At 63.4% G+C, this 341940-nt stretch carries 322 protein-coding genes and 1 pseudogene (1 of these 323 only partly in view); 153 read left to right on the top strand and 170 right to left on the bottom strand.

Annotated elements, in window-relative coordinates; all coding sequences use genetic code 11:
• The coding region (locus tag ACQKRQ_RS31665) for a hypothetical protein (protein WP_427481396.1) at window positions 1-205 on the top strand (205 nt) is incomplete at its 5' end.
• 222 nt (window positions 206-427) lie between these two features.
• Here the strand turns inward: ACQKRQ_RS31665 and ACQKRQ_RS31660 are convergent.
• The 8 genes from ACQKRQ_RS31660 to phnS all read right to left on the bottom strand — a co-directional run bounded on the left by ACQKRQ_RS31660 (window position 428) and on the right by phnS (window position 8684).
• A complete protein-coding gene (locus tag ACQKRQ_RS31660) occupies window positions 428-988 on the bottom strand; it encodes a phosphonate degradation HD-domain oxygenase (protein WP_427481395.1) in 561 nt (186 codons plus the stop codon).
• A gap of 4 nt (window positions 989-992) precedes the next feature.
• On the bottom strand, window positions 993-2444 hold the full coding sequence (gene phnY, locus ACQKRQ_RS31655; RefSeq protein ID WP_427481394.1) for a phosphonoacetaldehyde dehydrogenase: 1452 nt from the start codon (window positions 2442-2444) through the stop codon (window positions 993-995).
• The gene (gene phnA, locus ACQKRQ_RS31650; protein WP_427481393.1) at window positions 2441-3724 is read right to left on the bottom strand and encodes a phosphonoacetate hydrolase; all 1284 of its coding nucleotides are present in this window, start codon (window positions 3722-3724) and stop codon (window positions 2441-2443) included. The genes phnY and phnA overlap by 4 nt, the downstream gene beginning before the upstream one ends.
• A 56-nt stretch (window positions 3725-3780) precedes the next feature.
• Window positions 3781-4515, bottom strand: coding sequence for a phosphonate utilization associated transcriptional regulator (locus ACQKRQ_RS31645; RefSeq protein ID WP_132382713.1), 735 nt, complete (start codon window positions 4513-4515; stop codon window positions 3781-3783).
• Between the two features lie 75 nt (window positions 4516-4590).
• Window positions 4591-5454 (bottom strand): 2-aminoethylphosphonate ABC transport system, membrane component PhnV, encoded by an 864-nt coding sequence (phnV, locus tag ACQKRQ_RS31640; protein ID WP_427481392.1) that lies wholly within the window; start codon window positions 5452-5454, stop codon window positions 4591-4593.
• Window positions 5444-6391, bottom strand: a complete 948-nt coding sequence (locus ACQKRQ_RS31635) for a 2-aminoethylphosphonate ABC transporter permease subunit (RefSeq protein WP_132382709.1) — start codon at window positions 6389-6391, stop codon at window positions 5444-5446. Before ACQKRQ_RS31635 ends, phnV begins: the two co-directional genes overlap by 11 nt.
• Window positions 6369-7469, bottom strand: coding sequence for a 2-aminoethylphosphonate ABC transport system ATP-binding subunit PhnT (gene phnT, locus ACQKRQ_RS31630; RefSeq protein ID WP_132382707.1), 1101 nt, complete (start codon window positions 7467-7469; stop codon window positions 6369-6371). The genes ACQKRQ_RS31635 and phnT overlap by 23 nt, the downstream gene beginning before the upstream one ends.
• A gap of 126 nt (window positions 7470-7595) precedes the next feature.
• Window positions 7596-8684, bottom strand: a complete 1089-nt coding sequence (phnS, locus tag ACQKRQ_RS31625) for a 2-aminoethylphosphonate ABC transporter substrate-binding protein (RefSeq protein WP_132382705.1) — start codon at window positions 8682-8684, stop codon at window positions 7596-7598.
• Window positions 8685-9039: 355 nt separating this feature from the next.
• Here phnS and ACQKRQ_RS31620 point away from each other — a divergent pair, with 355 nt between their 5' ends.
• On the top strand, window positions 9040-10206 hold the full coding sequence (locus ACQKRQ_RS31620) for a 2-aminoethylphosphonate--pyruvate transaminase (RefSeq protein WP_427481391.1): 1167 nt from the start codon (window positions 9040-9042) through the stop codon (window positions 10204-10206).
• 20 nt (window positions 10207-10226) lie between these two features.
• On the opposite strand, the gene ACQKRQ_RS31615 is transcribed toward ACQKRQ_RS31620, so the two are convergent.
• Complete coding sequence (locus ACQKRQ_RS31615) at window positions 10227-10982, bottom strand: DeoR/GlpR family DNA-binding transcription regulator (RefSeq protein ID WP_132382701.1); 756 nt, start codon at window positions 10980-10982, stop codon at window positions 10227-10229.
• 185 nt (window positions 10983-11167) lie between these two features.
• Here ACQKRQ_RS31615 and ACQKRQ_RS31610 point away from each other — a divergent pair, with 185 nt between their 5' ends.
• Complete coding sequence (locus tag ACQKRQ_RS31610; protein ID WP_427481390.1) at window positions 11168-12727, top strand: ABC1 kinase family protein; 1560 nt, start codon at window positions 11168-11170, stop codon at window positions 12725-12727.
• A gap of 118 nt (window positions 12728-12845) precedes the next feature.
• On the top strand, window positions 12846-13718 hold the full coding sequence (locus ACQKRQ_RS31605) for a DMT family transporter (protein WP_132382697.1): 873 nt from the start codon (window positions 12846-12848) through the stop codon (window positions 13716-13718).
• Window positions 13719-13897: 179 nt separating this feature from the next.
• Here ACQKRQ_RS31605 and ACQKRQ_RS31600 read toward each other — a convergent pair whose 3' ends face one another.
• Window positions 13898-14884, bottom strand: coding sequence for a L,D-transpeptidase (locus ACQKRQ_RS31600; protein WP_427481411.1), 987 nt, complete (start codon window positions 14882-14884; stop codon window positions 13898-13900).
• Window positions 14885-15213: 329 nt separating this feature from the next.
• Here ACQKRQ_RS31600 and nadE point away from each other — a divergent pair, with 329 nt between their 5' ends.
• Window positions 15214-16074, top strand: coding sequence for an ammonia-dependent NAD(+) synthetase (nadE, locus tag ACQKRQ_RS31595; RefSeq protein WP_132382693.1), 861 nt, complete (start codon window positions 15214-15216; stop codon window positions 16072-16074).
• 112 nt (window positions 16075-16186) lie between these two features.
• On the opposite strand, the gene ACQKRQ_RS31590 is transcribed toward nadE, so the two are convergent.
• The 5 genes from ACQKRQ_RS31590 to ACQKRQ_RS31570 all read right to left on the bottom strand — a co-directional run bounded on the left by ACQKRQ_RS31590 (window position 16187) and on the right by ACQKRQ_RS31570 (window position 21578).
• Window positions 16187-16453, bottom strand: coding sequence for an RNA recognition motif domain-containing protein (locus ACQKRQ_RS31590; RefSeq protein ID WP_106286333.1), 267 nt, complete (start codon window positions 16451-16453; stop codon window positions 16187-16189).
• A 443-nt stretch (window positions 16454-16896) separates the two neighbouring features.
• Window positions 16897-17247 carry a hypothetical protein gene (locus ACQKRQ_RS31585; protein WP_132382691.1) on the bottom strand — a complete coding sequence of 117 codons (351 nt, stop codon included), beginning with the start codon at window positions 17245-17247 and terminating at the stop codon, window positions 16897-16899.
• Window positions 17248-17351: 104 nt separating this feature from the next.
• The gene (locus ACQKRQ_RS31580) at window positions 17352-18005 is read right to left on the bottom strand and encodes a hypothetical protein (protein WP_427481389.1); all 654 of its coding nucleotides are present in this window, start codon (window positions 18003-18005) and stop codon (window positions 17352-17354) included.
• A 263-nt stretch (window positions 18006-18268) separates the two neighbouring features.
• Complete coding sequence (locus ACQKRQ_RS31575) at window positions 18269-19936, bottom strand: S10 family peptidase (RefSeq protein WP_427481388.1); 1668 nt, start codon at window positions 19934-19936, stop codon at window positions 18269-18271.
• Window positions 19937-20018: 82 nt separating this feature from the next.
• The gene (locus ACQKRQ_RS31570) at window positions 20019-21578 is read right to left on the bottom strand and encodes a S53 family peptidase (protein ID WP_427481387.1); all 1560 of its coding nucleotides are present in this window, start codon (window positions 21576-21578) and stop codon (window positions 20019-20021) included.
• A 302-nt stretch (window positions 21579-21880) separates the two neighbouring features.
• Between ACQKRQ_RS31570 and ACQKRQ_RS31565 the strand changes: the two genes are divergently transcribed.
• A complete protein-coding gene (locus ACQKRQ_RS31565; protein WP_132382685.1) occupies window positions 21881-22390 on the top strand; it encodes a DUF1993 domain-containing protein in 510 nt (169 codons plus the stop codon).
• A 100-nt stretch (window positions 22391-22490) separates the two neighbouring features.
• Here the strand turns inward: ACQKRQ_RS31565 and ACQKRQ_RS31560 are convergent, their stop codons facing one another.
• On the bottom strand, window positions 22491-22811 hold the full coding sequence (locus ACQKRQ_RS31560; RefSeq protein ID WP_116121219.1) for a YnfA family protein: 321 nt from the start codon (window positions 22809-22811) through the stop codon (window positions 22491-22493).
• A gap of 132 nt (window positions 22812-22943) precedes the next feature.
• Here ACQKRQ_RS31560 and ACQKRQ_RS31555 point away from each other — a divergent pair, with 132 nt between their 5' ends.
• Window positions 22944-23117: a DUF1289 domain-containing protein gene (locus tag ACQKRQ_RS31555; RefSeq protein WP_132382683.1), complete on the top strand. Its 174-nt coding sequence runs from the start codon at window positions 22944-22946 to the stop codon at window positions 23115-23117.
• Between the two features lie 66 nt (window positions 23118-23183).
• Here ACQKRQ_RS31555 and ACQKRQ_RS31550 read toward each other — a convergent pair whose 3' ends face one another.
• The gene (locus ACQKRQ_RS31550; protein WP_427481386.1) at window positions 23184-23837 is read right to left on the bottom strand and encodes a LysE family translocator; all 654 of its coding nucleotides are present in this window, start codon (window positions 23835-23837) and stop codon (window positions 23184-23186) included.
• A 152-nt stretch (window positions 23838-23989) separates the two neighbouring features.
• On the opposite strand from ACQKRQ_RS31550, the gene ACQKRQ_RS31545 reads away from it, so the two are divergent.
• The 4 genes from ACQKRQ_RS31545 (at window position 23990) to ACQKRQ_RS31530 (ending at window position 27616) form a co-directional block, all read left to right on the top strand.
• A complete protein-coding gene (locus ACQKRQ_RS31545) occupies window positions 23990-24457 on the top strand; it encodes an Lrp/AsnC family transcriptional regulator (RefSeq protein WP_408281521.1) in 468 nt (155 codons plus the stop codon).
• A gap of 66 nt (window positions 24458-24523) precedes the next feature.
• Window positions 24524-24757: a hypothetical protein gene (locus tag ACQKRQ_RS31540; protein WP_012426650.1), complete on the top strand. Its 234-nt coding sequence runs from the start codon at window positions 24524-24526 to the stop codon at window positions 24755-24757.
• Window positions 24758-25642: 885 nt separating this feature from the next.
• Window positions 25643-25834: a hypothetical protein gene (locus ACQKRQ_RS31535; RefSeq protein WP_427481385.1), complete on the top strand. Its 192-nt coding sequence runs from the start codon at window positions 25643-25645 to the stop codon at window positions 25832-25834.
• A 123-nt stretch (window positions 25835-25957) separates the two neighbouring features.
• On the top strand, window positions 25958-27616 hold the full coding sequence (locus ACQKRQ_RS31530) for an NRAMP family divalent metal transporter (RefSeq protein WP_427481384.1): 1659 nt from the start codon (window positions 25958-25960) through the stop codon (window positions 27614-27616).
• Between the two features lie 55 nt (window positions 27617-27671).
• Here ACQKRQ_RS31530 and ACQKRQ_RS31525 read toward each other — a convergent pair whose 3' ends face one another.
• Together ACQKRQ_RS31525 and ACQKRQ_RS31520 are read right to left on the bottom strand one after the other, a co-directional pair.
• A complete protein-coding gene (locus ACQKRQ_RS31525) occupies window positions 27672-28148 on the bottom strand; it encodes an OsmC family protein (RefSeq protein WP_427481383.1) in 477 nt (158 codons plus the stop codon).
• A gap of 90 nt (window positions 28149-28238) precedes the next feature.
• Entirely contained in the window at window positions 28239-28571 is a 333-nt protein-coding gene (locus ACQKRQ_RS31520; RefSeq protein ID WP_427481382.1) for a hypothetical protein, read from the bottom strand.
• A gap of 160 nt (window positions 28572-28731) precedes the next feature.
• On the opposite strand from ACQKRQ_RS31520, the gene ACQKRQ_RS31515 reads away from it, so the two are divergent.
• The 3 genes from ACQKRQ_RS31515 (at window position 28732) to ACQKRQ_RS31505 (ending at window position 32281) form a co-directional block, all read left to right on the top strand.
• Window positions 28732-29376: an HD domain-containing protein gene (locus tag ACQKRQ_RS31515; RefSeq protein WP_132382667.1), complete on the top strand. Its 645-nt coding sequence runs from the start codon at window positions 28732-28734 to the stop codon at window positions 29374-29376.
• 113 nt (window positions 29377-29489) lie between these two features.
• Window positions 29490-30188, top strand: a complete 699-nt coding sequence (locus ACQKRQ_RS31510; RefSeq protein ID WP_132382665.1) for a glycine zipper 2TM domain-containing protein — start codon at window positions 29490-29492, stop codon at window positions 30186-30188.
• An 86-nt stretch (window positions 30189-30274) separates the two neighbouring features.
• Complete coding sequence (locus ACQKRQ_RS31505) at window positions 30275-32281, top strand: VTT domain-containing protein (RefSeq protein WP_427481381.1); 2007 nt, start codon at window positions 30275-30277, stop codon at window positions 32279-32281.
• Between the two features lie 175 nt (window positions 32282-32456).
• Here the strand turns inward: ACQKRQ_RS31505 and ACQKRQ_RS31500 are convergent, their stop codons facing one another.
• Window positions 32457-32738, bottom strand: a complete 282-nt coding sequence (locus tag ACQKRQ_RS31500) for a GCG_CRPN prefix-to-repeats domain-containing protein (RefSeq protein WP_207915791.1) — start codon at window positions 32736-32738, stop codon at window positions 32457-32459.
• Between the two features lie 349 nt (window positions 32739-33087).
• Between ACQKRQ_RS31500 and ACQKRQ_RS31495 the strand changes: the two genes are divergently transcribed.
• From ACQKRQ_RS31495 to ACQKRQ_RS31480, 4 genes are all read left to right on the top strand, one after another.
• A complete protein-coding gene (locus ACQKRQ_RS31495) occupies window positions 33088-33642 on the top strand; it encodes a hypothetical protein (protein ID WP_427481380.1) in 555 nt (184 codons plus the stop codon).
• A 156-nt stretch (window positions 33643-33798) separates the two neighbouring features.
• On the top strand, window positions 33799-33942 hold the full coding sequence (locus ACQKRQ_RS31490) for a hypothetical protein (protein WP_427481379.1): 144 nt from the start codon (window positions 33799-33801) through the stop codon (window positions 33940-33942).
• A 309-nt stretch (window positions 33943-34251) separates the two neighbouring features.
• Window positions 34252-34935 (top strand): response regulator transcription factor, encoded by a 684-nt coding sequence (locus ACQKRQ_RS31485; RefSeq protein ID WP_342960036.1) that lies wholly within the window; start codon window positions 34252-34254, stop codon window positions 34933-34935.
• Window positions 34932-35918: an alpha/beta fold hydrolase gene (locus tag ACQKRQ_RS31480; RefSeq protein WP_132382657.1), complete on the top strand. Its 987-nt coding sequence runs from the start codon at window positions 34932-34934 to the stop codon at window positions 35916-35918. The genes ACQKRQ_RS31485 and ACQKRQ_RS31480 overlap by 4 nt, the downstream gene beginning before the upstream one ends.
• On the opposite strand, the gene ACQKRQ_RS31475 is transcribed toward ACQKRQ_RS31480, so the two are convergent.
• The 3 genes from ACQKRQ_RS31475 to ACQKRQ_RS31465 all read right to left on the bottom strand — a co-directional run bounded on the left by ACQKRQ_RS31475 (window position 35881) and on the right by ACQKRQ_RS31465 (window position 37657).
• Window positions 35881-36882 (bottom strand): alpha/beta hydrolase, encoded by a 1002-nt coding sequence (locus ACQKRQ_RS31475; RefSeq protein ID WP_427481378.1) that lies wholly within the window; start codon window positions 36880-36882, stop codon window positions 35881-35883. The two genes, ACQKRQ_RS31480 and ACQKRQ_RS31475, sit on opposite strands and share 38 nt — an antisense overlap.
• Before the next feature lie 137 nt (window positions 36883-37019).
• Window positions 37020-37301 (bottom strand): hypothetical protein, encoded by a 282-nt coding sequence (locus tag ACQKRQ_RS31470; protein ID WP_132382653.1) that lies wholly within the window; start codon window positions 37299-37301, stop codon window positions 37020-37022.
• A 62-nt stretch (window positions 37302-37363) separates the two neighbouring features.
• Window positions 37364-37657 carry a hypothetical protein gene (locus ACQKRQ_RS31465; protein WP_408177191.1) on the bottom strand — a complete coding sequence of 98 codons (294 nt, stop codon included), beginning with the start codon at window positions 37655-37657 and terminating at the stop codon, window positions 37364-37366.
• 251 nt (window positions 37658-37908) lie between these two features.
• Here ACQKRQ_RS31465 and ACQKRQ_RS31460 point away from each other — a divergent pair, with 251 nt between their 5' ends.
• Window positions 37909-38094, top strand: coding sequence for a DUF3563 family protein (locus tag ACQKRQ_RS31460; protein ID WP_427481377.1), 186 nt, complete (start codon window positions 37909-37911; stop codon window positions 38092-38094).
• Between the two features lie 62 nt (window positions 38095-38156).
• On the opposite strand, the gene ACQKRQ_RS31455 is transcribed toward ACQKRQ_RS31460, so the two are convergent.
• Window positions 38157-38591 (bottom strand): carotenoid oxygenase family protein, encoded by a 435-nt coding sequence (locus ACQKRQ_RS31455; RefSeq protein ID WP_427481376.1) that lies wholly within the window; start codon window positions 38589-38591, stop codon window positions 38157-38159.
• A 378-nt stretch (window positions 38592-38969) separates the two neighbouring features.
• Between ACQKRQ_RS31455 and ACQKRQ_RS31450 the strand changes: the two genes are divergently transcribed.
• Window positions 38970-40169 (top strand): hypothetical protein, encoded by a 1200-nt coding sequence (locus ACQKRQ_RS31450; RefSeq protein ID WP_427481375.1) that lies wholly within the window; start codon window positions 38970-38972, stop codon window positions 40167-40169.
• Window positions 40170-40186: 17 nt separating this feature from the next.
• Window positions 40187-42763 (top strand): ATP-binding response regulator, encoded by a 2577-nt coding sequence (locus ACQKRQ_RS31445; RefSeq protein ID WP_427481374.1) that lies wholly within the window; start codon window positions 40187-40189, stop codon window positions 42761-42763.
• Between the two features lie 46 nt (window positions 42764-42809).
• Here the strand turns inward: ACQKRQ_RS31445 and ACQKRQ_RS31440 are convergent, their stop codons facing one another.
• Window positions 42810-43976 (bottom strand): hybrid sensor histidine kinase/response regulator, encoded by a 1167-nt coding sequence (locus ACQKRQ_RS31440; protein WP_132382643.1) that lies wholly within the window; start codon window positions 43974-43976, stop codon window positions 42810-42812.
• 309 nt (window positions 43977-44285) lie between these two features.
• Here ACQKRQ_RS31440 and ACQKRQ_RS31435 point away from each other — a divergent pair, with 309 nt between their 5' ends.
• Window positions 44286-46121: an ABC transporter ATP-binding protein gene (locus ACQKRQ_RS31435; RefSeq protein ID WP_427481373.1), complete on the top strand. Its 1836-nt coding sequence runs from the start codon at window positions 44286-44288 to the stop codon at window positions 46119-46121.
• A 34-nt stretch (window positions 46122-46155) separates the two neighbouring features.
• Here ACQKRQ_RS31435 and ACQKRQ_RS31430 read toward each other — a convergent pair whose 3' ends face one another.
• Window positions 46156-46383: a hypothetical protein gene (locus ACQKRQ_RS31430; protein WP_427481372.1), complete on the bottom strand. Its 228-nt coding sequence runs from the start codon at window positions 46381-46383 to the stop codon at window positions 46156-46158.
• Between the two features lie 421 nt (window positions 46384-46804).
• Between ACQKRQ_RS31430 and ACQKRQ_RS31425 the strand changes: the two genes are divergently transcribed.
• From ACQKRQ_RS31425 to ACQKRQ_RS31410, 4 genes are read left to right on the top strand one after another with little or no spacing between them, the layout of a single operon-like run.
• Window positions 46805-48082 (top strand): efflux RND transporter periplasmic adaptor subunit, encoded by a 1278-nt coding sequence (locus ACQKRQ_RS31425; RefSeq protein ID WP_427481371.1) that lies wholly within the window; start codon window positions 46805-46807, stop codon window positions 48080-48082.
• Window positions 48083-48097: 15 nt separating this feature from the next.
• The gene (locus ACQKRQ_RS31420; RefSeq protein ID WP_427481370.1) at window positions 48098-51223 is read left to right on the top strand and encodes an efflux RND transporter permease subunit; all 3126 of its coding nucleotides are present in this window, start codon (window positions 48098-48100) and stop codon (window positions 51221-51223) included.
• Complete coding sequence (locus ACQKRQ_RS31415; protein WP_132382633.1) at window positions 51220-54540, top strand: efflux RND transporter permease subunit; 3321 nt, start codon at window positions 51220-51222, stop codon at window positions 54538-54540. The genes ACQKRQ_RS31420 and ACQKRQ_RS31415 overlap by 4 nt, the downstream gene beginning before the upstream one ends.
• Entirely contained in the window at window positions 54537-56030 is a 1494-nt protein-coding gene (locus tag ACQKRQ_RS31410) for an efflux transporter outer membrane subunit (protein ID WP_427481369.1), read from the top strand. The genes ACQKRQ_RS31415 and ACQKRQ_RS31410 overlap by 4 nt, the downstream gene beginning before the upstream one ends.
• Before the next feature lie 6 nt (window positions 56031-56036).
• On the opposite strand, the gene ACQKRQ_RS31405 is transcribed toward ACQKRQ_RS31410, so the two are convergent.
• Both ACQKRQ_RS31405 and ACQKRQ_RS31400 read right to left on the bottom strand, forming a co-directional pair.
• Window positions 56037-56756 (bottom strand): ABC transporter substrate-binding protein, encoded by a 720-nt coding sequence (locus ACQKRQ_RS31405; protein WP_427481410.1) that lies wholly within the window; start codon window positions 56754-56756, stop codon window positions 56037-56039.
• A gap of 183 nt (window positions 56757-56939) precedes the next feature.
• On the bottom strand, window positions 56940-57167 hold the full coding sequence (locus ACQKRQ_RS31400; protein WP_427481368.1) for a hypothetical protein: 228 nt from the start codon (window positions 57165-57167) through the stop codon (window positions 56940-56942).
• Window positions 57168-57343: 176 nt separating this feature from the next.
• On the opposite strand from ACQKRQ_RS31400, the gene ACQKRQ_RS31395 reads away from it, so the two are divergent.
• Window positions 57344-57994, top strand: a complete 651-nt coding sequence (locus tag ACQKRQ_RS31395) for a hypothetical protein (protein WP_427481409.1) — start codon at window positions 57344-57346, stop codon at window positions 57992-57994.
• Window positions 57995-58197: 203 nt separating this feature from the next.
• A complete protein-coding gene (locus ACQKRQ_RS31390; RefSeq protein WP_427481367.1) occupies window positions 58198-59265 on the top strand; it encodes a catalase in 1068 nt (355 codons plus the stop codon).
• A 43-nt stretch (window positions 59266-59308) separates the two neighbouring features.
• Here ACQKRQ_RS31390 and ACQKRQ_RS31385 read toward each other — a convergent pair whose 3' ends face one another.
• From ACQKRQ_RS31385 to ACQKRQ_RS31310, 16 genes are all read right to left on the bottom strand, one after another.
• Complete coding sequence (locus tag ACQKRQ_RS31385; protein ID WP_132382621.1) at window positions 59309-60061, bottom strand: SDR family NAD(P)-dependent oxidoreductase; 753 nt, start codon at window positions 60059-60061, stop codon at window positions 59309-59311.
• Window positions 60062-60230: 169 nt separating this feature from the next.
• Window positions 60231-61364, bottom strand: a complete 1134-nt coding sequence (locus ACQKRQ_RS31380) for a porin (RefSeq protein ID WP_427481366.1) — start codon at window positions 61362-61364, stop codon at window positions 60231-60233.
• Window positions 61361-61729 carry a Rieske (2Fe-2S) protein gene (locus ACQKRQ_RS31375; protein WP_408177176.1) on the bottom strand — a complete coding sequence of 123 codons (369 nt, stop codon included), beginning with the start codon at window positions 61727-61729 and terminating at the stop codon, window positions 61361-61363. The genes ACQKRQ_RS31380 and ACQKRQ_RS31375 overlap by 4 nt, the downstream gene beginning before the upstream one ends.
• Window positions 61730-61741: 12 nt before the next feature.
• Window positions 61742-62605: an intradiol ring-cleavage dioxygenase gene (locus ACQKRQ_RS31370; RefSeq protein WP_427481365.1), complete on the bottom strand. Its 864-nt coding sequence runs from the start codon at window positions 62603-62605 to the stop codon at window positions 61742-61744.
• Between the two features lie 8 nt (window positions 62606-62613).
• Window positions 62614-63705, bottom strand: a complete 1092-nt coding sequence (locus ACQKRQ_RS31365) for a branched-chain amino acid ABC transporter permease (protein ID WP_427481364.1) — start codon at window positions 63703-63705, stop codon at window positions 62614-62616.
• A 10-nt stretch (window positions 63706-63715) separates the two neighbouring features.
• Window positions 63716-64582, bottom strand: a complete 867-nt coding sequence (locus ACQKRQ_RS31360) for a branched-chain amino acid ABC transporter permease (protein WP_132382613.1) — start codon at window positions 64580-64582, stop codon at window positions 63716-63718.
• A complete protein-coding gene (locus tag ACQKRQ_RS31355; RefSeq protein WP_427481363.1) occupies window positions 64579-65289 on the bottom strand; it encodes an ABC transporter ATP-binding protein in 711 nt (236 codons plus the stop codon). The genes ACQKRQ_RS31360 and ACQKRQ_RS31355 overlap by 4 nt, the downstream gene beginning before the upstream one ends.
• A gap of 2 nt (window positions 65290-65291) precedes the next feature.
• Window positions 65292-66014, bottom strand: a complete 723-nt coding sequence (locus ACQKRQ_RS31350; protein WP_408281589.1) for an ABC transporter ATP-binding protein — start codon at window positions 66012-66014, stop codon at window positions 65292-65294.
• A 20-nt stretch (window positions 66015-66034) separates the two neighbouring features.
• On the bottom strand, window positions 66035-67324 hold the full coding sequence (locus tag ACQKRQ_RS31345) for an ABC transporter substrate-binding protein (RefSeq protein WP_427481362.1): 1290 nt from the start codon (window positions 67322-67324) through the stop codon (window positions 66035-66037).
• Between the two features lie 41 nt (window positions 67325-67365).
• On the bottom strand, window positions 67366-68424 hold the full coding sequence (locus ACQKRQ_RS31340) for a maleylacetate reductase (RefSeq protein WP_427481361.1): 1059 nt from the start codon (window positions 68422-68424) through the stop codon (window positions 67366-67368).
• Window positions 68425-68430: 6 nt separating this feature from the next.
• Window positions 68431-69894: an aldehyde dehydrogenase family protein gene (locus tag ACQKRQ_RS31335; RefSeq protein ID WP_427481360.1), complete on the bottom strand. Its 1464-nt coding sequence runs from the start codon at window positions 69892-69894 to the stop codon at window positions 68431-68433.
• A gap of 95 nt (window positions 69895-69989) precedes the next feature.
• Window positions 69990-70985, bottom strand: a complete 996-nt coding sequence (locus ACQKRQ_RS31330) for a hydroxyquinol 1,2-dioxygenase (RefSeq protein ID WP_132382601.1) — start codon at window positions 70983-70985, stop codon at window positions 69990-69992.
• A 35-nt stretch (window positions 70986-71020) separates the two neighbouring features.
• Entirely contained in the window at window positions 71021-71512 is a 492-nt protein-coding gene (locus ACQKRQ_RS31325) for a hydroxyquinol 1,2-dioxygenase (protein ID WP_106301548.1), read from the bottom strand.
• 164 nt (window positions 71513-71676) lie between these two features.
• Window positions 71677-72642 carry a LysR family transcriptional regulator gene (locus ACQKRQ_RS31320; protein WP_132382599.1) on the bottom strand — a complete coding sequence of 322 codons (966 nt, stop codon included), beginning with the start codon at window positions 72640-72642 and terminating at the stop codon, window positions 71677-71679.
• Window positions 72643-72719: 77 nt separating this feature from the next.
• Window positions 72720-74093: an MFS transporter gene (locus ACQKRQ_RS31315; RefSeq protein ID WP_427481359.1), complete on the bottom strand. Its 1374-nt coding sequence runs from the start codon at window positions 74091-74093 to the stop codon at window positions 72720-72722.
• A gap of 138 nt (window positions 74094-74231) precedes the next feature.
• Window positions 74232-75365 (bottom strand): porin, encoded by a 1134-nt coding sequence (locus ACQKRQ_RS31310; RefSeq protein WP_408432049.1) that lies wholly within the window; start codon window positions 75363-75365, stop codon window positions 74232-74234.
• Between the two features lie 500 nt (window positions 75366-75865).
• Here ACQKRQ_RS31310 and ACQKRQ_RS31305 point away from each other — a divergent pair, with 500 nt between their 5' ends.
• Window positions 75866-76423, top strand: a complete 558-nt coding sequence (locus ACQKRQ_RS31305) for a DUF4863 family protein (RefSeq protein ID WP_132382595.1) — start codon at window positions 75866-75868, stop codon at window positions 76421-76423.
• Window positions 76424-76558: 135 nt separating this feature from the next.
• Here ACQKRQ_RS31305 and ACQKRQ_RS31300 read toward each other — a convergent pair whose 3' ends face one another.
• From ACQKRQ_RS31300 to ACQKRQ_RS31290, 3 genes are all read right to left on the bottom strand, one after another.
• On the bottom strand, window positions 76559-77194 hold the full coding sequence (locus ACQKRQ_RS31300; RefSeq protein WP_427481358.1) for an NADPH-dependent FMN reductase: 636 nt from the start codon (window positions 77192-77194) through the stop codon (window positions 76559-76561).
• A 190-nt stretch (window positions 77195-77384) separates the two neighbouring features.
• Window positions 77385-78074: a nitroreductase gene (locus ACQKRQ_RS31295; RefSeq protein WP_132382593.1), complete on the bottom strand. Its 690-nt coding sequence runs from the start codon at window positions 78072-78074 to the stop codon at window positions 77385-77387.
• A gap of 121 nt (window positions 78075-78195) precedes the next feature.
• Window positions 78196-79167, bottom strand: a complete 972-nt coding sequence (locus ACQKRQ_RS31290; RefSeq protein WP_427481408.1) for a LysR family transcriptional regulator — start codon at window positions 79165-79167, stop codon at window positions 78196-78198.
• 383 nt (window positions 79168-79550) lie between these two features.
• Here ACQKRQ_RS31290 and ACQKRQ_RS31285 point away from each other — a divergent pair, with 383 nt between their 5' ends.
• Window positions 79551-81107 carry a hypothetical protein gene (locus ACQKRQ_RS31285; protein WP_427481357.1) on the top strand — a complete coding sequence of 519 codons (1557 nt, stop codon included), beginning with the start codon at window positions 79551-79553 and terminating at the stop codon, window positions 81105-81107.
• A 71-nt stretch (window positions 81108-81178) separates the two neighbouring features.
• Here the strand turns inward: ACQKRQ_RS31285 and ACQKRQ_RS31280 are convergent, their stop codons facing one another.
• Together ACQKRQ_RS31280 and ACQKRQ_RS31275 are read right to left on the bottom strand one after the other, a co-directional pair.
• A complete protein-coding gene (locus ACQKRQ_RS31280) occupies window positions 81179-81460 on the bottom strand; it encodes a hypothetical protein (protein ID WP_427481356.1) in 282 nt (93 codons plus the stop codon).
• A gap of 121 nt (window positions 81461-81581) precedes the next feature.
• Entirely contained in the window at window positions 81582-81962 is a 381-nt protein-coding gene (locus tag ACQKRQ_RS31275) for a hypothetical protein (protein ID WP_427481355.1), read from the bottom strand.
• A 308-nt stretch (window positions 81963-82270) separates the two neighbouring features.
• On the opposite strand from ACQKRQ_RS31275, the gene ACQKRQ_RS31270 reads away from it, so the two are divergent.
• The 3 genes from ACQKRQ_RS31270 (at window position 82271) to ACQKRQ_RS31260 (ending at window position 86027) form a co-directional block, all read left to right on the top strand.
• Window positions 82271-83932, top strand: a complete 1662-nt coding sequence (locus ACQKRQ_RS31270; RefSeq protein ID WP_427481354.1) for a class I adenylate-forming enzyme family protein — start codon at window positions 82271-82273, stop codon at window positions 83930-83932.
• Window positions 83933-84021: 89 nt separating this feature from the next.
• Entirely contained in the window at window positions 84022-84453 is a 432-nt protein-coding gene (locus tag ACQKRQ_RS31265) for a TerB family tellurite resistance protein (RefSeq protein ID WP_408317366.1), read from the top strand.
• A 398-nt stretch (window positions 84454-84851) separates the two neighbouring features.
• The gene (locus ACQKRQ_RS31260) at window positions 84852-86027 is read left to right on the top strand and encodes an FUSC family protein (RefSeq protein WP_427481353.1); all 1176 of its coding nucleotides are present in this window, start codon (window positions 84852-84854) and stop codon (window positions 86025-86027) included.
• Window positions 86028-86261: 234 nt separating this feature from the next.
• Here ACQKRQ_RS31260 and ACQKRQ_RS31255 read toward each other — a convergent pair whose 3' ends face one another.
• Together ACQKRQ_RS31255 and ACQKRQ_RS31250 are read right to left on the bottom strand one after the other, a co-directional pair.
• Entirely contained in the window at window positions 86262-87992 is a 1731-nt protein-coding gene (locus ACQKRQ_RS31255; protein ID WP_427481352.1) for an FAD-dependent oxidoreductase, read from the bottom strand.
• Window positions 87993-88246: 254 nt separating this feature from the next.
• Window positions 88247-88552 carry a DUF4148 domain-containing protein gene (locus tag ACQKRQ_RS31250; protein ID WP_408177153.1) on the bottom strand — a complete coding sequence of 102 codons (306 nt, stop codon included), beginning with the start codon at window positions 88550-88552 and terminating at the stop codon, window positions 88247-88249.
• A 273-nt stretch (window positions 88553-88825) separates the two neighbouring features.
• Between ACQKRQ_RS31250 and ACQKRQ_RS31245 the strand changes: the two genes are divergently transcribed.
• Window positions 88826-89248 carry a VOC family protein gene (locus ACQKRQ_RS31245; RefSeq protein ID WP_132383285.1) on the top strand — a complete coding sequence of 141 codons (423 nt, stop codon included), beginning with the start codon at window positions 88826-88828 and terminating at the stop codon, window positions 89246-89248.
• Between the two features lie 83 nt (window positions 89249-89331).
• On the opposite strand, the gene ACQKRQ_RS31240 is transcribed toward ACQKRQ_RS31245, so the two are convergent.
• Entirely contained in the window at window positions 89332-89853 is a 522-nt protein-coding gene (locus tag ACQKRQ_RS31240) for a GlcG/HbpS family heme-binding protein (protein WP_427481351.1), read from the bottom strand.
• A 397-nt stretch (window positions 89854-90250) separates the two neighbouring features.
• Here ACQKRQ_RS31240 and ACQKRQ_RS31235 point away from each other — a divergent pair, with 397 nt between their 5' ends.
• On the top strand, window positions 90251-91258 hold the full coding sequence (locus ACQKRQ_RS31235) for a TIGR03571 family LLM class oxidoreductase (protein WP_427481350.1): 1008 nt from the start codon (window positions 90251-90253) through the stop codon (window positions 91256-91258).
• Between the two features lie 22 nt (window positions 91259-91280).
• On the opposite strand, the gene ACQKRQ_RS31230 is transcribed toward ACQKRQ_RS31235, so the two are convergent.
• From ACQKRQ_RS31230 to ACQKRQ_RS31220, 3 genes are all read right to left on the bottom strand, one after another.
• Window positions 91281-91661: a LysR substrate-binding domain-containing protein gene (locus tag ACQKRQ_RS31230; protein WP_132382573.1), complete on the bottom strand. Its 381-nt coding sequence runs from the start codon at window positions 91659-91661 to the stop codon at window positions 91281-91283.
• Between the two features lie 165 nt (window positions 91662-91826).
• Window positions 91827-92036, bottom strand: a complete 210-nt coding sequence (locus tag ACQKRQ_RS31225) for a hypothetical protein (RefSeq protein WP_427481349.1) — start codon at window positions 92034-92036, stop codon at window positions 91827-91829.
• A 34-nt stretch (window positions 92037-92070) separates the two neighbouring features.
• Complete coding sequence (locus ACQKRQ_RS31220) at window positions 92071-93054, bottom strand: aldo/keto reductase (protein ID WP_427481348.1); 984 nt, start codon at window positions 93052-93054, stop codon at window positions 92071-92073.
• A gap of 112 nt (window positions 93055-93166) precedes the next feature.
• Between ACQKRQ_RS31220 and ACQKRQ_RS31215 the strand changes: the two genes are divergently transcribed.
• Entirely contained in the window at window positions 93167-94090 is a 924-nt protein-coding gene (locus tag ACQKRQ_RS31215) for a LysR family transcriptional regulator (protein WP_132382569.1), read from the top strand.
• A 33-nt stretch (window positions 94091-94123) separates the two neighbouring features.
• Here ACQKRQ_RS31215 and ACQKRQ_RS31210 read toward each other — a convergent pair whose 3' ends face one another.
• From ACQKRQ_RS31210 to ACQKRQ_RS31200, 3 genes are all read right to left on the bottom strand, one after another.
• The gene (locus tag ACQKRQ_RS31210; protein ID WP_408432033.1) at window positions 94124-94738 is read right to left on the bottom strand and encodes an HD domain-containing protein; all 615 of its coding nucleotides are present in this window, start codon (window positions 94736-94738) and stop codon (window positions 94124-94126) included.
• 91 nt (window positions 94739-94829) lie between these two features.
• The gene (locus ACQKRQ_RS31205; RefSeq protein WP_427481347.1) at window positions 94830-95879 is read right to left on the bottom strand and encodes a patatin-like phospholipase family protein; all 1050 of its coding nucleotides are present in this window, start codon (window positions 95877-95879) and stop codon (window positions 94830-94832) included.
• Window positions 95880-95975: 96 nt separating this feature from the next.
• Window positions 95976-99434, bottom strand: coding sequence for an adenylate/guanylate cyclase domain-containing protein (locus ACQKRQ_RS31200; protein ID WP_427481346.1), 3459 nt, complete (start codon window positions 99432-99434; stop codon window positions 95976-95978).
• Window positions 99435-99749: 315 nt separating this feature from the next.
• On the opposite strand from ACQKRQ_RS31200, the gene ACQKRQ_RS31195 reads away from it, so the two are divergent.
• The 5 genes from ACQKRQ_RS31195 (at window position 99750) to ACQKRQ_RS31175 (ending at window position 104798) form a co-directional block, all read left to right on the top strand.
• Window positions 99750-101450 carry a 3-(methylthio)propionyl-CoA ligase gene (locus ACQKRQ_RS31195; protein ID WP_427481345.1) on the top strand — a complete coding sequence of 567 codons (1701 nt, stop codon included), beginning with the start codon at window positions 99750-99752 and terminating at the stop codon, window positions 101448-101450.
• Window positions 101451-101682: 232 nt separating this feature from the next.
• Complete coding sequence (locus ACQKRQ_RS31190; protein WP_132382561.1) at window positions 101683-102168, top strand: adenosine-specific kinase; 486 nt, start codon at window positions 101683-101685, stop codon at window positions 102166-102168.
• Window positions 102169-102217: 49 nt separating this feature from the next.
• Complete coding sequence (locus tag ACQKRQ_RS31185) at window positions 102218-103141, top strand: ATP adenylyltransferase family protein (RefSeq protein ID WP_427481344.1); 924 nt, start codon at window positions 102218-102220, stop codon at window positions 103139-103141.
• 206 nt (window positions 103142-103347) lie between these two features.
• Window positions 103348-103650 carry an ArsR/SmtB family transcription factor gene (locus ACQKRQ_RS31180; RefSeq protein ID WP_132382559.1) on the top strand — a complete coding sequence of 101 codons (303 nt, stop codon included), beginning with the start codon at window positions 103348-103350 and terminating at the stop codon, window positions 103648-103650.
• Window positions 103651-103736: 86 nt separating this feature from the next.
• Window positions 103737-104798 carry an alkene reductase gene (locus tag ACQKRQ_RS31175; protein WP_427481343.1) on the top strand — a complete coding sequence of 354 codons (1062 nt, stop codon included), beginning with the start codon at window positions 103737-103739 and terminating at the stop codon, window positions 104796-104798.
• A 176-nt stretch (window positions 104799-104974) separates the two neighbouring features.
• On the opposite strand, the gene ACQKRQ_RS31170 is transcribed toward ACQKRQ_RS31175, so the two are convergent.
• Complete coding sequence (locus ACQKRQ_RS31170) at window positions 104975-105502, bottom strand: GNAT family N-acetyltransferase (protein ID WP_132382555.1); 528 nt, start codon at window positions 105500-105502, stop codon at window positions 104975-104977.
• A gap of 138 nt (window positions 105503-105640) precedes the next feature.
• Between ACQKRQ_RS31170 and ACQKRQ_RS31165 the strand changes: the two genes are divergently transcribed.
• Window positions 105641-106288, top strand: a complete 648-nt coding sequence (locus tag ACQKRQ_RS31165; RefSeq protein WP_427481342.1) for a VTT domain-containing protein — start codon at window positions 105641-105643, stop codon at window positions 106286-106288.
• Window positions 106289-106305: 17 nt separating this feature from the next.
• On the top strand, window positions 106306-106917 hold the full coding sequence (locus ACQKRQ_RS31160) for a LysE family translocator (RefSeq protein ID WP_427481341.1): 612 nt from the start codon (window positions 106306-106308) through the stop codon (window positions 106915-106917).
• A 29-nt stretch (window positions 106918-106946) separates the two neighbouring features.
• On the opposite strand, the gene ACQKRQ_RS31155 is transcribed toward ACQKRQ_RS31160, so the two are convergent.
• Genes ACQKRQ_RS31155 through ACQKRQ_RS31145 form a run of 3 tightly spaced genes read right to left on the bottom strand, consistent with a single transcriptional unit; the run spans window position 106947 to window position 108244 of the window.
• Window positions 106947-107444 carry an SRPBCC family protein gene (locus tag ACQKRQ_RS31155; protein WP_427481340.1) on the bottom strand — a complete coding sequence of 166 codons (498 nt, stop codon included), beginning with the start codon at window positions 107442-107444 and terminating at the stop codon, window positions 106947-106949.
• A complete protein-coding gene (locus ACQKRQ_RS31150) occupies window positions 107441-107779 on the bottom strand; it encodes an ArsR/SmtB family transcription factor (protein WP_132382547.1) in 339 nt (112 codons plus the stop codon). Before ACQKRQ_RS31150 ends, ACQKRQ_RS31155 begins: the two co-directional genes overlap by 4 nt.
• Before the next feature lie 3 nt (window positions 107780-107782).
• The gene (locus tag ACQKRQ_RS31145) at window positions 107783-108244 is read right to left on the bottom strand and encodes a VOC family protein (RefSeq protein WP_132382545.1); all 462 of its coding nucleotides are present in this window, start codon (window positions 108242-108244) and stop codon (window positions 107783-107785) included.
• Between the two features lie 287 nt (window positions 108245-108531).
• Between ACQKRQ_RS31145 and ACQKRQ_RS31140 the strand changes: the two genes are divergently transcribed.
• The 3 genes from ACQKRQ_RS31140 (at window position 108532) to ACQKRQ_RS31130 (ending at window position 110969) form a co-directional block, all read left to right on the top strand.
• Entirely contained in the window at window positions 108532-108984 is a 453-nt protein-coding gene (locus tag ACQKRQ_RS31140) for a MarR family winged helix-turn-helix transcriptional regulator (protein WP_427481339.1), read from the top strand.
• 16 nt (window positions 108985-109000) lie between these two features.
• The gene (locus ACQKRQ_RS31135; RefSeq protein ID WP_427481338.1) at window positions 109001-109564 is read left to right on the top strand and encodes an isochorismatase family protein; all 564 of its coding nucleotides are present in this window, start codon (window positions 109001-109003) and stop codon (window positions 109562-109564) included.
• Window positions 109565-109628: 64 nt separating this feature from the next.
• The gene (locus ACQKRQ_RS31130; RefSeq protein ID WP_427481337.1) at window positions 109629-110969 is read left to right on the top strand and encodes an MFS transporter; all 1341 of its coding nucleotides are present in this window, start codon (window positions 109629-109631) and stop codon (window positions 110967-110969) included.
• Between the two features lie 83 nt (window positions 110970-111052).
• Here the strand turns inward: ACQKRQ_RS31130 and ACQKRQ_RS31125 are convergent, their stop codons facing one another.
• Together ACQKRQ_RS31125 and ACQKRQ_RS31120 are read right to left on the bottom strand one after the other, a co-directional pair.
• On the bottom strand, window positions 111053-112576 hold the full coding sequence (locus ACQKRQ_RS31125; protein WP_427481336.1) for a CoA-acylating methylmalonate-semialdehyde dehydrogenase: 1524 nt from the start codon (window positions 112574-112576) through the stop codon (window positions 111053-111055).
• Between the two features lie 261 nt (window positions 112577-112837).
• Window positions 112838-113794: a LysR family transcriptional regulator gene (locus ACQKRQ_RS31120; RefSeq protein WP_132382535.1), complete on the bottom strand. Its 957-nt coding sequence runs from the start codon at window positions 113792-113794 to the stop codon at window positions 112838-112840.
• A gap of 265 nt (window positions 113795-114059) precedes the next feature.
• Here ACQKRQ_RS31120 and ACQKRQ_RS31115 point away from each other — a divergent pair, with 265 nt between their 5' ends.
• From ACQKRQ_RS31115 to aroQ, 3 genes are read left to right on the top strand one after another with little or no spacing between them, the layout of a single operon-like run.
• Entirely contained in the window at window positions 114060-115466 is a 1407-nt protein-coding gene (locus tag ACQKRQ_RS31115) for an MFS transporter (protein ID WP_427481335.1), read from the top strand.
• A gap of 33 nt (window positions 115467-115499) precedes the next feature.
• Window positions 115500-116567 carry a Gfo/Idh/MocA family protein gene (locus ACQKRQ_RS31110; RefSeq protein WP_427481334.1) on the top strand — a complete coding sequence of 356 codons (1068 nt, stop codon included), beginning with the start codon at window positions 115500-115502 and terminating at the stop codon, window positions 116565-116567.
• A gap of 43 nt (window positions 116568-116610) precedes the next feature.
• Entirely contained in the window at window positions 116611-117051 is a 441-nt protein-coding gene (gene aroQ, locus ACQKRQ_RS31105) for a type II 3-dehydroquinate dehydratase (protein ID WP_427481333.1), read from the top strand.
• 60 nt (window positions 117052-117111) lie between these two features.
• Here aroQ and ACQKRQ_RS31100 read toward each other — a convergent pair whose 3' ends face one another.
• Window positions 117112-118200 (bottom strand): hypothetical protein, encoded by a 1089-nt coding sequence (locus ACQKRQ_RS31100; RefSeq protein ID WP_427481332.1) that lies wholly within the window; start codon window positions 118198-118200, stop codon window positions 117112-117114.
• Window positions 118201-118400: 200 nt separating this feature from the next.
• Between ACQKRQ_RS31100 and ACQKRQ_RS31095 the strand changes: the two genes are divergently transcribed.
• From ACQKRQ_RS31095 to ACQKRQ_RS31085, 3 genes are all read left to right on the top strand, one after another.
• Window positions 118401-119306: a LysR family transcriptional regulator gene (locus ACQKRQ_RS31095; RefSeq protein ID WP_427481331.1), complete on the top strand. Its 906-nt coding sequence runs from the start codon at window positions 118401-118403 to the stop codon at window positions 119304-119306.
• 136 nt (window positions 119307-119442) lie between these two features.
• Window positions 119443-120114 (top strand): HAD family hydrolase, encoded by a 672-nt coding sequence (locus ACQKRQ_RS31090; RefSeq protein ID WP_427481330.1) that lies wholly within the window; start codon window positions 119443-119445, stop codon window positions 120112-120114.
• Between the two features lie 20 nt (window positions 120115-120134).
• On the top strand, window positions 120135-121274 hold the full coding sequence (locus tag ACQKRQ_RS31085) for a DSD1 family PLP-dependent enzyme (RefSeq protein WP_427481329.1): 1140 nt from the start codon (window positions 120135-120137) through the stop codon (window positions 121272-121274).
• Between the two features lie 22 nt (window positions 121275-121296).
• Here ACQKRQ_RS31085 and hpaR read toward each other — a convergent pair whose 3' ends face one another.
• The gene (gene hpaR, locus ACQKRQ_RS31080) at window positions 121297-121704 is read right to left on the bottom strand and encodes a homoprotocatechuate degradation operon regulator HpaR (protein ID WP_042277081.1); all 408 of its coding nucleotides are present in this window, start codon (window positions 121702-121704) and stop codon (window positions 121297-121299) included.
• 180 nt (window positions 121705-121884) lie between these two features.
• On the opposite strand from hpaR, the gene ACQKRQ_RS31075 reads away from it, so the two are divergent.
• The 7 genes from ACQKRQ_RS31075 (at window position 121885) to hpaI (ending at window position 127982) form a co-directional block, all read left to right on the top strand.
• On the top strand, window positions 121885-122658 hold the full coding sequence (locus ACQKRQ_RS31075; RefSeq protein WP_427481328.1) for a fumarylacetoacetate hydrolase family protein: 774 nt from the start codon (window positions 121885-121887) through the stop codon (window positions 122656-122658).
• Window positions 122655-123413 carry a fumarylacetoacetate hydrolase family protein gene (locus tag ACQKRQ_RS31070; RefSeq protein WP_427481327.1) on the top strand — a complete coding sequence of 253 codons (759 nt, stop codon included), beginning with the start codon at window positions 122655-122657 and terminating at the stop codon, window positions 123411-123413. The genes ACQKRQ_RS31075 and ACQKRQ_RS31070 overlap by 4 nt, the downstream gene beginning before the upstream one ends.
• A gap of 93 nt (window positions 123414-123506) precedes the next feature.
• Entirely contained in the window at window positions 123507-124964 is a 1458-nt protein-coding gene (hpaE, locus tag ACQKRQ_RS31065) for a 5-carboxymethyl-2-hydroxymuconate semialdehyde dehydrogenase (RefSeq protein WP_427481326.1), read from the top strand.
• An 85-nt stretch (window positions 124965-125049) separates the two neighbouring features.
• Window positions 125050-125913, top strand: a complete 864-nt coding sequence (gene hpaD, locus ACQKRQ_RS31060) for a 3,4-dihydroxyphenylacetate 2,3-dioxygenase (RefSeq protein WP_427481325.1) — start codon at window positions 125050-125052, stop codon at window positions 125911-125913.
• A gap of 21 nt (window positions 125914-125934) precedes the next feature.
• Window positions 125935-126336, top strand: coding sequence for a 5-carboxymethyl-2-hydroxymuconate Delta-isomerase (locus tag ACQKRQ_RS31055; RefSeq protein WP_408250493.1), 402 nt, complete (start codon window positions 125935-125937; stop codon window positions 126334-126336).
• 20 nt (window positions 126337-126356) lie between these two features.
• Window positions 126357-127160 carry a 2-oxo-hept-4-ene-1,7-dioate hydratase gene (gene hpaH, locus ACQKRQ_RS31050; protein ID WP_408281696.1) on the top strand — a complete coding sequence of 268 codons (804 nt, stop codon included), beginning with the start codon at window positions 126357-126359 and terminating at the stop codon, window positions 127158-127160.
• Window positions 127161-127178: 18 nt separating this feature from the next.
• Window positions 127179-127982 (top strand): 4-hydroxy-2-oxoheptanedioate aldolase, encoded by an 804-nt coding sequence (gene hpaI / locus ACQKRQ_RS31045; RefSeq protein ID WP_427481324.1) that lies wholly within the window; start codon window positions 127179-127181, stop codon window positions 127980-127982.
• Between the two features lie 48 nt (window positions 127983-128030).
• Here hpaI and ACQKRQ_RS31040 read toward each other — a convergent pair whose 3' ends face one another.
• Complete coding sequence (locus ACQKRQ_RS31040) at window positions 128031-130364, bottom strand: diguanylate cyclase (RefSeq protein WP_427481323.1); 2334 nt, start codon at window positions 130362-130364, stop codon at window positions 128031-128033.
• A gap of 118 nt (window positions 130365-130482) precedes the next feature.
• Entirely contained in the window at window positions 130483-131628 is a 1146-nt protein-coding gene (locus tag ACQKRQ_RS31035) for a GGDEF domain-containing protein (protein WP_427481407.1), read from the bottom strand.
• Between the two features lie 556 nt (window positions 131629-132184).
• Between ACQKRQ_RS31035 and bcsD the strand changes: the two genes are divergently transcribed.
• The 7 genes from bcsD to ACQKRQ_RS31000 all read left to right on the top strand — a co-directional run bounded on the left by bcsD (window position 132185) and on the right by ACQKRQ_RS31000 (window position 145164).
• On the top strand, window positions 132185-132640 hold the full coding sequence (gene bcsD, locus ACQKRQ_RS31030; RefSeq protein ID WP_132382504.1) for a cellulose biosynthesis protein BcsD: 456 nt from the start codon (window positions 132185-132187) through the stop codon (window positions 132638-132640).
• Window positions 132641-132845: 205 nt separating this feature from the next.
• Window positions 132846-133724, top strand: a complete 879-nt coding sequence (gene bcsP, locus ACQKRQ_RS31025; RefSeq protein ID WP_427481322.1) for a cellulose biosynthesis protein BcsP — start codon at window positions 132846-132848, stop codon at window positions 133722-133724.
• The gene (bcsQ, locus tag ACQKRQ_RS31020; RefSeq protein ID WP_427481321.1) at window positions 133721-134509 is read left to right on the top strand and encodes a cellulose biosynthesis protein BcsQ; all 789 of its coding nucleotides are present in this window, start codon (window positions 133721-133723) and stop codon (window positions 134507-134509) included. Before bcsP ends, bcsQ begins: the two co-directional genes overlap by 4 nt.
• The gene (gene bcsA, locus ACQKRQ_RS31015) at window positions 134506-136710 is read left to right on the top strand and encodes a UDP-forming cellulose synthase catalytic subunit (RefSeq protein ID WP_132382499.1); all 2205 of its coding nucleotides are present in this window, start codon (window positions 134506-134508) and stop codon (window positions 136708-136710) included. The genes bcsQ and bcsA overlap by 4 nt, the downstream gene beginning before the upstream one ends.
• 3 nt (window positions 136711-136713) lie before the next feature.
• Entirely contained in the window at window positions 136714-139257 is a 2544-nt protein-coding gene (gene bcsB / locus ACQKRQ_RS31010) for a cellulose biosynthesis cyclic di-GMP-binding regulatory protein BcsB (RefSeq protein ID WP_427481320.1), read from the top strand.
• Window positions 139258-139267: 10 nt separating this feature from the next.
• Complete coding sequence (gene bcsZ, locus ACQKRQ_RS31005) at window positions 139268-140449, top strand: cellulose synthase complex periplasmic endoglucanase BcsZ (RefSeq protein WP_408281712.1); 1182 nt, start codon at window positions 139268-139270, stop codon at window positions 140447-140449.
• Window positions 140440-145164 carry a cellulose synthase subunit BcsC-related outer membrane protein gene (locus tag ACQKRQ_RS31000; protein ID WP_427481319.1) on the top strand — a complete coding sequence of 1575 codons (4725 nt, stop codon included), beginning with the start codon at window positions 140440-140442 and terminating at the stop codon, window positions 145162-145164. Before bcsZ ends, ACQKRQ_RS31000 begins: the two co-directional genes overlap by 10 nt.
• A gap of 62 nt (window positions 145165-145226) precedes the next feature.
• Here the strand turns inward: ACQKRQ_RS31000 and ACQKRQ_RS30995 are convergent, their stop codons facing one another.
• A complete protein-coding gene (locus ACQKRQ_RS30995; protein ID WP_408314749.1) occupies window positions 145227-146459 on the bottom strand; it encodes a DUF2252 domain-containing protein in 1233 nt (410 codons plus the stop codon).
• A gap of 457 nt (window positions 146460-146916) precedes the next feature.
• Between ACQKRQ_RS30995 and ACQKRQ_RS30990 the strand changes: the two genes are divergently transcribed.
• The 6 genes from ACQKRQ_RS30990 to ACQKRQ_RS30965 all read left to right on the top strand — a co-directional run bounded on the left by ACQKRQ_RS30990 (window position 146917) and on the right by ACQKRQ_RS30965 (window position 153026).
• The gene (locus ACQKRQ_RS30990; RefSeq protein WP_427481318.1) at window positions 146917-149580 is read left to right on the top strand and encodes a response regulator; all 2664 of its coding nucleotides are present in this window, start codon (window positions 146917-146919) and stop codon (window positions 149578-149580) included.
• A gap of 34 nt (window positions 149581-149614) precedes the next feature.
• Complete coding sequence (locus ACQKRQ_RS30985; RefSeq protein ID WP_132382490.1) at window positions 149615-150529, top strand: DUF72 domain-containing protein; 915 nt, start codon at window positions 149615-149617, stop codon at window positions 150527-150529.
• Window positions 150530-150699: 170 nt separating this feature from the next.
• Window positions 150700-151446, top strand: coding sequence for a GntR family transcriptional regulator (locus ACQKRQ_RS30980; RefSeq protein WP_427481317.1), 747 nt, complete (start codon window positions 150700-150702; stop codon window positions 151444-151446).
• 14 nt (window positions 151447-151460) lie between these two features.
• On the top strand, window positions 151461-152333 hold the full coding sequence (locus ACQKRQ_RS30975) for a sulfite exporter TauE/SafE family protein (protein ID WP_427481406.1): 873 nt from the start codon (window positions 151461-151463) through the stop codon (window positions 152331-152333).
• Window positions 152330-152653, top strand: coding sequence for a DUF1634 domain-containing protein (locus ACQKRQ_RS30970; protein ID WP_427481316.1), 324 nt, complete (start codon window positions 152330-152332; stop codon window positions 152651-152653). The genes ACQKRQ_RS30975 and ACQKRQ_RS30970 overlap by 4 nt, the downstream gene beginning before the upstream one ends.
• Before the next feature lie 106 nt (window positions 152654-152759).
• Window positions 152760-153026 (top strand): hypothetical protein, encoded by a 267-nt coding sequence (locus tag ACQKRQ_RS30965; protein ID WP_132382485.1) that lies wholly within the window; start codon window positions 152760-152762, stop codon window positions 153024-153026.
• 45 nt (window positions 153027-153071) lie between these two features.
• Here the strand turns inward: ACQKRQ_RS30965 and ACQKRQ_RS30960 are convergent, their stop codons facing one another.
• From ACQKRQ_RS30960 to ACQKRQ_RS30945, 4 genes are all read right to left on the bottom strand, one after another.
• The gene (locus tag ACQKRQ_RS30960) at window positions 153072-154427 is read right to left on the bottom strand and encodes an ATP-binding protein (protein WP_408281724.1); all 1356 of its coding nucleotides are present in this window, start codon (window positions 154425-154427) and stop codon (window positions 153072-153074) included.
• Window positions 154424-155137: a response regulator gene (locus ACQKRQ_RS30955; RefSeq protein WP_427481315.1), complete on the bottom strand. Its 714-nt coding sequence runs from the start codon at window positions 155135-155137 to the stop codon at window positions 154424-154426. Before ACQKRQ_RS30955 ends, ACQKRQ_RS30960 begins: the two co-directional genes overlap by 4 nt.
• Window positions 155138-155153: 16 nt before the next feature.
• Window positions 155154-155564, bottom strand: coding sequence for a hypothetical protein (locus ACQKRQ_RS30950; RefSeq protein WP_427481314.1), 411 nt, complete (start codon window positions 155562-155564; stop codon window positions 155154-155156).
• Between the two features lie 113 nt (window positions 155565-155677).
• Window positions 155678-155968, bottom strand: a complete 291-nt coding sequence (locus tag ACQKRQ_RS30945; protein WP_132382480.1) for an EF-hand domain-containing protein — start codon at window positions 155966-155968, stop codon at window positions 155678-155680.
• 399 nt (window positions 155969-156367) lie between these two features.
• Between ACQKRQ_RS30945 and ACQKRQ_RS30940 the strand changes: the two genes are divergently transcribed.
• Window positions 156368-156703: a hypothetical protein gene (locus ACQKRQ_RS30940; protein ID WP_132383280.1), complete on the top strand. Its 336-nt coding sequence runs from the start codon at window positions 156368-156370 to the stop codon at window positions 156701-156703.
• A gap of 373 nt (window positions 156704-157076) precedes the next feature.
• Window positions 157077-157307 carry a hypothetical protein gene (locus ACQKRQ_RS30935; protein ID WP_427481313.1) on the top strand — a complete coding sequence of 77 codons (231 nt, stop codon included), beginning with the start codon at window positions 157077-157079 and terminating at the stop codon, window positions 157305-157307.
• A 48-nt stretch (window positions 157308-157355) separates the two neighbouring features.
• Here ACQKRQ_RS30935 and ACQKRQ_RS30930 read toward each other — a convergent pair whose 3' ends face one another.
• Both ACQKRQ_RS30930 and ACQKRQ_RS30925 read right to left on the bottom strand, forming a co-directional pair.
• Window positions 157356-158606, bottom strand: a complete 1251-nt coding sequence (locus tag ACQKRQ_RS30930; RefSeq protein WP_427481312.1) for an arsenic transporter — start codon at window positions 158604-158606, stop codon at window positions 157356-157358.
• A 133-nt stretch (window positions 158607-158739) separates the two neighbouring features.
• Window positions 158740-159765 (bottom strand): GGDEF domain-containing protein, encoded by a 1026-nt coding sequence (locus ACQKRQ_RS30925; RefSeq protein ID WP_427481311.1) that lies wholly within the window; start codon window positions 159763-159765, stop codon window positions 158740-158742.
• Window positions 159766-159973: 208 nt separating this feature from the next.
• On the opposite strand from ACQKRQ_RS30925, the gene ACQKRQ_RS30920 reads away from it, so the two are divergent.
• The 4 genes from ACQKRQ_RS30920 (at window position 159974) to dinB (ending at window position 163388) form a co-directional block, all read left to right on the top strand.
• Entirely contained in the window at window positions 159974-160528 is a 555-nt protein-coding gene (locus ACQKRQ_RS30920) for a cytochrome b (RefSeq protein WP_132382474.1), read from the top strand.
• Window positions 160529-160654: 126 nt separating this feature from the next.
• Window positions 160655-161230, top strand: a complete 576-nt coding sequence (locus ACQKRQ_RS30915; protein WP_427481310.1) for a YceI family protein — start codon at window positions 160655-160657, stop codon at window positions 161228-161230.
• Window positions 161231-161275: 45 nt separating this feature from the next.
• Window positions 161276-161854, top strand: coding sequence for a YceI family protein (locus ACQKRQ_RS30910; protein ID WP_132382471.1), 579 nt, complete (start codon window positions 161276-161278; stop codon window positions 161852-161854).
• Between the two features lie 367 nt (window positions 161855-162221).
• Window positions 162222-163388: a DNA polymerase IV gene (dinB, locus tag ACQKRQ_RS30905; RefSeq protein ID WP_427481309.1), complete on the top strand. Its 1167-nt coding sequence runs from the start codon at window positions 162222-162224 to the stop codon at window positions 163386-163388.
• On the opposite strand, the gene ACQKRQ_RS30900 is transcribed toward dinB, so the two are convergent.
• The 6 genes from ACQKRQ_RS30900 to ACQKRQ_RS30875 form a co-directional block, all read right to left on the bottom strand.
• On the bottom strand, window positions 163355-164812 hold the full coding sequence (locus ACQKRQ_RS30900) for a heavy metal sensor histidine kinase (protein ID WP_427481308.1): 1458 nt from the start codon (window positions 164810-164812) through the stop codon (window positions 163355-163357). The genes dinB and ACQKRQ_RS30900 overlap by 34 nt on opposite strands.
• Window positions 164809-165495, bottom strand: coding sequence for a heavy metal response regulator transcription factor (locus tag ACQKRQ_RS30895; protein ID WP_007176723.1), 687 nt, complete (start codon window positions 165493-165495; stop codon window positions 164809-164811). The genes ACQKRQ_RS30900 and ACQKRQ_RS30895 overlap by 4 nt, the downstream gene beginning before the upstream one ends.
• An 89-nt stretch (window positions 165496-165584) precedes the next feature.
• Complete coding sequence (locus ACQKRQ_RS30890; RefSeq protein WP_427481307.1) at window positions 165585-167081, bottom strand: efflux transporter outer membrane subunit; 1497 nt, start codon at window positions 167079-167081, stop codon at window positions 165585-165587.
• Window positions 167078-168301: an efflux RND transporter periplasmic adaptor subunit gene (locus tag ACQKRQ_RS30885; protein WP_427481306.1), complete on the bottom strand. Its 1224-nt coding sequence runs from the start codon at window positions 168299-168301 to the stop codon at window positions 167078-167080. Before ACQKRQ_RS30885 ends, ACQKRQ_RS30890 begins: the two co-directional genes overlap by 4 nt.
• Window positions 168302-168323: 22 nt before the next feature.
• Window positions 168324-171563 carry an efflux RND transporter permease subunit gene (locus tag ACQKRQ_RS30880; RefSeq protein WP_132382462.1) on the bottom strand — a complete coding sequence of 1080 codons (3240 nt, stop codon included), beginning with the start codon at window positions 171561-171563 and terminating at the stop codon, window positions 168324-168326.
• Window positions 171564-171886: 323 nt separating this feature from the next.
• Window positions 171887-172321, bottom strand: coding sequence for a VOC family protein (locus tag ACQKRQ_RS30875; RefSeq protein WP_132382460.1), 435 nt, complete (start codon window positions 172319-172321; stop codon window positions 171887-171889).
• Between the two features lie 145 nt (window positions 172322-172466).
• Between ACQKRQ_RS30875 and ACQKRQ_RS30870 the strand changes: the two genes are divergently transcribed.
• The 3 genes from ACQKRQ_RS30870 (at window position 172467) to ACQKRQ_RS30860 (ending at window position 174575) form a co-directional block, all read left to right on the top strand.
• Window positions 172467-173351, top strand: coding sequence for a LysR family transcriptional regulator (locus ACQKRQ_RS30870; protein WP_408177095.1), 885 nt, complete (start codon window positions 172467-172469; stop codon window positions 173349-173351).
• A 168-nt stretch (window positions 173352-173519) separates the two neighbouring features.
• Window positions 173520-174158 carry a LysE family translocator gene (locus ACQKRQ_RS30865; RefSeq protein ID WP_132382456.1) on the top strand — a complete coding sequence of 213 codons (639 nt, stop codon included), beginning with the start codon at window positions 173520-173522 and terminating at the stop codon, window positions 174156-174158.
• A 69-nt stretch (window positions 174159-174227) separates the two neighbouring features.
• Window positions 174228-174575, top strand: a complete 348-nt coding sequence (locus ACQKRQ_RS30860) for a hypothetical protein (protein WP_427481305.1) — start codon at window positions 174228-174230, stop codon at window positions 174573-174575.
• 44 nt (window positions 174576-174619) lie between these two features.
• On the opposite strand, the gene ACQKRQ_RS30855 is transcribed toward ACQKRQ_RS30860, so the two are convergent.
• Window positions 174620-176332 (bottom strand): SulP family inorganic anion transporter, encoded by a 1713-nt coding sequence (locus ACQKRQ_RS30855; protein WP_427481304.1) that lies wholly within the window; start codon window positions 176330-176332, stop codon window positions 174620-174622.
• Window positions 176333-177039: 707 nt separating this feature from the next.
• On the opposite strand from ACQKRQ_RS30855, the gene ACQKRQ_RS30850 reads away from it, so the two are divergent.
• The gene (locus tag ACQKRQ_RS30850) at window positions 177040-177897 is read left to right on the top strand and encodes a PA4780 family RIO1-like protein kinase (protein WP_132382451.1); all 858 of its coding nucleotides are present in this window, start codon (window positions 177040-177042) and stop codon (window positions 177895-177897) included.
• Window positions 177898-177940: 43 nt separating this feature from the next.
• Here ACQKRQ_RS30850 and ACQKRQ_RS30845 read toward each other — a convergent pair whose 3' ends face one another.
• The 9 genes from ACQKRQ_RS30845 to ftrA form a co-directional block, all read right to left on the bottom strand.
• Window positions 177941-178996 (bottom strand): LacI family DNA-binding transcriptional regulator, encoded by a 1056-nt coding sequence (locus ACQKRQ_RS30845; RefSeq protein ID WP_408177090.1) that lies wholly within the window; start codon window positions 178994-178996, stop codon window positions 177941-177943.
• A 50-nt stretch (window positions 178997-179046) separates the two neighbouring features.
• Window positions 179047-180192 carry an ABC transporter ATP-binding protein gene (locus ACQKRQ_RS30840; RefSeq protein WP_427481303.1) on the bottom strand — a complete coding sequence of 382 codons (1146 nt, stop codon included), beginning with the start codon at window positions 180190-180192 and terminating at the stop codon, window positions 179047-179049.
• A 22-nt stretch (window positions 180193-180214) separates the two neighbouring features.
• Entirely contained in the window at window positions 180215-181132 is a 918-nt protein-coding gene (locus tag ACQKRQ_RS30835) for a carbohydrate ABC transporter permease (RefSeq protein ID WP_132382449.1), read from the bottom strand.
• Window positions 181132-182073: a carbohydrate ABC transporter permease gene (locus ACQKRQ_RS30830; protein WP_132382447.1), complete on the bottom strand. Its 942-nt coding sequence runs from the start codon at window positions 182071-182073 to the stop codon at window positions 181132-181134. The genes ACQKRQ_RS30835 and ACQKRQ_RS30830 overlap by 1 nt, the downstream gene beginning before the upstream one ends.
• A gap of 9 nt (window positions 182074-182082) precedes the next feature.
• Entirely contained in the window at window positions 182083-183321 is a 1239-nt protein-coding gene (locus ACQKRQ_RS30825) for an ABC transporter substrate-binding protein (RefSeq protein WP_408177085.1), read from the bottom strand.
• A 61-nt stretch (window positions 183322-183382) separates the two neighbouring features.
• Window positions 183383-184795 (bottom strand): GH1 family beta-glucosidase, encoded by a 1413-nt coding sequence (locus ACQKRQ_RS30820; RefSeq protein WP_427481302.1) that lies wholly within the window; start codon window positions 184793-184795, stop codon window positions 183383-183385.
• 265 nt (window positions 184796-185060) lie between these two features.
• A complete protein-coding gene (locus ACQKRQ_RS30815; RefSeq protein ID WP_132383278.1) occupies window positions 185061-186275 on the bottom strand; it encodes a DUF2252 domain-containing protein in 1215 nt (404 codons plus the stop codon).
• Between the two features lie 45 nt (window positions 186276-186320).
• Window positions 186321-186515, bottom strand: a complete 195-nt coding sequence (locus tag ACQKRQ_RS30810; RefSeq protein ID WP_427481301.1) for a hypothetical protein — start codon at window positions 186513-186515, stop codon at window positions 186321-186323.
• Window positions 186516-186729: 214 nt separating this feature from the next.
• Window positions 186730-187695 carry a transcriptional regulator FtrA gene (gene ftrA / locus ACQKRQ_RS30805; RefSeq protein WP_427481300.1) on the bottom strand — a complete coding sequence of 322 codons (966 nt, stop codon included), beginning with the start codon at window positions 187693-187695 and terminating at the stop codon, window positions 186730-186732.
• Between the two features lie 132 nt (window positions 187696-187827).
• Between ftrA and ACQKRQ_RS30800 the strand changes: the two genes are divergently transcribed.
• Entirely contained in the window at window positions 187828-188262 is a 435-nt protein-coding gene (locus tag ACQKRQ_RS30800; RefSeq protein WP_427481299.1) for a rhodanese-like domain-containing protein, read from the top strand.
• 81 nt (window positions 188263-188343) lie between these two features.
• A complete protein-coding gene (locus ACQKRQ_RS30795) occupies window positions 188344-190413 on the top strand; it encodes a putative bifunctional diguanylate cyclase/phosphodiesterase (protein WP_132382437.1) in 2070 nt (689 codons plus the stop codon).
• A 163-nt stretch (window positions 190414-190576) separates the two neighbouring features.
• Here ACQKRQ_RS30795 and ACQKRQ_RS30790 read toward each other — a convergent pair whose 3' ends face one another.
• Window positions 190577-191668 (bottom strand): TIGR03118 family protein, encoded by a 1092-nt coding sequence (locus ACQKRQ_RS30790; protein WP_132382435.1) that lies wholly within the window; start codon window positions 191666-191668, stop codon window positions 190577-190579.
• 789 nt (window positions 191669-192457) lie between these two features.
• The gene (locus ACQKRQ_RS30785; RefSeq protein WP_427481298.1) at window positions 192458-192826 is read right to left on the bottom strand and encodes a hypothetical protein; all 369 of its coding nucleotides are present in this window, start codon (window positions 192824-192826) and stop codon (window positions 192458-192460) included.
• A gap of 136 nt (window positions 192827-192962) precedes the next feature.
• Here ACQKRQ_RS30785 and ACQKRQ_RS30780 point away from each other — a divergent pair, with 136 nt between their 5' ends.
• The gene (locus ACQKRQ_RS30780; protein WP_132382433.1) at window positions 192963-193166 is read left to right on the top strand and encodes a hypothetical protein; all 204 of its coding nucleotides are present in this window, start codon (window positions 192963-192965) and stop codon (window positions 193164-193166) included.
• A 332-nt stretch (window positions 193167-193498) separates the two neighbouring features.
• Here the strand turns inward: ACQKRQ_RS30780 and ACQKRQ_RS30775 are convergent, their stop codons facing one another.
• Both ACQKRQ_RS30775 and ACQKRQ_RS30770 read right to left on the bottom strand, forming a co-directional pair.
• Window positions 193499-193696 (bottom strand): hypothetical protein, encoded by a 198-nt coding sequence (locus tag ACQKRQ_RS30775; protein ID WP_408177074.1) that lies wholly within the window; start codon window positions 193694-193696, stop codon window positions 193499-193501.
• 435 nt (window positions 193697-194131) lie between these two features.
• Window positions 194132-194350, bottom strand: coding sequence for a hypothetical protein (locus ACQKRQ_RS30770; RefSeq protein WP_132382429.1), 219 nt, complete (start codon window positions 194348-194350; stop codon window positions 194132-194134).
• A 915-nt stretch (window positions 194351-195265) separates the two neighbouring features.
• Between ACQKRQ_RS30770 and ACQKRQ_RS30765 the strand changes: the two genes are divergently transcribed.
• The 3 genes from ACQKRQ_RS30765 (at window position 195266) to ACQKRQ_RS30755 (ending at window position 197932) form a co-directional block, all read left to right on the top strand.
• Window positions 195266-195583: a hypothetical protein gene (locus ACQKRQ_RS30765; RefSeq protein WP_427481297.1), complete on the top strand. Its 318-nt coding sequence runs from the start codon at window positions 195266-195268 to the stop codon at window positions 195581-195583.
• Between the two features lie 294 nt (window positions 195584-195877).
• A complete protein-coding gene (locus ACQKRQ_RS30760) occupies window positions 195878-196132 on the top strand; it encodes a hypothetical protein (RefSeq protein WP_408177073.1) in 255 nt (84 codons plus the stop codon).
• A gap of 201 nt (window positions 196133-196333) precedes the next feature.
• Window positions 196334-197932, top strand: coding sequence for a SagB/ThcOx family dehydrogenase (locus ACQKRQ_RS30755; protein ID WP_427481296.1), 1599 nt, complete (start codon window positions 196334-196336; stop codon window positions 197930-197932).
• A gap of 87 nt (window positions 197933-198019) precedes the next feature.
• On the opposite strand, the gene ACQKRQ_RS30750 is transcribed toward ACQKRQ_RS30755, so the two are convergent.
• Complete coding sequence (locus tag ACQKRQ_RS30750) at window positions 198020-198166, bottom strand: hypothetical protein (protein ID WP_427481295.1); 147 nt, start codon at window positions 198164-198166, stop codon at window positions 198020-198022.
• A gap of 204 nt (window positions 198167-198370) precedes the next feature.
• A complete protein-coding gene (gene dapA / locus ACQKRQ_RS30745) occupies window positions 198371-199294 on the bottom strand; it encodes a 4-hydroxy-tetrahydrodipicolinate synthase (protein WP_427481294.1) in 924 nt (307 codons plus the stop codon).
• Between the two features lie 385 nt (window positions 199295-199679).
• Here dapA and ACQKRQ_RS30740 point away from each other — a divergent pair, with 385 nt between their 5' ends.
• A complete protein-coding gene (locus tag ACQKRQ_RS30740) occupies window positions 199680-200972 on the top strand; it encodes an aspartate carbamoyltransferase (protein ID WP_132382421.1) in 1293 nt (430 codons plus the stop codon).
• 48 nt (window positions 200973-201020) lie between these two features.
• On the opposite strand, the gene ACQKRQ_RS30735 is transcribed toward ACQKRQ_RS30740, so the two are convergent.
• Together ACQKRQ_RS30735 and ACQKRQ_RS30730 are read right to left on the bottom strand one after the other, a co-directional pair.
• Window positions 201021-201875 (bottom strand): alpha/beta hydrolase, encoded by an 855-nt coding sequence (locus ACQKRQ_RS30735; RefSeq protein ID WP_427481293.1) that lies wholly within the window; start codon window positions 201873-201875, stop codon window positions 201021-201023.
• A 187-nt stretch (window positions 201876-202062) separates the two neighbouring features.
• The gene (locus ACQKRQ_RS30730; RefSeq protein ID WP_427481292.1) at window positions 202063-202839 is read right to left on the bottom strand and encodes an NAD(P)H-dependent oxidoreductase; all 777 of its coding nucleotides are present in this window, start codon (window positions 202837-202839) and stop codon (window positions 202063-202065) included.
• Window positions 202840-202910: 71 nt separating this feature from the next.
• Here ACQKRQ_RS30730 and ACQKRQ_RS30725 point away from each other — a divergent pair, with 71 nt between their 5' ends.
• A complete protein-coding gene (locus ACQKRQ_RS30725) occupies window positions 202911-203819 on the top strand; it encodes a LysR family transcriptional regulator (RefSeq protein ID WP_408281774.1) in 909 nt (302 codons plus the stop codon).
• Window positions 203820-203837: 18 nt separating this feature from the next.
• Here ACQKRQ_RS30725 and ACQKRQ_RS30720 read toward each other — a convergent pair whose 3' ends face one another.
• Window positions 203838-204719 carry an aldo/keto reductase family oxidoreductase gene (locus ACQKRQ_RS30720; RefSeq protein WP_427481291.1) on the bottom strand — a complete coding sequence of 294 codons (882 nt, stop codon included), beginning with the start codon at window positions 204717-204719 and terminating at the stop codon, window positions 203838-203840.
• A gap of 104 nt (window positions 204720-204823) precedes the next feature.
• Between ACQKRQ_RS30720 and ACQKRQ_RS30715 the strand changes: the two genes are divergently transcribed.
• Window positions 204824-205723, top strand: a complete 900-nt coding sequence (locus ACQKRQ_RS30715) for a LysR family transcriptional regulator (protein ID WP_427481290.1) — start codon at window positions 204824-204826, stop codon at window positions 205721-205723.
• A 103-nt stretch (window positions 205724-205826) separates the two neighbouring features.
• Here the strand turns inward: ACQKRQ_RS30715 and ACQKRQ_RS30710 are convergent, their stop codons facing one another.
• Complete coding sequence (locus ACQKRQ_RS30710; RefSeq protein WP_243658532.1) at window positions 205827-206186, bottom strand: response regulator; 360 nt, start codon at window positions 206184-206186, stop codon at window positions 205827-205829.
• Window positions 206187-206475: 289 nt separating this feature from the next.
• Between ACQKRQ_RS30710 and ACQKRQ_RS30705 the strand changes: the two genes are divergently transcribed.
• The 4 genes from ACQKRQ_RS30705 to ACQKRQ_RS30690 all read left to right on the top strand — a co-directional run bounded on the left by ACQKRQ_RS30705 (window position 206476) and on the right by ACQKRQ_RS30690 (window position 210974).
• Window positions 206476-207693 carry a sensor histidine kinase gene (locus tag ACQKRQ_RS30705; RefSeq protein ID WP_427481289.1) on the top strand — a complete coding sequence of 406 codons (1218 nt, stop codon included), beginning with the start codon at window positions 206476-206478 and terminating at the stop codon, window positions 207691-207693.
• A gap of 23 nt (window positions 207694-207716) precedes the next feature.
• Window positions 207717-208205 carry a GNAT family N-acetyltransferase gene (locus tag ACQKRQ_RS30700; protein ID WP_427481288.1) on the top strand — a complete coding sequence of 163 codons (489 nt, stop codon included), beginning with the start codon at window positions 207717-207719 and terminating at the stop codon, window positions 208203-208205.
• Window positions 208206-208656: 451 nt separating this feature from the next.
• A complete protein-coding gene (locus ACQKRQ_RS30695; RefSeq protein WP_427481287.1) occupies window positions 208657-210498 on the top strand; it encodes a S10 family serine carboxypeptidase-like protein in 1842 nt (613 codons plus the stop codon).
• An 83-nt stretch (window positions 210499-210581) separates the two neighbouring features.
• The gene (locus tag ACQKRQ_RS30690; protein WP_427481286.1) at window positions 210582-210974 is read left to right on the top strand and encodes a 2-oxoglutarate dehydrogenase; all 393 of its coding nucleotides are present in this window, start codon (window positions 210582-210584) and stop codon (window positions 210972-210974) included.
• 102 nt (window positions 210975-211076) lie between these two features.
• On the opposite strand, the gene ACQKRQ_RS30685 is transcribed toward ACQKRQ_RS30690, so the two are convergent.
• The 7 genes from ACQKRQ_RS30685 to ACQKRQ_RS30655 all read right to left on the bottom strand — a co-directional run bounded on the left by ACQKRQ_RS30685 (window position 211077) and on the right by ACQKRQ_RS30655 (window position 217981).
• Window positions 211077-211283 carry a hypothetical protein gene (locus tag ACQKRQ_RS30685; RefSeq protein WP_408281789.1) on the bottom strand — a complete coding sequence of 69 codons (207 nt, stop codon included), beginning with the start codon at window positions 211281-211283 and terminating at the stop codon, window positions 211077-211079.
• A 140-nt stretch (window positions 211284-211423) separates the two neighbouring features.
• Window positions 211424-212461 carry a hypothetical protein gene (locus tag ACQKRQ_RS30680; RefSeq protein ID WP_427481285.1) on the bottom strand — a complete coding sequence of 346 codons (1038 nt, stop codon included), beginning with the start codon at window positions 212459-212461 and terminating at the stop codon, window positions 211424-211426.
• Window positions 212462-212747: 286 nt separating this feature from the next.
• Complete coding sequence (lipA, locus tag ACQKRQ_RS30675) at window positions 212748-213734, bottom strand: lipoyl synthase (protein ID WP_427481284.1); 987 nt, start codon at window positions 213732-213734, stop codon at window positions 212748-212750.
• A gap of 1 nt (window position 213735) precedes the next feature.
• On the bottom strand, window positions 213736-214848 hold the full coding sequence (locus ACQKRQ_RS30670; RefSeq protein WP_427481283.1) for an acetoin dehydrogenase dihydrolipoyllysine-residue acetyltransferase subunit: 1113 nt from the start codon (window positions 214846-214848) through the stop codon (window positions 213736-213738).
• 3 nt (window positions 214849-214851) lie between these two features.
• Window positions 214852-215856 (bottom strand): alpha-ketoacid dehydrogenase subunit beta, encoded by a 1005-nt coding sequence (locus ACQKRQ_RS30665; RefSeq protein WP_427481282.1) that lies wholly within the window; start codon window positions 215854-215856, stop codon window positions 214852-214854.
• 36 nt (window positions 215857-215892) lie between these two features.
• A complete protein-coding gene (locus ACQKRQ_RS30660) occupies window positions 215893-216876 on the bottom strand; it encodes a thiamine pyrophosphate-dependent dehydrogenase E1 component subunit alpha (RefSeq protein ID WP_132382393.1) in 984 nt (327 codons plus the stop codon).
• A 40-nt stretch (window positions 216877-216916) separates the two neighbouring features.
• Window positions 216917-217981 (bottom strand): ATP-NAD kinase family protein, encoded by a 1065-nt coding sequence (locus ACQKRQ_RS30655; RefSeq protein ID WP_427481281.1) that lies wholly within the window; start codon window positions 217979-217981, stop codon window positions 216917-216919.
• 412 nt (window positions 217982-218393) lie between these two features.
• On the opposite strand from ACQKRQ_RS30655, the gene ACQKRQ_RS30650 reads away from it, so the two are divergent.
• Together ACQKRQ_RS30650 and ACQKRQ_RS30645 are read left to right on the top strand one after the other, a co-directional pair.
• Window positions 218394-220382, top strand: a complete 1989-nt coding sequence (locus tag ACQKRQ_RS30650; protein WP_427481280.1) for a sigma-54-dependent Fis family transcriptional regulator — start codon at window positions 218394-218396, stop codon at window positions 220380-220382.
• Between the two features lie 412 nt (window positions 220383-220794).
• Window positions 220795-221175 carry a DUF2917 domain-containing protein gene (locus ACQKRQ_RS30645; protein WP_427481279.1) on the top strand — a complete coding sequence of 127 codons (381 nt, stop codon included), beginning with the start codon at window positions 220795-220797 and terminating at the stop codon, window positions 221173-221175.
• A gap of 91 nt (window positions 221176-221266) precedes the next feature.
• Here the strand turns inward: ACQKRQ_RS30645 and ACQKRQ_RS30640 are convergent, their stop codons facing one another.
• Complete coding sequence (locus ACQKRQ_RS30640) at window positions 221267-221839, bottom strand: hypothetical protein (RefSeq protein WP_427481278.1); 573 nt, start codon at window positions 221837-221839, stop codon at window positions 221267-221269.
• A 501-nt stretch (window positions 221840-222340) separates the two neighbouring features.
• Window positions 222341-223543 carry a 3-oxoadipyl-CoA thiolase gene (gene pcaF / locus ACQKRQ_RS30635; protein WP_132382383.1) on the bottom strand — a complete coding sequence of 401 codons (1203 nt, stop codon included), beginning with the start codon at window positions 223541-223543 and terminating at the stop codon, window positions 222341-222343.
• A 3-nt stretch (window positions 223544-223546) separates the two neighbouring features.
• Between pcaF and ACQKRQ_RS30630 the strand changes: the two genes are divergently transcribed.
• Window positions 223547-223672, top strand: a complete 126-nt coding sequence (locus ACQKRQ_RS30630; protein ID WP_279388644.1) for a hypothetical protein — start codon at window positions 223547-223549, stop codon at window positions 223670-223672.
• Window positions 223673-223923: 251 nt separating this feature from the next.
• Here the strand turns inward: ACQKRQ_RS30630 and denD are convergent, their stop codons facing one another.
• The 7 genes from denD to ACQKRQ_RS30595 all read right to left on the bottom strand — a co-directional run bounded on the left by denD (window position 223924) and on the right by ACQKRQ_RS30595 (window position 230833).
• Entirely contained in the window at window positions 223924-224904 is a 981-nt protein-coding gene (gene denD, locus ACQKRQ_RS30625; protein ID WP_427481277.1) for a D-erythronate dehydrogenase, read from the bottom strand.
• A 17-nt stretch (window positions 224905-224921) separates the two neighbouring features.
• Window positions 224922-225710: a 2-oxo-tetronate isomerase gene (gene otnI / locus ACQKRQ_RS30620; protein WP_132382379.1), complete on the bottom strand. Its 789-nt coding sequence runs from the start codon at window positions 225708-225710 to the stop codon at window positions 224922-224924.
• 69 nt (window positions 225711-225779) lie between these two features.
• Window positions 225780-227117: an MFS transporter gene (locus ACQKRQ_RS30615; RefSeq protein ID WP_427481276.1), complete on the bottom strand. Its 1338-nt coding sequence runs from the start codon at window positions 227115-227117 to the stop codon at window positions 225780-225782.
• A 70-nt stretch (window positions 227118-227187) separates the two neighbouring features.
• A complete protein-coding gene (locus ACQKRQ_RS30610; protein ID WP_427481275.1) occupies window positions 227188-227850 on the bottom strand; it encodes an aldolase in 663 nt (220 codons plus the stop codon).
• Window positions 227847-229157 (bottom strand): 3-oxo-tetronate kinase, encoded by a 1311-nt coding sequence (gene otnK, locus ACQKRQ_RS30605; RefSeq protein ID WP_427481274.1) that lies wholly within the window; start codon window positions 229155-229157, stop codon window positions 227847-227849. Before otnK ends, ACQKRQ_RS30610 begins: the two co-directional genes overlap by 4 nt.
• Before the next feature lie 13 nt (window positions 229158-229170).
• Entirely contained in the window at window positions 229171-230061 is an 891-nt protein-coding gene (gene ltnD / locus ACQKRQ_RS30600; protein ID WP_408314687.1) for an L-threonate dehydrogenase, read from the bottom strand.
• A 67-nt stretch (window positions 230062-230128) separates the two neighbouring features.
• Window positions 230129-230833 (bottom strand): FadR/GntR family transcriptional regulator, encoded by a 705-nt coding sequence (locus ACQKRQ_RS30595; RefSeq protein WP_427481273.1) that lies wholly within the window; start codon window positions 230831-230833, stop codon window positions 230129-230131.
• Window positions 230834-231038: 205 nt separating this feature from the next.
• Here ACQKRQ_RS30595 and ACQKRQ_RS30590 point away from each other — a divergent pair, with 205 nt between their 5' ends.
• Entirely contained in the window at window positions 231039-231863 is an 825-nt protein-coding gene (locus ACQKRQ_RS30590) for an IclR family transcriptional regulator (RefSeq protein WP_132382367.1), read from the top strand.
• A 45-nt stretch (window positions 231864-231908) separates the two neighbouring features.
• Here the strand turns inward: ACQKRQ_RS30590 and ACQKRQ_RS30585 are convergent, their stop codons facing one another.
• Together ACQKRQ_RS30585 and ACQKRQ_RS30580 are read right to left on the bottom strand one after the other, a co-directional pair.
• Window positions 231909-233210 (bottom strand): MFS transporter, encoded by a 1302-nt coding sequence (locus ACQKRQ_RS30585; RefSeq protein ID WP_427481272.1) that lies wholly within the window; start codon window positions 233208-233210, stop codon window positions 231909-231911.
• Between the two features lie 63 nt (window positions 233211-233273).
• Window positions 233274-234464 carry a M20 aminoacylase family protein gene (locus tag ACQKRQ_RS30580; protein WP_408177033.1) on the bottom strand — a complete coding sequence of 397 codons (1191 nt, stop codon included), beginning with the start codon at window positions 234462-234464 and terminating at the stop codon, window positions 233274-233276.
• A gap of 134 nt (window positions 234465-234598) precedes the next feature.
• Here ACQKRQ_RS30580 and ACQKRQ_RS30575 point away from each other — a divergent pair, with 134 nt between their 5' ends.
• Window positions 234599-235507 (top strand): LysR family transcriptional regulator, encoded by a 909-nt coding sequence (locus tag ACQKRQ_RS30575; RefSeq protein WP_132382255.1) that lies wholly within the window; start codon window positions 234599-234601, stop codon window positions 235505-235507.
• Between the two features lie 6 nt (window positions 235508-235513).
• Here the strand turns inward: ACQKRQ_RS30575 and phnN are convergent, their stop codons facing one another.
• Genes phnN through phnF form a run of 3 tightly spaced genes read right to left on the bottom strand, consistent with a single transcriptional unit; the run spans window position 235514 to window position 237548 of the window.
• The gene (gene phnN / locus ACQKRQ_RS30570) at window positions 235514-236068 is read right to left on the bottom strand and encodes a phosphonate metabolism protein/1,5-bisphosphokinase (PRPP-forming) PhnN (protein WP_132382253.1); all 555 of its coding nucleotides are present in this window, start codon (window positions 236066-236068) and stop codon (window positions 235514-235516) included.
• A 2-nt stretch (window positions 236069-236070) separates the two neighbouring features.
• Complete coding sequence (locus tag ACQKRQ_RS30565) at window positions 236071-236793, bottom strand: DUF1045 domain-containing protein (RefSeq protein ID WP_427481271.1); 723 nt, start codon at window positions 236791-236793, stop codon at window positions 236071-236073.
• On the bottom strand, window positions 236790-237548 hold the full coding sequence (phnF, locus tag ACQKRQ_RS30560) for a phosphonate metabolism transcriptional regulator PhnF (protein ID WP_132382249.1): 759 nt from the start codon (window positions 237546-237548) through the stop codon (window positions 236790-236792). The genes ACQKRQ_RS30565 and phnF overlap by 4 nt, the downstream gene beginning before the upstream one ends.
• A 181-nt stretch (window positions 237549-237729) precedes the next feature.
• Between phnF and phnG the strand changes: the two genes are divergently transcribed.
• The 7 genes from phnG (at window position 237730) to ACQKRQ_RS30525 (ending at window position 243674) form a co-directional block, all read left to right on the top strand.
• Entirely contained in the window at window positions 237730-238227 is a 498-nt protein-coding gene (gene phnG / locus ACQKRQ_RS30555; RefSeq protein ID WP_427481270.1) for a phosphonate C-P lyase system protein PhnG, read from the top strand.
• Window positions 238227-238850 (top strand): phosphonate C-P lyase system protein PhnH, encoded by a 624-nt coding sequence (gene phnH / locus ACQKRQ_RS30550; protein ID WP_132382245.1) that lies wholly within the window; start codon window positions 238227-238229, stop codon window positions 238848-238850. The genes phnG and phnH overlap by 1 nt, the downstream gene beginning before the upstream one ends.
• Window positions 238850-239980 (top strand): carbon-phosphorus lyase complex subunit PhnI, encoded by a 1131-nt coding sequence (locus tag ACQKRQ_RS30545; RefSeq protein ID WP_427481269.1) that lies wholly within the window; start codon window positions 238850-238852, stop codon window positions 239978-239980. Before phnH ends, ACQKRQ_RS30545 begins: the two co-directional genes overlap by 1 nt.
• A complete protein-coding gene (locus ACQKRQ_RS30540; protein WP_408281829.1) occupies window positions 239977-240909 on the top strand; it encodes an alpha-D-ribose 1-methylphosphonate 5-phosphate C-P-lyase PhnJ in 933 nt (310 codons plus the stop codon). The genes ACQKRQ_RS30545 and ACQKRQ_RS30540 overlap by 4 nt, the downstream gene beginning before the upstream one ends.
• Window positions 240906-241676: a phosphonate C-P lyase system protein PhnK gene (gene phnK / locus ACQKRQ_RS30535; protein WP_427481268.1), complete on the top strand. Its 771-nt coding sequence runs from the start codon at window positions 240906-240908 to the stop codon at window positions 241674-241676. The genes ACQKRQ_RS30540 and phnK overlap by 4 nt, the downstream gene beginning before the upstream one ends.
• Window positions 241677-241684: 8 nt before the next feature.
• Window positions 241685-242449 (top strand): phosphonate C-P lyase system protein PhnL, encoded by a 765-nt coding sequence (gene phnL, locus ACQKRQ_RS30530; protein WP_427481267.1) that lies wholly within the window; start codon window positions 241685-241687, stop codon window positions 242447-242449.
• Between the two features lie 91 nt (window positions 242450-242540).
• Window positions 242541-243674, top strand: coding sequence for an alpha-D-ribose 1-methylphosphonate 5-triphosphate diphosphatase (locus ACQKRQ_RS30525; protein ID WP_408177023.1), 1134 nt, complete (start codon window positions 242541-242543; stop codon window positions 243672-243674).
• A gap of 61 nt (window positions 243675-243735) precedes the next feature.
• On the opposite strand, the gene ACQKRQ_RS30520 is transcribed toward ACQKRQ_RS30525, so the two are convergent.
• The 5 genes from ACQKRQ_RS30520 to ACQKRQ_RS30500 form a co-directional block, all read right to left on the bottom strand.
• A complete protein-coding gene (locus tag ACQKRQ_RS30520) occupies window positions 243736-244182 on the bottom strand; it encodes a lytic transglycosylase domain-containing protein (RefSeq protein WP_132382234.1) in 447 nt (148 codons plus the stop codon).
• A gap of 18 nt (window positions 244183-244200) precedes the next feature.
• Complete coding sequence (locus tag ACQKRQ_RS30515; protein WP_243658525.1) at window positions 244201-244608, bottom strand: hypothetical protein; 408 nt, start codon at window positions 244606-244608, stop codon at window positions 244201-244203.
• Window positions 244605-244913, bottom strand: a complete 309-nt coding sequence (locus tag ACQKRQ_RS30510) for a hypothetical protein (protein WP_132382232.1) — start codon at window positions 244911-244913, stop codon at window positions 244605-244607. The genes ACQKRQ_RS30515 and ACQKRQ_RS30510 overlap by 4 nt, the downstream gene beginning before the upstream one ends.
• A 332-nt stretch (window positions 244914-245245) precedes the next feature.
• Window positions 245246-247060 (bottom strand): diguanylate cyclase domain-containing protein, encoded by a 1815-nt coding sequence (locus tag ACQKRQ_RS30505; RefSeq protein ID WP_427481405.1) that lies wholly within the window; start codon window positions 247058-247060, stop codon window positions 245246-245248.
• Window positions 247060-248208 carry an ABC transporter substrate-binding protein gene (locus ACQKRQ_RS30500; protein WP_427481266.1) on the bottom strand — a complete coding sequence of 383 codons (1149 nt, stop codon included), beginning with the start codon at window positions 248206-248208 and terminating at the stop codon, window positions 247060-247062. Before ACQKRQ_RS30500 ends, ACQKRQ_RS30505 begins: the two co-directional genes overlap by 1 nt.
• Window positions 248209-248685: 477 nt before the next feature.
• On the opposite strand from ACQKRQ_RS30500, the gene ACQKRQ_RS30495 reads away from it, so the two are divergent.
• The 3 genes from ACQKRQ_RS30495 (at window position 248686) to ACQKRQ_RS30485 (ending at window position 251465) form a co-directional block, all read left to right on the top strand.
• Window positions 248686-248928, top strand: coding sequence for a hypothetical protein (locus tag ACQKRQ_RS30495; RefSeq protein WP_408177016.1), 243 nt, complete (start codon window positions 248686-248688; stop codon window positions 248926-248928).
• Window positions 248929-249306: 378 nt separating this feature from the next.
• Entirely contained in the window at window positions 249307-250089 is a 783-nt protein-coding gene (locus ACQKRQ_RS30490) for an ABC transporter substrate-binding protein (protein WP_132382224.1), read from the top strand.
• A 260-nt stretch (window positions 250090-250349) separates the two neighbouring features.
• On the top strand, window positions 250350-251465 hold the full coding sequence (locus ACQKRQ_RS30485) for a succinylglutamate desuccinylase/aspartoacylase family protein (protein WP_408177015.1): 1116 nt from the start codon (window positions 250350-250352) through the stop codon (window positions 251463-251465).
• Between the two features lie 123 nt (window positions 251466-251588).
• On the opposite strand, the gene ACQKRQ_RS30480 is transcribed toward ACQKRQ_RS30485, so the two are convergent.
• Window positions 251589-252395, bottom strand: a complete 807-nt coding sequence (locus ACQKRQ_RS30480; protein ID WP_408177014.1) for a MetQ/NlpA family ABC transporter substrate-binding protein — start codon at window positions 252393-252395, stop codon at window positions 251589-251591.
• Between the two features lie 295 nt (window positions 252396-252690).
• Between ACQKRQ_RS30480 and ACQKRQ_RS30475 the strand changes: the two genes are divergently transcribed.
• A complete protein-coding gene (locus ACQKRQ_RS30475) occupies window positions 252691-253845 on the top strand; it encodes a porin (protein WP_132382218.1) in 1155 nt (384 codons plus the stop codon).
• A gap of 287 nt (window positions 253846-254132) precedes the next feature.
• A complete protein-coding gene (locus ACQKRQ_RS30470) occupies window positions 254133-254948 on the top strand; it encodes a class II aldolase/adducin family protein (RefSeq protein ID WP_427481265.1) in 816 nt (271 codons plus the stop codon).
• 96 nt (window positions 254949-255044) lie between these two features.
• Here the strand turns inward: ACQKRQ_RS30470 and ACQKRQ_RS30465 are convergent, their stop codons facing one another.
• The gene (locus tag ACQKRQ_RS30465; protein ID WP_427481404.1) at window positions 255045-255953 is read right to left on the bottom strand and encodes an AraC family transcriptional regulator N-terminal domain-containing protein; all 909 of its coding nucleotides are present in this window, start codon (window positions 255951-255953) and stop codon (window positions 255045-255047) included.
• Between the two features lie 302 nt (window positions 255954-256255).
• Here ACQKRQ_RS30465 and ACQKRQ_RS30460 point away from each other — a divergent pair, with 302 nt between their 5' ends.
• The 3 genes from ACQKRQ_RS30460 to ACQKRQ_RS30450 all read left to right on the top strand — a co-directional run bounded on the left by ACQKRQ_RS30460 (window position 256256) and on the right by ACQKRQ_RS30450 (window position 258708).
• Window positions 256256-256996: an SDR family oxidoreductase gene (locus ACQKRQ_RS30460; RefSeq protein WP_427481264.1), complete on the top strand. Its 741-nt coding sequence runs from the start codon at window positions 256256-256258 to the stop codon at window positions 256994-256996.
• A gap of 29 nt (window positions 256997-257025) precedes the next feature.
• Window positions 257026-257787, top strand: a complete 762-nt coding sequence (locus ACQKRQ_RS30455) for an SDR family NAD(P)-dependent oxidoreductase (protein WP_427481263.1) — start codon at window positions 257026-257028, stop codon at window positions 257785-257787.
• A gap of 72 nt (window positions 257788-257859) precedes the next feature.
• The gene (locus tag ACQKRQ_RS30450) at window positions 257860-258708 is read left to right on the top strand and encodes an SDR family oxidoreductase (protein WP_427481262.1); all 849 of its coding nucleotides are present in this window, start codon (window positions 257860-257862) and stop codon (window positions 258706-258708) included.
• 149 nt (window positions 258709-258857) lie between these two features.
• Here the strand turns inward: ACQKRQ_RS30450 and ACQKRQ_RS30445 are convergent, their stop codons facing one another.
• The 3 genes from ACQKRQ_RS30445 to ACQKRQ_RS30435 all read right to left on the bottom strand — a co-directional run bounded on the left by ACQKRQ_RS30445 (window position 258858) and on the right by ACQKRQ_RS30435 (window position 262182).
• Entirely contained in the window at window positions 258858-259430 is a 573-nt protein-coding gene (locus ACQKRQ_RS30445) for an OsmC family protein (RefSeq protein ID WP_427481261.1), read from the bottom strand.
• 45 nt (window positions 259431-259475) lie between these two features.
• Window positions 259476-260408, bottom strand: a complete 933-nt coding sequence (locus ACQKRQ_RS30440; RefSeq protein ID WP_132382204.1) for a hypothetical protein — start codon at window positions 260406-260408, stop codon at window positions 259476-259478.
• A gap of 403 nt (window positions 260409-260811) precedes the next feature.
• A complete protein-coding gene (locus tag ACQKRQ_RS30435) occupies window positions 260812-262182 on the bottom strand; it encodes an MFS transporter (RefSeq protein ID WP_427481403.1) in 1371 nt (456 codons plus the stop codon).
• 263 nt (window positions 262183-262445) lie between these two features.
• On the opposite strand from ACQKRQ_RS30435, the gene ACQKRQ_RS30430 reads away from it, so the two are divergent.
• The 3 genes from ACQKRQ_RS30430 (at window position 262446) to ACQKRQ_RS30420 (ending at window position 268317) form a co-directional block, all read left to right on the top strand.
• On the top strand, window positions 262446-263951 hold the full coding sequence (locus ACQKRQ_RS30430; protein ID WP_427481260.1) for an efflux transporter outer membrane subunit: 1506 nt from the start codon (window positions 262446-262448) through the stop codon (window positions 263949-263951).
• Between the two features lie 124 nt (window positions 263952-264075).
• On the top strand, window positions 264076-265227 hold the full coding sequence (locus ACQKRQ_RS30425; RefSeq protein WP_427481259.1) for an efflux RND transporter periplasmic adaptor subunit: 1152 nt from the start codon (window positions 264076-264078) through the stop codon (window positions 265225-265227).
• Window positions 265228-265239: 12 nt separating this feature from the next.
• Window positions 265240-268317 (top strand): efflux RND transporter permease subunit, encoded by a 3078-nt coding sequence (locus ACQKRQ_RS30420; RefSeq protein WP_427481258.1) that lies wholly within the window; start codon window positions 265240-265242, stop codon window positions 268315-268317.
• Window positions 268318-268324: 7 nt separating this feature from the next.
• On the opposite strand, the gene ACQKRQ_RS30415 is transcribed toward ACQKRQ_RS30420, so the two are convergent.
• Window positions 268325-269812: an alkaline phosphatase family protein gene (locus ACQKRQ_RS30415; RefSeq protein WP_427481257.1), complete on the bottom strand. Its 1488-nt coding sequence runs from the start codon at window positions 269810-269812 to the stop codon at window positions 268325-268327.
• Between the two features lie 352 nt (window positions 269813-270164).
• Between ACQKRQ_RS30415 and ACQKRQ_RS30410 the strand changes: the two genes are divergently transcribed.
• The 3 genes from ACQKRQ_RS30410 (at window position 270165) to ACQKRQ_RS30400 (ending at window position 272253) form a co-directional block, all read left to right on the top strand.
• Entirely contained in the window at window positions 270165-271058 is an 894-nt protein-coding gene (locus tag ACQKRQ_RS30410; RefSeq protein WP_427481256.1) for a glutamate/aspartate ABC transporter substrate-binding protein, read from the top strand.
• A gap of 103 nt (window positions 271059-271161) precedes the next feature.
• Window positions 271162-271575, top strand: a complete 414-nt coding sequence (locus ACQKRQ_RS30405) for a DUF302 domain-containing protein (protein WP_427481255.1) — start codon at window positions 271162-271164, stop codon at window positions 271573-271575.
• 225 nt (window positions 271576-271800) lie between these two features.
• Window positions 271801-272253, top strand: coding sequence for a winged helix-turn-helix transcriptional regulator (locus ACQKRQ_RS30400; RefSeq protein ID WP_408250697.1), 453 nt, complete (start codon window positions 271801-271803; stop codon window positions 272251-272253).
• A gap of 49 nt (window positions 272254-272302) precedes the next feature.
• Here the strand turns inward: ACQKRQ_RS30400 and ACQKRQ_RS30395 are convergent, their stop codons facing one another.
• Window positions 272303-273034 carry an SDR family NAD(P)-dependent oxidoreductase gene (locus ACQKRQ_RS30395; RefSeq protein WP_427481254.1) on the bottom strand — a complete coding sequence of 244 codons (732 nt, stop codon included), beginning with the start codon at window positions 273032-273034 and terminating at the stop codon, window positions 272303-272305.
• An 87-nt stretch (window positions 273035-273121) separates the two neighbouring features.
• On the bottom strand, window positions 273122-274318 hold the full coding sequence (locus ACQKRQ_RS30390) for an MFS transporter (protein WP_427481253.1): 1197 nt from the start codon (window positions 274316-274318) through the stop codon (window positions 273122-273124).
• A gap of 362 nt (window positions 274319-274680) precedes the next feature.
• On the opposite strand from ACQKRQ_RS30390, the gene ACQKRQ_RS30385 reads away from it, so the two are divergent.
• The 4 genes from ACQKRQ_RS30385 (at window position 274681) to ACQKRQ_RS30370 (ending at window position 278124) form a co-directional block, all read left to right on the top strand.
• Entirely contained in the window at window positions 274681-275511 is an 831-nt protein-coding gene (locus ACQKRQ_RS30385; RefSeq protein ID WP_427481252.1) for an enoyl-CoA hydratase/isomerase family protein, read from the top strand.
• Between the two features lie 349 nt (window positions 275512-275860).
• Complete coding sequence (locus ACQKRQ_RS30380) at window positions 275861-276250, top strand: DUF6232 family protein (protein ID WP_408176990.1); 390 nt, start codon at window positions 275861-275863, stop codon at window positions 276248-276250.
• Window positions 276251-276415: 165 nt separating this feature from the next.
• Window positions 276416-276778, top strand: coding sequence for a hypothetical protein (locus ACQKRQ_RS30375; RefSeq protein ID WP_132382190.1), 363 nt, complete (start codon window positions 276416-276418; stop codon window positions 276776-276778).
• 254 nt (window positions 276779-277032) lie between these two features.
• Window positions 277033-278124 (top strand): hypothetical protein, encoded by a 1092-nt coding sequence (locus tag ACQKRQ_RS30370; RefSeq protein WP_408176989.1) that lies wholly within the window; start codon window positions 277033-277035, stop codon window positions 278122-278124.
• Between the two features lie 92 nt (window positions 278125-278216).
• Here ACQKRQ_RS30370 and ACQKRQ_RS30365 read toward each other — a convergent pair whose 3' ends face one another.
• The gene (locus ACQKRQ_RS30365; protein WP_427481251.1) at window positions 278217-280670 is read right to left on the bottom strand and encodes a glycogen/starch/alpha-glucan phosphorylase; all 2454 of its coding nucleotides are present in this window, start codon (window positions 280668-280670) and stop codon (window positions 278217-278219) included.
• A 732-nt stretch (window positions 280671-281402) separates the two neighbouring features.
• On the opposite strand from ACQKRQ_RS30365, the gene ACQKRQ_RS30360 reads away from it, so the two are divergent.
• A complete protein-coding gene (locus ACQKRQ_RS30360) occupies window positions 281403-282770 on the top strand; it encodes an MFS transporter (RefSeq protein ID WP_427481402.1) in 1368 nt (455 codons plus the stop codon).
• Window positions 282771-283002: 232 nt separating this feature from the next.
• Here the strand turns inward: ACQKRQ_RS30360 and ltaE are convergent, their stop codons facing one another.
• The 3 genes from ltaE to ACQKRQ_RS30345 form a co-directional block, all read right to left on the bottom strand.
• Complete coding sequence (ltaE, locus tag ACQKRQ_RS30355; protein ID WP_427481250.1) at window positions 283003-284010, bottom strand: low-specificity L-threonine aldolase; 1008 nt, start codon at window positions 284008-284010, stop codon at window positions 283003-283005.
• Window positions 284011-284159: 149 nt separating this feature from the next.
• Window positions 284160-284927 carry a peptidoglycan DD-metalloendopeptidase family protein gene (locus tag ACQKRQ_RS30350; RefSeq protein ID WP_427481249.1) on the bottom strand — a complete coding sequence of 256 codons (768 nt, stop codon included), beginning with the start codon at window positions 284925-284927 and terminating at the stop codon, window positions 284160-284162.
• Between the two features lie 155 nt (window positions 284928-285082).
• Window positions 285083-285394, bottom strand: a complete 312-nt coding sequence (locus ACQKRQ_RS30345) for a cupin domain-containing protein (protein WP_427481248.1) — start codon at window positions 285392-285394, stop codon at window positions 285083-285085.
• 250 nt (window positions 285395-285644) lie between these two features.
• On the opposite strand from ACQKRQ_RS30345, the gene ACQKRQ_RS30340 reads away from it, so the two are divergent.
• On the top strand, window positions 285645-285965 hold the full coding sequence (locus ACQKRQ_RS30340) for a hypothetical protein (protein WP_132382178.1): 321 nt from the start codon (window positions 285645-285647) through the stop codon (window positions 285963-285965).
• Window positions 285966-286141: 176 nt separating this feature from the next.
• Window positions 286142-286885, top strand: a complete 744-nt coding sequence (locus ACQKRQ_RS30335) for a DUF2968 domain-containing protein (protein WP_427481247.1) — start codon at window positions 286142-286144, stop codon at window positions 286883-286885.
• 154 nt (window positions 286886-287039) lie between these two features.
• Here the strand turns inward: ACQKRQ_RS30335 and ACQKRQ_RS30330 are convergent, their stop codons facing one another.
• The 10 genes from ACQKRQ_RS30330 to ACQKRQ_RS30285 all read right to left on the bottom strand — a co-directional run bounded on the left by ACQKRQ_RS30330 (window position 287040) and on the right by ACQKRQ_RS30285 (window position 295818).
• Window positions 287040-287357 carry a DUF4148 domain-containing protein gene (locus tag ACQKRQ_RS30330; RefSeq protein ID WP_132382174.1) on the bottom strand — a complete coding sequence of 106 codons (318 nt, stop codon included), beginning with the start codon at window positions 287355-287357 and terminating at the stop codon, window positions 287040-287042.
• A gap of 266 nt (window positions 287358-287623) precedes the next feature.
• Window positions 287624-289033, bottom strand: coding sequence for an NADP-dependent phosphogluconate dehydrogenase (gndA, locus tag ACQKRQ_RS30325; protein WP_132382172.1), 1410 nt, complete (start codon window positions 289031-289033; stop codon window positions 287624-287626).
• Window positions 289034-289211: 178 nt separating this feature from the next.
• Window positions 289212-289844, bottom strand: coding sequence for a DUF938 domain-containing protein (locus tag ACQKRQ_RS30320; protein ID WP_427481246.1), 633 nt, complete (start codon window positions 289842-289844; stop codon window positions 289212-289214).
• Window positions 289845-289864: 20 nt separating this feature from the next.
• Window positions 289865-290470 (bottom strand): pyridoxamine 5'-phosphate oxidase family protein, encoded by a 606-nt coding sequence (locus ACQKRQ_RS30315; protein WP_427481244.1) that lies wholly within the window; start codon window positions 290468-290470, stop codon window positions 289865-289867.
• 31 nt (window positions 290471-290501) lie between these two features.
• Window positions 290502-291371, bottom strand: a complete 870-nt coding sequence (locus ACQKRQ_RS30310) for an NAD-dependent protein deacetylase (RefSeq protein WP_132382166.1) — start codon at window positions 291369-291371, stop codon at window positions 290502-290504.
• Window positions 291372-291425: 54 nt separating this feature from the next.
• Window positions 291426-291644, bottom strand: coding sequence for an oxidoreductase-like domain-containing protein (locus tag ACQKRQ_RS30305; RefSeq protein ID WP_427481243.1), 219 nt, complete (start codon window positions 291642-291644; stop codon window positions 291426-291428).
• An 88-nt stretch (window positions 291645-291732) separates the two neighbouring features.
• The gene (locus tag ACQKRQ_RS30300; protein WP_132382162.1) at window positions 291733-292497 is read right to left on the bottom strand and encodes an SDR family oxidoreductase; all 765 of its coding nucleotides are present in this window, start codon (window positions 292495-292497) and stop codon (window positions 291733-291735) included.
• 106 nt (window positions 292498-292603) lie between these two features.
• Window positions 292604-293500 (bottom strand): glutamate/aspartate ABC transporter substrate-binding protein, encoded by an 897-nt coding sequence (locus ACQKRQ_RS30295; RefSeq protein ID WP_132382160.1) that lies wholly within the window; start codon window positions 293498-293500, stop codon window positions 292604-292606.
• Between the two features lie 76 nt (window positions 293501-293576).
• Complete coding sequence (locus tag ACQKRQ_RS30290; protein ID WP_427481242.1) at window positions 293577-294824, bottom strand: D-amino acid dehydrogenase; 1248 nt, start codon at window positions 294822-294824, stop codon at window positions 293577-293579.
• 118 nt (window positions 294825-294942) lie between these two features.
• The gene (locus tag ACQKRQ_RS30285; RefSeq protein WP_427481240.1) at window positions 294943-295818 is read right to left on the bottom strand and encodes a LysR family transcriptional regulator; all 876 of its coding nucleotides are present in this window, start codon (window positions 295816-295818) and stop codon (window positions 294943-294945) included.
• Between the two features lie 239 nt (window positions 295819-296057).
• On the opposite strand from ACQKRQ_RS30285, the gene ACQKRQ_RS30280 reads away from it, so the two are divergent.
• Window positions 296058-296921 carry a polysaccharide deacetylase family protein gene (locus ACQKRQ_RS30280; protein ID WP_427481239.1) on the top strand — a complete coding sequence of 288 codons (864 nt, stop codon included), beginning with the start codon at window positions 296058-296060 and terminating at the stop codon, window positions 296919-296921.
• A gap of 94 nt (window positions 296922-297015) precedes the next feature.
• Here ACQKRQ_RS30280 and ACQKRQ_RS30275 read toward each other — a convergent pair whose 3' ends face one another.
• Together ACQKRQ_RS30275 and ACQKRQ_RS30270 are read right to left on the bottom strand one after the other, a co-directional pair.
• Entirely contained in the window at window positions 297016-298428 is a 1413-nt protein-coding gene (locus tag ACQKRQ_RS30275; RefSeq protein ID WP_408281887.1) for a DUF2252 domain-containing protein, read from the bottom strand.
• 89 nt (window positions 298429-298517) lie between these two features.
• The gene (locus ACQKRQ_RS30270; RefSeq protein WP_408281889.1) at window positions 298518-299531 is read right to left on the bottom strand and encodes a hypothetical protein; all 1014 of its coding nucleotides are present in this window, start codon (window positions 299529-299531) and stop codon (window positions 298518-298520) included.
• A gap of 424 nt (window positions 299532-299955) precedes the next feature.
• Here ACQKRQ_RS30270 and motA point away from each other — a divergent pair, with 424 nt between their 5' ends.
• From motA to ACQKRQ_RS30250, 4 genes are all read left to right on the top strand, one after another.
• Window positions 299956-300825, top strand: coding sequence for a flagellar motor stator protein MotA (gene motA / locus ACQKRQ_RS30265; RefSeq protein WP_408176969.1), 870 nt, complete (start codon window positions 299956-299958; stop codon window positions 300823-300825).
• Window positions 300826-300839: 14 nt separating this feature from the next.
• Window positions 300840-301829: a flagellar motor protein MotB gene (motB, locus tag ACQKRQ_RS30260; RefSeq protein WP_427481238.1), complete on the top strand. Its 990-nt coding sequence runs from the start codon at window positions 300840-300842 to the stop codon at window positions 301827-301829.
• A gap of 110 nt (window positions 301830-301939) precedes the next feature.
• Entirely contained in the window at window positions 301940-302623 is a 684-nt protein-coding gene (locus ACQKRQ_RS30255) for a Pr6Pr family membrane protein (protein WP_427481237.1), read from the top strand.
• A 169-nt stretch (window positions 302624-302792) separates the two neighbouring features.
• Window positions 302793-303080, top strand: a complete 288-nt coding sequence (locus ACQKRQ_RS30250; protein ID WP_132382142.1) for a CsbD family protein — start codon at window positions 302793-302795, stop codon at window positions 303078-303080.
• Between the two features lie 89 nt (window positions 303081-303169).
• On the opposite strand, the gene ACQKRQ_RS30245 is transcribed toward ACQKRQ_RS30250, so the two are convergent.
• From ACQKRQ_RS30245 to ACQKRQ_RS30235, 3 genes are all read right to left on the bottom strand, one after another.
• Complete coding sequence (locus ACQKRQ_RS30245; RefSeq protein ID WP_427481235.1) at window positions 303170-303982, bottom strand: exodeoxyribonuclease III; 813 nt, start codon at window positions 303980-303982, stop codon at window positions 303170-303172.
• Window positions 303983-304015: 33 nt separating this feature from the next.
• Window positions 304016-304234 carry a hypothetical protein gene (locus ACQKRQ_RS30240; RefSeq protein ID WP_132382138.1) on the bottom strand — a complete coding sequence of 73 codons (219 nt, stop codon included), beginning with the start codon at window positions 304232-304234 and terminating at the stop codon, window positions 304016-304018.
• A gap of 142 nt (window positions 304235-304376) precedes the next feature.
• Window positions 304377-306458: a D-(-)-3-hydroxybutyrate oligomer hydrolase gene (locus tag ACQKRQ_RS30235; RefSeq protein WP_427481401.1), complete on the bottom strand. Its 2082-nt coding sequence runs from the start codon at window positions 306456-306458 to the stop codon at window positions 304377-304379.
• 188 nt (window positions 306459-306646) lie between these two features.
• Here ACQKRQ_RS30235 and ACQKRQ_RS30230 point away from each other — a divergent pair, with 188 nt between their 5' ends.
• The 7 genes from ACQKRQ_RS30230 to ACQKRQ_RS30200 all read left to right on the top strand — a co-directional run bounded on the left by ACQKRQ_RS30230 (window position 306647) and on the right by ACQKRQ_RS30200 (window position 314291).
• Window positions 306647-307372 carry a 2Fe-2S iron-sulfur cluster-binding protein gene (locus ACQKRQ_RS30230; protein WP_427481234.1) on the top strand — a complete coding sequence of 242 codons (726 nt, stop codon included), beginning with the start codon at window positions 306647-306649 and terminating at the stop codon, window positions 307370-307372.
• Between the two features lie 12 nt (window positions 307373-307384).
• Window positions 307385-308386, top strand: coding sequence for an FAD binding domain-containing protein (locus ACQKRQ_RS30225; protein WP_427481232.1), 1002 nt, complete (start codon window positions 307385-307387; stop codon window positions 308384-308386).
• Complete coding sequence (locus ACQKRQ_RS30220; protein ID WP_427481231.1) at window positions 308383-310605, top strand: xanthine dehydrogenase family protein molybdopterin-binding subunit; 2223 nt, start codon at window positions 308383-308385, stop codon at window positions 310603-310605. The genes ACQKRQ_RS30225 and ACQKRQ_RS30220 overlap by 4 nt, the downstream gene beginning before the upstream one ends.
• A 277-nt stretch (window positions 310606-310882) precedes the next feature.
• Window positions 310883-311470, top strand: a complete 588-nt coding sequence (locus ACQKRQ_RS30215) for a nucleotidyltransferase family protein (RefSeq protein WP_132382130.1) — start codon at window positions 310883-310885, stop codon at window positions 311468-311470.
• Window positions 311471-311611: 141 nt separating this feature from the next.
• Complete coding sequence (locus ACQKRQ_RS30210) at window positions 311612-313078, top strand: UdgX family uracil-DNA binding protein (RefSeq protein WP_427481230.1); 1467 nt, start codon at window positions 311612-311614, stop codon at window positions 313076-313078.
• Window positions 313079-313333: 255 nt separating this feature from the next.
• Window positions 313334-314038, top strand: a complete 705-nt coding sequence (locus tag ACQKRQ_RS30205; RefSeq protein ID WP_132382126.1) for a PIG-L deacetylase family protein — start codon at window positions 313334-313336, stop codon at window positions 314036-314038.
• Between the two features lie 100 nt (window positions 314039-314138).
• Entirely contained in the window at window positions 314139-314291 is a 153-nt protein-coding gene (locus ACQKRQ_RS30200) for a hypothetical protein (protein WP_165614491.1), read from the top strand.
• 33 nt (window positions 314292-314324) lie between these two features.
• On the opposite strand, the gene ACQKRQ_RS30195 is transcribed toward ACQKRQ_RS30200, so the two are convergent.
• Genes ACQKRQ_RS30195 through aepX form a run of 3 tightly spaced genes read right to left on the bottom strand, consistent with a single transcriptional unit; the run spans window position 314325 to window position 318301 of the window.
• Window positions 314325-315392: a 2-aminoethylphosphonate aminotransferase gene (locus ACQKRQ_RS30195; RefSeq protein ID WP_132382124.1), complete on the bottom strand. Its 1068-nt coding sequence runs from the start codon at window positions 315390-315392 to the stop codon at window positions 314325-314327.
• Window positions 315393-315407: 15 nt separating this feature from the next.
• Window positions 315408-316571: a phosphonopyruvate decarboxylase gene (gene aepY / locus ACQKRQ_RS30190; RefSeq protein WP_427481228.1), complete on the bottom strand. Its 1164-nt coding sequence runs from the start codon at window positions 316569-316571 to the stop codon at window positions 315408-315410.
• The gene (gene aepX / locus ACQKRQ_RS30185) at window positions 316568-318301 is read right to left on the bottom strand and encodes a phosphoenolpyruvate mutase (RefSeq protein WP_408176954.1); all 1734 of its coding nucleotides are present in this window, start codon (window positions 318299-318301) and stop codon (window positions 316568-316570) included. Before aepX ends, aepY begins: the two co-directional genes overlap by 4 nt.
• A gap of 603 nt (window positions 318302-318904) precedes the next feature.
• Between aepX and ACQKRQ_RS30180 the strand changes: the two genes are divergently transcribed.
• From ACQKRQ_RS30180 to ACQKRQ_RS30170, 3 genes are all read left to right on the top strand, one after another.
• Window positions 318905-320446: a methyl-accepting chemotaxis protein gene (locus ACQKRQ_RS30180; RefSeq protein ID WP_427481227.1), complete on the top strand. Its 1542-nt coding sequence runs from the start codon at window positions 318905-318907 to the stop codon at window positions 320444-320446.
• Between the two features lie 401 nt (window positions 320447-320847).
• Window positions 320848-321471, top strand: a complete 624-nt coding sequence (locus tag ACQKRQ_RS30175; RefSeq protein WP_427481226.1) for a trimeric intracellular cation channel family protein — start codon at window positions 320848-320850, stop codon at window positions 321469-321471.
• 25 nt (window positions 321472-321496) lie between these two features.
• The gene (locus ACQKRQ_RS30170) at window positions 321497-323230 is read left to right on the top strand and encodes a peptidoglycan D,D-transpeptidase FtsI family protein (protein WP_427481225.1); all 1734 of its coding nucleotides are present in this window, start codon (window positions 321497-321499) and stop codon (window positions 323228-323230) included.
• A 68-nt stretch (window positions 323231-323298) separates the two neighbouring features.
• Here the strand turns inward: ACQKRQ_RS30170 and ACQKRQ_RS30165 are convergent, their stop codons facing one another.
• Window positions 323299-324414, bottom strand: a complete 1116-nt coding sequence (locus ACQKRQ_RS30165) for a GGDEF domain-containing protein (RefSeq protein ID WP_408281910.1) — start codon at window positions 324412-324414, stop codon at window positions 323299-323301.
• A gap of 275 nt (window positions 324415-324689) precedes the next feature.
• On the opposite strand from ACQKRQ_RS30165, the gene ACQKRQ_RS30160 reads away from it, so the two are divergent.
• Complete coding sequence (locus tag ACQKRQ_RS30160) at window positions 324690-324947, top strand: DUF2866 domain-containing protein (protein ID WP_132382110.1); 258 nt, start codon at window positions 324690-324692, stop codon at window positions 324945-324947.
• A gap of 59 nt (window positions 324948-325006) precedes the next feature.
• On the opposite strand, the gene ACQKRQ_RS30155 is transcribed toward ACQKRQ_RS30160, so the two are convergent.
• Window positions 325007-325645, bottom strand: a complete 639-nt coding sequence (locus ACQKRQ_RS30155; protein ID WP_427481224.1) for a 2-hydroxychromene-2-carboxylate isomerase — start codon at window positions 325643-325645, stop codon at window positions 325007-325009.
• Between the two features lie 78 nt (window positions 325646-325723).
• Between ACQKRQ_RS30155 and ACQKRQ_RS30150 the strand changes: the two genes are divergently transcribed.
• Window positions 325724-325846 carry a hypothetical protein gene (locus ACQKRQ_RS30150; RefSeq protein WP_279388643.1) on the top strand — a complete coding sequence of 41 codons (123 nt, stop codon included), beginning with the start codon at window positions 325724-325726 and terminating at the stop codon, window positions 325844-325846.
• A 111-nt stretch (window positions 325847-325957) separates the two neighbouring features.
• The gene (locus ACQKRQ_RS30145; protein WP_132382106.1) at window positions 325958-326326 is read left to right on the top strand and encodes a hypothetical protein; all 369 of its coding nucleotides are present in this window, start codon (window positions 325958-325960) and stop codon (window positions 326324-326326) included.
• Window positions 326327-326377: 51 nt separating this feature from the next.
• On the opposite strand, the gene ACQKRQ_RS30140 is transcribed toward ACQKRQ_RS30145, so the two are convergent.
• Window positions 326378-327004: a LysE family translocator gene (locus ACQKRQ_RS30140; RefSeq protein WP_132382104.1), complete on the bottom strand. Its 627-nt coding sequence runs from the start codon at window positions 327002-327004 to the stop codon at window positions 326378-326380.
• A 292-nt stretch (window positions 327005-327296) separates the two neighbouring features.
• Here ACQKRQ_RS30140 and ACQKRQ_RS30135 point away from each other — a divergent pair, with 292 nt between their 5' ends.
• The 3 genes from ACQKRQ_RS30135 (at window position 327297) to ACQKRQ_RS30125 (ending at window position 329362) form a co-directional block, all read left to right on the top strand.
• A complete protein-coding gene (locus tag ACQKRQ_RS30135; protein ID WP_132382102.1) occupies window positions 327297-327881 on the top strand; it encodes an IMPACT family protein in 585 nt (194 codons plus the stop codon).
• 229 nt (window positions 327882-328110) lie between these two features.
• Window positions 328111-328650, top strand: a complete 540-nt coding sequence (locus ACQKRQ_RS30130) for a hypothetical protein (protein WP_132383260.1) — start codon at window positions 328111-328113, stop codon at window positions 328648-328650.
• Window positions 328651-328741: 91 nt separating this feature from the next.
• Window positions 328742-329362: a LysE family translocator gene (locus ACQKRQ_RS30125; protein ID WP_408281915.1), complete on the top strand. Its 621-nt coding sequence runs from the start codon at window positions 328742-328744 to the stop codon at window positions 329360-329362.
• On the opposite strand, the pseudogene ACQKRQ_RS30120 reads toward ACQKRQ_RS30125, so the two are convergent.
• A pseudogene (locus ACQKRQ_RS30120) lies at window positions 329295-329507 on the bottom strand (hypothetical protein); the annotation flags it as partial. The gene ACQKRQ_RS30125 and the pseudogene ACQKRQ_RS30120 overlap by 68 nt on opposite strands.
• A gap of 487 nt (window positions 329508-329994) precedes the next feature.
• On the opposite strand from ACQKRQ_RS30120, the gene ACQKRQ_RS30115 reads away from it, so the two are divergent.
• Window positions 329995-330972: a 2-dehydropantoate 2-reductase gene (locus ACQKRQ_RS30115; RefSeq protein WP_132382098.1), complete on the top strand. Its 978-nt coding sequence runs from the start codon at window positions 329995-329997 to the stop codon at window positions 330970-330972.
• A gap of 104 nt (window positions 330973-331076) precedes the next feature.
• On the opposite strand, the gene ACQKRQ_RS30110 is transcribed toward ACQKRQ_RS30115, so the two are convergent.
• The 3 genes from ACQKRQ_RS30110 to oxlT form a co-directional block, all read right to left on the bottom strand.
• On the bottom strand, window positions 331077-332528 hold the full coding sequence (locus ACQKRQ_RS30110; RefSeq protein ID WP_408176945.1) for an aldehyde dehydrogenase family protein: 1452 nt from the start codon (window positions 332526-332528) through the stop codon (window positions 331077-331079).
• A 65-nt stretch (window positions 332529-332593) separates the two neighbouring features.
• Window positions 332594-333565: a LysR family transcriptional regulator gene (locus ACQKRQ_RS30105; RefSeq protein WP_427481223.1), complete on the bottom strand. Its 972-nt coding sequence runs from the start codon at window positions 333563-333565 to the stop codon at window positions 332594-332596.
• Window positions 333566-333595: 30 nt separating this feature from the next.
• Window positions 333596-334939, bottom strand: a complete 1344-nt coding sequence (gene oxlT / locus ACQKRQ_RS30100) for an oxalate/formate MFS antiporter (RefSeq protein WP_427481222.1) — start codon at window positions 334937-334939, stop codon at window positions 333596-333598.
• Between the two features lie 409 nt (window positions 334940-335348).
• Between oxlT and ACQKRQ_RS30095 the strand changes: the two genes are divergently transcribed.
• Both ACQKRQ_RS30095 and ACQKRQ_RS30090 read left to right on the top strand, forming a co-directional pair.
• Window positions 335349-336296 carry a LysR family transcriptional regulator gene (locus ACQKRQ_RS30095; RefSeq protein WP_132382092.1) on the top strand — a complete coding sequence of 316 codons (948 nt, stop codon included), beginning with the start codon at window positions 335349-335351 and terminating at the stop codon, window positions 336294-336296.
• A 96-nt stretch (window positions 336297-336392) separates the two neighbouring features.
• Window positions 336393-336698 carry a hypothetical protein gene (locus tag ACQKRQ_RS30090; RefSeq protein WP_408176941.1) on the top strand — a complete coding sequence of 102 codons (306 nt, stop codon included), beginning with the start codon at window positions 336393-336395 and terminating at the stop codon, window positions 336696-336698.
• Between the two features lie 65 nt (window positions 336699-336763).
• On the opposite strand, the gene ACQKRQ_RS30085 is transcribed toward ACQKRQ_RS30090, so the two are convergent.
• From ACQKRQ_RS30085 to ACQKRQ_RS30060, 6 genes are all read right to left on the bottom strand, one after another.
• Window positions 336764-337675, bottom strand: coding sequence for an NAD(P)(+) transhydrogenase (Re/Si-specific) subunit beta (locus ACQKRQ_RS30085; protein WP_408176940.1), 912 nt, complete (start codon window positions 337673-337675; stop codon window positions 336764-336766).
• Window positions 337676-337739: 64 nt separating this feature from the next.
• A complete protein-coding gene (locus tag ACQKRQ_RS30080; RefSeq protein WP_427481221.1) occupies window positions 337740-338558 on the bottom strand; it encodes a fumarylacetoacetate hydrolase family protein in 819 nt (272 codons plus the stop codon).
• Window positions 338559-338587: 29 nt separating this feature from the next.
• The gene (gene frc / locus ACQKRQ_RS30075; protein ID WP_106282483.1) at window positions 338588-339835 is read right to left on the bottom strand and encodes a formyl-CoA transferase; all 1248 of its coding nucleotides are present in this window, start codon (window positions 339833-339835) and stop codon (window positions 338588-338590) included.
• Window positions 339836-339857: 22 nt separating this feature from the next.
• Complete coding sequence (locus ACQKRQ_RS30070) at window positions 339858-340061, bottom strand: hypothetical protein (protein WP_427481220.1); 204 nt, start codon at window positions 340059-340061, stop codon at window positions 339858-339860.
• Window positions 340062-340489: 428 nt separating this feature from the next.
• Complete coding sequence (locus tag ACQKRQ_RS30065) at window positions 340490-341209, bottom strand: GntR family transcriptional regulator (protein WP_132382082.1); 720 nt, start codon at window positions 341207-341209, stop codon at window positions 340490-340492.
• On the bottom strand, window positions 341187-341405 hold the full coding sequence (locus ACQKRQ_RS30060; RefSeq protein WP_132382080.1) for a hypothetical protein: 219 nt from the start codon (window positions 341403-341405) through the stop codon (window positions 341187-341189). Before ACQKRQ_RS30060 ends, ACQKRQ_RS30065 begins: the two co-directional genes overlap by 23 nt.
• A gap of 363 nt (window positions 341406-341768) precedes the next feature.
• Here ACQKRQ_RS30060 and shiA point away from each other — a divergent pair, with 363 nt between their 5' ends.
• Window positions 341769-341940, top strand: the start of a protein-coding gene (shiA, locus tag ACQKRQ_RS30055; protein ID WP_132382078.1) for a shikimate transporter. It continues 1148 nt past the right edge of the window; the window shows 172 of its 1320 coding nt (coding positions 1-172); it begins with the start codon at window positions 341769-341771; its stop codon lies off the right edge, out of view.

Below are 341940 nucleotides of genomic sequence, written 5' to 3'. Positions count from 1 at the left end.
CTCGCGTCGCGCATCAAGCGCCCACACTTATCGGCTGTTAATTTTTAAAGATCGGTTACGCATTCACTACCGGACCGGCACCGCGCGTCGTCAACCTCACAACCACCCGGCACCGCTTCGTTCTGCGTCGCTGCATCAGCAGCAGAGAAACGAGATTATGAAGAACTTTCGCTACGTCGTCAACAGGTTTTTTCCAGCTTCCTGAACCTGCCCACTTCGCTGAAAGCCTTGCCACTGCTGGCTCTCCCGCCTCCCGTGCCCCGTTGTCCGGAGCACGAAAGAGCGAGATTCTAGCGAGCCCAACTCCGCCTTGCAAGCATTATTTTGATAGGCATGAATTGCGCCAGAAACGGCGCCAGGCCGACGACAAAATCGGCAGACCAGCAAGCGCGAGAAGCACCGAAAACCGCGCAACATTGAACAGCTCTCAAACAGCCGCGTGCTTAAGCATCACCCGTTCGACAACACCTAAATAGTGATCAAGATCCGGCGTCGCGCGATTCTCATCCTTGGCGAGATCGTCCCACCTGCGCAGGCGCAATGCGTCTTCCGCATAGGGCTTTTGCAGGAACGCTTCAGCCTCCTCCTTGCTGAAAATGCCGCCCTGCAACTCCAGACTCCGCACCGAATCGGCGGAAAGCTGGCCGAAATACGTGTCGTCAATGGCGCATAGGCAGCGCTTGGCGTCGACGTGCAAACGAATCGGCTCCAACACCGCATTCGACAGCACCGGCCGCAGAAACGGCAGCGCGAAATACTGATGCAGATCGTCGATGCCCCGCTCCGTCGGCGTCTCGCCTTGCAGATTGAGCAAGTGGCCGAGGTCATGCAGAAACGCCGCGGCAACCAGTTCCTCATCGGCACCAGCCTCTTCCGCCAATAAGCCGCTCTGCAACGCATGTTCAAGCTGCGTCACCGGCTCGCCGCTATAAGCCAGCTTGCCGTATTGCTCGAACAGCGAACGGATGTCCTTCACATTCAATGCCACGCTATTACTCCCACGGTAATGAAAAGGTCTTCAGATTGGTGAAGCTCTTCATGGCTTCCTGAACGCCTTCCTTATAGCCAAGCCCGGAGTCCTTGATGCCGCCGAACGGCGTCAACTCGATCCGGTAGCCCGGCACTTCCCACACGTTGACCGTGCCCACGCGCAATTCATTGATGAAGCGCGTGATCGCATCCTGCCGGTTCGTGCAGACGCCCGACGACAACCCGAACGGCGTGCCGTTGCTGATACGGATGGCGTCGTCGAGCGTGTCGAAGGTGATGATCGGCGACACCGGCCCGAAGGTTTCCTCGCGCACCAGCGTCATCGACGGATCGACGCCGTCCAGCACCGTCGGCGCATACAGTGCGCCCTTGCGCTGATTGCCCACAAGCAGACGCGCCCCGCTCGCCACCGCCTCATTCACGCGCGCCTCGAAAAGCTGCGCCGCGGCGACGTCGATCACGGTGCCCATCTGATTCGATGCATCGAACGGATCGCCGAAAGACCAGGCCCGCGTCTTCTCGACCACCAGATCGGTGAAATCCGCGGCCACGCTCTTTTGCACGAGCATCCGCTTGACCGCGGTGCAGCGCTGCCCGGAGTTCTTATACGAGCCCTGTACGGCAAGCGTCGCCGCGCGGTCCAGATCGGCGTCGTCGAGCACGATCAGCGGATCGTTGCCGCCCAGTTCCAGCACCACGCGCCGGTACGCCGCCTTGCCCGCGATGTATTTGCCGATCGCCACGCCGCCCGTGAACGTGACGAGTTCCGCCAACGGATGCGTGATCAGCTCATCGGCGATTTCGCGCGGATCGCCGGTCAGCACCTGCAACATCGGCGCGGGCAAGCCGGCTTCGTACAGAACGTCGGCGAGATACAGCGCCGACAGCGGCACCTTCTCCGACGGCTTCAGCACCACCCGATTGTTCGTCGCAATGGCCGGCGCGATCTTGTGCGCGACCTGGTTCATCGGATGGTTGAACGGCGTAATCGCGACGATCACGCCCGCCAGCGGCTCGCGCTGCGAGAACACGCGCCGCTTCTTGCCGTGCGGCGTCAGATCGCAGGAGAAGCTCTGCCCGTCGTCACGCAACGCTTCGATCGACGCAAACTTGAACACATCGGCCACGCGGCCGATCTCATAGCGCGAGTCCTGCTTCGACAAACCCGACTCGAGCGAAATCAGGTCCGACGCCTCTTCGGTCCGCTCGCGCATGAGCGCCGCCGCGCGCTCGAGAATCTGCGAGCGTTCGTAACGGGTGAGCGGCGCCTGATAGGCCGCCGCGTATTCGAACGCAGCGCGCACGTCATCGACGCTCGCCAGCGGGACCGTGCCCACGCGCGTTCCCGTATAAGGATCGAACACATCGAGCGTGCGCGAGCGCGTCACGCGCTCGCCTTTGAGCCGCAGCGCTTCCGCCCGGAAAGCCGGATGGTCCCGCAGCACGGCGTTCATGATGACGACACGCGATTCAAGGCGATGTCGAAGATATCGAAGTTGCGCAGCCTCTTGCCACCATCGCCGCCGCTGGACGGCAATGCTTCGACACGCCGGTTGAACAGCAGCGGCACTTCCTGTTCGGAAATCCCGCCGTGCGAGCGCAACGGCACGGTCAGCCCGGACAGATCATGTTCAGCGCGCCGCGTGCCGAGCACGACATGCTTCGTGCTGACCACGACGATATCGCCGACGCGGTCGTTCGGCAACTCGAAGCGCTCGCACGCCGCCTGGTTGTCGAGCACGGTATCGATCCCCTGCAAGCCGCCGATCCGCTCGATCACCTGCGCGACGCTGACATCGCGCGGCAGATAGATGGTTGCGAACGAGCCGAGCGCGCCGTGGTGCACCACATACGGATCCGTGATCGGCAGAATGACGCGCGCACGGCCGGCGCCGAGCCAGTCGTCGAGCACATCCTGCAGATAGATCACGTTCGGCTCGCCGGTCTGCGGATCGTGCTTGGCGTTCATGCCGTGGTCGGCGGTCAGGCCGATCACCCAGCCGAGCGCGTCGAGCTTCGCGAGGTAGCCGTCCATCATTGCGTAGAACGCGTTCGCGCCCTCGGTACCCGGCGCCCATTTGTGCTGGATGTAGTCGGTCGTCGACAGATACATGAGGTCGAGTTGACGCGTTTGCGCGAGCCGCACGCCCGCGGCGAACACGAATTCGGACAGCCCGGCGCTATACACATCGGGCACCGGCAAGCCGACCAGATCGAGTACTTCGCCGATACCGTTTTCCTCGAGCGTCACCTTGTCGGCTTTTTCCGCCGAAAAACAGATGCCTTTCAATTGCCAGCCGAGCAGCCGGCGCAACTTGTCTTTCGCGGTGACCACGGCGACCGCCGCGCCGGCTTCGGCAGCAGCGGCGAGCAAGGTGCCCGCGCGCAGATACGCGGGGTCGTTCATCATCACTTCCGCGCCCTCGCCGCCGTTCGCGTCCGGATCCCAGAAGTAATTGCCGCAGATGCCGTGCACCGAAGGCGGCACGCCGCACACGATCGACAAATTGTTCGGGTTGGTGAACGACGGGATCACGCAGTCACCCTTGAAGGCGCCACCGCCCTTGAGCATCTTGCCGATGAACGGCGCCACGCCCGCCGCGACCGCGGCTTCCAGATAATCGAATTCGCAGCCGTCGACGCACACCACCACCGTCGGTTGCGAGGGTAGCCGGTGGCTGCGACCGTTGACTTCGATCGTGCGTTCGCTGGTACTCGTGTCTGTATTCGCCATCGTTCCCTTCCATGCGTGCCGGGCACGCGCGTTGTAGTCAGTTCGTTGCAACCATCTCAATCGTTCGACGCCGTCGGCATGCGCACCACGCTCAACGGCCCCGCCGGTTCGCACGCCGCGTGAGCGCGCTGCATGCCGCCGTTCACGTGTGCATGCATCAGCGCCGCGGCATGCTCGGCGTCGCGCGAGGCCACCGCCGTCAGGATCGCGCGATGTTCGGCCAGCGAGCGCTCCATCGCATCGGCATGCACCACCAGCGCGGCACGTCGAAACAGGCTCAATTCGCACACCAGTCTGCGGTACGTCTCATACAGCTTCGAATTGCCCGATGCCGCCACCAGCGCGTCGTGAAACGCCACATTCGCGCGCGCATAGCCATCGTGATCCTGGGCGTCGAGCGCCGCGCGCATCGCGTCGAGCCAGTCGCGCAACCCCGCCAGCTTGCGGGCATCGATACTGACCGCCAGCATCCGGCACGCCGCCTCTTCGAGCACCGCGCGCACCGCGTAAATCTCATCCGCTTCCGCCAGCGACACCGTCCGCACGAACACGCCGCGGTTCTTCTCGGTCCGCACCAGGCCGGCCTGCTCCAGCGCGCGAAACGCCTCGCGCACCGGCCCGCGCGACACCTGCAGGCGCGTCGCCCAGTCGGCTTCGTTGAGCTTGTCGCCGGGCGCGAGCGCCCCCTCGATGATGTGCCGTTCGATTTCGTCGCGAACCAGCGTCGTCAGCGAATGCCTGCGCACAACCTCAATCGGATCGACAGAAGCAGTTTGCATATATTCGGTCATTTTGACAAATTTTGCCACATCGATATGTGCAGGCGCGCCGCCACGGCATGCCGCACACGCATCAGAAGTTGCTCGTCAGTCCGTCCGGCGGCGCGGGACGCGCGCCGCGATCAGCAGCAGCGCAGCAAGCGAGACCAGCAGAAGAATCAGCGACAGCGCGGAGGCCGGCAGGTAATAGCCGCGCTCCACCTGACCGACGACCACGATCGGCACCGTCGCGAATCCCGGTGGATACACGGTCAGCGTGGCGCCGAGTTCGCCGAGCGAGAGCGCGAAGCCCAGCGCGAGACTCGCGCGGATCGCCGGCACCAGTTGGGGCAGCACGACACGGCGCAACACCATCGAAGGCGGCGCACCGAGACTCGCCGCCGCTTCGCGCAGAATCGTCAGCTCCGGGCGCAACGCGGCGGCCGCGCAGCGGTAGCAGAACGGCAGCACTAGCGCCAGTTGCACGAACACGACGATCGCTGCGGAACTCGACAGATCGAACGGCCGCTTGTGATACGCGATCAGCACCGCGAGCCCGAGCACCACGCTCGGCACGCCGTTGGGCATCATCGCGATGGTGTCGACGATGGCGCCGAGCCCGCGGCGGTCGCGCCCTTCGAGCGCCAGCGCGAGCCACAGGCCGAGGATCGTGCCGAGCACCGCGACGCCCATGCCGATTTCGAGGCTCGTGGTGATGGCATCGAAGTCGCTCGAACCGAGACGCTCGAACCAGCGCGTGCTGAAGCCGTCGGGCAGGATCGTGCCGGACCAGTGCGCGGCCACGCTCGACAGTGCGACGACCACCACCGGCAACACGAACAGCCAGAAACACAGCAAGGCGGAAAAACCGAGAAACGCGCCGCCGAGCATGCGCACCACCAGACTGCGGCGCACCGGCCGCGCTTTCTTGTGCATGACCGGCAAAACGGTCGGGTCGAGTTCAACGGCCATGGCCCGCTCCTTTCACCTTGCGACGGTTGACCTGGCGGTACAACGCGTACAGCGACAAAGACATGATCAGCATCACGACCGCGCCGGCGGCGGCAGTCGGCAGATCGAGATCGACGGTGGCGGAACTGTAGATCGCCACCGGCAGCGTGATCAGATGCGCGCTGCCGAGCACGAGCAGAATGCCAAACTCGTTGAGCGTCAGCAGAAAGCACAGGATCGTGCCCGCGGCGATGCCCGGCCACGCGAGCGGCAGGATCACCTTGAACGCGACCATCCAGCCGCTCGCGCCGAGACTGCGGGCGGCTTCGATCAGACGCATGTCGAGCGTGGCAAACGAAGCCAGCGTGGGACGCACGACGAACGGCGCGTAGAACACCACTTCCGCGAGAATCACACCGCCCACGCCGAACAGGAAATCGAGCGGCGGGTTCTGCAGATGAAAGAGCCGCTGCAAGCCGATGCTGACCGAGCCTTGCGAGCCGTACAGAAAGATCAGCGTGAAGGCGACCAGAAACGACGGGAACGCGACGAACAGTTCGAGAAACCGCGTGATCATCCGCGCGCCGGGAAACGGCTTGAAGAACAGGATCGACGCCAGCGCGACGCCGAGCAGCGACGCGAGACCGGCGCTGGCAAACAGGATCCACAGCGTCGTGCCGATCACGCCGCTCGTTTCCGGATTGCCGAAGAACGCAGAGTACGCATGCAGGCTCAAGCCGTGCGGTCCGGTCAGACTCAGCAGCACGAGGCGCACGAGCGGATAGATGACCAGCGGCCCGAGCACCACCACGGCGATGAACAGCAGATGCCATTGCGCGGCGCGTTCGCGGCGCTTCACCGCGGCCGCATGCGAGGCGGCACTGGCGCTGCGGCGGGCGTCGGCAGCGGCGGCCGAACCGAGCGGATTGGGCGTATCAGGGGTTGATAAGGACGACATCGTCAGCCTCGTAACGCAGGGAAATACGCGCGCCTTTCTCCGGCATCATGCCGTGGCCGCGCTGCATGGTGACGAGCACCGGCTCGTTGGGCATCGCGTCCAATACGACGGACACCGACAACACCGCGCCATACCATTCGACCGAAGCGATCGCGCCGTGCAACTGCCCTTCGCCGAGCGGCACGATCCGCAATGCCTCCGGACGCAGACAGGCCACGCGATCGCGCTCGTTGTGGCGTGCGTCGCCCATACTGAAGGCGACCTGCGGCGGCAGCAGATTGGCCGCGCCCAGATAACGCGCGACAAAGCCGTCGGCCGGCGTGTCGTACAACTGTTGCGGCGTGCCGAGTTGCGCGATGCGGCCTTCGCGCATCAGCAGCGTGCGGTCGGACAGCACCAGCGCGTCGTCCTGATCGTGCGTCACGCAGACGATCGTCAGATTCGGCAGGCGCTCATGCAGCGACTTGAGTTCGGAACGCACCGACGCGCGCAGATTGGCGTCGAGTGCGGAAAGCGGTTCGTCGAGCAGCAGCACATCGGGCTCGATCACGAGCGCGCGCGCAAGCGCCACGCGCTGCTGCATGCCGCCCGACAATTGCGCGGGCATCACGTGGCCGGCGTCGCCGAGTTGCACCAGCTTCAACGCGTCGGCGACGCGTCGCGCGACATCTTTGGACGGCGTGCGGCGCGCGCGCAACCCGAAGGCCACGTTCTCGAACACCGACAGATGGGGAAACAGCGCATAGCTCTGGAACAGCAGACCGAGATTGCGCTTGTGCGGCGGCACGTGCGTGAGATCGTGACCGGCCACGGTCAACGTGCCGGCCAGTCCGTCCGCTTCGATAAACCCGGCGATGAAACGCAACAACGTCGTCTTGCCGCAGCCGCTGCGGCCGAGCACGGTGAGCAATTCGCCGCGCTGGATGGTCAACGACAGATCGTCGAGCACCGTGCGCGAACCGAAGCGCACCGTCAGATGATCGATCTGCACGCCGCCCGGCGTAGTCGAATGCGCGGCATCGAGCGCGTCCGGTGAGGCGCCGAGCGCGCCTGGTTGAGCAAGACTGGCGGTATTCACCGGGTTCATCCTCCAACGGAATTAATGCTGACGCAGCGCCTTGGGGAGTCCCGCAGGCGCCGCCTGATTCTGCAACATCACCCGGCTATATGACTGAGTGACGTCGATGATGCTACGAACGACGGCTTACTTCGGCTTGACCACTTCGAGCTGCTTGCCCGACGAACCGATCACGTCGTTCTTCCAGCGCGCCGTCCAGTCGGCTTTCTTCGCCATCACCTGATTCCAGTCCACCGGAATCAGCTTCACGCCCGCGATAGCCTGCTTGACCGCTTCGCCGTTCTTGCCGGTGAGCGGCACGTCGGTGCGGCCCGGAATACCGAAGATGTCCGGCACCTTCGCCTGCACTTCCTTCGACATCAGGTAGTCGATCAGCTTCTTGCCTTCAGCCTGGTTCGGGCCATTCTTGATCAGGCCGATCGCGTACGGCAGCTGGAACGTGGTCGGCTGGCCGCCTTCGTGTGCGAGGAAAATCGGCTTGAGCGACAGGCCGCCGTTGGCCGCGTCGTCCAGGTCCATTTGCAGGTCGCCGTTGGCGACCGCGATTTCGTTGCGCGAGAGCAGCACGTCGAGGTAGCCCGTACCCTTGGTGTGGAACTTGGCGCTGTTTTCGAGCTTCTTCAGATAGTCGAACGCCTTGTCTTCACCCATCAGCGACGAGGTCAGGATGATCACGGCCATGCCGTCGCCCGCCGTGGCCGGGTTCGAGTAGGCGACCTTGCCGCTGAAGTCCGGGTGCAGCAGGTCGGCGAAGGTCTTCGGCTGGGTCTTGGTGACTTCCGGGTTGATCGCGAACGAGAAGTAGTTGTTCACGAAGGTCGCCCACGCGCCATTCGACGCCTTGGCGATCGCCGGCACGTTCTTGTAGTTGGCGCTCTGATAAGCCTGCAGCAGGCCGCTCTGGTCGGCTTGCTGGATGAACGGCGGCAGCGTGACGAGCACGTCGGCCTTAGGCTGATCCTTTTCGATGGTGGCGCGGTTCACCACTTCGCCGCTACCCGCCGTGACGATGTTGACCTTCACGCCTTCCTTCTTTTCGAAGGCCGGCAGCACATCCTTATAGAGGTTCTCGAGGCCGTCGGCGGTGTACAGCACCACTGCGTCGGCCGCGTGCGCCTGCATGGCCGTGCCGCCGAATGCCGCCGCGGCGACCAGCGCCGGCAGCAGTTTGCGTACGAGGCCGGCCGTGGCGTGAAGGGAATTCGTCTTTGTCATGTCGCTTTCTCCGAAAGGCAAAAAACCAGACGGTCGGGAGATCCCGATACCTGTTGTGATTGAACGGCGGTAGCGCCGCGCCGCTTGCGTGTTGCCCGCATCAAGCTGTCGTGCAGCTTCATGCGGATTGCAGATTGCCAACAACTTTGCTGCCCTCTTGTCGCCTCTTTCCAGCCTGACTCACAGCCCAGCTACGACACCCGCGCTGCCGACCATGCCTGAATGGGCACGGCAAGGATCACAGGTTTCCATGACAACGCCATGACGATTCTGCAGAGTTCCAAAAAATGACACAATTCGCCAATAATATCCAAATCAATCTTTTCGTCGCCCGGCCTGGGCGGCGTTCGTTCAGATGATGACGGAGGCTGGTGTGACCCCTGGTGTGATCCCTGATGTGATCCCTGATGTGATCCTTGGAAACGACCCAATCCTGTTGACCCCGGGGCCGCTCACCACCTCCCCCCGGACGCGCGAAGCGATGCTGCGCGACTGGGGTTCGTGGGACGCCGCGTTCAACCGCATGACCCACGGCGTGTGCGCCGACCTCCTGAAGATCGTACATGGTGAGAATGACTATGTATGCGTACCGCTTCAAGGCAGTGGCACGTTCGCGGTCGAAGCGGCCCTCGGCACGCTGGTGCCGCGCCAGGGCTGTGTGCTGGTTCCGAACAACGGCGCGTATTGTGCCCGGCTGATCAAAATATTGCAGCGAATGGGCATCGCTTACATCGAATTGGCGTTGCGCGAGGACGAGCCGGTCGGCGCCGCCGCCATCGAAGACGCCTTCAATCTCGATTCGCGCATCAGCCACGTCGCGCAAGTGCATCTGGAAACGAGCGCCGGCCTGCTCAATCCGCTCGACGATATCGCCGCGGTATGTCAGCGGCACGGCAAGAGCCTGATCGTCGACGCCATGAGTTCGTTCGGCGCGTTGCCGATCGACCTGCGCCGCGGCGGCATCGACGCGCTGATCTCGGCGAGCGGCAAGTGCCTCGAAGGCGTGCCCGGCATGGGTTTCGTGATTGTGCGGCGCAGCGTGCTGGAGGATAGCGAAGGCCGTTCGCCCTCGCTCGCGCTGGATCTGCACGATCAATACGTCTATATGCAGAAGACGACGCAGTGGCGCTTCACGCCGCCGACCCATGTGGTGGCCGCATTGCGCGAGGCACTCGACCAGTTCAACGCCGAAGGCGGGCAGCCCGCGCGCGGCGCGCGTTATACGCGCAACTGCGCGGCATTGGTCAGCGGAATGAAAGCGCTTGGCTTCGAGCCGTTTCTGAAGCCCGAGGTGCAGGCACCGGTGATCGTCACCTTCCACGCGCCGCGCGATCCGGCGTGGCAATTCGCGGCGTTCTATGCCGCCGTGCGCGAAGCCGGCTACGTGCTGTATCCGGGCAAGCTGACGCAAGTGGAAACGTTTCGCGTGGGTTGCATCGGCGCGATCGATGCGAACGAACTTCACAACGCAGTGGCCGCGATCGGACGCACGCTCGAGCGGCTGGGCATCCGGGTGAAATAGTTCGGCAAGCCGGGGCGCGCTCAGGCGATCAGGATTTCCGGACCGTGCGCCGTGATCGCCTTGCCGAGCGCGCGCTCGGGAGCCAGCTCGGTCACCAGATAACGCGCCGACTCGATCCCGTTGATGCGCACCGGCGTCACGCGGCCGAACTTCGAATGATCGGCGACCACCACCACCATGTCCGCCGCGGCGATCATGCGGCTGCGCACCTCGGCGGCCATGCGGCTGTAGTCGGTCAGATAGCCGTCCGGCGAAATCCCACCCGCGCCGATGAAGGCGAAGTCCGCGTGGTACTGCGTCAGCTGATGGACGGTATCGAGCCCGAAGGTGGCGTCTTCGATGTCGGACAGCTCGCCGCCCAGCAGCGTGATGCGGTTGTCGTTGCGGCGGCCGAGCAGCAGCGCGATCCGCCAGTCGTTCGTGTACACCGACAGACGATGCCGGTCGAGCAAGGCCCGCGCCACCGCTTGCGTGGTGCTGCCCGAGTCGATGATCAGAGACGCGCCGTCCGGCACGAACTCGGCCGCGCGCTCGCCGATGGCGCGCTTCGCGCCGGCATTCGCGGCTTCGCGGGTATCGAGGTCGGGCTCGCGCCGGTCGCTCGACAGCGCGCCGCCGTGAGTCGTGACCAGCAGGCCGCGCCCGGCCAGCGCGTTCAGGTCACGCCGAATGGTCTCGCGCGACACGTTCAGTTCGCGCACCAGCTCCGCGACCGAGAGCGCGCCGGTTTTGGCGACTTGCGCCAGGATGTATTGGTGACGTTGTTCTGCGAGCATCGATGAAAGGCCGGAAGCCGGCACGCTTGGGTTTCGCCACGGTTGGAGAAGGCCGGCGTATTGTATTACGCATGGCGCGGCGATGCTCCTCCTGGCGCGCTTACCTGCTAATCTGAACGCCCTGGCCGTGCGCGAAAGTCCTCCGATAGTTGTGGACGTCGCATGGCCCGTCAACCGAACTGCCGATGCCGCCACTGTTTCGCCGTCTACTGTTGCTGTTCCACGCGCTGCGCTACGGCGCGCGCCTGATCTGGCTTGCCGCGCCCGCAGACCACAAACTGCACTGGATGATCGAGATGGTCGGTCGTTTGCATACGGCCGAACGTAGCGGCAAGAGCCTGAGCGGCGTGCTGCCGGCGCTCGGGCCACTCGCGGGCCGATTCGCGGAAACGCTCGTCGAACGGCCCGAACTTGCGACCGGCACCTTGCACGACGCCATCGACGCGATCGATCACATGGAAGCCCCGCTGCCGCCGCACGAGTCCGAACAGGCACTCGCGCGCGCTTTCGGCAAGCCGCTCGCCACGCTCTTCAGCGCCGTGGATCTGGTGCCGGTGCGCGGCGGCTTCGCCGAACAGACGCATTTGGCACGGCTGCTCGCGCCGGTGAACGGCCATTACGAGGTAGCGATCAAGCTGGTGCGCGCCGACCAGCTGCAACAGATTGGCGACGAACTCGCGCTGCTGCGCTGGGTCGCGCGCTGGCTGGAGAAGTTTTCCGGTACCGCGCGCCGCCTGCAACTGCGCGCGCTGGCGCAAACCTTCACCGACGACATCCTGCGCCGCTTCGACCTGCGCGCCGAAGCCGCCAATCTCAGCCAGACCGGCCATCATTTCGACGGCGACAAGCGCATCGTCGTGCCGGACGTGATCTGGGACCTGTGCAACCCCTACACGCTGACGATGCAGCGCGTCAGCACCTTGCCGGCGAGCGACTTGCCAGGCCTCCACGCGCATCACATCAAGCTCGCGCCGCTTGCCGCGCATATCGTCGAAGTCGTCACCGAGCAGGCGTTCGAGCACGGCTTCTTTCACGCCACTCTCGACGCCCGGCGCGTGCGCGTGAGTATCGAACCGGACACGCTGGGGCGCCTCGTGCTGGCGGAATTCTCGATCATGTCGAGTCTCTCGACCGACGAGCGCGAGTTCTTCGTGCACGGCGCGACCGCGCTGTTCGACCAGGACTACGGGCGGCTCGCCGAAATGCATCGCGATGCCGGGCACGTGCCGCACGACACGCGCGCCGAGGTGCTCGAAGCCGAACTGCGCACGCGCGCCGAAGCGCATTTCGCGGCCGAGCCGGAAGACCGTTCGGCGGGCTCGCTGCTTCATCATCTGCTGCACGCGGTGCATCCGTTCGAGGGCGCGGTGCCCGGACGGCTCGCGACCGCGCAGCGCTCGTTCCATCAAGCCGAAATGCTGGCGCGCGCGCTGCATCCGGGCGTCGACACATGGAGTATCACCCGCGGCGTGCTGGCGGATATCGCGCGGCGCGACATCGATCACCGCGGCTGGATCAAACGGATCGGGCGCGAACTGCCGCATCTCGCGCATATGCTGCCGCGTGTGCCGCAACTGGCGGTTCGCTATCTGCAACACGAGCATGATCGCGCGCGCACGCCGCAGCAGAATGCGCAACTGATGGCGGAGATTGGCCGCGAATACCGGCGCACGCGTGTGCTGCTGTGGGCGTGTGCGGTGTGTGGCGGCGTGCTCGGCGCAGGAACGGTGCTGCTGATGTGGTGATGGCGTCGGCGCGCCGTGCAAACCGCACCGCTTCGACGCGCCCCACCGATTGCAGCTTCGAACAAGACGCGCGTCGCGTATCCCGACAAGATAGCGTTTTTTCACGCAACTCTCTCCGATGCTCGCTTCTCTCATCGCCGCTGTTTTCGTCGTGTTGTGGTCGACCGGTTTCGTGGTCGCCCGCGCGATCACGCCCTACGCGGATCCCAACCTCTTCCTGCTCGCGCGCTTCGGCGGCACGGCGCTGATATTCGCACTGGCGGCGCTGATTGCACGTGCCACGTGGCCGAGTGGCCGCGATTTGGGCAAACATCTGGTGGCGGGCGCGCTGCTGCAAGGCGTCTATCTTGGCGCCGGTTACTGGGCCGTTGCCCAGGGCCTGAGCGCCGGTGTAATGGCTTTGCTCGGCGCGCTGCAACCGCTTGCGACGGCCGCGGTCGCGGCGCCGCTGTTCGGCGAGCGGCTGTCGCGGCGCGGCTGGACCGGCATGGCACTCGGCCTCGCCGGCGTCGTGCTGGTGCTCGAACCGAAGCTGACCGCGGCCACCGCGTCGACGCCGCACGGCAGCGCGCCCGCGTGGCTGGTCGTGCTGATCTCGATCGCCGCGATCGGCGCGATTACAGCGGGCACGTTGTTTCAGAAGACTTCGCTAGCCAAGGCCGATATTCGCAGCGCGAGCGCGGTGCAGAACTTCGGCGCGGCGCTCGTCGCGGGCGTGCTTGCGCTGGCGCTCGGTGAACATCGCTGGATTGCGTCGCCCGCGTTGTGGGGATCGCTGGCGTGGGGGATCGTGATGCTCTCCGGCGTCAGCGTCACATTGCTGGTGTGGATGGTCAGGCGCGGCGACGCGGCGCGCGCGACCGCGCTGATGTTTCTCGCTCCGCCGCTTGCCGCGCTTCAGGGGTATGTGGGGTTCGGTGAGACGCTGGTGCCGTTGCAGATCGCCGGGTTTGTCGTTGCGTTGCTGGGGGTGTTGCTGGCGCGCTCGTGATGGGTGGCGCGCTCCTGGTGACCAGCACGGCTTGTTGAGGGGCGCGCTCGCGAGCAGCCGCCCGGTCTTGTGAGCGGCGCGCTCGCGACGAACCACGCAAATTAGATTAACGACGCGCTCGCGATAAACGGCGCGGTCGCGCCAAGCAACCCGCTCGCTACGAACCGCGCCGACGCGAATCAATCCGCCGTGTCCGCTCCGGCCGGTACTTTGGCGCGCGCTTTGCCGCCGGGCGCGGACGCCCACGCTGGGCGGCTCTTGCGCGCCGAATCCACCACGGCGATATAACGCCCTGCCCACGGCGTCACCTGTCGATCGCTTTTCAACACCCACAGCGATTTACCCGACTCGACGAGCGCCTCATATTCGGCATCGAGAATGCCGTAGTGATCGATAAACGAATTGAGCGACGCGGGAATGCGCACGCAACCCTTCGAATGACGAATGCCGAGCAGCGATTCCAGGCGGTCGGGGTCGGTGGCGTGCATCTGGAAGCGCATCTGCGACATGCCGCCCTTGCCCCAGCCGCGCTCGCCCTGGGCCCAGCCGAGGTCGTAGATCCGCATGTCACGCTTGCCGTAGCCGCGGATATGGTTTTCGTTCTGCGTGCCTTCCGAACGGAAATCCATATTGGCCGGCGTGTGTTCGAACACGCCGAGCGGCGTGATGAAATGGTCGTACTCGCCCGGCCGCCCCGTCGAAACCGGCGACGCGCCGATCATCTGCCAGGTGTCGGCCGGCGCGGCGCGAAAATAGATGAAGAGCGCCTGCACGTTGGCGTTGCGATCGACCAGCACGACGTACTCGCCCGACAGATCGCCGAGCATGTGCGCGCCGAGCGCGGCTTGCAGCCGATTGGCATAGGCTCGCTGATCCGCCGCAGGCACTTTCAGCTTGCGCGTCACGTTCTGCGCGAACACGTCCCGCAGCACGAACGCGCGACGCGGATCGACCACGCCGGCGGCATCGGGCATCGCGACAGCCGACGCATTGACGGCGGGCGCTGGACGGTTCGCTGGCTTTGGCGCCGATGCGGCAACGGGTGCCGAGGCCGCGATCGCCGCACCGCATGACAACATGCAAAAAGCGGCACTCAACGCACCCGTCAAACGGCGAAAGGAAGACACAGTGCGCGCGATGCTCCGCACGGAAAGTCGATACGACATACACGACACGTCGCGCGGACGATTGACCGGCGCGAAAGTGAGACGGTCCAGTACAGGCTGGCCAAGCCGGTTGCGGTGGTTCATCGCGTGTTTGAGCAAACCTGATTATTATTGACTGCTCGCCGGCTCATGCGGCGCTCTCGGAACGAGGATGTTACTAAGCACATTGCGATCTGTCGATGAACATTGGACGATTCATTGATATCGCCTCAACAACCGGGCACCTTTGCCGATCAACGCGGCAAATGAAAAGCGGCGCCAGGGTAAATTGAACCCACGCCGGTAACGGTTCGACATTTGCGCGAGCGCGCAAGGAGCAAAGAGGAATCATGACGCAACAGGATCCAGTCGTACGCCAGGCAAGCATCTCTGAAGAAATGCACATCAGCGCCGAGTTCGACGCTGCACATGAAATCGAGCGCCGGGTCGCTTTTCTCGCGAACTATCTACGCAGCAGCGGCCTGAAAACGTATGTGCTCGGGATCAGCGGCGGCGTCGATTCGACGACTACCGGCCGGCTTGCGCAACTCGCGGTCGAACGGTTGCGCGCCGAACATTACGACGCGCACTTCGTTGCAATACGTCTGCCTTACGGTGAACAGAAAGACGAAGCCGACGCGCAACAGGCCTTGCGCTTTATTCGCGCGGACGAAAATCTCGCCATCGATATCAAGCCCGCGGCCGATGCCATGCTCGCCGCGCTGGACCATAGCGGCGTGCTATACAAGGACGAATCGCAACAGGACTTCGTGCACGGCAATATCAAGGCGCGGCAGCGCATGATCGCGCAATACGCGGTGGCCGGTGCGCGGGCCGGCGTGGTCATCGGTACGGATCATGCGGCGGAGTCGGTAATGGGCTTCTTCACGAAGTTCGGCGACGGTGGCGCCGATGTGCTGCCGCTCGCCGGGCTCAACAAGCGTCGCGTGCGCGCCGTGGCCAAAGCGCTGGGCGCACCGGAAGCATTAGCGCACAAGGTGCCGACCGCGGACCTCGAAATGTTGCGTCCGCAACGGCCCGATGAGGATGCCTACGGCATTCCCTACGATGCCATCGATGATTTTCTGGAGCGCAAACCCGTGAGCGATGCCGCACGCGCGACCATCTTGCGTTTTTACGAAGTCACGCGTCACAAGCGGGCGTTGCCGTACACGCCGTTCGATTGGCCGGTGCAGGCAAGCGGAGATTGAGGAAGATACGGGTGCGCAGATGATGCGCCGAGGTCGGCGCATCGGCGATGCGCGAGCTTAGGCACGCTCGTGTCACGCGCCGCATCCAGGGTGAATCGACAACAGCGTCAGGTTACTGAGCCGCCGGCGGTTCGTCGGTGAAGAGATCGGCGCTGGCCTCCAGCGTCTGGCCGCCCAACTGCTTGCCGTGAATTTGCCGCGCGATCACTTCGCCCACATAGGGCACCTCGGCGTCCAGCTCGACCGTGGCGTACGCGCTGGGCTTGCCGGCGTCGACCACCTCGATGTTTTTCGCGTAATGCCCAAGTTCGTGCTTGAGAAATTCCCGCACTTCCTGCTCGCTGCACGATTCCGCGATATTGCGCACGATCAGGTTCATGCGGCCTACCCTCTGCGCGCGTTGCGGCCTGTGCCGCGATCCGCGGACCGCACGCGCACGGGGCGCAATGCGGCACGCTGTTTCGCCTGCGCGGCAGCAAGCTGACGGATCAATGCAGCGCCAGCGGCGCCCAAAGCGGCTAATGACAAATAGAAGGCGATCATTTAATTCTCCCCTGCGAATTTCGTCCTGTACTCAGGATAGCCACAATCGACAATAAAAGCGACGCAACACAGTGTCGTCAAAAAACGGACTTAAATATCTCCGTTAATGCACTGTACCTGAATAAGCGGCGTCAAAAATAGCAAAACAGCTGTTCATTTCCCGCTACAGGCCCGGCAAACGCGTCGAACGCGGACGCTGAACGCGAAAACCGGGCCGCGACATGCATCGCCACGGCATCCTGCGGGGGACCTGCGCAAAAGGCGGACTGGTCGTTGCGATCAGTCTGCCGTTTGCACGTTGGCCGAACTCACCCACCATGCGTTCTTGCCCTGCGGCAGCTGAACCAGCACCGCGGACGGATCGTCGACGCCATCGTCGGCGACTTCGCATACCGCGAGACCGTCGGGCAGGCGCTTCACCTCGCCGGCCGACTGAAACAGCGCAACACGTTGCGCACTCAACGGCCGCAGTTGGCGGTACACGTCGAAGCTGATGGCCGCGGGCACATCGCCGCGGATCTTCAGCGTGTCGGCCTGGCCGCAGCGTACAGGCTCCGCGGCGAACACGGCGGTGCTGCCGAACAGGCAGCCGATGGAAAGCGCCATGGCGGCAAAACGTGAATGGATCATGATGATTCTCCGAAAACTAGATGGGGCCACGGCCTGCGAGTTGCAAGCCGCGCGACTGAATAGATGCGAATGAACGAAGCAGGCCACAGACGAGGCAGCCGGCTTCATGGCGGGTTGTCGCGTCCGGCTCCGTGGCCATTGTCGCCACCGGTGGCCACGTCGAGCCGGCTTATGTTGCAAGACGTTTGACCGAAGCCCGAATAAACCACCGACCAGTTGCCGACGATCGCGGCTTGCGCTTCGGCGAGACTCAGCTTGCCTTCGCACACGCAGCGCTTGAGCATGACCGCCGCGCGGGCCTTGCGGCGCTCGCCCTGGTGGCCCGCCCACGGCAGAAGATCGAGATTGGCGGGAGCGTCCGGCGAACCGCCGAGCACGATGGGCACACGCCGGTCGAGCGCGAAGGCAGCGCCGCTGTCCGCGTCGATGCCGCGCGCGGCGAGCATGCGGTCTTTGTGCGCCATCAGTGCGTCGAACGGCGGCGCAACCGTATCCGCGTAACCAGGGCGGCAAATCGTGTCCCCCACCGATTGCTGCGTCACACGTTCGTCGAGCATGCCGACGTCTTGCGCGCGGGCGTCGCCCATGCGCAACGCGAGCAGCGCCGTAAAGCCGAGCGCGAGCGCAAGGCGCCTATTGCCGAGGGGACGCGCAACGCCGCACCGGCGCGCGAGCGCTGGCGGAGCCGTGTCATACGTACTGCTGGTCGGGTCGCTGGAATGGTCGGCGCGACGCCTGTCTGCAATGCCTGCGTTCATTCTTCGGCGCGCCGGGAGCGGCACGCAATAGTTCAATTCGCAGACCAATTAAAACACATTCAATATGCTTAAGTAAAAAAGCCTGCCTGTGCGCGCCGCGCGCATAGGCCGCATTCGGCGGATTTCACAGGCTGCGGGAACCGGCGACGCCACCACTCGCGCGTCGCCCATCCCAATCCCCGCTGGCGCCCTCTGTCCACTGACCCCGCGATCCCAGGCATTCCACACGCGTCACGTCCGCAACGCGACGCGTCAATGCGCCGCTACTTCGGCACACGAGCCTGCAAAGCGCGGATACGGAGCAGCGCCTGCGTGTTGGACACCGTCGTGTCGTACATCTTCGCGAGATCGGCCTTCAGCGCGGTGCGCGACCCGCCGTCGAGATAGACCATATGCCCCGACGGATAAAAGCGCGCCGACAGGTTCTGCCGGACCTGCTGACTGAGCAACGGCATCTGCTGCAGATCGAGCACGGTCTGATAAAACGGCGTCACGAAATCGAAGAAGCCGTTCGCCGACAGCACCTTCAGATCGGGATTGAGCGCCATCACGGCGGCCAGGTCGCCGGCTGTGTACAGAATGACGTTGCCCTTCGAATCGACGCCCTTCTGCGCGCCGGTCGGATCGATGTGACTGAAGTCCCAGTACTGGAAGGCCTGGTCGTTCAGATCCGTGAACGACGAGTTCGACGTGTACTTCAACTGCTCGTTCAGATACACGTTCCACATCGTCGTGTAGACGCCGGTGACCGCGGTCATGGTCGGGTCGTTGCCGCCGGAATTCGGGTCGATCTTGCCGGCAATGCCCGTGCCGATCGCCGTAACGCGGCCGTCGTACTCGCCGAGCGCGAGACCTTTTGATTTCAGCAGCGTGGTCAGGAAGAGCGAATTGCCCCGGCTGTCGTACGACGCGATATCCAGACTCCACGCAAGCAAGGTCGTCTTGTCGATGCCGGTGTATTCGCTGAGCTTTTCGACCGTTGCCGTGTCGGTGGTCGGAAATTTGCGCAACGCGGCCAGATAGTCGGTGCGCGCGAACTGCGCCACTTCTTCGGCGAACGTGCCGAGATCGGTGGGCCGCGGCGCGATGCCGAGCTTCTTGTGATACCACGCGTCCGCGGCCGCCGTGGGCAGTGCGCCGACCGGATTGCCGGCCTGCGTGTAATCGAGAATCGACGATTGCAGCGTAATGCCGTTCAAATCCACGCCGTCTTCGTGCAAGCGGTACGCCAGCACGCAACTGCGCGCCGTGCCATAGGACTCGCCGAACAGGTACTTCGGCGAATTCCAGCGGTTGTTCCTGGTCAGGAAGCGCTTGATGAACTGCTTGATCGAATCCGCGTCCTGGTCGACGCCCCAGAAGTCGCGGTTCTTCTTCGGCGCGATCGCTGCCGAGTAGCCGGTGCCGACCGGGTTGATGAAGACGAGGTCGCTCTTGTCGAGCAGGCTGTCCGGATTGTCTTCCATCGAATACGGCGCGGGCGGCGTGAAGCTCGGCATCGACGTCTTGATGCGACGCGGCGCGAACGAGCCCAGCAGCACGAACACCGACGACGACCCAGGCCCGCCGTTATAGAAGAAAGTCACCGGCCGCGCTTCTTCCTTCTGGTTGTCCTGCGTGAACGCCACGTAGAACATCCGGGCTTCCGGCTGTGAACTGCTCGGGTCGACGATGACGAGGTGGCCCGCCGTCGCCGTGTAGTTGATCTTGTGCCCGCCGATGGTGACCGAGTGATGCGTGATCGCGGCACTTTCATCGGTTGCCGTGACGGAATCGTCCGGCCCATTGCCGTAGGCGACCGGATCGAAGAACGGCTGGTCGCCGGCTTTGTGCGGCGCGCTGGCGGGCGCGGGCTTGCCCGCTGGTGCGCCAGAAGCATGGGAATTGTGCGACGGCTGCGGACTAACAGAAGCTGACTCGGTATTCGTCATGATCGCTCCATGGGTTCGTTCACGTCTTCGTTCACGTCTTTATGTCGCCCCAAAGGACTTCCTTCGGGGCGTGTCCTGCAGACTATAGTGCGGCCGCCACCTTCTGACCATTGGGACTGCCGAGCCCCGTGCAGGCATCCCAGCCCGCGGATGCCGCGAAACTGCCGTTGTTGCCTTGCGTGATGTCGTTGCACGCGCCGCTCGCCTTGTACAGCTTGGGGTTGATGAAGCCGGCCGGCTGCCCCTTCGCCGCATTGATGCGCGCGATCAGCGCGGCCCACAGCGGCGCGACCGCGCTGGTGCCGCCGACCACAGTCTGCGTACCGTCGATCAATACACTGTAGCCGGTCACGGGCGATGCGTCGCCCGCCACGTCCGGCACGCCGCGCCCGCCGAGCGCCTTCTTGCCGCCGCTCGTCGAGGTGGCGGACAGGCCCTTCTGCCACACGGGCACCGGGAAGGCCTGGCTCACGCCGCCGCCGGTCGCACCACCCTGCGCGCCGTCGTTCCACACCGCCTCGTGCGAGATCGAAGTGCCCGACGCAGTGAGGCTCGTGCCGCCGCAGGCCAGCACATACGGGCTCGACGCCGGGAAGTCGACCTGGTCGCCGCTGCCCGCGCCGTCGCTCGAGCCGCTGTCGCCCGACGCCGCGCAGACCGTCACGCCGAGGGTCGCCGCCGACTGCAGCACGCTGTTGAAGGCTTGCAACGACTGGCTGGTCCAGTTCGACTCCGGGCCGCCCCAACTGATCGAAATCACCGACGGCTTGTTGGTCGTGTCGTGCACCGCGCGGCTCACCGCGTCGATGAAACCGGCGTCGCTGTTCTGCGTGAAATACACCGCGATCGTCGCGCCGGGCGCGATCGCGCCGACGATTTCGATGTCGAGCGTGACTTCGCCGTCCGGCCCGTTCGGGTCGCCCGTCGGCTGGTTGCTGCCCTGGTCGACGCCGACCGATTTCACCTTGGGCGATGCGACGCCGAGGCTCGCGAAGTAGGATTTGAGATCGCTGGTGTTATAGCCACCGCCCAGTTCGATGATGCCGACGCACTGACCGCCCCCGTCACCTTGCGGAAAGTGGTAGAGCGATGCGAGTTGCGGCGGCGTGAACGAAACCTGATGACCGCGGGCGGCCTGGAACGGCGGCCGGATGCGAAAGTGCGGACGCGCCTGCGGGCGGTCGTCGAGGCCGAGTACGGCTTGCACTACGCCGTGCAGATCGTCGGGCACGCTGATCGTGCCGGTGCGGCCGCGGAACTGGCCGGTCGAGTGATGTTCGTAGTGTTCCAGCTTGACGGCGAACGCGTCCTGGAACTGGGCAATCGTGCCGCTCAGCAGCACCGTGCGCGCGGCCGGATCTTCACGCACCACCGTCAGGCCGTGTGCGGTGGCGAAGGCCTTGACCTTGGCGATGTCGTCGGGCGCGGCGCCGTAATCTTTGGCGAGCGTCTCGCGCGACAGCGGCTTGACGCTGGGGTCGCCGGCTTCGATCTTGCTCATCAGCGCGTCGAACTGCGCCTGCTGCTGACGCCGCAACATGACGAATACTTCGATGCGCTCCGCCGGATCGCATTGCCCTACGACTTTCGAACCCTGTTCCACTCTGCGTTCGCTGCCAGGCAGCGGGTGCTTATTGACCATGGTGTCGATTCTCCGGTTAGCGTGGCTGCGCGCTCCACGGGGTGGACGCGGCACGCCACGCGCCTGCACAACCTCATTGCCTAAGGCCGGCGGCAAGTTTGCTGATCAAGGACGTCAAACCGTCCGACCAATCCATTCAAACACAGTTCCGGCGCGCGCGGCAGTTGTCCGAATGGCTAACGTCGTGTCGCGTCGCTGCGCATCCTGCATCGCTCGCGCTATGATGCTGCAGCGGCAATCCAGCCGCTACGTTGCCTCGCGCGCCATCCGCGCGCACGATCAAAAGAATCAGAGGAAGCCCCATGTCAATTTCGATGTATCAAGCATCACTGCCCGTGTTGATCCGCGGCCTGACGAACCTGCAGGTCATTCTGGGCAAAGCCGAAGCGCACGCCGCCGCGAAGCAGATCGAGCCGTCGGTGTTCACCACCGGCAGGCTCGCGCCGGACATGCTGCCGCTGACGCGCCAGGTCTATATCGCCAGCGACACCGCGAAGGGCTGCGCCGCGCGTCTGGCCGGCGTCGAAGCGCCGAAGTACGAAGATGTCGAACAGACTTTCGAAGAATTGATTGGCCGCCTTAAAAAGACGATCGAGTATCTGAAGGAATTCAATGCGAAGCAGATCGACGGCTCGGAAGAACGCGCGATCACGCTGAAGATGCGCACGGGCCCGGTCGAGTTCACGGGCCAGTCGTATCTGCTCGGTTTCGTGCTGCCGAACTTCTATTTTCACGTCACGACGGCGTACGACATTCTGCGTCACAACGGCGTCGAACTCGGCAAGCTCGACTATCTCGGCGGCATCAAGTAAAGGGCGTGCCTGCGTGGCTTTGACGGTTGCGCAGATAAGGCAATGAGCGCTCAAAGAAAGATGCACGTTGGGGTGCGCAAAGACCCACGCCCCGGCCAGCTCAAACGCGCGGCTGGAATGCGATGATCGCCATGCCGGCCAGCGTAAAGGCCACGCCGGCGGCGTCCCACAGCGTGGGCCGCACCTTGTCGACGCACCATAGCCAGGCAATCGCCACCGCCACATACACACCGCCGTAAGCCGCATATACGCGGCCTGCGGCGGTGCCGTGCAAGGTCAGCAGCCAGGCGAACAGCGCGAGGCTGAGCGCGCCCGGCACCAGCAGCCAGATCGAACCGCCCTCTTTCAACCACCGCCACGGCAAATAGCAACCGACGATTTCAGCAATGGCGGTCACGGCATAAAGCAGAAAGGTTTTCATTGAGAGTGAAAGCGAGTGATTGTGATGCCACGACTAAGCTGTGGCTCTCTATTGGCTTTATTAACACAATCACTTTGCGTGCGGGCATGGCGCATGCGAGAGTCCTCGCATTTACTTTAATTGCCCTTCGCCATGAGCATCGCGTCACCCTGCATCGACATCTGCAAGTTCGACAGCAAAACCGGCTTCTGCATCGGCTGCCTGCGCACCCGCGACGAATGTAAAAGCTGGAAGAAGATGAAAGACAAGCACCGCAAGAAAATCATCGAGGACCGCTCGCGGCGTGAGCACAAGCTGAGCAAGTAGGCGGCCCCTCTTGTGCGGTTGGGCGCGTGGCGGTCCGATAACGCGCCACGTAATACCCAGCCACAGTCAGTCCAGCGAGAGCCGCAGCGCGAAGCCGATCAGCGCCGCCGAGAAGGTCCAGCGCTGCAGCGCTTGCGCGAGCGGATGGGCCCGCATCCAGCCGGCAATCCGCGCGGCGCCGATCGCGTACATCACGTCGAAACAGGCGCCGATTGCGAGCAGCACCAGCCCGAGTTCGACCATCTGCAAGGCTACCGGCCCCGCCTCCGGGCGCACGAACTGCGGCAGCAGCACCGAGCAGAACAGCAACGCTTTCGGGTTCAGCAGGTTGGTCAGCAGGCCTTTGACAAAGGCGGCCCCCAGCGGGCGTGACTCGATGCTCGCCGCAGCACCCGCAGGGGTCGCCGCAGTCGTGCCGTCAGGCAGCGCAAACACCGGCGAACGAAAAATCTGAATGCCCACCCACGCGAGATAAACCGCGCCGCCATAGCGCACCACGTCGTACATCCAGGGCGCGCTGCGCAACAGCGTGGCCACCCCGCATGCCGAGAGCGTGACGTGCGTCGCGCGCGCGAGACCGAGGCCGCCGGCGGCCGCGAAACCGCTGCGCACGCCGCGTCCGATACTGGTTTGCAGCACCAGCGCCATATCCGGTCCGGGCACGGCATAGACGACGAAAAGGGCTGCGATATACACGGCCAGCAAGTGTGCGGAAATCATGAAATTCTCCTGTTTTCAAGGCTCTATCTTGCTATCGCCGGTGGAGGGTTTGCTGGCGAATTACCAGCTTCTCGACTTCATGTTTGGAGGAATGCGCTAACATTACGGCTTATGCCTATGCTTTCCTCCAAACCGAAATCAGCACCTGAGCCATGACGACCGACCTCGATAAAACAGACCGCGCGATCCTCGCCGCGCTGCAGAAAGATGGCCGCATGTCGAACGCGCGGCTGGCCGAAACGGTCGGCCTGAGCGAAACGCCCTGCGCGCGCCGTCTCAAGCGCCTCGAAAACGACGGCTATATCGACCAGTACCGCGCGATGCTGTCACGCTCCGCGCTCGGCTTCGGCGTGGTGGCATTTGTCTACGTGCGTTTTGCCGTGCACGACCGCGCGGTGGCGACGCGCTTCGAGCGCGAGGTGCAGGCCATTGCGCGAATCCTCACGTGTCACAACGTGTCGGGCAGCGCCGATTACATCCTGCAGGTGGTGGCACGCGACCTCGACGACTACGGAACCTTTATGCGCGACGAGATGCGCAGCCTGCCTGGCGTGACATCGGTGGAATCGGCGCTATCGTTGCGCGAAATTAAGGCTAATGGCGGCTTGCCGCTGTCCTGAACGCGAACGTGGCATAGTCACGCCTTTGAAAACGGCGCGAGCCGACCAGACGAATACGGAGTTCTCATGGATCACGAACAGGCGCGAGCCGAAGAAACCGCGGCGATGCAGCGCGTATTGACCGCGACGCAGCGGGTGCAGTCGGCGTTCGCGTCGCTGCAATCGCAATTCCCGCCGGCCGGCAGCGGCAAGCCATCGCAGTTCGCGCTGCAAACATTCGACGCCGCGCTGCAGGAACTCGAAGACGCGCAAGCCGCGTTCGACGAACTGCTTGGCGATCTGCTCGACGGCAATCGTTAAGACGCCTCGAAGCGCGCTCTGCCCGTGTAGCGACGGCGAAGCGCGCCCGAAGTTCGGCTCCATACGCTGGGCACGCTCGCTTGTACCCGCGAGTCACGAACACGCGCTGCAACCGCATCCTGCTTTTGCAAGCGCAGTCGCCGGATCAGACCGAGTTGCACATGGAACCCGGCCCGCGATATGAGCCGCAACCGCTCCGCGCCAGCGACGAAAAACACACCATTCATTTGCCTTTCTTTTCTATCGAAACTGAAAGACAAGACACCTCCGGCAACCACAACGTGGCCTAGCCCACGCCCCATCAAAGAATATTTGCTTCGTTTAACGAAGCATGTTGACTTCCGCTTGCCGGAGTGCCTAAAATTCGCCGTCTTCACAAACGGGGCCCATGCCTTGGACACCAGCAGTAGTCGACTTTCGAACAGCTTCACTGCCTGACCGGCCCGACGCCCGCGCTCTCTTTTCTTAGCCGCCGTCTTGCCAGCAGGCAGACGGTGCGCGCCGCAGTAACTCTCTCCGTGCACCTTGATTAGCGCCATCCGGCCGCGCCGTGCTTGCGCACGTGCGTCTCACCGAATGGCATTGCGTTGCGAGCCTCGGCTCGCAACAGCGTTCGCTCGCGCCGTTTCGATTCGCTCGAAACGGCGCGGCCGGGCGCGTGGACAAACACGTGCGTACTGAACGCCGATAAGGAGCCGCCATGGACAGTGACAGTTATCCCATATGCCGCTTAGGTGCCGCTCAGTCACGACCGGGCAGGCACGCAAAGCTTTATTTGCCTAAGGAAAGCGAGTAGACGTCCTTTCGCCGTGCGCCCGATGCGCCGCGCTCCGTGTCTGCTGGCTTTCCGCAATCCGCGTCAAGCCATACGCCCGGAGAAATAACATGTACTTCGCCATCCTCGTACCGACCCTGCAGCAAACCCACACCCACAGCGACGCCGCTCTCGCACTGCACGGCATCAAGCCGCACTGGCTCGCCGCATCCTGGGAACGCCTCAAGGCGCTCGCGTCGCGCCGCGCTTCACAGCACGCTCCACAGCACGCTACGCATTCCGTTTCGCACACCGCTTCGTAACTACGCACGCCCAGCTCAGCGCGCCTTCGCGATCCGCCCGCGCCGCCGTCGTCCGACCGCGCACACCCAGCGAATCCCGAAGGCGCCCCGCTCAATCCAATCAAACCTACTCAGGCGGCTAGCATGTCCACTCCAATCAACGTCTCACCACCGCGCAGCGCCGTTCTCGACGACGCGCACCTCGGCGACATCAAAGGCGCGCTCGGCACCATCGCCCATCACGACACGGGTGCGCGCAACAGCTGGTGGGCCCGCGTGCGCACGCTGCTTGCGATTCTCGGGCCCGGCCTCATCGTGATGGTCGGCGATAACGATGCCGGCGCCTTCGGCACCTACACGCAAGCGGGACAGAACTACGGCACGACCCTGTTGTGGACCATGCTGCTGCTCGTGCCCGTGCTGTTCGTCAATCAGGAAATGGTGCTGCGTCTGGGCGCCGTGACCGGCGTCGGTCACGCACGGCTGATCTTCGAGCGCTTCGGCAAGTTCTGGGGCGCCTTCAGCGTCGTGGATCTGTTCATCCTGAACGCGCTCACGATCGTGACCGAGTTCATCGGCATTACGTTCGTGCTTCAGTTCTTCGGCATTTCGAAAGTGGCCGGCGTTTGCATCGCGGCGGCGGTAACGATGGCCGCGGTCAGCACGGGCAACTTCCGGCGCTTCGAACGCTTCGCCGTGGTGCTGTGTCTGATGAGCCTGTTGCTGGTGCCCGTGCTGGTGTCGATTCATCCGCCGGCCGGCCAGATGGCGCACGACTTTCTGATTCCGGGCTGGCCCGCCCACTCGAAACTAAGCGACGTGATGCTGCTCGTGATCGGCATTGTCGGCACCACCGTCGCGCCGTGGCAGTTGTTTTTCCAGCAGAGCTACATCGTCGACAAGCGCATCACGCCGCGCTTCATGAAGTACGAAAAAGCCGACCTGTGGATCGGTATCGTCTTCGTGATGATCGGCGCCGTGGCCATGATCTCGTTCTGCGCGGCGCTCTACGCGGGCAAACCGGAATCCGGCAATTTCACCGACGCCGGCGGCGTGATCGCCGACCTCGAAAGATATGCCGGCCGCACGCCCGCCGTACTCTTCGCCGTGGCGCTGCTCGACGCATGCATCATCGGCGCGGCGGCGGTGTCGCTGTCCACCGCCTACGCGATCGGCGACGTCTTCAAGATTCGCCACTCGCTGCATCGCGGCGTGTCGGACGCGAAGGGCTTCTACCTCGTCTATTTCGGCATCGTGGCGGCCGCGGCGACGCTCGTGCTGATTCCGGGCAGCCCGCTCGGCCTTCTGACGGAAGCAGTGCAAACGCTCGCCGGCGTGCTGCTGCCGAGCGCGACCGTGTTTCTGCTGCTGTTGTGCAACGACCGCGCGGTCCTCGGACCGTGGGTCAACTCGAAGAAGCTCAACGTCTTTACAGGCGCAGTGGTCTGGGTGCTCGTCATGCTATCCATCATTCTCACGGCATCGGTGATGTATCCGGACATCACGGGCGAAGCGATTCTTGAAGTGCTCTCAGGCGGCACATTGATGGCCGTGGCAGGCTATGCGGCCACCGTCGTGGTCCGCAAGCTACGGCGGGAATCAGAAAACTCCGCGGCTCACGAAAGCGAGTTCAGGTTGTCGAAGGAACCACGCGCAAACTGGCGCATGCCGCCTCTGGAGGAACTGCCGGCGCCGCAATTGACGATGTCCAAGCGTGTCTGGATGGGCGTGTTGCGCGGCTATCTGATCGTGGCGGTCGCGCTGGTGATCGTGAAGGTCGTACAGATGACGCTGCTGCATTGAATGGATAGCGCCCAGCCGCAGCGCGCTTCGGCGAGCGGCGGCCAGAACGCCTCGTTCAATGCGTATCCGTTTCGATGACCGGCTCGCAGAGAATCGGAAAGTTGACCGAGTTCGCGATATAGCACTTCTCGTGCGCCACGTGATGCAGGTGCGCGGCGAGTTCGGCATCGCCGCCCGCGCGAATCACGACATGCGGACGCAGAACGATCTGTGAAAAACGGCCTTGCTTCGGATCGTCGAGCATGGTGCCTTCGGCGTTGTCGCGATACGCGGTCACTGCGATGCCGGCATCCGCGCATAGATGCAGATACCAGAGTTTGTGGCAGGCGCTGGCCGAGGCGACCAGCAGATCTTCCGGATTCCAGCGCCCGGCGTCGCCGAGAAAGGCCGCATCCGATGAGCCTGGAATCTCGGGCTTGTTGCCCGCGACAATCACATGCTCGCGCCCGTAGTCGCGATAACCGGAAGTGCCGCTTCCGCGATTGCCGGTCCACTGAACCGAGACCTTGTATTTGTGCTCCCCGTACGCCATGCCCATCTCCTTGCCGTCGAACCGGATCCGCTTGCCGAGGCGTGCATTTTATACGCGGCCATCACGCGATGGACGCGCGCAGCTTGCTGACTAATTCCGCGCCGGCATGCCCTTGCCGGCGAGATTCGGCACGCGCGGGTCCGGATTCATGTTCAGGCTCGTGCCGTTTGCCCGCATGGTGTTGAGCGCGGGACCGGCCCCCGCGCCGCCCATCGTGCCGACGCCCGGTGTCGGACTCGTGCCGGCTCCCGTCCCCAGCCCCGCACCTGCCGCGGCGCCCATGTTATTGATCCCGCTGGACTGCACGCCATTCATGCCACCCGCGCCGGCATTGCCCGGCAGGCCGACGGACTGCCCATATGCCGCCGCGGCGACACCCATCACGAGTGCCGACACCACGATACTGCCCTTTACGATCTTCATAGCCCACTCCGTTACATCGTCGAATTGCGCGGCCGCGGTGTCCGCATTGCCGGCCGCTCAAATAGTATGACGACGCCCGACCCGCTTCGTTCACCGCCGCCAGATCAGAACTCGGCGAACGATGCGCGATAATCGACGGCTTTCTTCACAGACTGCACCGATGACACAACCCGCCTTCGCCCCCTTTCAGGATCTGGCCCGAACTCTCCTGCCGCACGCTTACGACGACAACGGCGACGGTTCGCACGACACCTCGCATCTGCAACGCGTCTGGAAAAACGCCGCGGCCATTCAGGCGGAAGAAGGCGGCGATGCGCAGGTGCTGTTCGCCGCCACGTTGCTGCACGATTGCGTCGCGGTCGAAAAAAACTCGCCGCTGCGCGCGCAGGCGTCGCGCCTGTCGGCGGAAAAAGCGGCACGCGTGCTGGCCTCGCTCGGCTGGCCGCGAGCGCAAGTCGAGGCCACGGCGCACGCGATCGAGGCGCACAGTTTTTCAGCCGCCGTCACGCCGACCACGCTCGAAGCGAAAACGCTGCAGGACGCCGACCGGCTCGACGCGCTCGGCATGCTGGGCGTGGCGCGCTGCTTCTACGTCGCAGGGCGGATGGGCCGCGCCTTGTACGATCCGGCCGATCCGCACGCAACGCGGCGTCCACTGGACGACACGCGCTACACGCTCGACCATTTCCACACCAAGCTGCTGAAACTCTCGGCGGGTTTTCAAACGACGACCGGCGCGCGTCTGGCGAGCCTGCGCCATGACCGCCTGCAACGTTTCCTCGACGAATTCAGCGACGAAATCTGAACGTGTAACCGGACGCGCGAAGTTGTACAAATCCTTACAAAGGAGCACGCGACCCGTGTCCACCGGGCGCACTTTCGCGGCGTTATTGCAAGCACCTACCCGCGGAGTCCGCCATGAACACGAACCTCACTACCAGCCAAGCGCAACGCAGCCGTATTCATCCGCTGGTTGCCGGCGCGGCTGTCGCCGTCATCCTGGCGAGCGCAACCGGCATCGCCGCGATGACCGGCCTGCTGCCGACTTCGCATGCCGTCACCGAACCGGCGCTGCCGGTCACGGCGGCGGCGCCGCAGATCGCCAGCGCGCCGATCGCGGCGCCGCAACCGGCTCCGGTTCAGCAGACCGCGCAGCAAGCCGCCCCTGCCCGGCCGCCGGTTCATCACCCGCGCCGCGCAAACCCGGTGGCCGCGCCGAACTACGCAAACAATCAGGGCTACCAGGCACCTTATGACGCCGCGACACCGCGGCCGGTCGCCGCCGATCCGTACGCGGGCGAAGTCGTCGCCATCAATACGGTGCAGGCGCCCGAGCCGACCACGGGGCTCGGCGCGCTGGGCGGAGCGGTAGCGGGCGGGCTGGTCGGCAATCAGATCGGCGGCGGCCGCGGCAAGATTCTCACGACGATTGCGGGCGCGGTCGGCGGCGGACTCGCCGGCAACGGCATCGAGCACGCGGTGCGCAAGCAGACCACTTACGAAGTCCAGGTCCGCATGCAGGACGGCAGCTATCGCAACTTCAGCTACCCGACGCAACCGGCCGTGCAGATCGGCGAACGCGTTCACGTCTCCGGCGATTCGCTTAGCGCTTCGTGAACATGCGAGCGGTCCCCAAAAAGGAATAAGACGGCTCCCTCGCGCGTTATGATCAATCGTTACGCCAGAACGGCTGATCGCGCACGATGGAGCACGCCTACATCCACCTCCTGCATCTGTTAGCCGGTCATCCCGGCTGGACGCTGACGGTCGTCTTCCTGGCGGCCTTTCTGGAGTCTCTCGCCGTCATCGGCACTTTCGTTCCGGGCAGCACCGCGATGTTCCTCGCCGGCGCGCTGGTCGGCACCGGCTCCCTGAGCCTGGGCTGGGCACTGGTGTGGGCGATCGCGGGCGCCATCGCCGGCGACGGCATGAGCTTCTGGATCGGCAGCCGCTACAAGCACCGGATCGTCCAGTTCTGGCCGTTCCGCAAACATCCCGAACTGCTCGAGGCAGGTCACCGCTTCTTCCGCAAACATGGCGCGAAGAGCGTCGTGCTGGCGCGTTTCATCGGCCCCTTGCGGGCGATCGTGCCGGTGGTGGCGGGCATGCTGGGCATGTCGCCGCTGCGCTTCTACGCGATGAACGTGCTGTCCGCGCTGATCTGGGCGCCCGCCCATATCCTGCCGGGCATGATATTCGGTGCCTCGGTGCTGCTGGCCGGCGCGGTATCGTTCCGGCTCGTCGTGATCATCGCGCTGCTGGTGGGGATCGTCTGGCTGAGCTTTCGCGCCGCGCGTTTTCTGCTCTCGCACGCCAATGCATGGTCGGGCGCGGCGGGCCGCCAGCTCGGGAGTTGGGCGTGCCGGCATCCGGGGCCGTTCGGCCGGTTCGCGCGCAGGATGCTCGACCCCAGCACACCCGACGCCAGCAGCATCCTGCTGACGTCGCTGGTCGTGCTCGTGTCGGGCGCGCTTTTTTTCGGCGTGCTCGACGACGTCATCAGCGGCGATCCGCTGACGCAAGTGGACCTCTCCGTCTATCACTTCCTGCAATCGGTACGCACGCCCTGGAGCGACACCGTGCTTGCGGGACTCTCGACGCTCGGCAGCAGCCTCACGCTCGCGGCGCTGGTCGTGACGGTCGCGGTGTGGATGCTGCTGGAGCGGCGCTGGCGCACCATCGGCTACTGGCTGGCGGCTGTGGTGTTTTCCCAATTGCTGATCTTCGCGCTGCAGTTCGCGATGCGCCGCGCGCCGCCCAATGAGCTGATGGCCGGCGCCTATGTGTTTCCGAGCAATCACGTCGCCGCGACCGTCATCGTGTACGGCTTTCTCGCGTTTCTGCTGGCGCGCCGGGTCGGCCGGCTGGAGGGCGTGCTGGTGGCGGCCGCGAGTGCGATCGTGGTGATCGTGGTCGCGCTCGCGGGACTGTACTTCGGCAGGTACTGGGTGTCGGATGCGATCGGCGGCGCCGCGCTCGCGTACATCTGGGTGGCGATCGTTGCGTTGACAGCGATGTGGCGGCACCCGGAAGCACCGCCTGAACGCGCGTTCATGCCCGTCGTGGTGCTGGCGGTCGTGCTGGTCAGCGTGGGCGTGCAGATCGGCTTCAACATGCCCACCCCGCCGCCGGATAGCGCGCTGCGTCCGTCGCCCGTGCTGGTTACGCAATCGGAATGGACACTGTCCCTGTGGAAGCGCCTGCCGTGCTACCGCTCGGATATGGGCGGCGACCGCAAGGAGCCGCTCACGCTGCAGTGGGTCTCGAACCTCGATTCGATCCGCGGACAGTTGCGCGCTCAAGGGTGGGTCGAGGGCACGGACGTCTCGGCGCACAGCCTGCTCTCGCTGGCCTCGCCCAACGTGGCCGCGGTGTCGCTGCCGGTCTTGCCGAAACTCAACAACGGCGTGCCGTCCTCGGTGGTCTTCATGCGTCCGGGCGACTCGCGCGACGAACGCGATGTGCTGCGTTTCTGGCCCAGCGGTTACGCGGTGGGCAACGGCACGTCCATCACGCCGCTATGGGTCGGGGCTTTCGCGCACGAACGGCTGTCCCGGCCGTCGTGGCCCATCAATATTCTGCGGGTCGACAGGGAGATGACCTCGTTCGATGCGCACGAGAAGTCGAGTGCGGGCCTGGGCGCGGCGCTCGTCGCCCGGGTCAGTTGCCATGGCGTGCCGGTGTCCTTGCTCGCCTCGCCGATGGAGTGAGCGCGTTCGCTGCTCCCGCGGAGAAATCCTTCTGCACTCAATCAGTTATCTCGCTTGGCCAGGACTTGTCCACAGGGTTGCGAACATTTTCTGTGGATAAGGTCTGCGCACGCGGCGGACCTGGAACGATCCGCCGTCGGATCCATCGCCGGCGACGGATCAGGCTTGCGCCCGCTCATTGCCATCCGCCGTTCGGCAGGCGGCCGTGATATGGCGTGTCGCGGCAATGGCCCCACGGGCCCAGCCAGTAGCCGGGAGGGCAAGCGTAGGTCGAGACCGGCGGCGCTGCATAGATCACCGGACGCGGCGCGACATAGACCGGCGGCGCGTAATGGCAATGGCCCCAGGTACCGCGCCAGCCGTTCGGACCGCAGCCCTGGGCCGCGTGAGCGGTATTCACCACAAGAGCGGACGCGGCCATGACGGCGACGGCCAATGCCGAACGAAGTGTTGACATGATGATTCTCCTTCACCCTGGTTGTTTTTGATAAGCGTTGTTTTCGATGAGCGTCGTTTTCGTGTGCTGCAGGACGCATGATCGGCTTCAAGAGTTAGGTGAAAGTGAGCACTCGGACGACGCTCGTCCGCGGGTCGATCGGCATCGACGTCGAGATGATTTGCCCGGCGAACGAATGACATTGGCTGCCAGTCATCTCCACTTGACTCGCGCTGAAAATTTAGGCAATATCTTTCCACTGTAAACATATCGGCATTTGGCTTCGCATGGCCGTCATGCGTAGTCCGCATTACGCGAAACGCACGGCCGGCTGCCATCACGCGAACCTCCCCCAACTCTGGAGTCCACGATGAATCTCTTGCTGAGCTTTGCCCCGTTTCTAGCCTTTGCGGTGATCGAACGCCTTGCCGGCGCGCAGGCGGGACTGCTTGCCGGTGCGCTCGTCGCCGCCGCGCTGCTGGTGCGCGATCTCGTAACCCCCGCTCGCCACGTCAAGCTGCTGGAAGCCGGTACCGTCCTGCTATTTGGGGCGCTGGCCATCTATGCGCTGACCAGTGACGTGCACTGGTCGATCGCCGCTGTGCGGCTGCGTGTCGATGCAGGGCTTGCGCTGATCGTGCTGGCGTCGATCGCATTGCGGCGGCCATTCACGCTGCAATACGCACGCGAGACAGTCGATCGCGAGCAGTGGAACAGCGAGCGTTTCATCCACGTCAACTATGTGATCAGCGCCGCCTGGGCGCTCGCGTTCGGCATGCTGGTGCTCGCGGACATCGCGATGGTTTATGCGCCGGCGCTGCCCCATTCGGTGGGCGTGATGGCGACCGTGGCCGCGCTGGTCGCCGCGGTCAAGTTCACGTCGTGGTATCCGGAACAGCGCGCGGCCGGGCAGGCAACACGCTAGCAATGGCGTTTGGCGGCCCTGCGCTTCACCATCGCAGGGCTCGGAACATCGACTAATTTCACGCTAATTCACGAGGCTCACGATGACTCTATCCCGCACGGAAAGACCCCTTCGGCTCTCCGCAGATGCGGTTCGATCATCACGAGGATTAGCATCATGGACACGCAAACCGCCCTTTCCACCCAGTCCGACGACACCGCCAACGCAACCGCTGACGCAGCCGGCGCAGCGCTGGAGCCGCCGCTATCGAACGAAGATCTGCTGCCGTTCTATCTGCTCGCCATGGCCGGCGCTTATTGACGACGACACAGCGAGCCGCCACACCGCGTTATGTGGCGTCTCGATCCGCCACCTGCGCCAGCAGGATTTCGGCACGCCACGAGTCCCGGCCTCTCATCGCTGCGCACGCAGCGAAGTCTTCGAATCGTCCCACATCCACGCTTGCGTCGGCACGCACAAACCCCCTCACTCGTTCGACCAGATCGGCACTGCGGATCATGCCGGCGCGCGTGCGTCGGTTATCATTCAATCGCTCGCCTGTCGTGGCACTGCCACGCACCCCGCGAGCTGCGAGCCAGGCACAACCTGACTGCTGCCGACAGGACGATCATGAGAATTCTCCTCGTTGAAGACGATTTGCAGATTGGCCAAAGTCTGCTGCGTGCACTCAAGGACGCCGACTATAGCGTCGACTGGGTCAGGGACGGCATCGCCGGGCGCGACGCCATGGCCAACGCCGAATACACCGTCGTGCTGCTCGATCTGGGCTTGCCCGGCATGAGCGGCATCGAGCTGCTGAAGTCGTCGCGCGCGGCCGGCAACGCGGTCCCGGTGTTGATCCTGACCGCCCGCGACGATCTCGATTCGCGCGTACAGGGTCTCGATGTCGGCGCCGACGATTACCTGCTCAAGCCTTTCGACGTCCCCGAACTGCTCGCCCGCATCCGTGCAGTGATCCGCCGCAAGGCCGGCTACGCGTCGTCGCGTCTCGGCGACGAGTCGCTCAGCCTCGATCTCGACAAACGCACGCTGACCTGCAACGGCACCACGACCGTACTCTCCGCACGCGAGTTCGCGCTAATGCTCGCGTTTCTCGAACGTCCCGGCACGATCCTGTCGCGCGAACAACTCGAAGACCGCTTGTACGGCTGGGGCAAAGAGGTCGAAAGCAACGCGGTGGATGTGCTGATCCATTCGGTGCGCAAGAAGTTCGGGCTCACCGTGATTCGCAACGTGCGAGGTCTCGGCTGGACCGTCATGCTCGGCGAAGCCGGCAAAGGACCGGCTTCATGACACGCCTGCGCAGTCTCATCGCGGCGACTTCGCTGCTGGCGCTATTCGGCGCCACGCAGGCCGCGCTCGTCGAAGCGAAAACCGTCCACTACGCGAACGAAAAGGCCTGCCCGGTCGTTGCCGATCGCCCGGATCACAAGCCATCGATTCGTGAGCAGATCGCGCATACGGTGAACGGCGACATCGCGTACTACCGCTTCGGCCGCGGCACGCCGATCGTGCTGCAAACCGGCTTTCGCGCGACGATGGCCGAATGGGACGCCGCCTTTCTGACCGATCTCGCCAGGCGGCACGAAGTGATCGTCTTCGACAACCGCGGCATCGGCCGCTCCGAACCGGCGGCATCCAGCTTTTCCGCACGGGACATGACACTCGACGCCGCCGCGCTGATCGACACGCTGCACCTCTCCGACGTCACCTTCGTCGGCTGGTCGATGGGCGGCGCCATTGCCCAGCAACTCGCGTTCGACCCGCCGCTCGCCGTGCGGCGCATCGTCCTCATGAGCGCGCCCGCGCCGGGGTCGCTCGGCGTGCCGGTGACGCCCGACGTCGAAGCCACCCTGTCCGGCAAGCCGGGCACCAGCTTCATGGATGTCATGCGGGTCCTGTTTCCGCCCACTGCGGTGGACGCAGCGCAACGGTGCTTCCGTAAGAATATGTTCCAGCCGGCCGGTTACCAGCCGCCCGCCATTTCGGCGACGGTGACCGAAGGCCAGTCCGCACTGCTGCATGACTGGGCCGGCGACGAGGCCGCCGCGGCAGCGCTGAAAAACGTGCGCCTCGCTACCCTGGTCCTCACGGGCGCCGACGATCAGGTCTTGCCGAAGCAGAACTCGGAAGCGCTCGCCGAGCAGATTCCGCATGCGCAACTGCTCGTCGTGCGTTCGGCGGGCCACGCGATGATGTATCAATACCCGCAGGCGCTCGCCGCCGCGATCAACGCGTTCATCGCAAGGTCGCGCCCGCCCAGCAGCGGCAAATAAATCGCGAAGCCTCGCCTAGCGCCGCGCGCGCTTCCGGCACGAACGGCGCGAAGCACTGCCACGCGTGCGGCATTGCATGCCATTGTGCGAACTCCACTGCATTGCCTGCGCGTTGCAGTCTTGCCGCGAGCTCGCGCGCGTCGGTGCTCAACGCCTCGGCGTCACTGGTCTGCACGTGAATGGGCGGCAAACCATGCAGCTTCGCGCGCGCGGGCGACGCCAGCGGCTCGAAGCGCCTGACGTTGCGCAGATACATGTCGGCGGCCGCTTCCATCGCGGTGCGGTTCATCGACAACGCGTTATGGCTCGCGCGCCAGATCGTCGTCAGGTCCGCCCAAGGCGAGAACAGCACGGCCCCGGCGGGCAGCGGCTCGCCCGCGTCGCGCAGCGCCACCAGCGCGGCGAGCGCGAGCCCGGCGCCCGCCGAGTCGCCGGCGAACACGATCGAACTCGGCGCGATGCGGCGCGCCAGCAGCGCCCGATAGGCGCGCAGGGTGTCCTCCAGCGCGGCGGGAAACGGATGTTCCGGCGCGAGGCTGTAGTCCAGCGCGAACACCGCCGATTGCGTCGAGTGGGCCAGTTCGACGGTCAACGCACGATGCGTCGCGGGGGAGCCGAAGTAGTACGCGCCGCCGTGCAGGTATAGCACCACTGTTTCTTCCGATTCCTGTGAAGCGCCGGGCGAACGAATCCATTCGCCCTTCAGTTCTGCATCGGCGTGACGGCGCACGCGCGGATAAAGGCATGCCGCGGCGAGCCGGCCAGGCAAGGTGTAGCGATGCGCGCGCAATCGCAGCGCGTGCACGTCGGGCGCCGGGCGGCGGCTCGAACTGAAGTGCAGCGCCATCACCAGCGGAATCGCGCGTCGCACCCAGGCGGCCTGCCAGCTTTCGGCACGCGGTCGCGTAAGCGTGTCGAGCGGCACGCCATCGGTCGAGGTGGTTTGGGATTGCTGAACGTTCATGATGATCTGATGGGAAAGAAACGGCCGACGGACGCCGTGGTCAGCGCGGATTGCGCGATGCGAGCGGGGGCTGTTCGTCGTGAATTCATCGCGGATTCGACGTGCATGTGCCCCGCTTGTCCAGGTAGTCGACGCGCTCAACGCGTCGCCATTTCGGCGGAGACCTGCATCTCGGCGCGAGCCTGCTGCATCAAGGCAATCGCCCTGCCTGCATGGCCGCCCATGTCGTAGCCGTTGGCGCGCTGTGCGGCGCGCATCCGCTCGATCGCCTGCTGCGCGTTGAAATCCGCGGCTTCGATGTTCGGATGACGGCTCATGTAGTAGCCGTAGCCGTAACCATCGTCGGCGACCGCACAGCCGGATACGAGTGAAAGCGCCAGCGCGGTAGCGGCGACAAAAGCCCATTGACGTTGCTTCATGACTGATATTCCTCTTGATCGTTGATTGTTGGTTCGTGGTACTGCCGGTTCAGGCAGGCGTCTTAACGGCGCCAGTAGCCATAGCCGTAACCCCACCCGCCGTAATAGCGCGGATACTGCGGATGCCCGTAGTACCCAATCACGACAGGCGCCGTGTACACCGGCGGCGGCGGGGGCGGCGCTGCGTAGTAGACCGGCGGCGGCACGTAAGCCGGCACTACCGGCACTACCGGCACCATCGGAAACGCCGGCGCGCCTACACCTACGCCCACGCCGACGAACACATGCGCTTCGGCGCAACTCACCAGGCCGACACCGAGCGCCGCAGCGACTACCAGATGGCGAATGACTTTCATTTTCTGTTCCCCTTGTCGATCGGTGCGAGTCGGTTGGCTGCATCGAATGACTGCATTGTGGACACGCAGAATGAGGGGGAAATTAGCCGGGTGTCAGTTCGAAATTTGCGCATTGCCAAGGCGTTAATCGCTGGTCTCGAGCGCTCATTTCCGGCTCATTCTTCCCGCCTAAGCTTCATTCCATCGACGGGCAACGCCGGCTCCCACAGCCGGACCGAAACGGCCTGTTGCAACCCGGACTGGAGAAAATCATGTTTGCTGAACTTGCCAGGAAACTGAGCGCCTTGCTGATCACCACCGAGGACCACGAACGCGAGTCCTATCTGGCGTCGTCGGTCGATCTGGTCGATCTGGAACACCGCATCAACGTCGTGGAAACGCATGCGGATCCGGCGCGCTGGTATGTGTCCAGCACGCCGCACGAATGGAGGATTTGAAGCGCGCATTCCCGCCCACGCGGGAATGCGCGGCTCGTGCAAACGTTGCCAATGCGGGTGGATCAACTAGCTCGCGTGCTCCGGCGTAACGCGCCGTTCACGTGGGCTATTTGCGCGCCGCCACCCAGTTGCGATGAAAACCGTTCGGCACGCGGTGCGGATTTCCATCGTTGCTGCGGCCGCGCGCCGAAGGCGCCGACGTCGACGGCGCCGACGTCGACCACACTCGCCCGTTCGGCAAGCCAACGCTGCGTGTGTACCCAGCGGTTCCGGTACGTCACGCCGCCGTTCGCGAACTCGAAGCAATGGACCATCCCATGCCCCGCAAACCAGTGCTGCACCGGATCGGGACGAAGCAGATTCGGGCCGTTGCGGACCAGCACGCCCGCCAGCCTGGAGGGCAACTCGCCGCGCACAGGCAGCGGGCCACAGTCGACTTCGAAATCGATCGACGCCGGGTTGGCACGGTAGCCATTCGTTTTCAAACGTTCATTCACACGCCCGCTCAAATTTTCCCAATGGAAAGATGTTGATTTCAGCGACCCGTCTGATCAACCCGTCTTCTCACTAGAAACATCTGCCAGATCGAAGCGCTGCCATGCAAGACACGGCCGGGTGCTTGCCTGGCTTGCCGGCAGCGGCGCCCGGCCGACCCGTCAAGAACTCGAATGCACACGCAACCGTGTTCGACCTGATCGCGCGACGCCCCCCCATTCTCGGCAATGCGAACCAACAGACGGGCACATCGCATCAGTTTTCTCTAGAGTTGAAGGGTCGACCATCCAACACGCCGGTCGGCTTTGTCGCGCTAACTGTTCAGCGTGAGATTCAATCAAAGGGAAAATCAAATGAGAACTTCTGTTCACCACGAAGTAATGGCCTATTCCGAAGAGCAAACCGGGGTTCGTCAACTTCAAACGGGCGCCCCCTTGGCACTTAAACACACCATCAGCCCGGACGAGATCCGGGACAACCTGCCCGCCGGCCAAGGCGGTGTCGGGTTTTTATTTCACGCTACCGACTGGGAGACACTTTCGTTTTCATTTCACAATGTGAAGCACCGAAACGCGTCTTTCGAAGAAGAGCTTTGGAACACCAAGCCTTTCATTGCCTCACCGATCTATTCGGGCTCCCAGATCATCGGGGCCAATATTGCCTGTCCAGTTCCGCTCGAGCTTTGGCTCGGCAGCCCGCGCGGCATCAAGCGATTCCGCGAGACGCAATTTTTTCCGGCACTGGAACTGGCAAGACAAGCGGGCCTGAACATGGTGGCAATGGGCGCTTCCACGCCATACGCCTGCAACTACGGCGCACTGCCGCGCGATACCAAACCGCCGCATATCACCACGGGTCACGCCGCCACCGCGGCGATGCTGAAAGACTGGGCCATGCACTGCTGCAATGAACTCGACCTCGAGTTCGGCAAGACCAAGCTTGCTCTATTCGGCGCGGCCGGCCGGCTCGGCACGACGGTGGCCAAATACGCGCTCTACAAAGATGCACCGCGCGAGCTTGTTCTGATCGATCTGCCGGACAAGGTGAATCTGCTCACGGAGCAAGCCAAGGAGTTGATGGCGTCGGACCTGCTCGGCAAAACGCGGGTTTCCGTGCACACGTTCAGTCCGAACACCCCCTTGCCGCACTTCGACGGCGCCATTCTGGCGAGCAGCACCAGCGTGCCCTACCTCACCGCAGCCGATCTCAAGCGCGCGCAGTTCTGGATCGACGACTCGCACCCCCGGGCGGCGAGCGTCGAGGCTGAACTCGCGTCACGCGGTCATACGCTATATATTGAGTGCTTCGCCCGTGGCCCGGCCGGACTCAACACCACCTTCCCGTTCCGGCTGCCGACCACGCGCGATTGCTATACCTGTTTCGCCGAAGGCTACTCCGCCTGGCAGGAAGGCATTGCGTCCGACTTCATCATCGGCAGCCCGCCCGTGTGGTCCGTCTCCTACACGCACAGCCTGCTGAAGAAGTACGGCTTTGCGGTCGGCCCTTTTCATGGGAAAAACGGCTCGCCGATCGAACTGGATGCACAACTTCGCGGCAAGCGAGAATTGATGGGCTCGTAAACGTCATTGGAGGCCTGATGGTAATACCGCGCGAGAGCATGCGGGACGTGCTGGAACGAAGCCGGTTTGCAATACGATGGGGCGGCGCACTGGGCCTCCTGTGCCACCCCATCTACTACGTAGTCTGGACCTATGTCCTGCCGCAACCTTACGACAACCTCTCCCTTCGATTGAGTGCGGCGCTCGTCTGCATTCCGTTGATTTTCCAGGCGCATTGGCCGAAGCGGTTCAACCATTACCTGTTGATCTATTGGCATTGCTGCCTGATCTACGTACTGCCATTCGTTTGCACTTTTCTCGCGATCAGAAATTCATTCTCCACCATGTGGATGATGACCGAGGTCATGATGATCTTCATCATGGCGCTGTGCATCGACAATCCGCTTTTGCTGATGGGCTGCATCGGCATCGGCGTATTCTCCGGGGCGCTCGCCGCGGTGATCAGTTCGCCGGTTCCGATTGTCGTGACCGCCGCCGATCAATCGAATCTCGCCTTGCTGCCGGTCGTCGTTCTGTGCAGCATGGCCTTCAGCCATGCGATCAGCAAAGGGCGCATCTTCGTCGAAAAGAACCGTGCGCTGCAGGCTCTTGCCGGTTCGATCGCTCATGAAATGCGCAACCCTCTCAGCCAGTTGCGCTATGTGCTGGATCGCGTGGAAGAAGCCCTGCCCGCGACAATGGGCTCCAACCGGCCGCTGGCACTCACACACGACAGGCACGATAGCCACGACAGGGCCGAGAGCGCCGCGGGGCTTTATCGTCATCTCGCCCAAGGGCAGTTGTCGATCGAGCGTGGCCTTCGCATCATCGCCATGACGCTCGACGAAGTCAGCGCCAAACCCATCCGCCCGGATTACCTCACGTATCTGAGTGCGACGGGTACCACGCGCAAGGCGCTGGAAGAATACGGCTTCGGCGATGAAAAGGAGCGCGACAAGGTCAGGCTCGTGGTGCGCGAAGACTTCACCTTCAAGGTCGACGAAACCGTCTATCTGTTCACCCTGTTCAACCTGATCAAGAACGCGCTGCATCACATCGCCACGCACCCGGCGGCCACGCTCACGCTGACGATCGAGCAGCAGTCGGTCATGGTTCGCGACACCGGTCCCGGCATTGCGCCCGACATGCTGTCGCATCTGTTCGAGCCCTTCCGTACAGCGGGCAATTCGGACGGCACAGGACTCGGACTCGCCTATTGCCAGCGTGCGATGCGCGCCTTCGGCGGCAGTATCAGTTGCCGTTCGGAAGTCGGCAAATTCACGGAATTCACGCTGCAGTTTCCCGTCGTCCCGAAGAGCGAAATCGTGGACCACGAGCGGCAGATTTTCGAACGCGCCACGCCTGTCTTCAAAGACAAGCGCATTCTCATCGTGGACGACGACGCGGGTCAGCGCGCGCGAGCCTGCCGTGCGCTGTCGAAAGTGGGCGCATACCTGAGCGAAGCGGAAAACGGCGCGATCGCATTGAGCGTGCTCCGGGAATCGGCTCCTTACGACCTCGTGCTGATGGACATCAACATGCCGGTTCTGGACGGCTACGCGACCGCCGAGAGAATTCGCGCCGGTCACGATTATCCGAGCTGGAATGTCCTGATCGCCGCCTATACGGCTGAGCCCGGCACGGTGGTGCGCGTGCTCGCCCGCCGAGCCGGCATGGACGAAATCATCAGCAAATCCTGCAGCGTGCTCGAATTGATCACGACGCTCCAGGCGCTTTTCGAAAACGGCAACCGGCACCACTTGAGCCAGAAATCCGACGCATTCTCCGGCAAATCGATCCTGGTCGCGGACGACGACACCTATAGCCGGCTGGTGGCCAAAGCCTATCTGGAGCGATGCGGCGCGAGCGTCGTCGAGGCCGAGCATGGCCAAGCCGTGCTCGCGCATCTGCAGGCGGACGGCGTGATCGACGCGATCGTCATGGATATGAACATGCCGGGAATGGGCGGCCTGGAAACGACCGCATCGATTCGCGCCCGTGCCGATTCGTACGCCGCCCTGCCGATCATCGCCTTGACCAGCCAGTCCGATATCAAGGCGGTCCAGACCTGTCTGACAGTGGGCATGAACGAAGTCATGATCAAACCCGTGCAAGCCAGTTCTCTCTATGCGTGCCTTGCGAGACAGTTTGCACGGCAACGTGGCTCGAACGCGCCGACGGAAGCCGGTCTACCGCCGACGCCGCCGGCCATGCCGGCGGGCAAGCTGCCGATCGTGAGCGAAAGCGAACTGCTCGACGAGAAACACCTCGAAGAACTGGCGTCGCTCGATCTGCTCGACGAATCGTTCCTCAAAGGCATCGAGCAGATTCGCCAGCTCGTGGCCCGGCTGGCGGCCAGTGTCGCGGCTGTCGACCTCGAATCGACGCACGGCGCGCTGCACCTGCTGCTGGGCGTCAGCGGCAATATCGGCGCAAGGGCGCTGCATCAGTTCGCGCGGCAAATCTATCCGCGCGTGGTGGAAGGCGAATGGCCGGTGGAAACCGATTGGCTCGCGCGCATCTGCATCTTGAGCGAGCGTTCAACCGATGCGTTGCAGACGTATTTCGCCACGGCCAAGGCACGCCGCGATCATCGGGATTTTCTGAGCGACTAGTGGCGATACGAGCGGCGATATAAGCGGCCATCCGGGCCATTCGATTTCATCGCGAGGCCACCTGACTGTCGGACGGTTCTTCGTCGTCAGCGGTGTGCATGTGGCTATTGAAACTGGGAAAGCCCATGGTCACCGTGGTCCCCGCACCGACCGTGGATTCGATCCGCAGGCAGCCGCCGAACGATTGCATAATGCGGTTGCAGAAGATCATGCCCATGCCGTGGCCGCCGGCGCCCGCGTACGTAGTCACCGGATCCTGCAGGAGACGCGCCTTGACCTCTGGCGCGATCCCCGGGCCATTGTCGCGAATGCGGATCTCCGGTTCAGGGAATGCCACCACTTCGAGGCGCAACGAAGGCGCGCTGGTGCCGTCGAGCGCGCGCAGCGCGTTGGACAGCAGCGAAGACAGCACGAGCGCCACGCAATTGGGCATGGCGTGCACAACAAAGTCCCCTTCCACGTCGACCTTCACCCAATCGCGCTGCGACGCGACAAACGGATAGGTGTCGAGCAGCGTGGCGATCAACCGCGTCGCTCTGACCGCGCGCGTGCCGCCGCCCGAGGCGGACTTCTGGCCGCCGCTCTTGTGCACCGTCGCCCAGAAAGACGAGATCAGCGTCAGGCAATACTGGGCGTTGTTCAGCATCGACTTTGCCGCGAGGCCGATCTCCCGCTGACGCTCCGGGTCGTATTGCTCGGCCACGTCGTTCTCGACGGAGCGCGCGAACAGCGAAATCGTCGCCAACGGCGTATTCAGTTCGTGGGCGAGAAAAGCGAGCGTCTCGTCCATTGCCAGCAGCCGCTGTTGACGCGTTTCCCGCTCCGTATAGCGCGCGGTTGCCAGTTGCAGGACCTCGCGCACCATGTCCGTTCGCAGCGGCTTTTCGATAATACGGAACACGTCGCCCGTATTGACCGTTTGCAGCAGCATGTCCTTGTCGGCATAGGCGGTCACGAGAATGCGCACGATTTGCGGATACTCCTGCGCCACCTGGCGCAGCAGATCGTCGCCGTCGCGGCCCGGCATGCGGAAGTCCGTCACCAGTACCGCAATCTCCGAAGCGTGCTTGCCTAGCACCGTCATCGCCTCGTCGGCGCTTTGGGCGACATACACTTTGTAATCGGCACTCATCGCGCGCGCGAAGTGGTTGCGCGACATCTCGTCGTCGTCGACGAAGAGAATGGAAAACGGCGGCTGCATAGGGTCACTCATCGCATTCCCAGCGGATGGCGGCGGGTCGACATTGCACGGAGCCCACGTTGCGGATGATAAAAACGGCTTGCCGGTGACAAGCGCCGAACCGATTTGGAGTTTGGAAGTATAGGGTATCGCGTCAGACAAAAACCGGGGGAAACACCGCACGCCCTTACCCAATATGCATCGCCGCCGGTCAGACCGGCTCGCTGCTTGCGAAGGCACGCCGCTTGCGTGCTGCCGGAACCGGACTTCTCGACTGTCGGCTGCCCGTCGGGGCGGCGCAGCATGGACGCCCGACTCCTTCCACCAAGGGGAAGCGGTGTCATGGAATTGACCAACGATGGCGATACCGGCCGGGCCGGGCGCGTGCGCAGGCGGCGGCAGTCCCGGGTGCTGTCGCGATACGCCGGGCGACCCATCCGGCTGATCTGGCGTTACGTGGCCCGTCGCAAGCTGGCGCACGCTATCGTGCTGGCCAGCGTCGTGGCAGCGGTCGGCTGTGCGCTCGCGTCGCAATATGGGATCCGCAATCTGATCGACGCGTTGCCGGGCGGCCGCGCCCATCCGCAACAGGTGATTCACGCGTTTGCCGTGCTCGTCGCGCTGATCCTCGCCGACAATCTCTTCTGGCGCATTGCCGGATGGATCTCGGCGCGCACGTTCGTGGCGGTGACGGGCGACATCCGGCGCGAGATGTTCGACTATCTCACCGTGCACGCCCCGACCTTCTTCGCCGACAAGCAGCCCGGCGTCCTGTCGAGCCGGATATCGGCGACGGCCAACGCGGTGTACGTGATCGAAAACACGGTGGCGTGGACGGCCTTTCCACCGTGCCTGACCGTGGTCGGGGCGATCGTCATGGTCGGCGTGGTCAGCATTCCCATGAGCCTCACGCTGGTCGCGATTTCGGTCGGGCTGGCTTTCTGCCTGTTCCTGCTGGCGCGCAAAGGCACCGCCCGGCATGAGGCGTTCGCCGCGCAGGCTGCCTCGGTGGACGGCGAACTCGTGGACGTCATCGGCAATATGGGGCTGGTCCGCGCCTTCTGCACCGTGGTGATGGAACGGGGGCGCTTCGACGCGCTGCTCGCCGCCGAAGGCGATGCCCGCAAGCGCAGCCTGCTTTACCTCGAGAAGCTGCGCCTGTTGCACGCGTTCGCCACCTGCATTCTGTCGGCTTGCGTGCTCGGGTGGACCGTGTGGCTGTGGAGCGTCGGCCGTGCGACCACCGGCGACGTCGTTCTGGTCGGCTCACTCGGTTTCTCGATCCTGCACGGCTCGCGCGATATTGCCGTGGCGTTCGTCGACCTGACCCAGCATGTCGCCCGGCTTGGCGAAGCGTCGCAGACACTGCTGATCCCGCACGCCATGCCCGAGCCGACCAGGGCGGCACCGCTCGAAGTCCGGCGCGCCACCGTGGACTTCGAAGACGTGACGTTCGCGTATCCGGGCCGCCGCCCGGTGTTGAGCGGTCTGAACCTGCATATCGGCGCGGGCGAGCGCGTCGGTCTCGTCGGCCCCTCGGGGGCGGGGAAATCGACCATCCTCGCGCTTCTGCAGCACTTCTACGAGCCGGGCTCCGGGTACGTGCGGATTTCGGGCCAGGACATTGCGCATGTCACGTTGCAAAGCTTGCAAGGCGCCATCTCGGTCGTGCCGCAGGACGTGTCGCTGTTTCACCGCTCGCTGCTGGACAACATCCGCTACGGCTGCCCCGACGCGAGCGAAGCCGACGTGCGCCGCGCGTGCGAGGACGCCTATTGCCTCGATTTCATCAACGCGATGCCCGAAGGGCTCAACACCGTCGCGGGCGACCGCGGCACCAAACTCTCCGGCGGACAGCGCCAGCGCATCGCGATCGCCCGGGCCATCCTGAAAGACTCGCCCATCCTGCTGCTCGACGAAGCGACGTCGGCGCTCGACACCGCATCGGAGATCGCCATTCAGGCGGCGCTCGAACGGCTCATGAAGCATCGCACCGTCGTCGCGATCGCTCACCGGCTGTCGACGTTGCAGTCCTTCGACCGGATCGTGGTGCTCAACCGCGGCCGGGTCGTTCAGCAAGGCACGCCGGCCGAGCTGGCCGCCGTGCCGGGCATCTATCGCGACACGCTGGCGCGGCAGATCAGACGCACGCCCGCACCGCGCCCCGATCTCATGTGATGCGGGACGCACGCGACGGCGCAACGGACTCCGTTCACGCGCCGTCGCGGTCGCCAGCACCGAACAGCCGGCGCACGAGTTCACGGCCCCGGCTCGTCAGCCGCAGCGTCGACGTGCCGCCCACTATCACGCCCTCCTCGCGCCGGTCGATTTCGATCAGATCGTATCGGCTCAGGGCGAGCACGTCGGGATCGATCGCCTCCGGACGGCGCTCGGTGTCCGCGAGACGCAGCAGTGTCGCGAGTTCATGATGGCTCAGCATCGGTTACCTCGTCGGTTGAGACAGGAAATGCCGTCATGCTAGTTCGCGAGCCCGACATTCGGGCTACGGTTCTGTTGCCTCAAGTTACGCGGTTACATGTCGGCACGGTGCGCGTGCTTCGCTGGTGCCCGACGACGTCCCGCGTCGCCGCTACCTTTTTCCGTATGCTCGCGCTCGCGCCTGGACAGACGGCAAGGCGCCACCGGTTGGCCGACCGTAACAAATCGAAACGCCCGTCAAGGTACGGTCGTGAGAATTGGCTCCACAGTCGGATAGACTCTGCAAGTGATTGTCTGGATTCCTGTCGCCGGCGACGGCGATGCCCCATCCTGGGAGTTCGTATGACGCTCTTCGACAGCAATTGGCCGGGCCGTTCCTCGACGGCGGTCGCCGGGTGCCACGGATCCGGCGGGAGACCGTCATGAGCGAAGCGTCGTCAATCCCGGTCAAGCGTCCGCGGCGCGGCCGCATCGTGCTGGCGCTCGTGGTGCTCGCGCTGATCGCGCTGGTGGTGTTTCATCTGTTGCGCTCGAAGGCGCCCAAGCCCGGCGTGGCGCCCCAGGTCGTGACGGTCGCCGCCGCAACCACGGGACCGATGCCGGAGACGCTGAGCGAACTGGGCACCGTGACGCCGGTCGCCACCGTGACCGTGCTGCCGCAACTGAGCGGCTACCTGACCGCCGTCGGCTATCGCGAAGGTCAGGACGTCGAGAAAGGGCAATTCCTCGCGCAGATCGACTCGCGCCAATACGAAATCAGCAAGCGGCAAGCCGAGGCGCAACTCGCCAAGGACAAGGCGGCGCTCGCCCAGGCGCGCGCCGATCTCGTGCGCTTTACGCAACTCAACGAGCGCAAGTCGATCGCCGAACAGACTTACGCCGATCAACAGTTTCTCGTCCAGCAGGACGAAGCGGCGGTCAAGGCCGACGAAGCCAACGTCGCGCAATTCGTTCTCGACCTGCTCTACTGCCACATCACCGCGCCGGTGTCGGGACGAGTCGGACTGCGCCTCGTCGACCCGGGCAACTACGTGACCGCGTCGAGCCAACCGGGCATTGCGGTGATCACGACGATGAAGCCGACCACCGTCGAATTCACCGTGCCGCAAACCGCGCTCGACAAGGTGCTGCAACGCATCAACGCCGGCGCGCAGCTACCCGTCGCCGTATTCAGCAGCGACAATTCCCGGCAAATCGCCACCGGCACGCTGTACGCGATCAACAACCAGATGGCGACCGCGACCGGCACCGTCACGCTGCGCGCAACCGTCCCCAACGACGACGAGGCGCTCTTCCCCAACGAGTTCGTCAACGTCAAGCTGCTGGTCGATACGCTGCAAAACGCGGTGCTGGTGCCGACGCCCGCCGTGCAGAGCGGCGCGCCCGGCGACTATGTGTATCTCGTCAACGCCGACAACACGGTATCGGTGCGCAAGGTCACACTGGGACCGGGCGACGGCCAGCATACGGTGATCACGTCGGGGCTCGCCGCGGGCAACGTGGTCGTCACCGACGGCATGGACCGCTTGAGCGACGGCGTGAAGATCAAGGCGTCGGCGACGCGGCCGGCTTCGGGTACAGCGGGCGCTTCGGGCGCTGCGGGCGCTGCGGGCGCCTCGGCTGCGGCGCCCGGGTCCGCGTCCACCGCGCGGCGCACACGTCCGGCGTCCGCGCCCGACACGGCGTCCACGGCCTCATAACACGCCGCCCCGCCGATGAACTTCTCCCGCCTGTTCATCCTGAGACCCGTGGCGACGTCGCTGCTGATGGTCGCGCTCGTGCTCGTCGGCCTGGTCGCGGTGCGCTTCCTGCCGGTCTCGTCGCTGCCCGACGTCGACTATCCGACCATCCAGGTTCAGACCTTCTATCCGGGCGCGAGCCCGAACGTGATGGCGACCACCGTCACCGCGCCGCTCGAGGTCCAGCTCGGCGAGATTCCGGGCTTGCAGCAAATGGTGTCTTACAGTTCGGAAGGCGCGTCGGTCATCACGCTGCAATTCGATCTCTCGCTGAACCTCGACATCGCCGAACAGAACGTGCAGCAGGCGATCAACGCGGCCAACAGCTTCCTGCCAACCGGCCTGCCCGCGCCGCCGACCTATGCGAAGGTCAACCCGGCCGATCAGCCGATCCTCACGCTTGCGGTCACCTCGAAGTCGATGTCGCTGACGCAGTTGCAGGACACGGCCAACAATCGCCTCGCCACGAAGATTTCCGAGGTCCCCGGCGTCGGTCTCGTGACGACCGCAGGCGGCAACGTGCCGGCCGTGCGCGTCGAAGCGGACCCGCAAAAGCTCGCGGCCTACGGTCTGAATCTCGACGATCTGCGCACCCTGCTTGCGAACGTCAACGTCAGCCAGCCGAAAGGTAACTTCGACGGGCCAGAGCTCGACTACACGATCAACGCGAACGACCAGATCGTCGACCCGCAGGACTATCTGGCTACCGTGATCGCGTATCAGAACGGCGCGCCCGTGTATCTGCGCGACGTCGCGCGCGTGAGCCAGGCCGCGCAGGACGTGGGACGCGGCGCGTGGTACGGCCGCACGCCGGCCATCGTGCTGAACGTGCAGCGTCAGCCGGGCGCGAACGTGATCGCCACCGTCAACCAGATCATGAAGCAGCTGCCGGCGCTCGAATCGACGCTGCCCGCAGGCCTGCAGGTCACGGTGGTGGCGAACACCACCGGCGTGATCCGCTCATCGGTCTCGGACGCCGCATTCGAACTCGTGCTCGCCGTCGTGCTGGTCGTGCTGGTGATTTTCGTGTTCCTGCGCAACGTGCCCGCCACCATCATTCCGAGCATCTCCGTGCCGGTCTCGCTGATCGGCACGCTCGCCGTGATGTACCAGCTCAACTATTCGATCGACAACCTCTCGCTGATGGCGCTGATCATCGCGACGGGTTTCGTCGTCGACGACTCGATCGTGATGATCGAAAACATCGTGCGCTATCTGGAGGAAGGCAAGACGCCGCTCGAAGCCGCGCTCGAAGGCGCCGGGCAGATCGGCTTCACGATCCTCTCGCTGACGGTCTCGCTGATCGCCGTGCTGATTCCGCTGCTGTTCATGGGCGGCGTGATCGGCCGGCTCTTCAGCGAATTCGCGATCACGCTCGCGGTGACGATCGTGATTTCGGCGGTGGTCTCGCTGACCGTCGTGCCGATGATGTGCGCGCGTCTGTTGCGCGCGCAGGCGCAACGCCATCCGAGCCGCTTCGAGCGGTTCAGCGAGGGCCTGTTCGACAAGACGCTCGCCGCGTATGAACGCGGCCTGCGCTGGGTGCTCGATCACCAGACGCTGACGCTGGTGGTCGCGCTCATTACCGTCGCGCTCACGGCGATCCTGTACATCGTGATTCCGAAAGGACTATTCCCGGTGCAGGACGTCGGCGTGATTCAGGGCATCAGCGTGGCCGACAACTCGGTTTCGTACACTGCCATGGTCCGGCGTCAAAGCGCGCTCGCCGACGCGATTCTGAAGGATCCCGACGTGGTGTCGCTGACCTCGTACGTCGGCATCGACGGCACCAATCCGACGCTGAACAACGGCCGGTTCCTGATCAATCTGCGCCCGCGCGACGACCGCTCGCTCACGGCCGAGGAAATCGGCCGCCGCATCCAGCAGGAAGTTGCCGACGTGCCCGGCATCCGCCTTTATCTACAACCCGAGCAGGATCTGACGCTCGACACGTCGATCTCGCGCAACCAGTACAACTTCGTGCTGCGCGGGCCGAACCAGAAGGCGTTCGATCAGTACGTGCCCGCATTGATTGCGCGCATGAAGCAGATTCCCGCCATCACGGACGTCACGAGCGATCTGAACACCAACGGCCTGAGCGTGAACGTCGAAGTGAACCGGCAGCTTGCCGCGCGCTACGGCATCACGGCAGCCACGATCGACAACGCGCTGTACGACGCGCTCGGCCAGCGCATCGTCTCGACCATCTTCCAGCAGTCCGACCAATATCGCGTGATTCTCGTGGCGAAGCCGGAGACGATACCCACCGTGCAATCGATCGGCAATCTGTATCTGCCGAGCCAGACCAGCAGCACCGGCCAGGTGCCACTGTCGGGCATCGCGAAGATCAGCATCACGCAATCGCCGCTTTTGATCAGCCACCTCGCGCAGTTCCCGGCGGTCACGATCTCGTTCAACCTCGCGCAGGACGCGTCGCTGAGCGCCGCCGTAGCGCAGATCCGCGACGCCGAGCACGCGGTGGACTTGCCGCCGTCGATCACGACATCGTTCCAGGGCGCGGCCCAGGCGTTCGAAGACTCGCTTTCCAGCGAGGTGTATCTGCTCATCGCCGCGCTGGTCGCGGTGTATATCGTGCTCGGCGTGCTGTACGAAAGCTACATCCACCCGGTGACGATTCTCTCGACGCTGCCGTCGGCCGGCATCGGCGCGCTGCTGGCGCTGATGATCGCGGGCAGCGATCTCGACGTGATCGGCATCATCGGCATCGTGCTCCTGATCGGCATCGTCAAGAAGAACGCGATCATGATGGTCGACTTCGCGCTCGAGGCGGAGCGCGTGCATGGCAAGCCTGCGCGTGAAGCGATCTTCGAAGCGTCGCTGCTGCGCTTCCGGCCGATCCTGATGACCACGCTCGCCGCCATGCTCGGCGCGCTGCCGATGCTGCTCGGCGCCGGCACCGGCTCGGAACTGCGCCGGCCGCTCGGTCTCGCGATCATCGGCGGACTCACGCTCAGCCAGGTGCTGACGCTCTTCACCACGCCGGTGATCTATCTGTTCTTCGACCGCGCCGCGCAGCGCGTGAAGAACCGGCGCCGCGCCGCGAATGACGGCGCCGCCGCGCCGCCGGAGAATGCACCGTGAACATCTCGGCGCTCTTCATCCGGCGCCCGGTCGCGACCGCGCTGCTGGCGGTCGCGATCCTGATCTCGGGCGCGCTCGCGTATTTCCGCCTGCCGGTTGCGCCGTTGCCGAACATCGCCTTTCCGGTGATCGCGTTGCAGGCGAACATGGCGGGCGCGAGCCCGGAAATCATGGCCGCCACCGTCGCCGAGCCGCTGGAGCGGCGCCTCGCCACCATCGCCGATGTGAGCCAGCTGACCTCGATCAGTTACGTGGGCTCGTCGCTGATCATCGTCGTGTTCGGCCTGAACCGCGATATCAACGGCGCGGCGCGCGACGTGCAGGCCGCCATCCAGGCCGCGCGCGCCGATCTGCCGACCACGCTGCGCAGCAATCCGACGTATCGCCAGTACAACCCGGCCGGCGCGCCGATCATGGTGCTCGCGCTGACCTCCGACACGCTGACAAAGGCGCAGCTCTACGACTCCGCCGATTCGGTGATCCAGCAGCAGTTGTCGCAGATCGACGGCGTTGGGCAGATCACGCTCGGCGGCGGCGCCTTGCCCTCGGTGCGCGTCGAGCTGGAGCCGGGCAAGCTGAACAGCTACGGCATCGGCCTCGAAGACGTGCGCGCGGCGATCGGCGCGGCGAACGCGAACAGCGCGAAAGGGCATATCGACCAGGGCGAGCAGCGCTACGTGGTGACGTCGAACGATCAGATCAGCAAGGCCGCGCCCTATCGCGACGTGGTGATCGCCTATCGCGACGGCGCGCCCGTGTTGCTGCGCGACGTCGCCCAGGTGCGCGACTCGAACGAGAATATCCGCAATGCCGGGCTCTACAACGGCAAGTCGGCCGTGCTCGTGATCGTCTATCCGACGCCGGGCAGCAACGTGGTGCAGACGGTCGGGCAGATCCGCGCGCGCCTGCCGATCATTGAAGCCGCGTTGCCGAGCACGATTCACGTGAATGTCGCTATCGACCGCTCGGAATCGGTGCGCTCCTCGGTGGCCGATACCGAGCGCACGCTGTTCATCGCGGTGCTGCTGGTGGTGGGTGTGGTCTTCGTGTTCCTGCTGTCGCCGCGCGCCACGCTGATTCCGGCGGTCGCGCTGCCGCTTTCCATTGTCGGCACCTTCGGTCCGATGTATCTGCTCGGCTATAGCATCGACAACCTCTCGCTGATGGCGTTGACGATCGGCACCGGCTTCGTGGTCGACGATGCCGTGGTGGTGCTGGAGAACATCGTGCGTCATCTCGAAGCCGGTCTCGATCCGAAGGAAGCCGCGCTGCGCGGCAGCGCCGAGGTCGGCTTCACTGTCATCTCGATGAGCCTCTCGCTGATCGCCGTGTTCCTGCCGATCCTGCTGATGCCCGGCATTGTCGGGCTGCTGTTTCATGAGTTCGCCGTCACGCTCTCGATTGCGATCCTGCTGTCGCTGCTCATCTCGCTGACCATCACGCCGGTCATGTGCGCCTACCTGCTCAGCCGCGAGCGCGCAATGCATTCGCCGTCGCGCTGGGCCCGCTGGGTCGAGGCGCAGTTCGAGCGCTTCAAACAGGCATATTCCCGCTCGCTCTCGGCGGCGCTCGACCACGCACTCGTGGTCGTCCTGCTGCTGATCGGCCTGCTCGTGCTCAACGTGTTCCTGGCCCGCTTCCTGTCCGCGACGTTCTTCCCGGAACAGGACACCGGCATTCTGATCGGGCAGATCATCGCCGACCAGAGCGTCTCGTTCAACGCCATGGAAAAGAAGCTCGCGCAATTGCAGGCGATCGTGAAGCAGGACCCGGCGGTGGCGTCGGTCGCGGGCTTCACCGGCGGACGCGCGTTGAACACCGCTAACGTGTTCATCGAACTCAAACCGCTCGCCCAACGCCATCTGTCGGCGACGGAGGTGGTCAACCGCTTGCGGCCGAAGCTCAACGCCGTCTCGGGCGCGCGGCTCTTCCTGCAGGCGCAGCAGGATCTACAGATCGGCGGACGCCAGGCCGCTGCCGAATACCAGTACACGCTCACCAGCGACGATGCCAACGCACTCTTCACGTGGGTGCCGAAACTCGTGACTGAACTCGGCAAATACCGTAGCAAGATGGAGGACGTGAACTCGGACCTGCAGCAAAACGGCTTGCAGACCTACGTGAACTTCAGCCGCGCGACCGCCACGCGTTACGGATTCCAGCCGAACCAGATCGACAACGTGCTGTACGACGCTTTCGGCCAGCGCACCGTGTCGACCATTTACAACCCGCTGAATCAGTACTTCGTCGTGATGGAAGTCGCGCCGGCCTACTGGCAGTATCCGCAAGCGCTCAATCAGATCTACCTCAGCACGGCCGCCGGTAACGCGAACGGCACACAGCAGACGCAGATGTCGCGTGCCACCGTCAGCGCCGTGCAACAGGCGGCGGCGGTCAGCAGCGCGTCGAGCACCAGCGCAAATACGAACTCGCTGAACGCCGACGCCGAAGCGAACCAGCAGACCAACAGCATCTCGAACAGCAAGGGCGGCAATTCCAGCGGCAGCGCGGACAGCACCGCCGCCGAAACCATGGTCCCGCTCTCCGCGATGATGACCTTCTCGAACAGCCACACCGCGACCCAGGTGAACCACCAGAGCGGCCTCGTGGCCGGCACCATCTCGTTCAATCTGCCGGCGGGCGGATCGCTCAGCGAGGCCGGCCAACTCATCACGCAGGCCGAGCGCGACATCGGCATGCCCGCGTCGGTGCACGGCGCGTTCGCGGGCGCCGCGCAAGCGTATGCGCAGTCGATGGGCGCCGTGCCCTTGCTGATTCTCGCCGCGCTGGTGGTGGTCTATCTCGTGCTCGGCGTGCTGTATGAGAACACGGTGCACCCGCTCACGATTCTGTCGACGCTGCCGTCGGCGGGCATCGGCGCGACACTCGCCTTGCTGATCTTCGGCACGCCCTTTTCGGTGATCGCGATGATCGGCATCATTCTGCTGATCGGCATCGTCAAGAAAAACGGCATCATGATGGTCGATGTCGCGATCCAGTTGCAGCGCCACGACGGCATGAACGCGCGCGATGCGATTCACGAGGCCGCGGTGGTGCGGCTGCGCCCGATCATGATGACGACCGCGGCCGCCGTGCTGGGCGCGGTGCCGCTTGCGATCGGCATCGGCCAGGGCGCATCGCTGCGCCAGCCGCTCGGCGTGACGGTCATGGGCGGGCTGCTCGTGAGCCAGGTTTTCACGTTGTACACGACGCCGGTGATTTATCTGTACCTCGACCGGCTGCGCGCGCGACTCGCGAAATGGTCAGCGCGCCTGCCGTGGAATCGCCGCGGCGAAGCACCCGATACGAGCGCATGATGAAGACGATCTCCCCCATCCGACTGGCCGGCGCGATGCTGGCCTTATCGACTGTGTTGACAGGCGGCTGCATGGTCGGCCCCGACTATCATCGCCCGCCCGTCGCGACGCCCGCCACATGGAAGGAACTGCCGGGCTGGACCGAAGCGCAGCCCGCCGCCGAGCGTCCGAAGGGCGACTGGTGGACGGGCTTCAACGACCCGCTCATCAACGAGTTCGAGCCGCTCGTGTCGGTATCGAATCAGACCGTGCGCCAGGACTATGCGAACTACCAGGAGGCGCTCGCCGAAGTGCGGCTTGCGCGCAGCGCCCTGTTCCCGACCATCGGCGTGACCGGATCGGTGACCCGCGCACGTTCGTCGACCGGCAACTTCAACAGCAGCGCACTGGCCGGCGCGGGCGCGAGCAGCTTCCAGCGCATCAACAACGCCGGGTCGCTCGAAGCCAACGCCAGCTGGGCGCCCGACCTGTGGGGCCTCGTGCGGCGCAACATCGAGGAAAGCGCCGCCACTGCGCAGGCCAGTCAGGCGACGCTCGCGAACGCCACGCTCTCCGAACAGATCGCGCTGGCGAACGCGGTCATCGACCTGCGCGTGACGGATGCGAATATCGACTTGCTCACTCACACCGTCGATGCATTCGAGCAATCGTTGCGCGTCGTAGCCGAGCAGGACAAGGCCGGCACCGTGCCGCCTTCCGATCTGGTGAGCGCGCAGACCCAACTGGAGTCGGCGCAATCGAGTCTGATTGCGCTGGGCGTCGCGCGGGCTCAAAACGTTCATGCGATCGCCGTGCTGGTCGGCAAGAATCCGGAAGAGCTGGACATCCCCCCGAACACCACGCTGCCGACGCTGCCGTCCATTCCCGTCAGCGTGCCGTCCACGCTGCTGGAGCGCCGGCCCGACATTGCCGCCGCCGAGCGTCAGATGGCGGCGCAGAATGCCGCGATCGGCGTGGCCGTCGCCGCGTATTACCCGACGATTTCGCTGTCGGCGCTGGACGGCTTCACGCAGTCGCCGTTGGCCGGCCTGCTGCACATCAGTAACTATGTGTGGTCGTTGGGCGGCCAGGCGAGCGAAACGCTTTTCGACGGCGGCCAGCGCAGCGCGCAGGTCGATGCGGCAAGAGCGTCTTACGAAGCGGCCGTGGCCAATTATCGCGGCACCGTCCTGACGGCGTTCCAGGGTGTGGAGAACGACCTCGCCGGCTTGCGGATCCTCGCGCAGCAAGCCGAGGTGCTGGAGCGTGCCGTACGCGATGCGACGCGCGGCACCGAGATCGCGCGCAATGAATACCAGGCGGGGACGGTGGACTTCACGACGGTCGCAACGGCGCAGGCAACGCAGTTGAATCTTCAGCAGACCGCATTGAACGTGCAGCAAACACGGTTGCTCGATGCGGCGTCGTTGTTCGGCGACCTGGGAGGCGGCTGGTCCACTAGCGAATTGACTGATCCACGCAAACCAGTGCAACAGAACGCGTCGCCCTGAGCCGCGCTAGTCGTTGTCTTTCGCCACCACCGCGCCCGTGATCTGATGCCGCGCCAGCGACGCCGTGACGAAGCCGGACGCTTTCATGTCCTCGACGAATTTCGACAGGTATGCGGCCGCGTCGTCGCCCTTTGCCTTGGGTACGCCCATCGCCTGACGGATCACCATGAAGCGCTGATCCAGTATGCGCACTCCGCCGGTTTTGGCGGCGTCCTTTTCGAGCTGTTGCTTGACGCCGGCGGCCACGTCCAGATGCTGATCGAGAAAGCCCTGCACGACCGCGGGCGAAGTCGGAATCCGCACGATTGTCGCGTGGTGTAGTTCGCGCGTCAGAAACAGATCGTAGGCGCTGCCTTTGCCGACCGCGACCGTTACGCCGGGTTGATCGACCTGCTCGTTGCTGGTGATCGGCGAGGCCGCCCGCACGAGATAAAAGCCTTCTATGAGCACATACGGTTTCGTGAACGCGATTTCCTGTCCACGCTTCGGATCGACCGCGAAGAAACCGATGTCGGCCTTGTCCTGATTGACGTTCTCGACCGAGGCGCCCGCCGACTTGACCGCGACCAGTTGCAGCGGCACGCCGAGCCGTTTGGCGAATTCGCCGGCGAGATCGACGGACACGCCGACCGGCTTGCCCGTCGCCGGATCGAGCGCGGCCAGCACGGGGTTGCCGAGATTGATCGACGCGCGCAAGGTTCCGCTCGGCGCGAATACGGCGGCCATCGATGCGCTTGCCGGTTTCGAGGTTGCGGCTGGCTGGGCGCTCGCGTCGTTGGGTTGCGCGAATGCCGGCAAGACCGCGGTGGATACGAGGATCGATGTGAATATTCTGAGCATGCTGCTGTGTCGCTCCGTGTTCAAAATTTTGTTGTAGGACATGCAGGCTCGGCAGCGCCCCATATCTCCTCAGGATAGCGAAGCTAGCATGTTCGACAGCCGTCTGATATGAGCCTTGAACGCGATGCTCGCCTCGCGATCGGTGGTGGGATTCAGATGCGACGTCTCAGCGAGTTGAGCCTGCTCGTGGAAATCGTTAGCCACTGTACGTCGCACTTCCGGTGGCAACGACCGCACGATGGAGACCAGTAATGCCTCTTCGGCGTGAATCATGCCCAGAATCGAATGAGTGTCCATGGAAGAAACTCCGTTGATGGCGCGATAAGTCAAATCTAGCATGCTCCGCGCCGAGTATTCCGGTTACTTCCGCATACCTCTCGTTACAAACCGCCAGCGGCCGGTTGGTTATCATGTGCGATCGCATCGCTCTGAGTACCCGTTGGCTAATTATGAGGAATATCGGAAAAGCATTGGTGGTCGGTCTGGTGCTCGCAGAGGTCGCATTCGCCGTTTACCTACTGTCCCCAAAAAGTGATCCGTCGACCCGCGATCCCGGGGCCGTTACGGACGGCTCTGCGGCGCTGGCTTCGGACAAGGTTCAGTCCGGCACGTTACATGTGAACGCCGACGCCGCTCTCAGCGCGTCGTCGCCCGCCGCAAGCACGGAGACCGCCGCACGCGTCCCCGCACAAATCCCCGCTCAAGCTGCGCAGGGACACATCACGTCCGCGCCCGCGCCCGAACCGTCAACGGAGCACGCCGCGCAATTGCCACGGCAACCGGCACAACCGCACCCGCAAACCGTGCAAACACCCGCGGTGGCCACCGTCCTGGCCGCCACCGATTCAAAAGCAGCCACCGTTGTGCAACCCGGCCGCGGCCGTGACGGTCTGCACCGCCGCGATTCGAATTCGGTCTCGTCCGCGGCGACGGACGAACTCGTCAAGGAATCCGCCAAGCTGGATCCGGCGCTCCCGCCGCCTGAGCCTGCGCCGTTTGTGCACGACGATCAGCCGCATCGTGGCTCGAACGCCGTCGCGGCCGCGATGACGCAACAGCTCGTCAAAGAGTCCGCCAAGCTCGATCCGGCATTGCCGCCGCCGAACCCGTCGGGCATGCACTAAACGGGGGAACCGCCGCTCGTTCGATCGTGGTGATCATGATGTCACCGCGATCTCGCGCGCCGGATGCTGAAGCGGTCATGCGTTCGATTGCGCGGTAGTCTACGATGTAGTTCAGATCCATGCGCTCCCGCAGCAACACGATTGCCACTTCAGCGCAGGCCTGGACGCATTTCCATCGCGGCGAACCTTGATGGAGGACGAGCATGACCAACGACTCCCCCGACAAAGCAGAACGCGGCACAGGCTGGATCGACCAGCCCGAAGACGCAGAGGTTATCGCCGTTCTCGTCGAGAAAATCAAGGCGCAGCAGGCGGCGATCGCAGCCAGTAGCAACACTCATCTGGACGGACGCGTCGACCGCGGTCAGCATCAGAAGCAAACGCTCGGCGCCCTCGGCACGCTGCGGATCTTCGAAACGATACCCACTGCGCTCAAGCATGGCCCTTTTGTGAAACAGGACGAACTGGGACCGTCGCTTTGCTATCGGGTCGCCTGCCGCTTTTCTAATGGGCAGCCCTGTCCTTTCTCCGACCAGGCCGCCGACGTTCGCGGTGTCGCCATCAAGTTCTTCACCGCGCAGGGCATTGAAACCGATCTCCTCATGACCAACGAGGGCGGCCGCTCGCATGCGAGAAACGCGGTGCAGTTCATGGACTTCGCCGATATCCTCGTCGCCCAGATCGCTAGAGGCGCGCTTGGGGCACTGGAGCAGGCGTCGATGGAAGTGTTGAGCGGCAAACTCGGCCCCGTCGAGACAGCCCGCATCGTCGCGATCCTGGCAAAGGAGACGACTCTGCGCTCCGTCGAGAGTCTCACGACCGAGCGGTTCTGGGGCTCGGTGGTCAAGCTGGGCGTCGCGGCCATCAAGTACTCGCTTCAACCCGAAGATACAACCGTGCGAGGGACAAACGGCGATCGCCACGGCGACGACTATCTGCGCGAAGACCTGCTGAATCGCCTGAAAACCGGTCCGCTCAAATGGCAACTCTGCGTGCAGTTCTTCGTGGATGAGGAGAGCACGCCGGTCAACGACGCATCGGTCGCATGGGCGGAGCCGCCGATTGCGATAGGTGTGCTGGAGATCGCGACACTGCCCTCCGCCGACGACGAAGCGCACATCAACCAGATGGCATTCAACCCGGCCAACGGCTTCGAACCGCTGGGCATCACACACGCTCGCAAGAACGTCTACGCGGCCAGCGCCGCGAATCGCGTGGACCGCGGCGTATTGTCGAGCGATGAGGCGCGCCGATATATAGAACCCATGTGAAGGTTCCGCGCGAGTGTCGCAACGCTCCTCTGGACCAGCCGGCTCAATTCAGACGCCGCCCGCCGTCGACGACTATGGTCACGCCCGTGCTGAACGTCAGATGCGTCGCGCACGCCTCGATTGCCGAAGCGACATCGTCCGGCGTGCCGATGCGGCGAAGCGGTGTCGTCGCCGCGACTTTGTCATTGAAGTCGGCGCCGCGCCCCGGCACGAACGTCGTATCGACGGCTCCCGGCGAAACGTTCAAAACCCGAATGCGCGGCGCCAGCGCGCGGCCCAACGAAGCCGCCATCACGTCGAGCCCCGCTTTGGCGGCGCAATAGGCGATATTGCTGCCCTGCCCCGTGGTCCCCGAGATGGACGAGACGTTGATCACCAATCCGTCGCCGCTTGACTCGAGTAGCGCACGGAAAGCGCGGATCGCCGCAAACTGCGCCCGCCAGTTCACGGCAAATATCTGGTCGATCAGCTCGTCCGTGAGTGCATCGAGATTCGCGTGCGGCACGGCCTGCGTGATGCCGGCCGTATTGACCAGCACATCCGTGCGCCCATACTCGGTTTGCACTTTCACGGCCAGATCGTTGAGCGCGTTACTGTCGGTGATCGAAACCGCCGCGGCGAGATGTCCGCTCCCCGGCAGCGAGTCGACAACTCCTTGCGCCTTCTGCAAATCCGCATGACTGGTCACGACGATGCGCGCGCCCAGTGCCGCCAGGCGCCGCGCCGTCGCGCTGCCGATACCACCGGACCCGCCGAGTATCACGCAGACCTTCCCTTCCAGAGACTGTGCCGTCATTTCAACGCCTACGCATGAATGGAATACCGACCGTCACGCCGTGCGAGCGACGCCGTAACGACCGGGTCAGTGAGACCCTCGATAAGAGTATCGTTTCCCGGATGGTACGCCTGACAACCACTTTCGAAATTCGGACGATCTTTGGATTGGGCCGCGCAAGCCCAGACCGTCAGAAGCTGGTACGCAAACCGACGCGAGCAAGCGTCTGCGAGCGGTTGCTCGCCGCGCCGTCCGGTTGCAGCAAACCGTTGATCCATGCCCGCGTCACTGCCGCGTCGCCACTCGCGCGCTGATAGATCGCTTCGACATACGCGGTGGTGCGTTTCGAAAAGCTGTACTGCAACGCGGTGGTGACCTGTTGCGCCTTGTTGTTCAGCAGCACGTCGTTGCCCTTCATGTACGCGTAGTCGAGACCGAGTGTCCACGGGCCGGAGATCGTCCACGACGCGCCGCCTTTGTAGACGTCGATCTTCGCACCACTCGCCGTATTTTTCGTGTTGGTGTAGAGCAACATCCCCAGCACGCTGCCGAAATTGTAGTGCGCGCCGAAACCGAAATTGCGGATGCCGTCGTGACCGTCGCCCAATTGCGGATACTTCACCTCGACATATGCCGCGCCGATGCCCAACGGACCGTTCGCATAGTTCGCGCCGAAGCTCATTGTCGAGTCCGACGAGAACGAGCCGGGTACGCCACCGAATCCATAGAGCGCACCGACCGTGAACCCCGCGATATCCGGGCTGCGATACTTGACCGAGTTCCCTACGCGTGTCGCGCCCGCCATGCGGTCGAAATCGAATGAACCGGTCGGATTGTTCGGCACGCCCAGCGCCGTAAACGGCCCCTGGCGAAAATCGTAGATGCCGCCGAACAGGAACGCGCCGTCATACAGGCCGAGCGTCAACGTCTCGAACATGAAGTCGTACTGGGTGCCGAAGGTGAGCGAGCCGAAGCGGTCATTGGTGAGACCGACCAGCGCCGTGCGGTTGAAAATCTGCCCGGCGCCCGGAATCGTCGCGCCGCTGCCCAGATCGAACTGCGACGTGAGTTCGAAAATCGCCTTGTTGCCGCCGCCCAGATCTTCGCTGCCCTTGAACGTCAGCAGGTCCGGCGAGAGCACGCCGCTGTCGAACAGCGTCGCGGCGCCGCCATGCTGGTTGTTCACATACGTGACGCCCGCATCGATCACGCCTTGCAGCGTCACACTGCTTTGCGCGACGGCTATATTTGGCACGATGCCCGGCGCGATGCATGCGAACGTGCACCCTGCCATCGCCAGGCGCTTCGGCTTGGTCCCTTTCATAGCTGTCTCCTCCAGTCGTTGTTGAATATCTGTCGTTGTTCGATGCGGATCTCGACCGGCGTGAGCGACGCACCCTCGCACGGTCCATCGACACACACGCCGTCTTCGAAGCGGAACATCGCGCTGTGATGCGCGCACATCAGCAATTCGGCGTCGTAGGCCCAGAACGTGTTCGGTTCGTAGTTCAGGGGAATCGAGAAGTGCGGGCACACATTGCGGTACGCCCACGCGTCATCGCCACGGCGCAGAATCACGACGCCTGGTGCGCCGGCACGGTCAGCGGGGATTTCCAGCGCGCCGCCATCGGGAACGTCGTCGAGCGCGCAGAGAAAGCCTTGATGAGGTTCGGGATTCGCCGCGTTCATCGCCTCGCCTCCTCATACCTGCCGCGCGGACAGCACGAAGTCGCGCTGCACTTCGAAGAACGGGCTCGGCAGCGCCCACTCTTTGGCAGCGGTAGCGTCGTGATTCGGCACGTAGTCGATCACGAGCGACGGCTTCGAGCCGAACACCGCATCGGAGTGAACATAGGGATCGCCCTCGGAATAAAGCGCGGTGGTCAGCGTCTCGTAGCCGGGCGCGACGATCAGGAAATGGATGTGGGCAGGCCGCATCGGATGACGGCCGGTCGCCATCAGCATCTGTCCGACCGGGCCGTCGGTCGGAATCGGATAGCTGGTAGGCTTGATGGTCCTGAATGCGTATTCGCCGTTCGGCCCCGAGCGGAATTTACCGCGCAGGTTGCTCTCGGGCTGATTGGGATCCTGGCCTTCATACATGCCGTTGTTCGCCGTTTCCCACACCTCGATCAAGGCACCGGCCACCGGCGCGCCGCCTTCGTCGACGAGGCGGCCATGAATCAGCGTCGGCTCGCCTTCCGTGTGGGCGATGTTGGCGCCGAATTCTTCTTCCTTGGCGCCTTCGCGATAGAACGGGCCGAGCAGGCTGCTCTCGGTGGTGACGCCGCCGCGCCCGTGATTGATCGCATCGATCATGATCGACAGGCCGAGCGTGTCCGACAGCAGAATGAATTCCTGGCGGATGCCGTTGCACATCTTGCCGGTGGCCGTCAGGAATTCGATGCCACGGCGCCATTCGTCGCCGGTCAGTTCGACTTCGCTGGCGAATGCATGCAGGTGGGTGACCAGCGCGGTCATGATCTGCTTGAGGCGCGGATCGGTGCAATCGGCAAACGTATCGAGCACGTTCTGTGTCAACGGGTGGATGGTTTTATCGTTCATGCCTGGCCTCATGCACGGTGTGCCGCCGAGCCCGCGTCGAGCGAATCGGACGCGCCGTCCGGCGAGCGTTGTTGAGACGGACCGGCGTCGCGGAATACGACGCGCCGGCCCACGGGGAACAGTTGCAGGCCATAGCGGTGCGAGACGAAGCCCCACAGTCCTTGCGGAAAGAACATCGTCACGACGATCGCCAGCGCACCCAGGCCGATCAGATACCAGGTGCCGAAATCGGACAGGAACTGGTTCAACAGGAAGAAAATCAGCGCGCCGACAATCGGCCCTTCGAGCGTGCCGAGGCCGCCGATCATCACGATGAAAATACCGAACGCGCTCCAGTTCACCGAGAACGCGGCGTCAGGCGAAATGCGCAGGTTGCCGACGAAGTACAGGCCGCCCGCCAGCGCGGTGCCGCACGCCGACACCAGATAGACGATCAGGCGCGCGCGCTTCACGTCGACGCCCTGGCTGCTGGCCGCCACCGCGTTGTCGCGCATCGCGGTCAACGCGAGACCGGCTTTCGAGCGCAGAAACAGATACAGCAGTCCGATCGCCGCCGCGACGATGGCAAGCGCCAGCCACAGCGTCAGCGATTCGCGCAGCGCGCGCGGCACCTCCTGCAATGCGGTGAGGCTCGTGCCGGAACCGCCGCCGAGCACCGAGACGTTCGCCACCGTCAACCGGAACACTTCGGCGATCACCCAGGTGCCGATCGCGAAGTAGCCGCCTTCGAGCCGGAACGCCACCATCGACACAGGAATCGCCACGACCGTCGCAATCACCGCCGCAATCGGCACCGCGATGAACGGCGAGATGCCGCAATAGTTGGCGAGAATCAGCATGCCGTAGCCGCCGATGCCGAAGAATGCCTGCTGGCCGATCGACACCATCCCGCCATAACCGGCCAGCAGGTTCCACATCAACGCGAATACCAGGTAGGACGCCAGTTGCACGAAGTCGCGCATGGCATCGCGCCCTGCCCACCACGGCGCGCTCGCCACCGCCAACGCGACGATCAGCAGCACGATCACCGCCACGCGGCTCGCACGCGTCGCGCGCCGCACTTCGAAGCCCGCTATGGGCTGGTTCAATTGCATGGTCATGTCGAAGCCTCTATGCGGTTTTGGGCAGCAAGCCCTGCGGCCGCGCCACCAGCACGCCGAGAAACACCACGTGGCCGAGCCAGATGCCCCAGCCGGGGTCGAAGTAAAAGCCCACCTGCTGCGCAATGCCGAGCGCCATGCCGCCGACGAAGGTGCCCCAGAACGACCCCATTCCGCCGATGATCACCGCCTCGAACGCATACAGCAGCAGCGCCGGGCCGTCGGTCGGCGACACCGCCGTGCGCATCGAGTAAAGCGCCGCGGCTACCGCGATCAGCACGAAGGCGATGCCCATCGCGAGCGCATAGGTACGGCGGTACGAGACACCCATCAGTTGCACGATCTCGCGATCGTCAGAGGTGGCGCGAAACGCGCGGCCGAGCGGCGTTCGGCCGAACAGCCACTGCATCGCGAAGGCGAGCGCCACCGTCGCCACCAGCGTGACGAGCGGCAGATAGCCGAGCGTGATGCCGCCCGCGAGCGTGATGCTCCGCGATTCGAAGCTGCCGGTGGCGATGGAACGCGGATCCGCGGAGAACATCTGCTGCAGCACGTTCTGGATCACGATCGACAGGCCGAACGTGACGATCAGCGACGGCAGCGGATCGCGGCTGCTGACGCGGTTCAGAAGCGCGAACTGCACGGCATACCCCGCACCGAATGCGATCACGAGCAACAGCACGAGCGCGACGGCGAGCGGCAGATGGGCGAAGCTCGTCAAGGCGAACAGCACGAACACCAGCAGCACGATGAAGTCGCCGTGCGCGGTATTGGTGAGCCGCATCACGCCGAACACCAGCGACTGGCCCATCGCGAAGAGGCCGTAAAGCGCGCCCAACAGCACGCCCTGCACGACGATATTGATGAACGTGTTCATGCCGACACTCCGAAATATGCCTGCGTGATCGCCTCGTCCGACACTTCTGCCGACACGTCCGTCAACGACACGCGCCCTTCCTGCAGGCAATAGAAACGCGACGACACGCGGCGCGCCAGTTGCACGTCCTGCTCGACGACGATCGCGCTCATGCCATGCGAAACGATCTCGGGCAAAGCCGCGTAGATTTCGCGGACGATCACCGGCGCGAGGCCGAGCGAAAGTTCGTCGCACATCAGCAGATCGGGGTTGCTCATCAGCGCGCGGCCGATCGCCACCATCTGTTGCTGACCGCCCGATAACGCGGTGGCCGCGTGATGACGGCGCGCCTGTAACGCAGGAAACAGCGCATAGACGCTTTGCAGGTTCCAGCGCCCCGGCCGCTTGCTGAAGGCGCCGAGTTGCAGATTCTCTTCGACGGTCAGGCTCGCAAACAGACGCCGCCCTTCCGGCACCAGCGCAATGCCCTTTCCCACGATGCTCGCTGCCGCCGCACCGCCCACTGGCTCCCCGCGATACAGAATCTGCTCGGCGGTGCGTGGGCGCAGCAGGCCCGCCACCGATTTCAGAAAGGTCGATTTACCCGCGCCGTTCGACCCGATCAGCGCGATCACTTCGCCCGGTGCCACCGTCATGTCAATGCCGAATAGCGCCTGAAAGTCGCCGTAAAACGCGCTCAGCGCGCGAGTCTCCAATAATGCCGACATGGTCAAGCCTCCAGTCCGAGATACACGCGCCGCACTTCGGGGTCGTCCATCACGGCGGCGGGCAAGCCCTCCGCGAGCCGCTTGCCGAAGTTGATGACCAGCAGACGGTCAGCCACCGCGAGCAGCGCATGCACGACATGTTCGATCCACACGATCGTCACGCCACGCTCCTTGACGCGGCGAATCTCGTCGACGAGCGCGTGCGTTTCGGGTTCGGTGAGACCGCCGGCGATCTCGTCGAGCAGCAGCAGTTGCGGCTGCGTCGCGAGCGCGCGAGCCAGTTCGAGCCTTTTGCGGTCCAGCAGCCCCAGCGTGCCGGCCAACTGGTTGGCGCGGGCTTTGAGGCCGGTGCGTTCGAGCACGTCGACGCAGACGTCGTACGCCGCGTGGCCGGTCAGTTCGCCGCCGAAGGTGGCGCCGACCAGCAGGTTCTCGAACACCGTCATTCCGCCGAACGGCCGCGGCACCTGATACGAGCGGCCGATCCCCGCCACGCAACGGCGATGCGGCGGCAAGTGGTTCACATCCGCCCCGTCGAATTCGACGCTGCCCTGATCGGGCCGCACGTCGCCGCTGACGAGGTTGAACAGCGTGGTCTTGCCGGCGCCGTTCGGGCCGAGGATGCCGTAGGTTTCGCCGCGTTCCACCGCGAAGCTGATGTCGTCGGTCACCTGCAGCGCGCCGTAACGCTTCGACACGCCGGTGAGTCTGAGCACTGGGTTCATCACTGCTCTCCGCTTTGAATTCAGGCAATCAACTTGAGCGGGCCGGACAGCGGCACGCTTGGCGCGAGCTGGTTGTTGACGATGGCGAGATCGAACGGATGCTTCTGCCCTTTCACCCATTGCCCACCGACAAGCGGCGTCTTGGCGACGTTCTTCACCGGTCCGCCGCCCCAGGCGACATGGCCAACCAGCGTATCGAGCTTGGTCGATGCCACTGCGTCGCGGATGGCTTCGTTCGAGTCGACGTCTTTCGCGCGCTTCAATGAATCGACGGCGATTTCGAATAGCGCGTGGGCGAAACCGATCGGTTGGGTCCATTGCTTCGAGGTGACGCGCTCGTAGTCATCCGCGACTTGCCGCGCGGTTTGCCCCGTCAGCGACGACCTGAACGGATGCGAAGGCGACCACCACACCTCGGTGGACAGTCCGTCGCCGAGATCGCCGAGCGCTTCGATCGAGGTCGGAAACAGCAACGCCTTGCCGATCGAAATGACTTTGGGCTTCAGGCCTTGCTGACGCGCCTGAACGAGAAAGTTCTTGGCGTCCGGCGGTATCACGACGCCCGTGACGATCTGCGCATTCGACTGCTTGAACGAGGAAATCTGCGCGGAGAAGTCCTGCGTCATGCTTTGGAAACGGCCGGGGTCTTTGAGCGTGAAGCCCTTCTGCGCGAGTACCGGTGGAAAGCCGAGCTTCGCATCGCCCCAGGCGTTGCCGTCGCCGTCGTTGGGAAAGAGGCCGCCCACGCTGTGGTTGGTCTGCACCGATTGCCACATGCCGGTGTAGACGGCGATCACATCCTCCAGTCCCCAGAAGAAGTGATAGGTGAAACGGAAGCCTTTCTTCGGATCGCCTTTTCTGCCGAAGAACCACGGCTGCCACGGCACCACCGTCGACACGCACGGCATCTCGTTCAGCTCGCACGCGTCGCTCACGGGATTGGCGGTCTCCGGCGTGCCGGACACCAGCATGATGTCGACCTTGTCCTTCAGGATCAGGTCGTTGGCGACTTCGCCGGCGCGATTCGGATTCGACTGGCTGTCCTTGACGACAATCGATACCGGATATGATTTGCCGCCGATCACGATGCCGTTCTTCAGCGCCGTCTGCATCTGCTGGATCGTGAAACGGTCCGCTTCGCCGAACGGCGCGAGCGGCCCGGTTTGCGGCGATACGTAGCCGATTTTCAGTGTGCGCGGGCCGGCCGAGAAGACGAGCGGCGAGAACGCCGAGGTCGTGGCGGCGAGCGCACCGCCTGCCGCGAGGCTGACAAAGCGGCGGCGTCTCGCATCGAAGGTATGTGAGTCCATGGTTGTCTCCTGAATTTTTTTGTATGAGTGAATTGAGCGTGCTAGTCGGGGCGCCGCCCGTCGAAGGCGGCTTCGAGCAATGCACGCAGCGGTATTCGTTCTATTGGCCGCGGATTCCAGTACGGGTTCTTCAACGCGAGATCGAGTGCGATGTCGAGATCGGCTGCTGTCAGGCCGATGTCTTTCAGCGCGGTCGGCGCACCGTGATCGTGTGCGAGATCGAATACGGCTTGCGCGGCGTCGTCGGCGTGCAATGCGTGGGCGATACGCTTCATCGCCTCGGGTGCAGCCGCACGGTTGTAGGCGAGCACATGCGGCAACACGATGGTGTGCGTCTCAGCGTGCGGCAGATTGAAAGTGCCGCCGAGCGTATGGCACAGCTTGTGATGCAAGGCCATGCCGACACTGCCGAGCACGGCGCCGCATAGCCACGCGCCATACAGGCAGTCACCACGCGCCGCGAGGTCTTCTGGTCGTTGCATTACGCGAGGCAGCCCCTGGCCGAGCGCGCGAATGCCCTCTTGCGCCATCAGGCTGATGATCGGATTCGCGTCCTGCGCGTAGAGCCCTTCCGCCGCGTGGGCGATGGCGTTGATCCCACTCGTCAGCGACAACGCGGGTGGCAGCGACGTCGTCAATGCCGGGTCGTAGATCACCGTCTTCGGCAGCACACGCAGATCGCGGCCGGTCTTTTTGACACCGCCCTCGGTGAGGCCGTAGATCGGCGTCATCTCGGAGCCTGCATACGTGGTCGGAATTGCGATGATCGGCAGCGAGGTTTCGAGCGCGATCGCCTTGCCGAGACCCGTTGTGGAACCGCCGCCTATCGCGATCGCGCAATCGGCGCCGACGCTTGCGGCGAACGCGCGTGCCGCGCGAGCGGTTTCGACCGGCACATGCATCACGGCTTCGGCGTAGACGCCTGCCGCCCGCGAGCCGAGACTCGCCGCGAGCGCTTCGGCCTGCGCACGCTGTTGCGGCGTGGACAGCACGATCGCCCGCGTGGCGCCGAGCAAACCGATCTCGCGTTCGAGCTGGTCGAGACTGCCCGCGCCGAAAATCACGCGTGACGGCAGGCCGTTATAGATGAACGGTTCCATGGCGGTTCAGCGCGGGTAGTAAGGCGGAATCTGCGCATCCACGTTGACCCAGACCGACTTGGGCTGCGTGTATTCGCGCATCGCTTCGAAACCCATTTCACGGCCGTAGCCGCTTGCGCCGACGCCGCCGAACGGCGAAGCGGGACTCACGCGCTTGTAGCAGTTGATCCACACCATGCCGGCGCGAATCTCGCGAGCCACCAGATGCGCGCGTTGGAGATCGCGTGTCCAGAGACCCGCGCCGAGACCGTATTCGGTGCCATTCGCAATCGCCAGCGCCTCTTCGTCGGTGCTAAATGTCGTGACCGTCATGAACGGCCCGAACACCTCTTCCTGCGACACCCGATGCTCCGGTTTCGCTTCGACGATAGTCGGCTCGACATAGCAGCCGTTGGCGAGCGCGGCATTGTCCGGTGCTTTGCCGCCTGCCAGCACACGGCCACCCTGCTCGCGGGCGACATCGACGAATGAAAGCACGCGGTCGCGGTGCTGACGCGAGGTGAGCGGGCCCATCTCGGTCGACGGATCGAGCGGATCGCCAATCTTGATCGTGCGGCTCAACGCGGCGAACTTTTCGAGCACTTCGTCGGCGATCGATTCGTGCACGATCATCCGCGACCCAGCGATGCACGCCTGCCCCTGGTTGTGGAAGATCGCGAACGCCGAGCCTTGCACGACCGCATCGATATTCGCGTCGCCGAATACGATGTTCGCGCCCTTGCCGCCGAGTTCGAGTTGCACCTTCTTCAGGTTGCCGCTCGACGCCTGCACGACTTTGCGGCCCACCGCGGTCGAACCGGTGAAGGCGACCTTGCTGATCTCCGGATGTTCGGCGATATACTGCCCGGCCACATGACCCAGGCCCGGCAGAATATTGACGACGCCGTCCGGGAAACCCACTTCGGCCATCAGTTCGGCAATCGCCAGGCTCGACAGCGGCGTGAGTTCGGCGGGCTTCATGATCACGCAGTTGCCCGCGGCGAGCGCCGGCGCCATCTTCCAGCTCGTGAACATGAGCGGGAAATTCCACGGCACCACCTGCCCGACAATGCCGACCGGCTCACGCGTCAGGTAATTCAGAAAGCCCTGCTCGACCGGAATCACCGAGCCTTCGAACTTGTCGGCCATGCCGCCGAAATAGCAGAACGTGGCCGCCGTGCGCGGCACGTCGAGGTTGCGTGTATCGCGGATCGGGTGGCCGGTATCGAGCGATTCGAGGCGCGCGAGCTTGTCGGCATTCGCTTCGATCGCGTCGGCCAGCTTCAGAAGCAGACGCCCGCGCTCCATCGCGGCGAGGTTGCTCCACTTCGGAAACGCCGCCTTCGCCGCCGCGACGGCGCGATCGACATCGGCCGGGCCCGCCATCGCGACGTCGGCGATCACCGAATTGTCGTGGGGATTGAGGGAGGCGAGCGTTTCGCCGTTTGCAGCCGGCACGAAGCGGCCGCCGATGAAGAGTTGCGTTTGCATGTCAGTCCTGTGCAAGTAAAACCTGGACGCGACTTTCCCCGCGGCGCCAGCGGTCTGGCGCCGTTCGATCGACGATCGGGGGGAATGCCGGGGAGTTACATCTGAATCGGATACGGCGGCAGTTCACCGCTTTCGTAGCGCTTGGGCAGATCGGGGGTCGCGTTCTCCCACACCAGCAGCATCGAACGCTTCTGCGAATAGCCCTTGTGGCGGATATCGGCCGGCATCGCGGCGATATCGCCCGCGTTCATCGTGATGCGTGCGCGCGGCTCGCCGCTGTCCTTGTCGGCGACGTCCCAGATGATCTGGTCGGACAGTTGCAGGAACCACTCGACGCGGTCGTTGCCGTGGAACACCGGCAGCACGAATTCCTCGGTGGTCGGGCAGAACAGGCTCTGCTGGCATACCGACGTGACCGACGGATTCCACGTCACGTCCGAGCGCGACAGGTACTTGAAGAGGCTGAACGCATGCAGAGCGCCTTCGAAACCCGGCTCCGCGTGAATCTCCGGTTCGTCCTGGCCGACGTCGGCAAACTGGCGATTGACGGGAAGATCGTCGCGCAACGGCGAGTCGCCTTCGAGGCCCGGCATGCGCTTGGTGGCAATCCGCGTGCGCTCGATCGCGGCGATGTTGTCGCCATGTTTCGTGCCGAACGCGGAGCCGGTTTCTTCGGGCGCGGCGAACGGGTCGAAGCCTTCGTTGACCCAGTCCTTCAGGATCGCCTTGAAGGTCGCCATGATGAGCGGCGTGTCGAACTGCTGCATATGGTCGACGCCCGCTTCCTTGAAGCTCGCGTTATACGCGCCGGCGTACATGTCGACCTTGCCGTAGTGATTGCGCGTGCCGATCACTTCGTCGAAGTTGACCCAGCCGTAGAAGAAGCCCCACGCCACGTCGCGCATCATCGCGCGCAGGAAGTCGTCGGCGTGCATCTGGTGCGAGCGGATCTGGCCTTTGGCCGGCCATCTGACGGTGGCGAAATAAGCGTCGCGGCTGAATTCGAAGTCGCCGAGACAGAACGTGCGATAACCGGTCACCGCGTCGGCCTCGCTCGCGGTGACGTTTTGCAGGGTGCTGACTTTGTCCATGATGGGCTCCGAAAAGATGGATCGTGTAGAGGGATTCAGTGGATGCAGATGTCGGCCCACTTCTCGACCGAATAGCGTCCGAGGATCGTCTGCACGAGCAGCACGCCTTTTGTCTTTGCTTCGAAGCGATAGGCGGCGCCGGCGGGCAGCAGCGCCTGATGACCGCGGCGCAGCCGCACATGGCCCATCGACTGGCCCGAGGGCTGGCCTTCGAGGCGCACGCTGCCTTCGGTCTGTGCGTCGACCAGCGGGCCGTCCGACGGCTTGATGAAATAGATGTCGATTTCGCCGTCGAGCACGACCGCGAACTCATCGTGCGACGCAGCAAACCACGGCGACGAACCTTCCGCGCGCAGCGTCTCGATCACGTACTTGAGATTCTTGCCGACGACGACTTTCTCGTAGGGCTCAGCGCGGCTCGCGACGTCGAATACATTCGACATGGCGTAATGTTCCGGTTTGCCCTTGATGATTTCGATGGAGCCTTTCCGAAAGTTGTCCAGGCTGCCGAACCAGGTTTGTTGCATGTCTGCCTCCAGTTGATCCACGAATGCGTTGCTTGCATCGAAGATTAAGCGGCGACAGGCGCTACAGCAATGTTCTGAGGGTCGGGAAACGCGAACCTTGGGTGCTCCAAAATCGCGCCAGGGAAACTACCTGGTGGCGAACCCTCATTTGCCTCGGGTAGGCCTTAACTATCGGACAGTTCCTCGCCGACGCTTTTCGTTTCGTCGTCCGGCGGCGCAATGCCGAGCGCCCGGTCCCACTGCGGTTCACGCAGATAGCGCGCGCGCAGGAAGTCGACGAAGGCCTTGACCTTGGTGGTCGAGCGGTGCGAGGCAGGATACACCGCCGACAGCCACAGCGGCGGCGCCGCGTATTCCGGCAGCACACGTTCCAGCCGGCGTTCGAGCAGATCGGCGGCGGCGACCATGGTCGGAAGATAGACGACGCCCGCGCCGGCCCTCGCGAATTCCAGCAGCAGATGCACGCTATTGGTTTTGAGCACCGGATTCAGCGCGATTTCGAAGCATTCGTTGCCGCGCATCAGCGGCCACTTGTCGCCCCAAGGGTAGTACGAATAGCGGGCGAAATCGTGCCGCAGCAGATCGAGCGGTGTCTCGATCAGCGGCTCTTCCTTCAGATAGCCGGGCGCGGCACAGAGCACGCCGCGCACCGGAAAGAGACGCCGCTCGACCAGCAGGTTCGATGCCGGTGGATAGATTTGCAACGCCAGGTCGAAACCTTCCTGAACCGGATCGATGACGCGGTCGTTGACGGTCACGACGAATTCCACGCGTGGGTACGCCGCGCGGAATTCGATCAGCGTCTGCGAAAAATGGCCGAGCGCGAAGCCCGGCAGGACGTGGATATTGAGCGTGCCCGCGAGCGCCTGCGGATCGCCACGCGAGCGGCCGGACAAATCGTGAACCTTGGTGACCAGCTCGGCGCACTCGCGGTAGTAGGTCTCGCCGAGTTCGGACAGGCGCACCGCCCGGGTCGAACGATGAAAGAGCGGCACGCCGAAATGGTCTTCGAGCTGCTTGACGCGCGAGGTCACCACCGATTTGGCGACGCCCAACTGGCGCGCCGCGCCGGCGAAGCTCTGCGCTTCCGCGGCGCGTACGAACGCTTCCATCGACATGAATAGGTCCATGCTGTCTCCTCTTGCCGGGGCGAGCACCATCCGGTCTGTACCGAGATCCTATCGCGAATTCGATGGCGCGCGCCTTCTCATGGACTCGGCTCGACAACCGCCGCCTGCAGGCTTCCCTGCTTATTACTGACCGATACCGCGACAAGCAATGCCATGGCTGCGACGAATGCGGGCGCGGCCATCGACGTCAAAATGGCGATCATGCTGTAGCCGGCAGCAGAAAGCGCTCCCCCACCGAGCGCGCCGAGAATGCCTCCCAGGCGCCCGATACCCAGCATCCACGCCACGCCGGAAGCGCGCCCGTGCGTGGGATAGAACAGCGCCGCAAGGGCCAGCATCGACATTTGCGCGCCCGTCATGCAGACACCCGCCACGAAGGTCGCGATCGCAAGCGACTGAACATTGGCCGTGCCCTGTCCCATCGCACAGACAGCGGCGCCCAGCAACAGAAATGCGAGCGCGACCACTCGCCACGGATTGAAGCGGTCCATCAACCAGCCACAACCCAATGCGCCGATTACGCCTCCCGCCGGAAACAGTGCCGACACCAACGACGCCTGGCGCAGTGTGAAGCCCGCGTCATGGACCATCGTCGGCATCCAGCTCGTCAGCATGTAATAGACAAGCAGACCCATGAAGTACGCTAGCCACAGCATCAACGTGCCGAACCTGTAACGCGTAGAGAGGATGAGAGCAAGTGGCGCGGTTTCCTTCTCCCCTACCCGATCAGATACAGAGAACTTTGAAGCAGTCACCAGCTCACCACTGGCAATTCTTCGAAGTACTCGACGAATCCGATCATCCGGCCAGCCTTTGATCACCATGAATCGCACGGACTCCGGCAGCGCAACAAGGGCACATGCAAGCAGGACGGGCGCAATGCCGCCCGCGAGGAAGATCGAGCGCCATCCGAAGTCTGGTATCAATGCAGCCGACACGACGCCACCGGCCGACGCGCCTAAGGTGAATCCGCAGAACATGACGTTCAGCAGCAAGGATCGACATCTCGCCGGCACGTATTCCGACAATAACGTCGTCGAGTTGGGAAGTGCCGCGCCAAGCCCAATGCCGGTTAAAAAGCGAAAGACCGACAGTTGCCAAACACCCGTAGCGAATACGCAGGCAATCGTCCACACGCCGAAAAAACAGACTGAGCCGATCAAAACCTTGCGACGCCCGATCCTGTCGGCAACGGGTCCAGCAAGCAGCGCACCGATCGCGAGGCCCACGAGCGCCGCACTTAGTACGGGCCCAAGCGCGATTTTTGTTACTCCCCACTCTTTCGCGATCGCCGGCGCAACGAAGCCGATTGCGCTGGTATCGAATCCGTCCAGCGCGACGATCAGAAAGCAGAAAAACAGAATCAACCACTGATAGGGTGAAAACCTGCGTTCGTCAATGAACTGTTCCACGTTGAGTAAGTTCTGCTCGCCGATATCTCGTGTGCTCATGCAAACTCCGTGATCAAACGGGCGGAGCGTTCGCCAGAACACTGTCCGCCTGCCTTGGTTAGTGATTGCCCTGCGGATTCACGGAGCACGATACCCGTCGCTTCTATCGGGCAACTCGCGCTTCGCGCACGCGCCCGGTTAGAACAAGTGCCGAATTCCCGCCATCGTAGCGAACTGACCCATGCCCGCCGCCGGCGTCGTGCCCCCGCCGCCCACGCTCGCGGAAAAGCGCGCCTTGGCGCTGTTCCACAAATACGTACCGCCGATATAGACCGCAGTGGCTTTCGACAAGAAGTAAGTGGCGCGCAGCGTTGTCATCGTTGCCCGCGCATCCTGCTCCCGGACCACGATCCGAAAGCCTTCGCCATCGATCACAAAACTCGGGGTCACGAAATACTGGGCGCCTACGAAGTAAAGATTCGACCGTACGTCGGGCGCCGCGGCGGAGTTCGTCTCGACGTGTCTTCCGAGCCACCCCGCTCCGACCTTCAACCCGGCAAACTTCACGTAGCCGTTTGCCACGATGCGCGTGTCTTTGTCTGCGCCTGACGCAATGGGAAAAGTGCCGATGCCGTCAAAGAAATTAGCCGCGGCGTTCGCACCGCCTCGCTGTTCGTCGTATGCAGTCGCAACGCCAAAACTTGCCGCGTCGTATTTGAGCATTGCGCTCCATTCATGACATGGGTTGAATTGGCCTGGAACCTGACCCGCGCATGTACCCTGTCCCGGCGAATTGCCGGTGCCGGCCGCATCGCGTCCGAACGAATACGAGGCGCCGACTGTCACCCCTTTATAGGTGCCCTTGTAGACGATACTGTTATCGCTACGCGCATTGGGCAGGTAATTGTCCAGCGCGCCGATCCCGTGGACATCGGGGCCCAGCATGTCCGCATCGGACAAAGCCCAGTAAACCATGTTGTACTGGCGCCCGAAGGTTAGCGCCCCCCACGGCCCGTCAATGCCGACCCACGCCTGGCGCCCAAACAACCGCCCTCCTTGCCCAATGTCTCCGGCTCTCGTATTGAAGCCATTCTCCAGGGTAAAGATCGCCTTCCAGCCGCCCCCGAGGTCCTCGGTGCCGCGGATCCCCCACCGGGACGGCAATTCCCCACTGATGGCCGGCATCCGAACGACGTGGTCGCCGGCGGAATTTGCATGAGACACGTACTCGATGCCGGTATCGATCAAACCATAGAGTGTGACGCTGCTTTGTGCGAAGGCCGATGCACTCAACATCCCGAGACCGAACGCTGCAACCCTTCCACGCTTCATACTCCTCCCAATGACTGGCTAGTCGCTTCGTTATCCAAAGTACTTTATGTGATACGGATCATTGGTGCGGAGCTTATGTTTGCAAATAAAAAGCAACAACACGGTGAAACACGGGGCCACGAAAATCCGAAGCGTATTCGCCGGACATTTGGAAAATTTAAATTCTCCTGTCAGGACACAGACGCATGTACTTTTCTTTTCACGGCGTGATCAGCGGTGATTTTCATGCGCCAACGTGCTTGAGAGAGAAGCGCCGGAGGCCTCGAGTATCGAGATGAATTGTGTTCATTTGCCTATTGAACGCAGCGGTGTGCGGCACTTGAACATCATTCAATGTGGTATTGAAAACTATCCCCTTCGTCCTCCAGCAGCGATGTGGCATCGTGACCGCAGCGGTGAGCGCCCGGTCGTTATGCGTCGACGGGCGAAGCCCACCATCTTCGACGCGGCGTCGTCGACCCGGGCTGCACACGCAGCCCCTCAGACCAGTGAGGACCAACTTGTCACAAGCCAATAACTCAAGCAGTAGAGATGAACTGATAGCGAAATGCCTGCCCTTTCTCGAGGAGGTCAAGGATCTGACTACGGGCAATGAGGTCGAACAGTGGCTCAACGAAAAATACGGCACATCGAGCGAGTTCTATAAAGATCTCGAGCGCCTGATTACGATTGGCGTAGTGGAAGAAGGCTGGGCGGCCAACATCGAGATCTCCGGGCGCAGGTATCGGCGTGCACGTCTTGTCGATCCGTCAGAAGAGACCTTTGGATTCAGCATTACGGCGGTCTATATGGATAGCACCGGCAACGACCAGAACAATCCGGAGGGAAGCTTCCGGGGCGATTACCACGCGCATCCCTATGGCGAATTCAACATGGTGGTGTCGCTAAACGAAGGCGCGGCCCTCGCCGGTCCGAATGGCTGGTGTTATGGCGGATGGACCGCGCCGGCGCCGGGCAGTCATCACTATCCGGAAGCAAAGGGCGGCGCAATTATCGCTTTGTTTTTTCTGCCCGCAGGGCGCATTGCGTACAACGTCAAGGCGCCTGACGCAAACTGATCATGCGCAGGACCCGTCGATACCGGCGTGTCCTGCTCTTGTGCCGCATCGAAACCGGTTCCTCTTCAATCTAGAGGCGCGAACGCCAGACCGGCATCACGCCGGGCGCGTTGAGTTGCGCCCGGGCACCGACATTCAGTGGGTGGTCAGTTGCTTCGTCACGCCAACGAGGCCAAGACCGACACGTCGCACTTCTGCTTCTGCTTTCTCATCGACGAGTCCGCCGTTCTCGGCAAATGCCTGATGGGCGGAACCCAGCGAGAACACTTGAGGAATCAGGATCGCGCCCATCTTCTCGAGAACGCCCCGCATTCCGAGCATTGCGCGAATCCCGCCCATCGGTCCCGGTGATGCCGAAACAACCGCCGCGACCTTACCGGCGAAGAGTGTCAAGCCGGAACTTCCCGTCGCGGTCGGCCTGCTTACCCAGTCCAGCATGTTCTTGAGCACAGCGGTATAGCCGCCATTATGCTCGGGCGAAGCGACTAACAGCGCGTCATGTCTGGCGAACAATTCCTGCAGCGCTCGAACCCGCTCAGGGACACCGTGCGCACTTTCGACATCAACGTCGTAAATCGGCAAGGGAAAGTCAGCGAGTGTGATAAACGTCACCTCCGCGCCATCCGTTCGTGCAGCAGACGCGGCTATTTCCAATAGTTTTCGATTAAGAGAATCGCGGCGGGAACTCCCACAAAATGCGAGGATCTTTACTGTCATATTTTGAAAAGTAGTGGAGTCAAAAAAAGAGATTGAAGTGAACTGATTGAACAATTGCCGGCTGATCCTCAACGTGAGTTAGATGATCCGCGATCATGTCGCGTACACGCGTTGGGACGCCCGCCCGGTGCACATGGCTCGCGGGTCTTCGGCAAGGCGATTGCGCCCGCCGCAACTGCAACGCGCGCGAATTCTGAAATGGAGAGCGACCGATTAGCCGGTCCAAAAACAACGGCCTTCGGCGCTATGCCTCTTCGTCGAAGCCGACAAACGTAGTAAATCTTTCGACCGTCTCGCGCGGAATTGCGAGTCTGTTGACCACTGAATCGTGGTCTGCGTAACCCAGCGACATACCGCACACCACGTCAAAGCCCGGTTCGAGTAAGAGATGCTCCGCGATGATGGTCTGATAGCGTGCAAACGACACTTGCGGGCACGTATCGAGGCCCCGAGCACGGGCCGCGATCATGACCGTCTGCAGAAAGAGACCATAGTCGAGCCAGCTGTGCTTTTTCAGTCTCGCATCGATAGTGAAGATCAGGCCAACCGGTGCCCCAAAGAAACCGAAGTTTCGGCCTGTGGCGCGGGCGCGACCGGCGACGTCCGCCTTGTCGATACCAAGGGCACCGTAGTATCGCGCGCCGAACTCCTCCTGCATCGGGCGATAAGCCTCCGGCATGGGGTCCGGAACATGCTGTAGCGGCGGATGCAAATCCGCGACATGGGCGCGCACAAGCGCCTCACTCAGCGACTCCTTGCTACGCCCACGCAGCACGTGAACTCGCCACGGTTGCATGTTCGAGTTGCTTGGCGCTGTGCGAGCGACATCGAGAATGTCTATGATGTCTTTCTGTGAGACTGCATCGGAACGGAAAACGCGAACGGCTTTCCGTGACCGGATAACCGAATCGACGACTTGAGCGTCCGAATGCATTTGATGACCGGTCTCCGCGGCGTTAGGGATATCTATATGCATAGTGCCCCCATGATGGCATAGCCAGAACGTCAAGCGCGGTGAAAAAACTGCAAGATGGTCTTGAAGGAAACGGGACCGCCTAGCTTCGCACCTGCCTGCCGATGTCGAGTATCTGGGCCCGCAGCCATTGCAGCGCCGGGTCGTGGGCGTTTCGCGCATGCCACACCGCTCTGACCGCGGACTCCGGAGGCGGGTACGGCGTTGCCCGCGTTTTCAGCTCGCCGTAGCGCTCGAACTCGCGTCCCAATGGGGAAGGTACGACGGCGAACATCTCACTGTGACGCAGCAATGCAGGGATCGCCAGCGAATGAGCCACAGCGACCCTCAGCCGCGGTCGCGCCGATCCCTCTGGAAAGGCATCTTCCAACGCCTGCCGGTCGAACATTTCCGACTGCCGCGCCAAACCCCGTTCAACGATGAAGCCGCCGACGGCGCCCTCTTCCGCTCCACCGAGCGAGACGGCGACAAGTGGGTAGTTCAACAGGTCGTCGTGAGTGACTGTGCGCTCGCCAATGGGATGATCCTGACGCATCACCAGCAAATCTCTCTGCTGCCACACCATCATCGACTGAAAGCGCGGCGGCACCTCCGCAAAGATTCCAATGGCGATGTCGATCCGGCCGATGTCGATCTGTCCGGCGAGATCCAGCCGCGTGGACGGTCGTATCACGAGGTTCACCATCGGAGCTTCGGCGGCAAGTCTCTGACTGAGACGGCCGAGAAGAAGCATCGTGATGTAGTCGTTCGCCGCGACGACGAACTCACGTTCGGCAACATCCGGCCGGAACGGCTCGTCGCCCAGCGCCGCTTGAATCTGGTGGAGTGCGCTGCGCAACGGGGCTGCCATCGCGACTGCGCGCGCGGTCGGCTCCATCCCTTTTGAGGTCCGGACGAACAGGTCATCCTCCAGTGCGTCCCGCAACCGCCCCAGCGCGTGACTCACGGCGGACTGGCTAAGATTCAACCGCTTTCCGGCGAGGACCAGATTGCGGTCCTCGAACACTGCGTCGAATACTCGCAAGAGATTAAGGTCGATCCGGCCGAGGTTCATGGTGTTAACTGGTTGGCGTTGCAGTCGCATCATTTTACTCGCGGTGACTCGTGCTTCGGCGACTGCACTGCCAAGGCATCGACACAGGAGGATTTGGGACGCGCCGGCGGCCGTTGACCGCATTTGGGACACCTGGTCCCGGTGGCCCAAAGTATGACGAAATGGCGCAGTTCGAGGGTCAGCCCGGCAAAGGCATGGAGCTATAAGCGAGCAACGCGGATGCGGAGCGAAACAGCGGATTAACCCCTCTTTCGCCCCCGAGTTTCCATAAAACCAAGTATTAAGTTTAAAGATTTTCAATTTGCAGTCGATATATCGACTGAAGCCGCTCGTCGCGCAGATGACCACAATCTTGCATCGAAAAAATAACAAAGCACGGCACTATGACCACCTTATCGTCATTGAATGTAGGCTTTCCTCTAACGGTGGCGCCGTTATCGAGCACGGCGAACAGCCTTGCTTCGACAGGCGGCGTCGTAGCGGAAGATGCCGTCACCGAGACCGCGTCGACAGTTGTCACGATCCCCTACGCGGGCGTCGAATCACCCATCGTGTACACGCAGCACGGAACGCTGGCGAGCGCGGGACCGACCATCACCTGGGCTCACAGCAACACCGACGCCGTCTCTCTCGCGATGGCGGGCGATTACATGGCCGGCACGATGTCCGGGCAGTTCTACAATCTGGGAAGCGCTCTGCTCGATCGCTTCAAGACCACGGGTAGCAATTTCTCGCAGTCGGTCACGGTCGCTTCGGCGGGCGCAGCCGGTGGAGCCGGTGCAATCGGACTATCGGGGCAAAGTCCGCAAGGCGATATCAAACTGAGCGTTCAGACCGCGAGCGGCGTCAAGGTCGATATTGAAATGGACAGCGGGGACGGCACGCTGGCGGTCAGCGTAAAGAGCAGCGGGACGCTGAGCGGCACCGAGCGCAGCGCCCTGGCCAAGCTGGCCGATGGATTTCAGAAAGCAATCGATGGCCTCAGCGCTGTCCCACCGACGCTCGACATGAGCGATCTGACGCAGTACGACACATCGGTATTGTCGTCCGTGAATATGCAGTTCGACGTGACAGGCGACGGCCCAAACAACGTGTCAGCCAATATCTCACTGGACAGTTCAGCGAGGAGCGTGACCCTTACAGACTCCGCCGGCACGATCAATCTCAAGGTCGATACGAGCGATTCCGCAGTCTGGGGCTCGGGCGCGCAACGCGACCAGGCCATCGCAAGCTATCTGACACAGTTCGACAACGCCAACGCGAAAGGGCACGGGAACACCGCGTTGATGTCAATGTTCAAAGACGCGTTCACGCAACTGAACAGCGACTATGGGACGTCGTCGCAGCAGCTTCCCGGTACGGCCTATGCGCCGTGGCTGGCGCAGTCGGATCACGCCATGTTGACCGGTCTGGCCGATTTCACCGGCTCGATGACCGATAACCCGGTGTCCTCGAATCCGATGCTGGTGAATCAAACGGATACTTTTTCCTATCAGGTCTCGCAGAGCACGCGAACCGAAGGCAATCTGCTGGACGGCAAAATTTCGCAAACGCAGCGATCGCATCTACAAGCGAGCTACCACCAGGCGCTAGCCGGCGGCACGCTACAACTCCGCAAATCGTTAGCGTCACAGAACTACGACTATGTGCAGCTCAACGACGACGCAAGCAGCACAGTCAACATCGCGACGAAACGCGGCAAACTACTTCAGGCGACGTTGAACCAGGCGTCCAATCAGTCTGTACGACAATCCGAATACGTGAGAGGCGTGTTGGTGTCGGACGTCACCACGCCAACGAACACATCGGTTTCGAAAGATCTGCTTACGTTGCTGCAACCTTTGTTTGACGATAACCAGGCCGCACAGAACAGCAGCACCTGGCAACAGACGCTTTCGGGCATACACGGGATGGTTTTGCTAAACGCGAGTGCAAACTGAGATAGCCCGCGGCAACGGACATCACTTCGGTCGCAGAGCGCTGGCTGACTCGCGCCCCGCGACCGGGCTTATCAATTGCCGCGATACATCACGCCGGCGCTATCAGCCGCGGCAGGCCCGCCAGATTGCGATCTGACCGATTCGTTACCCCCAACTCCACTGCTGTTTTCGTCTACCATGCTTGCCGGACTCACTGCCGCAGCCATCGTCTGAGCACTTTGACTGCGTTGCATTGCAGGCTCGCCGACGTCGGGGCGATAGAAAGGTGCAGGGCCGTAACCGCTCGCAAACGCGGGAGCAGCCAACACGGCAGAGCTTGCGACTAATAGACCGACGATAAGTTTCACCTTCATAACGACTCCAATTAATAAGTTTGCTGAATACTCGAATGCACCCGGATCGGGTCCATTTTCGGCGCGCTATTCAACGTTGATGCGAAGAGGCAAAGGGCTTGCCGCGCGCTGACAAAGAGGCTCAAACGAACAACGCATTTCCCTTTAAATGTGAGCAATATTGCTGACGCCGCGGCGAAAGCACGAAACCGGTCGTCGTTGTGCCCGCAGCTACAAATGCACGGGTTATGCCAGGTCCGATCCGTCCACCCGCTGAGCGACCGTAACCACCTGAAAATAAACAGGAGTTGATCTCCGCCAGGAAGGCATTTGGTGAAATTGAAAAGCGGCGATGTCTGAATGTATCGAACGCTTTTTCGAGCCGCTGTTTGCGGTAATCCAACAGGGGTAGCCACAGAAAATTTGGTTTTGCTTCGGTATCCCAGGGTGTGGACGTATGCTCAGCTTCGCAACGACAAACTAAGCGTCTGCGTGGAGAAATCGATGAAACGAATCGCTCCATCTACGGTTTCGCTTGCGCTGCTTCCCTGTGGCTCCGAACGCTTCAACAGCGCTGTCCGGGTCACGCCTCCTCAGAGTTTCGACCTGGCCGAGCGAGCGGCCGTTGACAAACCAGGCGGACCGTCGACCCAATTCGACATCTACATCGGCTTTCACGATACGACGGCCCCCTCATCGACTCGCAAAGGAAGACGAGAGGTAGCGCCCCTTCCGCACCGGCTAATTCTCCGCTCATTTTGCAAACGCACAATGCTTCACAGCACAGCCTGATTCGCATATCGAATCACGCATCACTGGAGCGGAGCAATCATGCAAAACGACGGGAATACAGCCTTTCGGCCCTATGTTGACGCCTTACTCGATCAACTGGAAAACCAATCTGATCGTGCGGTATTGCGCTATCTCGATCATGACGTCACAGGCGGAACCCTGCGAAGCGCAATATTTCGCTATGCGCGGGCGCTTGCGGCGCATGGCATCGGCCGGGGCTCGCTGGTCGCACTGCTCGCACCCAATTGCCCGGACGCGCTTGCGATTCGCTACGCCGCAAACCTCCTTGGTTCGGCTACGATGTTCGTGCCTGCGTCTACGAATGCCGAACGGCGCGCAACCTTGCTGGCCCGCGTTCAACCGACGCTTCTCGTAGCCTTCCCGGAAACCCTTCACCTAATTCCCGTTGCGGTCGAGGGCCACGTGGTTTTCGTCGGCGTCGGTCCCGCGTCGTCGCGCCTGGACAAGCTCGCGCAAGTGCACTCAGATCTGCCGTTACGCGGACGACTGAAGCCCGATGACCTCGCGGTCGTCGTCTCGTCGGGCGGCACGACAGGTGTGCCGAAATGCAGCCGCCGGTCCTTCGCGACATATTCGACGATGGTCGGTGCAGCGGACGACAAGGACCGGCGTCAGCTTATCAATGGCCCGCTCGCCTACCTGTCGCAAGTGCTCGTCGACAACACGCTGATCGGCGGCGGTATGGTCGTGCTGAAGCGTCGGTACGACCCCGCGGAGACGCTCGCGACAATCGAATCGGATCGCATCACCGACGTGCTTCTCGTCGAGCCTCAGCTGTTCGAAACAATGGACCACCCGGACGTCGGCCGGCGCGACCTGTCGTCGCTGCGCTCCATTGCGCACATCGGCGGATCAGCGCCTGCGGTACTGCGGCAACGCGCGATCGCGCGTCTGGGTCCTGTGCTCACGCACATGTACGGTGCCAGCGAAACCGGTCTCGTCAGCATTCTGCCGCCATCCGCATACGAGGCGAATCCGGATCTGCTGGCTTGCGCGGGCCGCATTCGACCCGGCGTCGAGGTACGTTTGCGTCGCGCCGATGGAACGCTGGCGCGCGCGGGACAGTGCGGAAACATTGAAGTCAGGTCGGACGCTGTGGCTGAAGGTTACTACCATCAGCCGGTCGAAGAAGCACAAAAGTTTCAGGAGGGTTGGTGCCTGACCGGCGACGCCGGCTTCATCGACGAGGCTGCCAATCTGCACATTCTCGGCCGCGCGACCGATGTGGCGGAAACCGATGGACTGGCGATCGGCCCCACCGATATCGACGATGCCCTGTGCCGCTTACCCGACGTTCGCTACGCCGTGGCGCTGGCCGCCAACCAGTCTGCCGACAAATACGGATGGAACGCGCTAATCGAACCGTGGGTTGCTGGGCAAGCAGACGTTGCGCGATGCATGCGCAGGCTCGAAATCGTGCTCGGCCCTTTGGTCGCCAAGCGGATTCGTATCGTCGTGGCGGATCGCGTGCCGCTTACTGAACAGGGAAAAGCCGATCGCACCGCAATCGAAATGATCCTGCAAGGCGACCTGCGGTCGAGCTACGCCCCGCTCCAATCGGTCGGCAATCTCGCCGCTGACCGGCGGCTGGGCGGACGCCAGAATGCCGCCGTCAATGAACCCGAACCGGCCGCATGCCGCACCCAAACATTTTGTTTTCCTCATTTAGCGAACACGTGAGGCGAACTGAATTGTCACGGCGATTCACCTGGAACATCTCAGGATTCATTTCGCCGATCCGTTCTTGCCGATATAGAGAGGAGTAGCAAATGCGTCACTATCAATGCAACAGTCCTGAGGCAGCCGGCCGCATCCTGGCGGCATGCCTGCTAACCGATGGACACCTCAGCCTCACGGAACTCGAGGCACTCGATCGTTGTGGCATGGAAAAGCGCCTGTTGTTGAATCGACACCGTCTGCTCTCGATCGTGCAAACGCTGTACGAAGACCTGACGCGCTCCGGATACCTGAGTTGGAGCGACGTATGTCACGTCGATCCCACGACGCTCGCCTGGCTCGCGGCTGATGTGCAGGACCGGCGACTCCGGCGCGACATCCTGGAGTTGTGCAGCGAGGCCGTCATGGCGGACCGCGGCCATTGCGATCGCGAAGCCGAATTCCTGAGACTGTTGCGCGACGCGTGGCAACTTCCGGCCCGTCCTGTCCGGCAAGATGCGCTAACGGGCACGTCCGTTTCGTAGCGTGCAAGAATTAGCAGGAAGATGATGGGGCCTTCCGCGTCACCCCTTCTGACGTGACCTTCTGGAAGCCCGGATCAGCCGCCCATTCGGATCCGCCAGGCCATGCGCCGGATAACGCATGGCCTTTTGCATCGCCAGCCATATAATCTGCGGCATGGCTGCGAGGACGACTCGAGGTAAGTGTCATAACCCGTGCGATCGACGGAGGCCGGTTCCCCATGGATCACTATGTCTTTTCTGCCGCTGTGCTTGCGCTCCTTTATTGGGGTGCAGTGCTTGGGCCACATGTCCGTGAAGTCTGCCAGATCGCCCTTGCTCGGAAGACTCGGTTATCGCGATGCGGCCAGTCCGCTCGACTATGTCCCTCGCGCAGGCGTTACGAGACTGCGGCGGCGTAGATGACGCTCTTCGGCACGCTTGCTCAGATCTGCCGGACGGCCCTATTCGGGCTCGGGCGAGAACTGGCGGCCTGGAAGCCTTCCGGGGCGCGCGCGACATTCGGGGCCGAAGCGATGCTCTCGGTCGCACTCTCTGTCGCGCTTGCCAACGCGTTGCATCTATCGGACGCGTGGTGGGCTGCAATCAGCGGCTTCGCAGTCATGCAAACGAGTTTTGCCGGCTCCGTGCAGCGTGCCGCACACCGGATCATGGGCACGGTGATAGGCGCGGCGCTGGGAACCCTGGCGGGGCCCTGGATTGGTGACCGCCCGTGGCTGTTCGTGCCCGCGTTAGGGGTGATCGGCGCTGTCACGGTGCATCGAGCCAACGGGTCCAAAGCGGCCTACGCCTGGATTCTGGGCGGCGTGACGGCCCTGATGGTGACGTACGAAGCGCACAAGTTCGCGACCGTCCGGGCGACCGCAATATTCGCGGCGCTGCGAGTCGCCGAGGTCGCGGTCGGAACACTTGCTTGTCTGCTGGTGGCGAGCGTGTTTCATTTCGGGCCGAAGTGGTACCGAAAGAACAGAACATCATTGGCGGCTTCAGTCGCTCGCGCTGCGGGCGATTCGGGCGTGCCTTCCGCTGCGATTTTGACGCCGCCATTGGAATCAGCGCGCTCGACCCGCATGCTGCTGTGCTTGCAGGCCGCGCTGTCCATCACAATCCTCGCCTCCCTGACTTACGTGCTGCATCTGCCGGGTTTCGCGCAGGCAATGGTCACGGCGATCGCCGTGCTGATCGTGCCGCCGGGGCTGGCAATAGACAGAACGCGGCAGCCGGTCATGGAAAAGATGGTGCAGCGCGTGGCCGGCTGTCTGCTGGCCGGTGCGATCGGTGTGGCGCTACTCCCTCTGATGCAGGGGCATGCAATGCTCTGCATGCTCGCGCTGTCCATCGGCGTGTGGGCAGGATGTCACGTGCAAACGGGACGGGAAGGCGCAAGCTATGTGGGCCGGCAGTTCACCATCGCGTTCATCATGGTGTTTGTCCAGGATCATCATTGGTCAGCCGATCCGTTACCCGCGCTTATGCGGCTTTCCGGCATTCTCACCGGGATTGTTGTGTTGGCAGCGGTGATGCTCGTGACCAGCCGGCTGTATATTCCGCCTGTGCCTCAGGATGCCAGCCGTTAAGACTCGTATGCACTTCGTATTGAGCTGCGAGGTTCTGTCCGAGGTTCTTTTCGACTGCGACAATTCTTTTAGCGGTAAATCAGCGAGTCAACGCCGTTTTTCAGATCCGTCAAACCTGGCCTTCGCTGCACGTATCGTTTCGTCAAACGTCGCTTACCAATGATGCAACCGAAGGGGTCGCCGCATTTGCTGAAAGGCGTCAGCCTGAATATGAAGGTTGCTAGTTCGAATGACTCACCGCGCACCGGTCAGGAATCCGTGAATCTGCGCCACTACGGCCGCGCCCTCACCCACAGCCGACGCGACACGCTTCGTCGATCCTGAACGAACGTCGCCGATCGCGAAGACACCCTCGACGCTCGTCTGCAACGGCATGGAATGGACGCCCGCTTCCTCGAGATCGGTCCCCGTCAAGACGAACCCCTTGCTGTCGAGCGACACGCTGCATGTCTTGAGCCATTCTGTATTTGGTTCCGCGCCGATGAATACGAACAGATGATGTGCCGTCATACTTCCTTCAATGCCGCCGGCACCGCGGTAGTGCACGCGCTCGAGGCGTGCTGCCCCTTCGAGCGCGGTCAGTTCGATACGCGTATGAAGCGTCACGTTCGCCAGAGATGCGACACGTTCGGCCAGATAGTGCGACATGCTGTGTTCGAGACTCGCGCTGCGGATAAACATATGCACATGCTCGGCATGTGAGGCCAGAAACACCGCCGCTTGCCCCGCCGAATTACCGCCACCGACCAGCAACACCGGCTCCTTGCGGCACAGCCTTGCCTCGATTGGCGTAGCCCAGTAATAAACGCCACAGCGTTCGAAGCGCGGGAGATCCTCGACATCAGGTCGCCGATACTCCGCACCACTGGCGATGACCACAGTGCGTGTGGCAATGCGGCGGCCATCGGCAAGCTCTATGACAAGCGGTTGCTTATGGCAATACAACGCCTTGACCTCGCACGGAATGCCGATATGTGCACCGAACTTCTGCGCCTGGACAAACGCGCGGCCTGCGAGAGCCTGACCCGTGATACCGGTGGGAAAGCCCAGATAGTTCTCGATGCGTGCACTCGTACCGGCCTGGCCGCCGGGTGCGCGACAGTCGAGCGCCGCGACCGACAGTCCCTCGGATGCCGCGTATACGGCCGCCGCTAGTCCAGCCGGGCCTGCGCCGACAATCGCCACATCGTAGACGTGCGTCGGATCGAACTCGGGGATCAGTCCGAGGCAAGATGCGAGCTGCCCCTCGTCGGGATTTCGCAGCACAGTACCGTCCGGACAAACCACAAGTGGAAAGTCATCGGGCTGCGGCGTCAGGCGTTCGAGCAGCGCAATGGCTTCGGCATCCTGCTCGGCATCGAGCGTCATATTCGGAAAAGCATTGCGGCGCAGGAAATTCTGCAGCGCGCGCAGTTGTGGATGATTGGATGAGCCGACAAGAATCACCCCTTGTCCGCGCTCGATCACGAGGACACGCCGCAGAATCAGTGCGCGCATGATCTTTTCGCCAAGATCGGCTTCACTGATCATCATGGTGCTGAGTTCGTCGGGCCGCAACAACACCGCTTCGACATCTTCGACGACATGTGCGTCGACAACCGCGGGTTTGCTCGAGAGCTGGGTGACATCCGAGGTGAACTCGCCGCGCTGCGTATAGGTGTGAATGATCCGTTCGTGGCCGAGGCCATCGCGGCCGACTATCCGAACTTTGCCCGACAGCAGGACGAACATTCCGGGGCAGAGGCTCCCCGCACGGTAGAGCAATTCGCCTTTGACGTAGCGGGACAAGCTGCCGAAGCGGCGCACCTTGTCGACTTCCCCATCGGTGAGCACCGGAAACATCTGTTGGTAACGCGGGTGATCGCGCACGGCCGGGTCATCGGCGAATGCGTCGTCGATACGGCTTCCGTCCGCGGAAGGCTGAGGGGAAGGCGTACCGCCTTCCGGCCCTGACTCGTTGCTCATCGCGGCTTCTCCTCCAATGCTGATGGGCGCCGCCATCGGTTGCCCGACAGTCACCGGTGCGCAGGGCAATGACGCGGCGCTATGACCGCCTACGCGATTGCAATGAAAAGAGTAATCGAGTTATTGCCGCCGGCCAAGAGTTCTTGTATTCGTTATTTGAGTCCGCGTCGGACTCTATGGATGGGCATCAGCGCAAACCAGGACGGGTGGCCGTCATGGCCGCGTCCTGGTACCAGAAGAAACACCATCACCGCTCAGCGGCTATACATTGCATTCCAGTCCGCAGCCGACACACCACCACTCGACTGGGATGTGCTGCTCGATGCGCCACCGTAGTTGCTAGTCGATGCATCGCGCGCCGCCACCTTCGCTTCGGCGGCCTGGATTGCATCAGGATAGTGCGTCGGATCACCGTCGCCGACGTGATAACCCACACTCTCCAGTTGCACGAGTTCTGCGCGGACCTGCGCACGTGTCGTGTGCTCCGTCGATTGAGCGAAGGACGCAGCGGGAATCACAAGAGCGCCGGCAATAAGGACTCCACGGATAAATGATTTCATGACAAACACCTCGATAAATGTTGGACCTGCCTGCGACAGACTCAGTTGTTTGAAGCGGTGAATGAAGTCTATGCTTCAACGTTGTCGGGGTTAACCCCAGATCAATCAAGACATCGTTTACCGGGTGCGCGTGAATGCACGCATCGACTGGCTCGCCATGCACGACTGAGCGTCCCGACTACATCCATTGCGATCTGATCGCGCCGCCCCGCGCGCCATCGATCGACATTGCTTTTCTGCGGTAGCATCATCACCACAACCCGGAGGCTCGAAATGACTGCGAAACCGCTGACGCTTGGCATCGATCACATCGGCTTGACCGTTCGTGATCTGAATCTCACTCGCGACTTTTTCATCAATTGTTTGGGATGGACGCAAATTGGCGAGAAGCCGGACTATCCGGCTGCATTCGTGTCTGACGGGCACGTGATGCTGACGCTGTGGGAAGTGCAGAATCAGGCGGGCCGCGTGGAATTCGACCGCAAAACGAACGTAGGCCTGCACCACCTGGCCCTGCGCGTCGGCAGTGAAGCAGCGCTCGACGACGTGTTCTCGAAGGTGTCCAAATGGCCTGGTGTCGAAGTTCAATTTGCACCCGAATCCTTGGGTGCCGGCCCAAAGCGGCACACGATGATTTTCGAACCGGGCGGAATCCGGCTCGAGTTCGACTTCGATCCACGAGTTGCGGCCGCCTGAGCGCGTACTGTTACCAGGATCTCGCCCGATGAACTTCTTGCCGACCCGGCATGCATCGCGGACTTTTGGTGAGACTCGACGGCTCAGTGCGGCAAGCGGTCCGCGACTTTCGCGACACCCGCCGCAGCGCACACTTCGTCCTTGTCGCCGCCGGGTGCGCCGCCGATACCGAGCGCGCCCACTATTTCTCCGTTCACCTTGAACGCTACCGCACCCGGCAACGCCATGACGTTGTGCACGGTCGCGAGTTGCGGTGCGTACGGACTCGTCTTCATCAATTCGAAAAAGCCACTCGATCGGTCAAAGCCGAATTCCGGCCCTAGCGTCACGACGGTGAACGCTTTACGCATGCTCGATTCAGCGGTGTGTACCGTGCTCCTGTCTCCGCGCAGTACCACTTGCGGCACGCCATCCATATCGAGCACCGTGGCGGTCACCCAGTAATGCTTCGTTTCACACACGCGTATCGCTTCTTTCGCCGCGTCGAGAGCGACGTCGAACGGCAAGCTGTAGTGGTAGCCGGACGGCGGCGGTTCTTGCGCCTGAATTGCCGGCGACATGAGCGACGCAACACATAGTGACGCGATCAGACTAAAACGTTTCATGATTACACCGTGCGGCGCCGCCATGGCGCCGTTTGAACAGATCGATAAAGGGCAGTAGTGCGCACATAGAGCCTTGGTACAGGTTGGCTGATAAATCAGGCATGCGGTCCAAGCGAACTATAGGAGTCACGGTGGCTGTTTGGCACGACCCCTCGCCGAACAACAGTTTTGCCTCGATGGAATAAATGCTTCCGGGAAGACGTATCGGCTGTTTTCCGTACGCCACGGTCTCTCACGCCGCGGTGCGGACGAGGTCGTGATTGGCGCATTCATCGCCCAGATGGAAAAGGTCTTATGAACACGGTTGATGACTCCGTGTATCAAGTGTTGTTTGCATGGCTGCGTTTTTCCCCGACGAGAAAGTGCGTACTCTCCCATCACGCTCTGAGGAACCGCCATGGATATGTCCGTCACCCCTGCCCGCACCGACGCAACCGCGACCACGATTCGACTTGAGTCGCATCCGGGATATAGCCGCGTATTCCAGCCGCGCGAACTCACTGTCGGGCTGATTCTGCCGTTGGAAACGCACCCCGGCATGCCGCATCCTACGATGCGCGACCACATTTCGATGGCGCAACGCGCGGAGAGCCTGGGCGTCGCGGCGTTATGGGCACGCGACATCCCGTTCTTCGATCCCGCTTATGGCGACACCGGGCAGATTTTCGAGCCGCTGATCTATATCGCGCACCTCGCTGCCGCAACGCGCAATATCACGCTCGGCACGACCGGCATCGTGCTGCCGATGCGCGAGCCGCTGCTGTTGGCGAAACAGGTCAACTCGCTCGATGAACTGACGGGCGGACGCGTTGTGATCGGCATGTCGAGTGGTGACCGGCCATCGGAGTATCCCGCGTTCGGCATCGACTTCGAGACGCGCGGCGAACGGTTCAGAGACGCCTACGGTGTTTATCGGAATGTCAGCGAAAGCGCGTTCCCGCAATTCGCGTCGGCGCGCTTCGGACGATCGCTGGGTGCGCTGGATATGCTTCCCAAGCCGCCGTATGGCCGCACGCCCGCCATTGCCGTCGGCCGCTCGCAGCAAACGTTGCAGTGGATCGCCGAGAACATGGATGGTTACCTCGGGTTCGTGCCGGATCCATCCGAGTTGCGCAGCTTCGCAGAAGAATGGCGCAGCCTCACACAGTCCACCGCCAATACGACCGCATTCAAACCACTCGCCTTTGGTGGTTTCCTTTATTTGCATCCGAAGCCCGATCATCCGTTTACACGAATTCGCGGCGGGTTCGCCATAGGCAGCCGTGCGTTGAGAGAGTTCCTCGAACAGGCGCGCGACGCGGGCGTCAATCATGTTGCGCTCAACCCGCGGGTTACGCCGCGTCCGTATGTCGAGATACTCGATGAACTCGGCTCGATCGTACTCTCCGCTTTCCCTCCTCAATGACGGCCCCGTACGGCGCCGTTCTTCAGGATAGCTTGACGGGCGTGGTTCCGAATGCAGCCTCGTCGGCGCTTAACGCTTGTGCGATCGACTCCCGCAAGAAATCAATCCATGTTCTGATCTTCGCGTCGAGGTACTGGCGCGATGCATAGACCGCGTAAATATTCAGCAGCTGAAGATGATAGTCGGGCAGCACTCTAATCAACGAGCCGGACTTGAACGCCGATCTTATCGTCAACGTCGGCAGCGCACCGATACCCATGCCTTCGTGCAAGGCGGCCGCCATCGCATCGGGTACGTTGACCTTGAAGCGGGCGTTCTGCAACCGGAATTCACGCTCCCCAGGCCTGCGTCTTTTATCTCGATCGTAGCGGCACCGAGTCGAAATGTAGCCCGGCCGGTCCATCCGTCAGCAAAACCTGGACGCGCTCCGGGCTGTCGTCGCCATGCTCCTGCCGATCCTCGCGAGCGACGAGGTGGCCACGGGCGGCCGGACGTTACTCCGGCTGCTATGTCCGCGTCACTGTGTCGGGCGATCTTCCGACCATACGCTGGCGAGTGATGCGAACCTTCACACCTGCGGTGCAGGCACCCGTGGGTTGATCATTGTGCGCCAATAGGTGCCCGCATGGTGCGGACGCGGACTGCAGCGCGCTGATCGCGTTGTCGCGTTGATCGCGTCGATCACGTAACGCTCGCATTCATCGTGATCGCGTATCTGATAGACGCCGAAGCCAAGGATAGGCATGTCGACGCCATTGCTCAGAGTCACTTGCTGCATATCGGGTCCTCGTCACCTGTTCGATCGATTTGCGTTAGCGATCAATACGTTGCTGCATATGCGCCGGATAGCGCTCGCCGGCAATTTGAACATGCTGTAACGCTGATTCGATCGCCGCGAGATTGTCCGCCGACAACTCCACAGCTGCGGCCCCCACGTTCTCTTTCAACCGATGCAGCTTCGTGGTGCCCGGAATCGGCACGATCCCTGGCTTTTGTGCAAGCAGCCAGGCAAGTGCAATTTGCGCGCGCGTCACGCCGTTTCCGGCCGCTATCTCGCCGAGCAAGTCGACGAGCGCCGCATTCGCCTTGCGATTCGCTTCGGAAAACCGCGGCACGACGTTACGAAAATCGTTCGAGGCGAACTCGGTACCCGGGTTGATCGCGCCGGTCAGGAACCCCTTGCCGAGCGGGCTAAAAGGAACGAAGCCGATACCGAGCTCATCGAGCGTTGGGAGCACGGACTGCTCCGGCTCGCGCCACCACAACGAGTACTCGCTTTGCAGCGCGGCGACCGGTTGCACGGCATGAGCACGGCGGATCGTCTGAGCGCCCGCCTCCGACAAACCAAAGTGCTTGACCTTGCCTTCCCGAATGAGGTCCTTCACGGTTCCCGCGACATCTTCGATCGGAACGTTCGGATCGACGCGATGCTGGTAGAAGAGATCGATACGATCGGTCTTGAGCCGCTTCAACGAGGCCTCCGCGACCGCGCGGATGCGTTCGGGACGGCAGTCGGACGGATTCTTCGAATCGCCGTCCTGGAACCCGAACTTCGTCGCGATCACGATCTGGTCACGAAACGGCGCAACCGCTTCGCCCACCAGTTCCTCATTGACGAACGGGCCGTAGCACTCTGCCGTATCGAAAAACGTCACGCCCGCCTCAAACGCCGAACGGATGAGTGCGATGCCGTCGGCTCTCCCGACGGCCGGCCCGTAACCAAAGCTGAGCCCCATGCAACCTAGACCGAGCGCCGACACCTCGAGTCCACCGTTACCAAGCTTGCGCTTTTGCATTGCTCTATCTCCTTCGGATCGCCAAATGGCATGTGAAAGATGAAGCTTAGTCTGCTGTGATGGACTCAACAATCGGCCTACAATTGCATGGGCTTATGAACATCTCTCAACTATGCAGAAAGCTGGTCTTTCGGATCTGACGATCTTCGTGGAGATCGCGCATCAGCGCAGCTTCAGTGCGGCCGCGCGTAACCTGGGCGTGTCGCCGTCGGCGCTCAGCCATGCCATGCGTGCGTTCGAAGCGCGTCTGGGCGTGCGAATGTTCAACCGGACGACGCGTTCGGTCGCGCTCACCGAGGCAGGAGAGCGGTTGCTGCGGCGCGTAGGTCCCGCCCTCGCCGATCTGCAAAGCGCTGTGAGCGAAGCGGCTTCCACGCGCGACCGTCCGTCGGGCGTGATTCGCATCAGCGCGTCTGAATCCGCGGCAAAACCGCTCGTGCGCGGCGTCTTGCCGGGCTTCCTGACGCGATATCCGGACATACATATCGAAATCGTCGTTGATACGCGGTTGGTCGATATCGTTGCCGATGGATTCGACGCGGGCATTCGCGTGCTGCAAGACGTTCCACGCGACATGATCGCCGTGCGCTTCGGAGACGATATGCGGTTCGCGGCCGTGGCATCGCCGGACTATTTACGGCAACATCCCGCGCCTCAGGCGCCCCATGATCTTGCGCAACATCGATGCATCCGCTTTCGTTTCGAGAGCGGCGCCCTGTATCGATGGGATCTCGAACGTCGCGGAAAGAGCGCGAGCATCGATGTCGATGGTCCGATGACGCTCGGCAACCTCAACCTCATGATCGAGGCAGCGCTCAACGGGATAGGTATTGCGTGGATTCCGGATTACATTGCAGCCGAGCACGTACAGTCGGGGCGCCTCGTCCAGTTGCTCACTGAGTGGAGCCCATCATTTCCTGGGCTCTGCCTTTACTACCCGGCGAATCGCCACCCACCAACAGCACTTCGATTATTTGCGAATGCAGTTCGGGAGTGGGCCGAAGGCGATATGAAAGACACACCGTCCGCGCTTTGACCGCAAAGACTGTTGACGGACGCCACCTCACGGTCATCGCGGCACTGGCAGGCCAAGCCTCCATATCAGATTGCTCCGCGCGCTCGTTTCGCAGCGGGCATGAAAAAAATCGGTGTAGTAAATGCGCGGACGTGCCAGCAGCTTGCCCAGAATCGTCCGTTCGTGCATGTCGTAGGCGCGGTCGTCGAGGTCGGGACGTTCCGCTCTCAGGCGCACCCCGTCCTCGCGAAAACGATTGCGTCGAGCACCCAGCACCGCGAGGTCGATATCGCAGGCAAAGCGGTCGTCCAATCCGGCCGGCACACGCGTATGCTTCGTCGCCAGGATCATTTCGCAGATACGCCCGCCCGCAGCGATACGGTCATCTGCCCATTGCCGGAACCAGTCCGCGCTGCATTGCTCGTTGTCCCGCGCGCCGGGAACGTAGATCACGTCGTGACACCACAGCGCAAGCTCCACAACATCGGGATGAGGAATCGCGCTACGCGCCAGGTCGAGATCGCGCAAGCAGCGGCGGATATGGCGCAGCGTGTGGTAATAGCGCGCCGGTTCGGCATATAGCTGCGCCAGCTCAGCATAGGCGGCCTCGGCGCGCAAGCCGCCGCTGCGTGACCACAATGCGATGAAGCGCGCCTGCGTCTGACTCATTCCCGCCCCTTTGCACCATGCGCCGACGCGTGAGCGTCCGGTGCCGTGCCTATCGCGACCTCGTTGCTGTGCGGCGATCGACTCGCAATGCTCACAGAAACTCCTCGCGAATGTCGATACTCGAGCGTTGCCCAACGTTCCGGTAGTGATGCGTGAGCCACGCATCGGCCTCGCGCCGCCCGTTATCGCGCAGTCCACAAAGGAAATCCCAATCGGCGTTGTACTTGCTGGACACGCTGAGCGCACACATTGCCTCGTCGGATCGAATGGAATGGATCAGCATCTCCTTCATCTCGTTACCATCCACTTTGCCATGCTGAATCAGATCTGTGACGAAGGCGATCGCGCGCATCTCACGCATCAGCGACGAATTGAAGCTGATTTCGCTGATGCGGTTGAGAATGTCGGCAGCCGTAATCGGCACGCCCCGGCGAACGAGCGGGTTGATGTGGACGATCACGACATCGCGCGTATTGCAGTGGTAAATCAACGGGTAGATAGCTGGATTTCCCATGTAGCCGCCGTCCCAGTAGTGTTCACCGTCGATGGCGATCGCCTGGAACAGCGTCGGCACGCACGCGGATGCAAGCACCGCGTCCGCGCAGATATCCTCGCCCGTGAAGAGGCGTATTTTCCCCGTCTCGACGTTGGTCGCGCACAGATACAGATGGATGGGACATTGGTTTCGCAACGCGGTAAAGTCGACCTGACTGTCGAGCACCTCGCGCAGCGGATTGAGATTGTTCGGATTGAACTGGTAGGGCGAGAAAATCCGCAGCGCCATGTCGGCGAACGCATATAACGGCGAATGATCGAACCCGAAGCTGTGCGTCCCTTTCAGCCACGGCATCCAGCGCAACGGGTTGTAACGCTCGGCGGATTGCGCCACGGCGTACCAGAAGTCGTGCAGCGCCTGCCGTGCGCCGTCCTCGCCCCCTTTCAGCAGCCCGTACGCGAGCACCGCGGCATTCATCGAGCCGGCGCTGGTCGCACTCACCCCTTCAATCGCGAGCCTGCCGTCCTCGAGCAGCCGGTCGAGCACGCCCCACGTGAACGCACCGTGCATCCCGCCACCTTGCAAAGCCAGCGCGACCGGCTTGTGCTCGTCATCGCCGCGACGTCTTGTATTCTTCGTCGTCATTTCCCGTCTCCTGGGTCACTGCGGATTCGGTAGCACTCGCCCGGCGCGGTGCGCCGGTCAATCACACGCCAGTCGGCGCCACGTATCATCGATCGTTCACCCCTCGCACAACGCCAACGCATCGAGCAAGGCTTTCGCCTCTCGCATGTCGGCGGTGTCAAAGCCTTCTGCCAGATTGCCGTAGGCCTCGGATAACGCCTGGCGCGCGTCCGCCGTTTTGCCCTGGCATTGCCACAAACGGGCGAGGCTCGATGCGGCCCGCAATTCGAACGACCTGGCGCCCTGATGGTGGGCCACTGCGATCGCCTGATGAAAGCAGTCCTCGGCTTCTTCCGCGCGGGTGGCATCGCCGATGCGAGCACCCGACGCGACGAGCAGCAGATGCCCTTTGATCCGATGCAACTCCGCCTCGTAGCAGTGCTCGCCTGAACGGCTCACCATCGCCATCGCTTCGGCGATCGCGCCGAGGCCCGCATCCGTCTCGCCCGCTTGCCGGTAGCTGTCGGCGAGCAGCGCCAAAAAGTACGAATACCCCATTTCGGCCCCGGTCGCCCGGTAGCCGGCCATTCCCTCGCGCATCTGCGCAATTCCCTCCTGGAGGCTTCCCTGCTGGCACAGCACCCTGCCGCGCAGAATCGTTCCCCACGCGAGCCAGAACGACATCCCCTGCTCGGCCGCGAGCGACACGACGGCCTCCGCGTACTTGCGGGTCAGCGTCGCATCACCGCGAAACTGATGCAGTTGCGCCGTGTAGGCCAATGTCAGCGCGAGGCTCGAACCGCCGCTATATTTCCGGGCCAGTGCAAGCCCCTCCTGACTCCGTTTGCTCGACTGATCGGGGTATCCCTGATGCCACAGGGTCCAGGCCATAAAGTTCAGGGCGCGCACGCCCGGATCGATCACGTGGTCGTAGACCTGCTCTTCGTGCCTTTCCTGGAAATAGAAAACCAGCGCTTGTTCCTGGTGGACGCGGGCAGCTTCGAGATCGCCCTGGAAAAACAGGCTTGACCCGAGCGCCAGATGCGCCTCCACCAGCAAGGCCGGTTTCCCGATCTGCCGTCCCATGCGCAGCAGCCGCTCTCCCAGTTCGTTCGCGGTACGGTACTCCGCGCGCAGCTGGTAATAGGTCCTCAGTCCCAGTTGCACCGGGAAGATCTTCGATGTCTCGCCGATCCGTTCGCACAACGTCAGCGCGCGCGTGTACGCCGCCACGACCTCCGGCGCGCCATAGCCGCGGACGGCCACCAAGGCGGGCCCCAGCGAGAGCAGCAGCGTCAGTTCCTGCTGAGCGCGCTCGGCCGTGTCAGGCAAATGCTCGAGTAACTCCCGCGCCGCGCCGAGATGGCGCATCGCGTCCAGATGGGCGGAATGCTCGAGCGCCTGTTGCCCGGTGCGGTGCAGGTATTCCACGGCCTTCGGGACATTGCCGCTCAGCCTGTAGTGATGCGCCAATTCGCTCCAGTAATCCGCGATACGGGTGGAGAACAGCGCCTCGATGGCCTGCGCCGCCCGCTCGTGCAGGGCGCTACGGCGCTCAGTCAGCAGCGACCGGCCGGCGACTTCCTGGGTCAGCGCGTGCTTGAACGAATACTCGACCTCCGGAAACGCGGGACGCTCGTAAATGAATTCCGCGGCCTCCAGCCGGGCCAGCAGCTCCCGCAACGCGTCATCGGTCGGGGCGCCCGGCCCCTCGCAGATGCGTTGGACCAGACTGAATGAAAACTCCTTGCCGAGGACGGCAAGCGCCTGCAGCAAGTCCTTCTCCGCGACAGGGAGCCGGTCGATGCGAGCGGCCAGCACACCTTGCACGGTGGTCGGAATATGCAGCGCAGCCGGGGTGTGCTCGATCCGGAAACGGCCGGGCTCGCCCAGCAGCGCTTTCTCTTCGACCAGCGTCTGGACGACTTCCTCCATGAAGAAGGGATTGCCCTCCGTCTTCTCCAAAATGAGCTGTTTGAGCGCTACGAGGGTGGGATCGTCTCCAAGCAGCGCGGAGAGCAATCCCTGGGCCTCCGCCGGACCAAGCGGTTCGAGTCGCAACTGGCTGCAATGGCCCACGCGTTCCCAGACAGGCTGATACTCTGGCCGGTAGTTCACCAGCAGCAGGATCCGTGAATTCGCCACGCGGTCGATGAGGCTCAAGAGAAATGCTTCGGTCTCGCGGTCCAGCCATTGCAGATCCTCGAACAACAACTCGATCGGCTGGTCGCGGCTCTCCCGCGTGAGAAGCTCGATGATCGCGTCAATGGTCCGGTCACGCCGGATCTGCGGATCCATTTCCGCGAGCGCCGATCCTCGCTCGCCGATGCCTAGCAGGTAGAGAAGGTAGGGCACGAGATCCTCGAAGCTTCGCTCGAGAGTCAACGCCTTGCCCATAACCTTTTCCCGACACTGCCGCTCGTCGTCGCGAGCGGTGATCTGGAAATAGTTCTTCAATAGCTCGATGAGCGGCAAATAGGCGAAGGCCTTGCCGTGCGAAACCGAAAACGTCTCCAGCAACACACGATTGCCCTGAGAGCGCTCCTTGAACTCATGGAACAGGCGCGACTTGCCGACCCCGGCCTCGCCTGCCACTGCGACGACCCGTCCGCGCCCCTCTTTTACCTCCTCCAGCGCCGCATGCAAGTGGTCCAGTTCGAGTTGCCGGCCCACGAATCGGGCAAGGCCGCGATATGCCGACAGTTGCAGGCGCGTGCGTAACGCGCCGGGACCCAATACCTCATACACGACGAGCGGCTCGGGGACCCCTTTGACCTGGGTGGCCCCCAGCGCCTTGAATTCAAAATAGCCCGTGGCGAGTTTGTATGTGCTCTCGCTCACCAGAATCGACGAAGGGGCGGCGATCCCTTCCATCCGGGACGCGATGTGGATCGTGTGGCCGACCGGATCGTAATCGGTGTGGAGGTCGTCCGTGCGGATCGAACGCACGACGACCTCACCGGTGTGGATGCCGACGCGAATTTGCAGTGGGATGCCTTTTTCCAGACGAATCCGATCCCCGTGGCGGCGCATCGCATGCTGCATCCGCAGCGCCGCATACAGCGCGCGCTGCGGATGGTCCTCGTGGGCGATGGGCGCGCCGAACAACGCCAGGATGCCGTCGCCCAGCGATTTGGCGACATAGCCCTCGTAGTAGTGAACAGCGTCCATCATCAGCGCGACGACGGGCTCGATCAGGCGCTGGGCTTCTTCCGGGTCCAGGTCGTGAACCAGCGCCGTGGACCCCGCCATGTCGGCAAATAGCGCCGTGACGGTCTTGCGCTCGCCAGCGATTTCGCCCCGTGCTTCCATGGCCGCCTGCTCGGCGCGGATGCGCTCGGCAAGGTGGTGTGGCGTGTAATGGACAGGCGCCGGGGACGGCTCTGAAACGGACCGGGACTGCGCGGACGCCCCCGCGGGCCCATCAGTCAGCGGCGCGCCGCACTCGCTGCAGAACTTCGCGGAAGACCCCGCCTCTTGTCCACAGCGCGGACACGTGCGTGCCAGCATGGCACGGCATGCTTCACAGAAGCTGGCCCCAGCGGGATTCTCGAATCCGCAGTTTGTGCAGCGCATACGATCCCTTCCCTTGTCCCGTGCCTGCTTCTAAACATTAGGCGCAGGACCCGGTTGCGACAAGAGCGCCCTCCAGGGCCGTATCGTTAATTAGCCGAATAAGGGACTTCGTCCCGGAAGGCGCCATCGAGGCTGGCAATATTCTCGTTAGCCATTTGCAACAGGTCCAGGGCTAGCCTATCTTGAATCACTGAACGGGATTGCTGCGTGGGTTAAGTCAGAGGCCAATAGAAGCATCAGCCGGTCAATTCGAGCACGAAGAGTCAGCCTTCGAGTGCCAAAGCGAAGCGTTGAGAACAGCAGGGAGACGCGGCTATGACGACACCGCTGCATGGACAGATGATGGATGTGCCGCTGACGGTTTCTTCGTTGCTGGCGCATGCGTCACGCTACTTCGGCACGACGGAGATCGTGTCGAAGCGCGTCGAGGGCGACGTGCATCGCTATACATATCGCGATTGCGAGCGGCGCGCAAAGCAACTCGCGCAGGCGCTCATCGCACTTGGCGTCGAAGCGGGTGACCGAATCGGCACGCTCGCATGGAACGGCTACCGGCATCTGGAAACGTACTACGGCACGACAGGCTTCGGCGCCGTCTGCCACACGATCAATCCGCGGCTTTTTCCCGAGCAGATCGCGTATATCGTCAATCACGCCGACGACAGCTATGTGCTATTCGACCTCACGTTCGCGCCGCTCGTCGATATGCTTGCGCCGCAATGTCCGAACGTGCGCGGCTGGATTGCGATGACGGACGAGGCGCATAGGCCGCGCATGTCGACGGACGCATCGTGCTACGAAGCGTTGCTCACGGAGATGGACGGTCAATTCGACTGGCCGCTCATCGACGAGCGAAGCGCCTCGAATCTTTGCTACACGTCGGGCACGACAGGCAATCCGAAGGGCGCGCTGTATTCGCATCGTTCCACGGTGCTGCATGCGCTAGGCGCATCGCTTCCCGACGCGATGGGCTTGTCCGCGCGCGATTCCGTGCTGCCCGTCGTACCGATGTTCCATGTGAACGCGTGGGGCATTCCGCACGGCGCGCCGTTGACCGGCGCGAAGCTCGTGTTCCCCGGCAAGGACCTCGACGGCAAGTCGCTCTACGAGCTGATGGAAGCCGAGCGCGTCACGTGTTCGGCGGGCGTGCCGACCGTGTGGCTCGGGCTGCTCAACTACGTGCGCGAAGCGGGCGTGCGCTTCTCGTCGCTGGAGCGCACGATAATCGGCGGCTCGGCGTGCCCGCCCGCGATGCTCAGGATGTTCAGGGACGACTATGGCGTCGAGGCCATCCATGGCTGGGGCATGACGGAGATGTCGCCGCTCGGCACGCTCGCAAGACTCAACTGGGAGCAGATGCAGCGCTCGCCCGACGAGCAGCGCAGGCTGCTCGAAAAGCAAGGGCATGTGATCTATGGCGTCGACATGAAGATCGTTGGCGACGGCGGGCGCGAATTGCCGTGGGACGGCGTCGCGTTCGGCGATCTGCATGTGCGCGGGCCGTGGGTGATCGACCGTTATTTCCGCCACGATACGTCGCCGCTCGTCGATGGCTGGTTTGCGACGGGTGACGTCGCGACGATCGATCGCGACGGCTTCATGCGCATCACCGATCGCAGCAAAGACCTGATCAAGTCCGGCTGCGAGTGGATCAGTTCGATCGACATCGAGAACGTGGCAGTTGCGCATCCCGCGGTGGCGGAAGCGGCGTGTATTGCCTGTGCGCATCCGAAATGGACAGAGCGGCCGCTGCTGGTGGTCGTCAAGCGTCCCGATAGCGATGTGACCCAGGACGAGCTGCGTGGATTCTACGAAGGCAAGGTCGCCAAGTGGTGGATTCCCGACGATGTCGTCTTCGTCGACGAGCTGCCCCACACCGCAACCGGGAAGCTGCACAAGCTGAAGCTGCGTGAGCAGTTCCGCCATTACATATTGCCGTCGGCACGCAAAGTTCAGAACTGTCCCTTGACCGATGAGGTTACGGCGGGCTCTGGGTCAACGCATGTACCCGAATGATTGAAAGAGGCTGTCAAAGGACCGCGCCAGACATGAATGCCGGCTGGTAACGAGAAAACAGCAGGCTGGCGAGACCTCATCGGCGAACTGTGCTTCCGCTGAAGGGCGGTTAGTACTAGCCTAGAAGATGGGGGTAAAGCGGTGGACTGGCTGGCGCAAATCTCTGAAGTCACAATTGCCGCTCGTCTGCGCGTCTTTACCAGTGTGCTGTCGCAACGGAGCGAGGTCCGATATGCAATTGTCCGCCGTCACAATCGTCAAGCCCGAAACGACTAACTTCATCCTCGGGCAAACCCATTTCATCAAATCCGTCGAGGATATTCACGAGGCAATGGTTGGCACCGTGCCCGGCATCAAGTTTGGCCTGGCGTTCTGCGAGGCATCAGGCAAGCGCCTCGTGCGCCGCTCCGGCACCGAGGAAAGCCTGGTCGAGATGGCTTGCAAAAACGCGATGAGCGTCGCCGCGGGCCACAGCTTCTTTGTTTTTCTCGGAGACGGTTTTTTTCCGGTCAACGTGCTGAACGCGATCAAGGCGGTGCCCGAGGTATGCCGGATCTTCTGTGCAACAGCGAATCCCGTCGAGGTGTTGATCGCGGAAACGGACCAGGGCCGTGGCATCGTCGGCGTGATTGATGGATTCTCGCCGCTCGGCGTCGAAAGCGAGGAAGACGTGCAATGGCGCAAGGATCTGTTGCGCACGATCGGTTACAAGCTTTAGCGGCAATCGATGAGCGTGCCCAATGACGAACGTGTCTCCGCAACGAGCCATGGAAAATCGACGCCTTCAACCGGGAACCCTGTGGCCTGCCATGCTGCGCCAGACCGCGCACGCGCTGCGCTGCGGCGCGCTGCAACAGATCGAAACCTTCCAGGAGGTGATTGAAAGCGGCGGCATCCGTTTTATCGTGCGGCAGGTCTCGAGCCTGAACCGCAAGGAGCAGCAGCGCCGGCAAACGCAAAAGCTTCATGGCGGGGAGCGCCCATCGGAGAATCCATTCCTTCCCTACGAGCCGGATCTCTTTGTCGCAGATATCTCCGACACGCATCTGGCTTTGCTCAACAAGTTCAATGTCATCGACAATCATCTGCTGATCGTTACCCGTGATTTCGAACCGCAGGACGCGCTCCTCAACCTGGCCGACTTCGAGTCGCTGATTGCCTGCATGGCCGAGTTCGACGGCATCGGTTTCTACAATGCAGGCGCTGCCGCGGGCGCGAGTCAGGCGCACAAGCATCTGCAAATCATGCCGCTGCCGCTCGGCGACTCTGAACCGCCGGTGCCCATCGAGCCCGTTCTCGCAACCACCCTTGCCGATGGTCTGCCGCAATGCGTACCAGGCCTGCCATTCCGGCATGCGTTCGCGCACCTCGAACCCGGCGCCGCGATCTCCGTGGCTGCGGCGCAGTCGGTCCTCTCCTGCTACCGTGCTCTGCTCGAAGCCGCCGGCGTCCGACCGGTCGAGTCAAACGGTGAACTTCGTCAATCGGCCCCGTACAACCTGCTCGTTACACGCCGATGGATGTTGCTCGTACCGAGGTCGGAAGAGCGTGTCGAGGGCGTATCAATCAACGCATTGGGATTCGCCGGATCGCTCTTCGTGCGCGACGCGGCGCAGACGCAAGTGATCGAGCGGCTCGGCCCGATGGCCGCGCTGCAGCGGGTCGCGCTCCCCGCGACCGGTCTGCGATAGTGGGTCGATGTGGCATCTCATCTGATCGGAGGTACGTCGAAAAGTAGGGCCTTGTCGAGCGTCCACACCTATCACCCCCACCGCCAGTAGTGCCTTCGTGCATATCGTCAAAATCCGATATATGATTCGTCCTGTAGCGATGCAGCCGTGAGGGCGCCAACCGGCGCCCTCACCTGGCTGTTGTTGATGACCCTGAAACCCACCCAATGACGCTCGACATCGACGCGATTCACAAAGCGCTTGCCAATCCTGTTCGCCGGGAGATTCTTGGCTGGCTGCGCGAGCCGTACGCGCATTTCGGCGACCAGGAACTGCCGCTCGATTACGGCGTGTGCGCGGGCAAGATCAACGAACACTGCGGCTTGTCGCAGTCCACCGTGTCGGCCCACCTCGCGGCTTTGCAGTGCGCGGGCCTCGTCACGTCGAAGCGGGTGGGTCAATGGGTGTTTTTCAAACGCAACGAGGCCGTCATCCAGGCGTTCCTCGAGCACATGAACACGCAGTTCTAGGCGCTGTTATTCGCAGTGCCGCGCTTCTTTCATCAAGCAGTTTTTTTCGGCTCGGGCCGCGCGCCCTCGGCCAAAGGTGAACTCATATGCCGACTCTTTTCGATCCGCTGCAAATTGGTGACATCACGCTGCCGAACCGCATCATCATGGCGCCGCTCACGCGCCAACGCGCCGAAGAAATCCGCGTGCCGAATGCGCTGATGGCGAAGTACTACGCTGAACGCGCGAGCGCCGGCCTGATCATCAGCGAAGCGACATCTGTCACGCCGCAGGGCGTGGGGTATGCCGAGACGCCGGGCATCTGGTCGCAGGAGCAGGTCGAAGGATGGAAACTCGTCACGAGCGCCGTGCACGCCGCCGGCGGCAAGATTTTTCTGCAACTGTGGCACGTCGGCCGTATTTCGGACCCGCTGTTCCTGAACGGCGAACTGCCGGTCGCGCCGAGCGCGATCGCGGCACAAGGCCACGTGAGCCTGGTGCGTCCGGAGCGTCCCTACGTGACGCCGCGCGCCCTGGAACTCGATGAAATCGCCGGCGTGGTGGAAGCCTTCCGCAAAGGCGCGGCAAACGCGAAGTCAGCCGGTTTCGACGGCGTCGAAGTGCACGGCGCGAACGGCTATCTGCTCGACCAGTTTCTGCAGGACAGCACCAACAAGCGTACCGACGCCTACGGGGGCCCGATCGAAAACCGCGCGCGTCTGCTGCTCGAAGTCACCGACGCCTGTATCGACGTGTGGGGCGCGAATCGTGTCGGCGTGCACCTCGCGCCGCGTCGCGATGCGCACGCCATGGGCGATTCCGATCCGGCCGGCACCTTCGGCTATGTGGCCCGCGAACTCGGCAAGCGCAAGATCGCGTTCATCGCCGCACGTGAGGCGCTCGGCGACGACCGTCTCGGCCCGCAACTGAAGAAAGCCTTCGGCGGCCCGTACATCGCGAACGAAAAGTTCACCAAGGAAACCGCGCAACAGGTGCTCGACGCAGGTGAAGCGGACGCGGTGGCGTGGGGTCAACTGTTCATCGCGAATCCGGATCTGGTGCGCCGCTTCGCCACGAATGCGCCGTTGAACAAGCCGAACCCGGCAACGTACTATGCACGCGGCGAAACTGGCTACATCGATTATCCGACGCTGGAAACCGTGGAATAAGCCTTGCAGCAAGCTGTAAAAAAGCGAAGCTATGCGTAGGGTCGACGGAGGTTAAGCCGCTGAGTCAAAGCGGCAAATGCACGGCAGTACGCTAAAAACCGCGCGGCGGGTGTGACATGAACGATATGTTCCGGTCACATCCGCCGCGTTTTTTATGGCTGAAAAAAGCACGCATATCACGCAAGATCACGCCGCATGAACACCCTCTTCGATTCGTCGAGTCCTCGCGCGATATGCGCGTCGCGCCGCGCGATCAATGCCGCGTCGAGTTCGGCTTCTTCGATATCGCGAAACCCGAGCCGCCGATAATACGGCGCATTCCACGGCACCTCGCGAAACGTCGACAGAATCAGTTGCGTGAGTCGTTGTGCGCGCGCAATTTGCGCGACCTGCTCGATCAGCGCCGCGCCGATGCGCTGCCCCGTGTGCGAGGTGAGCACATCGAGTTCCTGCACGTAGATGCGCGTGGGCTGCGGCTCGAACATCACGAAACCGGCACACGTCGCATCGGCAGCCACGGCAACGATGATCTCCCGCGCCGCGATCTTGCGCTCGACGAGCTCCAGGTCCATCGGCGGCGCATCCGCGATGCCCGCCATATCGACGCTGAGGAAGCGCTGCCCCGCTTCGAATTCGATCGTGCGGATGGCGTTCGCATCGTGCGGCCCGGCAAAGCGGAAGGTGACAGCGGTGGCGTGTTGCATGGGCGTTTTCGCTGGTGTGTAGTGGTGGTTATTCTCGACGACACGCACCGATATTGACATCACCTCCGAGAAATAGACAAGTCAGCGCGCCGCTGCGGGACTAAACTCCTGAAGATCTGAATTTCCCTTCGACCCAAGATGGATCTTATGCATGTGCTGCAGGTCGCCCTGCACTTCGACCAGCACCTGAGCGGCCTGATCGTGCAATACGGCACCGCCGTCTACGCGATGCTGTTTCTCGTCGTGTTCGTCGAAATTGGCTTCCTGCCGCTATTCTTCCTGCCCGGCGATCCGCTGATCTTCATTTGCGGCGGTCTCGCGGCCACCGGCGCGCTGAACGTCTGGCTCGTGATTCCGGTGCTGTTCGCCGCGACAGTGGCGGGCAGCATCGTCGACTATGCGATCGGGCGCGCGATCGGCGAGAAAGTCTATACCGCCGACTATCGCTGGCTCGACAAGAACGCGCTGCGCAAGGCGCATGCGTTTTACGAAGCACGCGGCGGACTGACTTTCCTGCTGTCACCGTTCATCGCCGTGGTGCGTACCTTCGCGCCGTTCGTCGCGGGCGTTTCGCGCATGACGTTCGCGCGTTTCGTGTCGTTCGTCACGGCGGGCGCGGCGCTGTGGATCGTATCGCTGGTGGCGGCCGGCTATCTGTTCGGCAATGTGCCGCTGGTGCGCGATCATATGAGTTCGATCGTGCTGCTGGGCGTCGCGCTCGGCGTCGGCTCGCTACTCGTGAGCGGAGTGTGGCGCTTCGTCAACCGGCGCTTGCGCGCGCACTGAAATTCGTGGAGATCGTCATGACGCTAACCGCCTTGCTCGTTTTCGCCCTCGCGCTGATCGTCGCGGCCGGCACGCCGGGGCCGAGTATCGCCGCGTTGGTCGCGCGCGTGCTGACCAACGGCTTTCGCGACGTGCTGCCCTTTCTCGCCGCCATGTGGATCGGCGAGGCGCTCTGGCTCACCTGCGCGGTGGCCGGACTTGCGGTGATTGCGCGCAGCTTCGGCATGGTGTTCGTGGTGCTCAAATTCATCGGCGTGGCGTATCTGCTGTTTCTCGCCTGGAAGATGTGGCGCGCGCCGGCCGACGTGCAAGGCAGCGAGTTGCCGAGCGCCCGCTCGCCGTGGCGCATGTTCGTGGCGGGTCTGCTCGTCACGCTCGGCAATCCGAAGATCATGATGTTCTACCTCGCGCTGTTGCCGACCATCATCGACGTGTCGCGCATCGGCACCGTCGCGTGGTTCGAACTCACGCTCACCATGCTGATCGTGCTGATGGCCGTCGACTTCGGCTGGGCGCTGCTCGCCACGCGAGCGCGCAAGCTGCTCACCACGCGGCGCGCCGTGAAGATCACCAACCGCGCGAGCGCGACGGTGATGGCGGGCGTCGCGGCCGCGATCGCCACGCGCTGAGGCTTTGCGTCGCTGGAACGCCCGAGCGCTCAGCCAGTCGGTCCGGACGCCTGTACGGCCGTTCGCAGTGAAGCCAGTAACGCTTGCCACCATTCGCCGTGCCGCAGCAGAAACACGCGATCGGGAAAGTGATGGCGCGCCACGTGTTCCTGCGGCACGGTATCCCAGCCGCGATGTTCAACGGTCACGCGTGTTTCGTCGCCCACCGCTTCGAAACGAACCTCGACGTGCGTGTGCTGCGCGTCGCTGAAACTGGCCTGACGCCAGCCGAACGCGAGGCGCTCGCCCGGCTCCCAGACCGTGATGCGGCCAATCTCGAAGACGCTGCCGTCCGCCTGCGTCTCGATCAGGCGCCCCTGACCGCCCGCTTGCTCAGCAGGTTCGAACGACAACACGCCGGCGCTCTGCGGCGTGAACTGAAAGAGCTGATTGGGCCGCCACCATGCGCCGATCTCGCGCGTGAAAACGTCGAACGCGCGTTGCGGCGAGGCGGCCACGCGCAACGACACCTGCACGCGCGAACTCATCCCTGTGCCTCCAGATGCGCTTTGAACGACAGCAATTGCCCGGCCCACATGGCCTCGGTCTGTTCGAGCCACGCCTTTAACTCGGCCATCGGCGTCGAGCGCAGCACGTAAAGGCGCACGCGCGCATCGACACCGTCATGCGACTCTTCGATCAACTGGCTCGAACGCAGCACACGCAAGTGCCGGCTCATCGCTTGAGGCGACAGGCCGGTGGCTTGCGCGAGTTCGCCGGCGCGCATCGGCTGACGGCTGAGCAGATCGACCACCTGCCGCCGGTTCGGGTCGGCTAGCGCGGCCAGCGTGCGGTCGAGCGAGGCGCTCGCGGGCAGGGCCATGCGTTACACCCATCCTTCGATCTTCAGACCGCTGACGCGCTCGGCTTCCTCGCGCGACACGGTGCGAACCGTCTGGCCGAAGCTCCACACGTGCCCTTCCGGATCGCGGGCGGCGTAGACACGGTCGCCGTAAAACTGATCCTCCGGTTCGCGCGTAATCACGGCGCCCGCGGCACGCGCGCGGGCGCAATGCTCGTCGATGCCGTCACGCAATTGCACGTGCACCGACTGCGTGTTCTTGCCGCCGATCGACGCCGGACTGGCCGCGTTTTCCGACCATTCGCGGCAGACCATCAGGTAGCTGTCGCCGAAACGCATTTCCGAGTGGCCTAACTGGCCGTCGTTGTCCGTGATGACCATCTGGCGCTCGAAACCGAACGCCCGCTCGAGCCAGTCGAGCGCTGCAAACGGGTCTTTGTAGTACACCGCGGATCCCAGCGAAGGACGATGCAGCGGCTCGCTCATGATTGTCTCCTTTTGTAAACCTGACGGTTGATATTTAACACTATAGTTAAACAAATCGAGAAAGCAAGGACGAGATGCATAACACTGCCCTTCGCACATGAGTCGGTCGATGCGGACGCCAGATACGAACGTGTCTTCGCAAAGAGCACAACTGACTTTGCAGCCTGATACCGCCTCCAACGGCGCACGCTTCGCCCTCCTTTCATTCTCCCCACGCCACCCTCTCACCTTGACTTCAACCAGATACGAAGGTAACCTTCGCAGGTAACCTTCACATCTGTCATGGCATGAGCAAGAGCGATTTACCGGCCGATACCGAAACCCTGCACGCCATGGCGGAAGAGCTGCGCGTGCTGGTCGGCAAACTGCGCCGCCGCTTGCGCGAAGAGTCGCATCTGGGCGATTTCACTCCTTCACAAGTGCAGGTCCTCGGCTTGCTGGAGCGCGAAGGTCCGGCAACGGTCACCGCGCTCGCGCGTGCTCACGGCATGCGTCCGCAATCCATGGGCGAAACGCTTTCGGTTCTGAAAGCCGCCGGCCTCGTCAGCGGCGCGCCCGATCCGAACGACGGGCGGCAAACGGTCCTCTCCCTCACACCCGCCTTTCGCAAGAAGATCAAGGCAAGCCGCGCGGCGCGCGAAGACTGGCTGTTTCGCACCATCCAGACGCGCTTCTCGGCGGCCGAGCAACGACAACTCGCTACCGGCGTCGACTTACTCAAACGCCTCATCGACTCATAACTCTCAGGAGCAATTCATGGCATTCACTACGCTCGACGCAAAGACCGCACTCATCGTCGTCGATTTGCAGCAAGGCATTGTCGCGCTGCCCACCGCGCATCCCACTGGCGACGTCGTCAAGCGCTCGGCCGTCATCGCCGACGCGTTTCGCCGCCACGGCCTGCCCGTGGTGCTCGTCAACGTGACCGGCGGCGCGCCGGGCCGCGCGGAACAGGCGCGCCATGCCGGCGACTTTCCGGCCGGTTTCGCGGACCTCGTGCCTGAACTCAACGCGCAGCCGTCGGATCATCGGGTCACCAAGCGCACCTGGGGCGCGTTCACGAACACCGATCTCGAAGCCTATCTGCGCGAGCAAGACGTTACGCAAGTGGTGCTCGTAGGCGTGGCCACCAGCATCGGTGTCGAATCCACCGCGCGCTACGCCAACGAACTCGGCTTTAACGTCACGCTCGTCGTCGACGCCATGACCGATCTCAATGCGGACGCTCACACCAACAGCATCACGCGCATCTTTCCGCGTCTCGGCGAAACCGGCACGACCCAGGAAGTCCTCGAGTTGCTCGAGCGCTCGCGCGCATGATGCCGGGTTCGATCACAGCTGGAAGTCTGCGCGCCGGCCTAACCCCGCACATGGAAACAGCCCGGTGAAAGGCACGTTCCGTTCGCTACGCAATTTCAATTACCGGGTCTGGGCGAGCGGCGCGATCGTCTCCAACATCGGTACGTGGATGCAGCGCACGGCGCAGGACTGGCTCGTTCTCACGGAACTCACGCGTCACAATGCGACCTCCGTGGGGATCGTCATGTCGCTGCAGTTCGGCCCGCAAATGCTGCTGTTGCCGCTCACCGGTTATGCGGCCGATCACTTCGACCGTCGCAAACTGCTGTTCGCCACCCAGGCAGCCATGGGTACTTGCGCACTGGGCCTCGGTATTCTGACCGTCACCGGGCTCGTGCAGTTGTGGCACGTCTATGTGTTCGCGGGACTGCTCGGCTGCGTCACCGCGTTCGACTCGCCGGCACGCCAGACCTTCGTATCGGATCTGGTCGGCGAGGACGATCTGTCGAACGCGGTCGGCCTGAATTCCACCTCGTTCAACGCCGCGCGCATGATCGGGCCGGCGGTCGCGGGACTGCTGATCGCGTCGGTGGGCACCGGCTGGGTGTTTCTCATCAACGGGCTGTCTTTTGTCGCCGTGCTTGGTTCGCTGCGCATGCTGCGGTTGAATGAACTGCATCTGAAGCCCCGCGCGGTGCGCTCACGCGGCAGTTTCGTGGAAGGCTTCAAGTATGTGTGGACGCGGCCCGACCTGAAGGCCGCGCTGTTGATGCTGTTCCTGATCGGCACATTCGGCCTGAACTTCCCGATCTTCATCTCGACGATGTCGGTCACCGCATTCCATGCGGGTGCGAGCGAATACGGCGTGTTGAGCTCGACCATGGCGATCGGCTCCGTGACCGGCGCGCTGCTCGCCGCGCGTCGGGCCAAACCGCGCATGGCGCTGTTGCTCGGCGCGGCGAGCGTGTTCGGCGTGGGCTGCACCGTGGCTTCGTTAATGCCGACTTCCGTGCTGTTCGGCATTGCACTCATGGTAATCGGCGTGTCGACGCAAACCTTCACGACGTCCACCAACAGTCTCGTTCAACTGACCACCGACCCCGTCATGCGCGGCCGGGTGATCGCGATTCTGCTGGCGATTGCGTTGGGCGGCACGCCGCTCGGCGCGCCGGTCGTCGGTTGGGTCGCGGACCGTTTCGGCCCGCGCTGGGCACTCGGCGTAGGCGCGGCTTCGGGATTCGCGGCGGCGGTCGTCGGCTTGCTCTACCTGGTGAAATACCGCCAGTTCCGCGTGTATACGGACGGCAGACGTCTGCGCTATAGCGTCGACGATCCGCGTCAGGGGCCCGCATACGTCAGCGCCGCTATTGCCTTGCAAAACGCTGTCTTGAGCGAAGCGGAGGAAGATTCGTCTTCGGGCGTTTAAGGGGCCGTTGCCGCTCCCTCACGCAAAAAAGCCGCGCCTGAATCAGGCGCGGCTTTCTGAATGACAACCAACCCGCAGCTAACTTACTTCGCCACCGGCATCGTGAATTCAGCCCCCTTGCCGATGCTGTCCGGCCAGCGCTGCATGATGCTCTTGTAGCGCGTGTAGAAGCGCACACCCTCTTCGCCGTAAGCGTGATGGTCGCCGAACAGCGAGCGCTTCCAGCCGCCGAACGAATGCCATGCCATCGGCACCGGAATCGGCACGTTGATGCCAACCATGCCCACCTGAATCTGCCGGCCGAACGCGCGCGCCACACCGCCGTCCGACGTGAAGAGCGACACGCCGTTACCGAACTCGTGCGCGTTGATCAGCGCCACGGCGCTCGCGAAATCGGGCACCCGCACCACCGCCAGCACCGGGCCGAAGATCTCTTCCTTGTAGATCTTCATGTCCGTGCCGACATTGTCGAATAGCGTGCCGCCGATAAAGAAGCCGTCTTCGCTCGCCACCGGATGCGCGCGGCCGTCGACGATCAGCTTCGCGCCCTCGGCCTCGCCCGACGCGATATAACCGGCCACCTTGGCCTTATGTTCGGCGGTAACCAACGGGCCCATTTCCGCGTCGAGATGTTCACCGTTCTTGATCACGAGCGATTTGACGCGCGGCACCAGCTTCTCGATCAGCTTGTCGGCCACGTTGCCGACCGCCACCGCGACCGAGATCGCCATGCAGCGCTCGCCCGCCGAACCGTAGGCCGCGCCGATCAGTGCGTCGACCGACTGATCCAGATCGGCGTCCGGCATCACCACCAGATGATTCTTCGCGCCGCCGAGCGCCTGCACGCGCTTGCCGCGCTTCGACGCTTCCGTATGAATGTATTCGGCGATCGGCGTCGAGCCCACGAACGACAGCGCCGCGACATCCGCGTGATCGATCAGCGCATCCACGGCCACCTTGTCGCCGTTGACGACGTTGAACACGCCGTCCGGCAGTCCGGCTTCCTTCAGCAATTCGGCAATCCGCAGCGACGCCGACGGGTCACGCTCCGACGGCTTCAGCACGAACGTGTTGCCGCAGGCGAGCGCGACCGGGAACATCCACATCGGCACCATGACCGGGAAGTTGAACGGCGTGATGCCCGCAACCACGCCCAGCGCCTGCCGCAGATTCCAGTTGTCGATGCCGCCGCCGATCTGGTCGGTGAAATCGGTCTTCAGCAGGTTCGGAATGCCGCACGCGAACTCAACCACTTCGATGCCGCGCACCACTTCGCCTTGCGCGTCCGTGAACACCTTGCCGTGTTCGCGCGTGATCAGCATCGCCAGTTCGTCGTGATGCTTGTTCAGCAGCTCCTTGAACTTGAACAGAATGCGCGCGCGCTTGATCGGCGCGGTTTCGCTCCAGGCGGGAAAGGCGGCCTTGGCGGCCTGCACCGCCGCGTCCACTTCCTCGACCGACGCCAGCGCCACCGAGCCGGTCACCTTGCCGGTGGCGGGATTGAACACGTCCTTGAAGCGGCCGCTGGTCGGCGCGGCCGGCGCGCCGCCAATGTAGTGGCCCAACTGCTGCACCGACAGCTTCGCTTGTTCGTTCACTGCATTCATGTCCTTACCTCGTGTTCGGGATAAACCGCGGCGCGTCACCACCGGGCCATAGGCAAAAAATCGGGCTACGTCGCACAGCGCCAGAGCGGCGATCCGCTCGTCGGCAGGCTCCATCGAGACTTGCCAACTGTATCGACGGCGCCGGCCATATTCCCGATACAGCGAAATAAAACCGCGCCTCACTGTATTGTTTTTTGCGTGGCAACTGTATTGGACCGCGAACCCCGCTCAGGCGTCGGCGCGCATCGCGGCGTGGCTCGGTCAAAACCCGCCCACGCCGCGTGTCACGAGCGCGTACGGCCCGCTCGTCAACTGTTCCCGGAGAAATTCGATGCACACCTGGATCTTCGCCGACGACGACAAACGCTCCGCCGTCACGGCCCACACGTCGGCGGACTGCATGTAGTCAGGCAGCACGCGCACCAGTTCGCCGGCGCGCAGGCTCTCGGCCACGTCCCAGATCGACACCATCACCACGCCGTAGCCGTCCTTGGCCCACTGCACGACGATATCGCTGAGATTGGACGCAACGGTGCCCGTCACCTTCACGCTCTTTTCGCCGTTCGGACCGCTCAGGCGCCAGACGCCGAAGCGGTCGTCGCGTCCGCGAAAGAGCAGGCAGTCGTGCTGGGTCAGTTCGGCCAGTTCGAGCGGCGTGCCACGCCGTTCCAGATAGTCCGGCGACGCGCAGAGTATTCGCGTGCTCTCCACTATCTTGTGCGCGATCAGGTGCGGCTCATGCACTTCGCCCACGCGAATGTCGATATCGAAGTTCTCGCCGACGAGATCGGCACGCCGGTCCAGCAATTCCAGCCAGATCTCGAGATTCGGATGACGCTGGCGCAGCAAGGCCAGAATCGGCGATACATGCTTGCGGCCGAGCCGTAGGCTCGTGCTGATGCGCAGCAAGCCGCGCAACTCGGTGCGGCGATCGGCGAACGCATCGGCCATGCCCTGCACGTCGTCGAGTATTTTCTGCGCCCACTGCAAAGCGGCTTCGCCGTCGCTCGTCACACTGACCCGGCGCGTGGTGCGCTGAAAGAGCTTCACGCCGAGACTGGCTTCCAGCATGGCAACGCGCTTGCTGACATGCGAGGGCGACAAGCCCATTTCCGTCGATGCCGCCACGAAGCTACCCCGGCGCGCGATGTTGCAGAACAGCTGCAGATCGCGCAGGAAAGACTCATTGCTGGCTGTGAGCGCATTCTGATTTTCCATTTGGCCGCATTGTGTCCGTGCAGAACCACATTACCCTAGCCTTAACGAGCCGATCGGGCAAGCCATGCCGGTCGGATGAAATACTCGGGACACCCAGGCACTGGTTAACCCTGTACCGCCGTTCGATTGGTGCGCTGCACAGCAGCGATCGAGCATCCCGAAACAGGCCGCGTCCCGGTAAGTCCTGGCTTGCATAGTTTTGCTTTCAGGACGCCAATGAATCAGCCGTAGAAGCTGATCCAAACATTTCTGTTCAGGAGACAACATGGAAACGAATACATCGGCAGGCGGCCACGAACGCCGCTCGCAGGCTCGCAAGGCAACCGCCAGCGGCTGGATCGGCTCGGCACTCGAGTACTACGACTTCTTTATCTACGCTCAGGCAGCGGCCCTTATCTTTCCACAGTTGTTCTTTCCCTCGGGCAATCCGAAGATCGCCATCGTGGCTTCGCTCGCCACCTACGGCGTGGGTTACGTCGCGCGGCCTATCGGCGCGGTGGTGCTCGGGCATTGGGGCGACACGCACGGCCGCAAGAACGTTCTACTCGTCTGCATGTTCCTGATGGGCTTCTCGACGATGGCAGTCGCCTTTCTGCCTACCTATCACAGCGCCGGGCTGCTCGCGCCCGCCCTGCTGGTGGTGCTGCGCCTGATTCAGGGTTTCGCCGTGGCCGGTGAAATCTCGGGCGCGAGTTCGATGATTCTCGAACACGCGCCATTCGGGCGGCGCGGCTATTACGCCAGTTTCACGCTGCAAGGCGTGCAGGCGGGCCAGATTCTCGCCGCCGCCGTGTTCCTGCCACTCGCCTACTTCATGGAAGAGAGCTCATTCAATTCGTGGGGCTGGCGCATCCCGTTCCTGCTGAGTGCCGTGGTGCTGATCGCCGGCTACTACATTCGCCGCGAAGTCCACGAAACACCGGCGTTCGCCAAGGAAGACGCGAGCGGCAACGTGCCCAAGTCGCCGATTGTCGAAGCCTTCCGCTACAACTGGCCCGATATGGTGCGCGTGATTCTCTGCTCGTTGATGAACGTGATCCCGGTCGTCGCCACCATCTTCGGCGCGGCCTATGCGGTGCAGGCGTCATACGGCATCGGCTTTTCCAAGAGCGTCTATCTGTGGATTCCGGTGATCGGCAATATCGTCGCCGTGCTGGTGATTCCCTATGTGGGCAATCTTTCCGACCGGATCGGCCGGCGCCTGCCCATCGTCGTCGGCGCGCTTGGCGCGGGTCTGCTTTCGTTCGGCTACCTGTACGCGATCAGCATCCGCAACGTCCCGCTCGCCATGGTGATGTCGATCCTCATGTGGGGCGTCGTCTACCAAGGGTATAACGCGATTTTCCCGAGCTTCTATCCGGAACTGTTCCCGACCCGTTCACGGGTCTCCGCGATGGCCATCGGCCAGAACATCGGCACGACGATCACCGCTTTGCTGCCTGCGCTGTTCGCCTATGTCGCGCCGCCCGGATCGACCAATGTGCCACTCATCATCGGCACGATCACGTTCGCCATCACCATCGTTGCCGCGGTGACCGCATGGAGCGCACGCGAGAACTACCGCATCAGGCTGAGCGATCTGGGTGAACCCAATGCCGTGCCGATTGACAAGGCCAGCTACGAGCGCATGCGGGCCGAGACCATGGCTGAAACGAAGAAAGCTCTCGCGTAATCCATTTCGCTCGAACTTCGAAGGAATCGATCCATGAACAGGACCCGGATCGCCGTGGCCGGCGCGGGCTACATCGGCCGCGCTCACATGGCTGTCGCGCAGCAGAGCGGCACGTGCTCGTTGTCGGCGATCGTCGACCCGTCGCCGGCGGCACAGGCGATCGCTACCCAGACCAGCGTGCCGCTTTACCGGACGCTCGACGAACTGCTCGAACGGGACCGCCCGGACGGTGTGATTCTGGCCACGCCGAACCAGTTGCATGTGGAGCACGCGCTGACCTGTCTCGCGGCCGGCGTGCCGACGCTGCTCGAAAAGCCGATCGCATCCACGGTCGATGAAGCGGAATCACTGGTCGCCGAAGCCGAGCGCTGCGGCGTGCCGTTGCTGATCGGGCATCACCGCGCGCACAGTCCGATCATGGCCCGCGCGAAGCAACTGATCGACGAAGGCCGGCTCGGCAAACTGGTCGCGGTGATGGGCAGCGCGGTCTTTTTCAAACCGGATGAGTACTACGCCGACGCCCCCTGGCGGCGCGAGCCGGGCGGCGGGCCGATCCTGCTGAACATGATCCACGAGGTGCACAACCTGCGCATGCTGTGCGGCGATATCGTGGCCGTGCAGGCGTTTTCGTCGCACGCCACACGCGGTTTTCCGGTCGAAGACACGGTGGCGATCAACCTGCGCTTCGCGAGCGGTGCGCTCGGCAGCTTCATGCTGTCGGACACGGCCGCGAGTGCTCGTAGCTGGGAGCAGACGTCGCAGGAAAACAAGGCTTATCCGTCGTATCCGGACGAAGACTGCTATGTCATCGCGGGCACCTTCGGTTCGCTCGCCGTGCCCACCATGCGCCTGAAAACCTATGGCAAGGCCGAGGACCGTTCGTGGTGGAAGCCGTTCGCGGTCGGCGTTGCCGAGATGACTCGCGACGATCCGCTCAAGCTTCAGCTCGAACATTTCGTGCGCGTCATTCGACAAGAAGTGAAACCGCTCGTGAGCGCCCGCGACGGCCTGCAGAATCTGCGCATCACCGAGGCGATCGTCGAAGCGGCCAATGCCGGTTCCGTGGTCAGCACGACGCCCGCGGTCGCAGCAGCGCATTGATATCGCATCGCCTTTACTGAATCCATTACTCCAGGAACGCCCCATGAAAACGTTCGTGATGCTTCACGGCATCAACCACAATATGTTCGGCAAGCGCGACCCCGCGCAATACGGCACCGTGACGCTCGCCGAAATCGACAGCAGCCTGCAGGCATTGGGCAAGGAACTGGGCGTGCAGGTCGAGAGCTTTCAGACCAACAGCGAAGCCGCCATGTGCGAACGCATCCACCAGGCTTTCACGGACAATGCCGACGGCGTCATGATCAACGCCGGAGCATGGACGCATTACAGCTACGGCATTCGCGACGCGCTGGCGATCTTGACGGTGCCGGTGGTGGAAATTCACATGTCGAACATCCACGCGCGCGAAGCGTTCCGGCATGTTTCCGTGTTTGCCGAAGTCGTCAAAGGGCAGATTTGCGGCTTTGGCGCCGAGAGTTATCTGCTGGGGCTGCGAGCGGCTGTATCGGCGACGGCCGCTTAAATAACGGTGATCTTGCGTCGCCGCGCCCGGAGTCGTTCACCGTGCGCAGCGAATGCTCCATCAGCGCCATGCATCAGTCAGCTCGTTGGCCAGCACCATCTTCTTGCGGATCACTTCGACAAAGGCGGCGTCGGCGGCGCCCTGCGCCTTGAGGAATTTGAGCGCGGCGGAATGCACGGTGCGCATCGCCCGTCCGTCGATTCCGCTCATGCGCGCCGCGCCGCGCCGCGTCTCCTCCACCAGATCGCGCGCGCTGCTGAAATCGGGCGACAAGCCGCTCTGCGTTTCGAACCCCGCGCGCAGATCCGCCGCGTAGTCGCGAGAGGTTCCAAGCCGGTCCATATCGATCAGCAGATCGACACCGTCCGCCATGCGCAACGCGCACAGAATCCACAGCGCGACGAATGCCCGATACGCGTTATTGCCTTCCGCGGTGCGCGCATAGTGCTCGCACGCCATTGCATAGGTGTCGTCCGAAGTGGGCGCCGCGGGCGGCAAGCTCACGCCGCAGATCTCGATGGCCTGCCTGACTAGCGGGTCCGATTGATTCAGCCCGAGCACGCGAAACGGCGCGGCCACGAAAAACGGATTGCTCCATTGTTGACTGAGCAGCCACCCCGATGCGAACTGCGAGGCCGGATTTCGCAACACGCCCACATGCATGGCCTGCGGAAAAGCCTGCTTCAGCCACGGCAGCCGGCCGGACGAGCGGCAAAACTTGAAGACCGGCACGCTGCCCTGTTCGGCGGTGCGCTCGCACAGGTTGCGTAGATAGGCCTGCAATGCCGGAAATTCCGCATCAGGCACGCTGGCGAAACGATCGAGACTGAAACCCCTGCGATATCCGTCCACACCGCGAACGCCTTCGCGCAGAAACGGGCGATATTCGTGGAAATACGGCGCGTCAAGCGGCGGATGGCCCGATGTCAGCGTGGGACGCGACGCCGACACATCGGCCAGGCTCAGGTCCGCGAGCACGTTGCTGAGCGGCTCATAAAAGCCGGTCACGCTGTCAAGTTCGCGCAGACGCGACCAGACCCACGTTCCCGCGCTACGCCAGCCCGTGTGCAGAAACACCGCCTGTTTCAAGGCGTTGTTCCGCACGGCATCGGTTGACGAGCCATTCGACGGCTCATTGGACAACGGCATGTGGACTTCTCTTCAAATGAAAGCAACAGGTAAGCGGCGCAAACGCACACTTTAGCGGCTCACGCCGCAGCGTGCATGACAGAAGCATCACTTTACCTTGCAAGCCGCACCGCATTCGTCGGCTCGCGTGCCAGACTGAACTGGAATCGCGCATCCAAACGCTTTAAGCTGCCAGACTTCCGAACTCAAACGTCGCTCACATGAACGATTCGGCCGATATCCGCTTCCTGTTGACGCTGCGCGAAAGCGGCAGCCTGATCGCCGCGGCGCGAAAACTGGGCTTGTCGCCCTCGGCGGTCACGCAGCGACTTCAGCAACTGGAAAAGAAACTGGGCGCGCAACTGGTGAACCGCACGGCGCGCCGCCTGCAATTCACGGAAGAAGGCACGCTGCTGTGCGAACGCGGCGCCGGCCTCGTCCAGCAGTTCGACGCGCTGTTCGAAGACCTGCAGATGCGTCGCGGCGGACTCGTCGGCACGCTCAAAATCAATGCGCCGCTAGGGTTCGGGCGGCGGCACCTCGCGCCCGCGATTGCCGATTTCCAGCAGCGGAATCCGGATGTCGACGTCGCGCTTACGCTCTCCGACAAGCCTCTGACCGAGACGATGGACCGCTTCGATATCGTCGTGCATATCGGCGAGTTGCCGGTGTCGAATCTGATCGGCTACACGATTGCACCGAATGCGCGTTTCGTCTGCGCGGCGCCCGCGCTGATCAAGCGAGTGGGCATGCCGGATTCTCCGGATGAATTGAGCAAGCTGCCCTGCATCGTGCTGCGCGAGAACAACGAAGATGTCTCGCTATGGCAGTTCAGCAAAGGCCGCACGCGCCGCAGCGTGCGCGTGTCTGCTCATTTGAGCTGCAACGATGGCGATGTGATCCGCCAGTGGGCATGCGAAGGGCGCGGCGTGATCCTGCGCTCCGAATGGGACGTGGCCGACGATCTCGCGAAGGGCAAGCTCGTGCGTTTGCTATCGGGATGGAAAGCGCCCGATGCCGACGTCATGGCGCTCACGCATCAACGCGCGGGCCTGCCGGCGCGCACCCGTCATTTCATGCAGTATCTGCAAAGCAGGTTCAGGCCGCAGCCGCCCTGGCGGCGATAAGTGTCGAAATCCGCTTGGAGGAAGACGTAAGCTGGATCATTCATTCTGACTGAATCTAAGAGTTAAACCATCTGAACGCCGCGCCGCTGATGAAACTTTATAATCAGCTCACCGTCCGTTGCTGGTCAAATCAATCATGACTCGTGCCTCTGTGCCTGCCGCCTATCCCAAAGCGGTCCTGTTCGACCTCCTGACCGCCCTGCTCGACTCGTGGACCTCATGGAATCGCGCGGCCGGTTCCGAACAGGCGGGCCGTGCATGGCGCGCCGCCTATCTGCGGCTGACCTACGGCTGCGGCTCATACATTGCGTATGAACAACTGGTGCGCGAAGCCGCCGCACAAGTCGGCCTGCCCGAATCCGCCGCGCTCGCGCTCGAAGCAGACTGGCTGACGCTCACGCCGTGGAGCGGCGCCGTCGACGCGTTACAAACGCTCGCGCCGCATTGCAAGCTGGCGGTCGTGACCAACTGCTCCACGAGTCTCGGCACACAGGCGGCCCAGCTCTTGCCGGTCCGCTGGGACGCGATCGTCACCGCCGAAGAAGCCGGCGTATATAAACCGGACCCGCTGCCGTACCGCCTCGCGCTCGAAAAACTCGGCGTCCGTGCCCATGAAGCCGCGTTCGTGGCAGGCTCCAGCTACGACATGTTCGGCACCGCCGCCGTCGGCTTGCGGACGTATTGGCACAACCGCGTCGACCTGCCGCTCGTAAGCGGCGCACAGCCGCCCGAGATCCAATCGCCGACGCTCGATTCGCTCGTTCCGTGGCTCGCTCGCTTCGGTACGAACCAGCATGACTCCGCATGACTCCATTTCCCGGTGAAAGCATGAAACTCGACCAGATTGAAACCCCAGCCGCGTTGATCGACATCGCACGGATGCAAAGGAACATCGCGCGAATGCAAGGGCATATGAACACGCTCGGCGTCGCGTTTCGTCCGCACGTGAAGACCACCAAGTGCATCGACGTGGTCCGCGCGCAGATCGCCGCCGGCGCGCGCGGCGTCACGGTGTCCACGTTGAAGGAAGCGGAGGCGTTCTTCGCCGCCGGTGTCGACGACATTCTTTACGCCGTCAGCATGGCCCCGTCGAAGCTGCCGAGAGCGCTCGCGCTGCGCCGCCAGGGCTGCAATCTGAAGATCGTGGTGGACAATCCGACCGCCGCCTCGGCCATCGCCGCATACGGCGATCAGCACGGCGAAACCTTCGAGGTGTGGATCGAAGTGGATACGGACGGGCACCGCTCAGGCATCACACCCGAACAGGACACGCTGCTCGAAGTGGGCCGGATTCTGCATGAAAACGGCGTCAAGGTGGGTGGCGTGATGACCCATGCCGGTTCGAGCTACGAGCTCGATACGCCGGAAGCGCTCGCCGCGCTCGCTGAGCAGGAACGCGCGGGCTGCGTGCGCGCGGCGCAGCGGTTGCGCGAAGCCGGTATTGCATGCCCGGTGGTCAGCGTCGGCTCGACGCCCACTGCCCTCGCCGCCACGCAGTTAGAGGGCGTCACGGAAGTGCGCGCCGGTGTCTACGTGCTGTTCGACCTCGTCATGCACAACATCGGCGTGTGCGCGCTCGACGACATCGCGCTCAGCGTGCTCGCCACCGTGATCGGTCATCAGGCGGACAAGGGCTGGGCGATTCTCGACGCGGGCTGGATGGCGATGAGCCGGGATCGCGGCACGTCGAAGCAGTCGCACGATTTCGGTTACGGCCAGCCGTGTTTGCTGAACGGCACGCCGCTGCCCGGGTACGTGGTCAGCGGCGCCAACCAGGAGCACGGCATTCTGTCGCCGATAGTTGAAAACGCGGACGCCGCCGACGATGTCACGCAGCGCTTCCCGATCGGCATGAAACTGCGCATTCTGCCGAATCACGCGTGCGCCACCGGCGCGCAGTTTCCCGAGTATCACGCGGTGGCGCCGGACGGCAACAGTGTGGAGTGGCGGCGCTTTCAGGGCTGGTGAAGCGAGCATCTGAACCGCTACATCACTCGTCCTCTTCCTCCAGACCCGCCAGCAGATCGTCGACCGCGCGATACACGCGCTCGACGATCTCCGGTCCCACCTTGCGCTCCAGTTCGCGGTAGTGCGCTTCGAGATCCTTCGAAATCACGCGCACCAATTCCACGCTCGTATCGGTCAGCGACACCAGCACGCGGCGCTGATCTTCGGCGAAACGCTCCTTGGTCACCAGTTCCATGCTCTCCATGCGCGCGAGCACGCCGGCCATGCTCGGGCTCGAAATCGTGCAGATATCGGAAATGTGGCGCGGCTCCATCGGACCGTGCTCGTTGAGCGCGCGAATCACGCGCCACTGCTGTTCGGTCAATCCGTGTGCGGTAATCAACGGACGAAACCGCTCCATCATTTTTTCTCTGGCGCGCAGCAACAACATCGGCAGGTTGCGGTGCAAAACTCGGGTCGAGGCGGAGGCGGACATGTTGGAAGATGATTAAAAAGCAGCCGTCGAAGCTTAAGGGAAAACCCGCGATCAGCCGACAGGCTATTGACCATGGATGATATCAAGCGCAATACTACTAACATGTTAGTGTTTTTGCCGAGAGACAGCTAATTTATGTTTGCACTAGCCGATCATCTGCTGCATCCCGAAGGCGAAGCGTTGCCACGCGACGTGGATGCGCGCACCGCGGCCGCGCTGCTCGCACGTGGCACGGCCTGCCGCGCGCCGGTTGGCGGCGCTGTCTATGGAACCTTGCTGAACGACCGCGCCGCGCTCGAAGCGCTGGGCGACGCGGTGCACGCCGCGCCATATAAAGCGCCGCCGAAAGCGCCGGTGCTCTATCTGAAGCCGCGCAATACGCTCGCCGGGCATCGCTCCCGGGTCGTCGTGCCGGACGATGCGTTGGGCGTGGAAGTCGGCGCGTCGCTCGGCATCGTGATCGGCCGCACTGCAACACGGGTTAGCGTGGCGCAGGCGTTCGACTACATCGCCGGCTATACGCTGGTCGCCGATCTCAGCGTGCCGCATGCGAGCGTGTACCGGCCATCGGTGCGGTTCCGGGCGCGCGACGGTTTCTGCGTCGTCGGACCGGCCGTGGTTGCGGCGCGTCATGTCGCGACGCCGGACAATCTGGCGATCCGGGTTCAACTCGGGTCACGGGAGGCGTTCACGGCGAGCACCGCGTCGTCGGTGCGCAACGTGGCGCAACTGCTCGCGGACGTGACCGATTTCATGACGCTTAGCGCGGGCGACGTCATCACGCTTGGCGTACCGCATGGTTCGCCTGTTGCGCATATCGGCGACACGGCCACGCTGTCGATCGGCGCGATGCCGCCGCTCACGGTGTCGTTCGTCGGTGCCGAAGAACAAGAAGGAGAACAGCCATGATGCGCGGCCGTGTTGCGTATGCCGGCGCGATTCACGAAGCGTATCCCGACGCCGATGGCGTGCGCCTCGCGGATGGCCGCGTGCGTCGCGAGGATGAAGTGGTGTGGCTCGCGCCGATCGAAGTCGGCACGATCTTCGCACTCGGCCTGAACTACGCTGAGCATGCAAAGGAATTGCAGTTCAACAAGCAGGAAGAGCCGCTCGTGTTTCTCAAGGGACCGGGCACGGTGGTCGGTCATCGCGGCGTGACGCGCCGCCCCGCCGACGTCACCTTCATGCACTACGAGTGCGAATTGGCGGTGGTGATCGGCCAAACCGCGAAAAACGTGAAGCGCGAAACCGCCATGCAATACGTGGCGGGCTACATGATCGCCAACGACTATGCGATCCGCGACTACCTCGAAAACTACTACCGTCCGAACCTGCGCGTGAAGAATCGCGATGGCGGCACGGTGCTCGGCCCCTGGTTCGTCGACGCCGCCGATATCGAAGACGTCACGCAACTCGAATTGCGCACGTTCGTGAACGGCACGCGTCAGCAACACGGCAACACGCGCGATCTCGTCACGGACATCCCGGCGCTCATTGAATACCTGAGCAGCTTCATGACGCTCGCGCCCGGCGACCTGATCCTGACCGGCACGCCGGAAGGCGTCGTCAACGTCAACGCGGGAGACGAAGTGATCTGCGAAATCGACGGCCTGGGCCGTCTCGTCAATACGATTGCATCCGACGCGGACTTCAAGCGCGCCTGATCGGGGTGCGGTGCATGGGACCGGAGTAAGTGCTGAAGCACTAACTCCGGCTCGACTGCGGTCATGGGATCGAAAAAGAGAAAGGACAAGGCAATGCGAATCGAACATCTGATCAACGGCAAGGCTGGCGCGGCGAAAGACTACTTCGAAACCGTCAATCCGGCCACCCAGGAAGTGCTAGCCGAAGTCGCGCGAGGCGGCGAGAAAGAAGTCGACGCCGCCGTGCGCGCCGCCAAAGACGCGTTTCCCGCCTGGGCCGGCAAGGCCGCCGCGGAACGCGCGAAGCTGGTGCGCAAACTCGGCGAACTGATCGCGAAGAACGTGCCGGAGATCTCGGAGACCGAAACGAAGGACACCGGCCAGACGATCTCGCAGACACGCAAGCAGCTCGTACCGCGTGCCGCCGACAACTTCAGCTATTTTGCCGAGATGTGCACGCGTGTCGACGGCCATACGTATCCCACCGATACGCATCTGAACTACACGCTGTTCCATCCGGTCGGCGTGTGCGCGCTGATCTCGCCGTGGAACGTGCCGTTCATGACGGCCACCTGGAAAGTCGCGCCCTGTCTCGCGTTCGGCAACACCGCGGTGCTGAAGATGAGCGAACTCTCGCCGCTCACGGCCGCGATGCTCGGCAACCTCGCGCTCGAAGCCGGTATTCCGGCCGGCGTGCTGAACGTGGTGCACGGCTTCGGCAAGGACACCGGTGAACCGCTGGTCGCGCATCCGGACGTGCATGCCGTGTCGTTCACCGGATCGACGGCGACCGGCAACCGCATTGTGCAAACCGCGGGACTGAAAAAGTTTTCGATGGAACTCGGCGGCAAGTCACCGTTCGTCATTTTCGACGACGCCGATTTCGAGCGCGCGCTCGACGCCGCCGTGTTCATGATCTTCTCGAACAACGGCGAACGCTGCACGGCGGGTTCGCGCATTCTCGTGCAACGCTCTATTTACGCGCGCTTTGCCGAGCGTTTCATCGAGCGTGCGAAGCGTTTGACGGTGGGCGATCCTCTGTCCGACAGCACCATTGTCGGCCCCATGATCAGTCAGGGCCATCTGGCGAAGGTGCGCAGCTACATCGAACTTGGCCCGAAAGAAGGCGCGACGCTCGCGTGCGGCGGGCTCGACATGCCGGAACTGCCCGACGCCATGCGCAAAGGCAACTTCGTGCAACCCACCGTGTTCGTCGATGTCGACAACCGCATGCGCATCGCGCAGGAAGAGATCTTCGGCCCGGTCGCCTGCCTGATTCCGTTCGACGATGAAGCCGACGCGATCAGACTCGCCAACGATATCTCCTACGGCCTGTCGAGCTACATCTGGACCGAGAGCAGCGGCCGCGCGTTGCGCGTTGCCGCTGCCGTCGAAGCCGGCATGTGTTTCGTCAACAGCCAGAACGTGCGCGATCTGCGCCAGCCGTTCGGTGGCACCAAGGCATCGGGCGTGGGCCGTGAAGGCGGCACATGGAGCTATGAAGTGTTCCTCGAACCGAAGAATGTTTGCGTGTCGCTAGGCTCACATCACATTCCGCGCTGGGGCGTTTGAACCATCGGTGCCGGCGCATGAAGCGCCGGTGCGTTTTCAGCGCGAGCGCCTCATGCGCCGCGCTGCAGCAGACTTGGAGACCGCGATGGGCAAACTCGCATTGGCAGCAAAAGTCACACACGTGCCGTCGTTATATCTTTCCGAACTCGACGGTCCGCATAAAGGCTGCCGACAACCGGCAATCGACGGCCATCATGAAATCGGCCGGCGTTGCCGCGAGCTGGGCGTCGATACGATCGTCGTGTTCGACGTGCATTGGCTCGTGAACAGCGAATACCACATCAATTGCGCGCCGAATTTCGAAGGCGTCTATACGAGCAACGAACTGCCGCATTTCATCAAGAACATGCCGTACGCGTATCCGGGCAATGTCGGCCTCGGCAACCTGATCGCGGAAGTCGCCAACGAAATGGGCGTGAAAAGCCGCGCGCACAGCGAGACCACGCTCGAACTCGAATACGGCACGCTCGTGCCGATGCGCTACATGAATGGCGATCAGCATTTCAAAACCGTCTCGGTCGCAGGCTGGTGCATGTGGCACGACCTAGACACCAGCGCGCGCTTCGGCCTCGCGGTGCGCAAGGCCGTTGAAGAGCGTTACGACGGCACCGTGGCGATTCTGGCGAGCGGGTCGCTCAGCCACCACTTCGCCAACAACGGCACGGCCGAGCAGTTCATGCACAAGGTATGGAGTCCGTTTCTCGAGCAGATGGACCGCAGGGTGGTCGAACTGTGGGAAGCCGGTGACTGGAAAACCTTCTGCGAGATGCTGCCGCTCTATAACGAAAAGTGCTGGGGCGAAGGCGGCATGCACGACACCGCGATGCTGCTCGGCGCGCTCGGCTGGGATCGTTACGACGGCAAGGTGGAAGTCGTCACGCCCTACTTCGGCAGTTCGGGCACCGGCCAGATCAACGCGATCTTCCCCGTTACGCCCCTGCCCGCCTGAGTTCCAAGGAAGGAGATCACTGTGCCGCATCTGACACTCGAATACAGCGCCAATCTCGCCGGCGAAGAAAGTATCGGTCAACTGTGCCACGCGCTCGCGCGGTGCCTCGACGCGCAACGCGAGAACGAACAGCGCGTCTATCCGCTCGGCGGCATCCGCGTGCGCGCGCTGCGCTGCGAACAGTACTGCATCGCCGACGGACGCGCTGACGCCGCGTTCCTGCATGCGAATCTGAAGATTGGCGCAGGCCGTTCCGAGGCCGCGAAAAAGGCCACCGGCGACGCGCTATTCGCGCTGATCAAGCAGCACTTCGCCACCGAATTCGCACAGAAGGGTCTGGCGTTGTCGCTGGAGATCAATGAATTCAGCGAAGCCGGTACCTGGAAACATAACAACTTGCACGCGCGCCTGAAGGCTGAGTAGCGGCACTGAGAGAATCCATCATGCTAGACGAACAGACTATCCGAGACCTCGCGGCACAACTCGACCACGCGGAGAAAACACGCACGCAACTGCGCCACTTCTCCGCCGCGTATCCGCAGATGACCGTGCAGGACGGCTACGCGATTCAACGCGAATGGGTCAAGCTCAAGCTCGCTGAAGGCCACGTGATCAAGGGCCGCAAAATCGGCCTCACGTCGCGCGCGATGCAGCGTTCGTCGCAGATCGACGAACCCGACTACGCGCCTCTGCTCGACAGCATGTTCATCGAAAACGGCCAGGATATTCGCGCGGACCGCTTCATTGCACCGCGCGTGGAAGTCGAACTGGCGTTCGTGTTGAGCAAACCCTTGAAGGGCCCCGGCGTTACGCTGTTCGACGTGCTGGACGCAACCGCTTACGTGAGCCCGGCGGTGGAAATCATCGACGCGCGCATCGAACAGTTCGACCGCGAAACCAGGGCGCCGCGCAAGGTCTACGACACGATCTCGGACTTCGCGGCGAATGCGGGCATCGTGCTGGGCGGACGTCCCGTGCGTCCGCTGGATGTCGACTTGCGCTGGGTCGGCGCGTTGCTCTACAAGAACGGCACGGTCGAAGAAAGCGGCCTCGCGGCCGCGGTGCTGAATCATCCGGCCACGGGCGTGGCCTGGCTCGCCAACAAGATCGCCCAATACGATGAAACGCTCAACGCGAACGACGTGATCCTGAGCGGCTCCTTCACCAGTCCAATCCCCGCGCGCGCAGGCGACACCTTCCACGTCGACTACGGTCCGTTGGGCGGCATCGGTTTGAATTTCATCTGAGCTCATTCGAGTCACGACATGTCTCTACCGCAAAACACATTCAAGCGCGCACTCGCCGAAGGCAAACCGCAATTCGGCCTCTGGGCCGCGCTCGCCGACGCCTACGTGACCGAGCTGCTGGCCACCGCCGGTTTCGACTGGCTGCTGATCGACAACGAGCATGCGCCGAACGACGTGCGCAGCACACTCGCGCAATTACAGGCGGTGGCCGCGTATGCATCGCATCCGGTGGCGCGTCCGGTGCGCAGCGACAGCGCGTTGATCAAGCAATTGCTAGACGTCGGCGCACAGACCCTCTTGCTGCCGATGATCGACACCGCCGAACAGGCCGCCGACGCGGTTGCGGCCACGCGTTATCCGCAGCAAGGCATTCGCGGGGTGGGCAGCGCGTTGGCGCGCGCGTCGCGCTGGAACCGGATACCGGATTACCTGACCACGGCGGCAAACGAGTTGTGCGTGCTGGTGCAGGTCGAGACCGTGCAGGGCATGGAAAATCTGCGGGCGATCGCGGCGGTGGACGGCGTCGACGGCGTGTTTTTCGGTCCGTCGGACCTGAGTGCGTCGATGGGACTGCTGGGCAAACCCGGCCATCCCACTGTGCGGGAAGCGATTCGCAACGGCATCCAGACCGTGCGGCGCGCGGGCAAAGCGGCAGGTGTGCTCGCGCCCGATCCCGCGATTGCCGCCGACTATCTCGAAGCGGGCGCGACCTTCGTGGCGGTCGGCACGGACACGGGTTTGCTGAGCCGCGCGGCGGCGGATCTGGCGGGGTCGTATAAAACGACCGCAGCGCTGGTGGCGTCGCCAAAGGGCGGGTATTGAAGGAATCCGTTCTGCGGCAACACGCGGGGCCGCGGCGCGGGAAACGCCCTATTCCCCCGCGGGCCACGGCAAGCCCGACGCCGACCAGTCCAGTTCCACACCGATCACGGATCGCTCGGCGGCGAACTGCAGCGCCAGCGTCACGGCGATACACGGCCTGCCGCTGGCCAGCGACAGATAGGGATTACTCGACACCGCCACGCCCGGCAACAACACCGCATTGCGGAAATACGGCCGATGATCCCAGCGCGCATCGCGTGGATTCGCCACGGGTTGCAGCGACGCCCCGTCCGTGCTCCAGGCCGGCCCCTGCACCTCATGACCGATCTGCCTGCCCGAGTCGTCGAGGATGAAACAGCTGATGCAGCGCTCGAACCTCGCCAGCGAAGCGAACGCCTCTTCCATGGCCACGCCGGCCAGCAACGCATCGGCGGCGAGCCGCAAGGCGACCCGGTAAGGCTCCACTTCGGTTTCGAACAACGCGTACTGATGCGCCCGCCCTTGGGCGATCACATCGAAAGCTTCGTCGATACGCCGATGCACCGACTCTGGAGGCGCGATCTCCTTAGCCGGCCGCCCGAGCAGATAGCCCTGCGCGAAATCCACATTCGATTCCACCGCGAGAATCAGTTCCTCCGTGGTCTCCACGCCTTCCACGACCACCAGCATCCCCGCGAGGTGCAGCAGCGAAACGAGCTTGGGCAGAATCGGCTGCTCGGTGCCGTGGCCCGTCGCGCGAATCAGTTCGCCGTCGAGCTTGACGAGGTCCGGGCGAATCCTGAACAGGCGGTCGAGATTCGACTGGCCGGCGCCGAAATCGTCGACGGCGATCAGGAAGCCGTGCTTGCGGTACAACGCCGCCGCCCGCGACATGTCGTCGACGCTGCCGCCGTGCGATTCGAGAATCTCCAGAATCACGCGTTCAGGTTCGAGCCCCACGGCCCGCACGATCTTCGCCAGTTGATCGGCGTAGCCTTCGGCAATGAACGTGGCCGGCAGAATGTTGAGGAAGAGCCACGCGTCGTCCGGCAGCGACTTGCGCGCGTGAGCCAGATGCACGACGTGACTCGCGCGGTCGAGCGCGCCTTCGTCGCTCGAAGGCCTGGGCGCGAACAGCACCGCGGGCGGCACCAGCGTGCCGTCGTCCTGCTCGCCGCGCAGCAAGGCCTCGAAGCCCACCTGCTTCTGATGCGACAGACTGTAGAGCGGCTGGAAATGCGAGGTGAGGTAGTACTCCTCCCAGCGATGCCGCCGCACTGCTGCCCCGCTCTCGTCGGATCCGTCGTCGGCCAGCAGTTGCAGCGCTTCGCGCGGCAGCGCGCGCTCGGCGCACACCCGGTTTCTGCCGGAATGCTTGGCGCGCAGCAAGGCTTCGTCGGCGCGGTCGAGCAGCACCATGATGTTTTCGCCGCTGCGGTGCTCCGCCACGCCGAAGCTCGCGGTCAGACGGCCGTCCGGCCGCTCGATCGCGGCAATCGCATGGCGCAGCCGTTCGGCCACATGAAGCGCGCCCGTGAGGCTGTCGCGCAGCAGCAGCGCGAATTCCTCGCCGCCGATCCGGCTCACGCTGTCGTCCGCCGAAATCTCTTCCATCAGCACCTGGGCGACCTGGTAGAGCGCGTGGTCGCCAATCGCATGGCCGAAGCGGTCGTTCAAGGATTTGAAGTTGTCGATGTCGAGAAAGATCGCGCTGATCCGCGTATCCGGCGTGACGGTGTCGAGGCGGCGCTCGGCCTGCTTGACGAACGCACGGCGGTTTTGCAGGCCGGTCAGCGGGTCGGTCGCGGCGAGTTGCGCGAGCTGGCTCTCCAGCAGAAAGTGGTTGCGGCGAAACCGGTAGAAGCCGAAATGAAACACCGCGGAAGTCGGCACGCCGATCGCCGCGATCCACATCCACACGACGGTATCGACGTCATGCGGCAGCGGCGCGCCGAACAGCAGCGCGAACGCCGTCGTATAGAAGAGCACGCTGCCGGTGATGAAGTGCACCGGCGTGAGCCACAGTGGCGCGGCGCAGATCGGGATCACGACCATCGCGGGCAGCGTCCACAGCAGCGGCTGCGCGACACCGGCGATGTTCACCGCGAGCCCCACCAGCAGCACCTGCGAGTAAGCGACGCCGATGAAACCGAAGGTCCACGTCGACTTTGTGCGCGGAATCGCCAGCACGAGCAAGCCGAGCAGCAGCGCGCACGCGAGCCGGTAGGCAAGCGGCGCGGCCGGGCCGTCGACCAGATTGCGCGCCCCGATGAAGCACAGGAACGCGACCACGGTGAACGCCATGGTCATGGTGGACAGCGGACGCTGATGTTCGAGCGAGCGCCGGTGGAAGCGATCGCGCAAACCGGTGTCGGACGGGTGCTGCGTTGAGCTGGAAAGCATATTGATAGGTATCAGGCTGGTTCCGGTCACTCTGCCAATGGATATCGGCAAATGTCTGATAAATATTTATGCCTTCCACACAAATAGAACGAAGATTGTCGTTCCCGGCCCCTCCGCCCTACGCCGCCATCACGCGATTGCGGCCCGACGCCTTGGCGGCATACAGCGCGCCGTCCGCGCGCGCCATCAGCTGAGCGAGCGATTCATCGCGCCGCAGCTGGTCCACGCCGACGCTGAAGGTGTAGCGCAGCCCACGCGGCAACTCGTCCGGCGCGGCCCCGGCGAGCCGGGCCCGCAGGCGGTCGAGCAGTTTCACCGCTTCGGCGGTGCCGGTGGCCGGGCATAGCACGCCGAATTCCTCGCCGCCCAGCCGGCCGAACACATCGCCGACCCGCAGGTTGCGGGCGACGAACGTGGCGAAGTGGTTCAGCACCTGGTCGCCGGCGGCGTGGCCGAAGTTGTCGTTGACCGCCTTGAACGAGTCGATGTCGATGATCGCGAGCGCCACCGGCGAGCGGGTCCGCAGCGACGCGTTCAGCAGCGCGTCGCCGATCGCGAGAAACGCGCGGCGCGACAGTGCGCCGGTCAGGTCGTCGACATTGGCGAGCCGTTCGAGCCGTTCGGCGAGGCGGTCGTGTGCCAGCATCACCACGCCGATCGAAAGACAGGGCGGCGCAAGAATGCCGAGCGCAAGAAATACGATGTTGGACGGCGACACTTGCAGGAGCCCGGTCTGCGTCAGCAAACCGAAGCCGTACATGAGCCCGCGCGAAGTATGCCCGGCACATAGCAGGACGCCTGCCACCGCGAGGAAGTAATAGCTGTAGCGCGGCCGGTTCGCAGGACGGCCGCGCAGCATGATCACGGCAAGCGCGGCGTAGAGGCCCGCATGAAATGCCGACACCAGTGCGACGCGCGCGTTGAAGTTCGGCGCGGCGAAGGTCCAGTACGAGATGCCGAACAGCACGACGACGAGTCCGGCGTAAGCCGGCCACGGTCGCGTGCGGCGCCCCAGAAAGCGCAAACAGCCTTCGACCACCAGCAGCAGCGAAGCCGCCAGCAACACGTTGGACGCCACGAAGGTCAGCCAGCGCGACGCATGGCCTTGCAAGGCGAAAGCGAGCAGCGCGACGATCGCGATCGCGTTGGCCGAGATCCAGTAACCGACGCCGGGAATCGCCGCACGCCACAACGAGCCGAGCACGGCCATCGCCATGGCGCTCGACAACACGGTGACCAGAAGAATACTGAGTGGATTGAGCATTGAAGTGAATTGAATCAAACGGCATCGTGAACATGCGCCACGTACGCACGTGCTTTTTCTGTGTGCAACCCGCTGCAAGTTCGCAAGCTTAGCGGCTCGGGCAAAAAATGGGCACGCAAGCACCGCGAAAGATTTAGAAAGACTTACCGACGGGCAGTGATCCCGTCGCTTGCGCGCGATCGCCAAGCGTTGCATTTATCACGAAACGAAAGCGTTAAATCAACTGCGGAAACGCGCCGTTAATAGAGTCACGACCGAAGCATTCTTACCGGACATCCACGTTGGATAAGCCAACCGGCGAATCAGGCAGCAAAAATTACTTAATCGAAAATGCATCCATCGCAATCGATTGCGCGTATAAACAGACGAATGGAAAGTGGCTAAAAGTTAATGTCTTAAGTAGACTGCTTCGAAGTGTGGTGGACAGACTAGACAACCCGGTAAAACTAACCTAGGCCGCGTGCAATACGCGATTTCCCGCAACACTTTTCCTTGCACCCGGCCGTGGGCCTCCGACTTTTTATGCGGCTGAAGCAACGGCCATCCCCCGGAAAACATGGTCCCAATTCTCGATTACCTGCTGGAACGCCAAATCTCGCCGCAGTGGCGCGGCATGCTGACCGCCTTGGCCACCGAATTCGAAGCGCAGATAGGCCGCGACGAATTGCGCCAATTGATGCATCGCGTCGGCAGCCGGTTTGCGGCGGCGCATCCGCTGCCCGCCTGCGACTCGACCGCCGAACTCGCGCGAACCTTGAACCTGTATTGGCATGAGATGGATTGGGGCTACGTCGAATTGGCGGACGAACCCGAGTCATTGCGCATCGTTCACTACTGCGCGCCGTTGCAGGCATTCGGCGGCACGGCGCTTGCATGGACGCCGGCGTTTCTCGAAGGCGTGTATCAGACCTGGTTGAGCGCGTTGGGCGCGCAAGGCTTGTCGGTCGCGCAAACGAGTGGGTACAGCGAGGACACCGCAATCGAGTTCCGTCTGGGACGTCATCCTGTTTGAACGCCGCACGTTGATGAACATGTGGCCTGGATTGGTGGGCCGCGTTTGTGAATGGACACAGTAGCAATGAGCCGTAGAGAAACGCGCCAGACCGGTGCGCGTGAAGTAGCAGTGAGGTAGCGGAACAGGCAGGACCAGCGTTTTCAGGGCCGCGAACGCAAGTCGGGATCGGGGCAAGGGTAGGCATGAACAAGACGGCGGCACTATGAGCTCATCGAGCGACATCGAAAAACTTTTCGATCATTTTGGCGGCGACGCCAGCGCGTACCAGGAAATCGGCCGCGAAAACGAAGCGCGTTCGGCGCGCACCCGCTGGCCGCTACTAGTGACGCTCGATCTGACCCAGCCGACGATTCCCGCAATCGGGCAGCGTCGCGAGGCCAAGCCTCAGCCGCTCACGGTCGAAGCGCCGGTGGCCGTCGATCGTCAGGACACCACGCCAAAAGATGCGGCCTCCGTGACGCGCGCGAAAGCGCCGCTATTCACCCGTTCGCATCGGCGAGACATTCCGCCGGTTGCCGTGGCCGCGCCGGCGACCGCGCCGAAAGGCGCGTCGCGCTTTGGCGAGCTCGAATCGAAAGATGACGCGACGTCGCAAGCGGCAGTCGGCGCCGCCCGAGTGGAAGGCGTCGCGCCGGTGGCCGCACAAGCCGCGCCGGCTGTTGCTCCGGCTCAGACTGCGCCGGTCGCTTCCGCGCCTCAAGCCGTCCAGGCCGCCGCCATTCCTTTACGGCCGCCAGTGATGCAAACGGTTTCGTCCGCCGCGCCGAGTTGGACTCAAACTCCGGCGCCGGCGCGTGCTTACACGACTGCGACCGCGCCCGCGCCGATTGCACCAACCGCACCCGCCGCGCCAACGCAACCCGCTTCGATCCTCGGCAAGCTCTTCGCGCCGGAACCCGCATCCGCACCTCCGCCGCCGCAAGCGGCCGCGACCCGTGGCGAATCCGCGCCGTTGCAAGCGGTCTTCGACCGCCTGCGCGGCACACCCGCTCAACCCACCGCAGCACCGGCCAGCGTCGCGCGCGCCGCCACGCCCGCCACCTCCAACTCGTGGCTGATCAACGGCCCTCGTCGCTCATGAAAGTCATCGCGGTGGTGTCCGCCAAAGGCGGGGTCGGCAAGACCACCCTCGCCGCCAATCTCGCTTCCGTGCTGGCCGCCGGCGGCCGGCGCGTGATCGCGCTCGACCTCGATCCGCAGAACGCGCTGCGTCTGCACTTCGGCGTGCCGCTCGACAGCATCGACGGTTTGTCGCGCGCCACGCTGACGGGCGACCCGTGGCAATCGGTGATGTTCGACGGCGTCGATGGCGTGACCGTGCTGCCCTACGGCGCGTTACTCGAAGACGACCGCCGCCGCTTCGAAGCGCATATCGACCAGGAGCCGCGCTGGCTCGCGCAGTCGTTGCAGAACCTGCGCCTCGATGCATCCGACATCGTGATCATCGACACGCCGCCGGGTTCGTCCGCCTATGTCCGCACCGCCTTGTGCGCGGCCACCTTCACGCTGAACGTCGTGCTCGCCGACGCCGCGTCGTACGCCGCGATTCCGCAGATGGAGCGGCTGATCGAAACCTACGCGGCGCCGCGCGCCGAGTTCGGCGGCGAAGGCTATGTGATCAACCAGATCGACCAGTCGCGCCAACTGACCAAAGACGTCCTCAAGGTGCTGCGCCAGATGCTCGGCGCGAAGCTGTTCCCCGGCGTGATCCATCTCGACGAAGGCGTGAGCGAAGCGCTCGCGTGCGACACCACGCTGATTCACTACGATCCACTCAGCCAGGCGGCCGCCGATTTCAAATCGTGTGGCGCGTGGTTGATGGCGGCGCTCGACGCGATCGCCGTCTCGCCGAGGAACGTCGCATGAGCACGACTCCATCGCCAGGTCTCGAACCCGCCGAGCCTTCGCGGCTCGAACGCTTCGTCGACGCGCGTTTCTGGAACAGCCGCATTGTCACCGGACTCGTCACGCTGTTCGCGCTGGTGATGCTGTACTTCGTGTTCACCGTGCCGCTCGCCTTCTACGAACAGTTGACGTTCGCGACCTGCTGCTTCGTGACCGCGCTGATGTTCCGCCGCCTGCAAGGCCGGTACGCGACGATGGTGATGATCATGCTGTCGGTGGTGACCTCGGGCCGCTATATGTACTGGCGGCTGACCGCGACCACGTACTGGGAGCATCCGCTCGACGCCGGCTGGGGCCTGCTGCTGGTCGCCGCCGAAGTCTATTCGACCATCGTGCTGCTGCTCGGCTACTTCCAGACCGCCTGGCCGCTCAAGCGCACGCCGATGCCGCTGCCCGCCTCGCGCGACCAATGGCCGACCGTCGACGTGTTCATTCCGACCTACAACGAGCCGCTCTCGGTGGTGAAGCCGACCATCTATGCCGCGCTCGCGCTCGACTATCCGGCCGAGAAGATCTCGATCCACGTGCTCGACGACGGCCGCCGCCCCGAGTTCAAGGCGTTCTGCGAAGAGGTCGGCGTCAACTGGACGATCCGCACGCACAATCGCCACGCCAAGGCCGGCAACATCAACGAAGCGCTGAAGATCACCAGCGGCGAATACCTCGCCATCTTCGACTGCGATCACATTCCGACCCGCTCGTTCCTGCAGATCGGCCTCGGCTGGTTCCTGCGCGACAAGCTGCTGTCGATGCTGCAAACGCCGCACCATTTCTTTTCCGCCGACCCATTCGAGCGCAATCTCGGCACCTTCCGCAAGGTGCCGAACGAAGGCGAACTGTTCTACGGCCTCGTGCAGGACGGCAACGATCTGTGGAACGCCACGTTCTTCTGCGGCTCGTGCGCGCTGCTGCGCCGGACCATGGTCGAGGAGATCGGCGGCATCGCGGTCGAGACCGTGACTGAAGATGCGCACACGGCGCTCAAGCTGCACCGTCTCGGCTACACCACCGCGTATCTGGCTATTCCGCAAGCCGCGGGGCTGGCCACGGAAAGTCTCTCCGGCCACATCGGCCAGCGGATTCGCTGGGCACGCGGCATGACGCAGATTTTCCGGATCGACAATCCGCTCACCGGCAAGGGCCTGAAAATCGGCCAGCGCCTGTGCTATCTGAACGCGATGATGCACTTCTTCTACGGCATCCCGCGTCTGGTGTTCCTGACCGCGCCGCTGTCGTATCTGTTCTTCGGCGCGCACGTGATCGAAGCCGCCGCCAGCACGATCGCGATCTACGCGCTGCCGCACATGATGCACGCGAGCATCACCAACTCGCGCATGCAGCGCTCGTTCCGCCATTCGTTCTGGGCCGAAGTGTATGAATCGGTGCTGGCCTCGTACATCACCGCGCCGACGCTGCTCGCGCTGATCAACCCGAAGCTCGGCAAGTTCAACGTGACGGCCAAGGGCGGCCAGATCGAGAAGAACTATTTCGACTGGGCAATCTCGCGGCCCTATCTGTTCCTGCTGTTGCTGAACCTGATCGGCTTCTGCGTGGGCGTCGTGCACATCTACTTCAACTGGCATGTGCGCAGCGTGGTGCAGACCACGATCCTCAACCTCGGCTGGACCACGTACAACATGCTGATTCTCGGCGCGAGCGTGGCCGCCGCGAGCGAGCGCCGGCAGATTCGCGCGGTGCACCGCGTGGCGATGCAGATGCCCGTGATGCTGAAGTTCTCGACCGGCCGCACGCTCGCCTGCGAAACCATCGACTACTCGGAAGGCGGCGTCGGCGTGGCGCTGCCCGCCGCGATCCAGGTGCCGATGCACGAACGCGTAACCGTCTCCCTCTTTCGCGGCGACGAGGAATACGCGTTCCCCGCGACCGTCGGCTTCACCGCGCCAGGCCGCGTGGGCCTGCGCTTCTCGGCGATGACGCGCGAGCAGGAGTACGAGTTCGTCAAGACCACCTTTGCACGCGCCGACGCCTGGACCGGCTGGGCGGAAGGACGGCAGCAGGACACGCCCCTGCGCGGCCTGTCGCATGTGCTGACGGTCGGCGCGCGTGGCATCGCGGGGCTGTTCGAGCATCTCTATGCCGACCTTCGCAGTTCGATGAAAAGCCGTCCAATGGACGTCAAGAAGCTAAAAACGAAAGACTGATCTATGCGCAACTGGATGGCGAAGGGCAACATCGAACGCTCGAATCACGAGCGCAGCGGGACCGGATTGCAGATGCGCCGCGTGGCACGCCCCGGCTCGCAACGGCTGATGCGCGGCCTCGCGTGCTGGCTCGCTTTGCAGACGGCGCTGGCCGCGCCGCTGGCGTCGGCGGCTGAAGTCGTGGCGGCCGGCGGCGGTTCAAGCGCGGCGGGTGCCGTTCAGAGCACGCCTGCCGCTCCGGCTGCGACCGGCGTCGGCAGCGTGAGCGCGCCGAGTCCGGCCGTGCCCTACGATCCGAACGCGATGGCGCAACCGCAACTGGCGACACCGACGCCGGCGCTCGCCGCGTCGTCGGTGAAAGCGTTGGGCATCAGGACGCCGACCACCGCGGAGCCGGGCACCCTCGTGCCGGGCGGCCGCCGTCAAACGCTGACGTTCGCTGATCTCGGCGCGCTCGATCCGCTGCAATTGCGCGGCACCGACGGCCAGAACGGCGTGGCGTTTTCCGTGCGCGGCGACGAAGTGGTGACGGGCGCGGTCCTGCATCTGGTGTATAGCTACTCGCCCGCGCTGCTCGCGAACATCTCGCAGCTCAAGGTGCTGGTGAACGGCGAAGTCGCCGCCACCCTGCCCGTGCCGCACGAACAGGCCGGCATGCTGGTGGCGCGCGACGTCTCGATCGATCCGCGCTTCATCACCGAGTTCAACCATCTGAATGTGCAGTTGATCGGCCATTACACGACGAGTTGCGAAGACCCGGCGAACTCTTCGCTGTGGGCCACCGTCAGCAATGCGAGCTCGCTCGACCTCACGTATGCGTCGCTCGCCAGCAAGCCTGATCTGGCCGCGCTGCCGCAACCGTTCTTCGACCGCCGCGACGTGCGCCGGCTGGAGCTGCCGTTCGTGTTCCCGCAAAAGCCGGGCAATGCCACGCTCGAAGCGGGCGGCATCGTGGCCTCGTGGTTCGGCGCGCTCGCCGGTTATCGCGGCGCGCTGTTTCCGGCGCAACTGGACAACGCGCCGCTGTCAGGCAATGCGGTCGTCTTCGCGACTTCCGATCAACGTCCGGCCGGCATCAACATTCCGGCGATCTCCGGCCCGACCATCGCGGTGGTCGATCGCGAGGCGCCGGCGCGCGGCAAGCTGCTGCTCGTGCTCGGGCGCACCGAAGCCGAACTGAAAACCGCCGCCAAGTCGCTCGGCATCGGCCAGAATACCTTGACGGGTCAAAGTGCGACCATCACGCAGTTGAACGAACTCGCGCCGCGCGCGCCGTACGACGCGCCGAACTGGCTGCCCACCAACCGTCCGGTGCGCTTCGGCGAACTCGCCGATCCGCGCGATCTGACCGTGTCCGGTTACGACGCCGACGCCGTGCGTGTGAATCTGCGCGTGCCGCCCGATCTGTTCATGTGGCACACCAAGGGCGCGCCGATCGATCTACGCTACCGCTACACGGTGCGCCCGCTGCGCGATCGTTCCTCGCTCAACGTGAGCGTGAACAACGGCTTCGTTCAGGCGCTGCCGATTCCGGCCGAGTCCGCTTCCGTGTTCGAGCTGAGCCACTACTTCGCCACCGTGCTGCCGGACAGGACCGCCGAAGCGCGCCGCACCCTGCATATTCCACCGCTGCTGCTGACGCCGCGCGCGCAGGTACGCCTGCACTTCTACTACGACATTCCGAATACCGGCGAATGTCACGGGCGTCTGCTCGACAACGTAGTCGGCGCGATCGATCCGAACTCGACCATCGACCTCTCGTCGTTCCCCCACTACATGGCGCTGCCCGATCTGGCCGCGTTCGCCAATAGCGGCTTCCCGTTCACGCGCATGGCGGACCTCTCCGAGACCGCCGTGATCCTGCCAAACGACGCCGATTCGAGCGACTACAGCCTTTATCTGCTGACCATGGGCCGCATGGGCACCTCCACCGGCTATCCGGTCACGGGCGTCACGGTCGGCACCGCCGACGACGCCGACAAGTTCGCCAACAAGGACCTGCTGATCTTCGGCGCGCCGGGCAAGCAGCCGTTGTTGCAGCGCTGGGCGAAGTCGATGCCGTTCTCCAGCGACGGCGACTCGCGCACCTTCCAGCTCACCGACATCGTCTTCAAACTCGAAGACTGGTGGCATGGCGAACGCGGCGTCGAGCGCACGCCCGCACGCGCCGATCTGACTCTCGTGAGTTCGAACGGCGACGCGCTCCTGACCGGTTTCGAATCGCCGCTGCAAAAGAACCGCAGCGCCGTCGCGCTGGTGAGCGCGGCCGGCCAGTCGGACGCCGATCTGTCCGCGGCGCTGCTCGACTCGGACGTGCTGCCGCAGATTCAAGGCGCGATGGCCGTGATCCACGGCCGCACCGTGACCATCACTTCGAATGGCGAGGCGTATTACGTCGGCCATCTGTCGCCGCAGGAGTATCTGCGCTGGGCGCTGTCGTCGCATCCGTTGCTGTTGATGCTGGGCGGCGTACTCGCCGCGCTGATCATCGCGGGCCTGTTCTACCGGACGCTGCGCTCGATCGCCGCGCGCCGCCTGAAGGACTAATAGGACTGATATGCGGGTTCGAATCAACAAGAAAATCGGCGTGGCGCTGACGCTCGGGCTGGCGGCGTCCGCGAGTTTCGCCAATCTCGTCAAGGTGGCGCAGACCACCGCCGCACCCGGCGCCTGCGGCGACTGGAGCGGCTATCGCGCGTTCGTCGAGCGCTTCGTGCAGGCCGACGGCCGCGTGATCGACTATTCCACGCCGGCGCAGCAAACCACCTCAGAAGGCCAGTCGTACGCGCTCTTCTTCGCGCTCGTCGCGAACGACCGCGCGACTTTCGACCGGCTGCTCGGCTGGACCCGTACCAACCTCGCGGGCAATCAGTTCGACGCGCAAAACATGCGGCTGCCGTCGTGGCAATGGGGCAGAAAAGCGGACGGCTCGTACGGCGTGCTCGATCCGAATTCCGCTTCTGACTCCGACTTGTGGATCGCCTACGATCTGCTGCAAGCCGGCCGCCTGTGGCATGAAGCGGGCTACACCCAGTTGGGCGAAGCACTCGCCACGCAGATCGCGCGTCAGGAAATGACCACCTTGCCGGGCGTCGGGCCGATGCTGCTGCCCGGACCGCAGGGCTTCAAAACCGGCGGCGTGACGCGCCTGAATCCGAGCTATCTGCCGCTGCCCGTGCTGCGCTCGCTTGCGCACGAAATGCCGAACGGCCCGTGGGGCAAGCTCGCCGACAGCGCCTACAAGCTCATCAAAACCACCGCGCCGCAAGGCTTTGCGCCTGACTGGGCAGCCTGGCAAAACGGCCAGTTCGTGGTCGATCCGAAGAACGGCGACACCGGCAGCTACGACGCGATCCGCGTCTATCTGTGGGCTGGCCTCGCCTCACCCGCCGATCCGCTCGCCAAGCCGTGGCTCGCGGCGCTCGGCGGCATGCGCGCCCGCGTCGCGCAAACCGGCTTTCCGCCGGAGAAGGTTTCATCGACCACCGGCACGGCCAGCGGCGAAGGACCGCTCAGCTACTGGGGCGCGCTCGCGCCGTACTTCAAGGCGCTCGGCGACGAGCGCGGCCTCGGCCTCGCGCGCACGCATCTCGCCGCGCTCGACACCAGCGTGCCGGGCCGCGAACCGGTTTACTACGATCGTGTGCTGGGCTTGTTCGGCACGGGTTTCATCGACGGCCGCTATCGTTTCGACGAAGCCGGACGTCTCGTGCCGAGTTGGAGAAACGCATGCGACTGAGCGCCCTCGCGTTGTCATTGCGCCTCGCGCTGAGCCTCACGGCGGTTTGTTGCGTGGCGACGGTTTCGCCGGACGCGCTGGCACAGGCGTCGAAAGATCCTTTGAACGTGCTGATCGATCAAGGCAAGTACTGGCAATCGCATCAGCGCGGCGACCTCGCCGAGCAGGCATGGCAAAAGGTGCTGCGCATCGATCCCAAGCAGCCCGACGCGCTGTTCGGCATGGGCATGGTGCTCGCCGACCGCAAGGACGGCGCCGGCGCGCAGCAATATCTGGCGCGCCTGAAAGCGGTCGCGCCGAACTATCCGAATCTGGATGAACTCGGCCGGCGCCTGGGCGAATCGAGCCTGCGCGACCAGACCGTGAACGACGCGCGGCGGCTCGCGCAAAGCGGTCAAAGCGCGAGCGCGGTGCAGGAATACCAGCGCGCGCTGAGCGGCAAACCGGCCACGCCTGAATTGCAGCTCGAGTACTACCAGGCGCTCTCGGCCACGCCGCAAGGCTGGGATCAGGCGCGCCGCGGTCTCGAACAACTCGCGCGCGACAACCCCGACGATCCGCGTTACGCCCTCGCCTACGCGCAGCATCTGACCTATCGCGACGTGACGCGCCGCGACGGCATCGCGCGGTTGCAGAAACTGGCGGGCGACAGCACGGTCGCCGCGTCGGCGAAAAAGAGCTGGCGTCAGGCGCTGTTGTGGCTCGACGCGCGGCCCTCCGACGCTCCGCTCTATCAGGCATATCTGCAAACCGCCAACGACGACGCCGCCGTCAAGGCACGCTTCGATTCGATGGTGCAGCAGGACAGCGCAGCCCGCGCCCGCTCGCAGGAAAACGCCGCCGTCGACGCGCGCGGCCGCACGATCGCCGACGGTTTCGCCGCGCTCGATCGCAACGACGTGGCGACGGCGCGCGCGAAATTTTCCTCGGTACTGACCGCTAGTCCGAACGACACCGATGCGCTCGGCGGCATGGGCATCGCCGCATTGAAGCAGGAACATTTCGCCGAAGCCCGCAACTATCTGGAACGCGCGTCGCGCAACGGCAATCCGGCGCGCTGGAAAACCGCGCTCGACAGCGCGACCTACTGGACCTACACGAGCGACGCGATCGGCGCGCGCAGCAACGGCGAATTCGCGAAGGCGAAGTCGCTGTTCGAACGCGCGATCGCGCTCAATCCGTCCGACGTCACCGCGCAGGTGCTGCTCGGCGAAATGCTGCTCGCCAACGGCGATCCGAGCGGCGCCGAACAGGCGTACCGGATGGCGCTGCGCCGTCAGGCCGACAACCCCGACGCGGTGCGCGGGCTGGTCGGCGCACTCGCCGCGCAAGGCCGCGGCGACGAGGCGCTGCAGTTCGCCAATCAACTCAACACCGAACAGCAGTCGAAGGCCGGCGGCATCAACCGTCTGCGTGGCGAAGCGCAGGCCGCGCAAGCGCGTGCGGCCGAAGCGCGCGGCGATCTCGGCAGCGCGCGCAGTCTCTTCGAAGACGCGCTGCTGAACACGCCCGACGATCCGTGGCTGCGTCTCGACCTCGCGCGCATCTACGTGCGCCAGGGCGCGGTCGCCAACGCGCGCAGCATGATGGACGGCCTGCTCGCCGCGCATCCCGACATGACCGACGCGCTGTACGCGAGTGCGTTGCTGTCGGCGGAAACGCAGGACTGGTCCGCGGGTCTCGCGCAACTCGACCGCATTCCGGTCGCGCAGCGCACCGATGCGATGGCGACCTTGCAGCACCGCTTGTGGGTGCATCAGCAAGCCGACCTCGCCACGCGCATGGCGCGCAACGGGCAGACCCAACAGGCGCTCGCCACGCTGCGCGCCGCCGAGCCGGTCGCGGGCAACAGCCCCGAACTGATCGGCGTGATCGCCGCCGCTTACAGCCAGGCCGGCGACCCGAACCGCGCGCTCGGACTCGTGCGCGCCGCCATGAACGCGGCGCCTGGCAACACCGATCTGCTGCTGCAATACGCGGGCATTCTGTCCGCCACGCAGCAGGAAACCGAACTCGGCATGGTGATGCGCCGGCTCGCGTCGATGCAATTGACGCCGCAGCAACGCACCGACTTCGGCAACCTGAATCTCGGCATCGTCATCAAGCAGTGCGATGCGGTGCGTCAGCGCGGCGACCTCGCCAGCGCCTACGACGTGATCGCGCCGTGGCTCGCGGCGATGCCCGACAATCCCGATCTGCAGGCCGCGCTCGGCCGCCTCTATTCGAGCGCCGGCGACGATCGCAACGCGCTAGCCAGCTATCGCGTCGCGCTGCAACGCAAGCCCGACGATCTGAACTTGCTGCAGGCAACGATCTCCGCCGCGGCCGGCGCGAAGCAGTTCAGCTATGCCGAAACGCTCGCGAAGCAGGCCTTGAACGCGGCGCCCGGCGATCCCGGCTTGCTGGCGACGGTCGGCCGCATGTATCGCGCGGAAGGCAAGCTGTCGCTCGCGTCGACTTATCTGCAACGCTCGCTGGTCGCCGCCAACACGCCGCTGATGGCCAACGTCCCGCGCAGCCCGGCGAGCAACGTGCCGCGCGGCTGGGAAGTGGCGATGCGCCGGATCGGCGCGACGCCGCTGCCGGGCACCAATCCCTTCGAAGGCAAAACCGCCACCGTCACGCCGACCGACGCCGACAATGCCGGCGGCTATAACGCCGCGCGCGCAGCGCTTCCGTATTCGCAGTCTTCCTTGCCGACACAGACCGTGCCGAACTATCCGCCGCCTACGCAACCCGCGCCTTACGTCGCGCCTTATAACGCGCCGGCGCAGCCTTATGCGCCGAGCCCGGCGCCCGCCGCCCTGCCGTACAACGCGCCGCGCCGTGGCGCCGACTCGGGTGGCTACGGCCAGGAGACTTACGGGTCGAGCCAGTCGGGCGCGCCATTGCAGCCTTATCCGGGGCAAGGACAGCCGCCGATGCAACAGCAGGCGCAGATGCCGCCGATGCAGCAGGCTCCGCAGTACAACCCGGCTTATCCGCAGCAGGCGCCTTATCCGCAGCAAGCGCAATACGGCGCGCAGGATGGTTATGCGGCCACGCCCTGGCCGATGTCGCCGGCCGCGCGCGAAGCGCAGGCCAATGCCGGTTCAATGCAAGCGCAACCATATGGCGCACCGGGCGCGAGCACGAGTTCGAAGCGCTCGACCAGCAAGAAACAAAGCGCGTCGAAGAATAGCCGCAATGCGCCGGCTTACGCGCAGCAGCCGTATGGACAACAGCAAGGGTATCCGCAGCAACAGCAGCCTTATTACGGGCAGCAGGCGTATCCGCAGCAGCAGGGCTACGCGCAGCAACCCTATCAACCCTATCCGGCGCAACAGCAACAGCCTTACCAGCCGTATCCGCCGCAGCAGGCTTACGCGCAGCAGCAGCCGTACATTCCGCAGCCGCCCACCGGTTACGCCCAGCCGTACTATCCGGCACAACCCGGCGCGAACGGCAACGGCAACACTTACGCACCGTCGAACGTGGCGAACACGCAAACGCTCGGCGTCGCCGAAGAGTTGGCGCAGGTCAACCGCGAGCAGTCGAGCAGCATCTCGGGCGGGATCGTGTTCCGTAACCGCAGCGGCGAGGACGGCCTGTCCAACCTCACCGACATCGAAGCGCCGATCCAGGGGCGCATCCGGGCGGGCAACGGCCACGTCGTCGTCACGGCGACGCCTGTCACCCTCGATGCCGGCACGGCCGCCGGCAATGTCTCGACGCTCGCGCGATTCGGCGCCGGCCTCTCGAACGACACGTCCACCGCGGCTGCCAAGGCGGGCAACAACACCTACGGCAACCAGACGGCGAGCGGCGTGGGCCTGTCGATCGGCTACGAAGGCCGCAGCATCAGCGGCGATATCGGCGTGACGCCGATCGGCTTCCGCGAGACCAACATCGTGGGCGGCGCGCAATACAACGGCGGCATTACCGACAAGGTGTCGTATTCGCTGGCCGTCGCGCGCCGCGCAGTGACCGACAGTCTGCTGTCCTATGCCGGTGCGCACGATGCCGGTTCCGGCCTCGAATGGGGTGGCATCACATCGACCGGCGGCCTTGCCAGCCTCGCATGGGACGACGGCACGAGCGGCCTGTATGTGAACGGGGCGGTTCAGTACTACAAGGGCGATAACGTGCAGGGCAATGTCGCCGTCAAGGGAGGGGGTGGCGTCTACACGCGCCTGCTGAAAGATGCCGACCAGACCTTTACGATCGGCGTGAATACGACGGTGATGGGCTACAACAAGAATCTGTCGTACTTCACGTATGGCCAGGGGGGCTACTTCAGCCCGCAGGAATACGTCATTCTGAACTTGCCGATCGAATGGACAGGACGTAATGGCGCGTTCACGTACGACGTGAAGGGATCGATCGGAGTGCAGCACTACCGCCAGGATGCGTCGAATTATTTCCCGCTCAATGACGGATCCAACCGGCAGAGTTCGGCGGTAGGAAACGCAGCGCAGTTCGGTACGAGCGTGCAGAGCAACGCGCAGTACCCGAGCCAAAGCAAGACCGGCGTGTCGTATTCGCTCAGCGCAGTGGGCGAATATCAACTCGCGCCGCAACTGGCGTTCGGGGCGACGGCTTCGCTCGGCAATGCTTATGAATATCGCGAGTATCTCGCGGCGGTCTATGTGCGGTATAGCTTCAGCAAGCAGACCGGGTTGCAGCCGTTCCCGCCTACGCCGCTTGTTTCGCCGTATCTGTCGTTGTCGAATTGACCTTTGCGTGTCTCACGACGGCGCGGCCCGCTTCAGGCTGCCGCCGCCGCGAGCACACCGCATCAGCCGTCATCGCGACCGGTCGCATATCGCCGGCAATGCTCCAGATAGCCGGCAGCATGGCTGCTCACCAATTCCACGATGCCCGTCCACAGCCAACCCGGCGCATCGAGCGTCTTCGAACGGTTTCTGCGTAGCTCGGTGAGCCAGCCCTTGCGCTCGGCGCTATCCATCTGCCGCGCGTGCGCCTTGCCGACCACCATCGCCAGAAAGCGCGCTACCTTCATCGCTTCGTCGCGGGTGAACTGCTCGATGGTCAACTTCATGTCCTGCGGCAGCAGTTCACGAATCACGACGGCGCGCTCCGCCAGACGCGCCGAGCGCATCCGCTCGCCAAGCGAGGGCGACAGATGCCGCGCGCCCTCCACCACCCGCTCCGCGTTATCGCGCGGCATGCGCACGCCGGGATAGCGCGGCGCGGCCGCTTGCGCCGCTTCCTTGATATCGATCAGGCACAAGTCGTCGCCCTCCACCGCCGCGCCGTCGATGTCGAGCAGCACCGCATAGCGCAACCTGCCGAGCGAACTGCAGCCTTTCACCCAGTAGGCGGCGTCGAGCACTTCCACGTCGGCCTCGTCGCCGGTGCCGCGCAGCACGGTGGCGAGCCGCGCCAATGAGCCTTTCTCGAACAACGTCTCGATCTCGCGCCGCTCGCTCTTGGCGAGCGGCCAGAAGCGCGGGCCGAGCGGAATGGTCGGATCGAGATCCTCGATGCGCTCCTCCGCCAGATGACGCCATGAACGGCGCACCGCTTCCCTCATCACCACTCGCACCGCCTCGGGCTTTTCCGCGTGGATGTCGGCGTCGCCCGCGGCGTCGTCGAAGGCGCGCTCGTAACCATCCGCGATCGCTTCCATCATGCGTACCGTCGTCACGCCCGGCAAGTCCGAGCCACGCGCGGCGGTCGCCAATGAGAGGCCGAGGCGAATCAGGTCGTGGGCCGGATTGCCGATCACCGTTTGATCGAGATCGCGAATCTGGATTTCGACGCGCCCTTGCGCGTCGGCAACGGGTCCGAGATTACCGGTATGGCAATCGCCGCAAATCCAGATCGCGGGACCCTCCGGCAAAGCATGGCCTTCGATGCCCTCGAGCCATTCGTAGAACTTGCTGGTGTTGCCGCGTACATAAGCGTGTGCCGAGCGCGCCATTCTGGCGTTGCGGCGCGTGATCAACAACGCCTGGCGCGCATCCGCTTTAGGCAGCTTGTTTCGTGTGATGTTTTTCTTGCTCATTGTGCGGTCCGCTTTTATCGACGTTCAAATTCTGCGTGGCGTCCAGGCCCACAGTGCGCCGGTCGGCGCAGGCGAACAAATGGCGGCAGCAGGATTCGCGCCCGCGTGATGAATGCAGTCTGTAAGCGGCACGCAGCGGCTGGAATCACGCCGGCATCTTCCGCATGAAATGCCTACCTGTGAGCTTCTTTCCGCTATCCGGGGCACTCGGTTCTTCGTCCAGGTAATTCTTGCGAACCCGGTTGCGGACAGGCTTCGGCTAAACCCCATAACCCATGCGTGACGGGTCACCGGCCCGGCGTTGTGGCCTACAATTGTCGCAACCGCGTGTCAGCTATCCGCCGGCGTGCGGTGCACAGCAGAAGATTCATCCCGCCTCCTGCTGAGAGTGCAAGCGCGTCACGCGCGCCGGCAGAGTGGGGACACTTTCATCGACGTGACCTCTGTGGAGCGCAGCATGCCATTTCCGGCACAAGACCACGGCTGCCCCGGCTGGCGCGGGGAGATGGCGCAGCGCATCAGCGCATTCGACTGGGCCGCCACCGGCCTCGGCGCCATTGAAAACTGGCCGCGCAGTCTGACCGCCACGGTCCAGTTGCTGCTCGCCTCGCCGGTGCCGCTGGTGCTGCTGTGGGGCAAGCCCGGCTACATGATCTACAACGACGCCTACGCGATCTTCGCGGGCGGACGCCATCCCTATCTGCTCGGCTGTCCTGTCGAACACGGCTGGCCGGAAGTCGCCGACTTCAACCGGCATGTCATGGCCACCTGTCTCGCGGGCGGCACGCTGTCGTATCGCGACAAGGAGCTGGTGCTGCTGCGCGACGGCAAACCCGAAGACGTGTGGATGGATCTCTACTACAGCCCGGTCGCCGACGACAGCGGCGCGCCGGCCGGCGTGCTGGCGGTGGTCGTCGAAACCACCGCGCGCGTGCTCACCGAACGCTGGCGGCAGCGCGCCGAGGCTGAACTGCACGAGACCAACGAACGGCTGCAACTCGCGCTCAATACCGGCACGGTGCTCGGTACATGGGTGCTGGATGTGCACACGGGCAAGGTCAGCGGCGACGAACGTTTCGCGCGCACCTTTTCCTTTCTGCAGGAGGAAGCCGCAAAGGGCGTCGAGCGCGATGCCGCCATCCAGATGCTTCATCCGGACGATCAGGCGCTCAACGATCAACTGACCGCCGAGGCGATCCGCTCGGGCGAGCCGTTTCGCGCCGAGTTTCGAATCCGCCGGCCCGATGGCGACTATATGTGGGTGCAGGCAAACGGCCAGTGCGAATTCGACGAGCATGGCGAACCGACACGCTTTCCCGGCGTGCTGATCGACATTCACGAACGCAAGATCGCCGAACAGTCGCTGCGCCAGTTGACCGAGACGCTCGAACAGCGCGTCGCCGACGCAGTCGCGGCACGCGCGCTGGCCGAGGAGCAATTGCGCCAGGCGCAGAAGATGGAAGCGATCGGCAGCCTCACGGGCGGCGTCGCGCACGACTTCAACAACGTGCTGCAGGTGATCAACGGCAACCTGCAAATGCTTGCCGCGGACGCCGGCGGCCACCCGGCCACGCTGCGCCGCCTGTCCGCCGCGACGGACGCCGTCAAACGCGGTGCGAAACTGGCCGCGCATCTGCTCGCCTTCGCACGGCGCCAGCCGCTCTCGCCGACCGTGCTGAACCCGCGCCGCCTGCTGCGCGGCATGAGCGAAATGCTGCATCGCGCGCTCGGCGAAACGGTCCGGATCGATACGGTCCTGAGCGACGATCTGTGGAACGTGCAGGTGGATCGCAATCAACTGGAAAACGCGCTGCTCAATCTCGCGATCAACGCGCGCGACGCGATGCAGGCGGACGGCACGCTCACCGTGCGCGCGGCCAACCGGGTGCTGGATGCCGCGTTCTGCCGAGGCAAACCGGAACTCTCTCCGGGCGAATACGTGGTGTTTTCCGTCACCGACACCGGCGCCGGCATGCCGCCCGAGATCCTGCAACGCGCGTTCGAACCGTTCTTCACCACCAAGCCCGACGGCCACGGCACCGGCCTCGGCCTGAGCATGGTGTTCGGCTTCGTCAGGCAAAGCGGCGGTCATACGTTGATCGAAAGCGAAGTAGGACGCGGCACCACCGTCTCGCTGTTTTTCCCGCGCAGTTGCGAAGCCGAAACCTCGGAAACCGTCGACGAGACCGCGGCGCCGAGCGGCGGCGGCGAAACGGTTCTCGTCGTCGAAGACGATGCCGACGTGCGCCTGACCGCCGTCGAAATGCTCGCGCAACTCGGCTACAAAGTGCTGACCGCGTCGAGCGGCGACGCGGCGATCGAGTTCATCGACAGCGATGTGCCGATCGATCTGCTGTTCACGGACGTGGTCATGCCCGGCAAGGTGAAAAGCGTGGAGCTCGCGCAACGTGCCGCGGCGCGCTCGCCCGCGGTGCCGACGCTCTTCACTTCCGGCTATACGCGCGATGAAATCGTCCATCACGGCAAACTCGACGCCGGCATCACGCTGCTCTCGAAGCCGTACCGGCGCGACGATCTTGCCCGCAAGGTGCGGGGCGTGTTGCGTGCCGGCGCGGCCACGCCTGCCGGCGTGTCCTTGTCCGTGTCCGTCGCCGATGGACAGATCGCCGCCTGCGTGCCGCCCGCCGTGTACGACCCAGGCAGAGAGTCCAGGCAGGAAAGCCAGCATTGCGCTACCGAGGCTGCATCCCAAAGGAAGGCCCGGTGGGGGACGGCGCGCTCGCCCGGCACGCCGGCTCGCGTGCTGCTGGTCGAAGACGACGCGGATTCACGCGAAGCATTCAGTGACCTGCTGAACGCCCTGGGCCTCGATTGCACCGCGGTCGCGAGCGCCGAAGAAGCGCTGCCGCTCGTGCCCGCGCAACACTTCGACATCCTGTTTACTGATCTCACGTTGCCGGGCATGTCCGGCGACAGCCTCGCGCGCGCCATGCTGCGCCAGCAGCCGGGTATCCGCGTGCTGCTGGTGTCGGGCTACGGCAAGAGCGCGCAGATCGGCGACGCCATTCCCGGCGCGCGGCTGCTCGGCAAACCGCTCGATATCGCGGAGCTACGGCGCGAACTCGCGGACTGGATCGATCACACCGAAGAAGCGTCCTAGCCGGCGCACGCCAAGCATTCAACCGACTTCGCCGATGGACATTCGCTGCGGCACCGCGGGCTGGACCGACAAGACGCTGATTGCCTGCAAGCGCTTTTATCCGCGCGGCAGCAGTAGCGCTGAAGCACGTCTGCGTTTTTATGCATCGCAGTTCCCGCTCGTCGAAGTCGATTCGGCTTACTACGCAATGCCATCGGCGAGCAATGCGCAATTGTGGTTTGAGCGTACGCCCGAAGGCTTCACCTTCAACTTCAAGGCGTTTCGTCTCTTCACCGGACATCAGACTTCGCCCGACGCGCTGCCGAGAGACATCGCAATGGCGCTGCCGGAAGGCATCACCGGCCCGCGCAAGAAGAACGTCTACTACCGCGACATGCCCGACGACATCCGCGATGAACTGTGGCGGCGCTATCTGGAAGCGCTCGAACCGCTGCGCGTGAGCGGACGACTCGGCGCCGTGCTGTTCCAGTTTGCACCGTGGATCACGCGCGCGCCGGATGGCCTCGCGCTGGTCGAGGAATGCCGGGCGCGCATGGCGGGCTACATGATGGCGGCGGAATTTCGCAATCAGTCGTGGTTCGATGACGAGCATGCGGCCTGGTCGCTCGAGTTTCTGCGCGAGCGGGGCATCGTGCATGTGATCGTCGATGCGCCGCCGGACGTGAGCAACCGCGTACATACCGTGTGGGAGGCGACGAATCCTGAACTCGCGATGGTGCGTCTGCATGGGCGCAACACGCAGACGTGGAGCGCGACAGGCGCGGCGAGCGCCGCGGATCGCTTCGACTATGACTACAACGAAGCGGAACTGACGGAACTGGCCGTCCCGATCCGCGCGATTGCGAGACGGGCAGGACGCACGCATGTCATTTTCAATAATTGCTTCGAGGATCAGGGGCAGCGGAATGCGCGGACGTTGATGGAGATTCTGGGAAATGATTTCCCGTAGCAATCGCGTTGAACACTCCAATGATCGTTTCGCCGCCCACGCGAGGCGCGTCAGTATCTTCCCGATCGAATCCCTTCAGTTTGACCTCATGACGATCGCCGCCAGGCACTGACGCCGCCCCTCAAAACCGGCCCTTGACACCAAGACATCATGACGTCATGATGTCTCACATGGCCACGGACCGCAGCAACCAGCTCCCTCTCTACGCGCAAGTCGAAGCGACCCTCGCCGCACGCATCGCCGACGGCACCTATCCGCCGGGCACCCAGCTACCCAACGAAGCCAGCCTGCTCGCCAGCTTCAACATCAGCCGCACCACCCTGCAGAAGACGGTGCAGAACCTGATCGCGCGCGGCCTGATCGAAATCCGCCGTGGCAAAGGCACCTTCGTCACGCAGCCGCGCCTGACCCAGCCGCTCACCGAACTGAGCGGCTTCGTCGAGGACATGCGCGCGCACGGCCGTCATCCGACCGCCCGGCTGGTCGGCAAACAGATCGAAAAGGCCAGCGAAGCGGTGGCCGGCAAGCTGTCGCTCGCACCCGGCACGCCGGTCGTGCACATCCGGCGCGTGCGCATCGCCGACGGCACCCCGCTCTCGTTCGACGAAACCTGGCTGCCGCAAGACATCGGCGAAAAGATCATGCAAGACGATCTGGAGGCCGAGCCGATCTTTACGCTGCTCGAGCAAAAGTACGGCATGCCTCTGATCGAGGCGGAGTACCGCCTCGAAGCGATCGCCGCCGACAAAGCCGTCGCTCGGGCGCTCGACATCGCGCCCGGCAGCCCGATCTTTCTCATCGAGCGCACCTCGTATGGCGACGGCAACCGTCCCGTCGACTACGAAAAGCTCTACTATCGCGGCGACCAGATCCAGTTCGTGACCCGCCTTGCGCGGCGCAAGCCGCGCGGCCAATGACGGGCACGGCGGCGATGGATCTGCACTACACGTTATGGCTGTTCGCGGTGTCGCTCGGCGCGAGCGCGTTGGGCGGCATGCTCGGCATGGCGAGCGGCATTTTCATCGTGCCGGTCCTGACCATGTTCGGCCACGTCGATATCCACGTCGCGATCGGCGCCAGCATCGTCTCGGTGATCGCCTGTTCGTGCGGCGGCGCCGCGCCCTTCCTGCGCGAACGCCTGACCAACGTCCGGCTCGCGCTCGTGCTGGAAACGGCGACCACGCTCGGCGCGCTGTCGGGCGTGCTGCTGAGCGGGCTGATTCCCGTGCCCGCGCTGTACTTCATTTTCGCCGTGATCCTGCTGTTGTCGGCGCAGCAAATGCTCGCACGGCGTATCGATCCGGCAAGCGCCGCCGCAACCGCCGGCACGCCCCGCGCCAACTCGTGGGGCGCCTCGTTGCGGCTGGATTCGAGCTATCCGGACCGCGCGCTCGGACGCGACGTCGCGTACCGTGTGCAGCGCGTGCCGCTGGGCCTGTCGCTGATGTACGGCGCGGGTCTGATTTCGGCGCTGCTCGGCATCGGCAGCGGCGTGCTCAAGATTCCCGCGATGGATACCGCGCTGCGCCTGCCGATCAAGGTCTCGTCGGCGACCTCCAACTTCATGATCGGCGTGACGGCGGCGGCCAGCGCCGGCGCGTACTTCCTGAGGGGCGAGATCGTGACCGCGATCGCCGGTCCGGTGGCCTTGGGCTCGGTGGCCGGCGCGCTGCTCGGCGCGCGCGTGCTCATGCGCGTCTCCAACGACCGGCTGCGCGTGTTGTTCGTCGCGGTGCTCGCGGCGCTTGCCGTGCAGATGCTGCTCGAAGCCTTCGGCGTTCACCTGTTCGGAGCGTCGGCATGAGCCGCATCGCGCGGGCGGGCGCGCGGCTCGAACACTGGCTGGCAGCGCTGCTGCATTACGGCACGTGGATCGCAACGGGCACGATCGCGCTCGGCCTCGCCATCGCCCTGGCCGCCATGCGGACCACGGGCGCCAGTCATCCGGCATCGGCCGGGATGCCTGTCGTGACTATCGGCATCGCGCTTTTTATCCTGCTGCCGGTAATGCGGCTTATATTGATGTTAGGCGTGTTCCTGCATCAACGGGATTACCGGTTCAGCGCGATCGCCGCACTCGTGCTGGTAATCGTGGCCGCGGGATTGGTGGTCGGCGCGGCGTGAAATGCGCGGCACGCAGGCGCCCTGGTATGATGCCCATCGTGCGCCTTCCGTGGAGTTCGGTTCACCGGTGCTCCTCATGCAGCTTCCTATCGTCACGAGAACCATCATGCCCGTCCAACCCGACAAAGTCCCCGCTGCCAGCGCCACGCCGGACAAGGCCCCGCGCAAGGTGATGCCCATCGCCGCGCGCAATCTTCTGATGGTGGCCGTCGGCATCGTGGTCTTCGCGATCGTGGCGACCGTCGTGCTTTACGGTCCGATTACGTACGGCGACGAGATTCCGAACTTCGGCATCATCCTCATGTTGACCGTGCCGGTGATCGCGGGCGTGGCGTTCCGGGTCGGGCTGGATGCATGGTTCGACCGGAAGTGAGCGAAGAACGCGCAGCAGCGCAACGACGCCTCGCAACGGCCACTTTTAGCGCGTCGGGGCGCTAAGGGGCAACACCACCCACACCTCCAGCCCGCCGCCCTCGCGCGCATGAAACTCCAGACTGCCGCCATGCAGCCGCGCGATCCGCTCGACGATCGCCAGTCCCAAACCGGTGCCGCCGCTATGCGAACGCGCATTGCGGCCACGCTGAAACGGCGCCTTCAGTTGCTCCAGTTCCTGCGCTGAAAGACCTTTGCCGCGATCGCCGACCGCCACATACACCGCCTCGCCCGTCGCCCAGCTTCGCACCGCCAGTCCGGTTCCGCCGTATACGATCGCGTTTTGCATCAGGTTCATCAGCAGCCGCATCATGCTGATCGGCCGGTACGGCACAGCGGGCAAAGTCGCGAGCGACAGATCGAACTCGTGACCCAGCCCCGCGAAATCCCCCGCGAGCCGTTCGACCAAGGCGTTCAGATCGCCGGGCTCCGGCTGCTCGCGCTCGCCGCTGCCCGCGTAATCCATGAACTGCTGCAAGATCGTTTCGATCTGATCCAGATACGATTCGGCGGCGACCACGAAGCTGCTGTCGCTGCCGCTGGGCATCGCCATGGCCATCGAAAGGCGCAGCTTGGTGAGCGGCGTGCGGATGTCATGCGAGATGCCGGCGAGCATCAGCGCGCGCGTCGCCTCGGCTTGCTGCAACGCCTGCGTCATCTGATTGAAGGCGCCGCTCACCGCGGCGATTTCCGTGGGGCCGTCGGTCGGCAATGGTGCGGGCGTTTCGCCGGCGCTCACGCGGCGCGCCGCCCGCGTCAATTCCTGAAGCGGCCGGTTGAGGTGGCGCTGGATCACATAACCGGTCAATGCCGCCAGCGCGCCGAGCCCGAGCGAGAGCACGATCGCGGCGTCGAGTCCGTTGCCCTGCGCGTCTTCGGGAATCGGCAGGGCGATCCAGTACGGCGTTTGCGGAGCGTCGGCCGGCGCGTGCATACGGATCCACAGGCGCTGGCCGCCCACCAATTGCCAGCGTGTCGGCATGTCGGCGGGCAGATGCGCGCGCAGGCTCTGGAGAAAGATGCGGCGCTGATAAACGCGATACGCGCCCATGAAACTCGGCGGCGGCTCGGCGACGGCTTCGTCCGGAACCTGTGCGCGCATGTCGAGGCGCGTCGTCAATTCTCGACGCGTGTTGGGCGGCGTGGCCGCGAGCAGATTGTCGAGTGTGGTCACATAAGTGGCGAACACGGCCGCCGCGCGCTCGACCCGCGGCCGCTGCACATAGTGCAGCAACACGGCGAGCGAGCACACCTGGCTCAGCATCACGAGCGCGATCAGCAGCGCGATATTGCGCGCCAGCAGCGTTCTCGGCAGCAACCTGTGCAGCAGCGGGCGCGTCATGAGTCGACGTCCGCCACCAGCATGTAACCCACGCCCCACACGGTCTTGATGAAGCGCGGCTTGGACGGATCGTCCTCGACGATCTGCCGCAGCCGCAGCACCTGCACGTCGATGCTGCGATCGAGCGCATCGTGCTCGCGGCCCCGCGCGCGCGCGAGCAGATTGTCGCGGCTCACCGGCCGGTTCGGCGACGACGCGAGTGCGACCAGCAGCAGCATCTGCGCCGAGTGAATATCCAGCAACTCGTCCATGCGCGAGAGCTGCTGCTTGGCGACATCGAGCGAAAAATCGCCGAAGCGCACGCTTTGCGACGTCACGGTGACTTCGCCCGAGGCGATCTTCTGGCGGCGCAGCAGCGCGTTGATGCGCGCCACCAGCTCACGCGGCAGGAACGGTTTGGCGAGATAGTCGTCGGCGCCGGTTTCGAGGCCGACCACCCGGTCGAGCGGATCGCCCTTCGCGGTCAGCATCAGGATCGGCAAGGTCTGCCCCTGCTCGCGCAAGCGGGCGCAGATGGCGAGACCGTCCTCTTCGCCGATCATCAGATCGAGCACCAGCAGATCGAATGGTTCGCGCTCCAGGTAGCGGTCCAGACGCTTGCCGTCCTCGGCGACGCGCACGTCGAAGCCGTGCCCGCGCAGAAAGCGCTGCAGCATGTTGCGCAATTCGACTTCGTCGTCGAGCACGATGATTTTGGCGGGGCGATCCATGCGAAGGCTCCTCGGTTCAGGCTAGGCGTCGGGCGGCGTTTTCCGCGCCGCATGCCGCTCGGAAAGGCGCTGCAACAGCACGTAGAACGACGGAATGAACAGCAAAGCGATGCAGGTGGAAGCGAGCATCCCCGAAAATACCGCAATCCCGAGCGAACGGTGCGCGCTGGCACTTCTCCTGATACGACCTCGCGGTCCATTCATAGCCGATACCCGCGGGCAGAATGCGCGCGGCTTTCTGCTCGAACGTCACGATCGCGTCGTCCACCACGATGCCGGCTTCGAGCGCATTCGCTTCGGGTAACTGATAAATGGCGATGCCCGCGGCCGGCTTGCCGACGCTCGCGCAACCGCTGAGCGCCGCACTGATCGATACGCTGATCGACGCGCCGGCGCTGCGCAGATGGCGGGACGTGGCAGGATTCATTGCGCGTTTTTATTGATTTCAGAGGACGGCTGATGGTTCGGCAGGATGGCTCGCGCGCCGGCGGCACACCGCGCCGCGCCACGGTCTCATGGTCCCGCCGATGCTCGCGCGCTTCAGTGCGTTGCCCCGCGTTGCTGCATGAATGCCTCGATCTGCGGCAGGGTGATGTAGCCCGCCTTCTGCGTATCGATCTCATCGAAATGCTTGGCGACCATCGGCATGCCCGCGGCGGCCTGGTCCTTGGTGAGCTTGCCGTCGTGCGTGGCATTGGCATTCGCAAAGCGCGATTGCAACTGCTGCACCATGCGCTCCATGCGCTGCGAGTCGCCGCCTTGAGGCGCGGCTTGAGCGAACGTGACGGTGGATGCGCAGCACAGCAACACGATAGCGATCAACTTCTTCATGACTGACTCCTTCGATTGAGCCATCGAGCGTCGCCTGCCGTTTGCCGCGATCCGTTTCGATGACAGGCCGAATTCTTGGGGAAGCGTCGCCTGAAGGCAACTTCAGAATCATGTCGACTTATGTCATGGCTTGCGTGACCGCGTCACAAGCCGCCACGCTTGCCGCCACCGCAAATGCAGCATGCGCTCCATACACACACGCAAGCCGCAACACCACCTCGGCGTGACATGGAATGAAATGAGTTTGCGATGCCGTTTTCACGGCGCTTTGCGTATCTTTCGTCTGCCGGCGCCATCAGCGCCTCGTCGCAACGGCTGAGCTCTCACGTCACCCGAGCCAGCCGGCCCGCCTCTTCATCCGAAGACGCATCGCACCGCTCAACGCATCAGGAGTACCAATTGACTATTCGCCTCGTTTGCGCCTCAACTGTCACCGCCATCGGCCTCGCCTGTTCGTCGACGGCGTTCGCCCGCGTGGTCGTCTATATGCCCGCCGCCGTGATCTACGCACCGCCGCCGCGCCCGGTCTACTACTCCGTGCCGGTCAATCCCGTGTATGTGGTGGCGCCCCCGCCGGTTCCCCTTCCCGTGGCCGTTCCGGTCGCGGCAACGGTGACGGCGCCGAAGCCCGTTCCCCTGTACACCACCGTCGTCGTACCCGCGCCAACCAACTACGCGATCGTGCCCGCCCCCGCGGTGACCTACGCCCAGCCCGTCATGATGATGCCGCGTTAGGCGCGCTCAGCGTCTTGTCAGCCGATGTGCTGGTTACAACAAAAGCCGCTGAACCAGCATAGGACATGCTGTTGGGGAGAACGCCTGGCGAATTCCCGTTGTCCTGAAGCATGTCCGGCGACGCGATGCGGAGCGCGAGTCCGTGTTGCAAAACTCCGAACGGACCCTTGGAATAAAGCGGTGGGTTTCACGGTTCTAGAGGAAGGCCAAATGCGATGCGGTTCCGTTCCAGCGAGTGCGGAACATCGTTGGCTAAGTGTCGCTTGTCACGTGGCGCATGTCCATTCGTGGGACATAGCTGTCCAACCATTGGACTCGCGAGTGGCTTGCGGACAGATGTCGGCCCGGCCACCACCCTTTGGGGAAACATCAGATGAACTACCAGGAACTCGACAAGGAGATCGCCCACCTCGAACGTGTGTTCGGGATGATCTCCAGCAACGATCGCATTCCCTTGTCCTATTGGCACAATCGCCTGCGAAATTTGCCCAGGCCGACGTTGATGCCGACACAGCGCGAGCGTATCGCGCGGCTCGAGGAGACGCTGCGCTCGCTAAACCAAGCGGACGAAGCGCCGCTGCGTCCCACCGGTACGCGGTGGTAACCGGGCGGCCCGGAAGCCACCGCCGCCCTCGATGCTCGATTCACGCCGTCAACCAGTCAGGATCCGCGCGCCGAGCGCCAGCACGAGTGCCGGCACCATAACCAGCGCGCCCACCTTCAAAAACTTCATGAAGCTCACGTCTTCGCCCTCGCGGCGAATCGCGTTGAGCCACAGGATCGTTGCGAGTGAACCGGTGATGGACAGATTCGGGCCGAGGTCGACGCCGATCAGCAGCGCGTCGATCACACGCTCCGGGCTATGCGCCTGCATCACGGTCGAACTGGCGATCAGACCCGCCGGCAAGTTGTTCATCAGATTGCTGCCGATCGCGATGACGCTGCCTGCCCAGCCCGCCGTGGCCAGTTCGTGATGTTGCGCCGCGCGCTGCGTCAGTTCAGCCGCCGCCGTAATTACGCCGGTGTGATCGAGCATTTCGACGAGCACGAACAGCGCGGCCACCAGCGGCAGCACGCTCCACGAGATTTCGCGGATCATCGGCAGCGGCGACTTGCGCTCCAGAATCAGCACCACCAGCGCGGTCAGCGCGCCGAGTATCGCGGTCGGCATGCCGAGCGGAACATCGAACGCGGAGACCGTCAGCAGCGCGACGGCCGTCACCGCGATGCCCGCGAGCGCCACCTTGCCGCTCGACGAGAGCTCGACCGGCTCCAGATTCGCCTCGCAGGCGCCGGCGAGCGCGTCACGCTGGGTCCAGCGCAACATCACGTAGGTCGCGACAATCGACAGCAGCGAGGGCAGCGTGAAGCGCATCAGCCAGGCGCCGAGTGCGGGCGTGTGATTGCCGTACAGCACGATGTTGGCCGGATTCGAGATCGGCAGCACGAAGCTCGCCGCATTGGCGATGAACGCGCAGACGAACAGCAAGGGCAGCGGATGCGTCTTCGCCTTTTTGGCCGCGGCGAACACGGCCGGCGTGAGCACGACGGCGGTGGCGTCGTTCGAGAGAAACGCGGTGATCACCACGCCGACCAGGTAGACGAGCAGAAAGAGCTTGCGCGGCGAACCTTGGGCATGGTTGACCGCGAGCACGGCGACCCAGTCGAACAGGCCTTCACGGCGCCCCACTTCCGACAGCAGCATCATGCCGAAGAGAAACAGATAGACGTCGGTGCCCTTGCCGATCGCCTCGAGCGCCAGATGGACCGGCAACAGACCGAGCGAGACCAGCAGCAGCGCGCCGGCGACGGCCCACACGGCTTCGGGCCATTTGAACGGCCGCGTGATGACGCCCGCCGTGGCGGCGGCGGCGATACCCCAAGACAGGAAAATGGAATTCACGAAGTGAGCCCAGGATGATTGATGACGCGCGAGCGCGATGTCCGGCATGGCCGGGCGAACTCGCCCATGTTGCGGTGGCCGCAGGCGCTGATATAGCAAGTTGCGCGCCTATGGCCGTGCCGTTGCGTTCGCTTCATCCCACGCGGTTCACCGCCGCAATGCAATCGCGGCCGTTATCTTTGGCGCAGTACAACTGTGTATCCACCAGATTGACGAAGGCTACCGGATCGGCCGCCTCGACCGGAATCGTGGTGCCGACGCCGAAGCTGGCGGTCACCGTCTGGCGGAACGGCGAGCGCTCGTGCGCGATCTCTTCGGTCGCAATACGGTCGCGGCAACGCTCGGCCACCTGGCGGGCGGCGTCGGCGCCGGTGTTCGGCAGGATCAGCACAAACTCTTCCCCGCCGAAGCGGCCGACAAAGTCGCCCGGCCGCACCGCGCTGCTCAACACGCCGGCGACCCGCTTCAGGCACTCGTCGCCCTGCACGTGTCCGTAGTAGTCGTTGTAGGACTTGAAGAAGTCGATATCGACCATGATCAACGAGAGCGGCGCCGCATGACGCAACGCCGCGCTCCATTCGCGCTGCAGGCGCGCGTCGAACGCGCGGCGATTGCCGACGTCCGTCAGGCCGTCCACGAACGAGAGCGCCTCGAGTTCCCGTTGCAGCGCGGCCAGTTTCTCCTCGGTCTTCTTGCGCTCGCTGATATCGAACATGAAGCCGACCAACGACTCCACCTCGCCGCGCGCGTCACGCACCACATGCACCACGTCGCGCAGCCAGACGTATTCGCCCCGGCTCGTCAACGCGCGATAGTCCGCTTCGTGATCGGTGCCCGCCTGAGATTGGGCGACGCAGAATTCGACCACCTTCTCGCGGTCTTCGGGATGCATGCGCGCGGCCCAGTCCTGCACGGTTTTCCAGCTCGAGGGCGCCCAGCCCAGCAGGGCTTCGATCTGCGGGCCGATATAGGCGAACTCCATGGTCGCCCAATCGATCTTCCACGGAATCGCTTTGGTCGATTCGAGCAACGTGCGGTAGACAGCCGCGTCGTGCTCCATGTAGCCTTCCACCCCGGCCGCGGCAGTCGCCACGGGTGCCACCTCGTGGCGCAGAAAATCCGCGCCTAGCGCAATGTTGTTGTTTTCAATCCTGTTCATCGGTCTCGACTCTCCTGGCGGTTCAGCCGGCAAATTAACACAGTGGAGGACCTACCGGCCCATTACGGCCGCCGCGCCGCTTTATTCCGGCGACATTAGCGTCACGGATACAACAATCTGTTCCTTTCTCCCCGGCTATTCAGTTTTCATTGGCATCCCTACCATTCGCATTCACTTGCAATACCCGATAACCCACGAACGTTAAAGAATGAAATCCAGCCCCGTCCGTTCAGACCGCTACCACGGCGCCGCCATTGCCTTGCACTGGCTGATCGCGGCGTTGATCATCTGCGGCTTCTATATCGGCTGGATCATGACCGATATCCCCGGCTTCACGCCTACCAAGCTGAAGTATTTCTCCTGGCACAAGTGGATCGGCGTAACCGTATTTGTGCTCGCCGTGGCCCGCGTGCTGTGGCGCGCCACCCACCGCGCGCCGGCGCTCGACAGCGCCACGCCCGCATGGCAGAAGGCCGCCGCGCATCTGGTGCATGGCGTGCTGTACGTGCTGATGCTGGCGATTCCGCTGTCCGGCTACTTCTATAGTTCCGCCGCCGGCATTCAGGTGGTGTATCTCGGCATCGTGCCGCTGCCTACCTTCATCGGCCCGGATCAGGCGCTCAAGGCAAGTCTGCGCACGGTCCACGTGCTGCTCAATTACACCTTGCTCGCGCTGGTGGCGATGCATGTGGCGGCGGCGCTCAAGCATCAATTCGTCGATCGCGACGGATTGCTGGCCCGAATGATTCCGTTCCTCAAGTAACGGCAGACGATAGCCACACAGCAGCAGACAGCAGCAGACAGCCGGCGATTGGCTACGGCTTGTTGGCAATCTAATTCCCAGCGGTGCGCAATCAACGCACGCGGGTTCGATAGGATGCGTACCACCATGAAAGCAAACTTTTACCACTCCGTTCAACGCGTGACGCTCGCCGGCATCACGGCCTTTTCGCTGCTGGGCGCAAGCCTCGCGCATGCCGATGTCGACACGGGCAAGAGCAGCGTAATTGCCACCACGAAACAGATGAACGTGCCTGTAGACGGCAAGTTCAGGAAATTCTCGGCGCAACTGAATTTCGATCCGGCCAAGCCCACCGCGGGCAGCGCCAATGTGTCGATCGACACCGGCAGCTACGACCTCGGCGCCGACGACTACAACAAGCAGGCCCAAGGCAAGGAATGGTTCGACAGCGCAACCTTCCCGGCCGCAACCTTCGTCTCCAGCGCGATCGCGCCGGCCGGCGGCAACCAGTACAGGATCACCGGCAAGCTCACCATCAAGGGCAAGTCGCAAACCGTCGTAGTGCCGGTCACCATTGCCAGCCAGGGCGCCACGCAAACGTTCGACGGCGCGTTGCCGATCAAGCGCTCGCAATTCGACGTCGGTACTGGCGAATGGAAAGACACGTCGGTGGTCGCCGATGAAGTCGTCATCAAATTTCACATCGTCGCTTCGAAGAAATAACTCGACACGAAGCGTCACAGCACTTTCTGAAACCTGGAGAACAACTTGAAGAAACAACTTTTGCTCGCCGCAGGCGCGCTGGCCACTGCACTGTCGTTCAACGCGATGGCAGCCGATACGTATCAGCTCGACCCGACGCACACCTACCCGAGCTTCGAAACCGATCACTTCGGCGGCCTGTCCATCTGGCGCGGCAAGTTCAAGAAGAGCAGCGGCACCGTGGTGCTGGATCGCGCGGCGAAGACCGGCACGGTCGACGTGACGATCGACATGAGCTCGGTGGATATCGGCAACGACAAGCTCGACGCGGAACTGGTCACGGACAAGTTCTTCGACGCCGCGAAGTACCCGACCGCGACCTACAAGGGCACGCAGATCCGCTTCGACGGCGACAAGCCGGTGGAAGTGATCGGCACGCTGACGATGCACGGTATCACCAAGCCGGTCAATCTGAAGATCGAATCGTTCAAATGCATCATGAACCCGATGCTCAAGCGTGAAGTGTGCGGCACGGAATCGACCGCGACGTTCAATCGCGACGACTTCGGCGTCGACTTCGGCAAGACCTACGGCTTCAAGATGCAGACCACGCTGCACATTCAGGCCGAAGGCATCAAGCAGTAATTGCCTGCCGCCCGGACTCCCGGGTTTGCATCAGGCGGTTGCGGCAACCAGTCCCTCGACTTCCGTTGCCGCAACCCGCTCCCAACTCTCCACGCCAGCCCGTTTCTTCGCTCAGCCGCTCACCGGCGAGCCGAACGTGTCCGCGCTTTCCGTGTAAGTCCCCGTCTGCCGATTCGATGTCACCGTGATGCCGGGCGTCGGCGCGTCTTTCACCACGCTCGTGCGGTTAGCGGAAACCAGCGTCGGCGCATTGGCAGACTCAACGGCCGTGTACGGGGTGAACTACCGCTTCTGAGCGGTCCTGACGGCGGCGGAGCAAGGTACTATTACGGTTTGACCGTCGTCGTCAGCCGTTTTTTGCCATCCCATGAGTTCTGCAAGCCGCCACATCGCGCACCTCGACATGGACGCGTTCTACGCGTCCGTCGAGCTTTTGCGCTATCCGGAACTACGAGGCCAGGCGGTGGTGATCGGCGGCGGCCGCAATGGCATACCGCAAACGCTCGAAGACGGCACCCGCCGCTTCGCGAAGCTGCGCGATTACGCGGGCCGCGGCGTGGTGACCACCTCCACTTACGAAGCGCGCGCGCTCGGCGTGTTCTCCGCCATGGGCATGATGAAGGCCGCCGTGCTCGCGCCGGATGCGATCCTGCTGCCCACCGACTTCGACTCCTATCGCCACTATTCGCGCCTGTTCAAGGCGGCGGTCGCCACGTTCACCGAGCGCATCGAAGATCGCGGCATCGACGAAATCTATATCGATCTGACCGAACTGCCGGGCGAGCCGCGCGAGATCGCCGCGCGCATCAAGCAGGCGGTCAATCAGGCCACCGGCCTCACCTGCTCCATTTGCGTGGCGCCGAACAAGCTGCTCGCGAAGATCGGCTCCGAACTCGACAAACCCGACGGCCTCACCATCCTCACGCCCGCTGACATTCCCTTGCGCGTCTGGCCGCTGCCGGTGCGCAAGGTCAACGGCATCGGACCTAAGGCCGCGGAGAAGCTGACCGCGCTCGGTCTCGCCACCGTCGGCGATCTGGCGGCGGCGGACGCGGGGCTCTTGCAGGATCACTTCGGGCGCAGCTACTCGGCGTGGCTCATGCAGGTCGCGCAAGGCCACGACGAGCGGCCGGTGGTCGTCGAATCGGAGCCCAAGTCGATGAGCCGCGAGACGACCTTCGAGCGCGATCTGCATCCGCGTCACGACCGGCCCGCGCTATCGAGTTCATTTACCGGCTTGTGCGTGCGGGTGGCGGAAGATCTGGTGCGCAAGGGCTACGTGGGGCGGACCGTGGGCATCAAATTGCGTTACGACGATTTCCGCACGGTCACGCGCGATCTGACGCTGGACGTGCCGACCGCCGACGCCGCCGAGATCCGGCGCGCGGCGACCGAATGCCTGCGCAGAGTGGAATTGAACCGCAAGCTGCGGCTCCTCGGCGTGCGCGTCAGTGCGTTGACGCCGGCCAACGCGCTGACACCGCCGCGACGTCTGCCGGTTCAGGCCGACTTGCCCTTCACCAGCGACGAATAACCGGTTCCCTCGGCCGCCGCGCTCGTGTTCGAGCGCGCCGCCGGCACGCCGGCTTCGAGCGGCGAGACCGCCGCAACCGAGAACGCAAAGGTGTTGATGCCGTGCGCGCTTTGCGCCGACACGGTGCCGCTATGCATCTCCGCAATCGCTTTCACGATCGCCAGACCCAGCCCGTGGTTTTCGCGGCTGTTCGTGCGCGAGACCTCGGCGCGATAGAAGCGGTCGAACAGATGTTCGAGCACGTCCGGCGCGATCGGCTCGCCGGGGTTGGCCACCGCGACGCGCACCTGATCCCGATCGCTCACGATCGTCACGCTGATCTCGGCGCCCGGCTCGCAGTGCTGGATCGCGTTCATCAACAGATTCGTGCAGGCGCGGCCGAACAGCGAGCGGTTCACGCGCGCCATGGCGTCGCCGCGCAATTGCGCATGCACCCGCGCTTCTTCGAGCGGTATCTCCAGAAACTCCAGCGTATGCGCGACTTCCGCGGCCAGTGACACGTCGATGAGGCCTGTCGCGCGCTCGCCCTGATCGGCGCGGGCGAGGAACAGCATGTCGTTGATGATCGCCCGCATGCGCTCGAATTCTTCGAGATTCGATTGCAACGTATGGCGCAGATCGTCGACCGAGCGATTGCGTGTCAACGCCACCTCCGTCTGGCCGATCAGAATCGTCACCGGCGTGCGCAGTTCATGGGCCACGTCGGCATTGAACGATTCGAGGCGGCCATACGCGCCGTCAAGCCGCTCCAACGCACCGTTGAAGGAGTTGGCCAGGTCGTTCAGTTCGAGCGGCAGCGAGGCGGTATTCAGACGCTGCGAGCGGTTGTTCGGGCTCACCGCGGAAGCGTCGCGCGTGAGGCGCGTGAGCGGCGCGAGGCCGAGCCGCGTGACCGAATAGCTGAGCAACAGGACGCCGAGGCTGCCCAGCGCCGACAGCGCGGCAAGCGCGAAGCCGAACACGCGCATGGTGCGCACATTGGGCGAATAGCTCGCGGCCACCTGCAATTGCACTGCCGGACGCGCGCCGTAGGCTGGAATCGTGGCCGTGGAGGTCAGCATGTCCTGGCCGCCGCCGGCCGGCGTCACGCGCGCATAGCCGCCCGCCCAGCTCGTGACCACCGAACCGTCGACCGGTGTGCCGTAATGGAAATACGGATCGGGACTCGACACCGCATACACGGTGCTGCCATCGTGCGGCGTCATGTCGGTGAGCTTTTCGCGCGCCATGCGCCATTTTTCCGGCGTCACGGCGTGATACACGATGATGCGCGCGATCTGCGTGCGGTCGTCGAGCGACTCGCGCAGATGGTGTTCGAGCTGCGTGCGCAGCACGAGAAAGAGCCCCGTGCCGACCAGCGTGAACACGAATAGCGCGACGAACGCGAACATCAACGCGAGGCGCCGGGCTATCGAGCGGTTCATGATTGCTCCGCCTCTTCCCGCACTTCGAGCACGTAACCCATGCCGCGCACGGTGTGCAGCAGTTTGGAGGGGAACGGGCCGTCGAGCTTGGCGCGCAATCGTTTGATCGCGGTCTCGACCACGTTGGTATGGCTGTCGAAATTGACGTCCCAGACCAATTCGGTAATGGCCGTCTTCGACAGAATGTCGCCTTGCCGGCGCGCCAGCACGCTGAGCAACTGAAATTCTTTCGCGGTCAGGTCGAGCCGCACGCCGTCGCGGGTCGCGCGCCGGCCGATCAGATCGACGAACAGATCGCCGACGGAAATCAGCGTCGACTCCTGCGAGCGGGTGCGGCGCGCGAGAGCATGCAGCCGCTCGACCAGCTCGAGGAACGAAAAGGGTTTGGTGAGATAGTCGTCCGCGCCTTCGCGCAGGCCGCGCACGCGGTCGTTCACGTGATCGCGCGCGGTGAGCATGATGACCGGCGTGGACTTGCGCATACGCAGCGCCTTCAGCACGCTGAAGCCGTCGCGTTTGGGCAGCATCACGTCGAGAACGATCACGTCGTAATCGAATTCGGTGGCCAGATGCATGCCTTCCTCGCCGTCGAGCGCGACGTCGACGACCCAGCCCTGCTCTGTCAAACCGGAGCGCAGGTAGTCCACCACCTTGTGCTCGTCTTCAACAATCAGCAATTTCATGCGCGTCCCCTTGTATGTGCATTATACGAAACGCCTTGCAATCTTCTTGCGCACCGCCGCGTGCCCCTGTTGCTTCATGATCCGGTAGCTCACCGCGCGGGAGCCATCGCCTCCTTCGTGTCGTTCGGCTGCGCGCCCATGGGCGTATTCGGCATGTCCGCGCCGACGTCCCAGCCGCCGCCGAGTGCCTTCACGAGCGAGACCGACAGCGTCATCTGCTGGCCGTGAATCTGCACGTCCTGGCGCTCGCTGGTGAGCAGTTGCTGTTGCGCGGTGATCACGTCGAGGTAAGCGACGAGGCCGCCCGAATAGCGGTCGTTGGCGAGCGCCAGCAGATGCTGCGCGTCGGTGACGGCCTCGCTCGACTGCTTCGCCGCGCCGTCCAGCACGGAGAGTCCGGTGATGCCGTCCTGCACCTGCTGGAACGCGGTGAGCACGGTCTGGCGGTAGTTCGCCTCGGTGGCCTTGTAGCCTTCGCTCGCGAACTTCACGTTGGCCGCGCGGCGGCCGCCGTCGAACAATACCTGGCCGACCGCCGCGCCGAGCGTCCACATCAGCGTGGGCGCGCTCAACAGGCTGGCGAACTGTGTGCTTTCCCAACCGATGCTCGGCGCCAGCGTGAGGCTCGGGAAAAATGCCGCCTTGGCGACGCCGATCTGCGCATTCGCCGCGGCCATCGCGCGCTCCGCAGAGGCGACATCCGGCCGCCGCTGCAACACGTCGCTGGGCACGCCGAGCGGGATCGACGGCACTTTCGCATCGAGCACCTTCGGTTCGATCGCGAACTGCGGCGCGGGCACGCCGACCAGCGCGGCGATCGCATGCTCGAACTGCGCGCGTTGGTTAAGCAGCAGTTGCGCCTGCACACGCGTCGAGTCGAGCAGCGATTTCTGTTGCAGCACGTCGAGCCCCGACACCGAACCGAGATCGTGCTCGGTCGTCACGTAGTCGAGCGCCTTCTGCTGCAGTTTCACCGACTGATTCAGCACGTCGATCTCGGCGTCGAGTTCGCGCAGCGAGAAATAGTCGGTGGCGAGATCGGTGGTCAGCACGAGCCGCGCGTTGGCGAGGTCGTCGGCCGACTGCTGCGCGGAAGCCGCCGCGCCTTCCACCTCACGACGTATCCGGCCGAATAGATCGGTGTCGTAGTTGATGGTGGGGCCGAGCTGCACACTGTTCTGCACCGTCGACGTCGTGGGCGTGCCGTAATTCGTCTGCGGACGGTTCTGCGAAATCCGGAAGCGCGATGCCTGCGCCGCGAAATCGACTTCGGGAATCTGCTGCGCGCGGTTGTTCGCGAGCGTCGCCCGCGCCTGCTCGTAATGCGCGCTGGCCGCCAGCAGCGTCTGATTCTGCGCGAGCCCCTGCGTTTCCAGCGTGGCGAGCGTCGGATCGCTGAACGCCCTCCACCAGTCCGGCGAAATCGGTGCATGAGACGGTACGGCCACGCGCCAGTACGAATCGGTTTGCCAGGTGGGCGGCACTTCGGCCTGCGGCCGCTGATAGTCCGGCCCGACCGTGCACGCGGCCAGCAGCGCCGCGCCTGCCAGCGTCGTCAGTGCACGGCATGTGGCCACGTGCCTCACGACGCCCCCTTGCCGTTGGCCTGCGGCTGCTGGATCTGCACGTGATCGCCGTCCGCGATCGAATCGCTCGGGTTGATGATGATCTTGTCGCTGGCCTCGATGCCGCTTTCGATTTCGAGCGACTGGCCGAGATCCTGCGCGATCACGATCTTGTGCAACTGCACGTTGCCGTTCGCATCGACCACCGCAACCCGCGGGCCTTCAGCGCGAAACAGCAAGGCGTTGCCCGGCACCATCAATCGCGCGTGCGCAACCGCCGGCAGCGCGACCTGGACATACGCGCCGGGCCGCAGCTTGTCGTCCGGATTCGGCAGTGTCACTTCGACCTGCAGCGAACGGGTGGGCACGTCGATCGCGCCGGAAATATGCGTGATCGTGCCGTGGAATTGCTGGCCCGGCAGTTCGGCCTGCGTCACCACCACCTTCTGTCCCACCGACACGTTCTGCGCATACGCCTGCGGCAACTGCACATAGACGCGCAGCGGGTCCGACTGCGCGAGCGCGAAGAGCGCGCGGCTCGTGCCGCTGCCCGCGTCGATCAGGTCGCCGACATCCACGTTGCGCTGCGTGACCACACCCGCGAACGGCGCGACGATGCGCTTGAACGATTCCAGCTGCTGCAGGCGCTTGACGTTGGCGTCGGCGGCGGCGAGGTTGGCCACGTCTTGCGTGTACGTGCTCTGCCGTTCGTCGAGTTCCTGTTGCGAGACCGCATCGCGCTGACGCAGTTGCTGCCAACGGTCCAGCGAGCTCCTGGCAAGGCCGAGGCTCGAACTGGTTTGCTGGCGCTGCGCCAATGCCTGCGCGAGTTCCTGATCGATTTCCGGCGTGTCCAGATCGGCGAGCAGTTGACCCTGCTTCACACGCGTGCCGATATCCGCGTACCAGTGCAACAGATAACCGGTGGAGCGCGCGTAAATCGGCGATTCGACGTAGCCGCGCAGCGTACCCGGCAGCAAAGTATTGCCGCCGCCTTCGGTCTGCGTCGGACTCACCACGTTCACATACTGCGTCGCGTTCTGCCTGGTGGTCTCCGCCACCGAACGGTTTTGCATCATGTTCGCAACCACGGTGCGCAAGGCCCCGACGGCGAGCAGTGCCAGCACGATCCACACGGCGATCTTGGCGCGTTTCCATTCGCGATGGCGCGGCGGCAAGGCGTGGCCGCCTTCGGTCTCTCGCGCCGGAATCGCTAGCGATGCATGAGTTTTTTCGGTCATCTCAGTCAGCCATCATTTAACTTTACGCGGGCTTGCCGGCGCCGCCGTGCCCGGGCGCGGGGCCGTCGTGGCCGTCGCCGTGGGAACCATTGTGGTTTGCGTCGCCGTCGTCACCATCGTCGCGGTGACGGCGCGCAAGGCGGGAGTGAATCGCCGCGAACACCAGCGGCACGAAAAACAGCGTAGACACGGTGGCGAACAGCAAGCCGCCGATCACCGCGCGGCCGAGCGGCGCATTCTGCTCGGCGCCTTCGCCGAGACCGAGCGCCATCGGAATCATGCCGATGATCATCGCGAAGGCGGTCATCAGCACCGGCCTGATCCGGCTTGCACCGGCTTCGAGCGCGGCGGTCAACGGCGGTGCGCCGGCGGAAAGGCGCTGGCGCGCGAACGCCACCATCAGAATACTGTTGGCGGTGGCCACGCCCATGGTCATGATCGCGCCCGTCAACGCCGGCACACTCAGGTGCGTGCCGGTCAGAAACAGCATCCACACAATGCCCGCCAACGCCGCGGGCAACGCGCTGACGATGATCAGCGGATCGACCCACGACTGGAAATTCACCACGATCAACAGGTACACCAGCACGATCGCCATCGCCACGCCGATCCCAAGACCGAAGAACGAACTGCGCATGGTCTGCACCTGGCCGCGCACGGTAATCTGACTGCCGCGCGGCAGCGACGCACGCACGTTGTCCACCAGCTTGTCGACCTGATTCGCCACACTGCCGAGGTCGCGCTTCTCGACGCTCACATAGAGATCGATCACCGGCCTGATGTTGTAATGCGTGACTTCCGCGAACTGCGTCCGCGGCGTGACCCGCACCAGATTGCCGAGCAATTGGGTCGGGCCGGTGGTCGAGCCCGACACCGGTGTGCGCAATAGCTCATCGATCGACGACACCTGATACTGCGGCGTCTGCACCGCCACGTTGTATTCCACGCCGTTGCGATTGTTGAACCAGAAACCCGGCGAGGTTTGCGAACTGCCCGACAACGAAATGAGCACGTTTTGCGCCACGTTGCTCGCGCTCAGATTGAGTTGCTGAAGCCGTGTGCGATCCATCTGAAGATTGATCGCCGGTTCATCCAGTTTCTGCTGGATGTGCGTGTCCACCGTGCCGGGAATCATGCGCACCTGTTTCAGCAGCTTGCGCGCAATGTCGAAGTTGCCCTCCTGATTCGCGCCGGAAATCTGCACGTCCACGGCAGCAGGCAGGCCGAAGTTGAGAATCTGCGTGACGATGTCGGCGGGCTGAAAGAAAAACTCGACGCCCGGAAAACGCTGCGGCAGGATCGCGCGCAGTTTGTCCATGTAGATCTGCGTGGGCTTGTGATCTTCATTGAGCGCCACCTGGATCTCGCCGTCAAGCGTACCGATCGTACCCGCATTGCTGTACGAGAGATTGATGCCGCTATAGGGCAAACCGAGGTTGTCGAGAATCGTGCCGAGTTCTTTTTGCGGCACGACTTCGCGAATCACTTTTTCGACTTCGTCGGCAAGACGCGCGGTTTCCTCGATGCGGGTGCCGGTCGGCGCACGCATATGCAGGCGAATGTCGCCGGCGTCCACGCTCGGGAAGAAATCTTCGCCGAGCACGAAAATCAGGCCCATCGAGACGACGCAAAAGCCGAGGAACACGCTGCCGAACATGCCACGCCGCACCAGCAAGCTGCTGAGAATCATGATGTAGCCGGCGCGCATGCGCTCGAAACCACGATCGAAGCGATGATAGAGGCGCATGAACAGATTCGGCTTCGCGCCCTGCTTCGGCTTGTGCGCGTGACCCATCAGCAGCATCGCGAGGGTCGGCACCAGCGTACGCGACAGAACGTACGAAGCCAGCATCGCGAACACCACGGCTTCGGCGAGCGGCACGAACAGATAACGCGCCACGCCGGTCAGGAAGAACATCGGCACGAACACGATACAGATACATAGCGTGGACACCAGCGCGGGAATCGCGATTTCGCCCGCGCCGTCGAGAATCGCATCGTGCAGATTCGTGCCCATATGCAGATGCCGTTCGATGTTCTCGATCGTCACCGTGGCATCGTCCACCAGAATCCCGACCGCCAGCGCGAGACCGCCGAGCGTCATGATATTGATGGTCTGTCCGAGCGCATGCAGCGCGATCAGCGAGGACAGGATCGACAGCGGAATCGAGATCGCGATGATGCAGGTGCTGCGCCAGTTGCCGAGGAACAGCAGAATCATCGCGGCGGTCAGCGCGGCGGCAACCAGCGCTTCGCGCACCACGCCCTGCACCGCCGCTTTCACGAACACCGACTGATCGAATAGCGCGGTGATCTTCAGATCCGGCGGCAAGGCGGCTTGCGCGTTCGGCAGCAGGCCGCGCAGCGTATTGACGATGGAAAGCGTCGACGCACTGCCGTTCTTGAGCACCGACATCAGCACGCCGCGATGGCCGTCCTGCCGCACGATATTGGTTTGCGGCGAGTAGCCGTCACGCACGTGCGCGACCTCGCGCAGATACGTCGTCGCACCGTTGAGCGTGCGCACCGGAATATCGTTGAGCCCTTCCAACGTGGCGGGCGAGCCGTTCATGTTGATCGTGTATTCCTTCGGTCCGATCTTCGCCGTGCCGGTCGGCAGAATCAGGTTTTGCGCGTTGAACGCGCTGACCACATCGGATGGCGTCAGCCCCTTGGCGAGCAACGCGCGCGTGTCCAGGTCGACCGAAATCAGCCGCGATTTACCGCCGTAGGGGTACGGCACGGCCGCGCCGGGAATCGTCACGAGCTGCGGACGCAGGAAGTTCAGCGCCGTGTCGTTGAGCGCCTGTTCGGAGAGCTTCGGGCTCGACAGGCCGAGCTGGATCACCGGAATACTGGAGGCCGAGTAGCTGATCACCAGCGGCGGCGTCGCGCCTGGCGGCATCTGCTTGACCTGCGCCTGTTCGACGGCCACCGTCTGCGCGATCGCGGTCTGGATGTTCGCATTCGGCTGCAGGAACACCTTCAGGATCGTGATGCCCGCGAGCGACTGCGATTCGATGTGCTCGATGTCGTTGACCGTGGTAGTCAGACTGCGCTCGTTCACCGACGTGATGCGGTTGGCCATGTCTTCGGCCGACAAGCCCGTGTAGGTCCAGATGATACTGACCACCGGAATATTGATCTCCGGCAGCACGTCGACCGGTGTGGTCAACAGCACGAATGGCGTCGCCAGCAAAATCAGAATGGCCATCACGATGAACGTGTATGGCCGTTTAAGCGCAACGTTGACGATCCACATGAAACGCGCCCGAATGAATGCAGGTAAGGGATGGGTGAATCAGCGCTTATGCTAGATCGGTAGCACCAACGCCTGCATGGCGCGAAAATGGCGGAATTGTCAGGAAGGCTAATGTAAGGAAAAACAGTGCTTGAACTGCGGGACGGTTTGCTGAAGAGCAAACGTTTGATGAGCGAAGATAGCCGAGGTTGAGGCGTCGGTTCAACGCGATGTCACGCGAGAGCATCACGAAACATCGCATCGATTGATTTGCGCGAAGCAAATACTTCACGCATATTGAAAGCTTAGTCGATCACGGCCGATTTGCCATGTCGCTGTCAGCGTTACTTCGCAAACAACGCCGACATATCCGCAAACGCCTTGAATTCCAGCGCATTGCCCGACGGGTCGAGGAAGAACATGGTCGCCTGCTCGCCCACTTCGCCCTTGAAGCGCACGTGCGGCTCGATGATGAAATCAATGCCGGCCGCCTGCAGCTTGTCCGCGGCGGCCTGCCATTGCGCCATCGAGAGCACCGCGCCGAAGTGACGGACCGGCACGGCGTCGCCGTCGACCTTGCTGGTGTGGCGGTGGCCAATTTCCTCGGGCGCGAGGTGCGCGACGATCTGATGACCGTAGAAATTGAAATCGACCCACGCGTCCGAGCTGCGTCCTTCCGGACAGCCTAGCAGTTCGCCGTAAAACTCGCGCGCGGCGGCAAGGCTATGAACAGGGAACGCCAGATGGAACGGCGGCAAGGCGGTAGCGGCAACGCTCATGATGGGGAAACTCGCTGATTGGAATTGGGTTGAACATGCATGCGCCTTGAAGGCCACACGCGTGAGGCAAAGTTTAACCATGATTAAAAATGGTGAAAAACGATATATATTTGATCTCACCATCACCAAAATCGATCAATCGATCATGCTGAGCGAACTCAAGACTTTTATCGCTGTGAGCCAGTACGGCACGTTTTCCGGCGCGGGCGCGCGCATCGGCCTGACGCAATCCGCCGTGAGCGCCCAGATGCAGCGGCTCGAAGAGGAACTCGGCTTCGCGCTGTTCGACCGCACCGGCCGCTCCGCCACGCTCAACGACGCCGGCCGTGAAACGCTCGCGCTCGCCGAGGAAATGATGACGCTCTACGCGCGGCTCTCCGAACGTGGCGCGGTCGCGGCGGAAAGCGGCATGCTGCGGGTGGGTGCCATCGCGTCCGCGCAAGTGTCGTTTCTCGCCGACGCGCTCGCGCGCTTTCGCGACGACCGTCCCGGCTGGCGCATTCGCGTCGTGCCCGGCGTGTCGCTGGGCTTGCTGGGGCAAGTGGATTCCGGCGAACTGGACCTGGCCGTCGTCATCAAACCACCCTTCGCGCTGCCGTCCGAACTCGAATGGCGCACGCTCGTCACCGAGCCGTTCGTGCTGCTCGTGCCCAAGGCGCTTGCGCGCGGCAAGGGCGAGGCGCGGTCCTGGCGCGAACTGCTGCGCAGCGAGCCGTTTATCCGCTACGACCGCACCTCGTTCGGCGGCAGGCTGGTCGACCGGTTTCTGCGGCGCTCGCGGCTGAACGTGCACGACGTGATCGAACTGGACGAATTGCAAGGGATCGTGCAACTGGTCGCACGCGGCATCGGCGTGGCGCTGCTTCCGAATAGCGCGGGACTCGGCAAGTGGCCAGCCGGGGTCGTCGCGCTCGAACTCGGCGAGGCGACGTTTCAGCGGGAGATCGGCCTTGTGCAGCGCCCGCGGCATAGCCGGCAGGCGGTGGCGGGTGCGCTCGCCGACTGCATCGGCGCGGCGGCGGGTGCGTGAGCCGGCAGGCGCCTGCGTGATTGTGCTGTTGCCGGAACAGTCAACTGTATCTGTGAGATTCGGCCTGCCGAGCGCAAAATCCCCGTTCGCGCGACGCTTCGTGACGTTCGCGCCTTTACCCCTGTGCGCACCGAGCCGCACACCTTGCCCGCCGCCGAGGTCCAGCCCATGATCGCCAGCACCTTCCTCACCGCCGATGTTTTGATCGCCTACAGCGCCTACTTCGTCGGTACGGCGAGCCCCGGGCCGAGCAATCTGGCGATCATGTCACTGGCGATGAGCTCGGGCCGCCGCTCCGCGTTGACCTTCGCGCTCGGCGTGGTGTCGGGTTCATTCTTCTGGGCGCTGCTGGCGTCGCTGGGTTTGTCGGCGGTACTCGCCACTTATTCGGAATGTCTGGTGGCGATCAAGATCGCCGGCGGCCTGTATCTGCTGTGGCTCGGCTTCAAATCGGCACGCTCCGCGTTTCGTCCCAAGGCGCTGCCCACGGGCACCGCGCGCGCGGACGAAGCGCTCAAGCGCCTCTATCTGCGCGGCCTGCTGCTGCATCTCACCAATCCGAAAGCGATTCTGGTCTGGCTGTCGATCGTCTCGCTGGCCATGTCGCCGGCCGGCGGCGCCTCGCACACCACGCCGGTGGTGCTCGGCTGCATGTGCATCGGCGTATCGGTGTTCAGCAGCTACGCGGTGCTGTTTTCGACCGCTTCGGCACGGCGCATCTACTCGGCGATCCGCCGCTGGCTCGATGGGTCCCTCGCGATCATGTTCGGCATTGCCGGCATCAAGCTGCTGACTTCGAAAACCTGAGCGCGCCTGGAAACGCCCGCCGCTCTGCGATACTGTCGCCGTGACGATTGAAGTGGATAGACGAACACGATGAGCGGCAGCAACGAAGTGAACCCGGCAGCGCAACGCTCGCCGTGGCAGAAGCGGCTCTATCTGGCGGGCGTCGCGGCGCTGGTGACCGGTGTGATTCTCGCCGTGATCATCTATGCGACCACGCCGCCGCCGGACAGCGCCGCCTCCCTGTACAGCATCGCCGATCCGCGCTATCAGATCGAATTGCAGCGTATCGGCGGCAATGCGGCGGTGCTGATGGCGCAGCTTCATCAGTGGTTCGACGGACTGTGGCACGGCACGGCGCTCGCTTATACGGTGGCCGTGCTCGGTGCGGTCATCGCGGGCGTGTGCTTCTTCATCGGCTATTTCTTCGCAGACGAATAAGCGCAACGCCAACAGCCACGCGCCACCCTCGCGCAAACCAGCGCTTACGTCGCCTCTTTCACATGCCGGTCGGGCTTCTCCACGCCGGCCGTGCGCAGCGCTTCGTGCAAAGTGTTGAAAATGCAAGTTTCCTCGACGATCGGCGTAATGCCGTGCCGGTCCATGTCCGAGCGCAAATAGCGGTTCACGCGCGCGAAGAGTACCTTGATGCCAACGCTTTTCAACGTCTGGATCAACTCGCCGATCGAACGCGAGGCCGAATAGTCGAGGTCGGTGATCGCGCTCGCGTCGATCACAAAGCAGCGCACCTTGCCGGGGGCTGCGTCGATCAGGCGGCGCGCATCGTCGACGAAAAAGTGGTCGTTCGCATAAAACAGGTCGGCGCCGAAGCGGTAGACGATCAGGCCCGGCGCGGTCTGGATGCCGGGCACGGCGGGCACCGGCACCCACACGCCGTCGTCGCCGGGGGCGAGAATCATCGTATGCGGACGGTAGCTGTGGCGCACGTGCCGCAGCAGCGAGAGCGCCACCGCCACCAGAATGCCGTGCTCGACGCCGATCAGCACCACCGCCGCCGCGGTGAACACGGCCAGCGCGAATTCGCCGGGACTCTCGCGGCGAATCGCAAACAAGGTCTTCAGATTGATCAGGCCGATGGCGATCGTGAACACGATGCTGGCAAGAATGCAGTGCGGCAGATACTGTAGAAAGCGGCTGAAAAACAGCAGCACCAGGACCACCACCGCCGCGAACACGAGCTGCGCGAACTGGCTGCGCGTGCCCGCAAGATCGGCCATGGCGGTTTGCGTCGGGCTGCCGTTCACCACGAAGGCGCCCGAGAACGCCGCCGCCGTGTTGGCCGCGGCGATGCCCAGCAAGTCGGCGTTGGTATCCACCGCCTCGTGATGACGCTCGGCGAACACGCGGCTCGCGGCGGCGCTTTGCGCGACGATCATCACGAAGCAGGACGCCGCCACGGGCAGCAAATCGAGCATCTGCTGCCATGTCACCGATGGGATGCGCAGCGGTGGCAAGCCGCCCGCCACCGGGCCAAGCACAGCGATACCGTGCGCCGGGAAATGATAGAGATCGCTCGCGGCGATACCCGCCACGACCGCGATCAACGGCACCGGCACGCGTGGCAGGAAGCGCTTGAACGTCAGAATGGCGACGACCACCAGCAGCGAAATGGCGAGCGTCGGCCGATTGACCTGGGTGGCTTCGCGCACCACCAGCACGAGCTGATCGACGCTGCGCGCGGCGTGCCCGGGCAAGCCGAACATGTCGCCGAGCATCGCAATGCCGACCTGCACGCCGACGCCGGCGAGAAAGCCGACCAGCACCGTACGCGACAGAAAGTCGGCGAGAAAGCCCAGTTTGAAAATCCGCGCGATGAACAGCAAGGCAGCGGTAAGCAAGGCGACCATCGCGGCGAGCGCGGCATATTCAGCGCTCGCCGCCGGCGCCATGGTGGAGAGCCGGCTTGCGAAAATCGTGGCGGTTGCGGAGTCGGCGGCCACGACGAGGTGCCGCGAAGCGCCGAAAAACGCAAACGCGATCAGCGGCAGAAAGACCGTATACAGACCGGTGACGGCCGGCATGCCCGCAATGCGCGCGTAGCCCAGCACTTGCGGAATATCCATCGACGCAAGCTGCACACCGGCCAGCGCATCGCGCGCCGCCGCGGCGCGGTTCAGGGGAAGAACGCCCTTCAGCACGCTGGCGCGCGCCGTGATATTCGCCAGAAATTCTCGCATACGCGATACTGCCCTAATCCAGGTTATCGCGCATCGTGCCGCGACTCGGCACTCAAAGGCAAGACTTGTAGCGAGATCGGCTCAAGAAAAGAGAACACCGCATCACGCGCCCCTATGGCGCTGCGGAAAATCACCCACTTACAGATTCAACGCTTGAATTGCCCCGTCACCGGATCCACGTGCCGCGCGAAACCAACCAACGCGGCGATGCAGATCGGGCAGGCAATGAAGAAGACGGCCAACATCTCGCACCCCGTAACATATTGTTACCGCCAAGTTTAAGCGATCACCATGCGAATTGAATGCTGGAAAACAGCAAATCAGTGTGTCGGCAGCTACAACAATCTCGCGTGAGCCCGCGATCGTCCGCATCGGGATATCAGCAGAAAATGCGGCGCAAACGGTAGCGAAGCGTATGTTCGAGGGCGCGTGCGATACGCAAACGGTTGCGAGCTCATTCACCCGTCGCGATCAAAAAGTCGGCTTTCCTTTTCACCGTCCAGCAATTAGACGAACGCTTCTAGCGGTTCGCGCGCGCATTGGAATCATCAGGCGAGAAGCGATCGACTCGCAACCCCGGTCATGGCTCTTTTCCATGCTCCGCGCGGTCTCCCCGTATAATCCGGCATGACCCGAATCCCGCATCGTCTGCCCTCGCAACCGGCCGCTTGTCGCCGCCGTGCCGCCCACCGCCCTTCGGCGGTCGCATGAAAACTCCGAAACGTCTGCTCCCGCTGGTCGAAGAAGGCCTGATCGACGAAGTCATCTGCCAGTTGATGAGCGGCAAGGAAGCCACCGTCTACGTGGTGCGCAGCGGCGACGCCACGCGCTGCGCGAAAGTCTACAAAGACGCCAAGCAGCGCAGCTTCCGACAGGCCGCGTCCTACCGCGAAGGCCGCAAGGTCAAGAACAGCCGCCAGCAGCGCGCGATGGAAAAAGGCAGCCGCTATGGCCGCGAAGTGCAGGAACAGGCCTGGCAGAACGCCGAAGTCGACGCGCTGTTCCAGCTCGCCAACGCGGGCGTCCGCGTGCCGCAGCCGTTCATCTGCACCGACGGCGTCTTGCTGATGGAGTTGGTGACCGACGCCGACGGCAATGTCGCGCCGCGTCTGAACGACGTCGAGCTGACGGAAGAACGCGCGCTCGACTTGCATGCGCTGCTGGTGAACCAGGTGGTGCGCATGCTGTGCGCCGGCATGATTCACGGCGACCTGTCCGAGTACAACATCCTGCTTGCCGCCGACGGCCCGGTCATCATCGACCTGCCGCAAGCGGTGGACGCCGCCGGCAATCTCGAAGCGCCCGCCATGCTCGAGCGCGACGTCAACAACCTCGCCACGTATTTCGGCCGCTTCGCGCCCGCGTTGCTGGACACCACCTACGGCAAGGAAATCTGGTCGCTCTACGAAGCGGGCGCGCTGCATGTCGACGCCGCGTTGACCGGCCGCGTCGAACTGGACACCACGCCGATCGATCTCGAAGCCGTGCTCCAGGAACTGGAAGATACACGGCTCGACGAAGAAGCGCGCCTGCGCTACGAGCAGTCGCTGCGCAGCGGCACCTGAGCGTTAGCCGCGGGGCGGCACTTCGCCGCCACGCGAGACGCCGCTACGTCGTGCGGCTCAAACGCGCCGCCTCGATCGCGGCGGCCGTCACACCCGGCGCCGGCCCCACCGACTCACGCATCGTCACGCTCACTGGAAACTCACGGAAAATCTCCCACGTGGTCCGGTAGCACTGATTGAGCAGCCAGCGCACGGCGTTCTGCGTCAGTTCCGCAGTCGGAATATGCACCGACGTGAGTCCTGGCGCGGCATAAGCGGCCGAGTAATCGTCGTCATAGCCGATCACCGAGACCTCGTCGGGAATGGCAATGCCCGCCTGGTGAAAACGCGCCAACGCGCTCACGGCCATCGTATCGTTCGCGCAGAACACGCCGGTGAAGGGACGCTTCGCGTCGAGCAGCTTTTGCGCGGCGGCGTAGCCGCCTTCCGGTGAGAAGTCCGATTCGATCAGCGTGACGTCGTCGCGCGCAATGCCCTCGCGCGCCAGTTCGGCAAAGAAGCCTTCCAGACGCGTCTGGTTGTCCGAGGCGCTGAACGGCCCGGAAATCACCGCGATGTCGCGGTGCCCGTGATCGAGCAGCGTGCGCGCCGCCAGTTCGCCGCCACGATGATGGTCGGCGCAAAACGACGCTTCCGGCAACTGATCGAACGCGCGGTTCAGAAACACCATTTTCGGGTGCATGCGGTGCAGCATGATCAGATCCTCGTCGTGCAGATCGTGGCTGATCACCACCACGCCGTCGCAATCGCGGCCGATCAGAAAGCGCACCGCCTCGATGGCCTGCTCGCGCGGCGACACTTCTCCGCAGCCCGTCGCCACCACCACGTGACGGTGCACCGCGCGCAGTTCGGTATCCGTCTGCTTGAGAATCGTGCCGTAATAGGAGCCGAAGAAAGTCGGCACGAAAATGCCGACCATGCCGAGCGACTGCGTTGCCATGGCCCGGCCGATGGAAGACGGACGAAAGTTCAACTGTTCGATGGCGGCCTTCACACGGGCGGCGGCATCGGCTGAGATGGGTCCTTTACCGGAAATGGCACGCGAGGCGGTCGACATACCCACGCCGGCCAGTGCCGCGACATCTTTGAGTGTTGCCACGCGGATCTCCGTCAAGCATGTTGTATTTTCAGTGACGCCGCGTGCCGGCGCTACAAACGCGCGCCGCCCGCTTCGTCGAACAGAGAGACATGGGTACTGTCGAATGAGAACGCCGCGGTGTCCCCTATCGCCAACGGCGTCTTCGTCTGGTCGATCGATGCGACCTGCACTCCATGATAGTCGAGCCAGATGACGCGGTGGTTGCCCATCGGCTCCACCAGCGAAACTTTTGCGTGTTCGCTCGCGCCCTCGGCCAGGCGCACGTCTTCGGCCCGCACGCCGAGCACGCACGGCAACCCGTTGGCCGGCGTGTTCTTGAACGGGTACGCCGACACGTCGAGCCGCCAATGGCCGGTGCTGAAGTGGACCCTGCCCTCGCGTGTTTCGAGCGTGCCCTTGAGCAGGTTCATCGCGGGCGTGCCCAGAAACGTCGCGACGAACAGGTTGTCGGGGCGCGCGTAGACTTCGGCGGGCGTGCCGAACTGCTGGATCACGCCGCCGCGCATCACCGCCATGCGCGTGGCGAGCGTCATCGCCTCGACCTGATCGTGCGTGACGTAGATCATCGTCGCGCCCAAACGCTGGTGCAGTTGCTTGAGTTCGCGGCGCAGTTCGGTGCGCAGTTTGGCGTCGAGATTCGAGAGCGGCTCGTCGAACAGGAACACGTCGGCTTCGCGCACGATTGCCCGGCCGATCGCCACCCGCTGCCGTTGGCCGCCTGAAAGCTGCGCCGGTTTGCGCTTGAGCAGCGGCCCGAGTTGCAACATCTCGGAGGCGCGCGCCACGCGCCGCGCGATCTCCGCTTTCGGCGTGCCGTTGATGCGCAAGGCAAACGACAGGTTGCGCTCCACGCTCATGGTCGGATAGAGCGCGTACGACTGGAACACCAGCGCGATGCGCCGGTCCTTCGGATCGGCCCAGGTCATGTCCTCGCCGGCAATTTCGATGGCGCCGTCGGTCACGTCGATCAATCCGGCAATACTGTGCAGCAAGGTGGATTTGCCGCAGCCGGACGGGCCGAGCAGCACGACGAATTCGCCGGCTCGCACGTCGAGATCGAGGTTCTCGATCACCGTGTTCGCGCCCAGCCGAATGGTCAGATTGCGCACGGCGACGTTGGCCGGATTCGTGAGACCCGCCGCGTCCGCCGCATCGGAACTGCCGGCCACGCCCGCCATGTCCACGGCGTTTGCCATATTAGCCACGTTTGTCATCGCCCTATCCCTTGACGGCGCCGGATGCAATGCCGCGCACGAACCAGCGGCCCGAAACGAAGTACACCGCGAGCGGCACCATGGAGGTCAGAATGGTCGCCGCCATATTGACGTTATAGAGGCGCTCGCCGGTCGTCGTATTGATGATGTTGTTCAGTTGCACCGTCATCGGCAGGTTTTTGGTGCCGGCGAACACGAGGCCGAGAATGAAGTCGTTCCAGATGCCCGTCACCTGCATGATGATCGCCACCACGATGATCGGCGTGGACATGGGCAGCATCAGTTGCACGAAGATACGCCAGAAGCCGCCGCCGTCGATGCGCGCCGCCTTGAACAGCTCCTGCGGAATCGACACGTAGTAGTTGCGAAACAGCAGCGTCATCACCGGCATGCCGAAGATGGTGTGAATCACCACGATACCCGGCAGCGAACTGAACAGATGCACGCTCGCCAGCACGCGCACGAGCGGATAGACCATCACCTGGACGGGAATGAACGCGCCCATCAGCAGCACGCCGAACAGCAGGCCGGCGCCGCGCGGTCGCCAGAACGACAGCGCATAGCCGTTCACCGCGCCGATCGCGATCGACAGAATCGTGCTCGGCACGACGATGCGCACCGAGTTCCAGAAGCCGACCTGAATGCCATTGCAATCGAGTCCGGTGCACGCGGACTGCCACGCGGCGCTCCACGCGCTGAGCGTGAAATGCGCGGGGAACGCCAGCAGATTGCCGAGGCGGATCTCGCTCATCGGCTTGACCGAGGTGACGAGCATCACGTAGAGCGGCAGCAGAAAGAACAGCGCGGCCGTCAGCAAAAATGCATAGACGCCGAGGCGCGCCGGTGTGAATGCAGTGCGGCGGCGACGCGGCCGCGCGCGGCCCGGCGTGCCGCCTTTCAGCGGCGGACTGAGCGTGTTCATCACACCTCCTTACGCAAGGCCGCGCGGCTGCGGGCGTAGAAGAACGGCGCGAGAATCGCCAGCACGGTGGCCAGCAACACGATCGACGCCGCCGACGCGAGCCCGATGTTGGCGCGGCCGAACAGATAGTCCATGATGAACTTCGCCGGCACTTCGCTCGCCGTGCCGGGGCCGCCTTGCGTCATCGCGACCACGGCGTCGTAGAGCTTCACGACCATCACGAACAGCAGCACGAAAGCGGTGGAGATCGACGGCCCGAGCATCGGCACGACGATGCTGGCATAGACACGCCAGCGCGGAATGCCGTCGATGCGCGCGGCCTTCCACAACTCGTCGTCAATGCCGCGCAAACCCGCGAGCAATAACGCCATCACCAGACCCGAGGCCTGCCACACCGTCGCGATGACGATGGTGTAGATCACCCAGTCCTGATCGACGATCCAGTCGAAGCGCGCGTGCGCGAACCCAAGCTTGTGCAGCACGGCCTGCGCGCCCAGTTGCGGGTTCAGGATCCACTGCCAGACGAGTCCCGTGGCCACGAACGACATCGCGTACGGATAGAGAAACACCGTGCGCAATGCGCCTTCGGCAACCACGCGCTGATCGATGAAGATCGCCAGCAGCAAACCGATCACCATGCACGCCACGATAAAGCACGCGCCGTAGATCACGATGTTTTGCAGCGACAGCAGCCAGCGATCGTTATGGAAGAGCCGCACGTATTGCGTGAAGCCCGCGAAGTCGCCGGAAGGAAACGTGCGCGAATTGCTGAGCGACACGCGCGCGGTCCAGATCATCGTGCCGAGATAGGCGAACACGACGGTCAGGACCATCGGCAGCAGCGCCAGCCACGCCGCGAACGGAAAACGCTTTTTGAGCGGCTTCTTCAGCCGCGCTTGACGTGTCTTCGACCCGGCGGCCGGCAGCTTAAGCGCGTGCATGCTGCGCACCTAGCTCTTCAGCGCACTGGCGAACGCTTTCTGCGCGTCGTCGACCGACTGGTTCTTGTTCCAGAAGTTGGTAATGACGTCGATCAACGCGCCCTGCGTGTCAGGCGAGAGCAGCATTTCCGGATTCGGCAACTGACGCGACTTGTCCTTCATGATCGCAATGCCCTCCTTCGCGCAGATGTCGAGACTGCTGCCGTCCACGTCGGGACGAATCGGAATCGAGCCTTTCTTCGCGCTGAATGCGACTTGCGCGGCCGGCGAGGTCATCACCGTGGCAAGCAGATTCTGCGCCTTGATCGTGGTGGGATTGTCCGTTTTCGGGAACACGAACACGTCGCCCGCGACCAGATACGGCGAATGCGGACCGAAACCCGGAAAGCAGCCGAAGTCCTTGCCGGCGACCTGATTGGCCGCGGAGAATTCGCCCTTGGCCCAGTCGCCCATGATCTGCACGCCCGCCTTGCCGGAAATCACGAGCGCCGTGGCGTCGTTCCAGTTGCGGCCGGGCGAGCCGGCATCGACGAAATCGTGCAGGCGCTTGAACGACGCCAGCACTTTCTTGAAGGCGTCCGACTTCACGGCGTTCATGTCGCGGTCGCGGTACACCTTCATATAGAGATCGGGACCGCCCACATCCGCCAGCACCGCGTCGAAGGTGATTTTCTCCTGCCAGGGCTGGCCGCCGAGCGCGAGCGGAATCACGCCCGCGGCTTTCAGCTTGCCGAGATCGGCGATGAACTCGTCATAGCTTTTCGGCTCTCCGGCAATGCCGGCTTTCTGGAACACCGGCTTCGAGTAGAAGAACCAGGCCGGCATATGGATATCCACGGGCGCGGCGTAGTAATGCCCCTTCACCTTGATGCTGTCGAGAATCGACTGCGGGAACACGCCGTTCCAGTTCTCTTTCGCGGCGACGTCGTCGACGTTGTTCAGCAGGCCCTGATCGATCAGGTCGTGGAACTGCTTGGACGTATTGAACTGCGCGGCAGTGGGTGGATCGCCGCCGACGATCCGGTTGATCGCCGTGGAGCGCGCCTGATCGGCGCCCGCCACCGCATTGTCGACCCACTGGCCGCCGGCCTTGTTATACGCATCGGCAAACTGGCGAATCGCGGCCGACTCGCCGCCCGAGGTCCACCAGTGAATCACGTTGGCCTTCAAGGGCTCCGCCTGCGCGACGACGCCATACAACGCCAGTGCCGCAACCACGCCTCGCAAGACCATTTTTTTGCTGTTCATTCCGTCTCCTCCAGGCTTGGCGCCCGTGTTTCAAGTCGACATACCAACCAGCTCCCGCCTGCTATTCACTGCGTGCTTTGCGCTCCTTCAGAAACTTCGACACCAGCTCCGCGCTGCGTTTGATCGTACGCTTCTGGGTAGCGTAATCGACATGTACGACACCGAAACGACGCTCGTACCCGAAGGCCCACTCGAAGTTGTCCATCAGCGACCAGAGGAAATAGCCGCGAATCTCCACGCCGGCCTTGATCGCCTGGTCGACCGCGGCGAGATGGCGCTTGAGGAACGAGATGCGCTGGCTGTCCTCCACATGGCCGTCGATCACTTTGTCGTCCGACGCCATGCCGTTTTCGGTGATGTAGATCGGCGGCAGATTCGCATACGTGGCCTTGAATCCCGTCAACAGATCACGCAGGCCGTCCGGATACACTTCCCAGCCCATCTGCGTGCGCTCCACGCCTTCGAGCGGCACGTCCCTGAAACCGTGCGCGCCGTCGCTCGCGACGTTCGTGCGGAAATAATAGTTGATGCCGAGGAAGTCCAGCGGCGCGGCAATGGTCTGCATGTCGCCGTCGAGCACCAGCGGCTCGGTGCCCGGCCACAATTCGAACAGATCCCGCGGGTAGCTGCCCTTCAGAAGCGGATCGAGAATCCACGCGTTGTGCTGCACTTCGAACAGATGCGCCGCGCGCTGGTCGGCGGCGCTCTCGCTATTGGCCGTGCCGCGTCCGATGTTGGCGACGATGCCTTTTTGCGAAGCCGGATCGTTGGCGCGCAACACCGGCACCGCGAGGCCGTGCGCCAGCAGCAGATGATGCATGGCCTGGGTGGCGTAGCGCGTGTCGGCGAGCCCCGGCGCGTGGTGGCCGTTGCCGTAGCCCAGAAACGCCGAGCACCACGGCTCGTTGAGCGTCGCCCACGCATCGACGCTGCCAGCCAGTTCGCGGCTCATCAGGTCGGCGTAATCGGCGAAACGGTACGCGGTATCGCGATTGAGCCAGCCGCCGCGATCTTCCAGATGCTGCGGCAAGTCCCAGTGATACAGCGTCACGGAGGTCGTGATGCCCTTCTCTTTCAGCCGCGCCAGCAGACGCTTGTAGAAGTCGATGCCTGTGCGGTTCGGCGCGCCGGCCGCATCCATCACGCGCGGCCACGCAATCGAAAGCCGGTAGCCTTCGAAGCCGAGTCCGGCCAGCAGGTCGACGTCGGCTTCCCAGCGATGATAGTGATCGCAGGCCACCTCGCCGGTGTCGCCGGCCAGCACTTTGCCGGGCGTCGCCGAGAAGGTGTCCCAGATGGACGGCAGGCGGCCGTCTTCGTTTACCGCGCCTTCGATCTGATACGAAGCGGTGGCCGCGCCGAGCAGAAAGTTCTTGCGCCACAGCGACGAGTCCGCGGGCGGGGTGAAAGGGTCGGCGACTGACTGGGAATGGGGGGAGAGAGCGTCGGATACAGCGGATGTGTCGTTTGCCACGGATTCTCCTGCGCTGAGGTCGTTGAACCGGGTACGGTGGAAGCTCCGGCGTACCCGCGTCCGAAACTGAGTGGAAGCGCTTCCACATGACCTGCGAACGATAGCAGCGGCGGATTCGACGCAGCAATCAGGGTTTGTCTGGAGACGTACCGGCAGGCGCGGCACCGCGATGCGTTGGGCATCCCGAGAGCCTCTGCCGGCGGCGAATCGAAGACGTTGTAAGCGCGGCGGTCACGATGTCATACGCCGCCAGCGCGACGCAATCTCAAGGTTTCGGTGTCAGGTCGAACACGCCGCTGTCGTAGGCTTCACAGTACGTTTTCCAATCCGCCGCGACCTGGGCCTCGCATTGCGTCGCGATATTGACCAACGGCAACTGCCAGTCTTTACGATTGCCGAACGCAATCAACTCGTCTGCAATCGACGACTTCTGCCGGCCGCCGCTGCGCAGATGCGCCCATGCGCTCAACTCGGCCATGCTGTTGACCACCTCTTCGAGACGCGGCAGCTTGCCGTCCCAGTCGCTCAAGGCCACGCGATCTTCGGAAGGCTGCAGGCTGCGCAGCACATACGAGCGCTGATTGAATTCGACCGCATGCAGGAACGCCTGCGAGACCGCCTGATTGCGCCGCTGAATCTCGACGACGCGCTGCGCTTCCGTCTGCCACGCCGGCTGCGGCGTACTCAAGTGCGGCGTCACGGAAGAAGGCAGCGCCTCTTTCAGATCGATCAGATAGTTGCCGTCCGGCGAGCCTTTACCTTCGACGAGGATCACGTAACGATCCACGCCAAGGCTCCCGGTGCCGGCAATCCGCCGCGCCACGTCGAGAATGCGAAAGAAGTCGGGATTGGGCTCGCCCGCGGCGAACTTCTGCATGAACTGCGTGACGGCGGCACGTTGCGTGTCGCTGACCGCCAGCGCTTTCTTGCCGTCCACTTTCAGTGTGCGGGTTTTGCCTTTGAGCGTGGTGCGCCGGTCCAGATGCGCAACCCGCGTGCGGCTCGCGAGCGCGACGAACAGATCGCGCACCATGCCGGTCGCGGTTTCCCCTTCGATCCAGCGCGACTTGCCGTACGCGAGCGCCGCGCCATACGCTTCCAGGGCGGTGTGGCACAGCGCCAGCGCCTGCGCGCGGCTCAGCTTGAGATCGCTCGCGCCGACCAGCACGCTCGTCAACAGCCGCACCAGTTCGTAGAGATTCGGCGCGAGACAGGCTTCGTCGAAGTCGTTGTTGTCGAAGTAGACGAGGCGATTGTCGGCCTTGTAGCTGCCGAAATTTTCCAGATGCATGTCGCCGCAGATCCACACCGGCGGCGCGTCGTCGAACACCTTGTCGCGCGGCAGGCGTTCGTAAAACAGGTGACATGTGCCGCGCAAAAACACGAACGGTGAAGTGCGCATGGCCTTGTATTTCATCGCGAGCCGTTCGGGATCTCGACCGGCGTTGAAACTGGCGATCGTCCTGGCGATATCGAGCATGGGTTTCCTTTGAATGTGAGGCTCAGCGCGAGCCTCGACCATCGTTCAATGCGGGCGCATGGACTCCGCAAGCGCATGCAGATTGAGCGGCTTCACGCGAATCACGCCACCGCGCGCACTGTCGATATCGGCGATCATGAGCGCCCACGCCGCATAAGGAATGCGGTTCCACCACGGGGCTTGCGTATAGCCCTGCGTGTCGAGCACACCGTTCATTCCCGCGACGGCGAGCGCGACCACCGGCGTGGGCTGCGCGGCGCGCCGACTGCTTCACAGTAGACCACATCGCGTCGTCCTCGATTTTTGTGAAGCGCAGCGGAAGCGCCGCGCCGATCCGCGCCGGCAGCCACAGCAACGCGAAAGACACGATGAAACGAGCGGCGGGTGATCGAGACTAGTTTGCATGGTTAGCGTTTTTCTCGGTGCGGGTGTTGCTCACCACACAGGCAAGCGTCTAAGCCGTTTCCCGCGCGCCGAACTTCTTGCGATACGCACCCGGACTCGTCAATGCGATGCGCCGGAAATGCCGCCGCAATGATTCTTCGGAACCGAATCCCGCCAGTTCCGCGACGCGCGCCATTGGCAGCGGCGCCTGCGCTTCGAGCAGCTCGCGCGCGATGGCCACGCGCTCGCGCACGAGCCACTCATAAGGCGCCATGCCGGTGGCATCGTGAAACTGCCGCTGCAGTGTGCGCGGGCTCATCGCCGCCCGCTCGGCGAGCGAGCGCAACGTGTGCGGCAAAGCGGGATGACTGCGCACCCAGTCCATCAGTTTGGACAGACGGCCGCTGTCGTCCTGCGGCATGGGGCGCGGCACGAACTGCGCCTGGCCGCCCTCGCGATGCGGCGGCACCACGAGCCGCTGCGCGACCCGGTTTGCCACCGCGCTGCCGTGATCGCGCCGCACCAGATGCAGCAGCATGTCGAGCCCGGCCGCCGAACCTGCCGAGGTGATGATCTGCCCTTCGTCGACATAGAGCGCGTCCGGCTGCACGCGCAATTGCGGATAGCGCAGCTGCAATTTTTCGGCATAGCGCCAGTGCGTCGTGACGGTCTTGCCGTCGAGCACGCCCGCCGCCGCGAGCACGAACACGCCCGAGCAGATTGAACAGAGGCGCGCGCCGCGCGCATAGGCGGCGCGGATTTTCTTCAGGAGCGGTTCGGGGGGCACTTCGTCGGCATCGCGCCAGCCGGGAATGACGATGGTGTCGGCGCGCTCCAGCAACTTGAGCGTATAAGGCGCGGCAAGCGTGATGCCGCCCGCCGCCCGGATCGGGCCCGGCTCGCTTGCGCAGACCGCGAAGCGATACCAGTCCACGCCGAGCTCAGGACGCTCGAGCGCGAACAGTTCGGTCACGCAGCCGAATTCGAAGGTGCAGAGCCGGTCGTAGGCGAGCGCGACGACGAGATGATTGTGCATGGCGTGATGTTACCGGAGATTGACGATTCCGCCACTTATCCCGCGTGGCGCGCAACGCCACAATGAAGGCGTCCGAATCGCGATCGCCGGACAACCACACACCCACCGCTCCCACCGGAATCTCACTTCATCATGCCGATCTTGAACGCCGTTACCGCCATTCCCGCCGCCGACAGCCCCGCCGCGCAAGCCCATTTCCTGGCCTCGCTGCGGTTCGAAACCGATTGCGCCGATGTCCACGAAGCGCTCGCGAGCGGCGCGCCCGGCTTCGTGCTGCTCGACGTGCGCGGCCCCGCGCTGTTCGCGCAGGGTCACGTGCCGGGCGCGCTCAATCTGCCGCACGGCAAGATCGTGGCGTCGAAGCTCGCCGGCTATCCGCAGGAGACGCTCTTCGTCACGTACTGCGCGGGTCCGCATTGCAACGGCGCCGCGCGCGGCGCACTGCGTCTCGCCGAGTTGGGGCGGCCCGTCAAGCTGATGAGCGGCGGCATCACCGGCTGGCTCGACGAAGGCTTCGCCCTCGCCCAAGCGGCGCGCGCCGGCGAGACGGCCGACGCCAATGGCTAACATATTGAAAATGAATTAAATAAAAGCCCCGAACTGTCGATAACATGTTCAGCCGCTTCCCTCCTGGCGGTTGGACTGAACATGCAGAGCTCATACAACCTTTGGCTGGTCACCATCTCATTCGTCGTGGCGACGCTCGCGTCGTACACGGCGCTCGATCTGACCGGCCGCATTTTCCTGCTGGCATCGGCGCGGCTGCGGCACGCCTGGCGGCTGGGCGGCGCCGCTGCGCTCGGCGTCGGCATCTGGTCGATGCACTTCATCGCGATGCTCGCCTTTTCGCTGCCGATTCCGCTCGGCTACGACTTCGCGACGACCGCCGCGTCGCTCGGGCTCGCGATCGGCGCCTCCTATCTGGCCCTGTACGTCACGACGCGTGTGCGGCTCACCGCCGGCCGCCTGCTGGCGGGCGGCGTGGTGATGGGCTTCGGCATTGCCGGCATGCACTACACCGGCATGGCCGCGATGCAGATGGCGCCGGGCATCCACTATCGGCCGGCGTGGTTCGCGGCATCGCTCGCGATCGCGATCGGCGCGTCGACCGCCGCGCTGTGGATGGCCCGCGCGCTCAGCAACGACGACGCGCGCCACGTGGTGCGCAAGCGTCTGGCCGCGGCGCTGGTGATGGGCGTTGCGATCACCGGCATGCATTACGCCGCCATGGCCGCCGCGGAGTTTCCGCTCGGCGCCGTCTGCGGCGCGGCCAAAGGCGTGAACGCCACGTGGCTCGCGACCTCGGTGATCCTGCTTACCTTTGCCATTCTGATCGTCACGCTGATGCTGTCGCGTTTCGATGCGCGCACAGCCTTTCTGGTCGGCGCGGTGTCGAAGCTGAACGGCCAGATCGTGCGGCTCGCCACGCTCGACACGCTGACCGGATTGCCGAACCGCAGCACGCTGACCGACCGCATCGAACGCGCGATCCTCAGCGCGCGCCGGCAACGCACGCTGTTCGCCATCCTCTTCATGGACCTCGACGGCTTCAAGACCATCAACGATTCGCTCGGCCACTCGGCCGGCGACCAGGTCCTGACCGCGTTCGCGCAGCGCCTGCTGCTGTGCGTGCGCTCGAGCGACACCGTGGCGCGGCTGGGCGGCGACGAATTCGTGGTGTTGTCCGAAAACCTCGGCTCGCGCGAAGACGCCGGCGCGCTAGCTGAAGGCGTGCTCGAGCGCATGCGCCTCGGCGTGTGGACCGACTCGCAACCGCTGCAGGTGATGCCGAGCATCGGCATCGCCCTCTATCCGCACGACGGCGACACCGTCGAAACGCTGTTGAAGCACGCCGACGCCGCCATGTACGAGGCTAAGCGCGCGGGCCGCAGCACCTATCGCTTCTTCGAACGCAGCATGAACGAAGCCGCCACGCGCACGCTGCAGATTCAGAACGCGTTGCACGACGCGCTCGCCGCCGGTCATTTTTCGCTGCACTTCCAGCCGAAGTTTCATGGCAGCGGCAACTCGCTGGCCGGCGCCGAAGCGCTGATCCGTCTGCATCATCCGCAACTCGGCACGTTGACGCCGCTCGAGTTCATTCCGATCGCCGAGCGCTCGGGGCAGATCGTGCAGATCGGCTATTGGGTCGTGCGCGAAACCTGCCGGCAGATTCGCCAATGGGTCTCGCAAGGCCTGCCGTCGATGAAAGTGGCGATCAACCTGTCGCCGCGCCAGTTGTTGCAGCCGAACCTGGTGGCGAGCATGCTCGAGATCGTCGAGGCCGAAGGCGTGGCCTGCGAGCAGATCATGTTCGAGATCACCGAAACCGTGGCCATGCAGGACGCGCCCAAAACCATCGAAATGATCCGCGAATTCCAGGCGAGCGGCTTCGAGATCGCGATCGACGACTTCGGCACCGGCTATTCGAGCCTCGCCTATCTGCAGCGTTTTCGCGTCAAGCAACTGAAGATCGACCGCTTCTTCACCAACGGCCTCGACGCGCACGGCCCGGAAGGCAGCGCGATCGTGTCGGCGATCATCGCGCTCGCGCACTCGCTGGAAATGGACGTGGTGGCCGAGGGCGTCGAAACCGAATCGCAACTCGACATGCTCAAGACGATGATGTGCGATGAGATGCAGGGGTTCCTGCTCGGCAAGCCGCTCAGCGCCGACGACTTCGGCAACCTGCTGCGGGAAAGAATGGTGGCCGCGTGAGCCTGACGATCGTCTGAAGCGCGCGGCGCGGCACGGCCATGCGGCCGGCCGCACCGCGCCGGCGCTGGATCTCGTTTCCACTATGAGCGCTTGAATGGGACCGCTCGCCTTCTCAGGCGCCATGCTTGACGATCCCGCATCGAGCGCCTGGACCTTCAGCCGGCTACATCGACGAATCGATGCGTCCATAGACACCCGTCGTCGCCGTCGGACCTGCCGCGAAAAACAGCGTGTTGGAAGGCTGGTTGTCGGCGTTGTTGCCGAACGCCAGGCCCCAGAGCCCTGGCTGCGTCACCTTCGAACCATCGGCCTGTGTGAGCGGCCCTTTCGAGTCGCCAGTCGCGGGATCGAACGCATTGATGGTGCCGTCGCCGAAGTTGCCGATCAGCAGATCGTTGCTGAACGCGCCGAAATTGGCCGGCGCCATGGCGATCCCCCACGGCGAATTGAGCGGCCCGTTTGAGGTGATGCGCTTGAGCAGGTGGCCGGCGGTATCGAACGCATCCACCACGCCGTTGCCCGCACCGCTCTGATCTCTGTGACCATCGGGCCCGAGCTTCGCATACGCCACATAAATCGTAGTGCCGACGGCCTGGATGCCGAACGGATTAAAACCCGCAGGTACGTTCGGATCGCTGAAGGCGCCGGCAACCGTGACCTTCGTGAAAGTCTTGTCGAACATATCGACTTTGCCGTTATGGAAATCGGCGGCGTACAGCATGCTTGCGCCGGCGTTGCTGGCAATCGCAAGGCCTGTGTATTCGGCTGCGCCCGCGCCGTCATCGTGAACGGTGACAGCCTGCGTCGGCAGGACCTTGGGCGACCAGGCCGCGATCGTGCCGGCGAGGGTGGCAAAAATGAATGCCGCGTTACCGGTTGCGCCATTCGCCGTGACGGCGAAGTCCGTGGTGCCGTTGAAAACGATACCGGTCGGACTCGCGGGTTGACCGCTTGCGGCCGGCGGTAGCGTGACGACGAGCGACTGCACCACGCCATTACCGTCATACAGCGACGACTTCTGTGTATTGTTATCCGATACCCAGACGGGGGTGGTCGGACCGAACGCAATGCCCCAGGCGTTTTGCAGATTGGGGTCGACGTGCGGCGCGGCGACGCTGCCGTCGGACACGAGAATGGTCGACTTGAATGTACCGGCCGTCGGCGTGGGCATATTGTTGTCCGAATTGCCGCCGCACGCAGCCAGTGCGAGCGTGGCCGCTCCAGCAAGCGAGAAAACAGTTGCAAGCTTATGCATGTCACCTCCTGATCTTTGGATGATTTGCCTATGGTCGCCGCGCGGCATAACCATTGGCGACGCGCGTCGACCCCTTTCTGTTCTGAACGAGCGCACCAACCCGCGAGCGGCGTGGATGGCATCCTTGCCCCTCGACCTTCGCGTCGGCGGTTCGTCGTCATTGCGCATTGAACGATCAAGCACGCGTGTTTATTCCGTGCGATCCGTATTTGAGCTGCCTGAGGTTCGCATTGCGAGGCGGTGGTGCGCACGGAAGTTGATATTCACTCGCGGCGCTCAGATGGCAATTGACTTTCAACGGCAATTACAAATCACCTTCACGCCGTGGCGTGTCGCATCCTGCACGAGCTGCGACGGCGAATAGAAAACCATCGGCTGACTGTTGAGCATTGCGAAGGGAAACGCGACGAATGAAACGCTACTCGGACCGGCACTGTCACGTTGATGAGGTGGTAACGAGACTGGGCAAATGTGGGCGGTTGCTCGGTCATGTATTGCGACTACCCGGTCAGAAGATCCGCTTCGATGTGCCCTCGCGCGAGTCGCTTTCGGCTTGCATACGCGTCCGTTGTTGTGGAATGTTAGATATACGAAACTCACACGTATGTGGCGCGAGTTCGCGTGATGCAGACTGTGACAGGCTACTATCGGGGAATCGTGCATCCGCGGCGAGTGGGAGCTGAACCTGAGTCGGACGATCCGCACGAAACTGAACAGGAATTCGCGCGTGAGGATCGGGCACGAGATGCAGCGCTCGCTCTTGCCAGCAAGTTGCTTAAAGAGCATAAGTTATGAATTACCGCCTCGCCTCTGCGAACCTCGATAACCGGCGAAGCGTCGAACACGGCGATGGAGACAGCTATGTGGACTTGCCGAAACTGCAATGCGCGGTTCGCCGTCGATGAGGTCGAGCCCCAAATCGATGAGGAAGGATTTTTTTTCATTTGTCTTGGCTGCGACTACCGGAACAAGCTCGCGGACATAGGTCGAGACCCGGCAGGACGCCCGCAACTGGTCCAGCGCGACGACGAGTAGCGCGCCCTTGCGGAGACGGCCACGAAGTTCGACGATAGAGAGTTCCGCGTCGACGCGTCGCCTCCCGATGCGCGCATCGAAGAGGACTGCACCTGCGGTTACTGCTGCGGCGTATTTGCGCACACTCCCCGGTTCCGCCGGCGCGACAATTCTGGATGCTCCTGAACGCCGGGCAGCACTGATTCACCTGCGCCGGGGAGCCGGCTTACACATAGTTCCTTCATGCTAGGATTTCTCAAAGACTCCGAGAGAAACCTTCATGGCCAGCCACAATTTCTCGTACCACGAGGTCAACTACAGCGTTTACGTGACCCAACAGAAGGACGGCAGGTGGGACTGGGCATACACGTTGACCAAACCGCCCATCTACTGGAAAAACCCGGAGACGCCTGCGGGAACGCCAGAGCAGGCAATCGAACAGGCTCGCGTCGACGCGGAGCGCCGCATCGACGCGATGAAATAGGCCGTCGAAAATGGCCCTTACCGTCGGGCATGGCTTCAATCCGGCCGCTTGCGCGGCTCGTATCGTGTTGTCGATTCGTCGACGTCGGGGAGGCGTGTCGAGCCGCACTCATAAGGAGAGCGGCGACGTCCGTCCGGGAATCATTCAGCGGAGCCGATGTCGATCATCATCATGAAGCTCCTGAATGGCGATCCGACACAGGTTCCGCGGACGGGCAGGCAGGATCGCGTGAATAGATCGACAAAAGGGTGGGCGTCGCACCGCTTTTTCCGCACAGGCTCAAACGCACGCCACCGGCTCTGTCCAGGCGGTACGACAAGTGCGGCAGTCGTTCAACTGATCCGGGCGACGGCCTGAAGAATGGAATCCCCATCGCAGGTGATGGAAAAACGCTCTCCTCCGGAAGCAAGTTTTTCCAGCGCGACGAGTTGGTGCTCCACCAGGGCGTCCAACTCCGCGCGATCCAGTCCGGCTGGATCGGAGGTGTCCTTGACGAGCATCAAGGTCGCAAATTCATGGGGGCTCAGCATATGCGTCTCCCAGGTGAGCAGGATCAACGTCGCCGGACGGGATGAACGACCACTGTCACGCAAACCGCGTGAGCCGCATTCGGCAAATCAAACAGTTTCAGGTGCGAGTCTGCCTGATGACTACGCGTACGCCGCCATCCCCGAATTCTCATCTTCGTAAGTTTTTTTACTTTTTGTCAGATGATTGTGCGTCAGCACGCAAATCAGCTCCGGGCCGTCAATGGCTCCTTCGGAAGAGGGGGGCTCAGACCCGGGGCGCGTCGGTCAAGCTGAATAGGTCATCACCGCGCCCTAGCCCGAGAGGACTGGATGTCGTACTACGCACGCATCGCGCAGTCATTTCGGGCGGCTTCTAGAGGTGTCTTCGCCATACGCCACGAACTGCAACGGTTTGAAGTTCTGCCAGTGGAGTCGCGGCCGGTCCGGCTATGGCGGTCACTCCATCGGCGGAGGTTCCATCGGTCCGGCAAACAGTGCGCGGTCGAAGAACGAATCGTCCAGTTCCAATATTTCATCGTCGCCCAGAAGGATCACGACTAACTGCTGTGAACCGTTCCCGGGCACTTCCGCGACTTCCGCGATGGTCTGCTTCGGCGTCCGGTCGTCCGTAAATCGCACCCAGTAGTAGCCCGGCACTACGGGTCGCGCGTCCATCCACTCCATAACCAATACCCCCTTGATCTGGCGAAATCGATCGCTGCCACATCGCCGATTTTATCGCTGCGGCCTGGACGGCGTTTCACGTCAGTATGAAACTGGACCGCTGCGTCGGGCGAATCCCTGAGTCCCACCGCGTGGCCAACCCGTACCGACGATCATGCTGCTCATCGAGCAAATTATGTTACCGCGTCGGCATCGCCGAACAGATGACGTTCTCGTCACCCTTGGGGTCGGTCATATCCGTTTCCAGCAGTTCGAATTCACCTTCTGGTCGCCAGGAAAGCCTGGCGTTCATCAGGTTCGATCAGTTGCATCTTCCGCCCTTCCGTCTGTTCGACACCGATATTCGTGCTCCCCTTCACGACGTCGCCATAATTCCAGAACGTGACGCAGTGTCCGAGTCTGTCGCAGTTGCGCCTGGGGGGTTGTGAAAACCGAATGTCGTGTCCTTATCTGGGTCCGATCAGGTCGCAGTCGGGAACCACCAGCGTACAGCTTTCGTGCACGCGCTCAATGGAAAACTGTCCGGACAGTTTTGTCATAGCTCCCGCCACGCTTCATGACCCGTCGCAATTTGCATTGATGCGCGCATCGCCATGAGCGGTCGAAACCGCCTGCAGGTGCCGCAAAAAGACGCTAAGCCACGCTTGAGATATGTCACTTCTGCGCAAGGCCCCTGCGCTGAACCATGTCATCGAGTGACATTGTCCCGCCCGGGGCTTGTTTCCAAGGTGCCCTATCAGCAGCAATTGCGCAAATCGCCGAGCTCGTATCTGTGCCAACAGCAATGTCTGCTCGCTGGACGGGCCGATGCGAATGGACGGATCAGTCCATACGCAGACCGATAGTTGAGGCTCGCTGGCCACAACAGGGCTACACTCAAAATGGGACAAATTCCGGAGCAATACCATGACCGACGCTACCCCTCAAAGCACATTTCGCGGTCTTCCCCTGACGCCGGAACAGGACGCGGAAGTCAGGCACTACATAAAGAAGAAAGAGCAGCATGGCGCACCGTGGAACACGCCGGAGTTGGCAGCCATGCTTCGAGACATGCTGGAGCCCCCGAGCGACGACGACGGAGGACTCGGTTCCGCCGTCGACGAAACGAAGGCGGCCACAGAACGCGCGACAGCTTCGATCGACGAGACCATGGAACCCATTGAAGCCAGCGAAGAGCGGCATGCCGCGATGGAAAACGAGGGTATGAGGGGACCGAGGCGTTGAATCCCGGAGAGCGCACTCGCAACCAGCACAACAAAGCAATCAGGCTCACGAGGCCCGGCTACCGCACGGGACCATGGCAGGTCGGCCACAACCTCTCAGTTAGATGGGACGTCCGGTGGCTTTCCATCTAATGAACCTCGGTCGTGGACCTGCACGGCTAGCGTCGTGCCACCCTTTTCGTGGAACTGTGCGAAAGCGCAAAGAGCCGCGCAGCAAGCCACACCCGGCATGATTGCGGACCTTGTACCCGCGGCGCCGTTTCGAGGTATGTCCTATCTGCGACAGGAGGGGATCGTGAAGCGCGATATGAATCTGGCATTCGCAATACTGAAGACTCTCGAGGAAAACAAATCCCCGCACCTCAGCGAATTTGACATTGAAAGCGCGCTCAAGGATGCGTTCGATGTTTCGAACCGGGGTGTGTGGTATCAGTTGAGCCTGCTTGCCGACGCAAATCTCGTCCGCTCGACGGGTAGCGACTGGCGGCTAAGCTGGGATGGTCACGAGTTTTTGAAGTCGGCGGTCCCGAAAACCTTCAAAGACACCTGAAGGGTGAACCATGCGCCGAAAACATCCCCTGCTTTCGTGAAGACAACCCGATAGCCGAGGCATCGCACAGGAGGCGCCGAACGCAATAGCAGTTTGCCGAAGCGCGTTCCATTCCACGACTTGATGACGACCGCGCCCGAACGTCGAGCCAGCCGGCTTTGTACAGTCGCATGTGCGGATATTCCTGGTCTGAGGAGGAACATGGACCGGTTACAGCATGCGACGCTTGAATATCACGAGCGCAGCAAGCACCGCGTCAGCGGCTATGCCCCTGGCCCCGGGAAACTCGACTGGGCAACCCAACCGGATCCGTTCCGGGTGTTTCACGGCGCACCGCGCATTGGTCTGCCGTTGGCCGCGGATAGCCTGACCACACGCTACAACGAACTACGCTGCGGAGCTTTGCCGCCCGCGCGCAGATTCGATCTTGCCAGTCTGGCAATTCTGTTCGAAGTTTCGCTCGGCCTGTCGGCGTGGAAATCGTACGGCACCCAGCGGTGGGCACTGCGCTGCAACCCTTCGAGCGGAAATCTGCATCCGACCGAGGGCTATCTTCTGTGCCCGACGCTGCCCGGCTTGTCCGCGGGGATCTACCATTACCAGAGCCGTGACCACTCCCTTGAATGTCGCGCTGCCGTGGATGACGAACGATGGAGCGAGGCGTTCCCGCCAGGCGGCGTCCTGGTCGGCATAAGCTCGATTTTCTGGCGCGAGGCGTGGAAATACGGCATGCGCGCCTGGCGCTACTGCCAGCACGATTGCGGCCATGTCATCGCCGCGATGAGTTATGCAGCGGCAGCGCTTGGCTGGCAGACGCGGCTGATGGAGGCGGCTGCGGACGACGCAGTGGCCAACCTGCTTGGATTGAACCGCGGAGAAGATTTCGGGCAGGCAGAGACAGAGGCGCCGGATGCCTTGCTCTGGATCGGCAACCCTGAATTGCGGCCTGATCTTGAGCGCATGCTGATCGTCCTGGATAGCGCGCAGTGGCACGGACACGCGAATCAGCTGAGTCCGGGACATGTGAAGTGGCCGGATATCGATTCGATCCATCGCGCCACGCATAAGCCCAATACTCGCGAAGCGACCTTGCCGAATCCGGAAGAGCACCCGTCGCCCACGTTGCCCGCCCTTGATCTCAGCTTTGCCCGGATCGCGCGGCAGCGCCGCAGCGCGGTGAATTTCGACGGTGCGACGCGCATCGCCGAGGCGGCGTTTTTCAGCATGCTGGCGTGCCTGTTGCCACGTCATGACACGCCGCCGTGGAATGCGCTGATGTCTCCCGCAGCAGTGCATGCAGCGCTAATGGTGCATCGCGTGGGCGAGCTGGAGCCGGGTCTGTATATGTTCGTGAGAAATCCGGGCGCGCTGCCGGATCTCAAGCGGTCCCTACGTCCAGAGTGGCTGTGGCAAAAGACCGGCCCCGATCATCTGCCGCTCTATCTTCTGTTGCCTTACGATTTGCGCGCCACGGCAAAGTTGATCTGCTGTCACCAGGATATCGGCGCCGATTCCTGCTTTGCGTTGGGGATGATCGCGGAATTCGGAACCGCGTTGAAGCAGCCGTGGCGTTATCGCCATCTGTTCTGGGAATGCGGCATTCTTGGCCAGGCGCTCTATCTCGAAGCCGAAGCCGCCGGCGTGCGCGCGACAGGGATTGGCTGCTTCTTCGACGATGAAATGCACGCACTGCTCGGCGTGAAGGATCACACCTGGCAAAGCCTGTATCACTTCACCGTCGGCGGTGCGGTAGACGATCAGCGCCTGTCCACATGTCCACCGTATGAGGTTCAACCTTGAAGCGAGAGCCTCACATCGCGATCGTGGCGAGGCGGTATTTCCCACGAGCGCCCGGCGATTGAACGTCACAAATAGTCTTCGTTTTCTTTATCGATGCGCGGCGAGATCGTCGGGTCTGGCGAATTTCCTGGCCACGCGGCGCGCAGGGTCGTCCTCACGTTCGCTGCCGTCGAGGACGCCGACCCGGATCTGCCGGTCCATGAAGTTGACGTCCGCGCTGGTCCAGGCCGTCATCTCGTCGCCGTCGCATGCTGATGTAGGCGTGACCGCAGCCGTTGCGCCTGATCACTGCCAGCTTGGGGACGCCGCACAGTTGCACGGCGTGGCTCATGTTAATGATGTGGGCGGGCGCCACTCGACCCATCGTCCTCGAAGCCGGCCAGAAATCCCAGTGCGTCGACCGGGAAAACGACCGGAATATTGGATGAATCGCCTCGCTCAAACCGATACTTCGGTCTCCCGCGACTCGCTCTGCTCCCGTTCAGCCAGCGCTTCGAGCCGCTCGATCAGCGCACCGCTGGCGCGCGTCATCGGCATGCGCAGTTCGTCGCGTATCAAGCCTTGCGCGGCCAGCAAGGCCTTGACGGGGGCGGGATTCGGTTCGGCGAACAGCGCCTGGATCAGCGCCGCGAGCGAATGGAAAATGCGCCGGCCTTCGGCGAGCCGCCCCGCCGCGAGCGCGCGATACATCTCGACGAAGCGCTCGGGCCGCACATGCGCGGACGCCGCGATCGCCCCGCTGCCGCCCAGACACAAAGTATTGAAGATATTGATGTCCTCGCCGGTGAGCACCTGCAGGCGGCCGTCGCGAATCAGCGCGAGCGTGGTGTCGAGCGAACCGGCGCAGTCCTTCACCGCCTGAATCCGCGGATGCGCCGCGAGCGTGAGCAGCGTGTCGAGTTCGAGCCGCACGCCGGTTCGATACGGAATGTCGTACAGGACGACCGGCTTCTCGCTGGCATCGGCAAGTGCCATGAAATGGCCGACGATCCCCGCCTGCGAAGGCCGGATGTAATACGGCGCGGCCATCAGCACGCCGGCAACCGGCAGCGCGTTCAATTGTTCGATGCGCTCGCGCATGCTCGCCGTGTGATTGCCCGACACGCCGGCCAGCACCGGCAGCGCTCGCCCATCCTGCGCGAGATGGCCGGCGGCCTGCGCTTCGTCGAGAATCGTCGCCAGCACGGCGTCCTGTTCGGCGGCGTAGAGCGCGGCAGGTTCGCCGGTCGTGCCGAGCGCGACCAGCCCGGCGATGCCCGCGCCGGTATAGCGGCGCACCAGCGCGCGCAAGGCGGCGTGATCGACGGCGCCGTCGGCGAACGGCGTGATGAGCGGAACCCAGATACCCGAAAAAATAGACATGTCTTTACCTCGATGTCGACCGTATCGATTCCGTCAGGCAGTGCGAGGGAGGAAAGACAGGAAAGTGCCCAGGCGGGCGTTGACCGGCTGTTCCGTCGCACATCTGACGGAACAGCGAGCTCCGGTCAGATGAGCGGCTGTTTTTTGGCTTTGGCGCCGGCGTTCGAACCCCACGCGCGTGCGACGGCGACGCTCGCGTGAGCGAGACGTGCGGAAGTCGACGGGCGGAGTCTGAGCGTTGGGCCGGAATGCATGAGACGCAGTGTAACCGCGACCGGCGCGGCTTGGCAAAGTCCATCGCGAAATTGCTTGACTTCTGCCGCAGGAAAACTAATATACGCACCGCGTACATCAGCCCGCCATCCCCTCTTCCGACAGGTGCCCCATGAGCGTCCCGCAACAAGCCTTCCTACGCGATGCGATGCGTCGCCTGAACATGACGCGCGACACGTTCGCGAGCCGCATCGGCGTGTCGCGCCGGGCGCTCGATACGTGGCTCCTGCCGGACGACTCGCAGGAATCGCGGGCCATGCCGGAGATCGTCGAGCGCTTCGTGTCGGAAATCGTGGTGAACGGCGAGCCGGGCGACAAGTATACGCAAAGCGTAGACTCACAGTCGCTCGCCAGCCAGATGCTGTTCGAGGGCAAGCCGCAGTTGCTCTCGGTGGATCAATTCTCGCGCGACTCGGTGGAGGCGCTGTTTCGCGTGGCCGACATCATGCAGCCGATCGCCCGGCGCCGCAAAATCTCCCGTGTGCTGGAAGGCGCGGTGCTCGGCAATCTGTTCTTCGAAGCCAGCACGCGCACCCGTGTGAGCTTCGGCGCGGCGTTCTGCCGGCTGGGCGGCTCGGTGTGCGACACCACCGGCTTCACGTTTTCGTCGATGGCCAAGGGCGAGTCGATCTACGACACCAGCCGCGTGATGAGCGGCTACGTGGACGCGCTGGTGATCCGCCATCCGGAGCAAGGCTCGGTGGCTGAATTCGCGCGCGCCACCAACGTGCCGGTGATCAACGGCGGCGACGGCCCGGGCGAACACCCAAGCCAGGCGCTGCTCGATCTGTACACGATTCAGCGCGAGTTCTCGCGCCTCGGCAAGATCGTCGACGGCGCGCATATCGCGCTGGTCGGCGACCTCAAATACGGGCGCACCGTGCACTCGCTGGTCAAGCTGCTGGCGCTTTACCGCGGCATCAAGTTCACGCTGATCTCGCCGCCCATGCTCGAAATGCCGAGCTATATCATCGAGCAGATTTCGCGCAACGACCACGTGATCGAGCAGACCCACGATCTGACCGCCGGACTGCGCGGCGCCGACGTGGTGTACGCCACGCGCATCCAGAAAGAACGCTTCACCGACGAATCGTTCGAAGGCTACACGCCGGACTTCCAGATCAATCAGGCGCTGGTGGATGGCGTGTGCGGCGCCGATACGCTGATCATGCACCCGCTGCCGCGCGACAGCCGGCCAGGCGCCAACGATCTTAGCGTGGACCTGAATCACGATTCACGGCTGGCGATTTTCCGGCAAACCGATAACGGCATTCCAGTGCGGATGGCGATTTTCGCGGTGCTCTTGGGCGTCGAGAAACTGGTCCAGCACTCCATGCGCGATGCGGCGTGGCGCCCGCCCGCCTATCTCGGTCCGGACGATGCGGTGTTTCACGGCATCGATTGATGGAAAAGTGGGCGGCTTGAAACCGCCCCACAATGCACGGGCACAGCCTCAAGCTGCGGCGCTTGCCGGAGTAGTGGTCCCGTTGCGCTTGAACGTCCCGGCGAAAAACAGCACCTGATACTGCACCGCGTTGGCCCAGTACTTCCAGGTGTGGCCGCCGGGCCGCTCCGCGTAGTCGTGCGGCACGCCGAGTTCGACCAGCCGCTCGTGCAGCGTGCGGTTCGATTGCACCAGCGAGTCGTTCACCCCGCAGTCGATCGTGAGCGCGATATGCGCGTTGCCGAAACTGCGCGCATTCTCGACGATCGCCTCGTTGTTCCAGAAGTCGGCATGCCGCATCGGATCGCCGAATACCTGGTCGATGCCCGGCTCGTCCTCGCAGCCACGCGGATCCACCGCACCGCTGATGCTGCCCGCGGCGCCGAATTCGTCCGGCCGGTCCAGCGCGATATGCAAGGCGCCGAAGCCGCCCATGCTCAAGCCGGTAATGGCGCGCGCCTGACGCGTCGCGATCGTGCGGAAATGCGCGTCGACGTAACCCACCACCTCAGTGCCCACATAGGTCTCGTAGCGGCTGTGCGGATCGACCGGACTGTCGATGTACCAGCTTTCGTGGCCGCCATCGGGCATCACGAGTATCACGTGATAGCGGTCGGCCAGCTTGCCGATCTGCGAATTCGAGGTCCAGTCGGTGTAGTCGCCGCCCGAGCCGTGCAGCAGATAGACGACCGGAAAGCGGTCGGCCGCTTTGCCGCGCGCATATTGATCGGGCAGCACGACCGTCGCTTCGAGCGACTTATGCATGGCCGCACTCGGAATGGTGACGACGCGCGACTGAAACGCCCAGGCGGGCGTCGTAAAAAGCAGCGTCAGAATGAGCCAGAACGCACGAGCTTTATTCATGGTTTGTCGCTCTTCCCTTTCCAGGTGTCCACTGTCCGGCATACGGCGGCACAATTCCGTCGACGACTCTAGCAACGGCGACTTACAACCAAATTTCAGCGAAACATACGATCCCGTCAGCTTGGGGTCGCGACAAGAGGCGCGCCTCCTTGTATGAAGAACCGACTACGCGCGCCCCGTCAGGATCCTATTCGACGTGCGCACCGAACCCGACCTTTTCGGGCTCGATATCGGCCCGCAGCGTCAGTTCCGGAATCGAGTAGGCGCCGCTGTTCTGCGGCCGGAACGGAATCGGCGCTGTGGTCCAAAGATCGTCGAGCCGTTGCCCGAGCGCATCACGCACCTCCGGATAGTTCGTTTCGTCGATGCGGCTTGTCTGGTAGATCACGAACGGCGGCAACACGTCGAAGCCGGGGTAATACAGAATGCCGTGCTGAATCGGGAACAGCACGTCGTCCATCGGACCGTTGATGCCGCGCGGACTGTAGTGCGATTCCCAACCACCCGTCGTGACCATCAGCATCGCGCGCTTGCCGGCGAGTTTGCCCTCGCCGTAGCGCTCGCCCCAGCGCGCATCGGAATGCTCGCCGACGCCGTATGCAAAGCCGTACGCATACACACGCTCCACCCAGCCTTTAAGAATGGCCGGCATGGTGAACCACCAGAGCGGAAACTGCAGGATCACGGCATCCGCCCACATCAGCTTTTCCTGTTCGAGTTCGATGTCTTTACTCTGCAGCCCGTTCTCGAACGCATGCTTCGAGTCGAGCGCCGGATCAAAGCGCTCGCCGGGTTGTTTCGCGAGGCTGTCGTGCGCATCGAGCGATGCTTTCCACTGCATTGCGTACAGGTCGGATACCTGAACGGTGTGTCCGGCATCTTCAAGACGTTTGACCGCAAAGTCCCTGAGCGCCCCATTCAACGACTTGGGTTCCGGGTGCGCATAAACAAGAAGAACGTTCATCACATGGCCTTCATGGCTAAAAGAAACCAAAGATAGACCTCGCTCCGGTATATTGGAAATGAATTGCCAATATGTCAGGTATAGCCATGAATAATCTCAGGAGGCTCGACCTCAACCTGCTCGTCACGCTCGACGTGCTGCTGTCGGAGCACAATGTCACGCGCGCGGCGGAGCGGCTGAACTTCTCGCAGCCGTCGGTCAGCGTGCATCTGGCCAAACTGCGCGATGTCCTCGGCGACCCGCTGTTGCTGCCCGGACCCCGCGGCATGCGGCCCACCGCGCGCGCCGAGGCGTTGCGCGAACCCTTGCGCGAAGCGCTCGAAGCACTCGAACGCGCGGTGGCGCCGGCGCGCCCTTTCGATCCAGCCGAAGCAACGCAAAGCTGGCGCATTGCCGCGACCGACTACGTCGAATTGACGATCATCCTGCCCGCGCTGGCCGGCTTGCGCGCGGCGGCGCCGGGCACGCGCCTCGCCGTCGTCGAATTGGCTCCGCCACGTATTGCGCGGCAAGCGGAACAAGGGGAGATCGATCTGGGATTTCATACCAGCGAAGGCGCGCCCGAAGGATTGCGCCACCGGGTGCTGTTCGCCGAGCGCTATGTTCTGGTGGGCCGCGCCGGCCATCCGCGTCTGAAGCGCCGGCCGACGCTCGCGCAGTTCTGCAAACTGGAGCACGTGATCGTATCGCCGGACGGCGGCGGGTTTGCCGGCGCGACGGACGAAGCGCTCGCGAAGGCCGGCATGACGCGTCGGGTCGTGCTGTCCGTGCCGCACTTTTTGTTCATGTTGTCGGCTCTGGCAAGCACTGACCTGGTGGGCATGCTTCCGGAACGGCTGGTACGCGACAACAGCGCGCTGCGGGTGGTCGAGCCGCCACTGGACGTGCCGGGCTACGAGATCGCGATGCTCTGGCATGAGCGCTCGCACCGTGATCCGGCACATCAGTGGCTGCGGGAGACCATCGCGAATTCGGTGTGAAATCGCAGTGCTTTGCGATCACGCTTCGCCGTTGGCGAGACCGATCGCATCCAGTTCCGCGCACACCTCGGCGGACAATTTCAATTGCGACGCCTGCAGATTTTCACGCAGATGCCCGACGCTCGACGTGCCGGGGATCAGCAGAATGTTCGGTGCCCGCTGCAACAGCCAAGCGAGCGCGACTTGCATCGGCGTGGCGCCGAGTGTTTGTGCAATGTTCGACAGCGCTGACGACTGAATCGGCGTGAACCCGCCAAGCGGGAAGAACGGCACATACGCGATCCCCTTCCCCGCGAGTTCCTCGATCAGTGCGTCGTCCTCCCGGTGCACCAGGTTGTAGTGATTCTGCACACAAACGATCTCGGCAATGCGCTGCGCCTCCGTTATCTGCGTCGCCGTCACGTTGCTCAAGCCGATATGACGCACGAGTCCACGTCGCTGAAGTTCGGCCAGCGCCGTAACCTGCTTTTCGATCGAACCCTCGGCGGGCGCATGCACGCTGCCCATGATCCGCATGTTCACGACCTCGAGCACATCGAGGCCGAGATTGCGCAGGTTGTCGTGCACGCCGCGCTCGATATCGTCCGGTTCGAATGCCGGCAGCCACGCGCCGTCGCTGCCGCGCACCGCGCCCACCTTGGTGACGATCACGAGGTCGCCGGGATAAGGATGCAGCGCTTCGCGGATCAACTGGTTGGTGACGTGCGGCCCGTAAAAGTCGCTCGTATCGATGTGGTTGACGCCGGACGCCACCGCTTCGCGCAACACGGCGAGCGCTGCATCGCGATCCTTCGGCGGCCCGAATACGCCGGGGCCGGCCAGTTGCATGGCGCCGTAGCCCATGCGGCGTACCGAGCGGCCGGCGAGCGGAAAGGTGTCCGTGGTGTTGAGATTCGACATGACGCGCTCCTTGGTGAGTGATTGAACGCCAGTATGGACGTGGTTGCGTTGTTAAATAAAGCCGTCTAACGTGTACGGGTTGTTTAAAATTTTGCACAATCGCCATGGAATTGAACGATCTGGCCGCCTTCGTCTCGGTCACCCGCGCGGGCGGCTTTCGCGACGCGGCACGCATCAGCGGCGTGTCGGCGTCGAGTCTGAGCATCGCCGTGCGCCGCCTCGAGGCCAAGCTCGGTCTGCGCCTGCTCAACCGCACCACGCGCAGCGTGGCGCCGACCGAGGCCGGCTTGCGTCTCATCGAGAAGCTGACGCCGCTCTTCAGCGAGATGGAAGCGGCGCTAGACGTGCTGAACGTGTTCAGGGACAAGCCGGCCGGCACGCTCAAACTGAACGTACCGTCGAGCGCCGCCCGGATCGTTTTACCAAGCATCATCGCCGCCTTCCTGAAGACGTATCCGGACATCCGCGTCGAGGTCGTGGTCGAGGATGGTTTCGTCGACGTGCTGTCGATCGGCTGCGACGCCGGCATTCGCTATGACGAGCGGCTCGAACAGGACATGATCGCGATACCGATCGGACCGCGCGTGCAACGCTTCGCCACGGCGGCAGCGCCAGGCTATCTCGACGCGTACGGCCGTCCCGATCATCCCAGCGAGTTGCTCTCGCATGCGTGCCTGCGCGGACAGTTCGCCGGTGGCGCCATGCCGATCTGGTATTTCGAGCGCGATGGCGAAGTGTTGCAGTTGAATCCATCGGGACCGCTGCTGGTGCGGCCCGGCGCGGCAATCGATCTCGCGGTCAGCGCGGCCGTCGCGGGCGTGGGTGTCATTCATCTGTTCGAAGACATGCTTCGCCCGCATCTCGACAGCGGCGCATTGGAGCCGATTCTGGAGCCGTGGTGGCAGCGTTTTTCGGGGCCGTTTCTCTACTATCCGGGGCATCGTCATTTGCCTGCGCCGTTGCGCGCATTCGTCGATTTTTTGAAGGTGCTCAATTCGGATTGATGCGAGGCGCAGAGAAATGCGCGAGACAATATTGCCGGTCATCAAAGATGCGGCACGCGAGAATCGGAAGAAACCGCCCGTTGTGCGCTCAAACGATCAACAGCTAATACCGCTGCTTGCACAGTTGCGCGACCGTCGTCAGAAAAAGCTCCGCGCCTACCGGCTTTCTCAGGCAGACATCCCAGTTCTTGACCGCGCCCTCGGGCGGCGGAACAGCGGTATGCACGAGAATCGGCACGTTGGCGAGTTCCGGTATCGCCTTCAGCCGACGGCACAATTCAGCGCCGTCCACCAGGGGCATCATCCAGTCGGTGATGATCAGGGCGGGAACGCTGGTTGCCGCACGCGCGACCGCCTCCGCGCCGTTGCTCGCGCAACCGACTTCGTAACCTTCGTTCTCGAGTATCAGGCGCCACGCCGCCAGGATTTCCGGCTCGTCGTCTACCAGCAAGATTGAGTGCATCAGTGGCCGCCGGGTTAAACGTTCGAGTTAGCGTTATTGTCATCCGACTACAGCGCCGCAAGAGGTGTTCCACAATCCGCGATTGCGGCGATAATGGTGCGAATAATCGGCTGCGGCGGCGCTTTCGGGACACGCGAGGGCAGAGAACTTGCCGGCCAGGCCTTTAATTGACTCCAGCCGAGCGTATCTGTCCTGTGAGGCACGCCATGCGCCTCCGGTCCAACGCGCGTGGGTGGTTCGAGCCTTTGTACGTTGTAGAAACTTCAAAACTTCACCCCAATGCGCCATCATGACCGACACACGTGTTAGCCCGCTGCGCAATTTTGCTGACTTCGTTCGCGCGGAACGGATCCGACTCACCGAGCAATGGATGAATGCCGTATTCGGCGACACCGATCTCGTCGAAGCGGACAAACTCACTTATCAGCAACTGGCGGATCATCTGCCGGAGATTCTCGAAGGACTGTGCGCGGCCCTCGATGTCGAAGATCTCGAACGGGTCGAGACGACCATCGAGCGCAATGCGAGAAAACACGGCAAGATCCGCTGGCGCCAGGGCTATCGTATCGAGGAACTGGTGCGCGAACTCGATCTCTTCGATCAGGTGCTGGCCGAAGCGCTCGAGGAATTCGCCAGTCTCGACAGCACCTTCACGCGCCGCCATGAGAGCCGGGCACGGCGCCTGATCGCCGAAACCTTCAGCATGGTCACGCTCACGTCGATCAAGGAAGTGGTCAGCGAACGGGACCGTAAGATCGACGAGTACACCGGCCGGCTCGAGCGCGCCAATCACGAGTTGATGCTGAAGCAGCGGCTGGTGAGCGACCTGTACGAGTCGCGCATGCAGATCACACGCAGCGTGGTCCACGATCTGCGCAATTTTTTGAACACCTTTTCCATCGCGCTGCAACTGATCTCGCGCGCCCCTGCCAGGGCCGAAACGGCGTTGACGCTGGCGAACCGCCAGGCTGCCGATATGAAACAGCTCGTCGAGCAGATGGTCGAGTATTCCATGGTGCTCGGCGACGGCGCCCCGTTCGCATTCGAACAGGTTGACTTGCGCGAGCTGTACGACGAGCTCGTCGCCTCGTCGCGTCCTTCGATCGAGGCAAAAGGACTCACGTTGCGCGCGGCATTCGATCCTGCGTTGACGGCGGTCACATCCAATCGTCTCAAGCTCAAACAGATCGCCGTCAATCTGCTCTCCAACGCGACCAAGTACACGAAGTCGGGGGAAATCGAATTGAACTTCGCGATGGCCGACGCGGAGCACTGGTCGATTCGCGTCGCGGATACCGGCGTGGGCATCGCGCCTTCGGATGCGGACCGCGTGTTCGACGAATTCGAGCGCGCCGCGGGTGAAGATATTCCCGGCACGGGCCTCGGTCTCGCTATCGTCAAGGAACTGTGCCGCGTGTTGAACGGACACATCCATTTCGTCTCGCGCGAAGGGGTGGGGACGACGTTCGAGATCCGTTTCCCGTTGGTGCTGGTGGAACCGCAATAGGACCGCACGACCCACGAATACCCATGATCCAGATCACGACCGCCCAATTCCCACAGCAACTGGAAGCGGTCCGGGCCATCTTCCGCGAATACGCCGAGAGCCTGGGCATCGATCTCGGCTTCCAGAATTTCGAGTCCGAACTCGCCGACTTGCCCGGCAAATTCGCGGCACCGCAAGGCCGGGTGCTTCTCGCGCACAACGATGAAGAACTCGTTGGCTGCGTCGCCATGCGGCCTCTCGACGACACGACCTGCGAAATGAAGCGGCTCTATGTTCGTCCAGCGGGACGCGGTCTGCAGGCCGGCAGGCAATTGGCGACGCGCATTTGCGATATCGCGAGAGACACGGGATATCACCGCATTCGCCTCGACTCGCTGCCGACCATGCGAGCCGCGCTCGAGCTTTATGCATCGCTGGGTTTCGAACGGATTCCGGCTTATGTCTTCAATCCGATTGCCGGCGCGGTATTTCTGGAACTCAATCTGATTCACCCGGAAAATCAATTGGCATAACCGGGCAATCCACACAAATTAATCATTACGTTTAGCAAACAACAACTTCCATTTTGTAATAAATAATCAGCGAATTAATTGCGCCGTAAAGCCCGTACGCACTTAGTTCCGCACGAATCCACGCGCAGCATTCCGAAGCCGTCATTACGGAAATTCGTCGCGTCCTTGACAAAGGGCTACGGCGTCACCTATTTTTTATCTGCCGCCAATATACGAATATTCGATTGCGGAAAAACGGAAAAACATGCCGAGATAACCGGAATATTCAATCACAATATTTAGTTATTCTACGCATCCCGCATAGCAGGGAAATGGCTATGTATTTTTAAGAAAATTGGTCTCCACCGCTGTATTGCGGCAATGCATCCAGAATATTTCGAACTCCGATGCATCTTCATCCGCTACAGCGGCCTTTGTGAAAAGGTATCTGAATCCACCACCGAGGATAGAGATGAAACGAGACGAGCGTCTTCGAGGCAATGGCCCTTTTCGTCAGCGCAAGCTGCCGGCTCCAGGAACCCTGACAATGGCAATGGCAGCAACGGTCATGCTGCTCGGCGGATGCGGCGGCGGGGACGGCAGTTCGTCCTCCGGCACGGCCGTGAGCATGCAGCAGACCGCTGCGAATCAGCAACTCAGCGCCCAGGCCGCGTCGCAGCCGCAGGCGCCGACCGCCAATCAAACCTATATCGACCTGGTCGCCTATTCGGCCAAAGCCAACGACGGTCTCGCGCCCGCCCAGGCCGCGGAGAAGGCGGCGGTCATGCACTACCAGTGGACGCTCGGCAAGACGCCGATCAACTACACCACCACCACCGGCCATCTGACGGCGGCCGATGCGAACGGCAACCCGGAAGCCACCATGTCGTATGTGGCGTACACCGCACCGGGCGCGAACGGCGCGGCGCGCCCCGTCACATTCGTCTATAACGGCGGCCCGGGCTCTTCCTCGATCTGGCTGCGGCTCGGCTCATTCGCGCCGACGCGCGTGGCCACGCCCGACCCAGTGTTCGGCAACTGGCCGAACTATCCGCTCGTGGACAACAAGGAGAGCCTGATCGACACCACGGACATGGTCTTCATCGACCCGCCCGGAACCGGGCTTTCCGAAGCGATTCTGCCGAACACGAACAAGAAGTACTGGACGACCGACGCCGACGTCAACATCATGCGCGACTTCATCCAGCGCTATCTGGCCGTGAACAATCGCAGCGGCTCGCCGATCTATCTGTATGGCGAGTCGTACGGCACGCCGCGTACCGACATGCTGGCGCTGGCGCTCGAATCCGCCGGCGTGCATCTGACCGGCATCGTGCTGCAATCGGCAATCCTGAACTATTTCGCCGATGCGATCGAAGCCGTCGCCATCACGGCGTCGTCGGAAGAGCTGGCGCTCGACACGGATACGCTGGCGGGCTATTTCCCCGGCTATGCGGAGGTCGCGGCGTACTACAACCAGGCGTCGCCCGCGCCGCTCAATCAGGATCTTTACGCGTTGCAGACCAGCCTGTTCGTCACGGCGGAATATAAGAAGTTCAGGCGTTACTCGCAATCATGGGTGCTCAGCCAGCTCGGCATACCCGACGCGTTGGGCAAGCCCGTCTTCCCCAATGCGAAAACGCTCGACTCCTGGACCCTGCCGTCGGGTTTGACCGCGCAGGCATTGCAGGGCTATTTCAACCGCGATCCGTTCTCGACGAGCCTGCTGCCCGGCACGACGATCGGCCGCTATGACGGGCGCGTGTCGTTGCCGAATTCGGATCCACGTCTGCAGAGCGATTCCGATCCGTCCGACATCCTGATCTCGCAGCCCTTCACCACGGCGCTCGCCACCCAGATGCCGGACTATCTCGGGTACACGGCGCCGAACGCGACCTATATGCCGCTGAACGACAACATCATCGAGCTGTGGGATTTCTCGCACGACGGACAGGCGCTGCCCGATACGATCCCCGACCTGCTCGGTGCGCTGACGCTCAATCCGCAACTCAGGGTGCTCTCGGAAAACGGCTTCCACGATCTCGCTACGCCGTTCCTCAATACCGAGAAGCAGTTGGCGCGGTTGCAGACCGTGCCCGGCCTGAATCCTGACTTGCAGGTCAATTTCTTCCAGGGTGGCCACATGATCTATCTGGACGACGTCGCCCGTCCGCTGATGAAGCGCGACCTCGTGCGCTTCTATCGCGGCACGCCGCTGCCCGATGCGCTCGCCCTCTGGACGCTGCCGGCGCCGTGGCGCGACGAAAGTCCCGCCAGCGAGCCGACCGCCACGGCGCAAGCGACGGCGCCCTGACCGCGCACTCATGGAACGTTCAAGGAACCGATCGGATGAACCTCGTTCGCGATACCCTATTCACTCAATCCATGCGAGTCATCATGTCTCTTATCGATAAGTTACGGCGCGTCTCCCCGTTGATTGCTCTCGGCTGCCTGGTCGGCAGTGCATATGCGTTGCCGCCGCAAGCGGTGGCGCCCGCGACGCCGCCCAACGGCGCACGCGGCGTCGACGGTCCGTTCTTCCCGCAAAACCGGGCGGCACCGATTGCGCCATCGACCGGCACGGCATTGCAGCAGCAAGCGCAACAACGGCTCGAGGCGCGTCTCGGGGCGAACTCGGCGCTCAGCAATGGCGCGTCGGTCACCAAAGCGCAGGCGCAAACCCAGGGTCTCGGCTTTGTGGCGAAGCACTTCGATCAGATCGACACGAGCCATAAAGGCAGCGTGACGCTGAGCGATGTCAGGCAGTTTTTGCAGCAGCAAGGGCGGTAGCGCGAAAGCGCCACTACGCCGCGCATGGCAAAAAGCGCTCCCGGTTATGGAACCGGGAGCGCTTTTTTTGTGGCGTGAGTGGCGCGAGCAGCAATCAGAACGCTAGTCCGCATTAGCCCTGCCGCCCACCGACAAACATCCGCTCATCACACCGCCTCTGTCGCTCAGCCCGCGCACGACCACCTCGGATGATTTGCCGTCGCGTCTCGCCAGTTCCGCAAGATCGAGCAACGCGGCGTAGCGAGTGGAACATTCCTGCGACGATCCACTCGCCCCGCGCGTATCCGCTGCTGCCACGAAGCGGCTCATTGCAATCGCCACGCCCGCGGCTACCACCATCGCTGCCAACGCGCCTGCTAGATAAAACCGCCGTGTCGATGAAGCATCGAAAGACGATCGGCGCACTTGCACAACTGTCACGCGGGATTTGACTCGCATGGCCGCGTCCATCAGGACCAATGCGCCGGCACCCAGACACGCCCAATCCAGTGACCCGGCACCCACACGACCGGACGCGGCGCCGGCGCGACATACACGACCCGCGGTGCGACATACACGGCAGGCGGCGGGGGCGGAGGTGCGTAGACAACCGGCGGCGCGACCACGACAGGCTTAGGCGCAACCACCACCGGAGCAGGCGTCACGACAACTGGCGCAGGTGTCACCACCACCGGAGGCGGCGGCACGTACACAACCGGCGGCGCAACCACAACCGGCTTCGGCGCGACCACCACCGTCGTGCCGCCCGTCGCGACGACACCCGTGGTCGCCACGACCGTCCCGCTGGACGTCACCGTATTGCCATGCGTGCCCGTCACGCTCGTCGAAGTCGTCACGACACCCGGTGCCACACGCGTGGCCGAACCGGAGTGGTTGACGGTTCCACCATCCGAACCCGTCACGGTGCCCGAACGCGAGCACGTCGAGCCGGCGCAATTCGTCGACGCCGAATGGTTGACCGTGTTGCCGTTCGAACCCGTTACCGATCCCGACGACGAATACTGCCCCGTGCCGGTCTTCGTGACCTCGCCGGAAGTGGTGGCCGTCTTGCCATCCGGGCCCGTCAACGTCCCGGTGTGCGAGCACGTGCCACCGGCGCAACTGGTGTCGCCTGCATGCTGGACGGAGTTGCCGTAGCGCCCCGTCGCGGTGCCCGAATTCGAGAACTGGCCCGGCGCATTGCGCGTCACCGTGCCGGTGTTGGTCGCGAGGCCACCGTAAGGGCCGGCGACGCCGCCCGCATGCGAACAGCTGCTGCCGCCGCACGAGCCGTAACGCGCGCCGTTATAGGTGCCGCGCGAGGTGTACGCCGTGCCGTGTTGCGACCAGGCGAACGCCGATGCGCTACCGAGCGCGAGCACGGCGACCGTGGCGGAGAGGACGAGCTTGCGCAGCGCGCCGCGTGCCGATGAGGCGCTCGACACTGAGTCGGTTGCAGAGGCAAAGGCAGAGGCGGCGGCCGGGACGACGAACGAATGATTTTTCACGGTATGTCCTTCTTGGATTCGGGCCACTTCTGTCACTGCTGCGTGGCGACAGAACGGACTATAGAAGGACGCACCGACATAATCGACAGGGAAGATATGTCACCCTGTTTCACCACGAGGAAAGCCCGCGCGACAAGGTTTTGCGGGCGTTTTTCGCGCTGCGTGACATATTCCGACATAGATTGTTGCAAGCGAAATGACGAGCCGCGTCTGCTTTTGAACGGCAACGGTGCCGCTCCTCGCTGTCGTCTCTAACGACAAGCGAGGGCGGCAACCGTTCTTCATATCATTGCGTTGCGCGTGCCATGGCAATATCGGCAATTTGGTCCGCCTGATACGACGAGCGCACCAGCGGCCCCGCCACCACTTCGCGAAAGCCCATCTCCAAGCCGGCCTCGCGCCAGGCGTCGAACTGTCGTGGCGTCACATACCGCCGCACCGGCATATGAAAACGCGATGGCGCGAGATACTGCCCGATCGTCAGGATGTCCACGCGATGCGCGCGCAGATCGCGCATCGCGCCGAGCAGTTCTTCGTCGGATTCCCCCAATCCGGCCATCAATCCTGATTTGGTCAGCATCGCCTCGTTCGCCTCCTTGACGCGCGCGAGCAGTTGCAGCGAGCCCTGATAGTCCGAGCCCGCACGCGCGGCACGATAGAGAGCGGGCACCGTTTCGAGGTTGTGATTGAACACATCCGGCCACGCGCCCGAGAGCGCCTGCAACGCCCGCTCGATACGTCCACGAAAATCCGGCGTCAGCACTTCGACCCGAATGCCCGGCACGCGCTCGCGCAGCAAGGTCACGCAGCGCGCAAAATGCGCCGCGCCGCCGTCGCGCAGATCATCGCGATCCACCGACGTCACGACGACATAGCGCAACCCGAGCGCCGCCACGGCATCGGCAAGCCGAGCGGGCTCTGCCTCGTCGAGCGGCGCCGGGCGGCCATGCGCGACGTCGCAGAACGCACAGCGCCGCGTACAGATGCCGCCCATGATCATGAACGTCGCGGTGCGCCGCGCAAAACATTCGCCGATGTTCGGGCACATTGCCTCCTCGCAGACCGAATGCAAACGGTGCTCGCGCAGGATCGCCGCAATTCCGGCGACGGTCTCGCTCATCATCGGCTTCGCGCGCAGCCACGGCGGCTTCGGCAAGACCTCGCCGTCCGTGGCCGGCACGATCTTCACCGGAATCCGCGCGAGCTTGTCAGCGCTGCGCTTACCGTGCTGACCGAGCGCGGTGACGCTGTCGGCATGCAATGCGGCGTCCATCTCAGCTCCCCAGAAAATCGTTGAGCAGACGATTCACTTCGGAGGCCGCCTCCATCTGCACCATATGCCCGTTGCCGTCGAGCACATGAACGCGGATGTCGCCTGGCAGACCCTGCGCATGCCCGGCCGGGATGATCTGATCACCTGCGCCCCAGATCACCAGACTGCGCGGCGCGAGTTCCGCCAGCCGGTCCCGATAGCTCGCGCGTTGCACGTTGCCGTCGAAGGCCGACGCCGCGATCTTGCGCAGCGCCTCGGGCACGCCTTCGAGCCGCTTGTACTTGACGATGTCCTCCACCAGTTGACGCGTCACGAGACTCGGGTCGGCGAAGAGTTTCGCCAACTGCGGCTTGAGCGCATTGCGATTGCTGCCTTCAGTAAAGCCCTGGATGTAGTCGCCGTTGATCTCCTTGCCCAGACCCGCGCCCGAGATCAACGCCAGCGACGCTACCCGCCCCGGCGCTTGCGCCGCCACGGTCATCGCGATCAGTGCGCCCATGGAGTGTCCGATCAGATGCACTTTGTCGATGCCGCGATCGTCCATGAAGGCGATCACGCTGTCCGCGAGTTCGTCGGCACTGCCGGTGTCGAGCGTCTTGCCCGATTCGCCGTGACCCGGCAGATCCAGCGCCCACACGGCACGATGCGCGGCAAGGTCGGCGTGATTGAACAACCAGTTGTTCAGATCGCCACCGAAGCCGTGAATCAGCAGCGCGGGCGTGCCGCCTTCGCCGAGTTTCAGATAGCGCACGGTGCGCCCACCGATCTGCGCCTTCTCCGGTTGCGGCCCACTGTCGCCATCCGCCGACGTGGCCGGCACGAAGTCGCGCTGGAACGCTTCGACCTCGGCGTCGATCTGCGCGTCCGGCGTCTCCGCGTCCGCCACCACTGCCAGCAATGCGCCGATCGGCAACGTGTCGCCCTCCTGGGCGATCTGCCGGCGCAGGATGCCCTCGAACGCACACTCGACGCCTGACGAGATCTTGTCCGTTTCCACGTCGAGAATCTCGTCGCCCTTCACTACCTTGTCGCCGATGGCCTTGAGCCACCCGTTGACCTGCCCCTGCTCCATCGACAAGCCCCATTTGGGCATCGTGATCATATGGATCGGCATCGTTCAAGCCCTCACTTTCATCACAGCGTCGGCGATCTGCGCGGCCGACGGGATATACATGTCTTCGAGCACACCGGCAAACGGCGCGGGCGTATGCGGCGCGGTCACCATCTCGATCGGCGCCTTGAGCGAGTGGAACGCGCGCTGCGCGATCAGCGCGGAAATGTCGGTGGCGATCGAGCAGCGCGGATTCGCTTCGTCGACCACGACCACGCGCCCGGTGCGGTTCGCGCTCTCGAGGATCGTTTCCTCGTCGAGCGGCGAAGTCGTCCGCAAGTCGATCACATCGACCTGGATGCCGTCCTTGGCGAGTTTTTCGGCGGCTTCGGTGGCGTAATGCACCATGCGTCCGTAGGTGATGATGGTGGCGTCGTCGCCGTCGCGCACCACGTTCGCCTCGCCGAACGGAATCGCGTACGACTCTTCGGGCACGTCGCCCTCGCGGCTATAGAGCAATTTGTGCTCGCAGAAAATCACCGGATCGTTGTCGCGGATCGCCTGGATCAGCAGTCCCTTGGCGTCGTATGGCGTCGACGGGCAGACCACTTTCAGTCCGGGGATGTGCGTGAACAACGAAGTCAGCATCTGCGAATGCTGGGCCGCCGCGCGCAAGCCCGCACCCTGCATCGCGCGAATCACGACCGGCGTGACCGCCTTGCCGCCGAACATGTAGCGGAACTTGGCGGCCTGGTTGAAGATCTGGTCGAAACACACGCCCATGAAGTCGATGAACATCAGCTCCGCGACCGGCCGCATGCCGCAGGCCGCCGCGCCGACTGCCGCGCCGATATAGCCGCCTTCGGAGAGCGGCGTGTCCAGCACACGTCCTGGATACTTGTGAAACAGTCCCTTCGTAACACCGAGAACGCCGCCCCACGCGTCCTGTTCACCGGGCGATCCCGCGCCGCCCGCGTTGTCCTCGCCCATCACGATGACGGTTTCATCGCGGGCCATTTCCTGACTCAGTGCTTCGTTGATTGCCTGAGAGAATGTGATCTTGCGTGCCATGTCTGTCTCCAATCGTTTAGGTATGCAACGCGTGCGTTACGGATAGGACACGTAGACGTCGCTCAGCAGGTCTTCAGCAGTCGGCAACGGCGCAGCCTTGGCCTCCGTCACCGCACTCTCGATCAAACTCTTCACCTCGGCATCCACACCACGCAACTGATCCGCGCTCAGCATTTCGGCACGCACCACGCGCTCTTCGAAACGCTTCAGGCAATCCTTCTCGTCGCGCAGTTTCTGCACTTCGCCGGGCGCGCGATAGGTTTGCGCGTCGCCTTCGAAGTGGCCGAAATAGCGCGAGAACTTCACTTCGACGAGCGTCGGACCGCCGCCTTTGCGCGCCCGTTCGATCGCTTCGCCGAGCGCTTCATGCACGGCGAAGAAGTCGAACCCGTCCACGATCACGCCCGGCATGCCGAAGCCGCTCGCGCGATCCGCGATGTTGTCGGTCGCCACCGACCATGTCGAAGATGTCGCCTCTGCGTAGCCGTTGTTCTCCGCCACGAAAATCGCCGGCAGCCGCCATACCGAGGCCAGGTTCAACGATTCGAAAATCACGCCCTGATTCGACGCGCCGTCGCCGAAGAAGCACACGCCGACGCCGCCCGACTTCTTGTACTTCGCCGCCAGCGCCGCGCCGCAAATCAATGGGCCGCCCGCGCCGACGATGCCGTTCGCACCTAACATCCCTTTCGACAGGTCGGCGATGTGCATCGAACCGCCCTTGCCGTGGCACACGCCGGTCTTGCGTCCGTAGATCTCGGCCATCATGCCGCGCACATCCACGCCCTTGGCGATGCAATGACCGTGGCCGCGGTGCGTGGTCGCCACATAGTCGGCGTCGTTCAGATGCAGCATCGTGCCGACGGCCGACGCTTCTTCGCCCGCGTACAGATGCACGAAGCCGGGAATTTCGCCGGTCGCGAATTCGACGTGCAGACGCTCCTCGAACTCGCGGATCGTGCGCATCATGCGATACGCCTTCAATAGATCTTCCTTGCTCAACTCAGTTGAAACCGACATGGTGTGTCTCCTTGGAATGAATGCACTGCCTGCCCACTACCTACTTTTGATGCGCAACCACGTTCGCCACTTCCCGCACCAGTTGACGCGACGCCGCGAAACGCAGGGTGCGTTCGACGTCGACGGTCAGCGGCCCTTCCCAATCCAGCGCGATCTCATAGCGGTCGCCGCGCTCCAGTTCGATTTCGCGCTCGCCGTCGAAGGCGAGCGTGCCGTGCTCGGTTTCCAGCGTCCTCCACACGCCGACTTCGAAGCGTTCGCACGTGCGCATCAGCACGCGCTCGACGCGGCCCGGCGCAATGGGCGCCACTAGCGGCACGCCGGATTCGCCGGGTGCTGCAAAGCGCAGATGCAAACCGTGGGACGCAGTGCGCTCCACAGGCGCCCACGCTCCGCCGATCGACGAAAGGCCGATGCCGTCGGGCGCGGCGAACGTGAGAAAGAGTTCTTCGATATCGGCCGGATCGGAGACGGCCCGCGCGCCGACGAAGCGCTGGCGGCTCACGCAGACATCGACCAGCGCGATCTCCTCGCGGCCGCGATTCGGCCCGGCCGTGCAGCGCACCACGAGCCGCTTGTTGCGCATCAGCGCGACATCCGGCGGCACCGCGCCCGACGCGACGAGCGCGCCGGCGAGGCCGGCCACGGTGGCTTCGCGCAAATCCGGAAAGGCGTTGTTGGTGCCGGTGGACAAAGTCAGCAGCGGCACTCTTGCGCAATGCGCGGCGACGGCGCGGTGCGTGCCGTCGCCGCCGAGCACGGCGATCAACTCGACGCCTGCCTTCAACATCGCGGCGACCCCCGCGTGGGTATCGGCGACGCTGTCGGTGATCGGCTGTTCGATGAACTCGACTTCCGGCCAGCGCTGTTGCGCGGCGACGGCGTCGTGCGTGTCGAGCGCGCGCAGCAGCAGCGCCGCCACGCCGGTCCGGTCGCGCAGACACAGCACGCGCGTTACGCCGAGCATGCCGAGCCCGGCCAGCAAGCGCACCACCATGTTGGCTTTTTCGGAGGTCGGAAACACCGACGCATAGGAAGTGAGACGGCGAATGTCGCGACCCGACGCAGGGTTCGCGATCACGCCGACGGTGATGGGCGATGGCACTGTGCATGTCTCCTGTGTCGCCGTCGTCAAACGATGGCGCTTTGTCATGCGTAGGACACTGCAAAGGGTGTGCCAATCTGCTGAAAAATCACGCCGCCGCGCGAAAGTGCCTTGTTTAAAGGGCTTTTCGCATCGAGATGCAAATCGGAATGGTGAGCCGGCACCGCGCGACGCAGCGTTCCAGGCGTCTCACGCCCGGCGCGTGCAACGTTCGCAGCGTGGCCGAGCAATGCGAAGACACGTCGCAAACCCTTTACCCACCTCGATCTGCGTAACAAGACCAACCGTCTCACCTGAGACTGAGACAATCGTCTCACGCGTCTCGCGTGCTGCATTGCAATGTGATTCATCAAGCGGGATGTGATACAAGAACACCCTGATCTCACTGTGTGTCGCTCGCCTGGAGCCGACCATGCCTTACGTCTCGCAGACCCAGCACATCGACCGCGTGCGTGGCGCCATTGAAGGGCGCCTGCCCGCGCCCGCCGATTCTCCACGGCTCGTCTCGTCGTGGCAGCGTTCGTTCGAACAGTACCGGCTCGATCCGGGTGCCGTGATCGGACCGCGCGTGCTGACGTCGGCGGAATTGCGCGAAGTGCAAGGCAAGGAAGAAGCCTTTCTGCGTGCATCGGGCCAATGCCTGACACGTCTGCACGACATGATTCGCGTCGCCGACTATTGCGTGATGCTCACCGACGCGCACGGCGTCACCATCGACTACCGGATCGATCGCGAACGCCGCAGCGATTTCAAGCATGCGGGCCTGTATATCGGTTCGTGCTGGTCCGAGCGCGAAGAAGGCACGTGCGGCGTGGCGAACGTGCTGACCGATCTCGCGCCGATCATCGTGCACAAGACCGATCATTTCCGCGCGGCGTTCACCACGCTCACCTGCAGCGCGGCGCCGATCTTCGCGCCGACCGGCGAGATGATCGGCGTGCTCGATGCCTCCGCCGTGCAGTCGCCGGATAACCGCGACAGTCAGCGGCTCGTGTTTCAACTGGTGCGGCAAAGCGCTGGCCTGATCGAAGACGGCTACTTCCTCAATCAAACGACCCAGCACTGGATTCTGTTCGGCCATTCGAGCCGCAACTTTGTCGAGGCGCAGCCCGAAGTGCTGATCGCCTTCGACGAATGCGGCAATCTCGTTGCCGCCAATCGCAAGGCGCGCGAGTGCATTCCGGCGCTGAACGGCCCGCGTCACATCGACGACGTATTCGACACGTCGGGCTCGCACCTGCACGACGTCGCGCGCACGGATGCGATTGTCGGCTTGCGCCTGCGCGCGACCGGGACGACGTTGTATGCGCGTATTCGCGCGCCGCTCAGACGCATGTCGCGCTCGGCGTCCACGATGCACGATGGCGCCGCAAGATCGGCGCAAACCGCGTCGCAAAACGATCTGCAACTCGGTGCGCTCGGACGTTTTCTACACAGCGCGGATCCGCAGATCGCGCATAACGCGGCCGTTGCTTTGCGCGTGATGGGCAAACGTCTGCCAATTCTGATTCTCGGCGAGACCGGCGTCGGCAAGGAAGTGTTCGCGCACGCGGTGCATGATTCGGGCGCGCGGCGCGCGAGGCCGTTTATCGCGGTGAATTGCGGCGCGATCCCGGAATCGCTGATCGAAAGCGAATTGTTCGGCTACGCACCCGGTGCCTTCACCGGCGCACGCAGCCGCGGCGCACGCGGCAAGATTGCGCAGGCGCATACAGGTACGCTGTTTCTCGATGAAATCGGCGACATGCCGCTCGATCTGCAAACGCGGCTGCTGCGCGTGCTGGCCGAAGGCGAAGTGACGCCGCTCGGCGGCGATGCGCCCGTGCGCGTGGATATCGACGTGATTTGCGCCACGCACCGCGATCTCGCGCAGATGGTCGCGGCCGGCACGTTCCGCGAAGACCTCTATTACCGGCTGAGCGGCGCGTCTTTACCGATGCCGCCGCTGCGCGAGCGCGCGGATATCCGCGACGTGATCTGCGCGGTCTTCGACGAAGAAGCCCAAATGGCCGGCCACGTGCTCACGCTCGACCCACACCTTGCCGAGCGCCTGGCGGGGTTCGCATGGCCGGGCAACATTCGCCAGTTGCGCAATGTGCTGCGCTACGCGTGCGCGATCTGTGACGGCGCACGGGTGGAATTGCGCCATGTCGCGCCGGATATAGCGGCGTTGCTCGCGCCTGAAGCCGCGCACAAACCGGCGTTATTGCGGATTGAACCACATGACGGCCGGCAACGGGACGCGCGGCAGGACCCGCGTGAAGAGCGCGCACGCATTATCGATGCGCTCACACGCCATCAATGGCGACCGAACGCGGCGGCGCAAGCGCTCGGCATATCGCGCGCCACCTTGTATCGACGCATTGCGTCGCTGGGTATCGTCGCACCGCATCGACGCTGAAGCGCCGGCTGTCGGCGTGATCCGTAGCGTCGACGCGTGGTCGACGTCTTCACTACGTGATCTCGTAACCCACCGCGAACGCAGGCATGGGATGTCGCCTCATAGGCTGGCGACGCAAGCACTACGCATTGCGAAGGATCCCGAGCGGTTCGCACACCCGTTCAAATGAATGGCGATTTTTTGATTGACAAGACCTGCGGCAAAACGGCACACTCGATCTCATGTTGACGCACATCTCCATCGCAAATGCGATTACACACCCGAAGCGAGCCATCATCGGCTGGCCATTGGGAGTGCGTGCGCGTTAGCAGTCTGAATCTGCGTAACATATCCCCAAGGCCCCGCCGGTAACGGAAGGGGCCTTTTGTTTTTGTGGGCGCCTCCGTCAGCCGGCTTGATGACGGAGAACGAGATGGATCAGGCAAGCCCGCAGTGCATGGATGACGAATCGAGTCTGGTGGCGTATCGGCACGACGAGCGTCTGCCGAAGCTGGTGCTGCATTTTTCAGTCATGCCAGGCGCGACGCTGACCTGGCGTGTCGAAGCCGATGGCACGCTCGCCGTGCAAGGCGCGCGCCTCTGGCTCACACGCGTCAGTTCACCTTACGATCATTGGCTCGATCCGGGCCACACATTCCAGCTGCAACGCGGCGAGCGTGTGTGGCTCAGTACGGATGGCAAATGCGCCGCGCGCGTGTCGTTGAGCTACGCGCTACCGGCGCGAGGCGGCCTGCTCAGACGCTGGCTGGGACGGCTCGCGTGGTTGAGTCTGGGGCCGCCTGCTCCGCGTTAGCCGCGCGCGTGAAGGCGAACTGTGTTCGTGGCAAAAAAACAAAACACCCCTTAAAACAAGGGGTGTTTTTGTGGCTGCCGATTGCCCGACGTTATTTCGGCGTCACCTGCACGGCCGCCGCCGACACGAATACCGCGTGGATCGTATCGCCGACCTTCACGTCCATCAGGTCGACGTCGGGACCGGCTTCGAGCGTTTGCGTCTGATACGCGCCGCGCAGCGTGACCAGACGCTTCTTGCGGTCGATCTTCTGCACGGTGGCGAGCACTTCGATCTGGCGCGCCGATTCGAAGCCGCCCGAGGCCGGGGCGTACACCTGCGTGTCGACACGCGCGCGAATGCCCTTGTCCTTGCCGGTGACCTTCTCGGCCTTCACAAGGAGCGCATTCTTGTAGAGCACGTCCACCTGGTCACCCACCGTCAGCTTGTCGAATCCCTCCACCTGCTGGCCCACGAGCACGACCACCACGTTGCCGCCCTGCCCCTTGAGCGTGAGCGTGCGGGTGCCCGGATCGATACCGACGATCTGCGCCTTCATATGCACCGGCTCCACCGCGCCGACGATGCCTTGCGCGGCACTGGCCATGGCATCTTGCGCCCATGCCGGTTGGGCTGCGGCAAACGCCGCGACCATCAACGCTGCTCCAATCGTCGCTGCCTTCATTTGCATGCTCCTTGAGAGTTTGTTCGATCCGGCGTAACGGCGAGCTGAAACCGCGGAATGCGGACTCTTAACGCCATGAGTGCCTGTGTATCTTCAGGATGGTAGTTTTCAAACGGTACGACGCAAACGATTTTACATGCCTGACAACAACCCGCAATTGATTGAATTGTGATTTTCAAATGAATGCGCGCGGCCATCAAAGCGCCGCGGCATGGCGTCACAGCGGCATCCTGTCAGCCGGCCAAGCAAGGATATTCTCACGCCCATTCAGAATGAACGGCGCGTTTTAAATGCAGATAGCATTAAATGCATACTGTGTGGCGGCCGAATCGGCAATCGATGTTTTCCGGTATTCCGCTGTAATCAAAAGCGACTTTAGACCGAATTAGACACGCATTCGATATGCTCGCGGCACAAAAAGAAACAGCCTCGTCGCGTGAGCGACGAGGCTGTTTCTGTTCATCCAGCTTCAACCGTAGCGCGGACCAAGCCGCTAAACCATCACACCCGTTCGATCGCGATCGCAATGCCCTGGCCGACGCCGATACACATCGTGCACAGCGCAAACCGGCCTTGCGTGCGATGCAGTTGATACATCGCGGTGGTCACCAGACGCGCGCCGCTCATGCCGAGCGGGTGGCCCAACGCGATCGCGCCGCCGTTCGGATTGACGCGGGCGTCGTCGTCGGCCACGCCGAGTGCGCGCAGCACCGCGAGACCTTGCGACGCGAACGCTTCGTTCAGTTCGATCACGTCGAATTGATCGATGGTCATGTTCAGACGCGCCAGCAGTTTTTGCGTGGCGGGCGCCGGGCCGATGCCCATCACGCGCGGCGCGACGCCGGCGGTGGCGATACCCAGCACGCGGGCGCGCGGCGTGAGGCCGAAGCGCTTCGCCGTTTCTTCATTCGCGAGCAACAGTGCCGCCGCGCCGTCGTTCACGCCCGACGCGTTGCCTGCCGTAACGGTGCCGTCCGGACGCACCACGCCCTTGAGCTTGGCGAGCGTTTCGAGGCTGGTCTCACGCGGATGCTCGTCTTGCAGCACCGTGATCGGATCGCCCTTCTTCTGCGCGATCGTCACGCCGACGATTTCCTGTGCGAGCGTGCCGTCGCGTTGCGCGCGCGCCGCTTTCAGCTGGCTGCGCACGGCAAAAGCGTCCTGATCGGCGCGGCTGATGTTGTAGTCGGTCGCAACGTTCTCGCCCGTTTCCGGCATCGAATCGACACCGTACATTTTCTTCATCAGCGGGTTCACGAAGCGCCAGCCGATGGTCGTGTCGTAGATATCCGCCTGGCGCGAAAACGCCGTGGGCGCCTTGCCCATCACGAACGGCGCGCGGCTCATGCTTTCCACGCCGCCGGCCACCATCAATGCGGCCTCGCCCGATTTGATGGCGCGCGCCGCAATTCCGACCGCGTCCATGCCCGAACCGCACAGGCGGTTCACCGTCGAGCCCGGCACGCCTTGCGGCAAACCGGCCAGCAACAGCGACATGCGCGCGACATTGCGGTTGTCCTCGCCGGCCTGATTCGCGCAGCCGTAGATCACGTCGTCGATTGCGTTCCAGTCGACGTCCTTGTTGCGCTCCATCAGCGCCTTGAGCGGCACGGCGCCCAGATCGTCGGCGCGCACCGACGACAGCGAACCCGCATAGCGGCCGATGGGGGTGCGAATCGCGTCGCACAGGAATGCTTCGGTCATGTGATGTCTCCAGTTGATGTGCTGCATGCGCTGCGCCGCGGCCGGATTGCCGGCGTGGCGCGCACCGGACGCACCGGCAAGCGCGACGGGAAGCGGCTGCAAGGCAGCCGTCGCATCGATTCAGCTTAGCGCAGGACGATGAACGATGGGCTCGAGAATTCCGCAATTTGTTCTTGATACGAACATACGGTCATATATCGAACAACTAGACACGATAATAGGCGTGTGGCCGAAACCATGTCAAGCGCGGCCAGGCCCGCACCAGGGAATACGTGCAGGCCGCAGCCGTTCTTGCCAAGGATCAGACGAATGACGCGCCCGTGCCCGCAGCCCTGTTTTCAAGGCGCCGGCACGGGGCTGGAGACTGCGTGAGGGTGTTTCTAGCGGAGCTGGATGTGCTCGTCCTCGATATAGCTGCGGATCACGTCGGCAAAATTGCGCTCGCCGCTCAACCCCAGCCCTTCGGCGCGCGACGTATCCCACCGTCCCGGCCAGCTACCCACGATCTTTTCGACGCGCGCATCCGGTTCCCACACGATCCGCCCGGCAACCGCGTCGCCCGCCACCTCGCGCAGCGCGGCGACCATTTCGTCGACGCTCACCGAAATACCCGGCAAGTTCAGCACACGCTGGTTACCGAGCGCGGCGGAATCGAGTTCGAGTCCGGCGATCAGGCTCTCGATCGCCTTGCGCGGCGACAGCAGCCACAGGCGCGTCGAGCCCGCGACCGGGCACACCGCCGCTTCGCCGTTCAACGGCTCGCGAATGATGCCGCTCGCGAACGACGACGCCGCCGCGTTCGGCTTGCCCGGCCGCACGCTGATGGTGGGCAGGCGCAACACACGGCCGTCGACGAAACCGCGCCGTGCGTAATCGTTCAGCAGCAACTCGGCGATCGCCTTCTGCGCGCCATACGAGGACTGCGGATTCAACGCGGTATCGTTCTGCACGACCGCGGGCAGCTCGCCGCCATAGACCGCCACGGAACTTGTGAAGAGTACGCGCGGCCGGTGGCCACGCTGCCGGCAGGTTTCCAGCAGCAGCCGCGACGCATCCAGATTGATACGCATGCCGAGATCGAAATCCGCTTCGGCCTGACCGCTCACGATCGCGGCCAGATGGAAGATCGCCGAAGTCTTGTCGTCGATCACGCGCTCGAGCACGCTGCGCTCGGCGATGTCGCCCACTTCCGTGCGTACGCGGCTGTCGCCGAAATCGTTGGCTTGCACCACATCGAGCAACACCAGTTCGGCGATCGCTTGCGGCGTGCCTTGCGTGTCCTTCAGGGAGCCGCGCGCGAGCAGTTCACGCGCGAGACGCTGGCCGAGAAAACCCGCGCCGCCGGTAATCAGTACTTTCATGATGAGTTTCGTCCTTGTTAGCGGGTCGCGTTCAGATACGGTTTGAACCAGCCGAGGCCGGCCGAAGTACCCGCGCGCGGCCGGTATTCGCAGCCGATGTAGCCGTCATAGCCGAGCGAGTCGATCAGTTCGAGCAGATACGGGTAGTTCAACTCACCCGTATCGGGTTCATGCCGTTCCGGCACGCCCGCGATCTGAATGTGGCCGATGCCGGCCATATCGCGTTTGAGTTTCACTGCGAGATCGCCTTCGACGATCTGGCAGTGGTAGCAGTCGAACTGCACCTTGAGATTCGGCGCGCCGACTTCCGCGCAGATCGCTTGCGCCTCGTCCTGACGGGTCAGAAAGAAGCCTGGCATGTCGCGCGTATTGATCGGCTCGATCACGACCGTGATGCCTTCGGCTTGCGCGGCCTTGGCGGCATACGCGAGATTGCTCAGATACACCTCGCGATGTTTCGCGCGCGGCTGATCCGCGCCGATCAGGCCAGCCATCACATGCAGCTTGCGATTGCCGATCACGCGCGCGTAGTCGAGCGCGGTCTGGACGCCGCGCCGGAATTCGTCTTCGCGGCCCGGCAGCGAGGCAATGCCGCGCTCGCCGCCGGCCCAGTCGCCGGGCGGCGCATTAAAGAGTGCTTGTGTGAGACCGCTCGCGTCCAGGCGCGCCTTGATCTCGTCGGCGCGGAAATCGTAGGGGAACAGAAACTCGACCGCTTCGAAACCGTCTTGCGCCGCGGCGGCGAAACGGTCGAGGAAAGCGTGCTCGTTGTACATCATCGAGAGGTTGGCGGCGAAGCGAGGCATGGCGGCGACTCCTTGAAAACGGTTTGATGCGGCGCGCGGCAGCGACCCATGCCGCGCGTGAATGTCGATTTATCGGTTGACCAGTTTGGCCGGCGTGAGCCACGTGGCGATCGCGCCGATCACCAGCATGCCGGCCAGCACGTACATACCGGTCTGCGTGCTATGCGTGAGGTCCTTCAGATAGCCGATCATGTACGGGCTCGCGAAACCCGCGAGATTGCCGATCGAATTGATGATCGCGATGCCAGCCGCGGCGGTCGCGCCCGACATGAACGCGGTGGGCAGCGACCAGAAGAGCGGCGCGCAGGTCAGCACACCGGCGGCGGCGAGCGAGAGAAACGCGATCGACACCACCGTGTTATCCGCAAACGACGCCGCCACCGTGAAGCCGACCGCGCCGAACAACGCCGGCACGATCAGATGCCAGCGGCGCTCACGGCGCTTGTCGGCGCTGTGCCCCATCAGATTCATCACGACGATCGCGCACAGAAACGGAATCGCGCTCAGCAGGCCGATATTGAACGCGCCCGTCACACCCGTCGATTTGACGAGCGTCGGCATCCAGAACGTCAGGCCGTATTGCCCGGTGACGAACGCGAAATAGATCAGCGACATCCACCACGTGCGCGGATCGCGGAACACCGCGCCGAGCGAATGCTTCTGGGTTTGCTCCTTCGGCTGCGCGGCGGCGATTTCATCGGTGAGCAGGCGCTTTTCGCGTTCGCTCAGCCACTTCGCGGCGGAGATGCCGTTGTCGAGATACAGGATCGTAGCGATGCCGATCACGATGGCGGGGATCGCTTCGATCAGGAACATCCATTGCCAGCCCGCGAAACCCGAGTTGTTGTGGAACGTCTGCATGATCCAGCCGGACAGCGGATTGCCGAAGATGCCCGACACCGGAATCGCCGACATGAACACCGCGATGATCTTCGCGCGCCGATGCGACGGGAACCAGTAGGTCAGGTACAGGATCACGCCGGGATAGAACCCGGCTTCGGCGAGGCCAAGAAAGAAGCGCAAGATGTAGAACTGCATCGGCGTCTTCACGAACACGAACACTGCCGAGAGCAAGCCCCACGTGATCATGATCCGTGCGATCCAGATCCGCGCGCCGAGCTTGTGCATCAGAATGTTGCTCGGCAACTCGAACAGGAAATAGCCGATGAAGAACACACCGGCACCGAGGCCGAACACCGTTTCGCTGAACGCCAGGTCCTGCGACATCTGCAGTTTCGCGAAACCGACATTCACGCGGTCCAGATAGGCGACCACATAGCACAGCATCAGAAACGGCACGATGCGCCAGAACACTTTCTTATACGTGCGCTCGACTTCGGCGGCGCCGGGTTGTCCGGCGGCGTCGGCTGCAATCGGTTGGCTGGGTGTGGCCTGATACGAACTCATGCATTGTCTCCTTGATGAATGGCCCGACGCGGCGCAACGAGCGCAGCCGGGCTTTGTTATGTCGGTTTCCCTACCAGCGCGCGCCGAACACGGTGCGCAGTTCTTCGAGTGCGGCTTCGTCGAGCGGTGCGGGCCGCGGGGTCGTCATCAACCATAAACGCGCGGTCTCTTCGAGTTCTTCGAGCGCATACGCGGCTTGCGCCACTGACCGCTCCCACACCACCGGACCGAGACGTTCGAGCAGCACGGCGCGAACGCTGTCGGCGAGCGCGGCGATCTGTTCCGCGACCTGCGGATCGCCGGGCCGCTTGTAGCGAATCAGGGGGACGTGGCCCACTTTCATCACGTAGTACGGCGTGATAGGCGGCAGCACGTCTGTCTCGCGCCAGACGCCCGCGAGCGTCAGCGCGACCAGATGCGTCGAATGGGTGTGGACGATTCCGCGTGCCTCGCCGTTGCGCGCATAGATGCCGCGATGCAGCGCCAGCGTTTTCGACGGCCGGCCGCCGGACACCGCGTTGCCGTCGAGATCGACCTTGGCGATATCGGCGGGATCGAGCCGGCCGAGACAGGCATCGGTCGGCGTGATCAGCCAGCCGTCGTCGAGCCGCGCGCTGATGTTGCCGGCGGTGCCCACCGTGTAGCCGCGTTGATAAAGACTCGCGCCGGTCACGCAGATTTCTTCGCGAACGCGCGCTTCGTCGGTCGTATGGAGTGCGGGCGTGCCGGTCATTGCGCGGCTCCGCTCAGATGACGCAGCGCTTTTTCGAAGAAGTCGGTCGTGCCGAAGTTGCCGGATTTCAGTGCGAGCGCCAGCGGCTCGGCGCCGGTCGTGGCGGTGGCGGGCACGCCGGGATCGATCTGCGCGCCGATCCGCAGCGTGTGCACGTCGAGCGCTTGCACGACTGCGCCCGAGGTCTCGCCGCCCGCCACCACGAACTTGCGCACGCCGCGCTCGCGCAGACCGCGAGCAATCGCGGCCAACGTGAATTCGACCAGATGTCCTGCTTCATTCACACCGAGTTCGCGTTGCACCGCCTTGACTTCGTCGGGCGTGGCAGTGGCATAGATCAGCATGGGCTCGGCTTTGTCGAGGTACGGCTGCGCAAAAGCCAGTGCCTGTTCGACGACGTTCTCACCGCGCGCCGCGGCAAGCGGATCGATGCGAAATGCGGGCCGTGTGGCGCGCCACTCCGCGACCTGGGCGTTGGTCGCTTTCGATGCGCTGCCGGCCAGCACCGCCGACAGTCCGTCCACCGGCGGCAACTCGGCGGCGTCGCGCTGTTCTTCGAGCAAACCCGCGCGGCGAAAGTTGGCCGGCAAACCCAACGCGACGCCGGAACCTCCGGTAATCAGCGTGAGGTCGGCGCAAGCTTCGCCGAGTACGTAGAGGTCGGCGTCGGACACCGCATCGGCAATCGCCATGCGCACGCTTTCATCGCGCAACGTATCGAACGATTCGCGCACGGCCGACACGCCTCGCGCTACAGCGTCATAACGCACGAGACCGACTTTCGATCGGGTCTGCCGTTGCAGCACGCTCACGAGGTTGGCATCGCGCATCGGTGTGAGCGGATGGTTTTCCATGCCCGACGCGTTGAGCAACGTGTCGCCGACAAACAGATGGCCGCGAAAGATCGTGCGGCCGTTCTCGGGAAATGCCGGACAGGCGATCGTGAACGCATTGACGTTGCCGTTCGCGGATAACGCGTCGAGCAGCGCATCCGTGACCGGGCCGATGTTGCCCGCGTCGGTCGAATCGAATGTCGAGCAGTATTTGAAGAAGAACTGCCGGCAGCCTTGCGCACGCAGCCAGTCGAGCGCGGCGAGCGATTGCGCGACCGCATCGGCGGCGGGAATGGTGCGCGATTTCAGCGCGACCACCAGTGCGTCGGCTTCGAGCGTTTCGCTCGATGCGGGCACGCCGATGGTTTGCACGGTGCGCATGCCGCCGCGCACCAGCATGTTGGCGAGATCGGTGGCGCCGGTGAAGTCGTCGGCGATGCAGCCGAGTAGCGCGCGTTTCGTGTTTGCCGTCATGACGGTCTCCTGCTCACTTCGCCGCCGGCACGTCGATGCCGGGGAAAATCTTGATCACCGCGGAATCGTCTTCACCACCGTGACCGGCCGTGGACGCCATCATGAACATCTGATGCGCCGCCGCCGACAGCGGCAGCGGAAATTTGGAGCGACGCGCGGTATCGAGCACGAGGCCGAGATCCTTGACGAAAATATCGACGGCCGACAGCGGCGTGTAGTCGCCGTTCAGAATGTGCGGCACGCGGTTCTCGAACATCCACGAATTGCCCGCGCTGTGCGTGATGACCTCGTACAACGCATCCGGATCGACACCTTCGCGCAGGCCGAGCGCCATCGCCTCGGCGGCCACCGCGATATGCACGCCGGCCAGCAACTGATTGATGATCTTCACCTTCGACCCGGCGCCGTGCTCGGAGCCGAGGCGGTACACCTTGCCGGCCATCGCGGCCAGCACGTCCTCGCACGCGGCATAGGCCGCAGCAGGACCGGACGTCATCATGGTCATCTCGCCGGAGGCCGCGCGCGCCGCGCCGCCCGAGACCGGCGCGTCGAGCATCTGCAAACCGGCCGCCTCGATCCGCTTGCCGAGTTCGATCGCGAAGTCCGGCGCCACGGTTGCGCTGGCGATCACCACGCCGCCCTTTTTCATCGCTGGGACCGCGCCCTGCTCGCCGAACAGCACGGCCTCGGTTTGCGCGGCATTAACCACCAGCGTGACGACCACCTCGCACTGCGCGCCGAGTTCGGCGGGCGTCGCACAACCCACGCCGCCTTGCGCGACGAACGCATTCAGGATCTCGCTCCGCAGATCGCACGCATGGACCCGCAGACCCGCGCGCAGCAGCGAGCGCGCGACACCCAGGCCCATTGCACCAAGACCGATGACACCGACATTTCTGGACATGCTTGACCTCTATGAATTCGTTGGGCGCTCGCGCCTGAAACTGAGCACTGAATCTGAGCAATGAAGCTCAGCAAATCCCCGCTTCCGCGAGACGCCGTGCCGCGTTGTACATATGAGTTCGCGCCGCATTGCGCGCCTCCATCGGATCGCCTGCGCGAATCGCGGCAGCGATTGCCGCATGCTCTTCGCGCACCTGACGCGAAAAGTCCTCGCGCAGCGCCTCGTTGCGGCGCGTGACGACCGTGCCGGCTTCGAGGTACTGATTCAGGAAGGTGAGGGTTTTGAGGAAATACGGATTGCCGGTGGCCGCCGCGATCGCGCGATGGAATGCGACATCTTCAGCCACGCCGTCCTCGCCTTCGGCCACCGCCGCGTCGATCTTCGCGAGCGCCGCGTCGATCGACATCATGTCGGCGTCGCTGCGACGCATGGCGGCTTCCGACGCGACTTCCGCTTCGATCGCGCGCCGCAACGCGAGAATCTGCACCACCGAGCCGGGTTCGACCGCTTCCGCGTAGTCGATCCGCAGCGGCCGCACCGTGCCGTGCGCGGCGACGAACACGCCGCTGCCCTGGCGCGGCTCGACCACGCCTTCGTTCTTCAGCCGCGAGATCGCCTCGCGGATCACCGTGCGGCTCACCCCGAACTGCTGGGCGAGCACGGCCTCGGTCGGCAGCTTGCCGCCGCGCTCGAAGGTGCCTTTGTCGATCTGCTTGAGAAGCTGCTGCGCGACGGTGTCGCTCAACGCCCTCGCAGGAATCTTGTCGAACATCGATGCCTCGATTGATCATGTTATCGGGTCATCATACAAATTTTAGATGCCGGTTGCATCCATGCAAACCCTGGGATTTTTGTGCATCGGGCCGCAAAGTTGGCGAAACAGAAGGCTTAAGCTATCGTCACGCCTTTAGCGCGCCGCGCGGGGGATTCAAGCGTGGCGCGGGTCCGCACTTCCTCGAATGCATCCTCCAAGGCCCATGAGCAAAGCCCTGCCGCCGTCTTCCGCCGTTCCCGTCAGCGCCGAACCGGCCCCGGACAAACCGGGCGACTCATATGTGCAGTCGTTCGCGCGCGGCCTCGCGGTGATCCGCGCGTTCGACGCCACGCGCCCCGAACAGACGCTCACAGACGTCGCCGCCGCCACCGGCCTCACACGCGCCGGCGCACGCCGCATTTTGCTGACCCTGCAAACGCTCGGCTATGTGGAGGCCGAAGGGCGCCTGTTCCGCCTCACGCCGAAGATTCTCGACCTCGGCTTCGCGTATCTGACCTCCATGCCGTTCTGGAACCTCGCCGAGCCGGTGATGGAACAACTGTCGGCGCAGGTCCACGAGAGCTGCTCGGCGGCCGTGCTCGACCGCACCGAGATCGTCTACGTGCTGCGCGTGCCGACTCACAAGATCATGACGATCAACCTGTCGATCGGCAGCCGGCTGCCAGCCTATTGCACGTCGATGGGCCGCGTGCTGCTCGCCGCGCTCGACGAGGAAACGCTCGAGACGACCCTGAATTCGGCGCCGCTCTACGCGCACACGCCGCGCACGGTCACCGACAAGGAAGAGTTGAAGAAGCTGATCGCGCAGGTGCGCCGCCAGGGCTGGGCGATCGTCGATCAGGAACTGGAAGGCGGACTGATTTCGCTGTCCGCGCCGATCCGCAATCGCCAGGGACGCGTGATTGCCGCGATGAATATCAGCGGCAATGCGCAGCGCAATTCGGCCAAGCAGATGGTGAAGGCGTTTCTGGAGCCGCTGCAGCACGCCGCGCAAACCGTCTCGGAGATGGTGGCACGACGCGGGTAATTCCGTTGGCGGGCGCCGCGTCATGACGGCGCCCTGTTCGAGCAATCAATCGATCGGTTTATCCGCCGTCTCCTTCAGCATCGAGACCGCGATCAACGACACCACGACGCACGCGGCGACATAACCGGCCGGCGCGAGCTTGCTGCCGGTCAGCTTGATCAGCCACGTCGCGACGAGCTGCGCGGTCCCGCCGAACACGCACACGCTCAACGCATACGCGATCGAAATGCCGGTGGCGCGCACGCGCCGCGGAAACGACTCGCACATCAAGGCGAATTCCGACGCCGAGCCCATCGAGTAGAACAGCAGCATCAGCGCGGTCAGCGACATGATGACGGGCAACTGCGGGAAGCGGTTGATCAGCATAAAGGCCGGAAACAGCAGCAGCACCAGCACGCCGCGTCCGAACAGGATAGGCCGCTTACGGCTGCCAATGCGATCCGACAGCATGCCGAAGAGCGGACACGTGATCAGCATCACGAAGCCCGAGGCGACGCCCACCAGCATCGACAGCGACATCGGCAGGCCGAGCGTGTGGATCGCGTAGGTCGGCATGTAGAAGGTCAGGATGTAGGTCGAGACCGTGCCGCCCATCACCGTCAGCGTGATCAGGATGAGCGGACGCAAATGGCTAGTGAAGAGTTCATGCAGCACGCCGCGCTCGATGGCGTGGCTGTGCGCGCTGGCGGCGTCGTCGGCCAAGCGGCGGCGCAGGTACATGCCGACCGGCGCTATCAGCATGCCGAGCAGGAACGGAATGCGCCAACCCCAGCTTTCCAGCGACTCTTTCGGCAACGCGCCGGACAATGCCGCCGCGATGCCCGAGCCCATCAACGCGGCGCCGCCTTGCGTGGCCAGTTGCCAGCTCGCGCGAAAGCCGCGCCGCGTGCCGCCGCCCTGTTCGAGCAGCGTGGACGTGGCCGCGCCGAACTCGCCGCCTTGCGAGAAGCCTTGCACGAGACGCGCCAGCACGATCAGCAAAGGCGCGGCGAGACCGATCTGCGCATAGGTCGGCGCGATCGCGATCAGGCCGGTGCTTACCGCCATCAGCATGATGGTCAGATTGAGCGCGGCTTTGCGGCCCTTGCGGTCCGCGTATACGCCGAGCATGACGCTGCCGAGCGGCCGCGTGATGAAGCCCGCCGCGAAGGTCGCCACCGACAGCAGCAACGACGTAGTCGGATCCGCCGAAGGGAAATACAGCTTGCCGATGATCACGGCAAAAAACCCGTACACGGTGAAGTCGAAGAACTCGAGCCAGTTGCCGATCACCGCGGCGGCGATCGCGCCGCGGCTGGCGGGCCGGCTCGCCTGAACGGCGTGGCTCGCATTGGTCGTGGTACTCATCGCGTGGTCTTCCTCGTCGTTATGGTTGTGGGACTCGACTCAGGCGCGGCTCGCCGCACCGGATCACTGGCCGAGATAGCGCTCCACCAGCCGCGTCCAGAACGCCGCGCCGACCGGCAAATTGCGGTCGTTGAAGTCGTAGTGCGGGTTGTGCACCATGCAGCCGTCTTCGCCCGCGCCGTTGCCGATGCGCAGGAACGTGCCCGGCCGCTTCTGCAGCATGAAGGCGAAGTCTTCGCTGCCCATCAGGATGTCGGTCTGCGCGACCACCTTGTCGTCGCCGACCAGTTCGCGCGCCACCTCCACCGCGAAGTCCGTTTCGGCATCCGAATTGACCACCACCGGATAGCCTTCGATGTACTCCACCACCGCCTTGCCGCCGTAGCTCGCGGCCTGGCTTTCGGCGAGCTCGGTAATGCGCTTCTTCAACAACGCGCGTACTTCCGGGCTGAACGAACGCACGCTCAACTCCAGCTTCGCGCTGCTCGAAATCACGTTGTTCGCGGTGCCCGCATGCATCGAGCCGACTGTCACCACCGCCGGTTGCGACGGATCGACGTTGCGCGCGACGATGGTCTGCAACGCCATCACGATGCTCGCCGCCACCACGACCGGATCGACCGTAAGATGCGGACGCGCCGCGTGGCCGCCGACGCCTTCGATCGTGATGATCGCCTTGTCGCCCGCCGACATGAACGGCCCTTTGCGGAACAGCAGCACGCCCGGCTCTTCGCCCGGATGGTTGTGCACGCCGAACACGGCATCACAGGGGAAGCGCTCGAACAGGCCGTCGTTGATCATCTTCAACGCGCCGCTGTCGATGCCGCTCTCCTCGGCCGGCTGGAAGTACAGATGCACCGTGCCGGAAAAATTGCGCGTGGCCGCGAGCCGTTGCGCGGCGCCGAGCAGCATCGTCGTATGACCGTCGTGGCCGCATGCGTGCATCTTGCCGTGCGTGCCGCTCGCATACGGCAGGCCGGTTTGCTCGACGATCGGCAGCGCGTCCATGTCGGCGCGAATGCCGATGCTGCGCTTGCCGTCGCCCACCTTCAGCGTGCCCACCACACCCGTCTGGCCGACGCCGCGCGTGACCTGCCAGCCCCATTGCTCGAGCTTCTCGGCGACCAGCGCGCTCGTCTGGTGTTCCTCGTAGGCCAGTTCCGGGTGGTGGTGAATGTGATGGCGAATCTCGCGCAGGCTGTCGGCGGCGGGCGCCAGGTCGGACACTTCGGTAAAACGCGCGGCTTCGCTCATCTCTAGGGCTCCATGGATTCATGGCCGCATCAAAACGCGGCCAACAGGCCAGCACTATAGCCACGCCGTTTTGTTCGAATAAGATGCTGTTTTTTTCACCCCGATTAACAAGCGTTATATACGGGATTACCCCAATGAAACCGCAGCAGTTGCAGGCGTTCGTCGCCGCCGCCCATCACCGCAGTCTGCGCGCCGCCGCGCGCGAGCTCGGCGTGACGCAACCGGCCGTCACGCATACGATCCGCGAGCTCGAAAGCGCGCTGAATGCCGAACTGATGGTGCGCAGCGTGCGCGGCATCGAATTGACGGCATGCGGGCTCGCGCTGCTGCCGCGCGCCGAGCAGTTGCTGGGCGACATGCGGCGCACGGTCGAAGCCGTCGAACAGGTGAAGGGAGAACTGGCCGGCAAGGTCAGCGTGGGCACCATGCCGTCGATCGCGCTCACGGCGCTGCCCCATGCGGTCTCGAAGTTTCGCCGCGCGATGCCGCTGGTCAATCTGCATCTGGAAGAAGTGACGATCCCGGACGCCGTCGCGCGTTTGCGCAACGGCGCGCTGGATATCGCGGCGATCCATCACGTGCAGGCGCTCGACAGCGATCTGGTGCAAGCGCCGCTCTATTCGACGCAGTTCGTCGTCGCCATGCGCGCGGGGCATCCGCTGGCCAACGTGACGCGCCTGCATGAACTGCTCGACGCGGAGTGGATCGTGACCGTGGGCGCCGATCACTTCCCGCACAGCGTGATGATGGCGATGTTCAACGCGCACGGCCTGCCGGTGCCGAAGCGGCTGGTGCGCGCGCCGTCGTCGTTCGCGGTGACGCTCGGACTGGTGTCGCAAACCGATGTGATCGGCTGCTTCACGCGGCCGCTCGCGCAGATGGTCGCGCCGCTCGGCATCCGCGTCGCGCAGATCGAAGAGGCGCTGCCGAACTACGATCTCAGCATCATTTCGCGGCGCGGCCTGCTGCCGACGCCGGCCGTCCTGCAGTTCGTGTCCTGCCTGCAGGACGCCACGCGGGAACGCATGGCGATGGCCGAATAATACGGCTTACTGAACGTCGGCTTCCGCCTTGAGGAACGCAATCAACGCATGCCCGGCTTCGTTCAGCTCGCCGGAATTGTCGATCGTGGTGCAGCGCACGCCATCCGGCAACGAGAACGGCGCGCGGCGCGCGAGCCGCGCCGCCACCTGTTCCGCCGATTCGCGTGCCCGCGCGCCGAGCCGGGCTTCGAGAATATGCGGCGCGGCGTCCACATGCACCACTTCCGTATTCGGATAACGCGCCAGCACATGCTGCAAATGCTGACGCGAGCCGTTGACGACCACCGTGCAGCCGCGTGCCAGCCACACATCGAGTTCGATACCGATGCCGTAGCGTAGCGAGTGGCTCGACCATTCGAGCGCGAACAGGCCGAGCACGGAACGCGCCGCGAACTCTTCGACGCTCAACGCCACGTGTGCCTCGCCATTGCCGCTCGGCCGCGTGATGTAGCGATGCGCGAACAGAATCGGCTCGCCCATCAAGTGCTTGCGTGCGAACTCCAGCAACGAATCCTTGCCCGCGCCGGACGGCCCCATTACATAGATCAAACGACCTGTCATTGTTATTTCACCTCGTCGGTCCGGAACGGCATACGTTGCCACAGCACGAACGGCTCGCCGGGAGCCGGTTCGACGAAGAGCGCGGCGTGATCGACAAGCAGCGGCCCGAGCGCGGCCGTTCGCGCCTGCCACCATGCGACCAGCGTGGCGCGCTCCTGCGCGTCGGCGAGCGAACTGGAAAGCGTCATGTGAAATCGGAATTCGTCGAACACGTACGGATAACCCCATTCGATCAGCAACGCGCGTTGCAGTTCGCTGAGCGGGGCCGCCAAACGGCGCGCCAGATCGGCCGCGGACTGCCGCGCGCGCAAAGCATCGAGCGTTTGCAGCGCGCTCGTGGCCACGTCACGGATGCTGGCTTCGCCTTGCGCATCGGCGGGCCGCAATGCCACGAAATCGCCGAGCGTCGCGGCTTCCACCGGCAACGCGAATGCGCTTCGGGTCCGCGCCCACTCACGTGTAGCTTGCAATACGTGTGCCTGCGTCACACCGTCGGCGAGTCGAAACGGCGCGACCAATGTGCCGTGCCAACCGTAGCGGCGCGGCGCTTCGGTGAGTTCTGCGAGTGGACGCGTCAACTCGGGAGGTTGAGGAGATTCGCAGCGCTCGCCGCTTTCCGCGTCGCGCGCGAGCCACGCCGAGCCGGCCTGCCACCACGCCGATTCACGCGACGGCGCGTAATACACAGCGAAACGAGCGTCGGCACCCCATACGGCGCCGCTCATAAGTCGTGCTCCACCAGCAGTTGCACACGGTCCGCGGCAAAGTGCGTGAAGCCGTATTTGACCGGCGTGCCTTGCAGATCGACATCGACGTTTTCGACCCACAGCACCGGTTGCTGACGGTTGATGTTCAAACGCCGCGCCACCTCCGGCTCGGGCAGCACGCTGCCGATACGGCTCCACTTGCGCAGATAGTCGTGCACGCCGAATTCCGCCATGGCCTTGGTGATGCCGCCGGTGCGCTCCAGCACCTCCGGCAGGTCCGCGAAACGCGCCGCGGGATACCAGTTGCGCGCGAACGTGAGCGGCACGCCGTCGGATTCATGCAGCGATTCGATCCGGTAGACCGACGCGCCGGCGCGCAGACTCAGCGCCTTCGCGACACTCGGCTCGGCCTTCACGCGCGCGGCCGACAACATCGTGCCCGCCGCGGCGTGATGCTGCTGGCGCAAGTTTTCTGTAAACCGCGTGCGGCGGCCAATCGTATAGTCGATGGCGCCGGGCTGCACGAAGGTGCCGCGCCCCTGCTCGACGCTGACGAGGCCCAACGCCGCGAGACCCAGCATGGCCCGGCGCACGGTATGCCGGTTCACGTCGAAGCGTTTCGCGAGTTCGCCCTCGCTCGGCAGGCGCCCTTCTTCGCCGAAACCGCTGGCGGCGATCTCCGCCGCCAGGATCTGCTCGATCTGCCGCCACACGGCAACGCCCGCGCCGCGTTCGAGCATCGTGCCCGGCGTCGCGTTGTCGTTCGATGTCATGGTGCTGTCATTCCCTTGGGTTCAAATATTCTCTATGACGTGCATTGTAGTGCGCAAGCCGTGATGGAAATGTGAAACGGCCGGCATGCGCTACACGGCTCGACAAGCATACTCCTAAACGTCTAGACGTTTAGATGAATAGATGGTCAAATGTCTACTCGCTGGATCAACAGGAAATTCGATGAGTGCCACTTCCGCCTCGCCTTCCTCCGCTCCGCCACCGGCTGTCCGGCGCGCATGGATGGCCGTCCTGGCCCGCACGCCGCGCGCCGATCTCGAAGCCGCGCTCGAGCGCGCACTGCGGGACATCCCCACTCCGACGTATGACTGGCTGCGCCCACCCGAGATCGGCCTTGCGATGGTGCGCGGGCGCGTCGGCGGCAGCGGCGATCCGTTCAATCTCGGCGAAGCCACGGTAACGCGCGCCACCTTGCGTCTGCGCGCGTCGGGCGACGCCGCCGCTGCTGTCGGCGTGGCGTGCCATCTGGGCCGCGACCGCCGCCGCGCCGAATTGGCTGCGTTCGCAGACGCGCTCCTGCAAATGCCTGAACATCACGCCGTCTTGCATAAGCAAGTGATCGAGCCGTTTGCCGCGCAGCAGGCCGCGAAACGCGCCGGGCGGCAACAGGACGCCGCGGCCACGCGCGTCGAATTCTTTACGATGGTCCGGGGCGACTGATGGAAAACTCACAGATTGCATTGTCCACCGCGTTATCCACCTTAGCGCCGGGTTTCGCAGACCCGGTACACGACACCCAGGCGGTGTTTCGCACCCTGCTCGACGCGCTGTCGCGGCCGGGCACGGTCGGCGTGATCGAGAACGTGCTGCCCGAAGGGCGGGCCACACGCGCCGAGCTCGCCGCCTTCGCCGCGCTGCTCGCGCTCTGCGACTACGCGACGCCCGTGTGGCTCGCGCAACCCGATACGGCGCTGGGTTCGGCATTGCGCTTTCACACCGGCGCGCCGCTCGTCGACGAACCGGGCCAAGCCGCGTTTGCCTATATCCACGACGCAAGCGCGTTGCCGCCGCTGGAACGCTTCGCGCTCGGCGCGGCGGAATCGCCCGAGCAATCGGTCACGCTGCTGATCCGCGTCGACGCGCTGACGGGCGGCGCGCCGATCGTGCTGAGCGGCCCCGGCATCCAGCACACGGCGACGATTGCGCCGGTCGGCCTGCCCGAGCATTTCTGGCGCGAACGCGCCGCGCTCGCGCCGCTCTTTCCTTGCGGCGTCGATTGTTATCTCGTCTGCGGCGCGCGCCTGATCGGCCTGCCGCGCACAACTCAAGCGAAGGTGAACTGATGTACGTTGCCGTCAAGGGTGGAGAACGCGCGATCGAAGCGTCGTGGCGTCTGCTCGACAAGGCACGCCGCGGTGACACGCGGCTGGCCGAACTCAGCGTCGCGCAGATTCGCGAACAATTGCGCCTCGCAGTGGCGCGCGTGATGACCGAAGGCTCGGTCTACGATGAAGAACTCGCCGCGCTTGCGATCAAGCAAGCCGCAGGCGATCTGGTGGAAGCGATCTTCTTGCTGCGCGCCTATCGCACCACGCTTCCGCGTTTCGGCTACACGCAGCCGATCGATACCGAAGCGATGCATGTGGAGCGCCGCATTTCGGCGACCTTCAAGGACGTGCCCGGCGGGCAGTTGCTGGGCGCGACGTACGATTACACGCAACGTCTGCTGGATTTCGCGTTGCTCGCTGAAGGCGATGGGGCTGTTAGCGTAGCGCCGTCGCCTTCGAATCAAGTCGCCGCAGTGGAAACGGAAGCGATGCCGCGCGTCGTCAGTCTGCTCGACAAGGAAGGGTTGATCGAACAGGAACGTCCCACGCCGAACGCGCCTGAACCCGGCGATCTGTCGCGCGAGCCGCTCGCCTTTCCCGCGAGCCGCGCTACACGCCTGCAAAATCTCGCGCGCGGCGACGAAGGCTTTCTACTCGCGATGGGCTACGCGACGCAGCGCGGCTATGCGCACTCGCATCCGTTCGCGGGCGAGATCCGCTTCGGCACGATCGCCGTGGAAATGGAACTCGACGAGCTAGGCGAAACAGTCGAAATCGGCGACATCGACATTACCGAATGCCAGATGATCAACCAGTTCGCCGGCAGCGGCGCGGTGCCGCCAACCTTCACGCAAGGCTACGGTCTCGCGTTCGGCCACTCGGAGCGCAAGGCGATGGCGATGGCGCTGGTCGACCGCGCTTTGCGCGCCGAAGAGCTCGGTGAAACGCTTGCCTCGCCGACACAGGACATCGAATTCATGCTCTCGCATAGCGATAACGTCGAAGCGTCCGGTTTCGTACAGCATCTGAAGCTGCCGCACTATGTCGACTTCCAATCGGAGCTGGAACTCGTGCGCCGTTTGCGTGCGCAGCACGCCATGCAGAATGAGGATCAACCCAACGGCCAGCAGGAGCAGGCAGCATGAACGCGCCCGACACATCTCTCGCCACCGCGTCCACCGCGTCATACGACAGCGCTGCCGACGGCTACAACTTCGCGTACCTCGACGAACAGACCAAGCGCATGCTGCGGCGCGCCTTGCTCAAGGCCGTCGCCGTGCCGGGTTATCAGGTGCCGTTCGCCTCGCGTGAAATGCCGCTGCCGTTCGGCTGGGGCACCGGCGGCATTCAGGTCACCGCGGCGATCATCGGCAAACACGACACGCTGAAGGTGATCGATCAGGGCTCCGACGAAACCACCAACGCGGTCAACATCCGCCGCTTCTTCGCGCGCACCACCGGCGTGGCGACCACGCGCCGCACGGTCGACGCGACGATCATCCAGACCCGTCACCGCATTCCCGAAGCGCCGCTCACCGACAAGCAGATTCTCGTCTATCAGGTGCCTATGCCCGAGCCGCTCTTTCGACTCGAACCGCGCGTCGCCGAATGCAAGAAGCTGCATGCGCTCGCCGATTACGGTCTGATCAGCGTGAAGCTTTACGAGGATATCGTGCATCACGGCAGTATCGCGACCACCTACGACTACCCGGTGATCGTCAACCATCGCTACCTCGCTTCGCCCTCGCCGATTCCGAAGTTCGACAATCCGAAGATGCATATGAACCCCGCGCTGCAATTGTTCGGCGCCGGCCGCGAACGGCGCATTCACGCAATTCCGCCGTACACGCCGGTGCGCAGCCTCGACTTCGACGATCACCCGTTCGAAGTGCAGAAGTGGCAGCACGCGTGCGCGCTGTGCGGATCGACGGAGAGCTTTCTCGACGAAATGATCGTGGACGACGCCGGCAAACGCATGTTCGTCTGCTCCGATAGCGACTACTGCCACGAACGCCGCGGCGACGCGGATCTCGATCTGCCGGCACGCGAAGCACGCAAAGGAGAGCCCGCATGACGCCGCTTCTGAGCGCCCGCGCGCTCACCAAACAATACGGCGGCCGCAACGGCTGCAGAAACGTCAGCTTCGATCTGTATCCGGGCGAAGTGTTGTGCATTGTCGGTGAATCCGGCTCGGGCAAGACCACACTGCTCAACACGCTCGCGCTCAAAACCGCGGCCGACAGCGGCTCGCTTCACTACACGGCCACGCATGGCGACCAGCTCGATCTGCTCGCATTGTCCGAACCGCGCCGCCGCTTGCTGATGCGCACCGAGTGGGGCTTCGTCCAGCAGAATCCGCGCGACGGACTGCGCAGCGGCGTCTCGGCCGGCGCGAATATCGGCGAGCCGTTGATGGCCGTCGGCGCGCGTCACTATGGCGATATCCGTTACGCGGCCACGCAGTGGATGGAGCGCGTCGAACTCGACGCTTCGCGTATCGACGAATTTCCCGCTGCGTTTTCGGGCGGCATGCAGCAGCGCTTGCAGATCGCGCGCAATCTCGTCACCAGTCCGCGGCTCGTCTTCATGGACGAACCCACCGCCGGTCTCGACGTGTCGGTGCAGGCGCGTCTGCTCGATCTGCTGCGCACGCTGACATCCACGCTGCATCTGTCGGTGCTGATCGTCACGCACGATATCGGCGTCGCGCGTTTGCTCGCGCATCGGTTGATGGTCATGCAGGGTGGCGAAGTCGTCGAAGCGGGCCTGACGGATCAGGTGCTCGACGATCCGCAGCACCCGTACACGCAAACGCTGGTTTCCTCGGTTCTGCCGGTTTGAGGCTCACAATGCGATCCATTGAAACAAGCAGTGAAGCGCGCGCCGGCGAGCGCGCGTTCATCGACAACGCGGCGCTGATGCTGCGCGCGGTCGGCATCGGCAAGACGTTTATCTTGCATGGCCAGGGCGGCGTGCAGATCGAAGCGCTCGCGGGCGTCTCGCTCGAAGTCGAGCGCCGCGAGTGCGTGGTGTTGGTCGGACCGTCGGGCGCGGGCAAGAGCACGCTGCTGCGCTGCCTGTACGGCAATTACCTGGCAAGCCGCGGCTCGATTGCGATTCGCGATGCGGCGAATGACGGCCGGCCCGTGTCGATCACCGGCGCCGAACCGCACGACGTGCTGCGCCTGCGCCGTGGCGTGGTCGGTTACGTGAGCCAGTTTTTGCGCGTGATTCCGCGCGTGCCGACGCTCACGCTCGTCGCCGAACCGCTGCTCTCGCGCGGCGTCCCTGAAGACGAAGCGCGCTCGCGCGCCGCCGCGCTGCTGGCCAGATTGAATGTGCCGGAACGTCTGTGGTCGCTCGCGCCCGCCACATTCTCCGGCGGCGAACAGCAGCGCGTGAATATCGCGCGTGGTCTGATCGCGGAGCATCCGCTACTGTTGCTCGATGAACCGACGGCCTCGCTCGACGCGGAAAACCGCGACGTGGTCGCCGATCTGATCGTCGAAGCGCGCGAGCGCGGCGCGGCGATCGTCGGGATCTTTCACGATGAGGATACGCGCGGCAAGGTGGCCACGCGCCGCCTGGAACTGCAGCCGCCGCTGCGTCACTAAGTGACACCAAACGGCACTACACTGACGCATGCGGCGTCAACACAGCAACCACACAGCCACACTCAAGTCTGACTGACTACGGAGCAAGTCGATGTTGATCAGGAACGCTCGCATCGTGACGCGAGACGAAGTATTCACCGGCGTGCTACGCGTCGAAGACGGCGTGATTCGCGACGTCGAGCGCGGCACGACCAGCGCGCGCGAAGCCGAAGATTGGGACGGCGACTATCTGTTGCCCGGTCTGATCGAACTGCACACGGACAATCTGGAGAAGCATCTCGCGCCGCGTCCGGGCGTGCAATGGAATACGGATGCCGCCTTCGTGATCCACGACGCGCAAGTGGCCGCGGCCGGCATCACCACGGTGTTCGATGCGCTCGCCATCGGCTCGCGCACGAACGTGGGGCTGCGGGGCCGCGACTTGCAGACGCAATGCGCGGCATCGCTCACACGGTTTTCCGAGCGCAAGCTGCTGCGCGCCGAACACTTCCTGCATCTGCGCTGTGAAATCGCCACCGCCGACGTCGTGGAAGTGTTCGACTCGCTGTGCGCGCATCCGCTGCTGCGGCTCGCCTCGGTGATGGATCACACGCCGGGTCAGCGTCAGTGGCACGACCGCGAGCAATGGCGCCGCTTCCAGGAACGCAACGGCAAGCTGAGCGACGAACACGTCGCGACCGCGCTCGCCGAACTGTCGGTCGAACAGGCGCGTTACGCCGATGCGCACCGCCGCGAGATCGTCGCACGCTGCAACCGCCTCGGCATTCCGGTGGCGAGCCACGACGACACGCTGATCGAACACGTCGAGCAGGCCAAGGAGGAAGGCATCGTGCTCGCCGAATTCCCGACCACCCGCATCGCCGCCGAGGCCGCGCGCGCACACGGCATTTCGACCATCATGGGCGCGCCGAACATCGTGCGTGGCGGCTCGCATTCGGGCAACGTATCGGCGCTCGAACTGGCGCGAGCCGGCTTGCTCGATATCCTGTCGTCGGATTACGTGCCGTCGAGCCTGATGACCGCCGTCTTCGAACTGGTCGACAAAGCCGGCTGGACCTTGCCGCGCGCGATGGCGACGGTCTCCGCCGAACCGGCGCGCACCGCCGGTTTGCACGACCGCGGCGCGATCGAAGCGGGTTTGCGCGGGGACTTCGTGCGCGTGACGATGCTCGATAAGCTGCCGGTGCCGCGCGCGACGTATCGCGGCGGGGCACGGATCGTTTGAAGGCTTTTTTATAGGGCTTTTATTGCTCGCCGGGCTCGCGATGCGCGGCTCGCGAGCATCTTCATGGCGTGGACGGCAACTGCCCCCACGCCACCAGCACCTTCTGAATCCCACGCGCATAGGCATCGCGCTGCTTTGGCGTTTCCGAGTGGTAAGCGCCGATCGCGCGCCACGTATTGCCGTGCTTGACCATCTTCTGTTTCAGCAGCCAGGCGGCCACGTACACGTTCACGCACGGATCGATCAGCGCGCGATGCGGCACGCCTTCGCGCGCCAGGTCGTCGAAGTGAATCGAGTTGATCTGCAGCTGACCCACGTCGATCGAACCATTTGCGTTCTGGCGTATCGCGCTCGCGTCACCCTTCGATTCGTACCACGCAAGCGCTCGCAGCACCCACGGGTTGACGCCCTGATACGCCGCGGCTTCGTTGAAGCAATCGTCGGCCGCTTGCGCGACGCCGCACACCGACAGGCAGGCGAGCGCAATAAGGAAGATCTTCAAGGACATGACGCATCCTTCCGCTAGTTAGTGATAAAGAGTGGCGAGCGTCGGGTCGCCGCCCGATTTACTGGCCAACGCCTGATCGATCTGTCGTTGCACGGAGTCGAGATAGGCACGCGAGGCGTCGGACACGACAATGCGCACGACCGGGCCCGGCGGACTTCTGCGCTCCTGCGTCTGAACCGCCCCATGCGGCTTCTTTCGACGCGTAGCCGGTTTGAGCGGCAAGTCGTCATCGGTTGCGGGCGGAGGCGGAAGCATGGCGAGCGACGGCAACGGCGGATAAACCTTGTCCGCCGCGGCGGGAAATGCTGCGGGAAATGCGCCGGCGGATTGCAGGTCCGCGCCCGGCTGGCCGGCAAAGGCCGGCGCGCTCAGAAGCGCGGCCAGCGCCAGCAAAATGATGCGAACCGTCACGGTACCCTCCATCATTGAACCGTCCTGATCGACACGCTATACGGCTGACCCACTCCGGCGGTGCGGTTCTCGAAGTTCACGCGGGCCGTGCGCTGTGCGGGCACGCCCTTCCATACCGCCTGGTTCAGGTACGCAAAATCCTGCCCCAGCGCGGTCACGAGAACGACGGTGGACTGCGGCTGCGCGGCGGCCAGCGCGCCCGCTTTGGCGAGCACGGCGCTGAGTTGCGGATCGCGCGCGCCGAGCGCGTCGGGCGGAATGTCGAAACTGATCACCTCGTTCGGCGCCTTGTCCGTATGGGCCGCAGTCGGCGGAGGCATCTGGGCGCACCCGGCGAACGCGAAAACGGCAGCCAACAACCCTATCTGTCGCTTCACGGCAATCTCCCGTCAAATCCGTTGCTATATCGGAGTTTTCGGCAGGCCCGCGGCAAAGTTGATATGGCGGAAACGCTTCGCCGAAAATCAAAAAGACTTGCCTCAAGATCGGCGCAAACGATTGCTTCGACGCTCGGCAAAGCGAGGATCGAGGCAAAGTTGTCTCGCGGTTTTGCCGGGGAGAGAGCAGCAGGCGGCGCGATCGGAAAGCAATTAGAAAGCAACCGGCAAGCAACCGGCAAAGCTGGGCGCGCAGCTCAAGCGTAACAGCCGCATCAGGCCATTGGCTTGGCCTCGCGCCCTTCCGTTACGCCTACGTCTGCCTGCGCGTGCGCCTGCTCGAGCTGTTCGCGGCGGCGCATTTCGAGCACGACGTGATAGCGCATATAGGCGCAGCGTCCGCCGGATTTGGCCGCGTACATCGCGGCGTCGGCGTTGAGCAGCAACTCCTCGGCCGTGCCGCTGTCGTCGGGGAACTGGCTGATGCCGATGCTCGCGCCCACCGTCATGCCCTGCCCGTCCACGCGGAGTTCCTCGTTCAACGTCGCCATGATCCGCGAGGCAATCGCGGGCGCTGCCTCCGCCGAGCGCGGCCCCTCGATCAGCACGATGAACTCGTCGCCGCCCAGACGCGCCACCACATCCGCGGAACAGAGCACCTGCTTCAAGCGGCGCGCCACCGCGACGAGCACCTTGTCGCCGACGGCATGGCCAAACTGGTCGTTGATCTGCTTGAAGCGGTCCAGGTCGACGAACAGCACGGCCAGCCCTTCCTCGCGCCGCGTCGCTTCGTCGATTGCGCTTTCGAGCTTCTCCATGAACAGCACACGGTTCGGCAGTCCGGTCAGCACGTCGTGCGTGGCGAGATGCACGAGCTCGCGTTGCTTGGTGTGCAACACGTCCATCTGCGATTTGATTTCGCGGCGCAGCCGGTCGAAGCAGCGCGCCAGCACGCCGATCTCGTCGGTCCGTTTGAGCGGCAGCGTTTCCATGGCGTGCTCGGCGAACAGATGCGTCGCCGCGTACGCGAGAATGTGCAGCGGCTTGGTCAGCGCGCGCGCGAACAGAACCGCAAGGAACAGCGCCAGCACGCTGAAAATCAGCACCATGCGCACGATTCTGTTGCCAAGCAGATTCGCGCCGGACAGGACGTCCTCGAGCGGCTTGGCGAGGCCGAGCACGATGAAGCGGTTGCCCTCCAGATCGCCGAACGGCCTGCGCACGAAAGCGAGCACCTGGCCGGCGGCCTGCCGTGGCCGCCCAAGGCCGTTGACCAGCACCTCGCTTTGCGTCTGCTCGAACAGCGGCTTGGTGACGGAGAAACTGTCCTGCATCAGCACGCGCCGGCCGCGATCGAAGCCGAAGGTTTTCGACACATCCGGATTAACGAGGAAATCGCCCCACTCGTTAGCCAGATAGACCTGATAGTCGCTCGGCAAATCGCTTTGCAGGCGCTTGAACAAACCCGCCAGATCGATGTCGATCACGATCACGCCCACCACCGCGCCATTGGCGTTCGACACCGGCGTGCCGACCCGCAAGGTCGGCTTGCCCTCCGCGGCATGCGTGCCGTACTCGTGGTTGACCGAGATCGGTGAGGTGTAGATGCGGCCCGGCGAAAACGCCAGCGTGTCGAACACGTACGCGAACTGGCCTTTCTCCTGCAGCTTGTTGCCTTCGACGCGCACGAGACCGTCGGCGTCGCGGTCGAAGCGCACCAGTTCGAGTCCATAGTGCTCGCGCGTGATCAGACGGACTTGCAGGTACTCGGGGTGATGCACCATGAAACTGGAATACACCTGCGCCAGCCGTTCGCGCGCCACGTTCGGGCCGATACCGTCGTCGGTCTGCGCGACCTCCGCCGTGGACGGCATGCTCGCGAGCACGAGCGCGTCGGCGGCGACGTCGTCGATCGAGGTGGAAAAGCGCTGGCCGAGCAATTCCGTCGACGTAAGCAGGCTGCGCTCGGCTTCGTTCACGAGCATCGTGCGGTTGGCGCGATACGCGTAATAGCCGGTCGCGCCGGACGCGAGCACGCCGATGCACGCAAGCAGCACGGATAGTTTGAAGGTCAGCCCCGGGCGTATCATCAAAAACGCTCCGACCGGTCCCCGGACACGATTCTGGCCCACAGGTCCTCGCGCCGCTGAATATCTTCGACCGGGCCGATCCACACGATGCGCGCGTTATCGCTGTTTTCCGCGGGCGCCGTCAACGTGTTGGCGAGTCCCTGGCGTTGCGTCAGCAAGGCGCTCACGTCCGGTTCGAGCATGTAATTGATCCACGCGAGCGCCAGCGGCTGATCGGCCGCCGCGCGCGTCATCGACCAGCAATCCAGCCACGCGAGCGCGCCTTCGTCGGGAATCACGTAGCCGACGTCGGCTCCCGCGCGGCGCAGCAATTCGACCTGCTGGGTGCCGTAGTTGCCGAACATCAGCGCAACCTTGTGCTGGATGAAAAACGCGGTCGCCTCCTCGGGCAACGTGTAATAGGTCAACAGATTGCGGCGCAGATCGACGAGCTTGTGCGCGATCGCGCGCATCTGCGCGGCATCGAGCTGAAAAGGATGGGGATAGCCGAGCGCCAGCGCCGTGAACGAGAAATTGTGCTGCGCGCTATTGAAGTCGAGCACCTTGCCGCGGTAGCGCGGATTCCACAATTCGCGCATGGAGCGCGGCGCCACGGCGACCTGCTTGCGGTCGTAGATCAGGCCCATCGACGAATACGTGAACGGAATGGCGTACGCCTTGCCGCCCGACGTGATGCCGCCGATCGACGCGAGCGCCTGAAAGCGCGGCAATTGTTTTTTGGTGTTCGGCAAGCTGGCGAGATCGAGCGGCGCGAGCAGATTCGCCTGCGTGTAGCGCTGGATTTCCGCGGTATTGGCGGCGAGCACGTCGAAAGGCGGCGCATGTTTGGCGTGCATCTGCGCCCACAGCGCCTCATCGGAATCGACCAGCGTCACTTCCACTTTGGCTTGATAACGCGCCTCGAAATTCTTGACGACGTCGGCGTCCGCGTAGCCGGGCCATGCCAGCACGCGCAGAATCTTTTCTTCGGCTTTAACCGGCGACGCCAAACAAACGCCCAGGCAGATAACCGCGCCAATCAGAAATGTTAAATATCCCGAACAAACGCCGCGACACGACAAACGCGCGCGCGCCAAGGCGGCAGCGATTCGTGGATGGAAGAATCGTTTACAAAAGCGCTTTTCATCTGCCGTCAACATCATGTGCATACCCAACACCGTTTAGCAGAAGGCCTTTCCGACGAGCGCAAACACGCGGACTCGATCCGCGGACGGGGTGCTCGGTGACTTTCTTCAGACAGATGCGCTCGATGCTGCGTGTAGCGGAGCGCGAGGAGCATCGATGATAGCGCTAAGGAAACCATTTTTGGTTTTTGGCTTAGCCAGAGTCGAAAAAATATCCGGTCGGACGTGATGCATCAAAGCCGCTCAACTGCATTTAACGGCACTTTATGCGGAAACTTTAACTCGCCGCCTATCGATTGAAACGCGCGCAAGCGCTGTAATAGCGCGCGATTGTCCGCGCTCAATAACGCCATTCGGAGATAGAGGGCCGCCTCTAAAGAACCCCGCGCCGGTGCCGATAAACTCTCTTGCCCAGTCCGCCGCCGGCGGTCGACGGCAGCGTCGCCGGATGTCGCGCGGCCTGTCTTGCGGGCAGTCGAAGAGTCGGACAAGAAACAGACAATGCGCTTGAGCAAAACAGAGTGGATGTGGGTGGCCGTCGCGGCCGGGTCGATCGGGTGCTTCGGCAGTTGGCTTCAGGGCGAAATGAACCGGGCCGCGCTCGCGCGCACTGAGCGCGAGACGCCGGACATGCGCGGCACCTGCGCGGGCATGTCCGCGCAGGAGGCGCAGATGATGGACAAAGGCGAACTGTGGTGCGGCGAGGTCGGCGCCGGGCGCGCGGATTCGCTGGGTAAGCAGTAAATAAGGAGTAAATGGCCGGTTTTTAGTCCGCCGCGCCCGAGTGGCTTGAATCGCGCGTCATTCGGCCGAACTGCAATACGGACGCAATTAGCCAACTTCATTACTACGCGATTACATGCGCAAGGCGAGCGGCCATTCCATCCAATACGCATCACGGCCGCTTTTGAATCTCCACCACACTTGGACCTTAAAAGCTATCCTCCCGCGCCATCCGGTGTTTCACTAGCTACCCAATCTTTTTGAACTGATAAGCTTGGCGCGCGCTGCTGGCCGCCCCGGCTGGCAGCTTCAACCCAAGCCCGGTCGTGAGTCGCGCCGGGTGACTCGCAGCGGTACAACCGCATGCGGGCGTATTTGAACTACACGAGGAGTTAAACAGTGAAAAAACTGCTAGCGGCTTTGACGGTTGCTCTGCTTGCTACCGTCTCGATTGGCGCACACGCTAAAGAGTGGTCGACCATCCGTTTCGGCGTTGACGCCAGCTATCCTCCGTTTGAGTCGAAGGGCTCGGACGGCAAGCTCGTTGGCTTCGACATCGACCTCGGCAATGAAATCTGCGCGCGCCTGAAGGCCAAGTGCGTGTGGGTCGAAAACGACTTCGACGGCATGATCCCGGCCCTGAAGGCGAAGAAGTTCGACGGCGTGCTGTCGTCGATGTCCATGACGCCGCAACGCGCCGAGCAGATCGCCTTCTCGAACAAGCTGTTCAACACGCCGACGCGCCTCGTCGCGAAGAAGGGTTCGGGCATCCTGCCGACGGCCGACTCGCTCAAGGGCAAGACGGTTGGCGTGGAACAAGGCACGATCCAGGAAACCTACGCGAAGACGTACTGGGAAGCGAAGGGCGCGAAGGTCGTGCCGTATCAGAACCAGGACCAGGTTTACGCCGACTTGCTGTCGGGCCGTCTGGACGCAGCGCTGCAAGATGCGGTGCAAGCTGAAATCGGCTTCCTGAAGACGCCGCGCGGCGCCGGCTTCGACTTCGTCGGCAAGAACCTCGACGATCCGAAGATCCTCGGCAACGGCGCGGGCATCGGCATGCGCAAGGAAGACACCGATCTGAAGGCGAAGATCGACAAGGCGATCGCCGACATCATCAAGGACGGTACGTACAAGAAGCTCGAGAAGAAGTACTTCGACTTCGACGTGTACGGCAGCTAAGTTGCCAACTCAACCAGCCATGCGCGTCTGACGGCGCGCCGGCCGGTTTGCCGAAACGGGCTCCGCCACATGCGGAGCCCGTTTCATTTGCGGCGCCGCATAAAACCACACACTGCGTCATATCGGCTAAGATCGTGCGATCGAGGCGCCCGCAAGGCGCCACCCGCCGGCCCCGAGACTGACCGGCCGCCAAGCAAGTTTCCCCACTGTTATCAACGAGATAGCGCGGCACGCCCCACCTGGCCGCGGATTTGAAAACTATGCAAACCCAAACCCATCCGCTGATTGCCCCGACGCTCGGCACCGCCCGCAACCTCATGAGTTTCCACTACGGTCCCGGCGGCGGGCAGAAGATCTACATCCAGTCGTCGCTGCATGCCGACGAGTTGCCCGGCATGCTGGTGTCGTGGGCGCTGCGCCGCAAGCTGGCCGCGCTGGAAGCGGCCGGCAAGCTTCGCGGCGAAGTCGTGATCGTGCCGGTGGCCAATCCGATCGGCCTGAACCAGCACTTTCTCGGCCATCTGACGGGACGCTTCGAAACCAACACCGCGCAGAACTTCAACCGCAATTTCCATGATCTGTCGGCGCTGGTGCAGCCGGTGATCGAGTCGCGCCTGACCGACAACGTCGACGCCAACCGCACCGCCATCCGTACGGCCATGCGCGAGGCGCTCGACGCGCAACAGCCGGCAACCGAACTCGAATCGCAGCGCCTCGCACTGCAAAAACTTTCGTACGACGCCGACATCGTGCTCGATCTGCACTGCGACTGGGAAGCCGCGATGCACCTCTACACGAATCCGGATCTGTGGCCGGAAGTCGAGCCGCTCGCCTGCTACCTGGATGCCAAGGCCTCGCTGCTCGCGCTCAATTCGGTGGGCAACCCGTTCGATGAAATCCACAGCTTCTGCTGGTCGGATCTGCGTGGCCGCTACGGCGACCGCTTCCCGATTCCGAACGGCTCGATCTCGGTCACGATCGAACTGCGCGGCCAGCGCGAAGTGTCGTACGAGTACGCCGAGCACGATGCCCAGGCGATCATCGAATACCTGACCTCGCGTGGCGTGATCGACGGTACGGCCGCTCCGCTGCCGCCGCTCGAATTCGCCGCCACGCCGCTCGCCGGCGCCGAGCCGATCGTCGCGCCGATGAGCGGCGTGCTGGTGTATCGCTGCGAAGTGGGCACCTGGGTCGACGTGGGCCATGAGATCGCCGATATTGTCGATCCGCTGACGGAGCAAGTCGTCACGCTGAAGAGCAGCGTGGCCGGCGTGCTGTACGCACGGCATTTGACGCGCTTTGCGACGGCCGGCCTGGAGTTCGCGCGCATCGCCGGCGCGAAGGCGTTCCGCAGCGGCTCGCTGTTGAGCAACTAAAGCGCAACCGTGGACGGTGCCGCGTTGCCGCGCATTGCACCGGTAAAAGCTTGAGCCGAAAGACAAATCGCCCGCTGTTTCAGCGGGCGATCTGCTTTTGCACTCCGTGTGTCGACGCCGCGCTCAGAAGGCCGGAATGATCGCGCCTTTGAATTGCGTATCGATGTACTTGCGCACTTCGTCCGACTCGTACGCCGCCACCAGCTTCTTCACCCACGGCTGATTGCGGTCCTGCTCGCGCACCGCGATCAGATTCGCGTACGGGCCTTTGAGGTCCTCGATCGCGATCGCGTCTTTGGTCGGCTGCAGGCCGGCCTTGACCGCGTAGTCGGTATTGATCGACGCCGCGTCGAGATCGCCGAGCGCACGCGGCAATTGCGCGGCGTCGAGTTCGACCAGCTTGATCTTCTTCGGATTCTCGGCGACGTCGAGCGGCGTCGCGTTCACCCCGTTCGTGCCGACGCCCGGCTTGAGTTTGATCACGCCGTACTTCTGCAGAAGCAGCAGCGCACGGTTGCCGTTCGACGGATCGTTCTGGATGCCGACCTTCGCGCCTTCCGGCAAGTCTTTGAGCGACTTGAGTTTCTTCGAATAGAAGCCCATCGGCGACACATAGGTCAGGCCGACGTTGACGATCTTGTAGCCGCGCTGCTTGATCTGGCTGTCGAGAAACGGCTGGTGCTGAAAACCATTGGCGTCGAGATCGCCCGCGTCGAGCGCCGCGTTCGGCTGCACGTAATCGTTGAATTCGATGACCTTGACGTTCAGACCTTCGCGCGCCGCCACTTTCGTCACGACCGTCCAGATTTGCGCATCGGGACCGCTCATCGTGCCGATCTTGAGTTGTTTGTCGTCCGCGTGCGCGAACGTGGCCGTCAGCGAAATGGCCGCAATAGCGAGTAGGTTCTGGATGATTCTCCGGCGTTGCATGCGTTGCCCCACGTGTGATTTGTTGATAGGCGCGCATCGTCGCATGCGGCCGGGGCGCCCGAAACCAATCGTTTTTCACACGCTTATATGCACGATCCGGAAAAAGCTTATACGCGCATGGCCTGCGTGATTTGAGCGGGCGGCGCCATGTGAGTGTCGCGCCGGCGCGACAGATTTCAAAAATAACCCATGCTGTCACATACCTTACTCTGCGTTCCCTTAAATTTCGGGCCATCGCACGACCTGACCAAAGAGTTCGGCGCCGCGATCGCTTAATTTTTAATCGGAGAAAGTCTTGAACAAGAAAGTATTGACCGCCGCTACTCTCGCCGTCTTCGCCACCGCCGCCCACGCGCAAAGCAGCGTTACGCTGTATGGCTTGATCGATGCCGGTATCAGCTACGTGAACAACTCGAAGACCGCAACGGGTCACGACAACCTCTTCAAGTACGACGACGGCGTTTCGCAAGGCAGCCGTTGGGGCCTGCGCGGCACGGAAGATCTGGGTGGTGGCCTGAAGGCGCTGTTCGTCCTGGAAAGCGGCTTTAACAGCGGCAACGGCACGCTCGGCCAGGGTGGCGCGCTGTTCGGCCGTCAAGCTTATGTCGGTCTGTCGAAGGACGGCATCGGCTCGCTGACGTTCGGTCGCCAGTACTCGTTTTCGACGGACTATCTGGGCGGCAACTACTCGACCGGCGGCCAGACCGTCGCGGGTAACTACGCTTACCACATCAACGACGTCGACCAGTTGACGTCGAGCCGTATCAACAACGCAGTCAAGTTCAGCAGCGCGAATTTCGCGGGCCTGACCTTCGGCGCGATGTACGGCTTCTCGAACCAGGCAGGCGCATTTGCCGGCGCACCGACGGTCGGCACGACCGCCGGTTCGTCGCGTGCTTATAGCTTCGGCGTGAACTACGCCAACGGTCCGTTCGGCGTCGGCGCGGCTTACACGGACATCCGCTTCCCGGGTCAGGCAACGCCGGCCTTCTCGACGGCGATGGCCAACGTGACGACCGGCACGGTGCGCGATCTGCGCACGTTCGGCGTCGGCGGCCGTTACTCGATCGGCGCAGCGACGCTGTGGGCGTTGTACACGAACACGCGCTTCGAGCCGATCACGGGTGGTTCGACGACGTTCGCCGCCTATGAAGCAGGCGCGAAGTACGCGTTCACGCCGGCTCTGACGGCAGGCGCAGGCTACACGTACATGCACCTGAGCAACGCGAACACGGGCCACTGGAATCAGGTGGACCTGAGCGTCGACTACGCGCTGAGCAAGCGTACGGACGTGTATGCACTGGGTATCTACCAGATCGCTTCGGGCCACAATGCGGCAACGGGCGATGTGCAGGCGCAGATCGGTTCGAGCACGAGCTACTTCAATACGTCGGGCACGGGTTCGGACAACCAGTTGGCGTTCCGCGTCGGTATCCGTCACAAGTTCTAAGCGGGTCTCTCTCGGTGGGGAACGCGAGTTTCCTGCTGGATCGAAGTTCTTGAAAAACGCCCTGCGGGGCGTTTTTCTTTTTGGGCGAGTTCTTTTTTTATCGGAGATTGCTTTTGGCTTTCGATAAAGGCACGAGACCATGCGCGAGCATGGTACGGTCCGACGGACTGGTCCTCGCCGACGATAACGGCGTATTGTTTACCGAAGCCGCGACGCTTGCCAACCCGCCTCGCCGCCAGCGAACATTACGCACGCGACAGCAAGTGCGAACCTCGGAGCCTTCTCAAATGCAAACGACCCAATTATCCGACCCTGCGCTGGAATCGCGCGCAGCACGCAGCACGCAATCCGATAGCGAGCAGCATGTGCGGGAAGAACTGGCCGCGCTTTACCGGCTCGTCGCGCATTTCCGCATGACGGACATGATCGACACGCACATTACCGCGCGTCTGCCGAGCGCGCCGGGTGAGCCAGCCGCCTTCCTGATCAATCGCTATGGTGTCCTGTTCCACGAGATGCGCGCTTCGGATCTGGTGAAGATCGATCATCAGGGCAAGGTCGTCGACGAGCGAGCGCAAACCGAGCCCGCATCGTTCCGCGTGAACGCCGCGGGTTTCACGATCCACTCGGCGATTCACGCCGCGCGGGACGACCTGCATTTCGTGATCCACACGCACACGGCCGCCGGAACCGCTGTATCCGCTCAGGAACAAGGGCTGCTGCCGATCAGCCAGCATGCGTTGAAGTTCTACGGCAAGCTCGGCTACCACGATTACGAAGGCATCGCGCTGGAACTCGGCGAACGCGAACGTCTGGTCCGCGATCTCGGCACCTGCAAGGCGATGATCCTGCGCAATCACGGATTGCTGGCCGCAGGCGCCACGGCCGCCGAAGCATTCCATGAGATCTACTTCCTCGAACGTGCCTGCCAGGCGCAGATTCAGGCATTGGCCGGCGGCAGCGCCTTGCGCATCCCGTCGCGTGAAGTCTGTGAACTGACCGCGAGCCAGTTCGCTCGCGAGGATTCGGCGGAAATCGCGGAACTGGCGTGGCAAGCCGCGCTCCGTCTGATCGACGACCCGAAATCCGATTACCGCAGCTAGCGTTATTCTCCCTTGCCGTTGCCGTTGCCTTTGTGCTCAGCGCCGGTGCCCGGTCTGAGGGCCGCAACTCGCGCGCAGCATGGGTGAAGCCGGCTATCAGTGAGACGCGACAAAATCGTCGATCTTCGCGGCGGGCGAAAGCGCGAAAGACGCTCGCATGTCCCGAGCCTCGTCCACCGGCGAGCGTCCAAAAAACCGCTTGAATTCGCGGCTGAACTGCGACGGGCTCTCATAGCCGACTCGCGCCGACGCGGACGCGGCAGTCAAGCCGTCGCGGATCATCATGAGGCGCGCTTGATGAAGCCGCGTCGACTTGATGTACTGGATCGGAGAGGTCTGCGTGACGGCCCGAAAATTGGCGTGAAAAGCCGGCACGCTCATGCCGGCTTCGTCGGCGAGACGGCTGACATCGAGTGGCTCGGCAAAGTCCGTGTGGATCCGCCGCAGCGCCTTGGCCACCCTGCCGAAGCGGCCTTGATGGGCGAGCGCCGCTCGCATCGCCGCACCGCGCTCCCCCACCAGGACCCGATAGCAGATTTCGCGCACGATTGCCGGCCCGAGCACCTGCGCATCGAGCGGCGAGCTCAGCGCCCGTAGCAGGCGTAACGTAGCGTCGGCAAGATCGCCCTCCAGCGGCGTGGAGACGATCCCAAGCGGCGTGCCTTGCTGCTGGCACGTCGATTGATCGATCGCCAGAATCAGGTCGGTCAGATCGGTGAGATCGAGCCGCAGCGACACGGCCAGCATCGGCTCGGACTCGCTCGCCTCGGTTTCCGTGGAAAACGGCAGCGGTACCGACAGAACCAGGTAGTGCTGCGCATCGTAGACGTACACCTCTTCGCCCAGAAAGCCCAGCTTGCGCCCCTGGCACACGATCACGATGCTGGGTTCGTACAGCACGGGCGTGCGCCCCAACGGCCGGTTCGAGCGCATGAACCGCACCGATTCCAGTGCGGACTGGGTGTACCCCTCATTCGGCGCCAGGCGCCCAAGCAGGCTCACCATTCTTGTGGAAACCGGGGTGTCGGCAACGGTCACGAGAACTCCTTTTTTTGCGAGGTCAGGTTAAGCGATTCCGCCGGACTCGATCAACGGGCAACAACCCACGTCGATAGGAATAGGCAATACCGCCATTGTCGCGTGTATTCGCACGCAGGTGGCCGGCTCATAAGATGGGTCATCGGTTGCACAGTGCTGCCGAAGGTCTCGAGAGAGACGCCGCCGCGATTGCCCTGCTTCCTGATGTACGGCCTTCGCGGCGCCCCTCGGACAAGACCTGCACGAACTATCGGAACGGAGAACGCACCATGACAACGCAAACCAACCAACCCAAGGTCATCCTCATCACCGGGGCAAGCAGCGGTATCGGTGAAGCAACGGTTCGGCTGCTCGCTGCCCAGGGGCATCAGCTCGTGATCGGCGCACGGCGCACCGAACGACTCGCGGCGCTGGCCGAAACAATCCAGGCGAGCGGCGGCTCGGTTCATTATCGGGCACTCGACGTCACGTCCGCCGCCGACGTGAACGCTTTCGCCCAGTTCGCGCTGGACACCTTCGGCCGTATCGACGTGATCGTCAACAACGCCGGCGTGATGCCTTTGTCGCCTTTGAGCTCGCTCAAAGTGGACGAGTGGAATCGCATGATCGACGTGAACGTGCGCGGCGTGTTGCACGGCATCGCCGCGGTACTGCCGACCATGGAGCGCCAGGGGTTCGGCCAGATCATCAATATGTCCTCGATCGGCGGGCTGGCCGTCACGCCGACGGCCGCTGTCTACTGCGCCACCAAATTCGCCGTGCGCGCCATCTCGGATGGCTTGCGGCAGGAAACCGACAAGATTCGCGTGACCGTGATCTGCCCGGGCGTCGTGGAGTCGGAGTTGGCCGATTCGATCTCCGACGAAACGGCGCGGGCCGCAATGCGTGACTTCCGCCGGATCGCGTTGACCTCCGACGCCATTGCGCGCGCAGTCGCCTACGCGATCGAGCAGCCGGCGGATGTCGACGTGAGCGAACTCGTCGTGCGTCCGACGGCAAGTTCCTTCTAACCATCCCCTTCCCCCAAGAGAAATTCATCATGACCTCATCTGCATCCACAGACCAAATGTTCGCCGGCAAGGTCGCCATCGTCACTGGCGCGGCTAGCGGCATCGGACTCGCCACCACCGAGCTACTGCACGGCCAAGGCGCCACCGTGATCGCCGTCGATCGTGGCGCCAATGTCGAAGCGTTGGCCCGGCCGGGGATCGTGCCGCTCATCGCCGACGTCGCGCATGAAGAAAGCGCGGTGCGTGCGGTGTCGACAGCGACAGAACGCTTTGGGCGGCTGGACATTCTGGTCAACAACGCGGCCATCATCATCAACAAGCCGGTCATTGACATGACGCTCGACGACTGGAACGGCATTCAGGCAGTCAATTCCACCGGCGCGTTCCTTTTCTCGCGCGAGGCAATGCGCGCGATGATGCCGGCGAAGACGGGCGCGATCGTCAACGTGGGCTCATATGCGTGTTATCAGGCGTTTCCGCTGATCGCCGCTTATGCGGCGTCGAAAGGCGCGCTCGCCCAGTTGACGCGCGCCATGTCGCTCGAAGCGATCGATCACGGCATTCGCGTCAATGCGGTCGGATCGGGCGATGCGGTGACGAACATCACGAACCACATCCACGAAGACGGGCCGGCTTTTCTCGCCGCGCATGGCAAGAGCGCGCCGATCAAACGGGCGGCCGATCCGCGGGAAATCGCCGAAGTGATCGCCTTCCTGGCTTCCGATAAAGCCAGCTATATCGTCGGCGCGGTGGTGATGGCCGATGGCGGAATGAGCGTGGCGCTCAAGTAATTCATGGCCGTGTTCCTTTAAACAATTGGCCTCCATTAATTTCGCATGACTGATCTATCAAAGGACATCATCATGAGCAAATCTGCAAAAATCTGGTTTGTCACCGGCGCGTCGAAAGGCGTCGGCCAACGACTCGTACGGCAACTCCTCGCGCGCGGCGATCGTGTCGCGGCGACCTCGCGAACCGTAGCGTCGCTGACCGAAGCGATCGGCCCGGCTTCCGGGCAGTTTCTTCCTCTGCAAGTGGATCTCACCAACGACCAGAGCGTGCGATCCGCTATCGCCAGGACGATTGAAACCTTCGGCAAGATCGATGTGGTCGTCAACAACGCCGGCTATGCGCAACAGGGCACCGTTGAAGGGCTTTCCGACGAGGAGCTTCGGCAAAACTTCGACATCAACCTGTTCGCCCCGCTGACGGTGCTGCGGCATGCGCTTCCGCACCTGCGTGCCGAGCGCGGCGGGCATGTGATCAATATCGCTTCGATCGTGGGTTTCCAGGGCGGCTACGCCGGCTGGGGCAGCTATGTGGCGAGCAAGTTCGCCATCGCCGGCCTGACGGAGTCGCTGGCCGCCGAGGTGGCCGAGTTCGGCATCAAGGCAACGGTGGTGTATCCGGGGCCGGTGCGCACGGAGTTTTTGTCGAGTGGCGCGCTAGCGGTGGCCAAACGGCAGATCGACGAATATACCGAGGCCAAGGCATCGCTCGATCTGCATCTCGGCACGCTGCACGGTCGTCAGGCAGGCGACCCGGACAAGCTGGCCCTGCTGATCATGCAGGCGGTGGACGTAACAGAACCCCCGTTGCACCTGTTCGCCGGCAAGATTGCGAACGAACTGGCGGCGCAAAAGACCGCAGCGGTCCAGCACGATGTCGACGCCTGGAAAGGCTCTTCCGAAGCGACGGATTTCGTCGAGTAACTTCAAGCCTGAACACCTGCCGAAAAGTTGAAACCGGTGAACGTCGGTGAACGCGTATGACAGTTCACCGGACAGCTGAGTTGGCGATCCGCAGTTGGAAGGCGGTGCGACAGAGACGATTCCAGTCGCGCCGCCCTACATCGCGAAGCTCACCCGATCACAAGCGTGGGTTTCAAGGAGACGGCATTCGCCAGATTGTAGAAGTTGGGAGAAGTGGCCATGACAGCGTCGTGGATTTCGGCGAACTGTTCCCTGGTACCGCTGCCCTTGATACGAACGGTATAACGCAGGCTCTCGTAACCGTTTGCCACCTTCGGGTCGAGCCCAAGAAAGCCTCTAAGGTCGATGTCGCCCTCCGTTTCAATCTCGAGAGATTGGAGCGTGATTCCGCGAACAGCGCACTGCGCCACGTAACCCACCGTCATGCAAGCGTTCAGCGCCGCGATCAGATGCTCCTGAGGATTGGCGAACTGGTTCGAGCCGCCGAGTTCGAGAGGTTCATCGATATCGATCGTGAATCGACGCGACACGTCCTGCCCTCCGATCGCGAACCCCTTTACCTCGGAGCGGCTCCGGGCCTGGCCCTTCCAGGTCGTGGCAACGCGCCAACTGGTGTTGGCTTTCGACGCATCGCCCTTGACGCCTTCGATCAGGGAGAACAGGTCGTCGACGTCGAGGCCGTTGACGATGTTAGTTTCATGGGTCTGTGCATTGGCATTCATGTTCCATCTCCTCTACAAACGTGGGTTGTTCAGCTTCAGAAAGTCTTATTGCAGGGTGGCGAGCGCAGTCTGGATGCGCATGGCCTGGTCTTCGGAAATAAGGCTATAAAGCACCTCCCTGAAATGAGGGTGACGTACACCCGAGTGGATGTATTGCCACCGGTAGGCCTCGAGGAAATTCGCTTCGATCGACAGCGTTTCCGCTTCATAGACCGCGCGGCCGCAGTTGGCCACGAAGTAACGCGCGTCGGCTACGGCCTGCGCCTGCAGAATGCCGTCGATCGCGACGACCAGTTCGATGAACTCGTCAACAGCCTTGTCGCGATCGTTAGCCGTGACAGTGGCGTCATGACGTTCCCATTCGAGCTCGTCGAGAATGGCGTGTTGACTCTCCTCCTTCCAGTGGTAAAGGAATACATTCTTGAATAGTTCGGAAAGCTGACCGTCTGGATCAATGCTATGGCGATAGTGAAGCTGCGTGAACAGTTCGATATGCAGCGTCAGCGCCAGCACGGCCCAGGTGCTCTTGCCGAGGACCACGGCGGCAATGGCATCAGGGTCGACGTTGAAGCGATAGCCGGCGGGCAGCGTTTCACCGACCAGCATGTCGATGCGGCGAAACAGCGCCTGATGCTTAAGCTCCTCGTCGCTAAAGCGGACCAGCGCCTCGAGCGCCACCTGGTCGCCGAGCCAATAGTCGCGGCTGACTTCCAGCACCTTGGCGTTGATGAAGCGCTCCACCAGTCCGAACACGTTGGCATACGTGCGTCCCTGAATCTGGCTGACAAAACGCTTCTCGCTATCGGAGAGCGTGATGAAATTCGGAGCCAGTGAGAGCCCGTCTGGCAGATACTTCTGCGACGTGTCAAACGTGCGGCCTCGAATCACGTCACGGTCGATGTCCCAGCTGACCATCTTTGAAGCGCGAATGCACCGCGCGTAACGATCGCGGTCGGTGAGTCGCGATACTGCATTCATAGCATTTCTCCCAATATAAATCGTCATGCGGCGGGGCCGTGAGCGTTCATCTACCGGCCTGAAGGCAGGCGGCTGACCTGGCATTCCGGTGGCTCAAATGTACGATTGGGAGACGCGAGGTTCTATGATCAGGTCGCCGTAAGATATGACTGAAACGCCTGATCAGATTCGACGCATGTGAAGGAACATTGCGTCGGGCATGGCACGGGGCACGCTGGCAATCTGGCCAATGGGCGCAATGAGCCACCGATCAGGTCGTGCGCCCGCGGATGTTGTCGAGGCATGTAGGACCAGGGGTAGCGGGAATTAGCGTGGTGGGAATGAAGACAGGCACTGCGAACCCGGCCCGGCCCGGCCCGCTCTGACCGCGGCCTATTGATGGAAGCCGCGGCAAGCCGACTAATCATGCGGCTGGAGTGGCGTGCCCGCTATCGCCCATCGTCCGCGCATCGTCGTATTCCTGCGAGATGTCTTTGTTCGTGTAGTCACCTAGCCGCGAAGCGGCGATCAGGCTGAGCGCCGAGCACACCAGCACATAGCCGGCGATCGCATAGCCCGAATGGTAGTAAGCGAAGAGCGCGGTCGCAATCAGCGGCGCGGGGCCGCCCGCAATGACCGAAGCCAGTTGGTAGCCCATGGACGCCCCGCTGTAACGCAGCCGCCCCGTGAACGATTCGGCGATCAATGCAGCTTGCGGACCATACATCATCGAATGCGGTACCAGCGAGAGCACGATGGCCGCAAAGATCCACATTGGATTCCTGGTGTCCACCATGCCGAAATAGAGGAAGCCGAATACACCGACAGCGGCGGCACCGATCATGTACATCCGCCGCCGCCCGATCAGATCGGACACATGGCCAAACAGCGGGATGGTGACGAATTCCAGCACGGAAGCCGCCAGTACCGCCGTCAGCAGCAGGTCGCGTGTCACGCCCAGCGTCGTGACGCCATAGGTGAAGACGAAGGCCGTGAAAATGTAGAACGGGGCCTGTTCCGCCATGCGCGCAAAGGCCGAGAGAAGGATGTCTTTCGGCTGGCGGCGCAATACCTCGAGCATCGGCGTCTTCTCGATCTTGTGTTCGGCGAGGAGCCGCGCGAAGATCGGCGTCTCGAGAATATTCAGGCGGATGTAGAGGCCGATCGCGACGAGTACGATGCTGAGAAAGAAGGGAACGCGCCAGCCCCACGTCAGGAAAGCACTGCCGGAGATCTCGCTCATGGCCAGCACGGCGAGATTGGCCAGGAACAGTCCCGCCGGCACCCCGAACTGCGGCCAGGAGGCGACGAAGCCGCGGTGCGCGTTGGTGCGCGCCCATTCCATCGACATCAGGACCGAGCCACCCCATTCGCCGCCGACGCCCACGCCCTGGATGAAACGCAGCACCGTGAGCGCGACGGCGCCCCAGATGCCGATCGTCGCATAGGTCGGAACAAAGGCCACGGCAAACGTGGCGAATCCCATCAGCAACAGCGTGACGATGAGCGTGGCCTTACGTCCGATGCGATCGCCGTAGTGGCCGAAAATAGCCGCGCCAACCGGCCTCGCTATAAAGCCGACGGCGTAAATCAGGAAAGCTTGCAGTGTGCCGACGAGTGGGTCTGATCCGGGAAAATACAGCTTCGCGAAAACCAGGCCGGTGACCGTACTGTAGAGGAAGAAGTCATACCATTCGATCGTAGTGCCAATCGTGCTGGCGATGACCGCGCGGCGTAACTGCCGCCGAGCGTCCTGGTCGGAGAGGGGCGTCGCCCCTGATTGCGTGGCAGCCATTTGATCCCCCGAAAAAAAAGGGCGATATTCCAGTATAGACCGTTTGCGCGATGGGAGATTCCGGTGGAGGCAGGTCGAGCGCACCGCCTACGTGATCTCGTGTGCGAGCGCAGCAATCGACCGTGCTAGGCTACGCGTAGCTATCGTCCCGCATGGTAAATTCCCGCGTCAGGCAGGAAAAGAAACACCGAACGTTCACGTTGCCCGAATATCCGCGTCCGCTCGCTCGTTTAGTCAGAACGCAGGCGATACAAGGTGGATCGATGACCGACGTTAACCCGCGTATTGTCCGGCAGCGGCGCCTGTGCGTCGCCCTATGCGGCTGTGCCGCAGTGGCCGGCTGCATGGTCGGTCCTGACTACCGCTCTCCCCCCGCGCCCGCTACCGACACCTACACCGCCTCGCCGCTGCCCGAGCAGACGGCCTCTTCCCCGGGAGCCGCCGGCTTGCCGCAGCGCTTCGTGCCGGGACAGGACATTCCCGCCGCCTGGTGGGCGCTCTTTCATTGCGAGCCGCTCGACACGCTGATCCGTCAGGCGCTCGTCAACAGTCCGAACATCGCGGCGGCGCAAGCGGCCCTGCGGCAGGCGCGCGAAAACTTCTCGGCGCAAGCGGGCGGCACCCTTCTGCCCAGCGTCGACGCGCAACTCGGCGCCACGCGCCAAAAATTCAACGGCGTCACATTCGGCGAGCCCGGACTCGTCGAGGAGTTCAATCTCTACAACGCATCGGTGAACGTGTCGTACAAACTCGACGTGTTCGGCGGCACCCGGCGCGCACTCGAAGCGGTGCACGCGCAAGTCGATTACCAGCGCTTCCAGTTGCAGGCGGCCTATCTCGCGATGTCGGCGAACATCGTGACCGCGGCCGTCAAGGAGGCGTCGCTGCGCGCCCAGATCGAGGCAACCGAGCAGATCGCCGCGCAAGAAGACGAGCAACTCGGCGTACTCGGCAAGCAGTTCGAACTTGGGGGCGTGGGCCGTACGACGGTGCTCGCGCAGCAGACCCTGTTGGCGCAGACCCGCGCCACGCTGCCGCCGCTGCAACAACAACTCGACCAGGTGCGTCACCAGCTCGCCGTGCTGGCCGGCAAACTGCCCAGCGACACCGCGTTGCCCGAATTCAGGCTCGAGATGTTTTCGTTACCCGAAACGCTGCCTGTCAGTCTGCCGTCGGCCCTGGTGCAACAGCGGCCCGACATTCTCGCCGCCGATGCCGTGCTGCATCAGGCCAGCGCACAAATCGGCGTGGCCACCGCGGCGATGTATCCGCAGATCACGCTGTCGGCCAGCTACGGCGCCGAGGCCCTCACGCCGGCACAGGTGTTCAAGGCCGGCAGCACGATCTGGAGCATCGGCGCCGGCCTGCTGCAACCGGTCTTCCACGGCGGGCAACTGAGCGCGCAGAAGCGCGCGGCCGAGGCGGCGTACGAGCAGGCCGACGCGCAATATCGTGAGACGGTGCTGCTGGCGTTTCAGAACGTCGCGGACTCGCTGCGCGCGCTCGATCACGACGCGACCGGCCTGAAAGCGCAGACGGATGCCTGGCATGCCGCCAACGACTCGCTGGAACTCACGCGTGGGCAGTACCGCGTCGGCGGCGTGAGCTATCTATCGCTTCTCGATGCCCAACGCCAGTACCAGCAAACAGTGGTGAGCCTCGCTCAGGCTCAGGCAGCCCGCTACGCCGACACCGCGGCCCTCTTCCAGGCGCTCGGTGGCGGCTGGTGGAACGCCGCCGCGCCGGCCACCGCCGCGACCACGCATTGACGCATTGCCATAGCCCGACAGGACACTCGCTTCACCGCTCTTTGCAACACGCGCCGTCAGAAACGAAGGAACGAATGGACGAACCGTCCGGCGCTTTCGCCCAATGCCGTGCAAGGACATCACGATGACCGAAAGAAAACCGCTGACAAAACGGATGGTGATCATGCTGATCTGTGTCGGCCTGCTGCTGGCCGCGCTCGTCGGCTTCAACGTGTTTCGCACGCATATGTTCGCCAGGTTCATGGCGGGCAACTCGGCGCCGCCCGCCACCGTCTCGGCAGTCGTCGCCGGTTATCAGCAATGGCAGCCGCAGCTTGCTGCGGTCGGCAGCCTGCGCGCCGTGCGCGGCGTCGATGTCACCACCGAAGTCGCGGGCCTCGTGCGCGAGGTGGCATTCAGTTCGGGACAGGAAGCGAAAGCCGGACAAGTGCTCGTCAGGCTCAACGCGGACAGCGACGTGGCGCTGCTCCAGTCGCTCCAGGCAGCCGCAGAACTCGCGCAGACGGTCTACACGCGCGACAAGGCGCAGTACGACATCAAGGCGATCGCCAAGGCGCAGCTCGACGCCGACGCCGCCGACCTCAAGGGCAAGAAGGCGCAAGTCGCGCAACAGGCCGCGCTTGTCGACAAGAAGATCATTCGCGCGCCGTTTGCGGGACGTCTCGGCATCACCACGATCAATCCGGGGCAGTACATCAATCCGGGCGATGCGATCGTCACGCTGCAGGCAATCGACCCGATCTACGCCGATTTCTACGTGCCGCAGCAGCAGCTCGGCCAGCTCGCGATCGGCCAGACCATCGTGGTCGACACCAATGCCTACAGCGGGCAAACGTTCAAGGGCAAGATCCAGTCGGTCAGCCCGAAGGTCGACAGCACCACGCGCAACGTGCAGATCGAAGCCAGCGTGGACAACCACGAGCGCAAGCTGCTGCCGGGCATGTACGCGAACGTGAAGATCGACGCGGGCGCCGGACAGCGCTACCTGACGCTGCCGCAAACCGCGATCACTTACAACCCTTATGGCGCGACCGTGTTCATCGTCAAGCCGGGCACCCAGCCCAACGCGCAGGGCAAGGCGCTGCCCGTCGCGCAGCAGGTGTTCGTCACGCCTGGCCCGACGCGCGGCGATCAGGTCGCGATCCTCAAAGGCGTCGACGCCGGCACGCAGGTCGTGACGAGCGGTCAGCTCAAGCTGAAGAACGGCACGCCGCTCGTCATCAACAACAGCGTGCAGCCGTCGGACAATCCGAACCCGGCGCCCCAGGAACAATAGAGAGACCGCGCGATGACCTTCACCGATCTCTTTATCCGCCGGCCCGTGCTTGCCTCGGTCGTCAGCCTGCTGATCCTCGTGCTCGGGTTGCGCTCGCTGGCCGCGCTGAAAGTCAGCCAGTATCCGCAGACCCAAAACGCCATCGTGACGATCACCACGGCCTACTACGGGGCGAGCGCCGACACCATCGCCGGCTTCATCACACAGCCGCTCGAGTCGGCGATTGCCCAGGCGCAAGGCATCGACTACATGTCGTCGACGAGCAGCACCGGCGTGTCGACCATTATCGCAACGCTGCGCCTGAACTACGACGCGAACCGCGCGCTGACCGAGATCAATACGCAGATCGGCTCGGTGCGCAACCAGTTGCCGCCGCAGGCGCAGCAGCCGGTGCTGACGATACAGACCGGGCAGACCACCGACGCGATGTACATGGGCTTTTACAGCGACGTGCTGCCGAGCAACAACGTCACGGACTACCTGTTACGCGTCATCAAGCCCAAGCTCGATTCGATCGAAGGCGTGCAGACGGCTGAAATCCTCGGCGGCCGGCAGTTCGCGTTGCGCGCGTGGCTCGACGCGACGCGGCTCGCCGCCCACGGCGTGACGGCAGCCGACGTCTTCACGGCGCTCGGCAACAACAACTATCTCGCGACGCTCGGCACGACCAAGGGGCAAATGGTCAGCGTCGATCTGAACGCGGGCACAGACCTGCATACCGTCGACGACTTCAAGCAACTCGTCGTCAAACAGAAGAACGGCGCGATCGTGCGCCTCGAAGACGTCGCGAACGTCGTGCTCGGCGCCGACAGCTACGACTTCAATGTCGCGTTCAGCGGCAAGCGTTCGGTGTTCATCGGCATCAAGGTCGCGCCGGACGCGAACATTCTCGATGTCGCCAAGCGCGTGAAAGCCATCTTTCCGGGGCTGCAGAAGCAGTTCCCGACCGGCATGACGGGCGAGATCGTTTATGACGCAACCGATTTCATCAACACCGCGATCGTCGAAGTCATCAAGACGCTGGTCGAGGCGCTGCTGATCGTCACCGCGGTGATTTTCCTGTTCCTCGGCAGCTTGCGCGCGGTCGTCGTGCCGCTGATCGCAATGCCGTTGTCGCTCATCGGCACGTTCTTCGTGATGCAGTTTCTCGGCTATTCGATCAATCTGCTGACACTGCTCGCGCTCGTGCTCGCGATCGGGCTCGTGGTGGACGACGCGATCATCGTGGTCGAGAACGTCGATCGCCACATGAAGGAGGAAGGCAAGGCGCCATTCGAGGCCGCCCTGATCGCCGCGCGCGAACTCGGCGGCCCGATCCTCGCGATGACCGTCGTGCTGATCGCCGTGTATGCGCCGATCGGTTTTCAGGGCGGCCTGACCGGCGCCCTCTTCACCGAGTTCGCGTTCTCGCTGGCCGGCGCGGTGACGGTGTCCGGCGTGATCGCGCTCACGTTGTCGCCGATGATGTGCTCGCGCTTCTTTCGCGCGGACCAGGAGTCGGGACGCTTCGCGCGCTTCGTCGACCGCCAGTTCGAACGCCTTCATCGTGGCTACGGCCGTCTGTTGCACGCGACGCTCGACACTTGGCCCGTATTCACCGTGATGGGCGCGCTGCTGCTCGGCGGCACGGTCTACCTGTTCATGACGTCGAAATCGGAACTCGCGCCGCAGGAGGATCAGGGCATCGTACTGTCGCAGATCCAGGGGCCGCCGAACGCGACCATCCAGCAGATGCAGACGTACGCGGACCAGGTATTCGACATATCCAAGGCCTTGCCTGAATACGCGCAGATGTTCCAGCTCACGGGCTCACCGACACTCAACCAGGGGATCGGCGGGGTGCTGTTCAAGACATGGGATCAGCGCAGCAAGGGCGCGACCGCGTTGCAGCAGGAATTGCAGCAGAAATGGAATGAGATTGCCGGGGCGCGTGTCGCGGCATTCCAGTTTCCGCCGCTGCCGGGCTCGCAGGGCTTGCCGGTGCAGTTCGTCATCAGCACGACCGAGCCTTTCGAGAACCTCAACGAGGTATCGCAGGCAGTTCTGCAACAAGCCCGCGCGAGCGGGATGTTTTTCTTCGTCGACAGCGATCTCAAGCTCGACAAGCCGGAAGCCACGCTCGTCGTCGACCGCGACAAGGTCGCCTCGCTCGGCCTCTCGCAGAGCGACGTCGGGCAAGCCCTCGGGTCGGCGCTCGGCGGCGGCTATGTCAACTACTTCTCGATCGCCGGGCGCTCGTACAAGGTGATTCCGCAGGTATTGCAGACCGACCGCCTGAATCCTTCACAGGTGCTCGATTACTACCTGCGCACGCCGGACGGCAGTGTCATGCCGGCTTCGACGATTGCGCATCTCGAACACAACGTTGTGCCGGAATCGATCAACCACTTCCAGCAACTCAACTCGGCGACGATCTCCGGCGTGATCGTGCCGGGCGTGTCACAAGGCGAGGTACTCGACTTTCTGCGCAAGGCGACCGCACAGGCGGCACCCGCAGGCTATTCGGCGGATTACTCGGGGCAATCGCGACAGTTCGTGCAGGAGTCCGGCGGTTTTGTCATCACGCTGATGTTCGCGACGATCATCGTGTTCCTTGCGCTCGCGGCCCAGTTCGAAAGTTTCCGCGACCCGATCGTGATTCTGATTTCGGTGCCGATGGCGCTCTTCGGCGCACTGATCTTCATCAACATCGGCTTGACGACGCTGAACATCTACACGCAGGTCGGGCTCGTCACGCTGATGGGGCTCGTCAGCAAGCACGGCATTCTGATCGTCCAGTTCGCCAACGAACTGCAACATGCCGGCAGATCGAAGCGCGAAGCCCTGGAAGAGGCGGCCGGCGTGCGGCTGCGCCCGATTCTGATGACCACGGCGGCGATGGTGCTCGGCGTCCTGCCGCTCGTGGTCGCCTCGGGGGCAGGCGCCGCGGGCCGCAATGCGATGGGCCTCGTGATCTTCACGGGGCTGTCGATCGGCACGCTCTTCACGTTGTTCGTGGTGCCCGCGATGTATATGTTTCTCGCCGCCGATCATCATCAGGACGCCGGAGCGCCGAAGGCGGGTCAAGGCAATCCAGCGGATCGCGCTTGACGCCAGGTTACTTCGGACTCGGAAAGCCAAGAGCGTCCGCCTTCGTTCTCAGCTCCGCGAAACGGCCGCCCACCGGGCTCACTGACGTATCGGGGACGGTGCTTCCCGGCGTGGCCTGGCTCTTGTCCAGTTCGCCGATGCCGGTCACGACCGAAGCGCCGGTGGACGCCGACGCCGCGCACGCCGCGCCGAAAACACCCTGCGTGACGGCGATGGCAGGCGCGTCGGTGCGTGGCGCGTCCGCCAGATCCAATGCGTACGCCAGGTTGACCGTTCCCGGATCGCTTCCCCGCACGCCGAGCGGGTCGAGCCCGAAGCGCCAGGCCAGCAGTTGATGGATCGAACTAGGATCGAACGGATAGCGCGACACGCTGTTCGCCCGCACACGCGGTCCGAGCAGCACGCAAGGCACGCGAAACCCGAGCCGCCCGTCGTTGCCCAACGCGCTTTCGGCGGCCGACACCGTCCTTATCGGCGGCGCGACATGTTCCATGAAGCCGCCCCACTCGTCGTAGACGATGATCACGAGCGTCTTGCTCCAGTTCGGGCTGGTGCGCAGCGCATCGTAGATCTGCCCCAACAGCACCTGGCCGTTGCGGACGTCGGCATGCGGATGGTCGTCGTTCGACGTCCCCTGTGCTTCGCCGCCGAAACTCGGATCGACCATACAGAACGACGGCAAGGTGCCCGCGGCGGCATCGGTCAGGAAATCGGCAAACAGCTTCGAACGGCCGACATAGCGGGTTCCGTAGAGCGCCGTGAACGGCACGTCGTGGAAGTAGTACGTCGACGAGATGTTCTTCGCGTCGAGACGGTCCCAGATGGTCGGCAATGACGAGGTGTCGAGCGTGTCGGAAAGGCGGTCCGTTTCACCACTATGCAGGTAGACGCGATTCGGGTAGGTGTCGGCAAGAATGCCGCTCATGTAATAGTCGCAGACGGTGTATTGCGCGACAGCCCCCTGGTAGAACTCCAGATCCGTGGCCTGGAAATAGCCGATCGGCAGCAAGTCGCCAGGCGTGAGGCTGGTGGCCGGCGTCAGCAGGAAGCCGTTCATTGCACCGTTTGCAAGGTGGGTGCGCCCGGCGTCGTACGCGTGATCCGGGTCCGCGTATGCGCAGCCCTGGAAGCCATAGGCCGCATTTGCCGTGAGCGCGAACGACGCGCGGGCCGTGCCGAACGCATCAGTCAACGTGCGCCCAGCCTGCGCGCTTTCGGCGTTCGGCACCCAGCCGAGCAGATGATCGAAGGAACGGTTTTCCATCGTGACGAGGACGATATGGTCGATGCCGGAAGTCGACGGATCGGGCAATGGAGGACGCGGAAGATTGGCGCGATCTGGCGGGATCGCTCCGATCGCAGGATTGGTCGACCCGCCTGACCCGGAGTTGCCGCCGCCACCTCCGCCGCAAGCCGACAACGCAATAGAACTTGCCAGCGCAGCGAGAATTTTCCGGCGTGCAGGATCAGGCGGATTGGTGGGCCGAGTGCTCATTTTGTTTGTCTCCAGGGTCGATGTGTAATTCGCGCGGCTGTATTCGTTCGTGCCGCCGCGCGACTCCGTCGACCGAAGTAGCATTTAACGTTCCCCTCCCCCGAGCGGATTCCGGCCGCGATGCCGACAGGCGAAATCACACGCATTCGCAGACGTGGATTGCAGCGCAGCGTGACCGGCCCTTGTGAGGCACCCGTCGATCCCTTGTGCCGCTCGTGCAACCAAAGCGGCCAAATGTTTGGCGTATCAGTGGTTAACATATGTTGCATTAAATATTTTTCTGGCAACATATGTATCAAATCGGCCGCGCACACGCGCAGAGACGGGTTCTTACCACGATGGGGAAATTGTTATGAAACACAGGCTGTTGATGGCCCTCGCGACTTTTGCCGTTGTTTCGACCGCCGCCTCGGCGCAGGAGACGCAGTCGACCCTGGCAAAAATCCAGAACGGAAATTCGATTTCGATCGGCCACCGCGAAACATCCGTGCCGTTTTCGTACGTTGATACGAATAATCAGGTGATCGGATTTTCCCAGGATATTTGCAACAGGATCATCGACGCGGTGAAGGCCAAGACTGGCCACCCTGATCTGCGCGTCCGCTTCATACCGGTTACTTCGCAGAACCGCATTCCACTCGTGCAGAACGGCACCGTCGACCTCGAATGCGGGGTGACGACAAACCTGACGGCCCGGCAAAACCAGGTCGCGTTTTCCAACACGTTCTTCGTTGCCACGACGCGTCTCCTGACGCGCAAAGACTCCGGCATCAAGGATTTCGCCGATCTTGCCGGCAAGACCGTCGTGACCAACCAGGGAACCACATCAGAACGTCTCCTCAGGAAAATGAACGAGGAGAAAAAGATGAACATGCAGATCATCAGCGCGAAAGATTACGGTGAAGGCCGTGTCACGCTCGAAACCGGCCGGGCCGTGGCCTACATGATGGACGACGTCCTGCTTGCCGGCGCGCGCTCGCTGACGGCCAAGCCCGCCGACTGGGTCATTGTGGGAACGCCCCAATCGTCCGAAGCGTATGGCTTCATGCTCCGCAAGGACGACCCGGAGTTCAGGAAGCTGGTCGACGACGTCATGATTCACGAGATGAAAAGCGGCGATATCAAAACCATGTACGACAAGTGGTTCATGAAGCCGGTACCGCCGAAAGGCATCAACTTTGACTTTCCCATGAGCGAGGGACTGGAAAAAATGTACGCAGCGCCGAACGACAAGGCGTTTGATTGAGACTGGGCAAAAAATCGACCACACTGCTTCCGGGAACACCTAAACTGAGCTGGTGCGCTCGTCTGGACTACGTCGAACGCGTACCGTCCGCATTGGAGACACCATGACCACCAACTCAACTACTGAGAGTGCCGATAACGGCATCGTCACCTTTGCAAGCGCGCGCTCCGGTGCCGCAACAACCGAGCGCCTCCAACAGTTGATCCGGGAACGGGGGCTGATGCTTTTCAGCTGCATCGATTTCAGTGGCGACGCCGAGCGAGCCGGGCTCGCGCTAAGCTTCAGTCAACTCGTGATCTTCGGCAACCCCAAGGCTGGTACGCCATTGATGCAATGCGCGCCTACTGCTGCGCTGGATCTTCCGCTTAAGGTACTCGTCTGGGAGGATGCCGATGGCCGTACATGGTTGTCGTTCAACTCGATCGAGCATCTCCGCCAACGTCATCGTCTCCCGGATGATTTGATGAAGCCGCTCAGTGGCGTGGTCGCTCTGGTCGAGGCAGCCGCTGCGCATTGACTAGGCGGAGAAAGACAATCCATCGCCCGCAGAACAGGCCTCCCACCAGCAGTAACCATCGCGGCAGGCCCGGTCCGGGCGAGCCGATCGCAGCCCTGCGACAGAGCCTCTCCTGGCGGGTGCAATGACGAGATAGTCACCGCGAAGACTCTCATGCCTCCATCATATTGGTTCAATAAAGATACCAGATATGATATGCTAGGGCATAGTCAAGCAGGATCAGCCATGAAACGCAAAAGTCTCGAAGGGAATCTCTGTGCGATCGCCCGGGCGCTCGATGAAATTGGCGACTGGTGGTCGTTGCTCATCATCCGCGACGCGACGGCCGGCATAGGCCGCTTCAGCGAGTTCCAGCGCAGCCTCGGAATCCCCAAAAATATCCTGTCGGCCCGTCTGAAATCAATGGTCGAACAGGGGGTGATGGAAATTGTCCCCGCCTCGGATGGCAGCGCATACCAGGAGTATGCACTGACCAGCAAAGGGGAGGCTTTGCTCCCCGTGCTTGTCGCGCTCGGTCAGTGGGGCGCCGAATATCTGTTCGAACCCGGGGAGCGCGGCTCCATCCCTTTGGATGCCAAGAAAAAGCGGCCTCTCAAGCGGCTCGCGATGGTGTCGGAAGACGGGCGCCATCTCCATCCGAAGGATGTCCTGGTGCCCCGCATCGTCTTCATGAACTAGCCGGCGGCGAGGACTGCATCGGTTTAAAGAATGGACTCATCCAGACGCGTCAGAACGATTCCTTGAACGGCCGCAGGTCGATCTCGTGAGTCCACGCAGTGGGATGTTGCAGATACAGTTGCCAGTAAGTCTCGGCAATAGCATCGATGTTCAACAGACCACCCGTTCCTCGCTGGGCAACGGCGTCTGGACGCAGGTTCTTCAGCCTGGCTCCGTTGATGCCACCATCGATCACCACATGAGCGACATGCAGACCTTGTGGTCCGAATTCCCTCGCCATGCTCTGGCTTACCATGCGAAGTCCCGCCTTCGCCGCTGCAAAATGCGCGTAGCCGGGCTTTCCTCTCAAGCTACCTGACGCTCCGGTGAAGATGATCGTACCCCGGCGTTGAGGCAACATAAGGTTCGCCGCCTCTTTGCCGACCAGAAAACCGGCAAGACAGCCCACACGCCAAAAGTCCTCGAATTGAGCGCTGGACACCTCCTGAAACGGGATGTGCTGGTTGTTTCCGGCGTTGAAGACCACGACACTGGCTGGTGAACGCCCGACACCAGGAGACGACGCCAGTTCGAATAGCCGCCGGACATCCTCTTCGTTCGTAGCATCCACCTGAACCGGCGTTCCATTTCCGTCAGCGAGGCCCGCCACTACCTGTTCGAGCTTACTCATAGTGCGGCCGCCCACTAGCACATGAAAGCCACCACGCGCGAATCGGCGCGCAACTGCGGCGCCAAGGCCTTCCTCCGAGCCAACGCCCACCACTACTGCGGTTGGTTGCATCTTCATCTCCTGTCAAGTCAACACATCGAGCACAGCACGATCGAAAAGAGTTCGGCGTTCGTTACTAGCGTGAGAAGGGTATCCATCTCACGCGACGGCAGCCTGCGGATTCTTACGGCCGACGATGTAGACCATCACGACCGCAAGGGCCAGGATCAGGACACCGAGCCACATCGAACCGCGCAATCCAACGTTATTGACTACGATGCCTCCGGCCAGCGAGCCCAATCCTATCGACAGCTGGAACACGCTCGTGTTCATCGCCTGCGCGGCTTCAGGCGCATGCAAGGTCGCGTTATATAGCCACAGCTGAGTTCCCACGGGAGCCATTCCCCACGAAAGAGCCCATATCAGCAACGCCGCGCCAGCGAAGATGGGGCTGGTTGCGAAGACTGCCATCGCAGCGAGAGACAACACGAAGATCCACACCGTGGCGACCACCGTGCTATGCAGGTTCCGCCCGGCGAAGGCACCGCCGGCAAAATTCCCGACGACAGTAGACACGCCGTACGCGAACAGCAGGCCACTGACGATGGCGGCATCGAGATGCGTAACCTGTTCCAGGTAAGGCGTGACGAAAGTGTAGCCCGCGTACTGCCCGGCAACGATGAAGATCACAGTCAAAAAGATCGCCCGGATCTTGGGGTCCTTCAGCAAGCCAAAGAAGTCACTGACGCTTACCCCTTCTTTCATCTTGAGCGTCGGAAGAAAAACGAGCTGCAAGATGAAGCAGACAGCGGCCAGGATGCTGGCGCCAAGAAATCCGTCACGCCAATCGGCATGAGCGCCGATGTAGGAGCCGGCCGGAACTGCGATCACAGAACCGATCGATATGCCGGCGAACACGAGCGACGACGCCGCATGCACCTTTTCCGGCGCAACAAGCTTCGCTGCCGCGGTAATGGAAATGGCCCAGAACCCACCGACCCCAATGCCAAGGATGATGCGGGCGATCAGTAGCGTCGCGAAGTTTCCGGCTGTCCACGACAATACGCTGGAAATGATGAGCAAGACCGTGAGACCAAGCAGGACCAGCTTGCGGTCGGCTTTGCCGATTGCAATCGCCGTTACCGGCGCGGCGATAAAGCCGAGTACCGCGGTGGCAGTGACCGCTAGCCCGGCTGTTCCTTCGGCCACGCCCAGATCGCGGGAGATTCCCGACAGCAACCCAACCGGCAGAAACTCGGTGACAACCAGCGAGAGCGCGCCAAGCGCAATGGCCAACACGCCAGGCCATGAATACTCCTGGGTGTCGTCGTCTGAAACTTGTTGTTGAAGTGACATTGCTCTCTTCCTCTAAGCTAAAAAATCACTGAAGCCAATCCAGCGTCGGATCGATTGCCTCTCGGTACACAATCGATCAATTCGGTTTGATTTTATTGTATCTAGTCTTATTATACAACCACAACAAGATGATTTTCGTGCATGACCATCATGCACGAAATAGATCGAATGTCCTTTAATTACCCCATTTTCCCACGGTTACCACCCTCTTAATCGACAACACACCATTCCAAAATTTCTCCCACTAACTGGTTGCGTTACTAAACCATTGTTGTTACGCTTCGCCACATGGTTTCATAACGAAACCAGATAACGGACCTCTGGCCGACGTGGCTCGGCCGCTAAATCACCTGGAGAAACACATGACTTCCAACCAGAACAGACTGTCGATCGACGCTGTGACCCCCAGCTATTGGCGCGTGATCATCGAGAATCCGCCAATCAATCTCTACGATCCGGAGATGTTCGCGGAACTCAATGTCCTGATGGACAAGATCGACGCCGACCGCGATCTGAAGGTTGTTGTCTTTGAAAGTGCCAACCCCGATTACTTCGTTGCGCATTACGATCTCGATCGTGGCGAGGTCATCCCGGAACAACCGGGCGCCGCTGAATTTAGCGCGTGGCCGAAATTCGTCACCCGGCTGGCGCAATCGCGGGTCGTCAGCGTGGCCAAGCTTCGTGGGCGCGCCCGCGGCCACGGCTCGGAACTCGCCCTGGCATGCGACATGCGTTTCGCGTCGAAGGAAAAGGCTGTGCTCGCACAGGTCGAAGTCGGCGTGGCGGTGGTCCCCGGCGGCGGCGCAACCGAATGGCTCTCCGCTCTGGCCGGTCGCTCACGCGCGCTGGAAATCATCTGCGGCGCGGACGATTTCGACGCCGACACCGCGGAGAAATATGGTTGGGTGAATCGCTCGATTCCTGACGCCGAGCTGGACGCTTTCGTCGATAACTTTGCCCGGCGTGTCGCGAGCTTCGAAAAGCGCGCGCTGGAACTCGCGAAGAAGCTCGTCAATGCCCGCGCCGGCATTCCGTCAGAAGCGGAGCGCTGGTCCTCGAATCAGGCCTTCATCGGCACGACCTCCTGGCCGGAAACGCAGGCTCTGATCGGCAAAATGTACGAGAAAGGTCTGCAGAAGGAAGGCGACTTCGAGCTTCGGCTGGGTCATCACGTCGGGCACGTGGCGCGATAAGCAAGCCTACGACTTCACGCCCGCAAGTGGCGCCATCGGTGGAATGGCGCCGCTTTGCATATGGGAATCCGGGATGTGCGCCCGATCGTCTACGCAGCCCGTGACTAATGGCCGCCCAGGGAGCCTTACCTCCGAAGCGTGAAACGACAACGACTAGTTGCGACTAATTGCCGGCAGCGCTCGGAGATCGCCCGCACCATGTGGGCAGAAAATCCAGTGATTGCAGGGTTGAGCCGACTGCGCACGCTTCCCTTGCGCAGTCGGCCTGTGAGCCGGCGAAAGGCCCCGTAACTTTCGACATTCGAAGTCTGGTACGCTGCGGCCTTTGCTACCGCTTGCATTCGACTCGATGGAAACCCCTTTCAATGATCGTGGCGTGTCGGTCACGCGCAACGCACTCTCGTCCGCCGGCCAGGTCTTTCCGCTGCGCGATATCGTGGACGTGCGGGTCGTCACCGTGCCGAAGAACAAGGTCTTGCCGCTCACGATTTCGCTGCTTGGACTCGCCGGCGCTATTGTCGGCGCGATATTGCGCTCGCCGGTCGGCATGGTGTGCGGCACGATGCTGGTCGTGGTCGGCTGGCTCACCTGGCTGACCCAGGACATCACGCATCGTCTGATGGTGCGAACGGCGAACGGCGATCGCGAAGCGCTGTCGAGCACCGATCGCGATTTCGTCGAACGCGTCGGTGTGGCCGTGAACGAGGCGAAGGCCACGGCTGCGGCGCCGAAGGTTTGATGCCGCGGTTCGCCGCTGTTTGCCGCGTTACCACGCCACACGCGGTCCGCGCGTTAACACAATTTTAATTCGCCGCGCGGCAGCTTTTGCGCTTCCTTGAGACGCGCGCCGTTATTGTGGGCGGGTGCCAACAACGCGCGCCGCCCGCCGGGTCGGCGCAACCCTATGCCCCCCTCCGTCGCCACGTCCGATCTCCCCATCACGCGCACCTCCTCGCGCACCCAGCGCGCGCCGCAAGCGCCGCACATGGCTCGCCGCACGCATATCGTCGTGCCACTCGTCATCATCGACGTCACCGTGCCCGGCAGGTCGTCGGCCGACGGACGGCGCGCGTTGCACGCCGCGCTCGGCGACGACCTGCGTCTTTATGTCGTCACCATCGACCAGCAACGCGAGCGCGTGACCTTCCGCGTTGAAGTCACCTCGCGCACCCTCGAGGACGTGATCGGCCTGCTGACCGTCAAACTCGATCGCGCCACGCTCGGCCGCGCGCAATCAACCGTGATCCGGCGTCCGCGCGACTATTGATGTAGATCGACACTTGCACGGGCCGGTTGCCTGCCGCGCCCGCGCCGTCACACATCTTTGCAATTGCACTCGAGCGGCCATGTAGAGTCGCCGCTCCTGTTATCGCGTGTTCCCTTCCGCAGGTTCGCAAGCGTCCCGGTTTCACCGCCCACGCCACGGCCAATCCAGCGAGATTGCCGCTCGTGCTGTCCGCCTCACAGCGTGCGATGCCTCGCCTTCGTCAGGGACCCGCCTTTTTGCAAAGCGTGTGATCTATGTTCCTGTCGTCTCTCGATACCGCGCGCCGGCATTTACGCCTCGCCCTGCGTCATTCCAGCGCGGCCGCGCTTGTCGTGACCGGGGCACTCGCGGCACTCAGCGGCTGCGCCGTCACCTTCCCCACGCCCACGCCGCCCGCGCCAACCGCCTCCCTGATCAACGGCGGCCAGGACGGCCTGCTGATTCCGCTGCAAGTGGAGCGCGTCGACGCAGGTCACGCGCGCCTCGGCCTGCCGATCCAGCTCGATGGCAAGCCGGTGTATGTCGCATTGGACACGGGCACGCAGGGCGTGCGCGTGCTGAAGTCGGTCTTGCCGGCCACGAATTATCCGAACGCCGGGCCATCGAGTTCGCTGCCGTTGGCGAACGGCGCGCAAGTTTCCGGCGCAGCCGTGAAATTGCCAATGAGTCTCGCAGGCACGAAGCCGGCGCAGATCGACGTACAAGCCGTCGAAATGGTGAACTGTCAGCCCAACGCCCGGCGCTGCGTAGGCATGGACGGCTACACCGGTGAATTCGGCTGGGCGTTCTCGGGTCTGTTCGGCGTCGGCGCGGCGCAATCCGATGACACGTGCTGCACGCAACCACTGCGCGCGTTGCCCGGCAATATCGGCCAGCGCTATCTGGTGCACTCGAACTTTGCGAAACCTTACCTGGTGCTGAGTCCGTCGAGCGCGATCACGAAGGACTACACGATGGTGCCGTTGACTGTCCCGCAAGACGGCACCGCGCAATGGCCGAGAGGTTGCGTGAACGTCGGCGACAAGATGACCTTTTGCGCGCCGCTGGTGTTCGCCACGGCGAGCACCGACATGATCCGCGTCGAAATGGACAAGGCGCCGAACTGGACCGGCGACGACGAAGCGGGCAAGGTGCTCAATCAGGGCAACTACAACGCGGCGGTCGGCACGGGCAAATGGGTACACCGCTATGAAGGCGCGCAAGTGACGATCGTCAAGGCGAAACCGGGTGCCGACCGCATCGTGATCGGCCTGATGGGCATGCAGAATATCGACGTGCTGTTCGACTTCCCGCATGGCCAGATGGGCCTGCGTGCCGCGAACGGAGTCGAGCAGTTCGCGCAATAACCACACTCGCAGCAGACAGTAAAAAAGGCCGTGCGATTCATCAACGATCGCACGGCCTTTCCACTCCGAGACTGAAACGAGGCAAGCGTCCGCTATTCGATATTCAGCGGATTCACATGCCAGATATTGCGTGCATATTCGCCGATCGTGCGATCCGACGAAAACTGCCCCATGCCCGACACATTCTCGATCGCGCTTTCGGCCCACGCGCGCTTGTCGACGAAGCGCGCGTCCACCTCGTCCTGCGCCTTGGCGAACGCGGCGAAATCGGCGAGCACCATGTAGTGATCGCCCCAATCGACCAGCGTGTGGAAAATATCCGAGAAGCGCAGCGGATCATCCGGTGAGAAGAAGCCCGTGCGGATCTGGTCGAGCGCCGTGCGCAGTTCCGCGTTTTCTTCGTAGATTTGCCGCGGCCGGTAGCCGGTGGCGCGCAGGTTGTCCACTTCGTCGGCGGTGTGGCCGAAGATGAAGATGTTCTCGCGGCCCACCGCATCGCAGATTTCGATATTCGCGCCGTCCATCGTGCCGATCGTCAACGCGCCGTTGAGCGCGAGCTTCATGTTGCCGGTGCCCGATGCCTCCGTGCCGGCCATCGAAATCTGTTCCGACAGATCGGCGGCCGGAATGATCAACTCCGCCACGCTCACGCCGTAGTTCGGCACGAACACCACTTTCAGGCGGTCGCCCACTAGCGGATCGTGATTGACCTTCTCGCTGACGTCGCCGATCAGCTTGATGATCGTCTTCGCCATCCGGTACGCGGACGCGGCCTTGCCGGCGAACATCACCACGCGCGGCACCCAGTCGCGCTCGGGATTCGCGCGAATCTGGTTGTAGCGCACGATCACGTGCAGCACGTTGAGCAGTTGCCGCTTGTATTCGTGAATGCGCTTGACCTGCAGATCGAACAGCGCATCCGGATCGAAATGCAGTTTCGTGTGATGCGCGAGACGGTGCACGAGCCGCAATTTGTTTTGCCGCTTCGCTTCGCGGAAAGCCTCGATAAAGCCACTGTCCGTGCGCAGGTTGCGCAGTTGCTCCAGCTCGAACAGATTGCTGCGCCAATGCTTGCCGATCTGCTGATCGATCAGCGATGACAGCGACGGGCTCGCCTGCGCGAGCCACCGGCGCGGCGTGATGCCGTTGGTCACATTGGTGAAGCGGTCCGGATAGATGCGCGCGAAGTCGGCGAAGATATCGCGCGTCATGAGTTGCGAATGCAGCTTCGAGACGCCGTTCACCTTGTGGCTCGCAACGATCGCCAGGTACGCCATACGCACGCGCCGCTGCCCGTATTCGTCGACGAGCGAAATGCGCCGGATCATCTCGGCGTCATGACCCGACTGCTCGCTGACGTGCTTGAGAAATTGCGCGTTGATCTCGAAGATAATCTCGAGGTGCCGCGGCAACAGGCGCGCGAGCATCTCCACGTCCCACGTTTCAAGCGCTTCGGGCATCAGCGTGTGATTCGTGTACGAGAAGATCTGCGTGACATGCTTCCACGCCTTGTCCCACTGCAGATGGTGGACATCCACCAGCAAACGCATCAATTCGGGAATCGCCAGCACGGGGTGCGTATCGTTCAGATGCACCGCCACTTTTTCGGAGAAGCGCCCAAACGTGCTGTGCGTGCGCTGATAGCGGCGAATCAGATCCTGCATGGTCGCCGAGACGAAAAAGTATTCCTGCCGCAAACGCAGCTCGCGGCCAGCCGGAGTCGAGTCGTCCGGATACAGCAGGCGCGACACGTTCTCCGACATGTTCTTCGTGTCGACCGCGTTGCGGTAGTCACCACGATTGAACGCGCCGAGATCGAGTTCTTCCGTCGCGCGCGCGGACCACAGGCGCAGCGTGTTGGTCGCGTCGGTTGCGTAACCTGGAATGACGGTGTCGTACGCGGTGGCGTTCACGTGCTCCGTGTCGATCCATTCGACATGTTCGCCACGCTGCACCGTGCGGCCGCCGAAGTGCACCATGTACTTGATCTCGGGCCGCGGAAACTCCCACGGATTACCCGCGCGCAACCAGTAGTCCGGCGCTTCGACCTGCTCGCCGTTGACGATCTGCTGACGGAACATGCCGTATTCGTAACGAATGCCATAGCCGAAACCCGGAATGCCGAGTGTCGCCATCGAATCGAGAAAGCAGGCCGCCAGCCGGCCGAGGCCGCCGTTGCCGAGCGCGGCGTCCGGCTCGATATCGGTCAGCGCATCCATGTCGACGCCGAGACTCGCCAGCGCTTCCTTCATCTGGTCATGAATGCCGAGAGCGAGCAAGGCATTCGTAAACGTCCGGCCGATCAGGAATTCCATCGACAGGTAGTAGACGCGTTTCACGTCCTGTTCGTATTGCAGGCGCGTGGTCTTCATCCAGCGCGCGACCAGCCGGTCGCGCACGGCAAGCGCCGCGGCGTGCAGCCAGTCATGCGGATGCGCGGTGACGGCGTCCTTGCCGACGCCGTACATCATGCGATTGGAAATTGAGCGCCGTAGCGCGTCGACGGTACTGTTGAGCTGGTCGAATTCCAGATCGACGGCTGTCATCGAAGCCTCCGGGAAAAAAGACGCGACATACGCGAACCGCACAGATGACGGGCGGGAGGCGCGTGCCGGTCAGGCGGGTTAAGAAACAGAGTACGACATTTTACGACCACCGGACACTGGCGAGCGCGAGCGCTTGGTTACGCACATGCCATGCCTACCGACATCAGCCGGCGCGGCGTTTTTTCGCACGCGCGAGGTGCAAGCCACGTGTGCGTGGCACTGCGCGCGTGCATCGGTTGCGCAAAACAGGCAAACGATTGCGAAGCGTCCAATGCGTATTGAATGGAAGGCAACGCCATTATTTTTTCGCCGCGTGACGCGCGGATGAATGAGCCGATGGGCCGGTGCGTGGTCAAATCGAAGCGCCTCGTCTGTCAAGCGATTGTGCCGGAGTGGCGTGTGACAACGCGAGGGCGCAGCAGTTCGCGGATGGCGTGCGGGCTCGACCGTTAGTTGCATTAGTGACCTGTGTGATCAGCGCCCTCTCCGCCCAGGTCCCAGCACGATTTCCGCGTCTCTGTAACAATCACTACATTCGTCGCGCGCCCCGCCTGAAACGCGTCAAACGCTGGACTCAGGCCAACGCGCCACACGCCACGCAACTCCTGCCACTCGCGCGCCGAGCGCCTCGACTCGTCCGGCTGCGCGCGGGCATGCTCAACCCGACGAACCACCGCCTTGTCCGACAAACCCAGCGCCGCCGCCGCCCAACCCTTCCCCGCGGACGTTCCGATGTCCGCCGCCAACCGCCGCGCGATGGCCGCGATCATGCTCGCCGTCGCGCTCGCCACGCTCGATACCGCCATCGCCAACACCGCGCTGCCCGCCATTGCCGCGGACCTGCATGCGGCACCGGCGGCGTCGGTGTGGATCATCAATGCGTATCAGCTCGCGATGGTCGCGACGCTACTGCCGCTCGCCGCGCTCGGCGATATCGTCGGGCATCGGCGGATCTATATCGGCGGCATTGCGCTCTTCACACTGGCGTCGCTGGCGTGCTCGCTAGCGACGACGCTGCCGCTGCTGGCCGCCGCGCGCGTCCTGCAAGGCCTCGGCGCGAGCGCGATCATGAGCGTGAACACCGCGCTGATCCGCTATCTGTTTCCGCCGCACCGGCTCGGACGCGGTCTGGGCACCAACGCGCTGATCGTCGGCGTGTCGTTCGCAGTCGGGCCGACGGTGGCGTCGCTGATTCTGTCCGTGGCCGCGTGGCCGTGGCTGTTCGCGGTCAACGTGCCGCTCGGTCTGCTGGCGTTGGGATTCGCGTGCCCGGCGTTGCCGCACACCGAGCGCGGCAAACACAACTTCGATCCGGTCGCGGCGCTGCTGAACGTCATCACCTTCGCCGCATTGATCTTCGCGCTCGGCGAGGCGGCCCAGCGCGCCTCGACGCAACTGGTGCTGGGCGCGGCGGCGATTGCCGTGGTGTTCGGTCTGCTGCTGATTCGCCGCGAAGCGGGCCATCCGGCGCCGATGCTGCCCGTCGATCTGTTCAAGCGGCCGGTGTTCGCGCTGTCGGCGGTGACGGCGGTTTGCTCGTTCGCCGCGCAAGGGCTGGCGTTCGTCTCGCTGCCGTTCTACTTCGAGGACGTGCTGCATCGCAGCCAGGTCGAAACCGGCTTTCTGATGACGCCGTGGCCCGTGGTGGTCGCGCTGGCCGCGCCGCTGGCGGGCAGCCTGTCCGACCGCTATCCGCCGGGACTGCTCGGCGCGATCGGTCTCGCGGTGATGTCGGCGGGGATGGCGTCGCTGGCGCTCCTGCCGGTGCATCCGCACGTTCTCGACATCGGCATCCGCATGGCGATTTGCGGCGCGGGCTTCGGTTTCTTCCAGTCGCCGAACCTGAAGGCGTTGATGGCGAGCGCGCCGCCCGAGCGCAGCGGCGGCGCAAGCGGCATTGTCGCGACCGCGCGGCTGCTTGGGCAGACCACCGGCGCGGCGCTCGTCGCGTTGAGCTTCGGGATTGCCGGCCGGCATGGGCCGACGCTGGCGCTGAGCACCGGCGCTTTCTTTGCGGGCGCGGCGAGCCTCGCGAGCGGCCTGCGTTTGCTGGCGCCGTCGCATCGGTCGGGGGCGCATGCGAAAGCGTCGATGAAATGAAAAAGCGGGCGCGCTGGGGTGACAGTGCGTCCGCTTTGTTTTGCTGATTTTCGTTGCTGCTTTTGTTCGGCGCCTCGCCTTGCGATCCGGCTTTGCGGCTGTTGCCAGCGGCATTGATACGCGGCGTTCCCGTGCCTCAGTCTTCGCCGCGCATTGCCGGCCAACTTTGCGCCCAGACTTTTGCGAGCGCGGCCGCTTAAAAACTCAAGTTCGACCGCGCTCCGCCCAAACATCACCGCGCCGCGAAATACCCCTTCACCGCGGCGATAAACGTATCGATATCCCCACGCGACACGTCCTTATGCGTCACGAATCGCGACGCATACAGCATCTGCGTGAGAATGCCGCGCTCCTTGAGCCATGCTTCGAGCTGCGCGCAGTGCTGCTGCGGAAACTGCGCAAACACCATATTAGTGGCGACCGACTGCACTTTGACCTGGTCGATGGCCTCCAGACCTGCGGCCAGATGCGCGGCGTGTGCGTGGTCGTCGGCGAGGCGCTCGACGTTGTGATCCAGCGCGTACAAGCAAGCCGCCGCCAATACGCCGGCCTGACGCATGCCGCCGCCCAGCACCTTGCGCCAGCGGTGCGCAACGTCGATCAGCGCGCGGCTGCCGACCAGCACCGAGCCGACCGGCGCGCCCAATCCCTTCGAAAAACAGACCGAGACCGAATCGAACGGCTCGCACAACGCCGCAACCGGCTTGCCCGACGCGACCGCCGCGTTGTAGACACGCGCGCCGTCGAGGTGAGCGGACAGGCCGTGCTGACGCGCAAGCTGCACCGCCTCGGCAACGTACCCCGCCGGCAACACCTTGCCGCCGATGGTGTTTTCCAGCGCCAGCAGTCGCGTACGCGCGAAGTGGTTGTCGATGGGTTTGATCGCGGCAGCGATCTTCTCCAGCGGGATCGAGCCGTCCGCGGCATTTTCGAGCGGCTGCGGCTGGATGCTGCCGAGGACCGCCGCGCCGCCGCCTTCATACTTATAGGTGTGCGCCAACTGGCCGACGATGTATTCGTCCCCGCGCGCGCAGTGCGCCATCAAGGCCGCCAGGTTGCTTTGCGTGCCGCTCGGGAAGAACAGGCCGGCCTCCTTGCCGGTGCGTTCGGCGAGCGTGGCCTGCAAACGCAATACGGTGGGGTCGTCGCCCCAGACGTCGTCGCCGACTTCGGCGGCCGTCATGGCCGCGAGCATCGCCGGCGTTGGACGGGTTACGGTATCGCTGCGTAAATCGATCATTGTGTGTTCCTGTGCGCCTGTGAATGACAGCCTATGACAGCCGGTCGACGCACCGCGCCGTCGGTATCGACGGGCGGACACGGCGCCGGCAGTTTAGCCACACAGTATATTCAATTAACGCGGCGCTGAAATCGCGCTAAAAAGAAGCTTCAGCCGCCCGACTTGGGCAGCCACGCGAGCGGATCGACCGGCTGGCCGTTCTGGCGGACCTCGAACTGGATCGACGCGACACCGCGGCTATCCACTCCGACTTCACCGATGGTTTGCCCCTGCGCGACCGCGTCGCCTTCCTTGACGAGCAGCGTGCTGTTCTGCCCGTAGGCGGTGATCAGCGAGTCGTCGTGCTTGATGATGATGAGCGGGCCGTACGCCTCGATACCCGAGCCGGCATAGACGACGCGGCCGGTAGCGGCTGCCTTGACCGGATCGCCCGCACGCCCGCCGATTACGATGCCGTTCGATTTACCCGGCGCGAAGGCTCTCAGCACCGGGCCGCGGACCGGCCATTGCAACACGCCTTGCTGCGGTCCGGCGGATGCCGGGGGCGCGCCGGGCGTAGCGGGACCGGTCGGCCCGACGGCGACCGGCGGCGTCACGACACTGCCCGAGGCCATTGGCGGAGAGACTCGCAGCACTTGGCCCGGCGTAACGGCGGCATTGGCCGCAAGGCCGTTCCACGCCGCGACCTCCTGCGGTTTGCGGCCATATGCCGAAGCAATCCCGCCGATCGTGTCGCCCGGATTGACCCGGTAGAAACCGGCGGGAACCGGAACCGTACTGAGCGTGGTCGGGCCGGAAGGCGTGCTGCTGTAAAACGGCGTGCTCTCCCACGGCATCGTCGTACAGCCGCTGAACATCACGCTGAGTGCGGCCGCTGCCAGCAACCGGGTCCCCGTCAATTGCCATGGTCTTGTCATGTGATTTTCCTCGACACTTTGTTCAATCAATCGGATGCAATCGATGCCCAAGCATTTGCCGTGCCGCTCGTCTCGAGGGCGCGGCGACGGTTATCCATTATGCCGCCGTGCGCGGCGACAACCGCGCCGGCATGGCATCGGCCGTCCGCCAACATTCAGACGCTGCCTTGCGCCTCGACCACCAGAATGCGCGCCGCGCCGATCGGATGCGCCACATGTTCGGTGCCAACCGATGCGTAGAACACGTCGCCCGTCTCCAGAATGGCCGACTGTTCGACGCCGCCTTCGCGATAGCGCATCTCGACGCGGCCATCGAGCACGGCGAACACTTCCTCGCCGTCGTTGACGTGCCATTTATAAGGCTGATCGGTCCAATGCAGGCGCGTCGTGATGCCGCCCATGTTGGCGATATCGAGCGCGCCCCAGGCGCGCGTCGCGGTGAAATTCTTGCTGCGAATGATCTTCATGGTCACGAGGCAGTTGAGAAAAACGACACCGGCCAGTCATGCGATCCATTGTGCATAGCGGGCCGCCAGGCCTTGGGCGAACCACCTCCCGGCTGGCCCCATTATAGGTGCGCTGGCCCGCTCGCCCGTCGTCAGCAGGCCGCGCGGCCGATTTGTGTGAGCATTGAATCCTTTGAGCCCTCGCCTATACTCAGTCATGCTGCCGCGACGCGCCGTAAGCAAAACGATTGATTCCGCGAGGGGGTTGAGAATGAACAAAGCCACTTTTCTGGCCGTGCAACTCCACGTCGACGATGTCGCGGCGTCGCCTGGTCTGGTCGAGTTGCTGAACACGCACCTGGTCTTCGCCGCCGACGTGGCCGAAGCCGCCGACGCCCTCGTCCAACTGGCCAGCATTGCGGGATTGTCGAGCGGCGTGGAGGCGAGCGTCGAGATTCCTGCTTTGGCGATCGAGCGGCTGCGCGAGGCGCTCGACAATCTGAGCGGCTACGACGAATCCTGGCTGCTCGCCCTCGAACCGAGCCGCGCATTATTCGATGAAATAGGCCGCCGGCATCGCACGCTGCATTAGAGCCACGCACGCGGATTGCATCCGGGCTGCATCCGTATTGCCGCGCACCCCCGGCGTCCGTTCACCGACGCCGCCGGTCCGCCATGTTTCGCTCACCGCTCGCCTGCCAGACTAACCGGCACGCTTCACTGTCGGCGCCGTTTGCGGATTTCGGGCGACTCAACCGGAGGACCGCCGTGAAAAGTCTCCTGAACCGCCGCCACGTGCTGGCAGGCCCGTCGCATCTCGTGCATGACGTGCGCGCGAGCGCCTCCGATCCCGCCTCGTCCGACGACGAACCGGCAGCGGCCGACGACTCGTCCGCCGGCTCCGCGGCGCTGGACGCGGCACCGAGGCCGGTTCGTCCGGTGAGCACCTTGCGGCCGGTGCCGGTGGTGCCGGCACAGGTCGGCGTGCGCGGCGTGCAGATTGCCGACATCGCCGAAGTCGAATGGCTCGCCGAAGAGGAAGCGTTGACGCCGTTTCGCGTATTCCGCAGCTTCGACTATTCGGTCAGCCTGCTCTTCCATGCCAAGGAACTGACCTACTACGTCGCCCTGTATGAGGACGGCTCGCTGTGGCGCGCACTGAAAGCCACCGATCTCGAAGCCGCCCAAACCGCCTTCCATCATTTCGAGGAGCAGGCGACGCGGCTCGCGGACGGCGAAACCCGCCGCGCCCAACTCGAGGCGCAGAACGAACAGCTCGCGCGCATGATCGCGCGCTCCGAGGCGCAGGCCGAGCGGCTGCGCAGCGATCTGCAAAGGCGCGGCACGCACGAGCAGGCGGTGTCGAACCGGCAACATCAGGTGCGCAAAGAGGTGTCGCAACTGGAAGCGCAGCGCGTGGCCGCCCAAGCGCATCTGAACAAGGCGCATCGGCAGATTCATCAGCTCAATCTGACGAGCAACGAAGCGATCCCGCATTTGCCCAATCGTTGAGGACCGCGGGTCGACGAGCGCGCACCGACATCGTGTCGGATGCCGGCGCCCGCGCCGCGCCGTAAACGACAAACGCCGCCCGGCAATCCGGACGGCGTTTTTATTTGCTTGCCGCCTATGAGCCAGGCGGCATTTCCATCAGCTTCGGCGCAAATTAGTTGCCGAAGTAAACCGAGTTACGGTCGTTGCTGCTCACCGGACGGCCAGCTTGCGAGCTGCCGGCGATCGGTGCGCCGTAGCCGCTGTTCACAGCCTGGGCGGTGCCGTTTTGCGCATCGACACGTGCCTGGGCGGCCTGGATGTTAGCCGGGTAATCGAAGTGATCGCCAACCGGGTTGTAACCGGCCTTTTCCAGCTGAACCAGTTCAGCGCGGACTTGAGCGCGCGTCACCGGCTGATTCGATTGAGCAAACGAAGCGACAGGAGCGGCCAGAGCGGCGGCGACGACAACTGCAGAGATAAGAGCCTTCATGATGTAAACCTCCAGAACTTGTTTTTTAATTCGCTGTGGGCTTGTTGTGCCGTAGCGCTTAAATAGAAGTTTAGGAGTGTCGACACCTAGGGGAAACCCCTAAAACGACGAAACTCTATTTCGAATTTCGCAACAGTAGCAGACGGACCGAACCGCCGCGCTACCTGTCCGCTGCCTTTCAGCAATAATTCATCAACTGGGTTTGAAGCGCTTTCACAACCCGGCGCGCCTTGCTGCAAGGGCGCGCCGGACTGCGATTCAAACGCTCAGCTCCAGTTCGCGTGGAAGCTGCCCGGCTTGTCGATGCGCTCGAACGTATGCGCGCCGAAGAAATCGCGCTGCGCCTGCACGAGGTTCGCCGGCAGGCGTTCCGAACGATACGCGTCGAAATACGCGATCGCCGACGCGAACGCCGGCACCGGCACGCCCGCGTTGACCGCTGCCACCACGACCTCGCGCAACGCCGCCTGATAATTCCTGGCGATATCTCGGAAATACGGATCGAGCAGCAGATTGGCAATCGCCTTGTCCTTCGTATAAGCGTCCGTGATCTTTTGCAGGAAGCGGGCGCGGATGATACAGCCGGCGCGGAAAATCTTCGCGATCGTGCCGTAGTCCAGATCCCACTTGTACTCTTCCGAGGCGGCGCGCAGTTGCGCGAAGCCTTGCGCGTACGAAATCACCTTGCTGAAATACAGCGCGCGGCGCACCGATTCGATAAAGGCGTCGCGTTCAACGCCGAGCGGCCTGGCCTGTGGCCCCTCCAGCAATTTGCTCGCCGCCACGCGCTGCGTCTTCAGCGACGACAGCACGCGCGCGAACACGGCTTCCGTGATCAGCGGCAGCGGCGCGCCGAGGTCGAGCGCGTTCTGACTGGTCCACTTGCCGGTGCCCTTCTGCGCGGCGCGATCGAGAATCACGTCGACCAGATCCTTGCCGGTCTCGTCATCTTTCTTGCTGAAAATCTTCGAGGTGATTTCGATCAGGTAGCTGTCGAGTTCGCCCTGATTCCACTCGGTATAGACCTTGCCGAGTTCTTCGTTCGACAGCCCGACCACCTGCTTGAGCACCGCGTAGCTTTCCGCGATCAGTTGCATGTCGCCGTATTCGATGCCGTTGTGCACCATCTTCACGAAGTGGCCCGCGCCGTCCGGCCCCATGTAAGCGACGCACGGCTCGCCGTCCGGCGCCTTCGCGGCGATTTCGGTGAGGATCGGGGCCACGAGGTCGTACGCGTCGCGCTGGCCGCCCGGCATGATCGACGGACCTTTCAGCGCGCCTTCTTCGCCGCCCGACACGCCCGTGCCAATGAAGTGCAGACCTGACTTCGCGAGATCCTGGTTGCGGCGGATGGTGTCGGTGAAATGCGTGTTGCCGCCGTCGATCAGAATGTCGCCCTTGTCCAGCAGCGGTTTCAACTGGTTGATCGTGGCGTCGGTGCCTTCGCCTGCCTTGACCATCAGCAGAATGCGGCGCGGCTTTTCCAGCGACTCCACGAATTCTTCCAAAGTGAACGCCGGCACCAGCTTCTTGTCCGGATATTCGGCGATGAGTTCGTCGGTTTTCTCGCGGCTACGGTTGTACACCGATACCGCGTGGCCGCGGCTCTCGATGTTGAGCGCCAGATTCCGGCCCATGACCGCTAGCCCCACCACGCCGATTGCCTGTTTGCCCATGTGAATTCTCCAGAGTCCAAAAAATGTCGTGACGCCGCGCCGGAAAGAACGTCAGTGCGACGTCGAGGGTGAAAGAATAAAAGAAATGCCAGCTTGCCGCTCGTTGGCGGACACCCGGCGGCGCTTTTCAGTGCGTTGAATCCGCGTCCAACCCGCGCTTAACCTGCATTGACGTTCGTCAGACCCGCGCCGCGTCCGCGCGTTTCCTGAACACCAGACTGAAATTGTTGGCCGGCATCGCGATCGGCTCGTCGCACACGAGTCCGACTGAAGCGCCCAACGCCACCACGGCTTCCATGTCGCGCACGCCCCATTCCGGATCGCGGCCGCGCAACTGCTGATCGAATGCATCGTTGCTCGGAGAAGTATGCGCTCCGCCGCGTTTGTAAGGACCGTACAGATACAGTACACCGCCATCGACGAGACGGCGGCTCGCGCCCGCGAACAGCGCCTGCGCCGCGCTCCACGGCGAGATGTGAATCATGTTGATGCACACCACGGCGTCGAGCGTGTCCACGCGCCAGTCCGGCTGATGCACGTCGAGCGCGAGGGGCGGGCGCACGTTCGCGAGCCCCTCGTGCGCGGTCCACGCGGCGATCGAATCACGCGCACTGGCATCGGCGTCGCTCGGTTGCCAGTCGAGTCCGGGCATGGCGCGGGCGAACCAGATTGCGTGCTGGCCGGTGCCGCTCGCGATTTCGAGCACGCGGCCGGTGACCGGCAGCGCCGCACGCAACACCGCGAGGATCGGTTCGCGGTTGCGTTCAGCGGATGGCGAATGTTGCCGCAACGCCGATTGGGAATCTGTCATGTTCAGGTTCGGTTTCAGTTTCAGTACAGGGTCGTGCGCACGCGTTCGTCGAGTTCGCGATCGTAGGTGGCCGCGTCGAACTGCACGCCGTTGATGCGTCGATGAATCTCGCCAGCGCTCGGCAGCCGCGAACGTTCGACGTGCCGCGCCGGGTCCCACAGTTTCGAGCGCACCAACGCTTTCGAGCAGTGGAAATAGACGCTGTCCACGTCGATCAGCAGCACGGTGCGCGGCAGTTTACCTTCGACGGCGAAACTGTCCAGCCAGTGCGGATCGTTGGTAATACGGCCGCGGCCGTTCACGCGCAAACTTTCGCCGACGCCCGGAATGATGAAGAGCAGCGCGAGCCGTGGCTCGACGATGATATTGCGCAAACTGTCGAGGCGATTGTTGCCGATCCGGTCCGGCAGCGCGAGCGTGCGTTCGTCGACGATGCGCACGAAGCCCCGCGCGTCGCCGCGCGGCGAACAGTCGAGGCCTTCCGGTCCGGCGGTCGCGAGCACGGCGAACGGCGCGACTTCGATGAACGCCCGATAGTCCTCGTTGATGTATGAAATCTCTTTGCGCACGGCGCGCTCGTGCGGCTGACCGTAGAGGGCTTCGAGCTGCGCGATCGTCGTCAACATCGGCATTCCTTTTTATATCGGTGTGACCGGTTTAATCCAGCGCCAGGCGGCCGGCCAGCGCGGTCAGCGTGGCAGCGCACGGGGCGGCGATTTTCAGCGACAACAGCGGATCGGCGCGCGTGCGCCCCAGATTGATCGCGACGACCGGCTTGCCCTGCTTCTGCGCCCACACGCAAAAGCGATAGCCGGAGTAGACCATCAGCGACGAGCCGACCACCAGCACGGCGTCCGCCGCGTCGAGCGCGTGCGAGGCCGCCTCCACGCGTTCCTTCGGCACGCTTTCGCCGAAGAACACCACCGCCGGCTTCAGCAAGCCGCCGCAGTTCGAGCACGCCGGAATGCGGAAGCCGCCGAGATCGTGCCATTCGAGATGCGCGTCGCCGTCGGCGGCGGTTTCGGCGGTCACGTTCAGGAGCGCGGGATTGTCGGCTTCAAGGGTCTGCTGGATCGACGCGCGCGCGTGTTGCATGCCGCAGTCCAGACACGTCACCCCATCGATGCCGCCATGCAGTTCGATCACCTCACGGCTGCCCGCCCGCTGATGCAGGCCGTCGACGTTCTGCGTCACCAGCGTCGGCACGTGGCCGGCCGCTTCGAGCCGGGCCAGCGCGGTATGCGCGGCGTTGGGCTGCGCGTGCGCGACCACCGGCCAGCCGACCATGCTGCGCGCCCAGTAGCGCTGGCGCATGGCGAGCGTGCCGAGAAACTCCTGCACCGTGATGGGCGGCGAGCGTTTCCACTCGCCATTGTCGTCGCGATAGCCGGGAATGCCGGAGTCGGTGCTGATGCCCGCGCCGGTCAGCACGAACAGCCGCGGATAACGCTGCACGAAGCGATGCAGGTCGTCCAGCGTGTGCGAATCATTCAGGGGTTCGAGCGGCGCGGACTGAAGGTCGGTCATGACGGGGCATGGTGAAGGGCTGCGGCGGTCTCAAGGCTAAATCTCGAGCGCCGTTCAACGGTGCGAACGCAACTTGCTCTGCCGCGTTGCCGTATGTGGCGTCTGCTGCGCTTGCCGCGCCTGCCACTCGGCGAGCGCGGTTCGATAACGTTCGAGCGCGTCGTCGTAGAGATCGAAAACACACGGATTGCAGCCGCTATGACAACAGTCGTCGAGATCGGGCTGCACGGGCGGCACCGGTTGCGGGTCGTCCTTGGGTGTGGCTCGGGGCACGGCGAATCGCTTTCCATCGAGGCGGGAAGCGATCAGTATAAGTTGATCTCGCGCCGCTTGCTCTTTGCGTCCGGCGCGCGCGCGGCCGTCACCCCCGCCCGACGAACGGCATCTTGCTCGCCATAATCGTCATGAACTGCACGTTCGCCGAGAGCGGCAGCTCCGCCATGTGCAGCACGGCGTCCGCCACGTGTTGAACGTCCATCAGCGGCTCGACCGCGATTTCGCCGTTCGCCTGCGGCACGCCGCGCGCCATGCGTTCGGCCATTTCCGTCGCCGCATTGCCGATGTCGATCTGCCCGCACACGATGTCGTATTTGCGGCCGTCGAGCGACACGGCTTTCGTGAGGCCGGTGATGGCGTGCTTGGTTGCGGTATAGGCAATGCTATTGGGCCGCGGCGCATGCGCCGAGATGGAACCGTTGTTGATGATGCGCCCGCCGCGCGGGCTCTGCGTTTTCATCAGACCGAAGGCCGCGCGCGTGCACAGGAACACGCCGGTGAGATTGGTGTCGACCACCGAGCGCCATTCGTCGATATCGAGTTCGTCGATATCGACTGGCGAACCGTTGCGGCCGGCGTTGTTGAACAGCACGTCGAGCCGGCCGCGGCGCGCGCGGATCGTCTCGAACAGCGCGGCGACGCTATCGGCGTTGGTGACGTCGCACGCCACGGCGAGCGCGTCGCCGCCGAGTGGCTGCGCCTCCTGAACGACGGCGTCGAGCGGCGCCTGACGACGGCCAGCCAGTACGACGCTATAACCGTGTTCCAGCAGCTTGAGCGCGCACGCGCGACCGATCCCGCTGCCCGCGCCCGTCACCAGCGCGACCTTCTTGACTCCCGTTTCCGTCACGGCACGTCTCCTCGTTTGTGCAGTTGATGCATGATGCGGACCGCCGCACACGAACTTGCCGGACCGGACGGCGTGGAAAGCGCCACGGGAAACGCTCAGCGGGCGCTCAATCCAGCGCGCGGTCGTTCGGGTTCGCGAACAGCGACTTCATATCCGCCGACAGCGGATAGTTCAGGTTGATGCCCTTCGGCGGAATCGGCTGCGTGAACCACTTCTGGTACATGGTCGCGGCCTCGCCCGAGGTTTGCAGCCGGGCGATCACGCCGTCGGCGAGCTTCTTGAACCCCGGGTCTTCCTTGCGGAACATGCAACCATACACTTCGGACATCGGCGAGGTGCCGGTGATCAGGTAGTCGTCCGCGTCCGCCTCTTTGGCTTTAGCACCATACAACAGCGGATCGTCCATCACAAATGCCACGGCGCGGCCGGTCTTCACATTGAGGAACGATTCCGCGTGGTCTTTCGCGCTGATCAGGCGCATGTTCATGCCCTTCTCGTTGTTCATCTGCCGCAAGAGGCGTTCCTCGGATGTGCCCGCCGTGGTCACCACGGTCTTGCCGGCGAGATCGGGAAAGTCCTTCACGCCCGAGCTTTTCTTCACGATCATGCGCACGCCGTACTGGAAGAAGCTGTTCGAAAACGCCACCTGGTTGTCGCGGTCTTTGGTGTGCGTGGTCGAGCCGCATTCGATATCGACGGTGCCGTTCTGCACCAGCGGAATGCGGTTTTGCGACGTGATCGGCACTTCCTTCACTTTCAGATTCGGCAGGTTCAGTTCCTTTTTCACCTCGTCGACGATCTTCAGCGCGATGGCTTGCGAGTAGCCAATCACCTGCTGCTGTTCATCGTAGTAAGAGAACGGCACCGACGATTCGCGCACGCCGAGCGAAATCACGCCGGTGTCGCGGATTTTTTTCAGCGTGGCGCTAGTCTCTTCGGCCCGCGCGGTGCCGGCAAGCGTCGTGGCGATGGCGATCGTGGTGAGGGCTACAGCGAGTTTCATGAGGTCTCCTTTCGTGGCGCCGAAGCGGCGTGTTGTGGTGGTTCTGTAAAGACGGCGTAATGCAACGCACTGTGCGCTAGCGCTGCCATGCATAGGCGCCGAGGTCGAGCGGCAGCGTGCGGCCCGCGATCGCATCGGCGATCACACGCGCACTGCCGCACGCCAGCGTGAAGCCGAGCGCGCCGTGTCCCGTGTTGAGCCACAGATTGCGATAAGGCGTGGCGCCGATGAGTGGCTTGCTGTCCGGCGTGGCCGGCCGATGGCCGCACCATGTCTGCGCCTTCGCGTAGTCGCCGGCATTCGGGAAAATCTCCTGCGCCTGGCGCTTGAGCAAGGCCAGACGCCGCTCGCGTTGCGCGACATGCATGCCGGCGATTTCGACCATGCCGGCAATCCGCAAACGCTCGCCGAGCGGCGCATACACCACCTTGCGATGCAGATCGGTCACGCTCACGCGCGGCGCCTGGCCGGGCGCGCCCGGAATGGTGAGGCTATAGCCGGTGAGCGGATACATCGGCAACCGCATGCCGAGCTCGCGCAACAACGGCGCGCTGCCGTTGCCCAACGCGACCACGAAGGCATCCGCGCGCCATTCGCCTTGCGGCGTGCGCACGGCCACCGCAGAGCCGCGCTCGGTGACGAACGAGTGAACCGGCGTCACGTAGTGAATCGTCACGCCGTAGCGCGCTTTCAGCACATCGGCGAGCGCGACGCTGAAGCGGTGGCAATCGCCCGCCTCTTCCGACGGCGTATGAATCCCGCCCGCCAGCAACGGCTGCGCGCGCTCGAGCGCGGGTTCGAGCGCCACGCAGGCGGCGGCGTCGAGTGCACGCTGATCGGAGCCGGCCGTTTGCAGATAGGCCATCTTGCGACGTGCCGCATCGAACGCATTCGCGTCACGGTACACGACGAGTTTGCCGTTGCGCACGTAGTTGAAGTCGATCGCTTCGCGTTGCACGAGATCGTGCAGCGTAGCGCGGCTCAACGCGCCCAGTTGCAGCATCTCAATGGCGGTTTGACGCGCGCGTTCGCCGCGGCAGGCGAGCAGAAACGACAGGCACCAGCGCCACTGCTGCGGATCGAGACGCGGCACGAAACGCAACGCGGAATCGCTTCGCAGCAGCCATGCGGGCAGATGCGGCAGAACCGATGGATCGGCGAGCGGCGCGACATAGCTATAGCTCAACTGGCCGCCGTTCGCGAAGCTCGCTTCGAGCGCCGCGCCGTCGCGGCCTTCGAGAATCGTTACCTCGTGGCCGTCTCGCGCGAGTTGATAGGCGCTCGTCAAACCCGCCACGCCCGCACCAAGTACACATACCCGCATAAACATCACGCCTTCGAAGATTCATCCACATGAGTGTGGCGCGACGAAATGCGCGCAGCAAATGAGCAGATGCACGGCTCCATAACCCAGGGTTAAGAGCTCGAAGCCGAGGGACGGCTCAGGCGAAGGGCGCGCGCAACACGTCGAGAAACGCGTTGCCGGCCTGCGAGTCCATGCCGCCGTCGCGCCACAGCGCGAACACGCCCGCCGACAGGGCGGGCGTCACCGGCCGGATCGCGACCGGCTCCGCGCCGCTGCGCGCCGTCAGTTCATCGAGCAGCGCATAGCCGATGCCGCGTGCGGCGAGAGCACGCGCCACATACCAGGTCTGCGCTTCGACGGCGGCGACGCTTTCATCGAGGCCCTGCGCTTCGAGCGCATTGCCGATCAATTCGCCAAGCGGATCGGTATTGCCGATGCTGATCCAGTCGCGCGCGAGGAAGGCCGCGAGATCGATCGGCTGCCGCGCGTCGGGATCGTCGGGCGGACAGACACAGACGATCGCCGTGCGGCCCAGCTCGACCGCGGTGATGCCGGGCCGCGCCGGTGGATTCAACGCGATCGCGAGATCGAGATCGCGCGTGAGCAACGCGTTGAGCAACTCCTCCGTATGCCGCGTCTGAATCTTCAGCGACACGCGCGGAAAGTCGCGGCGAAACGCCTGCACCGCGGGCGGAATCAGACTCAGCCCGAGACTCGGCAGACAGCCGATGCGTAGGTGCCCCTCCGGTTGCAGCGCGAGATTGCGCGCCAGATGGCGAATGCCGTCGAGATTCGCCTGCAGCTTCTGCGATTCGGAGAACAGCAGCTCCGCTTCACGCGTCGGCTGCAAGCGGCCATGCACGCGGTTGAACAAAGCGAAGCCCAAGCTGCGCTCAGCGTGCGCGAGCGCCTTGCTCACGGCGGGCTGCGACACGCACAGCAGTTCCGCCGCTTTCGACAGCGACCCCGTGCGCATGATGGCGTGAAAAATTTCGATGTGACGCAAACGCATGGACGCATGACCGGCACGAACCGGCGAATTAGGCACAGTGAGTTGATCAAGCGGCCGTCCTGAAGGCCCGGCCGTCGCGAAGCATAACGTCTTTCAGCGCGCTTTCATTATTTGCCGTTTCTGTCCGCGGGCGCGTCGCGGCGCGCATCAATGGTATCGTCTGCTGTTGCGCGCCGCGCGCGCGATTCAAGGCCTTCCCAGGAAGGAGGAAGGAGGAAGGAAGACAGGAAGCACGCTTTATGAAAGAACTCCCCACGCCGCCGCATGGCGTCCACGACGTGCCGCCACGCCGCTGGCCGCAAACCGGCTATCCCGCGATGCTCACCACCACCGCCGCATGGCACGTATTCGTGCTGGCAGGATGGCTGGTCGCGCCCGCCGCGTGGCCCTGGTGGCTCGCCGCGATCTTTGTGAATCACGCCATTTTCACGGTGGCCGGTCTGTTGCCGCGCACCTCGCTGCTCGGTCCGAACTGGACCCGCCTGCCCGCGTCCGCGCGCAACGCCGACGCGATCGCGCTGACCATCGACGACGGTCCCGATCCCCTCGTCACGCCGCAAGTGCTCGATCTGCTCGACGCCTTCGGCGTGCGCGCCACGTTCTTCTGCATCGGCGCGAAGGCGCAGCGTTATCCGGAACTCGCACGCGAGATCGTCGCGCGCGGCCATGCGCTCGAAAACCATTCGCAGGTTCACGTCCACACGTTTTCCGTGACGTTGCCGGGCGCCCTCACGCGCGAGATCGACGCCGCGCAACGCACGCTCGAAGCCCTAAGCGGCGAACGGCCGATGTTCTTCCGCGCGCCGGCGGGGCTGCGAAACATTTTTCTCGAACCGGTCTTGCGCAAGCTCGATCTGCGGCTCGCAGCGTGGACACGGCGCGGCTACGACACGCGCGAGCGCGATCCAGGCGTGGTCACGCGGCGGTTGCTCGACGGCCTCGCGCCGCGCGACATTCTGCTACTCCACGACGGTAACGCCGCGCTCACGATCGAGGGCACGCCGTTGATCCTCGCGGTGCTGCCGCGTGTGATCGACGCCGCTCGGCAACGGCGCTTGCGTTTCGTGACGTTGCGCGAGGCGCGCGTAGACAGCAGAGACTGAGACGCGCACACGCGTACGCGCGTAGGCCGCTCTGCCCATGCGCGTTACACGGCTCGCATGCGGTCCAACGCGGAGAGCCGCGCCAACACCGCCGCTACACGCGGAAATCCGCCGCCATGTCTTCGTCCGTGCGCGCCTCGAGTTGTCCGCTGCGGCACGCCTTCAGGAACACGTCGTAATCGCGCTCCACCTGATCCGCGTAGGTCGCGGCATAGCCGGTGAGCGCTTCCGCGAACTGGTCGCCACGGCCGATATACGCGCTGACTTCGATCGCCTGCCCGCTCGCCTTGGCATGCGCGCGCGCCATGATCCAGCCGCATAGCCGCGCATAGCCTTCCAGCAGGTCGATGTCGAACAACTCGATGTTCGCCGAGAGCTTCATGTCGCGCAGCTGGCGGAAATAGAATTGCCGCCCGAGCGGCCCCGTCGCCCAGCCGAGAAAGACGTCGCTCGCGGCCTGCAGCATGCGCTGTCCTTGCACGACGCGTTCACCTTCGTGCTTGATGACCGGCGATTTGTAGAACTGCGCGATCACCGAAGGCCGCGCCTCCTTCAACTGCAGGAACAGCGGCTTGCCCATGTGATCGACCAACAGCAGCACCATGCAGCGCGTGCCGACGCTGCCCACGCCCACCACCTTGAACACCAGATCCTGCACGGTGAAATGACTGAGCAGTTCGCGCCGGTCATGCGACATCGTCTTCAGATACTCGCCCCACATGCGTTCGAGCAACTTGCGCCAGTTCGCGCCTCGGAACGCTTCGGTCTCTTCCGCGGTGAACAGGGTGTTGGCGCCCAGCATATGAAACAGCGCCGGTGGCGCATCGCGGATCGTCCAGTGGTCGCCGTCGTGCTCGGCCATTTTCTCGAGCAGGCTTTCGTGCGTCCGGCTCGCAGCTTTTTCCATGCCGCGCCTTACGGTGCGGCGGCGTTCCGGTGTCAACGCCGTTTCCGCCATACGGTCGAAGGTGATCCGGTCGTACCAGAGTTCGAGCGCGCCGCATTGCGCGTACTGCGCCATGCGGTCGCGGTATTCGGTGACCGCCGTCATCACCAGGTTTTCAGCGGCGCCCCGGCTCAGGCGCATGTGACGCGCCGCGACGACGAAGCTTGCGGTCAGCCGTTTCAGGTCCCACTCGAATGGCCCGATCGACACCTCGTCGAAGTCGTTCAGATCGAAGACGAGTTGCCGCTCGGGCGTAGCGAAGCCGCCGAAATTCATCAAGTGCCCGTCGCCGCAGATCGGCATGGTCAGGCCGGAGTCGCGCACCTGGCTGAGATCGTGCGCCTGCAGGATCGCGGTGCCGCGAAAAAACGTGAAAGGCGAGGCGGCCATGCGCCCATAGCGCAGCGGCACGAGGTTCTGCACCCGGCCCTCGCTGCTTTGCTTGAGCAACTCGATCGGGTTGCGATGCAACTCGCCTACCGCCTTATGGCTCGACCGTTTCGAATGCTCGCGGGCGGCGCGGCCCCGGGCCTCCCGTTCGGCGATGGTGCTGGCTTTCATGCTCTTCTCCGTTTTTCCGGGTCTTGGTTAGCGGCTCGAGAGACTGCTTTTGCTGGCACGGCAACATCCTGCGTGGGTCGAGTAAGCCTTCACCAACGGTAACCCACGCCACCGAATATCACATCCGAATCACGATCATAACGGGTCATGACGCGGTTCCATGCGAGCCGCGCATCCCAGTGCTCGGTGATGCGATACGAGCCCGCAATGGTGATGAGGCCGGAGAACGTCCCGGCGCCCGGACCGGGCGTCTCGCTATGTTCGTTCTCGTCGATCGCATAGTAGGCGCCGAAGCCGACCGCCAACGAAACCTTGTCGTTGAGGAACGCGCGTGTGGCCCACAACTGGCTCGTTAGCCCGTCGCGGCGCGCCACCTTGGTACTGCCTTCGTGAAGATAGCCGACCGTCACGTCGAGATATTTCGCGAGGCCGCGCCGGTACTCGATCGCGCCGCCCACTGCGTTCGGTGAGCTGGGCGAATTGACGATGGTTTTGCCGAGATACACCGCCACTTCGTTATTGGTGACCTTGTGCGTGCTGCCGATCGCCCAGTCGCGCGGACCGGGCGAACCAGGCGCGTCGAGCTGATAGCCGACGCCGAACATCACGCCGGTCGAATCCGGTCCACGCTGAACGTGCACGCGATTCAACTGGAACTGCGTGATCCACCGGTTCGACGCGTAATACGCGGCGCGCACGCTGTACACCACGCCCCAGCCGTGGGTGTTGGAATAACTGCCGCCCTGCTCGGCGGTGGTCGTATCGAAGTAGCGGTATGGGCCGACGCCCGCTTGCACGACGAACTGCGGGCTGCCCACGGGAAGGCGCGCCCACAACTGGATCATCTGCCCGTCGCGATGATGATCGGGAATGTGCCCTTCGTTGAGCCACGTGAAGCTCGCGGCGAAATATTGCCCCAGGCCTTCCTGATAGTTGAAGGCCCACGTATAGGTGTTGATACTGCTCGCGCGCGAGCCGCCGCCGAATAGCGAAAACTCCTGAGCGTGACTGAGAGTGGAAATGAACAGCAGGCCGAGACCCGTCATGCAGGCGGCCGCCTTGCGAACCAGCCAATATCGAGCAGCAGATGTCAGATTCCGCATGCGGCATTGTTCTCCGGGTGAGTCGCTAGCGCTGCCGGTGTTCGTGGTCGACGGGGGCACTGTGGCGAGGTGTCCCCGGGGAATGGCCGTCGATACAAACTGTTCGTCATGCTAGCAGACCGATCGGTAAATAGGTTACGTATCCGTTTTGCGTCAGCGGCAGATTGACACGGGGGTTTTACCGGACTAGGCGAATACAAGTTGCAATTGCAACGATCGCAATGAGCGGACAAATTTACCGGCACCCATTCAATAAACTAACCGATTGGTGAAATTTTTAGTGTTTCACCCAGCCGAGCACTTCAGCAACAACGAATCCAGCCGTTTACCCATACATGCAAAAATTTTATGACGCACAAGAAAAGGCCTTGAAATAGGACCTGCTCTGATCGGCCGTGCGTCGCGCAAGATAATCGGAGAGAGTATGTTTGTCGCAATCGGCTGGGTTGTAGTGATCGGTTCTGTGATCGGGAGTTTTGTCGGCGTGGGTGGGCACCTGCCGGCGCTCGTTCAGCCGTTCGAATTACTCTGTATTTTCGGTGCGGCAATCGGCGCATTTGTCGTGAGCAATCCGACTTCCACGCTGAAGAAAACCATCAAGGCGATTCCGTCATGTTTTAAAGGCGGCGGCTACACCAAGGAAAAATATCTGGAGCTGATCGCGCTGCTTTATGAACTGCTTCAGAAGGCGCGCAAGGAAGGCATGATGTCGCTCGAAACGGACGTCACCGCGCCGGAAGAAAGCGTGATTTTCCAGAAGTACTCACACGTGCTGGAGGACCATCATTTGCTCGACTTCATCGTCGACTATCTGCGCATGATGTCCGGCGGCAATGTGAACGTGCTCGAAGTGCAGGACTTGATGGACGAGGAGCTGGCCACGCATCACGCGGAAGCGTCGGTCGCGGCCAACGCCATTCAGAAAATGGCCGACGGCTTGCCCGCCTTCGGGATCGTCGCGGCGGTCATGGGCGTCGTTCATACCATGGGTTCGGTCGGCGCGCCGCCCGCCGTGCTTGGAGAAATGATTGCCGGCGCGCTGGTCGGCACGTTCCTCGGCATTCTGCTCGCGTATGGCTTTATCGGCCCCGTGGCCGATCTGCTCAACGCGAAGGGCCGCGCTGAGGCCAAGCCGTACCAGTGCGTAAAGGCCGTGCTGCTCGCGTCGCTGTCCGGCTACGCGCCGCCGATCGCCGTCGAGTTCGGCCGCAAGGTGCTGTTCACCGCCGACCGTCCGAGCTTCCAGGAACTCGACGACGCCGTGCGCGCCACCAAGATGCCGAAGTCGGCCTGACGCGGAGCGGCATGATGAGCGAAAGAAGATCGCGCGCCTCGCAGGAGGAACAGGCGCCGGCGCCGGTGATCGTGCGCCGTTCGAGAAAGGGCGATGACCACGGCGGGCATCACGGCGGCGCATGGAAGATCGCCTACGCCGACTTCGTCACGGCGATGATGGCGTTCTTCCTGCTGATGTGGCTGCTCGGCTCCACGTCGAAGTACGACAAGCAGGGTATCGAGGACTATTTCAACACGCCCCTGTCGAGCCTGCTCGGCGGCAACGAAGGCACCGCCGCCGCGCGTCCGAGCGTGGTGCAAGGCGGCGGCCGCGACATCTCCGATACACGGCCCGGCGACGGCAAGAAGAGCCAGACCCAGCCCACTCCGCCCGCCACCGCCGCACCGACCGTGGCGCCGTCCGATGCGGCGCGTCTCGAACAACTGAAGGCGAAGCTCACTACGTTGATCGAGCAAAGCCCCGCATTGAAGGCGTTCAAGGATCAGATCCGCATTTCGATCACGAACGAAGGGCTGCGTATCGAGATCGTCGATTCGCAGAACCGGCCGATGTTCCCTTCCGGCAGTTCGAAGCTGCAGCCCTACGCGGTGACGATCCTCACGCAGATCGGCGCCGCGCTCAACGACGTCGACAACCGCATTTCGATTGCCGGCCATACGGATGCGGTGCCGTACACGGCGGGCCCGGAAGGCTATTCGAACTGGGAGCTGTCGTCCGAACGCGCCAACGCCGCGCGCCGCTCGCTGGTCGCCGGCGGCATGCATGGCGAAAAGCTGCTGCAGGTGCGCGGGCTGGCGGACGTCTTGCCGCTGAACAGCCATGTCGTCGACGAGCCGACCAATCGTCGCATCAGCATCCTGGTGCTGAACAAAGCCGCGGAACTGGCGTTTTTCCACGACGGCGGACGCACCGCGATCGACGAAACCACTCCGGCGAGTTCGACCATTCCCGCCGTGGTCGGGCGCATGCAGCCGGTGACCGGTTCGCGTAGCACGCCGTAGTATTTTTCCGGCCCTCCGCATGATCGATTCAGCGCGTGCGCTCGATAGCGCACACTGCAGAGCCATAGCGCACACTGCAAAGCCCATGCAGTGTGTATAGAATCGAACGCATGCGCCCTGCCCTTTCCGAGCAACGGGAGCCCGAGCTTCCGCTGCATACGCCTAGTGTTCCGTCGGTGACGTTGGCGGCGATCATCGCCGTCATTGCGTGGATCTCCATCGTCGCGCAAGCCGAGGTCACGATCGATCGCACGCTCGCCCGCGGGCTGACCGTGCTCGACGGCTTCGCCCGCATGAGCAGTTACCTCACCAATCTGACGGTGCTCGCCTGCGCGATCTGCTTTACCTGCGTGGCGTTGCGTGGCCACCGGTCAACGCCCGCGCGATTTTTCCGGCAACCTACCGTCGTCACCGCCGTGGTGGTGTACATGGCGTTTGTCGGGATCGCCTACAACCTGCTGTTGCGAGGTTACTGGACACCTACGGCATTCCGGCTGCTGCTCAACGAATCGCTCCACAGTGTCTTGCCTATGCTCGCCGCGCTTTACTGGGTGCTGTTCGTGCCGCGTTTTCACCTGAAGCTGCGGCATTGTCTGTTGTGGCTGGTGTATCCATTGACCTATCTCGGCGTGACCTTCTGGCGCGGAAGGTTGTCGGATTTCTACCCCTATCCGTTCATCAATGTCGAGCGACTCGGGTTTACGCACGCCGTGGTGAATTCGGCGCTGCTGTTCGGCGGCTTCCTTATGCTGATGGCCGTATTCGTGGGGATCAATTCCCGGCGGCGGCACTGACGCTCCAGTCTGACGCCGTCTGTTTTGCTTTTTCCGTCGGGCGCGCTTCTTGCGCCCTGTCTGGTGGACGTAAGCCGCGCTTCTCGGCGCGGCCTGCGCGACACCCTGGTGTGGCCGCGTTGCGATCGCAATGGCTCACACGTAAATATGACAATGGGAGCAAAAACGTATGGACACCAATTCGGCAGCTAACTCAGCGGAAGGCGCAGTGAAGGAAGTCGCGGGCAAGGTTCAGGGCGCGGTCGGCGACGTATTGGGCGATACCGGCACGCAATTGGCCGGCAAGGCGAAGGAACTCAGCGGCAAAGCCCAGCAACTAGCCGCGAGCACCACGAGCCTCGTGCGTGAAACCACGGCGGAAAGCCCCTTCACCGCGATCGCGGTGGTCGCGCTCGCCGGCTTCGTGGCCGGCGCGCTGTGGGCGCATGGTGCCGCGGGACGCGACTATCGCCGTTGATTTTCGACGCGGTTGATCGCCGGGCGATCCGCGATGAGCGATCGCCCGTTTCGCGCTTATGCGCCCGCTATACGCCCGCTTTTACATTCCTATGCGCCGCTTTTCTTGCGGCGCCCCGCACTCATCTCCAGTTCGACCCACGTGGGCGCGTGATCGCTCGCGTGCGGCTCGCCCCGCACCCAGCGGTCGACGCCCGCATCGCGCAAGCGCGGCGCGAGGTCGGCGCTCAGCAGCAGATGGTCGATGCGCAAGCCGGAGTTGGTATCCCAATGCCGGCGGAAATAGTCCCAGAACGTGTAGACCCGTTCGTCGCCGAAATGCGTTCGCAGCGCGTCGGTCCAGCCTTGCGCGAGCAGCCGCTGGTAACGCTCGCGGCTCTCGGGCTGGAGCAGCGCGTCCTTCAGCCAGGAACGCGGGTTATAGATGTCTTCGTCGGTGGGCACCACGTTGAAGTCGCCCGCCAGCACGACCGGATGGGCGCTCTTGTACAGTTTCGCCGCATGCTCGATGAAATGATCGAACCACGCCAGCTTGTAGTCGAACTTGGGGCCCGGTTGCGGATTGCCGTTCGGCAGATAGAGGCACGCCACCAGCACGCCGCCGACTGCCGCTTCGAGGTAGCGGCTATGCGTGTCGTCCTCGAAACCGGGCAGGCCGCGGCGGCTCTCCAGCGGCGCTTCGCCTTTCGACAGAATCGCCACGCCGTTCCAGGCGCTCTGCCCATGCCAGATCGCGCTATAGCCGGCGTCGCCCAGTTGTTCGACGGGAAACGCGCTGTCCACCGCCTTGAGTTCCTGCAAACAGACGATGTCGGGCGCCTCGCGTTCGAGCCATTGCAGCAGCGCCGGCAGGCGCGAGCGGATACCGTTGATGTTGAAAGTCGCGATTCGAAGCCTGGCCACGGCATGTTCTCCCTGCACTCCCTGCAATGCGTTCTATTGCGCTGCCGCGTCGCACCACTCGATCGCCCAGGACCTGGCGCATGAAATGGCATCGGCCTGGCTGGGAAAGGCGTCGATGTCGCCGGAATCGTGCGCCTGCACGTGCTCTTTTTTCCGCGGTACGCGAGTGATCTTCGCTCTCGCATAGTAGAGGCCGTCGTCTGCGTGGCGGGCGCGGCAATCGATATGGAAATGCCTGTAGTCGAACTGCATTCGCTCTCCTTTGAACGCGCTTCACTTCGTCTGCTATAGCATCGTTTATTCCCGATCAGCCATGCTCACCGACGGCGCTTCACGCACGCCGGCTCGCGTGCGTGAAGCGCAGCCGCGAGCCGGTGCTTCCGTTGTGTGCGACTCAGTTCGGCACGTTCACCGCGCCGTTGCTCACAGTGATCGCATTGACGCCCGGATTCGCCGCGATCGCAGGCAGATTGGCCGTGGTCAGCGCGGGCGCGGCGCCGGGCGCGCCGCCACGCGGTATCGTGTGAATCACCTGCGACGGCGGCAGCGGCGTACCGCTCTTCAAATGACTCCACATCAGATTGAGCGCCTGAAGGTTGTAGTAATGCAGCGGCAGGAAGCGCGAATCGAAACCCGCCACGCCGAGGAACGCGTCGAAATGCTGGGCGTTCGTCACTTCATAGAACGATAGCTTGCTCGCGCCGCCTTCGCTCAGTTGATTCAGGCCGAGATACGGCCGCGACGCGTGATTGATCGGCACCAGCGTATCCGCGCGGCCCTGCACGATGATGGTGGGTTTGCCATGCAGATTCGCATTCACGCGAATGGCCTCGACGCTGTTGGTCAGCGTACCGTTCGTCCACAGCGTACGCAGGCAGGAGGCACCCTGGTAACTGGCGTCGGCGGTCGCCAGCCGGTGGTCCGCCGCGCCCCCGACCGAGTTGAAGACGAGGTTGATGCCGTTGGTCGGCGGCACGCCGTTGCCATTGCCGAACACCGTGGGCATCGGCGACACGGCCGGCGTCACACCGGCGGTTCCCGTCGAACTCGTCGTGCCGAAGCTGAAGTCGCAGAGGTTGGCGGTGACGCTCGCTTTCGCGTACGCATCCGCATAGGTCACGGCGACGGCCGGCACCGCTTGCGAGTCCCACATCGGCGCTTGCAGCAGATCGGAGTCGGTCTGATAGCCGTTCTGATGCAGAAGCGCGAGCGCGTTGGTCGCCTGGGTCGTCAAGTTCGCACCCGCGATCACGCCAGCGGCTGCCAGCGACGCGCATCTCGCGGTGCGAATCGCCGTGGTCGTGGCGACCGGCAATGTCGTCAGATACGGCGCGCCGGCCGCGGCGGGCGCGAGCGCCGCACACGGTTGCAGCATGTTGGCAAGCGTCATGTAGTCCGCGAGCGGCTTGCCGAATGCTCCGACCGGCACGCCGCCCTGAGCCACCGACACCTGGGCGGGCAAGCGCAAATTGATCTGCGGTTCGCCCACGACGACCGCGGTGATCCAACCGGACGTATCCTGTTCCGCCGCCGCGAGCGATGCGCCGCCGCCGTTGCTCACCGAGGCCGCGATAGTCGTGATGCTGCCGCTTGCATAACGCACCGTGCGGGTCGAACCGTTCAGCGTGCCGAAAGAATCGTTGAGCGCCCAGTACGCGAACTGGATCGCCTCCAACGTATCCTTGCCCCAATCCTGCTCCGGATTCTGCTGCGAGTGCGCGTGCTTGAACGCATAGCGATTCGGAAACTTGCTGTTGTAAGTCGCGAGATCGGTGTTGCCCAGGTTGGCCGTGAAGAAACTGTTCTTGCCTGCAGCGGTGGCATCCTGCAACGTGCCGTCGATCAGCGTGACCAGGTTGGAAGACAGCTCATGCGCGCCATTGCCGCTGCCTTTATCGGTGTACGCCACCGCGCAACCGCGCTTGAGGCCCCACTCGCCGGCTGCGGAAATCGCGCCGTACACGCCACGCGAACCAGATGACGTTGCCGTGACAATGCACGGCTGATCCGCATTGAAGCTCGCCGGTATTTGCACCAGCATGGTGACGTTCTGTGTGCCGCTGCCGTCGTCGGCGTAAGCGAGGTATTCCTTGCCGGCGATCTTGCCTTCGCCGAGCGTGTCGTTGCCGTTGAGGTCGACGTTTGGCCCCCAGAAGCGTCCATAGCCGCCGGTCGCCGTCATGTCGACGAGCGCGCGATAGTTCGACCAGATGGCGAGGCGCCGGAGCTCGGCGGCAGTAGGCTGCGCAGCGTTGGCAATGGCCGGCGCCGTGGCCGACCCGAGGCCGGTTTTGCCGAGGCCCGCGGTAAGCAGGTCGTCGGTGTTGCCGTCGTAGGCCTGGGTTCTCACCGAGGAAGCGGTAATGAAACCCGGCAGCGTGTTGGCTGGCGGCGGCGGCGAATCACTGTCACCGCCGCCGTGGCAGGCGGTCAGCACGATCGCCACGGCCATCACGATCGCCAGGGTTCGCACCATCGGCACCGGTCGTTGCGCAGGCTGGACTCTGAAAATGGACTTCACGTTTTTTGTCTCCGATATTTGCTAATACCGTTGTGAATGCAACGGCACCGAATTTGCTGCCCGCTGTCCAAGGGATCGCGACGCTTCGGATACCGACGCATCGCCAGCCTGCATTGACCTTTCAATGGAGTCAATAGAACGTCATGTCCAAGCATAACGAAAGTCAGGATCCGGGCGACGTCTCAGCCGCCACCCCACCCAAACCTTCACGCCGCCGCTTTCTTCAATCGGCCGCCGCTGCCGCCACGGTCGGCGCGGCGCCGCATCTGCGCGCGCAGACTCAAACCCCAACCGCGCCACCGGCTCAGGTTCAGCAAGCCGTGCCGCCGCGCCCGGTCACGCTGACGGTGAACGGCCGCGCGTACACGCTGCAACTCGAGCCGCGCGTGACCTTGCTCGATGCGTTGCGGGAATACGCGGGCCTGATGGGCACGAAGAAAGGCTGCGACCGCGGACAGTGCGGCGCCTGCACGGTGCTCGCCGACGGCCGCCGCATCAATTCCTGTTTGACACTCGCCGTGATGCATGAAGGCGAGAACATCACGACGGTTGAAGGGCTTGCCGCCAATGGCGCATTGAGTCCGATGCAGCGCGCATTCATTGAACACGATGCCTTTCAGTGCGGTTACTGTACGCCGGGGCAGTTGTGTTCCGCGACGGCCCTTCTGAATGAATTCCGCAACGGCACCGCCAGCACCGTCACGGCCGATGTGCGCAACCGTCCCGCCCAACTCTCCGACGATGAAATCCGCGAACGCATGAGCGGCAATATCTGCCGCTGCGGCGTCTACGCGAACATCGTGGCCGCCGTACGCGCGGTGTATGAAGGCGGCGGCCAGAACAGCGGCGGCAACAACCCCAACGTCTGACGGAGCGACAGCATGGATGCGATCTCTTATGAACGCGCCGGCGATGTCGCCGGCGCAGTGCGGGCGGCGCAGCAGCCGGGCGCGGTATTCATCGGCGGCGGCACCAATCTTCTCGATCTGATGAAGGGCGGCGTAGCGCGGCCGATGCGGCTGATCGATATCACGCACATCCGCGGACTCGATACGGTCACGACGCTGCCTGACGGCGGCATCCGGCTCGGCGCGCTGGTGCGCAATAGCGATGCCGCCAATCACGCGCTGGTGCGCGAGCAATACCCGTTGCTCTCGCAAGCATTTCTGGCGGGCGCATCGTCGCAACTGCGCAATATGGCGACGGTCGGCGGCAATCTGCTGCAACGCACGCGTTGCGGCTACTTCTACGACACCGCCTTCACTCAGTGCAACAAGCGCATGCCGGGCAGCGGCTGCGCGGCGCTCGGCGGCCACAATCGCACGCATGCGATTCTCGGCGCGAGTCCGCAGTGCATCGCCGTGAATCCATCGGATATGAGCGTGGCGCTTGCCGCGCTCGATGCGGTAGTGCGCGTGAGTGGCCCCGCAGGCGAACGGACTATCGCGTTCGCCGATTTCCACCGGCTGCCCGGTGACCGGCCCGATGTCGATACCACCTTGCAGCCGGGCGAACTGATCACCGCCGTCGATCTTCCGCCGCCGCTCTTCAGCGCGAACTCCCACTATCTGAAAGTGCGTGACCGCGCCAGTTACGCATTCGCGCTGGTCTCGGTTGCCGCCGCATTGCAGATGGATGGCGATCGCGTGAAGACCGCGCGCATCGCATTGGGCGGCGTCGCGCACAAACCGTGGCGCGCAAGCGGCGCGGAACAGATGCTCAACGGCCAGCCGCTCACGCAAGCGACGCTCGCCAACGCCGCCGCGGCCGCTTTACGTGAAGCGCGGCCGCAACACGACAATCGTTTCAAGGTGCAGCTCGCGCAGCGCGCGATCGTGCGCGCAGTGAACCAGGCCGCCGGCCGCGCGGGAGGTGTCGCATGAATCTGATCGGTCAACCCATCGACCGCACCGACGGTCTGCTCAAAGTCACCGGCGAAGCGCGCTATGCCGCCGAATTTCCTGAAGCACGTCTCGCGCATGCGGTGCTCGTCACCAGCACGATCGCGCGTGGGACCATCGCCTCGATCGATGCGAGCCGCTCGCAGTCACTGCCCGGCGTGCTGCTCGTGATGACATATCAGAACGCGCCGCGTCTGCCGAACGGTGGCAAGCCCACGTTGGCGCCGCCGGCCGGACGCCGCCTGTCGCTGCTGCAGGACAACCAGATTCACTACAGCAACGAGCCGGTCGCCGTGGTGGTCGCCGACACACTCGAACACGCCACCGACGCCGCGCGCCAGTTGCGCATCGCGTATCAGAGCGGCGCCGCGACCGTGGACTTCGCGCAAGCCAAGCCGAACGCGCACGCGCCGGACAAACCGCAAGGCCGCCAGACCGACACGCAACGCGGCAGCTTCGACGACGGCTTGCAAAGCGGCCCAGTGCGCGTGGACGCGACCTACACCACGCCGATCGAACATCACAACCCGATGGAGCCACACGCCACGATGGCGCACTGGGACGGTCCGCAACTCACGCTCTACGATTCGACGCAAGGCGTCAGCGGCGCGGCGCAGGCCATCGCGAAAACGTTCGGCATGTCGCCCGGCGACGTGCGCGTGATTTCGCCGTTCGTGGGCGGCGGCTTCGGTTGCAAGGGCTCGTCGTGGTCGCATGTGTCGTTGTGCGCGATGGCGGCGAAGCAGACCGGGCGGCCCGTGCGGCTCGTGCTCGAACGGCCGCAGATGTTCGGGCCGGTCGGCGCGCGTCCGCGCACCGAGCAGCACTTCGTGCTCGCCGCGCGGCGCGACGGCACGCTGACCGCAATGCGCCACGACAGCATCTCGAACACTTCGGTGATCGAAGACTGGACCGAGACCTGCTGCATGGTCACGCGCATGCTGTACGCGGTGCCGAATCAGGTGACCACACACCGCATCGTGCCGCTCAATCTCGGCACGCCGACCTTCATGCGCGCGCCGGGTGAAACAACCGGTTCGTTCGCGCTCGAATCGGCCATGGACGAACTCGCGGCGGCCTTGAAGATGGACCCGCTCGCGCTGCGCATCAAGAATTACGCCGAGGCCGACCCGCAGGAAAACAAACCGTGGTCGGGCAAGTCCTTGCGCGAGTGTTATCAGATCGGCGCCGAGAAATTCGGCTGGTCGCGGCGCACGGCCGCCCCTCGCTCGATGCGCAACGGTGGCACGCTGATCGGCATGGGCATGGCGACCGCGACCTATCCGGCCAATCGCAGCGAAGCCAGCGCCATCGCGCGGATTTTGCCGGATGGCACCGCGATGGTCGCCTCCGGCACCCAGGATCTCGGCACCGGCACCTACACCGTGATGACTCAGGTAGCCGCCGACGCGCTCGGCTTCGCGCCGGAAAACATTCGCTTCGCGCTCGGCGACTCGTCGCTGCCCAGAGCGCCGGGGTCGGGCGGCTCGCAATCGGCCGCCAGCGTGTCGCCGGCCGTACGCGACGCGGCGAGCCAGGCGCGCAGCCAGTTGATCGCGCTGGCGCTCGCCGATCAGGCCTCGCCCGTGCATGGCATCGCGCTCGACGACATCACCGTGGAAAACGGCTGGGTGATGAGCCGCTCGCAACCGGGCAAGCGCGATCCGGCGGCGGCGATCATCGCGCGCTCGGGCGGCAAGCCGATCGAGGCGAGCACGACCGTCAAGCCCGGCGACGAAAAGCAGAAGTACTCGCTTCACTCGTTCGGCGCGGTGTTCGCGGAGGTGCATGTCGATGCCGATCTCGGCACGATCCGCGTGGCGCGTGTGGTCGGCGTGTACGACGTGGGGCGCGTGCTCAACCAGAAGACGGCGCGCAGCCAGTTGATGGGCGGCATCGTGTGGGGCGTCGGGGCGGCGCTGCAGGAAGAGACCTCGCTCGATACGCGCTATGGCCGCTTCACCAATGCGAATCTCGCGGAGTATCACGTGCCGGTGAATGCCGATATCGGGTCGCTCGACATTAGCTTTATCGACCGGCCGGACCCGTATATCAACTCGCTCGGGGTACGCGGAATCGGCGAGATCGGCATTACGGGCGTGCCGGCGGCGATTGCGAACGCGGTGTATCACGCCACCGGCGTGCGCGTGCGCGATCTGCCCATCACGCTCGACAAGGTGCTGCAGACGATGCAGGTTTGACGCACTCGCGTTCGCCAGTGCGTTTCATGGCGACGCGGTCGCGTTCGGGTTTGTGTTCGTTGGCGCGTGCGCTTAGCGCGGATGCGGTGGCCGACGCGCTCACGTCTATCTTCGCCATTGCTTTCAAGGCGGATCGGGCCCGTGCACGCATGGCGTTCTGCTTCGCAGCGAGCGCGACGTGGCCTTGGCAGTCCCGCGCCGTGAATCGACATTGGCGCTTGCCTGTGGCTGCGTTGCATCGCACAATCGATCTCATCCTTTCTACCGGTGCCCGCCCATGGCCTACGCCTCGCTCGCCACTGGCGTGTTGCTCGCCGCCGGCTTCGGTTCGCGCTTCGACCCGGACGGCCTGCACAATAAACTGCTCGCCTGCATGCCGGACGGCACACCGGTCGCGCATGAATCCGCGCATCGGCTGCTGCGGGTCGTGACGCGAGTGCTGGCCGTGGTGCGGCCGGGTTCGGACGCGCTCGCGCGGCTCCTGAACGATGCCGGTTGCGACGTGGTGTTCGCGCTGGACGCCGAACGCGGCATGGGCGCGAGTCTCGCCGCCGGCGTCGAAGCCAGTGAGAGCGCCGAGGGCTGGATCGTCGCGCTCGCGGACATGCCGCGCATCGCCACCAGCACGATCGAAGACGTGGCGCGCGCGCTGGACGGCGGCGCATCGCTGGTCGCGCCGTTTTACCAGGGGCAGCGTGGACATCCGGTCGGCTTCGGCGTCGAGCATCGCGACGCGCTGCTGGCGCTCGACGGCGATACCGGCGCCAGGTCCTTGCTGATGTCGCAGCACGTGACGCGGCTGGACGTCGACGATGCGGGCATCTTGCGCGATGTGGACACGCCGGAGGATTTGCGCAACGTATAGTCGTTGCGCGACCCTGGCCTGGCAGTCGTGACGTGACACGCTTGATCCGGACTGGTGTTCAGGCGCATACTGTACATCCATACAGTATTTTTGTCCGCATGGGTTGGCGCGTTACGTTGCGCATGGCCGCGGCGCGTCCGCATGAAACGCATTTCAATCGAACCGTCTTTTGCCGCCTGGCGCCGCGCGGCGCGGGAACTGCTGCGGCAAGGCGTCGAGCCGGAGCGGATCGAGTGGGTTGAATTCGATTCGGTCGATTCGGGCACCGGCGGTGTCGCCGCTCCCGACAACTCCGCCGCCCCGGTCGTCGCCACGCCCGCCATTCCTCGCGAACTGCTCGCCTGGCTGAAAACGGCGGCCTGCTTTTGCGCGCCGGACCGCTGGTCCCTGCTCTACCGCATCCTGTGGCGTTGGACGCACGGCGAGCGCCACGTCCTCGATCCGCAAGACGCCGACGGCGCGCTGCTCGATCAGCGCATCCAGTCGGTCGAGCACGAAACCAATGATCTGGTGACACTCACCCTGTTCAGGCGGCGCGATCCGTCCATGGGAGCGCCGGAATTCGTCGGCTGGTACGAGCCGCATCATGATCTGCTGGCGCAGGCCGCCGAGCGCTTTGCCGAGCGCATGGGCGATTCCACCTGGATGCTGGCGACACCGCGAGGCGCGGTTTTCTGGAACGGCATGTTGCTGCGAATCAGCCGGCTGGCAGCGGATGACGGCGAGACCTCTTGCCCCGAGCACCAGCAGCAGAATCCGCTAACCACCGAGGCGTTACCACCCGGCGCCATGGCCGGCGAAGCCACGACCAGCGAACCGACCGAGGCGCTCTGGCTCGCGTATTACGCCAGCGCCTTCAATGGAGCGCCGGCGCCCGTGCCGCTGCGTTACTGGAGAACGCCGCCTGTGGGTCCGCCGCTGCCCGCACAGCTTGCGCGCGAGCGTAGCCGTCTCGGCGCGCAGAGTGGCACCGTCACCGTTCCGGAGATGCCGCCGCTCGAATATTCGGCGGTGACGCCACCGCTGCGCGAGCCCACCGGCCCGCTGGCTACCTGCCGGCGCTGCGCGTTGTGGCGCAACGCGAAGCAGGCCGTCGCGGGCGCCGGTCCGGCTCAGGCGGCGCTCATGGTGGTCGGCGAACAACCCGGCGAGCACGAAAACCAGCACGGCGCGCCCTTCACCGGGCCCGCCGGTCTACTGCTCGATACGGTGCTCGCGCGCGCCGGCCTCGACCGCGCGGCGCTCTATCTGACTTATGCCGTCAAGCATTACAAGTGGGAAACGCTGGAGCAGCAGCGCGTCCACCGCACGCCCGCGCGGCGCGAGGTCGAAGCTTGCCAGTACTGGCTGGAACACGAGCTCACGCAAATCGCGCCGCGCGTGGTCGTCACGCTCGGCGCGACGGCGCTGAAGGCGTTGACGGGCGCGCACGTCAATCTGTCCGAATATCTGGGGCAGACCATCGACCACGGCGGGCGGCTGATCGTGCCGACATGGCATCCGTCGTATGCGCTGAAAATGGTGGACGGCCGGCTGCGCGAGGATATCGTCGCGGGCATGGCGGCGGCGTTCAGCCGCGCGGCGGGGTTGACGGCGGAAGGAGCGTAGCTTTTTTGCCTCGAATGGTGAGCCAATTCAGGAAGCCTCCGTCCCACCAGGGTGAGCCTCTACGGGAACCCTCGACCCGATCAGCACGACCATCACGATCAGGCACGCGGATTGCGCACCACAAACCCGCCGCGCAAGCCGCGACGATTCCGCCTAAGCTGATGTGACGCCGCATTTTTCCAAGCACCGGCGCGACGCTCGAGCCTCGAACGGCCTCGCCAACGGTCAGCGCGTTGCGAACCCATCACACGTCCCATGAGCGAAACCAGCCCACGCCTTTTCATTGTCTCGCCACATTTCGACGACGCCGTCTTCAGTTGCGGCGCATTGCTCGCCGCCCATCCCGACGCCGCGGTCTGCACGGTCTTCGCCGCCCCACCCGAGCAGCCAATGCATACCGAATGGGATGAAAAGTCGGGCTTCACGGACGCCCATCAGGCCATCCACGAACGCACGCTGGAAGACAACCGCGCACTCGAAGTACTCGACGCGATTCCGCTGCGCATGCCGTTTCGCGACAGCCAGTATCTGGACTCGCCTTCGATCAGCAAAATGGCGGCGGCGCTTGAGGAAACTATCTACCGCAGCACCGCCAACACGTTGCTGATGCCGCTCGGCCTGTATCACGACGATCACGTGCGAGTCTTCGAAGCCTGCTGTGAAATCCTGCCACGCCTGTCGCATCTGACCTGGTTCGGTTACGAGGAAGCGATTCACCGGCGCACGCCCGGCGTGGTGCAGGCGCGGCTCGCCGATCTCGCGCAGCGCGGCATCGTCGCGACGCCGGCCAGTCCGAGCGCCGGCCACACGATCGATGCGCAGCGCCGCGCGCAACTCAAACGCGAGGCGGTCAACGCTTACCAAAGCCAGTTGCGCGCGTTCGGCGCGGGCAATTACGACGACATCTTCGCGACTGAGCGTTACTGGCAGCTCAGCGTGGGTCGTCGGGTGAAAAAGTAGGAGACGCGGCGCGCCGGAAAGGCCTACGCTTGAAGAGCACGGCCGGCGCGAGTTCGACGCCGTCGCCGCACCGGCCTCTTCTCCACTCAAAGGTGCTGCCATGAGCTACGACATGCATACCAGTCCGATTCCCGACCCCAACGCCGATCCGAATCGCGACCCGGAAGCCGATCCGCTAGTACCGCCGTCGCCCGGCCATCACACCGAGGAACCGCAGCGGCCCGATGGGCCGCCGGACAAAGACCCGGTGTGACCGCGTTGCGCGGCCAGCCACCGGACGCGCGAATCAGCGCATCAGTTCGGTAAAGCCCTGCAACAGGCGGTCGATGTCGGCGGCGTGAATGTTGCCCATCGTCGAAATGCGGAACAGTTCGGCCGACAGACCGCCTTGCCCCGCGTAGATGACGAAGCCGCGCGCCTTCAGCGCGTCGTGCAGTTGCGGATACGCAATGCCTGCCGGCAAGCGGTACGCGCGCAGCACCACCGACGACTCTTCCGGCGGCAGCACGCTGCCGATACCGCGCTCGGCAAGACCCGCCCGCGCCTGTTCAGCCAGCGCCGCGTAGCGCGCGTGACGCGCGCGCCAGCCGCCTTCGTCGGCGAGTTCGCGCAGCGCTTCGACCAGTGCGTAGTACGCATGCACCGACGGCGTGAACGGCGTGTTGCGCTGATCCTGCAACTTCGCGAGACGGCCGAGATCGAGGTAGTACGTGCGGCTCGCCGCCTGCGCGAGCGCCGCGCGGCGCACCAGCACGAACGACGCGCCCGGCACGCCATGCAGACATTTGTTCGCCGTGGCGGCCACCGCGTCGAGACTGGTGTCGGCGAAATCGATCGTTTCCGCGCCGAAGCTGCTCACGCCGTCCACCAGCAGACGCAGTCCCCGTGCGCGGCACAGCGCGCCGAGCGCGGCCAGATCGTTCAGGCGGCCCGTGGTGGTTTCGTGATGAATCACGGCGACGTGCGTGAAGGCCTTATCCGCGTCGAGGCGTTCGGCGATCTTCGCGAGATCGGGCGCCTGCATCCAGTCGTGCTTCAGCGATTCATGCGCGATGCCGTATTGGGTGGCGATCTGCGAAATACGCTCGCCGTACACGCCATTTTCCACCACGAGCAGCTTGCCGTTTTGCGGCACCAGCGCGGCGGTCATGCTTTCGACGGCCGCCGTGCCGGAGCCGGTCATCAGCACCGCTTGCCATTCGCTCGCGTCGAGACCGTACAGATCGACGAGGCGCGTGCGCGCCTCTTCCTGCAAATCGAAAAATTCGCTTTCGCGGTGGCACAGATCCGTCTGCAGCAGGCTATTGCGAACGCGTTCGGTGAGCGTCACCGGGCCGGGATTGAGCAGCAGCATGAGCGCTCCTTGACTTTAAGCGGCGCCGATGTGGCGCATCAGACGCGTCTTCACATCGGGCGGAGTGATGGTGGGACGCGGCAGCCCGTCGGGCGTGCCGCGGCGAATGATGAGCCGCGCGAAGCGCGGGCCGTCGAGCGGCGCCGCTTCGAACAGGGCGTCGATCACGTTCGCGTCGTCGCTTTCGACCGCCGACGCATAACCGCACGCCGCGGCCACGCCCGCAAACGAAACCTGTGACGACACCGTCGCCTGACCGCCGGTGGAATCGTGCGCGCCGTTGTCGAGCAGCACGTGCGTGAGATTCGACGGACCGTACGCGCCGATGGTGGCGAACGCGCCCATGCGCATCAACGCGGCGCCGTCGCCGTCGAGCGCGACGACGTGCAGGTCGGGACGCGCGAGCGCAAGACCCAGCGCGAAGGGCGTCACGCAACCCATCGAGCCGACCATGTACAACTGGTTCGGCCTGTCGTCGATTGCGTAGAGTTCGCGCCCGCAAAAGCCGGTCGACGCGAGCACCACCGTCGAGTCGAGCGGCGTGTGCGCGATCACCTTGTTCAGCGCGTCGTGACGCGAAGCCAGTTCGCTCGCCGCCACGTTCGTGAACTGCGATTGCGGCGTGACGGGTGCGCGGCGCTCGGTCGCGCCGCTGTCTTTCAACTCGTACGGCGCCACGCTGCCCTTCTGCATGACGAGCGCGTACGGGCGGCCGGTTTCATCCATATGCGCGATGGCGCGATCGAGAGCCGGGCCGATTGCGTCGGCTTCGGTCGGGAAGGTTTCCCAGGGGATCTCCATCGTCTCCAGCATCGCGGGTGTGACGGGGCCCATCAGCGCGTGCTGCGGTTCGTCGGCGACGCCGGGTTGGCCGCGCCACGTGACGATCAGCAATTGCGGCAGACGGAAGGTCCACGTGAGCGAGGTCAACGGGCTCACGGCATTGCCGAGCCCGGAGTTCTGCATCATGGTGATGCCGCGCCGGCCGTTTTGCGCGCCGAGCGTGACGCCCGCGATCAACGCGACGGCGTCGCCTTCATTGGCCGCCGACACGTAATGCAGCGACTCGTCCTGCAACACGTAGTTGATGAACGGCGTCAGATACGAGCACGGCACGCCCGCATACCAGTCGAAGCCGCGCTCACGCGCCGCCTCGACGAACTGTGCTGCCTCGATCATTGCGCGGCTCCGCTCGCCGCGTCCGCCGCGCCTTTGCCCGCACGGCCGACCGCGGCCGCGAACGGCGCTTGTGCATGCGCGAAGTCGCCCGCACGGCGGAAGTCCTCGAGGTCGTTCACGCCGCGCCAGTGGCCGTGCACGTATTGCACTTCGATCGACTCGCCTGCTTCGATCAGCGCGTTCAGCAACGCGGGCATGTCGAGCGACGCGAAATCCGGGCGCGCCTGCAATTGGCTCATGACCGCCTGCAAACGCTCACGGCCTTCACCACGCACGTTCAGCAAACCGACCCAACGGCCATGCGGCGTTTGCGACGCGATGGCCGACGTGGCGTCCTGCCCGCTCGACACGTGACGCAGCACGACCTTGTTGCCGAACAAACCGCGGTCGTCGGCCGCCGAGCACCACGCGAAATCGCGCACGCTGGCGTTTTCCGCGTCGGTCAGCGACGAATCGACCACCACGCTGAACGCCGCTTCGCTCTCCACGAGATCGCGCAGGATATAGCTGCGGAACAACAGATCGCCGTACGAGACCACCGTGTCGCCGGCCAGCTTGTCGATCGCGCAGGCGAGCGACGCGAGTTCGCCGGTTTGCGCATGCTGTTCGTTGACGACGAGCTTGATGCCGGCCGTGTCGATCGCATCGGCGCGATAACCGCCGACCACGGTGATGTCGTTCACGCCCTGCTTCTTGAACGCATCGACGAGCCAGCGCAACAGCGGCTTGCCGGCAATCGGCAGCATCACTTTCGGACGGTCTTCGGTGACGGCTTCGAGGCCCTTGCCGCGGCTCGCCGCGAGCACGACCGCTGAACCGGCCGCACGGCCGCTCGACAGATAGCGGTCTTCGGCTTCCGAGTATTCGTCGGCGTCCTGGAGGCGGAAGATTTCGTTGACCGCGGCAATGCTGTCTTCCACGTTGACGAGCGTTTCGCTCGCGTGAATTTCCTTGGCGACGGCCTGCATCGCCGAGGTCGCCGCGCGGATCAGATGGTTCGCCCAGATTACCGTGCTGATGCCGGCTTCGCGGAAGACTTCAGTGGGCGTGCTGTAGTACTTGGTCGGCACGATCACGAGCGGACCGCGGCCGGCCCATTCGCGCGCGAATTCGAGAATTTCGTCGGGACGCGAGAGCTTGCTGTGAATCAGGATCGCATCCGCGCCGGCCTGGCGATAGGCTTCCGCGCGACGCAGCGCCTCGTCCATGCCCCAGCCGGCAATCAACGCTTCAACACGCGCGACGATCGAAAAATTCTCATCGGACTGCGAGTCTTTACCGGCTTTGATCTTGCCGCAGAACTCGTCCATATCGGCGAGCGGCTGCGCTTCGCCGTTGATGAAGCTGTTGGTCTTGGGGAATTGCTTGTCTTCGATACACACGCCGGCAATGCCGCGCTGTTCGAGTTTGCGCACGAGGCGGCGCACGTTGTTGAAGTTGCCGTAGCCGGTATCGCCGTCGAGCAGGATCGGCAGATCGCTGGCGTCGGCCATGAATTCGAGCGTGTCGACGACTTGCGTCCAGCTTGCTTCATTGTTGTCGCGTACGCCGTATTGCGCGGAGATCGCGAGGCCCGAGCCCCAGATCGCCTTGAAGCCGGCTTCGCGGACGATCCGCGCGGACAGGCCGTTATGGGCCTCCATCATGAATTCGAGTTCGTTGCTGACGAGCATCTGGCGCAGGCGCGCGCTGCGGGAAGCGGAGACGAAAGCGGGTTCGCGGGCGTTCATTTTATGTACTCCTGGTGGCGGGCTTATTGGTGCTCTTCTTTTGCCCGACTGACGACTGGAAAATGGCGACTATAGCGGAATTTTTATTTATTCGTCTTTTTCGTGGCAGCGGTTATCTCCATTTGCGGATAAGTGGAAAAATGTGTCGTTTTTTGCGATTCACTAATGCGACCCGTGACTTGGATTTTATTGGCGTTTTGTGGAATCCTGATGCAATCGCATGGCGGCGCTTTGATGGGCGGTGCGTCCCTTCGTTTTGGTCGTCAACAGTTGTGGCGATGTTGAGTTTTTAATATTCGTTTTTTAATTACGGAAAGCCTTACTTATTAATGCCGATTCATCAACACCGACATTTTTAATTGGCAATAGCGAGAAAGCCTGATTGAATAAGCAAAAAATGAATAAATCCACTTGATGAAACATAAAAAATGCCGTTCCAACGGTAAAAGGTCTTTTTAGTCAGACGAATAGAAATGTTTAACAGCGGGTTTCCCCTGCCCTGCGGACCCCATGCCGCCGCGCCGTAAACACAGTCAGCGACAAGCCACTCGCCACAAGCGAATCCAATCCCTGACCGACCACTGTGCGAAAGCAAAAACCGCTATGACTTTGAACAGAAAACTGGCCTCGATGATCGCCGTCCTCTGGATCGGCCTGATCCTGATCGGCGGCTTCGGCGCATGGCAAAACCGTGCCTCGATGATCTCGGACCGCCGCGATCAGCTGAAATCGCTGATCGACCAGGCCAACCACATCGTCGGCCGTTACGACGCGCTCGCGCAGCAGCACACCATTACCGAAGACGAAGCGAAGAAGCAGGCGCTGGAAAGCCTCGCGGCCATGCGCTACGGCAAAGACGGCTACATCTCCGTCAACGATTCGCAGCCCGCCATGCTGATGCATCCGATCAAACCGGAAATGGTCGGCAAGAATCTCGCGCAGTTCACCGATCCGGCGGGCAACCATCTGTTCGTCGATATCGTCAACGCGGGCAATCGCGAGGGCGGCGGCTTTGTCGACTACCTGTGGTCCAAGCCGGGGAGCGACAAACCGGTCGCCAAAACCAGCTACTCGATTCACTTCGCGCCGTGGGACTGGTATCTCGTCACCGGCATGTATATGGACGACGTGCAAAGCGCGTTCTACGCCAATCTGCTGCGCTGGCTCGCCATCACCGTCACGCTCGGCGCGATCGCCACCGCCGTCATGCTGCTGGTGCTGCGCAGTATTCGCCGCACGCTCGGCGGCGATCTCGAAGTAGCCGTGGAACACGCGCAGTTGATGGCGCACGGCAATCTCGCCACGCGCGTGCCGGTTCAGTCGGATTACACCGGCAGCCTGCTGCATGCGCTCCAGACGATGCAGGCCGGTCTCGTCGAGACGGTGTCGCGCGTGCGTCTCGGCACCGAGAACATCAATATCGGCGCGACCGAAATCGCCGCCGGCAACACGGATCTCTCGCAACGCACGGAAGAACAGGCGGCCGCGCTCGTCGAAACGGCGTCGAGCATGGATCAGATGACGGTCAACGTGAAGCAGAACGCGGACAGCGCGCTGCAGGCCGCGCACCTCGCCGGCCAGGCCGCGGATGTCGCCACGCGCGGCAGCCGCGTGGTCGACGACGTGGTCCGCACGATGGGCGAGATCACCGCCAGCTCGCGGCAGATCGGCGACATCATCGGCGTGATCGACGGCATCGCCTTCCAGACCAACATTCTCGCGCTCAACGCGGCGGTCGAAGCGGCCCGCGCCGGCGAACAGGGTCGTGGTTTCGCGGTGGTCGCGGCCGAAGTGCGCAGCCTCGCGCAACGTTCGGCCACGGCGGCGAAGGAAATCAAGGCCTTGATCGAAACCTCGACGAATACGGTAGAAGCCGGCGCGTCGCTGGTCGCCAACGCCGGTTCGACGATGGGCGAAATCGTGCAGTCGGTGCGTCGCGTGAACGAGATTCTCGAAGAGATCAGCAACGCCTCGCGTGAACAGAGCGCGGGCATCGAGCAGGTCAATCGCGCGGTCGGCGAAATGGATCAGGTCACGCAGCAGAACGCGGCACTGGTCGAAGAGGCCGCCGCCGCGGCACATTCGCTGAAGGACCAGGTGGGTGTGTTGCGCGAAGCGATTTCGAGCTTCGCGCTGCCGGCCTGAGCATTTTCAGACCGGCCGAAACCGGAACAAGCAGCACACAAAAAAAGAAGGCGCTCAACAGGCAGGGAGCGCCTCTTTAACACGCCGCGTCGGAGTCGACGCACTAATCGAACGAAAGAGCCGCACGGATTTTTTAAGTCCGCGCGGTTTTTTTACGCCCGCGCGCGCCTCGGTCCACCTTGGACCACCTCTGGCGCACCTGGTGTCGCCTTGCTCAGCAAACGCTTACCACGCGCCGAACCGCAACCAGATTAAGCCAAATTTGGCATCGCCGAATTTTGCTTAAGGCATTTTCATGCTGACGGCACGCTTACGATAATGGCCGCTTTTTTGACGCCCGCCGCGCAGATGCGCTCCACGCCGGAGCCGTCCGCGAGCGCCGTTCATCGAGGCTCGCCGTCATGCTGCTCCATCTCCTCTACCTGCTCGCGATCGTCGCGGAAGCCATGTCCGGCGCGCTCATGGGCATGCGCCGCGGCATGGATCGTTTCGGTCTGTGCCTCGTCGGCACCGTGACCGCGCTCGGCGGCGGCACGGTGCGCGACGTCCTGCTCGGTCACTATCCCCTTGCGTGGATCTCGCATCCAGATTACGTTCTCATTACAATCGGGGCGGCGTCGGTTGCCGCGGCGTGCGCGAAGTGGCTGCGCAACTGGCAGAGGCTCTTCGTCACGGTCGACGCGATCGGCCTGATCGCCTTCACGGTGATCGGCTGCGACGTGGCCGCGACGCTGGACGTGAGCCCCGCCATTGTCGTGCTGGCCGGCGCGGTCACCGGCGTGTGCGGCGGCATGTTGCGCGACGTGCTGTGCAACCAGATGCCGCTGGTGTTGCGTCAGGAGTTGTACGCCAGCATCGCGCTCGGCGCCGGCGCCGTGTATGTGGCCTTGCAAGCCTGCGGCGTGGCACCGGGGCCGGCGTCGGTCGTGGTGCTCGCAGGCGGTTTCGCGGTGCGCATGCTGGCCGTGCGATTCCGCTGGCAACTCAAGGTATTCACCGCCGCCGATTCGGGCGGCGCAAGTTAATCGAGCTGTTCGTTATCCGCACCCAATGATCCAGAAGAAGAAATCGCAGTCGCACGATCCCTACGCGCCCGTCGCGAAGAACCAGTTGCTGGCCGCGCGCCTGCCGATGTGGCGTTCGAAATTCATCGTCCTGCTGGTGTTCGGCGCGTTCGCCTCGCTCGCGGGGCGTGCGTTCTGGGTGCAGGTGGTGAACCAGGACTTCTACGTCGACCAAGGGCAAAAGCGCTATCAGCGCACCATCGAACTCGACGCGACGCGCGGGCGGATCGTCGATCGCAATGGCTCGATGCTCGCCGTCAGTCTCGCAACTTACGAGATCTGGGCTTCGCCCAAACTGATCGACGAAGCCGCGATCGCGCCGCTCTCGAAGCTGCTCGATCTGCCGCTGGCGGAACTGCGCCGGCGTCTGAACGGCGACAAGACCTTCGTCCTGCTCAAGCGCCAGGTGGACGCCGAGACCGCCGGGCATCTGTCCAAGCTTGGCCTCGCGGGCATCACGCAGATCGCCGATTCGAAGCGCTTTTATCCCGAAGGCGAATCGGCGGCGCACGTGGTCGGCTTCACGGATATCGAGGACAACGGCCAGGAAGGCGTCGAACTCGCGGCCAACGAGCAACTGCTCGGCGTGCCCGGCCAGCGCGAAGTGATCCGTGACCGTCTGGGCCGCGTGGTGTCCGAGACCCGGCCGCTCGTGCCCGCGCAGAACGGCGAGACCATCCACCTGACGATCGACCGGCGGATTCAGCAGCTCGCCTATGCGCAGCTGAAGGACGCGATTGCCAAACATCACGCCGAAGCCGGCAGCGTGGTGGTGCTCGACGCGCGCAATGGCGAGATTCTGGCGCTCGCCAACTACCCGAGCTTCGATCCGAATGACCGCGCGCGCCTGACCGGCCGCCAGTTGCGCAATCGCGCGGTGGTCGACACCTTCGAGCCGGGCTCGACGATCAAGCCGGTGGTCGTCGCGCTCTCGATCGACGAGGGCAAGGTGCGGCCGCAAAGTGTCATCGATACCGCGCCTGGCTGGTACAAGATCGGGCCGGCCGTCATCCACGACACCTCGAACCATGGCGTGATGACCGTCGCCGAAGCCGTGCAGAAGTCGAGCAATATCGCGCTCGCCAAGCTCGCGCTGAATCTGCCCGCCGAAAAAATCTGGACCAAGTATCAGGAATACGGGCTCGGCTTGCGGCCCGAGCTGACGTTTCCGGGCGTGGCGTCGGGCAAGGTGCGTCCGTACAAACGCTGGCGGCCGATCGAACAGGCGACCATGGCGTACGGCTACGGGCTGTCCACGTCGCTATTGCAAATGGCGCAGGTGTACACGGCCTATGCCGGCGACGGCACGATGCATCGCGTGAGTCTGTTGCGCAATGGAGCGGGCGCGGTCGCGCAATCCGGCGACAAGGGCCAGGCGGTCACGACGCCGGCCACTGCGCGCGCCATCCGCTCGATGTTGGAAATGGCGACCGGCGTGGGCGGCACAGGACGCGCGGCGACAGTGGAAGGCTACCGGATTGGCGGCAAGACCGGCACGGCGCGCAAACAGGTCGGCGCGACCTACGCGAAAAACCGCTACCGCGCGTTGTTCGTCGGCATGGCGCCGATGAGCGACCCGCGCCTGATCGTCGCCGTGATGATCGACGACCCGGCGGGCAAGGCGTTTTATGGTGGGACGGTGGCCGGTCCGGTGTTCAGCGGAGTGACGGGCGGAGCACTGCAATTGCTGGGTGTGCCGCCGGATGCGCCGGGCACTTGAGAACCTCAAGCGGCATGCGCGCCGAGCAGCCGGTCACGCAAGTTCGATGCGAGCTTCAGCGGCATAGATCAACGAGCCATCTGCTCGCCGCCCGCATTCACCAGCGCCTCGATGCGATTGCGGCCGTTGCGTTTGGCCTGATACATCGCGCGATCGGCTTCTTCCATCATCGCGCCGCCTAGTTTGGCCGCCTCGGTCGGCGTGCCGCTGATCGTACGCGCCGCCACACCGATCGACACCGTCAAGGCGATGCGCTCGCCATGATCGTCCTGCAAAGCGAGTCGCTCGACCGCGAGGCGCACACGCTCGGCGACCGTGAGCGCATCCGCGCGGTCGCCCTGTAGCAGCGCGGCGAATTCTTCGCCGCCATAACGCGCCACGGTATCGCCCAGGCGCACCTGTTGCCGCACGCAAGCCGCCACCGCCGCCAACGCGCGGTCGCCGGTCTGATGGCCGTAGGTGTCGTTGATCCGCTTGAAGCTGTCGATATCGATGAACAGACATGCCACCGGCACGCAATAGCGAACGGCGCGCATGATCTCCTCGCGCAGCCGCTCGTCGAAATAGCGGCGATTGGCGAGGCCCGTCAACGAATCGGTCATGCCCAGTTGTTTGAGCCGCTCGCGATGCGCCACGTTGTCGAGACTCGCTGTCACGATGCTCGCGAAGCGCTCCAGAATGTCGGTGGCCATGCCTTGGCCGAAACGCGCCGGGTCGTCGCTGCCGAGACAGAGATAGCCGCTGACGGTGTCGCCCGCGGCAAGCGGCAACAGGATCGCGCTTGCCGGTGCTTCGGTGTCGCCGAAGAACGCGCGTCGCGCCGCGTCATCCATGTCGTGCGGCTTGCCGAGCCACGGCCGGCCCTCTTCGCACAGACCTTGTGCGGCAAGACCGCCTTCGCGCGAGGTGCGCAGCTTCGACTGATCGAGTGCGCGCAAGGCGACCGGTTCGAGCAGCTCGCGCAGCATCGGCGCGCGGTCGTCGAGCCAGAGCGTCACGCCCGTCAGCGAAAATTCCCGCGGCAACTGAGTGAACAGCGTGTCGAGAAACGATGCGAAGTCCTGAGCGCCGATCAAACGCAACTCGACGTTCTGGAAGCGCCGCAGCGTGCGCTCGTTGTGCTGCACGGTATCGACGAGCGAACGAAGGCGCTCGGAAAGCGGCGTTTGGGCGAGGTTCGTCACTTTATAGGTGCGGGCCCGAAGGCGAAGCGGGGTTGGCGACCCCCAATCGCTGTAATAACGGCGGATTTCGCGAGGTCTTGAGGGCCCGATCGCGGCGACCACGCTGTTACGCGATCCGCTTTTGCGCCTTCTTAAGTCTGGCTTAATTCTTTGCTGTAACCATGAGGCACAACATCCCCTGTTGAAGCCGCCAGAACATCGGCGGCGCTTTTTCCCCGGGGTGTCGACGACGCGCCAGAAGATGGGCTGCAGGCCCGCGAAGAAGGAGTCAAACCATGGTTGAAGACACGGTATTCGAGCATCTGCGCACCATGCCCGGCAACGAATGGGTCAGCCAGATTCACTCATGCAAGGTCTCGGACCCGCTGCAGCATCCTTGGGGGCGCTCATACCGGCTCGTCGAATGGACCATGAAGCACACGCCCGAATCGAGCCGCCGGGTGGTGCCCGCCGAGAGTACGCCGCTTGAAATCGCTCAGGCTGTCGTCTCGCACGTGCCGGGCCGGCGTTTTTGTCAGGACGGCAACGAATAACACGCTTGCGCGCCGATCGCGCGCCGCGCACTCGTCGCCATTCGTCACCATTCGTCACGCTAGCCGCGCGTGGCGAGCGATGCGCAGTAGTCCAACGCATCGTCCAGCCGGTCGTTGCCCCAGAACATTTCATCGCCGACAAAGAACGTCGGCGCGCCGAAAATCCCTCGGTCCGCGGCTGCCGCGGTCTGTTCACGCAAGCGCAGTTTGTTCGCGTCGCTTTGCGCTTCGGCGATGATCTCCCGCGCCGGCAAATCCAGTTCATCGAGCGCTTCGCTCACCACCTCCATCGAACCGATATCGCGGTCATGCGCGAAGTTCAATTGCATGATCTTGCGGCAATAGGCGGCAATCCATTCGCGATCCGCGCCGAGCAGCGCCACGCGCATTGCAAGAAGCGCCGCGCGCGGGAACGTGGTGGGACGCGTCAGGGCGATGCCGTATTTGCGGCATTGCCGTTCCATGTCCTTCCACACATATGCGCCCTTCTCCTTCTGCAGCACGAACGGCGAATTGTCGAAACCGAGGTCGCGAAAGACCGGCCCCAGCAAGAAGGGACGCCAGAGAATCCGCACACCTCGCGCCGCAGCCTCAGCTTCGACGCGCATGACGCTGAGGTAGCTGTAGTTGCTGCCGAAGTCGAACCAGAACTCGATCTCCGGTGCATGCGTAGGCACGCGCGTTGCTGCCTCGTTCATCTTTCCCCTCCAGTCATACGTAGCCGGACAGCGCCTAGGTCTTGCAAAGCTTAACAGTCGTGCCGCGCGCTTATCCCTATGATGGCCCTTCACACCGCTACGTCAGATGCTCATAACATGAACTATCCCTACGACATTCTCACCGCCGCGTGTCTTTTCATCATCGTGGTGTCCACGTCCATCATGCTCGCGCTGTCCTGAGCTATTCACGCCCTCGCCTGCGACGCCGGTGAACCGGCAAACGCGCTCTACGCGATTCCGTAAAAAGACGGGATATACTGTACATATATACAGTACTTTTTCGTCTGAGCAATGCGCCTTCCACCCTTCGAACCTCCCACGCTCGCCGAGCTGCGCGCCTGGTGGCGCACGCGCGACGAGCAGGCCGTCCAGCGGCTCATCCTCGAAATCCAGCGGCAGCGGCTCACGCTGCTGGAACTGCGCAACCTGATCGACTGCGGCGTTCAGCAGGCACGCGCTGCGGACCGCACGCTGGTCGAGCGCGGCGAACCGTTGATGACGTTGCGCATCAGGATAGCGCAGGAAGTGCTGCGTGTCGGCGACATCGACGATACGCGGCAGATGAGCCGCGCCGAGCAGGAAAGGCTCGCGGTCCGCACGGAAGGTCAGATGGAGTACGCGCGCGAAGGCCGTCTCAGGCGCCAGCGCCGCAATATCTAGCGGGAGTGCGGCCTCGCTGACGCTGCGATGAAGCGAGGCCGCGCGAATCGATCAACGCGTCTGCGTGGCCACGCGCAGGCCGAGCGAAATGAACAGCACGCCGATGATCTTGTTCTGCCAGCGCGTCAGCCACGTCAGACGCTTGACGAATTTGCCCAGCGGACGAATCGTCAGCACGATCAGCGTCGTGTAAAGCGCGCTCATGCCGACAAAGATGAGGCCCAGTGTGGTGAACTGCAGAAACGTGGAACCGTGTTCGGGACGAACGAACTGCGGCAGAAACGCGAGGAAAAACAGTGCGGTCTTGGGATTCAGCACTTCGGCGGGAATGGCCTGAAAGAAGGCTTTCGAGGCTGACACCGGGGCGACGGTCGGCATATGCGCGCTCGCCTGCTTCTCGCGCAACGCGCGAATGCCCAGATAAACGAGGTAGGCCGCGCCAACGAACTTGACCGCGTTGAAGGCCAGCGCCGAGGTCATCAGCAGCGCCGAGAGGCCGACCGACGCGCCCAGCGTATGAATGAAATCGCCAACCGCAATGCCTAGGCCGGTGAGAATGCCGGCCTTGCGGCCGCCATGCACGGTGCGCGTCAACACCAGCAGCACCGCCGGACCCGGAATCAGAAAGAGCCCGAGTACAACGGCTACGAAAGTCCCTAACGTGGATAGGTCAAGCATGTCGTCTCCTTTGACGCGCTGGTTCCGGCGGACAGCCGCGCGTGTTCAGCGGAAGATTGTAGACGAACGGGCGATTTCTGACTGGCGCGCGCCGTGCGTGCCGTCCGGCGCATCGCCATGACTTACGCGATAAACGCGCGGCGAGTGGGCCGGCACAACGCACGCCGCAAACCCGCCGCGCAAGCCGTGCATGGCCGTCTCGGAGATTGTCCATTAGCGAGCCGTCGATCCGTTACCATGGCGGGCGTAAGACCGCGCGCGGTCAGCGTTTCCATTCACCGAAGTCTTTGCCTTGCCCACTTACACCCTGCCCGCGCCGTTGAGCGCGGAACTCGAGATTCGCAAGAGCCGATTCATTGCGTACGCGCTACCGGTCGCCGACCGCGACGCCGCGATGGCCGAATTGCGGCGCCTGCGCGACGAGCATCCTGCCGCGACGCATGTCTGCTGGGCGCTGTTGGCAGGTGGCCAGTCCGGCATGTCGGACGACGGCGAGCCCTCCGGCACTGCGGGCCGGCCGATTCTCGAAGTGTTGCGGCATCACGATCTGGACGGCGTGCTGGCCGCCGTCGTGCGTTATTACGGCGGCGTGAAGCTCGGCGCCGGCGGCCTCGTGCGCGCATACACCGATGCGATCGCTTCGGCGCTGCTGGATGCGCCGCGCGTCGAGCGGATTGCACAGGTTTCGCTGATCGTCGAGGTGAGTTACGCCGACGAGGCGAAAGTGCGCCGATGGATCGATGCCGAAGGCTATGCGCTCGTGGACAGCGCCTACGCGATGCTGGTGAAAATGACGATCCGTTTGCCCATCAACGCGGTCGATGATGCCCAGCGAGCGTTGGTGGATATGACTCAAGGAAAAGCCGGGTTCTTCTGACGGCTTGACGTGTTTCTTCCTTGCGAGAGGCAGAGCGCTCCCTGAATAAGAGATGCGCGGGTCCGGGCCGCTGTTACCATGTCGTTTATTCCCCGGCTTGATTCAATCTAAAAGGGCAACTCCTCTGACCTCGACCGCCGCTTTTTCCAGCACAGCGACTGAGTCGCCGCATCGGAGCGCGTCTCTGCCGCAGTCGCTCAATTCCACGCGTTCACCCTTGACATCGACCGTGCTCAAGGGATGCGGGACGATCGCGCTGCCGTTGATGCTCTCCGCCTGCTCGTGGTCCTGGTTCGGCCTGAATAGCTCGCCGCGCGCGGTAGCGCATCCGACCGGCTGGCTCAGCGTTGCCCCTGCCCGTGACTTCGCCTATATGCCCGCTCGCAGCGGACAAGTGTCGCCGAACCGCATCGAAAACACGGCGATGACGGGCATCGTGCTCAAGGACGATATCAATGAAACCGTGCGCAACGGAATTGTGACCAGTCTACGGATCGCCGGCTTTCATCTCGACGCAGGCGAGCGCGTCCTCAGCGGCAGCATCGAGAAATTCACTGTGGACGACACACGCTCGCCGGCGTTGTGGACGCTGAAAATGCGTTATGTGGTGACCGACGCCGCGACCCAGAAGGTCGTGTTTTCGACCACCAAGACGGTCAAGCAAAAGTCGCCGAAGTTCACCAGTAGCACCATCGCTATTGAAGATACCGTCAAGTTGAGCGTCGACGCTTTGATCGGCGATCCGGGGTTTGTCAAAGCGGTGAATTAAGCGCATCGTCGACATCGGGTCGGGCGGGTTCGCTACAATTTGCAATAGCGTGCCGCGCTCCGTGGCAACTGCGTTTTACCTGCGAGCCGTCATGTCCATCACCGCCTGGCTGTTCTTCCTGCCTGCCTGCTTCGCGATCAATCTCGCGCCCGGGCCCAATAATCTGCTGTCGATCAATGTAGCGGCGCGTCACGGTTTCATGACCGCGTTCGTCGGCGGCATGGGGCGCCTGGTCGCATTCGCCGTGATGCTCGTGCTTGCCGCAACCGGTCTTGCGGTTGTGTTGCACGCCTCGGAGTGGTTCTTTCTCGCGATCAAACTGGCCGGCGCGGCTTATCTGATCTGGTTGGCCATTCAGTTGTGGCGCAGTGATGCGCCTACGATCGACACGACGCAGCAGGAAGAGGCGTCGCTTGGGCGGGTCGCGCGAAGGGAGTTTCTCGTGGCCGCCGGCAATCCGAAGGCTATTCTGGTGTTTACCGCGTTCTTGCCGCAGTTCGTTGATATTGCGAAGCCGATGCTGCCGCAGTTTGCGGTGCTTGGGGCGAGCTTTCTCGTGCTGGAGTGGTTTGCTATTGCGTTGTATTCGTGGGCCGGGATGTATCTTGGGAAGTGGCTGGTGCGTGCCAGGGTAAGGCGGTGGTTTAATCGCTGCTGTGGGGGATTTCTGGCGGCGATTGGGGTGGGGTTTTTGATGGTGAGGCGGGGGTGAGGAAGTTGGACATTGAGCACTCGGCGCGGCCAATCACGCCGTTTCGCTCGAGCGCAATTCCGCATCGGCGGGCAATCTTGTCGACCGGGAGGCTGGTTTCAACCAGAAGGCGGCAACTCATGTCGAGCCGTATCCTCCGCAAATAAATAAAGCCACGCCAATGTGTTTAACAGGGCTGATTTGTGGCAACGCGTGCGACCGCCATTCGCCGGTATTTTGAACAGTTGAAAAGTTATCCGCACGGGCGCCACACACAAGAACACGACGGGATAGCTCACATCAACCTTTGACTTTCTGGCGCCACTCTCAACATTCTGCTTGCGATGTCGCCTGCATGCGTAACTTCTCAAAGAAGTCGCGTTCTGCGCCCACGTAGATTTCCCAGGCTTAAGAGATTTCCCAATCAATTGCGGCATTCGTGCGCTTCCCGCCTTGCTTTCCGGTTCAGTACAGTTCCCTTCCCGCGTTCTCGGGCGTCGCGTCATCCATAACCCATCCCTAATGCATTCGTCGACAAACTTTAACTATCTGCAATCGTCCCGCCCCCGTATGCTCGAACAATGACCCGCAAACCGTGCACGGCGAGATACGGCATCGGGCAAGCGACTTTTCATCATCAGAGGAGCGGCATCATGAAGATCTGTGTCTTCGGAGCGGGAGCGATCGGCGGCTTGATGGGTGTGCAACTTGCACGCGCCGGTGCGGATGTGAGTTTCGTCGCGCGCGGTCCGCATCTCGCGGCAATGCGCGAGCACGGCGCGCGTCTGATCATGGACGGCGAGACGTTCAGCGCGCCTGTGCGCTGCACGTCCGATCCGCGCGAGCTCGGCGTACAGGACTTCGTGATCATTACGCTAAAGGCGCATTCGCTGCCCGGCGTGGTCGATGCAATGCAGCCGCTGCTCGGCAAGCACACGGCCATCGTCACGGGCGTCAACGGCATTCCGTACTGGTACTTCTATCAGCACGGCGGCCGATTCGCCGGCACGCGTCTCGCCAGCGTCGACCCGGACGGCAGCCAATGGACGAAGCTCGGGCCCGAACGGGCGATCGGCTGCGTGCTGTACCCCGCCGCCGAAATCGTCGAACCGGGTGTGATCAAACACGTGTACGGCAAGAAATTCCCGATCGGCGAGCCGAGCGGAGAACGCACGCCGCGCATTCAGCAATTGCACGAAATCATGCAGACGGCAGGTTTCGAGGCGCCGATTCGCGACAATATCCGCGACGAAATCTGGCTGAAACTATGGGGCAACCTGTGCTTCAACCCGATCAGCGCATTGACGCATGCCACGCTCGACGTGCTCACCAGCGACCCCGGCACGCGCGCGGTATCGCGCACGATGATGCTCGAAGCCAAGCGCATTGCGGATCAATTCGGCGTGCACTTTCGAGTCGACGTGGAAAAGCGTATCGATGGCGCGGGCGCGGTCGGCGCGCACAAGACCTCGACGCTGGTCGACCTGGAGAATCGTCGGCCGATGGAGATCGATCCGCTTCTGACGGTCGTGCAGGAAATGGGCCGCCTCGTCGCGGAGCCCACGCCGACTATCGATGTCGTGCTGGCGCTCATCAAACTGCGTGAACGGATGGCATTGCAGGGGGCTTGAGGCTCAAAAGAGAGAGAGCGATCAGAAACTCGCTCTCTCTCGCATACCGTCAAACGCAAACAAGAAAGGATCGAACGCCGCGCGCGTTCGATCCTTTTTTAACGCTACTGATCGATAGCGAGCCACACCGCCTTGGGTTCAGTGAAGTTCTCAATCGCAACGTCGCCGTGTTCGCGGCCAAATCCCGAGTCGCCCGATCCTCCCCACGGCAGGCGCACATCGGTGTAGCCGTATGTGTTGATCCACACGGTCCCCGCCTTCAGATCGCGCGCAACCCGATGCACCCGGCCGATGTCCGCACTCCACACGCCCGCCGCGAGGCTATACAACGTGCCATTGGCAATCCTTATCGCGTCTGCTTCGTCGTTGAAACGAATCACGCTCGCCACCGGCCCGAAGATCTCCTCCTGCGAAATGCGCATTTCATGCTCGACGTTGGCAAACACAGTCGGCTCGACAAAGAAGCCGCGCTCGCCCACCCGCGCGCCGCCGGCTACGAGCGACGCCCCTTCGGCGCGGCCCGTTTCGACATAGCCCAGCACGGTCTTCATCTGCGCCGCGGAGATGAGCGGCCCCATCGACGTTTCGCGCGACGACGGATCGCCGACCTTGATCGACTTCGCACGCGCGGCGAGACGCTCGACCACTTCGTCGTACACATCGCGATGGGCGAGAATGCGCGAACCCGCCGAACACACCTGGCCGGTATTGAAGAAGATCCCCGACGCCGCGGCGCGCACCGCGTTGTCGAGATTGGCATCCGGGAAAATCAGGTTGGCCGACTTGCCGCCGAGTTCCAGCGTAACGCGTTTGAAATTGCTGGCGGCGCCTTGCAGAATGCCGCGCCCCACGGAGGGCGAGCCCGTGAACGTCACCTTGTCGACGCCGGGATGCGCGACCAGCGCATCGCCGACCACACGTCCCTTGCCGGTGACGATATTCAGCACGCCCGGCGGCACACCCGCTTCGAGTGCGAGTTCGCCGATGCGCAGCGCGGTCAGCGGCGTGATCTCCGCGGGCTTGACGATCAGCGTGCAACCGCACGCGAGCGCCGGCGCGATCTTCCACATGCCGATCATCAGCGGGAAATTCCACGGCACGATCGCGGCGACTACGCCCACGGGTTCACGCAACGTGTAGGTCAATGCATCGGGGCGCACCGGCACGACCTGACCGTTGATCTTGTCGCACCAGCCTGCGTAGTATTCGAGCGTATCGATCGCGGCCGGGATGTCCTGGCGCATCACCGCCGCGATCGGCTTGCCGGCGTCGAGACTTTCGAGCGCGGCGAGTTCCTCGAGATTCGCGCGCATCAGGCCTGCGAGACGCATCAGTATGCGGGCCCGCTCAGCCGTCCGTATGCCGTTCCATACCTTCAATGCGGCGCGCGCCGCGCGCACGGCGGCATCCACGTCGGCGGCGCTGCCTTGCGCAACCAGCGCGATCGGCTCTTCGGTGGCGGGGTTGATATCGACGGAATACTCGCCGGTGCCGGGCGGCAAACGCTTGCCGTCAATCAGCAAATCATGGCGCCTGAGGTCGGTTTCAGTTTCCATCATGAAGCTCCTTGCTTGGATGTTGCGTGGGCTGAGTGCTTGCGAGCCGGCTCAGGTAAAAGACGCTAGGGCTCGTGGAGGACGGCGCCGTCGCGCGCAACGGTCGGCTTCGCGTCTATCTGCGCAGCGGACGGCGACACGCCGGTGGCATGTGAAGTCGCGGAGAACTGTGCCCAGGCCGCCGCGGCGTTGGGTCGGAGGGAACGGTTGCGGCGATGCACGAGCAGTGTCGCCAGATTCATCGCGGGCGCGAGCGGCCGGCTGACCAATGATGCGCCTATTGCGGGCCAATGCGTGTCGATGGGCAATATGCCGATGCCGAGCCCCAGTTCGACCATGCGCAGCACCGCCGCGACATGTCCGAGTTCCTGCACCGGCCGTCGTTTAACGCCGTTCGTGTTGAAGGCGAGTTCGAGCGCCGCGCGCACACCCGTGTCGGCGTTCAGCGTGACGAGCGCCCATTCGTGCAACTCGCTCCATGCAACGCTCGCGTGGCGGGCAAGCGGATGGGCAGGTGGCATCACCGCATGGAGCGGCGTCGTGAAAACCAGTTGCGCGTGCAACAGGTCGCTGGCAAGCGGCTCGGCCATCGAAACCACGCCGAAGTCCACCTCGCCTTGTTCCACGCTGGTTAGCACACTGCTTTGCGGCTGATCCCTGACGGACACGGCGAGCTCAGGAAAAGCCGCCGCGCAGTGCGCGAGTCCCTGCGCCACCCAACTCGACGACAACACAGGATTGCTGGCCAATACCACTACGCCAGTGTGCCCGTCGTAAGCGGCCCGCTCTTCCCGCAGCGTCAGTTCGATTTCATCGAGCAGCCGGCCGATCCTTCGCTCGAGGCTCGCGCCCGCATGAGTCAGTTCGACCTGGCGCGTGGTACGGTCGAACAGCTTCAATTCGACGGCTTCTTCGAGTTCACGCACGCAACGGCTCACCGCCGATTGCGTCAGATCGAACTCACGCGCCGCGCGCGTAAAACTCCGCTCACGCGCAACGGCGACAAACACCTTGAGTTGCTGCAACGAAACATTCATAACGTCACTGCCGGGTGTGGGCCATTTATGCTATTCCCCTGTCTGCTCAGGCCAGTGGCTCAACCGCGACGCCTTGCCGTTGCCGGCAACGGCAAGCACACCCTGCGGCTCATCGTGCGATTCGATCCAACGCGAGCGCATCGGTGCGAGTATGAATTTCGCCGAGATGCCCGCGGCGATCGTCACGACGGCGGAAACGACGAAGACGAGATTCCAGCCGCCCGTCGCCGACAGTACCGAGGCGATCGGCACCAGCAGCGAAGCCGTGCCCTTGGCGGTGTACAACGTGCCTGCGTTGGCCGCGGCATATTTGCTGCCGAAGGTATCGGCACAGATCGCCGGGAAGATCGAGAAGATTTCGCCCCAGAACAGAAAGATCAACGCGGCGAACGTCATGAACGCATACGGGTTGGTGCCGTACTCCATCAAGCCGAGCAGCGCCAGGCCCTCGCCGATGAAGATCACGAACATCGTGTTTTCACGGCCGAGCTTGTCGGAGATAAAGCCGCACAGCGGACGCGTAAAACCGTTACAGACGTTGTCGATGGACAGCGTGGCGGTCAGGAGCGGCAAGGTCATGCCGAAGATCGTCATCGGGATGCGTGCGAGGCCCCAGTCTTTGGCGATCGGACCGATCTGCGCGGTCGCCATCAAGCCGCCCGCGGCCACCGCGACGAACGACACGTAGATCACCCAGAACACTGGCGTCTTGATCATCTGACCGGGCGTGAAGTCGACCTTCGAGACGGCGAACTTCCTCTTCGGTGCGGCTTGCAGGCGCGCGGTCGGCTTCTTCAACAACAGCGCGAGCGCCAGAATGCATCCACCTTGCAGAATGCCGAAGAAGAAGAACGTGTGCTCATAGCCCGAACGCGTGATCATGTTGGCGATCGGAATCACCGTCACCGCAGCGCCCGCGCCGAAGCCCGCAGCAGTGAGACCCGCGGCAAGTCCGCGGCGGTCGGGAAACCATTTCAACGCATTGCCCACGCACGTGCCGTACACGCCACCCGCACCGATCCCGGCGATGACCGCGGAGACGTACAGCATCGGCAAGGTCGTGATATACGAATTCATCACCCAGGCAATGCCCGCGCAAATGGCGCCGCCCGCGACCACGGGCCGGGGTCCGAACCTGTCGACGAGCCAGCCTTCGAGCGGCACGAGCCACGTTTCAGTGAGAATGAAAATAGCGAACGCAAGTTGAATGGACGCTTCGCCCCAGTGATGCCGCGCGTTCATCGGCGTGACGAACAGCGTCCAGGCGTATTGAAGATTGGCCACCAGGGCCATACACACCATGCCGATGACGAGTTGCCACCAACGGTTCGCCCAAAACGCGCGGGTCGTAGTCTGCTGACTGATATCGTCCATGTGCCTTGTCTCCACTATTTATTTGGTGCAGCCGGCCAACGTCCCGAAGGAAATCCCTTCGGGAGACGCCGTGCTGTATTCGTCCCACCTTATGGTTTTGACCCGAAAAGCCGTGCCCTTCGGGAATATTTGATATTTGCGTCTTTAATTCGCTGCTTTAAAAATAGACCAGCTTAAATCATCGCTTTCTGGGAAGCGCTTTATTCCGATCAATTAATGCTTTTTTACACTGCGAGACGCCGGCGCCTCGTCCAACAGGCCTCAAATCCAAGCGTTAACCCCGAGTTTTTCGCCGACTCCGCTGGCGGCAATTCCGCTTTCTTATACAGAGCCATGCTAGGGTCATTGCTGAATTACTAATAATTAAAGTTTGTTATTATGTTGATTCACATTTGCTTATACATCGGTCATGACGATGCGGAATGCGACTCTGCGGCAACTGAAGGTTTTCGAAACGGTGGCGCGCCACCTGAGCTTCTCGCGCGCCGCCGAGGAATTGCACCTCACACAGCCGGCCGTCTCCACCCAGGTCCGGCAACTCGAAGAACACGCCGGGCTGCCGTTGTTCGAACAACTCGGTAAAAAAATCTATCTGACGCCGGCCGGCACCGAAATGCTTCACTACAGCCGCGCGATCATCCAGCAGTTCCACGAAGTCGACGAAGCGATGAGTCAGCTCAAAGGCGTCTCCGGCGGCAAGCTGAATGTCGCGGTGATCAGCGCCGGCGACTACTTCTTTCCGCGGCTGCTCGCTGAATTCACGCGCCGCTACTCGGGCGTCGTGCTCAACCTCGCCGTGCACAATCGCGAGGAACTGCTCCATCAGCTCGCCACCAACCAGACCGACCTCGCGGTGATGGTGCGCCCGCCGCACGAGACCGACGCGACCAACGAGCCGTTCGCGCCGCACCCGTATGTGATCGTGGCGGCGCCCACGCATCCGCTTGCAAACAAGCGCAACATCAAGTTCAGCCAATTGGCGAGCGAAGCGTTCATCGTGCGGGAGCGCGGCTCGGACACGTGGAATTCGATGGAAGAAGGCTTCGCCGGGCGTCTTGCCAACCTCAAGATCGCCATGGAGATCAAGAGCACCGAGACGATCAAGCAGGCCGTGATCGCGGGCATGGGCATCGCCTTCCTGTCCGCGCATACCATCAGCCTCGAATTGCAGCTCGGCCATCTGGTCGTGCTCGACGTCGAGAGCTTTCCGGTCATGCTGAACTGGTACGTGGTGCATCGCAAGAACAAGCGGCTGCCGCCGGTTGCGGTCGCCTTCAAACGCTTCCTGATGGAAGAAGGCGCGAATCTGATCGAGAAGATCACGCGCGTCAAGGAATTGAGCGTGTATAAGCAGTAGGCTATGGAGACCCAATGAAACTTTAACTATTGCAAATTCGTCAGGACTTCTATGCTGCAAGCGAGTTCCATCACTCGTCAGCCCAGGAGGCCGATCATGAATCACGCTTCGGTTGAGTCCCAGCCCAGCGCGCACACCGCTCGTGTTGCCGCGATCCACCCCGACGACGCCCACCTGAGCGCGTACAACGCCGCCTTCAGCGACCTCGGCCTGCGCTTCCGCTGGGATCGCGCCACGCTCGACGTACTCCAGGAATTCAACAGCGAGGCGGCTCGAATTACTGCCTACATCGAGCGGTTTCACGCCCATCTGCACCGTGCCTACGACGCCGACTTTCTCGCTCAAATGATTCTGCACAAAAAGGCTCGGTACTTCAGCGAGTTCGCCGCGACGGGCGACTGAGGACGTCGGCGCGATCACGATCCCGCGACGCGCCGTCGTGCCTACCGTTCGACGCATGTGTGCATTCATGGCGTGCGCCGTGTCGTAGCGCGAGCCGGCCGGTGGCCGGCGCACACACGTTGCCGCCGTTCCGCATTCACGCCATGGCTTCCATTTCGACGATGCGGGTAAGCTGCCGTGCGCACCTTACCTTGCGCTACGTCGCGCAGCGTCCAAGCCTGGTCCTCTCCACCGTGCCATTCGATTCGTGCCAACAGGCCGCGCTTGCCCATCGTCAAGCTATGGCAACGCGCGGCAAAGGCAAGCTCGCTTGAATCGTGGCCATGCTCGTGGCCGCTGGAATACTCGCGGCTGAGCATCCGATGCACACCCATCGCACAAGCGAGCGCGCTCATCGCGAGTAGCGAGGCGAGCCCGAATGGCTGCGCATGTTCCGTGACGAATCCGTAGCCGAGCCACCCGCACAGCAACAGCGCAAGCAGGTTGACGATGCCGTGCCCCGGCCGCACCGCCGCGCCGAGCTGCAACGCACCGCGCAGTTTGCAGAACGCAATAGCCGAGGTGGCAAAGATGAGCGCGCCGATGAACACGGCGACATAGAGTTCGACGCGCTCGACATTCGCCTGTGCCGCCGACGACAGATAACGCGCGAAGCCGCCCGACATGACAGCGAGCCCCATGCTGCTGCCCAACAGCGCAACGAGGCGCGGGCGCCGTGTCAGATTGCGCCGGCGCACCAGCCACGCGCCGAGCACCGCGCCCGCCACCGCCGCTCCGACCACGCCGTTGCTCGCGCCCATGCCGGCCGCGAAAAGGCCCGCGAGCGCGACGGCCAATGCACCGGCGTGCCAGTCAGGCCGGCGCCTCGGTCGCCGTTCGAGCGGCAGTTGCCCGACCGCGGCAAGCGCAACGGCCAGCACGGAAGCCAACACCACAGCCAGCGAACACCACACGGTACTGTCATACGCTAGCGGCATGCGCGCTTCTCCGTGTCGGAATACATGGGCGCGATGCCAACGCATCGCGCAATCGGTCAACCGTTCAGACAGCGCCTGCCACCATCGGCGCCGCGCCCTCCGCGGCGACCGCGCGCGCGGCGCCCAAGGTATTGCTCAGCGTTCCGATCCCGTCGACCGTGATCGACACCGTCGCGCCATCCTTGATTGAGCCGACGCCGACCGACGTCCCGCACGCGATTACGTCGCCCGGCTCGAGCGCGAGATCCTGCGAGATCAGACTCACCTGCTCGGCGGGCGAGAAAACCATGTCGGCGAGCGGATAGTTCTGCCGCTCGACGCCATCGAGCATCGTGACAAGATGCGCTAGCTGCCAGTCGAAACCAGAGACGATCGCCGGTCCGATACAGCAGAACGTATCGAAGCCTTTCGCGCGGCACCATTGCGGAAAGTGCGGATTTTCGTTCAGCAGATCGGCAGCGGTCACGTCGTTGACGAGTGTGTAGCCGAAAATCGCTTCGGCCGCCTCTTCGACACTTGCATCGCGGCAGCGCCGTCCAATCACAATGCCGAGTTCGCCTTCATAGGCGATCTTGCCCGCATAGCTGAGCGGCCGCCTGATCGGCTCGCCCGAGCCGATCACCGAACCCGCCGGCTTCAACAGGAAAAGCGGGTGCGCCGGCACGGGCTTGTCGAGCTTCGCCGCCAGCGCGTGAAAGTTGTTCCATAACGCGACGACCTTGCCGGGCGCGCACGGCGCGAGCGGCGTCAGTGCGCGCGTCGACAGCACGGCGCCAGTCGGCACCGGGTGTTCCAGACCTTCGTATTCGTGCAGATAGCCACCTTCCACACGGCCAAACACGACGCCGCCGTCGCTCGACATGAACCGCATCCATGTATCCATTCGTCGCTCCGTATTTGCCTGGATCAGGCCTAGATCGCGCCGGCAGTGCGCAATGCACTGACCTGCTCAGGCGAATAGCCGAGTTCGGCCATGACTTCGTCGGTATGTTCACCGAGCAACGGTGAGCGCGTGACCTCGGTCGGACTGTCGGACAATTTGATAGGATTACCAACCGTCAGATACTTGCCGCGAGTCGGGTGATCCACTTCGACAATCGTGCCGGTTTTGCGCAACGACGGTTCCTCGGCGATTTCCTTCATCGACAGAATCGGTCCGCACGGAATGTCGTACTTGTTGAGAATCTGCATGGCCTCGAACTTGGTCTTCGTCATGGTCCAGCGCTCGATCTCGGCGAAGATATCCTTCAGGTGCGGCAGACGCGCGGCAGGCGTCGCGTAGTTGGGATCCGTGGCCCACTCCTCCTTGCCGATCACGTTGCAGATCTTGGCCCACACCGGCGCCTGCGTGATGAAGTAGATATACGCGTTGGGGTCCGTCTCCCAGCCCTTGCATTTCAGGATCCAGCCCGGCTGACCGCCGCCCGACGCATTGCCCGCACGCGGCACCGCCTCACCGAACTCTCCGTTCGGATATTGCGGATACTCTTTCATCACGCCGGTGCGTTCGAGCCGCTGCTGATCGCGCAGCTTCACGCGGCACAGATTGAGCACGCCGTCCTGCATCGCGGCGAGTACGCGCTGACCGCGTCCGCTGTGGGTGCGCTGATAAAGCGCCGTGACGATGCCGAGCGCCAGATGCAAGCCGGTCCCGCTGTCGCCGATCTGCGCGCCCGTTACGACCGGCGGGCCGTCGTCGAAGCCGGTGGTCGAAGCCGCACCGCCCGCGCATTGCGCGACGTTCTCGTAGACCTTGCAGTCCTCGTACGGCCCAGGACCGAAGCCCTTCACCGACGCGACGATCATGCGCGGATTCAACTCCTGAATCCGCTCCCACGTGAAGCCCATGCGGTCCAGCGCGCCCGGCGCGAAGTTCTCCACCAGCACGTCGCATTTCTGGATCAGCGCTTCGAGCACCTGCTTGCCTTCAGGATTCTTCGTATCGATCGTGACGGAACGCTTGTTGTGGTTGAGCATCGTGAAGTAGAGGCTGTCCACGTCGGGAATATCGCGCAATTGCTCACGCGTGATGTCGCCCGCGCCCGCCCGCTCCACCTTGATCACATCCGCGCCGAACCATGCAAGCAGCTGCGTGCAGGTGGGCCCGGATTGCACATGCGTGAAGTCGAGAATGCGCACACCGTCGAGTGCTTTGCTCATGTCCTGTCTCCTGAAGGGTGGCTCATTGGTATGTGGTCTGGTTGCGGCTCCCCAGCGCGTACCGGCTCGGGTCAGCGCAGATGCTCACGACCCCCGGGCGGCCGGTGCGATGGGTCGCTTTGAGGGCAGCGCGCGGCAAGGCGCTGGCGCTGCGCACCTCCTGCTCGAGCGTGAGCACGCGCATCGTGTCCGTGGCTGGGTGCAGGGATGACACAACTGCAGACATAGTCGACTCCTAGGTCAATCGGTTACGCAAAAGGGTTATCGGTGAACTCGCCCGCTTCGAACAGTCTCGACCTTGCAATCCACTCAGCTGGACCATACCGTATGTGATATATCAGATTCGATCAATCGGGATTTCCAGATGCTCGTGGCTCGTGTTCTGCTGCTTTTGCTTGTCTGCTAAGGGTTACGAGGACAAGTGCCAATGCCGTCGCTTCGATTCGAGGGAAAACACCGAGGCCGGTTGTTGTCTCGCGTCGTTTGATATATCACATACCATATTTCTAAGACCGTCAAGCGAGGTTTATCCCGCATCGCTCGCGCGGCCCCACGCCACGTTGGTTTGGCGGCAAACAAAAAAGGCCCGCGGTGTCTCCACCGCGGGCCCTTCTTTTCAACTTGCCAATCAGACGCCCCGTGGGCCGCCAGCCATCAGTCCAGAAAATCGCAATTCGCCTCGACGAAAGCGGCCAGATCCAGCGAATGCTGACGCGTGAGACGCTCGGCCAGTTCGGTATCCCGCTGCTCCAGCGCCTCGATAATGCGCAGATGATCGACGATCGAGCGCGACGCGCGGTCGCTCTGCGAAATGGTCATGCGGCGAATCGCGCGCACGTGGATAAAGATGTTCTTGATCGTGTCGAGAATGATCTGCGACTTGGACAACTCGACGATTGCCTGGTGAAACGCGATATTGGCGTCCGAATACTCGGCGATGTGCTCAGCCGGCGTGGCGTCGCGGAAGTTGTCGAACATGTGGCGCAGACGGGCGATTTCCTCGTCCGTGGCATGGAGCGTGGCAAGACGCGCCGCCATGCTTTCGAGCGCGGCCCACATCTGGATCATCTCGACGATTTCGCGCTTGCTCTTGCGCACGATATAGATGCCGCGCCGCGGCACCATGCGCAGAAAACCTTCCTGTTCGAGCAGCGTCATGGCCTCGCGCACCGGCGTGCGGCTGACGCCGAGCGACTCGCTCAGCACCCGCTCGTCGAGACGGATTTCTTCGCGGTTCTGATAGATGTCCGCGTCGGCAATGGCCTGGCGGAGCATCGCATACGCCTGATCGCGCAAGCTCGCGCTCGCGCCGATCGGCTGCAATGACAACGTCAACGGTGTGGCCACTGTTTCAGTTTGAAGTTCTGACGACATTCATCGCCTCTTGTTTAACATGCGCACGATACGGTGTTGCCACTGCCACGCGTTGCTCGCCCAGACCGACAAAGCGGCCATGTTGCGCTGCAAGCTGGGCGACCGGCCGCGGAATCCAGCGGGTCAACAGCACAGTGGCGGCAGAGCCTAAACCAACAACAGCAGCGGCGAACAGCGAAAGAGGAACAAATTCCATTTGTAACTCCGAATGATTGAGTGAAGGAATGACTCAATCATATGCTGCATTGCCGCAAAAATCAATATTCCGTATGTAGTATATCAATAACTGTTGTTTTCAGGATTACATCCTCACGGTAGCACGGGCTGCTTCCCGGTGGTTCATCGCCATGCACGAACGCATGGCGCTCGGTGTAAACGCGCAAAACGCGCGCTATGCGCGCAGTCGCGTCCGATGATCGCGCAATTTCTATCGGATGCGGATTGTGGGATCGACTCCGCATCATTAACCTTCGCACATCCTGCAATCGATCGCGAGCGGCCACAGCCCTGCGTCTGCCGCCCGTCCCCAGCAGCCCGAGAATTTCAAGGAGACATTGTCATGAGTACGACCATCCCGACGGCCGCAACGGTCGACAACCGCAAGGCGCGCAGCCAGGCCCGCCAGGCGGCGCTCGGCAGCTTCGTCGGCGCCGTGGTCGACTGGTACGACTTCCTGCTGTACGGCATCGTCGCCGCGCTCGTTTTCAACTCCGAGTTTTTCCCAAAAGTCA

It is taken from the genome of Paraburkholderia sp. NPDC080076 (genome assembly GCF_050281145.1).
GTDB lineage: Bacteria > Pseudomonadota > Gammaproteobacteria > Burkholderiales > Burkholderiaceae > Paraburkholderia.
This window is presented reverse-complemented; position numbering and strand designations above follow the sequence as displayed.

What these genes read in the sequence shown, in the direction of transcription:
- denD (WP_427481277.1), bottom strand. Translation starts at nt 224,904, where the DNA reads ATGAAAGTACTGATTACCGGCGGCGCGGGTTTTCTCGGCCAGCGTCTC.
- phnF (WP_132382249.1), bottom strand. Translation starts at nt 237,548, where the DNA reads ATGACATCGAACGACAACGCGACGCCGGGCACGATGCTCGAACGCGGC.
- phnL (WP_427481267.1), top strand. Translation starts at nt 241,685, where the DNA reads ATGCGATCCATTGAAACAAGCAGTGAAGCGCGCGCCGGCGAGCGCGCG.
- ACQKRQ_RS30725 (WP_408281774.1), top strand. Translation starts at nt 202,911, where the DNA reads ATGTCAGGTATAGCCATGAATAATCTCAGGAGGCTCGACCTCAACCTG.
- ACQKRQ_RS31580 (WP_427481389.1), bottom strand. Translation starts at nt 18,005, where the DNA reads ATGAACGCAGGCATTGCAGACAGGCGTCGCGCCGACCATTCCAGCGAC.
- ACQKRQ_RS31390 (WP_427481367.1), top strand. Translation starts at nt 58,198, where the DNA reads ATGACCAACGACTCCCCCGACAAAGCAGAACGCGGCACAGGCTGGATC.
- ACQKRQ_RS30695 (WP_427481287.1), top strand. Translation starts at nt 208,657, where the DNA reads ATGAAACGAGACGAGCGTCTTCGAGGCAATGGCCCTTTTCGTCAGCGC.
- bcsZ (WP_408281712.1), top strand. Translation starts at nt 139,268, where the DNA reads ATGCGGGTTCGAATCAACAAGAAAATCGGCGTGGCGCTGACGCTCGGG.
- ACQKRQ_RS30465 (WP_427481404.1), bottom strand. Translation starts at nt 255,953, where the DNA reads ATGGTGAGCCTGCTTGGGCGCCTGGCGCCGAATGAGGGGTACACCCAG.
- ACQKRQ_RS30210 (WP_427481230.1), top strand. Translation starts at nt 311,612, where the DNA reads ATGAAACGCATTTCAATCGAACCGTCTTTTGCCGCCTGGCGCCGCGCG.
- ACQKRQ_RS30205 (WP_132382126.1), top strand. Translation starts at nt 313,334, where the DNA reads ATGAGCGAAACCAGCCCACGCCTTTTCATTGTCTCGCCACATTTCGAC.
- ACQKRQ_RS31220 (WP_427481348.1), bottom strand. Translation starts at nt 93,054, where the DNA reads ATGCAAAAGCGCAAGCTTGGTAACGGTGGACTCGAGGTGTCGGCGCTC.
- ACQKRQ_RS30160 (WP_132382110.1), top strand. Translation starts at nt 324,690, where the DNA reads ATGGTTGAAGACACGGTATTCGAGCATCTGCGCACCATGCCCGGCAAC.
- ACQKRQ_RS31460 (WP_427481377.1), top strand. Translation starts at nt 37,909, where the DNA reads ATGTTTGCTGAACTTGCCAGGAAACTGAGCGCCTTGCTGATCACCACC.
- ACQKRQ_RS30520 (WP_132382234.1), bottom strand. Translation starts at nt 244,182, where the DNA reads ATGTCCTTGAAGATCTTCCTTATTGCGCTCGCCTGCCTGTCGGTGTGC.
- ACQKRQ_RS30765 (WP_427481297.1), top strand. Translation starts at nt 195,266, where the DNA reads ATGACCGACGCTACCCCTCAAAGCACATTTCGCGGTCTTCCCCTGACG.
- ACQKRQ_RS31510 (WP_132382665.1), top strand. Translation starts at nt 29,490, where the DNA reads ATGAACACGAACCTCACTACCAGCCAAGCGCAACGCAGCCGTATTCAT.
- ACQKRQ_RS30975 (WP_427481406.1), top strand. Translation starts at nt 151,461, where the DNA reads ATGGATCTGCACTACACGTTATGGCTGTTCGCGGTGTCGCTCGGCGCG.
- ACQKRQ_RS31530 (WP_427481384.1), top strand. Translation starts at nt 25,958, where the DNA reads ATGTCCACTCCAATCAACGTCTCACCACCGCGCAGCGCCGTTCTCGAC.
- ACQKRQ_RS30470 (WP_427481265.1), top strand. Translation starts at nt 254,133, where the DNA reads ATGCAAACGACCCAATTATCCGACCCTGCGCTGGAATCGCGCGCAGCA.
- ACQKRQ_RS30630 (WP_279388644.1), top strand. Translation starts at nt 223,547, where the DNA reads ATGTCTCCAGTTGATGTGCTGCATGCGCTGCGCCGCGGCCGGATTGCC.
- ACQKRQ_RS31320 (WP_132382599.1), bottom strand. Translation starts at nt 72,642, where the DNA reads ATGGACCTATTCATGTCGATGGAAGCGTTCGTACGCGCCGCGGAAGCG.
- ACQKRQ_RS30840 (WP_427481303.1), bottom strand. Translation starts at nt 180,192, where the DNA reads ATGGCAAACGCCGTGGACATGGCGGGCGTGGCCGGCAGTTCCGATGCG.
- bcsB (WP_427481320.1), top strand. Translation starts at nt 136,714, where the DNA reads ATGCGCAACTGGATGGCGAAGGGCAACATCGAACGCTCGAATCACGAG.
- ACQKRQ_RS30275 (WP_408281887.1), bottom strand. Translation starts at nt 298,428, where the DNA reads ATGAAAGCCAGCACCATCGCCGAACGGGAGGCCCGGGGCCGCGCCGCC.
- ACQKRQ_RS30175 (WP_427481226.1), top strand. Translation starts at nt 320,848, where the DNA reads ATGCTGCTCCATCTCCTCTACCTGCTCGCGATCGTCGCGGAAGCCATG.
- ACQKRQ_RS31375 (WP_408177176.1), bottom strand. Translation starts at nt 61,729, where the DNA reads ATGAACGCGGCGAATCCCGAACCTCATCAAGGCTTTCTCTGCGCGCTC.
- ACQKRQ_RS31525 (WP_427481383.1), bottom strand. Translation starts at nt 28,148, where the DNA reads ATGGCGTACGGGGAGCACAAATACAAGGTCTCGGTTCAGTGGACCGGC.
- ACQKRQ_RS31240 (WP_427481351.1), bottom strand. Translation starts at nt 89,853, where the DNA reads ATGAAACGTTTTAGTCTGATCGCGTCACTATGTGTTGCGTCGCTCATG.
- ACQKRQ_RS30705 (WP_427481289.1), top strand. Translation starts at nt 206,476, where the DNA reads ATGACCGACACACGTGTTAGCCCGCTGCGCAATTTTGCTGACTTCGTT.
- ftrA (WP_427481300.1), bottom strand. Translation starts at nt 187,695, where the DNA reads ATGCACAATCATCTCGTCGTCGCGCTCGCCTACGACCGGCTCTGCACC.
- ACQKRQ_RS30405 (WP_427481255.1), top strand. Translation starts at nt 271,162, where the DNA reads ATGACCACCAACTCAACTACTGAGAGTGCCGATAACGGCATCGTCACC.
- ACQKRQ_RS31515 (WP_132382667.1), top strand. Translation starts at nt 28,732, where the DNA reads ATGACACAACCCGCCTTCGCCCCCTTTCAGGATCTGGCCCGAACTCTC.
- bcsP (WP_427481322.1), top strand. Translation starts at nt 132,846, where the DNA reads ATGAGCTCATCGAGCGACATCGAAAAACTTTTCGATCATTTTGGCGGC.
- ACQKRQ_RS30795 (WP_132382437.1), top strand. Translation starts at nt 188,344, where the DNA reads ATGCAGAGCTCATACAACCTTTGGCTGGTCACCATCTCATTCGTCGTG.
- ACQKRQ_RS31435 (WP_427481373.1), top strand. Translation starts at nt 44,286, where the DNA reads ATGGAATTGACCAACGATGGCGATACCGGCCGGGCCGGGCGCGTGCGC.
- ACQKRQ_RS31585 (WP_132382691.1), bottom strand. Translation starts at nt 17,247, where the DNA reads ATGATCCATTCACGTTTTGCCGCCATGGCGCTTTCCATCGGCTGCCTG.
- ACQKRQ_RS31370 (WP_427481365.1), bottom strand. Translation starts at nt 62,605, where the DNA reads ATGAACGATAAAACCATCCACCCGTTGACACAGAACGTGCTCGATACG.
- ACQKRQ_RS31205 (WP_427481347.1), bottom strand. Translation starts at nt 95,879, where the DNA reads ATGACGACGAAGAATACAAGACGTCGCGGCGATGACGAGCACAAGCCG.
- ACQKRQ_RS31400 (WP_427481368.1), bottom strand. Translation starts at nt 57,167, where the DNA reads ATGGACACTCATTCGATTCTGGGCATGATTCACGCCGAAGAGGCATTA.
- ACQKRQ_RS30860 (WP_427481305.1), top strand. Translation starts at nt 174,228, where the DNA reads ATGAGCGGCAGCAACGAAGTGAACCCGGCAGCGCAACGCTCGCCGTGG.
- hpaE (WP_427481326.1), top strand. Translation starts at nt 123,507, where the DNA reads ATGCGAATCGAACATCTGATCAACGGCAAGGCTGGCGCGGCGAAAGAC.
- ACQKRQ_RS31185 (WP_427481344.1), top strand. Translation starts at nt 102,218, where the DNA reads ATGGAAAATCGACGCCTTCAACCGGGAACCCTGTGGCCTGCCATGCTG.
- ACQKRQ_RS30500 (WP_427481266.1), bottom strand. Translation starts at nt 248,208, where the DNA reads ATGCACATGATGTTGACGGCAGATGAAAAGCGCTTTTGTAAACGATTC.
- ACQKRQ_RS31070 (WP_427481327.1), top strand. Translation starts at nt 122,655, where the DNA reads ATGATGCGCGGCCGTGTTGCGTATGCCGGCGCGATTCACGAAGCGTAT.
- ACQKRQ_RS30700 (WP_427481288.1), top strand. Translation starts at nt 207,717, where the DNA reads ATGATCCAGATCACGACCGCCCAATTCCCACAGCAACTGGAAGCGGTC.
- ACQKRQ_RS30410 (WP_427481256.1), top strand. Translation starts at nt 270,165, where the DNA reads ATGAAACACAGGCTGTTGATGGCCCTCGCGACTTTTGCCGTTGTTTCG.
- ACQKRQ_RS30065 (WP_132382082.1), bottom strand. Translation starts at nt 341,209, where the DNA reads ATGTCGTCAGAACTTCAAACTGAAACAGTGGCCACACCGTTGACGTTG.
- ACQKRQ_RS31385 (WP_132382621.1), bottom strand. Translation starts at nt 60,061, where the DNA reads ATGACGGCACAGTCTCTGGAAGGGAAGGTCTGCGTGATACTCGGCGGG.
- ACQKRQ_RS31610 (WP_427481390.1), top strand. Translation starts at nt 11,168, where the DNA reads ATGCCGCCACTGTTTCGCCGTCTACTGTTGCTGTTCCACGCGCTGCGC.
- ACQKRQ_RS30445 (WP_427481261.1), bottom strand. Translation starts at nt 259,430, where the DNA reads ATGAATGCCAATGCACAGACCCATGAAACTAACATCGTCAACGGCCTC.
- ACQKRQ_RS31135 (WP_427481338.1), top strand. Translation starts at nt 109,001, where the DNA reads ATGGCATTCACTACGCTCGACGCAAAGACCGCACTCATCGTCGTCGAT.
- ACQKRQ_RS30945 (WP_132382480.1), bottom strand. Translation starts at nt 155,968, where the DNA reads ATGAAGAAGTTGATCGCTATCGTGTTGCTGTGCTGCGCATCCACCGTC.
- ACQKRQ_RS30965 (WP_132382485.1), top strand. Translation starts at nt 152,760, where the DNA reads ATGCCCGTCCAACCCGACAAAGTCCCCGCTGCCAGCGCCACGCCGGAC.
- ACQKRQ_RS31235 (WP_427481350.1), top strand. Translation starts at nt 90,251, where the DNA reads ATGGATATGTCCGTCACCCCTGCCCGCACCGACGCAACCGCGACCACG.
- ACQKRQ_RS30155 (WP_427481224.1), bottom strand. Translation starts at nt 325,645, where the DNA reads ATGAACGAGGCAGCAACGCGCGTGCCTACGCATGCACCGGAGATCGAG.
- ACQKRQ_RS31110 (WP_427481334.1), top strand. Translation starts at nt 115,500, where the DNA reads ATGAACAGGACCCGGATCGCCGTGGCCGGCGCGGGCTACATCGGCCGC.
- ACQKRQ_RS31075 (WP_427481328.1), top strand. Translation starts at nt 121,885, where the DNA reads ATGTTTGCACTAGCCGATCATCTGCTGCATCCCGAAGGCGAAGCGTTG.
- ACQKRQ_RS30575 (WP_132382255.1), top strand. Translation starts at nt 234,599, where the DNA reads ATGAAACCGCAGCAGTTGCAGGCGTTCGTCGCCGCCGCCCATCACCGC.
- ACQKRQ_RS30690 (WP_427481286.1), top strand. Translation starts at nt 210,582, where the DNA reads ATGTCTCTTATCGATAAGTTACGGCGCGTCTCCCCGTTGATTGCTCTC.
- phnV (WP_427481392.1), bottom strand. Translation starts at nt 5,454, where the DNA reads ATGGCCGTTGAACTCGACCCGACCGTTTTGCCGGTCATGCACAAGAAA.
- ACQKRQ_RS30235 (WP_427481401.1), bottom strand. Translation starts at nt 306,458, where the DNA reads ATGGTGCGAACCCTGGCGATCGTGATGGCCGTGGCGATCGTGCTGACC.
- ACQKRQ_RS31615 (WP_132382701.1), bottom strand. Translation starts at nt 10,982, where the DNA reads ATGCTCGCAGAACAACGTCACCAATACATCCTGGCGCAAGTCGCCAAA.
- ACQKRQ_RS30645 (WP_427481279.1), top strand. Translation starts at nt 220,795, where the DNA reads ATGGATCAGGCAAGCCCGCAGTGCATGGATGACGAATCGAGTCTGGTG.
- ACQKRQ_RS31565 (WP_132382685.1), top strand. Translation starts at nt 21,881, where the DNA reads ATGTCAATTTCGATGTATCAAGCATCACTGCCCGTGTTGATCCGCGGC.
- ACQKRQ_RS30525 (WP_408177023.1), top strand. Translation starts at nt 242,541, where the DNA reads ATGTTGATCAGGAACGCTCGCATCGTGACGCGAGACGAAGTATTCACC.
- ACQKRQ_RS30670 (WP_427481283.1), bottom strand. Translation starts at nt 214,848, where the DNA reads ATGCCGATCCATATGATCACGATGCCCAAATGGGGCTTGTCGATGGAG.
- ACQKRQ_RS30095 (WP_132382092.1), top strand. Translation starts at nt 335,349, where the DNA reads ATGACGATGCGGAATGCGACTCTGCGGCAACTGAAGGTTTTCGAAACG.
- ACQKRQ_RS31175 (WP_427481343.1), top strand. Translation starts at nt 103,737, where the DNA reads ATGCCGACTCTTTTCGATCCGCTGCAAATTGGTGACATCACGCTGCCG.
- ACQKRQ_RS31260 (WP_427481353.1), top strand. Translation starts at nt 84,852, where the DNA reads ATGACGCTCTTCGGCACGCTTGCTCAGATCTGCCGGACGGCCCTATTC.
- ACQKRQ_RS31035 (WP_427481407.1), bottom strand. Translation starts at nt 131,628, where the DNA reads ATGCTCAATCCACTCAGTATTCTTCTGGTCACCGTGTTGTCGAGCGCC.
- ACQKRQ_RS30735 (WP_427481293.1), bottom strand. Translation starts at nt 201,875, where the DNA reads ATGAATAAAGCTCGTGCGTTCTGGCTCATTCTGACGCTGCTTTTTACG.
- ACQKRQ_RS31040 (WP_427481323.1), bottom strand. Translation starts at nt 130,364, where the DNA reads ATGCTTTCCAGCTCAACGCAGCACCCGTCCGACACCGGTTTGCGCGAT.
- ACQKRQ_RS30540 (WP_408281829.1), top strand. Translation starts at nt 239,977, where the DNA reads ATGAACGCGCCCGACACATCTCTCGCCACCGCGTCCACCGCGTCATAC.
- hpaI (WP_427481324.1), top strand. Translation starts at nt 127,179, where the DNA reads ATGTCTCTACCGCAAAACACATTCAAGCGCGCACTCGCCGAAGGCAAA.
- ACQKRQ_RS30480 (WP_408177014.1), bottom strand. Translation starts at nt 252,395, where the DNA reads ATGCAACGCCGGAGAATCATCCAGAACCTACTCGCTATTGCGGCCATT.
- hpaR (WP_042277081.1), bottom strand. Translation starts at nt 121,704, where the DNA reads ATGTTGTTGCTGCGCGCCAGAGAAAAAATGATGGAGCGGTTTCGTCCG.
- ACQKRQ_RS31090 (WP_427481330.1), top strand. Translation starts at nt 119,443, where the DNA reads ATGACTCGTGCCTCTGTGCCTGCCGCCTATCCCAAAGCGGTCCTGTTC.
- ACQKRQ_RS30610 (WP_427481275.1), bottom strand. Translation starts at nt 227,850, where the DNA reads ATGACCGGCACGCCCGCACTCCATACGACCGACGAAGCGCGCGTTCGC.
- ACQKRQ_RS31645 (WP_132382713.1), bottom strand. Translation starts at nt 4,515, where the DNA reads ATGACCGAATATATGCAAACTGCTTCTGTCGATCCGATTGAGGTTGTG.
- ACQKRQ_RS30850 (WP_132382451.1), top strand. Translation starts at nt 177,040, where the DNA reads ATGAAAACTCCGAAACGTCTGCTCCCGCTGGTCGAAGAAGGCCTGATC.
- ACQKRQ_RS30780 (WP_132382433.1), top strand. Translation starts at nt 192,963, where the DNA reads ATGGCCAGCCACAATTTCTCGTACCACGAGGTCAACTACAGCGTTTAC.
- ACQKRQ_RS31310 (WP_408432049.1), bottom strand. Translation starts at nt 75,365, where the DNA reads ATGAAGCGTGGAAGGGTTGCAGCGTTCGGTCTCGGGATGTTGAGTGCA.
- ACQKRQ_RS30585 (WP_427481272.1), bottom strand. Translation starts at nt 233,210, where the DNA reads ATGAGTACCACGACCAATGCGAGCCACGCCGTTCAGGCGAGCCGGCCC.
- ACQKRQ_RS30900 (WP_427481308.1), bottom strand. Translation starts at nt 164,812, where the DNA reads ATGAACCGCTCGATAGCCCGGCGCCTCGCGTTGATGTTCGCGTTCGTC.
- ACQKRQ_RS30385 (WP_427481252.1), top strand. Translation starts at nt 274,681, where the DNA reads ATGACTTCCAACCAGAACAGACTGTCGATCGACGCTGTGACCCCCAGC.
- ACQKRQ_RS31095 (WP_427481331.1), top strand. Translation starts at nt 118,401, where the DNA reads ATGAACGATTCGGCCGATATCCGCTTCCTGTTGACGCTGCGCGAAAGC.
- ACQKRQ_RS30640 (WP_427481278.1), bottom strand. Translation starts at nt 221,839, where the DNA reads ATGAAGGCAGCGACGATTGGAGCAGCGTTGATGGTCGCGGCGTTTGCC.
- ACQKRQ_RS31215 (WP_132382569.1), top strand. Translation starts at nt 93,167, where the DNA reads ATGCAGAAAGCTGGTCTTTCGGATCTGACGATCTTCGTGGAGATCGCG.
- ACQKRQ_RS31380 (WP_427481366.1), bottom strand. Translation starts at nt 61,364, where the DNA reads ATGAAAGGGACCAAGCCGAAGCGCCTGGCGATGGCAGGGTGCACGTTC.
- ACQKRQ_RS30815 (WP_132383278.1), bottom strand. Translation starts at nt 186,275, where the DNA reads ATGCTCGATATCGCCAGGACGATCGCCAGTTTCAACGCCGGTCGAGAT.
- ACQKRQ_RS31225 (WP_427481349.1), bottom strand. Translation starts at nt 92,036, where the DNA reads ATGCAGCAAGTGACTCTGAGCAATGGCGTCGACATGCCTATCCTTGGC.
- ACQKRQ_RS31230 (WP_132382573.1), bottom strand. Translation starts at nt 91,661, where the DNA reads ATGGACCGGCCGGGCTACATTTCGACTCGGTGCCGCTACGATCGAGAT.
- otnI (WP_132382379.1), bottom strand. Translation starts at nt 225,710, where the DNA reads ATGCCTCGCTTCGCCGCCAACCTCTCGATGATGTACAACGAGCACGCT.
- ACQKRQ_RS31315 (WP_427481359.1), bottom strand. Translation starts at nt 74,093, where the DNA reads ATGAGCACACGAGATATCGGCGAGCAGAACTTACTCAACGTGGAACAG.
- ACQKRQ_RS31475 (WP_427481378.1), bottom strand. Translation starts at nt 36,882, where the DNA reads ATGAACGTTCAGCAATCCCAAACCACCTCGACCGATGGCGTGCCGCTC.
- ACQKRQ_RS30430 (WP_427481260.1), top strand. Translation starts at nt 262,446, where the DNA reads ATGACCGACGTTAACCCGCGTATTGTCCGGCAGCGGCGCCTGTGCGTC.
- ACQKRQ_RS30495 (WP_408177016.1), top strand. Translation starts at nt 248,686, where the DNA reads ATGCGCTTGAGCAAAACAGAGTGGATGTGGGTGGCCGTCGCGGCCGGG.
- ACQKRQ_RS30060 (WP_132382080.1), bottom strand. Translation starts at nt 341,405, where the DNA reads ATGGAATTTGTTCCTCTTTCGCTGTTCGCCGCTGCTGTTGTTGGTTTA.
- ACQKRQ_RS31165 (WP_427481342.1), top strand. Translation starts at nt 105,641, where the DNA reads ATGGATCTTATGCATGTGCTGCAGGTCGCCCTGCACTTCGACCAGCAC.
- ACQKRQ_RS30660 (WP_132382393.1), bottom strand. Translation starts at nt 216,876, where the DNA reads ATGTCGGTTTCAACTGAGTTGAGCAAGGAAGATCTATTGAAGGCGTAT.
- ACQKRQ_RS31125 (WP_427481336.1), bottom strand. Translation starts at nt 112,576, where the DNA reads ATGAATGCAGTGAACGAACAAGCGAAGCTGTCGGTGCAGCAGTTGGGC.
- ACQKRQ_RS31190 (WP_132382561.1), top strand. Translation starts at nt 101,683, where the DNA reads ATGCAATTGTCCGCCGTCACAATCGTCAAGCCCGAAACGACTAACTTC.
- ACQKRQ_RS31085 (WP_427481329.1), top strand. Translation starts at nt 120,135, where the DNA reads ATGAAACTCGACCAGATTGAAACCCCAGCCGCGTTGATCGACATCGCA.
- ACQKRQ_RS30990 (WP_427481318.1), top strand. Translation starts at nt 146,917, where the DNA reads ATGCCATTTCCGGCACAAGACCACGGCTGCCCCGGCTGGCGCGGGGAG.
- ACQKRQ_RS31340 (WP_427481361.1), bottom strand. Translation starts at nt 68,424, where the DNA reads ATGGAACCGTTCATCTATAACGGCCTGCCGTCACGCGTGATTTTCGGC.
- phnS (WP_132382705.1), bottom strand. Translation starts at nt 8,684, where the DNA reads ATGACAAAGACGAATTCCCTTCACGCCACGGCCGGCCTCGTACGCAAA.
- ACQKRQ_RS31420 (WP_427481370.1), top strand. Translation starts at nt 48,098, where the DNA reads ATGAACTTCTCCCGCCTGTTCATCCTGAGACCCGTGGCGACGTCGCTG.
- ACQKRQ_RS31285 (WP_427481357.1), top strand. Translation starts at nt 79,551, where the DNA reads ATGACCACCTTATCGTCATTGAATGTAGGCTTTCCTCTAACGGTGGCG.
- ACQKRQ_RS30150 (WP_279388643.1), top strand. Translation starts at nt 325,724, where the DNA reads ATGATGGCCCTTCACACCGCTACGTCAGATGCTCATAACATGAACTAT.
- ACQKRQ_RS31275 (WP_427481355.1), bottom strand. Translation starts at nt 81,962, where the DNA reads ATGGAGCGATTCGTTTCATCGATTTCTCCACGCAGACGCTTAGTTTGT.
- ACQKRQ_RS30285 (WP_427481240.1), bottom strand. Translation starts at nt 295,818, where the DNA reads ATGCGTTTGCGTCACATCGAAATTTTTCACGCCATCATGCGCACGGGG.
- ACQKRQ_RS30710 (WP_243658532.1), bottom strand. Translation starts at nt 206,186, where the DNA reads ATGCACTCAATCTTGCTGGTAGACGACGAGCCGGAAATCCTGGCGGCG.
- gndA (WP_132382172.1), bottom strand. Translation starts at nt 289,033, where the DNA reads ATGGGCAAACAGGCAATCGGCGTGGTGGGGCTAGCGGTCATGGGCCGG.
- frc (WP_106282483.1), bottom strand. Translation starts at nt 339,835, where the DNA reads ATGAGCAAAGCACTCGACGGTGTGCGCATTCTCGACTTCACGCATGTG.
- ACQKRQ_RS30145 (WP_132382106.1), top strand. Translation starts at nt 325,958, where the DNA reads ATGCGCCTTCCACCCTTCGAACCTCCCACGCTCGCCGAGCTGCGCGCC.
- ACQKRQ_RS31590 (WP_106286333.1), bottom strand. Translation starts at nt 16,453, where the DNA reads ATGAACCTGATCGTGCGCAATATCGCGGAATCGTGCAGCGAGCAGGAA.
- ACQKRQ_RS30350 (WP_427481249.1), bottom strand. Translation starts at nt 284,927, where the DNA reads ATGACAAGACCATGGCAATTGACGGGGACCCGGTTGCTGGCAGCGGCC.
- ACQKRQ_RS31265 (WP_408317366.1), top strand. Translation starts at nt 84,022, where the DNA reads ATGCGTCACTATCAATGCAACAGTCCTGAGGCAGCCGGCCGCATCCTG.
- ACQKRQ_RS31325 (WP_106301548.1), bottom strand. Translation starts at nt 71,512, where the DNA reads ATGCAACAAACCTGGTTCGGCAGCCTGGACAACTTTCGGAAAGGCTCC.
- ACQKRQ_RS30220 (WP_427481231.1), top strand. Translation starts at nt 308,383, where the DNA reads ATGAATCTGATCGGTCAACCCATCGACCGCACCGACGGTCTGCTCAAA.
- ACQKRQ_RS30920 (WP_132382474.1), top strand. Translation starts at nt 159,974, where the DNA reads ATGAAATCCAGCCCCGTCCGTTCAGACCGCTACCACGGCGCCGCCATT.
- ACQKRQ_RS30455 (WP_427481263.1), top strand. Translation starts at nt 257,026, where the DNA reads ATGACCTCATCTGCATCCACAGACCAAATGTTCGCCGGCAAGGTCGCC.
- ACQKRQ_RS31100 (WP_427481332.1), bottom strand. Translation starts at nt 118,200, where the DNA reads ATGCCGTTGTCCAATGAGCCGTCGAATGGCTCGTCAACCGATGCCGTG.
- ACQKRQ_RS31605 (WP_132382697.1), top strand. Translation starts at nt 12,846, where the DNA reads ATGCTCGCTTCTCTCATCGCCGCTGTTTTCGTCGTGTTGTGGTCGACC.
- ACQKRQ_RS30225 (WP_427481232.1), top strand. Translation starts at nt 307,385, where the DNA reads ATGGATGCGATCTCTTATGAACGCGCCGGCGATGTCGCCGGCGCAGTG.
- ACQKRQ_RS30080 (WP_427481221.1), bottom strand. Translation starts at nt 338,558, where the DNA reads ATGGATACATGGATGCGGTTCATGTCGAGCGACGGCGGCGTCGTGTTT.
- ACQKRQ_RS31520 (WP_427481382.1), bottom strand. Translation starts at nt 28,571, where the DNA reads ATGAAGATCGTAAAGGGCAGTATCGTGGTGTCGGCACTCGTGATGGGT.
- ACQKRQ_RS31495 (WP_427481380.1), top strand. Translation starts at nt 33,088, where the DNA reads ATGAATCTCTTGCTGAGCTTTGCCCCGTTTCTAGCCTTTGCGGTGATC.
- hpaD (WP_427481325.1), top strand. Translation starts at nt 125,050, where the DNA reads ATGGGCAAACTCGCATTGGCAGCAAAAGTCACACACGTGCCGTCGTTA.
- ACQKRQ_RS30070 (WP_427481220.1), bottom strand. Translation starts at nt 340,061, where the DNA reads ATGTCTGCAGTTGTGTCATCCCTGCACCCAGCCACGGACACGATGCGC.
- ACQKRQ_RS30715 (WP_427481290.1), top strand. Translation starts at nt 204,824, where the DNA reads ATGGAATTGAACGATCTGGCCGCCTTCGTCTCGGTCACCCGCGCGGGC.
- ACQKRQ_RS30855 (WP_427481304.1), bottom strand. Translation starts at nt 176,332, where the DNA reads ATGCGAGAATTTCTGGCGAATATCACGGCGCGCGCCAGCGTGCTGAAG.
- ACQKRQ_RS31430 (WP_427481372.1), bottom strand. Translation starts at nt 46,383, where the DNA reads ATGCTGAGCCATCATGAACTCGCGACACTGCTGCGTCTCGCGGACACC.
- ACQKRQ_RS31450 (WP_427481375.1), top strand. Translation starts at nt 38,970, where the DNA reads ATGGCCTATTCCGAAGAGCAAACCGGGGTTCGTCAACTTCAAACGGGC.
- ACQKRQ_RS31200 (WP_427481346.1), bottom strand. Translation starts at nt 99,434, where the DNA reads ATGCGCTGCACAAACTGCGGATTCGAGAATCCCGCTGGGGCCAGCTTC.
- ACQKRQ_RS31635 (WP_132382709.1), bottom strand. Translation starts at nt 6,391, where the DNA reads ATGTCGTCCTTATCAACCCCTGATACGCCCAATCCGCTCGGTTCGGCC.
- ACQKRQ_RS30365 (WP_427481251.1), bottom strand. Translation starts at nt 280,670, where the DNA reads ATGACAGCCGTCGATCTGGAATTCGACCAGCTCAACAGTACCGTCGAC.
- ACQKRQ_RS30955 (WP_427481315.1), bottom strand. Translation starts at nt 155,137, where the DNA reads ATGGATCGCCCCGCCAAAATCATCGTGCTCGACGACGAAGTCGAATTG.
- ACQKRQ_RS30720 (WP_427481291.1), bottom strand. Translation starts at nt 204,719, where the DNA reads ATGTCGAATCTCAACACCACGGACACCTTTCCGCTCGCCGGCCGCTCG.
- ACQKRQ_RS30685 (WP_408281789.1), bottom strand. Translation starts at nt 211,283, where the DNA reads ATGAGCCGCTTCGTGGCAGCAGCGGATACGCGCGGGGCGAGTGGATCG.
- ACQKRQ_RS30105 (WP_427481223.1), bottom strand. Translation starts at nt 333,565, where the DNA reads ATGAATGTTTCGTTGCAGCAACTCAAGGTGTTTGTCGCCGTTGCGCGT.
- ACQKRQ_RS30580 (WP_408177033.1), bottom strand. Translation starts at nt 234,464, where the DNA reads ATGAGCGAAGCCGCGCGTTTTACCGAAGTGTCCGACCTGGCGCCCGCC.
- ACQKRQ_RS30590 (WP_132382367.1), top strand. Translation starts at nt 231,039, where the DNA reads ATGAGCAAAGCCCTGCCGCCGTCTTCCGCCGTTCCCGTCAGCGCCGAA.
- ACQKRQ_RS30330 (WP_132382174.1), bottom strand. Translation starts at nt 287,357, where the DNA reads ATGAAGGCTCTTATCTCTGCAGTTGTCGTCGCCGCCGCTCTGGCCGCT.
- ACQKRQ_RS31290 (WP_427481408.1), bottom strand. Translation starts at nt 79,167, where the DNA reads ATGAACCTCGGCCGGATCGACCTTAATCTCTTGCGAGTATTCGACGCA.
- ACQKRQ_RS30400 (WP_408250697.1), top strand. Translation starts at nt 271,801, where the DNA reads ATGAAACGCAAAAGTCTCGAAGGGAATCTCTGTGCGATCGCCCGGGCG.
- ACQKRQ_RS30295 (WP_132382160.1), bottom strand. Translation starts at nt 293,500, where the DNA reads ATGAAACTCGCTGTAGCCCTCACCACGATCGCCATCGCCACGACGCTT.
- ACQKRQ_RS30200 (WP_165614491.1), top strand. Translation starts at nt 314,139, where the DNA reads ATGAGCTACGACATGCATACCAGTCCGATTCCCGACCCCAACGCCGAT.
- ACQKRQ_RS31145 (WP_132382545.1), bottom strand. Translation starts at nt 108,244, where the DNA reads ATGAGCGAGCCGCTGCATCGTCCTTCGCTGGGATCCGCGGTGTACTAC.
- bcsA (WP_132382499.1), top strand. Translation starts at nt 134,506, where the DNA reads ATGAGCACGACTCCATCGCCAGGTCTCGAACCCGCCGAGCCTTCGCGG.
- ACQKRQ_RS30615 (WP_427481276.1), bottom strand. Translation starts at nt 227,117, where the DNA reads ATGAGTTCGTATCAGGCCACACCCAGCCAACCGATTGCAGCCGACGCC.
- ACQKRQ_RS30835 (WP_132382449.1), bottom strand. Translation starts at nt 181,132, where the DNA reads ATGAACACGCTCAGTCCGCCGCTGAAAGGCGGCACGCCGGGCCGCGCG.
- phnA (WP_427481393.1), bottom strand. Translation starts at nt 3,724, where the DNA reads ATGGCGAATACAGACACGAGTACCAGCGAACGCACGATCGAAGTCAAC.
- ACQKRQ_RS30875 (WP_132382460.1), bottom strand. Translation starts at nt 172,321, where the DNA reads ATGAGCGTTGCCGCTACCGCCTTGCCGCCGTTCCATCTGGCGTTCCCT.
- ACQKRQ_RS30380 (WP_408176990.1), top strand. Translation starts at nt 275,861, where the DNA reads ATGGAAACCCCTTTCAATGATCGTGGCGTGTCGGTCACGCGCAACGCA.
- ltnD (WP_408314687.1), bottom strand. Translation starts at nt 230,061, where the DNA reads ATGTCCAGAAATGTCGGTGTCATCGGTCTTGGTGCAATGGGCCTGGGT.
- lipA (WP_427481284.1), bottom strand. Translation starts at nt 213,734, where the DNA reads ATGGACGCCGCATTGCATGCCGACAGCGTCACCGCGCTCGGTCAGCAC.
- ACQKRQ_RS30255 (WP_427481237.1), top strand. Translation starts at nt 301,940, where the DNA reads ATGCGCCCTGCCCTTTCCGAGCAACGGGAGCCCGAGCTTCCGCTGCAT.
- ACQKRQ_RS30345 (WP_427481248.1), bottom strand. Translation starts at nt 285,394, where the DNA reads ATGAAGATCATTCGCAGCAAGAATTTCACCGCGACGCGCGCCTGGGGC.
- ACQKRQ_RS31490 (WP_427481379.1), top strand. Translation starts at nt 33,799, where the DNA reads ATGGACACGCAAACCGCCCTTTCCACCCAGTCCGACGACACCGCCAAC.
- ACQKRQ_RS30980 (WP_427481317.1), top strand. Translation starts at nt 150,700, where the DNA reads ATGGCCACGGACCGCAGCAACCAGCTCCCTCTCTACGCGCAAGTCGAA.
- ACQKRQ_RS30390 (WP_427481253.1), bottom strand. Translation starts at nt 274,318, where the DNA reads ATGTCACTTCAACAACAAGTTTCAGACGACGACACCCAGGAGTATTCA.
- bcsQ (WP_427481321.1), top strand. Translation starts at nt 133,721, where the DNA reads ATGAAAGTCATCGCGGTGGTGTCCGCCAAAGGCGGGGTCGGCAAGACC.
- ACQKRQ_RS31545 (WP_408281521.1), top strand. Translation starts at nt 23,990, where the DNA reads ATGACGACCGACCTCGATAAAACAGACCGCGCGATCCTCGCCGCGCTG.
- ACQKRQ_RS30340 (WP_132382178.1), top strand. Translation starts at nt 285,645, where the DNA reads ATGAACAAAGCCACTTTTCTGGCCGTGCAACTCCACGTCGACGATGTC.
- ACQKRQ_RS31180 (WP_132382559.1), top strand. Translation starts at nt 103,348, where the DNA reads ATGACGCTCGACATCGACGCGATTCACAAAGCGCTTGCCAATCCTGTT.
- ACQKRQ_RS30395 (WP_427481254.1), bottom strand. Translation starts at nt 273,034, where the DNA reads ATGCAACCAACCGCAGTAGTGGTGGGCGTTGGCTCGGAGGAAGGCCTT.
- ACQKRQ_RS30420 (WP_427481258.1), top strand. Translation starts at nt 265,240, where the DNA reads ATGACCTTCACCGATCTCTTTATCCGCCGGCCCGTGCTTGCCTCGGTC.
- ACQKRQ_RS31365 (WP_427481364.1), bottom strand. Translation starts at nt 63,705, where the DNA reads ATGACCATGCAATTGAACCAGCCCATAGCGGGCTTCGAAGTGCGGCGC.
- ACQKRQ_RS31600 (WP_427481411.1), bottom strand. Translation starts at nt 14,884, where the DNA reads ATGTCGTATCGACTTTCCGTGCGGAGCATCGCGCGCACTGTGTCTTCC.
- ACQKRQ_RS30250 (WP_132382142.1), top strand. Translation starts at nt 302,793, where the DNA reads ATGGACACCAATTCGGCAGCTAACTCAGCGGAAGGCGCAGTGAAGGAA.
- aepX (WP_408176954.1), bottom strand. Translation starts at nt 318,301, where the DNA reads ATGAACGCCCGCGAACCCGCTTTCGTCTCCGCTTCCCGCAGCGCGCGC.
- ACQKRQ_RS30750 (WP_427481295.1), bottom strand. Translation starts at nt 198,166, where the DNA reads ATGACGGCCTGGACCAGCGCGGACGTCAACTTCATGGACCGGCAGATC.
- ACQKRQ_RS30230 (WP_427481234.1), top strand. Translation starts at nt 306,647, where the DNA reads ATGTCCAAGCATAACGAAAGTCAGGATCCGGGCGACGTCTCAGCCGCC.
- ACQKRQ_RS30280 (WP_427481239.1), top strand. Translation starts at nt 296,058, where the DNA reads ATGAAAGAACTCCCCACGCCGCCGCATGGCGTCCACGACGTGCCGCCA.
- ACQKRQ_RS30170 (WP_427481225.1), top strand. Translation starts at nt 321,497, where the DNA reads ATGATCCAGAAGAAGAAATCGCAGTCGCACGATCCCTACGCGCCCGTC.
- ACQKRQ_RS30825 (WP_408177085.1), bottom strand. Translation starts at nt 183,321, where the DNA reads ATGAACAGCAAAAAAATGGTCTTGCGAGGCGTGGTTGCGGCACTGGCG.
- dinB (WP_427481309.1), top strand. Translation starts at nt 162,222, where the DNA reads ATGAGTTCTGCAAGCCGCCACATCGCGCACCTCGACATGGACGCGTTC.
- ACQKRQ_RS31505 (WP_427481381.1), top strand. Translation starts at nt 30,275, where the DNA reads ATGGAGCACGCCTACATCCACCTCCTGCATCTGTTAGCCGGTCATCCC.
- ACQKRQ_RS31555 (WP_132382683.1), top strand. Translation starts at nt 22,944, where the DNA reads ATGAGCATCGCGTCACCCTGCATCGACATCTGCAAGTTCGACAGCAAA.
- bcsD (WP_132382504.1), top strand. Translation starts at nt 132,185, where the DNA reads ATGGTCCCAATTCTCGATTACCTGCTGGAACGCCAAATCTCGCCGCAG.
- ACQKRQ_RS30310 (WP_132382166.1), bottom strand. Translation starts at nt 291,371, where the DNA reads ATGACCGACCTTCAGTCCGCGCCGCTCGAACCCCTGAATGATTCGCAC.
- ACQKRQ_RS31330 (WP_132382601.1), bottom strand. Translation starts at nt 70,985, where the DNA reads ATGGACAAAGTCAGCACCCTGCAAAACGTCACCGCGAGCGAGGCCGAC.
- phnK (WP_427481268.1), top strand. Translation starts at nt 240,906, where the DNA reads ATGACGCCGCTTCTGAGCGCCCGCGCGCTCACCAAACAATACGGCGGC.
- ACQKRQ_RS30215 (WP_132382130.1), top strand. Translation starts at nt 310,883, where the DNA reads ATGGCCTACGCCTCGCTCGCCACTGGCGTGTTGCTCGCCGCCGGCTTC.
- ACQKRQ_RS30895 (WP_007176723.1), bottom strand. Translation starts at nt 165,495, where the DNA reads ATGAAATTGCTGATTGTTGAAGACGAGCACAAGGTGGTGGACTACCTG.
- ACQKRQ_RS30935 (WP_427481313.1), top strand. Translation starts at nt 157,077, where the DNA reads ATGAACTACCAGGAACTCGACAAGGAGATCGCCCACCTCGAACGTGTG.
- pcaF (WP_132382383.1), bottom strand. Translation starts at nt 223,543, where the DNA reads ATGACCGAAGCATTCCTGTGCGACGCGATTCGCACCCCCATCGGCCGC.
- ACQKRQ_RS31440 (WP_132382643.1), bottom strand. Translation starts at nt 43,976, where the DNA reads ATGAGTGACCCTATGCAGCCGCCGTTTTCCATTCTCTTCGTCGACGAC.
- ACQKRQ_RS31250 (WP_408177153.1), bottom strand. Translation starts at nt 88,552, where the DNA reads ATGAAATCATTTATCCGTGGAGTCCTTATTGCCGGCGCTCTTGTGATT.
- ACQKRQ_RS31295 (WP_132382593.1), bottom strand. Translation starts at nt 78,074, where the DNA reads ATGCATTCGGACGCTCAAGTCGTCGATTCGGTTATCCGGTCACGGAAA.
- ACQKRQ_RS31500 (WP_207915791.1), bottom strand. Translation starts at nt 32,738, where the DNA reads ATGTCAACACTTCGTTCGGCATTGGCCGTCGCCGTCATGGCCGCGTCC.
- ACQKRQ_RS31410 (WP_427481369.1), top strand. Translation starts at nt 54,537, where the DNA reads ATGATGAAGACGATCTCCCCCATCCGACTGGCCGGCGCGATGCTGGCC.
- ACQKRQ_RS30090 (WP_408176941.1), top strand. Translation starts at nt 336,393, where the DNA reads ATGAATCACGCTTCGGTTGAGTCCCAGCCCAGCGCGCACACCGCTCGT.
- phnH (WP_132382245.1), top strand. Translation starts at nt 238,227, where the DNA reads ATGGAAAACTCACAGATTGCATTGTCCACCGCGTTATCCACCTTAGCG.
- ACQKRQ_RS31170 (WP_132382555.1), bottom strand. Translation starts at nt 105,502, where the DNA reads ATGCAACACGCCACCGCTGTCACCTTCCGCTTTGCCGGGCCGCACGAT.
- ACQKRQ_RS30290 (WP_427481242.1), bottom strand. Translation starts at nt 294,824, where the DNA reads ATGCGGGTATGTGTACTTGGTGCGGGCGTGGCGGGTTTGACGAGCGCC.
- ACQKRQ_RS30790 (WP_132382435.1), bottom strand. Translation starts at nt 191,668, where the DNA reads ATGCATAAGCTTGCAACTGTTTTCTCGCTTGCTGGAGCGGCCACGCTC.
- ACQKRQ_RS31155 (WP_427481340.1), bottom strand. Translation starts at nt 107,444, where the DNA reads ATGAGTTCGCGCGTGCAGGTGTCGTTGCGCGTGGCCGCCTCGCCGCAA.
- ACQKRQ_RS30460 (WP_427481264.1), top strand. Translation starts at nt 256,256, where the DNA reads ATGACAACGCAAACCAACCAACCCAAGGTCATCCTCATCACCGGGGCA.
- ACQKRQ_RS30515 (WP_243658525.1), bottom strand. Translation starts at nt 244,608, where the DNA reads ATGATGGAGGGTACCGTGACGGTTCGCATCATTTTGCTGGCGCTGGCC.
- ACQKRQ_RS31280 (WP_427481356.1), bottom strand. Translation starts at nt 81,460, where the DNA reads ATGAAGGTGAAACTTATCGTCGGTCTATTAGTCGCAAGCTCTGCCGTG.
- ACQKRQ_RS30970 (WP_427481316.1), top strand. Translation starts at nt 152,330, where the DNA reads ATGAGCCGCATCGCGCGGGCGGGCGCGCGGCTCGAACACTGGCTGGCA.
- ACQKRQ_RS31350 (WP_408281589.1), bottom strand. Translation starts at nt 66,014, where the DNA reads ATGAACCCAGTGCTCAGACTCACCGGCGTGTCGAAGCGTTACGGCGCG.
- ACQKRQ_RS31345 (WP_427481362.1), bottom strand. Translation starts at nt 67,324, where the DNA reads ATGGACTCACATACCTTCGATGCGAGACGCCGCCGCTTTGTCAGCCTC.
- ACQKRQ_RS30595 (WP_427481273.1), bottom strand. Translation starts at nt 230,833, where the DNA reads ATGTTCGACAAGATTCCTGCGAGGGCGTTGAGCGACACCGTCGCGCAG.
- ACQKRQ_RS30915 (WP_427481310.1), top strand. Translation starts at nt 160,655, where the DNA reads ATGAAAGCAAACTTTTACCACTCCGTTCAACGCGTGACGCTCGCCGGC.
- ACQKRQ_RS31620 (WP_427481391.1), top strand. Translation starts at nt 9,040, where the DNA reads ATGATGACGGAGGCTGGTGTGACCCCTGGTGTGATCCCTGATGTGATC.
- aroQ (WP_427481333.1), top strand. Translation starts at nt 116,611, where the DNA reads ATGAAAACGTTCGTGATGCTTCACGGCATCAACCACAATATGTTCGGC.
- ACQKRQ_RS30115 (WP_132382098.1), top strand. Translation starts at nt 329,995, where the DNA reads ATGAAGATCTGTGTCTTCGGAGCGGGAGCGATCGGCGGCTTGATGGGT.
- ACQKRQ_RS30995 (WP_408314749.1), bottom strand. Translation starts at nt 146,459, where the DNA reads ATGAGCAAGAAAAACATCACACGAAACAAGCTGCCTAAAGCGGATGCG.
- aepY (WP_427481228.1), bottom strand. Translation starts at nt 316,571, where the DNA reads ATGATCGAGGCAGCACAGTTCGTCGAGGCGGCGCGTGAGCGCGGCTTC.
- ACQKRQ_RS31575 (WP_427481388.1), bottom strand. Translation starts at nt 19,936, where the DNA reads ATGACGAATACCGAGTCAGCTTCTGTTAGTCCGCAGCCGTCGCACAAT.
- ACQKRQ_RS31270 (WP_427481354.1), top strand. Translation starts at nt 82,271, where the DNA reads ATGCAAAACGACGGGAATACAGCCTTTCGGCCCTATGTTGACGCCTTA.
- ACQKRQ_RS30740 (WP_132382421.1), top strand. Translation starts at nt 199,680, where the DNA reads ATGAGCGTCCCGCAACAAGCCTTCCTACGCGATGCGATGCGTCGCCTG.
- ACQKRQ_RS30950 (WP_427481314.1), bottom strand. Translation starts at nt 155,564, where the DNA reads ATGAATCCTGCCACGTCCCGCCATCTGCGCAGCGCCGGCGCGTCGATC.
- ACQKRQ_RS31405 (WP_427481410.1), bottom strand. Translation starts at nt 56,756, where the DNA reads ATGGCCGCCGTATTCGCGCCGAGCGGAACCTTGCGCGCGTCGATCAAT.
- ACQKRQ_RS30195 (WP_132382124.1), bottom strand. Translation starts at nt 315,392, where the DNA reads ATGCTGCTGCTCAATCCCGGCCCGGTGACGCTCACCGAACGCGTTCGC.
- ACQKRQ_RS30450 (WP_427481262.1), top strand. Translation starts at nt 257,860, where the DNA reads ATGAGCAAATCTGCAAAAATCTGGTTTGTCACCGGCGCGTCGAAAGGC.
- ACQKRQ_RS31140 (WP_427481339.1), top strand. Translation starts at nt 108,532, where the DNA reads ATGAGCAAGAGCGATTTACCGGCCGATACCGAAACCCTGCACGCCATG.
- phnG (WP_427481270.1), top strand. Translation starts at nt 237,730, where the DNA reads ATGAGTGCCACTTCCGCCTCGCCTTCCTCCGCTCCGCCACCGGCTGTC.
- ACQKRQ_RS31550 (WP_427481386.1), bottom strand. Translation starts at nt 23,837, where the DNA reads ATGATTTCCGCACACTTGCTGGCCGTGTATATCGCAGCCCTTTTCGTC.
- ACQKRQ_RS31210 (WP_408432033.1), bottom strand. Translation starts at nt 94,738, where the DNA reads ATGAGTCAGACGCAGGCGCGCTTCATCGCATTGTGGTCACGCAGCGGC.
- oxlT (WP_427481222.1), bottom strand. Translation starts at nt 334,939, where the DNA reads ATGGACGATATCAGTCAGCAGACTACGACCCGCGCGTTTTGGGCGAAC.
- ACQKRQ_RS30985 (WP_132382490.1), top strand. Translation starts at nt 149,615, where the DNA reads ATGGACATTCGCTGCGGCACCGCGGGCTGGACCGACAAGACGCTGATT.
- ACQKRQ_RS30320 (WP_427481246.1), bottom strand. Translation starts at nt 289,844, where the DNA reads ATGACAGATTCCCAATCGGCGTTGCGGCAACATTCGCCATCCGCTGAA.
- nadE (WP_132382693.1), top strand. Translation starts at nt 15,214, where the DNA reads ATGACGCAACAGGATCCAGTCGTACGCCAGGCAAGCATCTCTGAAGAA.
- ACQKRQ_RS30440 (WP_132382204.1), bottom strand. Translation starts at nt 260,408, where the DNA reads ATGAATGCAGTATCGCGACTCACCGACCGCGATCGTTACGCGCGGTGC.
- hpaH (WP_408281696.1), top strand. Translation starts at nt 126,357, where the DNA reads ATGCTAGACGAACAGACTATCCGAGACCTCGCGGCACAACTCGACCAC.
- ACQKRQ_RS30960 (WP_408281724.1), bottom strand. Translation starts at nt 154,427, where the DNA reads ATGACGCGCCCGCTGCTGCACAGGTTGCTGCCGAGAACGCTGCTGGCG.
- ACQKRQ_RS31480 (WP_132382657.1), top strand. Translation starts at nt 34,932, where the DNA reads ATGACACGCCTGCGCAGTCTCATCGCGGCGACTTCGCTGCTGGCGCTA.
- ACQKRQ_RS30885 (WP_427481306.1), bottom strand. Translation starts at nt 168,301, where the DNA reads ATGACCGAAAAAACTCATGCATCGCTAGCGATTCCGGCGCGAGAGACC.
- ACQKRQ_RS31445 (WP_427481374.1), top strand. Translation starts at nt 40,187, where the DNA reads ATGGTAATACCGCGCGAGAGCATGCGGGACGTGCTGGAACGAAGCCGG.
- ACQKRQ_RS31465 (WP_408177191.1), bottom strand. Translation starts at nt 37,657, where the DNA reads ATGAAAGTCATTCGCCATCTGGTAGTCGCTGCGGCGCTCGGTGTCGGC.
- ACQKRQ_RS30775 (WP_408177074.1), bottom strand. Translation starts at nt 193,696, where the DNA reads ATGCTGAGCCCCCATGAATTTGCGACCTTGATGCTCGTCAAGGACACC.
- ACQKRQ_RS30425 (WP_427481259.1), top strand. Translation starts at nt 264,076, where the DNA reads ATGACCGAAAGAAAACCGCTGACAAAACGGATGGTGATCATGCTGATC.
- ACQKRQ_RS30110 (WP_408176945.1), bottom strand. Translation starts at nt 332,528, where the DNA reads ATGGAAACTGAAACCGACCTCAGGCGCCATGATTTGCTGATTGACGGC.
- ACQKRQ_RS31120 (WP_132382535.1), bottom strand. Translation starts at nt 113,794, where the DNA reads ATGGAAAATCAGAATGCGCTCACAGCCAGCAATGAGTCTTTCCTGCGC.
- ACQKRQ_RS30870 (WP_408177095.1), top strand. Translation starts at nt 172,467, where the DNA reads ATGCTGAGCGAACTCAAGACTTTTATCGCTGTGAGCCAGTACGGCACG.
- ACQKRQ_RS30505 (WP_427481405.1), bottom strand. Translation starts at nt 247,060, where the DNA reads ATGATACGCCCGGGGCTGACCTTCAAACTATCCGTGCTGCTTGCGTGC.
- ACQKRQ_RS30485 (WP_408177015.1), top strand. Translation starts at nt 250,350, where the DNA reads ATGCAAACCCAAACCCATCCGCTGATTGCCCCGACGCTCGGCACCGCC.
- ACQKRQ_RS30315 (WP_427481244.1), bottom strand. Translation starts at nt 290,470, where the DNA reads ATGTTGACGACGATCGCGCAGCTCGAAGCCCTCTACGGTCAGCCGCAC.
- ACQKRQ_RS30435 (WP_427481403.1), bottom strand. Translation starts at nt 262,182, where the DNA reads ATGGCTGCCACGCAATCAGGGGCGACGCCCCTCTCCGACCAGGACGCT.
- ACQKRQ_RS30650 (WP_427481280.1), top strand. Translation starts at nt 218,394, where the DNA reads ATGCCTTACGTCTCGCAGACCCAGCACATCGACCGCGTGCGTGGCGCC.
- ACQKRQ_RS30770 (WP_132382429.1), bottom strand. Translation starts at nt 194,350, where the DNA reads ATGGACGCGCGACCCGTAGTGCCGGGCTACTACTGGGTGCGATTTACG.
- ACQKRQ_RS31150 (WP_132382547.1), bottom strand. Translation starts at nt 107,779, where the DNA reads ATGGCCCTGCCCGCGAGCGCCTCGCTCGACCGCACGCTGGCCGCGCTA.
- ACQKRQ_RS30360 (WP_427481402.1), top strand. Translation starts at nt 281,403, where the DNA reads ATGTCCGCCGCCAACCGCCGCGCGATGGCCGCGATCATGCTCGCCGTC.
- ACQKRQ_RS30415 (WP_427481257.1), bottom strand. Translation starts at nt 269,812, where the DNA reads ATGAGCACTCGGCCCACCAATCCGCCTGATCCTGCACGCCGGAAAATT.
- ACQKRQ_RS30800 (WP_427481299.1), top strand. Translation starts at nt 187,828, where the DNA reads ATGCCGATCTTGAACGCCGTTACCGCCATTCCCGCCGCCGACAGCCCC.
- ACQKRQ_RS31360 (WP_132382613.1), bottom strand. Translation starts at nt 64,582, where the DNA reads ATGAACACGTTCATCAATATCGTCGTGCAGGGCGTGCTGTTGGGCGCG.
- ACQKRQ_RS31255 (WP_427481352.1), bottom strand. Translation starts at nt 87,992, where the DNA reads ATGAGCAACGAGTCAGGGCCGGAAGGCGGTACGCCTTCCCCTCAGCCT.
- ACQKRQ_RS30140 (WP_132382104.1), bottom strand. Translation starts at nt 327,004, where the DNA reads ATGCTTGACCTATCCACGTTAGGGACTTTCGTAGCCGTTGTACTCGGG.
- ACQKRQ_RS31535 (WP_427481385.1), top strand. Translation starts at nt 25,643, where the DNA reads ATGTACTTCGCCATCCTCGTACCGACCCTGCAGCAAACCCACACCCAC.
- ACQKRQ_RS30085 (WP_408176940.1), bottom strand. Translation starts at nt 337,675, where the DNA reads ATGCCGCTAGCGTATGACAGTACCGTGTGGTGTTCGCTGGCTGTGGTG.
- ACQKRQ_RS31560 (WP_116121219.1), bottom strand. Translation starts at nt 22,811, where the DNA reads ATGAAAACCTTTCTGCTTTATGCCGTGACCGCCATTGCTGAAATCGTC.
- ACQKRQ_RS31160 (WP_427481341.1), top strand. Translation starts at nt 106,306, where the DNA reads ATGACGCTAACCGCCTTGCTCGTTTTCGCCCTCGCGCTGATCGTCGCG.
- ACQKRQ_RS30125 (WP_408281915.1), top strand. Translation starts at nt 328,742, where the DNA reads ATGTCCATCACCGCCTGGCTGTTCTTCCTGCCTGCCTGCTTCGCGATC.
- ACQKRQ_RS30180 (WP_427481227.1), top strand. Translation starts at nt 318,905, where the DNA reads ATGACTTTGAACAGAAAACTGGCCTCGATGATCGCCGTCCTCTGGATC.
- ACQKRQ_RS31115 (WP_427481335.1), top strand. Translation starts at nt 114,060, where the DNA reads ATGGAAACGAATACATCGGCAGGCGGCCACGAACGCCGCTCGCAGGCT.
- ACQKRQ_RS31355 (WP_427481363.1), bottom strand. Translation starts at nt 65,289, where the DNA reads ATGTCGGCATTATTGGAGACTCGCGCGCTGAGCGCGTTTTACGGCGAC.
- ACQKRQ_RS30755 (WP_427481296.1), top strand. Translation starts at nt 196,334, where the DNA reads ATGGACCGGTTACAGCATGCGACGCTTGAATATCACGAGCGCAGCAAG.
- ACQKRQ_RS31195 (WP_427481345.1), top strand. Translation starts at nt 99,750, where the DNA reads ATGACGACACCGCTGCATGGACAGATGATGGATGTGCCGCTGACGGTT.
- motB (WP_427481238.1), top strand. Translation starts at nt 300,840, where the DNA reads ATGAGCGAAAGAAGATCGCGCGCCTCGCAGGAGGAACAGGCGCCGGCG.
- ACQKRQ_RS30665 (WP_427481282.1), bottom strand. Translation starts at nt 215,856, where the DNA reads ATGGCACGCAAGATCACATTCTCTCAGGCAATCAACGAAGCACTGAGT.
- ACQKRQ_RS31335 (WP_427481360.1), bottom strand. Translation starts at nt 69,894, where the DNA reads ATGCAAACGCAACTCTTCATCGGCGGCCGCTTCGTGCCGGCTGCAAAC.
- ACQKRQ_RS31570 (WP_427481387.1), bottom strand. Translation starts at nt 21,578, where the DNA reads ATGGTCAATAAGCACCCGCTGCCTGGCAGCGAACGCAGAGTGGAACAG.
- otnK (WP_427481274.1), bottom strand. Translation starts at nt 229,157, where the DNA reads ATGACGGCAAACACGAAACGCGCGCTACTCGGCTGCATCGCCGACGAC.
- ACQKRQ_RS31245 (WP_132383285.1), top strand. Translation starts at nt 88,826, where the DNA reads ATGACTGCGAAACCGCTGACGCTTGGCATCGATCACATCGGCTTGACC.
- phnY (WP_427481394.1), bottom strand. Translation starts at nt 2,444, where the DNA reads ATGAACGCCGTGCTGCGGGACCATCCGGCTTTCCGGGCGGAAGCGCTG.
- dapA (WP_427481294.1), bottom strand. Translation starts at nt 199,294, where the DNA reads ATGTCTATTTTTTCGGGTATCTGGGTTCCGCTCATCACGCCGTTCGCC.
- ACQKRQ_RS30545 (WP_427481269.1), top strand. Translation starts at nt 238,850, where the DNA reads ATGTACGTTGCCGTCAAGGGTGGAGAACGCGCGATCGAAGCGTCGTGG.
- ACQKRQ_RS31485 (WP_342960036.1), top strand. Translation starts at nt 34,252, where the DNA reads ATGAGAATTCTCCTCGTTGAAGACGATTTGCAGATTGGCCAAAGTCTG.
- ACQKRQ_RS30880 (WP_132382462.1), bottom strand. Translation starts at nt 171,563, where the DNA reads ATGTGGATCGTCAACGTTGCGCTTAAACGGCCATACACGTTCATCGTG.
- ACQKRQ_RS30370 (WP_408176989.1), top strand. Translation starts at nt 277,033, where the DNA reads ATGTTCCTGTCGTCTCTCGATACCGCGCGCCGGCATTTACGCCTCGCC.
- ltaE (WP_427481250.1), bottom strand. Translation starts at nt 284,010, where the DNA reads ATGATCGATTTACGCAGCGATACCGTAACCCGTCCAACGCCGGCGATG.
- motA (WP_408176969.1), top strand. Translation starts at nt 299,956, where the DNA reads ATGTTTGTCGCAATCGGCTGGGTTGTAGTGATCGGTTCTGTGATCGGG.
- ACQKRQ_RS31540 (WP_012426650.1), top strand. Translation starts at nt 24,524, where the DNA reads ATGGATCACGAACAGGCGCGAGCCGAAGAAACCGCGGCGATGCAGCGC.
- ACQKRQ_RS30730 (WP_427481292.1), bottom strand. Translation starts at nt 202,839, where the DNA reads ATGAACGTTCTTCTTGTTTATGCGCACCCGGAACCCAAGTCGTTGAAT.
- phnN (WP_132382253.1), bottom strand. Translation starts at nt 236,068, where the DNA reads ATGACAGGTCGTTTGATCTATGTAATGGGGCCGTCCGGCGCGGGCAAG.
- ACQKRQ_RS31425 (WP_427481371.1), top strand. Translation starts at nt 46,805, where the DNA reads ATGAGCGAAGCGTCGTCAATCCCGGTCAAGCGTCCGCGGCGCGGCCGC.
- ACQKRQ_RS30565 (WP_427481271.1), bottom strand. Translation starts at nt 236,793, where the DNA reads ATGAGCGGCGCCGTATGGGGTGCCGACGCTCGTTTCGCTGTGTATTAC.
- ACQKRQ_RS30925 (WP_427481311.1), bottom strand. Translation starts at nt 159,765, where the DNA reads ATGAACAGGATTGAAAACAACAACATTGCGCTAGGCGCGGATTTTCTG.
- ACQKRQ_RS30270 (WP_408281889.1), bottom strand. Translation starts at nt 299,531, where the DNA reads ATGCGGAATCTGACATCTGCTGCTCGATATTGGCTGGTTCGCAAGGCG.
- ACQKRQ_RS30830 (WP_132382447.1), bottom strand. Translation starts at nt 182,073, where the DNA reads ATGCACGCGCTTAAGCTGCCGGCCGCCGGGTCGAAGACACGTCAAGCG.
- ACQKRQ_RS30375 (WP_132382190.1), top strand. Translation starts at nt 276,416, where the DNA reads ATGCCCCCCTCCGTCGCCACGTCCGATCTCCCCATCACGCGCACCTCC.
- ACQKRQ_RS31000 (WP_427481319.1), top strand. Translation starts at nt 140,440, where the DNA reads ATGCGACTGAGCGCCCTCGCGTTGTCATTGCGCCTCGCGCTGAGCCTC.
- ACQKRQ_RS30865 (WP_132382456.1), top strand. Translation starts at nt 173,520, where the DNA reads ATGATCGCCAGCACCTTCCTCACCGCCGATGTTTTGATCGCCTACAGC.
- ACQKRQ_RS30240 (WP_132382138.1), bottom strand. Translation starts at nt 304,234, where the DNA reads ATGCAGTTCGACTACAGGCATTTCCATATCGATTGCCGCGCCCGCCAC.
- ACQKRQ_RS30510 (WP_132382232.1), bottom strand. Translation starts at nt 244,913, where the DNA reads ATGCCTCCGCCGACTGCGGCCCATACGGACAAGGCGCCGAACGAGGTG.
- ACQKRQ_RS31470 (WP_132382653.1), bottom strand. Translation starts at nt 37,301, where the DNA reads ATGAAGCAACGTCAATGGGCTTTTGTCGCCGCTACCGCGCTGGCGCTT.